The organism is Gimesia alba, assembly GCF_007744675.1.
GTDB classification, from domain to species: Bacteria; Planctomycetota; Planctomycetia; order Planctomycetales; family Planctomycetaceae; genus Gimesia; species Gimesia alba.
This window is the reverse complement of the sequence record NZ_CP036269.1, coordinates 7,289,288-7,750,660: the sequence shown is the minus strand read 5'-3', so window position 1 is coordinate 7,750,660 and position 461,373 is coordinate 7,289,288. Positions and strand designations below refer to the sequence as shown.

Genomic DNA, 461,373 nt, shown 5'->3' with positions numbered 1-461,373 from the left:
TTGATTGAACATCGTCAGATGCATCATGAAAACACCGTAGTGTGGCCGATGGTTCGACATCAATGGCGACGGCAGTCAACCCGGCTTGTTCCAGCAGGTTCAGATGTCGTTCCAGAATCCCATTATGGCAGGCAAGCAGAATGACTTCCTGTTTGGTATTCGACTCCTGACGAACCTGGCCGGCTGGTAAATGCCGAATTTCAGCATCGGCAACCGGATAAGGCAGTCTCTCTTCAGCTTCCCAGGCGACAACCTTCGGAATTTCTTCCGCCGGCAACTGCGGCAGCCGAACATTCTGAATGAATAATTCCTGAGAGCCCAGACAACTGATGACCCGTCGTCCTTTAAAGTGATGGTCAGACAGGATTCGACGAAGTTCTGCCGCGATTTTTGCATCGCGTTCTTCCAGCGAACATTTTTCATCAATATCAAAATGTTCCTGGGCAATCGCATGCACAACACGATTGTGGCGCGGTCCTGTCAACTGGACCAGCGTGGCAGAACTGGGCCCGAGTTGTAAGCCAATAGGACTATATTGTGAACGTTGTATGGAAATCATGATTTAATTTCTGCTTGATAGGTTTGCTGTATCAATTTTTTAAAGTTTGTATTTCTTCTATCCATGCCTGGCCTGTAATCCAGGATACGGTGATGGGCAGAATAAATGTGGTTTCATTTCTAACTGTAGACAAGACCAGAACGGTATCCTCATTTCGAGTTGGACCAGTGCCGCCCATCGGTCCAAATTCCAGTTCTGTCACGTCGGACAGCGATGTTTTCAGATTGATTTGTCTGATCAAAACCTGATCCGGCAGATTCAGAGAATCACTGCGTAGTTGTTTGATATATTTGTCTGAATCCGCTCCGCTGCCTGCCAGATTATTTTTCGGAACTGGCAAGGTGCCACTGCCAGAATGTTGAACTTCATAGGACTGGGCATCCAGGTCAAAAACGACCTTATATTTTGTATTGAATTTTATGGCGTAGTTACGGGCCAGTCGCAGATCGGCGACCAGCATGCGAGCCGTTGCATCCAAGGACATAGACCTACTGGTATCAGTCGAAATTAAAGAGACAGAAACCAGAATTGCAATCAACATGATCACAATCAGCATTTCAATCAGTGTGAAGCCGCATCGCCTGATTTGATCTCGATGTGTGGCGCGCAATGCGATCATTGACAATCTTCCACTCGAAGAATGTCTGCTGCTGTGCCATTCATGTTGATCTAATTTTTGCATTTGATTCCAAGTCAACTTAAGGAATTTCTTTCCAGTCAATCAGTGACCAGCGATAGCCCGCATATTCGCTGTCAGCATCTCCGTCGTCATATGGTTGAAACAGCGGCGGTTCCCAGCGATATTCCTGGTCTTTCAGATGCTGAATGTGGAGCGTCGGTTCCAGATTCAAGCCGTAAAGTTGGTAGTACGTGTCCCAACCGGGGAAATTCAGCGGGTCTGCCAGCCATTCGCTGAATCCCAGCAAGTCGATTCCCAGCAGTGTCCGTAAATCGTTTCCAACTTCCCAGGTGTTTTTACGATCGTTCCAAAGCGAAGTCGAAAGCACCCATTCATTCAACCGATTGAAGTTATAAGTTTCTGCACAAACGGGTCCGCGTATTTGTGCTAAAGTCTGCTTATGTAATTTGATTTCATAGCCCGTCGGTACCGCATGATCAATCTCACCTCGAATCGTTAATTGCTGATTCAGGCTGTCGACACCAACTATCGGGAACCAGGTGCCCGTTGCTCCCGTTTGACCCATGCCTGTCGTGTTTAACCAAATGGCATATTGACCATCCGAGGTCAGAGTATCCAGAACTCGAAATTCATTCAACGTGACGGTGCTGTGAGGTTGTTCGATGGAAGTCGCTGTGGCAGTTCCCGACAATGAAATCGCTGACGCTCCCGGGTAACTGACAGAACCTCCCGCACCATTTAAATCATCATGACAGACAACGGCGCCTTCGATTGTGGTTTGTGTATTGCGTTCGAATTCAACATCGTCGGCGACCAGGGTTGGCAGGCGTGGCCAAAGATCCGCGTCTGGAACCAATGGTTCGCCAGTAGCACCTTTCCAGTTGAACGCAGTGACGTGGATGCCCTTCCCTCGAAAGAAAATTTTGTTCTTTGCGACTAATGTTCCCTGGATTACAACGTTATCAAAAACATTAATGCTGCCGTTCCGATAAAAAATACCCAGCGGGTTCGTCGGAGTCGGCTTCAATGTTTCGCTATACAGTGAGGAGCTGACCGAAACAGCCTGATATTCAGGTCCGCCGGCATAAAGCTGATAAGTCGAGAACTTCGTATAATCCGGAGACGGAATCGTGGGGCGATCAGCGGTTGTGGTCCAGTTGATTTTCAGGTCAGTCAGATCCTGCTGGATTGACGAAGAGGGAGTATTGTAAAACGTAATGTTGCCCGCGATCGGATGCGGGTATTGAAGGCTGGCATCTGACAGGCTAGAGGAACCATCGGGAAAGGTCACCAGGCGGTTCCCCAGATCCTGCAGGAATGTACTGCGAACCGAGGAATTCCAATTTGGATCTTCATACAAAACTAAATCTTCGTTCAGCCAGAGATTGCCGTCAATCCGATCACAGGGATCAAGAATGAGGGAATTGCGGCCTTCCTCAGCAAACAAGGCGTACTGCCGGATCACATCAAAATCACCCGGGTTAGCAGCCTGATCAGTCGCGCTGGCAGAATCACCAGGTAAGATGGTTCTGCCTTTCAGGCGAGGCACTAGCCGGACTTTTGCCGTAATCTGATACTCGGATCGCAGATTATTATTTTCTGCAGATATCCAGACACCCAGGGAATGAACTTCGATTTCTAAAACCGAACTGAGAGAATCACTGGGAGCTTGAAACGAAATACTGTAAGTGCTTGTTCCGTCTGAGTCGGACTGAAACTCGCGAAGATATTGGTCGTTGACTCCGGCCCAATCAAGCGAATTCATGCGGTTGAGCGCATCGTTAATCCCTGCGCGGGCGGCGCTCATCGCCAGATCGCGCCGCGCGCCGTTTTCAGAAATTTGTGTCAGCACACTTTGAGTTTGAATGAACGAGTACGTTAAAACCAAAGACATGCTTAATGCAAACATCACCAGAATCAAAGAAATTCCCGATCGAGTCGCGCGCACCTTCCTTATCAGATCGTGTCTTTCAACACGGCCTGTAAGAAATGTTCTCATATCATACTGCTTAAGGAGCATATGCATAATACCTCGAACTGGACCCGAAAAATGGGAGTGCTGTGGGCGAATTGATGTCGTTCAATGATGTCCGTTCTGCTGTTTCGAACTGGATTTCGTAGTTGATCGTCACGAGACGTAAACCACTCGTGGAACTTGTGGTTCCCTGTGGCCAAGGGAGATTCATCCAGTTACTGGTACCGGGAGAGACGCCACTCAGGCTGCTGTCACTGGGTGTTTTCACGATCTCAAAACGAATATTTCCGACAGGAGATCCCCAGGGATTCCCTGACAGAACAAACTGACTGCTTTTAATTCGATTGCTCAGCAAAGCCGATTCGGCACTGTTCGATTTGATGGCCGAACGAATGGTGCTTTTGAATGAAGAACTGTTGAAGTCGATTGACGAATCAACGTCTGGTAAAGCGACTTCAATCAGATTGTGTGCATCATCAGGATCGCTGGTATAGATTAATAGTTCGCTGATTTTGGGGAGCCGCGTCAAAATGCCTTGATCGCTGATGCCGCCATTGCGACCTCCTGTCCACACAACAAGTGTGTTAGCGATGTCAACACTGTTCCAGGAATGTGTGACGACTGCCAATCCGACTTGAGGCGGTTGACCGCTGACTTGATAGACGCCCGCTTGTGAGACCATCATTTTGATACGATCAAATGTTGCGGTGATCTGCGCTTGAGAATCTTCGATACCCTGCGTGTGTTTCCAGGCAGATTGTGTGGCTGTCACAATACCCCCCAAAGCAACAACGAGAATGCTGGAGATCGCCATCGCCATCAATAACTCAACCAGTGTTAAGCCACCTCGGGAAGTCTGATCTCGAACTGCGCAGAAACGCCCGTGGCCCAACTCAATCAAGAGCGGACCTTTAGAACACACGTGTTGTGCCGTCGAGTTGTCAGGGTGAAAGTGGTACATAACTGAATATTCGTGATACTTCTGAAATCATATGACTTCGTGAACCAGCGTCCGTTGTTATTGCCAGTTTTATGGTGACGGTGATCCTGCGGAAATTCGTCTCTTCATTCGTCTCAACCCAGCCTGAGCTGCTGTCGTGTTTGATGCGCTCGACAGAGACTTCCCGGGTGAGTCTGTCTAAAAAGCTGGTGTCTGGAACCAGTAGACTGGGACGGGTAATCAAATAGAGTTCCAGAATTGTGACGGGTTCCTCGCCTAATGGATAACCATTCTTGTTGGTCGGCGGTGAAGCTGACCAGTTGTGATAATCATCCAGGTCATCAAAATCTTTTCGGTTTGCTGTGGAGTGCGGGCGTGTATCGCTCGATGTGGGAAATCGAACAGCCGCGAGTTCTTCCAGCATTTGATCTGCCAGCCCCGTACCAACATTATGATTCAACGTTGAGTAACTGGCGCCCAGCGAAGCACCGATGGCTGAGAATAGAGCAACTCCGGCAATCGCTGTGATTGTCACAGAGACCAGCGATTCAACAAGAGTGAGTCCGTTGCGGCGGGATCGCTGCAACCATTGTTTTCTGGTTGCCATGAGCTGTTCCAATAATGCTCTGCTCGAGGGTGCCGATGTGCGTCATGCTGGTGATCCTTCGGAAATCAGGAAGTGACCTGAGAATCAAGCACCATCAAGTCAGATGGTTTCAAGACAAAAAAAGCGCGGCAAGGTCCCCTCAAAGCTCCCAGCTTTCCTTGCCGCGCTGTAGATCCTCGCCTCAAGTAGAAGCGGAGGAAATAAATTTGATGATTGCGTTGAGAGGTCAGCAGTCCCTCTCTGCCAATAAAAGTAGGTCACGCGTATCGTTAGTCAAACGGATTTGCGCAAGATCTTCAGAAATTCGATTTTCTCCGATACATTTCGGAATTTTCGCTCACAGGCGAGCGCGAGAAAATCGTCGCAATTGCTATAGACGGACCGGCAAATGAATCGCATTACTTGATTTGACGTGAAAGAGAGTGGGTCAAAGCTGGTAGCAGAACCTATTGCTTTGCCTGTTCAATCTGCGATTTTGAGGAAAGAGCTGCTTCACGCAATACTTCGTTGGTATCGGTGTTATCGATGAGTGTCTGCAAGTCAGTTAAAGTCTCTTTTGCCGGGTCTCCGATCTGTCCCAGAACTTTTATTGCAGCTAACTGGACATCACTGTCAGAGTCATTGAGGGCTGCCTTGATAGCTCCCATTTGTTCATCCGAATGGGAATCCAGACTACCCAGGGCATAAACGGCAGTGAGACGAGTATTCGCGTCCATGTGCTTTGTCAGACTGATCAAAACAGGAATGGCTTTGTCACGGTATTCAGGAAAGTGTGTCAGCGTCGATGCTGCATTGACCTGGGTTAACGGCGATTCATCCTGCAGTGCTTGTTCGAGAACTGGTGCCGCTTCCTTTGCTTCCGGTCCCAGACCGGCCAGATACATACTGGCCAATTCACGTGCAGCAATATCAGAACTGGACATTTCTGCGGACAGAGTCGGGATCGCTGTTTTTCCAAAGGCCGTCAATTGCTTATCGGCTGTTTGCCATTCATCAGGATCTGGTTCCGTCCGGTTGGCCAGTAGTGTCCGGAAAACAGCTTTGACTTCGAGTTGTGGATCAACGGGTTTCTCGGGAGTTGCGACCTGTTTGGAGGTCGCAATATTCGAATCGTTTTCAATCCCGGAGGTCTCATTCGCTTTCTCTTTAGAGGGAGAGTCGGACGATCCACACCCGTGAAATAAGAGGGCTGAGTTAAGAGTACAAACAATGATTATTACGCGAAACACGTTCATTTGACTGGAATCCATCCGCTCAAATATCCTTTGAAAACTGGCTTGATCAACGGATCATAACGAAATTTCTTTTCTGTGTAGATAGAAATAGTCGATTCCGAAGCCAATCTCGTGATTCATCACCACTAATTGAGAAATCGACATTAACGCAGGTCCTCCATTAGTGTTATAATTTACGGTAATTCTAGTTTAAGTCGTGAAAAATCACAGCAATATCTGCAGAGAGGTTCTCTGATGAAGCCAATCACCTACTTCTTAGCAATCAACATATTCGCCAGCTTCGCGTTATGGAATTCGCCAGAGCCAGTCTTTGCACAGAGCAGTGCTTACTTTCGTGGCTTGCGCCACGAAATGGTGACACGTTATATCGAGGGTGAGGGCATTAAAAATCCCCGCGTACTCTCTTCCATGAAGCAGGTTCCTCGCCATGAATTTGTCAGTTCCAATATGAAAAATCTGGCTTATCAGGATCTGGCTTTGCCAATTGGTTATAAGCAGACCATTTCTCCTCCCTATGTCGTCGCTTATATGACTGAGACAATTGACCCTCAACCTGAGGACAAAGTACTCGAAATCGGCACAGGCAGTGGTTATCAGGCTGCGGTACTTTCTGGCCTGGTGAAAGACGTCTATACCATCGAAATTGTGGAAGGACTCGGTAAGAAAGCGGCAGTGCGGTTGAAGAAGCTGAAGTATGATAACGTTCATACGCGAATCGGCGATGGATATCTTGGCTGGCCGGAAGAAGCACCTTTTGACAAGATTATCGTGACCTGCTCACCAGAAAAAGTGCCTCAACCATTGATTGACCAGCTGAAAGAGGGTGGCATGCTATTAATTCCTCTGGGAGAGCGATATCAACAGGTCTTTCATCTGTTTCAAAAAGAACAAGGCCAGCTGAAGCATAAACGGCTCATTCCAACTTTGTTCGTTCCTATGACTGGTCGCTCCGAAGAAAAGCGCGAAGTCAAACCGAACCCCCTTCGTCCGGAAATCATCAATGGTGGTTTCGAAATCGATGCGAACAAAGACAGGAAAGTTGATAACTGGCACTACCAACGCCGAGTCGACTGGGTCAACGTTGATGCTCCCGAGGGCACTTCGTATCTGAAATTTGAAAATGATACTCCCGGAAGGTTGTCACAAATCTTGCAGGGAATGGCCATTGATGGATCCAAAGTCCATGCGCTCGACATCAGTCTTCAGGTCAGTTACCTGAATACAACCCAGGGAGCTGAAACGTTCCAAAAGCCCGGAATGATCATCCATTTTTATGACAGGATTCGGCGAAATATTGGACAGGCTTATATCGGTCCCTGGATTGGAAGTCGTCAGTGGCATCAGCAGCGAAAAACAATCTCGATTCCACCACAGACGCGAGAAGCGGTCGTACAGTTGGGGCTCAATGGTGGTGTCGGAGTACTGAACGTTGATAACCTCAAGATTGAAAAAATCGAGTAGTCTTCGAATCCAGTCAAAAGGGTCGAAGTTTTTTCTTGAAAAACTCATACCGACTCCTAGAATGAATTTCGCAACCCCATCTCTTTTTTATAGAGCCTCTCTCCTTGTGGAATAAGATTCATTTTCTTATTTCCCTATCTGTCCACGTATTTATTACTACAGCCGGATTCTATCTCCACTGAAGAAATCCCATGAGGAATTCTTTAGAGCGTTATTCTTATCAAGCATTATTATTTCGATCCCTTCTCAAACTTTCAGCGTGGAATTCGAATGTCATTACGTCAATTTCAGGAACTCCAGAAATCGCAGGGTGCCGTTTTCAAAGATCTCGATCAGCTTTATCCACTTGTTTCCCACTTTGGGACTCCTGAGAAAGAGTATCATAGCGCGCAAGAGGGCGCCGTACTTTTTGATCTGAGTCACCGAGATCAACTGGAGTTAAGAGGTAAAGATCGGCAGAAGTTTCTGCACAACTTTTGTACGAACGATATCAAAAGCCTGCAACCTGATCAGGGTTGTGAAGCTTTTATTACGAATGTCCAAAGCCGCATTCTAGGTCATATCTTTGCTTTCAATCACGAAGAATCGATCTGGATTGATACAGCGCCCGGAGAAAGCAAAACCATTATCGATCATTTGGATCGCTATATCATTCTCGAAGACGCGCACTTTAAAATACGCACACCGGAATTCGGCAACTTGTATCTGAGTGGCCCTCAGTCAACGGCGATATTCAGTCAACTGGGAATCAATGTAAGTTCATTGGAAGTCAATCAGCAACTGCGGGTGGCAGAATCAGATTCACAACTCACAGTGCGACGGGTCGACTGGTTGGGGCAGCCCGGTTTTCTCTGCTGTCTGCCGTATGTCAACATTTCTGAATTGTGGTCAAACCTGACTCAAGCAGGAGCAACTCCAGCAGGTCAGGATACTTTCCAGGCATTACGCATTGAATATCTCTTTCCCATGTATGGAATTGATTTAACAGAAGAGAATCTGGCGCAGGAAGCAAGTCGAACCGATCGCGCGATCTCATTCAAAAAAGGCTGTTATCTGGGTCAGGAACCAATTGCTCGAATTGATTCACTGGGTCATGTGAATCGAGAGTTGCGGGCCATTGGACTCGACCAGGCCTGGGTCCCTCCAGCGGGAACCAAAGTAGTCGTGAAAGACGCCAACGAATCTCAGGATGTGGGTACGATTTCTTCTTCTGCCAGATCGTATGGAAAATATCCTGCTGTTGCGATGGCGTTGATACGGCGCGGTTCGAACGAACCAGGCACCGAGGTAATACTCGTTTCTGAGGATCAAGAGTATTCCGGAACTGTTTTTACATCACTCAATTAAGTCATTGATTCACCAGTTTTTTTCTCCGTAGATTTGTCAGAGAGCGGTGAAAGTGATCGCTGAGCGTTATAATGAACGCAAAAACGGTGATCCAATCCATGTCATATGAGAAGATTTTCTTACAACTGCGATTACTTAAAGTCACTTTGACATGTTTCAGTCTGGGGCTGTTCTTAATTACGTGGCAGCTCTGGGTACCACAAACGTTATTTCCTCAGGTTCCTTTATTCTCCTATATACTTAATCTGCCTACCTGGATCGACTGGTTCACGTTGATCTCGATGGTCATCTCCAGTCTTTGTCTGCTGGGAATGGTCTCTGCCTCATGGTTTTTGCGGAGACAGGATCAGGAGTGCTGGCAATCAGCTCAACAAGTTTGCGGTGGCTTGTTTTTTTTCGCGTTCCTGATTTCGATCGTGTTTGACCAGCATCGCCTCCAACCCTGGGCGTATCAGTTTGCCATAGGATTTTTGTTGTTGACCTGTCTGAAACCGCCGCGCGCTGTTCGGCTGTTTCGGTTGTTTGTGATCAGCATTTATTTCTATTCCGCGCTTTCCAAATGCGATGCCAGCTTTATACAGACGCTGGGGCCCCAGCTAGTAAAAGGACTGTTTACCGGAATCGGAGTATCTACCGAATACTGGACCGAACGTACCTTGACCTTGATCGCTGGTTCATTTCCGATTGCCGAATTACTGATTGCGGTGGGGTTGTTGATTCCCCGTACCCGCCAATGGGCTCTCTGGATTGCAGTATCGATGCATGTCTGTCTCATTCTTGCCGTCGGTCCCTGGGGATTGAATCACCATGGTGGTGTTCTCGTCTGGAATATTTATTTCATCTTCCAGGATCTGATTCTGTTTAGTGGTTTGCTGAGCCTTAGGAATTCGGGAGAAGCTGTCCTCAGTCAGGCCGATTTCAACCTGTCATTCAAACACAGCATCGGAAGGGAAAAGGGCATCATGGCCATTGTCTGGTTTGTAATGCTGTCTCCGTTGTTAGAACCAATCGGATATTTTGATCATTGGCCTGCCTGGGGATTGTACGCGAGTTCGCATGATCGCGTGACATTACTGGTTGACGAAGAAGCGAAATCGCAGCTCCCCCCTGCACTGCAACCGTTTGTTGATCCGCCTCGTCCATTCAGTCCCTGGTGTCGTGTACGCGTTGATCGCTGGTCACTGGCAGAACTCGGCGCGCCTGTCTATCCACAGGCCCGTTTTCAATTGGGAGTGGCAATCGCGATCAGCAAAATTCCGGAGCAGAATTCGGGTCACGGCTCACAACCACCACAAGTCAGACTGCTGTTCGAAAGCGCAGCTCATCGGCTGACAGGTAAGCGCAAAATCAGTGAGTACAAAGGCTTAACCCAAATCGAGTCTCTCGCACAGCAGTTCTGGTTCAATGCCATGCCGCGCCCGTTTGACAACATAGAAAACGACTGAATGACGATCGGCAAGAATAGAACCTTTTCTGTGAAAAACCGTCTCTCCTGTGTGCGTCGGTTGCAATTCTGCTGAATTCAAAATACAACGGCGTTTCTGGTTTTGAAAAAATCTCTCTCGATGATTCACCAACACAAGTTTTGTTTATTTATGATTTGAGGCGTGAAATGGCTTTGATTAATGATCACTACCTGAAGCTCAAAGCGGGTTATCTTTTTCCGGAAATTGGACGGCGTGTCAACAAGTTTTGCGAAGAGAACCCGAGTGCAGCTGTGATCAAACTGGGAATTGGTGACGTGACCGAGCCTCTGCCGGCTGCGATCCGGGAAGCCATGCATGCAGCCGTCGATGAGATGGGAAATCCTGACACGTTCCACGGGTACGGGCCCGAACAGGGATACGCTTTCCTGAGAGATGCGATTGCGCAAAATGATTTTCAATCGCGGGGCGTTGATATTTCTGCAGACGAAATATTTGTCTCCGACGGTTCAAAGTGTGATACCGGAAACATCCTCGATATTTTTGGTGCGGATAATAAAGTCGCAGTCACCGACCCTGTTTATCCGGTTTATGTCGACACCAACGTAATGACTGGACGCACAGGCGAAGCGGATGAAAGTGGACGATATGCTGGTTTGACATATCTGCCTGTGACTGCCGAAAACAACTTTGTTCCCGCTCTGCCTGAATCACCGGTCGACTTAATTTATCTCTGTTATCCCAATAATCCCACGGGAACGGTCGCGACAAAAGAGACTCTCAAGCAGTGGGTCGATTATGCCAAAGCGAACGGCTCGATCATTTTCTTCGATGCTGCCTATGAAGCTTTCATTACAGATCCCGAAATTCCCCATTCGATTTATGAGATCGAGGGAGCAAAAGAAGTCGCGATTGAATTTCGCAGCTTTAGTAAGAATGCGGGCTTCACAGGAACCCGCTGTGCATTTACCGTCGTACCCAAAGAATTAAAAGGAAAGACGGCGAGCGGCGAAACGGTAGACATCCATCCTCTCTGGAATCGACGTCATTGTACTAAGTTTAACGGCGTGTCTTACATCATCCAGAAAGGGGCGGAAGCCGCTTATTCAGAGCAGGGTAAACAGCAGATTCAGACATTGATCGCGTTCTATCTGGAAAATGCCCGACTGCTGAGAGAAGGACTGGAATCGGTCGGGATTTCGGTTTATGGTGGCGTCAATGCCCCTTATGTCTGGCTCAAAACACCCGGAGATGCGTCCAGTTGGGACTTCTTTGACGAATTGTTGCAAAAGGCCCACCTGGTCGGTACTCCCGGCAGTGGATTTGGTGCTGCTGGCGAAGGCTATTTCCGCCTAAGTGCTTTCAACAGCAGAGATAATATCAATGAAGCGGTGACGCGTTTTCAAAACGTAGTCCGTTAAGCTGGACAGAGGTTGCAACCGGACCCTCAGTGGCAGAATACGCTGTTTTACAGGCGAATTGCCGTTTATTGTAGACACTTTGCGGGAGACTTACGTATAATCATTAACTTGATTTAAGTCGAAGCTCCTCTGTGAAAGAGGACACCATGCAATACATCACCTGCTAATCCGGATGTCGACAGCGGCTGCCCGGATCTCGCCGTCCCGTATGGTTACCCCCTTTTCAACATTATTCTTATACTTCACCGAAAGGTTGTTCCTATGTCGAAATGGCATCTCTCTGCCTGTTTATGTATTGCGTTGTTTGGATTTTCACAATTGGCGAACGCACAGAACGAAAAAGCAGGTTCCGGTAAATCCGCTTTCAAAGACCAGAAGCAGAAAGTCAGTTACGGGATTGGCTACAATCTGGGGCAAAATTTGATGCGAGATCAGCTGGAACTTGATCCACAGGTTCTGGTCAAAGGCATTATGGATGCCATGACCAAGCAGAAACCGCAAATGACCGAAGAGGAAATCCGCGCCACATTGATTGCTTTCCAGCAGGAATTACGCCAGCAGCAGGAAGCAAAAATGAAGAAAGCGCAAGCGGAAAATATTGCGAAAGGAAAACAGTTCCTGGCTGCGAATGCCAAGAAGGAAGGCGTTAAGACCACCAAAAGTGGCCTGCAGTATAAAGTCATCAAAAAGGGAACAGGAAAAACTCCTGGTCTGAATGACAGAGTGACCACGCATTATCGTGGCACTTTGACGAATGGAAAAGAATTTGATAGTTCTTATAAACGAAATCAACCAGCAACGTTTCCTGTTAATGGAGTCATCAGTGGTTGGACAGAAGCCCTGCAGTTGATGAAAGAGGGAGATAAATGGCAGCTGTTTATCCCCAGCGATTTGGCATACGGAACACGCGGTTCAGGTCCTGATATCGGACCGAACGAAGTTCTCATCTTCGATATTGAGTTACTGAAAGTAAACTGATTGATCTTAGAGTCAGTTCAATAAATCATTCACAGACCGACGCACTATACAGTGCGTCGGTCTTTTTTTGTGCCAATGTCTCAACATCAAATTACAGGACTGATTGTGTGGGATGTGTTGATTATGCTGGTGCTGGTGTGGGGTTTTCTACTTGGATGTTGACATTTATTACACTCGAAGTGGGTTGGTGTTGCATTTTGTAAGCTAAGGTACTCGGAGAGACACATAAAATTGTATCGATCTACATCTCTGTCTACTTCAAAAAGTAACCGAGCTATGCCAGAAATTAATCAGAATAACGACCAACTTCTCCAAGATATCCACAATTCGCAGGCAAAACCGACCTGTTCTGAATGCGGTACTTATGAGCCTTGGGGCCTTTCCTCCTGGTGTCCGAAGTGCGGTTACTATCCGGCTCTGGGAAAATGTGTGGGCCAGGTCGAACTTCAGGATGAAGTAGAAATCAAACCACAGCCACAAACCGTCTGGGAAATCATTCCAGAATGGGGTTGGATCCTGGGAGTCGGAACTATTGCCGCCATCGGCTTGAGTATTGGTGCGCGATATTATTGCTCCAGCGCAGCCGAGTTATGTTTGTGGACCATCACACAAGCCACCGTTGGATTTCTGATGTTTATGATTGCGCATATGATTGTCTATTTGCATGCAGTCTCGAAATCAGTCGAGTTCGGCATCTTGAGTATTTTCCTGACCCCCCTCAAAATTTGGGGCCCGACAATTCGCCGTTTTCCGGCAGGAGCATGGAAATTAGACATGGCTGTCTGGGGACTGACCTTATTCATCAGCGCATTTGCCATTGTGGGTGGATTTGAATTCAATTCTCTGTTCAAAGACTGGGGATTCCGAAAATCGGCCGATATCAATCTGGTCGCGACGATTGTTGATCAGGCTAAAAATGCGGAAGGAGACGGTGCTGATAATCTGGAAGAAGCGTTAGATGACTTTGCAGGCGGAAGCGAAGAGACGCCAGATAAAATGGCCGAAAAGGCAGCAGCGGCAGCTGGAGCAGCCGGTGGAGCGCTACCCGAGCCTGAACCAGAAAAGGAACCGGAAGAAACCGCGAAGGTGCCCCTGCAGGAGTACGACTGTCTGCTGCTCGGATATTCGGCATTGCCAAACGGGAAGATCGATTCGGTTCTCATTGCCTCTTCCTATAACAAGAAGCTGGTGTATGCGGGATACATTATCGGTAGCGACCTTCCGGAAGATATTCGAAAAGAATGGGAGTCACGTTTGCCAGAACTGAGGCAGAAGAAACCTTTTGTGAAGAACAAACAGGTTGCCACCTGGATTAAACCCAGGATCACCTTGAAAGTGGCAGCAGAAGGCTGGAACGAACATTCTCGTCGCTTGATCAAGCCACAATTTGTCTCGCTGCTACAGGAAATCAGTGTCGACTGATCTCACAGTGAATACGAACTGAAACAGAGCCGAGCCCCGTTGCTTCCCGCAGCGGGGCTCTTTTGAAGCCCGTCAGCGAAACGGAACCCTCTGGTCGATGAGAGTGCACCGGTTCTGTGGACGGCGCCCTGTTATCCTGGTTGTTGATTGCTAAAATAAAGAGAGATCTTCTTTCTAAATCAGCAATCAGGCGATCATCAGTATGAAACCGGAAATGGAACGTTACAGTCGGCAGGTCCTCTTTTCAGAATTGGGGGAGGCAGGCCAGGCCCGCTTGATGCAGGGTCGCGTCTTATTGTGCGGCTGTGGCGCTTTGGGAACCGTCTTGGCAGAAACGCTGGTGCGAGCGGGCGTTGGTCAATTGAAAATTGTCGATCGCGATTTTGTCGAATTGAGCAACCTGCAGAGACAGGTCCTGTTTGATGAAACCGATGTGGCTGCCAAACTTCCCAAAGCGATTGCTGCTGCTGAAAAACTGAAAAAAATCAACAGCGAAGTCAAAATCGAGCCGATCGTGGAAGATATTGATCATACCAATATCTTAGCACTGGCAAAGGACGTCGATCTAATTCTGGATGGCACAGATAACTTCGAAGTCCGTTATCTGATCAATGATGTCTCATTGGAACTGGGTATCCCCTGGATCTACTGCGGCTGCATCGGCAGTACCGGGCAGACGATGACGATCTTGCCCGGCAAATCCGCCTGCCTGCGCTGTTTGATCGATTCCGCGCCGGAACCGGGCAGCACTGAAACCTGTGATACCGCGGGCATCCTGGGGCCGACGGTGAATGTGATCGCGTCATTAGAAGCCGTCGACGCGATCAAACTGCTTGCTGGACTTGAAGAACAGATCAAACCGGTACTGACTGTCGTCGATGTCTGGGAGGGATCATTCCGGCAGATGAGCGTGGCCGATCTCCGTGACAAAGCGGGCTGCAAAGCCTGTCATCAAGGAGAGCGCATCTGGCTGAAGGGAGAACAAGGTTCGCGCACCACGCGACTGTGCGGCAGAAATGCGGTTCAGGTTTCTCCGGCTGATAAGGGGCAGATTGTGTTTGAAGAGCTGGCGAAAAAACTCCAGAAATCGGGAACGGTAGACTTCAACGCGTATCTGCTCAGGCTGAATCTGAAAGATCCCGAATATGAAATCAGCCTGTTTCGTGATGGTCGCGCCATCATCAAAGGCACCGATGATCCCTCGACCGCGAAAACGATCTATGCCCGTTACATTGGCAGTTAATCGACAACAAAGTGATCTTCGTTTTATTTGATCTCATCCTGATGTGCGAGAAACGTTTGCACCATTTCTTTTCGCATCCGCATGACTAAATCTCTGGTCATCAACGATGAATGATTTTTTCCCGGAAAGATCTCGACCACCGTATCTGCAGCGATGTCCCCATTCAAGCGATCCAGAGACTGTTTGAGCAACACCGTTGCCCCTTCCAGATAAAATGTATCCTGATCGCCCATAAAGACATGAATTTTTCCCGCCAGTTTGGGCGCGAGGCTCTCCCAGTTCGATTCCAGAATCAGTCTGATATCATAGGCTTTCCAGGTTTCGGCTACTTGAGGATCGATCGTCCCCGTTTCCCGATCATACAGTTTCAGGGGCGTTCCGTCTTTACCGCGCGGGCTGAAGACAGCTTCAAAGCTTCGCAACTGACCGCCGGGTCCTAGAACGTGTTCCATTTTGGCAAAGGACTCATACCATAAGACCGGCTGCTGTCCCATACGGGCAAGCGGCCTGGGCTGATTCGCGGCATCGCGATACATGTTGCTTGTGGGATCATAGAGATTGATCTGTTGGAAGTCCCGAAAATCGACGGGATCGGGGGCCGTACTCCAGGTACCCCCAAACGTATCGGGATAGGTCACCAGTAACCAGAGTGAAGACCAACCTCCCGATGAATGCCCCGTTAAAAACCGGGCACGTTGATCGGGAATGGCGCGAAAGGTTTTTTCGAGTGCTGGCAGAAACTCCGTCGTGAATGCTTTTCCAACAGGGCCATTATTGGCCGAGTCGGCAAAGACATGATGTCCGTAACGGCAATTCGGATTCAATAAGACCCGAATGAATTCCACGCCTCCTTCATTTTGTTCGGGGACGGGAGTCAAGCTCCGCCCGCGCAAATGATCTCCGCCGAAGCCGGGAATCGTATAAATTACCGGATATTTTCGATCGGGCTGCTCATAATAACTTTGTGGCAGCAGCACGGTGGCTTCAAAAAACGTATCGCTACCATGAAATTTCGATAACAGGGGAGAACGAATTTTGAAGAGCTTGTTCCAGCGGCTCTCTTTGACCGGTTTTTCTGGTACCAGTTTATTGACCGTCAACAACGGTGGCTTTGAAAAGCCGCCTGCTGGGATCGTAATGACCTGACTAAAGCCATTTCCGGGAGCAGAGCCGATTTGGGGAGCAGTCTCATTAAAGCGAACCACGGCTTGTGCGCGATATCCTGCCAGATTCATCTCTGACAACGGGGTGGGGAATGAAAGTAGCCCTTTCGTATCGGGAGCGAACTCAATTGTTTTTCCCGGCTGCCAGTCTTTCACGTCTTGCGCAACGAATAATTCTGGTTGAAACCAGGAGGGTCCCAGTCGCGGCTCCCGATCCATCCGGGTAAAGATCAGATAAACGCGGCCTGAATAGGGTTGCTGATGAATCGAATCCGCAAAGCTGACCTGAAACTTATTTTCCGCGGCCTGTACTTCGGCGAACAGGAGTAAAGAAAACGCAATCGAGAATAAGAGTGTCTGCAGACAAAACCGAAATCGTTGAATCATAGTGAATCTCACCTCAGATTGTTTCAATGTAGAACGCGACTAAATAAAATTTTAGCGTCATCATAACTCTTCAGCAGAATAATAACAGTACCGTCCGCGAAAGGCATGCTCTCGAATGAATGAGATTCCATCCAGTCTGGAAGAACTATCGTCTCGTTTAACTCAGGTCGAATCCGTGTTGATGCATCTTCAACATGAAGTCGAACAGTTAAATCAGGCCATTATCCAGCAGAACACAACCGTTGATGCTTTGAATAAGTCACTGAAATCACTCGATTCCCGTCTGGGCGCCCTGGAAGAAGAAGACGAAGGTCGGGATCCTTATCAAGAAAAGCCACCTCATTATTAAGCCGTATCACGTTGCTTCATTTCTGTTCCCTTCTAACCCCATTTGCGTCGCCACTCAATCTCGACTGGACATGATGACAGAATGTGGAATTCTCAGAATTCCGTTGAATCGGTAATAAATCTACGACTCTATCAAAGGAACCGCTTGAAAATAATCCGACGATGCCGCATGATTTAATTAACAGTCGTTAGTAATCCAGGTTTGACTTCCGGAAGGGGCGATACTCATGCGTCGGGTAATTTCAGTATTTCTTAACAGTAGCCTGATCCTGTTCCTGAGTGTTTTGACCGTTGGAATTTTGCCGGCTGCAGAGCAAAAGCAGCCTAACGTTGTAATTATCATGACTGACAATCATGGTGAATGGACGCTGGGTTGTTATGGTAACAAGGATATTAAGACCCCGCATATTGACCAGCTGGCAAAAGAAGGAACGTTGTTCACGCGCGCGTTTGCGAACAACGCTGTCTGCTCGCCAACTCGTGCTACATTTCTCACCGGCCTCATGCCCTGCCAGCATGGAGTGCACTGTTATCTCAGACCACGGATTCAAACCGGCCCTGATTCGTTTAATACGCTGGAAGAGTTCCAGTCGATTCCACAGGTCCTGCATGATGCCGGTTATGTTTGCGGGCTGTCGGGAAAATGGCATCTGGGTGATAATCTCTATCCACAGGAAGGCTTTTCCTATTGGATAACAAAACCACATGGCGGCAGTGCGGGTTTTTACAATCAGAAAGTAATCGAGCACGAAAAAATTCGTGAAGAGCCAACTTATCTCACGGATTTATGGACGCAGCACGGCATCAAATTCATCAAACAAAATCAGGATAAACCGTTCTTTCTGTTTTTGGCATACAACGGCCCCTACGGCTTAGGTTCCGCCATGAAGGAGCCGATCAAAAACCGGTTCAAAGCAGACTATGAAAAGATGACGTTCCCCTCATTTCCTCGAGAGAAGCCACAGCCCTGGAATTTCAATTATGGGGACTGGATTGGTGACCTCGGCATCATTCGCAAATATGCGGCAGAAGTTTCCGCCGTCGATGATGGCGTCGGAGAGATCATGCAGACATTGAAAGATCTGGGGCTTCGCGAGAACACGCTGGTAATTTTCACCGCGGATCAGGGTCTAGCCGGCGGACATAGTGGCTATTGGGGGATGGGCGATCATACGCGACCTCTGACGGCGTTCGACTGGACGATGACAATCCCGCTGATCTTCTCTCAACCCGGAAAAATCGTCTCTGGTGCTCGGCAGGATATGATGGTGGCCAACTATGATGTGTACCCGACCCTGCTCCACTATCTGGGCTTGCAGGATCAAATTCCAGAAAAACCAGCAACTCCCGGCCGTAATTTTGCGCCGGTACTCAAAGGCGAACAGATTCCCTGGTCTGAAGTCGTGTTCTATGAGTTTGAAAATGTGCGCGCCATCCGGACCAAAGACTGGAAATACATAGAACGGTTCCGGGAAACGCCGAACGAACTCTACCAATTGACCCAAGATCCCGGAGAACGAAAGAATCTGATCGGAGATTCTGAATTCAACAGCAAACGAAAAGAACTCAAGCAGCGCATGGATCAGTTCTTTACTAAATATGCCGACCCCAAATGGGATATCTGGCATGGTGGCAAATCAAAGACGGTTCTGATGACCAAGAAGTTGTTTCCCGAATCCTCGCTCTATCTGCCTGCCTCGAACTAATCCCGGTTGGTGGGATTACTCCTTCGTATCTAAACGGACTGCCTCTGAACGGCTGGCGGCATAATCGTTAAAACCGGTGCGACAGGATGTTTGTGCATTTGCTCTGTAGATTCTCTACGCTGCCTGACAATTCAATTCTACATTAGTCTTTTACCGACTTATTCTAAAAGTATCGGGAAGTTTGAGTGAGGCAAAAAAAACTGCCAGAACTCAATCCGAACTGGCCAAAATGTGACATTTCCCCTGATGAAGCATAGGCCCGCTTTTCCGATACGTATTTTAACGAACCGTTTTAAAAGTTTGAGCACAACCAGGAGGTACGTGCCATGTCGGTTACTCATTACACCGCCAAAGAGATCTGCGATCTCGAAACAAAGTCGACAACCCCCCGTTTTTTACACTCTCTATTTGGATCGGCTGCCATTCTAGCATTGGCTTTCCAATGGCCTTCCAGTATCTGGTATTACCAGGTTGGTTTGACGCTGATCGCTGCTTACAGCATGTTCTGCTGGTCGAGCTGTTTTCACGAAACATCCCACCAGGGAATTTGTGGAAAACCCTGGGTCAGTATCTGGATGGGACGCGCCATCGGTACCATGCTGTTTGTGTCCTATACCGCATATCGGGAAGCCCATATCCGTCACCATGCTTACTTGAACAAGCCTGGCGATTGGGAATTGTGGCCTTATTCCGACCCTAAAACATCACTGACATTCCGCCGCATTTTCTGCTGGCTGGAATTGCCATTTGGATTTTTTACTTCTCCGTTTGTGTACGCTCGCTTGTGTTTCAGTAAAAACACCCCGGTGAAAAAACCGGAAATCATGAAAGCCATGCGAATGGAATATGCCGCCATGGCGGTTGTCTGGGCATTGATTCTGGGCACCATTGCCTGGTTCTCGCTCTGGAAACCATTCATTGTAGCCTGGATTATTCCCCACTGGGTTGCCAGTGTGATTCAAACCTTCCGCAAATTCACAGAACACTTGGGTATGCAAAGCTATGATCCTTTGCTGGGCACACGAACTGTGATCGGTTCCAACCTGATTACCCGGATTTGTACTTACATTAACTTCGATATCTTCGTGCATGGTCCTCACCATCGACATCCCAAAATTGCTCACAACAAACTGGTCGAAAAGATGGACAATTATCAGCACGACAATCCTGATACCAAGTATCCGGTCTTTACAACTTACATGTCAGCCATGAAGCATACCATACCCGCGCTCTGGAAGCCGGGGGTTGGAATGAATGTAGGAGCCCCTGCTCCGAAAAAAGAGAAATGGCTTGGCGCTGATAACTTTGTGACCGATGTCGCCAGAGAAATTCTCTCTGATCGGGACGTCTCGAAGGCGCATCGTGCCTCATAGTCGATCTGTAAAAACAGAAAACGCCTCATCGCAGCAGTCACGATGAGGCGTTTTTTTATTGCTCTGAAAGAGAGAGACTGTTTATCTTCTGAAAAGACGACGGCGGCGGAAGATGCGTCTGCGACCTGGTTCATAACATTCGACAGCCTGAGGAGCGACTGCTTCCTCTGGTGTCAGTTCTTCCCGAACTTTAAGCAGCAGTTTCTTGCTGGCTTTGATACCCGCATATTCGTCGAGCTTGCTGCCTTCGTATTCGATGCCCACGTAGCCATGGTAGCCCGCATCGAGCACGATCTTCATCATCTTCACATAGTCTGTCTTGATCTCGTTTCCATCTTTATCGAACTCGTGTGTTTTGGCACTGACGGCTTTGGCATAAGGCATCAGTTCTTTGACCCCTTTATAGCGGTCATATTCTTCACCGGTTTTACGGTCGAGTACAAAATTGCCGAAGTCGGGTAATGTGCCACAGCCGGGCAGGTTGACCATCTTCATCACACCAGCCAGCCAAGCTCCGTTGGAAGACAGGCCACCATGATTTTCTACGAGCACGTTAATGCCATACTTCGCGGCAAAGTTAGTCAGACGACGTAAACCGTCGGCTGCCAGTTTTTGCTGCTCTTTATAACTGCCATTGCTGCGGGCGTTCACGCGAATGGAATGACAACCCAGTGTTTTGGCCGCTTCCACCCACTGGTGATGGTTCTTAATGGCTTGTGTCCGCTTTTTGGGATCGGGATCACCGAGTGCCCCTTCCCCGTCGATCATGATCAGCAGGTTTTTCACGCCAACATCAGCGGCCCGCTTATTCATCTCGGCCAGGTATTTTTTGTCCCGGGCTTTGTCTTTGAAGAATTGATTCACATACTCAACGGCATTGATACCAAACTCTTCTTTAGTGACTCTAGCAAAGTCAAGGTTGTCCAGCTTTCCGCCTCTGAGTGCGCGGTGCAGAGACCATTCTGCCAGGGAAATTTCGAATAAGGGATTGTTGAGCGAACTCGCCGCGAAAGCGGAACCGGCCCAACCGGTCAACGCGAGCCCGGCAGAAAAGGTCGTCGTTTGTTTCAGAAATTCACGGCGGGAAGAAGACTGTGTCATGAAAGGAGCTTTCTCTGTTTTTGATGAAAGGGGTTGCAGGATCAGTTTTCACATGAAAAACTGCTTTCGGATTATAAAAACTCGTTCCTCAACTGACAATCACAGTTTGGATTACTACCAAAAAGAAACCTCCGAACCACAACCTGAGTGATTCAGAGGCTTCAAAATCTAATGTCGGAGGCTCATCGCTCTTAGTAGCGATAGTATTCCGGCTTGTAAGGTCCTTCGACAGGAATGCCCAGGTATTCTGCCTGGTCATTTGACAGTTTCGAAAGTTTGACGCCCAGTTTGTCCAAGTGCAGACGGGCGACTTCTTCGTCCAGCTGTTTCGGAAGCATGTAGACGCCGATTTCGTATTTGTCGGTTTCGTTCCAGAGTTCGATCTGTCCGATCACCTGGTTGGTGAAACTGTTCGACATCACAAACGAAGGGTGGCCAGTCGCACAACCCAGATTGACCAGGCGGCCTTCCGCGAGCACGATCAACGCCTTGCCATCAGGATAAACAAATTTGTCGACCTGAGGTTTGATTTCGATTTGCTCGATGTCTTTGCGATTCTTCAGGTAAGCGATCTGAATTTCGGAATCGAAGTGACCGATGTTGCAGATGATCGCTTCATTTTTCATGTTATCCAGATGTTCGCCACAGATCACATCGCAGCAGCCGGTAGCAGTCACGAAGATATCGCCGCGGCTGGCAGCCTCTTCCATCGTGGTGACTTCGAAGCCTTCCATCGCAGCCTGCAGTGCACAGATCGGATCGATTTCCGTAACCAGCACGCGTGCTCCCAAGCCTTTCATGGCGTCGGCACAGCCTTTACCAACATCACCGTATCCACAGACAACGACCACTTTACCGGCGATCATAATATCGGTGGCACGTTTGATGCCGTCTGCCAGTGATTCCCGGCAGCCATACAGGTTGTCGAATTTACTCTTGGTGACAGAGTCATTGACATTGATGGCTGGCACACCCAGTTTTCCCTGTTCGTGCATCTGATGCAGACGATGCACGCCGGTGGTCGTTTCTTCGGTCAGACCTTTAATACCTTTGAGCAGTTCGGGGTACTTTTCGTGAACCATGACAGTCAGGTCGCCGCCATCGTCCAGAATCATGTTCAATGCTTCGCCGTTCGGCCAGTAGAGCGTCTGCTCGATACACCAGTCGAACTCTTCTTCATTCATGCCTTTCCAGGCAAAGACAGGCACGCCGGTCGCTGCAATCGCAGCCGCTGCATGGTCCTGTGTGGAAAAGATGTTACAGCTCGACCAGCGAACTTCGGCTCCCAGAGCGGTTAATGTTTCGATCAGCACTGCGGTCTGAATGGTCATATGCAGACAGCCGGCGATCCGAGCCCCTTTGAGTGGCTGCTCTTTGCCGTACTTTTCCCGCAAAGCCATCAAACCGGGCATTTCTGTTTCTGCCAGTTCAATTTCCTTGCGACCCCAGGCAGCGAGCTTCTGGAATTCCTCGTCGCTGTAGTCCTTGACTTTATACGGCAGTGAGTTGGTTTCGGTCGACATTCTCAATCCTTTTTGATTCAATTAGAAAAGGGGAGTTTTTGATTCGTGTTCAAGCTGAAACGGGCTTGAATGATGGCATTATAGTTGCTTTACTTGAGCAAACAAAATGAACACTGATCAAAACCAGTGTAAGAGATCAGGAAAAATCAGAACGCGTTTCTATTTAAATGCCTGTTCTGACTGATTTGTTTCTTCAAAACGAAGGCGTTTAACTCTGACGATCTGAGACACCATCTATTACTATATCCCAAGTCTAGCAGTCCGACGATTCGATAAGCTGCTTGAATAGCCAGATAAACGGTGTCTGTGCTGACTGCAAGATAGGCAAATCGAACCGAGGTGGCAATAGAAAACCCAGTTTTGTTGACCTGCAAAAGCGATAATTTATACACTGTGCAAGCTTCTCTCAGGATGATTCTAGAGCAAAGCACGTGGTTTTAAACCCTCTTCAGACAAGAAAATAGAATGCGAATTAGTGAATTATATCGATCCGGGACATTTGACCTTTCTGTGGAGATTTTCCCTCCCAAAAACGAAAGCGGCGATGCAGAGCTGTTTCGGACACTGGAAGAGCTGATCCGCTATCAGCCGGCTTTTGTTTCCTGTACTTATGGTGCGGGAGGGTCAACCAGCAAACGGACCATCGAGTTATGCGAAACAATCCAGAACCAGCTACATACCACGGCGACCGCACACTTTACCTGTGTCGCCTCCACGCGGGACCAGTTGATCGAATGGCTACACAGTGCTTCTGAAGCCGGCATCACCAACATTATGGCATTGCGCGGCGATCCTCCCAAAGGGCAGGAAACTTTTGTGCCCGCCGATGGTGGTTTGAAGCATGCAAACGAACTGGTAGCTTTGATTCGAGAACATTTTCCTCAGATGGGGATCGGCGTCGCCGGCTACCCGGAAGTGCATCCCGAATCTCCTGATGCGGAAACCGATTTGACGAATCTCAAACGCAAAGTCGACGCCGGTGCGGATGCCGTTTATACACAGCTCTTCTTTAGCAACACCCATTTTCACAATTTTCGCGAACGCTGTGTTCAAGCGGGAATTACCTGTCCGATCATTCCAGGCATCATGCCGATCACCGAATTCCGGCGAATCCAGCGGATTAGTTCGATGTGCAATTCTGAATTCCCGGTGGAATTAACGGAGAAGCTGGAAGCTGTTCAGGACGACCTCAAGGCACAGTTCGAAATCGGTGTGGAATTTGCGATCCGTCAATGCCAGGAACTGATCGATGATGGTGTGCCCGGCATTCACTTTTACGCATTGAATCGTTCACTCGCCTGCAAGCGCATCTTTGAGGCACTTGGTTTTCACGAAGCATAACATCAAATCGGCTATTGCAGTCACTAAAGCAGCAAAAAGAAGGAACCTCATGAATCAGCCGCTCAATTTCAAACAGGAACTGACTTGTGTATTCGGACAGCCGGTCGCAGAGAATCCGACCCAATGCATGATGGAAGCGGCTTACAATGACTGTGGCCTGGAATGGCGTTATCTGACAATAGAGGTCGCGCCGGAAAATCTGGAGCAGGCAGTCGGTGGTTTACGGGCAATGGGCTTTCGGGGCGCGAATTTAACGATCCCCCATAAAGTCGCCGTGATCCAACACCTCGATGGCATCAGTGACGCCGCCGCGATGATGGGGGCAGTCAACTGCATCGTCCGTAAAGGCGATAAGTTGGTCGGCGAGAACACGGACGGCAAAGGCTTCGTGCAGTCGTTGAAAGAACTGACAGACCCCGCGGGTAAAAAAATCGTCATGTTTGGTGCCGGCGGCGCTGCCCGCGCGATTGGTGTGGAAACCGCACTTGCAGGAGCCGCAGAGATCACCATCGTCAACCGCAGCGCCGAGCGCGGCGAAGCACTCGTTCAACTTTTGAGTGAAAAAACCAGCGTCCCCGTTTCTTTCACACAATGGGACAGAGATTACACTCTCGCCGAAGACGTCGACGTCGTGATTAACGCGACATCCATCGGCTTGTACCCCGATGTCGATGCGGTCTTCCCGCTCGATTTCAGTTCGCTCAAGTCGAACATGATCGTCTCCGACGTGATTCCCAATCCGCCACAAACCCACTTGCTCCGCGAAGCCTCGAAGCTCGGCTGCCCCACACTGGACGGCCTGGGAATGCTCGTCAACCAGGGCGTCATCGGCTTCCAACTCTGGACTGGCGTAGATCCCGATCCAAACGTCATGCGGACGGCGCTGGAAGAAGTGTTTGGAGTGTGAATTACAGTGACGAAAGAATTTCTTGAGCTTCATTTGCAGAAATGATACTCTGAAATGGCGGGCAGTCTATTCTTAGGTCCTTTCATTTTGGAACTTCTGCATGTCATGGAAAGAACACATTTTAAAGTTCTGCAAAGACGCGCAATTCTTTTCAGGCGCAAAGCGACATGAAATCCAAAAAGTGGAAGCGGACTTAGGTGTCCGTCTGCCGGAAGATCTGGTTACTCTTCTGCAAGAATCAAACGGCGTAGAAGGACAATATGGGCTGGGGCTGATCTGGCCATTGGACCGGATTGTCCGGGAAAACAAATACTTCCGAGAGAATCCCGACTTTGCAACGATGTATATGCCCTTCGACCCCCTGCTCTTCTTCGCCGATGCCGGCAATGGAGATTTGTTTGCCTATACGATTCAGGCAGGTGAAATCCGCAGGCCCGATGTATTTGTCTGGAGCCACGAAGAAGACAGTCGAACCTGCTGTGCCCCCTCACTGTCGATGTATCTGGAACGCTGGCTCTCTGGAGAATTGTTGTTGTGAAAACGGCAAGACGCTTAATAAGAAAGTAGACCTCAATCGAAATGAATCTTGTTGAAGAAAAATTTTGTCTATTCGTTTCTGTGAGTTCCAGATAATGTGGGGTGCGATTGCAGGCGATGTTATCGGTTCATACTTCGAACATTTTCCGACAAAGTCGACAGATTTTTATCTGTTTCGTGAAGAGTCGACCTTTACCGACGATACGGTGCTCACAACCGCTGTGGCAGACTGGCTGTTAAAAGAGAACGATCTCGTCAACACCCTGCATCGTTATGTCAAACTCTATCCGGATGCAGGTTACGGACACACGTTTCTGTCCTGGGCTCAGTTGCGCCGACGCGTGCCCTATCAGAGTTGGGGAAACGGCTCTGCAATGCGTGTCAGTCCAGTGGCTTATGCAACTGAAACTCTGGCAGACTGCCTGTATCTGGCGAAAAAATCGGCAGAGGTGACCCACAATCATCAGCAGGGGATCTATGGTGCTCAGGCAACGGCAGCCTGTGTCTTTCTGGCTCGCAACGGAAGTTCCCGGACTGAAATCCGTGAGTATATCGAAACCACATTCGGTTACGATTTACAGCGCTCACTGGAAGAGATCCGGCCGCATTATGTGTTTGATGTTTCCTGTCAGGGCTCGGTGCCGGAATCCATCATCGCCTTTTTGGAGTCAACCGATTTCGAATCCGCCATCCGGAATGCGATCTCACTGGGCGGCGATGCAGATACAATGGCCTGTATTGCCGGTGCGATAGCAGAACCTTTTTATGGTGGTGTGCCTCAAGAAATATACGAGCCGACGTTACCGTTGCTGGATCAGCAAATTCGAAATACAGTGCAGTCGTTTTACGAGCGTTTTGTCGAGCGACAACCTGAGGGGAAGTAGAAGAAATGAAAAATCATGGACATCAAACTAAACGATGATGAAGCGCTGGTTCTGTTCGAGTTGCTGACTCGATTTACTGAAGAGGAGCTGTTCGGGCTTGAAGATCAGGCAGAGATGCGTGTGTTATGGAATCTTCAGGCGGTATTGGAATCCGCGCTTGCGGAGCCGTTTCTGTCCAACTATAAAGAGCTGCTCGCAGAAGCCCGCGACAGACTTCGTGATAAAGGCAATTTCACGAATGCCGACGCAGAACAAGAAAAAGGACGACTTGCACTCTGGCTAGAACCTAAGCAGATTCAGTTCCTCATACATGAATGGCGAACTATTCCGAAAGAGACGCCGGAACCTGTTCGAAAACAGTGGGGCGAAGTGGCCTTCCGCGCGATGGCTGCATTGCATAAAGCCGGTATCAAACATGAAAATACTTGAAAAACGCGACTGCGATTTGATTCTACCGATTGAAGGAGATTCCTTGGTTTCCTTTTGTGAAACCGGTCTGACAGGCATGGTCTTCGAAAGCCAGATTTCTGAGCAATCTCTGATTATGTTCGAAGACGAACTCCGGATCAGCGATTCAAACAGTTCATATGTCATTTGTGGTACGAAACCAGGCACCGGTTTCTGGCGCGCTGATTTACTCAGACTTGACTATCTGATAGGTTGCCGGCTCAAGGAAGCAGTGGCCCGGTATAATGGTTGTATGATTTTAAGCTTTGAGACCGGTGAACGGTTGGAAATAGAATCAACAACGGGTTATGAAGCGTGGCATTTTCAGTACCCCAGGCCACATACCCGTACGGTCAAGCATTCCATTTCCGTTCACGGAGCTCAAGGCTTTCTGATATACTGAGTGTTTTTCTCAATCACAGCTAAGAAAACAGAAGTTAATCATTCCGGGAAGAAAACACGAGTATGAAAATCCGCGCCAAAGTCATTATCTCACTGATCAACAAGGGGCAAGTGCTGCTCGCAGAAGGCTTTGATCCGGTACGTGATTTTCGTTTCTATGTTCCTGTAGGGGGCGGTGTGGAATTTGGCGAGACGCTGGAGGCGGCTGCGAAACGCGAACTCTCCGAGGAACTGGGAGTGACCGGCCATGAGTTGGAATTTCTGAATTTTCATGAATCCATCTTTGAATTTCTGGGAAGGCCCGAACACGAAATCATGTTTCATTATCTCTGTGACATTGATGATGCGGTCAGGGAAGCGTTGCCTGAAACAGGAACCGAGTCGGATGGCGAACCCTTTCAAGTTTCCTGGTTGAGTCGAAATGAACTGAAAGCGGTCAGAAAACAGCTTGTTCCCCCGTTGATTTTTGACGATCTCAGCAGCAGATTGTTATGATTGAATTTGTGGAAAACCATTTAAGATGGTTAATTACCTTGTTAAGCGGATATCAGAGGCACACATGGAAAAATTAGACCTCTATCCCACATTGATCAATTGGCCGTTTCTGATCGGGGGCTGTCTAGCCGGCTTTTCTATTCGATACGAAATTGGCACAGTTCCCCTCTGGTTGCTATTTGCTTTGATGGTTATTGCCTACGAGATGATTCGAGTATACCGCATTCTCAATCAGCTCGAAGACGAAGTAACTCTGGATCAAATTCGGAGTTACTATTCAAAAGACATGGCCCGCAAATGGATTCCCTGGCGAGACCAGGCACGTGGAATTAATTCAGAAAGATACACAAAAAGTTCGAGTGAACGTGTCTAAGGTGATGTGAGGAGCGATCGAACATCCTCTGTGTATCATTCTTGAAACCTGGTCGCGGTCATGAAATTAGATATTGTCACGGGAAATATTTTAGATCAAAAAACGGACGTGATTGTCAACAGCTGGAATCGGAATGTGATTCCCTGGTGGCTACTGTTGCCGCAAGGCGTATCGGGCGCCATCAAGAAACAGGGAGGCATAAAGCCGTTTCAGGAAGTCGCCCAATGTGGCGCGATCCCTCTGGGAGAAGCCCGGTTGACTTCGGCCGGGCGGTTACCATATCAGGCCATCATCCATGTAGCCGGGATCAATCTGCTCTGGTTTGCAACCGAGTATTCCGTGACCAACTCGGTCATCAATGTCATGAAAATCGTCAATGAAAATCAGTTTCAGAGTGTCGCGTTTCCCCTCATTGGATCAGGGTCAGGAAACCGGGGTAAAGCATGGTCACTTGAGGTCATGTGCAATGCGTTTGAAAAAATTGAGAGCCAGGCACACGTTGTGATTGTAAAGTACGGAGTCCGCAAAGATTGAGCATCGGCCATTGAAGTCATCTGGAACCTCAAACGCAAGTCGTGCGAACCCAAACGGTTGAAATCCAGTCTGACTTAAAAATCAACGTGACAAAATGCATTCATTGCGGCGGCAAACAGTGGCTGGAACTGAAACTGGAGAGAATTTTATTAGTTGGCGAAACAAGGTTATGAACGAACCAGAGCTCTGCCTCATCGAAAATTTTTTGGATAATCCGGACGAACTGTTTCGTTCCCTGCGTGATGGTGTTGAGTGGGATGAGCGGATGAAAGCCAGAAAAACAGCCAGTTTTGGTGTGGCCTATAATTACTCCGGGATGACATATCCTAAAACAGAAATGCTGTCAGAACTGGAGCCCGTCTGTGAAAAAATTCAGCAGACAGTGGGCTTTGGTCCCAACAATTGTTTAATGAATTATTACCCCAACGGTCAGTCAACGATGGGCTATCACTCGGATTCTACAGTTGAACTCATGCCGGGGACTGGGGTGGTCATCGTCTCACTGGGTTCAGAACGGCAGATGTCTTATCGGAGCAAGATAGACAAAGCGGTCAAGTTTCAGTATTTTCTAAAAAGTGGTGCACTGCTTTATATGACAAATGAGATACAGAATCACTGGCAGCACGCGATTCCAAAAGATCCTGACGCGGGTGAACGAATCAGTTTGACATTTCGACAGATCAGCAAGAAATCGAATTGTGACATATGAACTCAAAACGCATCACCGCCGGAGTGCTGGTAGTACTTTTACTGGTTTTACTCAGCTGGACGTTCATCGGCGGCGTCGGGGATCTTCGTTTGCAGGTACTCTTGGGATTTGGCATTGTGCTGGGACTGGTGTATGCGATTCATGGTCGTCTTTCGGAATGGATTCTTGACCTCAGCGGCAACAAGATTGTCGCCGACGATGCTCCAGGAAACATTTCCCCGCGCGTCTATCTGCCAATCCTCGGTGCAGTCGTTCTGATTGCCGTTATTATTTTTCTAGTCAATGTTTGATAAAAATACTGATATCGAACCTTTGTGCTCCTCTTTGTGTCATTGTCGGGACTTGTATTCTCTCTAATTGACCTACCAGGGGTAGTTCTATGTCAAAGCAAAAATCACGCAGACAACGTCCGCAATTGGCGCGTTATCCGTCCATTGAAGGACCAGATATTGATGTCATTGATCAGCCGTGTATCGCGTTTCATAAATATGATGGATCCAATCTGCAGTTCAGATGGACACAAAAAGAAGGCTGGTGTCAGTGCGCTACCCGGAAGCGCACGATCAACGAGGGAAATCCGTTATTTGGCGGCGCCATTTCTATGTTTCAGTCGAAATATGCAGATCAGATTCTCGCTGGTATCCGCAAGTACAAAGAATACCGAAACACAAAATCGCTGGTTGCCTTTTGTGAATTCTACGGCGAACACACGTTTTCCGGCTTGCACCGGGATGGCGAAGAAAAAGATCTGAAACTGTTCGAAATTCTGATTCCCGAACAAGGGTTTGTTTTGCCTCTCCATTTTGAGCAACACTTCGGGCATCTGGATATCGCCGAGGTAATCTATAAGGGCTCGCTGACAAAAGAGTTTATGCAGAATGTTTATCACGGGAATTATCCTGTCAAAGAAGGTGCCGTTGCCAAAGGTGTCACAACTACCCGTCGTCGCAAAGGTAAAACCGACCAAGACGTATGGATGGTGAAAATCAAGACGAAGACATGGCTGGATGAACTGGCTCGGCGCGCAGGTGAATCAGCTGACCTGAAACAGGAGCTGGAAGAAAACTTGAAGCAACAGAACGCGCTTTTTGAGAGGACGGAATTGCTCTAGCCGATATAGTTCAGACGGGAGTTCTGATCAATGTATAATCAACTCGATTCACGCAGAAATAAAGCATGAGCATTTCCATCAGGCAAATCGAATTGAAAGACGTGGCAGGTTTTCACGCAGCTTTATCCAGTGTGGCAGGCGAGAAGAAATACCTGTTGACGGTGGAGCCGCCTCCCTTGGATCGAGCGCGTGAATTTGTTAAAAAAAACGTCGAACAAAATCATGCGCAATATGTTGCAGTCGCAAAAGGTTCGGTAGTGGGTTGGGCTGATATCGTGCCTGTTGCACGACAATCGATGGAGCACGTCGGCCATCTTGGCATGGGTGTGGTATCGGCGTATCGAGGTCAGGGCATTGGCAATCAACTTTTGAAGAATGCGATTGCGCACGCCTGGCAGCAGGGCTTAAAGCGTCTGGAGTTGGAAGTGTTTGCTGATAATGAACCGGCAATGCGTCTTTATCGAAAGCACGGCTATCAGGTAGAGGGAGTGAAGCGCTATGCACGGTGTTTAAACGATGTGTACCAGGATGTCGTCGTGATGGCTCAGTATCGCGTTTGAGAGAAGACCTCATTTCACGACAAAGCGACGGAATTATATGGTTGAATCAGAATAGCAATTGGCGAGAGAACAATGCTGCTTTTGTCAGGATTACTTATGACTCAACGATTCGCTGTAGGGAAGTTCTTCGACATTTCCTAGGCCGAAGACTTGCAGGAAGCGGGCGGTGGTGATGTATCGGACTTCCGCTTTTTTGTCTTCTTCGCGTTCGATGGCGATCAGTTCACGCCGCAAGAGCTGGCGCAGGATGCCGGCGGCTTTGTCTTTGCCGGCTTCCACGATGGCATCTTTTGTGATCGGCTGATGGTAGGCGACGAGTGCCAGTACTTCTAACGCGTCTTGTGAGAGTTTAATCTCTTTGGGACCAAAGCCATAAACGCGGTTGCGGATGCGTTCGAAATCGTACCGCAGAATGAGTCGATAGCCGCCTTCTTCCATGCGGATTTCATAAGGCCGTGCTTCATCGTTGTATTGACGATTCAGGTCATCCAGCAGATCGTCTACATAAGACGACGAATATTCATCATTCAAGAGCGAACAGAGCTTCTTGGTGGTGAGCGGATTTCCGCCGACAAATAGTGCTGCTTCAATGATCTGCCGGGGGGGAATGCGGGCTTCCCGCTTCGATTGCGACTGAGAACTGGCTGGCTTACTCTCCGCAGTGTCCTCCGTTTCAGCGGGGATTTCGGGAAGTTCCAAGTCCCGTTCGACGGCTTCTAACGCTTCCAGAGCACGTTCAAAATCCTCATCCAGGCTCTCATCAACCGGGCCTGTTGACGCGAAGGCAGCGAGAAAATCGTCCTCGTTGGAGGCGGTATCGTTAACTTCCGGTAGTTGTTCTTCCTGGGACATTCTTCCCTCAATCCTTTCAGGGAATCAGAGTTAAAAGCGAGCGCACTCTGATACGATAAGCTTGATGACAAGACAGTCACTATTGATTTAACGCCAGCAGATAGGCTTCCCAGGCAGCCTGTTTTTGAAAAGCGGCTTTCTGATCGGCTGCGTTATTGTGCGCGTTTGCTTTCAGTTGATCAATCTTTTTTTGGCAATGCGGGCAATCTGCCAAGTGTGCATCGACTTTTTGTGTCAAATTCTGATCCAAAGTATGAGCAACATACGCTTTCGCATGTGCCAGCACATCTTTGCAATACAGGCCTCCCGGACAGGGTTTCGTCTGAGCTTGCTGCACCCGTTGATTTTCCGAGCTGGAGAGTTGATTGATGCCCAGAAAGCCGATTAAACCGACCACCAGGCAGGCAGTAAGAATTTCCGCTCCCGTAATCAGATGGCTGATCTGTTTTCGTTTTTTCATTACAGAGACAAACTGGCCAAGCTCACCTGGCGCGCAGGCACTCCATTCCGCTTCAGAATCCGGTTGATGTTCGATGGGGTTGTTTTTGTTCATGTTAAAACCTCCTACTCATCCGGTAGGAATCACGCCTTTGTGTTTTAGGGAAGTCGTCCCTGTTCTTTTATTATCGTTTTCTGTTGGTGTTTGATCTGTGAGGTAGCTTACAGTTCCTGCGAATTCTGGTCCTTGATGACTGGTAAATGGCTCATATTGTCAGGCTTCTGCTCCCCTTAACAGGTATTCGCCGGATTGGTCGGGTCTGGATTGCAAGGCGGGGGTCAGTTTAAAATCGATCGAATTCGCCAGTAACTGGGCTTTTCTAAGAATAATGTGTCGTTTCTGGATGTCGATGCAGCGTTCGTCTTGCAGCTCACCCAATAGTACTGTGACTGTTTCCCGAGTGCTGCCAATGATACTTGCCAATTCCTGATGCGACAGTTTGATATCGATAAAAACACCCTCGGGTGTGAAGCGGCCATATTTTTCTGCTAGCTCAAGTAGCAGGTGAGTCAGCCGGTCCCGATTCGAACGGAACAGCAGTGATTTCAGTCTTTGTTCCACTCGCTGTCGACGTAGTCCCATCAGTTTTGTGACACCCAGTGAGACCGTGGCATGTTGTTGCATCAGTTCTTGTATGATGGGGCCGGGGATGCGGAGAATCGTCGATTTCAGCATGGCCTCGGCGTATTCTTCGCGTTCTCCTCCACCCAGAATCGCCAGTTCTCCAAATAGTTCACCCGGTTCAATCAGAGCTAAAAGAGCCTGCTTACCTTCACCGGTGATGTGATAGAGTTTGATCCGCCCGGAGAGCAACAGAAATACCGAATCGCTGCTTTCTGTCGGGAGGTAAACCAGATTCCCCCGACCGAATTGTCGTACGGATGAGTTGCGTTCGACCTGCGCGATTTGATCCTGGCTCAGCCGTTCAAACAAATCACAGTTCTTGAGATACCAGAAATTTTTGTCCATTCAGACGAACCTTGTCCCTGTTTCAATCAACAGGAAATGGCAGAAACAAACCATGAGAGGTAATTCAGTTGAAATATAATATATAGGTATTGAAGTACTTTTGAGAACCCCCGTTTCCCTGAAACAGGCGATTTTTCCGCTGAGTTCTCCTCAGATGAAGCAATTATGGACAAGAGAATCCTGTCAGGATGTCTGTTTTTGCAGGAGTTCGGTGATGATTTGCCGGGGGGCACCAATATCGACAACATGGACGGCGCCCGTGAATTGTTTCGATTCAGGAATCGCGAACCCTTTTTTTTCAGCTACGAATGTTGCGGTCTGTGCGGCAATGATGCAGTCGCCGAGTGAGAGTCCCGTATCACAGTCGAGGCCGGATGGGAGATCGACGGCCAGTTTGTTTCCAGCAGCTTGGTTGACGATTTGAATGGCGGTCGTAAACGGGGGGCGAATCGTGCCTTGGACACCGGTTCCCAGGAACGCGTCAACAATCCAGTCTGCATCGCTCAGAAATGTGCGTAAGGCATCTGGATCACTTAAAACGGGGTCGGATTGGATGGGAATTCCCATCCGCGATGCGACCTGATAATTGATGGCAGCGTCTCCCGTGAGGTGCTCAGGATCGGCTAACAGAAAAATTTGCACGGGGATCCCGGCGTTGTCCAGATGGCGGGCAATCACAAATCCGTCTCCGCCATTATTGCCTTTGCCAGCACAAATTTTGACGGGACCGGTTACTTTCAGGGACAAAAGCAGCTCAAACACGCCCCGACCGGCATTTTCCATTAATGCAACTCCAGGCAGTCCAAATTCTTCAATCGTGCGTTGGTCTACACTTCTGACTTCAGCACGGCTGAGCCGTTTAATTGGGGACATTTTTTCCTCGTTTGGTGAATTTGAGACATCAATGGATATCAAAAACGGCGAAAAATCGATGAAAGTAAGGTTATAAACAGTGGTTACGGGGTTTTCACCAGACTGAAATTAAATTACGATCTCACAAAACGCGGGCGGCACATCTTCCCGGTCACTTTCAAAATGGAAATTCTTAGTCTCCAACAGGATACTTCTGGAGAGTTTGCAGTGATAGATGAATATTCTGACCGATGGGCTCTGATTACGGGTGCTTCATCCGGAATTGGCTTGGAATTTGCGCACCGTCTCGCTGCACGGGGGATGCATCTGGTTCTGACCGCACGCCGTCAGGAGCAACTCGAACAGCTCTCTTCGGAACTACTGACCCGTCATGGCACGAAAACCGAAGTGATTGTGCTGGACCTCTCCGAGCACGATGCGCCCCAGAAATTATATGACGAAGTCAAACGTCGTGGCGTGCAGGTTGAGTTATTGATCAACAATGCTGGTTTCAGTGTGGTTTCGGATATCGCCTCGACCGATCGGGAACGGGTGATGCAGATGGCACGGCTCAATATGGGGGCTTTGACCGAACTGACTTATTTCTACCTGCCCGAAATGATGGAGCGGGGACACGGGGCCATCATCAATATTGCCTCAGTCGCTGCATTCCAGCCAGTAGCGTACATGTCAGCTTATGCGGCCAGTAAAAGTTATGTGCTGCATTTCAGCGAAGGACTATGGGCCGAAGCACGTGATAAAGGGGTGACAGTGACAGCACTCTGCCCCGGAACGACTCAGACCGAATTTTTCGATGTCGCCGGCGTGGAAGGCTGGCTCAAAAAACACCGTTTTCAGACCGTCGATCAGGTGGTCAAAACGGGCCTCAAATCGCTGGAGAAAAAACGCCAGTATTCTGTTTCTGGCTGGGGCAACTATTTTCTGTCGCTGTTGGTCCGGATCGCGACCCGGCGAACCGTAGTTGTCGAATCAATGAAGTATTTCCGGCCGCAACCACAAAAAGATAAGAAGAAAAAGTAAACGTGCGTATATGCAGCTGCGGCTGCCTCACAAGTATGCGTGTCAAAAATCGCTTTTTTAGCCGATTTTGCTTTGAAAATAGCTGGGCAAGTTGACGGCGTGACGCGATTCTCAGTATAACAGTCGTTCCCATTTTTGGAATTTCGGAGAAGGTATATAGATGGCTTCCAAATCAAAGATTGAAAAACAAAAACGAAACGCAAAACTCGTTGCAAAGTATGCAGCATTACGCGAAGAACTGGTTGCAAAAGGCGATTACGCAGGTCTGGCTAAACTGCCTCGTAATTCCAGCAAAACACGTCTTCGTCGTTTATGCCAGTTGACCGGTCGTCCTCGTGGTAATTACCGCAAGTTCCAGATTTCTCGTATCGCATTACGAGATATGGCATTAGACGGCCTGATTCCAGGCATGAAGAAATCAAGCTGGTAAGCTGATCGTTTTTACGAGGTTGAAGGGTGTTGCCTTCAATCCCAGCCAGCATTTTTAAATCAGCGTCGCCCCAGTTTCTGGGTGTCCCTTGTTACGGCGCATGAAACAGGAAAAACACCATGTCAGTCGGTTTATCACGTAAAGAGATCGTCAAACGACGAAAAAAACGAGCTCGTCTGAAAAAGAAGCTCAAATGTCGGTTCTGTCCGGATGGAAATATCCCACGTCCCGTCTATGTCGATTACAAGGATCTGAGAACCCTGCGTTCTCTCCTGGATCGTGAAGGACGTATTCTGCCTCGTCGTCGTACAGGCACCTCAGCTCTGTATCAACGGGCTGTCCGTCGTGCAGTACTGCGAGCACGCTTCATCGGCCTGCTGCCTTACGTTGCAGAAGACTAAGCGGCAGACACGCGAAACAAATAAAAAAAAGGCTTTGGACCAGATAGTTCAAAGCCTTTTTTGATGCGCAATACATAAACAATGTTTACCAGTTCAAACCGGTGGGAAACGAGTCGGTCTGAAAGGCGTCAAACAGACTATGTTCCCGTTTTTCATCTTGGTCGATGGTCGCTTCGGCACAGGATTCTTCGGTTTCCCAGATCACGACTTTAACGGCCTGCACGCCGAGTTCATTGAGTACGCTCGGGCAGACTTCATCCAGTAAATAGCGGGCCATATTTTCCGCGGTTGGATTATAAGGCAGTACGAAGTATTTGGTGGGCTCGACCATGCGGATTGCATTCAGGCCGTTTTCGTCTTCGACGTTGAGTAGAAACCCGTGGTCCCAGTTTTCATCGATCCAGCCTTTGAGCAGTGCTTTCAACTGCGCAAAATCAATAATCCGCCCGACGGCGTCGGTTTCCGGGCCGGTCACATAGAAGTCGGCGACATAGTTGTGTCCGTGAAAAAACTGGCATTTTCCTTCATGACGAAAGAGACGGTGTCCCGCATTGAACTTGACCCGACGCATGATTGTCATACCCATGATACTCACTCAACCTCTAAACTGACTTTGAAAATTTTAAATGGATCGTTAACTGTCCAGCAGCGATTTCATACCCTGCGTGATCACGGCGTCGACCTTCGGATCACAGAAAGCAACGCTGACTTCATATCCGCCGGCCGGGTATTCTTCGGCAACCGGTATGTACCACGGCCCGCCGTCACCATAGGCGGCGGTGGCGATAAACTGATCGGGTTGAATACTCTGTGCCCGTATTTGATATTCGATAAAACTCTCGGCCGGCAGATGCAGCGTTTTGATGTCGTTCATCTGCAGCGAGCTGAGGGTAATCGGAACTTTTTTCTGCAACCGTTGTAACCAGGCGAGCATGTAGGAAGGTCGATTCCGGTTCACGACACTGTTGGCTTTATTCGAGATCGTCTTTTTGAGTTCCTGCTCGTTAAACGTGTCTCTGACCGGTGGGAGAATGTCATGTGTCTTCCAGGTGACATGTCCGATCGGTTCCGGCTGTAACTGTTTTTCAGAAGCAATCATGCCGTCATAAATCCGCCGCGCCAGAATCGCTCGCAACGGTTTGGAGCCATCGTTGTATTTGCCGGCTGAAATGTTGCCAGCACAACCGGTGAAGTAAATGTGGGTGCAACCCGGTTCTTCCTGCTGGCGTTGTTTACGGGCAATGCCGGTAAAGTCGCTGCTGACGCGTCCGTCGCCGTAATAACTCATGGGATGTGTGGCGTAATAGTGGCAGGAAACCAGCTTCTTATCTTTGTTATAAAAGGCGATCGTTTTCAGGAAAGGATCGATAGTCCCTTCGGTCAGGCTTCGCAGCCGTTCGTCTTTACAACTGCTGCCCCGCATGCGAACGATTTTTCCGTTCTTGTCCCGATCGATGCGGCGGTTCGAGGCAACCTTATCGACTTTCCCTTGGCTGTGTGCGACGTGAGTCACTGGCTGCGCCTTGGGAATTGCCATCGCAACCGCTTTGCGGGCTTTGTCCAGGCATTCGCTGAAAAAATCGAGTTCGACAATGTGCGGCAGGTCACCTTGTTCGAGTACGATCTGTTCGGCGTTTAAGCAGGCAAACGGTGCATTGTGTTGATGCACGCATTGCACGGCGACGCGGTCAATGCTGGTGCCAGCAGCGTCCGCCAGCGCTTTCCGCCAGGCGATGTGGGCGTCGTTTAACAGGCCCGTCCAGTCAACGGCGCAGACGACAATAGGCTTGCCTGCACCCAACAGCACATAACCGATGGCTTCGAGTGAATCATCGTAGCCGACAACCGGTTTGATCCAGCCGCCGCAGAGCGAGTGCCCTTTAGGTGGCGACACATCAAAACGAAACGGGGCAATTTGCAGATTCGGGTTTTGTGTGGTCTCTTCACGATTGGCAAAGACCCACTCTTCGAGAGAAAACGCACTCCCGCTCGCAGCCAATGAGGCAGCTAAAAAATCACGTCGACTGAAATGGTTCATGATTCACCTGTGGTGGTTATCCCGTTTACAGTTTTGTGGGGTTGGGAGCGTCTCCATAGACCTCTTTCGGGTCAAATACTTTTTCGGTTTCAGTAAATTCCAGCCCCAGCCCTTTGTCCTGCACTTCCTCTCCGACAGGAACGCGACGGTAAAAGCAGGATCGATAACCGACGTGACAACTGGCGCCGCCACCCAGAACATCGACGCGAAGCCAGATTGTATCCTGGTCATCATCGATCAGCAGGGCTTTCACTTTCTGGACGAGGCCGCTGGTGGCCCCTTTGTGCCAGAGTACCTGACGGCTACGGCTCCAGTAGACGGCTTCACCCAGTTCAATCGTTTTCTTGAGCGCCTCTTCATTCATGTAGGCATGCATCAGCAATTCACCCGACGCATAGTCGGTGGTGACGACGGGAATCAGACCGTCTTTGTCAAATTTCGGAGCCAGCTCGTTTCCTTCTTCCACCTGTTCGACTGAAGTCCGTTCAGAGAATTGAATTCCATCTGACATGATATTGTCTTTCCTCACTTCGTTATGATCTTTATCTGACAGTGGAAAAAATCTCCACTGCTAACTGTCTTTCTGGGTTTTGGATTTCCCCTGGGGTGTGATGCTTGATCGATCCCCGGGGAAGAAACTGCGTGGCTGGATACATCATACGCAAAGGATGATGTCAGACACATCGTTTGAGACACTGTTCAAGTGAAAATCAGCAGATTTCCAGCTAACAGCTACGATTTTGCTACTCTAAAATAGTAAACCTAATGGTGGGGCAGGTCAGTAGATTCAGCAGGGATTTTAAGAGGTTTCACAGAATAATCGGCGTTAACCCGAGGATCAGTATACATGCGCGATCTTAAATGAAAACAGGAATGATGTAGTTCAAGTTCTATCTGATAAAACAGACCGTTTTCGAATTCAAAAGTTCGCTGTATTTTAGGGACTTATTGAGATACACTCATGAAGTAGGACGCGCCCCGTTAGTGTAAACTTGCATCATGCTGGAGATTTTTTGCTTGATCAGATCGCGAAATGAGCGGGGGGAAAGGACTTCAGCTTGATCGCCGAAACTCAAGGCCCAGTCGGAAATCCGTTCGAGGCTGTCGACCTCAGCACGGAATTCAATCGAGCCCCCCTTCAGTTTCTTGATTTCCTGTGATTGATCCCAACACATCTGAGAGACCGTTTCCGCAACACTGCTTTTGAAACGAATTTTGACAGGGATGGTTTTACGAGATTGACGGGCTGGATCCCATGAGGGGGTCAGATATCGGTCCAGGTTAAAGCGGGACGGTTTCTTGAATGATTCCTCCAGGATTTCCGATTTCAGAATTTTCAACAGTGGAAACACTTTAATTCCGCGATCCAGCGAAGACCGCCCCACAACAAACCACTCATGATTCGAATACAAAATATGATACGGGCTGAGCATTGTAGAAAGCGTTTTCTTTTCTTTGCCGCCAGCATAGTGAATTCGGACGTTCTTCTTTTCGATGGTCGCTTTAAGCAGATTTTTGTAATGAATTCCGCTACGCATGGTCGGATTGAACGGAGGAAACCAGATCGAAATCGACTGGGCGGCATCGATCACATTTTCCCGTAAAGAGTCGGGTAAACTGTTTAGAACTTTGGTTGACGCCGACCGAGCGAAACGATGCACGGGGAGCCCGACGATTGCTTTATCGAGATCCTGACATAAAACAAGCAAGGCGAGTACTTCTTCAAAGGTCAGATCTTTGAAGGGAACGATGGTTCTCCAGGGGAGCGTATAGCCCTGTTTCTCTTCGTCATACAGAACGTAGATTCCGGATTCCTGGAGAGTTCTCAGGTCCCGAAACACGGTCCTGCGGCTGACTTCGCATTCGCTCGCAAGTTGTGCAGAATTGTAAACTCGTCCCGACTGTAGCAGCGCAATCAGTTTCAAGAGACGATGGATTCGTCCAGCCACCATTAATTAACTTTTGAATGCTTTCCACAGGCCTGGTCAGTGGCGGGTTTTCAAACCCGTATCCTCAAGTTGGATCGTTTCTCAGAGAATTCGTAAAAATCAACGTTTCGGAACTCTAATGAAACCAGCCAACTGTTGTATTCAACAATCGATGGAGATGGGCATCGATACAAGTGCAAGGCAAGTGAAAAAAGCGGCTGCGGTATTCCACTCACATCATTCGTCTAAATCTAGCATGTACTTATGGAAAAAAGTACTGGAAATTTGAAATGACGTTTCAAAAAAAGCCAATGCTCGATTTTTTAACCTGAGCAGATTGTATCATTGCGACAATCTGAATAATCCCACCTGCCTTCAAGTCGACGAATATGACGTGATTATTAGTCGACAAAGCTCCTGGCAGGTCGGAATTCAAGCTCCAGATTGTCCGCTGTCTCAGAGATCGGTAATTCATCCTGCTGAGCGGAAACCTGTCTGATATCAAAGGCAGGCTCTTCTCCCTTGGCATCAAGCACGACTTTGACAGCTGTATCGATGCTTGTGTCAGCAAATGGATTTCTGCTTTCAGGAGTAGAGATCTCCAACCGCGCTGCTGGTTCAGCGGGGGCAGCTGGTACCGGTGGTGCGTAATCCGGACTCATCTCTGGTTCGGGTACAGGTAGAATATCCGGTGTCAGACCATCCTGTTCCGATGAGTACGATGCGTCCCCATTTCTAGGCATGACACCAACCTCGCCAATGTAACCTTCCGCCACAAAGGGCTCGGGTTTGCTACGCAGTTTGTGGGCATCGATACCATGAGTTCTTGCCCAGGCACGTCGGAGGGCCTGTTGATAAGCCACTGGATTCCATTCGCCTTCCATTAAGTGGACGTTGTTGTGTTTCAGCAAAGTCCCTTTCCATTTGTGGAGGTTCTTAATCGCGACATTATAAGCCACCAGAGAGCGATAGTATTCGGTCTCGGCTGCAGCCAGACTGGATTGAGCACGCAACAGGGTATCAAGAGTTGTCGTACCCGCTTGAACTTCTGCATCAAACAGCTCGACTCGTCTACGAGCTGCACGCCAACGATTGAAGTTGGATTGTGCTGTCGCGTAGTTCTTGGTCAGATCCTGAAATGTGATTGCCAGTTCCTGGCTGACATCCATTTCCTGCGCCTGCAACACAGCTCGCGCTTTCGACAAGCGAAACTCCAGGTTTTCGACCTGAGCATGTGCAGACCGGAAGCCTAACGGCATGCTGAATTCGAACCCGAGCGTCCAACTATCCTGATCGTTTTGCATCAGTGTTCCATAAGCGCTATGCAATCCCTGAGCGGTAATCCCATCGTTATTTCTCTGACTTAGCAGTTTATCGCCGAACGCATTCACCTGATAACTGGAAACCAGGTCCAGTCGCGGCTTGGTCAGGCTGGTTGCTGCCAGACGTTGAAATTCGAGACTTTTGATATTCCATTTCTGCTTACGGAGTTCGACACGGTGTACCAGCGCTTCCGTCAGGCACATGCTCCAGTCAGGAGTAAACTCGGCTGCAATCGGATCATCAATCGGTCGGATGATTTTCCCATCATTCACCGGTAAACCGACCAGTCGGCGGAATCGGCTTTCTGCCGTGTATATATCGCTGCGTGTGGCCTGGACTAACGATTGTGTTTCAAATAGACGGTCTTTCGCCTGGGCTTCGTCGGCTGGTTTGAAGTTACGAGTACCACCGGCTTCCAGTTTGGCATGTGCTTCCCGCCAACTGCGTAATGCAGAATTACGAGCGACAACCTGGGTATCGTACAGGCGGTAAGCCAGGTACAACTGCCAATAACTTTCTTCGATGTCCGAAATCAGATTTCGCACGTTTTTCTCAAAGTCAGCCAGCACGAGGTCGTTGTTGATGCGAGCAATCACAACCCCCTGGCTCACACCGGTAATTCCAGTAAAACCAGAACCGATCGGGCCGGCAATTCGCGTGTATTCGACTCCGGCTCCTGCCAGGAATGGCTGACGATAAGACAGCCCCGTGTTGCCGGCATAGTTGGAAGGAAATAACTGACTGGTTGAATTGCTGCCCGTGTAATTCCAGTTATGCGAAACAGCAAATTGCCCACCGTTGGCAAACGTTTTGGAAAGTCCAGATTGAAACTGTCCCGTTTCCTGAGTCAAAGTACCGCCGGGAATACCGCCGAAAAACGGGCTGTTCTGGACCTGTTCCGAGCGGCCCCAGAGCATGTTCGTCGTAAACGTAGTATCAAAAGCAGACAGCGCCGCTTCAACACCGCGAGATCCACCCAACAGTACGTTGGTTTCCTGAATCGACGGGTCAAAAATACTAGGCGTTCCGTCCGGATTATTTAATAAGGAGTTTCCGTTTGTCCCCAGCGTTCCGGAAACACGAATCACTTCGCTGTTGGCCAGACCCAGATGGATCGCATCCATCAACGGTAAGTCCCAGATTTCATCCTGAGAGCGGTCTGCCAGCGTCCGTGGCTTTCCAGAGAACGTAATCTCTTCCGGGGTTTCTTCATAAACTGCCGGATATTCTATCTTAGTGGCAACATCTTCATAATATTGAAGCTCTTTATCACCCAGGTAATGCAGGTCTGTATCTGTGCCCAGTCCATGACAACCGACAAGTTGGCTGGTAATTAAGCATCCACAGAAAAATTGGTGTAACTTCTGACGAAGGTTCATGTATCCATCCTTAAAGACATGAACGTCGATTATGGTTACAAAGCGTATTTTCATAACCACTTAGGGTTCATAATCGATAGTACTTTCAGGGAGAATTCACCAATGCTCGGAGACAGTCAGGGTTAGACTATGCACCTGGATGCGCACAGCAATCTGCCTGTTTGGTAAAATCACTACATTCGGTATCGGCGATTCAATCGTTACATCTTGACTTTTTTGACGATTGGTCAAAATTCAATCGATTTTGAGTGTCTGGCCCGAATTCCGTGTAGGGTTTTCCCAGTAGTTTCTTGACCAGAATGAGTTCGCCAGCGTCGTTTTGCTCAATGAAATGACCCAGAAACTGCAGGAGATAACCGGCTACAAATGCGATTCCGGCATAAATCCACTCTCCCGCCAGCCCAAATCCGATCAATCCGCCAAAAGTCAGGGGAACCCCGATCAAATGCAGGAGCTGATTGGCTCGATTTTCATGGCGGAGGAGGTAATTGTGCATAAATCGCTGGATCATTGGATTCCCTGATCGACTCGAAAAGTAAGCGACAGCCATCGCGTATAGTTGAAAAGCCAATTCTGTTTTGATACGGTCACTGCTTGCCTGTGAACTACATAATTAGTATCCACCAGTATGGCCTTTGGTTTCAAGAGTCAGCAGGCGAAACGCATTATGTTCATGCACTTGAGATCCTGGTCGCATTCCCCTTTTGTCAGAAGTATTTGAGGAAACGATGTATAAAGTCACATTAATTCCCGGAGATGGAGTTGGTCCGGAAATCGCCGAGGCTACAAGAAAATGTGTTGATGCGACAGGTGTCAAAATCGACTGGGATGTCCAGGAATGTGGAATCGAAGTCATTGAAGCCGAAGGCGGTGTACCCGATCGCGTCATGGAATCGATTCGCGCCAACAAAGTGGCTTTGAAAGCTCCGATCACCACACCGATCGGAAAAGGCTTCCGCAGTGTGAATGTCTTTCTGCGACAGGAACTCGGCCTCTATGCCTGTGTTCGTCCCTGTAAAACTTACAAAGGCGTGCGGACTTACTTCTCCGAATCCAACGTCGACCTCGTCGTTGTTCGCGAAAATACTGAAGACCTCTATGCCGGTGTCGAATTCCAGGCCGGTGAAAAGAATACCGCGGCTTTGATCGAAAAGATCAACGAATTCGCGACCGGTAAAAAGATCAACACCCCCCTCGACGAGACCGGCATCAGCATCAAGCCCATGTCCTATCAGGGAACCCGCGATATCTGCAACTATGCATTCAAATACGCGGTCGACAACAAACGCAAAGCAGTCACGTCGATCTGCAAAGCCAACATCATGAAGTTCACCGACGGTCTGTGGTACGATGAAACCCGCGCCGTCGCACAAGCCTATGGCGCCAAATTCGAATGGGCAGACCTCGCTGAAGGTGTTGCCCCAGATGCGAAACTGGCAGGCAACGTTCCCGACTGTGGCGGCAGCATTGAATACAATGAGCGTCTGATTGACAACATGTGCATGCAGCTGGTTCAAAAGCCCGAGCTGTACGACGTGCTTGTCACTTCCAACCTCTATGGCGACATCCTCAGTGACCTCTGTGCCGGTCTGGTCGGTGGTCTGGGTGTGGCTCCCGGTTCCAACATCGGACCCGAGTCGGCTATCTTCGAAGCAACTCACGGTTCTGCTCCCAAATACAAAGGACAGAATAAAGTGAATCCGGTCGCTTTGATTCTGTCTGGTAAAATGATGCTGGACTACCTCGGCGAACACGACGCTGCTGCTAAACTGGATCAGGCAGTCGCCGACGTCATCGCCGAAGGCAAAGACGTCACCTACGATCTGAAAGACGATCGCAACGATCCCACCGCCGTCGGAACTCAGGAAATGGCAGAAGCCATCTGCAAAAAGATGCAATAATTTCTGAGCGACAACTAAAATGGTAATTCAACGATGCAGAGCAAACTTCAGGCTCTGCATCGTTTTTTATTGATATCAGCAAAACTGGCTCCTGAAAAAAATGGACTTGACGGCAACCCGCCATTCTGAAAACTGATGCGTCTTTAGCGTCGCGTGCGAGAACACCACAGATCCACCTGAATCGCCAGAACCGCTAAGAAAATCAGCACCACAAAACTCCCTCGTTTCAGCACGATTTTCAAAACCTCTGCTCATGCGACCCCCGTTTATCGCAACGCTTCGCAGCCGTTTGATAAAAGTTCGTATGCACTTCATAAAACTTCATTTCTGTTCAATTGACGTATGCAAAACCAGTTCATCACAATCTCTTGACACTCCCACGCCGTTAACCAAAATCAGCAAAATACCAAAAATCATCGTAGGGGCAGGTCTATGTGCCTGCCCGCCAGTGACAGCCATCCATCCCCATAACCATTCGACTATTTCTAAACCAATCCCACCCTGAGCGGCAAAACGCCAGCTGCCGTTTCTTCAACAACAGGGTTCCAACACCAATTCTACAAAATCGTCTTTGCCTCTCAGAGATGAAAACTGGTAAGATGATTGGATGAGCAGTTCGACATAGCGACTGAACTAATCCGAGGCACGCCGATGAAACCCTTCAACCAAAAACGAGGACGAATGCAATGGGCATGGATCGCAGGCATCCTGGTGCTTGTATGTGCGTATCTGCTGACCAAAGACAACCAGCGTCCCTTGTCAGTGGTTGAACAACAACTGGTAGGTGAATGGATCGGCACACCTCCGGGGCTCTCGCGAATTTTCAAATCGGATCGAACCTTCCTGACGTCCAACGGTCAGTTTGCAGGCGTCTGGCGCATTGAGGAGGGAGTCTTAAAGGTCACCGCCTGGGAACCGTATGAGCTCCCCCGCTCTCTCAGTCTCACTAGTCTCAGACTGTCTTATGACTCAATGCTGCGATCTCGTAAAAAAGAAATCTACAAGTGGAAGATTGAATTTCCCGACAACGGTAATCAGCACACGCTCAGTCATCCGGTCGACAAATTGCACCCCGACGGAAAATGGCTCTGGACTCGGCAAGCAGACAAATAAAATAGCGCTCGACCAGAATTTCACATCAATTCATATCAACATTTCCACCATGAGCGGGTCGGCGCTAGCCGCCGGTATTGAGTTGGGGCGTTGTTTCAAAACCGGTGGCTAGCACCATTCCGCTCACAAGAACAACAACCGATAAACCGTTCGTGAAATTCGTGTTAGTAAAAGACAGAGAGATCGACGAATTCCATTTTTTGATACAGTAAACACATCCAATCATTCAGTTTCACCGAAACCAAATTCGAAATAACGTGTTCAATCATTATCCTCAATCACAAAAGGTCCGCGCTCACATGATCATCGTTTCCATTCTAAACCCGTGCGGCTCACTGAAAAGGACTCAATATGAAAACGCTGCCCCTCTGTCTGGTATTGAGCGTCTCTGTTCTGATTTCAGGAATCAGTTCCGCACAGGCAGACAAGTATAACCCGCTGGAAAAACAGAAAAGCCGCCTGCCGGAACCAATTGACATCACGATTCAGGACTCAAGCCGCCAGCGCGACATTCCTCTGCGGATTTATCTGCCAGCACAAAAACAGCCAGCGCCTGTTGTCTTATTCAGTCATGGACTGGGAGGAGCACGCACCGGCTCTCAATATCTGGGCAAACACTGGGCGTCCCACGGTTATGCTGTCGTCTATCTTCAGCATCACGGCAGTGATGAAACGATCTGGAAAGACGTGGCACTGGGGAAACGCCTCAAAGCATTAAAAGGAGCCGCATCGCTGCAAAACAGTCTCGACCGTTATCAGGATGTGCCAGCCGTTCTGGATCAGCTCACTGAATGGAATGCCGACACGAAACCTCGTTTCCATCAACGGTTTGATCTGAAACGCATCGGCATGTCGGGGCACTCCTTCGGTGCCGTCACGACACAGGGAGTCAGCGGCCAGTCATGGCGACTCATCGGCAAGCGATACACCGATCCTCGCATCAAAGCCGCCATCATGTTCAGCCCCAGCGTGCAAGGCAGGGCCAATCCCGAACAGTCGTTCGGTCAGGTCTCCCTTCCCTGGCTACTGTTGACCGGCACCAAAGACACGTCTCCCATCAACGACACCTCGGTGGAAGACCGTCGCAAAGTTTATCAGGGGCTACCGGACACCATCGATAAATACGAACTCGTTCTGTTCGACGCACAACACTCCGCATTTTCCGACGGCAGACAGCGCCTGGGAATGCCTCCCCGCAATCCTCAGCACCATCCGATCATTCTCGCCGTCACCACCGCCTTCTGGGACACCTACCTGAAACAAAATCAGGACGCCCGCCAATGGCTCCAGGGCAAACCCTGCCGCCAACTCCTCGCCCCCGAGGACGAATGGCAGTTTCAAAAAGCGAAGTAAATTTCCTCAGGCAAAGAAGATTGCACCCTCCTACCCTGAGCGGAATGGCGCTAGCCACCGGTTTTGAACCAACGCTCCAACTCAAAACCGGCGGCTAGCGCCGACCCGCTCACAAGAACGATGCCCGAGAATTCACTCGTGAATTCCGCGGTAGAAAAATCGACTACTTGAATTACGTTCCCAATTCGAAATCAAGCTCTCGTGTGCCACTGTCGGCTGGCCCGACAGTGCAGCTTCAATACCTAATGAATCCCTACCCTGAGCACTATTCCGCACACAACGACAACGCCCAAAAACACAAGATTCTTTTTAGTTTTCTTCGTCCTGATCTTTTTCCCTCGACTGAGTCGTTAACCAGAGGGGCACATGCAGGTCCCAGTAGATCGCGGCGCTGCGCAGGACTAAAATGAAGAGCGAACAGGTAATTCCGAATTCGACAGGATACGCGGGGAGCCAGCTCAGGCCGACGACATACAGCACGCAGCCGCAGGTGACCGGGATGGCATAGAGTTCGCGGCGCATCAACAGTGTTGGTTGACCGGCGAGGACGTCGCGCAACAGGCCGCCGCCGATTGCCGTCAGCACGCCCATCAGGATCGGCGCGAGGGGCATGCCGAACTCGATCCACATCACTTTTTGCGCTGCCTGGATCGCAAACATGGAAAGACCCAGCGCGTCGAGGTACAGCATCGTGCGATAGATCTCCTTGCGTGTCAGCAGGCGCTCGGTGAGAAAGGCCACAAAACTGGCCGCCAGCGCGACCCAGATATAGTTAAGGTCAGCCGCCCAGAAGACGGGGACTCCCAGGATCAAGTCGCGAATCGTGCCGCCCCCGATGGCCGTGATCAAACCCAGCACGCACGCGCCGAACAAATCAATGCCCCGCGGCGTCACCGCCAGCACCCCGGTTACCGCAAAAGCGACCGTGCCCACCATCCCCAGCAGATATTGTAAGGTTGCTACGTCCATCGTTGCTGCATCATTCAGAAGTTAGTTTTTATCTGTCGCCACGAAAACGATCCCCGAGGCGACAGCTTCTATTCTAAGGCGAGCCATATAACATACGAGCCTGCGAGCGGCGATTCCCGGAAAATAGTCAGGTGGCGTAAGGAAAAACGAGTGATCGTTGTATCACCAGCCCGATCAGGTTTCGAATGGTTTCTGCATACTGGTTTTGTGAGCGGGTCGGCGCGAGCCACCGTTTTTGAACCAGCGACCCCAACACACAAACGGCGCCAGGCGCCGTGCCGCTCACTTTGTGGTAGGGGTCGACCCATGTGTCGACCCGCAGTATCGACGTGGTTTGTGTGGCATGGTTCGATGTTTTTTTCCGGTTCCATTTGAAGTCTGAAATCGGATCGCACATCACCAGGCGGGCGGACACATGGGTCCGCCCCTACAAATTGGTCTCGAAATAACAGAACAATTTCGAACGGTTTCTGCATACTGGTTTTGTGAGCGGAATGCCGCTAGCCACCGTTTTTGAACCAGCATTCCCAACACACAAACGGCGGCTAGCGCCGACCCGCTCACTTTGTGGTAGGGGTCGACCCATGTATCGACCCGCAGTATCGACGTGGTTTGTGTGGCATGGTTCGATGTTTTTTTCCGGTTCCATTTGAAGTCTGAAATGGGATCGCACATCACCAGGCGGGCGGACACATGGGTCCCGCCCCTACAAATTGGTCTCGAAATAACAGAACAATTTCGAACGGTTTCTGCATACTGGTTTTGTGAGCGGAATGGCGCTAGCCACCGTTTTTGAACCAGCATTCCCAACACACAAACGGCGGCTAGCGCCGACCCGCTCACTTTGAAATGAGTCCGGTCCTTCAGAGCGAGAGTTCCTGAATTCCGTCCATCGGGATCTCCACGCCGACTCCAAACGGGGCCGCGTTGATAGTCGTCAGATCCAGTTCGCCGCCGGTGATGTTGACGCGGGCGAAGCCATCGTCCATCGTTGTGTACAAGTCGCCGTGCTGCTGCAGCATCAATTGGCTGATCTCCTGCGGGAACGGGGTCAGGCCGTTGAAGTAGTGGTGGCCGTTGCGTTCGACCGAGGTGTTGCCGAGTGCCGCCTGCGCCGCCAGGTCTTGCAGTAAGGCGACGGGGCCGATATTCACCAGATCTTCGCCGCTCATCTGATAGCGGCTCGTCTTTTCCGTCGCATTACGATAGTTGATCAGACAGCGATGGGCGGCCGCTTTCATGATGCCTTTGCAGTTTTTGTGGCTCGTGCCCGCGTAACCCAGTTTGAGTGCCTGGGCCAGCGCACCGAGCGTGGCGTCGGATTCATCAATGATCACGGGGGGACCGTTTTTCCAGTCGGCAATGTTTGCGATCGCAGGATCGAGGGCCACATCGCGATACAGGGGTTGTTCGATGAAGATCAGTTGTTTAAAGAATTCTTTCAACAACGGGTCAGCCTGAATGCGGTCCCAGAGTTCGACGAAGCGGGGGAACTCGCGATACTGCTCGTTGCCGTCCAGCGTGAAACCAAACCGGGTGCCGCAATGTTGGGTGATGACGCGGGCGACGGCCCGCAGCCGTTCCAGATCCCGTTCGACGTCCCCCTGTGCTTTCAGCTTGAAGTGATACAGTCCGTAACAGCGAATGCAGTCTTCCAGCGTTTGCGGCAGCCCATCGTCGATGCGGTTTTCGGGCGTCAGGTCGGCCGCCGTCAGCGGATCGGAGAGTCCCACCGTATGCCGAGCGATGATCTTGGATAAAGGCCGCGCGGGCAGAAATTCGTCCGGCGTGTGTCCTGCCAGTTCGGGGTGAATCGCCGCCAGATCGAGGCCGACGCGGTTCTCCCGCAGCAGCGTTGCCAGCGAACAACCCTCGGCTCGCGCCAGTGCATCGAGCAACGTCCGCTCGACCATACTGACGCCAAACTGCGCGAGCAGCGACGGAAACCCCTCTTCCGCGGCCCATTTCACCTGGGCCTGATACACCTGTTGCCAGAATTCAAACGCCGACGCAGCCGAGACCTCCCGCGCAAACCCGACGGCCCGCCGAATGACGAGCAGCATCTCGTCGATCTCCTGCGCGGCCTCTTTCTCAGGCGACTTATCAAACCACTTCGGCAGCAGCCCGTCCGCCGCGATGCCGGTAACAACCGTGCCATCAATGTCAAACCGACACCGCAAGAACACATGCGGCGCCGCCGTCATCACCGCAATCCCAAACCGAAACGGCATCCGCGTTTGAGTTTCCGTCCGATGCAGCGTGGCGTCGATCAGTTTAATCGCAGTCGTCATAAAGCGCGTCTTTCTAGGTTAATTAAAAGCAGGTTTGTCTGGGACGCATTATGACATATTGGTGTTAGAAATTGCAAAAGTGCGCAATGCCTGCAAATTGATCACTCTCAGTAAATCCTGTATTGAAAAATGTGGGTCTTAACATCGACTTCATATCAAAGGGTATGCAAGTACAGTTTGAGTCGGTAGATTACAGATAAACCTGCGGACTGAATTCGGATATCGGTCCAAGGTAGATATTCAAAAAAACTAAGCATTAGAGTTAGAAAACATGAATAAAAGCACGGTTCAATTATTTAATGAATTTAGTGAAATCATTTCTTTAAAAGAGTCCCTGGCCAAAATATATCCTCCCACGAGGTCCTTAACTGAGACGAGACGTATTCGCTGGGGGTTTGCAGACTTTGTACCTGATATTCAAGAATGGCTCGAAAACGAAGCGTTTGTTCCAATAGGATTATTTAAAACAGCTCCCGTCAGACCTCGGGTAACAAACACTCCCGATTATTATTGCTCTGCCTACTACCATCCGCAGGAACGAATTGAAGCCCTGATCTATAAATGGGTAGGTACAGCAGGATTTGAATTCGTACGTTATAACGTGGATTCAACCATCACAATCGCGACCACAGATATGCGAATGCTGACACCTGTGATCACACCTGATTTTTATCAACGAGTAGGTCCAGCTGCAAATCCCGTAGGACCAGATACAGATCTCGAGTTGATTCAAACGATGGATGACTTCTGGGCAGATGCCCGGGTAATGCTGGCGTCGCTGCGTGCAGAACCCATTCCTGAATGTGGATGTCTGGAACTGGATTCGGACGGATTTTTACAACGTTTTGAGGAACGTTATGCACGCCTGATGAAAGAAGTGGATCAGAAAATCGAGGCGTTTCTCGAATCAACAAAACCAGTTGGTAAACGTTATTGTTTATTCGACTTTATTCCTCAAGAACCTATAGAAAAAGCCACAAGGAGCAGTATTAACAGAATTAAAGAGTACGAATATCGCAAAACATCTACCGCATTACTCATTAGTAAAATCAACAGACTGGTTGAGATCTTGTGTTGCAAGCACTTGGAATTTCCTAGAGCCGTTACTCCCGAACGATATATGCAACAGGGAGTCGATGCAACACGGGATTATTTTTTTGGCAATTGGTGGCAGGAAGGTGAACTCTATCCAGGGTTGAGTGAGTCTGAGAAAAACAGAGAATTATCATGGTTCGAACCGTTCCTTTATGGCATGCTGTTCATGGCTCTCTTAGAGCAATGGCAAAATGTGGCGAAGCTTTGTTCCTGGCTCACATCAGATTACGAAATTGAAGATACCGATACAGAAGAAAAAGAGGTGCTGCTTGTTTTCAAATTAGTGGCATCCAGCCTGGCTCCCGAACCGATTTGTGAAGCAGACGACGTGAGAGCGGTCATCAAAAAATGCCGGCTGAAGAGGCCGAAGCTGTTGTTAAAAATCTGGGATGCCATTGAAACGCATGATCAAGAAGAGTTTGAACATGCGATGGAGGAGTCTCTGACTCTCTACTTTGAATCGGTTGATCCCTACATCAAAAAAGGACATTTCAAATTCTGTGTCGCGAAATTTCAGACGGTTTTATGCCTGATCGCTCTGAAGAAAGGTCTCGAATTTCCAACGTTACCTGAAAAGTTAGCGGCTGCTCTGGTTATAAGAGAAACACTCGGGCTTGAGCAGGGCGTCTGACTTTATCACAAAGGGTTTTTTTATGAGTTACAGCCTGGTCGTTTATCTTGTCGATCAGAATCAAATCAGCCGTGTTGTTAATTCCAAAGATTCTGATTTATTCAATGAACTGAAAGAACATTTTTTAGATGAACATGATGAGGATGAATGGGAAGAAGAAGATTTTAATGTAAAAACAGGCTTAGAGCATCTGGTATCTGGGGCCCCGATCAGTGAAGAGGATCGGCATATGGTAGGATATGGATTGGAATATCTCTGTCAATTTGTCGGCGGCGAAACGATGGATACAGACAGATTCGCATCAGTTCATTATGATTTTCTGGAAAAAGTAAAGTACGTTTTACCACTCGTAAATCGTGGTGCCCCAATTCCCACGATCTCTTTGGGAGATGATTTCCCCTACATTGGATATCTTACTCGCGATGAATGTAAGAAACTAAGCGTAGAGACAGAAGAGTTGGAACACCCTGATCAAGGGATTTTATTGGCCCAAAATGACTTCTTCAAATGGGTCGATGCAGCAGCGAGTGAAAATAAAGACCTGATCGGTTTTTATTATTAAAACTCTGTATATGTCTTTTTGGCAATCTGCGTATATCTTCCGGTTTCATTTCCCTATTCGTATCGATAATTCCATCGATCAGAATCTAGATCGTCTCTAAATCTCGCAGCCAGCTCTTCGTCTTGAATCTCAATGACAACGGTTTCTCCGCTGTTGTATTTTGGAACTAATGACGTAACAGCTTCTGCAAGTGACATAACTTTGTAAGAGACCAGGAAATTAACGATCCGGACAATACTAACATTTTCTATGTCATAGGTAATATAAAACTTAGCCATCAAAGTTACTTTCCAGACTGAGCAGGATCGACTTCAGAAATATTTCATTTTAAATGCAAGGCTGATTCAAGTAATGAATCACAGGCGTCAGGTCTGATTTAGGCGCTGATCCGGCACAATAGAGTAAGCCAATGGTTTATTGACATTCTAGAATGACCAGTTGTTCGGATGCGATATACATTTTCTCCCACTCAGAATTCCACCAGAAAATCCCGCACCTCCCCCAAAAACGGGTGGAGACATGTCAAAGTTTTGATACGATAGAGGGCAGAGTCTCGCCTTGAATTGTCCCACCATAGGAGTCTGCCCCTCATGTCTGATGCTTTCCTTCCGCAGCGTTTGTCTGATTCTCTGTCCCGCCGTGATGTTTTGAAACTGGGAGCCGCCGCGATGGCTGGGTCTGCTGGTTTGAACTGGCTGCAATCGGATCTCGGTGCCGCGGAAACGAAACGGCCTAAAGTGGCGGCCATCTATACGCAGTTTTTTTATTGTTCGCACGCGTATCATATTCTGCATCCCTTCCTGGGTCCGTATCTGTTTAATGGCAAGATTCAGCAGCCGCAGTGTGATGTGCTCTCGTTTTATGGCGATCAGTTTACCGACCGCGATCTCTCGCGGGGCGTTGCCCAAAAGTATGACATTCCTATTTATAAAACAATCCGCGAAGCGCTCTGCGTAGGCGGCGATGAACTGGCCGTCGATGCCGTCCTGTCGATTGGCGAGCACGGCGATTATCCCGATACGAAATTCGGGCAGACCAAGTATCCCCGCAAACGGTTCTTTGATGAAATCGTGAAGGTCATGAAACAGTCGGACCGCTTCGTGCCTCTGTTCAGCGACAAGCACTATTCCTATCGCTGGGACTGGGCGCGGGAGATGTATGATACGTCGCGGAAGTATGAGTTCCCGATGATGGTCGGCAGTTCGGTGCCTTTAGCACAGCGCACGATTCCGCTGGAGATTCCCGAGGGGACGGAACTGGAAGACGCCGTCTCCATTCATGGCGGGCCGATCGAGAAGTATGACATTCACGGGCTCGAAGTGCTGCAGTCGATGGTCGAATTTCGCAAAGGGGGGGAGACCGGCATTTCGTCCGTCCAGTTTTTGAAAGGGGACGACCTGATCAAAGCGGGTAAAGAGGGGCGCTGGTCGATGAAGCTGGCGGAAGCCGCCATGCAGGCCGAACTGGGGAATGCGAAACGGGGGCTCTTTGATCCGATTGGCAAGGAAGGTAAATCAGAGCCGCACGGCATTCTGCTGGAATACAAAGACGGCTTCCGGGCGACGATGCTCAAGATCGGTTCCAACGGCGTACGCTGGAATTTCGCCTGTCAGGTCAAAGGGGAACCGCAGCCGAAAGCGACGACCTTCTTCCCCGGCCCGTGGGGGAACCGCAATCTGTTCCGCGCCTTTGCGCATGCGATTCAACATCTGTTTGTCCACAAGGAAGAACCCTATCCCTGTGAACGGACTTTGTTGATGACGGGGGCCTTGGATGCCGCCATGCATTCATACTTTGAAAAAGGCTCGGCGAAAATGAAGACGCCCGAACTGGAGTTCTCCTATCAGCCGAAAAACTTTAATCGGTTTCGGGAAATGGGTGAGTCCTGGAAGGTGATCACGGCGGAGATGCCGCTACCGAAAGATTTTGTGGAAGCCGACCCGGAACCAAAATAACCGACGACTTTTTCACGCTTTTCATGGTATGTGCAGCCGGAAACGGGTTGTGTCGCAATTTCATGACGCGGGTTCCTTGCAGGAAACTGGTCAATTCAGGATATTGAGGACAAAATGGTTCTTTTATCTTCGAATTTATGATCCTGCCAGAGAGTTAGTGTCCCCAAGATGAAATATGTGCTCGTGATTCCAGATGGTTGTGCGGATGAACCGCAAGAAACGTTAGGGGGCAAAACCCCGCTGCAGGCCGCGCGCGTGCCCCACATGGACGCCGTTGTTTCCGAGGGAATCCTCGGCCGCACCGATACCGTGCCCGCGTCGATGCCGTCTGGCAGTGATGTGGGAACGATGAGTCTGTTTGGCTACGACCCGTTGGTGTATCACACGGGGCGTGCCCCGCTGGAAGCCGCCGCACAGGGGATCGAACTGGGGCCGCACGACTGGGCCATTCGTTGTAATTTTGTGACGATCACCGACGGCAACATGGCCAGCTTTACCGCGTCGCAGTTGCCCAATGAGGTGGGCGAAGAATTAATCGGCATTTTGCAGGAAGCGACCTCCGCCGATCCGCAGTGGGAATTCCATCAGGGGGTCAGCTATCGGAATCTGTTGATCTACCGGGCCCAAGACGCCGACGATCAGCCCTTTGGTACGGGAACCTCCACGACACCTCCGCACGATCTCACCGATCAATCGATTGAGCACGATCTCCCTTCGGGCAAAGGGAGTGAATTGCTGCTCGACCTGATGGAGCGCAGTAAGAAACTGTTTGCGAAGTCAGAAAAAAATCAGAAACGCGCTGATGGTCAACCGCCGGCGACGCAGATCTGGTTGTGGGGACAGGGCAGCCGTCCGGCGCTCACGCCGTTTCTGGATCAGTTTGGTAAAACGGGTGCGGTGATCACGGCGGTCGACTTGTTGCGTGGCCTGGGACGCTTACTTGGCTGGGATGTGATTGAAGTCGAAGGCGCTACCGGCTACACCGACACCGATTATGCCGCCAAAGGACGTGCCGCGATTGAAACGCTCAAGCAGTCCGACTTCGTCGTCGTGCATGTGGAAGCGACCGACGAAGCTTCGCATGAAGGGGAAGTCGAAGAAAAAATCAAAGCCCTGGAGAACATCGACGAGCACATCGTTGGCCCCGTGCATGACTATTTGAAATCACAAGGCGAGTATCGCATTCTGGTTTGTCCCGATCATCCGACGTTTTTGAGAACGAAGACGCATAGTCACGGCTACGTGCCGTTCGGGATCTGTGGTTCGAAAGTCCGCCCCGATCAGGCAAGCAATTACGACGAGGTCACCGCCAGCTCGAGTAATCTGTTGCTGCCAAAAGGGTATCAGTTGATGCCGTTCTTTTTTGGGACGTTGACGAACTAGTTGGGGTTGGAAGGCGTTTTCGCATTCACTGTTGGCAAGCCAACAGTGCCCACCCGGTTGTGTTTTTGGGCTACCACGAAAAACACGAAATGACACGAAAAAATGAGCTGGTTTTGTCTGGATGGGCAGTCCGGCTCGTTCCTTTTTCAGCGGCTGCTCTACCTGGGTGAAGTCAGCGTGTGCCACCGCTCGGCTTGCCCGACGGTGCCGTTCTAACAGGGCTCAAGCTGATCGACGGCGCTTGATTCTATTCGACTTCTCAAAAGCGGGGGGACACATGGGTCCCCCCCTACGAATTGGTTACGCATCAGAAAACAAATGCGAACGTTGCGTCTTGCTTATAACGGCCAGTCGCGGAGGATGCGTTCGACTTCTTCGGCGTGGCCGCTTTCATCGCGGACCATGTCTTCCAGCTGGACAGCCATGCCTTTGTCACCGAACTCTTCCGCTTCTTTGGCGCGGGTGGTGTAACCGGCGGTGGCATCCTGCTCGGCTGCCAGAACTGCTTCCAGCATTTCCCGGTTTGAGTGTGCTGCAGTGACTTTCGAGGGAACGGTGGTTGGCTCGCCGCCAAGTGCTACGATTTTATTCGCCAGATATTGGGCGTGCATCTGCTCATCGGGTACTTCGGCGAGGAAGAACTGTGTCAGTTGTGGCCGATAAGGGCCGGTGGCTTTGGCGGCGTACGTTGTATATTGAATGATGGCGGCCAATTCGTTCGCCAGATCCTGATTCAGCTTGTCAATCATTGATTGCTTGTCCATGGTTCTCTCCTGAATAATGAATAGGGGGACCCGCCTGTGATCCGCTAAATTTTAAAAAGCGCTTAATTCACTTTATAGATGATCATTCTACTGAATCAACTCTGGAAGATTAAGCACCCATGAAGAATAGTCTGAGGATCGACAGGAAATCGTAGCAAATTCAGGCTGAGGGGAACTCCTGAGATCGCACCTTGAGGAATGTTGCGTAAAGTGAAAAAAACGAATGATCGGACCCGCCACTTCGATAATGGGCCCCAGGTTAAGAATTTCGGGGTTCTTTTTGGGGGGTATATGGACTATGATTGTACTTAGCACACCGGATGCGTTATTTTGATCGCCGGTGTGTATGCTGTCGTTTTTGAGTATCAAAGTTTTAGATTGGGAGATTTGGGTGTCTGACTGGGTTGAACCTCTGGGAATGCGAATTCTCATTCGTAAAGACGAAAGTCGGCAGACTACGAAGGGGGGGATTGTTCTTCCCGATAAGGCGGAAATTCCGAACATCACGGGCCGCGTTGTCGAAATCAGCGTGCAAATCGAGCGCGATGATGACTTTCCGATCAAGAAGTACGATAAGGTGCTGTTCAATCCCAGCGAAGCCATTCCCGTTGATTTCGAACCGGACAATGTACTGTTCGTGGTTCCCATTGAAGATGTCGTGGCCGTCTTCCGCCGGGGCGATGCAAAAACTGATGAAGTCCGCTCGGCTGAAGAGCAGGAATACGAAGATCCCGACGACTGGGACGAATAAACGATGTGGATGTCGGCTGGCTTGAGTCAGCCGGACTGACCCGGCGTTTTAATTTCTTCCACCAGACTGGGCCGTTGATATCCGGCGGGAATGGAATCCAGGTTCCGATAGGCGACCAGTTCCGCGACGATGCTCAAGGCAATTTCCGGAACGGTTTGCGAGCCGATGTCGAATCCAAGTGGGGCATGCACTTTCGCTAGCGCCTCGCGCGGCGTGCCTGTGCGCAGCAGATCTTCGAAGATCAGTTTCACTTTGCGTTTGCTGCCGATCATGCCGATGTAACGGGCTTCTGTTTGTGCCAGATGCCCGAGTGCCTCTTCATCATGATTGTGTCCCCGTGTCACGATGATGATGAAGGTGTCTTTGTTGACGGTCAGATCTGACAGCACGGTATCGAAGCTTCCCACAATCAGTTGTTTCGCGTCGGGAAAGCGTTCGGGATTGCAGTACTCCTGGCGGTCATCGACGGCAATGATTTCGAAGCCGACGTCACTGGCGAGCGCGGCGACTTTCTGTCCGATGTGACCGCAGCCGACAATTACGAGCTGACAGGTTTGCAGAAAGGTCAGATACGCGATGCCTGCATTTACATAGGGCCGCGGCCGATTCTTGATTGGCTTGAGCCCGTCCCACAATTGCGACGGTGGTTCGGGCTGACCTCGCCAGGCAACGATTTTTGAGTTCGCATCAATCAGATAGCGGTCGGTCTCGCTTCCGCCGGCAGCAGTCTCCGGGTTGATCACGACCGCTTCGGTACAGCCCTGATCACCTTCCAGCAGTTTCATCATGTTTTTGTAATACTCTAAATCGGCTTCACTTTTGATGGGATCGACGAGTACTTTCATCCGGCCGCCACAGATCAGGCCGTCATCCCAGCCGTAATCGCTGTCGAGTTGGAAGGTCATGATTTCCGGCGCGTCGGCATCAAACATTCTCAGAGCGCGGCGTTTGACTTCGGCTTCCACACAACCGCCGCCCAGTGTGCCCGCCTGCGAGCCATCGCGAAAGATGAGCATGGCGGCTCCCGGTTTTTGGGGTGTGGAGCCGCGGGTTTCGACAAGGCAGGTATAACAGACGGGCTTTTGCTGTTGAACAGCCTGTTCCAGTTCGAGTAATAATTCTCGCATGGTCGGTTACTTCATCAGATACTTAAAGCGTATTCAGGAGTGTCCGGGCCGCCTGCAGTTCGCGCGTCAATCCTTCGACCAGCGTCGGCTTCTGATCGCCGGGCAAGACTTCCCAGGTGTAGGTTTCAACTTCCAGGTGCGGCGCGTAGTCGAGTTCTTTTACGGTTGCCAAAGCTTGTTTTAATTCTTTGTGTGTGGTTCCGAGCGGCCCCAGCGATTTGGCGTCCACGGGCACATGGAAGTGAACTCGGAGTTTTTCCGTCTCTTTCAAACGCGGATCGGGGTCCAGCAGGAACTCGCGGGTTAAATCAACAATCCGATAGAGATCGCCCGTTTCCAGACTGCCGATGGTCTGATGCAGATAGCGGGGCTCGGCGTAGTTGGCGAGCAAAGTCCGGCCCGCTTCATTCTCCCAGGGTTGATCCAGTTCAATGGCATTGGAGATATGAATTTTATTGATGCGAATTTCCGCATGCGTGATTTGGCGAATCGAGCCAGGAATGTCTTCGAACTCGACGGCCTGATGACAGACATCGTAACAGGCTCCCAGATATTCTCTGACGGTTCCCAACAGTTGTTTTTTCGCAGCGCGTTCATAGAGCCGTTCAAAAAACACAATCAACTCGTGAGTGAATTCAATCACACAGAACGGCTCTGGCTCGATCGCCAGGCGAATCGTGCGGCCGGTCTCTTCTTTTAATTGTTTCAGAAACGTCGCCAGTTGAATCAGTTGATCAATGCAGGCATTGCTGAAATCGGCGGCGTGCTCGAATTGTTTGAAGCCTAGCGGAACCGTGGAAATGCTGCCTTCCGTTCCTTCCGGTAACAGGGCCGCCAGCACGCGGGCGCAGCCTTTGGTATACTCCAGGCGTTCGAGTGTGGACCAGTCTGGCAGATAGACATTTTCTTTCACGCGTTCGCTGTGAAAATTTCCGAACGGAAACGCATTCAATGTGTAGCAGGTCAGATCGCGTTTCTGGATTTCTTCGGCAAACCGCAGATGCCCTTCCGGCGTGGAGAGAATTTCTTGAATCACGGGTTCCGCCAGCCAGAGTCCTGCCGCCAGCGGTGCGTCCAGCTGTTGTTGAATCGGGAGTGTAAACTCATCGAGTTTTTGTAGAATTTCCGATACCGTCAAACCGGGATGCACGTTGGTGCAATAACTCAAAGGCAGTGTATTCAGCGTCATAGAACTTCCTCAGAGGGCCCTCATATCGGTGGGAAGTAGAAAACACAGCAAACCGGGCAATCTGCTGACAACTTCTATCATAACAGAGACAAACCTGCGGACTACCTGCTAAAAGCATTTACAGGCGGTGATTGCGGTTGTGGAACCCACTTTTCTGGTAAAGACAACTTGTGTTAACATGTAAGTTTAGCGACGATAACGGGTACGAACCTGCATGAAAACAGACAAAAAGCGGGTTTCTGACAAACTCGAACAGAAACTTTTTGTTATGCTGCGTGTTTAGTATAAGCGGGTCACTTACCCCAGAAACTGGGAGCCAGAAGTCAGTTGTGGTTACTACCGAAATCTTGAGTTCACCTTATTTACGCGATCCTGACGTGCAATTGATGCTGCGCGCCAAGGATGGAGATGAAGGTGCGTTCACTGAATTGGTGGCGAACTACCAGGACCGGATAGTCGGAATATTTTGCCATTTGCTGAGGAATCAGGAAGCAGCGGAGGATTTAGCACAGGAAGTCTTTTTGCGGATTTATCGCTCGCGTGCCAACTATGAGCCGAAGGCCAAGTTTTCCACCTGGCTGTTTCGGATTGCCAATAATCTGGCCAGCAATACGCGTCGCAATAAAGGCCGTCGCCGCGAGGTGTCACTCAATCCCCAGGATTCTGGCCCGTTGGGTATCAGGCCGGAAGAGCAGTTGCTGATGGAAAAATCAGGAATGATGCCCACCCGTCAGGCCGGTTTGAAAGAGACCCAGGCGGTCGTGCGACAGGCTTTGGAAACATTAAACGAGCGTCAGCAGATGGCGGTTCTGTTACACAAGTTTGAAGGCATGAGTTATGCGGATATCGGGACCGCAATGAAACTGTCTGAAGCGGCTGTGAAATCATTGTTATCCCGGGCGCGAGAAAACTTACGCGTGCAGTTGGAAAAGCATATTAACGGTTAAAACAAAAACAGGAATTCGTGGTAGAATCCTAACATGAAAAAAGAGATCAAAGAACAGGAACTCGAAAAGCTGGTTGCGTACCTTGATGGCGAGGTGACGGACCAGGAAGCGATCGAGGTTGAGCAATCTCTCTCAACAGATGAGGAAACGCGTGCGCACATCGATGCCCTGGAACGGACCTGGGAATTATTGGACAAGCTGCCGATCAGCAAAGCCTCCAGCGAATTCACCGATAAAACACTTTCCACAATTAAAACCGTTCAACTGGAAGCACAGGCCGCGGAAGAGCAGAACCGATCCGGCTTTTCGTTAAGTAAAAAATCACAGCAACTACTTAAGAGAACGGCGATTGCTGGTGGCTGGATGGTGGGTCTGGCCTGTTCAATTTATATCGGCTTTGCCATCACCAACCAGTGGGTGCCGGACGAGTCAGAGCCTTTGCTCAGAGAGTTATCGTTAATCGAGAACCTGGATACGTATTCGGAAGTCCAAAGCCTGGAATTTCTGGAAGAATTGCAGCAATCAGGAACCTTCAATGAAACCGCGCAGCAATAAAGACGTTCAACGGCGTTCCCGGAGCGCAGGCGCATCCTCAAGCCAGTCACCGGCTTTGTGGCCGCTGCTGTTACGCGCGGTGGGAGTCGGAATGGGAACGGTTGTCTGTGTGATGGTGCTGCTGGGCGCCAGTGGTGCAGATGAAAACCAAGAAGCGGCTAATCGAAAGAAAATTGAAGCGATGACGCCCGCCGAGCGCGCACAATTAAAACGTAATTACGAAAAGTTCCAGAAGCTGTCAGACGCCGAAAAGCAACGTTACCGGGAGATTCATCGCGCGACACACAACCAGCCGGAGCTGAATCGGGTGATGCGTTCTTATTGTAACTGGGTGAAGACACTCTCTCCCTGGGAGCAAGAAGATCTGAGGAATGCGACGCCGGAAGAACGCATCGAGCTGATTCGCAAATTCCGATCGGCTCATCAAGGGGCAGGACGTCATCGTGGCAATCGAAATTATTTTGAGGTTTCCAGAATTCTTGAAGTCAATTTCATGGAGCCCCGGTGGAAATTTCTGCGGCTTTCACGAACCTCGCCAGAACTGTTTAAAGAAGTGATTGGAATCATAGAGAAAAGCTTGCCTGGTCCGGTGAATTATCCTCGGCCCAAAAATCAGATGTCTGACCTGGATCAATCGCTGGTTGTCTTACAGACAGCGCTCCAGGTAAAAAAACAACAGGATGATGTTGACGGTGCGGACTGGCCGCGTCCGGAAGTGGTCGACCAAATTCAAAAAGTATTGGACGACAATCAATATTTCATCCCCAGGCTGGGCGAAAAACGGGGGCCCAGAGCCGAGGCCTTTCGCAACGATCTGCGCCGTATGCAGATACCGATCTTTTTAGCAAAAGGTCTGATGGATCAGTTATTTAGTTCCGTGAGACAGGAACTGTCTCAGATCAATCCTCCCGATGAAGAATTGCATCACTATTTTGAGACCTTGGAGACGAAATTCAAAGACTATTTGATGAAGCTTCCGCCAGAGGAAATGCAGGAAAAATTGAAGTATTGGTACTTGACCAAACATCTACCGCCGGAAGTCAAGAAAAAGATCAACCAGCAGTCCGAGGAAGTCAAGAGTCTGATTTTTCAGCACTTATTTCGGGGACTTGATCTGAAATTGCTCTTCCCGGAAGGCTTTGGCGGGCGTAGCTTTAATGAACGTCTCAAAGACCGCGCCAAAGAACGTGCGAATGAAACTAACGACCGCCCCAATAAACGATTTCGCGGGCCTGGAAATCGCGGCCCCGGCGAGCGACTGAATCGCGATCGGAGACCGGGTCAAGGGCCCCTGAGACGCCCCGGTCCGCCGCCTGAGAAGCCTGATGCTTGAAAATCAGGCCGAAATCCTGTCTGATAGATTCTGAAACAAGTTCAGAATTTTCTACCTCGATCCAGGGATTTCCGTGCGTCTGAAGATGTGCGGGTATTCCGTGGTGGCGGGTTTTCATTGGAACAGGAGCGATCCCATGTTGCGTTCATTCATCTCAGCCAGCCTGATGACAGGTTTGATGCTGTTTGCTTTTGCAGAAATCGGCACTCTCGAAGCCAAAGATCCTGCGCCGTTAAAAACATTCCAAAAAGACCAGATACCACAAAGTATGCAGGGACTGCCTTTGTTGTTTCACGAGAATTTCCAGGCAGGGAATTCCAAACATTGGGAGCTTACAGACAATACCGCCTGGAAAATTATCAAGCAGGGCGACAACAAAGCCTTCAGCCTGACGAAGAAGCGCAGCAAGTATGAGCCGCCGGTTCGCTCGCCTTATAATCGTGCATTATTGAAAAACATTTCCGTGAGCGATTTCATTTTTGATGTCAAGCTGCAATCGACGATTCCCGATTACGGGCATCGGGATTTATGTCTGTTTTTTGGTTATCAGGACAACGCTCATTTTTACTATGTGCATCTCGGTAAAAAGACGGACGATCATGCCAACCAGATCTTCATTGTCAATAATAAGCCGCGTACCAAGATTTCGACCAAAACCACACCGGGGACGGACTGGGATGACGAATGGCATCACGCGCGTGTTGTCCGTGATACAAAAACCGGTTCGATCAAAATTTATTTTGATGACATGCAAGAGCCGATCATGACGGCGACTGACAAAACATTTCTCACAGGGCGCGTGGGAATTGGCTCGTTTGATGATACTGGTAATTTTGACGAAATTCTGCTGTTCGGTAAAAAAGTCGAATAGCCGCTGTCGTCTGTCGTGTCTGAGTTCATCGTCATAGCCGATCCCTACTTTTGAACCTCACCAACAGGAACATCTGATGCGATACCCGTTTCCCCTGTTTGTCATCGCTTTGTTCGTTAGTTTCCCTTCCTTAGTTTTGGCGCAAGCTTTAGAGTTCCCGGAACAGCTACCGGGGACGGCGCCGCTGAAACTGACGATTCCTCTCGACGAACATATGGTGGCGGGCATCGACGGTTATGCATTACAGGCATTAGCGAAGTCGCCGGAACTGCGTCCCGAGAAATGGGACTACGATTTCGACAGCCACGCTGCGTTTATTGAAAGTATCAAGGAGAATCGGGCGCGATTCAAAACATTTATTGGTGCGGTCGACCCTCGCGTTGCCGGCCCCGGATTTGAATTACTGACGACGACAGAAAACACATCCGTCATTGCCGAGTGCCCGCAATTCAAAGTGCACGTCGTACGCTGGCAGGTGCTGGACGGCATGACCGCGGCAGGACTCTTATTACAACCGACGAGTGACATCAAGGCACGCGTGGTAGCATTGCCCGATGCCGACTGGACCCCGGAAATGTTTATTGGTTTGAAGCCGGGCGTTCCGAAGTCAGCACAGATTCCGTTGAAACTGGCCGCTTCGGGAGTTCAGGTTGTGATTCCTACGTTAATGAGCCGCGAGTCCGATTTCTCCGGGCATCCGAAGGTGTTTTATACCAACCAGCCGCACCGTGAATTTATCTATCGCATGGCGTTCGAGATGGGACGCCACGTGATCGGTTACGAAGTACAAAAGGTGATGGCGGCCGTTGATCAGTTTGAGCGTCTGGATAAAAAAGAGCGTCGTATTTTACCGATCGGCGTGGTTGGGGTGGGTGAAGGCGCATTGCTGGCATTATTTAGTGGTGCCGCCGATTACCGTATCAAAGCCACATGGGTGGCCGGCTATTTCCAGCAACGGGAAAACGTCTGGCAGGAACCCATTTATCGCAATGTCTGGAGCCAGCTCACCGAGTTTGGCGATGCGGAAATCGCCGGCATGATCGCACCACGGTCTTGCGTCATCGAGGCTTGCTCGGTGCCCGTTGTTGAGGGGCCACCCAAGGCAAAACCGGGGATCAGGGCCTCAGCGGCACCCGGAGTGATCAACATCGCATCACCCGAATCAGTCCGCGCAGAATATGCCAGGGTGGTGCCGGTATTCGAGAAACTGGGACTGAAAGAGAATCTCTCACTGGTAATCAAAGGGGATGGCGCGGAACCCGCCGGCTCGGATCAAGCGCGCCAGCAGTTTCTATTTGGCTTAAGAGTCAAAATAAATAAAAAGCGGCTTCCGCCTGTCGTGTTAACGCCGGTCGCCAATGGCGTGGTTGTTGATCCTGCAACGCGACAGGAACAGCAGTTTCAAGAAATGAATGAATTTACTCAGGAAGTGTTGAATCGATCGGCCCGCTATCGGGATGAGGAATGGCAGCCGAGTAAATATCAGTCGATCGAAGCGTGGGAAAAGGTTTCCGATGGGTTACGTGCGAAGGTGTATGACGAATTGATCGGCCGACTTCCTCAACCGGCCAAAGCGGTTCCTTTGAATGTCAAAACACGAAAAGTAATTCAGCACGCACAATATCAGGGCTATGAAGTCATGTTGGACGTGCTGCCCGAGATTGTTGCCGGCGGCATTTTGCTGATTCCCAACGATCTGAAACCGGGAGAACAGCGACCGGTGATTGTCTGCCAGCATGGTCTGGAAGGAACGCCGATGGACACCATTAATGCAGATGGTAGAACTTTTGCCGCTTACAAAAACTTTAGTGCAGAACTGGTGAAAAAGGGACTCATTGTCTATGTCCCGCAGAATCCGTATCGAGGCTTTGATCGCTTTCGCACATTGCAGCGAAAGTCCAATCCCATGCAGCGTTCGTTATACAGTTACATCATCCCCCAGCATGAACGGACTCTGGCCTGGCTCGATTCGCTTCCCTTTGTCGATGGGAAACGGATCGGGTTTTACGGGCTTTCCTATGGTGGTAAAACGGCCGTACGCGTGCCCCCGTTTGTGAAGCAGTATGTGTTTTCGATTTGTTCGGGGGACTTTAACGAATGGGTTCGCAAAAATGCAGACAGTGCCCACCGCTTTAGTTACGTATTTCATGGTGAATACGAAATCTTCGAATGGAACATGGGACATGTCGCCAATTATGCTGAGCTGTCTTATCTGATGGCGCCTCGGCCCTTCATGGTCGAACGCGGGCATAATGATGGTGTGGCACCCGATGAATGGGTGGCAGCTGAATACGCGAAAGTCAGGCGGTTTTATGTGCAGATGGGAATCGGTGATCAGACAGAAATCGAATATTTCAATGGGCCGCACACGATTAATGGGAAAGAGACCTTTGCCTTTATCCTGCGGAACCTGAATTGGTCCGAACCGGCTCAAAAATAGCCTCTGATGTCTGACAGTTCGGTTTTCCCGGCTAAAAAAGCGTTCGTTCACATGCGAATTTCGCGATTAATGTGTATATTATAATTGCCGGTAGATATAAAATCAGGGCAATGTGTACTTGCGGATAGTGTTCGTATACTCTTTCCAGGAGAGACAGCGAAGGTCAGGCCGTGCTCCGTATCAGTCGCCCTTTTTCAGAGTCAGACATTTCATTCCAAATGGGCTATCAAACATGAGTAAAGCTGCCACAGGTTCAGAGGAAGAAGTTCCCCAGGAATCAACGCTGGAAACGGATATCAAGTCACTGAAAGAGATCAGTGCGAATTTGAAAATGGACTACAATGGCAACATCTCTCAAGTCTCCTTTTCGGGTTCGAAGCTGGTCGATGCAGGATTGGTCTACCTCGGACGTTTGTCAAAACTTCGGAAGCTGGACCTGTCCGGCTCCAAAGTAACCGATGAGGGTATGGTTCACATCAAGCCATTGAAGAGCTTGCGTGAGATCTCTCTGCATGGAATTCCGGTCTCAGATGAGGGGCTGGCGGAATTCAAAAAGTTGACCAATCTGGAAATTTTGAATCTGTCTCGTACCAAGGTAACCGACGCTGGTTTAAAACACCTCAAAGGTCTGGATAACCTGAAAGAGCTGTATCTGACCGGGATGGAAATCACCGATGATGGTCTGGCGCATCTTTCCGGATTGAAAAGCCTGGAAACATTGGGTCTGTCTGAAACTCAGATTTCAGATGAAGGTTTGGCGCATATCAAAGGCTTGAAAAAACTGCGCGTGCTTCTGCTGCGAGACACTCATATTTCTGACGATGGACTCAAGCAAATCAAAGGGCTCACTCGCTTGCAACGCCTCTGGTTACGCAATACGAATGTCACAGATGACGGGATGAAATATCTGGTCAAGATGAAAGACATGGAATGGCTCGAGTTGAACGATACCGAAGTTGGCAATGCCGGAATTATGGAACTCAAGGTTCTTGAGAATATGGTGGATATGAACCTGCGGAATACCAATGTGACTGATAAATGTATTCCTTCGCTCAAAAAGCTGAAAAATCTGGGCACGCTTTATATCGACGGAACAGAAATCACTGAAGAGGGAATTGCCAAACTTGAAAAATCGCTCCCTTATTGCCGGGTTGAGCAATAAGCGAACGAATTCTCAGGCATAGTTGGATTCAGCGGGAATGGGTTGGTCCTCACTGCCCATTTCGAATCCCAGTTCTTCGGGCAGCACTGTTGGCTGATAACCCAGTAACCTCTCCGCTTTGCTGAGATCCCAGCGGCGTTTGGAGCTTTCGCCGACGATCGTGATGACTTCGCAGCCTTTGATCTCGGCTGTCAGTGCTTTCTGATAAGCCTGCATCAGATCGGGGAAGGGGACCCATTGTGGCCTGAGCGGTTGAGTTTTCCAGAGCGGATGTGCGAGGTCAATCGGTTTGGGAATCCGCAGGCAGACGATCGACATCCCCAACGCACGTGCATAATGCGCACACATGACTTCACACAGTTGTTTTGTGAGGGCATACGAGCCGACCGGCAGTGGTGGGGCATCAGATTCGACCCACGTTGGCGCTTGATACCCCAGAACCGTCATCACCGTGCTGGTAAAGATGAACCGTTTCACGCCGGCGTCGTGGGCCGCTTCGAGTAGATTGAACGTTCCCTTCACATTCACGTCGAAGCGTTTGCAGTTTAAGTCATCCCCTTCCATCGGACCTTCATCGGCCTGTTTCGCCAGATGAATCACAGCGTCCACGCCCTGCATCGCCGACCGGGTTTGTGCCGGGTCGGTGATATCCAATGTGATAAAACGCGAGTCATCGTGATTGGGATGAATGTCGCCCAGAATCAGCTCGTCCTCGGTTTGCCAGTGCTGTGCGAAATATCGTCCGACATAACCGGCGGCCCCAGTCATTAACACTCTCATTATTTAAAACTCGCTTAGAGGGAGAAGATGTTCTATTGAATTCAGGAGATCGATTCCTGACAGACTCGCAGCATATTGCCGCCGATAATTTTCTGAATGTCCGCGTCAGAGTAGCCGCGTTGAACCAGACCCACGGTAAACAAAGGCCAGTTGGTCCAGGAAACGCTGGTGCTCATTTCTGGGGTTGTACGGAAGCTGTCAGGTGGCCACAAACTGCGCCAGGGAGTTCGCGAACGTGGTGCTTTGGGTACTTTTTTACTCTCAAGCGCGCCATTCCGCGAGGAATAAGCGACGTCCGTGCCAATGGCGATATGATCGATTCCGTATTTTTTTACAACGTAGTCGATATGATCCAGCAGCCGATTGATATCGCCGCTGCCTCCCAGGTAACGGGGAATACAGCAGATGCCGATCAAGCCGCCCGTATCGACAATGGCTTTGATGACATTATCCGGCTTGCTACGAATGTGATGATGCAGGCTGGCACAGGTGGTGTGACTGGCGACGACCGGTTTTTCGGAAACCAGCGCCGTTTCCAGACTGGTTTGCCAGCCGGAATGTGCGACGTCCGGAATAATTCCCAATCGGTTCATTTCGCCAACGACCGTCCGGCCAAAGTCACTTAGTCCGGCGTTCGCCGGTTCAGCACAACCATCGCCCAGCATGTTGCGGCGGTTGTACGTCATATGCATCATTCGAATTCCCAGTTGGAAGAAGATCCGCATGTATTTCATTTCATCGGTTGTAGTTTCCCACTGTTGAGTGAGAGGAACGCCGTTACCGGTCAGGTATAAACAGTGGCGACCCTCTTTTTTCGCCTGCACGATGTCATCGGGAGTCACCGCTTTGGGTACAAAATCGGCAAGCATGTCCGTGGTAAACGTGAACCGCGCCAGCCGTTTGATCAGTCGCAGCGGGTCCTGCCCTTCTTCGCCGGCGTTCTGAAAGATACAGGTCACGCCTGACGCATCGAAGGCTTCTTTGAACTCGCGTTGTTCCGCGGGGTCGGTTACGCAGCGCGTCATCCCCATGTCTTCCCTGAGGTCCTGCAGTTCTGCTGTGGAGGCATTCGCGTTGATGGCAGCTGCCAGTTTGTCGCCGTCAATGGCGGCCCGTGGCGCAAAGCCGTAAGAATCAAAGACCAGTGAATCAGCATGGAGCTGCAAACCGTGCTCCAGTTGCTTCGGCGTCGGTTTCAGAATATCCAGGGCCACTTTGCGTGCGTGCAGAATTTTCTCGTTCTGGATCGGCTTTGGTTTCGCAGAGGTAGTAGACTCAGTGCCTGCTTGCTTTTCCGCCGCTGAGAGCGAGGAAGCCGCGGCAGCTCCCAAACCTGTGGCGGCCAGAGAAGTTCCCAGAAACGAACGACGGTTGATCGAGTTGCTCATGATGAATTCCGTAGGTAGGGGTGGAGGATTATTAAGGTGAGGTCAAAGTCAGGAACCGGCGATCATTTTTGATCGCATCCACATCCGCCGCTGGAACAGCCCGATGGCGCGGGTGTTTCGTCGACGGGATGAAATACAATTCGCCAGGCGTAATTGGCGTTTAGTTCCTGCGCAAGAATTTCTAAGGCGGGCATCCTGCTTCCCAGATAATACAGCACGACCGTTTGCTGATCAAATAATTGTTCGCAGTCAATGATTTCCGTCGGCATCCCCCGCTCTTGAATCAGGGTTTGACAATCCTGAAAAACACGGGTGGTGACATCTTCCTGGCGAGAAAGTGTCTCCTGGTCTGTCAGGGTGAATTCACGCAGAATCGTACCGGCGGCGGTCCCCGTTTGTTCCAGCAAATCAACGGACGAAAGAATCTCGCCAACTTCTTCGCCGCGACTGGTTTCTAAAATGACGCGTTCACGATGCGCATAAGCAGCGTCCGCTTCACCCGCGAAATGATCGACCCAGCCCATGACGCCATAACGGACCAGAAACAGATTTTGCGGAGTCCCCTCTGATTCAAACGCAGAAGCGTTGATTAAGAGTACGCCCGATTCCTGTTTGAGCTCATAGCGGGTCAAAGGAAATTCCGGAAAGTCGTGGCATTCTCCTGTCGCGACATCGAAGGTCCAGTCGTGCAACGGACAGGCGACTTCCGTTCCACAGCCCTCGCCTTCAATTAGCGAAGCACCCTGATGCGGACAGGAATCCTGAATCGCATAAAACGCGCCCGGTTGTTCTGCGTCAGTGACATGAAACACGGCAATGTCGATGCCTTTGATCGAATATGATTTACGCGCACCGGGGTCAATTTCGGAAATTGCTCCCAGTGGAATCCAGTCTGTCATAGTGTATTGGTCCAACGTCAAATTCGGGTGTTGCCACTCTGGCCGATGAATTCATTTTATTATATGCTCAACAGGTAATCATACCGTTTTATCTTCAAAGTGTCTTCCTGGAGCGAAAAAACAGCATGGCTGTGCGACATATCTTACTGGACATGGATGGCGTCATCTCTGATTTTATGGGCGCGATTCTGGAGTTGCACGGTCAGGCGCATCTGGCCGAGAACTGGCCTGAGGGAGAGTCTGATTACGCCGGCGTGCTGGGGATGACCAAAGATGAATTCTGGAAACCCGTCGATTCCATTGGCGGCCGCTTCTGGAAAGAGTTTCCCCCGTATCCCTGGTTGAATGAGTTGCATTCGCTTATCAAACAGACGGCTCCCTTTACCATCAGTACCTCTCCCAGCCGCAGTGCAGCCTGTGCTTCGGCTAAGGTAGAATGGCTCAGGCAGCACTTTAACGAGCCTCTGTTTATGGACTTTATGATTGGAACACAGAAGTATCTACTAGCGAAACCGGATGTCGTGTTGATTGATGATCAGCATAAAAACGTGGATCGATTTCGCGAACATGGCGGCCAGGCGATTCTGTTTCCACAAGCCTGGAATGCGAATTATGCGATTAGAGACAAGGTCGGATACGTCAAATCAGAGCTGGAAAGACTGCAGAAAACGCTCTGACCGCCGTTTTGAGGCACAGGAATACTGAACATGCGGTGCTTTTTCTGTAATAAAGGGTAGTTTTTGCCACTCAGGAAAGGTATCCTAAGGCGTGTTTCATAAATAAAGTTGTTAAATCAAAGTTGACGAATAGGGAATATAAGGGACAATATATATAAGCAGTCACCGAGAAGACTTAAGAAGTCAGTGCTATCAGGGTTGCTTTTGTATTTAAGTGTCTGCCTTTACCGCCTTCCCAATTTCCTCGTAGCACAACAACCACCAAGCCTCACGCGTATCCTTCCTATTGATTTTGGGATAGAACATCGAGATGAAATCTCTAGTCTATCAGTATCTTGGTTGTCTGATTCTGCTTTCCGCTCTCCCTGCGCAAGCAGCCGAGGCACCTCCGAAATCATCCTTGAGCGTGTATCCTGCAAAAGTGCAGTTAACAGGAAACCGATCTCGGCAACAACTGCTGATTTCCGGGACGCAAAAGAAACAAACCATTGATCTGACCCGCGATGTGAAATTTCAGTCGGATCAACCTTCGGTGATTCAGGTCGATCAGGCCGGAGTGATTCATCCGCTTTCCAATGGCTCGGCGACAGTGACCGTTTCCGATGGTGCGCAGAGTGTCAAAGTTCCCGTTGAAGTCAAAGACTTTGACAAACAGCCTTTGATTGATTTCGAACGCGATATCCATCCGATGTTTTCCCGCTTTCACTGTAACGGCGGTTCCTGTCACGGGAAGCAACGTGGTCAGGGCGGCTTCCAGTTATCGATGTTTGCCTTCGATCCCGAATTCGATTACGCCGCACTGACGAAAGAATCACGCGGACGACGCGCGTCTCCACTCGCGCCGGACCAAAGTCTGGTGCTACTCAAAGGGGCCGGTAAAGTTCCACATGGCGGGGGCAAAAAGCTGCCGGAAAACAGCGATTACTATCGGCTCATGGAACAGTGGATTGCCGAAGGTGCTACACGTGCTGTCGCTGATACACCGAAGCTGGTGAAAATCTCGGCATATCCGACCGAGCGAATCATGCGGCCCAAAACAAAACAGCAAATGGTGGTGACCGCGCATTACAGCGATGGTTCCACCCGCGACGTTACTGATCTGGCCGAATTCATGTCGAGCGAAAGCGTTTATGTTTCCGTTAACGAACAAGGTCTGGTGACCGCGGGTTCTCTGATGGGCGAGGCCTCGATCATGGCCCGCTATATGGGAAATTTTGCTTCGTTCAGCGTGACGATTCCTTCTAAATATTCGGTTCCCGACGACTATTATACGAAGTTGCCTCGCAACAATTTTATTGATGGACTGGTCTGGGACAAACTCAAAAAATATGGCCTGAAACCTTCAGAGCCGGTCGATGATGCAACTTACTTGCGTCGCGTTTCCATTGACGTTATTGGCCGTACGCCGACGGCGGAAGAAGCCCGCGCGTTTCTGCAGGATCCTTCTCCAAATAAACGCGAGCGTCTGGTGGACTATCTGCTCGAACAACCGGAGTACGGTGATCACTGGGCCAATAAGTGGGCCGATCTCTTGCGCCCCAATCCGTATCATGTGGGTATCAAGACTGTGCTGAATTATGATGCCTGGATTCGGCAATCATTTCACCAGAACAAGCCCCTCGATCAGTTCACGCGTGAATTACTGACTGCCAAAGGCGGGACGTGGCACAACGGTGCGGTCACCATGTTCCGCGATCGTCGAAAACCCGAAGAACTTACCACAATCGTCAGCCAACTCTTCCTGGGAATTCGCTTGAGCTGTGCCCAGTGTCATCATCATCCCTCCGAAGTCTGGGGCCAGGATGATTTCTACAGTTTTGCTGCTTACTTCGCCAAAATTGGTCGCAAAGGCCGTGGAATCTCGGCACCGATTTCAGGCTCGGAAGAAATGGTCTTTACCGCAAATTCCGGTAGTGTGAAACACCCGTTGACAAACGAAGTGCTGGAGCCGCGACCTCTGTTTGGTGAAGTACCCGAAATCAAACCGAATCAGGATCCTCGCGATATTCTGGCGGATTGGATTATCTCGCCTCAGAATCATTTCTTCGCCGAAGTCAGCGCGAACCGCATCTGGGCCGATCTGATGGGACGCGGCATCGTCGAACCGATTGACGATTTTCGGGAAAGTAATCCCCCCACGAATGCACCGCTGATCAAGGCACTGGGAAAACAGTTCCGCGATCAGAAATTCGATATGAAACAATTTATCAAGACGATTGTGACTTCGCACGTTTACAGCTTGAGTGCTCTGCCCAATGAAACCAATGTGGGTGACACGCGAAATTACTCACGACATTATCGTCAACGTCTGCGTGCCGAGGTGCTCGTGGACAGTGTGAGCGAATTGATCGGCGTCCCGGAAACATTCTCGGCAATGCCCGCAGGTTCCACTGCGAAACAACTCTGGACCCACCGCGTGAGCTCGGTCTTCCTCGATTCATTTGGTCGTCCCGATCCGAATCAGGATCCACCTTGCGAACGGACTACAGATACCACAGTCGTGCAGGTGTTGCATATGATGAACTCGCGCGACATGTATTCCCGCATTCAATCGAAAAATGGAAATAGTGCAAAATGGGCGAAAAGCAAAATGACGCCCGATCAAATAGTCGAAGAAATTTATCTGACAGCATATTCACGTTATCCGACCATTGAAGAAAAACGACTGGGACGCTCCCTGTTCGAAGAGGAAGGAGCGAATCGACAACAGGTCATCGAAGACCTGATGTGGGCTCTGCTCAATACACCGGAATACCTTTTCAAGAACTAAGGCCCCCTACCTTCAAGACAACAGTTGTTTAAAACAAAATCACAGGATCAGAAATGATGAACGTTTCAAAAAAATGCAATGGAATCACCCGAAGGAATTGCCTGCAACTGGGCCTGGGTGCCATGACCGGTCTGGGCATGGTCGATCTGTTACGATTGCGCGCTGAAGCGAAAGGTACCGCATCGCCCAATCCGAAAGCGACTGCTAAAAGTGTGATCCTGATCTGGATGGATGGCGGGCCATCGCACTATGAAACCTTCGACCCCAAACCTGAAGCACCGGTCGAAATTCGTGGCGAATTCAACCCGATCTCGACTAACGTACCCGGCGTGCAGTTTTCACAACATATGACGCGACTGGCTTCGATCTTTGACAAATATTCGGTCATCCGTTCCATTCGTCATAACCAGGGCAACCATGGTGCCGGCAACCATTACATGATGACCGGTGCCCCGCCACGGATTCCGGTGGGCTGTGGTGCGTTCGTCAGCTTCCATCCCAGCATGGGCTCGGTTGTCGCACATCAGAAACCAACGACCAACAATCTGCCGGCTTACTTTTCGATGCCACGCATGTCGCGTTCCGGCGGACCGAACTTCCTGGGAGCCAAGTATGCACCCTTTGTCATGTCCGACAATCCCAACTCATCTAACTTCCGCGTACGTGACCTGGCTCTCCCCAGCGGCTTGAGCGACGCACGCTATCAGACCCGACGTGATTTAAGGGCGCAGGTCGATCAGCTGAAACGCATCAAGGATAAAGTCGCCGGCGATCCAGTGATGAACCTGGATGAATACTACGAGCAAGGCTACAGTCTGGTGGCGTCAACGGAAGCGCAAAAAGCATTTGAAATCGACCGCGAGTCGGACGAGCTGCGAGACAAGTATGGCCGCAATTCATTCGGACAACGTGCTCTACTCGCCCGTCGTCTGACGGAAGCCGGTGTGCCCTTCATCACATTATATGAAGGAGGCTGGGACAATCACGGCAGCCTGTTCAAAACGTTTAATGGCAGAATGCCCGCATTTGAGAATACCATTGCGACGCTGATCGAAGACTTGGACGAGCGCGGCCTGTTAGATACGACGATGGTGCTCGCACTGGGTGAATTCGGGCGAACTCCGAAAATCAATCCGGGCGGTGGTCGCGATCACTGGTCGAATGCGATGTCTGTCTTGATGGCCGGCGGTGGAACTCCCGGCGGTTTGGCTCTGGGAGCAACCGACAAAGCCGGTTACTCTGCGGTCGAACGTGTGCTCTCCCCTGAAAACTTTGTCTCGACCATTTACACCAAAATGGGTATCGACCCCGACAAAGTCCTGTATACGCCGGAAGGTCGTCCTTCGCACCTTGTCAGCGATCCAACACCAATTCCGGAACTGTTTGCTTAGACTGACTACACTCCGACTGAGAATGATTTTGCCGATGTTTTCCACCGCTCAGATTCTGCCCGCTGTTCTCGCATTCTCAGTTGCCTTCAGTCTCTCTGTATCATCCAGTGCGGCACCGCCCAGCGTGAAGTATCTCAGTCCTGCGGGGGGACAAGTCGGCCAGAAGGTAGACGTCAGTGTCGACAAGACTCTGGGAACTCAGCCGGTTTCGGTCTGGACGTCGGCTCCCGGCTTGAAAGTCGAGATCCCTGCGAAACCCGCCAAAGGCAAAGAGAAGCAGTTTTCGATACAAATCGATCCCAGTGCCAAACCCGGTCTCTACTGGCTGCGATTTCATAACGCTGAAGGCGCCTCGGGAATTCGTCCGTTCCTGGTCGGCACACTGGCCGAACAGGCTGAAGCCGAGCCCAACGAAAAACTATCAGAGGCCCAGAAGGTCGAGTTGCCCAGTGCAACCATTAATGGTGTGCTTGCCAAAAGTGGTGATGTCGACACCTATCAGGTTTCCCTCAAAAAAGGTCAGACCCTGATTGCTTCACAGACCGCCAACGAACAATTGGGTTCGCCCATGGATCCGGTGTTGCAGATACTCAATCACCGCGGCACCGTGCTCTCGCAGATCGATGATACACTCTGGTACGATCCACGGATTGTATTCACCGCTCCCGCTGACGGTACCTATTACATTCGCACGTTCGCCTTTCCTGCCGACCCCAACAGCACGATTCGCTTTGCCGGCGCTGCGTCTTACATTTATCGACTCACCCTGACGACGGGACCGTTTATCGATCACAGTCTGCCGCTGGCCTGGCATCCCTCTACAGCCAAACCGGTCGCACTGGACGGCTGGAATCTGCCCGAGAATCTGAAAACGTTAATGCCGTCTGTGATGGAATCAAACGAAAGTGCCCTGCTCAGTGCTCCACAATTGGGGAATGTTTTGACGATTCCCATGAGTACCACCCCGGTCGTGTTGGAGACGAAAGCAACACAGGAAGAGGCAGGACAACAGTTGACGCTGCCAACGACCGTTACTGGTAAGATCGCAGAGCCGGAAGAGATTGACGTCTATCGTTTCACCGCGAAAAAGGGCGAGAAACTTTCGTTCAAAGTCGATTCCCATATGTTGGGTTATCCGTTGGATACCCACATGAAACTCTTCGACGCGAAAGGAAAACTGCTGAAAGAGATCGACGACCCGAAACGCAATGATTTCGACGCGCGCCTGGATTATACGATTCCCGCCGATGGCGAATATCGACTGCAAATGACTGACCGTTTCCAGCATGGCGGCTTTCGCTATGTGTATCTGCTGTCGATTCTGCCAACGGAAGCTGATTTCTCCCTGCAGGCAGCCAATGAGCAATACACGCTGACTGCCGGCGACAAGCCATTGGAGATCGACGTCACGATCGACAGACAGAGCCCCCGCTTCAACGACGACATCGAAGTCAGCATCGCCGGTCTTCCGGAAGGGGTGACCTGCGAGCCCGTAGTTTCCAAAGTGAAAGACAAAGGAGGCAAGTCGGTCAAACTGAAGCTGGAAGCCAAGAAAGGCTTCGTCTTTCAAGGTCCGTTAGTCATTCAGGGAACCAGCGTGAAAGACAAATCAAAACAGCATACCGCAACGGCCGTCATTAAAGGCATCAGTCCCAAACGCAACACCGCAAGACCCAAACCCGATCTCGAACTCCCCTACCTGTGGCTGACGATCAAGAAGAAGTAAGGTAGACGTATCAGCTCTTTGGAACAAAAAAAGTTGAGCCCGTGAAAAATCGGGCCCAACTGAAATTCATTCTTAACTGAAAGTATAATCTGTATGACTTTCAGCAACCTGTGGGGGTTTGCCGCCCGTTTTTATAACAATGGGGCCCCCTGTTCCACTGGTAGGTTTCTTGGCAGTAAATGAAATTGAAATCTCAGTCCAGTTTGTGCTGCCTGTTGCCAGTGTCTGGTCCGTACCAGCAATAGAGATACTGCCAGGAGTTTTTCCCAGATTTATGCCGTTCAACGTGTAAGCGCTTCCATCTTTTAATTCTGTGACAGGTCCTGTTGCATCCTGTACGGACAGGATTAGAGGGGTGTTGGAAATATATGCCTGAAGCTCATTGACCAGCAACTGGTATTCTGAATCATCGGCAATGGATGCCAGGTCGCCTGCGTATTTGCGAATCCAATTCGGTACAACGAATAAAAAAGTATCTTTATGCAGCTGTAAGTCAAATGACCCTTTCTGGACTTTTACACAAGGCGAAACATCAACCACGGTTTTCACCTGATCTTCGTCAAGATAGAAATACAATACATTGACTAGAGGCATTCCAAATAGATACTCACACACGAAAAGCAGGTTGCCAATCTTGTGATGTTTCGAAGTACGGCTGTAGGAAACTGAGGCCTGCTTCCCCATAGCATTTAAGGATGCCATTAAGGCTGCAGCGCCTACTCCGTCAGTCAACACAACGCCGAGGACAGCTTCAATAAATTCGATATTAAATGTGGCTGAGATTGTATCTTTATGAAAATGCAAATCTTCTTTGTGAACATTAACGAATAGTCCAGAGCGGTTTACTAATGCATCCAGAGCCTCATAATCATAGATTGAATAATAATCAGAAAATTTGTAAGGTGGCGTGGCACCAGGTTTTGGTAAACTGGTAATGGCTTTTGTCATGGCTGCGAAAAACACCGCCACCTCTTCAAATAACTCCTGCGCAGACGGGTTGATTTGGGAAGTCACAGGCTCTGTTGAAGATAACATCACATTTCCAGTCTCATTGAAAACATAATATTTTTCTGCCGGTTGATTATATTTTGCCGCATTGCTGGAAGGAGATTTCAACGTCCTCGCAGGCCATTTTTTGGCGGGCGGCGTGGGTGGTGGAGTGCCTCCTGCTTTTAAAGCGAGAGAAACGGCATTTCCGCCGCTTACAACGTGAGCTGTCAGTTCCACATTGTGGTCAAGTCCGTCAGGTGAAGGGAATGAGTGTGTGATACTAACAGCTCTCGTATAACCATAAATGGTCAACCCGATCAATTCTCCGCGGCGTTCCAGCTCAACACAGAGTGCAGCAGCAAAGCTGGTCATGGAATCCGCGCAGACTTCCATGAGAATTGGTCCTGTATAGCCTGCCGGTAAATTGGCAATGAGCAGGTCAGCTAGCTGTGAAACATTCCAGGACCAACTCGCCGGTCCATTTAGATTCGCATCGCCAACTTCTGAATCATTACCGTGTCCAGTAATACAGAGTACCTCTCCTACGCGTATCTGGCGAAGTAATGCGCGCATCGCGACAGTCGCTGCCGGGTTACCCCCCTGGTTCAGTATTTCAACTGTCCCCCATGCAGCACTATTGGAACGTGGATCGTTTACCCAATCAATTACAGCCTGGTCCTGAGTCAATACAATCAACATGTTGCACCTCACAAAATCAACTAAAATGGGAAAGGTTAAGTGTGATCACTGGATTGAATAAGGATGATCACTTTGAAATGTAGAGGGTATTGACGATAGTGGTCGAAAGATTAATAGTCAACAAAAATACCTGCGTGATAATAAATTTAGTATTTTATTGTTCAATAGGTGATTTGTGACAGTCTGAGGACGAGCGAGAATACCGGATTGTATCTGGTACCACCCTGTGACTGTGTGTTGTGTGCAAACGATTCACTTACCTGATTCTGCGCTCTGTTTTACATTGCCGCGCACCTGTAAATGAACGACCGTTTGTTCGGGATTGTCTGTATACAGTTCAATTTCCGTTTTGAACTGACCGGCTGCCGTTGCTTTGAATAACACAGAAAAACTGCCGCTCTGACCACTAGGAATGGTAATCGGTAGCCCTTCGGTGGAAGCACATCCGTAAAGCGTGCAGGGGACCATCGCTCCGATGAATTGGATCGGTTGGCCGGTCGGATTATGGATAGTCACTTTCTGCTTTGATGTCTCGTGCGCGGGGATGTTTTTGAATTCACATTGTGGAGCCACAATCTGCGGCGCGCCAAAGAGAGAGGTGGTGAAGAAAATTACTGCCACAATGAAAACACCACCAAAGTAGACAGAGAGGGCAACCTTCAGTTTGCTGGATGGTATTTTCATGATTGAACCTTCTGGCGTTGTGCTGTACGAGTACGTTTTATGACAATACCCATCAGAAGCAGGAACAGCAGGATGCCATTACCGATCAAGAACCACTGGATCGGTGTTTGTATGGAAGATGGGGAGGCCGTCAATGGTGTGTCTGGTAGTCCGTAATGTGATAACAGAAACACAGAATCGTCCACAGTTCCGAGGGAGAAGTCCGTTAGATTCGCGGTATGATTTTCACTGATCGGCTGCATGTCGGCATGGTAGTGTATCACCTTGAGTTTGCATTTCTCGGGAAACGGAATCGTTCCTTTCTGTATCGAACGAAAGGTGTTCTTGCCGGTATAAATTGAGTGATTCGTGGGCGAGTAATCACAGCGGTAATGATATTCCAGCAAGGCCCAGTTCAGCTCAGGGGCAAATACAACATGTCCACTGGAAATAGACCAGGGGTCGTTGGTCAGTTGAAAGTCCAGCGCGACCAGGTCACCTGACTCTTGCGTATTTGCAGGAACGCTTTCCAGCTTCACAACGGTGAATGACGGTTTCTCTAGAATCGCTTCAAAGGGATTGTGGTACATGAAACTGCCGGCACACAGATAAACATCGACATCATCGCCCAGAATCAGTCGCATGCGTTCAACGCGGTCTGGAGTGCGGGTGATATAATTTACCTGATATGGATTCGTCTGTCTGGTTTTATGGAGGTCAAAGGCGTAGTGCGGCGTGGCACATGCGACTTGATTTGTATCTGTCCCGCCACGCGGAGTCTCTTCCCCATAATCCTGTACGGCAACGGCCGCGCCGTCTTTCATCAACAGATGTGCGGAATAGTCATACCTTTTTTTGCGGGACAGATCATTGGGGTCATCGAACTGGAATTGGCACTCCGCCCGGCATTCGATGTTCTGGTAAGCGGCTTTGAAATTTTTTACCGCGCTCGCGTACTCCGTGCGGAATTCACGCTCTGAGATCGAGTTCTGTGATTGATGATCTAATTCGTTCTCGCTCGCTGATACTGGCATAGCACCATTGATGACGATCAATCCTATTACCACGAAATGCTTTCGTAACGACATCCCCGAACGCTCCCGAGAAAAAAATATGGCCTTCCACCCGGTGGATAGAAACCAGATCGGGCATTCATTGTCTATCTGTTTGCATGAAAATTCATATTCGAGGAATGTTTCAGACCGAGGAACGAGATAAGATGATTCATCACTTCTCCGAGCGCAGCGAGCAGGATGCTAACAGCGAAACCGTGCGAAATATTTCTAAGGTGACAGTATTAAAGTGAGCGGAATGGCGCTAGCCACCGTTTTTGATACAGGAACCCTAACACAAAAACGGCGGCTAGCGCCGTACCGCTCAGAAGTTGCCCTGACATGAAAAAGGGTTCCTGTTTGAACCAGCACTACTTCAGCGCTTTGATCATTTCCTGCGCTTTACTTTCAAAAATCGCCTGCCATTCAGGGGCCAGCATGCAGTCGCTGTCTTCCTGGGCGCCGCCCACGTTTTTGAGTTGCTCTGCCGTGGGGGCGTAGTAGTTGTAGCCGTTGGTGTAGCCAGCGACGAACGTGTTTTCGAATGGCGATTTCTTCTTGATGTTCAGGCCGATGTTGACCGTCAGTTCTGCAGGGAACGTGATCATGCGGAAATCGCCGACTTTGATGCCAAATACTTCGACGTCGAGCGTTTTGCCCGCCGCCTGGTTGCGGGTCTGATGTTTGTTGAGCAGTCTGAGATTGGCATTGTTGCGCGTCATCTGCTCCATCTTGTAGACGTTGTTAATGTAGCGTTCCATGTTGGCCCGGTTCTCCTCGTCGAGTTTTTTGAGGTCGTCACGTCCCAGTTTTTCATCGAGCAGATAACGGTGCGAGTAATACGATGGGTATTTCTCATAGAGTTTGTACTTCACAATCAACGGCAAGAATGTTTTCAGGTTCAGGCTCGTTCCCTGTAGCGCTTTGACCAGCTGCTCCTGCTCTTTTTCCAAAGCGGCGATGCGGGTTGCATTATTGGAACGGGGGAGCGTCAGCGTTTCGTTCATCACCTTTAAGGAACCTGCGTCGGTGCATTTAATATTTTTGATCGCTTTCAGCGTGCTGAGCCCGAGCAGGTTGCCCAGCGTCTCGGCGTCGCGGGGATTGTTGACGTCTTTATACTGCACCGGGTTAATATCGCCGCCACAGCCTTGTACAAACACGGCGATGGCACCGTCGCTTAGATTGTCTTCAATGACCTGTGAAGCGAAACCGCTCACGTCGGCGGTGCTGCCTTTGCTGGGAGCCCCTTGAATCGGATGCATGGCGAAGTTGTAGACGACGGCGAGTGTCTCGCCATTCTCTTTTTCCAGTTTCAGAATGCCGATCTCGGGATCTATCGGACCGATTTTGGCGACTGCTTCATCGGGGGGGAGTGCATAAGCATGGCGGACGTCGGCTTCTTTGCCATTCTTTAGAAACAGACGACGATTTTCCTGCACGCGGTCTTCGTGTCCGACGCCCACTCCGACTTTCACAGGGACCAGGTTTTTGGCCGCGGCTTTGATCGCCTGAATCGTCCGCTGTTCGACGTCCTTGCAGACAGTTCCGTGGCAGTGGCTGGCGTTGATCATGATGTTTTTGGGTTTGATGTTCAGCATTTTTTCAATCTGCGAACGAACGTTGCTCAGGTACTCGTTGGTGATGGAACCGATTTCACCGATGGCCACCGCATCAACGCCTACGATGACACCCGTCTGTTGGCCGTCCGTAATCACCAGCGCTTTCACGTACAGCGGATCATTCACTGGTACATTGCGATTGGAAATATCCACCTTCGCGGCACCGGCACGAAGTTCTCCTGCGGAAACAGCTGCCGGCATCAGTCCGCCGGTCGTTGCCAGCAACAATAGAACCAGGGCAGGTTTAATAAAAAACTGTGTGAGGCGGGAGCCGTCGGTGTGATGTGGTAAATTATTCATGGCGTGTGGGTCTCTATGGATCTGGTTTCAGTGGCGCGGGGAATGTTTGAGTCTAATCAGCGTTCTTGAATCGACGCGTGACCCTTTCAGTTTAACTGAGCGGCTGCTGTTCTTTCACCCATTGATTCCGTAAAAACGGCGAAAAAATCAAACTCGCACAATTGTTAACTGCAGCAAAGCGTGCGTTGAATACCGAGATTATTCAGCGGACGTCGGTGCGAATATTTGTTGTGAGAATTGCGCGTAAGCCGTGGTGAGTGTGCCTCGCGCCTCGTAGATTAAACCGTTATGGCTGCCCTGCTCGATCGAGACCATCTGTTTGGGGATGCCGGTCGTGGAGGCCGGGGAGGCAGCGTCGAACAGTTTTTTCCCCAGTGAATGAGGAACGATCTGGTCTTTCGTGCCATGAATGACGAGCACCGGACAGACCACATTGGAAATCACAGACTGGCTCGGATACTGATCCCAGAGCAACCAGGAAACGGGCACCCAGGGATAATGAAACGAGGCGGCATCGGCCATCGAGCTGAATGTGGAACGCAGCATCAGCCCCGCGGGGGGCGTCTTCTGTTGGCAGAGTTCGCTGGCGAGTAACGTTGCGACGCCGCCTCCCAGCGATTCTCCCATCAGAATAATTCGGGATGGATCGACCTTGCGATCGCGGACGGCGTACTTCCAGAAAGCGCGGGCGTCGTTGAGTAAACCGGCCTGACTGGGGCTCCCCGGATTTTCCGCATAGCCGCGATAGTCGAAGGCAAACACATGCAGATTGAGACTGGCCAACAGACGACAAGTCTCGACGCGGTGCAGACGGTTTCCGCCATTACCGTGGAGCAGGATCACGACCGGACGTCCTTTCGCCAGTTCCGCGTCACAGCCTGCTCGATCATGACAGGCGACTTGCCCTGCCAGAAAATGCCAGCCTTTCAGATCGAGACCGTCTTCCGTTTTGGTGGAAATCTCATGTATCACACCGAAGGGGGAATTGGTCAGATCGACGGATAAAGAGGTGACCCGCGTGGGTTGATAGATGAGCCAGCGTTGTGCAAGCATCAACAGAATCAGCAGGAGTACATAAAATGCGGACACCCGCCAGAGATAATAAACGAGCATTTGTTTCCCGGTTTGTGGTTTATCAAACATCCCGCGTGGTAAGGGGACCAGCCACGGCAGCCAACGTTTCCAAGCTGATTGTGATTTCGTATTCATGAGTCATCGAGCTGATCGGGAATTGATAAGAAGTGAATGTGTCCTTTAATTCTAACCGTTCATTTTACAAATACCAGAGGGGAAATCTCTGGGACTCCTTTTATAGAATACGCCTTATGAGTTTTCATCGTTCCCCTGGGTCGTTTGAACCGTTACAATCGAAGCGTTAGATGACACCTGCTCTTAAGTGATAGAGGATCAATATGTTATATCACCACCCGAACTTAAAATGGTCGCACGCACGGCTTGGGTTATTGACTCTATTTTGCGTGACTCTGTCACTTTGCGGCCGGCTGCAGGCAGAAGACACGCCGCAGTTTTATGATCCGGTCGAACAGAAAATCGAGGGCTGGACGGTAGACGTCGATCCGCAGCTCCTCGCGCCCGAGCATGCCGAAGCGGGCAAAAGTGCATTGGCGGCTCTGGCGAATCATCTGCAACGGGTCAAGTACATTGTGCCGAAAGAACGTGTCGCACAGTTACAGGAGGTGCGGATCTGGATTGATTTGAAACACGCGAAACTGGACCGGATGCAGTATCACCCCAGCAAAGGCTGGTTGGTGGCCAACGGTCACGATCCCCGTCTGGCGAAGCACGTACACATCCCGGTCGCCGGACAACTCATGGCCCGCAACATGTGGGCGCAGCATCCGTATGTTGTGCTGCACGAACTGGCACACGCCTTTCACGATCAGGTGTTAAGTTTCGATCAGGCCGATATTGTCGCGACATTCAATGAAGCGAAAGAGAAAGGCATCTACGAGAGTGTGCTGGTGCATACCGGCAAAAAAGTACGGCACTACGGCTTAAACAATCACAAAGAATATTTTGCTGAATCAACCGAAGCCTACTTCGGCGTCAACGATTTCTACCCCTTCGTCCGCGCCGAACTGCAAACGCACGATCCAAAGATGTTCGAATTACTGGTGAAAATCTGGGGGCCGGTTCCGTAGTAGCATAAGAAAAGGAAAACTGATGAAAGAAACTCTGATTCTCCTGCCCGGCCTGGGAAGTACCGAGGTCAACTGGCAGCATCAGGTGCAGCATTTGGAAGATCAGCTGAATGTTCATGTGACTGTTATGGATCAGGCCCTGAGCCGGTCCGAATTGGTGAATGCATTTTTGGAGCAAGCACCCGAACAGTTTTATCTGGCGGGACACTCGTATGGAGGCTGGTTGGCGCAGGTGATTGCGGCGACAGCTCCCGAACGCGTCTCGAAATTAATGCTGCTCAATACGCTCTCCCGAAACAATCCTGAACATATCGGGCTCCTCGAAATTTTTAAGGCCAATATCAAAAAGAACCTGCTCAGCGAATCACTGGATGCCAATTTGCAAAACATCATCTTTCGGGACCGAATGGAGGACCAGGAACTGGTTGAGCCACTACAAAAGATGCTCAAAGGGTTTTCCTCTGACAGTTATCTGAATCAAGTGCAGGCGATGATTGATGATTATCCAACCGAGGCTCTGTTATCAAAAATTTCCTGTCCGACACTGGTGGTGGATGGCCGACAGGATGACCTGTTTCCACCCGGCGAACTTCCCTTTATCGCTGAACAGATTCCAAAAGCCAGGCTCACTGTTATTGAGGAGTGCGGCCATATGTCTCCTATGGAACGTCCCCATGCCGTGACCGCGCTAATGCGGCTCTGGTTTGCATCATAAGTGCAAAACGAATAACGATTTTTCTCAAAACAACCACTGTTGCCCCTTGCCGGTCGTCGGCGGTTTGAACTGTGCATAGTCTAACGGCGGCAGTGGTTGGTCCAACCTGTGTTTCAGCTGCACATAAAGCTCTGTGATGGAGACACTCACATTAATCAATGATCGCTCCGCAATTGGTGCCAGCAGATAATGGACGACGAACACGTTTCTGATTCGGTTCGGGTTGAGGCATTGGTTATTCTCCGAATTGAGCCGATCCCTTAAAATATAGGATAAGAGGGATGGGGTTGCCATGTGTCAGACAGTTTGGGTAAAGACTCCTGGAGTCGGGCATAACCGGCATCAGTAATGTTTGTACTATCCCACATTAAATTTGTCAGGTTCTTGAGTTCCCGTAGATGGCTCAGACCAGCGTCGCTGATCTTTGTATATCGAATATCCAAATCATACAGATTTTTCAGTTTTCCCAAATGAACCAGCCCCTGATCACTGATTTGAGTATCTGCAAGAGTGAGAAGCAGCAGATTCTGGTGTCCGATCAAATGAACCAGCCCTGCATCACTCACTTGGGTCCCAAAGAGATCGAGGCTCTCCAGTTTCGGGAGTCCTTTTAAATAAACCAGTCCACGATCACTTACGTGAGTTATATCCAGAGAAAGGACCTTCAGATTCACAAGCCCTTTCAAGTGGGCCAGACCAGCATCACTGACCGCTGTTTCACTTAAGTTAAGAGTTGTCAGTTCTGTCAGGTTTTTCAGATGACTCAGGCCGGTATTTCCAATCTCAGATTCCAAAAGGTAAAGTGTCTTAAGCTTCTTCAGATTTCTCAGGTGAAACAGACCGGCATCGCTGATGGATGTTCGTTCGAGTACAAGTTCTTCCAAGTTATGGAGTCCTTGGATATGTGACAAACCTGCATTCGTGATCAGGGAATTACTGAGATCCAGGATTTTCAGACTTTTCAATTGACCAATGCTGGCGAGATCTGCTTCGGTAAGCTCATCGTCATCCCCATATTGAATACAATTTACCTTTATCACATTAAGGAAAGCAGCACGAATTTCATCTCCTGCGCTGTACTGAATCCAGGTCTGCCAGGAATATGGCATCTTGCTCATCAACCAACCCGGTTCAGTCGTTAGCATAAAAGACTTACTTGATTCCAGTTGTTGAATCGCCCGACCATTCTGTACTCCAGATACGCTAAACACTATCAGGCAGATCAGGATCGCTACTCCAAGCAAGCGCCAGACCCAGCGGAATCGACTGGGTGGTTTTTGGATCGACTCTGGCTGTTCCATTTTCTCGCTCCCTATAAACTGGTGTCTCTGTCGTTTCGCAATTTTGACCCGACAGAGATATACGTCTGCATTTACAATCAGGGGCATACTCCCGTTCCAGCACAGCCAGAACCAGGCATCAAAAAAACGTTATTTCATCAGTCAGGTCGGGTAAATATTTCTGAAGTCGAGCAAAGCCGGCTGGTGTGATTTGTGTTCCATTTCTGTTAATCGTACTCAATTTCTTAAGGCTTTGCAGAGGGAGTAATCCGGCGTCGCTCGTGCGCGTATTCTCGATTTCAAGTACGATCAAATTGCTCAATCCCTGCAAGTGGTTCAGTCCGGAATCAGTAATGCTTGTGTTGTTGAGACTCAGTACCGTCAGATTCACCAAATTTTTCAGTTGAGCCAGCCCGGTATCACTCACACTCATATTGTTCAAAAAAAGATCTTCGAGCTGGGTGTGAAACTGTAAATGAATTAATCCTTCATCACTCACCCGGGTTTCGCTCAGATCCAGACTCTGGAGACTGGCGAGGTCTTTTAAGTGAATCAGACCGGCATCGCTGACCGCAGTTTCGGAAAAATCAATGTCCGTCAACTGAACGAGTTCTTTCAGATGGCTCAAACCGGTATCCCCCACCCGGGTACCGGCGAGATGTAGCCAGCCTAACTTCTTCAACCTTTTCAGATACTTCAAGCCATGATTAGTAACTTGCGTGCCGGAAAGATCTAGTAGATATAAATGGGACAGGCCTTGTAGATGAGACAGTCCCGCGTCACTGACCTGGGTGTCGGTAAGCATCAATGCTTGCAGTTTTGTCAGGTCTTTCAAATGAACGAGCCCGGCATCGCTCACCTGTGTAGAGGAAAGTTCCAGTATTTCCAGGTTTGCGAGACCTTTCAGATGAAATAATTCGGCATCTGTCACTCGGTTATTACTGAGGTCGAGTTCTCTCAGATGTTTGAACTCTCCAATGCTGGCGAAGTTGATTTTACTGATGTCGGTGACAGCAGAGAGGTCACCATTTTCCACGTAGAAAGGGACAGACTGTATGCGGATTGCGGTCACGACCTGCAAGGGAAGCAGTCTTTCTTTCCCCAGCTTGTCCGTAAGCCAGCGCTGCCAGGACCAGGGCAAAACATCCAGCAACATACCAGGCTCAGTTGACACAGAGATTGAATGATTCGCCTGCAATTGTTGAATCGCCTGCGCGTGCTGCGCCGCTGAAACAATAAACAGAACCAGGCCCAGCAAAATCATGCCCAGGATCGACCGCCACAGCCAGTGAAAACGGCTCACGCGTTTCTGATTCAGTTCGGGTTGAGTCATAAGTTACGCTCCAGCAGGAAACAGTCAGCGAAAAATTCCAATTCAGTTTCGGCCAGCTATTCAGATAATCCCGGTAGCGACTCGCGGAGCTGATCAATACCTGCTTCCGTGATCTGTGTTCCATCATACTGCAAGTATTGTAGCTTTGAGAGACCTTTCAGGTGCTTCAATCCGGCATCAGTGACCTGTGTGTTCTCAATATTAAGCCATTCGAGTTGTGAAAGTCCCTGCAGATGCACCAGACCGGCATCAGTAATCTGAGTGTTATCGAGATAGAGTTGCCCCAAACCCTTCAGACCTGGTAAATGTACCAAGCCAGCATCACCGACCTGAGTATCATCTAAATTGAGCCAGAAAAGATTTTTCATCTCTTTCAGATGAATCAGACCGTTATTTGAAATCGGGGTCTTCTCCAAAAAGAGCGTAATGATATTTGTTAATCCTCGCAGGTGGAATAGGCCGGTATCCGTGATTTTTGTGTCTGTGAGATCGAGATATCCCAGTTTCGTAAGTTCCTGCAAGTGAACCAGACCCGCATCACTCACTTGAGTATTAGCGAGTCCCAGGAATTCCAATGAATCAACTTGTTTGAGCTGTGCCAAACCTTTGTCGCTGATCCCGGTTCCTACCAGATAGAGTCTCTCCAGTTGCTTCAATTTTTGAAGGTAGATCAATCCCGCATCTGTGGTCGCCGTTTCAGATAGATTAATCTCCTCCAGATTCGCAAGTCCCTGGAGATGAACCAGTCCGGCGTCACTGATTCTTGTTTCAGCAAGATCGAGTACCTCCAGATCTTTAAATGCAGACAACAGATCAAGATTGTTATCAGTAATTCTGCTGGAATTCGCATTGATTTCTGTCACAATTTCAAAGGGACGAAGCCGTTGATACCCCACCGTTTCTGACAGATGGTAACGCCACCTCAATGGGAGCAGTTTCAGAAGCATACCCGGACTGGTTCTGTATTGTATCGATTCATCAATCGCTTCCAGCTTCTGCAAAGCTCGGTCGTTCATGAATACCAAAGTCGAATACACAACCAGCCACAGAACCACTGTCAACCCGCCTCCCCGCCACACCCAGCGGAATCGACTCACACGCTTTTGATTTGGTTCCGGTTGTGCCATGTTTCATACCTCGGCTCTGAAAAACGAACTCCCTCAAAACAACCACTGCTGTCCCTTGCCGGTCGTTGGCGGTTTGAACTGCGTGAAGTCCAGTGGCGGCAGCGGTTGGCCTAACCCGTGTTTGCGGGTGAAGACTTTGAACAGACTGCGGATCTGTTCGGCGATCTCACCGGTGCCGCGGATGCGGGTGCCGAATTCTGAACTGTTGAGCTTCCCCTCCCGCGTCTGTCGAATGCGGCTCAGCACACGTTCCTTGCGTGTGGGCTGTGTTCGTTCCAGCCACTCGAGGAAGACCGGCTCCACTGTCAACGGCAGACGCAATAGAATATAACTCGCCGACAGTGCGCCGGCCTCTTTTGCTGCCTGCAGGATTTCGGGGATTTCATGATCGTTCAACCCGGCGATGATCGGCGAGACCATCACCTTCGTTGGCACTCCTGCAGCCGCTAGTTCGCGAATCGCCCGCAGTCGGGCCGCTGGAATGCTGGTCCGTGGTTCCATCTCGCGAGCGAGTTGTGTATCGAGCGTGGTGATCGAGACACTCACATGGATCAGATCGCGCTGCGCCATTGATGCCAGCAGATCCAGATCGCGGACCACCAGTGCATTTTTTGTGACGATTCCCACCGGCTGATTGGCCTCGGATGCGACCGCCAGACATTGCCGCGTTAACTGGAATTCGCGCTCGGCCGGTTGGTAGCAATCGGTGATTCCGGAGAACGCGATTAATTCCGGCTTCCAGTCACCCTGGCTCAGAAAGTCCCGCAATAATCTGGGTGCTTCGTGCTTGACCATGATTTTCGTTTCAAAGTCGAGCCCCGCGTTGAACCCCAGATATTCATGAAAGGGCCGGGCGTAACAATAACTGCAGCCATGCGCGCAGCCTCGATACGGATTGACGCTATAGCGAAAATTAAGGTCGGGCGAATCGTTTTCAGTCACGATTGACTTCGCCTGATCGTCGATGTATTTAATTCGTCGCGGCTGAGAGAGATATTCGTCATCCCACTCCAGCTGCTCCAGATCCGGTTCGGAGTATGTCGTTTCAAACCGGTTCGGCGGATTTAAATGAGAACCGTGCCGCATGTCTTATTTGATCTATCTAATCGTACAATCAGGTAATGACGACTGAAGTTGAGTTATCGCAGCTTCAGTCACTGTTGGTTTTGGCACTTCAACCAAACTCAATTTTTTAAGCGCTTTCAGGTGAACCAGGCCTGCATCTGTCACTCGTGTACCAAAAAACTTGAGTACCTCCAACTTTTCAAGATTCTTCAGATGAGACAGCCCAACATTATCGACCTGCGTAAAGGTCAGATCGAGCCAGTCTAGGCTTGTCAGCCCTTTCAGATGAATCAAGCCACTTCCTTCAATCCGGTTTTTATCCAGGGAAAGCCACTTCAGCTTTGTCAGATCTTTCAAATGGATCAAGCCAGCATCACTGACCTGGGTATTCGTCAAGAAAAGTGATTGCAAATTCCTCAGGTCTTTTAAATGAACTAATCCGTTGTCATTTAACTGAGTCTTATCCAATTCAAGTCTACGAAGATTTACGAGTCCCGCCAGATACTTCAACCCTTTGTCCTTAACATGGGTTTCAGTCAGATCAAGTGATTCTAATTTTGTCAGATTACGGAAATGAATCAACCCGGCATCGCTGATCTGGGTTCTCTCTAACCAGAGAACCTTCAAACTGCTTAATCCTGACAGATGAACCAGTCCGGTGTCAGATATATTGGTGTGTGTGAGGAGTAGTGTGTTGAGTTTGGTCAATCCTTTCAGATGTGCCAGTCCCGCATCAGTTACCTGGGCACCCTCGAGAGAGAGCTCTTCTAAATTGACGAGCCTTTTCAAGTGAACCAATCCAGCATCATTCATTGCAGTCGGGCTCAGATTGAGGGACTTCAAATTCCTGAGTTCCTTCAAATGAATTAAACCGGCATCTGTGATTTGAGGGCTGTCTAATGTGAGATTTTCCAGATTTCTAAGTGGTTTCAAATGGACTAATCCTGCATTTGTAATCTCAGGCCCCCAGATACTGAGTGCTTCTAAATGAACCAGTCCTGTAAGGTGTTTCAATTGCCTGTCGTTCAATGGAGTACACCAAAGATGGAGTTCTCTCAGATCCTTCAATTCACTCAAAAGGGGAATCTCTTTGTCGCTGAAAGTACCATTCAGGCAATCGACCTCGGTTACGATTTCAAACGGTTTGAGGCGATCTTCCCCGAGGGTGTTATAAAGCCAGGCTTGCCAGTCAACGGGTAGTGAGTTCAGTAACATGCCGGGTTCGGTTGTAATATTGAGAGTTTCGACAGAAGACAGCTTTTCAATCGTACGTCCATTTTGCACAACGGATACGACAAACATCACCAGGCATACGAGAAGCACGATGAATCCCGCGCGCCAAAACCACCGACCAATGTGCCAGCGAGCTTTCTCGATTTGATTCATGATCTGTCCCTGGATATTTTGCGAAGTCAAATTCCTTCAATAGACTGACATTAATGTGAATCTGTAGTGTACCACAAATCTGTTCATCAAAAGCAATTGCAAAGATACAAATTCTTAGAGATCTGCTTCTAGCTCAGAATAAGCGCAGCAGGCACGTAAAGATTCAGGAAAACCTTGAAAAGTGCTTGAGGATTCCTGATCTGCTCTCAACGAGCTGTTAACCCGAGATGTGAGTGATCACTGATTCGCTAAAAAGCAAAGTCATTCTTCACGAATCCCGTCTCCTTCGAGCGTTCGTTCCAGCAGCATATCGTAGACCGGTTTGCTGCCCAGTGACTGGGCGACGACACTGGCGGTCATGCAGGTGATGATCATGGCCGGTAGCAGGTTGAAGCTGGCAGTCATCTCGGCGACCAGCACGATGCCCGTCAGCGGGGCGCGGACGGTTGCGGCGAACAGAGCGCCCATCGCGGCAATCGCACAACTGCCGGGATAGATGTGCGCGTGCGGTGCCAATTCTTGCGCGATATTTCCGAAAATGGTTCCAATCAAAGCGCCCAGCGCCAGCATGGGAGCAAAGATACCCCCGGGAACGCCCATCGAATAACTTAAGAACGTCAAAATCGCCCGTACGATCAGCAGTGCCAGTAGAAATCCGAGCACGGGAGATTTGTCGAAAATTTCCTTCACCAGGGCTTCACCGCCACCCACGTATTCGGGGGCAACCACCATCAGCGCGCCGGCAACGGCGCCGACCGAACAGGCAATGATTTGCATCGTCCGAGGGTTCAGTCTGTCAGAAATCCGCAGGCACTTGAGTAGCACCGTGTTGAAGCCGGCTCCTAATGCGCCGATCAACGCACCGAGCAGGAGATGAAAGGGGAGCGAAGTCAGCAGGTTTTCCGGCGGGGGAAACTTGGGTAGCCAGGTCTGCAGCTGAACCGGTAACTGCGGCAGTGTGCCAAACACCTGATCGTTGACCGTGTTCGCAGTAATGCTGGCCAGGATCACCGCGTGCAGGGAAACGAAGTTATATTTAAACCGCCGCCGCATCTCTTCGATCATAAACAGGATCGCACCCAGGGGCGCACTGAAGGCCACACTCAACCCGGCGGTTGCACCCGCGGCCAGGAGCGTATTCATCGTCTCTTCGTTTGAGTTCGCTTTTTCGCCGACGATCTGACCGACGCAGCCGCCCAGGTGAATTGTTGGTCCTTCGCGTCCGAGAACCAGCCCTGCTCCCATCGACAGCACACCACCGAAAAATTTAATGGGAAGCAATTGTCGCCAGCGCAGCGGCCTTAAGCCTGACATGATGCCTTCGATTTCCTGAATACCGCTTCCTGCTGCTTCCGGGGCATAGCGACGGACGAGGAACGCAGAGATTCCCACCATCAGGGCACCAAGCACTGCTGCGATGCTGACTGCCAGTGTCTTGTGATCGGAGAATTGTTTTGCGATCACATTAAAGATTTCTGATGTCGTCTGCACGGTATAATGAAAGGCCGACCCTAACGTGCCTACTCCCAGGCCAATGATGAGTGCCAGCAGGTAAACCCGCATTGCCGCTTTGAGTTCCAGTCTCCGTTTCAACTCTGTTTCATGCATGTCCGTATCCATGTTCCTTTAAAGGTGTCTGACACCTTTTATTGCATCTATGATTCCAGTTGCAAGTCCTGTTGAGTCGATGTCGGAATCACCAGACATATCAAAGCGACTGCTGCACAGAATAATCCCAGCAGCGAACCAATGCCAAGACCGGCCTTGTCCGAAAACAGTACCACGCAGATGGCCATACTGATCCATGTAAATCCGAACAGCGCGGTAAGCCATTGAGCAAAATGCGGTACTGCAAACTGCACCGATTTGTGCATGAGCTGTAAGACATTCGCAACAATGGCGATACTTATGACGAGCCAGATAGGGGTCTTGATAAAGAGAGTGATATGGCCATTGAATCCGGTCACGTTAATGTTACCGATGGGAAAGGGGAAGGAAATGGGATTTCCGAGATCGCCATTGACAAGCTGACCATTGAGCTGTACTCCGCTTATGGTCATCCATGTGAGTGGGAGCGAGATCAGGCCGGCGAGAATGGCAAACACGGCTGCGGTATTCTTTAGCGGTTGGGTTATCATCTAATCCCTGTTCTCATTTGCTTCACGGAAAAAAATTCGGGTTTTTAATAAATCCATACGATGGGAATTCCCACCCAGATTACGATATAACCCAACGCAAGCAAATAGCAAACCGCAAGCCCGGCGAAAATTCCCTCCAGAAGATACTTAAAAAAGGCACCAAGGGCAGCGATCGGTAAGCCGGCGCTGAAACCGAGTCCAAACGCCCAGGCAAGATTTGTGAGTCCGAGATGCAGATTTTGCGCACTGAGATAGAGGTGCCACGTCGCCGCTGCCAGCATGCCGGTAAAGAAAATTAACAGTAGTTTTAAAAAGTTGATTGACTGTCTGGACATTTTAATAAAATGAAATCGTCCCTGTGCTGCGGAACCATTTTAAATCAGTTCTCGCATCGGCTGGGTCGGGTCGACCAGATACGTGGGACGTCCTGAAAGATCGGTTACCGTTGTGGTGTTCACGTCGATCCCCAAGTTGTGATATAGCGTGGCAAACACTTCGTTGAAGCCGACCGGGCGATCTTCGGCATGTTCAGCGAAACGGTTTGTGGAACCAATCACCTGACCGGTGCGCATGCCGCCTCCGGCCAGCATGGCGCAAGACACCTTCGGCCAATGATCCCGACCGACCTTGGGGCTGATCCGCGGCGTACGGCCGAACTCTCCCCACACGACTACGGAAACGTCTTTGTCCATCCCCCGGTTTTGTAAGTCCTCCATCAGCGCGGTCAATCCCTGGTCGAGCATCGGGAAATGTTCTTCTTCATGCTCGAAGATCGTGCCGTGCGGCTTACCATGCCAGTCCCAACGACCGTAGGCCAGCGTGACGCAACGCACACCCACTTCCACCAGACGTCGGGCCATGAGAAAATAGTCGTTCAATAACGGTCCCGCGTCGCCGTAACCGGCTGGCTTGGTCGAGCCGCGCCCATAACGATCGCGTAACTTCGGATCTTCCTGGGACAGGTCCAGTGCCTGAGCCAGTTTGCTCGAGGTCAGAATGCCAAACGCCTGTTTCGTATAAGCATCGATCCCCTGCATGTCTTCGATCACTTCTGCCTGGCGGCGCATATTATCGAGCGAGGCCAACAGCGATTTGCGATCGTCCAGGCGCTCCGCGTTGACACTGTTGAGGATCATGTCGGCTTTGCCTTCCGCGCTCGGCTTGAAGGCGGAATGCGCGACTCCCAGAAAACCAGGCTGTCCCACGTCTGCCCAAGGGGCGTTCCGCATCTTCGGCGACAACCCGATGAAGGGAGGCACCGCTGGATCAGTCCCCCCCTGCAATTTCGACAAGGTCGCCCCCAAAGAAGGCCAGCCTCCCTGTGGTTGCCGACTGGACCTTCTGCCCGTCATACACTGGAACGAAGCATGACGCCCTTCGGAACCGACCATCGAACGAATAAACGCAAACTTGTCGGCCATCCGGGACAGCCGCGGCATCAATTCGCAAACCTCAATGCCGGGAACGTTGGTGGCGATGGGCTCGCGCGGCCCACGAATTTCAGATGGTGCTTCCGGTTTGAGATCAAACCAATCCTGGTGCGGCGGGCCGCCCGACAGAAAAATCATGATAACTGATTTATGAGAGTTCGGTTTGCCGGAGAGATCCTGCGCCCGCAGAATTTGTGGTAACGACAGCCCTCCCATTGCCAGCGAACCGATCTGCAGGAAATTCCGCCGGGAAATTCCGTCACAAAAACGATGCTGTTTGCCACTCTCGATGGTCAACATAGAGTAAGCTCCCTGGAGGCAGGTCGTTCTGAGAAAAAGTGATATCAACCAGCGTCTCTGTAAGCTGCCATGATAAAAGGGATTATCGGAAACATCAACATGTTTTGATGAGTAAAACGCGCAGAACCGGGACGCCGTTATCGCGAATGATAGTCAGAGGAATCCGCGAAAGTGGTTATTTCCCTGAGGTGCAACGACTTGCGCTGTGGTTTTAGCTGGGAAAGCAAAAAAGTGAGCGGGTCGGCGCTAGCCGCCGTTTTTGGGTTAGGGGTGCTGGTTCACAAACGGTGGCTAGCGCCATGCCGCTCACTTTAAGTTGTAGTGAAAAGAAACTTACCCCTTGCGCAGCTCGCTGAACGCGCTTTCCATCGCGTGTTGCATCATCAGGCCGTCGTTGGCATACACGACCAGTCGAGCGCCCTGGCGGATGGTGCGGACGGCCTGCTTTGTCGTGCCGAACCAGCAACCGGCGGCGACGTGCTGTTGATTGGCCACGTCGATGACTTTCTGGATGGCGGCGATCAGTTCGGGGTTGTCATATTCGCCGGGGATGCCCATGTTGGTCGTCAGGTCGCCGGGACCGACGAAGACGGCGTGTACGCCGGGAATCGAACAGATTTTTTCCAGGTTCTTGATACCGGGCACCGATTCGATCATCGGAATGAACAGCGTGTTCTCGTTCTTTTTCTCGATGTAGTCAGCCGTTTTCTGATTCACGAATTTACCCGTCTTGAGCACCTTGTCCAGCACGATCCCTTTCAACGGCCGATAGACGGCGGCGGCCGCCAGTTGTTGTGCCTGTTCGTATTCTTCGACATAAGGCACGACGACGCCGTCAAAGGTATCACAGACGCGCGCCACATCCGCAGCATCGCGACTGTGCGTGCGGGCCAGACAGACGATGCCTTTGGAATTCAATGCATACCGTAGCGGCAGGAACTCGGCGAGATCGAGGGTCGTATGTTCGGGCGTGACAATCACAAAGTCGAGCGAGTTCTTCGGTATCGACTCAACCATCGCCGGCACCACGGAATACTGAAACAGTGAACCATAGACGGTTTCACCTTTGATCAGTTTGTCTTTCAACTTCTTCACCAGCATAGCCGCCGCACCTCATCAACAGGGAACAGGAAGGAATTCGCCATAAACACTCATTCCATGATGCCGGGTGGGGATGCGGATGTAAAGAAAAAGAGGTGGGATTGTGAGTTTCAATCCGATACAAACTCTTGCAATATTCGGTAGTCCGGTTCACGAATCCAGGCTGTGAGCAGCGATTTCAACTCCGGTTCCTGGAGTGGTCTGGTAACATCGTATTTCTCGGAGCCAATTGTCCAGCCATCGTAGAGTTCTTCTAGATAAAGTGCGTGCTTCCATCCTGGAATGTCTCCCGGCTGTTCCACTGGTATGGGATCGACGTGAATACATACGATTTCCGCCTCCTGTAGTGGATCCAACTTGCGGACCACAACATTGGCTCCCAAGTCTTTCACGAAGTGGATGAGTTCTGTCTGATTCATCGTTCTCTTTTTACCTAACGCAATTCGTTCTGTTTACATTTCTTCATCGTCACAAATACGCTCCAGCTTTTCGGACAGTTCCTGAAACGCGTCCCTGGCTTCCCGGATCGATGTTCCTGCATGCAGATATCGGTAGATTCGAATGGCTTCGACTTCCTGTTTCTCTTTGACCGCCCGTAATAGTTCCTGTGAAACTATTCTGCCTGAAGCCAGCCCAATATTGGGTAACTCTGGTGACCAGTTGCCCCAGTCCAGTGATTTTCCATACTGACCCCAAATATGGTCATCCTCATGGCAACGAAATCCAAAAATTCTGTGATACTTGAGAAATGGACAGTGACTACATTTCTCCGGGACATACACTTTGCTTTTAATGAATTCATCTTCGACAAGAACAGGCTCACAAGTTCCTTCCCTGTGACAGGGACCGTAATCTAAAGACAAATAGCCTTCAACCTGTTCCACTACGCGAACACATTCCCCTTCAAACAGATTCGCACATTCATCACACTTGCGCGGAATATACATTGTAAATTCACCATGAATGAATTTGACCGGACCCAGCGGACCTTGGATTTCACATTTGGGAAATGCTTTACGATACATTTTCAATCACTTAACACTTTGAATTCGTTGGTCGTCAGGATTACTCTTCCTCAGGATAAAGGGCACTATAAAGCGCGTCAAACGCTGCTGGCAGCTCGGGCAAGGGTTGCAGTTCTTCTGCTTCCGGATCTTCCGGCAGCGGTTGAAAATCGATGTATCGCAGGTTCAATGTGACGTCGAATTCGCCAAGCGTCATGTCCAGCAGGATGAAGGCCGCTCCCATCATTTCCTCCCGGTTCTCCTCGGTGAGGTCCGGGGCAAAGAGAATCAAATCAATGGCGCCCTCTTCGGTCTGGAGCCAGAAATAAAAGTCATTCGCGTTCAATTCTCTGTCACCAAACTGCAGGCCGAATTGAGTTACATCGATTCTCTGGCGAAACGGCGTAAACGTCCAGCCGGGAAGATCGGGGGCATTTTCTGTCAGCGCCAGCACTGCGGGAAACGAATCCTGAATTCCATCGGCACTGATGACCAGATCACGGACCCCTTCTGTATCCAGAACGGAAAGTTCAAAGGTCAACCCGTCATCGACTTCATACAGCCGCTCCCCCAGTTCCTCCATCAACTCTGCCTGGTGATCCTCGAAACTGTGAAACCGGTTGAGATTGGTTTTAAACCATTGCCAGAACGAGATCACCTCTGACATGAGTTCCGAATTCGAGTTCATAGCGATACCCTTTCAATGAGAATTGCGTCGAGAATGCCTGCGAACTGAACACGCTATCATGCCCTGCCCAGAATCAGAAGTAAAGAAAAACCGTAAGAATTGGAAGAACAAAGAAGATCTTTGAAAATCAATTTCTTGACCATCTGAAAACGCTGATTCCAAGCCAAGCTGAAAATTCATATCACCGTTTCTGCATTTGACACCGTACACGGTCTCGTTACAGTTACAGAAATGAGACGGGCCGAGACGCGCGTGATCTTCTGTGGGTTTGATTTGTAGAGCGCAATCCGGCCGTTATCCCCTCTTCCATCAAGGTTTGTCATGACAGACAGTAATCACACCGAAACCGACACCAATTCCCCAGAAGAGCCTGCCAGCAGTGAAACGGTTCCTGCCACGAAGGAATTAAAACCGCTGCGGATCTGGCCGCCGATTCTGTTGCTGATCGGGATGGTGCTGACACGGTTGGCGCCGCGGCTGGTGGAGTCGGATACGGCACTGCCGATCATGCTGTCGGTGTTTGGTCCTCTGGTTTGTGGCGGGCTGATCCTGGTGTGGTGGGTGCTCGCCAGCCGTGCGACATGGAAGGAAAAGTTGATGGGGCTCTTTGTGGTTCTGTTGGCAGGCGGAGCGACGCTGGCGTTAATCGATCCAACCATGCAAGGACCGGGAGCCATGCTGATTACTGGGCCGATGGGGCTGGGGCTATTTGGGATCGTAGCGGTGCTGGTGTCCCGTATGAAATCTGTGAAGCGAACGTTAATTATTGTTACCTGCTCGGTACTCGGTTTTGCCTTTTCACTGTTGCTTCGCGCGGAAGGAATGTGGGGTGACTATGATATGGGACTGGCCTGGCGCTGGACGCCGACGGTGGAAGACAAGTTGCTGGCAAGAGAAGACGTGACGCCTGACGCAGATCAGACTGTTCTGACGGCGGCGATGGAGTCAGCGCTGGCGAAACCAGAGTGGCCCGGCTTTCGCGGTGCGTTGCGCGATGGGATCTTGACGGGCGTGTCCCTCGAAGACGACTGGAACCCGGAAGTGGGTAAGCCGCTATGGAAAATTTCGATCGGGCCCGGCTGGTCTTCGTTTGTGGTCGCCGGCCCGCTATTGTTTACACAGGAACAGCGGGGCGAGGAGGAATTGATCGTCTGTTACAACGCAGAGACGGGAGCCGAACTCTGGAAGCGGGAGATCAAAGCCCGTTTTTTTGATCCACTGGGGGGACCCGGTCCGCGGGCAACGCCCGTGCTGGTCGACGGCGCACTGTATGTGCAGGGGGCCAGCGGGCACGTATTACGACTCGATCCACAGACCGGCAAGATTGTCTGGCAGCAGGACATTCGCAAAGTGGCGGATCGAGAACCGCCGATGTGGGGTTTCAGTTCTTCGCCGCTGGTAGTGGACGGAATGGTTTTCATCTACGCGGGCGGTAAAGAACAGAAAGGGCTGTTGGCCTTTGATGCGGAATCGGGAGATTTAAAATGGTCGGCGCCCGCCGGCGACCATTCTTACAGCTCCCCTGCTCTGTTGACGATTGAGAATCAACCCGTGATTGCCATGCTGACGAATAAGGAACTCACGCTGCTCGATCCCGCTGATGGCACGGTCCTGTTGAAGTATGACTGTCCCTCGGAGGGGCAACGTACGTTACAACCCCAGCTGGCTGGCGAGAATGAAATCATGATTGCGACCGGCATGGGAAAAGGCATTCAGAAAATTCGCGTTACGAACAACGACGGAAAATGGACGGCAGAAGAGGTTTGGATTGCGCCCCGACTCAAGCCGGACTTTAATGACTTCGTAATCTACGACGGACATGCCTACGGCTTTGACGGCACAATTTTCACCTGCTTTGATCTCAATGATGGCAAGCGCAAATGGAAAGGCGGCCGCTATGGGAAAGGCCAGGTACTGCTGGTCAAAGACTCCGGGCATTTACTCGTGATCAGCGAACAAGGCGAAGTTGTATTGCTCAAAGCAGACCCATCAGGGCATCAGGAGCTGGCGACGTTTTCTGCCCTGGAAGGCAAAACCTGGAATCATCCGGTGCTGATCGGAGACCGATTGTATGTCCGCAATTCCGAACAGGCGGCTGCCTATCGACTGCCGGTAGTGAAATAAAGAAAACCCGAAGAATTGAGGAACGGTAGGAAGTGTGTTCTATTCATCCAGAAATGTGAATCGTTTTTATTCAGAGAGAATGACGACCCGCGCATCGACGTTGAGCACTTGGGTACCATTTTCATATTGAATGAACGGCTCGTCCCAATGCGAGTGGCCACGAACGACCAGGGAAACCAGACTCTCTGTGATCAGATCACGTACACGAGCTGATCCTTGCTGATGTGGTTGTGTTCCCCTCGGTCCATCATGCGTCAGCAGCACATCAGGAGATTCTTCCAGCAGCAACTCGAGGGCAAACAGATAGTCTTCTTCGCTGCGTCTTTGATACCGCTCGGGATTGCCGATGATGCCTCCCAGGCCTCCGAGTCGCAGTCCTTGCAGCTCAATCGACTCGCCATCCAGATAATATAGGTGACGGGGAAAACGGGGCGGTGCGTCTTTCTTTTCGCCGAACATATCATGATTGCCGGCGACACCGGCCACCCAGGAAAATTCGTCACCAAAGGCACGCCAGACCGAGCTGACATCACCTGTTCCCCCTCGTTTATCGAGTGCGGGGACGGTATAGAAATCGCCGGCTAAAAGTGCAGCGACACGAGAGGGAGCTGTGATCTCGAGTTCCGGAAGGAACTCTTTCACCATGCGTTGCGGCAGCACTTCGCCGAGCAGCCGTAATGGTCCTCCCTGCGATTCCTGAAACCGTTCGCGCCCCTGCAGATCGGCTGTGACGATGATGGCATCCAGACCCTTCGGAAGTTGATCGACGCGCGCATGGTGAATCGGCAGCCGTTCCTGATAAAAAGAACCGCCGCGACTTCCGGCATTCAGATAGCGGAATTCTGTCAGTGGTGTTATTGGAAAGTCGATGATTTTCATAACAGCCAGACAAAATTCGTTGAGGGAAGGTTCAGCCAGTGACATCTTCAGGAGATCGTTATCGTGCACCTCCAGTAATATCGAAGATGGTTCTGGACACTTGCTTAAGCTACGATAAGATCAGAGTCAGAATCATAGTTGCGTACTTTTCGGGAAGTTGAGTCTGATGAACCAGTTATCACAAGAACTATCGGAAAGACTCAAAGCAGCCAGCGATGAATCGATTCCGCTGAACGAATTTGTGGAAGCGTGGTTGTCGCGTCCCTTTTCTCTCACTCCCTGGGCCGCCTGGACGTTGTTTTCACTGATCCGGCACCGCCCGCGGCAGGAGTTCGTCGCGGAAATTGTCAAGCACCGGCTGGGTGTAAAGCTGGAAGCGCTTGCTGAAGAAGGTTACTTTGCCCACCCCAAAGGAAAAGGGCGCGGCCTGGTGCCTGGGCTGGAAGAGTGGGAATATGACTTGCATGGCATCGGCTGTTGTGTGACTCACCGTGTCAGCGGGGAATCAATCGACGTCGATTTTTTTGATGAGAGTGCCGACTGGATTGCGCTCGATTTTTATAAATATTATCTAAGCTCTCTACGTACTCCCGAACTCTGGGAACAGCGGGTGATCGCATTGCATCCCGGGTATGACACCGTCAAATATGCATTGGACGAGCTTTTGGATACCGGCCTGTTGGAGCAACACTCCACGAAGGAGGCTGCACGTCTGGCTTTCGATGAGCGGGCGTTTTCAACGCTGATGAATCTGTTCGAGAAAACTCGAGACGAAAACGAATCTTTGATTCGACTGGCGGCTGTGCTCGGCGATGCGCCGCTGGTAAAGCAACTGTTGAAGCCTGAGCAAGTCAAACCGATGATAGAACAAGCCGCCACACAGGTCATCGAGCAGCGAGAGCAGTTTCTGGCACAACAGTTCGAACAGAGCATTGATCAAACACTGGCATTGAAAGGCTTGCAGGAACATCAGAGCCCGAATTTAGATGATTATCTAAAACGAACCTTGAACGGCGAAGACTCTGATACAATTTCGACGGCACTGAAATTCATTGTGAAATCGAAAAACGTTGTCTGGTGTCCGCTCATCTTTGATCTCATGCAGCGTTTTGATCCTACTGGTGGTCCCAATGAATTTCCACAACCTGAGATCTGGTCACAATGTCTGGAGTTCCTGCTACGTCACAATTATCGGTTTTCGGAAACGTCGGAATCCCTTCGTGAGGTCCATCAATATTGTCTCGGTGAGGCCACACTGCTTGCATTGGAATTTAAGCCTGAGTATGCCCTCACGCTCTTTCGAAAAGCACTCAGGTCAACGATACCAAACAATCGAGAAATTGTTGCTGCCGTCTTAGCGATCCTGGATCAGCCCTGGAGTCGTCGGGAATTGCTAGCCGCGCTGGCTGAATCTGAAGAACAAGAGCCCACACAGGAAATCCGGGCCGCCATTCTGCAGACTCACTGTAACAGCGCGCATCAGGTGGTCCTGAACTGGGAAGAACGAAATCCTCGAGAAAAAGAGGCCGGTGAGTGGATCACCGTCGATGAGTTTCATACTCGTAGTATCCCCCATTTCTTACAATGGCAGATGGAAGAGCGGCACGATCGGGTGTTACCACTGCGCTCCGTTGTGCCGCCTGAACCTGAATCGAATTAAGCGTATCTGGAGCTAATCCCGTGTTCATCCTCTCCCGCGGTCCTGGACAATCCATTCTGATTGACGATTTGGAAGTTTCCGTCGGCTGGATTCGCTTCAACAAAGTCCAACTCCTCATAGAGGACCCCGAAACAGAGACACCGGCGAAACCGATTTTGTATCTGAACGAGAAAATCGAACTCGCCATCGGGATTTCGATCATCGTGATTCAAATTACTGCCGAGAAAGCGCGTCTCGGCATCGAATCACCACCCGGGACGCAAGTGACACGCAGTGAACTGGTCTGAAGGAGAGACAGGAGCGGTGGTCGGAACTACTGTCTTTGACAGGAGTTGGCTCATTAATTCCTGTCGAAAACCAGATTGATTTGCTCTGCTTGAAGAATCCTGAAAACCGTCTGAAAAGATCGCCCGTACAGATTCTTTTTCATTATTTTGTTGAACAAAGCCGATTTTAGATGTTAAATTGGACAATATAGATAGTCTATGCCGCTGGGGAAGCGTGGCGCTCGTGGCCCACTGGGTCGACCATAATTCATTTTGCATCCGTCGAGGTAAGTCGAATGTTAGTGCTGGCAACGGTGTGCATCTTCTGCCTGTTTTGTTTCGCGTTGCTCAATCTCTACTGGGGTCACAAATCGGCCCGGCTTTACCGCACTCATCTCAATCAGAGTTCGGAAAGTGATTTTACGCCCGTCGCAACAGTCATTCTTTCGCTGCGCGGTAATGATCCGTTTCTGGCTCATTGCCTGGATGGTTTACTAAATCAAGATTATCCGGAGTACGCCGTAAAAATTATCGTTGATCACGTCGACGATCCAGCCTTGGCCTTTGTTAATCAATATCTGGAACAACACACGCATCCGCATTGTGAAGTCATAATCCGGGAAATCTATACGGGTGCTTGTGGGTTGAAAAATGCATCGCTGGTTCAGGCCATGAAAAATCTGGATGAGAACGTAGAAGTGGTCGCCTGGCTGGACGCCGATGCGGTACCACATCGTAGCTGGTTGAGAGAGCTTGTCGCGCCATTACAGAATTCGCAAGTTGGTATTGCATCGGGGATCCGTTGGTATACGCCACGCGATTCGAATCCCGGAACGATGATTCGGCATGCCTGGAATGCGGCTGCATTGGTTCAAATGATTTCGCTGGAAATTGCCTGGGGAGGTTCGATTGCCCTGAGCCGTTCTGTTTATGAAAACCCGTTGCTCTCGGAGACCTTGTTGAAAATGCTATGGGACGACACCGGGCTCAAAGCGGTCGCTGTTGAATTAGAAAAAGAAGTGGCTTTCGTGCCTGCTGCCACGATGACGAATGCCGAGTCGATCCCCTTCCGTTCCTGCTTTCGTTTTATAACCCGCCAGTTAGTCAATACTCGATTCTATCATTCGAAATGGTGGTTGATTGCGACTGTGGGGTTCGGCATGGCTTTTGCCCAAACAGTGCTCTTGATCCTCGGATTGATCTTTTTAGTACAAGGAAATCTGTTTTGGGCAGGACTCTCTGCGGGGAGCCTGCTTTTTAGTAACGGTTGTGTGGCAGCCTCTATCTATCGCATTAGTCTTTTGATTCATCAGACAGTCCGTGCGCGGGGAGAAAATTTCCAACGGCAACCGCTGAGAACGATGGGTTATCTGTGGATCACACTGTATATTTTCAGTGCGGCCCTGTTCGCTGCCATGAGAACCAAAATCATCAACTGGCGCGGCGTGATTTATCATGTTCCTTCTGCATTCGAGATTCAGATCACGCATTACGAGCCCTTCCAGGAAATAAACGAGTTGCAAGCCCCACTCGAACTGGAAAATATCTCGCTCTGATTCTTCAAAGATTCTCCAGATAGTCGGCACTCGAGCCCAGAATGAAAATCTGTCTGCGCAACAGTTCCTTGATCACACGCCGACAATCGATAAGATACATCAAAAGAAATCTCAACCAAATCAATTCTCAGCACAGTGGCAAGACTGTTGGCTGACAGTGATCACCTCTCAGATAAAATAAAGCTCAAATATGTTTTCTGAATCTACCTGGAGTCGAAAGAGCATCGGCGATGTTGATGTTGTATACCACGATGGTTTGTATCATCTGTTTCATTTGGTACTTCCTAACCATGACTTCATTGCGCATGCGATCAGCGATAACGCGTTGAACTGGCGGCGAGTGGATAACGCCCTGTTTATCGGTGATCCGGGAAGCTGGGACGATTTGATGCTCTGGACCATGCACGTCTCTCCCGATCCGCATCAACCGGGGCGCTGGCGTATGTTTTACACTGGTGTATCGCGCCGAGATCAGGGGAAAAAACAGCGGCTCGGCATGGCTGTCAGCGACGATCTGTTTCACTGGCAGAAAGCAGATACCAACTGGGTGGACGAGCGCGGGCATTCTGATCCCCAGATTGTGAAAGAGGTGCGAGAGAGACTGAGATCTTCCATCTCTAATAACATCAAAGCGAAGCAGAACCCGGAAAGCTGTATTCCTCTGAAACCGGATTCGCAGTATTACGAATCGTCGGTCGATTCGGAGCGAGGCTGGGTCAGCTTTCGCGATCCGTTTTATTTTCGGGAAGAAGATCAGGGATGGCTCTTGATGGCGGCACGCGTGAACGAGGGACCGTTGATCCGGCGGGGATGCGTGGGTTTAATGGAAGAGGTCTCTCCCAATCAGTTTCGCGCCCTGCCACCGCTGCATGCGCCGATGATGTATGACGATATTGAAGTCCCCAACCTGTTCCAGATCGACGGCGATTACTATTTGATCGGCAGCCTCCGCGAAGATGCCAAGATTCGCTACTGGCACACGAAGGACCTGGAGCAACCCTGGCAAAACTATTATGACAATGTTCTGCTGGCGAAAGGAAATTATGCCGGCCGGATCTGCCAGGACGATAAAGGCATCCTGCTCTGGAATTTTTATGTCAATGATCCGCTGGACCGGACTACGAATAATCTACTGCCCCCTCCTAAACGGCTGGTGAAACGCCGCAACGGGCAGCTGCGTTTGAAAACGTTTGAAGGGATCGAGAGTCGAGTTACCGGTCCGCTTAATTCGCGGTGCCTGCATACCCTCAAAGGAGCCCGGGATGAAGCCTACTTCTGTCTCATTAATAGTTCGCTGGAAGTTATCAGTCAGGCCGGTTTCCAGGGGTTTGTCTTTGATGAGGAAATCAACTGTTTTCAGATGCGATGTCGCTTTTCGATGAAGGGAGCCGGGAAATGTGGCATTCTTTGTCGCGTCGATCCGGAGACTCACGACGGGTATTATGTGTCGCTCGATCTGATCAAGGGGATTGCCCAGTATCGTTCCTGGAAAACGGGACCAGAAAAATCGGGCGAACACATGATGCAGTTCCAGTCACTGCAGGATGGATTCTGGAGTTCGGCCGATCCCAGAGATGTGGATGTCAAACTAATCTCTTTCGGCAGCTATCATGAATTGAGTATCGACGGCAACATCATTTTATCGTTGGCAAATGAGGACTTCAGCAGCGGCCTGCTGGGCTTTTACGTTGAATCCGCGTCGCTGCACATTGATCATTTGGACGTGCAGCATCTGAAATCGCCGACTCAGACCGACGAACATTTAACCACAGGCTGGGCTGCAGAGGGGCAGGAAAAATAAGTCCTTCTACCCGTTCATCAACTGCAGAATCAAATTATACGCGGTTCTCAGTGCCAGCAGTACCGAGGAGATCAAGCCGATGAACCCCAGGATTTTCATCCAGGCGGGGATCGCATTTTCGCCTTTCATGTCGGGGCGGGTGGCGAGCCAGAGCATGGCGATGGCCAGCATCGGGATGCCTAACACGGTTAGAGATTGCGCGAAGATGATCAGCCCCATCGGCTTGGCTCCCATGCGCTCTGTGTAAATCGCGACGCCCATTCCCACCAGTAGTGCGAGTACCGTGAACAGTTTCGGCCACTTTTGATCGATGTAACCGCCCAGCCCGAAACCATCGGCCAGAATCGAGCCTCCGATCATGGCGTTCACGAGGAAGGAACTGAAGGCCCCCGCGAAGATACCCAGCGAGAAAATGATCATCGCCGATTTTCCGAACGCAGGCTCCAGACTCTTCGCGACATCTGCTACCGATCCCAGGGTTTCTACTTTCGGATTCTGGTACAGAACTGTGGCAGCCGTGATCAGGACCATCATCGTGATCAGACCCAGCACACTAATGCCGATTGTGGAATCGACTAGTCCCTGCTGCAGGTTTTCTCTCTTCCAGCCCTTTTGCCGAACCAGATACGATTGATAAAAAGCACCCGCTACCGAGAAGGTCGTTGCATACAAGGCGACGACCGGTGTCATCACGTCCTGGATACTTTTGGTCTTATCCCATTCGGGCAGGGAGGGAATGAAACCGGAGATCGCGGCGACCCAGTCCGGTTTGACCTGAAACAGATTGATGGCAAATGCCACAATCATCACGCCGACCAGCAACTTCATCAATTTTTCAATCAAACCGTAAAGATGCTTAAATCCATACAACACCAGTATGATGAAGGCATTCATTCCGATGATGATGCCGATCGAAAGATTACTTTCATCTTTAATAAATGGTTCGACCGCCGCCAGAACGCCCAGGTTATTACTGAACTGAAAACAGGCGGCGATTAAAAACAGAATGATGCCCGTCGCCGCAGCAATCGGGCGGTTGGCACGATCGGCCAGCTCATCACAAATCGTTCCCTTCAGTTGAATTCCCAACCGGGCCGACAACGCCGTCATCGCGATCATCATGATCACTGCAATCACCAGCACCCAGATCATCTGATACGCATAGGTGTGCCCGATTTTTGACGCCGAAAGAATACTTCCCGGTCCCAAGACGACCGAGGCGGTAATAATCGCGGGACCGAGACTGCTCAGGATGCGCATAAACGGATTTGTTGGCGGCTGGTCGCTCATTTTGATACACCGTAATTTCTAAAGAAAAGAAAGTAATAGGCTGCATCTTAACAAAACGGGCCTCGAAGTTGAGGCTTCACCGGGAAATTTTATTCAAAACGGTCGTAAATGACGACTTCTTCCAGTGGTAACTGCCCTGCCCGTTCATTGGCCGGTCGAACGGCTTTGCCGACGACGATAAACATCGAAATCAGATAATCTTCGGGTAGATTGATCAGTTCACCCACCTTGTCGAAATCGAAACCATCCATGGGGCAGGTATCGTAACCCATCTCTTTCGCGACCAGCATCATGGTCTGCGCCGCCATCCCGCAGGAACGCAGTGCTTCATCCCGCTCGGCTTCGGCATTATCCTGATAATAATTGAGAATCATCGGGACTAGTGCCTGCTGTACCGGCTCGGGGGCATTCCGCCAGTAGCGGTCCGGATCTTTTTTCCACGCCTTCAGATCCGCACAAAGTACCACCAGCAGCGAAGCGTCGGTTACCTGTGCCTGATTCCAGGATGCTTCCCGGATTTTTTGCCGTAACTCCGGATCCTGCACCACCAGGAACCGCCAATGCTGAATATTAAACGCGGTTGGTGAGAGCATCGTATAAGAAAGCAGTTTGTCGATTTCTTCCTGGGTCATCTGGTGTTCGGGATCGTACGATTTAACCGAACGTCTTTCTTCAATTGCCTTTAAGGTGTCCATTGTCTTTCACTTTTCTTGACTGTCACTCGGGAAACGTTCGCTTGAAAACCAAAACCATCATAGGCAGAAGACGAGCTGAATCCTACTCTCGGCCGAAAATCACGGGCTAGAATTTGCCGGTTTTGGTAGATTTTCCGCTTTCTGAAACGGGATTCTTTCCAGAACCAACATTGTCGCTGCTGAAAAATCCCCATATAGTTCTCTGTGTGGGCTACCGAACGTCATTCAGGGATGAAATTACCAGATCGCATTCAACACATTTGTAGCGCCTCACGTATCAAGATGCTGGGCCTGACTGAAGGGCACTGGAAACGCTACGATCAACCCACATTCGGGTGCATCCTGCACAAAGGAATCAAACACAGGATCGGATATGTCCCAACCAGATACCGCGAATCAGACGACGAAAAAAAAGACCTCTTCAAAAAGTCAGGAAAAACAACGGGGCTCCGCGGGCCGCATCTTCTTTGTCCTGATGATCGGCCTCGCCCTGCTGCTCTGGTTGGCGCCGCTGATTATCTCCAACACCTCAATGAAAAACTCGATTCTGCCGCTGGTTCTCAAACGTTACCCGGGAGAAATCTCAACCGGCGCGGTGACACTGAGCTGGAGCCAGCCGGTCGTCTTTCAAAATGTTGCCCTCAAAGACTTCGAAGGCCGGGACGTCGTTCGCATCGATCAGATCGCCACAAAAAAAACGCTCTGGGAATTGGCCACCGATCGCAAACATGTTGGTGATGTCAACGTGGATGGCATCACTTCGCTGACGTATGTGAACGAACATGGGCTTGCCAATCGAGACTTCTTGACGGCGGTTCTGAAAAAGGGGACCAAGGAACATCCGGAAGGGGAGCCAGGCAAAGAGGACGAAAAACCGAAAACAGGCACCCAGCAATCATTGACGTTGCATATGTCTGATCTCGATTTATGTGTCGTGAACGGCGATGCGGAAGAGACCCCGTATCTCACCGGCATGGCCATCACCGTCACCCGTCCCGAGCAACGGACCGAACCGATTCTAGTTAAAGGGATCTGGAAAGAATCAGCGACCGAAGAGGGCGAACAGATTGATCCTGCCAAAATCGCCTTCGCAGTCAGTATTGTTAATTCCAACGAGCCGGATGCTTCCCGCTCGGGGGCGCTCAAATTCAAAACCGAGTTCTTTGATCTCAGCCAGTTAACGCCGCTTGTCAGTGCACTCTCACCGGGGGCGCACCTGGCTGGTAAATCGAATTCCGAAATGGAAATCAAATGGTCGGGTTCGAAAGAGTCACCCCGCTTTGCTGTCAAAGGCAACTGGGAAGCGAGCCCTTTTCAGTTTACAGCGCCCGAGTGGATTAGCGGCGATCAAATTCAAAGCGAAACCGCACAGGGAAATATCGATGTGATGGCCGCCAATGGTGTGCTGTATTTCAAAGACGCCCATATGCAATCCCAGTTCGGAGAGATGACACTCCAGGGAAATCTCAACTGGGACGACCTGACCGACGAAAGCAAACGCGAAAAACTGGCCGGCCTACTCAACTCGCGATTGAAATTTTCCGGCAATCTGAATCTGGCAGAAGCCGCCCGTCAGCTTCCTGAAACCATTCATCTAAAGCCAGGCATGCAGATAACCGGAGGTACTGTTGATTTCCAGGTTTCCAATTATGATCCACAGAAACCAGAACAGGCTGAGGGGCAGGATACCGTCTGGCTTGTGGGGCTGAAAACATCCGACCTGACGGGCCGCAACAAGGGACGTGAAATCCGCTGGCAGCAACCGGTTTCGCTGTTGATGCAGATTGCCCGCACTTCGAATTCATTTGATATTCAATCGCTGCGCTGCACGTCCGACTTTCTCAAACTCACCGGCAATGGTAATGCCGATCATTTGAGGATTCATCTGGAAGCAGATTTGAACCAGCTTTCCAATCGCCTGGAACAGTTTGTTGATCTGCAGGAGATCGCCCTCAAGGGTAAGATGGATGGTGAAATCAGCTTCGACGTGACCGATCAAAAGTGGGAAACCCTTTCGTTTCTGCAATTTGAAAACCTGCAACTGGCACTACCCAATCGACGGGGCTGGCAGGAGCCTTCACTCAAACTGACCGTTGAGGGAGCGGGCAAGTCGGGTGAAAAACAGATCCACGTAGAACGTTTTATTGTGACACTGGTCGCCGGCGACGATGCTTTTCAGGCGAAACTCGAACAGCCGACCACTGTCAATCGAAAGCGGGACGACTCTGCGAAACCGGAATTGCTGCCGTTCAAAATTCAATTGAAAGGCAAGCTGGCTTCTTGGGCCGATCGCGTGCGACCGCTATCCAAACAGGATCTGCAGCTGGCCGGTGATGTGCAGTTCGCTTCGTCGGTTTCGTTTGGTGATCAATATGTCGCGCACGAAAATACCACGATCAATCTGACCAACGTGCGAGTCTTTACTCCTACACTCTGGATTGATGAACCGCGGGCCGAAATTAAAACCGCCGGCAGTTGGGATGAGCTACACAAAACATTGAAAGCATCTGAGTTTACCTATCGGGGCAGTGCCCTGGTTGTGAATGGCGAAAAGCTGGAAGTTGAACTGCCCCACGATGATATCCATACGACGTCACTGGTGGGGTCCCTCTCTTATAAATGCGACCTGCATCAGCTCTCACGCTGGTTTCAGAATCCGGCCGAGCCACCAGAGCAAAAATATTATGGTCTGGTCACCGGTCAGGCGAACGTGATCGTCACCGAAGAGACCCGTATGGCAAGCTGGCGGACTACGATTGCCGACTTCGCTATTGAAGCGCCTCTTAAGCCATCAGCAAATTCGCAGAAGCAGCCTGTCGCCAGCCAGCGCAACCCCGGTTGGGCCATCAGTTGGCAGGAACCGGAAATTCGCATCGAAGGGGATACGCAGCAGGATTTGAAATCCGACACGCTCACGTTAGACCGGATGTCGATTCAATCGGAAATGCTGGATCTGAGTGCCAAAGGGGAAATCCGCGATTTCAGCACCACGAGAGATGTCCGCCTGGCGGGTGAAGTGACGTATGACTGGCAAAACCTGACGCCGCTTTTACGCAGTAAGTTGGGGCCTGATGTCAACATCGTCGGCAGGGAAACCCGGCCGTTCAGCTTAACCGGGCCAATGGGAACCGCGCATACAGAACGAATTCAGGAAGTGGTGCTCAACGCACAGCCAAGGCCATTACTCCCTGACACGCGGCCTCTGTTTACGCCGACCGATCGTTACATGGCACTCAAGGGGAATGCCGGTATCGGCTGGGAGCAAGCAAACATTCGTGGACTCACCAGTGGAAAAACCAATATCGAAGCCCGTATCAAAGACGGGCAGATTCATATCACTCCGCTCGACCTGCAGGTGAGTGGCGGCCGTTTGAGGCTGGCGCCCATCGTGCGGCTCGATGTCAAACCGGCGGCACTGGTTTTCGAAAAGGGAGCCGTGATTGATAATTTCCAATTCACTCCTGAAATGACCCGCAACTCGCTCCGCTTTGTCGCTCCGATGCTCGCCAACAGCACGAATATTCAGGGACAGTTTTCACTGAGTCAGGAATTCGCTATCATCCCGATTGATGAACCGAAGCTGGGCGAAGCCAAAGGGACGCTGATGGTCAAGTCGGCCCGCGTAAAACCGGGGCCTCTGTTTGACGCGTTGTCGGACAAAATCAATCAGGTACTCGCGATCGTCAACATTAATCGCACCGGCAGGCTGATCGATGCGGATTCCGTGTTTATGCAGGTTGATAATCAAGCCGTCCATTACCATATGATTGACGGCCGCGTCTATCACAGTCCGTTCGAAGTGCATATGAAAGGCATCACCGTCCGCACCACCGGTTCAGTTGGCCTGGATGAATCACTGGACCTGATCGCCGAGGTCGGTTTCACGAACATGCTTTCAGAAGACAAAGACCAACCGGTACTCAAATCACTCATCAGCCGCCCCTTGAAACTGCCCATCGGCGGTACCTTGAAAAAACCCAAGGTCGATATGCGCCAGGTTGGCAACTATGCCAAACAGATGGGCGTCAATGCGCTCGATGCCGTACTGGGGAGCGGCTTCGGCGAACAGCTGCAGGGCCTGTTCCCCGAACGCACTCCGGAAGAAATGGAACGCATCCAGAAAGAGCGTGAGGAACGCAAAAAAGAACGGGACAAACGCCGCGAACAAAAACGCCTGGAACGCCTCAAACGCAAACAGGGGCTGTGAAAACAACAGATCCGGATAGTATCAAAAGCACTAATTTATGAGCGGCATGGCGCGAGCCACCGTTTTTGAAACAGCAACCCGAACACAAAAACGGCGGCTCGCGCCGTGCCGCTCACATGCGAATAAAATGACGGTATTCCTTATGCTTCCAGAAAATGAAGTACGAATTGATTCTTATCGATTAGAAGACGGCGGAGTTTCGTTACATTTAATTCACATCCCGACCGGAATCAATGTGAGCGATGATCCTTGCGATACACCCTATCTCAAGCGACTCACGAGTTTACACGAAATACTGGAACGATGCGTCCGTCTGAGAGTAAGTGAAGGGCCATCCGGTTCCTGAAAAACTGAGCGGTATGGCGCTAGCCACCGTTTTTAAAATTGCAACCCGAACACAAAAACGGCGGCTAGCGCCGACCCGCTCACAGTAGGAGCAGTTGAATCAAAATGCGTCGTATTCAAATGACAGGTCTCCTTTTGCTGATGGGATTCTTCCTGCCAGTTCCACAGGCCGAGGCGGAGACCGCGCTGATCAAATTCGGTAAAGAGACCGAATGGAAATACCAGGATGACGGCAAGGCGTTGCCTCCCGGCTGGGTGCAGCCCAATTTTGCAGATGAGAAGTGGTCAACAGGTTTGGCGCCGCTCGGGTTTGGTGATCGGGGTTTGAATACGATTGTCCGCTTTGGTGATGATCCGCAGAAAAAACAGATCACGACTTACTTTCGGCGCGCGTTTCAGATTGAAGATCCTGATAAATTGAAAAAGCTCGTGCTTCTGATTCGCAGTGACGACGGTGTGGTGGTCTATCTGAATGGTAAAGAGATCGCTCGCAATAATCTGCCTGCAGGTCAAGTGACTGCTGAAACGACCGCCATCAAAGCAATCGGCGGCGTTCTGGAACGGCTCTATCAGCGTTTTACTGTCAGTACGGATAATCTCGTCTCCGGGACGAATCTGCTTGCGGTCGAAGTCCATCAGGCGAATCCGAGGAGTTCGGACCTCTTTCTGGACCTGGAATTGCGCGGCTATCAAGATGAAAAAGAGTTGCGGCCCACTCTCACGCCGCAGGCAAAACCGGCTACTGTTGCTTATCACAGCCGACATTACGTTGCCCCGAAATTAAAAATTATAGACGGTTATGTCGACGGCGGACGGGGCATGCAACTGAATGATCAGGGACAAGCCCGTTCACGGCGTGAATTGCTGATTGTGGACCGCAGCCGTGATGCGTCGCTCAGAAAACATCTGGAGTTTGCGAAGTCTGACGAAATCAAATCCCTGGAGCCGGTCAAACGGGCGTTTCGTCTGGCAAAGTATATTGACCAGAGCATGACACTCGAGAAAGATAACCGTTATACAATGGCGGCCGTTGTATTGTTGACAAAGGAGTATGCCAACGAAGGCGTGTTGATTGGTGATGTGACCCGTATCTGTGGTGCCGGGGTCTGCCGCCATCGTGCCCTGCTCTTCAAAATTCTGGCGGACGAAGCAGGACTCGACGTGGCACTGGTTCGCGGGAACTTTGGCGATGCCGAGCGTAGAGAGGGCCACGCCTGGAATGAACTACACCTGAAAGACGGACGGCGGTTTGTGGTCGATGTGATGCACCGGCGGATGATTCCTATTACCGTGGAAGCGAACGTAGCGACTCGTCGTTATCTGACGGTTGAGAATAAACCCTGGTACGAACTGCCAGAAACCGCTCTACCATTGTCGGCCCCCCGGCCCTGAGTGCAGGCCGGGTTGGTTTCATTTTCCTGAGTCATTGCGGTTACTGCTGATCGAGAATCTCTTTCAGTTCGCCCATCATTTCTTTAGAGCGGTTGTTGACCGTGTGCATGGCCCGGTCGACTTTGGATTGCGCCAGCTTCGGCTTGGCGTCGATTTTTAACAGTGCCCGTGAGAACTGGTCGGCGGGGTCGGCGTCGATGTCGAACAGCCATTCCGAGAGGCCGATGTCGCGAAACATCCAGCGTTTGAGGCCGTGTCGCGGGCTCGCCAGATGCATGGTGGGAGTGCCGACTGCTAAAGCGATAATGCAGGAGTGTGGTTCCATCGAAACGACAGCAATCGCCTGTGCATAGACCGAGGCGGCTTCGTCAACGTTCCAGAACGGATCGCGATTCACGACATACGGCTTCACGTCTTCAGGCAGTTTATCGAGAATCATGGTCTGGGCGTGGATGATTTCTTTGTTGACTTCGGGAGCGAGCAGGACTTTCTTTTTCGTTTTACGGACCCAGTCTGTAATCACGGCCCGGAGTTTTTTCGTCCAGAGTTCGTTCTGTGCGAGATCTTCTTTGCTGGGGTTTGCAGGGTTCATCGACGTACTTTTTTTCGCACCGATTTTGGGCGTATTGCTGCGAAGCGTGACGGTGATGAATTCTTTTGGTTTCAGGTCATGGGCTTTGAGCCAGGCATTGGCTTTTTCTTCATCTCGCACATCAATGCCGAAGCAGCCATCGGGGCCAAAGGCAAGGGATGGCGACGTCACGCCAATCTTCCGCAGATAATAGAACGATTCGACATCGCGGGTATAAATGGCGGCAGCGCGAGAGAGGAGTTCACTCATTTTCTCTTCGTCTTCTGGAGCGAAGCCGTCAAAGGATTGGCCATAAAGGACCAGCGGTTTGTTGGTCGCGGTGCAGGCTTCGATGATGTAGATCGGCGGCGGCCAGAACTGGTTGAAGTGCATGCCCGAGTTGTACAGAAACAGATCCGCTTCGTCGAAGGCTTGCTGGAATTCGGGATTGTTGGCTTTTCCGCGTGCGTTGAGTCTGCCTTGAACGATATGGACTTTGGGAAATCGTTTTTTGAGCATCGCAGTGACTTCAGGTGTGGTGCGATGTAGCCAGAGATTCACTTTGACGTCGGGGAGGTACGTTTCCAGATAACGCAGTGTGCCGGGGGTATGGCCGATATCGCCGATATTGACGGTTTGCCACCCGGATCGCATCAAAATGGTTTTTTGTTTGGGCTCGGCAGCCTGTGAAAGGGAACTAGTCAGCAGCGGCAAAGCGGCGAGCAGAGTTAAGAATAGACGACGACTGAGAGTAGGCAGGTGGGACACAGGCGGGTTTCCTCTGGGTGGGTCAGCGATAGTAACAAACTTTGAATATCAACGATGCTTTTCATCTTAACTGGCTGGGGAGGCAGGGAACATTGGTTCTGAATTATTTAATTTTGTTTTTTTGATGTTCGGCTGATTGTGACATCTGAACGATTGAAGAGTGCGCTGATGGAGAACCTGTGCGATCCAAGAGATTACACTCTTACTGACCACTGAGCGATTTTCACCTCTATGAGTTCCATGCTCTGTGTTAGAATACGCTGTTGTTTTAAGGCAAACTTGCTTTACTGCGAGAATTTTCGTCTGACGGGCAAAGTTTGATTTGCTGGAATTGTCTCTGTGAAATAATGAAATTCCAGAATTGAAAATCATGCTGATTGGCGTGAGCGGTGTAAGCGGTAATGAGTCATTGAAAGCCTGTGAAAGACACGCCATGTTTAGCAATCTTGGAATGAACGTCGTTTGAAGCGGAACGAAAACCGATGATCACAGTGAAGTACCGAAAGTGGGCTCAGAGCAAAATGGGTCTCAAACCAGCGGGTTTTCTAGTGCGAATATCAACAGGAGTGATAATTCGCGCATTGAGAAATTGAGCTTTGCTCGCGCGTGCGACGTTATCTCCGCATTCTCGTGAGGGGGAACTGAGCGTCAAGGGCAAGTTGATCAGTAGAATAATGCTAAATTCAGGTGCTCAACTGATGCCGTATTTTTTCAGTTTGCTGTAATAGGTACTGCGAGGCATCCCCAGCATGCGGGCGGCCTGTGCTTTGTTGCCATCGCATTCAGCGAGTGCCAGTTTGAGTTGCTCGGGTTCCGAAAGTTGAGGATCTACATTCGATTGACTGCCAGGGAACGTAATGACTTCGACGTCCGACAACGGAAGTCGTCGGACTGTTTCAGGGAGAACCGGCTTGGTCTCAATCACACGGGTGGGAAGGCGTTTTTTCGTTTCCAGCAGGTCAACAGGGAGGTCTTTGAGTGTGATCACTTCTTCTTCAGCGAGTACAACGGCGCGTTCGATAACATTTTCGAGCTGCCGGATATTTCCCGGCCAGGAGGCGCGTTCGAGGACTTCAATGGCATCGGGGTCGATATGGGTAATCCGTTTGCCGAGACGATGCGCGGTACGTTTGAGAAAGTAGAACGCCAGTTCGAAGATATCTTCACGGCGTTCGCGCAGGGGAGGCAGAGTGATGCTGATCACATTGAGACGGTAATACAAATCTTCGCGGAACAGACCTTCGACGATGCGTTGTTCGAGGTTCTGGTGCGTGGCTGTGATCAGACGAACGTCGACGTGTAATGTTTTTGAACCGCCGACACGTTCGAAGGCGCGTTCCTGCAGAACGCGTAAGAGTTTGACCTGGGTATCGAGCGAGATGTCACCAATTTCATCAAGGAATAACGTGCCTCCGTTTGCCATTTCAAAACGTCCGACACGGTCTTCATGGGCACCGGTGAAAGCGCCTTTCACATGACCGAACAGTTCACTTTCAAGCAGACTGGGAGAGAGTGCGGCACAGTTGACGCGGACCAGTGGCTGGTCGCGCCGAGAGCTGTTTTCATGGACGGCTTGTGCGAGCAGTTCTTTACCTGTTCCGCTTTCACCGCGGATCAGAACTGTGGATTCCGAGTTCGCGACTTTGCGGAGTGTTTCCATAACAGAGCGGATGGCGGGGCTGTTGCCTTTAATCAGGCCACGTTGAAAATCGTGTGAATTAGAGCTTTCAGAAATTTCCTGTGAGTTCGTCAGTTCCGCCTGCAGGATGGAAACGAGTCTGCGCTGGTCGTCGATTTTTTCGACCTTGATCCGCATTTCTTCGTTGAGTCGCCTCAGGTCCTGATGAATTTTCGTGCTGTGCAAAGCGATGCTCGTGATCTGTCCCATGGCGTTTAAAAACGTCAGGTCTTCTGCAGAATACGTACTGCCTGCAGAGCGTTGGCCAAGCGCAACAAATCCGGCAAATTCCCCATCCAGTTCGAGGTTATAAATGAAATCGAAGCCCAGTAATCGGAGGAGTTGCTGAGCGGGTGAAGCTTCTTTTAACAGTCCAGTTGCCACGCGTTGAAAGGCGAGTTCGCCTTCGAGGACTTCGAGTAGTTCGGGGCTACAGGGAACCGCTGAGGGCGAGTTTTCAATATGAAAGCCGGTTAAGAGTTCGAACTGGTTCCGGTCAGGATTGAGTAAATAAATGGCAGCACTTTTGACCTGCAGAACTTCGCGGCAGGATGTCAGCATACGATCGGCGATGGAACGTTGGTCTCCCAGTCGGCCGACGGCCCGGTTCATCCGTTTGAGTGCTTTGTCGAGCTGGTATTTCTGACGGAAGAACCGCCGATCAATGAGTCTTTGGATACGGTCACGCGACCAGAGCAGTAAAGAAATTGCAAACAGCATCACCAGAAAGACGGAGACCGCCTGATTGGTGCTAGGGGTCCGATTTAATTGGGTGCCGACCAGAGATCCAAGTGAGATGACGGTCGCGTATACTATCGAGATGCCGGCACTCACGACATAAAAGAGCATCCCGCGGCTGATGATCTGCTCGATCAGCATTAACCGATAGCGAATGATGCCCACCACGAATGCGACCATGAATGAGACGCTGGCCAGAAACATGGGGATGCCTGCGCCACCGAGGGCGAACTGCGTGCGGTCGAATTCCGCCAGATAGAGGGAATAGCCCACGGGGACTGTTGAGATCAAACCGGCAAGAGCGATCCATTTTAACTGGTTGCGTTCATAAGCATTCTGGCTTTTGAAATATCCGTAAAAGAGCGCCGCCAAAGTCATGAGGTAGTAGATACCGGCAACACTGAGATAGGTGTAAACGGTCCAACGTAGAACGTTGACTGCCTGAAAGACCAGTTGAGGGTATTCAATTTGGATCAGATCTTTCTGATCCGGATCGATTTGAGAGGTCCAGCGGAGGTAAGCCAGACATGCCAGGATCACAATGGTTGTGAGGACAGGGATTGAATAAACGGTTCGCAACAAGCCGACCGGATATTGAGCCAGCCAGGGAATCACGCGCGGGTAAGTAATAAAAAAGTGCAGTGTGATCGCTGGGATCAGCACCGCAGCGATCACAAAGGGGATATTGAGCATAAGCGAGCCCGCGATAATCCACCAGTTGTAACCGCCAATAAAAGCGACGAGGGTGATGATGCCCATCACAAAGAAAATGCGCGTGGTACGGTCAAAGGGACGCATCCAGTATGCGAAGGCGCCGATAGCCAGGATCACCAGTTCCAGTGAAAACCAAAGCAATGAAATCGCGACATCTCCAGAAGGGATCGACTGGATTTTGATCCACGCTGATTTGACGGATTTTTCTGAGGAGAGAGGGGCGTCGGAGTCGTTGCTCCAATATTCAATTTTGATAAATCGACCACTGTTCTGAATTTCGACCATGGGAGGGACATCATGTTCAGAGGGGTCAGAATTTGGCTGTAACTGTCCGCCGGGAGGGAGATCCATATTCCGCAGAACACTGAGTGTCTGAGAGAAATCGAGAAATGTTCGAATGGGATAGTCGCCAATTTTGGTGAGAATATCTCCCGATTTTGGTGCGGGGATTGGGCCGGTTTTCACGATCCCCGGAGTGGCTTTGATTTCGATCCCAGCAGGCAGTGAGTCTCCCTGGGTGGGTTCGACACTGTCTAACATCGCACGAATGCGTAAATCAGGACTGGTTGTGACAAAGCCCAGCACGATGACACTATAGACGATCGCCAGGATTCCATAAGTAAATAAGAAAGCTCGTTCTTTGATCCCTTGTTTTTTCATGAAATTCTTTCCCAAAGCTGAAATTGCTTTGTTGGAAATAAAAGGTTCTTTATGTGTCGAGCAATCATAGCAGCGCCGAAAAGCGGCGCCGACATAGTGTCGAGATCAATAGTAGAACATTTCGGCGCCGAAAATTCAAGGATTAGTGTCGAAATCAAATGAAACCAAAGTTTTCCCACTTTAGTAATTCTATCTATAATCACTGAAATAGATAGAATCATGGTAAATTCAAGAATGAGTTAGTGAGATCTGAGAAAAAGTGCGCTGATGTGAGAAAATTGCAGAGATACGGCACACCTTATGCTACTTATCTATTACAGAAAGTGATTCAACAATCAAAAAACGGAGTTAACTGGCTCTCTGGAGCCATTGATTGTGATTTGCTTTCTAACCCAGCCTGGCCCTTAAGAAGGAATCTGGTCTGGACGGACATTATCCAGAAGGTCCCCCTGATTTGCGAGTTCTGACCCAGCACGCTCATCAGTTTCTGTGAAGTGCAAAATATACGATTTTCCGTCCTCAATTCACCGCCTTCTTAAGGGCTTTCTTTATGCGCTGAGCTTGTTTCAGGGGGATTGAAGGTGGGCCAGAATACCGATTCGGCAAATACTCTTACTTGAGATGACCAAAATACAGAGTTGTGTCATATTCAAACAGGACGCTTCCCTCCGTTTGGTGTTCTTCAAAAATATCCTGCAGACGTTTCATCATTGGCTCATAGCCCGGTTGTCCTTCATTGGGGCAATAGGATGAAGAGAGCAGTCTGCCTTTGAGTGATTCGAAATCGAATGTCTGACTGTTAGGCAGCGTGTGGGTGTGCAGAGGGTGGGGATCAAAAAATCGAGCGAAGTCCTCATGTGAAATTTGTGTGTGGTTCACTTCCTTGTAATCGGTGGCGAAGTCGAGCAGCATTTTTTCGTAAGCGACCAGAAATAGTGTCGTGTCCACTTTTCGCTCGTTCCAGAGTAGAACGACCCAGCTTTGCGGCTTGAGAATCCGTTGAAATTCCAGTTTGGCCTGCTTTTGGTCAAACCAGTGGAACGCCTGACCGGCAATCACGAAGTCAAAGAGATCGCCGGGGAGATGAGTTTCTTCAGCCGTTGCGTTGACGCTGTGGAAATGGGGATTGTCTTTAAAAAAATTCTCTGCCGCCTGTCGCATTTCAGCATTCGGTTCGATTGCATAAACGGTGTTCTGGTTATCGAGAAACAGCCGCGTCGAGATTCCAGTCCCAGAGCCGATATCTGCGATCAGCGAATCAGATGATAAGCCACAGTTTGTCTTGAGGGTTTCCAGGACCTGCGTGGGATAGTCCGGGCGGTATTTGATGTAATTATCAACACGGTCAGAGAAGCGGGACGTGGAGTTCTTCATGATTTGTACTCATTGAATTTAAACAAAAGCAAGCCAGGCAGCACGCATTCGTGTTTTCAGTCAATCATACTCGTCAAATTACAGATCAGAGACTGGTGGAGCGAACTTTCTTAATTTCCGGCGGCTCTTTTTCAAACGCCCAGTAGTTTCTGCCGGAATGTTTTTTTGAGAGGAGCCATTTTCTGTCTACTGCAGAGCTGTCCTGCTTCAGCAGCGCAAACAGGTCACTCAGGACGGCACGGTTACTGCCGTAATAGGAGTGGCTCATGAAGCTGGTATCCACGGCCGAGACATCAATCGTCTCAATGCCTTCCATGATCAATGGTTCGCGCGAGTCGCCGGCCCTGCGCTCCTGGTTCACTGCTTTCGATGCAACCAGGGCGACGTCACCTGATCCGGAATAGAGGGTCACACGATTTGATTGTGCAATGATGGCAGGAGCCAGTTCTTTAAACTCGGAGACTCCTACATCAGGGGCGGCTAAGATTACGTTCTGGAACGGTTTTGTTAGTTGAAAGACTTCCGGTAAACGGTTCATAGCTCGCATGACGACGCGGTTCCCCATGCTGTGAACCATGATGTTAATTTTTGTTCCTTTAGGGACCGAGCTGACTAAGGTCTCTAGGAACTGGGCCATTGGTTCGACGCTGGCATTGGCGACCTGACCATCGAGGAGATATTTTTCCACGCCGCCTTGTGAGGGCCAACTGTAACAGACGACCGCACCATTGAAGGGGAGGTCATTGGCGATTTGTGCTGCACGGGTGACGGCGCTGGGAAAGTTCACGTTGAATCCATGGACGAACACGAGCACATCTTTTTGCGGCGAACGTTCCAACAGCGTATTGAGACTCTCAAAAAAAGGAGTTTCTGTCGTGGGAGTTAACGTACTAATTTCGACCTGTCCTTCCGGTGCTGGTGCACCCTGCCAGAGGGTCTGAATGACTTTTGTTTTTAGATCGCTGCGGTTCTTTGAGGAGATACGAACCTGCCCTGTTCCATAAGCCAGTGCCGTGCCGAACTCATTTGCATAACCCATTTCACCACGGGCATTCGTTTCCTGCAGCCGATTCGTCGCGTATAGAACTTTCCATTTTGTATATTCATCAGTCTGTTCTGCGGCGATGGGATCCTTCAGCGAATCGGCATAGGATTCGACCAATTGCTGGGATAATGCTCCTGTGACCTTTCCGGTATAGATCAAATCCATTTTGGACTTCATCGTCTGGCAGGATAAGCAGAGACAGGCGCAAAGACAGAACCACGCACCAAGGCGTGAGGGGAACGGTTTCATTTCGGAGGTCTCCGAAGGGATAGGAGGGGATGAGAGAGGTGGGAAGGATACTATTTTCTTGAAACCGGGTGAACCCCAAAAAGAAATATGGACAAAAGGTCATATTGCGGGCTGGCGTGATTTAACTGGCTGGGGGTTGATTTGCGAGGGCCAGTGCGAGATTGACGCCGTTAAACAGAGCGTGAGTGATGACATTTGCGGCGTAACTGCGGCGGTAATAAAAGAGTGTTCCCAGAATGAATGCGAGTGGAAACAGCGGGATGCAATCGGGGAAGCCATGTACGATGCTGAAGACCAGCGAGCTGGTCAAAATGGCGATGTAGGGAGGTAGCAGTTTTTCGAGCCAGCTTTGAAAGAGGACCCGATAGACCAGTTCTTCAAATAAGGGGGCGACGAGTACAGCGGAAATTAAAATCCAGCTGATGGTGGAGAACTCGGGGTGTTCTTTCAACTGCTGAAAAAAGGGATGCATTGTCTCTTCGGTTCGAAAAGAGTGTGTCAGCAGGAGCAAGGCCATTACGGGGAGTAAGGCCAACAGAAAGCCGACGGAACCATCACGAATCTGCCCTGTTTTTTGATTCAGCCGAAATCCCAGATTTTGCATCTTGTTCGGGTTAAGTAGTGTCAGAATTAAAATTAAAACGGTTCCAAAAGAGAATGTGATCACACAGGATCCAATAATATCATTCAAGGTAATGGGTTTGGCAAGAGGAGGCTCTGGCTGTACCGTTTTCGAAATCATGGTTGTCAATTGCAGGGTAATCCAGAGTAGCGCCAGAACGACCGGTGCGGACATTTCCAGTTGACTGCGCTGGGGGTTGAGCTGAAAGACCGAGGACATGCGTCTGGTTTGATAAAGCCTGAGCCAATAGCGTATGCTCAGCAGCGTCAGCAGTAAAAGTAAGAGGTGCAGCGACGTAGGGATCAACCTGAGAAACTCCGATCTGGATCGATTTTATCTGTGCAAGATACTAATACAGACCATCGTCGTGATCAGAAACCGGAATTACAAGCCGAATTCATGTTGGATTTGCCGACTCTGTGGTACTTCGCGTCTCAGGAAGTTATGCTACGGATTCAGAATTTGCGATTTTTAATCTCAACTAAGGTACGTAGAGACAGTCGTGGCAAATATTCTCGAAGAAATCATCGCTTATAAAAAGACGGAAGTCGCCGCGGCGAAAGCAAAGCGGTCTATAGAGGAACTGGGAGAGCAATTGGCGGCTGCCCCATCAGTACGTGATTTTGTTGGTTCTCTGCGAACTCATGGTCCGGTGGGACTGATTGCCGAAGTGAAAAAGGCGTCTCCCTCAGCGGGTGTTATTCGTGAAGACTTTCATCCGGTTGAAATTGCCCGGATTTATGAATCATCGGGAGCCGCCTGTCTCAGTGTGTTGACAGACGAACATTTTTTTCAGGGTCATCTGGATTATTTGAAAGCAGTTCGTCAGGCTGTCTCGATTCCGGTTTTGAGAAAAGATTTCATCATCGATCGCTATCAGATTCTGGAAGCACGCGTCGCTGGTGCTGACTGTGTGTTGCTGATCGCCGAGTGTCTGGATGACCGTAAGCTCGAAGACTTATATGGCTACGCTTTGGAGTTAGGGATGTCGGCGCTGGTGGAAATTTATGAGCCGGAGAATCTGGAACGGGTCTTGAAGTTATCACCTCCGATGCTGGGAATTAATAATCGAAATCTGAAGACGTTTGTAACGTCCCTCGATCACTCGATTCAATTGAGTCCGAAAATCCCCGAGGATTGCCTGCTGATTAGTGAGAGTGGCATCCGGACTCGGCAGGATGTGCTTCGCCTGCAGGCTGCGGGAGTGCGGGGAATCCTTGTCGGAGAGACGCTCATGCGTGTGCCCGATATTGGGAGTGAAGTCAAAGAGATTTTGGGAACTCACGTCTAAATAAACTTAAATTTTGTCTGAACCTAATTTATTCAGCAGTACAAAGAAGGATCAATGATGTCAGATACGGAACAACAAGTGGAACATGTGATGGTGGTGCCCACGCTTCTATTTCATGAAGTGGGTTATTTCCAAGGGTTTAACTCTGAGGTAGAACCCTATCTGAAGACGTTGTTTGATCCGAATTACATCAGTTTTCGACCTCGTGATACGGTAGAAGAAGATCCCAGCTTCAAACAGTTGATTCCCTATTGTATTTTTCGGCATGAAGGGAAGATCTTTTATTACACGCGTGGCTCTAAAGGGGGCGAGCAACGGCTGCACAGCAAGCGTTCGATCGGGATTGGCGGGCATATTTCTCTGGAAGATGATGCGAAAGTCGGTTCGACGTACCGGGAAGGAATGCAGCGCGAGATCGACGAGGAAGTTGCGATGGATACGAAGTATACAGAAGAGTGTGTCGGGCTGATTAATGACGACGAAACAGAGGTCGGAAAGGTCCACTTAGGAATAGTTCACATTTTTGACCTGGAGTTGCCCAAAGTTCTACCCCGTGAAGAGTCGATTATAATGACAGGGTTTGACTCACCGGAAAAACTGTTACAAGAGTCAGATCAGTTTGAAACATGGTCTCAAATTTGTCTGAAGGGATTATTTGAGCTATCTTAACTCAACTCGGCAGAATCTGCCGATAGAGACGGTGAATTTGATTCAAAGGTGGAATGATTCACACCAGGGCAGCCCCAAATAACTCGGGGCAGCCGATCTGCTTCTAAAAGGAATGAGAGCAGAGAACACATTGACAAATGTTAATACAAGAGCATTGAAGTGACAAAGGAGTGTCTTCAAAATGAAAATCACGTTTCGCGGATGGATCGTTGTTGGCTGTTTTCTGGCTGTGTTGTCGGTGATGGCAATTTTAGGAACCGGAGTTCATGCCCAGCAGCCAACGGCAACAAAGACAACAGTGACTGCCAATCCTGACCTGCCTGGTCAACTTTCTGAGGCGCAGTTAGGAAATCTGTTAAAAGCAATGGGTTTAACAGCGACCAAAACGAAAAAGCGGTATGACTTTCAATTCAAAGCGAACCAAAACAAGGAAGAGTGGGAGCTTTCCATGTCAGCCGTGCTCAGTGAGAACGGCGAATGGGTTTGGGTAATGGCTTGGCTTGATCCCCTGCCCCGCAGTGCCGCTGATGTACCTCGGACTGCCATGCTGCGTTTGTTGTCTGATAACGACCGCATGGGAAATGGCAAGTTTTTTGCCTATATTTCCAGCAATCGGCGGTTTGTGTTACAACGTGTGATTCCCAACCAGAGAATTACAACGAAAAAATTTCATGGTATTCTGAGTGACCTGGGAAGCAGTGTGGTTCAATATTATCCACACTGGTCGACTGATAACTGGAAGCGATCAACCGCTCCTCAGCCTCAGGGAACCGCTCAGAAAGCACCTGCTCGCGCCACACAGACTGCCTCGGGTGTATCCAATTTCAGTTCCAAGAAGCAGAATTAGTCTTAGCGGGCATTTGAATCCGAAGTTGATTCATTTTTGAAGATCAGAAACAATCCTTGTTGCTAATCAGGTAACAAGGATTGTTTTCGTATTCAGTGGTTGCTGATCCGCAGCCGATTCTCATCTGCATCTGCTTGATTGTATCGTCTTTGACCTGCTAAACTCTCACTTCAGAGATCCCCTATGTAAGTGAAAGAAGAGTTGATGCGCGTGATTCGCTTTGAGCAATTTGGAGAGCCGGCTGATGTCCTCAAAATTCTTGAGGTAGAAGAACCCATTGCCAAAGCGGGGGAAGTTCTGGTTCGCATGCAGGCCAGTCCTGTGAATCCTTCTGATCTATTGAATATTCGTGGAGGTTATTCAACGCGGCCTACTCTTCCTGCGACGCCCGGCTTTGAAGGAGTGGGAATTGTTGAGGCCAGTGGCGGTGGCTTGCGCGGTGCATTATTCAAAGGAAAACGGGTGATCGTACTCAACCGCCAGACAGGGAACTGGGCAGAGAAAGTGGCTGTTTCCAGCCGGTTCGTGATTCCAGTTTCTCCAAAACTGTCCCTGGAGGAAGCAGCGACATTTTTTGTCAATCCTGCGACGGCTTTTATTCTGGTGAAGCAACTCCTACGAATTCAGAAAAATCAATGGCTGCTACAGACAGCAGCAGCTTCAGCTGTTGGTAAAATGGTCATCCGCCTGGGAAATTATTATGGTTTTCCCACCTTGAATGTGGTCAGACGCCATGAGCAGGCGGATCAGTTAAAACAGTTGGGAGCCAAACATGTGATTGTATATAACGCGGAACATGACAATGAGCGTATTTTGATTGACCAGATCCGAAAGACAATTGGCAGTTCCCCACTTCGGTATGCCATTGATCCGGTCGGAGGCAAGACAGCCTCTTCCATTATCAAAGTACTGGGCGAACGGGCACGGTTGATTCTGTATGGGTCTCTGGAGAATGCACCACTCGATTTTTTATCACGGGAACTAATTCGAAGTGGTGCAAGTATAGAAGGCTTTTGGCTGGCAAGACAGATGGAAGCAATGTCGCTGCCGGGAAAATTAAAACTGATTTCAACTTTGACGCGTTTGATTCGAAGCGGTGTCTTATCAACCGAAATCAGCGCAATGTTTCCAATGGATCAGATTGCAGAGGCCGTTACAGAGGCTGAGAGGAGAGGAAGATCTGGGAAAGTACTTTTGTCTCTGGAGCAGAATGCATAACAAGTCAGAGATTCCTATTCGCAGCAGTATGGTTTAGCACTAGAAGTTTCTGAGATCTTTCGTTCCGTTGGCTCAATACCATAATTCGTAATTGGCAATCGAAATTCGTATGTTCAAAGATCTCTACTCTCTCATTCTCAGCTTTGAACTCGTTTGTTTTTTGATTTCGATGTTCGCACTTTGTTGTATTCGAGTCAAACAGAAACAGACAGAAGCGCTACTCCTTTTAAAATCGTCGTTGCCGCTGACGCTCATACTTTTTACCGGTGCTGTGCTCTTGTCTGCGTCTGTCGGGTCAAGTGACCTGGGATTCATTCATCGTATACTGGAACGGAATAAGCCAGAACCGGGGCTTGTCTTGAAGCAGTCTATTTCCGCTCTGGGCATTGTGCTGATTGTGGCTGGTGCCGTATTTCGAATGGGAGCGATTCCCCTTCATTTCAGACTCGGAGAATCTCTGAAAAAACTGCCGTATTGGCTGAGCACTTTGTCGGCAATGATTTCAGTTTGCGCCGGAGCAATTTTTTTGATTCTCTTCATCAATACCATAGTAGTATTCAATTCATCCTACACAGAACAGGTTTTGTTTTTTCTGGCTGTGATTGTACTTTCTGCGACAGCCGGTCTGTTGCTGATTGAGACAGAATTAAAGATGGTTCTGGTACTGTTAGTATTACAAATTACCGGAGTGTTCTTTGCACAGCTTTCGGCCGTCTGTTGGAAATGGCGTCATGAGTCTTTGGGGGCAGATTCGATTTCTATTTTAGATGTGATGAGAGAGAGCGCGCCGGAATACCTGTTTTCTTATTTATCTATTTTGGGCCTGGCCTGTCTGCTGGATAGCATGGGGGGACGACGATCAGAAATCAGATATCCGGAACAGCTACAGGGGCTGATCTCTGATCAACGAATATTAGGGGGCGTGGCGATTTTTTTCTTGCTGGTTCTGATGGGCGTTCCAGGTTTTTCTGCGTTTCAATTAAAGTGGCAGACAATGCAGGCGCTGTTTGAAATTCACCAGGGGACATCAACAGAAACGATGGCGGTTGTGCATGCAGGATATGTGGGACTATCTGTGCTGCTGGCAGTTTCGTCTGCAATCGTCGCTTTCGTTTGTGGAAAAATGATCATACAGATTAGCTGTGCCAAACCATTAGCTCGATACCGGGCCATTCCAAATAAAGGCATGGCGTTCATTTGCTACTGTTGCGTGATTGGCTTGTTGATGTTCAGTCTTGGACGAATCGTGAGTCTGTGAAATGCAACAACGGGAAAGAAGCGAAGTTTATGAAACTTTGTTGTCGTCCTTGTAGACCTTGTAAATAAAAACATGTCCGCAGTGGGGACATTCAACTGAGCAGCCGAGACGCTTGGATTGAAATTCCAGGGAGGTTAACTGGCGGGATTCATTGATCCCGTATTGAGGTGTGATTTTTTTTTCACAGGCCGGGCAAACCACTTCTGATTCACTTTGGTTCATTTGAGTTCTTTCCTAATTCATAGTAAGTGGCTGGTACAGGCAACCCGCAATTTATTTTTGTTGGGTTATAAAGTCAAAATGAATTAAGTGCCTTATCTTAAAAAAGTGGGCCTTATCAGGCGAAGTCCTCCAATTAGTATACGTAAGTATTTATGCGTTGGAAATAGCGGGTTGCATTTTAAAGTGCTAATTCAAAATTAAGTAATTTCTTAGAATTACAGTGGGGCGGCAGTTCCATGCAGGCAACCCCGTCCATCTCCATCTCTGTCCCTGAACGGGCTAGACGAAACTGCCGCCACCTGTAACTATAATCTCAATAGCGAATTACCGAAGTTCAAACCCAAGGTCAAATTCTAAAACAAGGGTATGACAACTGTTTGGCACACCTCCCGATTTTATTAAAAAATAAATCGAGAATCCAAACTACAAAAATATTAGCTTTTCTTGGGTTAAGTCTGCTACGTAATCTTTGATCACTGTGGTTTCAAAACGTGCAACTCCACTAACTACTTCTATTGCGATGCTGGAATGATTCTATCAGCCAAGGTAAGCTGAATGCTGATTTTGACAATGAATATTCCCAAAATTTAAAATCATAAAGGTGTACCGTGAGAGTTGTTACTTTTGGCGAAGTGATGTTGAGGCTAGCCCCTCAAAATCATCTTAGAATCAGGCAGTCAATTCCAGGTAGTCTGGAATCAACGTTTGGCGGGGGAGAATTAAATGTCGCCGTTTCAATTGCCCTTCAGGGAGGGGACTCAGCTTTCGTGACGGCATCGCCTGATAATTCGATCACAGACTGTCTCATTCAGGAAATGGGAAAGACTGGTGTTGATGCCAGTCTGATACAGCGGACTTCAGAGGGCCGATTTGGCATCTATTTTGTTGAAACAGGGGCCAACCAACGAGGAGGAACGGTAACTTACGATCGGGAATTCAGTTCGATTGCTGTCGCGACGCCTGATTTATTTGACTGGGATCAGGTGTTTGAAGGAGCGACCTGGTTTCATATTACTGGAATTACACCTGCCATCAGTGAGTCGGCAGCACAGTTATCATTAAAGGCGCTGCAGGAAGCGCAGCAGCGGAATGTGAAGGTTTCCTGTGATTTGAACTTTCGGAAAAAACTCTGGAACTGGAAAGCAAATACGAAACCGATAGATTTAGCCAGAGAGACGATGCAGACTCTCGTACCTTATGTCGATTTGGTAATTGCAAATGAAGAGGATGCGGATTTATCGCTGGGAATCAGAGCGCCTGAATCAGATGTCGAAGCAGGCGAGTTGAATATCGAGGGATATCGTTCCGTTGCAAAACAAATGATAGAGCAATATCCGAATGTCAAACAGGTTGCCATTACATTGCGTGAGAGTCTGTCTGCCAGTCATAATAACTGGGGAGCCATGTTGTATGATCAGAGTCAACAACAGGCTGTCTTTGCACCCTGTGATGCAGCAGGAAATTACGCCAGCTATCAGATTCGTAACATCATAGATCGGGTCGGCGCTGGTGATTCCTTTGCCGGGGCTTTAATTTATGCATTGAATACTCCCGAACTTGCTGCACAGGAAACAGCCATTCGATATGCGGTTGCTGCCAGTTGCTTAAAGCATAGTATTCAGGGAGATTTTAATTATTCAACCCGTTCAGAAATTGAAGCTTTAATGTATGGTGGTGGATCTGGTCGAGTGCAAAGATAACTCTTGGAAGCACCTTATTCTGAAAGAGTGTCAACGCGATTAAGAAACCGAATTTGTTTGACGGGTCGAAATCATACGGGAGGTGCGGGGAACGATGACGCGAGGAACAGGCCGCCGCACTCGACTGGAAACCCGCTTAAATTCTCTTGAAACGCCGATCTTTCTGGTTGATGCGTCGCGAACCATTCTTTTTTTTAATCGTGGTTGTGAAAATATTCTAGAGTGGTCGGCTGAGGAAATTCTGGGCCAGACGTGTGATTATGCTATCGACACAGACGCCGATGAGTGCGAATCCGTTTGTAATTTATTATGCCCTCCTCCGGAAGTGTTTAGAGGAACCAGGACTGAAGTTCCCCGCTATCTGCTTTCGCATAGCGGAAAAACATTACCATGCGTGATACGTTTTAGCCCCTTGCTTGATGAGCAACAGCAGACAAAGCTGGTTCTGGGAATCATTGACAGAATTGAAGAGCCTCATACTTTACCAACGGCCTCTCCCTCTCAACAGTTACACGCTGAGCTTGCTGCACTGCGATTGTCCTTAAGAAACCGGTTTCGTTTTTCGACAGTTATCGCGAAAAATGATGCGATGCAGCGTGTCTTGCGTCAATTGGAGCTGGCAATCAAGACGACACAACCGGTCCATTTCTGGGGTGAGACAGGCACAGGAAAGGAGCACCTGGCAAGAGTGGTTCATTTCGAAAGTGAGCAACGAAGAAAAATATTTATTCCTCTGAATTGTGCCGATCTGCCACCTCGGGAACTAAAGCAAACAGTGAAAAAAATCTTTGAAAGAGATTTTGAAGATTCGGTGCCTCTTGAACCGGGGGTAATTTTTCTTTCGCAGATTGAATCTTTGACGCGTGATATTCAGGAGTTGATTTTAGCAAATTATCAATCGGCGACTCACAAAGACAACGTTCGATTAATGACGGCCAGTTCTTTTTCGTTAACAAATCTTTTAGATCAAGAACTGCTTCTGCCTGATTTTTTCTATCTGATCACGACAATGGAACTCAGAATTCCTCCTTTGCGCGAGAGAAGAGAAGATCTGGAAGTATTGGCTCAACATTTTCTGGAAAATGAAAATCGGTATCAGCAGAAACAGGTGAGTGGTTTCGCACCGGGTGTACTCTCTTTGTTTCAGGATTATTTCTGGCCTGCGAATCTGGACGAACTGACAATGATTATTCAGGCTGCGTTCCAGGCAACATCAGAGCCGTTGATTTCTCGGGAGTCGTTGCCCTTACGATTGAAGACAGGTATCGATGCGCGATCATTAGGACCGGCCTTGTCTCCCACTGTGAAGCCTCTGGAAGAAACGCTACGTCAGGTTGAGGCCGAGCAAATCATGCACGCCTTGGAGATTTCAAAAAACAATCGAACGGATGCAGCCAGACTCTTGGGATTGACCAGGGCAAAATTGTATCGACGAATGGACGCGCTCAATATTCGTTTCGATGACGAGCTTGCCTCAAGGCAAAACGAATCGAAAAAAGTTTGAAACTGGGTATTCTACGTGGATTGGTGGCAGTCTGTCGCGGCTTTGAGAGGCCTGTAGACGAATTTGAGAATTGGGATTTGCGCAGATTCGAACATCATTACAATTCGCTCTCCTTCAATGTTTCTTTTGGAATCCGCCGTACAGGAGTAATCGGTTGAAAATTCAGAGTCGCACTGTTTTGGGTGTTATCAATTATTTGGTCGTATTTATCATCCGGATGATCTTTAAGACAACCCGTCTTGAATTTGTCGGAGATAGTATCGAACGTTGTCCATTCGCTGATACGGGTGATGAACGATTTTTATATAGTGTCTGGCATGATTCAGTGATCCCTCCACTTTTTTGTGCTGTCAAACACAATAGTGTGGCACTGATCAGCCAGCATCGAGATGCTGATACAATTGAAGCGATGTTGAAGGCAGCTGGAATGGGCGCCATTCGTGGTTCTACGACTCGAGGAGGGGCTAGTGCGATCAAAAAATTGATCACATTGGCAGAAGGCAAGCATATTGTCATTACTCCAGACGGACCACGGGGACCCCATCATAAAATGAAATCAGGCATTGTATTCCTGGCATCACATTCAGGAAGAGCAGTCATTCCTAACGCTTTTTCAGCTTCAAGCTACTGGAAATTTCAAGGGAGTTGGACGAGTATCTGGATCCCCAAACCATTTTCGAAAGTCTATTATCTGGTGGGTGAACCGATCTACATTCCGAAAGACATCTCTCGTGAAGAGATGAATTCCTACACCGATTTAGTCCAGGAAAAAATGGAAGAACTGGAACAGGAATTAAAGCAAATTGTTTGCAGTGAGCCAGATCCGGAAACCGTTCCTTTCAGGAAAGCTGCCTGAGGATGAGAGGGGAATTCGTCCTCTCAAATTTTTTCTGCTTTTCTAATTGTTTCGAAGTGACAAAATTGCAATCGCTTACCAAGGCAGTATAACATGACGCATTGCTCGACATGATCTCATGCCTTGCTACTGCGCTCGTTTGATTTCGGTTTAAGCTCTATGTCACTCAAAGTTACTAATATTCGCTTACCGGTTGAGGTTCCAGAACAAGAACTGGCAATTCATATTGCAGAAAAACTGGGAATTCCGGCCGCAGAAGTTCAGAGTTTTCGAATCATCAGGAAAAGTCTGGATGCCCGTTCGCGCCAGGACTTACGCTTTGTTTATTCGGCAGAGGTCCAGGTACCCGATGAATCAGGCGTTCTGAAAAATCTTCGCGAAGATTCCTCTGTCCAGGCTTATTCGGAAGTTCCTTTTCTGGATCCTGAATCTGGCACGCAACCACTTGATGAACGCCCTGTCGTTGTTGGTTCAGGACCTGCGGGGTTGCTGGCCGGATATTTCCTGGCGCTCAAAGGATACCGACCTTTGATTATTGAACGCGGCTTTCCAGTCAAAGAGCGCGTTCCCGAGATCAGACACTTTGATAAAGGGGCTGACTTTCAAAACGAAAATAACTACCTGTTTGGTGAAGGGGGCGCTGGCTGTTTCAGCGATGGTAAACTCACTTGCCGATTGAGTGGACCTGATGTGCAGTGGGTGCTGGAGCGTTTTGTTGATTGTGGTGCGCGGCCCTCAATCGTCTATGAACATCGTCCCCATTTAGGCAGTAACAAGCTTCCCATGATCTGTCGAAACTTTCGGCGGAAGATTGATGCATTGGGTGGTGAGTTTCGATTTGAGTGCCGCCTTGAGGGAATTGATGTTGCCAATGGTCAGATTCAGGGCGTTATGACATCGTCTGGGTATCTTAAAACATCTCAGGTGATTCTGGGAATTGGCCACAGCGCCCGTGATACTTATCACATGTTATACGAGTTGGGGGTCCCCCTGTTTCGTAAGGCATTTCAACTGGGGCTGAGAATCGAACAGCCTCAAGAGCAGGTCAACAGCCACAAATATGGTCGTGATGAATACCTTTCACTGCTGGGCGCTGCAGACTATACGATGATCACAAAAGGCAAGCGTGATCTGTATACATTCTGTATGTGTGCCGGGGGAATTGTGATGCCTAGCATTTCAGAGCCCAAGATGTTCTGTACGAATGGCATGAGCAATTCCAGACACGATACCGGGTTCGCGAACAGTGGCATCATGACTACCATCTATCCCGAAGAATTTGGGAGTGAGCATCCTCTGGCAGGAGTTGAGCTCCAGAGAAAATACGAAGCAGTTGCTTTTGAGTTAGGTGAGAAAAATTACTACTGTCCTATTCAGCGTCCCGCAGATTTTCTGAATGATCGAAAAACTGATCCAGGATTTCGATATCAAGGCACGTATCAAAGGGGAGTCGTCGCTTCAAATTTGAATCAGGTCCTGCCCCCAGTCGTGATTTCACAGATTCAGAATGGCCTACCGATCATGAATCAAAAGTGGCATGGCGCATTTTTAGAGAATGCCGTATTAGTCGGCCCTGAAATGCGTGGTAGTTCTCCCATCCGCATTGATCGAGACCGTGAAACCTATCAAACTCCTGGCTTTCGTGGTTTATACCCAGTGGGTGAGGGGGCCGGTTATGCAGGAGGTATTGTTTCAGCGGCAGTGGATGGCTTGCTTAGTGCGAAAAAACTGGTGGCTCAATTCGCACCCCTTGGATCCGCGACTGTTTAAGAATTATTCACCATCAATAATTTTGTTGATGGATTGGTCAATGGCTTTCAGGTAGGCATCCAGTTTCTCGAAAACCTCTTGCGTAAATTGATCGCATTTCAGTAACTCAGCAACCTGATTGCGCACGCTGATATCTTCCACACGTCGTTTCTCAACCCCTTCAGGTACCTCACGGACCAGGCGGATTAATTGTTCGTTCGTGGGGATAAATCCTAATTCCAGATGCTCAATCAATTCCGAGGCAAGTCGCTCCGTGTCGGAGAACATTTCCCGTAATGTGAGTTGGCTTGGAGCGCGTTTCACTATTCCTGTCTCCCTTCCAAAGATCAAAGAACATTGATATTAGACAGGCTCTTCCAGTAGAGGGTCAAGTGTATTTTCTATTCAGCTTCCATTAAGATTGAACCAGCATCTGTTTGTGTTCAAATAGTCGCTGGACAAAGGTCTGAATGTGTGACGCTGCTTCAGACTAAGCTGGCAACATGAGACCAGATTTCGTTCCCGATCTCTTCGATGGACCGGAGTTGGCCTTCCTGCAGACTATCAATTTTTTGCCAATGCTGATTTTGATCAGCCAGTTGCTGATAGACCTGTCTGACATTGGCTAGGTAGGACTGGTCGGCTTCCTGCAGGTCGGCTACTTTATCGGTATAGGAGCGTGCCTGTTTTTCTGCGACCAGTTTTTGAGCATGGTCAGCAGGCAAATCTAGCAGAACTGTCAGATCCAGCCGAGGCATGTTGTAAATTTCATATTCAATTTGTTCGATCCACTGAATAAATTCAGCACGCTCGTCTCCAGAAAGTTTTGCTCCCTGATGCGCGATATTGGAAGAGATATAGCGATCAAAAATGACAATCTGATTTGCCTCGATCATTTCAAGAATATGATCGCGCGATTCAAATCGATCTCCTGCATAAAGCAGCGACGCCAGAAATGGGTGGACTTCATCAAGAGCGCCAAAGCGTCCATTCAGAAAATCTCCAATCGACTTTCCGAATAAAGTTTGATCATAACGGGGAAACCCAATCAGGCTTGAAGTAATTCCTTCTGCCTCACATCTGGCATGCAGTCGGCTTGCTTGTGTTCCTTTACCTGAACCATCAATGCCTTCAATCGCAATTAATACAGCCACGCAAACGCTTTCTTTATAACTGAAATGAACTCGGTGTCGCTTTTTAATGATTTGGGGACAAGCTGTGATTGAAATGGGTTTGATACCAACTATGGTGAAATGCGGTCCGCTTCAAGATATTCACGGTGATCCTGCTGACCGCGCACTGCTACAAAATTTCCCAGGTCCGCTTTTGAACCACGACAGAGGACCGGGGCATACCAGCGATCTGTTCCCCGAACCCAGCCAGGCTGCTCGTCACACTTGCGTTCGATCAAAACCTCCAGATCACGATCAATCAAAGTACGATAGAAATTTTGTGCTAATTGCCGTTCGAGATCAGCCAGTTGCTGGCAGCGTTCCTGACGAATTTCCGGAGAAACCTGATTTTCATAAGTAGCCGCGGGAGTCCCTTTTCGGGCGCTGAATGGGAAAATATGAATTTTCATGAATGCAGCTTCCTGGCAGGCACGCAGCGTCTCTTCAAATTCTGCATCTGTTTCACCTGGAAATCCAACGATGACGTCCGTCGTAAATGAGGGATGGTCCAGTCGTTCCCGCATCATCTGCAATTTTTCCAGAAAACGACTGACATAATATCGACGTTTCATTCGTCGCAAGACCGTATCCGATCCACTTTGAAGTGAGGGGTGAAACTGGGGGCAAAGATGTTCGCAATCCGCGGCTGCAGAAATAAAATCATCATTGATTTCTGCTGTTTCCACGCTGGAGAGCCGCATCCGCCAGTCACCGGGGATCTGATCCAGCTTGCGAAACAGGTGCCAGAGCCGGAAAGGAGGCTTTCCGGATTTACCGCGTGTGGTATCGACACCAAAATGGCCGACATGAATTCCTGTGAGCACAATTTCTTTGAATCCATTTCCGACCAGGCGGCGGACCTCTTCTTCAATGTCCTCAGGTGAGCGACTTTGTAAGCCCGGACGTACTTGCGGAATGATGCAGTAGGTGCAACGCAGGATACAGCCATCCTGAACTTTCACATAAGCTCGTTTGCGCCCTTCAAATTCAGAAATACCGGTGGGCATATCAACGATTCCGTGCCGCTCCAGAACATCAGGCAGTTCCCGCTTATCGGTCACCACTTCAAACACGCTGGGCAGCTCAGAAACCGTTTTCGGATCGCGCGTGGCATAGCAGCCCATGACGAGAATTTTCGTCCCGGGATTGTTCTTCGAGAGCTGACGAATCAGCTTGCGGCCCTTCGAATCGCCTGTCGCTGTGACCGTGCAGGTATTCACGACGCAGAGATCTGCGGTCTCCGTCTCTGTCGCCTCGCGATAACCGTTTTTCTCTAGCGCTTCTTTTACGAGTTGAGTTTCGTACTGATTGACCTTACAGCCTAACGTGACCAGTTGGCATGTTTTATCAGTTTTCGGAGATTTGAGTTTGCTGAGTGTCATGATATTGCAGCTAATATTCTTAATAGAACCGACCTTCTGCTCTCTTTGTGATGCAGAATGAGAGGTCACAGTTCAATGATCTGAATTCAAGGGTTCTTCCAGGATGCACTATCTGAAAGAAATTTCCTGTATTCGATCTGGAAATCAATCTGGACAAGCCGCATAGTATAATCAGAGTGAAACCAGACTTCGAGCGGCAGAAACCAATTGTCTGCTTCGTTTTTACTACATTTAAACGCCTGCTGAAAAAACGTTATAAAAGGCCCACTATGTTCCTGAATTGCATGAAGCGTAAGTCATTTTCGAGTAGTATCTTATGTCTTGTGGTTTTGTCGGTTCAGTTGGCGACAATACAACCCGGGTATTCTGAAACGCCTCCCACTGTACAGGAGAAGCCGGCTTATCAGAACGCAGTCGTTGCCGCAGATCACCCGTTAGCAAGTGCTGCCGGAGTGTCCATTTTGAAAGCAGGTGGCAATGTTGTGGATGCGGCCGTGGCGACTTCCTTTGCGCTTTCCGTCCTCAGACCAGCCAGTTGCGGCTTAGGTGGCGGGGGCTTTATGGTGATCTGGGATGCAGAGCAACAAAAATCGACCGTCATCGATTACCGGGAGCGTGCGCCTGCAGCTGCGACTCCGGAGATGTATGCCAAATTGCCGGGTACTGACAAGCAGCGTCAGCTTGCAAGTCGTCAAGGGCCGTTGGCAGTTGCTGTCCCATGCACCGTGGCCGGGTTGTGCTATGCTGTGAAAGAATATGGAACGCTGGATCTGAAAACGGTGATGCAGCCAGCGATTTTGATGGCCCGCAGAGGGGTGCCTATCAATGGCCATATGCGATCGGTGCAAAGCTCGATGTTAAAGCGAATCAAGAATGGGACATTAGATCCCGATCGATTTCAGACGCTAATTGACGAGTATTTGAATCACGGCAAGCCTTGGAGCGAGAAAGACCGTTTCTTCAGCCCGCAACTGAAAGCCCTGGAATTAATCGCTGAAAAAGGGCACGCTGGCTTTTACGAAGGACCGGTTGCCGATGCCATTATTGCCACTTGTGGCAAGCAGAGTGGTGGCATTTTGACTCACAAAGATTTAATTGAAACTCAACCCGTGATCCGAAAACCGCTCTCGACCACCTTTAACGGATATACAATTATCACGATGCCTCCCCCTTCCAGTGGAGGCATCGCAATTATTGAATCGTTTAACATGATTCATTCTCTGGAAAAGCAGCTCTTGAACCAGCCTTTCGGGAAAATGGAATATCACTCACCTCAGCAAATCCATTTGTTAGTAGAGGTTATGAAACATGCATTTGCAGATCGGGCTGAATATCTGGGGGATGCGGATTTTGTTCCCGTACCCATTCAAAGACTGACAGACAAAAAATATGCAGATCGGCTGGCTTCACGGATTGACTCAAAGAAAACAAAAGCATTGAAAGACTACGGTCGTTATTTGCCTCCCCAGGATGCAGGGACCAGTCATTTTTCAGTGATGGATTCTGCGGGAAATGCCGTAGCTTGTACCGAAACCATTAATCTGACGTTTGGTAGTTATGTAGTGGTCCCTAAATATGGGATTGTGTTGAATAATGAAATGGACGACTTTGCCGCCATTTCAGGGAAGCCGAATGCCTTCGGTCTGATCCAGGGTAAAGCAAATGAAATCGAACCTGGCAAAAAACCACTCTCCAGCATGTCGCCAACGATTGCCGTCAAAGACGGAAAAGCTGTATTTTCTGCAGGTGCGTCTGGTGGTCCTAGAATTATTTCCAGTACACTGCAGGTTCTACTCAACATGATTGTGTTTGGAATGAATCCGGAGCAGGCGGTCGAGTCGCCGCGGATTCACCATCAGTGGGTACCTGAGGATCTACTGATAGAAAATAAATTATTTGAGCAGGTGGGTGGGAAACTGAAGCAGTTGGGACACGTGCCGAAAAAGAGTTCCAGCCTGGCAGCGACGCAGGCTGTCTCCCGGCAACCAGATGGTTTACGCGGCCACAGTGATTCCCGCAAACATGGCGCTGCAGCCGGTTATTAGCAGGCACCCCTCAGTGAATGGAACCATGAACTGGCAATGAATCTACGTGAGGAATTAATTTTCCTGGGACGTGATTTTCTTTTCAATGTCCGTTTGTGTTTCCGAAATCAATTTTTTGACGACGTCTGATTCTTCCGTTTCCGTTTGTTTTTTCAGTGCCTCGATTGCTTCCTGGGTTCCGATGGCTTGCAAAATTTTGCAGGCTTCAATTCGCATTGAAGAATCGGGATGACTCAAAAGTTCGAGGACTGGTTTTTCTGCGATTGGTCCCATGATCTTGAGTGCCCTGCGGGCATCTTTCAAGTCTGCACGATTGGATAAGCGGCCGATGAGCACATCTGCAGTGGTCTCTGAATGAATGGTAGGCAGAAGACCAATAATTTCTTTACGTACCAGAATCAATTTTTCATTTGCCAATAATGTGGCAAATGCTCTTGTTGCTTCATCGGTCTGCCAGACAGCCATGGCATTCACATGTTCTTTCATGCGGAAGCCTTCTTTGGCTAATGGTAACGTTTCAGCCAGAACGGAAGAAACGCGTTGCAGATGATCGCTGTCGGGCTTCATGCTGGCTAATTCTTTGCAGGCTGTGTCATGGGCAAACGAACTGGTTCCGGCAATCACACGCAGTGCCCAGTCAATGGTTTCTTCGCCGGGACGTGGTTTTAAGTCCCGATCATTCATTTCCTTGTCAGATTTTTCTGGCTTGGGATCAGGTTGTTTTACTGTTGGTTTTACGGGAACTGGCTCTTCAATTGATTTCATTGAATTCGCGTTTGCCGAAACCTTCACAGAAGGATCTGCCTGCATAGATTTTGCTTGATTCCTGACTGCCAGTGCATTCAGTTCCTGAAGTTGAGTGTCGACGGTGATAATCCTGTTTTGGAGATCGATTTCTTTAACTTTGCCCCATTTGAGTTTCTGGGCGAACGCAAACAGGTCTGCAGGGATAGGACGCACGACGAGGACTAGCTGCTTACCAAATACGAAGTGCTCAAAATCATCTTTTGAGCCAGATTCTGCTGATGGCTCCTGCTTTTGCAATTCGATAGTGGATGGTTTTAAAGTCGAGGAGCGGAGATTCTGCTTGAGAATAGGCAGCGCCATGACTTCATTACCACTTACACCCTGTACAATGATGGCGACTCCCGGATTTTTGCTATCCAGAGTCCGTTTTCTTGTTTCGCTAATGATATTAGTACCCGGAGCCATCGGTTCCGGTTTCTGCTGTAATTTCTCTTTTGCTGCCACAGGTGAAGCAGCAGTTGATTGTTCAGTTGCGGGCCGTTTTTTGGGTGTTGCTTTTGACATCTGAGTTGAACGTGAACGTGACGGCGCAGAGTTGTTGCCAACAGGAGCAAAGGGATTCGAATTCGCCCGACGTTGACTGGAATTATCCGATCCTCCGCATCCAGTCAGAATTAATGTGATGGTGATCAGGAACGCGACGGAATTTAATTTACGAATGAGGACCAACATAAGGGCTCGGTTCTACCAGTTTTCAAAAGGCGATGATGTACAATCGTTGAAACGCAACAGATTGTGATCGATATAGAGGAACGGGGGCAGGTAACTCAGGATGTCTGGTCAGATAGACATAGTGCATTACGCCGCACTCGTTATAGAAGCCAGATGTATATAGAATACTTCTGTTACAAGGTAGATGCAATACCTTGTATATGCTCTATTTTACCAAATTGCGCCATTTGATGGTAAAAACGGAATTATCCCCAGTATTGTGCCATTTTGGCTCTGAGAAAAGCCACACTTTCCTGGAGTTCTTCCATCCCGTTCACCCCATCTTCTATGCTGATCCAGCTATCAAAGCCGACTTCTTTGAGTTGGGAAAAGATCGTGTCGTAGTCATTCAACCCTTTTCCGATTACCCCATGGCTGAGTCGGCTGGCATAACCGAGACTGTTTTCTTCTTTACGTAAATCCTCAATGGTGCCTTCAATCAGGTAGCGATCACTGGCATGCATGGTCACGACGCGGTCTTTGATACGTGCCAGTAATTCCAAAGGATCTTCACCCGCCAGAATCGTGTTACTGGGATCATAGTTGACGCCGAACCAGGGCGAATCGATTAGTGAGACAAGATCACAAAAGACATCCGCCATCTGTGCAAATTCTGGGTAGTCCCAGTAATTATCTTTATAATGATTTTCAATAATCAGAGTGATTCCCAATTCTTCGGCCAGAGGGAGACAGGCCTCAATCGAAGAGACGGCATACTGAATGCCTTCCTCGCGCGAAACTTCTGGCCGTCTCTGACCTGAGAGGACGCGACAGTATTTTCCACCCAGAGCTGCCGTCATTTCCATCCAGAACTTTTCATGCTCAATCTGCTCGTTGCGAAACGCTTCATCCGGGTGTGTGAAGTCTGGAGAACAACACATCATCGGAATTTCCAGTCCCTGATCGGTGGCCATTTTTTTGGCTTCCGGCCAGAAATTTTTGTCCTTCATTTCCAGAAAGCCGGCATAAAATTCCAACCCATCAATATCCAGGGTTGCAGCCAGATCAATCCACTGTCGAAGGGTCATCTCTCCGGAAAGGCATAATTCGTCCATAAAGGCTTTGGGAAATGCAGCTAGTTTTGGCATGAAAAGTTCCATCAAGTCAGAATTGAAATACGGTCAGGTTTATCAGTGTTGTTAATTTGAAAAACCGAGTCAGAGACTGTCTGTTTCAGGGAGTGAGCACCGCTTTGACGATTTCACCGGAATGCATAGTTTCAAAGGCGGTGTGCCAGTCACTCAATGACCAGATCCCACCGATGATGGGTTCAATATTCAACTGACCCGTTGTCAGCAACCGAATCACGCGTTCCCAGATCGGCCAGTTATGACTGAAGCTGCCTTGCAGACGGATATTTTTTTGAACCAGCGGATCCAGAGAGAAACCCAGTGGTTGAGGCCCCCAGCCGACTTTGCTGATCCAGCCACCTGGACGGACAATTTCCAGCGACTTTTTCAAAGTGACTGATACGCCAGCTGCGTCCACAACGCCATTAACGCCCAAGCCATCTGTCTCCAGTGTCCAGTCATCCAGCCCTTCGATAATCGGCTGACAGCCATAAAACCGCTCGGCGATTTCCAAGCGTCCTTTGTCTCGCTCCAGACCGACTACAGCGACTTCAGCTCCTTGTAAGCGAGCCATGGCAGCACAAAGTAACCCGATGGGGCCGGGGCCAAAGACCACAATCCGGTCTCCAGGTTGAATATCTCCATTCATCACGACCGCGTTATAGGCAACACAACACGGTTCGGTCAGCGCTGCTTTTTCTAATGTCAGACTGTCAGGAACGTGATGCAGACAGCGTGCTGGAACGCGCACAAAACGAGTCATGGCGCCATTAACGCCGTATCCAAACCCTTTGCGGGTGGGATCCAGATTATAGCGGCCTTCACGTGACATTGGGTTGTCGGGATCGATGATGGCTGCCGTCTCACTGACAACGCGATCTCCTATAGACCAGTTTTTTACCAGATCTCCTGCCTTGGAAATCGTCCCGGCAAATTCGTGACCCAGTACAACCGGATAATTCACAGGCCAGCTATGGTCGGCCGTCCATTGATGTAGGTCGCTGCCGCAAACTCCCACAGCAGAAACTTCAAGCAATACCTCATCTGGTCCAATCTCAGGAACGGGAATGTCCTGTAATTCGACAGAATTTGCTTCCGGCGCATAATTCACAACCGCGGTTTGTGTTAATTCAGCCGTACTCATTTTTGACCTCCAATCGCAACATCGCCGTAAGCGTGAACTTTTTCACAAATCATTCTGAGCGAGTCTTCCAGATTTCCGCTCGCCGTTTTGAATGAATCGGCGTCGATTGTCAACGGTGCTCCGAGGACAACAAGGGGTGCCCCATATTCGGGTGTGCGGATGGCCTGTTCTAAAGAGAGTCCGCCGACAGCCTGCACCGGAATATTGACGGCTTCGACAACATCCTTTAGTTGATCCAACGGGCTGGGCATTCGCTCTCCCCGTGCGGCAATTCCCCGACGTTCATCGTACCCGACATGATGAATCACATAGTCACAGCCCAGGTCTTCCAGTTTTTTGGCGGCGGAAACCATGTCATCGGCCAGATTATCACCCATCACTTCTACACCGTGATCTTTGCCCGCTTTGACTACACAATGAATCGTTTCTTCATGTGCTCGTGACATGACTACAACATGAGTGGCACCTGCCTTGGCCATCATCTCAGCCTCGAGATAGCCCCCGTCCATTGTTTTCAAATCTGCGACGATGGGGGTTTCCGGAAACTGCTTGCGAAGCTCCCGCACGCAGTTTAAGCCTTCTGCCAGAATCAGGGGAGTCCCTGCTTCCAGCCAGTCAACACCCGCGCGCATGGCCATAGCGGCCGTTTCCAGAGCTTCTTCAATATTGGTCAGATCTAATGAGATTTGTACGATCGGTTTCATGAAACCTGTTTCACTTTCTATCTATTTGATAATCAATGCAGGACAGGACAGGTTTTGTTCATCGGTGCCAAACATTCGAGAACAGTGGTTTCTTCATCCTAGCGTAAGATTTCGGGAATTGCGACTGCATGAGGGGCGTTGTCCTGAAACAGATTTAGAGACTTTGATGCTTGATTTGGTCTTAGATCACCTCTGCGATGGTCATCGTTTTTATGACGGCGGGGTATGTAAAAAAGTACATGTCTCTGGTGGTATTGCAAATGAATTGACCGCCGTCAGTCTTCGTAATCGGAAAAGTTTAACACGAAATCGGGGGGTGGTGTGGAATTTGCCGGTTTTGAGGTGAATTCTGGTCCGTCAGAATCCGATTCGATTAGTGACGTGCTGCGTAGTGCGATCAATACCGCTGAGTGAGTCTGGATGATTGTAGGACAGCCAGAAATGCCTTCTGAATTAATGGATGACTATCAAGTTCAAAATAATCTGCACGAACACCATTCTTCTTTTGGATTTCGGGCATTACTCATTTTGATGACTGCCCTCGTTGGAGGCATCGGCTGTGCTCAATGGGTGAAAGGCGTGCGCATTGCTACCTACGTTGGCTCTCTACAGGCACCCAAAACCATCATTACAGCGAAAAATGATGCCATCATCCAGGACATTCATGTGGATGAAGGGCAGACGGTTTCCAGTGGAGAGATTATCGTGACGCTCTTCGATCAATCTCTGGATAAAAACTGGAAAGCAAAACAGCAGGAACTTGTGGCACTCGAAGCAGAACTCAAACAATCGAAGGCAAAGTCAGAAGTTGAATTGGCATTACGGAATAAAGAAATCGAGTCGGAAGTCTTCAACGCGAAGTTAAAATCTTCGCAATACCTGAAAGAACAATATATCCACCAGATCACGAACCTGGCATGGCAGGATTTTCTTCAGGACTATGATTCCATTTCCAGTAATGGTTCCAAAGAAGAAGTGTTTCGTTCTCTGGTTTATGAAAGTCGTCTTCCCGATGAAAACCGCATTACGGCAATGCTACGACAGGAATCAGCTCGTAATTCTGCTGAAGTATTTGCAGCGCGAGTCAAACTCTGTGAAGAGCAGATGGCGGAACTGAAGGCGATTCAGAAAAAACTACCGAATCAAATTCGGCTCGCGATGGGGGTCGAAGTGATTATGAACCGCTTGGACCAGGTGAAGAGTGAGCTCAAACAACTGGAATCGCAACGCGAAGGATTGCAGTTGAAAGCGGGACGCTATGGCATGGTCGGAAATTTCGAACATGAAATAGGAGATCCTATTCAAAAAGGTGCTCCAATCGTCGAGCTGTTTGACAAAGAACATCCCTATCTGATCGTGGAAGTCCCCTCGCGGAAGATCAGCCTGTTCGATGAGGGAACAGAAGTCAAAATCGCCTTTTCTGGAAATGCAAAAGGGAAAGGCGTTGTTCGCAAAATTTCAGAGCAGGCGATTCAAAAGCCAGGCTTGAGCGAGACGATGATTCTGGTCTATGTCGAACCCGCTGGACGTCTCTGGCCCAATCTGCCCATTGGGACCACGGTCGATATCTCTTTAGAAAAATAAAGGGAACGCAGGACAGCAAGCCGTTCTGAGCCAGGGGGTGAGTGAAATCCTAACTCCAAGTACGATCAGATCTTCCGTCATTTGTGATCATTGTTAGCAAAATTCGCCTTGAAATTGTTGTGTTTTAGGTACAATATTTGTCAATTCTGGTGATTAATTTCAGGAGTGGTCTTCACCAGAGACCTGATTGACTCTCTCTCACTTTCTTAGGGAATTCTGTCCCAGAGAACGTTTTCCAAGAGTGTTATCAGGCTTGTTCTTTAACAAATTGGGTCGTGCGGCTGCAGGAAGCTGGTTCGCCGAGTTTCATTCTCAAAGTTATTAATGAGGAGCGGACCGTTGGGTATTTCAGCTACAATTCCTTTTTCAGCACAAGATGCAAACAGACCTTCGGTCGATGTGATTGAGGAGATGCGGCTGCGCACCTGGGCAAGAAAGAACTACATCCAAGAATCGCAGCGCGATGACCTCTGGCATCCAGTCATTCTAGACGAGATGCTGCGCATTGATCAGGAGTAATCATACTCCGGACTGAAGCTGTCTTTTTAAAACACACGCATTATTGGTAGAATCTCTGTCTGGCGCTCCCCTGCAGTGACATGGACTTTTTGAAGTTCATCAATAAACACGTTGACTTCGCTGCGCACTCCAAATTCGGGAAGATAAATTCCCGGTTCGATCGAGAAACAGGTTTGCGGCAAGACGAGCCGCTCTTCATGCGTTTCAAGATTATCCATGTTGGCACCATTGCCGTGAGTCTCCTGCCCGATGCTGTGACCAGTTCGATGGACGAAAGCAGAACCGTAGCCAGCTTGCTCGATGACATTGCGACAAGACTGATCGACTTCCCAGCCCTGCAGGGGCGTGTCTGACTCAAATGCCCGTTCAACCAGACTGATGGCAGCATCACGCGCCTCAGCCACAATTTGAAAGATCTGGGTATACTTTTCTGGTACTTGCTGGCCGACATACCCGACGCGCGTCATATCGCTATAGACTCCGCGTGGCACATTGAGTTTGGCCCATAAATCGATCAGTACGAAATCACCTTCTCGAATTGCGGTATCAGTGCCGGTTCCCGTTTCATAATGCGGATCACCACTGTTTGCTTCTCGCGCTACAATCGGGGGATGGTACGTTGTCAGTCCCGTCTGATTAAAATGCTGCATGATGATATCGCAGACCGCCGCTTCTTCCACACTCCCCTGCTCTCGAATCTGACCGGCAATAAAAGCCCAGGCGATCTTAAATGCTTTATCTGTCTCCACTCCTGCTTTCTGATGCAGCTCCCATTGCTCTCTATCCCAGACAGCCTCGAAGAGTTGGACCAGATCTCCCGAGGGAACAATCGACTCCACCGATTCTCGCACCAGTTCTACGGTTCCGGCGTCAACTCGAGAAATATAGGGATTGGCATTTCGTGGAGAATACTCCATCGCGATCGAGTTTACTTCGCGTAACATCGTTTCAATGCCGGCTTCCAGTTCCTGCCATTTCAGATAGACAATTTTTTCGCCAGGAAGATGGTCAAGCGCTTCAGATTCAATACGGTGGACCAGTTTGACTGGTTGTCCTGACTGAGGAACAAAATAGAAGAAGCGGCGCGATCCCATGGCATCTTCCGGGATATCCAGGATTCTTCTGCTCAACACATTGCTTCCCCGAAAATCATAGAACAACCAGCCATCGAGGGAAAATTGATCTAATGCAGCCTGCACTTTTGAAAGTTCAAACATATGAAGAAAGCCTGAAATTTGAAGGAATCTGAGGAGCGGATCAACAAAAATCGCCATTAATCAATTGAATGTAAGGCGTTAGAATTCAGTTTTCAAGGAGATCGATGCCAGATCGAGATCCCCAAGGGGTCTTCTTCCGGGAAAAACACTTTGAATCAAGCGACTTTCAGTTGCGAATGACAGTGACTGTCTGGACAATAAACGCCTGTTTTAAAAATCATGAGATTCACAGATAGATCAACAAATACTTACCTGAGACTGAGGAGAAACAACGATTTCTACTGTATCGACTGAAATTGCTTACCAGAAATGCATTTCACCCGCGTGTGCAGCAACCTATTCGCTTGACGAAGTCTTAACTGGTTGTCCAAAGTGTGGGGAGTTACTGGATGTTTCATATAACTGGGATCAGGTTCCAGTTCCTCAGTCTCTGCGCGATTTTGAAAAACGCTGGAGTAATCGAAATCATCCTATTGATTTCAGTGGCGTCTGGCGATTTCGTGAGCTGCTTCCCTTTGCTCAGGATGATCAGATCATTACGATCGGCGAGGGACAGACGATGCTGAAAGCGTCGAACCCCGTTGCAAAGTATGCCGGTCTGAATGATGACTGCCTTTATCTGCAGTACGAAGGCCTGAATCCGTCTGGTAGTTTCAAAGATAATGGAATGACGGCGGCATCCACACATGCTGTGATGGTTGGTGCCAAAGTTGCGGCCTGTGCGTCCACAGGGAATACCAGCGCTTCACTAGCCGTTTATGCCAGTGTCGCTCAAAAGTTTAAAGTCGTTGTATTTGTTGGTAGTGGAAAAATTGCCTTAGGAAAATTGTCGCAAGCACTCGACTATGGTGCAAAAACCGTTCAGATTCAGGGGGACTTTGATGATGCTTTGGCGCGTGTTCGCGAAGTCTGTAATGAAGAAGGAATCTATTTGTGTAACAGCGTGAATCCATTTCGACTAGAAGGTCAGAAATCGATTATGTTCCGTGTGCTGGAAAGTCTCAACTGGGAAGTACCAGACTGGATTGTCGTGCCCGGTGGGAATTTGGGAAATTCCAGTGCGTTCGGTAAAGCGTTTATGGAACTGAAGGCGCTGGGGCTCATCGACCGGATTCCTCGTCTGGCGATTATCAATGCCCAGGGAGCCGACACGCTCTATCAGCTTTACGAACAGGAGGGGCTACGCTGGAATGGCGGAAATTATGACCGCGCCGCTTCTACTGACTTCTTTTCTCAAATGGATCAGGAAAACCGACGCGCTTCCACTCTGGCCAGTGCCATTGAAATTAACCGTCCTGTGAATTTTTCTAAATCGTTACGAGCTCTTGATGTATGCGATGGTGTCGTACGCGAAGTGACAGATCAGCAGATTCTGGATGCCAAAGCACAAGTCGGGGCCGGCGGTCTCGGTTGTGAACCAGCAAGTGCTGCGAGTGTCGCTGGAGCCAAGCTACTCAAAAGTGAAGGGGTTATTGCCTCCAGTGATCGCGTTGTTTGTATTCTCACGGGACATCAATTAAAAGATCCCAATGCGACAGTGGCTTACCATTCAGCGACTGATGAACATATGGATGAAAAATTGACAAGCCACGGCGTTAACAAAGCGCCTTTTTCGAACGGACCTATTGTCGTCGAGAATGATTTAGATAAAATAATAAAAGTCATTCGATCTTTATAAAAAGCTGCTTCGAATCATTTTCTCATGTAAATACAAGATCTTTATTCACACGCAAAGTGTTTCAGCCTTTCAAAATAGAAATATAATTCTATTGGTGATGGGAATAAGATAAGGGACACGGAATGAGTACACCCTTTGAAGAACTGGAGTATCTGGCTGATTTTCTTCCCGAGGAGGGAGAGTCAGTGATCGTTTCACGTAATCACGGGGAATTGATCTGCGAGAATTTCCAGAAAGAGCGTCCACTCGATGAAATGGCCAGCCCGGAATTTTATGGTCATCTGGTACATGCCAACGAGAGACTGAATTCCCTGGTCGCTCGTCCAATCTGGATTTCGACGCTTGTCTGGTTTTGGGTGTGTGTCCTGTTCCATGAAGTGTTTGAACCTGGATGGGGAGGCTGGTACCTGGATCTTGGCTTTGCACTGGTTGCGATGGCTGCCAGTTATGCAGCAATCCGCCTTCGTCAGGATCGTTATTTCAAACAGGAAGTGCGACCCACGCTGAACCGACAAATGTATGGCAGCAATTTGAGCAAGTACGCTCTGGTAGGTGTGATCAGGCAGCGTCCTGAATTACGAACGTTACTTGATACTCTCTCACGTTCATTGCACTAGGCTTGATATTCAATCTGGCCTTGCACATAGATGTCCGATTCCAGTGTCCGAATCTGGTATTCAGTGATGTTCTGAAATTGCGGAATCGTGTCTAGTCCCTGGCCTGCAAGCGGAGTGATCGCTGCTTTGCCGCCCACGATCTTAGGTGCAATGAAGACGTGAACTTCATCGATCAGCCGAGCATCAAAGCAAGAGCCCAGCAGGCTTCCCCCACCTTCGATGAGAATGTTCGTCATCTCTTTGCGGCCTAATTCCAGTAGGCATTGTTTCAAATCTGGCTGAGCCGTTTGTGGTGTTGAATTTGAAAACAGTAAGACTTCGACACCCGCCTGTTCAAGCTGCTTGATGTTGTCAGACGGAGCCGATTCGTGTGCAATGACTATGACCGGCGCATCTTCAATTGACTGAACCAGTTTTGACTGGCAGGAGAGCGCCGCTTGTGAATCAACAACGATGCGCGCAGGCGTTCTGCGGCCAGCAGGCCGCGCTGTGAGCAGCGGGTCGTCTTTTACCGCTGTTTGTTGACCGACCATGATTGCATCCATACGGCCACGAAGCTGGTGGACCAGCTCACGCGAATGTTCATTCGAAATCCACTGTGAGTGACCAGTTCGGGTTGCAATTTTTCCATCCAGCGTCATTGCCCATTTCGCATGAACCCAAGGCAAACCTGTGCTGACACGCTTTACAAAAGGACGCACCAGTTTTTGTGCAGCCGATTCCAGTAGCCCCAACTCGACTTCGATTCCAGCTTGTTGCAACTCGGCAATTCCACCACCGTCAACGTGTGGCGCAGGGTCGCGCATCGCAATCACGGCTTTTTTAACCCCCGCCTGAATAATTGCCTGGGAGCATGGTCCTGTTTTTCCCTGATGACAACAGGGTTCCAGGGTGACATAGATCGTGGCTCCCTTTGCCCGTGTTCCTGCCATGGATAAAGCATGGATTTCGGCATGAGGCCCGCCGTACTGTTGGTGATACCCTTCGCCGATCAATTGCAGGTTTTCATCAACAATGACCGACCCGACAGCAGGATTGGGTTCAACAGACCCTGTTCCCAGACAGGCCAGGTCGAGCGCATGTTGCATCACGGCTTCTGGATTGGAAAACTGTTTGGTGGTATCCACTACTAAATGCGCTTTCCCGTACAATATGCCTGGTATTGCTGATACTAATGAAGTGCGAGTTCAGTGTGGTCGCACTTTAGTGTCTGGTTAAGATTGTCCGGGCAACCAAAGTTTCTGTCCGGAATCAGATTCACTATCCGGTGCACCTTCTCCCGGAGCCCAGATGCCTTCGGCTGATGTCTGGCCAGAAACGCTTCCCTGGTCTAAAAGTGTTGCCTCGTTCATCCAGGGTAAGTCCAGATCGAATGCCTGAGTGAACGCTTTAAGATATTCTTTGATCTGTGGTGTCTTTTTGCCATATTGATCCCAGATTTGTTTCATGAAATCTGAGAGGTCCGGATCAGTAGTGTCTTCCAAGCGGAATGAGAGCTCTCGCATTTTCCATTGAAGCTCACTCTCAAAGGCATTGTCGGACTGAGCCTTGGCATTTTCCTGTCCCTTATGAATCCAGGAAAGCATTTCTTCCCGTTGGTTTCGTTTATGACAAATTTCGGTCAATGTTGAGTAAACGCGATCCAGATCGACTTCTTTTTTACATTCGTCACGGTTCAGAATTTCGATTAATACGTCATAAAGGAAGCGTGGGTGCCGAATGAGTAACGCACGGTTAAATACATACATTAACTGTGACTCAGTGAGCGCTTTGACGGGAATTCGATTTTGGGTCATGGAAGAGCAAGTGTTAAAATGAGAGGATTCGTTCACACTTAAAACAGGCAGCTCAGAAATGCCCAGGCTGGGATCAAGCTCATCGAAGTTCAGGAAATGCCCCAGCGCCAGTACCTGAGCATCGAGTACATAAGCGGCCGCCGTTAAAGGAACCCTCTGCTCCTCGTTGCCAGCAGCGTCTTGTGGAGTTTTATCATCGAGACCTGCTAATTTGGTGTTTGACCAGGTTTCCGAGATCAGTTTTTTCCATTGCTGCGCTTCTAGTTCTCTCCGTTTGATAATGGGCATTTTTTGTGGAAAACTCCACCGGAAAAATAGAGGCCATTGCTCAGCGGGGATAGGAGAAAGAGGATTACTTGAGATCTCATCATCTTGTTCAACGACCTTTAAGCCAGACTCTTTTTTACCGTTCTCTCCCAAGGCTTCGTCAAACAGTTTCTCTGCTGTTGTGAGCTGATCACCCTCATAAGCATACAGTCGGACGAGGCCCGGTTGTCCCAACTGCCTGTCGGCATCAAAGACATCGATATCACCAATCACAACCGGAACATTTTCAAGCGTGATATCCTCACCCTTTGATTCCATATCAATGGGTGTATCGATAATTTGAAAGTAGGCAACAGGAGTGCGTTCATCTAATTCCTGTTCTTGTTCTGGGGGAGGCACATTTCCCCGCAAGAGCTGAGGATGTTTTTCCAAAATCGTCAGAAATTTGGAGAGGGAATCGAGTTCATATACTTTTTCAATCGACTCAACGACTTCGCCCGTATTATTCAAATCAAGCAGTTGTGCCAGCGTTTCCAGTTCGACTGATTCGGCAAAATCTTCTTCGATTGTCGCAGCTTTATGAAACAGTTCAGCGGCTTGAATTTCGTCCGTAGCCCAGGCATAGCAAAATGCGGCATTTTTCCACAGAGTGGCCTGATTGGTTGCTTCGGCAAGTTGTTTGAATAAATCTGCAGCTAATCGATAGCAGCCCAGGTTGGCGAGTCGTTGCGCTTTTTCAAAAGTTTCCTGCTGCTCACTATTTTCAATCGGGCAGCGCTCCAGAACGTGCACTCCGCGAAATTGATAAGGGATTTGATCATCGCCATCAAATTCCAGCAGGTTCATAAACAGGTTTTGCTTATACTCCTGAGATGCGACGCGCATTGCCAGCGCAAAATGTTCTCGTGCCGCCAGAAAATAACCGCGCATCTGAAGTGCGATCGCAATACTGATCGCCAAAGGCGTTGCCAGGCTCACATCAATGGCGGCACATTTTTGCAACGCAGTATAGATGGTTTTTTGTGCTTGCTTATATCCTAGTGCAAGAAATGTCGAAGTGGCGAGCAATGAATGGGCTGCCGGATGATTCGGGTCATGTTCCAGGCATTGTTCCAGAGGCTTCAAGGCATCTTCAAATCGCCGTTCCGCCATCAGAATCTGGGCTTCGGTGATATAGCTCAAAGGCTGATCTGGAAAATTCTTTTTGAGCCGATCCAGCAACTGGAGTGCAGTTGCTGTCTGGTGCGTTTCATGCAGATGCGAAATTTTACTGATTTCGTCGCCAATGGAATGGCAGCAAAATTTGTATTTCTTTCCGCTATTGCAGGGGCAAGGATCGTATGAATCGATACTCATAACCTCGGCCTTCTTTGTTTTCAGAATGTTGTATTAGTGGACTTGTAGCTCTATATGAAAACAGTTTTTTCGTACAGGATCGAAGTAGAGTTACATCGGGTGAATTTGCCTGAAATTCAATAGGGCATCATATCATAAAAGAAACGCATATTGCACGCGCTTAGTACTCTCTTCTGTGAGAAATTGAGTACTCCCCTCACCAGTTTCATTGAGACTGAGACCGCAAAAAATAGATCCTGGCTGTCGAGAGTAGCAAAACGGTCCCCGAATTAGCTGTCTAACGCCTGTTTCAAGTCAGCAACAAGATCTTCGGGGCTTTCAATTCCTACAGAAACTCGAACTGTTTTTTCCGTAATACCGGCCGCACGACGTGCTTCCTGGGTCATGGATGCGTGGCTCATGCTTTCCGGATATTCAATCAGAGATTCGACGCCACCCAGAGATTCAGCCAGCAGGAACAATTTCGTATTGAGCATCACTTTTTCAGCAACCGGACGCCCGTCCTTCACGTCAAAACTCAACATGCCTCCAAAGCCGTCCTGCTGACGTTTGGCTAATTCATGATGCGGATGGGATTCCAGTCCCGGATAGTAGACCCGTTCCACTTTGGGGTGTGTCTCCAGCATGCGTGCCAAAGCCATCGCACCGCGTTGGTGTGCTTCCATCCGTGGTGCTAACGTTTTAACACCACGTAAAACCAGCCAGGCGTCAAAGGGGGAACACCCTAGCCCAAGTGCGTTTGAATGATAGGCAACACGCTCGGCCAGTTCTTCAGTACGTGAGACCACACAACCGCCGACCACGTCTGAGTGACCATTCAAATATTTTGTGGTTGAATGTAATACAATGTCGACACCGAATTCGATCGGTCTTTGAAGATAAGGGGAACAAAATGTGTTGTCAGCAATGGTGATAATGTTGGAATCAGTTTCCGATGCAATTTTCGTGACAGCCTGAATGTCGACCAGATTTAACAAAGGGTTACTAGGCGTCTCGATCCAAATCGCTTTCGTATCCGGAGTGATTGCTGATCTCACGGTTTCAGCATCGCTCATTTTGATGAAGGAAAATGTGATTCCCCATTTCGTAAAAACATCTGCAAATAAGCGATAAGTACCGCCATAAATGTCGTCTCCGGCAATAATATGATCGCCGGGTTTGAACAGGTGCATTACCAAAGTGATCGCGGCCATTCCCGTTGCAGTCGCCCGGCACGAAACACCACCTTCCAAAGCGGCGATATTTTCTTCCATCGCACTCCGAGTTGGGTTTCCACTGCGTGTATAGTCAAAGCCTTTGTGGTTTTCCAGGCTGTCCCAGTAAAACGTTGAGGTGGTATAGATCGGGGTTGTACAGCTGTTAAACGTGCCGTCTTTATCAACTCCGGTATGAACACACTTGGTTTCAAAACGCATGGTATTAACATCCAAAAGATTTATGGTGATTTGAAAGAGACTGATTGCCAGTCAGGAACAACGATATTCCTCGAAGGGACACCAGACTAGATTTCAGGTTCAATGATACGAGTGTGTTGTACTGAAGAATACCCCCGCAGACAGCTGCCTGCCACTGATCAGAGTCTCGATCTTAAATCTCAGCACGTTCTAAATTTGGTCTGTGGAGATGATCTGTTCCGATCTTACGTATTGACAATCACTTGTCGCGTTGATGAGCTATTAACGAGCATCATCAAATAGTGGGGTGGATAGGTACCGCTCTCCTGAATCAGGCAAAATCACGACAATCGTTTTTCCTACTGCTTCAGGGCGTTTGGCAATTTCCAGAGCGGCATGCATTGCTGCACCACAGCTGATTCCACACGTGATTCCTTCCTGACGCGCTATTTTACTCGCCATCTCAAATGCTTCGTCGTCGGTTACCTGGATTACTTCATCTATGAGTGAAGTATCACAGTTTACCGGAATGAAGCCCGCTCCAATTCCCTGGATTTTGTGTTTCCCGGGTTCTCCTCCAGAAAGAACAGGGCTGCTGGTAGGCTCGACAGCGATGGATTTGACATTCAGTCCTTGTTCCTCTTTCAGGAATCGAGAGACACCAGTAATCGTACCGCCCGTGCCTACACCAGCGACAAAGTAATCGACCTTTCCTTCGGTGTCTTTGAGTATTTCCGGACCTGTGGTTTTAACGTGAATTTCCGGATTCGCGGGATTTTCAAATTGCTGAGGCATAAAGAATTCCGGGTTCGCCGCTAATTCTTCCGCTTTTTGAATGGCTCCTTTCATTCCATCGGCGCCGGGTGTCAGTACCAGGTTGGCTCCAAAACCCTTCAACATTAAACGGCGTTCAACGGACATGGAGTCTGGCATTGTCAGTGTTAATTTGTAACCACGCGCTGCACAAACAAATGAGAGCGCAATCCCTGTATTTCCACTGGTTGGTTCAACGACCTGCATGCCAGGTTTTAATTTGCCACTCTTTTCTGCGTCCCAGATCATATTGGCACCGATTCGGCACTTTACACTGTAAGCTGGATTTCGTCCTTCAATTTTTGCAAGTACCGTTGCCTTGAGTCCCTCGGTTAAGTGGTTGATTTTCACCAGAGGGGTATGGCCGATTGTTTCGGAGTTATCGTGATAAATGGGCATGTCTATTTCTTTCGATGAGAGGTATTTCCAGACGAATTTTCAAAACGACCAGAGGTCGAAATATTGTCATTTGTAGTTGATAAGGTTGAGAGAACTGGAATTTGGTAGTCCTCTCCAGATCGCCTGTATTATGTAAAATCGCTGAAAATGTGGCAATCCCTTTATTAAATAATGTTATGGCATGATATGAGACATGCACAAATTAATCGATGATCTGGCTCAGAGTAGCGAATGTTCCAAGCTCCTCAAACGGTCTAAAGTGAAATTCAGAATCGACGTATTAATTCGAAGGTAGCGAAAAAGCAAAAGGAGCCGTAGGACCGACTTTTTTCTCCATACCAAAAGCGGTCGAATCAGCGGGAATACTTACGGTGCCATCCTCTGCGACCATTACTTTTCCCATTTTTGAGTGCTGATCGCTGTGAGAATCTTTGAGAAAGTCGACCCACTGATTGGGTTGAAATATCATTCCCAGCCAGTTGATTTGTCCTGCTCCATAGATATTAAAGTCGAAAAAGGCATGTTTTGATTCTGTATTGAGAATCACAGGACACTCGGTGATGACTGTTCGAGACAAGTGGCACTGACTATTTCGATCCACAAAAAGCCCCATCTTGGAGCCACTGATCACAGAGGATTCCATGATGGCCGAAGCGCCATTCCGAACGCTGAGTCCCATCTGGTTCCCATTGCCAAACAGGGATACGTTCTGAGCAAACAAAATAGTTTTACAGAGCGGGTTCTGTTCAGCGCCAATCAGATGCTTGGGATTCGAGCCAGCGATGTCGATTTCTTTTTGAACGCTGTTTCGAATCTGGCAGTCAACAAGAGAATGATAGCCGCCCACCAGGCTGACGCCGATCTGGTTGCGTTCTGCAAGCACGCCGTTATAGACGGAACGGGACGCATTCACATCTTGGATGCCATAAAAATTATCATGAACATAAGCATTTTGGACCATTAACCCGCCCGACTCATGAATCGAGATTCCATCATCGCCGTTATGTCGCGCAATCACATTTTCCAGTCGAATCCCCCGGCAGTCGCCATGGATATTAAAACCGTCATTGGAAAAGTGCTCGCAGATCAAATTACGACAGATGATATAGCTGGCACTACCCAGTGTGAACCCGCTGGTAGTGAGGGTAGCTGCTAATTCATAATCAGCTGGCTGTTTGCCTGAAGCACAAAGAAGATAAACTTTATTTAATTTCCGATCCCAGAAATGCTGTTCGAGTTTAATGGAATCCAGGCTTTTGGCTTGCGCCAGTCGTTTCCCTTGAGAGACAAGATAAGGATTTCCATACGGCGTACTCTCAAGTGTCAGCACATAGAGGTTATCCTTCACAGTCTGCCATCGTGACACATCAATCGCTTTTAACCCGGACAAGACAGCGCCATTCCCTTCCACTTCAAAGGGACGGTCTGGCTGCCCGCCAAGCCGACGAAAAAGCATTGGTTCTCGATAAGCGATTCCCGTGTTTTTGAGTTCCAGTCGGTCACTCGTCTTGGAGAGTTGAATGGCCTTGGCGATGGTTGCTACAGCCGATTCCGGCGACAGTCCATCATTGGAATCGTTGCCGGTTTGGTTATTAACGTAGTAGGTATCGCCTCGGGATTCTGACAAAATGCAAAGCAGTAACGCGATGCAAACGATTGCTACAGAAAATGCTCGAAAATGGTTCTTGCAAGGAATGAATTTGTATTGGGTATTCAAAAACATGTCTGTCGATCACAAAGAGAAAAGAGATTTAAAATAAGGGATGATTTGTACTTGAAACGCCTGCAGGCTGAAATAGCCAAAGAAGGCAGCCGCCCAGACCATAACGACAAAACGCAGCGGGCTGGTGCTGATGCTGCGGCTGAGAATTTTCGAATTCATATATAGCAAAATCATCGAATATAAAAACATGACGCCGCCGTTCATCGCTGCCGAAGTCTCAATTAAGAATAAAGGCTGTTTGAACTGAGGATTGATCGAACCATACAACAGAATCGCAGACCCGAGCAGAATTTCGCCCCAGAGAAACACATAATACAATTTACTCAACGACCAGTGTTCATTGTCCCTTAAGTAGTTTACTTTAAGGATATCAGCCGAGATCCGCGCCGTTGCATCAAGGACACCCAATTCGGTTGTGAGCAAAATTGCCGCGCCCATCAGCAGGAAGAGCAACTTGAAGGTTCCACCAAGCCGGTCTTCCAGCAGAGTTGCCTGGCCCCAGATAAAGTTCAGTCCGGTACCAAACTGAGCCACACCATCTTTCAGTTGTCCGTTTGCGTCGTAAAACAGGGAATAAGAAATCAGAGATAAGAGCACCAAGCAGGCCAGGCAGGTGAGAAAGAAGCTGAAGAAGTGCTCGATATTCGCTGCTCGCCACCATTGTCGCCAGCGAGTCTGGTTTTCAGCAGTATGTTTAAAATGATAACCAACTTCACTGACGGCCTCCTCCTGACCGGTAATCGGGCTGGTAATACGTCCGATGTATTTACCCATTCCGTAACCTTTATCTTTGATGAAATTACTTTGTCCCAGATTCATCGTTCCGCCCGCACCGGCAAACGCCAATGCGCCCAGCAGTGCCATCGTGGATAATCCGCTGGATTCATCGGGCATCTTTCCAATGCTGACGGCTCCCTGCAGCATGGATGTGATGGCATAAGGTTGTATCAAATAGATGCCTAGAATCACTGCGATGAGAAAGATCATACCAACTAAGAAGATCTGGATTTTTTCGACAGTGTTGTAAACCACCGGTCCGGTTGTGAGAACAATTCCGACCAGAAGTAACCCGGCAATTCCCAGAAACGAACTATACTTGGCCTCGTATTGCAGGTCGTATCCTTTATTAATTTTGTCAAACAGCTCAGCCGACAGATCCTCACTCTGGTTGCGAGTAAAAGCTGTGCTCAAGGCATCGCGCTCAGATTCATTGATCGAACCACGCCACTTCAAAGTTGCGGTTTCCGCTGAGTAACTGACTTTTTTCGGAAGCCCTTCCAATGAAAATACAGAAGGCGTTGGTTCCACTTGTACGCTGGCAATTGTTTCCGGACCTAAAAAAGTCCAACTCAGCATTGTTCCTGCGCCGGTTGCCCAGCCCGGCCATGCCCAGGGAATAATGTTCAACAGTAGCATGATCCACGCCCAGTTTTTATTCAGACGGCAGAAGCCGGTAATTGCGCTCTCACCTGTGACGAGGGTCCAGCGTTCAATTTCCATGTTCATGAAAAACTGTGTCAGCACCCCCAGCAGGCAGGCCCAAAAGAAGACGAATCCGGTTTTATAAGTGATGTAAGGCCAGAGGACAAATTCTCCGGAACCCAGCGAGAGTCCTGCCAGCATGATGCTGGGCCCAATCATTTTTCTCCAAGAGATTGCCGGTGGTAGATCCCGATATTTAAGAGGAGGCAGGGATTGATGGGGAATCACCTCATCGGGCACTGTTTCTTCATCGAGATCAGAATGACTTTGATCTGACATGGCATGGTCTTTCATGAATGGCGAGCGAAAATTCAGAACATGATCATTCTAAGCCGAAAGTATTTAGCCTGCCACTCAAGCCCAGCCAGCTTGGATAAATTACCTGTTCAGAATGGGGTGTAGAAATAATTCAGTCATCGCTGAGCGACTTAACCCAGGAAACCTGTGTGATCAAATGGTTCAAAGAAGCAAACGAAATATGGGCATTCGTGGCATATTTTGGTGAGGAATTAGCTGGAAAGGTCGCTAATGTGGCATCACCTACGAGAAAAACATTGAAATCACGAGAGAGATTTTCGTAGCCGGCAGTGGTTTTGCAGAAACACATGTCCGTTGCATAGCCGGTTAACAAAATATGGCGGATGCCTTGTTTTTTTAAGAACCGCTTCAAAGGTTCATATCCTTCCCGGTCAAAGATCAGTACGTCGTTATGCTGAACTGTAATGTCATTGGTGATGGGAACAGGCACATTCCAGAATCCTGTTCCATTAAAATGATCACCCGCGCTGAGTCCTGAGAATTGTTTAAAATAGTCAATGACAGGAAATTCTTTGGAGAGAGAAAGTTGGGTTGGAAGTGGCTTACCTTGATAAGTGAGTTTTTTCAATTGTTTAGTGAGCGATTGACGCGCCTGCTCACGTTCGGCTTTCGAAGGATTGTAATCAAAGGTTCGATATAATCTTTTTCTGATTGGGTCAACTTCACCAATCAAACTGTACATCACGAGGGAGTTGTTTTTTCTCATTCGTTTGAGAAACGGATCAATTACTTCACGCGTATGCCGTCCTGCTAGCTGATTTTTTTCTGGTGTGCAAAAATCAGCGGCCCCTGCCGGTTCTGGAGTTTTCCAGCCTTGCCCATCATCAATACCCCAGGGATGGACCATGATCACAGCTGTCTTATCAGCACGGATTTTGTTGGGTAATTCAATAATCCCCCGCGCGTTATAAGAATATCGCCAGGTCCTTACACTCAAGTCTGCACCAACGTCATCGACCAGAATGGGGGCTTCATAACGCCGAAGTTCTTCGATGGGCTGAATAAATTCAGGATAATCAGCCAGTAGTGGGGTTGGATGATTCAACCGTTTCAATGTGTTTTGATAAATTCGCGAGTTTTCAGCCGAAAAACTGAGATGGCAAACAGCAGTTATAGACAGAAAAAGTGTCGAATTACAAATTATGAATCTGAAACCGTTCATCTTTCGTGTGCCTCCTTTGTAGTTGACGATGAGACCTTATAAAGCACTGGTTTATCAACGTTGTTTTTTTGATACCCGTTTAGCGATGTCGCTTAAACCAACAATTTCAGCGCGGTCACCTGCCTGATTAACCAGATTGCAAATTAATTTGACCGTTTCAAATTGAGGGTCTTCGACATACATGATGGAAGGGTGGCACAGAAAATCAAAAACCCCACCCTGCTCGATTGCCTGTTGAATACAAAGTTCGACAGACTTAAGGAAGTACTTCAGCTTCCACTGACTGGTACGAAAGGCGCCGACATCACTGATGGGGCTCATTGGTATTTCAATCAAGCCTGTTGGATAGATATAAGGTTGAGCTGCCTGCTGCGCTTTTAATATAGACTGGTAGATTTCTTGACCTGGCTTTTCACCAACAGGACTCGTTTTGTGCTTGGGATACTTGGAACTTACCCAGTGAAATCCTTCCGCCAGTAGCATTTTTTGCAGGTCTTCCCGTTGATCCAGAGCAGTATTGGATCCACCCGGCGTTCTGAAACCATCGGCTGCAATTTCCAGGCGTTGCTGCATCGCTTCGGTTGTCAGACGAATATTTTGTCGAATCACCTGTTCGGCTGTTTTGCCGCCCAGTAGCCAAGGAGAACGTTGAAAGCGAAATTGTGTTTTTTGCGGTTCAGTTGCCCAGACATTGACATGGTCATAAGTGTGATTGCCGATGGGATGCCCTGTTTCAGAAATCTTTTTAAGCCAGCCAGCGTCTTTTTGTTCTAATACGCGTCCGACACAAAAAAAATGAATGATTCCACCTGAAGCTTTTGCTGTTTCGGCCGCCTTTAAAGAGTAGTCCTTCGTTGCTTGATTTAAATTCCCTTTTTGATAATCCCATTCGAGCATCTCTCTACGTGGATATTGACGGCTCATTTCCAGATCAAATGTGATCGCAATTTGCGCTTTTGGCCGCGTGGTTGTATCTTCAGATCGGGTGATTTTTGTCTGCAGACCCAAAGTGGAAGCCGCTAAAAGAGACATGAATGAACGACGCGAAAGAGGAGTCTTGGTTTCTAGCATGAATATATTTCTTCAAATTAGTCGTTGATTTCAGAGGAGCGAACCATTCTGTAAATTGCTCGCAAATCTGATTATATAAGAGCGTGTCGATGTTTCACCTGAATTCTGCTCTTCCAATGAACAGAAGCAGGAAGAGCCTTGTTATCCCCTATAAAACAAGGCATTTATCGCGATTAATTGATTGATGTTACTTCAGAAAAAAACAAGGTTGTATATTGCTTTGTTCACTCGGGGGTGGTAAACTGATCTTTGTTGTTTTGGAGTGGTGTGACCACGATTCCATATCTGCCTGGGGGCAGCCGCGTAGCGACCGCTGTAGGTGTCGCTGAGTTTTTTATCGCGTTGTTTCTTTCCCAAATCATGTGATGATTGGAACCTTTTGGCTCCAATGGAAACGGCTTGTTTTTTCTCATTGAAACCGATCTGCGTAAAAGGTACGCGCTTTGAGTTCAGGGGGAGAAGCAGGATGCGATGAAAATTCTGGTAAGGTTTGATCTCATGACGGAATCAACCAAATTCACCGAGTCTGATAAATTTGCTTTTGAGCTTGTGCAAAATCTGGTGCGATCACCGGGGGCGTTTCCTCAAACAGGGAAATTCAGTAGTAAAATTTGGGCACAGCTTTTTGGAATGACAGAGAAAAACTTCAAAGAACTCTTGAAAGAATCAGGAATCCCATATTTTAAATTTGGGAGTAATGTCATCGTGGATGCAAATGATTTTTGGGCAAGTCAAAAACAGAAGGACGCATGAAATCGCATCTGCTTTCTTTACGATTCCAGTTGCCTTCACTACGACTTTAAGAGTTCAGCGATCTATGCATATAGAATTGATCTATATCTATGTTTGGTAGACTTTGATGACGAAGCGGGTGGTGACGATTGTATAGGGTTCAGTGAATCAGACCTGCTGGAGATGAACTCTTTTCTTAGCCAACTGAGTGGATATTCGGTATTTATAATACAGGGAAAAACCTCGTAATGCCGATTATGATATTTGATTCACATATAAATAATTGAAAATACCACTATCAGGAATTTGTGAGTATCTATCCCTTCGTTTTGTGAGATTGAAGAACGAGACTGCAAATAACTCCTCAGAACCCCCGGGCGTGTCTATGAAAGTGCTTGTTGTCGATGATATTGGATATTCTTGTCACTATTATGCGCGGTTGGTAGAGAAGATTGGTTTCACTGCGGCGACTGCCTCGTCCGGATTTGAAGCCCTGCAGATACTGCAAATGGATAATGAGGTCCATGTTGTCCTGACAGATCTCGTAATGAGCGGGATGGATGGGGTCGACCTGTTTCAAAAGGCTCAACTTGTCGAACGCTATTCGGATAGTGGGACTGTTCCTCCTCCTCAATTTATTTTAATGACGGCAGTCAGGCCAGAAAAAAATTCTCAAGATCGAAATGTACAACGGATAAAACTTGCGAGCGAATTAGGTTTTTCCAAAATCATGTTTAAGCCTCTCGATCAAAAGGAATTGAAACAGGAACTGGATGACATGTCGCTCAATGTGATTCATGCTTCTGATAGTGAAGTCTCTCTGGATCTATATTCTCCGACACAAAAAGTCAGAGAGTCAGTAAGAGAAATTGTCAAAGCCGATAACAAACAAGCGGCGTCAGAGTTCCTCGAAATTCTTCTGGAAGAGATTGCCAACTTAAAGAATTACTTAAAAACATCGTGATCCTGATTCGCCAGACACCCGATCCCCGGCTAGAATCCTTACAGATGTCATGGAAAATCAATTACGGTCGGAATGGATCGTTTCCAGTGATTATGAATTTGTAAGTGAGCACAATGGCAAAATGTGACCAGGGATATCTGTGTGTGGTCTGCGGCCTTGAAGTAGAGAATATCGAGGACAGCGGCCTCTACCTGCGATACATCATTGGTGAAGTGCGCGAGGATGAATTGCAAGCACAACCCGAGCACCATATCAGGTGCAATCCTGTCCTGGCTCAGTTTATCGTTGATGATAACTTCGAGCCAATGCTTGTAGAAGGGCCGTTTGATAAACGCGAGCTTGATTCATCTGAAGCCCTACTGCGAGAAAAACTGGTCAGCAGCGGTTGGAGAAGACTGCTTGAAGTAAAAAGCAAACAGCTTCCGATCAGTGAATTCCCATTAAATAAACAATAAATCTAATTTCGTTTTCTCTCTGAAGCTTCCTGATTTCTGCCTGATCAGGATCACCACATCTACTGATTTTTCAACACCTGTCGTTCTGAGTAACGCCAGGTGTTTTTTTACGTAATTTTATATTGAGCCACTCACGCCATTCGCGAGGATTAGTAGCGACAGACATCAATCACTTCTTCTTCTAATTACATTGAGACCAAAATGCCTGAAACCGTTCGAAAAGGATTATTCATTCCAGCATGGGTTATTGCTTGTATTTTCTCTCCCATCATAGCGGGTGGAGTGGGAGCCATTACCTGGACAGCGAAGACACTGGTGGAACATGGTCATCAACTCATCGAAATTGATGAAAAGCTGGATGCCAATAAAGAGCTACTCATTGAAATGGTTAACTCGCATGAAAGACGAATCAGCCGTTTAGAAGACAGAGTATTCGGGGAAAATTGATGAATGAGTTTAAAACAGCAGACCTGCCTCAAAAACTAATCGAGCTCATGGAAGGTCCGGAGCCGCCGGATTACTTCATTTCGAACGGGTGTAATTTCTCACCTGATCAGTGGGGCGGCGTGGATATCAGGCCTGCTTGCCACTGGCATGACTTCGCATACCAGCGGGGAGGCTGCAAAAAAGATAGAGCCTTGGCCGACGCGTCGTTCTATCGAAATTTGAGGCGCTGTGATCTGGGGAAATTCATGGCGAATGTTTACTACCGTCGTGTGCGGCTATTTGGGGTCGCGGCGTTTAACTGGGCAGAGGGGAAAGTGCCACTCAATCCTTGGCACTATGTGTTGTTATTTTTTGACAGGTATATCAAATGGTAAAAACAATCACAATTCTTTTTGTACTGCTGATAACGTCCGTTGTGCAGGCTCAGGCGTTGGCAGTTCGAACGACTGAAACGGAATGCACGCCAATTGGGTGTCGTCAACTCATTGGAATCGGAGCTTGTGCTTATATCGGTAACATCAAAGACCGATCTGTTTACATCACCGCAGCTCATAATTTGAATAATGCCAAGACAGTTCATATTGGCTATGGCGGTAAATGGTGGGGTGCTCGGGTTGTTCACAAGGAATACCAGGGAAGCATTGATTATGCGATTGTCGAAACCGCGAACATCAATGGACCAAAGTGTTTCAGTCTTGCAGAGAGGCAGCCAACTCATGGGGTAGAGGCCGTTGCCTACGGTTATTCAAACGGCATCTATAACCTGCGTTCCCTGCGGGCAAAGATCCAAGTTAACAGAGGTGGCCGCTACTTCTCAAAGGTGGTCGCCAAGGGAGATTCAGGTGGTCCGATCCTCGTGAATGGGCAAGTCGTTGGTATTATCAAGGGGCACGATACCCAGAACACCATCTACACAGATAGCGTTCTGATCCGGCGTAAAGTGGTGAGTATTTACGGAAGGTTACCCTGCTGCAACTGCCCCCCATCAGTGAATCCAGGGCCTTTTCCTGTGCTGCCGATCCCTGATAACGGTGATCAAATCGCAGTGTTGGAAGTGGAAATCGGCAAACTGAAAGCCGAGATCGACAAGCTGAATAAAACACAAATCCCGGTCTGGATTATTGGTGCGGACGGGGAGCCAGTTGCAAAACAAGCCTACCCGCTTGGTGATCCCATCAAGCTTCGTTTTAAGGCCGTTAAACAAAGTGAGGCTAAGTAATGCCGGACGGCGGAATTTTAGATGTTGAAGTCCCTATACAGGACGAAGGAGAACAGGAGATGGCTGTGGATTTATCTGACAATGTAGCCAACCACATGTTGACGCAACTCATGCAAACGGGAACCGTTGCTCAAAACAACTTCGTGACCGTTCAAAAGGTCGTTGACTACGATTACCTGGAAAACAAACGCATGGTGACGCTGGATGAAGCCGTTGGTATTCGCGAAGTGCAGTCCAAGGTTAATCCTGGTGGTCCAGCAGCAGCGTAATGGTTGACCCACTGGAAGAACTGATCAGGCAATCAAACGAGTTTCACAACAGCCTGATCGAACATAACAACGAGCTTGACCGGGCGTTTCAGAACGGAACGTTCGGCGAGCTTGTTCAATCTTGGGGGAGCGACGATGACAGCGGAACTGAACTGGAAGGAGAGGATAGCGAAACACTTTTGGAGCGTGAAAGTGGGGGAGCGAGCGGAGAACCTGAGGCAGGCAGCGAGACGGTTTGACAACGTGGATTCGCTGATAATGGCAACTCGGGAGAAACTACTTGGAAAGGAAGTCACAGAAAATAATCGTCCAGAGGGCGAAGATATGCACATCGGGGATGATAACAGCGTGATTCACCAGTATTTGCAACCAGCGAAGACCGGCAGCGCGTTAGGCACAATCGCAAAGTTTGGCATTGCTGCAGGGCTGTTGAGCACGGGTATCGGTGCACCAGTGGCAGGATGGTTAATTGCGGACGCATTGAAAAACAAACCAGCACCAGTAACACCGGCAGATCCGCCAATCGATACCGATACTCAATATGAGATAGGGCTTGAGAAATGAGGCTGTCTTTCGGTTCTGATTGAGCATTGGTGCCTGGATGCACCCCAAGACAAACGTTGAATTCTTTTTAGAATGATCCATGAATGTTGTTTTGAAACAAACGGTCGAGAACTAAAAGGAACACAAAATGCCTCATTTTATCGTTTATCTAGCACAAGAAAAAAATCAACGACCTGTCAAACGCCTTGATCGAGAAGCACAGACGCATGTGCTGGCGGCGAAACTGGTGGAAGCTGAATTTCCTGATCTGGTCGTCAGTTCTGTGCTGGTGAAACATGAGCCGATCTCTTCTTGTGCCCGTTGCGGCACACCTATTTTTAAAGGCGATTATCACAAAGATCAAATTCGACAACGCTACGGGGCGAACCGTTGTCTGGATTGTATGTAAACGAATTCGGACTGAAAAATGAAATTAAAAGATCGCATTAAAAGCTTCAGACGCATCAAAGCTTCGCTTCTCAAGCGGAATACGAAGAACTGGCGAATTCATTCTGAACCTCAGCATGCTGCCTTACGCGCCATTCTGAAAGAGGTGGGGTTCGCTTCCGCTTGCCTGGTCCGAGAATGTAATAATGGAACCTACGAATTGATCGACGGCCATTTGCGGGCGGAGATCGCGGAAGAGGAAAAAGTACCCTGTTTGATCTTAGATGTGACAAAATCAGAAGCGAACAAACTTCTGGCGACTTTCGATTCTGTGACATCAATGGCAAATACCGATCAAGATGCACTGGATCGCCTGATCAATTCGATTCCGGCTGTATCCGAAGACCTCCAGGAACTACTGAATCAACTATCGAGTAACATGTCCGGATTGCTGGATGAGAGTAACGGAGAAGACGAATCGCATCTTTTGAGGGACTCTTTTAGCGTGCTGATAGATTGCCAGTCAGAATCCGAACAGGTTGCGCTGCTGAACCGCTTTAAAAAAGAGGGTCTACAATGTCGCGCGTGGATCTCGTAAAAGAATCGCGAGTGATCCGCAGTCCACGGGTCATTCAGCTGGAAGGAATGTTCGGCCTTTCTGCTGAAACGAAAAGTCGAGTGGAGTGGGCGGTCGAGCTTCCTCTGGAACAGCATGACTGGAATATCGGATTGATTGTAGGCCCTTCCGGGTGTGGCAAGACGACCATTGCCAGAGAATTGTTTAAAAATGAATTTGTTGATCACTTCAACTGGTATCAAAGGAAAAGCATTGTCGACGCTTTTCCCAAAGAGATGGGAATCAAAGAGATCACCGCCCTGCTCTCTTCAGTTGGATTCTCCTCTCCACCAAGTTGGTTAAGACCCTATCATGTACTATCCAACGGCGAGCAGTTCAGGGTTACGCTTGCCAGGGCTTTGGCAGAACAGCCTGAATTATCCGTGATTGATGAATTTACGTCAGTAGTGGATCGGAGTGTGGCCAAAATTGGCAGCTGTGCTGTGGCAAAAACTATCCGCAAACGACAACAGAGATTTGTCGCAGTTGCCTGTCATTATGATATCATTGACTGGCTTGATCCCGACTGGATTTATCAGCCTGCGAGTGACGAATTTCAATGGAGGTGCGAAAGGCAACGGCGGCCCTCGATCTCACTTGAAATCATTAACGTGCATCGAAGTGCGTGGGAACTTTTCCGCAAATATCACTATTTAGATTCAACGATTCAACAGTCAGCGAACTGTTTTCTAGCGCTGGTTGAAGGACAGCCCGCTGCCTTCACGGCGGTCATTCATTTTCCGCATAAAACGTCCCCTTCGTTCAGAGAACATCGGACGGTCTGCCTTCCGGATTTTCAAGGAGCGGGGATCGGGAATGCGTTGAGTGAATATGTGGCTTCTCTCTATTGTTGCAAAAAAGCGTATACCAGTATCACGGGACATCCCGCAATGATTCGTCATCGGGCGAAATCAAAACTCTGGAAAATGATCCGTGCGCCATCAACAGTGCATCGACAAGTGGGTTTCGAACAAAAGCGCATGCGTCAAATATCATCCAGCTCCGGTCGAGTAACCGCCAGTTTTTTCTATGTTGGTCCAAGGCGAAGGAACGAGGCAAGACGCTTTGGCTTGCTCTAAGCTCTATGCAGGCTTGCTCACGAATACTCACCAGGCAGCACATCGTTTCCAGGCTGTATGGCTTTGAAAGGCTTCAGCGGCGGAAACACCAGATTGTGTGCCCCGGGCAGAGCACTGTTGAAGCATCAAGTCTCGTAAAGGGGAAAAACTGGTGTCTTTGCCACGTTGCAGTTGGCTCTGATGGCAGTCGAGCATCGCCAGTTTCGTGTCGACGTACTCGCTCACATCAATGTAGAAGTGAGGTTCAAATTGTGTCATGTTGACAGTGTCCATCCACCAGAGCACCGGTGGTTGTTTCAATGCCGGTGTTTGTGTCTGGTTACCTGCAGAGGCACTAAACCAGGTTGCTGCTTCTGTGATGACTGAGGAGGCACGGTGATCAGCGTGATAGTCTGATTGTGAATGAGCTAGTACGAGAGTTGGAGAAAATTGTCGAATGATTTCCGTCAACTGCCGCCTCCGTTCGAGACTGTCAAACAGGGCGCCGTCTGGATTATCACCAAAAAAGAGATCTGCGCCCAATAACTTTGCCGCCGAATGCATTTCCTGCTGTCGGACTTCAGCTAGATTTTGAATGGGAGGCTCCGGCTGCCCTTTATCTCCCTGGCAAAGCACACAAATTCCAACAGCTGCTCCCTCCTGGTGAGCCCGTGCTAAAGTCCCCGCGCACAATAATTCTGCGTCATCAGGATGAGCGACGACTGCCAGAAGACGTTCTTGTTCGAAGTTTAGTTTCATTATTTGAAAGAACTTAATTATAAATGAAGTAAGTTTGAACTAGCGAAGTCGAATGTCTGGAAGTTCGGCTACATAATCAGCAACTGTCAGCGAGACATTAGAGTGTGTTCTTAACAGCGAGGCGGGACAGGCACTGGTGACAGGACCATGCAGGACTCTTCGAACGACGGAACTCTGCCAGAGTCGATTACAGTAAAAATGCTGTTCTCGCGCTTCCAGAATTTCTTTCATACCAATCGTAACAGCGCGCCAGGGAATAATCGAGATTTCGCCACCAACCGTGACAGAGTTGATGGTTCTGGTTTCTCGGGTTAAGTCCAGGTTGCGAGTCGGGAGCGCTGCGAATTCTTCAGCGGAAATATTCTGCCCTGATTCTGGAGGCTCATTAAAAGCAATGTGGCCATTAATACCAATTCCTCCAAAGCAGGCATCAACACCGCCCCGTCGATCAATCAACTGTTGGATGATGTTGACATTCTTGGGATCAGGACAGATCCGGTTTTCCGGTAAGGGCGCTAATTCCGGATTTAATAAATCATAAAACTTGCGGTTCATGTATCCACGAAAGCTGAGTGGATGGGAAATATCGACCCATTGATCATCGTCTGTCAGGTATTCGTCCATATTGATCAGCATGACGTCTCGAATCGAGTATTGTTTTTCGTTCAGCATTTCGGCCAGAATAGGATATTGGTCAACAGGGCCGACTGGGACAATCAATGTTGCAGGATGCCCCTTTTGTTTTGCCTCTTCGATTACCTTCAACATTGCTGTTGCCATGTGTTGAGCGACATCCGGCATATCTTTAACAACGGTTAGATTGACGGCTGTATCTTTCGCTAATTTCTCGCGGGTGATTTTCAGATAATCGGGAAATTGAGTTGGCATGGTGTTGAGAGTACTTCTACTTTGAGGCATGATTTAATGCTTACGGATTTCAATCATCATTGAAAATTCGTATTCTAGCATAATACAAAATGTCAACATGGTATATTGAAAACAGATGAATTTATAAGACAGGTATTGAACTTTTTAAGGCTCTCTACTGGGTTCGTCTTCACGATCAATGCCGCCGTTTTTTTAAGTCAAGTTATCCTGACTAAAGGAAGTCGTAATGAAATTGTTTCTAGATAGTGCCATTACCGATGAGATTAAACATAGCTTAGAATATTGGGATTTGGATGGACTTACTACAAATCCCAAACATGTCAAAAATTCAGGAAAGCCTTTTTTGAAAGTGATTGAAGAAATTGCTGAGTTGTTTGCTGGTACGGAAAAACCGGTCAGTGTAGAGGTTGATCCGCATATCACTGATTGGGAACAGATCGTGGAACAGGGCCTATTGCTTTCGAAAATGTCTCCCAATTTTGTCATTAAAGTCGGCGCCAGTGAAAATGGGTTTAAAGCAATTCGTGAACTGACCAAACGGGGAATTAGAACGAATGCAACATTAATTTTTTCCGTTGCACAAGCCTGGCATGCAGCCCGCGCTGGTGCGTCTTTTATCAGCCCGTTCATTGGATGGAAAGAAACTTACGGCGATTCGACAACAACGTTTATTCTTGAAGTTGCCGAGATGCTGGAGCGACATGAATATAATTCAGAAATTATTGCAGCTGCGATTCGCAATGGTCGGCAAATGGCAGATGCAGCACTTGCTGGTGCACATTGTGTGACCGCTGGACTCACCGTTTATCAGGAGAGTATGCAGAACCCGTACACGGTTCATGGCGAAAAAGTCTTCCAGAATGCATGGGATGAAACGCCCAAAGATTAACGGTTGTGATGGATGATTTATTATCGTTTCGACCGTTCTTCACATATTAATAAAATCAGGATTCAGTATGTTGACCATTTGCGAAAAAAAGAACAGATCCATGCTAAGCTTTTCTCGATCGTGTTTCTTAGCAACATTTTTCTGCATGACGTTGTTCTACAACGCTGAAGTGGAGGCGGCTGCATCGACAAAGCCGAATGTGATCATCATCTTTACAGATGATCAAGGCTCGGTTGACCTGAATTGTTACGGTGCGAAAGACCTGATCACTCCTCATATGGATTCAATTGCCAAACGGGGAATTCGATTTACCCAGTTCTATGCAGCTGCACCAGTCTGTTCTCCTTCGCGTGCAGGTTTATTGACAGGACGTATCCCTCGTCGCGCAGGAGTGCCGGGAAATGTTTCTTCAAAACATGGAAAAGAAGGAATGCCAGCTGAACAGGTTACGATTGCCGAAATGATGAGGCAGGCAGGATATCAAACGGCGCATGTGGGAAAATGGCACTTGGGTTATACTCCCGAAACCATGCCAAACGGACAAGGTTTTGATACCTCGTTTGGGCATATGGGCGGCTGTATCGATAATTACTCACACTTTTTTTACTGGAATGGTCCCAATCGACATGATCTCTGGGAGAATGGAAAAGAGATCTGGCGCGATGGAAAGTTTTTCCCTGATTTGATGGTGCAGCAGTGCCAGGATTATATCAAAGCATCTCGAGATAAACCGTTTTTTCTCTATTGGGCGATTAACGTGCCGCATTACCCCTTACAGGGAACCGATCAATGGCGCAAGCAGTATGCTCACCTTCTGTCTCCCCGAAATAAGTATGCAGCATTTGTTTCTACAATGGATGAATGTATTGGTGCGGTCTTAAAAACGCTGGATGAATGTCAGCTTCGCGAAAATACGATTGTGATATTTCAATCTGATCATGGGCATTCTCAGGAAGAGAGAACTTTTGGTGGAGGAGGTAGTGCAGGACCGTTTCGTGGGGCAAAATTCAGCTTGTTCGAAGGCGGGATCCGTGTTCCCGCAATGATCTCGTGGCCTGGAACGATTGCCGAGGGAGAAGAACGACATCAATTGGCGACCGGCTGTGATTGGTTACCAACGATTGCTGAATTGACGGGTGCCACCCTGCCCCAACATAAGCTGGACGGAAAAAGTCTGAAAACCATCATTGATTCGAAGCAGGCGGAAAGCCCGCATGCCGATTTCTATTGGCAGATCGGTAAAAGCTGGGCTATTCGCGAGGGAAATTGGAAATTGTTGGGAAACCCGCGTGATACAAGTCAGCAGGGCAAGCTGACAAAAGCGGATCAACTATTTCTGGTTGACCTTTCCAAAGATTTGGGCGAAAAACATAATCTTGCTGCTGAAAATCTGGAGAAAGTGAAACATCTGAAAGAGATATATAACCGTTATCAGAAATCACTTTCAGATTAAGCCTGAATGGAAATGAGATTGTCAGAATGAATCAGCCAGACCCAAAACCATCGCGAACAAAAGTGCGATCTTCAAGCTGGACGATCGCGATCACGGTTTTCCTGGTAATCTATCTTGTTTTGCAATGGCAACAGGGGCAGAAGGCAAATCATCAGGTTGAATTGAGTTCGAAGCAGAAATCGGGCTCCTATTCAAGAGAGTTGACTGACCAAAAAACGCTCCTTCCTTTAAAACAGGTTGATCAACAAGCACCGGCTAAGCCAAACCAGAATGCCCATCAGACAACCCAACTGAATCAGCCAATTGCCAACGATGCATCAACCACGACACAAACGGCAACTTCCTCGCCCGTTAAAATTAAGCAGATCCCTGCGAACTCAAACAGACCGCCGCCGGTAGAAGTATCCAAGCGCACTGGCAAGTCGCTGCCCGAGTTAGGGAAGCTTCGTGATTTAGGCGGTCAAGTCTGGGAGTCAACCGCTGGCTTAAAATATGGTCGCGGCAGTCAGGAAAAACATCGCTTACTTCATATAATGAGACACGCAGAAGATCAGCCCGATCGCCCAGGTAAGCATGGCGTTTTTGCTGGAAACGGAGAGAGAAAAAAAGTCCTGGCGTTGATTGACGAGGCTTATCTTCAAGCGCTCAAGGGAGGCAAAAACGTCCAGAAAAAAACGCAAGGAAAACGCGTCGTTTACACTGTAGATATGAGACGCCAGGTTGGGTTTGTTGGAGGGCAGGTGGGAAAGAAGCAGGGGAATCCAGCCGCTTATAAAATACGATTGGTTCTGGAAGGGGCCAATGTCATAACCGCGTTTCCGTTGTAAGTTTACCCTGGCAGGATTTGATCTTATGTTTTATGTGGGGATTTGTCCTTTTTGTGAACAGGGAAGCCTCGGAGTTCGCATCTGCAATCAGGCAAAGGACGCTGTAATTCTCTGCGATGAATGTGACGCCATGTGGCTATCGCCTGAAATAAATGCCCCGCCTGCGTTCCCGGAACAGCCGGCTCTCCCCTGCCCTTATTGCCGGGGAAATTTGACAGATGCGCCCGCACATTGGGCCTGCTTCGGAGAGATTTTTCAGAAAGGTTGGATTTCAGCAGTCAGAGGAGAGCTGCCGGAAGAACGCTAATCGAAGTACCAGTTTAAAAAACAATCTCTAAGGTATGTTTCTCTTTGAGAATTTTTGATTGAAGCTTGATCGTATCGCGTGTGGCTGGAATCTTTGAGCCAGGGACCTTAACGATCAATTGTGAGACTCGATTCTTGACTGGTAAGTAATCTTTTTTGGAAACCGGTCTTACTTCACCATTGGCGTTCGAAGTAAAAGTAGAGTTAGGCCATCTGACATCCCAGGGGATTGCCTGCCGGTGATCGTCGGTTCCGACGACTAGTCCTGAAAGGTCTGAAGCGCGGTATCGGGTTGACTTATAGGTGTAAGGCAGCTTGACCTGAATAATAATCAGGTAGTCTTCGTTCAGATCCGGATCTTTGGGGACAGTCCATGCTGTGAAACTTCCAACGGTAACGGCATTCCCCATCGGTTTGAACTTAAATTCTCCTCCTCCGTTCCCTTTTCCGTCACCGTCTGTCTCTCCGTCACCTTTGCCAAGGTGTGCAGAGACATCAGCTTCAATTTCTTTCAGGGTCGATTCATTCTCACCGGTCATGGTTTTGATCGGTTGCAAAATATTAAATTCTGTTGTTTTGCCGCCGGCCTCTTCTTCAATGCGAGTGTCTAAGGGACCATTCAAGGCAAAACTGTCTTCATCATCGAGACTGGCCAGTGTTGAGAAATCATCATTTCCCTGAATCCCACCTACAATGACAATGGCCATGACCGTCAAGATTGTGGAGTGAAACAGGAATGAAACCAGGTAACCCGTCGCCGTGAAGCTGGCCAGCCAAAGCAGAATTTTTTCTTTGGGTGTAAGGGTTGGTTCCTCGACTTCGTTAGAATCCATATCCGGCTGTGTGGAAAAATCTCGCTCCCGGAATGGGGGCGCCGGAGGTAATTCCGAAACGATTTGAACAGCGGACTTGGATTGATTCGACATAGAAATCGTCGCCGATAGGGTAGAACCGGTCTGCAGCGTGTGAGAGACAGCTTTTTCAGGCAGTTCTGTATTCTTCAAATTCATGAGGCACAATCCAGCATTCAACGATATAACGCGGTAATGAGGATGGCCCAACAGGTCTTCTTTATATAACTACATACGTTCGATTATATACTGAATCTACAAGAATTGAATTCTTTTTTCGTAAGAACAATTAGATCATCAGCAATGGTGGCATTGGAAAGCGAAGCCGATGAGTGGTGTACAGAAAACCTAATGATGTGAGAGTGGCCTCCTGGAGAATTGTAAATAAAAGGGAATTTAGATCGGTCCGGTCTAAACCAGAATTCGGTGAAGTTCCTGAACAGTCGTAACTCCCTGTATTACCTTGGCTTTACCTGACTCTTCCATCGTGGTCATTCCGAGTTCAGAAGCCAGCCTCAGAATCTCAGATTGCGAAGCACCTCTGAGAATCGCATCCCTTAATTCTCCCCGGATTCCCAGCGTTTCAAAAATACCGGTCCGACCAAGGTAACCAGTTTGAAAACAATGTTCGCAACCTGTTCCCTGTGCAATTTTAGACTCTGATAATTGATCTGGACTAATTCCCAGATATTCACACGCACCAGCATCTAGCTGATGAGGCGTGCGGCATTTTTCACAGATACATCTCACCAACCGTTGAGAAATAATTCCCTGCAGACTGTCTGTGATGAACATAGATGGAATGCCAAATTCCCTAAAGACATCGATGGCTGCGACGGCATCATTCGAGTGCAGCGTTGAAAGCACACGGATACCAGTAAGACCTGCTCTGACAGCAATGTGTGCGGTTTCTGAATCACGGATTTCCCCCACCATAATCACATTTGGATCCTGTCGTAAAACTCCTCTCAAAGCCTCTGCAAAGCTAAAACCAATTTTAGGGTCAATTTGGATCTGATTGACTCCCTCAATCCGACGTTCCACCGGGTCTTCGATTGTAGCCAGACTCATTTCAGGCTGGTTGAGATAGTCCAGGCAACTGTAGATCGTAGTACTCTTTCCTGAACCCACCGGACCAACACTCAGAATCATTCCATAGGGAGCATTACAATATTTGGTAATTTCAGAAGTTTGAAGGTCACTCAGTCCCAACTCACCAAACTCTGTGAAACGCTTGTGATCGGGCATCAGCCTCAGAACTAATCGTTCGCCATGAATGGTCGGCCCAGATCCTACGCGAATATCACGACGGTTTTGGAGCGTCTCATTATTGATATGACCATCCTGCGCAAGCCGTCTTTCAGTGATATCCATATTGGCCGCCAGCTTGAGTCGTGAGATAACCGAAGCCGCTGCTTCTTTAGGAAGCTGAATGATATCATGCAGCATTCCATCCACTCTTAAGCGAAGCCGTAACCCATTTTCGAGGGGGTCTAAATGGATATCTGTTGCCTGTAATTGAAACGCTCGTTCCATCAATAAGTCAACAAGCGGGCCTGGGCCTACGACATCAACCAGTTCTCTGAGTTCTGCCTGTAGCGCCTGCTGGCGTCCTTCTTTTTTATTTTCTGTATTTGTTGGCTTGTCTGACATGAAATGACTCTTTCTGTCCTAACAATAGTTCCCAATTTGATTTGAACTGAATTAAGAGATTGATTGATCTTAGATCATTTTGAAAAGACCGATTCCCCCCAGAACGAGGCTGCAAAATAGAACTACCCATCCCATGATTCGCACATTTTTTCTGCGATCTTTCAAGGCAGTTGCTCCCAATAGAATACCTGCTACCGAAAACGAGATCGTAGCGATTAGTGTGATTTTCGGATTCAGTGTAAGCAAGTCGCTGATATAGAGCGTGAAACAGGCGACAGCAGAGAGCAGGGCCACAATCCCCAATAAAATGGGCATCGAGAATGTACGTCGGCGTTCAATTCGCTCTTGTTTCAATGCCTGATTTAAATAGGAGATCGCCTCTTCTTCTGTCGGAACGATACACCATACTTTTTTGAGACCGGAGATGTTAAGGACTTCTTCGACCATGTCGCTGGTATTGAGGATTGCCGTTTTACCGTCCTGCTCATCTACCAGCTTCCAGACTTGAATCACAACGGCTACCAGAGAACTACTGATATATGTTAGTGATGTTAAATCAATGATGACCGATGGATTTTTCTGGTCTTTGAGTTCCAGTAGCAGAGAATCTCCCAGAGTTTCCAGGTCAGTCCATGCAGATTCATTCAGTTCCGGGAGAAGTTGAACCTTGAGATGGTTGTCGACGGTGGTAATGTGATAAGGAACTTCTTGGGTAGCCATAAACCAATCTCCAATTATTCTCGATACACGGGTATCGGAAGGCCCTGCATTTGCTCATTGTTTCAGCATTGAATACTGGCTTGGGATTTATTGCTTTCAATTTACAATCAATCCAGGTTTTACTTTCAAAATACCAATGCAGCCTGATTTTACCTATCTCAATTCGGACCAAAGTACGGGATTTAATAAGTATTTCCAGCGAAAGAAGTTTGCTTCATCCCAAGTTAGGAAATACCAATAATCATCTTTATACAATGGCAGCAAACAAGGGTTCAATTGACCACTTTTTTGGCAGAATGGCCTCAGAAACTCGCTGGGAGTCTATGCGTAATGTAGGAATCAGGGTTGATGTTATGTCAAATTTTCTGGAGGTAGCGATTGTGTCTACCAACCAAGTTACAAAGGTCAAACAGTTAAATACCAAACAGTTAGCTAAAATTCAGTTTGACTATGGTTTTTAAGCGTATTTATAATTAGGGAATGACCGATTTCATAAAATAGGTTGTGTTTGCGCTCAGGTTACCTGTAGTATTTTAGATAACACATCAGTGCAAATTGCTGGATCTGTGAAGGGGCTCTACCGAAAAGCCGGTAGTTTAGAAGAAAGCGATCAAATCTTTGTAACGTGCCTTTTCACGAATCTCACTTCTTCTTCTTATCAGGGAATGAAGTGAATAGATAAATGTTAAAAATTAAAGCATAATAAAATATTAAATAGGTAGTCAGGGAGCGCGGTCCGCGTCTCTCTATCAAATCCAGGAATGCATCAATGACCCGTTTCAGTAAAATCCTGTTAGTGCTAGTGCTTTTTACTAGCCTTGCCTTTATGGGATTTGCCGCAGTCAGTTCTGTCGGAGGCCCTAACTGGGAAAAAGAAAAGGACTCGATGACGGATTATTTGTTTGAGTTTCAGCCAGGAGAGAATCCAACATGGTCCGTTAAGACAAGAAGAGGTGGTGAGCAGATTTCATCATCCCCTGTTTTAGCCAAAGTGATCGTAGCAGCTCAAAAGGATAAAATTCAAAAGCAGAATGAAAAAATTGATCAGGTCACGAAGTCAATTCCCCCTTTGGAAAATGCGATCAAGAATTGGACTACGATCAACAAAGTTGATCGTGAAGCCATGGATTTAAAAGCAGCCGATCTCAGAGGAAAAATAAGTGCTCTGGAGACTGAAATTGCTCAGCTCGCAAATGAAGGAATCAAGATCAGCCAGCAGACGTTAGAAGTGAATCAACAAGCATCTGAACGCAGAGCCGATGTATTTCGGTTGCAGGATCAGATCGATGAAATACGGAACGAGAAATATCTAACTCAAGAACAGCAAAAAACGCTACGTGATTACATTGCCAGAATCGAAGGCAAAGTACAGCGTCTGCAAAGACAAAAAGAGTCGCTGGAGAAAGCCGTTCAAGGGGCTGGCGATTCCAGTCAGGGAAAAGTAGTTACTCAAAAGTAATCGATTCCAAATTGCCTGTTGAAAGTGGAATCAAAAACAACAATAAACTTGTCATTTCATATTAGTATCAGGAGCGATTAGATGTCGTTTGTCGGCAAAGTACTGGTCGTCGTTCAAGTTGTGCTCAGTGTCTGTTTCATGGGCTTCGCGGGAGCTGTTTATACGGCTCAAAGCAATTGGCGTGCGAAGAGTCAGAAACTTCAGGACAATGTAGCCAATCTGCAAAAAAGCATGAACGAACTAGAATCCGAGTACAGTAATTATAAAGTAGAATCGGATCAGAAAATCAAGGATGCTTTGAGTCGCGAACAAACGGCGAAAGTCGCAAATGATGCTTTGCAGGCACAATTTAAGACAAATCAGAGTCAGTTAGAAACCGTACGTGCTGAAAGAGACTCCGCTGTCGCTCAGGCTGAAACGACTGGTGAAGAAGCAAAGTTTCGTCAACAGGAGTCAGGTCGACAACGAGTTGTAAATAAAACGCTGCATGATACCGTCAATACATTACGCGGAAAGATTAAGAATCTGGAAGATACGGTTTTTACTCAATCGATTCGAGAAAAAAATCTGATCGCCAAGCACAATACAGTTCTGGATGAACTCAAGTACTTAAATAAAATCGTTGCGAATTTGGGTATTGATCCGAAAGACCCTGCCATTGCTGGTATGCAATCACCACCACCCGCCGTGGAAGGTTTGATTATCAATACGAAAAAAGATAAACGGAATGGAACCAAATTTGTTGAAGTTTCATTGGGAAGTGATGATGGACTCAGCAAAGGTCATAAATTGTTCGTTTATCGTTTTGGTACAAAAGAGAATGGGAATCGTCCCAAATATCTCGGTAAGATTGAACTTGTTTATGTAGATCCTGATAAAGCCGTCGGGACAGTAATAGACGCTGCCAAGAATGGTGTGATTGAGAAAGGTGACCATGTCAACTCGAAGCTCTAAATCAAAAGGGAAAGCTGCCGCAGGAGAATCGGGTGGCCCGAATGTTTATGTAGGACTACTGTTCGTGTCCTTAACAGCCTTAATTTTTGGGATTGCATTCCTCGTTATGGAATTACGCAGCTACAACTGGGAGCTGGGAGGGTAGTCTGCTCCTTTCATTTGAAAAAAAATAGGCACTGTTTTAAATCAGATACAGTGCTTTTTTTATGGAGAGATCAGTCTAACGGATCTCCTGCGTCTGATGTCAGGTGATCGCTGGACGCCGTTATGATTCCAGTTCGATTTCATAGCCCGCAGCCTTCCAGCCACTGTATCCTCCATCCATTGAGATCACTTGTGTGTATCCCATTTTTTGCAGGTTGTCTGCTGCCAGTGCAGAACGGAAACCGCCACCACAGTAGAGGATCAAGAGGGTTGAAGTATCCGGAATCAGTTGTTCAACATCGCGCTCAATAATCCCTTTACTGATATGCTTCGCTCCCGGTATTCTTCCGGCACTGAATTCGTGAGTTTCTCGCACATCAATCAGCAGGAATTCTTCACCTTTTTCTGTTCGTGCTTTTACGTCATGAATGGTACATTCTAAAACGCGTGATTTTGCGTCATTAACAATATCCAGAAATCGTTGTGAATGATTTTTAGCCATGATTTATCCTTAATAGCACAGGTGTGTTCTACGTATTTGAGTATAGCTTTACGAAACCCAAAAAAACTTATTGAAATATAGTTGATGTCATTAGTATCGTTTTTCCTGACAGGAAGCAAGAAATTCACCTATAATCTGATTCACTTCAGCAGGTGCTTCCATTGGCGCCATATGGCCAATACCGGGTACTTCGGTATAGTTTGAATTTGGTATTTGCGAACTCATGTCTTTCATTACGTCAGGTGGCGTCAATTGGTCTTCACTACCAACAAGACATAATGTCGGAATTTGAAGATCACGGATTTCTTCCATAAAATTATTTCGTTCTGCCATGCCCCGCTGACTGGCGGCGATCCCCTCGCGATCTGTCGATTGAATCATTTCCATCAGCTTTTCAACAATTTCAGGATGTGTTCGTTGAGAAGCTTCACTGATTAAATTCGGAATCATGGATGAAGAAATTGGCTCTGGTCCATGTTTCAGTACAAGATCTACCATTTTCAATCGGTTCTTAATTCCTTCTTCTGTATCAGAACCAGCCCGTGTGTCGCAAAGTATTAATGCATTCAGACGCTGAGGAAAATGCTTCCAGAATTCCCAGGCAATATAGCCCCCCATAGAGAGTCCACAAAAAATGATAGGTTCTTCGAGCCCCAGTTCATTCAAGAGCATGTTTAAGTCTTCGGCATGCTGCTTCATGGTGACTGTTCCCCGCGTCACTTCCGTTGCTCCGAAACCGCGTAAATCCGGAGCGACAACTGTGAACGCATTTTTAAAATATTCAATTTGTGCCTGCCACATCCGATGATTGAGAGGAAACCCATGCACAAAGAGCAGGGGAGGCCCAGAACCCTCTACCAGCACCTTCATGTTGATTCCATTCACCGCCTGTTCAAACAACTCTTGGCCCATGATTATTCCTTCTCATCTTGTGATCGATAAGATCATTCCTGCAATCAGTCACAGTAAGGCAAAGATCCTCGAGTCAAAAATTACTTCGCCTGTTCTAGAGCCCGACTGATCCCTTGTTCTAAAGATTCTGTTGGTTCCGAATCCACATTCCAGACGACTCTGCCATCTGTGCCGATGACCCAGACTTGAGGAATCGTATCTGCCTTAAATGCAATCAGCGATTCAATTGCGCCGTAACCGTTTGGCCACGTGATTCCTGTTTCTTCAAGCCACTGACGAATTTCGGGTAACAGATCTTCTCCATCGGAAGTGAGGCCAATAAAAGCGACATCCTGATCCTTGAATTTTTGATAAGTCTTGACGATATGAGGTGCTTGTTGCCGGCAAGGCCAGCACCAGGTTGCCCAGGCATCGACGACAATCACCTTCCCTTCTAAATCCTGATCCTGTACAGGATCACCATTGACCCAGCCGGCAGCTTGAATCGGGGGGGCAAGCTCTCCCACCTTCAACTGTGCGCGATTACTACTTTCCACTTGTGGAAGCGATTGCAGCCGAAAGCCAAACAAGACGGTAAATAAGATTGCGCCCGCAACGACCAATGCCAGCGCTAGTAGAAAATCTTTTTTCATACTTTGATTGGCCATTTATGTTCTTTCTGGGAAAATCGTTTATTTCAAAAGGAAATATTATATTATAAATGATAGAGTTCGCGATATTTGTTTTGTAACTGGCCAATTAACGGTTCATGGGAGAGAGTTTCTCCTGTTACGACTTCTACTAAACGATTCGCTCTGAATAGTTTGCCTTGTTTGTGGATTTTTTGGTTTAACCATTCTTTAAGGGGAGTAAATTCACCTTTAGCGATCAGTTCGTTGAGATTCCCCAATTCTTTTTCTGCAGCATTGAAAAAGTGAGCAGCGTACATGTTACCCAGGGCATAGGTTGGAAAATAGCCAATTAATCCAGCACTCCAATGAACGTCCTGCAGACAGCCATTGGCCGGGGTGTCAGGCGTGAGCCCAAAATACTCGGAGAACTTCTCATTCCAGGCAGCCTCTAAATCAGCTGGTTTCAGAGCTCCTGAAATCAATGCTTTTTCCAGCTCAAAACGCAGCATGATATGCAGATTATACGTGACTTCATCTGCTTCGACACGAATAAAAGAAGGTCGCACGTCATTGATCGCTCGATAAAATTCTTCTTGATCAACATTGGCCAGTGCTTCAGGAAACAGTGTTTGAGCAGGCTGGTAAAAATGGTCCCAGAATGCGCGACTTCGTCCTACCAGATTTTCCCACATTCGTGATTGCGATTCATGAATCCCCAGTGAAGTGAAGCTACCTACAGGGGTCCCATAATATTCCTGATTCAGCCCTTGTTCATAGATTCCATGTCCGGCTTCATGCAGGGTTCCAAAGAAGGCACCCGGAAAGTGGTGCTCATCGTACCGTGTTGTGAGCCGGCAATCTCCAGGTCCGAATCCGCTACAGAAAGGGTGTGCTGCAATATCCAATCGGCCGGCATTAAAATCAAATCCAATTTGCTTCGCTGCATCCATACTGAATTCACGTTGTTTTTCAACGGGGTACTTTCGCGTCAGGATTGAGATATCAGGTGTGATGCCGGAATCCTTGATCGCAGAAACTAAAGCAACGAGTTCATTCCGCAGAGGCACAAATGCCTGCTCGATCAAGTCAGAAGTCGCCCCTGGTTCATATCCATCAAGCAGGGCATCATAGGCTTGGTTTCCCTCATAACCGATGGCAGCAGCCTCTTCTCGTTTGAGATCGATCATTTGTTCCAGCCATGGCAGAAAATCTTGAAACTGGTTCGTTTTTCTTGCATCTACCCAGGCATGGTGTGAAAGTGTGGCGACTCTTGAAAGTTCTTCGACCAGTCGACGTGGAAGCTTTGTTGCGCGGTCATATTCGTGACGGGCTTCTCTGATATTCGCCTGTTCGATTGAGTCTTCGCCAAAATTGGAGTTGTCTTCCAGTTCCTGGAGCATGTTTCCAATTTCAGGATTTGTAGCCTGCTCGTGAGTGATTCCTGCCATCAATGCAAGTTGATTAGCCCGGTGCTCAGCTCCTGCAGGAGGGAGATAAGTTTGCTCGTCCCATTCCAGAACAGCTGAGCAGGATGACAATAAAGCTGTTTTTTTGAGTCGTGTGACCAGTTTCTCATATGCTTGGGGCGAAGCATGCATCGATCAATTCTTTCTATGGAAAATAGCCTGATTCGAATTGGCTTAAATGAGGTAAGATTTATTTCCTTCGGGAAGTACGACGCTAGCGCAGCCTGACGAGACTGAATTTTAAAAAGCGAATCGATCAGGTCAATGGTTTAGCTATTCTGATCAATTTTACTGAGAAGCATCATCATATCGTCCTCCCATCTGATAGAGGGGTAAAAAACGATAATAAACTTCCAGGCAGAGAGTACTCAGTGTAGTCGAATAAAGGCGCCCTCCATAAGGTCCCCACGGAGGACGGGGGTCCCAGCTTCCAGCATTCGGGCCGTGCATGACTTGTTCTGAAATTAACAACTCTCGGAGGTCTTCATTCCATTCTCGCCAGGGATTGCCACCATATTGATACATGGCCAATGTTCCATAATACCAATAGTACAGATTATATTCTGAACGGCGCGGCGGACGTTCTGAGATAAACTTAATGGCTTCTGTACAGGATGGATTATCTCTTCTGATTCCCAGCATTTGTTTACAAAACAATGATTCGGCAGTCATCGCGGGAGTAGGAGGAGTTGATGGCTCAACCATGCGATAAGTAGCCAAACCATTATTTTTACCAAGGCTTCGTTCTTTTAAAAATTTGACCATCAGTTGCTTTGTGTCCGATGGAATTGGGATCCCGGCAATCTCTGCACTTTTCAGGGCCATCAATTGCCAGCCAAACATGCTCATATCGCTTTTCTGGCCTTTGACATATCGCCAACCACCGTCATAGGGGTTCTGATTTTCCACAATATAAGACACAGCACGAGCGATCGCTTCACGGAGTTTAGGGTTGGACTTGGGGTCATTTTGTAATCCATAGGCTTCGGCAAGCGAGTAAGTTGCCATCGCATGTGAATACATACGGGCATAATGCGTTGCGTCACCGCCAAGGAATCCATTAGGTCTTTGTTGATTGACCATCCATTGGATCGCGCGAGTGAGATTATCTGAGTATTGCCCTTCTTCTTGTGTATAGCCTGCCCCGAGAAAAGCCAGGATTGACAAAGCGGTTAAACCCGCGTCAGCCTGGGCTCCGGCGTTACGTCGGTCTATACCCTGTTCATCGATTCTGACTTTACCTGCCCCATAGCGATCTGCATCCCAGAAACCAGCTTGTTCCTGATGAGTCGCTAACCATTTCAAACTTGCTTCGACTGCTCTCTCAGATTCTTCAGTGCCACCAAATTTTTGGGCAATTTCTTTTCGTTTTGATAAATTTCTTAATCGATACGTTGCGGGGATATTTGCTTTTGTACGATTGGAAACTGCATTAAAATTAGGGCGAGATGCATTCGGCCGTAACCCCTCGCGATTGATTGCCAGAGGAAGACTGCTGCGATCTGCCAGAAGACGTTCAGAATTTGGATTCGCTTTGCCAGCTGGTGTTAGTGGCGCAGAACGTTTAAGTGTTCCCTCTGAGACGGAACGCATGGATCGGGATTTCCTTCTGGTGAATCTTGGCTCAATGGGCGCCACATTCGAGTTATTTGTAGAAGGATTAGTCGCTTCAACACCGGTCGTTTCCAGTTTCAGGTTCGATGGGGCAGGGCCGGTTCGCTTGCGAAGCAGATTATCCGAGGCTTTACGTTCCAACGTAGATTTAGGGTCAGATTGAGCACTCAAGGCAAGAGTTTTTTGTTCGTTACTAAATGTGGGTTGGATACGATCAACGGCTCCAGGACTTGATTGGCGCTCAAGCTTTTGATTCGTTTGCCCGGTGCGTATCATTTTGCTGCGTATATTTGAAGTTGAGGGAACAGAGACTTCCGAACGCGATTCAGCAGTTGTGTCAGTAATTTCAAGTGGTGCTTGGGACTGAATCCGCTTTTGACTCACACTTTGGACATTCACTTTAGATGGAGTGATCGGCAGGTCCGTTTTCGAGACAACGTCCGGCATCGGCATTTCGGAAATCTCCTGAGGTCGATCTTTTTCAGGAGGAGCCATCAAAGGTGAAAATTCCGGCCGGGTCAAATCAATTCGAGATAACTCCTGTTTTTCAGGAGTCGATATCTTTTCCCAAACGGGGGTATTTCCTGTCTGCTTGTTTTTTATGGTTTCAGTACTCTCAGCCAGGATTTGTTTTATTTCAATGTTTTCTTGATCGGGCTGGGTTTTGGCCAATGATTTCGGCGCGTAGTCAGGCCAGAAGGTTACAACTCCCAGTGATAAAGAAAGATGAACGATAATTGAAAAGAGAAGCGCCTTAGATGAGGCATTACTATCTCCCCAGCGCGTAACGAGCATCGACAGCAAATGAATTGAGGCAAAAATGGCGGCTAGGATCAATATGCCCCAAAGGATCTGGTCAAACGAAATATCGCGACCTGCCAGAACTCGTTCGATTAGATTATGAATTCGATCACTCATGTTGTTTATTCGTCTCTCAAACGATTGGCCAAAGAGACAGAACGTATTTTGACTCGGTGGCAAATCTCGAGAATATTCATCACGTTCTGATAAGGGCCGGTTGAATCACCCCGGATCACGACAGACTGACCTGGAAAATTTTGCTTTGCTGTTGCTAATGCAGATTCTAATTCTTCCAGAGATTTCTTTTCTCCATTAACAGTGATTTCTCCATCCTGTTGGACATTCACTATAATGTCGTCAGGCAGGTTGGTCAGTGGCTTTGCATCTGTAACAGTAGGGAGCTTAATATCGTATTGCCGCTCCATTTCTGTAAATTGAGTGCCGACCATAAAAAAAATGATGAGTAGAAAGACAATATCAATCATAGGTGTTAAATCGAGTTTTGGCTCTTCGACAGTACCCGTTTTTAACGGCATGATTCCATTCCTGATAGGGACGTTAGCAGTCTGATTTCTGGTCCGCTCTGCTTTTGGTGAAACACAGATTAGTAATTATACTCTATTCGAAGAGTTGTATCTGGTTCAACATCTGAATCTGGTCTCACCTTGCCTAAATTTCAGTACATTATAACACAATCCCAGGAGCAGCCGGTTGACTTTCATGATTGATTCCACGAGCCTGTCGTAGGCTTACCGGGTTTGTCAGGCATCACTACAGAGATCCAGTTCCCTGTTTCAGTCAAAAGTTCTTTAATATTCAGGCGTTAAGTGAAATGGCATCCAGGATCGTTGAAAGCACTGCTCCAAGCAGCATATCCTGTCCACCCGTGAATTCACTTTCGGAAAGTGAGGCCAGGGGAGTTCTGGAAAAAATATTTTTACTCGTTAATTCTCTGAGTCTCGATGCGCCTTTTGTGGGAGTCATCTGGCTTTGGTGCCTTTCTGCTGTCTACTCGAGCAGGATTGGATTCCACCATTATCTCATTTTATTCAGCGTTACCTGGTTAGCTTATGCGGGGGATCGTTTGCTGGATAGTATTCGAACGCCTGCTAAACCTTGTATGGCACCCCGCCATCTGTTCACATCAATGTATTTTAAACCTTTGATGTGTGCGTGGGGACTGGTTGCTGTTATTTCAATTCTATATCTCGGGCTTAATTTGGGAAGAACTGAAATTGTATGGGGTATGAGCTTATTGGCGTTATTATCAATTTATTATCTGTGTTGTTTTTATTTTCCTAATCTGGCAAGAGGATTGCTTCCCAGGGAAATGCTGGTTGGCATGTTTTTTTCCTCTGCCACACATTTTTTTGTACTCATACAACTTGCTGATTGGAATTACTATTACGTCTGGACTTTTAGTTGTTTTTTTGCTTTATGCAGTTTGAATTGCCTTTTGATTTCTCGTTGTGAATTTTTAACTGATCTGCAGTTAGGTGAGGTGACTTTTTTTACAAGACACCCTGATCGATTACATCGATTTCAGTCTATGCTGATGTGGTTTATTTGCTTACAGGTACTTGCCTGTGGTTGCGCAATGTTCATGCATCGGGTGCCGGTATTTGAACTGTCTCTCTTATCCAGTTCTGGATTGCTACTGGTCCTCGATCGTTGTCTGATCAGCCCACACTTGAAGCCTGTTTTAGCTGATTTGGCATTATTCACACCTTGGATTTTTATGAGCGTGACGACATGAATTTTAATCGAGTCGCGCCTTATTTTGAGCGACTGGAAAAAATCGTCTTCAACAAACAGATGCAACGCTGTAGGACTGCGTTCCTGACACACTTACCACCCGTGAAAAAAATTGTATTAGTGGGTGAGGGGAATGGTCAGTTTTTGCTTGAATTAATCCAACACACTGACTGTGAACAAATCCATTACATCGACTCCAGTCAGACCATGCTGGAATTGGCACGAAAACGCTTGCAGAGATTTTCTGAAGCTGCATCACGACGCGTGACATTTTACCTTTGTGATTTAACAGTCGAAGAAATGCCTGATCAGAATTATGATTTGGTTGTGACAAATTTCTTTTTGGATGTTTTTGATAAACAGCTACTCAACGAAATGGTCACGAAAATTGCAGAAGCTTGCGAAACGAATGCAGTTTGGCTATATGCAGATTTTCAGATCTCGGGTGGAATCTTTCAGAGGGTCAGAGCATTCACTTTGATTAAGATCATGTATATGTTTTTCAGATTCGTGGCACAGATTCAAACTCTGAGTCTCATTGATCCGTCTGAGATACTTGATCGACATGAGTTTCGATTAATAGAACTGATGGAATTTGACCGCGGTTTGATACGAGCTGAGTTGAGGCAGCGGGATTAATACATTAAATGAGATGCTAAGTTACTCAGATAATCGTTTGAGAAACGAAAAGTCGATCGTACATACTAATAGAAACACAACCTGAAAGAGTGCTGCAAGCCCTTCAATGTGAGTGTCCGTTACTTCGATATCATGATCTTCGAGCTTCCTCATGATCCAGTACATTAGGAATGCAGTAGCTAGAAGTGCCGGTGCTAAATAGCTCATTGAGGCCCATGTTCCCAACAGGAACAAAGGAATCAAAAATAAACTGCCATAACATAATTGTTTCTTGGTCAAAGGGCGCTTGGGGTTGATCCATCTCGCTGTTTCATCGTGTGAGACAGCAAAGCTGATTGAAAAAGGGATAATCCAGGTACCCATAGAAATCGAAATCAGGATCAGAACGCAGGGAGTGAGCAATGACATGGAATCAGAGAGAAGCTGATAAAACAGCGCCATGCGCAATAGCATAAAAACGATTGTTAGAACAAAAATATTTCCTGAAGAAGAAGGTGTTTTTTTTGAGGCTAGGAGTTCTCGACATTGAGGAATTGATTCAGGAACAAAAGTTCGAAGAAACACCAGCTCTATCGAGCCAACTAAGAGAATGGCGATTCCCAAAGGCCAAATGAACTGGACAAGGGCCAGCAGTAAAGTTAAGAGTAGCCCTAAGCTGAAGCCCGCTAATGGTAAAAGTAGGGTACTTCTTTTTTCAATTGCTTCTTTGCGGTCAGCTTGGAGAGGTACAAAAGAAATTCGAAGATACCGCTGTATTGCGACAAAATAAGCGACAATGTAATCGACCCAGTCTGTCACGTTTTGGTCAGATGGCCTGGAGTGGGGGTCGCCTTCCAAAGGACTTGAAGCATTCATGGCCTAATTGTCCTCGACTGATTGTGAATCTCTAAATAAATCTCTTGCATTGAAAGATAATAGTAGCTTGATTTCAACATTCTCTTCAGAATTTTACATTGCGCAAGAACAAGGCCCTCAATAATGAGGGCCTTGAAATGACTTTGACACAATCTTGCTTACTTTGTTGCGTAACGCAAATCCATCAGCATTTGCGTGATTCGAACAGCAGCTTCCTGCAGCTGATACTTTTCGCGCGTTTCGCATCGAGAAATTTTCTCGTGTACCTTGAACCAGCGTTCGAAAAGTTCAGAACTCTTGGTGCGAATGAGCGCCATCGAAACAGGTTGTGCTAAAATAATGCGATGGAGTTCGTGTGCAGTTTCCGAAAAATCACGAATCGCAGCCTGCGTTGATCGTCTAAAAGAAGGTGATTCTGTTGACAACCACTGTTCGGCGATGATGGAAAGCTGCGTACTCTGTGTTTCCAGTGATACAACAAGCTTCGCCAGGTCAATACTGTCAGATGGTTGTTCAATTCGCAGTGCAATTCGGAGTGCGTTAATTGAGTTATCTACTTTATCCAGCAACTGCAGTGCTGCCGGGCTCTCCACCGAGTGGAATAGAGCAGAGAAATCTTTCCAGGACTGTTCAATGTAAGTAAAAGAAGTGATTAAATCACTTGTTGATTCGTTGTGGTTGACTGTATCAATCAGGTTCTCTACTGTTCCGTAAAATTCGTCGGAGGTTGAGATGTAGTTTGCGGGGGGTAAACTGATCAGGAGACGTAGTGTCGCTCTACGATAAAATTCATCAACATCTCGCTTTAGTGATTCGGTCAAATGAGCAATTTCCTGAAGGTTGGCGCCGTCTTGAGGAAGCCAAAGCAGCTCTTGGATCGATCGATCTTGTTGAACCACTCGTTGGATTCCGCGGTTCAAGATTCGGTTGTGATAGGGACGCAAATGTGTGGCAAATGAATTCCAGGAGTCACGGAATGCCAGATACTCGCGTTTGATGGAATCATAACTTTGCCGATCAATAATCAGGTTTGAAACCTGTACCATTCTTTGTTCTACTTGTTGTCCCTCGCGGACCAGTTCATATCTTTTGGGCTCACGAGAGAGTTCAATTTCGATATCTTGCACTAAAATGCTCAGTGCATTCGCAAGGGCTGAGGTTTGTCTTAAGAGTTCTGTTCGTTTCAGTTGAGGGCCAGTTTGTAATAAGTTGCCTAGTTTACGATCTGACTCATTCATACTTGCAATCAAGTTTTTAGAATTTCGATCCAGGCCTCGTACTTGCTCTAACTGAAGTGAGACGACTCTCCACAATTGGTCAATCTCACCATATTCAGCGGCGATCAGATTTAAGTCGCTATTTCGACGAATTCTATCAGCAAGGATTGAAGATCGTGCTCTCACTTTAAGAACGTCAGCCATATACTCTCTAACCCCGGGTACTTGATACATAACTCGGTTAAGGCTAATTGCCAAAGCAGAGCTGTCTGCTGAGAACCTTTCTAGAGTGTCTTTTACCTCGTCAATGTTGACACGAGATGTGTTCAGTTGAGGAGTTGGAGGAAGATCCAAGCCTGAGGGCTTGTATTCCCTGTCGCGTGTTGCCAACTCTGATTTTTCCAACAAACGAAGCAGGTCGTTAACTAATTTGCTGTTGCTGTCGTTGGGGGATTGTGCAGGAGCGCTGATGCTGAAGCAGGTAATTGTTACCCCAAATATCATGAGTGTAATGATACGGCTTGGGGTGAAGGACAAGAAGCCCTTACGTTTTTTTTGATTCCAAGTAGTGTGGCTGGAGCGGGAATACATTCACACAATCCTTTCTCGTGAATTCTACGGCTTGATTAACCAATGTCTTCCATGGCGAACATTCTGTAGATTTTGATAACAGCATGAACACCAAATATTGACTGGTACTTATGGCCCGTTTTGATAGCAGACGCGTATTTGAAGATCTGATTCGCATATTGATGGGGAGCTGCACGACTTTCTTCATCAAGCAGCTACTAGCTGTAAAGCCCCCATCCCAGGCGGCGAAGTTTACAGGTTTTGTGATTTACGTCAAGACCATGCTTCGAAGGGGCTTTCTGTCTGAGCATTAACGGTGTCATCGAAATGAAAATACGAAGTTGCTGGAAACGATTCCGTTACAAATGTTGGACTGGGGTGCCTGTGGGTGTGTTGCGGTTGTGGGGTGAGTTTGACGATTATTTGGCGGTTTGGGAGCATTTAAGTGTAATCATAAAATGGACGGATGATTGTTTGATCCATTGTAAGTTTGGGGTCGTTTTCGGGTATGTTGTCAATGTTACACTCACTACGATGAGTGCCAGTTAGTATTGAGTGACACCAGAGACACTAAATGTCTTAATATATAAGGATATAGAGCAGGATTGAAAATATTGGCCATCGATTGGCACACTGAATGCTATGTATCTGTTTCAGCCACTTACTTATAACAAGATGACATCAATATGACTTTGAATAAGGAAGAATATTGGTGGTCAGCAATAACAGGAGAATTTGTGATGTTAGTTTTAACACGAAAACGGGATGAAGTAATTCAAATTGGTGACAATATCGTGATCAAGATTTTGAAAACGGGAAAAGGAGCCATCAAAATCGGGGTCGATGCTCCTGAGCACATTCGAGTAATTCGAGGCGAGCTGATTGAGGGAGAGAGCAAATCAGATGCGATTGATTCTGCGAGTTCGACTCAAATCGATCAGGCATTGAGTGCTCAATGTGCTTAAAAAACTAAAGTAGAACGGGACATATTATGTGCGCCGTTAATTATTTTCATTCAATAGTTTCCGTTAAGCCATCACAAAGGAAGTTGATGAGCCGGACTTTAGAGTCGCCTGGCGACTTATTTCGGAGGGGATCATGAACCGATCACAATTTAAAATTAGTCAAAACGAAACCATTAATTCAGCTCGTCTTGTTGTATGGGGAATGGTCATACTGATGACAGCTGTTTTCCTGTCTGGATGCACCACGCTTGCACATGCCGATGAGTACAATTCATATCGAGATGATTTCGACCATCGGTCTTACGATCGAAATAACAGTCGTTCAAGGGAAGATCTATTTCCTCCTTCCTATTCAAGGGATCGTCGTCATCAAAGGCAGCGCCCGGTTAGAGATGAATCAGGGGCAGATGATTATCAATCAAAATTAGAACGATTACTGTATGGAAATGACCAGCAGCTTGATCGTCTTCGAAACCGGTATGAAAACGAACATAGAGAAAGACAATCCTCATTTCCAAGGCGTCAAACTCCTGATACTTTTGAAGATGATTATGATAGCCAGAAATTAAGAGAGTTAATTCGGGAACTACGTCAGCGGTCTTTACCACAATATGATCGAGATCGGTACGAAACCAAATTTCCCAATCAAACTCCAATTGATCCGAATCAGGAATTGCGGAATAAATTATCGCAGCGATACTCCAATCCTTCGGTAATCGCGACTTTGCAGAATCTAGATACGCAAAGAGCATATTCATTTTACCTGGAAGTGAATCGGATGATTGATTCACGTCATGTTCAACCTCCTTCCTATGACGTGAGGACAAAGAAATCATTACAGAACCTGATTTTTGCGGTCGAAAATCAACAATTTATGAGTGTCAATCGTGTTTCAGCGTCACCCGAACGAGTTCAACTGGCGCAACGAAGTTGGCAACAATTGATGAACCAAAGTCCCGCCCGTAACGCTCAAGAAGCGGTAACGGTGTTGCGACAGGCAGCAGATATCGCGGGAAGTCAGCTGCAAATACAGGCAACTGCAGTCATTTATGAATTTGCCTATGGTTCATTAGAAGCACTTGATAAGCACTCACGCTTTGAATTTACCCCCAGTGTGTCAGGTCCTCGTGTGGATGCAGGTGGCAACAATATAGTGGGGGTAGGGGTACAACTGAAAACGCACCGGGAAGGAGCTGTTATCTTACGAACTCTCAAAGGTGGTTCCGCTGAGAAGGCGGGACTGCAACGTGGAGATGTGATTGTCGGAGCCAACCAACGGTCATTAAGGGGTCTCTCTCTTGATGAAGTGGCAAATTTGATCACCGGCCCTGCTGGTTCCACTGTTTCTCTAGATGTGCGTAGGGGAAATCGAGATGCAACAGTAAATCTCAGCCGTCAATCCATTCGTATTACGAACATAAGCGAAGTGAAAATGGTTGATGCACAACAAAAAATCGGCTTGATTCGATTAGAAAAATTTGGTGAAGGGGCGGTTCAGGAATTGGATCAGGCATTGTGGAGCCTGCATCGACAAGGTATGAAATCACTTGTGTTTGATTTACGTGGGAATCCGGGAGGTTTACTAACCGAAGCAATTTCGATCTCAAATCGATTTGTTCCAGCTGGTCAAATTGTTTCTACTCGGGGCCGAAACCAGGGCGATAATTCTGTGGAATCAGCCACTCATGCACAAACCTGGAAAATACCGCTCGTCGTGTTAGTTGACGGTGACAGTGCCAGTGCGAGTGAGATTTTTGCCGCTGCAGTTCAGGAGAATCGCCGTGGACTGATTATCGGTAGGAAAACCTATGGAAAAGGAACAGTTCAGACACACTTTCCATTACAATCCGTTTCTGGAACATTCTGGTTAACGACTGCCAAGTTTTATTCGCCAACAGGACGTGAAATGGCCGGAGCCGGGGTGACTCCTGATGTTCATGTCAACATGTCCGAAAGGGAATTGGAAGAAATCGGCCCTGTTGATCGGGACCTCGAAGCGGGGGTCAGTGCCATCTTAAGCCAAAAACCAAGCGAACTTGTAAACAATTTGCCAGCACGACAGCAGGTAAATCCAGCCCGATTTCAGTTTTCGGGTTAATTTCAACTCCTTTGTGAATCGAGTATTTGCTCGTTCCTGATAAAATCAAGACTCTCGTATTCGAACTGGTCTGATTTCAAGGCAATGTGCTTTTCCGGTTGCCCCGGGTATCAAGACTGGTATGATGCGAGAGTCTTTTTTTGGTTCGTTATGAGTTGAGTTTCGAAAAGAAAGTTCACGCCACAAGTCGATTAATTTCAGCTGTTTTAAAGACTAAAGATGAAGTGCAAAATTTCAAAGGATATCGGAGCAGGAGCCGATCTGATTCGAAAGGGAGAACTTGTTGCATTTGCGACAGAAACTGTATATGGCTTGGGAGCGAACGCGCTGAACCCTGAAGCCGTTGCCCGAATTTTTGAAGCCAAGCAAAGACCGCACTTCGATCCCTTGATCGTGCATATATCTGACATCAAGCATCTGGATGAGCTTACATTAGGATTCTCCGAGCAAGCAAAAAAACTGGCTGATCAGTTTTGGCCAGGCCCGCTTACGTTGGTCTTACCCAAGCGGAAGGTGATTCCAGATCTGGTCACGTCTGGTTTAGATTCGGTTGCCATCCGGATTCCAGCGCACCCTGTCGCCAGACAATTATTGGAAGCAGCTCAATTGCCTATTGCAGCCCCAAGTGCAAATAAATTTGGCTGCCTTAGTCCCACTCTGGCCAGTCATGTCGCTGAGCAACTGGGGGGTGAAATTGAACTCATCTTAGATGGAGGGGCATGTACAGTAGGAGTAGAGTCAACTGTCATTCAATGTATGGATGAGGTTCCTGTTTTACTCAGACCAGGCGGAATTTCGCAGGAAGAAATTGAAGCATGTGTCGGGCAAATTCGTCTTGCCCGGATTGAAGATCATGCAGAAGCAAACTCTCCCCAGAGTCCCGGCATGTTGCCAAAACACTATGCTCCACGTACCCCATTAATAATCGTCGATCAACTCAGTGATGTACCGCTGGAAGGACAAAAAGGGCTGCTGAGTTTATTCCCACTTGAAGAAACATTTTTAAAAAACCAGCAATTTTCTGTGCGAGAAATATTGTCTCCTTCGGGTGATCTCAAGATTGCCGCAGCAAGATTGTTTACCGCATTAAGAAATCTTGATGCAGCGGACATTGATTATATTATTGCGTTACGCATGCCAGAAAAAGGGTTAGGAAGAACCATCAATAATCGATTGGAACGCGCTGCTGCAAGCTGATCAGTGAAACGTTTCTACGTTTTGGTGAAACGCTGTGATGCACTCATGAATGGTTGCAAAGAATTGGTTACGATTAATTGGTTTAGTCGCATAGTTATTACAGCCTGCAGCCAGGCATTCTTCACGTGCTCCACTCATTGTGTGAGCAGTTAATGCAATGATTGGATGGTGATAGCCTTTCGATCGAAGTAATTTTGTCGCGGCGTACCCATCCAGTTCCGGCATCTGCATGTCCATTAATATGACATCAAATGGCTGATTATTTTCGGTTGCATCTAGAGCCAGATCGACGGCTCGTTTTCCATTTTCAGCGAGCGTCACTTTGCCGCCTGCTTTTGTCAGCAAAAAACGTATTAATTTTTGATTATCAAGACCGTCCTCAGCCAGTAAGATGTTATAGCTCATTTCAAAATCCGTTTTCTTGTTGGGATTCGCTAAGCTGTCATTCAATTCAGGCTTAAATGCTTGCTGGTCCACAAATTCGACATCGTGGATTTCTCCAATCTTGACAGACACAGTGAAGGTGGTCCCAGTTCCATAATCACTTTTAACGACTATTTCCCCTCCTAAAATATTGGTCAGTCGTTTGCAAATCGTTAACCCTAGTCCCGTCCCTCCATATTTACGTGTTGTTGAAGAGTCCGCTTGTACAAAAGGCTGGAATAATCGTGAGAGTTGCTCTTCTGTCATCCCGATTCCAGTATCAATGACATCGAACTGTAGGCTGGGAGCTTCAGAATCAAGATCGGTTGCCCTGATAACCAGTTGAACGCTTCCCTGTTTGGTAAATTTAATGGCATTACTTAACAGATTTATCAAAATCTGACGGAGTCGAATGGGATCACTTTGAATCCAACTCGGAATTTTTCCTTCGACGATGACGCTCAGGTCTAGTCCTTTATCAAGGGCTCGGATTTCCATGAGCGTTTTAACATCTTCAATCAATTCGATCAGGGAGCATTGAATAGCCTCAACGTCGAGCTTATCTGCCTCAATTTTAGATACATCGAGAATATCATTAATCAGTTCAAGTAGATACTCCCCATTCTTTTTAATGGTATCGATATGACGCACCGTTTCCGGATCATGGTTTTTTTGACGCATGATTTCTGCAAAGCCAAGGATGGCAGTCATGGGGGTGCGAATTTCATGACTCATATTTGCGAGAAAGGCGCTTTTGATGTGACTGGCTTTTTCAGCTTCCTGATGAGCAATGACAAGGTCTTCAACCATATGGTTAAATGCATCAGCTAAACGTCCTATTTCGTCTTGCGAATCTACCTGGATACGATGTTCTACATTACCGGCAGCGATCAGTTCTACGCCGTCTGAGAGCTCTAAAATCGGAGCCACAATCCCACGCGATATAATCCAGACTGAAAACAGACCAAAGATGGTCCCGATAATCGCTAAAATACTGATCACTATTTTTGCGGATTGAATTGATGAATCTGCATCATGAGTCGCGATCACTGTATTTGCATGAATTAGTGGATGAATCTGATTATGGAGCAGGTCATTAATCGCATCAAGGTTTTGCTCAAATTTTCCAAGGAGCTGGTCAATGTCATCTGTGATGTTTACAACCTGATTTCCATAGGAAGTCGCCTTCGCAAATTCCAAATCAATTTCTTTGATTCGTTGTCTTTCAACATGATTCGAAATGGCTTCCAGATATTTGCCTTCAAAAATTTTGAATTTTTGTTCTGCTTCAAAGATACGAGATAATAAACTTTGATTTCGTTTAACGATATATTCCTCAATCGAACCAAAAGCGATATTCAAATATTTCTCCATATTATGAGAAGCATTTGCTTTTTTGAGTCCATCATCTGAATGATCATCGTTGGATTTCACACGCTCATGATCAATAAGTTGATTAATGTGGTTGACGTGATTCACAAATACTTTTAGTGCAGCATCTCGATGGTCAGCTAAACGAATAATTGAGGCAGACATTTGATTGTAGTCTGAGTATCTCACGGCAATTTTATTACTTAAGATTCGTTCCTTATCCGAATTAGCGAGTTTTTGGTATCGCGAATAGTTTTCAACAAAACCATCACGGGAAGAGATTAATTTTGAAAGATGTTTTTGATTCCTGTCTCGCACATAATCAAGCACTGCTCTCGCAATTTCCCCCGCTTTGATCTCCATTTCAAGGATTGATTCTTCCAGCGGTTCTTCAACATTTACGAGTTGTGAAATATCTTGATTGATCTTGGAGAATTGAAATAGGGTGACTATTCCGCTGACGACTTGTACTAATACCAATAAGCCAATAGCGACTTTAAGCCTGTCTCCAATGGGCCATTTCCTCAATTTCGTTGCAATTCGTGCATATAGCGTCTGTTTCTGCATGGATTTCTTGCTGCGTCGGCTCTGGATGATCGGCTGATGTGAAAAATGAAGTGGGAGAAGCTTCATTAACTAATAATTAAGTGGTGAATAACGGACCAAACGTCATTTGGCTATGAAGGCATATACCTCCAGTAAACTGTATCTTGAAAATGAAATTATGAGGTGAGTAGATAGGATTATCGTTTCAAGATTATGAGATTGGTTTTTATTCAATGAGGAAGGTAGGGGTTGCAGCGGAAACATCAGGCGGGTGGATTTTGATGATGGTGGGGAATGGTTTTGAGGACGGGCTCTCAGATGGAATTGTCGATTCTTAGAGTGGTATGTTTCCTGTCTAGAGGTCGATCAGTGACCTGGAAATAAAAACGCCAGCACCGTTCAGAGGGGGGTGAACGATACTGGCGATCAACAAAAATCTGGTTTTCTAATTGAAAAGCTGCAGCGATCTAGAACTACTCTTTCAATTCGGCAAGGGTGAAATCTAAGTAGAAGATCGGATTTGCTTCACTTCCAACCAGATAGATTCAAAGCTGCTTTCTCTTGAGAGGTAACATAGTCGTGAATCTGATAATTTCTGGCTAGCACTAAATAAGAAACAGCCTTTATCAGGTCATTTTACAGTATCGTACTTCTCTTGAGCAAAACCATAGAAGAATCGACAAATCGACTGTTGGAGCGATTTATCGAAATTCCCTGATCATCACAAGCCTGTCGATTGTGACGGTATTTCGGTCGGAGAGGTTACAGGCTGAGAATAACGTTCTGCTTGCTTAAATGATTAAGCGCGAACCAGGCACTGCGACTTGATTTCTGCTGCAATTTCGGACAGGGGAAGCACTTTATCTGCTATACCTGCACAGGCGACTGCAGCTGGCATACCCCATACCACGCTAGACGCCTCATCTTGAGCGATGATCGTTCCACCGGCACGAGCAATGTCGTGGCTACCTTCGATGCCATCTTCACCCATTCCGGTCAGCATCACGGCCAAAGTTGAATTACCAAAATGCTCAGCAGCCGACCTGAATAATGGATTAACAGAAGGCCTGCAAAAATGTTCTGGAGGATCCTGGTTAATCAAAGTAACTTTTTGACCATTTTTTTCGCCAATCAGAAGATGGCTGCCGCCGGGAGCTACATACGTTTTATGAGATTCCAGAGGATCGTTGTGTATTGCTTCAACACATGTACGACCACTATCTTTCTGGATATGTTGTGCCAAAATTTCAGTAAATCCCGGCGGCATATGTTGTACAATCAGAATTGGTATTGGGAAATCTACAGGAATTTGTGGTAATAGCTCAGCAAGTGCTTTAGGTCCACCTGTACTTGTACCAATTACTAAAACTTCAGGTTGTTTGAAAAACTTGATGTTTTTAGTAAATAAACGATTAGCTGAGGAGTTTGGTTGGGGAGCTTGTGTCTGATGACTGGTTGGGTTTGGAGTTGCAGGATGAGTCTGAGTAGAGGGCGAGCTATTTTTCGCACTCACGGCTTTGATCATCATCACCAGTTCTCGGGAGAGTACACGAATGCTTTCTGCAGCACTAGCAGTTTGAGGTTTCGCAACGCAGCCGACAGCGCCGAGTGACAATGCCTTTACTGTCGTTTCCGCTCCTTTACTGGTCAATCCACTGGCCATGATGACTGGGATAGCAGGGAAATCTTTCTGGATCTTTTGTAAGGCAGTGAGTCCATCCATGACAGGCATTTCGACGTCGAGAATTACGACATCAACTGGATTCGAGGCCATCCAGCTCAGCGCACGTTCCCCATTCATTGCAGTTCCCGCAACGATAATCTCAGGCTCTTGCTCGAGTGACTTTGAAATCAAACCTCGAATGACAGCTGAATCATCAACGATTAAGACGCGAATGGGATTAGGGGTCATGGCTTTACTTCCCTGTGAGAATAACACAATAGGATTTAATTAATTGTTCAACTTGAAGAAGAATCACGAATTAACACTTAGGGGCTCTATTGATTACAATAGGTCAAGAATTATCAGTACCGCAGATTGGAAGCTATTTTTTGAAATGAAAAAGCAGACTGTTTTTAGAATAATATGCTTATCCGTTATAATTGGCTCGTCAGGTTGTCTGTGATTGATAATCAAATGTATTTATTTAGTGTATTAAGCAGATAAATCCCTCCAAGGAAACACAAATGCCCGTCCATCCTCAAGTGGCCCAATACCTCGAAGAAATAGCAAAAGTTGACTTACCTTCATTCGAAGAGATGACCCCAGAAATTATCAGGTCGACGCTTTCTCCGTCACCAGAGCCTCATCTTCCTGCTAAAAAAATTGATGACCTCAAACTTCCAGTCAATGGGACAGAGATACCGGTTCGAATATACACACCTGGAGCGAGCCAGGAGAACTCTTCAGAGGCATTTCCCGCACTGGTCTATTTTCACGGTGGTGGTTGGGTGATGGGAACATTGGATGCTTATGATGGTCTGTGTCAGGATCTGGCAGGCACTGCTAGCTGTAAAGTGATTTCTGTTGATTATCGTATGGCGCCAGAACATCCTTACCCAGTGCCATTTGAGGATGCCTATTCAGCTACGGAATGGATTGTAAGCCATGCAGGTGATTTAGAAATCGATCCGACGAGAATTGCTGTTGGCGGTGATAGTGCAGGGGGAAATCTGGCGACAGCAGTAGCAATTAGAGCCAGACAATCGAACATTCTGAATCTCATCTATCAAATGCTGGTTTATCCGGTAACGAATTATCAGTTTGATACAGAATCATACCAGAAATATGGGATTGACTACTTTCTTACCAAACGTGCCATGGAATGGTTCTGGGACCAATATCTTCCGCACGAGTCTGCCGGCCGCGAGGTTTATGCATCTCCGCTCCGTTCCAAAGATTTGAGTCGTTTGCCTGATGCGATAGTAATCACGGCAGGCTATGATCCTCTGTATTCTGAAGCAGTCCAGTACGTCGAACTCATGCGTCGATCAGGAGTTGACGTTGCACACATAAATTATGAAGACATGATTCATGGCTTCTTTCGACGTTCTGATTTATATGATCGGGCATTTGAAGCAGTTCAACTAGCGGGACAGTATTTAAGGAAGGCTTTTACTGGAACATAACTCAAAAGAAAGCTCGTTTATTCTTCAGCAGCAATTTGTTGTAAGCGGTTTGCAATCAAAATTTGCAGGAGAAAACAGCTCAACAAGCTCAAATAGAATACGGGTAAAATAATTCCAGTCTCACCAATCGCCACATGGAACAGCAAAAAAAGAATTTGCATGAAAGGTGTTGCACAAGCTTCAACCAGGATGATCGTGCCAATAGCAAAGGCAAGTGCCCCCCATCGGACGATGATTGAGTAGTAAGCTAATAAATGTAGGAAAACAACGAATTGAATACCAATTAAGAGTAAGAGTGAATTAAAACCAGAATTATAAAAATTAGTAAGACTATCTGGTGCAATCAGGATCACTAAGCCAAGCGCCATGCAAACAGGAAAGAGCGCCATCATGCAACCGGCTATTTTTTCATAGACGATTCGAAGTAATGAATGCGGTAGAATTGTGATTAATGGGAGCATTTTCAGTTTACGTTCTTCGCGGAACATACGAGAGGTATAGATGGTGCACTCTATGACTAAACCGATCAGCATTAATAATAGAGAGGCATTCAATAACTCATTCCAGGAGAATGGAAAAATGAAACTCACATCTGAGTACTGATCTAATAATAATCCTCCTCCCACAACCCAGAAGATCACCAAGGAGTATAAGATTAACTTGATGATCAGGGCTTTTTTGCCTCCAGTTACAAAGTGGTATTCTTTCCAGACAAATGCTAGTTTATCGGGTCTGGATTTTCTGATATTCCGTTTACGGCTCAGCCGCTTTTTTCTGATATTTTCTGCCTGATCAGCCACGGTACAACGTTCAAAAATCAACCAGGCAGTCAGAAAAAAGAACATACCCATCAACAAATTGCTGATGACTTGTGTGCTGAATACCGTTTCCGAGTAGCCTGTACTCAGAATGGTATTAATGCGTTCGACTACCGATATATCATGAGCGATTTCCTGGTAAGCTTTGATACTACGCGGAATCAGTTCGTTTGCTGCAAGATATCCGCGCGACTGAAGGTTTACCGATATTTTTGTTAAAATGTCAGGAGAGAAGAATAAAATTAATAAGCCGATTAGTACAAGTGCTATCGCTTCTCCTGAACGCCTGGCATAAACAGAACAGAGCAATGAAAAGTTAGCGACCAGAATGATATAAGAAATTATCGCTGCCGTTGCGGCACAAATTTGCAGTGAAGTGATTCCTCCTAAAGCGATTGCAAGCATTAAAAACGGAAGTTGACTGATTAAGAGCAATATTACCCTTAACGCTCTAACTGTCGATTTCCCCAAGAGTAGCCCCAGTGAATCAATACCGGCTAACTTGAGCAACGGAAGAGTCTCTTCTTCTTTTTCTTCCGTAATTGCAGTTGAGAAGAAACCGATGCCGGTTAATGTGACCAACCAGAAATTAAGCCACACAATTTTAGTGAAAAAATCGAGTCCAGGTGAACCGATGCGCGAACTGGTTAGCCACGATGAAAACAAAATTATGAATACAACGGCGACGCAGATGAAGCGGAAGACGTGTGTTCTTTTGAGACGAATGTCTTTCTTTAATGCAAAACCCGCAAAAATCAATGATCCCCGAAACATTCCAGGCAACTTTCAAGGTGGTAAGAAAAGGTTCAATCAGTCTGGTCGGAAAATGGAACTTCAAGTGAATATAGTACCAGCCCATTCTTTCGCGAAATTTCAGGTGTTTTCGGAAATAGATTATCTGGGGTTTTACTTAGAACAAACAGCCTTCCACGATTGTCAGGATAACGATATCTGCGATTGATTTCTTTGGCTGACAACCGCATCGCACGTTGCAGTAAGATTGGAAAAAACTTCTTTAAGGCAAAATTATTTTTCTGGTGTTTGGGATTGATAAAAGGAAAAAGCCTGTTTGGCCTGAAATAATTAATCTCCAGAAGTGGGTTTGTATTGAGTATGGAGAAAAGATTTTTGGAAGTACCTTGATATTCCAAACGCTCATTTTCCTTCTTTAATTCATACAATTTTGCACCAAACAGAAAATAGACCTGTTCTACCTGAAGTGGGAAATTGTTATCAATCTCTAATGAAATCTTCTCCACTCCCGTTTCATTTTTTAGAAACGTACTGACCTTCACATCGAAGCTGGTTTCTAGTGTCTTCCCTCGGTGGAAGACGGCACAGGAAGAATTTGGCGGAATATCAACCTGCATATACCCTTCAGCGCCGCAGGTAACAATACCGTTGACTTTCGAATAGGGCTGACATGCCGAGTATATGTGTGCGTCTCCAGTGTACGTGATATTAAAATTTCCTCCCGATACCACTCCCAGACTCGCCCAAGAGGTGAGATCAATTTCGTTATCAGGCATGATATTTGCGACAACCAAAGAGTGAATTTGAGACGTGCGGTTTGTGCTGTAATGACCAATCAATAAGAAAGTTAAACAGAACAAGATCGTACCAGTCAGATAAACTCCATAATAAGTAGAATGTTTCTTTGAGAGTTTTGTGACTAAATAATATCCCGGACCAGCAACAATCAAGTAAAAAAATGAGAGTAAGAAAATGAAGTACCAAATTTGTTTGGGCTTACTGATCTCGGTCAACGTCGCAAGAATTTCTTCGTCACTGGCCATTGAAAAATATGTCAAAGCTTCCGAGACTTTTATATTTTTAGAATCGACAGCCTGAGAAGAGGTATTCTCTTCTGTATTGGAGAGTAGTGTGGAAACGCGAGTATTTCCGGCCATCAATTGCTTCAGATCCGATGCGGTAAGATCACTCAGTTTATCTTGATAGCGGTAAACGGCCCCATTTCCATAAAAAACAGGAGTTGAGATTCCATTTAAGGGAGAATACGATTCCGGGAATATTGGAAGGTCCCCATTCGAATTTTCAAATACGTGAACAATTCCACCAGCAAAGATCCATTGCAGGAAAGTTGTTCTGCGCGATTTTTCCCATTTGGGGACATGGTCCAGAATAATCCCATCTAATGAGTCGACAGCACCCAGTAATGGAGGGAATAGATCTTCGGGGTATTGTTTGATGCCGGGAATAATTCGGTCCAGGCTGTCTGGTTGGACTAACTGGATGAGGGCATTGTCAGTTGCAGGACGAGGCGCTAGAAATAACTGAGTTTGTTGATCGTTATTCTCTTCCCAGCTGGCTTCCCAATTATTTGCAGATTCTGTGATATACGGATAAAACTGCAACGATTTTTTTTCAAATGGTGCAATATAAGTTGCCGCTGACAGAGTAATACCGATTCGCTGACCACGAAATGATTCTTGTTGAAATTTGATTTCACCTTCAAATGGTGTTGGCGAGGTGTTTTCAACTAGAAGCGTGACGGGATTAATTTTATAAGCAACGGGCCGATTGTTGAATCCCCATCGGATGTTATGTATTTCAATGGCCTCTACGAATTGAGGAAAAACAAAGCTGACCACTGAGAAATAGATGATCCATTTCAGTTTGAAATTTCGCGTCTTTATTTTCATGTTGGCAACCTAATACTCTCCAATCAGATTGCCATCATGGCGATTTGCAAGATTTCTAAAAATTTGGAAATCCGTATTTTCACTGATGAAGCGAGCTGAACCATCACCCAGGCAAAAATGGGCCCCCCCTGTATGAGCGCTGGAAAAGCCTCCTACTTGAAGTAGAAGTTTTTGGTCCTCAGGAGAGAGCGGTTTTTCCGTTCCTTCAGAGTTTGGAGCTTCTGGTTGGGAATTGAGGTTGTCAAACATGTCATCAGTTTGCTCTTCAAAATGATATTCTCCATAGTTCCCATATCGATTGGCTTGAGCGAATGCATTTTGATTCGGATTGACGAAGTTGATTTTAGTTCCCGTATTTCGAAGTGTGGAGGAAGTTCCAGATGTCCATCCTAAAAAACCACCATCAAGGGCCTCTCCCACAAAAATTGTGTAAGAACGACCATCTTTCAGGTCTTTTTCTCGGATGCTGCTGTTCAGAAACAAAACACCGTTATTGTCGACATCAATAGGTGTCTCTAAATCATTATGGCAACCGACGTAGTTAAAACCACCTCGAGCACTGGAAGGGCATTGAAAACATCGCAAGATATAGTTCGCGGTCAGTCGATTTGCAGAATTGTAGACACCAAATTTGAAGTTATAGCTGCGAAATACGGCTTTTTCGTCCAATAATGGGAGGATCTGAATAGCCCATCCAACATGGTAGCCTTTCGGTTGATTGAGGATAGGGCCTTTCGGATTGACCGTGCCAGGGGGTAACACCAAGTGTGCCATCTGATAGTTTTGTAATGCGACACCGATTTGAGCCAGATTATTTTTACAACTGGTACATCGAGCAGCTTCACGCGCCTGTTGGACTGCGGGAAGTAAAAGCGCAATCAGAATCATGATAATCATTAGGACGGCGAGTAGCTCAATCAGTACAAATCCGGTACGTGGCAGATGCTTGCGGTGTTTTGATAACATGAAAAACTCAATTTTTGAAGGTCTGGACATTACAGTCATTTAATAATCAGAAACGAGTTGCCCATCGTGTCGATTTGCTAAAGCTTGATAGAGGGGGATACTGATATTTTCACTGAGAAATCGAACTGATCCATCACCAATTCCAAAATGCGATCCCCCTGTGTGATAACTGGAAAACCCACCGACTTGGAGAAGTTGAGCATTGCCTTCTGGTGATTCGCCCTCGTTGTTCGCGCGCTCGGAATCTTCGTTAGGGAAGCGTTTTTCAAAGGCAGCGCGGCCTGAAAATAATTTTGCATTATTAAGATTAATAGCAGTGCCAGCATTTCTTAAAGTCGAACGCGTTCCAGACACCCAGCCAAGCTCATTTCCTTCCGTGAGCTCACCAACAAAGAGTGTTTTGGAACTTCCATCTGGTATGTCATCATAATTCACACTGCTGTTCAAAAATAAAACGCCATTATTATTTGAGTCGATAGGAGCCTCAATGTCATGGTGCATTCCTGCATAGCTATGCCCTTGGTTTGGGTTGGAAGGGCATCTTAATGTTGGGATTCGATAGTCGGCGACCTGTTTATTTATCGGGTCATACACGCTTTTATTAAAATCAAACTTATTAAACGCGGTCTGCTCTCCAAGGTATGGGAGAATTTGTAAAAACCAGCTGACGTGGTACCCTTTGGCTTCATTTTGAATGGGGCCTGTGGGATTGACGGTGCCACTGGGCAATACATTATGAGCCATTTCATAATTTTGAAGTGCCACATTGATTTGCATCAAATTATTTTTACAGGATGACCTGCGTGCTGCCTCGCGTGCCTGTTGAACTGCAGGCAAAAGCAGGGCGATTAAAATCGCAATGATGGCAATTACAACGAGCAACTCAATCAAGGTAAAACCTCTGGTTAAATTCTGTTGCTTTGAGGGTGATGGTAGATCAATTTGTTCCATGATAATTCCTTCGCTGCGGTTTTGTTCTTTTCAGAAGGATGCTTAGTTTTTGGATGTCGTATTGCTTAATTTAGAAGGCCATTCTCGAATAATTTGGACCCGCTCCAGTCTATTTGATGGATATCTGGCGAGGGTTCGAATGGTAATTGACTGATTATTCTGAGGACTCCGGTTTATTTCAATCACAATGCTTCCGGGGAATTTCCCACCAATCTCTTCTGGTAAGACGCTCCATGTTTCTCCGGTATAATTCGGTGCTTCGCGCAATTTCCTGACGGCGCGTTGTGCTGCAGCATCGGCCAGCCAATTCGCCTGTATCAGATATTCCTCTTTTTTTAGCTGTTTGAGCTCTATCGACGTCTGTTTTAATAGTCCACCAATCACCGCCAGTGACAGCACCAGACAGAGCATGGGAATCAGGACAATCGTTCCTCGCCGCTGAATCCAACGGGACTGGCGTTGCTCACATATATTTGATCTGAGAGTGACTGTTTTTTGTTTCATCTTCTCTGTCAATTCGAATTATTTGTATCAATACGATTTTGAAGTGAGTACTTCTGAGAAAGGAGAGACTCCACTTTGAAAATCTTGTTTGTTTTTTTGACGGTCTGATTCTCATGAATTTCTTCAGGAATAAATTGAAGCAGCATGGAAACAAGCTCTCGTTGGTTTTCTTGCTCAATCTGGAATTGGAGTAATTCGACGGGGATGCGGAATTCATCGCTTGCGATGGTTTTCTCGGATTGTTTTTTCAACCTGAGAATCGAATTCTTTACCCTGTCTTTGGAATAGATGATTGATGTGTCTGGCTCAATCTCAAACTTGAGTTGACTTGAGTTGTTATCCTTCCCATCGATAATCACTGCTTTGCGCGCAGTTCCTGCATCCGCTCGAAATTGGCGAGATAATTTCTGGAAACTGAGAGTCTCCTGGATCCGGGCAGTTCCTTTCATTTCTACACGCATGAGAAATCCCAGAGTTGTAATTGATACAGTAAAGATCACTGACATCAGCGAGATCACCACCATCATTTCAATAAGTGAAACACCTCTGGGGATGGCCTTGATCCTTTTGATAAACTTTTTCTGTGTTTGTGAGCTGTCTGGTCTGAGTTTATTCATCGGAACTCCCCTCGCGATGGAACCACAGGGAAAGGAGTAGTGGATCGACAGATTCACCATAGGGATTTTCCCATGAAAGTCGAATTCGCACCTGACGCACTGCCGGATCATTTTCTGATTGAATCAGCTTCACACTTAATTGAGGCTCTTTCAAATCTAATTGAGTGGGTATCTCAGTCTCGTATACTCCCAATTTCTCTGAAGTGAGATCATCCCATGAATTTTCAGCAACAATTCTTTCTCCAAGGTTGGCTAACGCCGTAGTCGCGATCAATTTCGCATTGATAGATTTTCTTTGCAGGTTGACAACTCTGAGGGTTGGTATGGAAATCGCCACAGTGGCACTGACCAGAATCATTGAAATCAAGGCTTCAAAAATCGTAAAACCACTTCGCTCGTTCCAGCAAGTGATTTGGGGGACTTTCTTGTGACGATAGATTTTCATAATAAACAGAGTTCAAACAAGGTCATTAATCAATTTGACAAGAGGCATATACAGTGCAATTACAAAATAGCCGACCAGAATAGCCAGGACAGAAATAATGATCGGCTTTAAGAACTCCGTAAAGAATCTTAGTTTTCTGGCTCGACGAAGTTCTATTGATTCTGCCAGTGTTCTCAACACATATGGAAGGTTATCCATTCGTTCGGCAGTGGAGCACAAAGCAGCTTCAGTTTCACTGATTAACTTGGCATTCTGCAGGGATTCCCAAATATTCTCGCCCTGTTTGATTCGTTCATTCACGGATTGAGTGCGCATTCTGACGTCCGCCCAGAGGTGAAAAGTTGAGATCGAATCCAGGGCAATTTGAGGAGGCTTGTGAACGGAAACTGACTGCGCAATCTGCCTCAGACAGTGAGGAGTATTTAAACGCGGGAACCATTCCGTGAAGAATGGGATACGCAAATTGTACCACCCATAGTAATTGCCGACTTGTATCAGGACCAATGCCATAATGGGGAGAGAAAATAGCGGCAAAAACAAGTAAAAGTAGGCTATGATAAAATCACTGACTTGCATGAGTCCAAGTGTGATCGAGGGAAGTTCTGTTCCGAAATCCAAGAAAATCTTTTTAAATTTCGGAATGATCCAGTACATGATAAATCCAACAATCAGAAACTGAATAGACACAACCATAGTTAAATAAAGGAAAATAATGGAGAGATTTGATTGATCGGTTAAGTGTCTTAGCTTCTTCGTAGACTGAGCAGCAGCATCCCGTAGGGCAATTCCCAGGCTATTACTCTCTTCGCCAATACGCACTGCGACAATTGCAGATTGGGGGACCAGTCCAGGCGTTGTAGACAGAGCATCGGAAAGTGATTCGCCAGAGTAAAGTCGACTGCTCAAAAGTTGGATTCGTTCACGGTATTTCTGTTTTTGAGTGAGCGAATATGTGTCGAGTTCTTCTGCTATCGGGATGTTTTTTTCTACACAAAGTGCGAGTAGCCAAAGCAGCTCAGACTCATTAGCCCGTTTCGAAGTGGATAAGATATTTAACACAGAGCCGATGATTACAAAGATTAAGAATACCAGTGCAAATGACAAAAAGACCGAGGCTGCTAACAGTAACGCTGGTACAAATAACAGCAAAGGTAGTCCCAGTACGATCCAGCCTAACACGCGTGTTTTATGTAACTGATGTCGTAACGATTCAGGGAGGTCATATTCATCTCCCTTATTAAGTGCGGAAGCAGAGCGATAGCACAGATATTCCAGATAAATAGTAAGCGAGAATAAGAGTGTGATGGGAATGCTTAAAAGAAATGCTCCTGAACCAAAGTATTGACTCGTGCTTATAGCCAAAAAAGTACTGACAATAAAAATGACACTGCAGCCAAGCATGAAAATCGCAAAGGATGTCCAAAACGTTTTGAGGATTGGGTTGACACCCTGGTGTCCAAAATCATTAATTCTGCGCGCAAGAAGAATCGAAGAGATTCCTGCAACAGGAAAATAGACAAAGAATGCCAAGCTAACAATAAGACCAAGTGCATCCACGGGTGAAGCAACTTTCTGACAATAAAAACAAGTTAGGAGAGATCATTGAGTACTTTTATTAAAGGAAGATAGATTGCCACGATCGGCAAACCAATGCTAAATATGATTCCGATTAACACGAGCGGTTGCAGGATAAATACAAGTGTTCCTGTTTTCATGTTTGCTTTGGCTTGAAAGATATTGCTACTGGCGCGGAGCGAATCAATAAAAATATCGGGGCGATCTTGCCACCGAAAAATGTGTATGAAACTTTTGGAGAAATGGGGGATTTCAATCGAAGCTTCCGCGAGATCAAATCCTTTCATCGTTCGTTGTTTCAATAACTCACAACCGGCAATTAAGTTCGGATCTTTAGTTGCTTTGGCGGCTAAGTCAATCGCTTCAGGTAGTTTGATTTTGGCTTCAATGATCGTAGCCAGCATCCGGCAAAATAACGCGATTGATATCGAACTTAAAATACTGCCCAAAATCGGTATTTGATTAATCAGTCGTCTACGTATTGCCTGCATTTTGAACAAGTCAAAACTAAACCAGATTCCTGCGAAACTAAACATCAGAATTGCTAACATCGGTAAACCATAGGCAACAAGAAAATCTGAGATACGCATTACTAAAATTGTGATCCCGGGAAGTTCTGTTCCGAAGTCAAGAAAAATGGAACGAAAACTTCTGACGACAGATATCATTAGAAAATCAAATAGTAAAAAAGCACCTAAAATTAACACGCTTGAATAAAAAAGAGATGTCATGAGTTTATGTCGCGACTGCATGAGAACTCTTTGGCTCTCGATATAATCTTCAATAATGGATTCCAGTTGGGCAGTTTGGGCACCTGCTCGGATCAGAGATTCCAGGTTATGAGGAATATGCTTCAAGTGCCGGGAGAAGCTTTCTTCTGTTGTTGTACCTTGTTCCAGGTCGATGGCAATTTTCTGAAATGTATGAGCGAGTTTTCTAGAAGAGGTTTCTTCAGCCAAAGTACGCAAGCTTGCTGAAAGAGGCATACCATGGACATTGAGCTGGGAGTTTTTCGGTAAGTGATCAAGGAATTCGGAGTCAGGATTCCAGGCTGCCTTGCCGTACTCGGCAAGTTGATCACTTGAAAAGTCTTTGATTTCCAAAGCTTCAGTAGTATCAGAGTTCGCACTTTCTTCCCCAGAACACAAATCCAAACGAACAATTTTCAGACCTTGTTCCATCAGTTGAATACGCGCTGATTCATCATTCTTTGCTTGCAGGAACCCGTCCTTTTCCTGACCATCACTGTCTATGCAAATATAGGAATACCGATTCATTAGATCGTGGGGCTCCCTAACATCTTTAATATTTCAACGAAGGGGATAAACACAATGAGTGTATAACAAGCGGTGATACCACCGGCTATTACAATTAGTAGTGCTACGGGAATGATTCGTTTAATCCAATCAATGCGATTTAACACACGCGCTCGATAGACCCTCGCTATTTCGGACATAATCTGGGGTAGATGGCTCTGATGGGTCTTTTCCATCATCATCAATTTCATAAAGTCTGGAAATTGTTTGCAGGATTGGATTCCTTCTTTGAGTGAAGTCCCACTTTCCAGGAGTCTGGAAAGCGAATGCGATTCCATAATGATTTTTGTGTTTCCTGTTGATTCAGCTGCCAGTGTGAGAGTTTCATGCAGGGGGACATCATAGGTCAGCAGAATGCCCGACATTTCGGCGAAAGTCGAATAATTCATTTCCCGAACTAAAGTCTGATAGCCTGGTATCCAGCCATAAGCGACTGTCGAAAATAGTCTGCCAATGAAGGATTCATTTTGTTCTCGAGCAACAAGAAACGAGAATCGACTGGTTTTCCAGCTGATGAATAACAGGCATAAAATCAGGGGGATCAGCAGATACCAACTCTGGTAGAATTCGAACAAGGCTGAGATAGAACTCATGAGCGGAGTACTCTCCAGACGGAACATTTTGTGAACGACAATTAGTTGCGGAAATATCATAAAGCAGACAAACAACGAAAGTAGAAACGCCATGATGAGTACAAAAGCGGGATATAATAATGCATTGCCAAGTTCCTGGCGTAGCTCCATGCGAGAGCGAGAAAAGGATGTGTAGGCCTGCAAGGCTTCTGGAAGTCGGCCCATTCGCAGCCCCGACTTGATTAATGAAATGTATGAGATGGGGAGTGTTTTAGACTCTTGGTCGATTGCATCTTCTAAAGTAGCCCCTTGTTGGACCCTTAAAGCGAGTTGTTCAACGAAGTGGTGCGAATTTTTTCTCAAGTGTTTTGCCGCATTCCGCAAACCTTCATCCAAAGGGATACCTGCACGAATCATCGCAGAAAGCTCATCATTGAGATCGGCCAGGCTTTCTGGAGAGATTTTCTTGAGCTGGGGGGAGTCAGGATTACTCATTCGTTTTTGAATCTCGGCATCTATTCAGATCGTTTTGGGGAGTGGCCTTGTGTTCATTGTAATGTGGAATGCAATGAAGTGTTATGGATTTACTGGGTTTGGAACATGATTTTCGAATAAGCTTTAGGTTCATTTTCCAGTAACGCTATCTCACATTAGAACTCTGGTTGAGGGCTTTTTGTCTATAAAGATGCAAAAAGTGCTTTTTTTGTGATTTTGTTGAATAGAAATCTCTGACGGAAAAGGACAATCATTGACCAGTCCCCAGGATTACAGTTTACAGATTCTAAACGGCATATTAAAAAAGGAAACCGTTTTTGTGAGCTCATTAGAAAGCATTCCTTGAACAGCCCTCGAGAAACAAGTGATGGCTGTCCTGAATTTCCCAAAATTAGTCGTGTCGTAGTGTCACGAATTCAAATCAGGAAAGTTCCTCTCGTATGATCCGGTCGAAAATAAAAGCAGCCTTAAGCACAGCTCAACCTGGAGAAACAATCAAGGTCTCGGGTTGGGTTCGCACACGTCGAGATTCCAAGAGTGGTTTTTCCTTTGTTGAACTAAACGATGGCAGTTGTATGACCAACTTGCAGATTGTCATTGATCAGAGCGTACCGGATTATGAAACCACGATTAAGGATGTTACTACGGGCGCCAGTATTTCCGTGACAGGAAAAGTGAATGAATCACCTGGCAAAAATCAACGAATTGAATTACACGCAGAATCTTTTATTTTATACGGTACCGCAGACCCCGATACATATCCACTACAGAAAAAGCGACATAGCTTTGAATTTTTGAGAGAGATTGCGCACTTACGCCCTCGAACGAATACCTTTGGCGCGATTACACGAGTTCGTAATGAGGCGGCAGCCGCGATTCATCGTTTTTTTCAGTCGCGCGGATTTGTTTATATTCAAACTCCCATTATCACCACTAGTGATTGTGAAGGTGCAGGGGAGATGTTTCAGGTTACCACACTCAATCTGGAACGACTTGCACAAGTTCAAACAGAGATGGATTTTTCTCAGGACTTTTTTGGCAAACCTGCTTCGTTGACAGTGAGTGGTCAGTTGGAAGCTGAAATATTCGCAACCTCAATAGGGGAATGTTATACCTTTGGCCCCACTTTTAGAGCTGAGAACTCAAATACATCTCGTCATCTGGCTGAGTTTTGGATGGTTGAGCCTGAAATGCCCTTTTACGACCTCCAAGATAATATGGCGCTGGCAGAAAGCTTTGTCAGGACAGTCATTGGAGATGTGCTTGAAAACTGTTCGGAAGACATGGACTTCTTTAATCAACGGATTGACAAAACAACGCTTGAAACACTGAGGAATATCACAGGCAATGAATTCATCCGTATTACTTACACGGAAGCGATTGATATTGTGAAGTCCAGCGGGAAGAAATTTGACTATCCCATTGAGTGGGGAAGTGACATGCAGTCAGAGCATGAACGATTTCTAACAGAGGAACATTTCAAACAGCCGGTCATTGTTTACAATTATCCGCGAACGATCAAACCGTTTTATATGCGCTGTAATGATGATGGAAAGACCGTTTGTGCGATGGATGTGCTTGTGCCGGGTGTTGGTGAGATTATTGGCGGAAGCCAGCGTGAGGAACGTTACGATGTACTGATTGATCGGATGAAAGAGGGGGGATTAAATCCGGATGATTATTGGTGGTACACCGACTTGCGAAAATATGGCACGGTCCCTCATTCCGGATTTGGTCTAGGATTTGAGCGCCTGATTCAATTGATCACTTCAATGACCAATATTCGAGACTGTATTCCATTTCCCCGAACTCCGAAAAATGCGGAGTTTTAATCTTCCATCACAGGTGGTTCGAGTACATTGATTTATTGCGGCAGCAAGTGTTGTTTAAACCATTTCACAACAGCATCACTGGCGCGGGTATGGTCGTCCCCCTTAAATCCATGAGCTGCATTCTCAATGATCAGTAGCTCTGCAGGCACCTTTTGTGTCTGAAACTGTTTCATGATGTTTTTGCTGTGACTGATGGGAACAAGCTTGTCCTGATCTCCATGAATGAGCAATGTCGGCGGATCATCCTGCGAAACATGCAGTAAAGGAGAGAAGTCATCTGCCAGATCTGCATCAAACTGGAGCGCTGGAAAGCGGTGATAATAAGGTGACTTTTCATCAACAAACTCTCGTAAATCAGTCGGAGGGTAGTAGGCGGCGACGGCAGCCACACGATCACTGCTTTGCAAGACTTTGTCCTTTGCTTTTGGGTTTCCTTCATCTGAAGTTGTTCCCAGGACCAAAGATAAATGGCCACCGGCACTTCCTCCCCAGACGCCGAGCTGATCGGGACGGACTCCATATTCATTTGAGTGAAGTCGAATAAATCGCACGCTACGGCGAACATCATCCACGACTTCCGGAATGATAAATTTAGGACTGCTACCATGCCTGACGGAAAAAACAGTAAAGCCTTCATCAAGTAAGGGCTTAAACCAGCCGAGCATGTTTTTAGGATCCGTCCATTTTGAATACCAACCGCCGCTTACCATAAATAGTACAGCAGCCCCATTCGCCTGTTTTTGAGGCTGGTAAACATCAAACGTCAGGGCCATTCCATATTTATGACCATAAACGACATCTGGTATGATTTTTACGTCATTTTCAGCAAAGGTAGGGTGAATGGGGATCAAGAGAGCGGTAAGTATGATGGCAGTGAAAGCGACTTTCATGTTCTTGCTCCAATAAAGAACGTATTCGATTAGCATTTGTGTACTTTACAATTTTCAGTTCAGGTAAAAACAAGCAAACATAGATTATCTTGACGAGCACACGCCAAAGGCAAGGATGATGAGTGGTTTTCAGTCTGAATTGCTAAACAAAATGATTAGAGACTCAGTGGAGTGATGGAGAGGAGAGATACGACATGCCGATGACGTCAAGTTCTATCTACAGAAGTATCGATAGAAATAGATGGTGAAGCGTTTGGCAGCCTCTAGTAAAGGCTCAATGCTTGACTTAGAGCGGGAACAGAGAACTCGTGCTCAGCAAAAACAGAAAAAGACTGAATTAATGCAGGCGATTGATCAGGCACGTGTTGGAAAAATCCGTCCTTATGTCAAATTTCAGTGGCCCGCAGTTCAGTTGGATGAATGGCAGTGGGATATTCTCGAGTCCCTGTTTGATCCCACAATTCGGCGTGTATTTGTCAAGGGAAATACCGGGTGTGGGAAAGGTGCGGCGGCCGGTATTGCCTGTTGTATTTACTTTCATATCTGGAGCGATGCCAAAATAATCATAACCCGTGATTCCATGAAAATGGCACAAAAAATTGCCTTTGGGGAAGTCGATAAATGGTGGCGGGAGATGGCAATCAAACCTCCGGGGGCACTGCAAATTTCTGGTGTATATGATAACAAACAACATTCAATTACGCTGGCTAATCCACAGCATATCGAAGGTTTTCGAGGCGCTCATTCACCGCACGTGTTATTCTGGTTTGATGAAGCTACAGCACCAAATCTGGAAGATAAGTACAAGCTGGCAAATACCCAGGCCAAGAAGTTTCTGGCGCTTTCAAATCCTTCTACTCTATCTGGGGCCTTTCGAGATGCATTTCCAATAGTCGAGCCCGATAAAACCCAAACAATTCTTGACCAATATGGAAAAACTCGTTGTATCACTGTTAGTGGTTGGGAATGCACGAATGTCAAAGAAAAGTGCCTTGAGCAGCCGGTGGCACCTGTGGGAGGTGTTGAAATCGCGGGAACTTTTTATCCCCATGGTACTCCTATCGAGAAAATGCACTTCGATCAATGCCATCCCAAAATTCCGGGACAAACTTGTTACGATGAGTTTATGGCTTTACTACATGATTCAGATCCCCTGATTCGAAATGTTTATGCTCTTGGCAAGTTTCCTGATCAAGATCCTGATAAGCAGGTTATTTTACCAGAATGGTTGGTTGAACCAATCAGATTCTGGCGACGGTGGAATCAACTCTGGCTGCGTGCCAGTCAGGGGAATCATCCGTTGGCCAGAAAGCTCTTAAATGGCATCTTACCTGTGGAGGGATTTGGCCTGGACGTCGCAGCATCCCGGTATGGAGACACTTCTGTATTAGCAGTGGGAGGGCGATATGGAATTCGTGCCATCCATGAATGTCAATTCTCAGATACGCAACAGACGATGTGGTGGGTTTTGGAGACTGCCCTTGATTATGGAATCGATTTAAAACAGGGGGCTGTTCCAATCGCCATTGATTGGGGAGGTGGGTACGGCAATGCAGTGGGAGATCCATTGAAAAAGTTAAATGTGCACGTCATTGAAGTTCACGGCAATGCGACCAGTGACCTCGATTCCCAAAAATATGCTAATAAACGAGCAGAACTTTATGGGGAAGCGGGAAGACGACTTGACCCGGCTGGTGACTTCCGCATGATCCCGTTTGGGATACCTGATAACGATCGATTAAAGGCTGAGTTAATCGCACCGGCAAAAATTTATTCGGGTCATGATGGGGAAAAGTACTACATCACCCCCAAAGGCCGCCGAGGGGCTGACGAAAATTTTATGGGAAAAACCTTGCGTGAGATGCTAGGACGATCACCAGATCGGGCAGATGCAGTCGTCTATTGTCTGTGTGCATTACGAGATCAGGGTCGACGTCGTCTGATTGTCGCTTAATAAAAAACAACAAGTAGAAAATTCAATTCAGAGTTTTCAGTTGAACAGGAATGAGTGATTATGTGGAATCCGTTTAAGCAATTTGTGACACGTTTTAAAACCCATCGGTTTGCAGTTGCGCTGCGAGCAGCGTTAGGAGCGGGTCAGCTCGGTTCCTGGAGTAGTGATCACCGGCAGGAATCGGAACAATTCACTGGTTGGACTTTTGTTGCGGTCAGGGCAATTTGTCTGCAAGCCATGCAGGCGTCTGTGTTTGTCTACGACGATTCGTTCAATGGATCAAAACAAAAAAGAATGCAGCAGAGAATTCAGGAAGAATCTGGATACGGTCTACCGAAAAGTTTATATGCAGGTGAATATGGCGCTTCAGCACCTCTCCCCAATGATCATAGCTTATGCAAAATATTAAAACAGCCAAATCCTACTCAATCGGGGGCCTCGTTCCGTTATGAACGAGTTTTACAGTTGCAGCTGACTGGTACCAGTATTGTCTGGAACGTACCAAATAAATTTGGCAAAACTGTCCAGCGTTATGTGATTCCGACTGCGATTGCAACACCAGTTCCTCCGTCTAGTGAATTACCGGAAGGTGGATATAAAATACAAGCTGCGTCAATGAGATTCTATCATGAAACACCCTGTAGTACCTTTACAGAATCAGGAGCTTTTCATCAGGTTGCTGGTAAAATTATTCCACTAGCTCAATTACAAATTACTCGTTGGCCACACCCTCTCTATAAAGCTGATGGGCAGTCGCCCGTCAGCGCTGGCGCAAGATGGATTGATTCCGCAAATCAGATCGATGCCGCTCGCTGGGCACAGATGAATAATGGCGCTGATCCGTCGATTGTGGTGACTTGTGGGAAAGGCATGAACCCAACTAAAGAAGAGCTCGAAGCAGCGGCTGCCATGTTTGAACAGAAGTATGGAGGAACGGAAAATACAGGTAAGGCGATTTTTACAACGGGAGAGCAGGTAGTCTCGCTGACTGCAACTCCGAGAGAGATGGCTTACAATGAATCGTTCGTACAATTCAGAGATGCCATTCTGGCGTTGCATGGCGTGCCTGGAATCGCAGCCGGGATTTCCGATGGGGGAAGTTACGCCGCTTTTTATGCAAGTTTGAAGCAATTTATTTCACTCACAGTGCAACCAATTTTGGATTTGTTAGCGGAAGATGATACCGAACGCTTAGCGCCTCAGTTTGGTAAGAGTTTAACCGTGGAGATCGAAGCCACGCACATTGACGATCCAGATATACTTGAAAAACGCCTGGCAACAGATATACGGGCGCAGATTATTAAAGTCGATGAGTTGAGGGCCATTCGCGGCTTGCCTCCTCTGGGAGACAGACAAGGTGGCGGTCAATTAGTCAGTCAGGAAAAGCTACAGGAACCTTCATCCAACGTACCGGAAAATAACGACTCCAGCCCTCCTGCTTTGTCTGAGGGTAAAACGATTCTGGATTCGACAAAATCGAACTCACGGAATTAACTGGCGGAGGATTCCAACCAATAAAGAATTCATCTGTTTTTTTCAAAGCTGGCGATCAGATAACTGACCAGCGAGCCACTTGCAAGATTCACAGTGACTGCAGCAATGGGAATCCATTGAAAGCTAATCGGGTCTAAGTCAGTTGGTTTGAAATCAGGGACAAAAATAGGTCCAGAGAACGCAATCAGAACAGCAGTTGTAGTTCCCAGTACTGTGCCAACCAGGACGCCGGCAGGTCTGGCAAAGGGAATAAACAGTGCGAAAAAAAACAGGCAGAAAATTGGCGTGGTCAACAAGTTTGCCGTTTTATTCGTTACGGCTGTAATATTTCCAGGAATTGATCCCATGACTGAGCTTGCCATCACTACGATTGCACCAATACCAAATGCCAGTAATCTCGCCGAAAGAATATGTCCTCTTTCCGTTTGAGGCTTGCGATCAAAGCGGTCAAAGAAATCTGTCATCACGACCGCTGTGATGGAGTTCACACCAGAGTCAATACTCGACATGGCGGCAGCAAACATGGCTGAGACAACACAGCCTGAAATTCCTACAGGCAGATGGTAAGCGATATAATGTGGAAAGAATTTGTCTGCATCTTTTTTCAAGTCAATTCCCGCTGGAATTTCATTGGGAAATTCTTTGAAGTACCCCAGCAGCGCGAAGCCAACCATGGCGAGTGTTAGTGAAACGACAACGGAGACCGTTAATTGAATGGCCAGTGATTTCCGGGCTGTCTTGGCATCTTTCGTTGACATAAAACGTTGTACGGAAACTTGATCGCCACATGATGTGGCGACATACCAGATTAATATTGATAGAAATGTGCCAACGTAAGTGACTCGCGTCGATGGATCAAAACTGAAAAAAGGCTGCGTATCCCAATTCTCATTCCACTCAGTCGGGAACCAGCTAAAGCCACCCAGATGGTAAGTAATGGTGGCGATAACCAGTAATGCACCGCCAAACAAGAGAATGGTCTGGATTAAATCAGTTATCACAACGGCGCGTAATCCACCCAGTGATGTGTAGATAATGGCAACCAGACCAGTTCCCAGTACGATATAGGGAATCCATGCTTCATCTACATTGAGCATTGTCGTAATTGCTTTGGCTGTGAGAAAAACGAGCAGGGACATCCAGATTAGTCGCAGGCTAATAAACATAATCGCGCCCAGCAGACGGATGCCTAACCCCAGTTTATCCTCCAGCAACTCATAGGCACTGGTCACACGTTGCTTCATGTAAACCGGCAACATGACAAATCCGACAATGATAAAGATAAACGGCATTGCCAAATCTTTGACTAGATAAACCGGTCCTTTACCAAGGATTTCTCCGGGCGTTGAGAGATAGGTAATAGTGCTGAGAAGAGTAGCAAATAAAGAGACCCCGATCAAAATGGGGTTCATCTGGCCGCTACCGACAAAGTATTCTGATGTATCCTCTTGACCCCTGCTGAAGTACCAGCCCAAAAAAATGGTTGAAATCGCATAAAATGCAATGATGATCCAGTCGATGGGGTGCAATCCTGTATTTACAGGTAATGGCTCTGGAATGGATTCTGCCGCTGAGAGGGGACTTTGCAGGAAGAACATGCTCAATAGAGTCAGATAAAATCGTATCGATTTCAAAATACTGTTTCCTGTTTAATTTACACAGGAAGTGACAAAGGTTTGCCTTCCCTGTTGATTTACGAGCATCATTAACAACCAGTATGCTGATATCAGGATACGATTTCAATTCTGATACATCAAAGTACGTGGTAAATCAGATGTATCTCTACTATGCTTAATTCAGCTCAGTTGGTCTGATTTCAGGTGTACGATCGAAACGGGTTCTACTCAGGATACGAGAAAAAAAAACGCAATGTCTACAAACAAAAAAATCCAGTTCAGTAAAAAAAGGACATGGAGTCACGACTTACCGATTAGTTTTTTGATGCAGCAAGGCGTAGAAAATCCGGGCGTTCTCTCCTTAGCTGCCGGGCTGGTTGATCAGAACAGCTTGCCGGCTGGGATTACAAAGCAAGCTTTTGATGAGCTCTTTACAGATCCGAGGACTGCGAAAGAGGCGTTGCAGTATGGGACGACCGCAGGATCGTTAGCATTACGGTCACTCTTGCTGAAACATTTATCCCGTCTCGAACAAAAATCAGTCGAAGAAATAGGAATCACTGTTGATAACATGATCGTGACCACTGGTTCTCAGCAATACCTCTCATTACTGGGAGAGGTATTGCTTGATCCAGGTGATATCTGTCTGGTCGCAGCTCCGACCTATTTTGTTTTTCTTGGAGTCTTGCAGGGCTTGGGTGCGCGCATCGTTTCTGTGGAAACAGATGAATTTGGAATGCGTATGGATTCACTTGAAGCGACGCTTGCAATGCTGGATTCACAAGGACAGTTAAGTCGAGTCAAAATGATTTATCTTGTCAGTGACTATGAAAATCCATCTGGTGTTTCTCTCGCACTGGATCGCCGTAAACAGGTTGTTGAAATAGCGCGATCCTGGTCCAGGGAACAACGGGTCTTTGTTTTGGAGGATTTGGCGTATCGTGAATTATGCTACGATGGTCCAGTAGTTCCCAGTATCAGAAGTTTTGATACAACGGGAGAGACAGTGATTCTGACTCAAACTTTCTCTAAGAGTTTTTCGCCGGGTTTAAGAGTTGGCTTTGGCGTTGCTCCGGATGAAGTTTGTGCAGCGATTCGAGATAAGAAGGGTAACGATGATTTTGGCTCTACAAATTTCAGTCAGCACATTTTAGCCACGGCCTTGCGCGAAAATCTCTACTATGACCATGTGGAATATTTAAGAACCGTTTATCGCGAGAAACGGGATTGCATGCTTCAAGCAGCCGATCTTCATTTTTCAAATATTCCCGATGTACATTGGGTTCACCCGAGGGGGGGATTATATGTCTGGATGACATTGCCTGACGGAATTGAAACGGGATTCAACAGCCCCTTATTCCAGAAAGCGATTCACGAAGATAAGGTCATGTATGTCCCAGGCGAGTTATGCTATGCCGTTGATACGGGACGGGGCGAGAAGGAACAGCCTTCGATTCAAAAAAATCACATGCGTCTGACGTTTGGTGTACAAAATCTGGCAGGGATTCAGGAGGGAATGCAGAGGCTGGCAAATGCGGTCAAGTCCTTTGTGTGATGTATCTTAAGCTTTCTTTCTTGATCCTCTTGGCATATTAAAGTGAAGCCATGTTTTTGGAAATTGACTCAAGTAAGTTTAATGATTATGACGATAACGCAGGCAGGGTTTTGTGGTTTGATTTTACCATAGTGGCGCCATTGGCTGCTTTAATATTTGGTTCTGATTTTTCAATCACAAAACAAAAACTCCAGGACTTCCTCAAAGAGTAAGCAAATTAATGGGTATTTGTGATTCCTGCCATTCTGGGTGTTGTCGATCTTTCGCAGTCCCGATTTCTGGTGCAGACATTCATCGCTTTACTCACCATGAGAACAAGGGGTTCTGGGATTTTGCCTGTCGCTGGGAAGATTCGGAAGGTTTGATTTCACGTAATCTTGCTCCCCATTTCTATTTTGCTGATGATCCTGCTGTTCCTTTTGTGATTTGTTTAAAACACATTCCGAGCGTCTCATTTCCAGGAACGACCAAGTGCCGTTTTCTGACAGAATGTGTCCCCGATGAGGAACATCCTAAAGGCTTAGGTCGTTGTAGTATTTATGGAAGTCGTCCTCATACTTGCCGCAGTTTTCCTGCGAAGTTGAATGATTCCAATGAACTGGCAATTCTATACGATATTCCCAGCAATGGTCGGAATGGAGAAGCCGCCTACGATTTATGTCCTCGGCAGTGGAATGCTTCCGATCTGGAACCAAATGATACGATTCAAAGTCTGGTGATCGCCCAATATGAAATGACATTTTTTAGTAAAATTGCGGCGATCTGGAATCAGAACCCAGGTGAGTGGAATAATTTTCCAGAATTCATCGATATCATCTATTCAAATCGAATCAGTTCAGAACCTCAAAGTAGTTCGAAGCAAGTTCCAGCAGAGGTGGGGCAAACAAAATCAGGTTCTACTGAAGGTTTGGACCCAGCTCGCAAAGCGGCCTGAGTATGCCACTTCTCCCAGGAGAAAAAAGCACGGCTCTTTTGCCAGTTTCAAGAAGTCTCTTTCCCGAGTACCTCAACTCAGTAATTTAAAAATCTCAAATTGCAGAGAAACAAATGCGAAACTCGTATTTTGCTATCTAAAGTAATATCAGGTTTTCTGCTTAAAACCGGTCTGTTCTTCTCTCTGCAATCATTTGTGCTTTTCAACGTTGAGAAATCAGCACAAAATTCTCAACAGCAGACTCTAGCGACCGCTTTCAGATAAGAAACAGCTGAAGATCAAGAAGTTCTTCGGCAACAAAAAATCAAAAATCGGTTTGTATCAGCTTGACCTACAGGTGCCGAACCTTAAAACACTGCCCCGTCGCAAACATAATTTTGTTTCTTTCCGGGGCAGACTGTGAATACAACAACAATACCTGACTCACTACTGGCTACTCTCAAAAATCGGCAGAAAAAAATTGGCACTTTCTGCAGCATTGCCGGAAAGCCCTCTGATCTTTCCTTAACGTGCCAGGCACAGCCAATGGTTGACGAACGATTAATGTCGGCACGTGCAATCATCAACACTCCGCGTGAGGATCGTGAAGGCGATATTATCGTTCCTCAAGGCGTCCAACTTGAGAATTTCCGCAAGAACCCGGTCGTACTCTGGGAGCATGGGCTAGGAGAAATCACACGTCCGATTGCCAAATGCCAACATCCCGACGGTGGCTTGGCATTAGAAGTCGAAGAAGAACATATTTCAGCAACTTCTTACTTCACGGAGAAATGCCTGGAGTCTGTGCAGATTTTTCATCTCATTGCTGAAGGCTTGGTTAGAGCAACATCAGTTCGAGCAGTTCCGCTCAAATCGTTTACTCGTAAAACGTCGAATGATGGAATTGGAATAGTTCTGGAAGAATGGGAATTAATTGAGTGGTCGTGGGGAGCATTAGGAGTGAATCCCGATGCAATTGCACGAACCATCGATCGAGGGACGATTGAAGGACGCAAAATCACGGAGCCACTTTTGAAATCATTGAAAGCAGTTCTGCCTCCCAAAAATCATACGCTGAACGACGAGTCCAGCTATCCAGACCGCTCTGGAATCGCTGTATGAAATTGGCAAAGGTAATGTTAAGGTCCACTCTCCTGGTACTAGAACAGGCAGGTTCATTATTGAGTTTCTTGGTGATCTCGCAGGCGTGCGAATGCCTGAAATACGATGGCAGAGAATCATCAACGTTGATCAAAGTCCACCAACAAATCTGACAGGTGGTGTTCCTCCCGTGCCGCCGATCCAGGATTACGTTTTGCCTGATTATGATTTTAAGATCAAACCCGGTGTGCATAGGGTTCTCATCACACCTGCATCAAAACCTTTGTCTCACTTTCAGAGGTTTTACGGAGTCGGTGGCTACTACGGGGGATCATCCGGCTGGAGATGGGGATATGGCTTTTACGGGGCCGGTGATTATAGTTATTACGGTGGCTGGGGGGGGGGGCCGCTGGGATATTTCGGCGGCAATTACTGGAGTGGATATGGATACAACTACAATAATTTCTACGCCGGTTATTACGGACCGCATGGGTTTCACGCAGAGCTTTACGCTGGGCCTTATCATTACGATGAAAACGGAAATAATGTAGGCCAACTCAATGGTACTTATAACGTTCATGGTTTCAACAGTAATGGCTACAACAAGGATGGTTATGATCCTGGCGGGTTCGATGTCAACGGACTGAATTCTGATGGTGAAACGTGGGGTTATTACGGCGTGTGGGGACATCTCCATACAGGACTGATTTCACATCTAAATGGCCCGGATCACAAGAATGATCATGGCATCGTGAATTATTACGCCAACAATGTCTATCAGCACACAGCAGCCGGTTCGTTCGGTATTGCCAACTGGGTTGATGGTGACGGGTATGTTGTAGCGGAGTTGGAGCAGCGAGAGTTTTGGTTGCACATTGATGATGGTAGTACCAGAGAAACGACTTACTAAGATTTACCAAAAGGCAATCAAATGCTACAGAGATCAGGCGGCTTGTCTCACTGCTTGCGACAGTTCAGACAGTTTTCCGATACCGAAGTGACGAAGCACCAATTCGAAAAACGAATCAGGTCCTGTGAATCCTGTCCCCATCGAAGCGATACGCGATGTTTACAGCATTCGCGGGTTTGTGCGGATTTTGCCAAAGTGAAATCCCATTGGTGCGAACATTGGGGGGAAGCCTCTCCCACCGTTCAGCAATTGCGGGAATGGCAAAGCGAATTCAAGGACAAGAAGATCCGTCTCGGTGTCTGCATGCCTAACATGGCGATGGGCGGCGTGACCCGACTACTCCTGACGATGATGGATACTCAGGTAGATCACGGGCTCGAATGGTCTGGGTTTGCAATTGGCAATTCTGAAGTGTTCGACATTGAGACAGCGAAACGCATCCTGAGGTATTGCCCGATCTACTGCACGAGGAATGACCCAAAGTTTCAAGGGCTGGTGACAGTTGTGAAAAATGCCTGTCAGAAAGTCGTCGACGAATCGGACTTGGTGAACCTGTGGGGTTACACAAAAAGCAACGACGAGATCGATTCGACCAACTGGAATTCCAAGCCCTCTCTAGTGATTTCGCATGGTCAATGTGAATGGACCCGTAAGAATCTCTCTGTGAGCCTCTCTAAGGGCTCGATGCACGTTTTGGTTGCAGTATCGGAGGCAGCGGGCGAGTGCATCCAGGAAGCAACGAGGAAGCCGTACGCGGTGATTTATAACTCCGTTGATTTCTCCCGCTGTGCCCCGTCACGCGATCGCGATGAAGTGCGGCGGGAATGGGGTATCAGTCCGGAAGTGAAAGCCGTTGGTTACATTGGACGGTTTGCGATGGACAAAAACCCGCTGGCGACGGCGAAGGCGGTTGCAGGACTGGGTGAAGGATATCACGCCGTGTATGTCGGTGAAGGCTGGCAGAGTGATCAGGTTATTGCCGAAACCAAAGAGCTTTGCGGAGATCGCTTGACCATTGTTCCGCGCACTGAGGATATAGGGACGGTGCTGGCTGCCTTGGATTGCGTGGTGACGGCCGCCTCTCATGAGGGCGGACCATTAGTAGCTGCTGAGTCTTGGCTCGCCGGCTGCCCTGTGGTGTCAACTCCGGCGGGGATGATTTCCGAACTGGAACGAAATTATGGCCCACTGGTTTACGGCGTGCCGTTCGATCCTTCGGCCACTGAATTGACCTGTGCGGTTTTAGACGCGATCGCCGGTGATAATCGGATCGAACGAGCGAGGAACGCCGCCTGGAAATTATTCTCACCGGGGCGGCTGATTGCGAGGTACGAAGCTGTGATTCGTGGGAGAGATTAAACATGCTGGTTAATCACGACATTCAATTCGCATTCATCCACGCTGGGAAATGCGCGGGCATCGCACTGAGTCAATGGCTGCTTAATCACTACGAATTCGAGTATTACGGCGATCCCGACGCAAAGGTCCCCGGAACGAATATTGTCGAGCGGCACCGATTCACGATCCCCGAAGAATTCCGTGATTACGAAGTCATTACGAGCGTCCGCGAACCGTTCAAACGCTGGGAATCGTTCTACCTATATCAGAATCTCGTCATGGGTTTTGATATTCCGTTCGATCAATTCACGCGCGAGCGGCTCGACTGGGTGTCGAAGCAAAATGACTACGCCAGCAAGGCCAATTTCATCCTCCACGTTGAGAGTCTCGCGGAAGACGTGTTGAAGCTGCCGTTTGTGAAGCAGCCAGTGCCAGAGATCCCGCGTCTGAATGTCTCCCGCGACCAGGCACGATACGACGAGATCAAATCTCGCATCGTGTGGACGATTGAATTGAGATCGCTGGTGGCAGAGCACTTTAAAGAGGACTTCGATCTATGAAGCAGGTTTTCGAAGAGATCCATGATCAGAATCTATGGGGCAGTCCTGAAAGCGTGTCCGGAACCGGCTCTACCTTAGAGCAAACCAGAGTGATTCGGGACAGGCTACCTGATCTGATTGAAAGGTTTAGAATCGAGAGTATGCTCGACCTGCCCTGTGGGGACTTCAACTGGATGCACCACGTTAGACTGAACTTGGATTACATCGGTGCGGACATCATAGAAGCAATCATCAGCCGTAATTCTGCAGTGTATGATCACGAATTCTGCGTCCTTGACATCACGTCTTCATCGCTTCGGACAGTGGATCTTGTCTTCTGTCGCGACTGCCTGGTGCATCTCTCGGATGCGGATGTGCTCAAGGCGATCGCAAGGATCAAGGCCAGCGGATCAAAGTACCTGCTCACGACAACATTCCCCGATCGAGTCAACAGAGATATTCAAACGGGGTTCTGGCGACCAATCAATCTGCAGGCAGAGCCGTTCTGCTTCCCCGATTCGGTGGAGATCATCAATGAGGGCTGTACCGAATTCGGCGGTGAGTTCAAAGACAAGTCGCTCGCACTCTTTGAATTGACTAAAGTTCAAAGTGCCGATCGATAGCCAACTGAGCAAGCGTAGTCGCAACAAATTCCCCCTGCTCTCCATATGGCTGTTTCACGCAGTATAGAATCCGCATTACTTCAGTCGGGGTTTCAAGGATTTCGGCGATTTCAACCAGGCGGGGATAGTATCGATCTTTGTGAAATCCGGTCATTTCGTATTACTCGAAGATGTCAAGCATCAACTGTCGCATCTCGCAGTCCACACTACACGACGGGTATTTTCGTGTGCTCGGTGGCGAGTTCGTATAACGTCATGCCTGCCTGCATTTTTTAATGACGCGATCCAAAAGCACGTAGCTTACAGTGCCCTGCTTTTTCAGCTTGAGGGTTTCCTTCACGTTCTCAACATTTTTTAAAAATTTCCCGTTTCTCTCGCGTGCTATTTATGTCGATAGTTATAAATCTTATGTAGGTGAGTTAAATTTCACAATCCAAACAAATGAGTTGACACTGGAAGTGTAGAAGTGAAGAAAACGGCAAAAAACGAATCGACCCCAATGTGATCGAGGCAATCAAGTCAGGCAGATGGATTGAGAATCACTGTGGATTTGTGATGCCTCAGTTAGAACGGAAGCTTTAACAGAAAGTGGAAATGGTGCTTGGAAGCCTTGGCAGCACATGAAATTGTTACACGGGTGCGACACTGTTTGAAGTCGAAGAGGCGATGTCCATGTATTCTGCAACATGGCACAAAATGGCTTGAATTTATTCTTTCGTACGATGATACTCAGCAGGAAAAAATTCGGTAGTAGGAAGAATGACAGTTCCTTTTGTCAGTCACTGCATCCCAAATTCGTTGATGAGCTATGAGAAGTAGTGTTCAATCCAGGCTTTGTCTGTTACAGAGACAGGACAAGTTGGCTTCGAGCGGAACCATCCAAGCAGCTTGAGAGGTCTTCCTGTAGCATTATTTTCAGAGGGTATTAACAATCACTCCCGGCCGAAGAGTGGACCGCTAAAATCTCAGTTCGCAATACCGACTGAAAAGTTATTTTGAATAAAAGACATCAGTACGCAGAACATACTTGGTTTCAGTTCCAGTAACCGGAGTTCCGGAATGCCATAATTTGTGTGCAAACAATAAACAGCGACCTGTCTGAGGTTGGATTTTGATCTCGTTTTTTCGAAAGACGGTCTCACTACCCTGATTAACAGTGTTTAAATAGATGAGCATAGTAAAACGTGATTCGAGACCCTGATGACGTTTTCTGCCATCTCGGTGCATATTGAATTTTTGTGCTCCACTATAACGATAGAAACGGATTAAAGGACTCAAGCCTACAGCTTCATTCTGATCGATCACTGGTAATGGAGCCTTATTTAATTTTTCCCATAAACTATCGGCTATCTGTTGTGATTCGATCTCGGCTCGCTCGTTAGTTCGGAGTTGGTCGATCTGTTTTCTGACACCGTAAAAATCAACATCGGCTCGATTAAAGCCAAGGTACTCGCTGTAATTGATGTAATTCGTACATTCTTCAACAGACAAAAAATGTTCGATGAGCAAGATCTCATTTTCGATCTCAACAATCATTTGAAGTCATCGCCTCTAAATAGGTTAATTCGTGGCAATCGAAGATACCGAGAGTGAAGAATATAGATGCCCTTGCTTTTCCCTATATCTGATAGACACGAAACCATGATGCACGGTTCATTTCTGGTGGGAGTCAGAAGCAGAGAGGAGATTGTTTGTTAGAGTATCACAAGCAGAGAAATTCGGCTTGCCTTCATATTTGTGGCAGAAAACTGGTATCATGCATCGCTTCAATAACATGATACTCTTTTTGCGATGCGTTTATTTTTCTAAGGGAAACCTTGCGTATCTTCCACGCGATGAAGATACATTGGCGATTATAGAGATTATGAAGCGCACGCCGTCATCAAATGGGGGGCTTAACAGCCTAAATCAGTTTCCAGCCTTTACGGTACTCGCGACGGATATACTGATCAGACTCTGGGGCGTTGGTTGCTTTCATGGCCCGGGTATCCCAGTGCAGTTTTTTACCCGTGCGATAGGCTACGTTACCGAGGTGATTGGCTTCGGTGAGCAGGCCCGCGTATTCGAAGTTGCAAGTGGTTGGTGTGCCGGTTTTGCAGGCGTGGATCCACTCAGCGTGATGTCCCAGCGATTTTGGAATGAATGGTTCGGGACGCTTGAAGTCAGCGAATTCTTTTTCTGGCAGTAAAATGTGTTTTCGATAATCGGATAGCAACATGCCTTTTTCTCCAATGAATAAAACACCATTTGCCCACTGTGGGATTTTTCCTTCTTCCCATAGCTTGGGTTTATTCGTACCCTGATACCAGCCGACAGTCACGGGGGGCATATCGCCGCGTTGTCCGTATTCATAGATGGCCTGCATGGAAGCCGGTGCGATTTCTTTTTGAATCGGCGGGCCTTGGGCTTCGATGGTGAGCGGGTAGTCCAGTTTTAAAGCCCAGAACGGTAAGTCGATCCAGTGGCTGCCCAGGTCAGACATGGTGCCATTTCCAAAATCCCACCAGCGGTACCATTTGGGGCCGGGGAAATAGATTTTGTTGAAAGGACGCTCAGGTGCGGGCCCCAGCCAGAGATCCCAGTCCAGTCCTTTAGGAATTGGGTCTGAGTGACTCGGGCGTTTATCCGAGTAGACAAGATCGTTGGCCTTGCGGGCTTCTTCTTCGGAGGGATGCCAGCCCCAGGCACGGGAGACCCAGACGTGGGCTTCCTGCACGGGACCAATGGCACCGGACTGAATCAATTCGACAACGCGACGATAATTATCGCCGGCATGAATTTGAGTCCCCATCTGTGTGGCGACATTGGCGTTACGGGCTGCTTCGCGGATGACGCGGGCTTCCCAGACACTATGCGTTAGCGGTTTTTCACAGTAAACATGTTTTTTTAATTGCAGTGCCGGCAGGGTCGCGAACGCGTGCGTGTGCTCGCACGTACTGACTACGACCGCGTCGAATTGGTCAGCGTGATCGTAGACCTCACGGAAATCTTTAAACTGTTTTGCTTTGGGGTGGCTCTGAGCAGCGCGGAACATGTTCTGTTCGTTGACATCACAGAGTACGGTAATATTTTCTGAAGAGACAGACCGTAGATTGCTGCCGCCCCGTCCACCGGAACCAATGATGGCGATATTGAGTTTTTCATTCAGATTGGTGCCACGCACGATGGCAGGTGCACCAAAACCGATGGCGGCCGCGGCGGATGCTGAGGTTGCCAGAAACCGTCTACGGTTCATTGAGGAATGAGTTTTGTCCGCTTTGCCAGGTTGGTCTTGCACAGTGAGCCCCTCTACATCTGGAATATCAAGTTGCCATCTAGTCATGAATGTGATTACTTAACTATCTTTAACTATGGCAAGAATGGCGGGGCATGGCAAGACAAAACACAGGGCTCTCAGAAAATCCGGTCTGATCATAGCTGAACTTAGGAATCCAATTCTTCAGAACACCGCGGGCATACATCTGTCTCAGAGACACCGTCATTAATATAGTGGCGTTGACAATTGCTGCAGATCGCGATTTGTCCCGGGAATTCTTCCAGCATGTTCAAATAGTCAATGATCTGTCTTTCGATCTCAGGCACGCCGATCAGTGACTGGCTGAGCGTGATAACCTCGTTGATTAATGCTTCAGTTTCCGTCGGGTAGCTACTCGCCTGCTGATCGGGCTGTTTGCTGCCTCGTGAGAGTTGGCCGGTTCGTACGTCTGCTTCGACCGACCAGAGGTGTCCGGCCCTCCATTGGCCCTGGCTGTCCTGAAGGATAAAGACTTCGACCCGATTTGTCTCAGGCCCGGTTACAGGAATACGAACAATGCTCGAGTATCCTGTAGTAGAAGTAACCTGTGGTGACGCCTGCGTCTCTTCTGGTTTTGGAACGATTGCTATATTCTCAGCGACTCCGGATTCTTTTTCTACTGCCGGTAGGGATTCTGATACGGAATCAAATGATTCGCATAACTCGAGTATCAACAATGCCTGTTGTTTTCGATATGAGTTTCTCAGCCGTTTTGTTTGCTTTAGTTGACGGCGAAGTTGTTTCAGAGAATGCTCTGCCTGACTTAATTGAGGTGCAATCTGAATTAACGCTTGTTGAATGACAGAGACTGGTTTCTGGTTCTCATTTTCAGCAGCAACTTCTGTTTGTTCTTCTGGGAAGTCGAGTGACTCACCGTGATGCCAGCGGCAGTAAGCGGCGCGCCAGAGGTGCCAGGCACTCGTGTCAAACAGATATGGATTTTCTGTAATTGCAGCTTCTGATTCATATGCGTTGATGGCCTGTTCGATAATCGTTTCTTGACCTTTCTCCGCTAATGCGCCCCTCATTTCCAGCAACTCATTTTCCATAAACTCGGGCAGTGATGTGAATGCTTCCCGATATCCTTCATCGGCATCGACGCCCGTGTTGATCCAGTTTTGGAGTTCCTCGCGCTGGATGGGAGTGAGTTGTGCGACGCGGTCCTGGCTGAAATCAATGCCCCATTCGGCGAGTTGACCACTAATTGTGCGACAGGCATTGGAAACAAAATCTGGTTGTGTTGACTGGTTTTGCATAGACGTAAAATCCCCGTAATTTGAAGAATAATGGTGAAAATCGTGACTCGCGCGATCGAACAATCAGAGACAGTGAACGGCGTAGGTTGCAGTTCCCTGCTGGCATTGCTTGAGCGAGAGTTGTGCGCCCTCTGTCAAAATGGAGACGGGGAGATAGTCTCCCAGAATCTCAATGGAAACTTCATCGGGCAGCAGGTATTCCTGTTTCGAGACGGAAGTTGATCCGTAAGGGACAGAGATGGCCTCTACGGTAGATGAAATATCCAGTTCAGCAAGAGCCTGCTGTTCTGCGTGTTTCAAGTCTTCCCAAGCTTGTTCTGCCAGTGAGAAAGATTGATGGCTGTTAATGGAAACATTATGAAGAGATTCCAGTTTTTGGATCGTCTCCCGCCAGCCTGCGACGGCAGCTTCATACGATTGAGCCATCGAATAACAAACTTCTGCTTCTTCCAGATCACCTTTGAAACGTTCGAGTTTTGATTTTTCCTGGTTCAGTTTGCGAGCCAGGCTTGAAATCTGCTGCTCTTGATCGTGCAACAGTTCGTTACATTGTTTGACATCGGTTCCCGCTTCAGCAGCTGTCAGACCTTCATATTCATCTTCGATGGTCAACAAGTCTGCATAGCTGCGTTTCAATACGTCGGGAAATTCTGATTCCCATTCGTCTGAAGACGTTAAGTATTTAGAATCAGTTCCCGGTGTATTTGTAAATGGTAAGCAACCGGAGTCCTCATTCTGTTCTGGTACTTGATCCATGTCTGGTGTTCCCGTTTTTGCTGTGGTTTTATTCAGATTTTCTATGATGAAATTTTGTGATACAAGCAGTCTGTTTCATGTACGGCCATTCTTACAGATCTTTGCGAAGTTCTCCCATTGTGTCGGGGGCGATCAGTTCCAGTGTGACGCTACGATCTTCCACGCCGACGCAGCCTACATAAATTTCGCCTAAGCAACCGGCTTCTCCTGGGGTGAGTGTCAGAAACTGAGTGATCGGTTCCGCAATCAAAGTGATACCTCGCGAGAGATAGTGATCGCGTTTAATCCAGCCTTTGCGTTCTAATGCACGCAAGTGACACATGACGCCATTAGAAGAACGAATTCCGAATTGATCTCCTATTTCCCGTACTGTAGGGGAAAGACGTTGTTGCGTGATTTCCTGTTTAATGAACGAATAGATGGCGTGTTGTTTTTCGGTCAGTTTCTGACGCGTGGGTGCATCTGTTGATTTCATGTTTGATCCCTTGTTTAAGTGGTGAATGATGTGCGTTACGAGAGGAATTATAGCGGCAAAAAAGCGATCTCTTTTCTTCAGAAGGTGCCTCAAAACAGTGAAGAGACGAATGCCGCCAGTTGTCGCGAATTGCCGATTTTTGGCGCCGTCTTCTGCCACTTGCCGCCGGAAAAAGATGAGATTTTTTTATTTTTTTCGCGATCGAAATCCAAATGGAAAGACGACGTGAGAAATTTTGTATGAAGCGGCGTGAAAATTTTTTGATGTGAGTCGAACTGTGCGCGTCCAGAATGATGTGGTTCTGCAATTCAGACCAGGAAATTGGGAAAACTTCATTTTCCTGTTTGTGAACATTCTTTACTTTGTTTACAATATAAAGTCCTCAAGCACTGATTCCCTGATTCAGGGTCGCTAAACGTTCTTTTTTTCCTGCCAATAAAGGTACTTGCCGTGAATCAACCACTGCCTCGCATTTCCGTTTTGAGCTGCTCGATAGTCTTGTTCCTGTTGAGTTATGCCGGCTCCGAATTGACCCGAGCCGAAGATCTGCCCCGTGTTCCCGATGGTTTCAGCGTCGAACGCGTGACGAACAGTGAGCTGACGAAATACCCGATGATGGCAGGCTTTGATAATCGCGGTCGGCTGTTCATTGCGGAAAGTTCCGGAGAAAATACGCGGGCTCCTCAATTGATCAAAGAGCCGAAGAGCATGATTCGCATGTTGGAAGATCGGGATGGTGATGGACGGTTTGATAAGAGCACGGTTTTTGCTGATAAGCTGACGCTACCGATGGGAGCCTTGTGGCACGACGGTTCTTTGTACGTTGCGAGTCCTCCGAATATCTGGCGGCTCACCGATGTGGATGATGATGGCGTGGCGGATGAACGTAAAATCATTGTCGATTCTTTTGGGTTCTCCGGTAATGCAGCCAGTATTCATGGTTGTTTTCGGGGACCGGAAGGCCGCCTGTATTGGTGCGACGGCCGGCATGGCCATGAGTTTAAAGACAAATCCGGTAAGGTCACCAGCAAAGGTCTCGCGGCGCGGATTTTCTCCTGTAAGCCGGATGGCTCTGACATTGAAGTGCATTGCGGCGGCGGCATGGATAATCCGGTCGAGATCGATTTCACACCCGAAGGGGAAATGATTGGCTCAGTGAATATTTTGATGACGCGGCCTCGCGTGGATTGTCTGGTGCACTGGCAGGAAGGGGGCGTGTATCCTCACTTTGAAGACTGCGTCGAAGAATTCAAACGCACGGGAGATCTGCTGGGACCGATTACCCGATTCGGCCACGTTGCCGTATCGGGCATGTTACGATATCGTTCCACCCAGTTCGGACCAGAATATCAGGGGAATATTTTTACATCCATCTTTAATACACATAAGGTGATTCGCTCGCAGCTGGTGCGAAATGGTGCGACTTATGAAACCAAAGAAGAAGATTTTCTGGTTTCCGATGATCCTGATTTCCATCCGACGGATGTGATTGAAGACGCGGATGGCAGTCTGCTGGTCATCAATACGGGGGGCTGGTTTCGCATCGGTTGCCCGCAGTCGCAGATTTCCAAGCCGGACATTCATGGTGCCATCTATCGGATTAGAAAAACGGGTACACCAGAATTAAACGATCCGTACGGGTTAGCATTGGACTGGAGTTCGCTCTCTCCCCATCGAAAAATTCAACTTTTAAATGACACGCGACCGTTCGTTCAACAACGGGCGATTGAGGTATTAGCCGAAGCAGGGGATCTTGCGGTTCCCCGGCTTGCGAAAGTGGTCTCTTCACCCGCTGGTTCATTTTATAACGATACGAGCAAGCGGAACGCAGTCTGGACACTGACACGAATTGGTACCCCCAAAGCCCGGGCTGCGATTCAAAGAGGATTTGATTCTTCTGAGACCGTGCAGATGACGTCAGCCAAAAGTTTAGGGGCATTGAGAGACAGGAACTCCATCACAGGATTAGTGCGGCTGGCAAAAGAAGGAAAACCTGCAGTACAGCGGAATGCTGCGACGGCGCTAGGTCGTATTTGTGAAGCGGGACGTCGTGATGGGGTATCGGATGCTGATTTGGAGACCGTGGTGGAATCGTTGTTTCATGCCATGAAAACGGGATCACCGGATCGAACATTGGAGCATGCTTTGATCTACGCATTGATTCGCATTGATCATCGTGATCTGGTATTGGCTGGTCTGAGTGATTCGAGTCCCGCAGTTCGTCGGGCAGCTTTAATTGCTCTCGATCAAATGAATTCCGGAAATCTGACGCGGGAACTGGTGACCCCGTTACTGGATACTGATGATCCCGCGCTCCAGAAAGAAGCACTTACAATTATCGGCGAACATGAAGGCTGGGCCAGTGAAACGTTGAATCTCCTTAAAACCTGGCTGAGTGAGGAAGCGTTGAGTGAGGAACGGGCGGCTGTGCTGCGAGGTTTTTTAATCGCCCAGTCAGCAGATCCCGAAGTACAGTCGTTGATTGCCCAGTCGTTGACCAGTTCGAAAACATCAAACTCAGCTAAGGGGATTTTGCTGGAAGTAATTCAGCGTTCCGCCTTGAAAGAATTTCCGGTGAGCTGGCGAACGGCATTAGAACAGACGCTGAAGTCCGCGAGTCCGGATCTGCAGATTTTAGTGGTCCGGATTGCTCAGACACATGATTTGCCTGCGTTGAGCGAATTGTTGAAGTCGCTGGCGTTGGATTCGAAACAGCCCGCGAATTTGCGGATTGAATCGCTTTCGGCCGTTGGTCCTCAAATGCAAGCCGTTGATCAAAGCACGTTTGATTTTCTGGTGTCACGGATGAATGAAGAGTATCCACCTCTGGATCGTCTGGCAGCAGCACGGGCTCTGTCGGGATTACCACAATCGGCAGATCAGTTGATTCAACTTTCTCAACAATTGGATGCACCGGGCCCTCTGGCATTGCCTGTTTTGCTGAGAGCTTATGCAAAGAGTACGAATGAAGAAGTTGGACTGGCACTAATCAAAGGGTTGAACGGTTCATCGGCGGCTACGAATCTATCGGCTGATGAACTGGCAAGCCTGCTACAAAAGTATCCGGAGTCGGTTCAAAAAGCAGCCACACCATTGCTGAAAAAACTGGGTGTAGATCTGGCTCAGCAGAAAGCTCATCTGGAATCACTAAAGCCTTTATTGACGGAAGGGCGAATTGAGGAAGGCCGAAAGATCTTTTTTGGTAAGAAAGCCGCCTGTGCGGGATGTCATACAATCGAAGATTTGGGAGGCAAAGTCGGTCCTGATTTGACGCGTATTGGGGCAATTCGTACGGGAACGGACTTACTGGAAGCGATCGCACTACCTAGTGCGAGTTTTGCTCGCGGGTATCGTTCCTATCTGGTGGTGACCGACGAGGGTAAGATTTATACGGGAGTGATCAGTCGTGAATCAACGGATACGGTTTATCTCAGAACAGCCGACCTGTCAGAAGTACGAATAGCCCGTGATGAGATTGATATGATGAAAGAATCACCGATTTCCATCATGCCGAAAGGGCTCGAAAAGCGTCTCACCTCTCAAGAAATCCGGGATTTGCTTGCGTACCTCCAGAACCGTAAGTAAAGTGGAATTCAGAGACTCATTCTGAAATTTACTTACCGTTAAAGGTTGCGCTATGCTTAATGGTTCCGTCGTACTACGTCTACTGTTCTGTTTAACTCTGATTTCAAATCTGTTTTTTGCTGCTGAGACGCAGGCTGCTGAGAAGCAAAAGCGGCCCAATATCCTGTTTGCGATTGCCGATGACTGGGGCTGGCCACATGCGGGCGCGTACGGAGATCCGGTTGTCAAGACACCCACCTTTGATCGCCTGGCACGGGAAGGGGTGCTGTTTCAGCATGCATATGTGTCGTCGCCTTCCTGTACGCCTTCACGGGGCGCGATCCTGACGGGGAAATATCATTGGCAACTCGAAGCGGGCGCTAACCTGCATTGTATTTTCCCGGACAAATTTGAAACGTATCCGGAAATCCTGAAAGCGCACGGCTATGACGTCGGACATACCGGCAAAGCGTGGGGACCAGGACGTACGGAAACTCCAGGTCGTCCGCTGGCAGGCAAACGCTTTAAAAATTTCCAGGAGTTTCTGAAGCAGCAAGACGGCGAAACACCGTTTTGTTTCTGGCTGGGTAGCAGCGATCCCCATCGACCTTATCAGGCTGGCTCAGGTGTGAAAAGTGGTATGGATCTTTCCAAGATCAAACTGCCTGCCTGTTTTCCAGATGCACGGGAAGTACGCAGTGATGTGGCCGACTATTACTGGGAAGTCCAGCGGTTTGACAAACTGGTCGGAGACGCACTGGCCTTACTTGAAGAAAAAGGCGAATTGGATAATACGATCATTTTCATGACCGGCGACCATGGAATGCCGTTTCCGCGCGGCAAGAGCTGCCTGTATGATACAGGCACCCGCGTCCCTCTGGCAGCACGCTGGCCTGCGAAAATTCCAGCTGGCCGAAGTGTCACCGATTTTGTCAGCCTGATAGATTTAGCACCCACGTTTTATGAAGCCGCCGGAGTCACGATTCCCGCTGACGTCACGGGCCGCAGTCTGCTGCCGATTCTGGAAGAGACCAAGTCAGGGCGCGTTTCGGCGAATCGGGGTGAGATCTATTTCGGTAAGGAACGCCATGTACCGTCACAGGAAGCGCCTGACATGGGCGGTTATCCCTGTCGGGCGATTCGCACCGATGATTTTCTGTTTATCCGTAACTACCGTCCGGATCGCTGGCCGGCGGGGACACCCCTGTATCAGAAAGCCGCGATTCCCGGAACATGGTACGGCGACTGTGATAACGGGCCGACCAAGACGTACATGATTGAAAATAAAGACAAGGACGAAACGCATCGTCGGCTCTACGAACTGGCGTTTGGCAAATTGCCTGCAGAAGAACTGTACGATCTGAAAAACGATCCGGATCAATTAAACAACGTGGCCCAGGATCCCATGTATCAGCAGATCAAGACCGCATTGGCCAAGAAATTACACGAGCAGCTCGTCGCCACACAGGACCCACGCGAGTTAGGGCAGGGGGATGAACTGGAAAAGCATCCCTATCTGGGGGGCGGCCCGAAGCACCCGAGCCTCGAGGTCAAACGAAAAAAACGGGGTAAGAAAAAGCAGCAGTTAAAGTGATTTACTCCAGTATTGTGAACTGGTTCCGAAAGTAGCTATGTCATAAATTCTAATGCAACTACTGCAGGGGTACTTTCCAGTGCTTCCAGAGTTATCTGAATTGCTGTGCCACCACTGGAACGGAATGCATTGCAGTTGATTTCCAGGTCATCCAACAGCAGTGCGTCACTGAAATCGAAAGAATGGCGATTAAGCCAGTCTGAGAAAAAACGTTGCGGATTTTCTCTTTTCAAAACGCGCTGCTCGCTGGAACACAGAATGTCATCGAATAGTTGAGCGGCTGTAACGAACGAGGTTGTTTCACACAACTTTTGTTGTGTCGATATCGGTGTCTGCTGTCTTGCTCTTTGTATTGCTTCATGAAAGCAGTCCATATTGTCCGTTGCGAGGACAATCATTATACCCGCTTTCCGCGCTTCTTGTAAAAACTGATTCAACGGGCCGTTAATTTGCATCAGTTGGCAGTCTTCGACTAATTTACGAATCAGGTAATCAGGGGGAAATTCAAGGCTCGGTGTGACTTTTAGAGTCGCTACGATCTGATTTGCTGTCAGGTTCCCCCGCATCCAGTCGCGCACCATGTCCTTTTTTTGTGTGAATAGGGTTTCTGCTGCGTTTGTTAATTGCTGATGGAGAGGATGCCACGGGTTTTGGAGAATCGAGACCCAGAACGGGTCGCCTGTGAGGACACCGTGCCAGTCGACGAAGATCACCTTGATTCCTGCAGGCAAACTTTGCTGAGGCACGACAAGTCTCCCGTTTATTCCAGGTTCTTCGGTTTCTGATTCGGGGGCTGATCGGTTTGTGCTGCCTGGTAGAGTTGTTCGATGAACTCGTCGGTCATGCCGGTCAGTTTGCGGCCTTCGCGGTTGAAGGTATCGCCAACCGAAAGCGCTGCGCGGACCGGCCAGTGCAGGTGCTGTTCGTAGGCTTCCCAGTCGGAAAGCTGATCCGGCTTTAATTGACGCAACCAGTGCAGGCCAAACGCGACGTGTTGGATTTCATCGCGATAGACCACTTTCATTAATGCGGCACTGCGCTGGTCTCCCGCATCGAGAAAATACTGCTCAAATTCCTGTGCATGGTCGAGGTTACGACCTTCGAAGGTGAGCGGAAGACCGGCCAGATAGTCGAGCACGCTTTCATAGCTGAGCGCCTTCTTCCAGATGTAACAGTTCACAGGCAGACTGCCAAATTCCAGGCCGAGCACCGAGGCCCGTTCTTTATGCATGCGGGTGTGGCGTTGCTCGTCATCCATGATTTTGCACATTCCCTGGCGAAATTCGGTAGGAGCATCGGGAAACGCGCACAAAATGTAGGCCATCACTTCCAGTGCCTGCAGTTCATGGTTAGCCATAATGTGATGCGCCAGCGCCCGTTTGTCCTGTTCAACCAGTGCAGACGGTTTCGGCATGCCAGGCGCCGTGCGGGGTGGTGCGAATTGCAGATTGGCAGGACGCACTGGTTCTTTGATGCGCAACGGCTCGCCCGGTTGCTCATCGGTGAGTGTTTCCGGAGCAGCCTTCAGTTTTTCTTCCAGTGAGTCGCTGAGCAGGACTCGTTCTGCAAATTTACGAATTTCCATCGAGGCATTAATTTGTTGTAGAGGGATTGAATTGAGCTCGAAACAAGGCAACACAGCCGATGACTTTCAGTTCCACATCAGTATAGCGGCTGGCAAGCTGAGATTGTAACTCATCGAGGCTGTCCGCAGTATTCGTAAAGATCTTTTTTTGATTGTAAACACGCATTAAACGCCGCGCGGCTAGACCTTTGGGAACTCCCTCATGCAGAATCGTGGAGCCGGAGATGAGCGCACTCGGATTCAGCCAGGGAGCGAGATGATCAAAGAGTGCCGCCTTGGATGTCAGGTCGCCAGGCAGACAATGCAACAGATAGTTCAGACTGACTGAGTCGAATCGTTGTGGTGGAGGAGCGGGTAAGGGCTGCAGGATATCTGCCTGATAGACTTCAGGGGTATAGCGACTGGCGCGCTTAGCCGTCGCTTCCAGACTATTAGGATTCAAATCCAGCAATCCGAGTCTGACTTTGGAATTCGGAAACGTGCAGTGCTCCAGGTAGTAGCCTGTTCCGACGCCGACATCCAGATGATTGCTGGTCAAATTTTGATTCAACCATCGCAGGATGTGTTTCGTCCGACATTTCCAGATCAGAGAGTTTGAGATTCCCAACACCCAGAGATCATAGATCGACAATAACTTTTTTGAGTAGACCGCCTGACCGGCGATGCTCTCTTCAGAGGCTGTTTTCATGGTGCGAGTGTAATCGAATCCATCTCGTTTTTAAATCCCGTTCAGCCGGTGGCTCTCACCAGAAAGCCACCAGGCAGCCGCTTGACCACTTTTCGCATTTCCAGAATGGTGAGTGTCGACAGAATGCGTGAAGAATCGAGGTTACTGGACTGAACGATTTCGTTGAGATGCAGTGGTTCCAGGGTCACCAGATTCAGGATGTCGCGTTCGAACTCGCTTAATACGAGTTCGCGGGGAGTATGCACTTCACGACTTTCTGCCGTCAACACGGGCGTTTTGGCCGGGCCAAGTCCTTCTAGAATATCTTCGACACTACGCACCAGCATCGCACCGTCGCGAATCAGATCGTGACAGCCGGCACTGGCTGGATGGTCGATGCGACCAGGAACGGCGAACACTTCGCGGCCCTGTTCATAAGCGTGGCGCGCTGTGTGTAATGCGCCGCTTTTTCGTCCGGCTTCGATCAGTACGACTCCCATCGAGAGACCGCTGATGATGCGATTGCGTTGTGGAAACAAACCGGCGACCGGTGCCTGATCGAGGGGAAATTCGGTGACGAGAGCACCCTGACGGGCGACCTGCTCTGAGAGACCCTGATGTTCGGGCGGGTAAATGTGCGACAGTCCCGTTGCCATCACAGCGATGGTTCGGCCGTCCGCTTTGAGTGCACCTTCATGGGCGGCTCGGTCAATGCCGCGCGCCAGTCCACTGACGACGGTAATGCCGGAACGGGCGAGAGCACCGGCGATTTTTTCTGCCTGTTGTAGTCCGTAGTGGGTGCATTTGCGCGAGCCGACGATGGCGACCGCCAGTTCATCTTCAGGGAGCAGAGTTCCTTTACAGTAGAGCAGGGAAGGTGGGTCTGGCATCTCTTTCAGGAGAGAGGGATACGCGTCTGCTTCTTCAGACAGAATCTGATAGCCGAACTCACGACAGCGCTTGAGTTCGTCTTCAGCAGTCGACTTGGCGGTACGATAACAGATCGCGTCGGCAAGTTTTTTGCCGATCCCGGGTACGTTTAAAAGTTCCTGTCGGGGCGTCTTTAAGATCTGGGAAGCAGTACCGAAATGTTCCAACAGGGTTTGCCGGATGCGCGGCCCGACTCCGTGAATCAGATTCAACTGAATCTGATCGAGAAGCGGCTGTTCTGATTCAGGGGGGCACTCATCCATGTTTGGAAAGACCTCAGTAAAAACAGGTTGACTCACGAACGTACATGCTCTCATAAAAGATATGAAAAAACAACTAAGATCGGAGCGCAATCTTGGGGAAGCTGCTGCTGACGCTTGACAGAGACCGCGGTTTGCCTCTAAACACGAGACACACGAAAGTAAACTCAGTCAAAGGTCAAGCTTATGCTGGACAAGTTATTTTTCATTTTTGCCTGCATCATCATTCCGGTTTTATGGGGAGTGATTGTGAATTGGATCTTCAACCAGTGGCAGGATCGCTCAAATAACAATTCTGACGATGACTATATTTTCCCCGACTATCAAATCTAAGGCGGCATCAAGATGGGCTTTGGATTGATCGATTTTTTACTGATTTCATCAGCCGGGGGGCTGATTGGTTTTCTGGCGGGGATGTTCGGTGTCGGGGGCGGCTTTCTCCTGGTGCCCATTCTGAATATTGTGCTGGGAATCCCAATGGAGCTGGCCGTTGGAGCGAGTGCCTGTCAGGTTTTGGGGCCGGCAACGACTTCCTTATTAGCGCGAAAAATTAAAGTGCGAGATTTATTTTTTCCGTTAGTGATTACTGGTGGACTGTTACTGGGTGTCATTGCGGGAACGAGTATTTTGGAACATGCCAAAGATTTGGCCGAATTCAGTCTCAATGGAAAGAAGATCATCGTCGCGGAGTTCGTGGTGTTGGTGATCTATTTTCTGATGCTGCTGGGACTGGGCATTCTTTCCTTGAAAAGTGCCCGTCGTTCTGATGCGGAACTCAGCAGCGCACTTCTGAAAGATCGATTGCAGATTCCGCCTCTGGCCCGATTTCCAGACTTATTTGAAGGATCTCTTTCGATTCCCGTGATTGCCTGGTTTGGACTGGGGTTGGGTTTAATCTCTGGTCTGTTGGGCATCAGTGGAGGAATTCTCTTATTGCCGATGCTGATTTTTGGCCTGGGGATTCCCACGCATCGGGCCATCTCTTGTAGTCTGGTGATTGTCTGGATTGTGGCGTTTCAGTCGACGGTGGCGCATGCCTGGCATGGAAATGTGAGCATCATGATTGTGATTGCGTTGCTTTTGGGAGGGACTGTGGGAGCCCGCCTGGGTTCTGATCTGAATGCTCGGCTCAAAGGTCTGCAGTTAAGACAACAGTTTGGCTGGTTATTACTGTCGGTGGCACTTATGATTGGAGTGCGTCTGGTATTTTTGCTGGCCGGATAAAAATAGCACAAGAGGAGAGAATCCAATGGCAAACAAATCCATCCTGTTTTTAACGGGCGATTATGTCGAGGACTATGAGATCATGGTTCCGTTTCAGGCACTGCAGATGGTCGGCTATCAGGTCGATGTGGTCTGTCCTGATAAAAAAGCGGGCGACATAATTCGGACGTCGATCCATGATTTCGAAGGAGATCAGACCTATTCCGAAAAGCGGGGCCACAATTTTACGCTGAATGCGACCTTTGCGGATGTGAATCCCGCTGATTATACCGGGCTGTTGATTCCCGGCGGACGAGCACCAGAATACATTCGGCTGAATGAGCGCGTGTTGGAGATAACACGCGATTTTGCCGAAGCGAAGAAACCAATTGCCGCTATCTGTCATGGCTTACAATTACTGGCAGCGGCCGGAGTGCTCAAAGGCAAGAGCTGCACGGCCTATCCTGCCTGTGCGCCTGAGGTGAATCTGTCGGGAGGCACTTATGCAGAGACACCCATTGATGGCGTGCACGTGGATGAGAATCTGGTTTCCGCGCCCGCCTGGCCCGCACATCCTCAGTGGCTGGCGGCCTTTCTGAAAGTGCTGGGAACGAAAATCGAGTTGTAATTTTGACGAGTCATTGACTCTGAGTCTTGCTGAATCTGGAGAAACGCTGATGTCTTGTTGTTCTCTCAACTGGTCTACGATTGGTGCAACTTTAGGTGGTCTGGCTGTGATTATAGGGGCATTCGCTGCGCACGGAATTGATGGATATTTCACGGAGAAATATGCAGGGCAGGTCAAAACGGTCGCTGGCGTGGAAGTACCGGCGTCGCAGAAATATCTAAATGATTTCAAAACCGGCGCGCAATATCAGATGTATCATTCACTGGCCCTGCTGATGGTCGGTTTTGCTGGCCTGACTTCACAGAAGAAGAAACTGTTGAACATTGCGGGTTGGTGTTTTCTGCTGGGGATCATTTTTTTCTCCGGTAGTCTTTACGTTTTGACTCTGAGCGGTCAGACTTTTTGGGGAGCGATTGCGCCAATTGGGGGCACATTGCTTATCGTGGGCTGGTTTTCCCTGGCTGCAGGAGTCTGTTGCTGTGGCGGTTCTGCTTCCGATGTCGTGACTGGCCCCGAAACTCCTTCCTCAACATGATGCCACCGACGCGTGGCTTAATTTAATAATGATTGGAACCGATCATTCCCACCTTCTTTCAGGATTGTAGAACTCATGCTGATTTTTGATGCCCACCTTGATATGGCCTGGAACGCCTGCGAATGGAACCGTGATCTGGAATTACCGGTTACGGAAATTCGGAAATTCGAAAGACAGTTCGAAAACATTACTCCCGGGGAAGCCACCGTTTCCTGGCATGCATTACGCAAAGGGGGCGTAGGGATGACGATTTCCACCTTGTTGCCACGACTGCATCGCAAAGATGCCGCGATGACGCATTATCAGTCTCACGAAGCCGCTTATGGCGTGGCGATGGGGCAGTTGGCCTATTACCGGGCGATGGTCGCCAAAGGAGTGTTGCGAGAGATTCCAGACAGCGCCACTTTACAGAGCCATGTGGCGGAGTGGGAGGCCAACGAAGACGCTGCACGAGCAGACGGGAGTTCTATTCCGATTGGTTTTATCCTGAGCATGGAGGGCGCACCGCCAATTCTGTCTCCGCAACAGATTGGTGACTGGTTTGATGCGGGTTTACGGATTTTAGGACCCGCACACTATGGGCCAGGACCTTACTGTTTTGGAACAGGCAGTACAGGGGGGCTCAAAGAGGAAGGGCCCGCTTTACTCAAAGAGATGGATCGGGTGGGGATGCTGCTGGACGTGACTCATCTGGCAGATCAATCGTTCTGGGAAGCACTTGAGATTTATCAGGGACCAGTGCTTGCCAGCCATCATAACTGCCGTTCGTTGGTAGATGCAGACCGGCAATTGACGGATGAGCAAATCGAGGCGTTGATTGAACGGGGCGCCGTGATCGGCTGTGCTTTCGATAACTGGATGATCAAACCAGGTTGGACAATTGGTGTTTCCGACCCTGCGACGACTTCGGTAGAGGACATTGCCAACCATACCGATCACATTTGTCAGCTGGCGGGAAATGCGAAACATTGCGGTTTGGGGACGGACCTGGACGGTGGTTTCGGCAAAGAGCAGACGCCACATGATTTGGATACCATCGCTGATCTGGAAATGTACGCCGAGATTCTGGAGAGGCGTGGCTACAGTACGGAAGATATTAAGGGCATTATGTCTCAAAACTTCATCGACTTCTTTCTGAAAGCGTTGCCTCAAGCATCTGTCTGACACGGACTGATTTTCAGAACATACACGCTGTATCTTATTGAATTTCAATGGGATACGGCGTTTTTTTGTTTATATGGGAAATCTTTTTGAAAATGTTTCAAGATTGGAGAACGGCTGGCGAATAACTGAGAGTGACGTGGCCGATCGGTTTGGCCTACTGTTCCGAATCGAACATTTGTTGTACTGAGAGGGAGTCTGGACAATGGTATTTATGTGTAAGAAATTTGTGATAGGTGCTGCAGTGCTGGCCACGCTGGGAACCTTCGTATTTGGCCGTGATGTGGTGAGCTATGTGAAGACGGCGGGCAATTCCGTCAGGGATGCGGTCAAAGCCGAAGTTCCCGTTGATTTTGAAGTAGAACGTGCTCGCAAGATGGTAGAGGATCTGGTTCCGGATATCCGCCGCTGCATGCATGTGATCGCCGAGCAGCAGGTTGATGTGGAAACGCTGCAGAACGAAATTCATGAATCAGAACTGGCGATGAAGCAGCAGAAAGAGGCGATGTTTACGCTGCGTTCTGATCTGGAATCGAGTGACACCCAGTTTGTGTATGCGAGTCGAACCTATTCTAAAGATGAGATTCGTAACGATCTGGCACAGCGATTTGACCGTTTCAAAGTCGCGACAGACACATTAAAGCGTAATACGCAGATTTTAAAAGCACGTGAAAAAGCATTAGACGCCAACCGTGAGAAGCTCGAAAACATGTTGTCTGCCAAGATGGATATGGAAGTACAGATCGAGCAACTGGAAGCACGTTTGAAATCGGTCCAGGCAGCTGAGACAGTCAGTAACCTGGAAATTGATAACTCGCAGCTCACACGAGCCAAGGGGTTGATCAAAGACTTGAACAAGCAGCTTGATGTGAAAGAAAAGCTGTTGGATGCCGAAGGAAAGTTCACCGGCCTGATTCCCGTCGATACGAAAGTAAAAGAGAAACGGGATGTGGTTAAGCAGATGGATGAGTACTTCAAGCTGAAGGCTGGCGATAAAGTCGCTGCTCAGTAATTATCTGACTGGGAGATGAAGCATTGGCGCGAGTGGTGGCAGGTAGTTTTCGTCTCTGGACGAGGCTGCCTGCCCCGTACCAGTTTAACGTAAGTCATGGATCAGTATGATGATTAGTGAAAAAATCGATTCCAGTAGACCAATTTGGGGAATCATACGTTAAGATAAAGAGTCATACTATCTGTCACCTTGTCTCAAATCAGATCTGTTCTCAGGAGAACAACCTTGGGCTTCTTCACTTCGTCTTCAAAAAATTCTCAGCAGGCTCCCGCAGCGAATTCCGCTGCAGGTTCGAGCTATCTGTTGTGGATTGACGGCGTCGGAACCTATCTGGTGTATTTATCAGAAACAATGCGCATTGGTGGCCCAGGTGAGCCGGGAACCATTGGTGGCCTGAGATCGGCTTGGGCTGATTTGTCATTGCTGGCGAACCTGTCTCGACACCATGCTTCAATCGTGCGTTCCGGCGAGAGCTATTACCTGGAAGCGAAGGCCCCTGTGTTTTGTGACCAGCGTGCTGTGAATGATCGCGTCTTGCTGACCGATCAGGCAGCGATTAGACTGAATACAGATACTGTAATCACCTTTCGTCAGCCGACCGTACTGAGCGCGACTGCGTGTCTGGAATTGACCAGTTATCATCAGCCTCAGCAGCGACTGGATGGCATTATTTTGATGGCAGAGACATGTCTGCTTGGTTCCTCCGGTGAGAATCATGTTGTTTGTCACAATTGGTCGGGAACTGTCATTTTATATCGTCAGGGGGATCAGATTTTGTGTCGTTCGAAGCTGGAAATATTTAACAATGGGGAGCCAGCGTCTGAGGGAGCCGTGTTAACCCCGGGTTCTCTGGTCAGTGGCCCTGAATTACGTTTTCGTTGGGAGGTCGTCAGTTAAACGATTTGGGGTTTTACTCGCGCTAATCTATTTGTGTTATTAAGAAAGTGAAGTTCATGGATTCAATAATAGTGGGACTAATTATAATGGGAGTTGCTGCTTTCATTATCTTGCAGTTGGTGATGTGGATCTGGATGCTTGTTGATTGTCTGAAAAATGAACCAGCGGAAGGGAATGATAAAGTGATCTGGGTGCTCTTGATGGTGTTTCTCGGGATTATCGGATCTTTACTCTATTACTTCATACGTCGTCCCCAGCGAATTGAACGATTTGGACAATAGAAATGCCTGAAGTATTTAATGGGAGGTGGCTGAAGAATTGATTTGGTGTTTTACTCGCGCTGATATAAAGATTTTATTATGGAAATTGGAATTATGTTCTCAATCTTTAGTTTAATATTTGGGTTACTCTCTGTTGTCATTGGTATTTTGGCGACCATTTTCTGGATCTGGATGCTGATCGATTGTCTGAAAAATGAACCTTCAGTTGGAAATGATAAAATTATCTGGGCGCTCGTGATTGTGTTCCTCAGTTATCTCGGCGCGATTTTATATTACCTGGTCCGACGGCCTGAGCGGATTAAACAGACGGGACAGTAGATTCAGAGAAATAAAATGATCCATAACACTTTTATGAACGTTATTATTACAGTCAATAAGTTGCATTAGAGTGTGTGGAAGTACACGCGATCAATCACAGTTATAAATAGTTTGCCGTACAACAAATACGTTGTTTAACGGATGGAATGAGCCATGAAATTCACCTTTGCACCAGAATCGAAACCTTTAGCAGGATTTACGATTAAGCGCGCCATCGACCGGGGTGGATTTGGAGAGGTGTATTATGCACTGAGTGATTCGGGCAAAGAGGTGGCGCTCAAATTGCTGCAACAGAACATGGATATTGAATTGCGCGGCGTGACGCAATGTCTGAATCTAAAACATCCGAATCTGGTCACGATCTTTGATGTCAAAACGGACCGCGACGGCGACCACTGGGTGGTGATGGAATATGTGTCCGGCCAGGGGCTGGATAAAGCCTTGCATCAGTGTCCCAACGGGATGCCGATGGAGCAGGTACGGTATTGGCTGTCGGGGATTTCAGAAGGCTTGTCTTATCTGCATAGTCGCGGCCTGGTACACCGGGATTTGAAACCTTCGAATGTATTCCGCGATGGCGAGACCATCAAAATTGGCGATGTGGGTTTGTCGAAATTTATTACCCATAGTCGCCGCAGTGCGAATACGCAGAGTGTGGGCACCGTGTATTACATGGCACCCGAAGTAGCGCGGGGACGTTATGGAAAAGAAGTCGACGTCTATGCGGTAGGTGTGATGGTCTACGAGATGATTACCGGCGTGGTCCCCTTCGACGGGGAATCGACGGCGGAGATTCTGATGAAACATCTTTCCGAAAAACCGGACCTGAGCCGTTTGCCCGTTCATCTGCGTGCCGTTATGGGACGTGCCTTAGAAAAAGACCCACAAAAACGAATTGCCGACGTCAAAGTCTTCAAGCAGGAATTTGAACGCGCTCTGTTTCAGCGCGAGACGGTTACAGAAATTCCTGATACATCATTTGAAACCTTCGCGGCTGTCGCTGCCCCGATGCAACATGCGGACGGAGTGAATCAAACCTCTCGTGTTTCGAACAATCACTCTGGTTGGGAGTATACCAGGCTTTGGGGCCCCGGAATTATCCTGATGTTTTTTTTGGTAGGGATGATAGGAATATCAATAGGAGGTCTGAGGGTCGGAATTCCTCTCTTTTTTGGCCTCTTTATCATGATGTTTTTCTGTGGGGCCATTGTCATCACAGGCATGTTCGGGCGGCTGATTTTTACCAAAGGGATTGCAGCGATTGTAAAAGGGCCGCCTCCCATCAGTGATCTCTGGGATAAAGAAAAGAACCACCGAAGGGATACAGCTGCAAAAGAATACCGCGCTCAAGTATTGGATGAGACACGGATTTTCCGAGAGCAGGAACGGCAGAAAGCAGAAGCAGAGCAACGTCGTGTACGGGAACAGCACCGAAATAAACGCTGTTATCGGCGTGCATTGACGCCGCGTACGCCGCGATCGATTTCCCTTCAAAGCCGATTCTATGATTTATCCATTTCGATGGTGAAAGCGGTCGTCTGTACGCTGGTGATCATGGCGGGGATTTTGTGTTTTACAGATGGATTAATTTCCAGAGGATTCTGGAGCGGCAATGATTTCGCTCCCCTGGCACTGCTGACGTTTGGAACAATCGTCGCTGCCTGGAGCGTTTTGGGTGTTGCAAAACTGACAGAAGGAAAAGTGTTCGATAACAGCACGCGTCGTATTATCTGGATGATCACAGGAGTTGTCGTAGGATCGTTGATCTATTTGATTCAAGCAGACGTCTTAATGACTTCAATGCCTGCTTCACGAGACATGCATTTGGGATTAAGACCCTGGTTCAACGTGATCGGCCCGTATTCTTTAATTCTAGGGAATGGGCAACCCAGCTTGATTGGCTATGTGGTTTTCTTTGGAATGCTCTTCTGTTTCCGCCGCTGGTGGTGGCACGCTGATTCATTTCGACCAAGAAAATTCAAAGTGACTTCTGTTCTGACAACCGTATTTGTTGCCTATGTGGTCACCGCAATCTGGGCATTTCCCGTTGTTGCTGCATTGAGTTGGGCAGCCATTATTTCGAGTGTAGTTCAGCTTTCTGCCTCGTGGATTTCGGAAGATCAACGCGTCGTTGAGATTAAGGGGACGAAATAATGAACGCCGCACCACTTGAATTTACCTGGATTTTTATTTTGCTCATGGTGCTGATTCTGGTGCCTACGATCATCCTCGTTGTTATGAAATTATTTCAGAATTTTTCGGTCGGGTCTTTTCTGGCGACCATATTTGTCTTCATAACGGGGGGAGTACTCTTAGTTTTATTGGCAATTTTGCTACCCTATGTCTTCCTGAGATCTCCAGAAATTGTATCTGCTGAAGCCGTCAGCAGTGATTCATTCAGCAGGAATATTCCGGCAAAAGCGGCTGTTGCCAGTCCCCCAAAAATACCGGAACCATTTTGGGAACTCCCTGTCGTTGCCCGAAAACCACACGATCCTCCTCAAGCGGAGATCCCTGTTCCGGCGACGGCAAGAGCAAAGGAACCGCTGAAACCGTTACCAGACTGGGTTGTTTCCGGATTGGATCATACGCATCAAAACAAGAAGAACCTGTTGGAATCAAGCCGGTTGGTTGTTGAATCTGGTTTGTTTGTGACGGTTGGTGAAGCACAGTACGATGCTTTGGCTAAGGCAGGCTTGAAATTGAAAGCGAATCTGCAGTTGCGCTATCCACATTACCCTCTGGCAAATTTGGAGGTCAGCCCGGATGAAGTTCGTCAGGTGGCATTGCGGAGAAGTTACTATCAGCTGGTCGAACATAATTTTGGAGACGTTCTGAAAAATGGGGAACCACTCAAACAGAATATGTATCGTGCTTATCTGGAATTCGAAGATTCTCCTCGCGTGCGAGAGACGCTGTTTGCACGATGGAAGCAGAAAATTGGGAATGAACGGGTCGCATGGCTGGGGGGGGGCTTTGGTTTGATGACATTACTGTGTGCCGGAGTCGCCGTGTATTTGAGAGTCACGCATTCTCAGGCTACAGTGAAGTCCGCTTAAAAATTCTTAACTCAAAGCAGTTTGTGATTCCCTCATGCCAATCGATGAAGCCGATCAACTTCTAGTATCTCAAATCAAAGCTGGCGACTCTGACGCCTGGGCAGAATTGATTGCGCGGTTTGAAGGACGGCTGCTGGCGTTTGTTAACAGCCGATTGCGCAATGCGGCGAGCAGCGAAGATGTCGTTCAGGAAACGTTTCTGGGTTTTTTGATCAGTCTGCCGAACTATGATCCGGCGACGCCTTTGGAGTCGTTTCTGTTTGCGATTGCTTCTCATAAGCTGACAGATTTGCTCCGCAAGCAGGGTAGACGGCCCACCATTCCCCTATTTCCGGACGAGAAGGGCGAACGGGAAAACCATCGCGAGCCGGCAGGTCATGCGCGAGTGGCTTCCAGTCTGGCGCGGAGTAAAGAACGCAAATCAAAAGAAGAGCAGATCATTTGTGAGAGCCTGCAGGACTTAATTTTATCCTGGATCAAAAATGGAGAGTATGAGCGGCTGCAGTGTATTGAGCAGTTGTTTGTCTCGGGGAAGGCGAATAAAGAGGTAGCATTGCAATTACAAATTTCAGAACAGGCGGTTGCCAACCATAAGCACTTTGTCGTCGGGAAACTGAAAGACGCGATCAAAATGGCTCAGATTCATGACGCTGATTTACAGGGACTGGGGTTATCCTGATAGAAGTGGGTGTTCAAACGCAAATTCAGAACAGCGCAGCAAAAAACCTCGCCTGATCATCGCAGGGCGAGGTTTTTATGTTTGTGGGTCGTACGCGACCGGCTCCATCAAATTAGAATTTGATGTGCTTTCGTTTTTGCTTGCGTGCTTTAGCACTGGCAGGACGACGACCGTGATTTGCTTTTTTCAGTTTACGTTGTGTTTTTGCCATGACTTTATCCTTTATGGTCTTCGAAATTTTCAAATCAAGACCACATATTGACTGATGAGGCCTGCAGAATGTTATCGGTATCGGGCCGGGTATTCTAGTCGAACACAGTCATGAAAAAAAGCCAATCGGTTGAAAATCACTGGTTTGGGGCGGAATTCTTTCCGTTTTCCAGGAAATTTTGGCCTAAAAACAAGATTGTCCGTCTTGAGGTATGTGGACTGTTGTTCTGATTCCGGGTAGCATGATGAGGATCACTTGAATACTGGACAAAATAGGCGTTAATCTGAACTGAAGAAAAATCCTCATGCTGGCCAAGCTCTATACCTATTCTTTATTTGGCATCGAAGCCAAGCCGGTCGAAGTGGAAGTCGATATCTCTCCCGGGGCGATGCCGAAAACGATTCTGGTGGGGTTGGCAGAAGCAGCTGTGAAAGAGAGTACGCATCGGATTGAGCGGGCTCTGGTAAACAGCGGGTACAATCGTCCCATCGATCGGATTGTGATCAACCTGTCTCCCGCGGATCTCCCCAAAGACGCGGCCTCGTTTGATCTGCCGATTGCATTGGGATTGTTGACTGCCAGTGGACAGCTTGCCTCGGATCGGTTTCAGGAGTATGCGGTTGTGGGAGAGTTGGCTCTGGATGGCACGATTCGTCCGGTGCGGGGCGCGTTATCGATGGCCATCGCGGCGCGCGAGCAGGGCAAGCAGGGAATTCTGGTTCCGGTTCAGAATGCAGAGGAAGCCGCTGTCGTGGAGGGGCTGGATGTGTTTGCCGTGGGCACTCTGGCAGAAGCCGTCGGTTTTTATACGGGGAACCTGCCCATCGAAGCGGTCGAATTTTCCTGGGAGAATGCGCTAGAGGAACACGGTCAGTATGAAATCGACTATAGCGATGTAAAGGGGCAGGAATATTCGAAACGGGCGATCACGGTTGCCGCTGCCGGAATGCATCATTTACTCATGATCGGGTCGCCTGGTACTGGAAAGACTTTGCTGGCTTCGAGGTTCAGTACAATCTTGCCGCGCCTTTCTCAGGAAGAGAGTTTAGAGACGACGCGAATTTACAGTGCGATGGGGCGTTTATCTAATAATCAATCTCTGGTGATGCTACGCCAGTTTCGGACTCCTCATCATACCATCAGTGAAGCGGGATTGGTGGGAGGCGGGTCTACGCCGGCACCGGGAGAGATCAGCCTGGCACATAATGGTCTGTTATTTCTGGATGAGTTGCCTGAATTTAATCGGCGTACTCTGGAAGTACTCCGTCAGCCACTTGAGGGAGGTGAAGTCACCATTTCCCGCGCAATCGGCAGCGTGACATTTCCTGCGAACGTGATGTTAATCGCAGCGATGAATCCCTGTCCTTGTGGTTATCTTTCTGATCCACGACGAAAGTGTTCCTGCAATCCAATGCAAATTGAGCGTTATCTTTCCAAGATCAGCGGCCCATTACTGGATCGGATCGACATTCACATAGAGGTTCCCCCTGTACCATTTCGGGATCTTTCAGAAAAATCAGCGGGCACCGACAGTGCGACGATGCGTGAACGTGTTTTGGAAGCGCGGGAAATTCAGTCGCGCCGTTTTCAGCAGGAATCGACTTCACACAATGGTCGAATGACGCCGCGGCAGCTAAGAAAATACTGTCAACTGGCTGGCGATGCAGAGGCATTATTAAAATCGGCAATGGAAGACATGGGACTTTCAGCACGGGCTCATGATAAGATTTTGCGAATCAGCCGAACCATTGCCGACCTGGATCAGAGCGATCAGATTACTGCGTCTCACATCAGTGAAGCCATTAATTACCGTACGCTGGATCGTCAGTTCTGGTCTTGAAACGTGAGTTTAGCCGTTCACAGTTGGCTGCAGTTCCTCTGTATGATTTTCCGGTTCTGCAAGGCGTGCGATGGTCTCCAGCAGTTTTTGCTTATCGACGGGTTTGGTAGCATAGGCGTTGCAGCCGGCATCGAGACACTTTTCCATATCGTTTTTCATAGCATGCGCGGTGAGTGCGATGATTGGCCCACTATAGCCGGATTCGCGTAGTTTTCGGGTCGCGGTATAACCATCCATCACAGGCATTTGCATATCCATCAGGATGAAGTCATAGGGATGCTCGTCTTCCAACGCCGCCATTGCTTGCTCATAACCAATTTTTCCGTTATCGGCCAGCTCAACCTGCATGCCTTCTTTTTTCAATAGAAATGAGATGAGGCGCTGGTTATCAAGCCCGTCTTCCACGATGAGAATCCGGCTGGAGTTAATGTTACTGTTTGGTTTGAGTGAATTTTCATCTTTGGTTTCAGTAGCGACTTTTTTGATGGCATTCTCGTTCAGTTGCAACAGGCGGATGCCTTCCAGTGATCCTGTGTTGATCGAGATTGTGAAGTTGCTGCCTACACCGATGGTGCTGGTAACGTGAATCTTGCCGCCGAGCATCTCTGCCAGTCGTTTTGAGATCGCCAGCCCCAGTCCGGTGCCTCCATATTTTCGGGTCGTTGAACTGTCTGCCTGTGTGAAGGGCTGATAGATTTGTGCGAGGGCTGTTTCCGAAATTCCGATACCGGTATCAATGACTTGAAATTGGAGTTGGGGGAATCCATATTCCGTATTGATTGTTTTGATTCGCAATTCGACGTGACCGGTTTCAGTAAACTTGATGGCATTACCAAGCAGATTGATCAGAATCTGGCGCAGGCGAGTGGGGTCGGTGATGATTGTTTCCGGGATCGGATTTTCAAAAGAGATCACGATCTTGAGCCCTTTGGAATCGGCTTTGACCTGCATGAGTGAAGCGATGTCTGAAATGAGCTCCTGAGTGTTGATGCGAACCTGTTCCAGTTCGATTTTGCGGGCTTCGATTTTTGAAAGGTCGAGAATATCATTGATCACGCCGATGAGATATTCACCGTTTCGTTTCACAATGTTGGCTGCCTCAATGTCTTCTTTATTTTGCAAATTCCCAAGCAGGATATCGGTAAAACCCAGAATGGCTGTCATGGGGGTTCGGATTTCATGACTCATATTAGCCAGGAATTCACTTTTGGCTTCACTGGCTGCTTCAGCCCGTTTGCGGGCTTCATTTAAAGAGCGTTCATATTCTTTGCGTTCGCTGATGTCCTGAATAATACCAGTAAAAATTTCCCGATCTGCCAGGACCACCGAGCTGACGGCGAGTTCTGCCGGAAAAGTAGAACCGTCATTACGTTGCGCCACAATCTCCTGCCGGGATCCGATGGCACGGACCAGTTGGGGGTTGAGATCCCCTTCGGCGTATTCATGTTGAATTTTCTGATGAAGAGGTGGGATGAGTAAATTGATATTTTGCCCGACGACTTCGTGGTTCAAATATCCGAATAGATGTTCTGCTCCCAGATTGAATTCTTCGATTTTTCCTTCCAGGTTAATGGTGATGATCGCATCCATCACATTATCCATGATAGAGCGATATCGCAGCTCGCGATCTTTGACATCGGATAACAGAATTTCCTGTGCATCCAGCACGCGATTGTATTGATGACCAACGATACCAGCTTCAGTGAAATTATCCGTTTCTGCTCTGGATGTATTGTCACCATTTTCGTGAGCAATCATCGTTTCCAGAAGGCTGTGTAATTCAGTGGAAGCACCATGTTCCGCTACATTCAGACCGATCTTTTCTTCTTCAACCGTGACACGAATGGGCATCAGACGATTCATGATCGACATGAAAATCCAGATGAATCCGAAGCTCCAGACAAAGCAGACTGCAACGCCGAGTGCTTGAATTCCCAGCTGTTGTGTACGTGAGATACCATTTTGAAATAAGCTGGCATCAGCAAACAGGGCGACCGCCAGTGTTCCCCAGGCGCCAGCAAAGCCGTGTACGGGTATGGCTCCCACGACATCGTCAACTTTGAACCGATTTTCTAAAAGTGACAAAGAGGCCAGCATCACAACGCCGGCAATGGCACCGATGAGCAAGGCACTGGGAAACGACACCGCATTGCACGATGCCGTAATGGCAACGAGTCCTGCCAGTGAGCCGTTAAATATTTTTTCGACCGAAATTTGCTGGGACGAGATGAGCTCCCAGACTAACGCACAGACTCCTCCTGCAATTCCGGCCAGGATTGTATTCAGAATGATCGAAGGCACTTCACCGTTTAAGGCTAGTGTGCTGCCCCCGTTAAATCCAAACCATCCAAACCAGAGAATTAAAAATCCTAACGCCGCCAGGGGAAGATTACTGGATGAAAATCGTGACTGATTGAAATTTTTAGAAAATCGCCCCGTTCGAGGACCTAGTATCAGGACGGCCGCTAATGCAGACCACGCTCCGACGGAATGCACAACACTAGATCCGGCAAAGTCAAGAAATCCCAGTTTCCCGAGCCATCCTGCTGGTGCTCCGGAGATATCTTTTGCCCAGGCCCAGTGTCCAAACAGCGGGTAAGCGACGGCACCAATGCCGACAGCCAGAATGATATAGGAGCGGAAACGCATTCTCTCTGCAACGGCGCCGGAGGAAATGGTCATTGCGGCACTACAAAAAACGAGCTGGAATAAGAATATGACAGTAGGCCAATGAGTCGGGTTGCTGTCATCAAATGCGAATTGTGAAGTTCCGATCAACCCATAGTAAGAACTACCGAACATCAGGCCGTAGCCAAACAGCCAGAAAATCAAAGCGCCGATGAAAAAATCAACCACATTCTTTGTAGCTACGTTGATGCTGTTTTTGGATCTGGATAGACCAGATTCCAGACAGCAAAATCCGGCCTGCATCAAGAAGACCAGACTGGTACAGACCAGCACCCAAATCGTATTGGTTGTTAACTCATGAGACATCTAACGAGGAGCCCTCAATTTAAAACCAGTCAACTACAAAGCGCGTTCGCATTTAAACAGAATGTTCAAACTCTACGTTGGAATTAGTAACTGTCAAAAAATAATTGAGTGAAACCCCTCATTTGTTGCCTGGTCGGTTTACCCCAAGCGTTGATTCGCATAAAGAGGCTATTTGGAAGAATCGGAATCTCTGTTAGATTTGATGCAGGGGTCTCAGGTTTACTGAAATTGTTGAGGAGATAGGGAAAACCTGAGTGGCAGCTTGTTGTCTGGTGGTACCTCTGAATCGATTATGCCGTGCTGACTCAGGATGCCGGTGCTTCTAAAGAAAGCGGATTGGGTTGTTCTACAGGCGGGAAGATGCCCGGTGCGTTATTTTGATACCATTGTTCTAAAACTTGCAGCCACTGTTCTGCAGTTTTCACGGCGATAAACGCATTGCGAACTTCATTTCGTTGGGGATGGAGCTCGGAATAAAAGATGCCGAACTTGCGCATGGTGTTGCAGACTTTTTTCTCACCATAAAATGTGCGCGCCAGTTCAAAGTGTTCGGCAATCACAGTCCGTTGTTCGTAGACATCCGGCAGAGAGATCGGTTGCTTGCGGAGCAGGTCAGCCGTTTGCTGAAAGATCCAGGGATTTCCAATTGCGCCACGAGCAATGGAAACGCCATCGACGTGCGTTACACGCAGCATATCAATACAGGCTTGCGGTGAGAACAGGTCGCCACTTCCAATGACTGTTTTCGAGCCGGCGTGCTGTTTGACTTGTTTGAGAAATTCCCAGTTACTGGGGCCGACGTACTTCTGATGCACGGTTCGTCCATGAACGGTGATCGCGGCCAGTCCACGTTCATAAGCACCGTCAAAGATGCGAAAAAAATTATCTTCCGATTCTGCGGTGTCGTCGATGCCCCGTCTCATTTTTAACGTGACGGGGATATGATCGGGAACCACATCGCGTACACGGGAAATAATATCGAGTGCCACTTCAGGTTGCCCCAGATGATAGCCGCCCCGGCAGCGACTCATGACTTTTTTGACCGGGCAGCCAAAGTTGATATCGATCACATGAAAGCCGGCTTCAACAAGTCTTTGTGCAGCAGGTCCAAATTCTTCCGGTTCTGAACCCATCAGCTGACCACCGACGGGAAACTCATCCTGATGGCAGTACATCATTGCATGCTGTTTGCCCTGTTTGGATTGCACGATCATCCGGTCGATCATGACTTCGCAGAGTGTATAAGCGGCTCCCAGTCTGGCAGCGATCACGCGCATGGGGTAGTCACTATAACCGCTCAAGGCAGCCTGGAATAAAGGCGACTTCAGTTGATAGGGGCCTAAAGGAACAGATGATATTTGATCGACGGACATGCTTTTGTATTAGCTTTTCTTAATGTTAGTCCAAAGCTCAACCTGGGAATTGCGACAGTAACTCGCTGGTAATCTGGCCGGGCTGTGGATGACTGCAGATCGTATTGCTGACGGCTACATGTTGCGCACCGGCTTGAATCGCCTGGCTGAGATTGTCGGCATTGATGCCTCCAATGGCAAACCAGGGGAGCGTAATTTCGGCGGCGACCTGTTTCACAAAGTTCAATCCCGCGTACTCGTGTTCTGCAAATGACTTCGTTGTAGTTGGAAATGTGGGACCGACGCCAATGTAATCAGCCCCGTCCAGTACTGCCTGGCGGGCCTGTTCGATATTATGTGTTGAGACACCAATCATCCTTTGAGGCCCGATAATCTGACGGACCTCTCTCACCGGTAATTCATCTTGACCAACGTGCACGCCGTCGGCGTCGATCGCGACCGCAAGATCCGGGCGATCATTCATAATCAGAATCGCTCCTGCAGCGCGGGTCCACTCGCGGACATGTTTACCATGCTCCAGCAGCTGACGATCTGTCATTTCTTTTTCACGTATTTGAATGATGCCGACGCCCGCTGCCAGCGCTTCGCGGACAGCAGGGCCTGAGCCATGATGACATAAAGATTCGGAAACGAGTAGATACAGGCGACAGTCTTCCAGACGGCGTTGATTACGTACACACGACAGAATACTTTTTTCCAAAGTGTATAGTGAATAACGCATCTGCTTGAATAGAGCGGCTGCTTCTACAGAGATCAACTTGCCAAACTCTTCCAGAGTGCGTGTCGCTTCCTGCACGCGTTTCAAATTTGCCTGCAGTAAATGTTCCATTGAATGCCGCTCGAATTCAGACGTGGTACTGATGCTGGTACCGACATCATGGAGCGTGTCGCGGCTGGTAATCAGTGAATCCGGCCCGATAAATTTGAGGGCCTCTGCCAGCTGGTGTCGGGTGTTTTTTAACAGTTCCATCAGATGCGCGTCATCGAGGGTAAAGCGGAGATAATCTTCAATCACGCGCAGGCCTTCCCGCAGACGGTTGGCAGCTGCGTCGATGGTCCTGAATGTATTCGTCTGATCGCTGGCCGTGGTGGGAACGACCCGAAATGCGAAGTCCACATTGATCGGCTCTGCAGAATGACGTTGCTGGAGATTCAAGGCCTGTTCGAGTGCGTCTGTTGTCAGTGTTCCCTGTGAGTGGAGCCACTCTGAGTGTGAGCCTGCAGTCGTCACTAAGCCCCACAAAAGATGCTCACTTCCAATTTCTGTGGGAACATCTGCTCGGCTGACCTGTTCCAATGCCTGATTCAAGATTTCGCGCAGTGCTGGAAATTGAGACAGCGCCTGAGAGAGTTCAAGCGGTTCATTGGGTAAATCCGAGTCTGAATCGGCTGGTTCCTCTGGCAGCTGGATCGAAAACTGGTCTAGAATCATCGACAGTTCAATTTGATGGGCCAGCATTAATTCGGCGGCCCGGGATTCTTCAAAAGCAAGTGCAGCCAGCAAGTGGATGGCTGCCAGCTCTGGAGCGGCAGAACTTTGCGCAATTTGCTCGGCTTGCTTCAATGCACGCTGCGCTCCTGCTGTCAGTAAATGTTGCATAACGGTTCGGGTATTTCTTGAGACGATCGTTGGTATTAGGGCTCATGCATTGTGCATTCAGGGACGCACAATGCAGTAGACAGGTTAACCGATTCAAGGCTAATCTTGCTACAATGGGGTGGGAGTACTAGAATTACAATGACTGGTTTTGTGGATTGTATCGATTTTGCGGCTTTGGCAGGGTGGTGATTCCCTGTGTGATCATGTATGAATCGGAATGTGCTGTCCCGAACAACGAGTCGCTCCGAATTCAGGAGTGTTAAAATGGGTAGAATATTTTGGTAAGTTGTGGTGTTTTATTGACTTCCTTTGACGTTCTAGTACTAGTTTTGGGAAATTCCTCGACGTTTTTTGGTGAGTAACGTATTATTCGTAGAAGCCTTTCCTAAAAGAAGCAATTTCCATTTCAAATTGTAATGTTGTTTAAAGATGTACAGGTCTTTAAATCGCATTTTTGAAATATATTAAAACAAATCAAACACGAGTCCATTTTTAGAATAGTTTGGGAGAATTGATTCCTGCGTTTGATGCAATCGGTTTCAAAGCAGAATCGTAGTGTTCATCCAAAAGTGCCCGACATAATACAGGGCCATAGGAGAAACAAATTATGTACGAGCGGTTTACAGATCGAGCTCGAAAAGTGATGCAGTTGGCCAATCAGGAAGCCCAACGCTTCAATCACGAATATATCGGGACCGAACATATCCTTTTAGGATTAGTCAAAGAGGGTTCAGGGGTCGCAGCCAACGTGCTGAAAAATCTGGACGTGGATTTACGAAAAATCCGTCTGGAAGTTGAGAAGATAGTCCAATCCGGACCAGACATGGTCACGATGGGCAAACTTCCTCAAACCCCCCGTGCTAAAAAAGTCATCGAATATGCGATGGAAGAAGCTCGGAATCTGAACCACAACTATGTGGGAACCGAGCATCTGTTGCTGGGCTTATTGCGTGAGCAGGATGGCGTTGCCGCTCAGGTTCTGATGAATCTGGGATTGAAACTGGAAGAAGTACGCGAAGAAGTTCTGAACCTTCTGGGGCACGGCCTCGAAGGGGGCGAAGCAGGCGAACGGACACCAGGAACAGGAAGTCAGAAAGCCGGCAAAAGCAAAACTCCCGCATTGGACAGTTTTGGTCGCGATCTGACTGAACTGGCCAAGCAGAAAAAGCTGGATCCGGTGATTGGCCGTTCCAAGGAAATCGAACGTGTCATTCAGATTCTTTGTCGTCGTCAAAAGAACAACCCAGTTCTGCTGGGTGAAGCGGGTGTTGGTAAAACTGCGATTGTCGAAGGGTTTGCCCAGATGGTCGTGAACGGCGAAGTCCCTGACTTGCTCCGTGATCGTAGAATCGTCGTACTGGACCTGGCGATGATGGTTGCCGGCACGAAATACCGTGGTCAGTTCGAAGAACGCATTAAAGCGGTCATGAACGAAGTCCGTCGTGCAAAAAATACGATTTTGTTCATCGACGAATTGCACACCCTGGTAGGAGCCGGTGGTGCGGAAGGGGCCATCGATGCATCGAACGTATTGAAGCCTGCATTGAGCCGTGGCGAATTACAGTGTATCGGTGCGACCACACTCGATGAGTACCGCAAATACATCGAAAAAGACAGTGCTCTGGAACGACGCTTCCAGAATGTGATGGTCGAACCGCCAACCGACGAACAGACCGTAGAAATTCTGCGTGGTCTGCGGGAACGCTATGAAGAACATCACAAAGTACAGATTACCGATGACGCTCTGGAAAAAGCGGTTGAACTTTCTTCACGTTACATTACCGGCCGATGTCTGCCTGACAAAGCCATTGATGTGATCGATGAAGCGGGTGCCCGTATTCGTCTGAAATCGATGGTGCGTCCTCCCGACTTGAAAGAACTGGAGGAAGAAGCAGAACGGCTGAATCAATCGAAAGAAGAAGCCGTTGCCAACCAGGATTTTGAACTGGCGGCGAATCTGCGGGATCAGGCCGATAAGCTGAAGAAACGCAAAGAGTCTTTGACTCAGGAATGGCGTGAAAAATCCAAAGAAGTAGACGGCGTCGTCGATGCGGAAGTTGTGGCTGAAGTCGTCGCCAAAATTACCGGCGTGCCTTTAACCCGACTCTCCAGTGAAGACACCGTGCGTCTGTTGAATATGGAAGATGAACTGCATCAGCGGGTTATCAGTCAGGACGAAGCCATTAAACAGGTTTCCAAAGCCGTACGTCGCAGTCGTAGTGGGTTGAAAGATCCGAAACGACCGATGGGTGCCTTCTTGTTCTCTGGTCCAACCGGGGTGGGAAAGACATTACTGGCAAAAACACTGGCAGAATTCATGTTCGGGGATGAATCGGCTTTGATTCAAATCGACATGAGTGAATACATGGAAAAGCACAACGTCAGTCGTCTGATTGGTGCCCCTCCAGGCTATGTTGGTTTCGAAGAAGGCGGACAGTTGACGGAAAAAATTCGTCGTCGGCCTTACGCGGTTGTGCTGCTCGATGAAATTGAAAAAGCACACCCTGATGTCTTCAACATGCTCTTGCAGATTATGGAAGAAGGCCATTTGACTGACAGTTTTGGTCGAAAAGTCGATTTCAAGAACGTGGTGCTGATCATGACAACGAACGCCGGTGCTCAGGGCATGGCTCACGGGGACGCCTTTGGTTTCCGCAAAGCCGACGATGACACCAGCTACGACGCCATGAAACGTAACCTGATGCACGACCTTCAGAAAGAATTCAAACCAGAGTTTCTGGGACGTCTGGACGAAGTCGTTGTGTTCCGTAAACTGACACGTGAAGAATTGAAGCAGATCGTGGATATCGAACTTGGCAAAGTGCGTAATCGTTTGAAAGAACAGGGTGTCACTCTGGATCTGACCGACGAAACACGCGAATTCATTATCGACAAAGGTTCCGAGGGCGGCGAGCTCGATTACGGTGCCCGTCCGCTGCGTCGTTCTGTTGAACGCTACATCGAAGATCCGCTGGCAGAAGAATTGCTGCGTGGTGCCTTTGAAGGTAAGAATAAAGTTCTGGTGAGAGTCACTGAAGTCGGCGATGAAAAACGACTCGACTTTGACGCCTCTTACGAAGCAGAAACGGAAGAACTGGCAACCGTCGGTTCAGTTGAAGGCGACGGCGGTGCTCCGGAAGGAGAAGCCTGATCTTCAGCTTACGAGTTTGAAACTCTTAAAATGACAAAGAGCCCTCATCATCCAAAGTGAGGGCTCTTTTTTTAATTCAAGTTTGTGGGGAAGGAAGCAAGCATGATTCCGCGTCAACTTGAACCCGAAGTCATGGATACACGCGAAGAAGCGGTCGACTATAATTCCATGGATCACGGTGACGTCAATCGGTTGTTTGCCGAGGATCTGCTGGAATTGATCGCCGCACATCAGGCAATCAGCGGGAGCGCAGCTGGTAACAATGACATGACCGTTCTTGATCTGGGAACCGGCACCGCATTGATTCCGATTGAACTATGCCAACGGAATGAACGACTCAAAATCGTAGCGACCGACCTGGCGGCGGAAATGCTGCGTGTGGCCGAAGTGAATTTGCAGCAGGCGGGGCTGAGAGATGTCGTGACTTTGGAACGGGCGGATGCAAAGCAACTGCCGTGTGCCGATCATTGTTTTGACGGCGTAATCTCAAACAGTCTGATTCACCATGTGCCCGAACCGGGGAGCGTGTTTCGCGAAATCGTTCGCGTCGTCAGACCGGGCGGCTTTCTGTTTGTGCGCGACCTGCTGCGGCCGGACTCTTCTGAAGAATTAGAGCGGCTGGTCAAATTATATGCCGGCGAAGCAAACTCGCATCAACGACAGATGTTCCATGATTCACTGCACGCAGCGCTGACGATAGACGAAGTGCAGACGTTATTGAAAGCATGTGGCTTGCCACCGAGTACGGCGCAGATTACCTCGGATCGCCACTGGACGGTCGCGACGATGCTGCCAGCTGAATAAAAACAGGGGGAAGTCTGACATCGTATCAGACTTCCCCCTGCGACTCATTCAATTATTCGTTAATTGAAACCTGGCCTTGTCCTGTATATCGAACGACTTCGTGATTGAAGATCACTCGCTGGCATTTTTGGACGGCGATTGAGATGAAGGTCGACGCGCTTCCGATTCTTTCATCGCGTTTTCACGTTGAATCGCATCGTATACTTCTTGACGGTGCACTGGAATTTCTGTTGGTGCCTGAATTCCTAACCGTACTTTATCACCCCGGATATCGACAATAGTAATGACAATATTGTCACCGATGATGATGCTCTCGTCGCGTTGTCTCGACAATACAAGCATCGTAATAACTCCTTCCGTAGATCTTATGTTCTGGGCCAATGAGGTGATATCTGAAGAGGCGACAAACCTCTTATCGATTTGAATTAAAGTTTTGTCACCTGTTGTCTTTTCGAATGTAAGTAAAACAAATCAGTCCGAAGAAGAGAGACTTTGATCCGAGGCGGCTCTGGTTTTCAGCGATACCAGAGATCAACTGCGACAGCTTGCAAAGATTCTCTTACCGGCAATGACCCACATCCCTGCATCGTTTTAATGAGTTCCTCGTGGGTACTACCTACATCGACGTTTTTTACCGTAATATGATCATTAAGATGGGTTAAATAGCGACATTGAGAGAAGATGCGTGCTGCTTTGTGGGATGTGTCGGGTGTGCCGATTATGCCGGCGGGAGGCGATTCTGGGCAATGCAACCGGTTCTGATGTATAGTTTTTCGTGTTGTGAGCAGGTAGATCCGGGCAACTTAATTGCCAATTAATGGGTAGATGTATAATCTGTAAGTAGCGCTCTGGTTTTCTGCATTGTACTTACGTGTGATGTGATTGTCGGTGTTAAGGCCAGGTCAGTCGCTGCGATACGAATCGAAGTCGGTCCGTTATTGATGATGATCAAAACTCAGCCAGTCAAACTGGTTCAAAGTAAAATGCTGGAGTAGAAAACGAATGGCCACACTGTTAATCGCTGCGGGAGCTTTTGTAGGTTACATCATTGCCTACCACACTTATGGAAAGTGGCTTTCAAATAAAATCTTTAATGTCGATGGTGACGCTGAAGTTCCCAGTAAACAACTCCGCGACGATGTTGACTTTGTTCCAACGAAAAAAAGTGTCATCTTCGGACATCACTTCACCAGTATCGCAGGCACCGGTCCCATCGTCGGACCGGCGATTGCCGTTTTCTGGGGTTGGCTGCCGGCATTGCTCTGGGTTTTGTTCGGCTCGATTTTCATCGGAGCGGTCCATGACTTTGGCGCTCTTGTTGTTTCGCTGCGTAATCGCGGGCAAACCGTCGGCGAAGTCGCCGGCAGACTCATCGCCCCACGCACGCGTATTCTGTTTCTCTTGATTCTTCTGCTCGCATTGACAGTCGTGCTGGCGATTTTTGGCTTGGTGATTGCCATCATCTTCTCCCTTTATCCGGAAACCGTGATCCCCGTCTGGATCACGATGCCCATCGCACTGGTCATCGGCATCATGGTCTATAAAGAAAATGCCACGCTGCTTGTTCCCTCGCTGGTGGCACTCGCAATTGTTTACGCTTCGATCTACCTGGGTGCCTATTACTGGCCCATCGATATTGCCACGCTGTTTAACATCCCCAACACGGGACCGTTTCCTAACGCAGTGATTCTCTGGACTTTCGTCCTGCTGGCCTACTGCGCCGTCGCTTCCGTGATGCCGGTCTGGCTCCTGCTTCAGCCACGCGATTTCATCAACAGTCATCAGCTGGTCCTCGCATTGGGACTCCTGCTCATCGGTGCCCTCGTTGCCGGCGCCACCGGTCAGGCCGACCTCGTCGGCGCTGCCCCCGCCATCGCCACCAACATTCCAGCCGACGCACCGCCGATCTGGCCGTTCCTGTTTATCACCATCGCCTGCGGTGCCTGTAGCGGGTTTCACTGCCTCGTCAGTAGCGGCACCAGCAGTAAACAGGTGGAATCCGAACTCGATGCCCAGTACGTGGGTTACGGTGCCATGCTCCTCGAAGGGGGCCTGGCCGTCATCGTGATTCTCGCCTGCTGTGCCGGCGTCGGTATGGGAGACTTTACCCGCGTCGGTGAAGGAGCCGCCTATACTTATCAGCCCACAATGGAAGCTGGAACCGATACTCAACTCGCTGGCTTGGCTGCCTGGGAAACCCGTTATGACGCCAGCAAAGGCTGGGGGGCATTTGGCTTGAAAGACAAGATCGGCGCCTTCATTCACGGCGGAGCCAACTTTCTGGGTTCCATCGGCATTCCCATGAAACTGGGCATCAGCATCATCGCTGTACTGGTCGCCAGTTTTGCCGCCACCACCCTTGACACCGCAACCCGGCTCCAGAGGTACGTCATCCAGGAACTGGCAGCGACGATTCATATCAAGCCGCTCACCAACAAATACGTGGCCACAGGCCTCGCCGTTTTCCTGGGTGGCATGGTGGCGATGATGCCTGCGAATGCCACAGCAGGACCCGGGAGTGGCGGCCTCATTCTCTGGCCTCTGTTCGGTGCCACCAACCAGTTGCTTGCCGGTCTGGCGTTCATGGTGATTGTCTTTTATCTCCGCCGTCGTAACAAGCCGATCATCTTTGCTTTGGTACCGATGATTGTCATGCTCATCATGCCTGCCTGGGCGATGCTCTGGAACATGTTCAACAGCGAAACTGGCTGGTTCTTCAATCCGGAGAAGCAGCATCTGTTCCTGTTTGGTATCGCCGTGATTGGACTCCAGGTCTGGATGATGGTCGAAGGGCTGCTCGTCTGGTCCAAATCCAAAGGGCACCTCGAAGAGCAACTGCCCGCTCTCTCGACAGTGCGACCTGCCGTCGCCCCCAGTGCTGCAGGTGGCTCGAACTAGATTTTGAAAAACGGTCTTAAGTTTCAGCGGCTGCTGACGTTGTGATTCGATGCTGCGCACACTCTCACCTGAAGAAACAGGACTGGACGACAACCCCGCCGATCGCGATGATGCGGAGATAACGTCGGGCGCGCGAGTGAGCACTGGAACAGCGCGAACTGCTTCCAGAAAAGCACTATCAAACCCACTGGTTTCAGCACGATTTTCAAAAAGCCTGCTCACACCCCCACCATTTATCATGACGCTTCGAATGACATTCATAGAAGTTCCCAAGTGTATGCAGGAGCATTTTAAGAGTTTCGCAAGACGATTACGCATCAAACAAATTCTCATTTCGTGACTCCCTGAGACACAAGAAAAGGATCAAAGCAAACCAGCACGGCCGGACAAGCCGGGCCATGGCACACGGTGGGGCTTGTCTGCTTTTGTGCTTACCTCACTTGATCACTCTGGAGTGTGCCACCGTCGGCTTGTCCGACGGTGCAAATCCATTCACGCTGACCCAACTGTCAAATGCAGGTACGAACGCTATACCTCCCGCGAGAGGCAAGGTCCAGAATCCCATCAACCGGTCCCATCGTACTGGATAGATACGTAAGCCTGGAGATGAACTGAAAGTAGTAATGGTTCACTTTGAGCAGCATCAGAAACATGAGCGATCCAAGATTTCATTCGAATCACTCAGATAAAATCAATGCCCATTTATCAGGGTAAGCCCGAATGCAATTCGGGCCGAGCGCAGCGAGCAGGAGGTTTCAGGAAAGTCGCACGAACTGTTATATAAAACCAACTCCCCCAACGTAGGGGCGGTGCCTATGTTCCCGCCCGCCTTGCGGCGCGTGATTTTTGATGACTCGACTGATGGGGCCAGTTCAATCACACACATCGTGTGCCATGGCCCGGCTTGCCCGGCCGTGCAAAGCATTTCACGCAAACCCAGCTATAAAAATGTCGGGGGCGACCTATGTGTCGCCCCGCCTGGCGAGATACAACCAGATATCGCCATACAAATGGAACATAAAAAACATTCGCACGTGAAAAAACAACCCGAAACAGCACCGCCAGGCGAGACCCAAACCAGATCTGACTTAATCAGGACCACCACGAAAACAATGTGATCCATGCCAATCCCTCAGTCCCCTACCTGTTCAATCCCCTGAGCCCCGACGCATCCCGCCGCTCCTGTTTCTTCACCTCCAGGGTCGCGCGGGCGTGCTGAATTTTCTGCACAGTCTCTTCGGAAAGATCCCGCTTACTCGATACAAACAACAGTCCTTTCAAGAGGTGATACATTTCGGTCTCTCCCACATCCATGCCCGGACCGTTTCCAAAATGCCAGTAATGACGGCACTCTTTGGCCTTCTCCTCGGCCAGCACCTGAATCGGATCCAGGAACAGGTGCTGAAGATCAAGTTTTTTCAAATTCCTGAGGATCGATATGCGCACATCATAAATCGGATCCGTGACCAGGCTGCGCCGCACCACTGCAAAGCAGTCTTCGTCCCCCAGCTTCAGCAGGGCCTCGTTCATGAAACAACGGTCTAACACGTCAGGCGTCTGCTCGGTCTGTTTAATCAGAAACGCTTTGTAGCCACTGCGATACTGTTCCTGGTCCCACGCATATAGCTGCTTGTAAGCCTCGAAACGGTAGCCACCGTGCAGCCCTTTGTCTGATGAGATCTGCTCCAGAAACCGGACGTAATTCTCCGGTTCCTTCTCAGGCAGCGACAGGCAACGTAGCAGCAGAGGAACCCGATAGCGTTGATAAAGACGAGCCACGTCGGGGCCGGACAATGCTTCGCTTTTAAGTTGCCACAGAAATTTATGATCCCATTCCTTGCTGGGTTGGTAAACACTCAGAATCGCACCCGGAGTGGGGCTCTTCACTTTTCGTTCATGTAACTCGTCAAAAACAAATTGAATGATGCTGTGCAGCAGCGGATCTTTGGTCTTCTGGTACGTTCCAATATCAATCAGGGAAAGATAGCGTTGATAAGGGAGCGACGCTTTCGGAATTCCATAACGCTTTTTTTCCGACGCGGTCAGATAACCTCCCTTGCGAACTCTCTCCGGTGGCAGCCAGCCATGCACGTCGCCCCGTCTTCCTTTATTCGCATAAACTTCCCCCGGACGCCCCTGGTTAAAGTAGGGGCGAGTCAGCTTGTTGACTGGAAAGGCGCCTAGTTCGTACAACATCGCTTCATAAGTTTGCGTGTTTGTTTTCTGGTCAACGGCAGGTTTCTGTTTCGCTTCTTCCGCAGAAACAGTCTCCAACTGTAAACTGACATAACACAAAACCAGAAATAGATAACAGCAGGCACGTTTCGGCATTCGAATTCTCTTTTCACGCTCAATGTGGCCAAAAAAACACTTGGTAGGTGAGCGGAGTATATCAATCGGATGTCAGGCAGAGAACCCAGGATTGTTTGCTGGAGCTTTACGGTGAGAGATTCATTGATATGAATGTAAAAGTGATTTGACGACGCTGCACAGGTTATTTGATTTTGTCAATTTCATCGTTCTGCAGAAACCGACGGGCTGCATGACGAATGCTGATGACAAAGACTCTTTGCTCTCTAATGGTAAAAACGATCCGAAAGGGACCATAAAGCGCCTGACGGATTTCCTCCCGTGTGTAGTCATTTTCGGGAGCAAGACTGCAGGCTTCGGGAAACTGTTCAAGGTTGGCAAGCTTCTGCTCCAACCCGTTTTTCCACGCATTCGGATCAGCGGGACCATGTTTGCGGATATAACTATAGATGCCCTTAATATCCGTTTCTGCCCGCCGTGACAGTTCGACTCGAAACGTCATGCGTCTTCGAGTTCTGCCAGTACATCACGGAAGGGACGCGTGCGGCCTGCATCAATATCCGCAAGACCTTCTTGTAATGCACTGAGAGAGGCTGCTAATTCCTCTTCTGTCCCGATTCCCATGATCTCACGATACACCTCTTGGGACATCAGGACGTACTTCCTCCCCTCTTCATCAACTTCCACTAGTCCATGGTGTTGATCAAGGGCCTGGCGTTGTTCTTCAGTGAGTCGTGGTTTTATCATGGTTGAATTATACCAGCATTCTGATGGATTTGTCACGAAAAGAATCAGCAGGAAACAGGTTATCTTTTAAAGATCCTCGAGGATGGTTATTGGCCTTGTGACGGTTTGTTTGCTTCAAACCGATCTTCTCCTGGTTTGTATGAACGTGGCTCGAACGAATTTGAGGCATCATTCGAGATCGCCTGTAACGACGCCAGGATTTTTTGTTTCGCTTTTGGGCTTAAGTTTTGCTTTTCTTTGGCCCAGTTGAGATAGGTCTTCAAAGAATCTGCCAGAATATTCTCGTCAGGGTGAAACCCTGGTCCATTGGGAACGATCTCTCTCACGCATTTCTGGCCTTTTCTCTGCGACAGGAGATGAATGGTGTCTATGTATTTGACGACTTGATCTTGCCGCTTAAGCTCACGTAAGAGAAACTCTCTGACCTGTGCAGTGGGATCATTCAGTAACGCATGATTAACTGCGTTGACGGATTCACGGTCTCCGATGCCGATGAGTGCTGCATACATTTGACTGCGATCAAGCCAATCGGGGACTTGAGCGACATTCTTGAAGATAAAATTTTTATAGCCTGCCAGATGCGTGGGTTTATCTACCTGATATAGTTGGGTAAACACAGCAAAACTCTGCATGGTGTCGAGCTTTGGGTTAACAAGGAGTTCTTCAAGAAATGCCTTGTAATCATCCTGTCCCTGCTCTGGTGGAACCAGAAAACGAAACAACAGCGGATCCTGGTATTGCCGATATAGGACGGCGATCATGGGGCCGTCAATTAATTCCCTTCTTTTGAGTAGCCAAAGAACCTTATTATCCAGCCCCATTTTGGCATGATAGACCTTGAGAAGGTCCTCGGGATTTTTAATTTTGATTTTTCGCCTGTGTAGTTCATCCAGCGTAAACTGAATGATGGCAAACAGCAGCGGGTCTTCTGTTTGCTGGTACGTTTCCACATCAAGAAAAGAGATGTAGCGTTCATAGCTGAGCGGTGCTTTGGGAATACCAAAATGTGTTTTTTCTGATTGGGTCAGGTAACTGTCCGTCCGAACCCAAAAGGGAGGCAGCCAGCCATGTACGTCTTCCCGTTTCCCTTTACTGAAAACCTCCCCCGGATGTCCGTTATTCCAATAGCGTTTCGTCAGTTTGCTGACTGGAAACGCCCCGAGTTCGTACAGGATTTCCTCATAAGATTCGGAAGGGATTTTCTGAGAAACAGCCGGAACAGCCGCTGATTCAGCACGCTCCTGCTCTGTTCCCGTTGGCTGGGATTGAGAACTGCATCCCAGTGTGCACAGGAGCGAAATCAGCAAAACACGATGTATTAGCATCCGATGAATATTCCGAATTGAGTTTGGAACGAGATGGACTAACAGTTAGTATAAGAGAATCACACAATTTTGTCACTCTTATTTTCATCTGGGTTTGTGCTCTCACGATCGAACAAGTATCAAAGTTACCGGGGCGATCTGTCCTGGCTGATTTCTTTTCCGTTACAAGGCGTCTCGCTTAATCAAACTCATGGCCGATCTCAAAAGTAAACGATTGATTTATCTCAAAGGGTTTCTGTTTCTGGTCATCCTGTTGTTTGCGCTGGGGCTGATTATCAATGAGACGCGATCCTGGCAGATTATGGTTCTGCTGTTATTGGTGGTCTGGTCCTCGGCCCGGTTCTATTATTTTCTGTTTTATGTGATCGAAAACTACGTCGATCCCGGTTACCGCTTCGCCGGCATTATTTCGTTTCTGCAATATCTGTTTTCGAAAAAACGAGAGTAGCGACCTCGTTTTTGATGAGGCTGTCCGATGGAAATCAGGATCCGGGGCGTTCTATCGGGTACGCTTCCTTGTTGGTATTCGGTATGAAACCGGGGCTAACGCCCTGCGGCTAATTTGGCTTTTCAGTTGTCGAAGTCCTGAAAACAAGGGTAACAGAACACCGTCGGCCACAGTTAATTGCTACTTATCTAATGCTGTAGACCTCAAAATCACGCTCAGAACTATTAAATAAACACTACCTGGCGCCGACCCGCTCACCATCATGATGTAACTTTCTGTCCTCTCTCAAGGCAGATCAAAAATGAACGAGGCTTGGAGCCGATGGGCGTCTCCCATGGCGCCGTTGACGTTCTCCCGGGTTCCATAGAGATACTCGACTCCCACCTTGACTCGGTCCAACGGACTCCAGATCAAGTTGGCGGCCAGGTAAGTGGTTGCTTCAACGTCGTTCGGGTTTTGAAAGGCGGTGGTGCCTAGGCGGTTCTCGGCGTAGGTAAAGTTCGAACTGAGAGAATCATTCCAGTCATGAGTCACGCCGACCATCCAGCCGAAGAGCGGCATGAGACCGCTCTGGTTGGCTGCGGTTGGAGCGGCATCGGGAAGATCGCGATAGCTGCCGATCCCTTCACCAAAGACGATTTGAGAATAGACCTTGGTCTTATCTGTAGCGAGGATGACTCCTGTAAAATTGAGCCCCCAGGCCGATTTGGTGATCACACTTTTTCCCGTAGGCTGAAAACCGACCACGCGAAACAGACTGGCGACCTGAAACTGGGCACGTTCCCGGTCGAGCCGCAGGTGTCCCACAAAGTCGGGTGAGGGTTTGCGCGGCTCTCCGGTGACGCCAAAAGGCGTTTCAATAATAAAATCGGTGTCTTCCACAGCGAGTGCTAGTTTCAAGTCGTCATGGAAAATCGTTTGAGTCCAGCGGGCTTGTGCCTGCCGGCGATTGACGTTCGAGACCGACCCTTCAAAGTCCAGAGTCGCGGGCGCTGCTGCGACATCAGTGAAGGTCGTCCAGGTTCGCCCCACTAGCAAACGCCCGCTTTCGCCGAAAGCATGCCGGAGACGAAAGCGATCTCCTTCACTGAAAAAATCGCCTTCGACATAGATGCGGATAATTCGATCGTCGGATAACCAGCGCGTATCAAAGCTTAACCGCGACTGCCGGGCATGGAAACGGGCGTTTGTGCGCGGCGGTGCATCGACGGGGATGCTCGTAGTGACAAACGAATCCGTCGAATCAATGGGATTAAAATCGTAAATGAAATCGGCTTTGACAAAACCGCCCAGCTTCATGGCGACATTCGGGCCGAACACAATCAGTCCTCCTGTGAAGGGAGGGGCCGAGTAGAGGTTCAATCCGATATCAAATTGACTGGAGTCAGTGGAAAACTGGCTGGCGAAGCGTGCTTCATCACCATTCGCCAGCTCTGTGTATTCTGGAAGTGGCTGGATGATCGAATCGGGGGTCTCTGTTCCCGGTGCCGGGGGGACAAACGGGAGCGTGTTTTCATCATAGGTGACGAGGCGTGGGGCTGTTTCCGTTTGGGGTTGATCAGTGTCGATAGGAAAGAGGGTTTCCTGCGAATCGCTCAGTTTCACACGCGCAGCAGACGACGCAGAGGCTGGATACAAGCTGTCCTGTGCCCACCCCCAAACGGGTGCCAGCATAATGACGAGGAACGTAAAAAGTCCTGGATTCGACCGCATGGAATGATTCGGCGACGAGGATTCTGATGAGAGATAAGAGAGGAGTGCACAGTTTATCAGAGCCCACTAATACGGAAAACCTCAATTTCGAGGCACAGACAGGCCCGAACGACTCACCTCAGATCTACGAAATTTCGCGTATCTGTGACTGGAAAAAGGGGGGGAAAGTCTTTACTATACCTGCTTCCCCATGACGCGACCCAGCTTGACAACCCTTGAGTTTCGTTAAGTGAATATGCTATAAGGGTTTGTCTTAAAAAGGGATACGATCAATGGCCAGGCCCAAGTGGCGGAATTGGCAGACGCGCTAGATTCAGGTTCTAGTGTCCGTAAAGGACGTGGAGGTTCGAATCCTCTCTTGGGCACTTTGGTATTAAAGGACTTAGGGCAATTCAGCTCTGAGTCCTTTTTTTTGTGAATGGAATTACCGCGGACAAATCGCGGACAGAATTTCAATGAGATTGGGATAACATTGGAAACCATAACTGGGAAGCCTTCAGTCAAATACTGAACTAATGGCGGCTTGCTTCACTTCGGGAAAGAGATGACGATAACGACGTCGCATTTCTTCAGTCGTGTGTCCCACGAATTCATCGATTAGCCTCTGGTCGATCGAATGGGATGCAAGATTACTGATGAAGGAATGACGCAGGCAATGCCACCCTGGAATGACCCCCCATTTACTGTTTTTCATCACTCTCTTGAAGCTCCTGTGTGCCTCGTCACGTGTAATTGCTCGGGCAGTTTCAGTCTGCTTTCGATTTGATGTATCTTTTACAGCAAACGTGTATTTTCCACCGGGATGCTCAACTTTCCATTCATGCAGCGTTTCTTTCAACAGTGCGGACATCGGAACCCTGCGTGTCGATTCCTGTCCACGGCGACGTTTTTTCTCACGAATTACGAGTACATCATCCCGAATGTCAGTCAACTGTGATCGTATGAGTTCACTACGGCGGGCTCCTGTATGAGCTGCCGTGACAATCATCGGATAAAGAAATGTGTGCGATGCTTTCTTGCGCACATGTTGAATCAATTGACTAATCTCATCTGTTCTCAGATACAGGCACTCCCAGAGTTCGCTTTGCTGTTCCTGAGTCAGATCGTCCTGTTCAATCTGAACTGTGATTTCATCGAATGTTTGAAACGAAGGGCGTTCAGTTGATTTTGGGAGTTGTATATCTCTGATTTCAGGAATCTCAAATGATAATTTGCCTCGCTTCTTACCCCATAGAAGTACGCGTCGCAATGTAACAATTTCCTTTTTAATTGTATTCGCACTAATTTGTCCTTTCCGGCGTCCATTCTCTTTCTGGCGTTTCTTGCTGTAGACATCAAGCGCGTTCAAATCAATCTCTTCGATAACGACCTTATCCCCAAGTATGCGAAGTAAATTATTCCGATGCGTTTTCATTAACGAAACGGTAGATTCATCCAGCGCCTTGTCTGGTAATGAAGCAAAAAATGATTCGAAAAGATCGCGGAGAGAAAGTTGAATTTCAGAAATGGAATCGTTGTTATTGATGTGTGGAGTTGTCAGTTTCCCATCAGACAGCAAAAACGTCGGAATATCGGCATCAGGTGGTAGAGAAATTCGACCACTCTTAACGTCTCGAACCGTCTGTTCAAGATTTGCCAGTAATCGATTGGCTTCTGACTCGTCATCGGTATGCAGCGACCGAGTATATTTCTTGCCGCCGAACCGAAACACGACGTTGAAATAGCCAGTGCGGTTCTCAAGTGAGGCCATGAGAGACGATAGCACCTTGCAGGAAAAACATTGTGAAGTCCAGATCAGCCCTTTTAAGGGCGCAGCTTTTAATTCCGAAGGACGAGTGGTCTTGGACCATGGTTCAGTATGCGTTGGACTTCTGCATGACTGACTCGCCATTCATGTTTCCGCCCATTAGCTTCCTTTTCCGCTGTAATACGACCAAGGCGGCACCACTCGCGGACAGTAAATTCGGCCCGGCCTGTGAGTTCAGCGAGATCCGCCGTGCTATACCATTCCTTCTGTGACTTATGTTGGATTAGTTCAGAGAGAAGCGTTTCGATCTTTTCGAGCCGATTCTCAATTTCTGGAACGTTCATCTTTATACCTTTCAAGTTTAGAGAAAGAGGGGACGGTGATCGAAGTTTTGATCACCGTCCGGAAACGAATCTGCCGGTGCGTCAGTCCAGAATGATTTCGGCCTCAGCCCGTTCAACATATGCCTGTGCCATTTGCAGAACGCGGACGGCCTGAGGCAATTCCGCCAGGTTAAAGGATGAGGTATATTTAACATCATCCCCATCCTTATACCGTTTCTGCACATTGACGCTGCGGACTGTGATGGGGCCTTCGTCCGTTTCAATTTCATGTCCGAAAACGGAAGCCGAGATGAAACCGATCCGGTACACTTTTTCCGGAGGATTATTACTGTTTCGTTTTGCACTTTTCTTAGCCATTGGCTCAACCTTTCTGTGGAAGGAACAGTTCTGAATTGCTTCTCATAGTTAATCAGCAACCCGTGAGATTCGCTTACCTGTCTGCATTGAATAAACATCGAATCGAGCAGACAGACCGCGACCATGACACGAGTTTGCAAAGTGCGCAAGGAGATTGTGAACATTTTCAACGAGGGTTTGGCGGTCGTTTGAAATTGAAAAAAAGGGTGATGAGCGAGAGAGGATGTTCCGCTCATCGAATAAGATTCAACAAGTGAATCGATTTCAGCCAGCCAAAATGTCTGGTACATCCACAGATGACACTCGACGAAGTTGTCCAGCCTCCTACCACAGGGGGAAGGTTGTTTATCGGAACGATTGAGAGAGCAACCGTTCCAAAATTCTTTGTTTCCACTCCAATTTTGCTGGTTTGAGCAAGCTCATACCAGCAAGAACCTTCACCGTAGCAATTGCATCCTTACACATTGTTCTTCTCTTCGGGTTTGCCACCGTTCTCAATAAATTCCCATGCTTTGATGAGAGCCATTGAAGCAGGCAGTAAATGTTCTGGAAAAAGTACATGCGTTCGCTTCGCCTCATTACCATCCCGGTAGGAACGGGTGAGACTGACCATCCACGTTTCGCGTGGTTTACCGTCTGCAGAAGGAATCTGCTTGGGCCAGACAGCAGCACTAATACCACTGAATTCCACACGACAAATGGGTGGCTGTTTTGTTTCCTTGACCTTGTTAGTGGTGTCAGAAAATTTTACCGGTGTTGTTTTCTTGTCATTTTCCATAATGATCTTGGGAGGAAAGAAATTAAAATCCGTCAAATTGACGGGACGAAAGACCTGTCTCAACCAAATACCAAACCAACCCTCTCTGATCGGCGCAAGGTTGAAACTGTCGTTACATCCAATAAAAGTTGATGAGCGAGGATGAATAACCTGCTCATCGAGTTGGATTCCTGATGGGAATCAAAGTCAGCTTTAGAAAGCGTCTGGTACGTTCGAAAACGACACTCAACACATCCGCAAGCCTGCATACAGAAGTTGACAACGGCAACTTCCGTATGACACACTGTTCTCACTCCTTAGGAGCCGCTTCCGTCATGATGGTTAGACCATCATAAATGCGACTCCTACCACCAAATGCAGAGCCAGGAGGCTCAATTCAAGTCCCATGCCCGGGAGGACACGGGGCTTGTTGGATTTTCGAGTTGGCTTTGAAGCCCACTCGATGGTTTGAAACAGGTTTCGCCACTTTCCTTCCTGTTTTTTGAACTGAGTTGTTTGCTTCTGAAAACTGCTTAGGTCTTCGAGAAGTTTTCGCCTCTGTTCTGTCAACCGATTCCAGTCATCAGCAAGATCGACCTGTCGGGCGAGCAGTTGCATATTGACAAGAATTGGCTGTTTCCAAAATTGAAACCAATGTGGTTTCGCAATGACAATCGGTGCCATCATTTTGGAATCGACATCGTGTCGCACTGTGGTTGGTACGTGTTCCATACAATCAGGGGTGAAATGGGGTACAAAAACCGCCCGTGGGCGGACATCGAAAAAGTTCGCTCCCGTAAAACGCTGCCGTGTCAGCGTGTACAAGAGATCTCGAACTTCCTGGATGTATTCAATCCGGTCATGCCGGAATTTATTCTCGGGGGATGAGCGCAATGCTTTGCTATGCAACTTTGCGTGCTGTCGGCCAAACAAAAACAGCACACAAAACAACATACATGGGAGGGAGTACGACTTATGCTCTTCTGACCAGAGGAAGAAGAGTGGAAAATTGTCCGACAGCGGCAGGCATATGGCCGGGTGCTGACGGATGGTTTTCCGGGGGTGTCGGGGGCGATCTAGCCCCGACCTCACAGGTTGACTCGTTACCCCCCTGGAAAGCTGTGAGGTCGGGGATGGATTGAGCTTGCCGAATGACTGAGCCGACACCCTTAAGTCGTTGGTGGGCAAACAAATACACATACAACCCACAAAACCGCCAGCGTATGTCGGGGCGGAGCCCTGCCCGGAGACCCGGCAACAGGCGAATCGATCAATGTTTTGAGACTGCCAACGCATTGTCTGTCTCCTCGCTACTTCGAGTTAATTCTGATGCTACGGTTGATGGTACCGTTGTCTTAACCAACGGTTGAGGGTCGTCAGAATCGGTACGATACCAGACCCGTTCATGCAGGAATGTTTTGGGTGTTAATTCCGTCAGTGAGGCGAACCGCCAGAAATCCGCGCCTGTTTTTTTATGAAAAGCACGCCGCAATGCATCGCGCCGTTTTTCGCTCGGCGCAACCATTACCACGGTGAACCGGTTCAGGGTCGTAGCTGGAAATTGTTTCCGGTGCCGTTGTTGACGATGAAGTTCCGTATAGCCCGGTGACTTCAACGCAGCCACCCGTTTATGAGAGTAGTTATCACGGTCTCGATCCTGCTCCAAGTAAAAGACACCACGATGTCCGTCTACTTCCAGCAGAAAACCGGAGTCCGGAGCACAGATGATTTTTTTAGGGGCCGTCTTCAGTTCGGCATACAATCGAATTCGTTGTTTGGGATCAGGGTTCTCCGGATTGAGAAATTCCTGCTCATTGCACCAGGTCACCAATTTGACAGAACTTTGGACAATCGCTTTGTCGAGCAGCATATGCGTGTTGGCGACTGCCAGATAATGATACAGGTGCATCGGCTGCGCAATGCTGGTCGGTTTTACTAAATATCGATCATCTTCAAAATGCTCCGCCAAAAACTGGCAACCTTGCTTCGCCAGATGATAGACGGGAGCGGGAGTTTCATCGCGCGGGTTGACAACCAGCATTCTTTGTTTGCTGATATAACCATCCCGGACCAGCGCCGAGAGACGACGCCGCGAAAGCCGACCATCCACGTCGGTCGGATAGCACTCTTGCTGGATCATGCGACGGTTCATCAGAAAATACCGTCCCAAAGCAGCAAGTACAGGGATGTCGCGTGTGGTTATCATGGATTCACCTTCAATTGGGAAAAGGGTCATCACCGACATCTTTTTCCGGCAATGCCAGCCCCAGATTTTTGATCATGGTTTCCAGTTCCGTTTGGTGTGCTTGTAATACTTCTCGCGGCGAAGGAGAAATCTGGGCCAGAATTTGTAAGTATTGTTCGACATGTTGCGCCACAAATTTGGGCGACCATCTTGCGGGGTCTTGTGCGAGAGGGAACTGAATCTTCATCGGGTTCCCTGATCCGTGGGCAATCGCTTCTCCAATCTGGAGCGACGCAAGCAGCGTGGCATTCATCATCTGATGTTCTTGGGGAGTAAAATAGGTAATCCCGGTCACCACCGACCGCCACCGCAGTCGGGGAACCAGCGATTGTTTGAATGTCCTGCCAACCGTTTTGCCAACCGATTTGGACCAACTGCTGGAGGTTTGATGAGAGCTACCCCGCGAGCCTCCTTGAGTTGCAGAGTGACCATGGGAGACGTTGTCTGATCTGCCTGTCGTGGAGGAACGGGCATCACTGACCGCCTGCCGAATTTGTTTTAACTGTGAGTCATACGGGTTCTGGCTGGTTCCCGTTGTTCGAGAGTTTGATTCAGACCTGTTGGTGGCTGACCCTGTTGATTGACTGTCAGTATCACTCCATGATTCGGTGTCGGTTGTACCGTCCGATTCCGAACCACCCGTTCCCTCTGTTTCTGACTCACTTTCGCTGGTATCGGTCAAAGTGACCAAATCATGCCCCGCTTGGTATTGCTGTGTTTGTACCATTTCATGTTTGATCCGTTGGGGATCATAAGTTGGTAGTCCGATGATCTCCCCGAAAAACTTTGCATCGTAGGGGTGCTTGTGTCGAAATAAAAAATGCAACCCGCACTGACCGATCAGCGCATTGAGCAGACGATCATCCGCCCGATCCGGGAAGGGATTGGCTCCCTGCGTGGCACAGACCAATCGCAACAAGAACTTGCGAATTTGTCCCGCTGCCGAGGTCAATTCCGGTCCCGATCCCTTGGCGAAGACCGGCAATTCATCCAAAAAGGCGAAGTAGGGGACTGGTTTGTCACAGTTGAAGACATCGTGTAACAACTCCGCGATGAACAGATTCGCGAGAATCTGTTGGTCTTCTTCACGCAGCACACCGCCCCGCCTCAGATTGACAATCACGATAGCGTTTTTGCGTCGCAATTGTCCGAAATCGAGTACGCCCGTTGTACGAGAGAGCATCGCTTCGGTAATCGGGTTACTGAAGAAACCAAGGATTCGATTGCGGGTTGATTCGATCTCTTCCCGAATATCCTGTGGACGACCGGCAGCCAGATTCTCAAAAAAGTGTCTTGCCATGACATCGGGGACCGCCTGCACAAGGGCATTGTAAATGTCAGAACCAACATCGAGAAATTGCTTGGCATCGGCCAACGGCAAACCGAGTTCTGCCAAGGTGGTCAGGATTCGCATGGTCCAGGTGAACAATCGAGGGCGACTGTTGAAATCTTCTTCTCCCCAGGCTGCCAAGAGGATGCGGCTGACGTGTCCGATTTTATTGGTCAACCTGGCACGATATTGAATCGGGTCATTCGTCGGTTCGACCGCGAGGGGATTGATGCACGTCGTCCGTCTCGTATCTGCCGGATCGATGTACACAACCCGATTACGGATCGATTCTTTTTGTGCCAGACACCAATCACGCATAGCTTCAGGATCTTCACCGTGGGGACTAATAAACATCCATCCAAAACCCTCAAGGGCCAAAGACTGCATCAGCACTTTCATGGCATTACTTTTGCCGAACCCAGAATCTCCACTGATAAAGATTCCTGCCTGACTCTTCTCGAATAGCTGTGTGGACGATGAAGCTAGTGGTTGTCCGAATGACAATGGCTGTTTTCTGATCGGGATTCGCGAGATCTGGTTCACGTTGTCTCTCCCTGCTGGCCGAGTGTCATTTCCATGAGCGATTCCACCAACCGTTGGTTCTGGGCCTCTAATAATTGCTGTTTGGTATCCGGGTCAAGCGAAGTCTGATTAAGAGCCGCTGTTCGGTCAGTATGCTCCTGCTGCATCCGTTCCAGAGTGGCAGAATAATTCTCCGCAGGTTGCCGGTTTCGGTTCTGCACCTGTCTTGATGCTTCTTGCTGGATATAGCTCGCTTCAAAACCGGCGATACCCAGTGCTTCAACAAGAGTTGTCAGCGAGTCCAATAAAAGTTGAGCTTCGGCCCCCGAGCGGAGTCGTCGTATATAATGCCTGACCAGCTGCGGTCTGAATCGACGGTACTGCCGTTGTCGGGAAGCGAGCGGAATGTCACGAGCCGCTTCCGCAAGTGAGGCCGCCCGTTGAAAATCGGGGGCTTGATTGATCTGCAACAACGCAACCTGGAGTGCTCGGTACTTTCGGTTAAGTCCTCTTTGTCTCACTGCTTGCTTTTGTTGGTGTTCCCTGATTTGACGCTGGCGACTCAATCGTTCTCGGTGCTGATACTCGGATGCCGCTACTGCTGATTCTCTTCGCCGTGCTCTGCGTGAATTCGCTGATCGGCCTGCCTGATAGAGTTGTTTTCCAACCCACCAGGCTCCACCGGTCAACGCACCTAGTACAAGAATGGATTCCATGAGAAATACCTCTTTTAGAACATTGGGGGGGGAGATCAGTTGCTCCTATCGGTTCAACAAGTCTATTGAGACTGGGTTTGATCCGTTCTGACACGCATTGATCCGACACCATGGGAAAGAGATGGAAACAGTGTTCCGCGATACTTTTCGCAGTCGGGACAATAATCATTGCCTTGGGCAGGATCGCTCAAGGCGATGGAGTTCCAGGCAAAGCACGACTGGCAGTTCTCATCGACTCCCAGATGTTTTCGAATGACATCATTACCGTTGATCCGAAAACCGGGACTAATGCCGACCTGAATGAATTGACGGTTGCCTAATTGGTCGATCAGTTTTCCGAAACGATTGTCGTTCCCTCGCGTGAGGAGCCCTAAACAGAGATGACCGGCGATGGAATCGAGCAGTTGGATATCAAATATGGTCGCTCCGTCACTCGGTGGATCAAGCGAACGCCCTTCTTCGTTCGCTTTCGATTGGGCTTTGTAACGACCACTACAGAGACATCGAAAACAGCAATCCAATTCAGGGTGCCAGAAAACGACTTCACCGCCCAAACCACCCGCATACAGCCCAATCCAGATGGCTGAAGTGTTGAGTAACAAGGCAACTTCATTGCCGCGCGATTGGGCTGCAAAGCTGTCGGTCGCGAGGATGAACAGGTCGGTATCGCCAAACGACTCACGAATTTCGTCATCGCATAACATGGTAAAATCTATTGGGAAACACTCGATAGTCGTTTCGGGATTGATGGCCCGAATTTTATTGGCAACCGCTTCGACTTTCGACATCCCGATATCATCGGGAGCATGCCCTTGTCGGGAAATATTGACATTTTCAATAATGTCCGGGTCGACCAGTTTCCAATGTTGCACACCAGATCGGGTCAGATTTTCAATCAGAGGAGCGGAACCACCCGCACCGACGATGGTGACTTCTTTAAGTTGGATAGTCGGAATATTAACGACGTTTTCTATTCGATCAAATTGCATTGGTTCATACTTTCAATAAATAAGGATAGTGATAGTGCTTAAATTGAAGTTCAGTAAATCCGCCGAGTTGCTGTCAGATTAGAATCAGACTGGCAACCACTATTTCCTGCGGATGTTCAGCGTCAATCAGATAGGGATAGAGCCGACCGTTACAGACAATTGGCAGCAGGACTTGTGTAGCTTCCTTGTTCTTCGGATTGGCGAACAGCTTGGCGACATAGGTCAGATCCCCGAAGGAGGGTCTCAGAACACCAGGCGGATGAACGTGAACAACGCCTTTGCAATTCAGTCCTACAGACTTGTGCTTCCGCAACTTTTTATTGAGGCCTTCTGCGTCCAGAGTGAATGAAGAAGGTGTGGATCGACCGTTATTGTCTGGTAGATAGTGAGTGACCAGATCGTCTTCCGTAGTCGGCCCCAATAACATTCCCGCTTTCTCTTTGCGAAACGGCTGTTCTACCAGGTCATCCAGAATTTCTTGATAGACCGACGGTGTCATCTTCAGAAGGGGACCGAGACCTGCATTATTGTTGTTAATGATGAATGAGTGGTCTTCTTTTTGACTCGCCCGTTCTCGATGACGGATTAGGGTTTCCGAATCATCTGCTTCAACATGATCATCATCAGATTCGTTTGGTGCATGAACGGGGGACGACTCGGCAAACAGGTGAAGATTGCTTCTCTGAAGTTGAGGCAGATCATGGAGAAAAAGAGGTGAGGGATAAAACATAATGGGAGGTTCTCCAATAAAATATTGTTTTGTCTTGACTGGTTGGGATAAAAAAACCGGGGGATCGATCACAATGTGCCGACCCCCGGTAGACAGAGGTTAGGCATCACGCGTGAAGTGTGCCGCTGTCAAGTTCTTCGATACCGTGCAAAGTGCCAGAATCAAGTTCTTCGATCCCATTGAGTACGAATTTCATAGCGATCTCCCTCTTAAATGTCGTTCCGCGTTGTGACCCGTCGTGATTGCATCGCCGGAACCTAGCCCGATGCAACAACGACCCGAGAAAAGTGATTTTGATTAAACATTCACCCGTTTGGCACCATTGGGGAAAATTCCTGTGCGGACGTAGTGGCTGTAGCCTTCGGCGAATGCCATGCCAATTGCTTTCGCCTTGTCGAGAGATCTGGGTTCCTTGCCACTGGCCACACAAACTTTTCCATCGGAACCCAAGTGGCAGTCATTCATACTGCGGCTCTGTGGGTTGTGCGGATGACGGGAACAATGAATCTCATACGTCCCGTTCCATTTCTTTTGGTAAGTGAGGGTGTAGTCGTCACGCCCGTCAACACGATAGTTTTTCGTCACAGCAGCCATAATTCGTTCTCCGTTAGTAAGGAAAAGTAGTTGGGATTAAGCCAGTCCCACTGGACTGGTGTCAAAATGGAATGAGTGTTTTCTGGTGTTCAGAGTGCTGGTCGTTACGATTTCTTAGATTCTGGAGAGTTCACATTTTGCGAAGAGCCGTTTTTCTTTTCCAACTGCGATTGACGAAATCGAAGAAGTTTTTGTAATTCGGGAAAACAGAGAATGGCATGATCAATCGAACCATCTGCGGACGAAATTTCGACCGCTTCCCCTTCGCGTCCCGCATATTCACAATTCGCTTTTTTGTGGTAACCGTGGATGGTATACATGATTCATAAAACCTTTCATTTTCAACGTGGGGACGTGAAGCTATTGATCTGTTGTACTTCGTTTGAGCTTTGACCAAACACATTGGTGAACCAACATAAAAGGTGTTTTAACCGAGGCTGTTGTCATCCCCGAGGCAATGGCCCCTTCCACGTTGTTATTGAATAAAAAAACAATGCAGAATGAAATTGAGAACAGCGTTAGCCATAAACTGACCTTTTCCAAAATATTCATTGACATATTTGACTCCCTTGAATGATTGGCCAAATAATAAAAAAGCCTCCGGTCCTATCCGGACATCCTTGTGGGACGCTTAGAAAAACCTGCGATCTGCTCAAGATGTAAATTCAGCATACAGTTGCTAAATAAATGTCTGGACGAGACATTGGAGACGAGACTGCTCCAGGAGTACGATGCCTTTGTAATGACGTCGTTTTCCCAGGGGTCTCTACCCTTAGGCGCAGGCGCTGCAGTTTCCGCGATTTCGTAAGAGCACGATAGCGGAATGAAGTCAGTTGCCAGGGCCGCGATGAAAACGAACACCACGCAGCAGGTCATTTATCAGACCAGTCGTATTGGCGGTGTGGCAATGTGCTAACCATGCCTGCAGCGAACGGCTGACATCGCAACAATCGATTTCCCCCGCAGAAAAAAGCCGCTGTTGCTGACGGAGTCGAGACCGCATGCGGCGGACACTTTGCTGAGCCAGACGTCTTTCTTTGGGTTTCAGTCGAAATCCGAGGAATTTCACGCCATGTCTTGAAGCGTGTACGACTGTTTTTTGAGGATGCAACCGAAGGCGAAACGTAGCCAGAAAACGGACAACCTTTTCAGCCGCCGACCACAGGATTTTTTTCTCGTCAGCAAACAGTAAGAGGTCATCGGCGTAGCGCACATATCCCGGAATGCGGAGTTGCTCCTTGATGAAGTGGTCAACCGGATCGAGCAGCACATTGGCAAAAAACTGACTGGTGAGATTGCCAATCGGCAGTCCGGTCGGACGCAGGATATCTAATAGGTTATCACCGGGGAACCAGGTTCGAGGCGTCTCATCATCGAATATGCCCTCACCTGAAACCACGATTTTCGAAACCAAGTCCAGTAGCCGATGACCGACGATTGTACGCTTCAGCAAATCAAGCAGTATCTCATGGTCAACGTTCGGAAAGAACCGCTGAATGTCGGTTTGCAGGACAAATGAATGACGGCGGAGAAAATGCTGTGCCCGGTCGAGAGCTCGATGCGTTCCCTTTCCCTGGCGGCAGGCATAACTGTCATGAAGGAACCGCCGCTCATAGAGCGGTTCGAGGATATTCACAATCGCATGGTGGAGGATCCGATCGCGGAAGGGGGCGGCACTGATTTTACGAGGTTTGGGATCACAGATGAAGAAGTGCCGATAAGGTCCGGGTTCATACGTTCCATCATCAAGTTCGCGCTGAAGTGTGAGCAAGTTCGATTCCCATGCGAAATCAAAGGCGATGGCTCCACGTTTGAATCTCTTGCGACGGCGGCAACGACAATAGGCAAGTGTCAAGTTGTCCCATGATGCGAACTGGGGCCAGAGATTGCCGTAGGATTTTGCCACCGTGTCCACCTTTCAATAGAAACAAAAGACGGGTGGGGACGTTCGCTGACGCTACCAGCCCCCGCCCGTCGCTGCGGCTTCGGCCCCGTCGCTCAAAAAAGAAACACTCTCATACCCTCTTTTGGGATGGGTACACAGGAAACAGACCTGTCGTCCTCTTGGCACAGGCCGGACGTGCAGAACACACCAAGGTGCAGCAGACCCGACATCTGGCATAACGAACGATTCGGGGAGAACAATCACTCGGCACAATCGAAAACCAATTGTGTTGTTCCTGTTGTCGGGTGTGTTCCTGTTGCGGTACGCGGACCGACAGTTGTCGGCGTTGTTGTTCCACGACCCGCCACGCAACACGCGCAACGAACCCACGGTTAGCGGTCTGCCCCCTTTTGCCAGGCCCCCAGAAGTCGGCCTAGCTCATCAACACATTCTGCCGCAAATCGAAATTGATTACTACCTAATAATGTCAAATCTATTGTATAACGGAGCAGGCCACGTAGGCAGAGTAGTTTGCCGTCGGCGAGTGAGAGAAATTCTTGACGCTGTTTACCACGTAACGTGTTCGCCATCAGGATCAGTTCTTCAAACTCGAACGCCACACCTTCCAGGCGATTCGTGTAGCTATGCCGTAGATACTTGGGAAATCGTTGGGTGTGTTTCAACAGCCAGACAACAAAGTCGTGTGTTTTGACAAAGAGTGGTGTCTTGGGAACATTCATGGCCGCATTGTGACTGGGGGCTTTGCCCCCAGACCCCCATAGAGTTCAGAGTACAGAGATACAGAGTTCATTAAGATGAGGACGACTCGGGGGAAACAATCATACGGCACAATCGAAAACCAATTGTGTTGAACCTGATGTCGGGTGAGATCCTGTAGCGGTACGCGGACCGACAGTTGCCGGCAAGGTAGCACCACGACCCGCCACGCAACACGCGCAACGAACCCACGGAATCATTCAAATCGGCGGTAAAAGTCATCTTGTCAGCTTGTGTCTCAATCATTTCGAGTTTTTGTACTCGCGTCGCTGACTTGGCAACGTGAATCTCTTGTTGCGGGAGCTGTCTAATGATTCTGTCGAGGTAGAAGTCGCTTGAATACCCGTCCTGGCACCATTCCCAAACGTTGCCGTGCATATGCCAAAACCCAAACGCATTTGGAACAAAATCGTCCGTTACAGAATCACCGTTTCCGGAAACTGGAACCGTGCACTGACGATATTTATTGTCGGCAGCATCGTCACGGGAATCCTCAGCATCCCAGGTCGGATTGAAGTTGACTTGCTGCGTCGAAATTTTTTCAACGTTGGTTTTATTAGCGAGGGAAAACAGATCCCGTTCACCATCATGTCCCGCCCGGCAGGAAAATTCCCACTGTGTCTCCGTCGGCAATGCGTATTCTATTCCCAGCCAACATGCAAAAAGTATGGCATCATACCATGAAGCACAAATTACCGGGCAATGGTCTTCCTTGGCATATTTCTCAAAACAATCGGATTCTTTGACTTCCAACTGAGGATCGAACAATCTGTATTGTTCGCGAGTCACCGTCGTCGTTTGCATTTCAAATGTGGGCATTCGCACGCGATGCCGAGGCCTTTCACTTTCGTGTCCAATATCGGGAGCCGAGCCCATAAAAAACTCGTGCGAATCGCGGTCATGAGGATGTTCCCAGCCCTCAGGTGGACACTTTTGAAAGGCCATTAATTCTAATGCTCGATCTGCGCCGTCACGAAATTCTTCCAGAATTTCTTTACCAGATTTCAATGGTGGGCGACTTTCATCAACATTCCAACCAGGCTCTGGTTCTGGACCGCCCCAAGCTTCACCCAGCAGTGGCCAAGCGTGGTACATTAACTCTGTGGGGCGTGTAGCAGACTCAGGCCGTGCAAAAAGAAGTTTTACTGCATGATATAAGACTGAATCCTTTTGGGCTCCTACTTCTTTCTTCATTTCCAAAGCAAATCGCCACGCCCAGTTCCAATGTTCTTTGCTGATTGTCTGTTTCAATTCGTCTATGTCTTCAAGAGGAAGATAACGAGCCAAATAAAGTCCCACATAGAATTCCATCGACTTCAAGCTTCGAAACCCCAGGATTTGTTCTCCTCTGGCTTCCAATAGCCCTCGGTCAGTGAGTTCTGTATCTTCCAGGACTTCCCAGTAGTTGCTCCAGCTAGCATCATTAATGACCTTAGAACATCGATTTAGGACCTCGATTCTAATATCTGCGACATCGACGCCCGTTTCCTCATCCGGAACTGCGTAACGCAAACATTTCTTTTGAAGCATTACATATGCTGTGGTGCAAATGATTCGTTTTAAATCGTCAATATGCTCTGCTCTAAAATCACCCGTCCATTCTTTATTACTTTTTTTTAACGCTCGCTGCAGCATGCGTTTGGCGGCTGTCCAATAAAGGTCCCCCCGACGGCGAAAGGGTTCAACGGGTTTACCCAGAATATGCCTCTCTACCTGTTCGCGGACGAGTCGCAGGACTTCCGGTACTTGCAGTTGGTCGGCTAACATTTCCCAATCTGGAACCATTTCATTGAGAATCGTGCGCTGCTCTTCCTCAAAATCACTAAAATATTCATCTTGCTGTTGCCTCGTAAATGGTTCAATACGTGCAAAACGCCACCTTTGATCACGAAAGATTTTTTCTGATTGTGGAAAGACCGCATAATAGCGACTCGTCACGATTACACGACAATTGGGAACTTCTTTACCACCGTTAAGGAACTGATCAAGCAACCGACGACTTTTGGTAGTAGCTTGATCCAGACTATCGAGAATAAGGACGACACGTCCTTCACGAAGAGCTACATCGACTACAGTTTTGGCTTGGTGTTTGTCATCAGGAAGTAATTCTTTTAGCCTGCGAATAAGAGCTTTCCGAACAGTGAGCCCATATTTCTTTGAGGTCCCTGGCCAATGCTGGCTCCATAGAACGGCCAGACAGGGGCGACCTTCGAAGAATTGCTGTTGCCATTCGGTGGTTGAATATTTCATTTCTAAATGGCGCGAAAGTACTGTCTTCCCACAACCAGCGTCCTCAGTGATACAGAGTAGAGGAGCTTCGAGCAGTCTGAAGAGTGGCTCTTCCCCTGTACCATCGACATGCTCGTATATGCTTTGGTGACGGTCATCTCGGTTTGCATCAGGCCCTATAACTTTGTTGAACGGACGATCGGGTGACAGACCATAATGCGGTTCGATGAAACGATCGATCCGGTCATCGTCATTTTTTGAGTCGTATGCTTCGTCCCACAGGTCGCATATTCTTTTGCAATAGCGATTGAGAATCGCATCGATTTCATTCGTCTCTTCTAAATCTTCTTTGTTCAAATTGCTGGACTTTTTGATCCAGTTAATAATGGATTGAATGTCACTCTTCTTGTTTGTTGTTTTTCCATCTATCTGAATTGTCAAATTTCGTGGATTGAGGAGATTTTGATTCAATGAAGCTCGCTTCTCGTTATTGCTGTCAAATTCAGTAATCTGACTGACAATGGTTCGTACATCATTCGTTTCTGCATTCTTTATGCAGCCCAAAAAGCGAGGCTGCCACAATCCAGCACCAAATTTTGCACTAAGTGTTTTTTTAGAAGTCTTCTTGAGTTTCTTCAGATACTTGGCAGTCAGCGAGAATTTTTGTTCTTCATTAGCGTTGCCTTGGATTTTGTCGGCCGGTTGGAGCGACCAAATCTTGGCTTCCAGGAAAAAAATCAATAGAGCAGCGAATCCCGTGGAGAGCTTTCCAACCTTCTCTGTTCTGGCTTTTGGGGAGAAGTCAATGGTGTCATCGATGCGGGGTTCGAATTTCAGTCTACTTTCTGACTTGACCGCCTCAAGCACACCCGAGTGTGTGAACTTTGCATCAACCCACTCGTATTGCTCATCTACGATCTTATTAAAACATAACGTCAGCTTACCCATTGACGGTTTCCAATCCAAAGGTGTCCAGTTCGCCCTGTTCTGGAACGTTGATCACCTAAATTAATCATGTTCTTACAGTGTTCTGTGATGGTGCAATTTCCCCATTATGGAGCAATTATTTTGGTGGAACAAGGCTGGAACAGAGCGGAACACACATAAACTCCGACACAAAATTCTGGGAACACGCAGGAACACAAACCACCAGAATTATAGAGGAAAGTCTTGTGGAGTCGTTGAACGCTGTTCGATTCGTCGGTTACCGGTCCTCCTCGGTTAAGAATTTCTCTTCTGAAGGCGGACCGGAGCAATTAGCAGTTGCTCCGGCCCTTCACCCAGCGTTCTGGAAGCGACCGCCCACAAGAGCGAACGGAATGCTGAATGCTGAAAAAGACTGATACGGCTTCGTTAGTTTGTCAATCTTTTCGAGCAGTTTTCGTTCGTGGTGGGTGTCACCGAAACTTCTGTTTTTTGGAGACACTCAAATGAGTATCAAAAGTAAGAACCTGAGAGTACAACGCGATCGCACTGTAAAAGAACCCCAACCTTTGCCATCGACAAGCGAAAATGGCGATCAAAAGCCCCCCCGTCCACCTGTCAACGTAGCGGGAGAAGGCGGAATGTTTGATCGCAAATTTATCGAAGGATATTTGCGCAGCCTTCGGGATTCGTTAGCCGACAGTGCATACGGAGGATTTTCTGACAAAGATTCGGAACTCATGCACTGGTCACGTTAAAATTGCCCGATACGACGGGGCGCTTCGAGTTTGAAGCGACCCCGTCTTTCTTTGTATGGCAGCATCACAATAATGCTCTGCTTTAGAACCACGTAAATCACATAAAATCCTCATAAGGAATAATCACAATGGTAAAATTTAATCATACACAACATATTGAGCAGTTAATCTGGGCCAATCATGATGGAAGCCGATGGAATCATGATCCGCTCGATCCGGATCGCGCTGCGCGTCTCAGCGAAGAACTTAAACAGGCCGTGAGGGAAGATTTGAACAATCGACTCGGCATTGGTCTGCATTATGCAGGCGATTACACTGAACGTGAGATCGCCGAAATTATCGATAAATCTCCGTCAACCGTACACAGAACGATCCCGATGGCAATGCGATTATTGCGCGTGTATTTCTTAGTTACTCTGATAGGAGAGTGGCTTGATAAATATGGTGCCTGCCTGCTTTCCATGCAGTCTGCTAAAACTATCAACTGGGAACACGATGGTTATTTCGTCACCACACAATACCATCATTCCATGCGGAAACGTCCTGGTCGGGAACAACTCCTCCGGCTTCTTAAACAGCAACGACGACTGCTTGAATTAGCGGCCGACCTGGATGCAACCAATTTCGTACCCTATGTCGCTTGCTGGAAAGAGAAACAAGCCAATCGCTGGTGCGTTGATTTTCCGTTGTATTTCAAAGACCGCGGTGCCGCAATCGCATTCGCCAAGGACAATGGTGTGAACTTCATTTTTCACATTGCTTCCAGCAGTATCGAGATAATGTAATCTCGTAGGAAGAGGATATAGCCCAATCACGAATGCAAGGTAGGATGCTGGCAAATTGATTGGTGCAACCAGTCTCTCCATGAACCCTATCTACGGTTTTTAAAAAAGGGCGGCAAATTATTATAGTTTGCCGCCCTACTCTCTTTACTTTTCTTCAGAACTCAATTTTTGCGAAGAACTCCCCTCTTTAGTTGCTGAGGATGATTGAGTGGACTCTTGCTGTTGTCCCTGGCCCTTCTGATCAGTCCTGGCTGAATTCTTGTGATCGTGTGATTTACCATTTGTCATAATCTCTTCTCCTTCTGGACATTTTGAGCAGAAAACCTGCTCAGAAATTTCGAAAGTGACCATCACTTTCGATGAATTCTCCAGACACACGAGGCAGAACAGATGGCGATTCCGCGGAACGGGAACGCACAAAAAAAGGAGCGCCGTACCACGGTCGCTCACGACACCCTCGCCAAAGGGCACACGAAACAACACATGGCCGACGCCCCATACGGGGCGCGGCTTCAAGTGCTGCTTTCGTGTTCAAGGGCAATAGCCCAGGTTGGCGATTTGTCGTGAAGCAGTTCTTGACGCTCGCGCGTCAATTCAAATTGGAATTGTGGTGTTTCTCACCACTAAGTCATATCAATCATCTCCTTCGGATGTGAAATTGTTTCTCTTTGTAGTTTTAGTGTATGCAGAATGAGTTCAATATTCAATCTCTGTTTCATTCAATCGTATCCGGCAGGACATCCGTAACAGAATTACTTGAACTACTTTCTTTGAGCAGTAGATTGCCCTGTGAATAATATTTGCGGAGATTGTCTCGTGATCCCTGCCAAAACAACCATTCCAGAAAAAGGAATCCAATTATTTCCCAAAGTGAAACAGACCTATGGGAAAATAAATAAGACACAAAAAGAATGGCAAACGAGATCATCATGTTACTGTGAAACTTGTAATAGTTGTAATGTGTCAAAACCAGATATTGATAGGCAGAAAGCTTTTCCTGAAATCGACCAAAGTTCTGCTTCGGTTCTGGAATACCGGTTCGATGGTGAATTCTGTCAAAAACCATCCACCGAAAAGTCGAAATCGTGAGCCCTGCTGCTAAAGAGAATACAGTGACATATAAAAATCCCCCCACTGTCGAATTGTGGTCAGGTGATGCCCAAATCCAAACACGAACGGTCTCTGAAAGGAAACTGATGCCGATCATCGCGATAAATCCCGGCAAAATATAGGAAATGAGGATGCCAAAGTTACTGGAGTTGGGATCTCGCATTTAGGATCAGCATGCCAGATATTGACTCATCGCGCAAGTAATTCATTTTCGTGACTTTTACGAGCGAGTGAACGACTTGCTCGCTACCAAACGTCCTGAGATGATAGACTGCGAGCAGACAGTCGAGGCGGTTGGCAAAACAAGTCAATCTGTGGGAAGGAAATTTATAATAGAATGCTGATATTTCCTTAGACAGGAGACAGCTTAAAACAATTTTCTCTGTGTTTTGGCGTTGTCCTGTTCAGACACTGATCGAGTGCTTGGCGGTTCTTCTTTCTCGATTTGATCTGTGTCTTTTTCAGAATTCACATTGTCCATACGCTGTTCCAGAAGGAATAACCACTGTGGAACTTCAATGATATTGGAGGGTATTTGCTTTTTCTGGTTCGTTTTCAGTGGGACCGCCTCATGAGCGAATAAATCCTGTGCTGCTTGTCGTGTCGTGTCAGAGACAAAGGGTATCGGTGCCTCTTCAAGTGGAATTTCACGGATCACACCGCGACGTCTGCCATTGGGAGATTCGTGGTAGAAACTGCCAATCCGGTAGGCGAACTTCGATTCCAGTGTCAATGAATTCCCACAAACAACATAACCATACTTGCCTCGTAAGCCGAGATTCAGTGCTGTGATCCGCACACAGCGCGCATCAATATCCTGCCCAAATAATCCTGCTTTCGGATTGTTCTCTCCCGCTTTCAAGAGCATTCGCCCGGTCCCGCAACAGGGATCGTTAAAAGTAGTCGCATGCCCCTCATCCGTTTCACCTTCGGCATCAATAGTCAAATTTGCCAGAAGTTGCGAAACGGATTCTGGAGTCAAAAACTGCCCCTTCTCCCCATATGAAATACTCCCTTCAAACAAATCCCCAAGTAAATCTTGACCCTGCTCCGACATGCCCTCGATCAACTGTGCGAGGAACTTCGGAAACAAATCAACGCCCCGTTTTCCCTGAGAGCCCTCTAAATGGTCGTTGATTGCCTCAAAATAGGAAGGTTCTATTGTTTCAGCGGCCAGAGCGGCAACACACGCCTCCAATAAGTCTTCGAAAGCCTTTCCACGACTAACGCCCGATCTCTGGGAAACGCTTTCCACCGTATTGAATAGCTGCCGGGTGTGGGAATAAATGAATTGTTCTTTGGCCATGGCCGCGTAGCCTGCCTGAGACTGAAATCTGAGGCAAGAACTTTCGCAGCGAAGTGGCAGCTATTTGATTTTGTCTAATTCATCACGCTGAAGTGAAAGACGGGCTGCATGGCGAACGGTAAGCACAAACACGATTTGCTCCCGAATGGTAAAGACAATCCGAAACGGGCCGTAAAGAGCCTGGCGGATTTCTACTTTGACAAACTCATTTTCGGGAGCCAAACCACAGGCTTCCGGAAAGGTTTCGAAGCCAGTCAGTTTTTGCTCAAGACCGGCTTTCCAGGCTTTCGGATCTGCCGGTCCATGCTTACGGATATAAGCGTAGGCACTTTTAATATCCGACTCTGCCCGACGTGAGAGTTCTACTTGAAATGTCATGCGTCGTCGAGTTCGGACAGGACATCACGGAACGGACGGGTTCGCCCTGCATCAACGTCAGCCAGCCCTTCGTCTAATGCTTTGAGGGAAGCCGCCAACTCCTCATCCGTACCAACCCCCAGCATGTCGCGATAGATCTCAATCGACATGAGGATGTACTTTCGCCCTTCTTCATCCACTTCCACCAGCCCGTGGTGTTCGTCGAGGGCATTCCGCTGTTCTTTGGTGAGTCGTGGTTTTAACATGCTCTTAGTATAGCAGTATGGATGGTGTCTTGTCATCCAGAAAATGAGGCTTCATTTCAGATTCACCTTTCGGAGATCTACCGAAAAACCACTACTAAATCAGTCGCCACCAGAGTCCATTTCTGCCATTCTTCCAGCGTCCCTGGGCATGTTTCCGCATCCAGCAGTTAGTATCATAAGGTTCCATATTCAAGAAGTAGGCAAGGTCCAGATAATACACCTCTACTCCCTTGGCGGCGGTGAGGAAATCGAGAATCAATTGATTTCGGGCTTCGATTTCGGCGTTGGTTAAAGAGGCTGCCATCAGCATTGCAGACTGCCATCGAAATGAAAACCTGTCAAATCAAAGTGAAAGACCGCTGAATTACCGCTTGTACAGAATTGACTGATTGAGCATATCGACGGCGTGATTGTTCCCTCACGAATTCGGAACGGTCAACATTGTTCGTTTCTGGTTTGATGGTCTCCATGGTAAATGCAGGGCGGGACATGCCATCAATCATCAAACGAATACAGGCCCGGTATTTAGGCAAGGCGATCAAGTCGGCTGCGTTGACAGGACCGGTCAGTTGTTCTGCCAGGATGTCCGCGTCATTAGGGCCTACGGCGAACACCAGTAAGCTACCGATGTTGCCGAAAACTGCCTGCAGGGTTTGCTGATCAACCTGATCGAGGAACTGGGTTGCCAGACAGAGTCCCAGTTTGTACTTGCGGGCTTCTGAGAGAAATACGGAAAAGCTCGATGTCGCGATGTGCTGAAATTCATCACAATACAGGTAAAACGGCCTGCGATCCTGTTCTGGAATCGCAGCACGCGTCATAGTCGCCAGTTGCAGTTGAGTCACGAATAAAGAGCCAAGAAATGAAGACGTTCGTTCCCCCAGTTTGCCCTTGGAAAGATTGATAATGATGATCTTTCCTTCATCCATCGCCTTTCGGAAATCAATTCTGCTCTTTGGCTGCGAGACCATATTACGGATCACCGAATTCGTCAGTAATTGCCGCAGCTTATTCTCGACCGAGGCAAACGGGTCCTCCCCTTTCAGAGAACGCAGTTTGGGAAACGTGGTCATCCACCAGTTCCGGACCACCGGGTCTGTCACCCTGGCAAGTGTTTCCCGGCGAAACGTATCATCGACGGCAAACATCCGCAGCATATCGAGAATCGTACAGTCCCCTGCCAGCATCAAAGCCAGAACGGTGTTCCACAGAATATCCTCAAGACGGGGCGTATGCGTCCCCGTTCCGAAAACTTTTCGAAACGTGCTGACCACTCCATCGCAGGCAACATCCACCATTGACGGGGGGACATCCAGCGGATTGATACTGACGGGAAACGCTAGATCACTCGGATCGATTAGGATGACATCGTTGGTCCGCTGACTGGGCACGGCTGCCAGGACCGCCTCGGCCAGATCCCCGTGTGGATCCACGACGGCCAGCCCCTCTCCTGAATTCATGTCGGAAAGAATGGCATTCTGCAGGACTGTCGATTTCCCATTCCCGGTTTTACCGACGATGAACAGATGCCGAAACCGATCTTCGGCACGAATCCCAAATCGTTCATGTTGATCCTGAAAGGAAACTCTTCCCAGTTCGCAAATTCTGGAACCAAAAGATTCCTTTTTTTTGAGGGGTAACTCCACCGGCGGTTCCAGCCGCCGGGAATGTGTCGCCTGTAATGAAACATCCCGCACGGAACTGGTCGGCAGATGCCAGATTGTCGCCAGTTCTTCATCAGAGAGTAAAAAAACACGTTGATGGGGACGTATCTCGTTCTTGGAAATGCCTGAAGACTGAAATAACCCCAGCCGTGGTTCCGTGAATTTGTTTAATACTGCAGCCATCTCGTGTAATTTACGAATGGCAGTCTGTTTTTGATCCGTTGGTGCATTAACAACCAGTCTCAATTGCACTTCAAACAGATGCTGTCCCAGCTTCACGGAAGCAGCTTGCAGGTCTTTTTCGTTATCGTGCATACGAGAGGATGTCTTATTAAGTTCTTCATCCGAGCCGAATCGCTCTTCCCTCTTCCAAATGAAGAAACACACTAAGAACGCAGCCAATACCCGTTGCCAACGTTTGGGGCTACTGGCTGCCATTGCATATTTTCGGGCAATACTGCGGTGTTTACGAAAAAAAGGACGAGCCAAGCGTTCCACCGCGGATTGTGCTTGGTTACAGCGACAAGCACTGGCAGGAATCACCGTCAATTCGAACATGGCCTGAATCTCGCTGTGATCCGGAGCAACCGTTTGTAGCACCCCTCCAATCGGATCATCGACTTCTTCATGAATCACATCTTCAAACTGTTGATACCGCAAAATCGGAAACAGGTCCGGGCGTAAATGCAGGCTCATCAAATGTGTTTCATAGCCTGCTGGGCAATCAAGTGCATCCTCTTCCAACAATTCAATCGAACAATCGGGGTACTTCGCGTGAAACTGCCCTTGCACCAACTCATGTAACAGACCGGGGAAACGACAATACAAGCCGACTTGCCGTGCATGCCGACCGATGATGAACGAAACGGGACGTTTCTTCGAAGACGCGTGATGAATGGCGGCCAAAATCGACCGCATGTGTCGTGGTCCTCGTTCGTTGGTGGGTGTGTCACTTATCGAAATCAGCATTAGAACGACAGCCTACATCAGCAGAGCAAGGTTGTCAGTGTCAAGCAAACAAGACTCTTCGAGAGTAAATCTTTCTTGAACACTTCAGAACAAAGTCGCTTCGCGACACACAAAGGACCCGCGTCTGAAGTTGCATGTTTCATCGGCGGGCTTTGCCTCGTTGTGGCTTGTAATCTGCTCGGGGGTGGCTAACCAGTCCAGTGGGACGTGTCCCACTGGAGTGGTGGGGATTGTTTAAAAACGACCCTCTGCACCATCGGAGCAACGAGCCTGCCAACAGGAATCACAAGTTATCACACTGCTGCCGGTCTTTCCAGAAGGGCTGAGGCAATCTGAAACTGCCGTGACTGTGATCGCAACAATGGGATGTTCGCATTCTGGGGCGAATGAAAACAGGGCCGAAAAAAGGCATCGAAATGTGACAGATAGTCGTCCAGCAATACCACATAAAACGGCGCTAAGGATTGTTCAGATATTTTGTATTGCCCGGCAACATCAACAATATGCCGCAACCGATCTGGCGAACCGGTAATCGCAAAGATCACACGGTACGGCTGAGGCATAACGACCATATCGACCAGATAGCGTCCCATTTTACTCGAAATACTGTCTGCACTTTTGTACGACAGCACTGATTCGGTACTGTTATCCAGTTCCACACAATAAGGGAACTGCGTTCCATTCGGCAATGCTAAAGTAAAACGGGCATCCGGCCACAGTGGGCGTTCTCCGCAATCAATTCGAAACGTGTTTTCTGGATGAAAATCAGTGACCTTGATCCCCCGATAATGGGCGGCGACATAGGTCTGCACGATAAACTGTGAGAGAGCCCGTTGATGTCGATGCCTTCCGGGACTGATCTCATGAAAAAACCGTTTCGTGGGCGGCTCAACCTGATCGTCTTGCATCACCGTGCGATAACCGGCTAACGTCAGTTTGTAATACAGGCGGGCACCACCTGGGCCAGTCGTGGCATAGCGCCACGAATGCAACTGGCCTGCGGTGGTCAGGTCTTTCATGCGTTCCTGCACCCGCCGCAAACTCAAAAATGGCTGCGACCAGGTTTGACTCAGTTTGAGAATTTCTTCCGCCGTCAAAGGGCAACGAGCTAAAGCAGCCAGGATGTCATCATCGCGCGCTGTTTTTTGCCAACGTGATTTCGTGAATAATTTGATTGTCATGTGTTGGCGACAAGCGTAACATTTTCTCTCTCATATTGCTGACACTCCCACTTGCATGGCACAAAGAAATCGTGGCTACATTGATGTTGATTCACTGCAACAAGAACTGGTCGCCTCGGGTGATGTCGTTGAACGCATCGCCAATTTCTACAACGTATCATTGCCAGAACTCCACAAAACTCAGAACGAAACGCGGCTGGCTTGTATCTTCGCCTGCAGCAAAGAACAGGAAACCGGTGACCGTGCTATTTCCATCAAAACAAATCAGGATGGAGCCGTGTTTCGCTGTTTTCAATACGGCTGCACGGTCCGAGGAAACCTGCTCAACCTGATGTATCTGATGAAACACAATTCAGAACCTGTAGATGGAAAACTGAAAGGGCGAGAATTCAAGGAAATCGCCTCTGACCTGCAAGCACTCGTTACAGGACGGACACCGAAACCAAAAGCAGAAACACCATCAACACGCCAATCCCCAGCAACGGAATCGATGGAGGATGAATCCCCTCTCGTCAACATCCCGTTGAAAGACTCCGAAAATGAACGGGCACGTGAATTGGTCAATCTCGATGAACAGTTCATAACTGATGTCGCGGAGATGTCACCCAAAGCAGCCGCCTATGTGCGAAAACGCCCGTTTATGAGACCTGAGATCATGAAGAAGTTTCGTTGTGGTTACCTTCCCAATAATGCAAAAGGACTGTTACGCGGCCATTTTGTTTATGGCTATCCTGATGCGGACGGCAACATTCTGACCTGGTTCGGTCGCAATCTGAACTACGAAGACCAACACAAAAAATGGGAACGCTCCGGTGACAGTTCCAAAGAACCACAGAAATTCAAATTTGTGAAAGGTTTTCATCGGGGGCAAGAACTTTATGGCGAACCACAATTCCACGAACTCGCCACCTCGGAACAACTCCAGCAAATCGGCATCATACTCGTCGAAGGACCGAACGATGCGATCAACCTGCACACGCTCGGCATTCCGGCTTTGGCAGTCTGCAGTAATACCATTACCGAAACCCAAGCTGACAAGTTAGCAACCTTGGTCAAAGAAATTTCCGGTGGTTATGTCTCAGTCATGTTCGACCTGGACCATGCAGGTGAAAATGGTGCGAAACAGACAGCGTTGGAGCTGGCAAAACGATGCTGTGTACGTCTCGCGTGGACAAGCGGTTTTGCAGAGGGAAAATTCAAAGGTCGACAACCGGAATCCGTGACCGCTGAAAATTGGGATACGGCGATTCTCCCAACCCTAATGCATGTATCGTAAACTTCCACTCGCACGGCAATCCCGTATTTTGTTTTCGCTGATGGCAATTCAATACTAGGTGTAAGCAACTTATGCCGCGAAAAGATGTTACGCCGAGAAATATGCAATAACGAAGGGTTGAGGGGACGCTTTTCCTACAGCGGTCAATTTCACCGATGCGTGTTGACATTCTTTTCAAATCGACGTCCTCAACTGCTGCCGTATCTGTTCAATGAGTTTGGGTCGTCGTTCAGAATCCCGCTTTTCTTGATTCGAGTCATTCAACCTAATTTCTTTGTTCATCGCAACTTCCTCAATTGTCTCTTGACAGCTCCTCTCTCGTTAAACAAAATTTCACTAGACATCCCTTTAAATGGGTTATGCTGAAACAATTTCAGTCTAATTCAAGTTAGATTCCCAAGGATCGGTTCATGGCAAAGAAAAAGGCAACTCGACGACGTCGTTCGCAATCAAAGTCTGCTTCGTCGGTCGCCTCGCCAAGCTCAAAAGAAACTGCAATTGCAAACACAATTGCTCGCGCAACGCCAATCATCCGCGCTTGGGCAGTTCGTGATGAGAATGCCTACAAACAGGCCAAAGAAAACGTAGCGGCTGCACTTCTATCAAATTCGCATTCATCAGCAACACTTCTCGAGCGTGTCCTACTACTGGCGAGCATTCGCCTGAGTGTTCAGGGACTTCCTGGCTACGCTACACTCGACTTTGATCACCTTTTCCAGATCGACCGGGCGGCAGAGCAAATCACGACCTATATTGATGATTCATCGCAGCAGCGTCCGCTCAATTTCGTAATGCTCGCTTCTCCAGGAAGTGGAAAATCCCACTTCATAAACTGTCTTGCCAGCTCTCTGGCATATACTGGTATTCGGCCTATTGTTTTCAACATGGCAAGTCTACAGAGAAACGAAGACCTGATACCACCGCTGGAGTTTGCTCGAAACCTAAAAGTCGAGGACCACATCCCCTTGCTGTTTCTCGATGAATTTGACAGTTCACCCACAAACTTTCCGCTGTTATTGCCGTTGTTGTGGGATGGTGCCCTAAACATTGGGCAAAGGGAACTTAAACTTGGAAAGGTTGTAATTGTTATGGCAGGAAGTGATCCTTCGATTCCCGCCACCATGCAACACGCAAGGAGCATGCGCGCCGAGATTCCTTTGATGGATGGCCAGAGTCCAAAACTGGTTGATCTGTTTTCAAGAATAAATGGCGGTGTTCTCAACATCCCGACGTTTTACGATCGCTCAGAAGGTGTAGATCGAAGGCCTGACAAGCTCTGTATTGCTATGCAACTTCTGAGGCACAGATTTGGTCGCCAGCTAAAGTACGTATCCTCTGGTCTCCTCCGGTTCATTGCCGCAGCACACTTTCGGTATAGTGTTCGCAGTATTGCTCATCTCATAGATCAAATCCCCCAAAAGGAATCTCCTGAGACCCTATTCGCGAAAGATTGCGAACTTCCACCTTCCAAGGTGGAAACGCTCAAGAACTCTAGCTTGGCATATCATCTGATCCACGAGGACCAAGCCTATGGCATTGCCCAGCTCTGGAAAGAAGCATTTTCTCGCGAATCAATAGTTCCAATTCATTCCAATGTCATTACTCGTTACGGTACACCAACTGGGCCAATTCCAGACGAGTTCGCCGACTTCATTGTGCGTCAAATGCTCGAAGAAATTGGAAATGATCCGGCGAACCCGTTTAAAGCAAACTAATCAAGCGTTGCACGCGAGCGGGTGGCAGCGCGTGTTGTGAAATCAACGTCGTCTTGAAGTGCTTTAATAACTAGGATTGCCACATATCTACTCATGCGTTTTAGCGAACACCCTGTAATACCACGGTTTGCAGTACTCCCGCGCAATAAGAGTGATCATCTTAGACTGCTGCGTAGTGACTGATTTTTCTGTGTAGAATGGAAAATTTCTGAGGATCGAGAGCATCTGGGTTCTCATGGCAAGCCTGATCCAGCTGTTCTGCTTCTTCGCGTACCCGCAGGGCCACATTCACAGTCTGTTTCCCGATTTCAACCAGCAGAAAGTAGAGAAGTGCTGAGGAATTGTTGGCATACAGGGGGACGTCGCCATCCAGATTCCGAATCACATCTTCAATCGTGTGCAGTTTGTCGCGATGAATTGTGATCACTGTCGACTTCAGGCAGAGGAAAGAGACGTAAGGTTTTTCCGACTGATCCCAGCCCAGGTGCGTGGGCACTTCCATGTACAGCGCGTTTTTTTGCGACATCATGTGTTCGCTGCGTTCTGGTGTGAGACAGGCTGCCAGCACTTCCGGTCGCAAATGGAACGGGGTAAGCAGTTTCTCCAGTTCACAGGAAGCAGAGAGTACGGTTTCGGGTAAGGGGATCAGTGTTGAATTATCGCTGATTCCAAAGACGCGTACGTTCATTGTGATTTTTTCCTGTATTCAGCCAGTGCTGTTCTTCAACTTCGCTACCGGGACGGTGGTTGCTGATCCAGGTAACCCTGCAGGTTGAAAATTACAGTCTTTCTTTTCGACCAAGATGACATAAGCAGATTCAAAGTACAACCGGTTCTAGATTGGTATCGCGGCAGGGGTGTGTGGCCGCATGTATATTTCGGAGTTTGCCATTGCCAGCAGGTAACCGTCACAACCGGTACAACCAGACTACAGACTGTGAATGCTGCGTGAAATCCAGTTCGCACAAGCTGGTTGAGATCTTATTTTGACGATTAAACTCAAGTTAGGAGTTTTTGTCAGTATGCTGGTTATTGATCCTCAATCAATGTCAGAACGGCGTAATTATCACTCTGTCCCGGATTGAAAAGCTGTCTCATGAAATCTGCTGCCATCAGTTTTGCTCTACTGTCTATGAGTCTGAGTTGTCCTCCTGTATTGGCTGGAGAGCAGGTTGAATTCTCAGTTTCGGAATCGTCAATTCCCTTTTTCGAAACAACGGTGAAGAGCAACGAACCGTTCGACGATGCAGGGCTGGCTCCGATCAGTTATTCAGAGAGTCAGGAGACCTGCTGTGACTCTCCAGATGACTGTTGCCTGGGTGACGAATGTGTGGCCGCTGCCGATTGTGGTTATGCGTGCTCCGAGTCACTGTTTTCACGTGAGTATCTGACGGGCGATCTGTTCGGTGCCCGCTCGAGGCTGGCAGAGCATGGGGTTATTGCGGATATCCAGTTAACTCAGTTCTATCAAGGCGTTGCCAGCGGCGGTCGCAGGCGGAGGTTTCTGTACGGTGGCAAAGGCGACTACATCTTTACGTTCCAGGGTGAGAAGCTGGGACTGAATAAAGGGTTCTCGGCCATTCTGCATGCCGAAACCCGGTTTGGTGATGACATCAACACCTCGGCGGGCGCTTTGAGCCTGCCCAATGCCAGTATGCTCTTTCCGTTGCCTGGTCAGCATCAGACGGCGATTACAAATCTGATGTTCATTCAGGCTTTGAGTGAGAACTTCGCGCTGACGGCGGGAAAATATAATTTGCTCGACCTGTGGAACATGATTTATCCCAATACGGGACGGGGGATCAACGGGTTTATGAATGTGTCACTGATCGCTCCGACGCCGATTGTGCGTACCACGAACCTGTCGATCAACGGAGCGGGGGCACTGGGCTTGCACGAAGGTCAGGTTCAGAGTGCTCTGCTGGTATACGATACGACCAATTCTTCGACCACCGTCGGCCTGGATGATCTGTTTGACGAAGGCGCCGTTGTGCTGGGATATGGGCGGATCTTTACCGAGTGGCGCGGTCATCCCGGTTCGCATGCACTCCTGGGGAACTGGAGCAGCCGGACTTACACCTCGGTCGATCCGACCAGTTGGACCGTCATTCCCGGGCAAGGGGTGGTCGCTGCAGGACAGAAGACCGGCTCCTGGACGCTGAGTTACATCCTGGATCAGGTCCTTTGGGCCGACTGCTTTAATGACAAACGTAACGTGCGTCTGATGAGTCAGTGGATGCTTGCCGACGGAAATCCCAACCCTTACAGCTGGAGCGGTAATATTGCACTTCAGGCTCGCGGTTTATTCCGCTGTCGCAAACAGGACTCGATGGGAATCGGGTATTTCTATGATGCACTGAGCGGGAATTACAAATCGCTGGTCAGCCCCATTGTAGCGGCCCGCGATATTCAGGGAGTGGAATTCTACTACAATGCCGCCCTGACACCCTGGTTCTATCTGACGGCCGATCTGCAAGTACTCGAAGACGCTAACGCTGCCGATGATACTTCGGTCCTGCCCGGCCTGCGGGCTAACCTGCGGTTCTAAGGTTCACTTCGAAACACGTTTGCCAGGCAGAGATTCCTGATTGGATTACAGACATTCGTCTCCCAGCTGAGATTAGTTCTTCCCGGTCGTATCGTCGCCTTTTTGCTTCAACCTCACCATCAACCATTGTTGTGCCTTATCTTTTCCAATATGCAACAGTAGAGGCGCTTCATCTTTGGTCAGGTTATATATCCCGGTATCGTAGACCTTGCTTTGATCATCACCCACACTCCAGGCGCACGTTGCGTTTTCTTGTCAACGGCGCCATGAATTTGTTGTGATTTGTTTGTTTTCGTATTACTCAGATTTCCTCGGATGATTCCCTGAGGGTCTACGGCCAGTTGCATCACTAAATCAGAATTCGTTTGTGTAGTTTGACCGGTTTGTGATAGCGCAAAGACCCCCAACGGCATCCAGTTTTGCTGATCGCTGGAACTGGCCGTTGCACCGCTGGCAGCCAGTTAGCTGGCTTGTTCGGCAGTTCCCACATCCTGATTATTGACGTATATACTGTTATTCTGGTATTGCACAGTATTTCCATAATCATAATGGTTCGGTTTCGAATTGACTAAAGTTAACCAGGCCAGCATCGAATTCCAGCTGCAGGTAGGATTACGAAAAGCGTTAAAGGTTGCCGAACGCTCTAGATTCTGACATGTCGAGACTTCTTTGTACTTCACTGAGATGTTAGATTGGATTTTGTTATATTGGTTTGCTGGCTAGAACCTGTTTTTCTAAGGAGTGTGTCATGATTTTCACTCGATTCGCAACCGTCCTCTTTCTCTGCATCATGTCGACCGCCGTTGAAGGTAGTGAGAGGGTCAACATTCTGAACTATGTCCGCGCCGAGAGCGACATGCAGTTCAAGGGCTACGCCGACAAGGCTGGTGGCGTTGGCAAGCTCATGAATTTTCGTGAAGTTTACTCGGTCAAGAACCAAACGACAATCCGTGGCAACCGGGACACGTTGTACTCGTTCGGCGTGTACGACTTGGCAAGCCCCGTGACGATCATCAAGCCGGAATCTCCAGACCGATTTCAGTCTCTGCTTGTAATCGACCAGGACGAATACAACCCCGTGCTCAAGAATGGTGCGGGTAAGGTAACGCTGACCATCGACAACGTTGGCACACGCTATGTGATGGTGGTATTCCGCACATTCTGCGATCCTGACAGCCTGGAAGACATGAAAAAGGCGCACGCACTTCAGGACGCGATCAAGGTCCAGCAGGCGGCGGCTGGTAAACTCGAACTGCCAGACTGGGACATGGATTCGCTTGTGGCGACCCGTCAAATTCTCAACCAGTTGGTTTCGAAGCTCGACGGTCTTCCAAACGCCTTCGGGCAAAGGGGTGAGGTCGATCCAACCCAGCACTTGCTCGGTGCCGCGTTCGGATGGGGGGGCAACCCACAGCGCGGTGCGATGTATTTTAACGTTACGCCGAAGAAGAACGACGGAAAGATCGCTTACACTCTCACGATGCCCAAACATGTGCCCGTTGAGGCCTTCTGGTCGGTCACTGTTTACAACAAAGAAGGCTTCTTCACGCCCAACGACCTCAATGCTTACTCGTTCAACAGCATCACTGCTAAACGTAACCAGGATGGCACGGTGACGATCCATCTCGGTGGCGACTCCAAGGCGAACAATTATCTACCAATCACTGACGGCTGGAACTACATCGTCCGTTGCTACTTACCCGGCTGGCAAATTGTGGAGGGTAACTGGACGCCACCTGCTCCGCAGCCTATCGAATGATGGTCGAACGCAGACTGAGGTTAAGGGAAGTTGGTAGCGTTCTCTGAGAATTTCTAATGTCACATCGACCGCTTTCGTTTGCAAGTCACCACGATCAGTTTTAAAATGGATTTCAGGCAGACGGTTCACTTCTTTTTTCTGTGGTCCTTGGTTGCTGCACCTGTTTGTTTAGAACCGTTTTCCGTAATCGACCCTTAAAAAATCTAATTTTTCCTATAAACCTCTTCACATGTCAGATATATTGAATCAATAGTACATCACATGACGCGGTCAAGCACACTATAGAAATCCACACAATGCACTGTGTACACTTTTACTAACTCACTCTAACGGTACAAACTTGGCTTCAGGCTTCTGACCTGCGAGATAAGCCCGGCCTTGCGTCTCTACTCGCGCAGTGCTCGATGGACGTTGGAACCCGCCATCGATTCGACATACCAAATAGCGAAAACACTAAGCCCCCGTTTCACTGAGGAAATTCAACATGAATCTGCATCACGACACCCGACGCCAGGCGGTACATTCGGTTATCGGAGCAACGCTATTTATGATCGTCGTCCTTATGCAATCCAAGTCTCTGGCACAGACTTCACTCGTGGAGAAGCAACCTCGGATTGTACCGGAGTATCCAATTCGGTTCGGCGACAAATCCTTGGAAAGCACCGTTCGCACGGATGAGCGATACGGTCACGATGGTTTGTTTCAAGGGCCACGTGGTTGGTGTTATTGGAATTACCTGGAGAACCCTAGGCCGATTCAAAATTCTAACCTTTGGCCCGATATGAGGTCGACCTACTTCATCGGGCGATTTGCGATGCCGGCTGGAAGTACTATGACCTTACGGGGCAAATTTCCGTATGCAAGGTTTTTTCAATTCGCACTCTACAAATTCGAAAGGAACACGTTCGTCGCTTTCGGCGAGTCACTCAGAGGACCTGATATCGAACCAGATCCCGGGTCGATCAATCCGTTTCGCGTTGGGGCAAATCGATTGGATGAGAATCGCAATTTCACGATTCACGTGCTGGCCAAAGATCCGCCTAGAGACGAGGCGCAGCGTGCTACCAACACACTATACGTGGGTCGCAATGGAATCGACATTGAATCTGTGATCCGCATCTATCTGGCGGACCAGGATCAGGACGGCACGGGTTGGGGACCGAACGACTCACCTATCGCAGAGCGGGGACTACCGACCTATGAAGCTAAATTGGCGGACGGGACTAAGCTGACGTCCGAGCAAGTGAGAATTCAGTTTGCCAAACCAATTGTCGGTGAGACACAGAAGCCAATGAACGCTGAACAGTGGGTTCAGCTTGTCGAGGCCAAGGACAACGATCCGAAGATGACGCCCAGGAATACACCCGCTCGGATCCCGCCACGTTGGGAGAAATTCTGGACGATTGCGTATTCGGTTGTCGGCGTTTTCAAATCACCAGAAGCCCGCGGAAAGATCCCTTACGAAGGGGCAATGGAAGGTGGTGGGGAGGGACCGTATCTCGTCACTTACATATCTCGCCAGTATGGACCAGTGTACGTAATGAAGGGGAAGATGCCTACGTTCCCCGATACTTACGCTGGTACGAACGGCAAGGGTGCTGCCACCATGTCGCCTGCTCAGACACAGTACTGGTCTCTGGTCAGTTGTGAATCAGTCCCCAGTGGACAGGTCGTTGATGGCCTGACCGACTTCCAAATTCCATTGGACAAGGACCGAAACTACACAATCGTCGTGAGCCGTCCTGAAGACCGGCCAATCAACGCAACGCTTGAAAATGGCGTGGCGTGGATTAAGTGGAGCTCTCGCGGCGAGGGGCTCGACAATTCGAAAAACCGAGCTGACTTCGGGATGTTGATCTTGCGTATCATGGGGAACAATCCAAGTTGGAAAGAGCGGCCCGAAAACATTACCATACCAGGAACTGGAGAAGTGGTGATGGGACCGTACTTCCCCAAGGGCTATTACACCAACAAGGATGATTTTGAGGCGAAGAACAATGCGAAACATGAGAAAAATTAAACGATATCTCCTGACCATGAGTCTCCTTTGCTCGCTAATGACATTGGGTGCGTGCAATCAAAACCCGGCCACTGAGAAAGCCGGCACACCCGAGGTAAAAGGAACAGATATCGGATCAAAGTCTGCGGTCAATTCTGAAATTAAGCCAGCGGACACGACTGCCTCCCAGGATCATACGGATAAAATCACGATGACAACAGGGCAGGGAAAAACAATGGAACTTACATTACAGACCCTGTCGGATTCACGTGATTATCTGTATTGCGAGCTTGTATTCGACTATGGTGATGCTGGCAATGATATTTACAGCACTTCCCCATTGGGCCAGGGCAAGTTGGAATGGTGGGACGACCTAGACCTGGAAGCCCTCGCCGAGGAGTTTGGCGCCAAATCGGTATACAAGAACGGACCGCAGTGGTGGTCGATGGACGAGGTTGGCGTCATGGCGTCCCAGCCTGTTAAAGTCGCAGGCGTTAATATGGTTTTCGGAGCCCATCTTCCTCCCGGCACAATGAACATACAAAAATACACGGTTTTCAATCCGGCGAAGTTTCAAAACCTGGTATGGGAAGCGGGCAAGCCAGTCTATCAGATCGTGGACGCGGAAGGCCACGTATACATTCTGCAGGGGTATAAGGTGCCGACAGAAGAGCTTGCCACACTGGGTGAACGCTTCAAGCGACTGCCGGATGGCTGGGAGTATCGCGTGAACGTCCTGAAGGAAAATCTCATGATGAAGTTGACACCCAGAGAACCAATTCCATCCGTGCAAGATGAGTTTAACCAGATCTACATTCGAATATCGAAGTCCAAATAGGTCGCCATCGATCAACGAAACAATCGAGGTTCCGCCGCTCATCATTCGGCTGCTCGCCTCCACTTGATCCACCTGATGGACTCGATCAAACCAGTGCGCTGAACATCGGGGACATATCGACCGGTGAGTCGAATTACCCCAATTAAATCAGACTATTATCAACTCGATCAGACGGCACACCTGAAGATGATCAATTTTAAACCTTGATATGAGATCCCATAACAGATCAACTGGCGTCCTGCCATCTCGACTGACCTGTACGGTAAGCCCTTTGACGAGAACCAGGGTTTTGAGGATTCGTCCTCACTACTCGTCAATTAGCGGACGGCACGCTTAAACCACGGTTTGTCTCGGGCACGGTATCGCGGGCGAGCCAAGGTGCAAATTCAAGCCTATCTGACTGCAACGGCTCAGAATTTGAAGCGGCTGGTGAAGGCTTTTTGTTTTTTACTGTTCGCTAGGTGGTCACTCCGAAGAATGATCGCTACCCACTCTCTCCATATTCCCAGAATGCGAGTTTTTTCAACACGCCCGACCGTTTTCGCTTGCGCCAATGTTGAATCTAAAGCCGATAGGCTTAGTGACTTGTACCGCTTTGCGGTCGTTCCCTTTCGAGGGAATAGTGCGTGACCCACGAGGGGCGACCGTAGGGAGACGCGAGGCCGAGGGTGGAGCCATTGCGTCCCTGGAATGTGTCGGAAGTCTCGGCCTCGCGGGTTCCCGCCCGCGAGTGGTGTCACCTCATAAGGGGTGTTTCTTGGCTTTGCCAAGCCCCGTTTGGTCGATTTCCAATCGCCAACGGAATTGTAAATACCCCGCACCTGCCTGCGGGGATCAACGCGGGGGGTAGTGCGTCGTTACTTGCGGGGTGCTTGTAGTTCTTTTTTTCGATGTTTTTCTTTTTGTTTTTGTGCGATATCAACTTTCTGCTGAGACAAACAGTCCAAACATTGGTTTAATCGGAATTCCTCGTTCTTCTTAAAACGATCTCGGAAATAATCGCTGTTAAGTTGCTCGAACGTTGTTTGTTCGATTCTGGTTTGTTCATCAGACGATAAACCATTCCAGACGGGCAATAGTTGCTCTCTGCGACGTTTTTTCTCTTGTTTGGCTTGAGAGACCCGAGCATCGTCGGTCTCCGCTTGTGTCCCCTGTGCTTGGCTTTTCTGGAGTCGTTGTTGTTTCTTTTCCTTAAAGAGAAGCGAATCTGGTTTCAACCAGTTCCCTTCAATGGATCGTCGTAACATGCCAAGTGAATTACGATCCGGGTTTCGATGGGGTAACCACTCAATCTGCTGTTTGATTTCTTCCAATCCCCTCTTCTGGGATAAATCTCTGGCAATACCATCATCAAACCCTGCTTGTTGCAGTAACTGAAATGATTCCAAATTTTCAACAGCAGCAACAGTCGGTTCATCTTGTTGTTTGTTAGTGTTATTTTCTTGTGGCTTTTCTTCAGTCTGATTTTTGAACCGTTTGGCTGGTCGGGTTTCTGAACTATTACTGGTCTGGATTTTATACCGTTGTCGAGTCGCTGGTCTGGTTTTTGAACTGTTCTTCTCACGATTGGCTTGCTCATGCCAACGAATGGCATAGGTAGAGGCGCGTCGTTTATTGAGACTGGGATCAATCCCCCCTTTCTGGACACAGTGAATATAACCCGTTTCTATAGCGTACTGAATGGCTGCACTGAGAGTGGATCGATCACTCAGATTGACGTATTTCTGAATGTAGCTATACGACAAAGGAGCAATTTGACGTCGTCCCCCAAACTGGTTCTGATAACCCACCGTATGACGCAAGACTGTCCCGACCACCTTCACTACAGAAAGAACCTCCTGCCTAACAATGAGGTCGAAAAAACTGTTTGGAATTGGCGTGCGATATCCTTCACCGGCAAAGAACCCGTTGAATTTTTCAGGGGTCTTAGCATAGTCATTACCGGTATCCCAGCGAAGTGCATATTGAGCAGTCTCTGCTGCCTGATTATTCCCATTCGCCTTCCCTTGTTGGGTACAAATGATAAATCCAGCTGTAACCGCTTCATCCAATGCTTTCCGAATTGCTCCCCTGCTAATTCCAGCTTCATTGATGAGGTCTCGATACGAAATACTGATCTCCTGTTCGATGGGATTTCCTTCTCTATCGAGCCAACCAAGTGTTTTTCGTAACAGATAAGCCACCAGCCGAACCGTTCCACGTGAATGATGTGGCAGGCAGACATCAAAGAACTGATTGGGGCAGAAGAGATAATTGGCCGTCAGGTGTTCAAAGCCGTTGAATTTCATTTACGTGGTTTTCTGGAAATGAAACGGTTTAATGTCGGAGTCTCATACCACTTGTGTGATTTCGGTTTGGCCTTGGCAGATGGCTTTGATTTTGGGGTAGCTGCTCCTTTCGGTTTTGTGGAGCGCGCTGGCTTCTTCTTAGTACCTTTCTTAATCCCCTGTTTTGTAGAATCTTTCTTTGTCTTTTTCGGCTCATCCACGACGACCGCATCCACTGCCGCGTCATTTTCAAGATCAACAATTACATCTTGTCCGGACGGTGTCTCAGTTTTTGAGGAATCATCAACTGGTGACCCCCGCTGCGAACCAAGCAGACTGACATCTGCAAACTTCCCCATCACTTGGTGTACCTCTTTGAGAAGTTCTTTTGTGTCGGTGTGATCTTCCTTCAACGTGTCGAACATGTCTTTGAACATTTTGATTTGTTCCATGAACGATTGCTTGTCCTGCTGATGTTCATTGGATCGTCGATCATTCTCCTGCTCCAGACGGCTGATATGTGATTTCAAAGTGGAGACCAATTCGTTGTCTGTTGAGGTCAGTGAAGGTTTTGATTCTTCTGCCCTTTGAGATTCTTTCTCAGATTGTTTTTTCTCTTTTTTTGATGCCTCTTTATCGTAATGATCTTGCACCCATTCACGCCGGGCATACCAGGTCGGCGAGAGTCCCTGATTGGAGAGTTCTTGAATCAGTTCGAGCGTCACGTCAGTTCCCACAAGTTCCTTACCATCGTCGGTTCTCAGTTTGAGGTTCGGGAGAATTTCTGAGTCCCCTACCCTGACCGCCTGACTGAAGTCGCGGGTCAACGATCGATGGGAGCGACTGAACTCTTCTTCGATCTCTTTCTTAGTGAGATAACCTTCGATGGGAGAGGCTGACATAGCGCTGGGGGGACGACAAAATATACCGCCTAAGCGTAGCCCTGTTGCTGACAGGATGTCAACAATTTCTGTCGCCCCCTTACGACAGGATGTCTGTCACCCCGTCACATGTCACAGGGGGAGGACAAATAAGATATAGGCTTGCCCAAGCCGAAAAGGCAGGATTCTTTAATCGAGTTGTCATACCGCCATAGTTTGATGTCGGCCCCTCAACAGGATGACAAATAGAGTGACAGTCGGGGAGTCATGTCAGGCTGCCGCAGAGCAGAAAGCGGGTTACTGGCAGGCCTTCTTCATCCCGTCAGACAGTATGCCAGTCATCCTGACAGCAAAGTGTTGGGAGTAGGGGAGTGATTCATTTCTAAAAATGTGAGCAATAAAAACGCCCCGGTCGACGAGGCTTTTTCAACGAAGTTTACTTTGCATGACAATGACAACTTGCCACGGAAAGATGGAATCCCGGACAGTTGCCAATCTGAGTATTGGCTTGATTGACAAGTTCGTCAACCGCCTGCTGTGATGGGGGATTGTGATCCATAAAATGTTTGGAAAGAAGTAAAACTATAAGCACCGACTTTTGCTCGCCGGCGATTTCTTGTTTCTCCCGCAGTCCAGGTGGAGATGTGATGGAAGCCGTCCAATGATTCCATTTCTTGCTACAGATCAATGTCATGAGATGCCAATGTGACGGACACTCATCATACTACAAAATCACTCCCACTGGTTCACGGCTTTCTGGTAACGTGTTGTCAATACACGGTTTATTGTAATTCGGCAACTGACCTCTTACCTAGCCGATCAAAAGTTAGAAATGTGTGAGATGCCATCACCCCACCTTGTTGGACTCGAGAAACCATAACCCGTTGGCAATACACACATTACAGATTTAATTTCGGAATGCTTTGTTCGTAATCTGTCCTACACGTGGAGGAATACCGTCGTAGTTGGTTAGGGATCTGTCTGAAACTCTTCAAAATCCCACAAAATACGCATACACTATCTGTCTTGTTTAAAAAACTCATTGCCGTTCAAGAATGATTCCTATCCTTTGAATAAAGGTGAACACATCTCTGTACGATCACCCCATAGAGACGCCCTCCGGCTACTGTATATCTTCTACGCTGGTGCCGAAATACAGTCTCCTGATGACGACGGTTGCAAACTAGTGTTTAAGGGCAACACAAAACTGTACGCGTACGATTTCTGGATGCGATACCCTGATTATCTGGCCGATGAGTTATTGGATCTGTTCGACCGAACAAACGACAAGAAATATCTAGATGCGGCCAGCAAAATTTTTGCTGACGATGAACCATCCATTCGCAAGTTTCCAATGATCAGGTACCGTTTTGGTGCCTATGAACAGGTCGATGACGCGCTTGCTATCTTGCGAAGTTGTGGCTTAATCAAAATTGGTGGACGGAAAAAAGTCGCTCAGGTTTTTGAAACTAACTTCTATCTATTACCAATTGCGGAACAAGTTACTCAAGACATTATTGTTGAATATCCTGCGCTCGAATGGTATCCGAATCGAGCAAAACTTGTTGCCGAGGTCGCTGCCAGAAGAGGGGGCGCAGCACTTAAGGCTCGTCAATATGAGAAGATTGAGTATGCAGAGACAACCTTAGGAAAAGTCATCCCTGCGGTAACGGATCGCGTGAAAGAAAGACTTGAGTTTCACATCACAAAGAAGGCTGCGGGATAACTGAATAATGAGCAAGGCAAAAGAAAAGAAAGACTGGCTGGCCTCAATCGTAGATAAGTCAGATTGCAAAAAATCTTCGGTTGAGGAGATCTTAGCAAAAGGTCGAATACAAGCGTCTCCCGTCGCTGCAGCCCCTAAACATCTTCTTCTGAAAGAACTTCGTTTTAGTGGTGATAAAGTTGGCGTGGAAGGCGAAGGTCCGTTCGAATTCAAATGGCTTAATTTAGAACAAGGATTGTGGGGGATCGTATCAGACAAAAACCTCAAGGGGAAGACGTCCGTTTTTGAGATGATTCGTTGGTTACTGAAAGGGCAATCAAGCTCACATTTCCAGGACGATGTAAAAAATTGGATACGAAAGGCATCGCTTTGTTTTTGCATTGATGAAATCGATTATGAGGTGCAGTTCGAAAACGAAGAGGAGTTGCGGGGTAAACTGAGCCGAATTTCAAAAGATGGAAAGAAACGCAAAATTGGCTCGTTTTGTAGTGAGGAAGAATACGCTGATACAATGTCGGATTTCTTCATGCGCCAGTTTTCTATTGATGCGATTCCTATCTATAAAAATAAACAAGAAGGTGGTGGAACAACCACACTTCACGATTGGCAAGCTATTGCCGGTGTCATGTTTATTGGCACAAACTACGACACATTGCTTGGAGAGCTGCCATTCGCCACAGGTTTACCGCCAAAGCTGTTACAGATCTTTTTAGGGCTGCCATGGGTTTCAACCCATACAGCAATCAACGCATATCTTCGAGAATGTATAAGAGAAATTGAAGACGATGAATTATTTCTTGAGAAGCAGCATGAATCCAAGGCAGAACGAATCGATAAGCTAAAGCAGTCACTAGACCCAAAGCAGAAACAACTGAAAGAGTTAGTAAAGTCGGAAAACGTTGCAGAAATGCTGACAAAAGCATCCAAAAACCTTTCGCAAAACAAAGACTCTGAGATATTGTTGGTTTCAAAAATCGTAAACGCCAAAAATATTCTTAGCCAATGTGAAGCAGCTTACCTTGAGGATCAGAGAGAGTTGCAAATTCATGTTGATTCGACTGCGGCGAACGCCGTTTTCAGAGTACTCAATCCGACTTGCTGCCCGAGATGTGACAAGAAAATTTCTGAAGTCAAGAAAGCTGCTGAGGCAGAAACACACAACTGTTCTGTTTGCGGTAAGAAAGTCACATCCGATGAAGACTCAGCAGATGTCGAACAACAACTCAACCAGCGTCTTATCGCCTCAAAAATGTCACTACGTGAAAGTAAAAAGATACTAAAGGAACTCGAGGAAAAGCTCGAATCATCCCAGCAAGCCGCTGCTAAAATTGAAGATTCAATTCGAAAGCTTTCTAAAAAAATGGGACAAGTTGGTGAACAGGTTCAACTCGAAAAAGAAATTGCAGTTATTATAGCTCGTCTTGAAGAACTGCAAGAAGACGAATCGACACCATCACTACAAGAGCAAACGGTAAAGATTTTAAATGTTGCCGATAAAGAGACAAAAGCAAGATTTAAAGAAACTCAGTCGCAACTACTGGAGTCGGTCTCCCAACGAATTGTAGAGTTCTCGAATAAGCTGGGCATGACGAATTTGACGAATGCATCTCTAAAGGGAAATCTAAATTTGACACTTACCAAAGGTGGTAATCAAACGAGTTACAGCAAAGTTACTCCAGGGGAAAAGTTACGGCTCAAGGTTGCAACTGTTCTTGCTTTGATTTCGGTTGGTGAAGAACATGGCTTGGGTAGGTATCCTGGAGTTTTGCTGATCGACTCCCCCGGAAACAACGAATTGGTTGCAAAGGACTTGGATCAACTGATCGCAGGCCTTGAAGATCTTGCTAACCAGTTTGAACATCTACAAGTATTTATTGCTTCAATCGCATCCAGTGCCGTTCTCAAACACCTCGACGAAGCCAATATGAAACGCGCCAAGAAAAACGAAGCGATCTGGTGAAAAAATATAGCTCTATTGAAAATAAGATGGTCGACATTCTTGAAACCGGAGCTGAGCCTAAGATTATTAACTTTGGCTCGCTCGACGAGCTACTTGGGTCGTCGGAATTAATTGGCAGCTCGCCGTTACTGCCCGAATTCATTCTTATGGTTCTAGAAGATCCATGTCGTCCGGAAGAATGTTTGGATGATCATTGGAAGTTCATCGAGAAAACCTTGCCATTCTGCGTCAAGGGAAGTGCTCTAGCTGAAATCGTCGACTTGATTGATCGAGCAAATAAACAATCAAAAGAGCTCTTTCATGTTTACATGCAAATATTCTCGAAATCTGATAGCTCCATTGTTGCTCGATCTGCTGCTTTGGATGGAGCAATTCGATACGTGATTTGTGACCCTCAGTTGAGGTTTGAGTTAATTTCAAATCTGCTAACGATCACAAAAAATGACGACAAAGACCTAATTAGATGCACTGCCAAGATAATTGGTGTCGCACACGCAAACTGGCCGGAACCCGAACTATTCAAAAAACTAGTCGAGCTCGCGGAAAACCTTGAAGCTATGGATCAGGTCGCGTTTGAGATTGGTTCATGCAAAATTCAATTTGCATTAAACGCCGTCGATGCCGAATCAGTTGAAACGGAGTTTCATGATTCTAAATATTGGTTTGAGCAATCAATAAACGCTGATGACAATCGACATGATGCCGCAATATATTTGGAATGTGTGAAGTGTTTGCTGGATTTTTATCGCGGACGAGATATCAACGTAGCGGAAGTCTCATCCAATCTGAAAAAACAGGTAACTTTTTTACGAGCATGGAATAGAACCGACGCAAATCCGCCTTGGTTGTTTAATAATACGGTACAGCTTTTCTACTGGGAGATGCTCGGACACAAACTATCTCGCTTGAACGCTGAATTGTTGACACCCTCATGGTACGAACCTGCAATGGTCGTCGAGGAATTTCTCTCAGCAGTATGGCAATCAAGCAAAAGTCTGTTGATGAAGGGGGCGGAAACAGGGTTAGAGGCTTTTGTCCGCCCCAGAATCGAAGGAACGGTTGCAGCAAACATCGGTCAGGCTTACGCACTTAAGCAATGGCTGCAAAGAAACCCAAAACACAACGACTTTGACACTGTTCATGAACTAGCACAAAAAATCGACGCTGTTGTCCAAGAAAACTATTCTGGCAGTCATACAAGCATCCAAATTTTGGATCCATCATTTCCAAGAATTTTAAATGACACCAACGTTGTCAAAAAACAGTTGGTCCAACAAGCGATTAAGGATTCGCAGACACTTTCGCTAAAAAACCTGTCGGTGCATCAAGTGGCAATTATCGAAGACTGCATCAAGTTTGTTGAGAATCATCCCGATTACCAAAAAGAAATTTATCGAAAGCTCTACAATTCTATTTTGTTGTGGACTGTTAGGTTTCTCGACAGTCGCCTCGAAATGACGCAGAAAGATGAACCTGTGATCAAATACTTGTTCAAGCAGGATAACGGTAAGAAACCGAAAGAGGAAAAACTTCAAGCTGACTTCAATAATGTAATGACTTCAATCATCGGGGGAACTGATATTGAAGTAATGAATGTTGCAGGTGGCCGAGCAGATGTACTCTTTCGGCTCAATACTGAACGCATAGTAACGGAAGTTAAGCGGGAGGAACGTGACAGCTCATTCGATAATTTGATTGCCGAGTATTCTGCCCAAGCTGCCGATTATCAAAACGTTAGCGGACGGTTGGGGTTGGTCTTGGTTCTCGATCAAACGACATCGGCTAATGGCACACCACATATTTCAACGTTGGTAAAACCAACGCAATTAACTCGAGAAGGAGAGTCCATACCGAGAATGCTTGTTTTTATAAAAGTACCGGGGGAGCGTCTAAGACCAAGCGATCTTACAAAACAAGCGAAAAAAAAAGGGGCTGAACAAAGACGCGGGCAAAAGAGGAAGGCAAATTGATCACTTCAGTCCGATCCACTTCCAAAACTAACACACCTTCAATTATTGGTGCTCGATATCATCCTTCACAATAAAAATGAAATATCAGCTCAACAGCTCCAAGGCGCGGTGGAAAAACACTCAACGAATTATCGAGGTCCAAAATTCTACCAACTGATGGAGATTGGCGTGTAAAGCGGACCCACTTTGGCGCGGAAATGGGACCCATCTGGGGTTGGGTTAACCACGTGGGGTAACGTGGTGGTCAGTCTGCCAAAATGTGGAAGCGACTCAGGCTTTTTTGCGAGGTGGCTTCTTTTGTTTCATCGACTCTTTGAACCGGTAGCTTTCACCATTCATCTCAAATATTTCACAATGGTGCGTTAATCGATCCAAAAGTGCTGCCGTCATCCGTTCGCCCTGGAAGATTTGGCCCCAGTCGCTGAAGGCGAGATTGCTGGTAATCAGCAGACTTCGTCTTTCATAACGATCAGCAAACACCTGGAACAATAGTTCCGCACCAGCACGGCTGAAAGACAGATAACCCAACTCATCGACGATCAGCAGGTCAAGCTTGTCGAGCCTGTTCAGCAGACGCTCCAGATTGTATTGCTGTTGCGCGGTTTCCAGTTGATTGACGAGTGCTGCAGCGGTGAAGAATTTCGTTCGGATTCCCTCACGGCAGGCGGCCAGGCCGAGTGCAATCGCCAGGTGGGTTTTGCCCGTTCCCGGCTGACCAAGCAGGCAGAGATTGGTATGCTGCCGGACCCATTCACCACGGGCCAACTCCAACACCTTCTGTTTGTTGACTGATTTTATGGCCGCGAAGTCGTAATCTTCCAGTCCTTTTTCAACCGGGAACTGTGCCTGTTTGATTCGGCTGGTCAGCGCATTCGTGGAGCGGGCCGCCACTTCCAGTTCAGTCAACTGCAGCAGATATTGTTCGAATGTCTGATTTGAGCTGGCCGCTTCCTGGGCCAACTTCTCAAACTCCGCATTCATGGCCGGTAACCTTAACTGCTTGAGATTGCTCTGCAGCAGTAGATTCGGATCGCTTTTCTTCTGTATTGTTTGTGGGGGCACGATGATCTCCTTGTGTTGACGTAGAAAGAAACAAATCAAAATGGTTCAGGCTCGGACAGGGAACCTGTACCGACAAGACCTCCGGACGACTCAATTCTTCTTTGCTCAGAGTCGCCGGAGAGAACTCAGACTGATTACGGGCATACGCGGTACAGCGTTCGACCCGGCGAATGATCCGGTCGGCATCCGCCCCCTCGGGTCCACGCAACTGTTCGATGGTTTTCTGGACGCGCTGGACCGGATGTGCCGACAACAGTTGTAGCACTCGTACATATTGTTTTGCTCCCGCCCGTAAGCCATGCCGGTTCTCCAGCCGTTCACGAAGTTCGTCGAACACCGGCGGTAGCTTCCACTGACGGTAGACGTTGGAGTGATCTAAGGCTGCTGGTCGCCGCCCCAAAGCTGCGAGGTAATGCAACGGGTTAAGAATCTGACACCCTTTCTCATAGCCTCTCTGATGGGTCGCCACCACAGTTCCCTTAAAGACAATTTCCACACGGTCAACGTAACCTTTGACGCTCACCGTCTGAAACGCACACTGTCGCGGCACGCTATAATCCACGTTCTCAAACCGGGCGAACTGATACTTGTTGACCTTTACTTCCCGGCGGATGCACGGATCAAAGCGGTGTCTGGGCAACCCGGCGGCGTTTTGTTTGTCCTGTTCGAATCGTGTGCCGATGGTTTCTGTCTTACCACTGCTGAGGCGCTGCTGTTCCTGGAGGCAGCATTGCCGAAGATAGATGTTGAGTTCCTCGAAATCTTCCATCTTGGGAACCGGAGTCGACCACTTCCGCTGCAATGTCTTCACGCGATTCTCAACGACCGGTTTTTCGTTCCCGCTGGCCGGCAGGCAGAACAGTGGTTCAAAGGCATAATGACTTGCCAGGGCCGCATAACACTGGTTGATCTTGCGACTCCGCCCGCTGAGCACCGCGTCGGCCACCGTTTTCGGGTTGTCCCACCAGACTTCTTTGGGAACACGATCAAAATACTCGAACGCCTGCACCATGCCTTCCAGAATCGCTTCGGTGCGTTCTGTCGGCAGAGCGATCACAAAGGGGGCGTTGGAATACGACCAGACCAGAATCAACACTGAAACCTGTCGTCGCCCGTCAGGAAAATCGACATAAATCTTGCCGAAGTCGGCTTCCAGCCGCTGGCCCGGTTGGTGATCAAGCGGAATGAATGTTTCCCGTTTATTGGTTCGGTGCTTCCGCACGAATCGACAAACCGCATCGTAACCGCCGGGATAGCCGTGCTCGTCCCGCAGTCGCTCAAAGATCCGCTGTGCCGTGTGACGCTGTTTGGGTGGTTGCGATTCATCATCGGCGAGAATCTGTCGTATTGTATCATGGAACGGTCCCAGTCGGGGAGCCGCCTGAGTCTGGCGCTGCGAATATTGTTGCGGTTGCCCTTCACCGTGTAATACTTCGCGGATCTTTCGCCGTGAATGATGAAATGTCCGAGCGATTTCCCGGATGCTCATTCCGTCGCGATGAGCACGCCGTATACGTCCGTAATCGTCCACCGTAAGCATCCTTCACCCCGAAACTGAAGCTCAAAAGCCTCCAGTATCAGGAACTTGCTACGATGGGTCCATTTTACGCTCCAATCGATCCCCCAAAGTGGGTCCGCTTTGCACGCCAATCTCCAAACTGATAAACGGCTGGAATCAGCGGGCTTTATCAAGTTATGGTCCCAGGCATTCGATGTAGCAAGAGGAGATGTGTTACGTACCTTTTTCCATCTGGTCAAACTGCATGGCGATTAACGCTGGAGTTTTACGAGATACGAATTAAATCTCGGAATAGTGTACTCCACAAAAACCAAAATAACGATTAGCCGTGACTGGGCAAGTTGACAGCAACTGAGTGAGCATCTCCATCCCCAGGCTCCCTAAAGAAGTTTTCCTTAGTTGATGAATTTCCTGGGAATGTTTCTTGCTGAAGATAGTTCAGAGTAGAATCAGTGAAGATGTGATCGATGGAGTGGCTTTCTTTGGCTGACATGAAAGCGAAGCATACTTTCTGATTTCATGAATGGAATATTAGAGTGGTGCTCTTACCAGTAATTCGACACCAATGCAGCCTGCAGGCTACCGCGGACAAATCGCGGACAGAATTGGAAACTTTAAGACAATTTACCTGCAACGGCATCGCAGTATGAAATCAACACATCTTTTTGGAATCAATGTAGTTACAACGTAAAAGCGGCATATGGTCAATCTATCAATTTTAGCTTGAGGGGCTAGCGAGGGCAATCCCCGTGGATGTTCGAGTCCTCTCTTGGGTACTTTGATACATAAGGACTCAGGGCAATTCAGCTCTGAGTTCTTTTTTTATGAACAAAATTACCGCGGATAAATCGCGGACACGATTTCAATGAGATCACAATTACATTGTAAACCACGTGAAAACAAAGGTCAGAAGACTTAACTCTGCCTGTGAAGGATTCGTCAGAATGTGGTAATGTGGGGATGCATGTGTGGTCTGTCAACCCTCCGCGCATGATACGGCTATTGGCGAATGCACATCTTCTTGCGATGGGAAGACTGGCACGTGAATCACAAACTGGCATAATCGTCTCTACTTTGCAGTCTTCTTTTTCTGCTGAAACATCCATTCCATCATCGCACTTGGTTCTTGAAACGCCTCACTCCAGCAGTTATGTCCCACTCCCGGCAATTCGTGATAAATGATATTTCCGTTCTCTTTTTGAATTGCTTCGACCATATTTCTGGAAAAAGAAACGTCTATGACATTGTCTGCATCACCATGTACGACCCAGAAAGGGGTCTTTGTAAGCAAAGAAGCCGTCGCAGGATCTGCCTGACCACAAAAAGGAGCGACTCCTGCAAAGATTTCTGGTTTGTAGGCAGCAAAACTCCAGCACCCGTTCCCACCCATTGAAAGGCCGATCAGATAAATTCGGCTACGATCAATGTTCTCATACTCCTTTAGCGTTTTTTCTAATGCTGCGTGCAGTAATTCAACCATTTCCAACTCTCCCCACCAGCGTTTTCGTGGACACTGGGGAACAAGCACAAAACATGGGTATTTCTCTCTCCAGACTTGACGTGACAATTGAGTCGGAAGCGAACCCAATGGAATCCTGTTATCGTCTCCTCGGCTTCCTGCTCCATGCAGAAAAATGACCAGAGGGTATTTCGTTTTGGCAGTACTCATTTTCGGTTTCATTAATCGATAATTGAGTGAAAATTGCCCTTCCGGTGTGTCTAAGAACACTTGATCTTTGGCAAATTGTGCGATTACTTCAGGGGAGATATATCTTAGTTTTCTCCTGGCCCGCCCTGCGTTCTCCTCCCAGATAAAAGGAAGTATTAATAGATTGATCAACAGTTGTACTGAAAGACAAATCAACAGAAATCTGATATCCAGATTCGAAGCATTGTGACTTGATGCGTTTGTGTTGTTAGAATCTGATTTATTCATTTCGGAGAAACCATATTCTGTGATGCGACGAGTTGGTATTTCAGTCAAACAGGAAATCACGTTTCACTTTAGTCACAATGAGCTACTTTCTTTTCGCAGTATCGGGTTCCGGCTTTGTGATGATTTCACAGTATTTCAAGGATTGTTTTAATTCACCAACATCTTGATCGTTCACATAGGTATTCGACACATCCAATTTGATCAGGTTGGTAAACCCGTTTAGCAAGTTCAAATGAGTGGGGCGGAGACTGGTTCCGCTTAAATTTAGTTCTGTCAGTTTCTTACAGCCACTTAACCCTCCCAGTCCAGACCCGTCAATTTTGGTTTTTGACAGATCAAGGGTTTTCAATTTTTCAAATTGCCCAATCGATTTTAAACCAGCGTCAGCCACACTGGTCTCAGAAAGATTGAGCGTTCTGAGTTGAGGCAAATTCGTAAGATTTAAAATCGCACGATCATCAATATTAGTGCGAGATAGATTGAGACTATAGAGCTGTTTCAATCCGGAGATCTCCTTCATTTCTTCAGATTTGAGGTTGTCTTTGTTCACGAGCTGAATCGCCCGGATCAAAAAATGCTCGGCTGGCAACTGTTCTAATTTTTTTGCATGTTTAGAACGACCATCTAAAAAAACAGTCACACTTCCTTTTTTGCTGAGCACCCAATAGGCGGCCGTTTCATCTGTGACAGTCCTGGGAGGTTCCCCACATCCGGTGAGGTATAACAACATCAATAAGATTCCGATTTGACGGCTATATTTTTTGAAGAGAAACATCACTCTCACCTTTTAGATTCACAAGAACTCATATTTCAGATCTGCCATCTGGTAACAGATGACTCGATCCCACCATACTACTGAAACAGATTTGTGGCTGACTTGCGTTCCCTGCTTCATTTTTTGTGCCTTTTCTCTTTTAAACGATCAATATCTGCCTGAGAAATCTCATAAATGTGGATTGAATATCCAGCACGCGCAACTGGTTCTAAATCCAGGAAATATCTAAAGGCAGACTGATCAACATATTGCTTCTCGCCCGCTGCATTAAACGGCGGCAGTGTATCCAGACCATATATGTGATTCACACTGATAGCATAACGTCCAGGGACGAGTGAGCTGTTTGCTGAGTCCTTGAGATCATCATCGCGTTCTGGCCATTCAGGAGGAAGTTGAAATTCGATTCCAGCAATCTGTGGAGCAAAAAGTCCATAGTAGGCAAGGTAAAATGGTTCCGGGCTGGGATGCTGATCCAACCATCGTTTTAAATCATGCAAATCCTGCCCCCAATCAAGGTTGCTATTAATCAGATGACGATAACCCTGTGAAGGGCCGCCAATCAATTCATTGAAATAAGCAAGACTGTGTGGATAAATCCATAAACTGGAAGCAACCGACCAGAGTAGTGGTACTGCAATCACCAGTGATCGATATGACTTAAAAGATGTGATGATCTGGGCCGATTTACTGATCCAAATGATTCCAAAGGGGAAAATTGGTAGTATGTACCGTAGATGGGCATTGTAATCGGTTTCCGAACTCACGAAGACGAACAGCAGCATCAGTGGTGCAAGCAGAATGAATTCATCTCTCCAATTCTTCCACTGTCCGCGTTTGATCTGAAATAAAGTGAAAACACTTGCCGAGAGCGCCAGCAGCCAGGTGCCGAGCGGAACCTTGATCGCCAACGCATAGAGATAGTAATACCAGAATCCATGGGAATACAGTTTTCCTCGAAAAAATGTCTGGCGTTCTCGTTCAAAGTCCTGCTTTTGAATATCGATTCCCATGACGTACTGCGCCGGTAACGGCACAGGGATCTGCTCCAGCCAGGTCCCTGCAAATCGATTCCCTGTCTGACTCGCACTCGTATCTGTCACCGGCCCACTTAAAGTGGCACTGATGAATTCGTATTTGCCGAGTGGCTTGAATGATCCGTCATAGGCATAACCCAGATTCAGAATATGCAAGGCAAGCAAAAGCAGAATGGCCAACTGGGCTCCCTGACGCCAGACAGAGGGCTTTGTTTCTTTAGAACGCGAAAAACCAATCCAAAATAACCAAAGGCACGGCCAGAGACCGAAAAACAAAATCAGGGTGAATTTCGTCAGTTCAGCAAGCCCCAGCAAACAACCCGCAGCGATCGCGCGTCCCCAGGTCGGGTGTTGTAACCATCGCCAAAAGAGCCAAGCTGCCGCCACAGCCATTGCCGTGGCCCCCGCATCGGGAGTAATAAACGAACCATGCGCCAGGAGATTGGGGCTGAAACACCACAACGTGAGGGCAAGCAATCCTGAAGTCTCTCCATAGAGTGCATGTGCCCAGAAAAAACAGACCAGGCCACCAATCAGCCAGAAGGGAATACACGCCCAGCGTGCCAGTGTCATGAGCCAAAACGAGTATTCGCCGTTTGCCTTCATAAAAGCGGGGCCAATTGTAAAAACAGGACGTGCTCCGGGACTTTCATGGAACGCATCCCAGTCTGTTTTCACACCCGCCATGACAACGGGTAATGCACCTGTCATACGAATTAAGGGGGGATTCACGCGATACAGCTCAAAGCGACCTAATTGCCAGTTACTGACTCCCGCTGCCAAGTGACCGGGTTCATTGGCATTAGGACTTTGTCGTATCGCCAGATACCCCAGGAGGAGCGTCTGAACTGCAAGTAATCCCGCAACAAGATAGGGGACTATTTGTGAAGAGACAATCGTTGCAGGATGAGCTGTGTTGTTTGATGAAGTCACTTTTAGTAATTACTTTCAGTCAGTTTCTGAACAGGACGTAGATCTATAATACGCACAGTTGGGTTGCTGAAAGCGAAACTGCGATACGCGGGCGTAATTTCAACAAAAGGAAAAGTAAACCATTCTTCATATTGCTGATGCCGATTGTAAATGTATTCATCCTGCCCGGAAGTTTGGGCACCACGGTAATACCGTTCATACCGAAAATCACTGGCGACGACAAAATCATACCCCTGATTTCGGAGATCTTCCGGAGTGAAATCACCGATTGACCTGACATCGTTTTTTGCTGCCGCATACTGTTCGAAAAACGGTTTTCCGCCCGTTTGGGACAGCCATTCGGCAGCCTGTTGTCGTGTATCACGCTTCCAATTCATATAATAATCGAGCTGTAATGTGTCCCAAAAAGAGATGCTCAAACTAATGCCCAATAATAATACGAGCCCTTTTCTGGCGTAGCTGTTTTCGAAATGATTCGACAAAAGCTGAATCCCTCGGACTGAAAAATAAATCATGGCAGGAGCAATCTGCAGAATATAGCGGGCATAACCCGGCGGAGGTTTGGAAGGAGATATCTCCGGAATCAAATAGTAAAAAACGACAAACAGCAGAAATAGACGGTCGACATCCAGTGTCTCCTTCCACCAGAAAAGCAGTACGAGTATCCCGGTGATTGCTAACATGGTAACCGAAAGTGTTAATCCTGGAATGACACTGTTAAAGAGATGAAAGGAAAACCAATGATCAAACGGAGAAACAGAAATTGAGTGGCCTGTTGCTGCATGAGCTCCTTCATGCCTGACCCCCTCAAGAAAGATTTCAGGTGACTCCAGAAGTGGATAATTTACATTTAAGAAAACATATATTCCCAAAAATCCCGCGGCGATTAAATAACCATAGTAACTCAGTTTTCTGGGAACAGAAATCAGCAGTGGAATCAGAACAGCAATCACGACTAACAAGGCTGACTTATAATGTGCCGACCATGCCAGGCCCGTGGTAATGCCTAGGGGAATTGCTGTTTTCCAGTTGGAATGTTCGATGAATTTGAGAATAAACCATAACGCTGCCATGGCGCAGGCAGTGAACAACATATCTTCTTTCATGTAATGGGCATGGACTACAAGAATGGGGGAAACCGCCACTCCCGCTGTCACAAGTAATGCCCAGCGCTCATTCATCGTTCTCTTTGCAAACAAAAACGAAAAGAACACGATAATGACTCCGGAAAGCGCAGACACCCAGCGACCGATCAAAACAACACGTTCATCTTCAAAGCCGCAGACCAGATTTCCCAAACGAGCCAACTGAAGCATTAATATCGGAATATGAAAGTCTTGCTCATTGTTGAGTGTAAATCGAACTTTCTTGGGTTCGTCTCCGTGGTAACCCACAGGGAAATCATTGTTCCACAAATTTAATAATAATGAGAGGAGAAGCAGACATCCCAGAAACCATTTCGCGCCCGAATTCATAAATACTCTTCTTGTGTCTATTTATTCTGCGATGAACATCCAAGATACAAACAGCATATACATTTCAAAATCATACAGTAAAATGTCTATAACTAATAATACAAACATTCAGATTTTTCAAAAGCAAACCACAATGCCTGAAATCATTGATTGCAATTCTCAAACGGACAATTCTTCCCTGGATCTGACAATCTTGCTCCCGGCATACAATGAAGAAAATGCGATTGAGTCACTGATCGCTGAAATCCGAAATGCCATGGCAGAATGGAGTGGGAACTGGGAAATTCTAGTTGTTGATGACTGCTCTAGTGATAACACTGCTGCCAAAGCTTCTCTGAGTGGAGTTCGTTTAGTCAAACGTGTTGAGAACGGCGGATCCGGTGCCAGCCGTAAAACGGGGATCCGTGAATCACAGGGGAAATTAATTGCCATGCTGGATGCTGATGGGAGCTATGATCCCAGCTCTCTTCCAGAACTGCTGTCATATTTCCCGGACTATGATCAGGTTAATGGCGCGAGAACCAGCGAGCAAGGTACCATCAAATTCCTGAGGGTTCCGATCAAATGGAGCATACGCAAGTTGGCGGAAATTGTCAGCGGAAAAAAAATCCCCGATCTGAATACAGGTCTGAAAATTTTCAAACGGGATCTAATGCGAAATTACGTTTGGGCCATTCCGGATGGTTTTTCCTGCGTGACTTCTATGACACTCGCTTTCATGTGTAATGGGCACTCTGTCAAATACATTCCAGTCAATTACCGTAAACGCATTGGTAAATCAAAATTCCATCCCATTCACGATACTCTACAATATTTCCTGACAGTCCTCAGAATCATCACTTATTTCAGACCCCTTAGAATTCTGGCACCACTGGCATTTTCACTAGGAACAATCGGAGTTCTGCGGGCGTCTTACCATATTTTTTCTTCACCAGATTTTGGGATTACAGATTCCGACGTCATTTTAATTGTTGCCGGGCTCATGATTCTCATCGCTGGCATGCTGGCTGACTTAATCGTCAAGCAACGTCAGAGTTAATAAAGCCAACAAGAACTCACCTCATCCTGTTTAAGATGCGTTTATTCTTTTTCTTCTCCAATTTTGGATTCGTACCACCAACGGGGATCACGATGCAGAGTAGGAGAATGTTCATAAGGTCCAAACTCTGATTCGGGACTAATTTCGCAAAGAATGCGAAATCCATTGCGCACATTTCTTGAACCGGGAGCCCGTTCCATTCGTCTTCCAGAGCGACAATAATACTCGTTACTTCCCCAACACCCACCACGCAGTACACGGGACGAGCCTGTTTGTGGCCCCCGCGGGTCTACTTTAGGAGAATGCGAATAATACTCTTCATCACACCAGTCCATACACCACTCACGAACATTACCATGTGTATCAAAAAGCCCGAAATGGTTTTGAGGAAACGTCCCGACGGGGGATGTATTAGCATATCCATCTTTCCAGGGAGAGGCATCCTGCATGTGAACAATGAGCCCGGGATTCACCGTTTGGTCGGAGTGATTCTCCATCGGACCATAGTACCACAGGCTATTACCTGTGTTGAACACGGTTTCTGTCCCTGCCCGACAGGCAAATTCCCACTCCGCTTCATAGGGTAAACGATACGTTCGGTTCTCTTTTTCGCTCAACCAGCGGCAAAAAGCCATTGCATCGAACCATGTGACATTCACAACCGGATGTGTTTCATCCTGATCAAACCCTACTTTTTCCCAGGGGTGCAATGGGTCCTCAACCCAATTACCTGCACTGAGATTTGCCTGGGACACTCCTGCTGCATCACGGCGAGGATCAATCTGATAGTTCGTGTCCTTCACAAACTGTCTGAAATCTTTCAAAGAGACTTCATGCACACAAAGATAATACGGCTTCGAAAGTGAGACTTCATGTTGAGGTTGTTCACGCATCTTGACTGCTTTTTCATTGGCATCAGCGCCCATGGTAAACGTACCGGGAGGAATCAAGGCAAAACGCATCTTAAGTGAGTTTTGCATCTCTTCGGGAATATTTAAATGAATCCCCCAGCCTGACTGATATGCAGCAGCCTGTGCTTCTGAAAATGGTGCAATGGCAGGCGAAGGGATTTTTGGCGATTCTGGTCGCATTACCCAGGCGAAACAGAGCAAATCCCCCAGAAAAAAAAGAATGAGCCCCATGATCATAATACGTTTTCTGGTCTTACTTCCGCTATTGGTATGACCAGATTGGGACTTCTGAATAAGGTTGTTTTGATCCAGATCGTTTTGATTTTGCATTTACAACACCTCACCGAATTTTTCGCATTCCACCGACTTCACGTAGAAACCTTCTCCACTTAACGCGCTGCGCTCATCTTCCCGGCTTTGTAAACGAGATACAAAAGGCCTATCGCTAAACAGACTCCAAGGATAATCATCATGTTTTTAGATACCAACCACGAAGGATTTGAATTCAGATTTGCGACGGCAGGAGGGGGAGTCGGAACAATCGGGTCGTTCAACTTTAACTCGGCCAGTGTCAAGAATCCGTCGTGATTCAAATCGAGCCACTCAAACTGTGTCTGGAGTGTTTGAGAGGGTTTATCTGTGGGGACATCGCTAAATTCTGATATATCAAGTTTTCCGTCGCCATTCATGTCTCTCGTGGGCAACACGATATCACTTGTTGGTTTCGCATCAGGCGTTGCCTTGAATTCGTCTAAGTCAAGCGTAGCGTCTCCATTCGCATCAAACCGCTTGAATATTTCTCCCAGATAGTTTTGAGGTCCTGCTCCCGTTCGATAGGCAATGAATTCTTTTAGATCGACTTTCTGGTCCTGGTTTCGGTCCCGGCTTGTAAAAAGCGTCTCGGCATCCGGGTTTGCCAGAGGACATGCTTTAAATTCGTCGAATGTCAGAAACTCATCCGAATCACGATTAAAATGTGCAAATATGGTTTTGGCAGCGGCTTCGGATTGGGGAGAATAATGCCGGCCTAGATATTCTGCAAAGCTTAATTGAGAATCGTGATCTTTATCCTTGTTTTTGAAGACAGAAATAGCACTGGGGGGCACTGGCCGATCTTCAGGTCGAAGCCAAGCTGCGGGTGTCCCACCTGTAAATGTAACCGCAACATTTCGGGGACCCTGTTTTGTTTTTTTCATTCGCGTACCAGGATTACTGGTTTTATACTCGTCCCAGTTGACAAAACCATCGCGATTTCGGTCCAGGGTCTGGAACCGTTTTTGATTCGTTAAGGCATAAGTTCCTGGTGTACCAGTCTGCTTCTTTTCATCAGGATACATTTCTGAATACGTGAGAAGTTGATCCTGATTTTTGTCATAGTATGCAAATATTGCTGGTGTTGGAAATGAGGTGTTATCAAGTCGATAAGAAAACTCAGCCCAACTCAGTTCTCCATTTTTATCACGGTCATAAACGGCGAAATGCTCTTCAGCCAGAAGTTTGGCACCTCCGTCCAACATGCCCGCAAATTCTTTCAGTTCAACTTTCCCATCGTTGTTATTGTCTCTCACTCGTGAAATAGAGAGCCCGATTGGATTGGCATCGGGGGTCTTTCGAAACTCGGTATAACTCAATTTGCCATCTTTATTCGTATCAAAGGCTTCCAGTGTGCGCTGCCCTAATATCGGATAAGTGCGATAGTACCGAACGCTGAATTCCTCAGCATCCAGAAAATGATCATGATTTTTGTCGCGCCACCAGAAATCCTCCCACGGGATATAAAGCGTACTGGGATGATATTTATATTCTTCGAAAGTCAGGGATTTATTTTTATCAAAATCGACCTGCTGAAATTGTTCTTTCACTTTTTCAATAATTTTCTGGGGTTTATTTCTAAGATATTCTTCTTCACTTAGTTGATGATCTTTATTACGGTCCATGGAGAAGAATGACCATTCATGAAACATGATTTCCGGTATGGAATGTAAGATTTCTCCATCTGCAATGATCCAATTTGCCAGTGGTGTTTCTGATGAAAATTCTTTGACTGACAACTTGTTGTCGTGATTTAGATCTCGTTTCGCAAAAAGGTCATCTGCTGATTTGAGCCAATCTTCATATTCTGTTTTCGACCAGGGGTCATTAGGCGTCTGACGGTTACGAAATTCCTCTAAACTTAGCAACTGATCTCCATCAGTGTCTAAACGAAGAAATGCCATCTCAGAATCATAAAGAATCGAGTATTTCGGAATCGTCGGATCAACAGGGACAGGAAACTCATCATGACGAAGCCAGCCATCTTGATTGACATCAAATTGGGAAAAATAGAATTTAGCCAACTTAAGTCGTTTTCCGGAATTGTTGCTTGTGAAATCAGATAAATTTAATTTGCGGTCTCTATTTTTATCTGGTATCCCCAAAAGACCAATGGGTTGTGCAACTGGAGTTTTTCTGAATTCTTCCAAACTAAGCTGCCCATCTTGATTCTGGTCGAAGCGATCAAAAATAAAGCCCATAAACATTAGTTGCCGATATTTATGATTTGAATTAAATTCAACCAGTGACAATGAACCATCGCCGTTGGTATCCAGATATTCCAGTTTTGAGAGGGCATCCGGCCGTCCAGCTGGTGTCAATTTGAATTCGACAGCAGTCAAATATTGGTCCTGATCTGTGTCAGCCTGTTTGAAATTCTTAGTTGCTCCTTCGATTTCCTGATCCCGTTTTCCAAATAAAAATTCGTCAGCAGAGAGTTTTTTGTCTCCATTCGTATCTTTTTCATTAAAAACAGTAATCGAATCCCGTTCCAAACCAACTCCCTGATTCTTAAATTCATCCCGATTCAGATGATCATCGTTATTAGCGTCGTATTGATGAAATGTACGTTTCAGATCAGCTGCATGAGCAGTGGGTTTTTGTGCTTGAAACTCTGACAGACTCAGTTTCGAATTTTGATCTCTGTCAAATAGAGAAAACAGCTTGCTTCGATCGGGATAAAAATAACTGAAGCGGGAAAACTCTGTTTGAGAAAGTGCAGCATCTTTATTTTGATCATGTAAATTAAAGTCGTATTCCAAGTCCCTGGAATCCAAGCCAGAAAGTATCAGTGCCAGTTCTGATATACTCAAACGACGATCCTGATCAACATCAACCCGAGAAAAGAGTAACTCTTGGGATGGGGTGAATTCATCTAAACTGAGTTGCTGATCTTTATTGGAATCGAGTCGGTCAAATGTTTGATCGGCATATTTGAGAAATGCTTTTTTCCGATTAATGGCCCAGGCCTGTTTCTGTTGACCTGTTGTCAACTGGCGTCCCTTAAACTCTTTCCGACTGATCGAACCATTCTGATCGATATCGAGATTTGAGAAAACAGCTTGATAGTCTTCTCTAAATAAGAGGCTCGTCCCATTAAACAAATCCGTAATTATGGGGAATTCAGATCGCTGCAGGAATTTGTCTTGATTGACATCAAATGCACCAAAGTACTTTGTGATTAAAGCTGCATTGTTCCCAGTGTGAGTCCCTAGACAATCTTTCAGGCTAATCTGATCATCGCCATCAAGGTCTCTCACGCCTAACAAGAGATCCCTAAATCGTAGAAGATGGGCAGGTGAATTTTCCCATTCAGAATAGGAAAGCAAAGCATCTTTATTCGAATCAAATCGCGCATGCACGTGTCGCATAAAGGCTGACAGGCGGAAATATTCCCCCCGCAATACTTCTTCTTGCGTTAACCGGCCATCCTTGTTGACATCTTTCCACTCAAAGCGCATTTCGCTGGACGGCCCTCCTAAAGGAGTATACTTGAATTCTTCAATTTCAAGTTGAGCATTCTGATTCGTATCGTAAAGCGCAAACATGGATTGATATAAATCAGGGTTCGGATAGGCCTTTGTTGCCACCCACTCCTTGAAAGAAAGATTCCCATTCTTATCTAAATCATAGTATTGTAATTTTGAAAGGACATCGGGGCGCCCAATCGGACTCAATTTAAATTCTGCGGGGGTTAATAATTCATCTTTATTTTCATCCGCAACTGAAAAAGTTTTGAGAGCCCAGTCGATCTCCTGCTTTGATTTAATCCGGAGAATAAACTCTTTTTGAGTCAACTTTCCATTTCCGTCGCTATCCTTCTGCTTAAACAAAGTAATGGAATCCAATTCAACGCCCACACCACGATCACGATATTCTTGTAGACTGAGTTCATCATCGTTATCAGCGTCATAGTGGTGAAAGTTCCATTTTAAGTCGGCGGACGAGGTTTCAGGCTTTTGTCTTTGAAATTCCAGAAGCGAAAGAGTCTTGCTATTGTCGAGGTCGAGAAATCCAAAAAAAACTTTATCACTGGGATAAAATAATGGAGTGACTTTGAATTCATCGAGAGAAAGAAACTGGTCGTGATCTTGATCATAGAGGTTAAAATCATACTCTACTTGCTGCAGCGGTACTTTCTTTGAAATCCAAATTCGATATTCATTCAGACTGAGGCGGGCATTTTGATCGTGATCGAGCCTCGCAAATAATAAATCAACAGGCGGACTGAACTCATCCAGACTCAATTGATGATTTTGGTCCTGGTCGAAGCGGCGAAAAATCTTTTCCGCGTTCGCTTGAAACATGTGAAAACGAGCGAGTGTGTTTTCATTCTTATTTACATATTCAGGAAATTCATATTCCTTGAATTCCTTCCCGTCGAGCGAATGATTCTCATCGTGATCGAGGCGATTAAAGATGACCTGAGGATTGCCTCCCCAAAGCATTGTCGTACCGTCAAACAGATTTGTATTAACGGGGAATTCGTCACGGCCGAGGAACCGGTCATGATTCAGATCAAATATCCCCACATGAGCCGTCAGACCTTTCACGAACTGGGGATCAACGCCATCTAATATCTCCTGTAGACTGATACGGTCGTCACCATCGAGATCTCTGGGCTTCATTAAGAGATTTCCCAGTTCCCGAATACAATCAGGAGATTTCTCCCATTCAGAAAAAGAAAGGCTCCCATCTTGATTCGCATCGTACAGCACTGAAATACGTCGCACGAGTGCAGACCAACGATCCGATTCTCCACGCAGAATCTCACTCAAACTCAGTTTCTGATCACGATTTTGATCTTTCCATTCAAAACGTAGTGCTTTCGTAGGACGTGCCAGGGGAGCGTACTTAAATTCATTCCGTGTAAGACCCCCGTCATTATTCTCGTAATGCCGTTTAAATTGCGCACTACGTTGTATAAGCTCATTATTTTTGGCAGCCCCTTGATATTCCTTCAGGGAAACACGGCCATCTTCATTCTTGTCAACTCTGAGAAACAGAGATTCATAAATTGGCTGGCCAGGCTTGAGCGCAATGAGGGGCGATTCTGTTTGCGCACTACACAATCCAGAATCACTAAAATAAATTCCAGCAACAGCAAACAGCCGCACAGCGATGCCAAGATAGTGTTGTAAATTCATGATTCATATCCATGTGTTATCAAAGGTACTTGAATTGAACATTTCTAAAGATCGAGATGGTCAATTAAAGTCACTCGGCAGCTTTCGATTCCTCTGAGACAATCTGATTCTCAAACATCGTGTATTACCAGATATTTAACGTCATACACTGAAAATCTTCATCAAATAGAAACCAGATTGATTGTCGTTGTGATTGAGTCAAGCCTTTGTTGCTCCAGACTGACTGGAAGCAACGAAAGCTTTCGATGTCTTAGCAGAAGCTTTCTGTCGGCGCTTCCCCAGCCAGAAAACAAAAGCAAACACAAGCAGTCCATCGACGATGAGAATACTCCCCGTAAACCATTCTTCCATCGACCAGGAATTTGCTAGCTTGTGGCGGCGTTTCAATTCGAGATCACGCGCCTGGTACTCTTCCCAATCCAAAAACTGATCGTTGTTTGTGTCAAATTGGCGAAAACTTTTTGACATCCAGTTCGAAGCACGCGGTGGATAAAATAACGTTAACTCACGCACATCAAGCTTATTGTTGTCATCCTGGTCACGGCCCGCAAAATGAGCCTGTAAGTCAGGCCGTGCATAAGGAGTCACGCGGTATTCTTTAAAAGAGAGCACTCCATCACTATTGTAATCGTGCAAAGCAAACAGCGTCTGGGCTTGCTGAATTCGCTCCGGTGGTTTAATGCCAAATAGAAATTCCTCCGCAGAAAGCGCCTCGTTATCATTAAAATCCCGTTGAAAAAACAGGAATTGAGGGCTTAGCAACCGCCCTGCTCCACGATCGATATATTCCTCAAATGTTAATGAGAGATCTTCATTCAAATCGGACCGGAAAAACAACATGCGTCGCCATCGTAGTGCATCTTGAGGGACTTTGAGCATAAACTCCTGCAGACTCAGCTTCTGGTCCCGATTCCGATCACGCCGTTTGAATTCGAGTTTATGATTTGGCTTATGATTCTTGGAAGGCACGAAACCACGCTTGCGAAATTCCTCAAAAGTGAGTCGGCGATCTTTATCAAGATCCCACTTGGTAAATTCTTTGTCCTTGGTATCAGCAACCTTACCAATGCTGCCTGCCAGATACTCGGAAATGTCCATCAGACCGTCGTGATCTGTGTCCATTCTTTCAAAGACAAGCTCGCGCTGCGTTTTTTTGGGCTGCTTTTCTTTTTTCGCAGGATCTGCGCTAAAACATGGAACCGACGACAATAAGAAGAACATTAATGAAATTGAAACGCTTGATTTCATCTCTCTCCCTCCAGTTGATCCCTGCTTACGTTAGTTCTTCGGTATTCAAAACAATTGCATTGCTTATTGAGTAAAGTTTGAGGGGCCATCGCCGGCAATGCTGCCAAGATATCTTAGTATCGTCTGGTTAATCGAATTGCTAATGAAATGCACAGACCCATCAGCCAGTGCAACAAAGGCACCACCCACATGCTCGCTCCCCATATCTTCAAAGTGAGCCCCGTTCGGCCCATCACACTCGGTTCCGTTACTGCAACTGGAAAACATGACAGAGACAGCGCCTACTGCCCAGCCATCACGGCTCGTTGTATTGTCTGTCCCTTCGTTGAGACGCTGCAGTTCTCCCAGCATAAATGTATTACTGGTTCCATCTGTGATATGAGCCATCCGAATGTTTGAGTTGACCTGAAAGATGCCTTTGCACGGCCCGGCCGGGCGATTGCCATCTGGTACAATCCAGCTCTCGTGAGCTCCACAGTCATGCCAGCCATTGCATCCGCCGACACAGCCTCCGTAGTCATTGCCGCCAGCGCTCCAGTTCTGAAACATGATCGCAATATCATTGTTCCTGATTCCGTTTCGCCGGGAAGGACAATAGAAGATCGGAATATTCCGTTCTGCAACTGCGGCATTATCGGAAACACTCTTCGTAAAATCCCATTGATTGTAGCGATTGGCTTGATCGATATAGGGCAGAATATGCAGCATCCAACTGGTCCCCTGCTTTCCCGCGCCTGCGGAAGCTTCTGCCCAGACATCAATGGCACCAAAGCCGATTCCGGAAGCGCAAATCACAACGTGATTCGCAGGATCAATGGCAACCCCACCGGGTGGAAAGACCTGATGTGAGTCATGGTAACTGTGTAAAGCGAGTGCCAGCTGCTTGAGATGATTGCGACACTGAGTTTTGCGGGCGGCTTCCCGGGCCTGCTGTACAGCTGGCAGAATGAGAGCAACTAAAATCGCAATAATACTGATCACCACTAATAATTCGATCAGGGTAAAACCACCACGGCTCGTTTTATTCTGCTGAAACGCCAAAGAAACAAGTCTTTCAAAAAGGGATTCTTATTCTTCGTTATTAACGTCGGCACATTTCACCATAACAATAATCGCAACTAGTGTATAGTAGCCTCTTTTGTATAGAATTGCACTTACAAAATGACAGGTTGGCAAAATTTTCAAAGGAAAGTAGCGTGCCCCTTGAGGTATGACTCCTTTCCCCGTTCAAAATCGAGCTTTTGCAGATCGATGCCTCGCAGGTAATTTTCGGGCACCGGTACGGGAGTCGCATCCATTCCATTGGCCTAGATAAAGCTTCTACCGATAACCCATTTGGGGTAGGCGGAGGGGCCTTCACGAAAATGGCTCCAGTCGGACTGAGCGTCGGAAAGCACGATCGGAACGAACTCCGGTCACTCAACCAGTTGTTGCGTTTCACCTTGAACGTCTCACCGGCACGACCAAGCGGCCGAGATGGGACATCAATGGTTACATCATGATGTGCCATGGGTAATCTCTCATGAATTAGAGTCATCTAGAGTTATCACTTCGCTTGCATGCGATACGGAGAAAACGGCGGCTCACTAAAAAGGAGCCAACCAGAAAGCACAGCACAAATATCAAAAGACGATCGTACCATGGGCTATTTTGTTTCGCTTTCTCTTCTAACGAACAAAAACGGCACCAATTCAAAATTGAATTGAAGTGGTTAAGCTGGCCATTTACGACAGGCTCGTATCGGGTTTCTTCCTGTGTGCCTATTACTTGCACGGTCCCGGGAGCGTATTCCTGGCGAAAGATTGACATTTCAACATCTTCATTTATCTTAATATCACTGACCAGAAATGTTTTGTCAAAAACCACCTTCTCGCGAAGTTGAGGTGTATGCGCATGCGAGTCTAAGCGTATAAATCGAAACTGTTTCGGCAACCAGATGTTATCGCCGACTTCCTCGTATTTCCTCATTTCAAATTTCGAATCAAGCACCTTCGTTGTGGGATCGTATATTTCGCTTTTTAGAACACATTCTGGCCGATCGCAATCGCACCACACCGTCAGTACGTCGTTAACGATCAAAGTATAACATGGCTTTGATCCAACGACTTCCTTCTCTGGAAGCAGCCGATAAGATCCTTCGTTCAACATCGCACGCATCGAGTAAGCATGGCCGTGCCATTGAGGAGGTGGCCATTTGATAAAGGGCCACCAGCCCAATACCTCGAAGAAGTTTTCTCCCCGTATGTAATTGGGAGCTTCACTCGTATCATAATCGAGCATGACCATGGAACGATTGAGATTCTCCAGCAGTGTCGATTCCGAAGGTGTGATAACCAGCGTTTTTCTGGAGGGATCGTACTGCCACGGCCGTCGCTTATGTCCGTGGCTGTTGTCGCTCCTAAACATCCCCGTTTCACTGACAGATATAGCTCTCCGCCAATAAGCTCCTTCCGGCTGGTCATTGCGTCTTTCTGATACCGAAGTGTATACCAGAGAAACAGCGGTCAGCGCATCGTGATGACGGATTAACCTGAGTGCCAACTGATCTGCTAGAGGAGCATCGACATCAATAACTGGCTGATTGACGGTGATATTGGCGTCAGCTTCTGGCGCGCCCGTCAAAAAAGCGGTCACAAGATAGATGGCGAGCATATCAGTCCTCCGACCGTTTCTTTCGCGATTGTGAATACCACCATCCTACCCATCCTGCGATAAAGAGAATATTCAGTATCACAAGCCAACGCACAAGCCCTGAAGATTTGCCTGTTAAATCATCAAGTGAAGCAGGAACTGAATATCTCTCTGCTTTTTTAAGGGTTGCTTTCGGACTCGTCCAGTCTGTCACCTCAGCGCCAGGAGTGTCATACCAAATGCGAAACTGGTCCTCATCAAAATCACCCGGTTCACATTGATCCATCTGAATCACAGTCTCATACAACGGGTCAGGCGAAATGAACAATGGCGCCGTGTAGTAGGCATGGGATTCAACGACACAACGCTTCGGCATCCAGACACCGTCAGGAGTAACCTGGACAAAATCCGAGTTCTTCGTGTGAAACATCGTTTCACCGGTTTCCTTTCTCAACTCCCATTTCTCCTCCACGGCGTATCCGTGCGCACTATTCAGCCAGAAGCGAATTACGCGGTCCTTGCCCGCAAGCTGGCGGCGTTCTCTTTCCATCCGCATCTGCAGGATATCAGTGCCATTTAGCAGTTCCACGAATGGTGGATGCGTCTCGATGTCAAAAGTTTCCGCGCTTTGCCAAGGTTCCGGTTGTTCGATGATGACCTCGAGAAATGTCTCACTTCCGCTAGCGACCTCACTGACTGAAACAATCTTTTGATGGTCTTCGGCGTTTAAAATAGTCGATACAACAGGCTGACCTAAAGAAGCTAATGTTTTTGGACCAGAGAAACCGGTCTCACGAAGATACCAGAACTCCATCCTGGCTAAAGAGTTCGCCCGGTCGTGCAGCTTACCGTATTCTGTCGCAATACTTGGGGTATAAATAGAAATGCTGCTGTTGGAAAGCGATTTGAGCTCTTTATATCCAATTCTGTATTGGGTGCCATCGAATGAGATTTCGTGAAGCAAATCGTGTGTGTAACTTTTTCCTGTAGGATGTTTAGTTGACTCGCGAAACAGCGGGCCTTGAAACCGTAGCTCGAAATGCAGCGTTTTTGTGAAGTCCGCCTTGGATTCTGTCGTATCAAATTTTTTCAGAACTGTTTCAACGGGAGCAAGGAGCCGACGATGAATCTCACCGGTAATTAAGACGTTGGAAAACAGTGATGCATTCTTTTCGAGCGATGTTTGAGCATCCGACGGAAGCTTCGGTGGCGACGAGTCATCGCCCCTGCTTGATGCTATTACTAAGAAAGCTACAAAAAATACCGTTGCGACTCTCATCAGAATCCTCCAAATCTATCGTGTTTGTCTCGCAATTGCATTGCTGCCATGTTTCTCATCCTATGCAAAATGTAGATGATACTAGTTACAGGTCTCTTACTGGCAAAAGACGACGGTCAAGCAACTGTCGCCCATAGATAATGATCAAGTAACCGGAAAGCGGCAGGCCAAAACCAAACAGGGCCCAGCCGCACAAATCTCCATAATGACTTTCAGGAACCTTGCCGAAAACGGCATATCCAGTCCAGTATCTTCGAAAATCATCAATGGACATTGTTCGCACTAACAACGGGCCAGCTTCGACGAGATGAACGTCGGCATCGCTTGATTGGACAAAAACGCAAAACGATGTCTTTTCCGTGTTATCAAATCTTAATGGCACGACGCAGGGGCGAGCACATGAAACCAGTTCTGGATAGCTAAGAAGCCGAATACTGGTAGACACGCCCTTGTCCTCAAGTCGCAATTGAATCCCTTTGAGTGAATCAACAGGGGCGGTCTCTGCCGCCTCACCGGGCGGTATCTCAACGCCGTAGATTCCAGCGAGAAGGGCTGCCGCATTCGCTCCATCGTTCAGATTTGATCTTAAGGGTTCTTCCGCGGCAGTGTCAACTGGGGGCAATAGTCCAACAATGAGTATGATGGAGGATGTGACGAAACTCCGCCTTCCAGTCAGATATATTAGCCCGGACTTGATGTTCCACCGGAGCGCCACAACAACAAAAGCGACCACGAGCAGATGGATACCGAGCAAATAAGACAAGATCGTTTGGTCATTCCCCGTAGTCGTTCGCGTAGGCACGATTGCGTATCCACTCCACACATCCACAACGCTTCGCCACGGCCAATGCCGCTTCAGGCTCGTCACCGGGTCGTACGTATGCAGGCCAACTTTGTCGACTCCTGTCAGTAGGTAAAAATGACCGACATCAAGGCCACCTCTATGGTTCACATGCAAAATGAACGGATAAGGTACCGATGACAGATCTGTAAGCTGCAGCCGAAGGACGGCACATTGTACTCCGTGCGCAAGTAATGCATTTCTCACATCCTCCAGAGAAGCTCCCTGTTCCGAGGGCGGGGCGTATTTGAGTGCGGTCTCGTATGACGCATCCCGTCCGAGCATTCTAGTTAGAACAAAGGCGGCGCGGGCACCGCAAGCATATTGCTCTTTCTTCGCCTGAGCTTGAGTTATCCGTTCGCTGGAATCAGTGATCCGGGGCGTTGATGCAACAACTGCAATCACAAGGCATATGATTCTTAACAAATGCAAATGGCACCGAAACGAGGGCTCCTTCCATTTAAAAAGGTAACACAGAGCGAATTGGACTTGGCAAAACATGAGGCTCTTTCGAAAAAAGTGTAATCCACGTAATGCACCCCGTTGTGGAGTGAAATGATGTTCGCGAAAAGAGGCCTCATCCATTCCTTTATGGAAGGAGGCCTCATAGAAGGTCAGCCTACTCTGCCACCCCTCTTTCGCACAATCTCACATTCCGAGATTAGGTCAACCGCCTGAGCAAGCGTTGGTAGCGGTGTTAGAGCTACAGGTGGATGCACAACCACCGCCGGTAGACGTAGATTTTCCTCCGCCGCCAGATAACTTAGCCCTTTTTCCGGTGCATGCAATGCAGTCGTTGCTGACATACCCGCCGCAAGCTCCGCCTTTGAGCATGCTGGCTTCGATCGAATTCACTTCACGTCCTGGCAATCGAATGTCGCCCGGTGAGTTTCCAAAACCAAGGACGGCCATCCCCATGAGTAACGGCGCGACCAACGCGCCCTTAAAAAGTAACTGTCTCATTGAACTCTCCTTCGCAAAAGTAATGGTTGCCCAATTCCCTTTTCACGTGCCGTGCCGATCGTTATCCAGAAACCGGGCAATATAGAGTGAAAGCACGGCATGCGTGTACGGACAAAAATGTTTGTTGACGGTCTCCTCTGGCACTGACCGTAGATTATTTAGCATCCAAAGACTTCCAGCTTGCACAACCTTAATCGGAGGCTTAATGTCTTTGGGCAGCATATGAAACCATTCAAGCATATGTCCGGTTACCAGAACGCGATTAACATTGCTACCTTCGGGGGTATATTCAAAAACATCCGAAAAACCGGACTGGGACCACAGCATAGGCCATGCCCCATCTTCAAGCTGAGCTTCAACCGCTTCGGCCAATTTGCCATGGAGATATGTGTTGAGAGATTCACGGACCTCGGGAGCAAGAATCCTTCCCTTTCGGTCGATCCTCAAAATTTTGGTCAACGTCATGACTAAATGCAGACCTCGACACGATTCACGATTCAGCTTCCTCCCCATCATTTCCTGGACCACGGTGTCGAATGAGAATTCTTCGCCATACCGGTTCCACCAGACCGTCTGAGGCGGAAGGTAACTCGCAATGGCAGACGCCGTCCAAGAGATCTCTTTTTGATCTAAGTGAAACTCACTGATAGAAGTGGTAAGAAGGTCGGCAACGAGGCGACTTCCCTCCCTGGTCTCAATTCTACAGTTCAATGCAACGTCTAATTCCGCCAAGGTGGAAAGAGTTTGGTCGCGATGCTCACTCCGATCACCATTGGCCATCGCCACTGCCTCTAGGCCTCGCCAAGTAGGCAGATAATCTTCTGAGCCAAGTTTGACATAATTCACCTCGTTTGGTTGGCGTTTGACAATCCATTCAGGTGTTCCACCAGAAATAGCTACTAGGCGACCAGTATGAAACTTACGGCTTCGAGATGGTGACGCAGTTTCTGTTGGCCCTGGTGCTGAAAGCAACGAAATGTAACGACTCAATTCTTCACGGTCACATGGAAGATCGATCGCCATCCGATCAAACTCAACTACGACAGGACTACGTCCCAGCATCTCGACCAATTCGGCTGGTAGATGCGAAGAACGTTCTGGCACGGCTTTTGTTGCAGACGAAATGGAGAACAGAGAAGCGAAAACGAGTCCCAAAGAGCCAACCACCCCACAAGAAGTGCATATAAGGAAGAGCGTATTCGTGCGATATCGTAGCATCAACATTTCTCTCCCATGCAGGCAACTGCCTACTCAATGTGAGTCACTACACAACAGTCCCTTTTCCATAACCGTTCACGTATTGGATGAGAGTGTGGAGCGGTATTACCTGTAAATGTAACTGATGAAAAGAATAACAGAAAACTTAAACATGACTAAATGCCACTATTGCAATGAATACAAAGATGCAGCAAATACAACAGTGCAGTTTACACCATATGGAACTTTTTTCATAAACTCAAGTGAAAAACGTAGAATCTAAAAAAAAGTATCTGCGTTCTAAATAGAAAAAATCATGCTTGATGATTCCAATTCAATGTATCCAAGGCGAAGAGCGAACGAGAATCTGTCTTATACCTTGGACGAGAATTCATTTACGAAAAATGGATTCGGTTGCTTTCATAGTTTCGAGAGTTCTACAAATCTGCCGCTTTACCAGGAGTGACTTGTCATCGTTCCAGTGAAGACTGCCCACTACAAGCTCCGACTCAAAAAAGGTCGGGATGCAAGAATTCAATAAAGTGATCAGTTGCTGCACTGTGCCTCAGTGAATCCCCGTGCGGATGAATGCTACAGGACCGTTATTTGGAAGTTGCCTCAGCCATGAGTTGCCTTGTCACGCGTTTGACGATGTGACTCGGCAGGACGGACGTCGGGCCACGCCGTGTTTCGTCGCGGCCTCGACTGGCGATAGCGATGCCGCGGATGCGGCCTTCAACGTCAATCACGGGGCCGCCCACTTGTCGCTGGCAAAGTGCGATATCGGTATCAAAGACCGTAGCGAAACCGGATCGTCTCGGTGTCGCGTGCTCGCCCATCATCCAATAAACCAAGCCGGTGGCGGGCGGTAGAGTTGTCAGAACATTCAGGGGTGCCCCCTTGCGACGAAGTGCGACCGAAACCAAGTCACCTGTGTAATATCCAGCGAGGCTTGTTTCTAAAACTTGACTCAACGTGGCAACATTGGGAGTCGAATGACCGTTGATGGAGACGATGATGTCACCGCGTTGGAACTTCGTCCCGATTGTACTCAGGTCAGTCAAACGGGATATCATCACTCCGTCTGGTGTATCTTCTGTGGCGTCACCCTTCCAACGAGGTTCGGGTGGAATCGCGCGCGTTTCGACCGACACGATTCCCGGCTTGAGAATTTGACGTGGACCAACTGCACACAGAAGTTGTGTCATGGTTGGCGGCTCTTTGTCGGAAAACGCGGCCGCAGCAAGGTCGCCAACGTCGACCTTCAACAAGGCAAGGTCATGCTCTTGTGACTCTGCCCGTTTTTCAGCGATGACGACAGATTGGTCGGGCAATCGGCAACTCACCTTTCCGTCCAGAACGCTCGCCTTGGTAAGAATCCATCCGTCAGCATCAACGATGGTTCCAATGCTGACCAGTTTGGAATCAACCAGGAGTTCCACAACCGATTGAGCAACCGCCTTCCGCGGCGCGACGAAACGTTTTTTCAGAGGATGTGGCAATCCAATCGCGGTGTCGATCGACTCAATTCGCTGCAAGTCATCCCATTGCAGCCTGGCGAGTTCGGAACGGGTGTGCCCTGATCCGTTGTAGACAGCGACATAGCAACCCTGTTCGTTGAACACGCCCCCTCCCGACATTCCACCTTGACCGAAATAATCGAGTCGGTTGTTGAGTTCTCGGTACCACAACAGGTACAGCGGGTGTTTCACAGCCGTGGTGTCAATCTGCGGTAATCGTTCTGTGGTCCAGTTCCCCTGCGTATCCAAGGCCGGATACCCGGCGACGACGAGCGGATCGCCCGGTTTCAATGTCGACGACGCGGCAATCTCTGCGAATGGCCACGAACCCGGTGTTGTGATCTTCACAAGACCGATATCCGTGATCGGATTACTGCCCAGCGCGACTCCCTCAGCATCGCGTCCGTCCGACAGACGAACCGTGAACTGGTCCCCCGGCAACTGACAGGCGTGACCACAAGTCAGGATGTAGCCGTCCTCCGAAACAATGACGCCGCTCCAGCGGTCATCCGCTTCTCCGTCGTAGGTAAGTTGATCTTTCGAGACCAGTCGCACCGTTGTTTGCTTCGCAATCTGCCTGACCTTTGACAACTGGGAATCGCTCATGCGCGTCGGCGGCTTTGCTTTGCCCAGGACATCATCCGTCTTCCTCATTCTCAGCAGCTCAGGGTGTTCGCCGACACCAGTGCGGTAGATCGAATCGGGAGCGGGCGGAAACCGCACCCAATCGAGGCTCTTTCCCGCAAACAGGTCATCGCGATGGGCGGCAACTACATCGACAGTGGTCGCGTAGTTCTGTGTATCCACTTCGCAGGTGTTAATTCCGAGTAAGCGGCCATCCATGCCAACGACTGCCGGGCGCTCGAAAGATCCCGAAAAACACGTTGTTGTGAACCAGCGAGTTGGTACACTACGGTCAATGAACCCAAACCTTGCCGTCGGCGACGAATCGAAATTCGTGTCGCCGCGCGGTGCGTAGCCGATCACCAGACAAGGCGCTCCGGCTTTCAAGTTTTTTGTTGTTCCCAGTTTGATCGCCGGCCACGGGCCCTCTTCCTTGATCTTCAGAACGGCGAGTCTCCATTCAAGCGACCAACCAGAGGCCGTCGCGGTGACGGTTCGGCCATCGCGCAAATGGACTTTTACGTCATTCGAACCGATACCATTCACCAACGCGAAACCGTTCCCGACTACGATGTGCCCTTCCGTTGATACAATGACTCCGGTCACGTCTGAGCCCGTCCTTTCGACTCGCACGATCGACTCGCTGACTGACTCGTAGAGTTTCGGCAGGCCTCCTAAAGACGACTCCATCGCGGCAGAGATCGAGTTCGCTTTTTCGTCTGTGACGAAGTGTTTTGTATCATCAGCGTGTACCCACTCCGCAGTGAAGCAGGTTAGCGTAGAGATCAGAAGGAGTCCCCAACAGAATGTAAGTCGAAAAGTAAAGCTATGAACTCTCATGGGGCAGCTGCTTTCAGTTTTGTTACGGTTGGAGAACCCAGTGTCGAAGTGTAGCACTTCGGTCATCTTCTCTTTGCGGGCGACGCCCCTATCTCTTGCGAGTTCGGCTACGGTAAAACGGGGTTGAACGACCTATGCTTCATCCTGAAACCAGAATCAATCAGCGACAAATCTAAAGATACAAGGAACTGGCGGATCCAGTGCAGGTTATTGACACGAATGATCACCATATGCAACCCAGACAGTCACTTTCATTCTAGCGACTGCATCGGCCAGCAGTACTATTTCAATGTTCATACACGGGCTCGTTCACAGGAGCATGATCTTGCATAAGTCATTTGATCGCAATGGAATTTACAAAACTAAAGACCGTGTTGCAGGCCTCGCAATCTGAGTCAAATCAGACCTCGTCGCGACAGCGACATACACAATAAGATGCGCGAGCCGACTCGAATTGTCTGAATTTCTGCGTAAGATTGATTGAAGGGCAGCCAGCCCGATACAAGTTGCTTGGAATCTCAACCTTGCGTTGGTTACATCATCCGAACGCAGGATGGAAGCCCGCTAAACTGTAGAGGTGCGACAGACCGATGTCCTATCGGGACAAAGAGCCTTTTCTGGGAAGAAATCAATAGGCTCAATTGAATTTATTTATTCGGGAGAAGAACTGGAGACAGGCGTGTAAAGCGGACCAACTTAGAGCCAGTTGAAACACCAAATATTACCGCGGACAAATCGCGGACAGAATTGAGAATTTCCATGAAATATGACTCTAATGGCTGTGCAGCGTGAAATTGACACAACATGTTAATATCAAGGCAATTTCAGTATGACTATAACATCTTTGAAATGTGACGACTTCAGATTCAGGTTCTAGTGGGGGTAAACCCCGTGGAGGTTCGAATCCTCTCTTGGGCATTGTGAAAGAAAAGGACTCAGAGCAAATCTGCTCTGTGTCCTTTTTTGATGCGCGGCTTTAAACATACCCCCTGGCCGTGCGGAGCTCGACCGGGGGTTGGCTGGTTTACCTTTTGGTCACGTCTTAGCGATCGTATCGCCAGTTGTTGTGGTGGCTGTAACGACCATGGTCATATCGGTCGTGGCGGTCATAATTGTACCGATTCGAGTTGGCCGAGAACGTGTTGTAGTTCGTTCGGGCTCGGTAAGTGTAGTCCGTAAACAGTGGCGTGTTTGACCAGGGATTACTGTAGAGGCTGTTCAGCCGATTTGTCAGCGAGTCATAAGGTCGCGTGGTTCGATAGCTGTTATTCAGGTAGTTCCGGCTGTGGTAAACCGAATCATTGTACTTCCGGTTGTAGTTTCTGGCACTGTGGTTGTTGTAACGTGAATTGTATCGTGAGTTAAAATAGTCACTGGTACCGCAGAACGGGGTGGCAGCAAATGAGGTGCTGCTGACCAAAGTGACGGCTGCCAAAGCGGCGATGGCAAGTGTGAAGTTTTTCATCATTATCTCCCTTAATGTTGTGTTGTTTAAAAGTGGCTTACTTGTCGTTGATGAAAGAGGTTTAAAGCACGTGCCGTGCCATAAAAATAGAGAATGTCTGTAAGTATATATAAAATAAGGAGATAGGTATGTTTTTAGTGTTGCGGAATAGGTTTGGGGTGTTGTCAAATGTGCAATTTAATGGAATGAAATACAATCAAAATGACAACCACTGGCCGCCCGATGTGTATTCATAAGGATTTAATGAGGGGCGAGGGAGAATCAATAAGCGGGAGTAAGCCGATAAGCCGGGTTATGTCGAGAGTGGCCATTTATCTGGGACAGCAGTTGCCTGCTGCCTCGCGCGACCTACCCGAGAGTCATACCGGATCGGGCCGATCCGTGTCCTGGCGAACCAGGACTGCTCTCTGCTTGGTCTTGCACCCGGTGGGGTTTACCTAGCCAGACCGGTCACCCGGCCTGCTGGTGCGCTCTTACCGCACCGTTTCACCCTTACCTGACTGGCGAACCAGGCAGGCGGTTTGCTTTCTGCTGCACTTTCCCTATCCTTGCGGACGGTGGGAGTTACCCACCACCGTGCCCTGTGGAGCCCGGACTTTCCTCCACGAATTCCGCAGAATTCGCAGCGACCACTTAGCCGACTCCCGCTATTGAACAGTCCAGTATAGGGGAAGGTAATTGATTGAACTATCCCCAATTTCTGACTTTTCTTGATATAAAAGGGTTTATAATGTCTGGCCAGCAGTATAGATTAATAACGTGCGGGCGACAGAAGCGATTTCGGTAAAGATCATACAATAGAGAGACCAGGAATTCAGAATGTTAGGTGAACTCAACCCTTGTGGAGGCGGCGACCCGATTCCGCTGCTTTCCGAGGTTTTACTGATCGGCCGCCGCAGTCGGTGTGATATTACATTGCAATTTCCCAATGTCTCATCGCATCATTGCCAGCTGGAGTTTCTGAAAGGTTACTGGCGTGTGCGCGATATGAACAGCCGCAACGGGATCAAAGTCAACGGCGAGCGGTGTGATATGAAGTGGTTGCTCCCCGGAGACAAGCTATCGATTGCCAAGCACGAGTTTGAAATCAACTATACTCCTCAGTCCGATGAGCCGCCACCGGAAGAAGAAAATCCATTTGAGATGAGTCTGATGGAGAAGGCGGGGCTGGTGAAACCAGAGAAACGTCCATCACGTCCGATGGCACCCCCTGCCAAGAAACCGAAAGAGATTGTTCTGCCTAAAGATGAATCGACAATGACCGATGAAGAATTGGGTTTGAAATTTTTGATTGATATGGACAATGATGAGGATAGTTCATCATGAAATTTGATTTGACGGTGATGGAACCGGAACTGTAGTGGCTAAGAAAAAAGGAAAAAAAATCCGGGTTGCGTTTAAGAAAAATCGCCAGCGAAAAGTCCGGAAAAATAAGCTCTCCAGTCATAAGATGGATGAGCAGCTCGATTCGCAATATATGGACGCCTCCGAGCGTTTGACGGGTAAAGGAGACCTGACGCGGCACCGCACTGTGATGGGTGTAGAGCAGGAGACCAAAGACGGTACTGCGATTGTCATCGACATCGATGAGAGCACCTGTCTCAAAGGCCGCGTGATTCGTTCCCAGGGATTGAACTCGGTCGTGCAGGTGGACGATGGGCGACGCTTAGATTGCACCGTGCGGCGGTTGGTTCGCACCATGGCCCGCGATGACCGTAACGCCGTTGTTGCCGGCGATCATGTTCTGGTCAGGCCGGAAGGGGATGAAAACCAGGCCGTCATCGAACGCGTGGAGCCGCGGCACTCTTATCTGTCTCGGGGTAGTAAGCGCCGCGAACATATTCTAGTGAGTAATATTGACCAGGCCGTGATTGTCGTCTCCGCCGACGATCCGCCGCTCAAGCCTTCACTCATTGATCGGTTTCTGATCAGTTCGGAAAAAGGAAATATACATTCCATTATCTGCATCAACAAAATCGATCTGGTGGACCCCGTCCAGTTTCAACCGTTGATCGGCGTGTATGCCCAGCTGGGTTACGACATTGTCTTGACGAGCGTCGTTGATGGCACAGGCATTGGTCGGCTGCGCTCCCTGCTCAAAGGCAAGCAGACCGTTTTTTCCGGTCAAAGTGGTGTGGGTAAGTCGTCTTTACTGAATCAGATCGACAGTCGGTTGGCGTTGGAGACGGCCGAGATCAGTCAGGAGAGTCGCAAAGGGCGGCATACAACGCGTTCGGCGGTCCTGTTGGAAATTGCCAGTGGGGGTTGGGTCGTTGATACGCCGGGTATTCGCCAGTTGGAGTTATGGGATGTGATACCGGAAGAGGTCGAAGGTTTCTTTCGTGAATTCCATGCATTCGTTCCGCAGTGCCGTTTTCCCGACTGTTCGCATACACATGAAGCAGGCTGCGGGATCAAACGGGCGGTTGCCAACGATTTCATTTCCCGCCAGCGTTATCAGAGCTATCTGAAAATCATCACCGGTGACGAACCGCGGCCCGTTTATCATCAGACCTGAAGTATCTGTCCGCGGAATGACTGCGGCATTTTCTCACGCACCACGGTTGATCCTCTATCGCGACTAGCTTAGACTCAGGGAGCCCTTTTGTAAGGTTCGTTAAATATTGAGCTTGTCATCGGGGCCTTCGATTTCCTGCCTGAAATAATCCAGAATTGTAAGGTCATCCCTATGAAACCGAGAACCCTGTCCTCCGTTTGTTTTATCACACTGGCAATGGTTGGTCTTTGTCTATTTTCTCCCGCCGATTCTCATCGCGTGTTGAGTCAGGAACAGACGCAGCAGGGCGGCCGGTCCACGAGGTCCAAGACAGTACTGGATTATGGTGCGCGCGGGGATGGCAAAACCGACGATACGGCGGCGATTCAAAAAATGGTCGATGCGTCCGTTGGTTCGCTGCGGTTTCCGCGAGGCCGCTATCGCTTCACCAAACCGATTGTGATTGATCTCAACAAAGTGGGCCCAACTTCCGTTTCCGGAGATGGGACTGCGACGATTTTGATGGAAGGAGCAGGGCCGGCGTTTCATTTTATTGGCACACACAACGGAACCGCCAGCCCAAAAACCGTCCAGCCGGTTGTCTGGGAAAAAGAACGAACGCCGATGGTCGACGGCATCGAAATTGTCGGCAAGCACCCCGAAGCAATAGGGATCACCGCCACCAAAACGATGCAGATGACAATTACGCGGCTGGTGGTGCGTAACGCCCTGCATGGGATTCACCTCTTTGAACGCAACCGGAACGTGGCCATCGACGATTGCCATCTGTATCAGAATGAAGGAGTGGGCATTTATCTGGATAAGCTGAACCTGCATCAGGTCAACATTTCCGATTCGCATATCAGCTACAACAAGCAGGGGGGCATCGTCGTTCGCGAAAGTGAAATCCGCAACATTCAGATCGGCAATTGTGACATTGAAGGCAACATGGGTGAAGATACGCCGCCGACCGCGAATATTCTGTTTGATATCTCGAAAGGCTCGCTACGCGAAGGGGCGATCTTTGGTTGCACAATTCAGCATACCAACAACGCGCCCGATTCAGCCAACGTACGGTTTATCGGTAACGGCCCCCAGGACCCACGGAAGGTCGGGAACTTTGCGATCGCCGACAATTCGATGAGCGACGTCGCCGTAAATATTCATCTAAAGCATGCCCGTGGCATCACGATCACCGGCAATACCCTGTGGCAGGCCTACGAACATAATCTGCTCGTCGAAGATTCCTCGTACATCGTGCTGGGCGCAAATCTGCTGGATCGCAACCCCGACTATCGAGCCCCCACAAAAAACGCGAACGTCTTCAAAGACTGTCAGGACTGCACGCTTAACGCGTTGAATATCAAGTCCACCCTGGAAGTTCCCGCCGGTTTGATTGTAGAGAATTGCGAGCGGATGAATATCACGAGCTGCTCAATACGCGAATGCGAGAACGGCGGCATCCTGCTGAAGAACGTCAGGCAGTCCCGCATTTCCGACTGTCTGATTACCGAAGCGGTTGGCGACTTCGCTATTCGCGTGACCGGCGGGCAGCAGAACCAAGTGACCGATAATCTGGTCTCCGGTGCTGTTGAAATTGATCCGGGGACGGCCGCGACGAATAATCTGATGTTGGAGTGAGTCACACGCCCGCGTGTTTTACTACCACGAAAAACACGAACGGACACGAAAAACAGACCAGCGGCGGGTGGCACCGTTGGCTTGTCCAACGGTGAATGTGAAGTCGCAGAACTGTTCTCAATCAACCCTACTAGGGGGTGAAACTATGAAAGAAGGTCGAGCCGGTGGTGGTATTCTTTAACGCGTGGTAAACATAGTTATTTCTCAACCTTGTTTCCACAAAAGAAAGGAACCACTCATGTTTTTTGCCGGCATCGACCTTCACAAACAGAGTATCACAGTCTGCGTGGTAGATAAAGATCGCAACGTCTTGAAACGGAAACGGCTAATGTGTGCCAACGAAGTTGCCATCGTCGCTTTTTTTAAGGAATTGGGCTGTTTTCGTGCGGTCGTGGAAGCGACAGCCAGTCACGAGTGGTTCGTGAAACTCATTGAGTCTCTGGCCGATAAGGTCTTACTAGCTCACCCCGGCAAGTTACGGATCATTGCTGAGTCTACCCAAAAGAGTGACCGTCTTGACGCGCAAATCCTGGCCGAGTTTTTAGCACTCGGCATGATTCCCACTTCTTACCGCCCCACACCTCGACAGCGTGATCACCGTTGCCTGGTCCGCCAGCGAAATACAGTTCAACGACGAATTACTTCGGTTAAAAACCGGATACGACGTATTTTAAGTAACCATAATGCAGATCGACGTGATCTGTTTACGAAGGCTGGTCAGCAGTTTGTCAGGACATATGACCTTTCCGCGGCTGACCGGTTTTCCATGAACCAATTGATCGCCGAATGGGAATTCTTTTGTCAGCAATTGAAAGCAGCCAATCAGGCACTGAAAGAATTCGCCAATACTGCTCCGATTCGCGAACGGCACCAGCGGGAACTGCTCCAGAGTATTCCGGGAGTCGGATTTGTAACAACAGAAGTCGTGTTGTCGGAAATTGCAGATATCGATCGTTTCGACTCTCAGAAACAGGTTGTTGCCTATGCCGGTCTGGCACCAGGACAACGAGAAAGTGCTGGTAAGAGTAAAGAGCTTCATATAGAAAAGTCTGGTTCCCGGCATTTACGCTGGGCACTGGTAGAATCAGCGTGGCAGTTGGTTTATCGAGTTCCCCGCTGGAAAACGATCTATGAACGATTGAAAAAACGTTTGAAATCCAAAAAAGCAATCGTCGCCATTGCTCGGCGTTTACTGGGAATGATGGTCGCAATCATGAAGTCAGGTGAACCATTCTCCGCAACACACCAGCCTGCATAAAGTAGAATGACTGGAAGGTAATTTGAATCTGAAGAGAGATAAAATCAACTGGTAACGTGTGAACGACCCCGATCGGGCCTATGAAGGCGAGGAACATTCTTCGACCTTCGCCGGGGTGAATGGGGCGTTCTTCGTACGGATGTTTAATGGCGACGGCCTGAAATAGAGGTCGATCCCGAATAGATGGTTGAGCGTACCGCTTGATTGTGTCTCAGAAAGGAATCCATGCGCAAAGAATAATATCACTTGACAAGATGTTCTTCATAGATAGGCCCGAATGCAATTCGGGCCGAGCGCAGCGAGCGGGAGGTAGACAGTTCACGCTGACTTGTATGTTAAATGATCAGTGGCACACGCCACCGTAATATGAAGAGGGAAACCAACCCATGAGCGGTACGGCGCGAGCCGCCATTTTTGATATGACTGCCCGAAGATCACCAGGAGCCAGGGTGTTCTGGGTGGTTCGAACCGCTATTTGCAAAGCAGCATTCAACCGGGGCTAACGCCCTGCGGGTAATTTTTGCAATACAGTCAAGTGTCGCCCCCTTTGACTACGCTACCGACGTCGATTCGCCGGGCAGGATGCCCGCCAGCAAGTTGCCGGCGGTTTGTCCGGATTCGAATCGCATCAGCACAATTCGGATGGCGGCGGTGATCGGGACGGCGAGGATCGCACCAATGGGCCCCCAGAGCAGTGTCCAGAACGAAAGTGCCAGTAGAACGGTAACGGGGTGCAACTGCAGGCCTTCGCCCATGATTTTGGGCTCGATGGCATTTCCGATGACCATCTGGATGCCGCCCGGAATCAGGATGACGGCGGCGATGGTCCAGGGGCTGTCCGAGAATTGGGCAAAGGCGACGGGAATCGGCAGCAGTGTGGCAATGATCGAACCGATCGAAGGAATGAAGTTGAGCAGGAAGGTCAGGATCGCGAAAACGAGTGCGAGTTCCAGGCCGAACAGGGACAGCGTGACTCCCACCAGGACACTGGTAATCAGCGAGATGATCAGTTTGGTGGAAATGTAGCTGCGGATTTTCTGTTCGATTTCCCGGTAAATCACATTCTGGACGACCGCCTCGGGATTCCGGCCTGCGAGGAGAAAGATCACGAAGATCGCGACGAAAAAGGAAGTCGTCGTGAAGTTCAAGGCGGTCTGCATCGTGCCGATGGCGATGGTTCGGAGTGCGTTTTTCATGTAGTCCGTGATCTGGTCCTGCAGGACATTCAGGTTGATTCCCATTTTCCCAAACCAGCCCGTTTCCGGTTTTTTGGCTTCCACAGGTTGTGTGTCAGAGGCGGGAGCTGTTTGGGGTGTGCTAATTTCCGGCGCGGCGGATTCGATGGCTTCCGTGTCTGTTTTCTGCTGCGGACTCTCGACTTCTTTGACCGTTTCGAACATCGACTGAATAAAAATTCCCAGCTTTTCGCTGTACTGGGTTTCCGCTTTAGCGATCACTTGTTGGGTCGAATAAATCAAGGTCAGGCAAATGAGAAAGCCGATGGAGAGGACCAGTAGCAGCGTGGCAGAAATCGCCACGATGTGTGGCATTTTCCATTTCAAGACAAGTAAATCGACCAAAGGGGTAAAAATGGTGACGATGAAAATAGCAATGACGAACGGAATCAAGACTGCTTTCGTAATGTAAAACACAAACGCGAGCGCGATGATGGAGAGCAGCATTAAGCAGCCAGTGATCACCTTGGCTTGTTCATCTGAAGGTTGCAGGGGAGTCGACATGGAGGATGCCCTTATATGCTGAGTGCGATGACGCGCGAACCGGTTTGAAATTGCCGCAGAAAATGAGCCCAAAACACGCTGCTCCGTTCAAGCCGCGTATGCGCAACGATACTGGGAAACGGGAATGATGCAAAGAGAAAAACCGTGATTAGCGGCTGATTTGTCGCATGTATTTGAGAAATTGCTGATCGAGGCGTCGCAGATCAGCGCCGAACACCGATCGAAATTCTTTGAGGCGTTCTTCAGGAGTGGACCAGATGAGCGGTTTTCTGGCGGCGATCCGATGCAGATACTCTTCGTATAGCCTGCGTTTGGTTTTGATGAGGAAGTAGGAAAATGCCCAGGCTTCTGCGTACGTGTCGAGAACGGTTTCCGCATTCTGAAATCGTTCATCAGAGGCAATCAGCGTCTGCAGAGAATTGGTGGGTCTGCGGGAGCGGGCGTAGTTCTGGAATTGAGTGAGTCGCCAGGGATTCGGCTTGCCCACCGTGCGCCAGCCGGTTTTACTGCGCAGGTCGGGTGTTTCGAAATAGGTGGCCATGCCTTCGGTGAGCCAGAGTGGATTATCGGCGAAACGGGTATGCAGGCCGATATTGAAGGCGATCTGATGCGTGCATTCATGGATAATGGTCGCCATGTTGAACGGCGACTTCCGTAATTTTTTCAGAATGTCGGCATCGGTGAACGCGGGACGTTCATTCGGTGCGGCGGTTAAATCATAAAGCACCATTCGGTTTGACTGAATCGAATAAAAGCCGTGCGTGGCGGATGTGCCTGCACCGAGAATCTGGCTGGCGTATTGTTCGAAGTTGGCGCGATCTTTAAAGATGACGGCGATTAACGGGACTTCGGGATCGTGCAGCGGCTGTTCTTTGCTGTCCCAGTAATTGTGAAGCACGTTATATAAGCGCTCGAACAGATAACTGCACCATTTTGAATATCGTTTTCCGGCCTGGCTGCAGATGGTGAAATGTTTGGTATGCGTGATTGTGAAATCAGGGCCGAACTCCGCTTTCAATTGCTGTTCGAGTTCAGCGTGCGTGAGAGGGGTAAACGGTTGATCGAGCTGTTTTTTCTGTTTGAGCTGTTCTGGAGTCGCCGTCAGTAAGCGCCCGTCGCGAGTCAACATCACCACGCCCCCATCCTGGGCTTCAAGGACTTGAGCGGCCTGGATGGTCTGCGTCTGTTGTTGCGCGTCGATGAAAGTGAATTCGTAGAGCTGCTGTTCTGGTTTTGCGGTTGAGTCCGGTTTTGTGGAATCTTGCGCGTATGTCAGGCAGCTTACTTGTGGGAAACAAAGGCAGAGGAGAGAAACAGTCAGCGCACGCGAAATGCAGGACAGCACTGACTTTGTTTTCAACTCTCTCCACACCATGTTAGACTTTCTGCGCAGAAGTGAACCGGATACTTCCAGAATAGGGGGGAGAGGGGCAGAAGTCGATCCCTATTTTTTGGCCAGTTTGTCTTTTCCTTCAGAATCAGTGATCGTCAGATAAAGCACATTCGATGCATAGTTGGTCGTAATCGAGAATGTGATCCCAACCCGGGCCATCGCGGCGAACGGGAAGCGTTTGATGGGCTTCGCTTTGTCCGACGCTTCAATGATCAGTGTGCCTTCCAGCGTATCGCCGGCCAGACGGGTTTTGCTCTTCTTGGAGAGTGTCACGCCGGGAGGCAGTTGTTCTCCAAATTTTGATCTGAAGTACATAAAGGAAGTCGCGAGTGTGACCGGATCCTTATAGACTTCACTCCGTTTGATTTTGACTTTGATTTCCGCCGATTCGCCGGGCTTCAATTTTATTTCGCTGGGGGTCGCGGTGACTTCCAGCAGGTCGAGTGGTTTAGTGACACCGACGATCGACGTATGAATTGGCCAGCGTGCCTGTCCGCCGCCGCCGGATTGAATTTCACAGGTGATGTGGCCTTCGCGTACGATTTCGCGTTCTTTTCCATCGGGGCCGGGGACTTTGGCTGTTCCGGTGATTTTCACGAGCGATGCGTTGATGGGGGCATCCTTGGCGGCTTTTAAAATCAGGCCACAATCATTCACGCCCGGAGGCAGAGTGACCGGTTCTAATGTGACCCCTTTAGGGAGCCCTTCAATGTTCATTTCAATCGGGCCGTCGAAGCCGTTCAAACGTTTGACTTTGGCAAACCAGAGCATGTTGGTCCCCGGTGCAATTTGTGCATAATAATATTCGCCGTGAACTTCAAATTCCGGGCCACTGGGTTGTGCAGACAGGTGGTAAGTAAACCGCTGACCGCCACGATCATGCAGATCCCGAACGGTGACGTAGTATTCTGCATCAGCGGGTGCTTGAAAGTAGAACTCGGCGTCTTTGGTTTTCAGGCCGTCGTCGGCTTCAGTATTTGCACCGCCGTTGATGTAGATCCGTTGTGCTTTGCCTTTGGTGTCGTAGACTTGCATGACGCAGTCGAGGGGCAGCTCGATGCGATTGGACATCAATTTGAAAAAGTAGTATTGATCTTTTTTGGCTTTGAACGAGTAGTAGTGAATCTGTTCGGGCTCACTGAGCTGGGCGCTGACGCCAACAGGCAGTGTCAGCGGGAAAGCAGTCTTGGTCGAGATATTTGTGCCGGGCGCTGTTACCTGGGGATCGTCGCTGATCAGTGTCCAGACAGCATTGGTTTCGCCGGCGGGTGTCTTGAGGGTTCGTTTCGTCCAGCCGGTTTCTTTGGCGTCGGCAGCAGACAACGTGGCTTTGGTCTGGCCTTTCAAGGCATGTCCCTGTAAGGCAACTTCAGTGGTTTTTCCTTTCTGAACAGCCAGGGGCATGGTGTGGTACACGAAAGGCGTGTCACTGACTTCGATGCAGTAGGCATATTTTCCGGATCCGACATAACGGGCATCACGGATTTCAAAGACGTATTCGCCGTCTGCGGGTAGCGTGAACGTGATCAGTGAATCGGATTTAACGAAGTTATCGTTCTGGGCGATGATTTGTTTTTGCGGTCCGTATAAAGTCAGAATGGAATCCATCAGATAGACGCCGGACGTCTGCATGGTGTGAATCGCTTCGGTAACGCGTTGTGCGTAGACCTGGATCGTGATTTCCTGCCCTTTTTTACCGGTGAATTTATAGCAGTCGAGATCTTCTGATTTTTCACAGATACCACAGACCGTGGAAGGAACTGTGACGACCTGGGCAGTATCGAAGCTGTTGTTGTCTTTCTTTTCGACTTCTTCGATGACGGGATACGGTGTAACCAGCAAATGGGTGACGCTGGAAACCGCTTGCTCTGTGGCAACGCGGCATTCATAAATTCGTGTGGGCTGATCTTTAGGAACTTCGATGTCGAAAGCAAACGGGGTGCCGACCGAGCCGCGGCCGCGTCGGGGCGCAGCTTTGGGCTTGGGTTCCGTAAACGTCATCTTGATGCCGGGCTGATCAAAGAAGACAGAGTGTGTTCCATCCAGAGTGTAGCTGGTATGCAGCTGGATTGTTCGCTTATCTCCTTGTTGAACCGCAGCCGGTTTAAATGCGACCAGTTGCCGAAAACCGATTTTTGACGGCGGCGGAGTTTTCTTTTCATCGGCCGCTTTAGACGGAGTTGATGTTGAGAAGAACAGGCTCAGAGTCAGTAATGAATAAGCTATGCAGCGCATCGGTTTGTCCTGAATGAGATCAAATAGAGTGCCTGATAAAGCGATGCCCCTTTGAACGTCACGTCCAGAGGGGCGATCACTGTTGAATGAGTGAGGAGTTCGTGGAACTTAACCCATCAATTCCGGAATCGGTTGTCCCTCATTGATAATCAGAGGACGTCCATCTTCGGGAGAGATGAAGTAATGATCCAGGTTCACTCCCAGTTTGGTATAAATGGAAGCCGCGACGTCTTGCGGATAGTATTCTTTTCCAACCGGACGCGAACCGATGTCATCGGTGGCTCCGACGATTTGTCCCGCGGGAGTGCCAGCACCGATCATCATCATCGTAGAAGCGGTGGCCCAGTGGTCTCGGCCGGCTGCTGAGTTGATGACAGGAGTCCGTCCGAAGTCGGTCAACCAGACGACGAGTGTGTTATCCAGCATGCCTCGCTGTTTCAAATCGAGAACCAGTGAAGTCAGAGCCCGGTCAAAGGGAGGTAATGATCTTTTCAATGATTTGAAGTTATTCGTATGGGTATCCCAGCCACCACTGCTGACGGTGACGAAGCGTGATCCCGATTCAATCAGACGGCGGGCCAGAAGACAGCTTTGGCCCAGGTAGTGACGTCCATAATTGTCACGGGTTTTGTCCGATTCTTCAGTCAGGTCAAAAGCCTTTTGTGTGTCAGCAGAAGTGATCATACTGAAGGCGTTCTGATAGTGAGCGTCAGACGCTTCAAAGGCATTTTGATTTTGGTCGGCCTGTCGTTGCAGGGTATCGATGGCCTGGAGTGCCTGCTGGCGTCGTTTCAGGCGATCGATGGTGATCCCCGACGGCGGAGAGATATCACGTACGGTGAAGTTTTTCGCATTCGGATCACCGGGAATTTCGAACGGGTTGTATTGTAATCCCAGATAACCACCCAGTCCGCCATTGAAGCGTCGGTCGACGTTATTCCCGATTTGAATGTGAGGCGGGATGTTGGTTTTGAAACCTTTGGTCTTTGCAATCACGGCGCCATAGCAGGGGTACGTGACGGATGCATTGAATTTGTGTCCCGACAGCATGAAGGCATCAGCGGTGGAGTGTGATCCGTTTCGTGGATTCAGGTTCCGCATGATGGTGAATTCGTTGGCATGTTTTGCAAATAGCGGCAGTTGATCAGAAAACTGATAACCGGGCAGTGCGGTGCTGATGGCTGAAAAATCGCCACGCACATCGGCGGAAGCATTCGGTTTGGGATCGAAGGTGTCGTGATGGCTCGTTCCACCACGTGTCCAGATCAGGATGCAGTTGGTGTCATTCGATGGATCTGCCAGCGCACCAGACTCACTGTTGGAAGCATGCGCCTGACCTCGCATCATGGAATCGAGGGTGATTCCAAATGCGCTGAGTGCACCAACTTCTAAAAGAAATTGACGTCGGCTACCGGTCTCACAATTGGAAACTTTTTGTGGGAAAAGCTTCAGCATCAGAAACTCCTTATTGTGGCAGGGCCCCGTGTCTAGGCGGGAAGTTATTTGGAGGGACTATTATTATGTCGTTAACATATTTGGAAAGATAACTAACATAATTGTAACCGTTTATGTAAGGTAGGCAAATATAAAATCGGCCTCAATGCAGGAAATTAATAAGAAGGAATTCGGCTTTCAAAAAATTCATTCCTTGATCGGTTTAAAATATAGCGGTAAAATAAGAGGAGCAGGTGAGTTCTGCATCCGATTAGTGTATAAAGGATAAGTTCTCATCTCATCCTACCCTATTAAAAAATATTGCTAAAAAACAGAGTTTTTTTTTGCTTTTGTTTTGTTTTTTAGTATATTTAAGTATAAATGGTCCTTTATGTTAGGCCATTGAATTCCCACCTGATACTGCACCCGACCTGCCAACCTCGCCTGTGCAAGGCGCTGACTTTGCGATGTCATACATTTTCCGTTAGTCACATTCCCATACGGGTCCGTTTCCTAATGGCAAACTGCAAACATAAAGAGAGTTGATCTCATGAAGAACTGGAAGACTCACTTGAAGAGAAATTACATGCTCAACCGGATGCTGGTTGTTGTTTCCTTTGCGGTCTGTTCGTTCATACTGAATACAGGCGAAGCGGCTGAAATACCGTTTCAGGTTTCGCCGGAAAAAACGACGTTGACTGGTCTGCTGGATTATTTCCAGATTCAGGTCCCCGTGTTACAGGACGGAAAAATTGTTGGCGACCTGACACATCAGTCGCGTTTTACCAGTCTGACACCGAAAATCGTGGAAGTGAACTCGGAAGGTCTCGTACGTCCGGTTGGTTTTGGCGACGGAAAAATTCAGGTGGAACATGCTGGCAAGAAACGCGAAATTTCCGTGACCGTGAAACCGACTCCGAATGGAAAGAACGCCAGCTTTGTCAAAGATGTGGTTCCTGTTCTAAATAAAGGGGGTTGCAGTCTGGGAGGTTGTCATGCGTCTCAGTTCGGTAAAGGGGGCTTCAAGTTATCTTTGTTTGGTTATGCTCCCGAGCAGGATTATCCCGAGATTGCCCGCGATGACCGGCAGCGCCGGATTTCCATTTTGCAGCCTGAGAAAAGTCTGATACTTCAGAAAGCGTCGATGGCGATCGCCCATGGCGGGGGAAGACGATTTGCGAAAGATTCGTATGAGTATCGAATCATGCAGACTTGGATTTCCGAAGCGGTGAGCGAAATCGACGACAAGGAACCCAAAGTGGTTGGCATGGAACTGACTCCCATGTCGCGGCGTTACAAAAAAGGGGACGTCCAGCAGTTGCGAGTGATTGCCGAGTATAGTGATGGTTCCAAACAGGATGTGACTGCGCTGGCTCAGTATGACAGCCTGATCGAAAATATTGCGACGGTTTCGCCACGGGGGAAAGTCGAAATTCAGGGTCCAGGCCAGACCGCGATTATGGTGCGGTATATGGGCCAGGCAAAAATTTCGACGGTCGTTTCGCCTTACAAATCAAAGGTTAATCTGGCTGATTTCAAACCGAATAACTTTATTGACGAGCATATTAAAAAACGCTTCGAGCAACTCGGCGTTGAGCCATCTCCGCTTTGTTCAGACGAAGTGTTCATCCGCCGTGCGTTTCTGGACACGATTGGTACTTTACCGGCACCGGAAAAAGTAAAGGCATTTCTGGCTTCCAAAGCTCCCGACAAACGGAGTCAGCTGGTAGACGAACTGCTGGGTCTCACCGGCGATCCGGCACGTGATGTGTATGTGGAATCATGGAGTGCGTATTGGGGGATGAAATGGGGCGATTTGCTGCGAATTAACCGGAATAAAGTCGGTGATGGCGGCATGTGGGCGTTTTCGAACTGGATTCGTCAGTCCTTGCGTGAGAACAAGCCGGTGAATGATTTCGTGACCGAGATCATTACAGCACAAGGTTCGATTTATGAGAATGGACCTGCTAACTATTTCAAGATTGCGACCAAACCGGAAGATCTGGCTGAAGCAACTTCGCAGATCTTCTTAGGAGTGCGTCTGCAATGTGCGAAGTGTCACCATCATCCGTTTGAGGTTTACAGCCAGAAAGACTATTACAGTCTGGCTGCATTCTTCACGCGCGTGGGCAATAAAGCCAGCGTCGATTTCGGTGCATTGGGGGCAGACACGGTGATCAAAGTGAAAGGCAGCGGTTCAATTCGTCATCCACGGACACGGAAAACGATGGAGCCAACTCCGTTAATGGGTGAGCCGATCGACGTGACCTCGTATCGTGATTTTCGGCGTCCTCTGGCACGCTGGATTACTGCGCCTGATAATCGTCTGTTTTCGAAAAACATGGTGAACCGTTTCTGGTCTTACTATATGGGTTCCGGCTTTATTGAACCCATTGATGACATGCGGGAAACCAACCCGGCTTCGAATCCGGAACTGCTGGAGGCACTCGCCGATCATTTTGTGGAGTCCGGGTATAACCTGAAAGAGTTGATGCGGGCGATCATGAATTCGCGGGCTTATCAGTTGTCTTCAGAGCCACTACCCGAAAATGTCGCGAAGACTCGTTTCTATACGCATTTCAATGTAAAACGCTTGCCGGCAGAAGTGATGCTGGATGCGATCGACGATCTTACCGGCGCTCAGGAACGATTCCGCGGTGTGCCTGAGGGAACGCGGGCGATTGAACTGCCCGACCCGAACTATACTTCGTACTTCTTGGATACACTGGGACGCCCCAAGCGCGTCATCACCTGCGAGTGTGAACGCACCAGCCAGCCGAATCTGGCGCAAGTGCTGCAGGTAGCCAACGGCAAATTGATCAATCAAAAGCTGGCAACGAAGAATGGACGGATTGAACAGTTGTTGAAAGCAAAAGCCCCCGATCATGAGGTCTTCACCGAAATGTATCTGGCCGCCTTCAGCAGATATCCCACAAAACAGGAACTGGCAAACTGCGATCAGATCGTCAAAAGTTCGAAAGATAAGCGGGAAGGCTACCAGGATGTGATGTGGGCCATCAGCAACAGCCGCGAATTCCTGTTTAACCACTAAGTCGCTCTGATTGGATCACAGTTTCAGGTGGCACCGTTGGCTTGCCCAACGGTGAATGGGAAGTCGCGGAACTGTTATCAATCAAACCATTCAGGGGGTAGGCCCTGTCATCGTCGTGTAGGGGGCGACCCATGTGTCGCCCCGCCTGGCAATGTTCGGACTGTTAAAAACCGATCTGATGTAACTGGCCTGATTGTGTGTATGCGGGCGATGTCTTCAAGGCGAACCTTGCGGGCTGACACATGGGTCAGCCCCTACGCCGGGGTTGGGTCGTCTGTTCTATAACCGACACGCGGCTTCACGGTTTTTGTTTCTGTTTCTTTTGGGCCGTCTGCTTGCGGTAATATTCGGAAATGATTTTGCCTTCGTAACCAGATCTCTCCCAGGCGGGCCAGAGAGGCGCTTCGGCCTGAACTTCTTCGTAAATGTCCTGCATCTGCTGTTTCATTTTTTCGAAGATCTCCCGTTCACTCTCTGAGCGATCGGTGGTTTCGGCGATGTCATCCTGAATGTGATACAGTTCGAAGCCGGTGAGCTTCGCCCGTTTCAGATCGATGAGTTCCTGTTCGGTGATGCTGCCCGAAGGTTTGGGAGTGGGAACATCCAGCCGTGCCAGCAGTTTCCATTCGCCATCGCGAATGACGACTTTCGGCTCGTTGCGTGCCCGATTGAACTGCCAATACAGGGGTTTCGCGCGTTTGAGCGGCTCCCCTTTCAAGAGCGGCAGAATATTCGTGCCATCCAGGACACGGTCTGTGGGAACGGGAATATTCGCGGCTGCACAGAGAGTCGGCAGAATATCAACGCCACACACGGGGACATCGCTGGTGGTTCCCGGTTTGACATGAGCGGGCCATTGCACAATTCCGGGGACACGAATGCCCCCTTCATAGGTGGCCCCTTTTTTATCGCGGAGCGGCCCAGAGGAACCGTGCGGATGGCGTCTGGTGATCGCCGGGCCGTTATCGCTGGTGAAGATGATTAACGTATTATCGCGAAGTTTTTGGTCTTCGAGCGTTTTCAGGATGCGGCCAAAGGCGTCATCCATCTGAGTGACATTGCCGTGATGTGCGGGCAGGGTGGAGCCTTCGGGCGCGGTATATAGTTTACGGAATCGTTCTGCACTGGCGATCGGTTCGTGTGGTTCGTGAAAACAGACAAACATGAAGAACGGTTTTTCTTTATCGCGCAGGTTCACGAGCCAGTCCTCGGCTTCATCGGCGACGAGTTGGGCCGCATAGCCTTTCTGCGGTCCAACGGGTTTCCCGTTTCTGACAAAATTGAACGGATTTTCGTGAGTCGGCAGGGCATTGTTCTGAGTGGAAAACCAGTGGTCAAATCCGTGATCAGAAGGTTGAGGTTGACCGACCAGATTGAACTTGCCGTTGAGATGCCATTTGCCCGTGTGACAGGTGGCATATCCGGCTTGTCGCAATAATGTCGCGATAGTGATTTCCCGTTTGCGTACATGCATCGGGGAGTACATGGGAATCCAGTTAAAGACGCCAACGCGGAACGGAGTACGGCCCGTCATCAGGCCGGTCCGTGAAGGAGAACAGTTTGGATGTGCGGCATAACAGCTGGTCAGCTTCAGACCTTCTTGTGCAAAACGGTCGATATTGGGACTTTTGATGACCGGGTGACCATAACAGGCAAGATCGCCATAACCCAGATCATCACAGAGGACCACCATAATATTAGGCCGCTCTGGAGACGGTTTCTGTTCTGTGTTTTCTGCAGAGTACAAGGCTGTTGTGAAGCACAGTGCCAGAATGAATGAGGCGGAAATCTTAAAGAATTGCATATCAAGTTGCCTTTCTGGATCCGCAGTAAGTTCCGCTGACTGAGCGTGATACTGCCGGATCTGTTTACCAGATGTTTCATTTATACTTAAAAGCAATTGGCACGGAAAAGCAACTCTATTCGACAGTTCAAAAAAAGAACCCCTTACACGATTCCTCGTATAAGGGGTCTTTTAAGTTCATTCTTCATTATGGAGAGTCGTCCACCACTATTTTAGAGTTGGCGGGTTCTGCTCTCTAGAAGCTGTCCAGGTCGCTACCATCTGCGGCAGTACCTTCATTATTTCCTTTGATTTCGCCGGTCGCAGGATTATAAATCCAACCGACAATTTCGTCGCCGTCTTTGGCAGTTTCGTCGGCATCGGTACCAGGTACGTCAGTCACGATCATGATTCCACGACCACCCGTGTAAGGGTTAGGAGGAACGTTACCAATCAGGTAAGGACCGAATGGCTTGGTTCCGACGGCACCTGTTGTGCCATCTTTGTCGCTGGCAAGCAACAATGCATCACGGAAATCGTCGGTTTTGGTTGAACCGTCGGCAGGATATTTTCCGTTGTGCTGGAACTTATACAGTTGAATCTGACTACGTAGTGTCTGCAAATCCTGTACGAGTACAGACTCTTTGGCGTCATCATTCGTTGATGTAAATTGTGGTAATACTGTTGCAGCCAAGATCCCCAGAATCACGACTACAATCAGGACTTCGACGAGTGTGAAACCCGCACGTCTTCCTCTTTGTTGTGTTGTTTTAATCATTGCCCTTCTCCGAGTTTTTTACAAATGTGTCTAACACATTAGTGTTGTTTGAAAGTGTTACCAGGAGTCCCCCCTTGATTCTTCCCCTCGGGAAAGCATGAGAACTCTAAGCGCTACTGGATTGAAAGTGTGTGATGTCTGTTATTATAAATCACAGCTCAGATTCCAGATTGCATTAGCCTGTATCAGAAGGGACGCCGACTGACTGGCCATCGAAAATCTATGTTTTTTATGTTGGTAGTCAATTTAATTTCAGGAGAATTTATAGTTCAGGTGCCGTTCTGTGATGAATGGATCGATTGAACTGATTGCGCTTGAGGAGCTTTGAAGAAATTAAGTGAAATCCCTTATTTGAGGTGGATCGGGCTACGTTTGTTGTTAAGGGGATTGGGGGTCGGCGAGAGTTTGCGGTGTGTATTGGTTGTTCGGGTTGGGCAAAGTGCGTCTCGTTTCAGAACTGATAAAGTCCGTTTATAATGGGCTGAGATTTACCTCCGATTCTATGAACCGTGGCTATCATAAATGAAAGCCATCCTGCTGGAGATGAGCCCGGGATGTTGAAATGGTTGCTGAAAAAAGATGTCGTTTTCTGGTGGAGACAAACTGACCTGGTGAGACTTTCCTTATTCAGGCTGGTCGCGCTGTTTGTTCTTTTAGAAGGAACGGTGTGCGCAGATTCTTTCGTAAACTATGACGTTAGCAGACAATATAAGGTGGAATTGACAAAGCGGTCTGACATGGGAGAGGCCAGTCTGCGTGAGCATACGATTGTCTGGCATCCTGCGAAGAGAAAGTATTACCTGCTGACCGATGTGATTTCCTTAAACAGCAAATATCATCCCAATACATATGAATCCGAGATCCATCTTTTTTCGAGTAAGGATTTATCGAACTGGCACTATCACGGAGTGGCGATCCGCAAAGGGAGCACGACAGAAGCTTACGATCTTCATGGCGTCGCCAGTCCTGTCGCAGCAACACTGAAGGATGGGAAGATTTTGTGTCCTTTCAGCGCACGCCGAACAGAGAAATTTACCCGTCGCAGTGTTGGCCTGGCTTATTCCAACAATGATCCGGAACAAATTCCCTGGAATAAAACAGAGCAACCGATTTCGGATCTTGTAGGAGAAGATGACGATACTGCGCTCGTAAGCGATGCCACTTGTGACCAGTTTCATTTATATCATCGTACGGCGGGACCGAACGGCTATCAGATAATCCATCGAACATCGTCTGATCCAATGCAGTTCGACTCCTGGTCGAATGCGGTCGTCGTTGCGCCACCTCCCAAAACTGTTCGTGCTCAGGAGTTAACAGGAGCGACGTTCGTTGAAGGTGCTTACCATCTGTTTGTGATCGAACATTTCTTTAAGGGAGGTGCCCAAATTGCGCATCTGGTTTCGCCCTGTCCCGAGGGGCCCTTCCAGTCCTTTCAGAAAAATGAGCGCTATCTGCAACCCGGCGACCAGCCTCGGAATGTGATCTATAGTGGCCATATTACACCCGTTGTTAAGAACGGTACTTTAGCTGCGTTCTTCTGGACTGTTTCACAGAAGGGAAAGCGGTATGGTCTTCTCGGCCATCCAGTGCAGAAGAGTCCCTGATGTAGGTCATGTATTTTTTAAGTGATTGGGGAGTAAAATAAGACAAGCCACCAGAGTGTTCTCTGATGGCTTGTGAGAGAATCTGATTTCAGATGCATCTTTTAGTGGACGCGTTGTCCGGGCACGGCGCCTTCATCGGGGGAAAGCAGAAAAACATCTTTTCCGCCCGGACCGGAGGCGAGGACCATGCCTTCGCTGGTACCGAATCGCATTTTACGTGGCTTGAGGTTCGCACAGCAGATGACCAATCGACCGACCAGCTCTTCCGGGTTGTACGCGCTTTTAATACCGGCAAACACATTGCGGCGTTCATCACCACCCAGACTGAGTGTCAGCTGTAGTAGCTTGTTGGCTTCGGGAACGGAATTCGCTTCCACGATGCGGGCGACACGCAAGTCGACTTTCACGAAGTCGTCAATCGTGCATTCGTCCGACATCGGTTCCTGTTCGAGGGCTTCGCCGCTGTCGTTCCATTGCGAGGCGGCTGCTTCACTCTCGGCTGCTGCGGCTTCTTCTTTTGCTTCATCAGTCATGGCTTGTACCTGTTTCTCTTCGATACGTTTAAATAAGTGTTGGAATTTATTGACGGCAGTGCCGGTCAATGGGGTTTGGGCCTGATCCCAGTTTGTAATGGGATCATTCAACAAGTCGCCCGTTTGTTCGGACAGTTTGGGAAGTACGGGGCTTAAGTAAATCACAATCTGTCGAAACAGATTCAGCGCGATTGTGCAGATATCCTGCAGGTCCTGCTGGCGGCTTTCGTCTTTCCGCAGTTCCCATGGTTTTTGATCTTCGACATATTTATTGGCGCGGTCGGCCAATGCGAGAATTTCTCTCATGGCGCCATTATAGTCACAGTTTTCATAAGCGGCCGCGATGGTCTCACTCTGACTGGCTGCATGGGAAAACAGACCTCCGTCGTCCGGATACGATTCGGAAAGTCCCGTATTCGCCACAAACTTGGCAGAGCGACTGGCCAGATTGACCACTTTGCCGACCAGATCCGAATTGACTTTCTGAATAAATTCATCCAGATTCAGATCGAGATCATCCAGTCGCGATCCCAGCTTGGATGCGTAATAGTAACGCAGGCAAGCAGGATCAAGGTGATTCAGATACGTGGATGCTTTGACGAACGTCCCTTTACTTTTAGCCATCTTCTCACCGTCCACAGTCAGGAAGCCGTGAATGTGGACCTTCTCTGGCAGATTAAAGCCGGCAGTTTTGAGCATCGCAGGCCAGAACAGCGTGTGGAAGTAGGTGATGTCTTTGCCGATGAAGTGATGAACTTCGGTTTCGGAATTCTTCCACCACTGGTCGAAGTCTTCATTCGTCTTTTCACACCATTCGAGCGTCGAGGCGATATAACCAATGGGAGCATCAAACCAGACATACCAGTAATTGCCCGGGCTGTCCGGAATTTCAAAACCAAAGTAGGGTGCGGGGCGGGAGATATCCCAGTCGCGGAGCGGGTCGCCTAAGAAGTGTCCTTTGAGATAGTTGGCGACTTCCGTTTGCAGATGTGCGCCGGACTGTGTCCACTCTTCCAGAAACGGATGCAAGTCTTCAATGCGAACGAACAGATGATCGGCGGTGCGAACTTCCGGCGTGGTATCGGAAAGCGTGCTGACCGGGTCAATCAGGTCGGCTGGTGTGTAGGTGCTGCCGCATTTGTCACAGTTATCGCCGTACTGATCCGTGGCTTTACACTTCGGGCAGGTTCCCTTCACAAAGCGATCTGCCAGGAACGTGTTTTCCTGCACGTCGAATAACTGGGTCACTTCTTTTTCATGGACCAGTCCTGCTTCGCGGAGCGCTGACCAGATCTCGTGACAGATTTTGCGGTTTTGTTCGCTGTTGGTGCTGCCGTAATTATCGAATTCGATGTTGAAGCCGGTGAAGTCGGCGATGTGTTTTTCACGCACATCCGCGATCAATGCTTCTTCAGAGCGGCCTTCCTGTCGGGCGCGGATCATAATCGCGGTGCCATGCGTATCGTCAGCGCAGAAGAAACGGCAGTTGTGTCCGCGCAGTTTCTGGAATCGGACCCAGATATCGGTCTGGATGTATTCCACGAGATGGCCAATATGAATATCACCGTTGGCATAAGGCAAGGCAGCGGTGACTAAAATGCGACGTTGGGTCATGATAATTCCGGCTCAACAAAGATTTATTTCGACGACTATACTAACGTTATTTCAAATAGACACGGGAAATGCAGGGTGGTTCAGAAGAATGGTCTTCGATTTGTGCCCGATGCATACGATTGCGGTGTCCCGGAGAATCCCGATCTTTTACTGGGCGTTGATTGTACGCCCGTCGGTCCGATCCCGCAATCGAGCCGGAAAACCAGCAAAAACCAGGTTATAAGGCGCGGGGATTTAACATCAAGGGGCCTTCAGAGGAACAGAGGGCATTCACCAGATCGAGCTGGCTGACGATGCCGATCTGTGTACCATTCTGATAAACGGCCCCGTAGGCGGAAGAGGAATTTCTCAAGAGGTAGAGTGATTCGAGCATACTGAAATCAGTTTGTAATTGAGGCATATTATAGACGGCCGGGATGATCGGGGAGGGAGAAGTAATCAGATCGACCAGTTTGATGTAGGCCGTCCATTCACTCTGATTTCCACGGGCGCGAATCGGGATAAAGGAAAGCTGGTTCTGTTTGGCAAGTTCGATGATTTCGGCGGCTTCTGTTGTCCGCGTGACCCCCGTGATTTTCTTGAGTGGAATCATAACTTTGAGGACGGATTGCGCAGCCGTGCTGAACATCCCGCGTACCAGTTGTTTTTGCGAGTTGCCAAGCAGACCTTCGAGGTGCCCCTCTTCCAAAACTTTGGCCAGTCTCTGGCGTCCCAGCACCAGCTGCGCGGGTTTGTTACGATCAGGAGAGAACCGTTCCAGCAGGCGTGTGATCGAAACCAGGGGAACGCTAATGATCCAGAAGGCTCGATAAAACAGATCAAACCAGAAACAGTACCGTTTCAAAAGCATCGACGGCGCCCGATAATACAGGTTTTTGGGAACGAGTTCTCCAAAAATAAAAATGATCGGGGTGAATAAAATCGTTGTGATAATTTCCGCAGAGCCACCCGACTGCTGAAACAGCTCGGCGACACCAATGGAAATCGCAATCGTGGTCAGGTCATTTGCCAGATTGTTTCCAATGAGCGTGGTGGCGACAAAATAGCTGGGATTTTGAGCAAACCAGCAGAGTCGTTTGGCGACTTGGTCACCATGGTTCGCGTCGATGTTCAATCGCAGAAAACTGACACGGTAAAAACCTGTTTCGGAACCACTGAAAAGGGCCGAGAGGCGCAGGCCAATAGCAAACAGAGCCACTGCGCCAATAAGAGGGAGCCAGTTCAACGTAGAATTCAACCTTCCGCACGAAAATAAACAAGACGCTTTCCCAGTGGATACGTCATCAATCGGTGATGAATTCTCTTGAAACAGGGGCAAACTTGCAAGAGGTGTCCCGATTTCTACGATGAAATTCAGTTACTATTTTCAGGCACTCTTCATCTGAGGCCTACCATTTTCACGATCTATGACCTATGTTTTAAGGGCAGTCTGGTTACCCAGTTTTCTCATTTTGACAATCGCTGATCCGAGAATGCTGCCGCTCCAGGATTGTGGCTGGCTCGTGAAGTGGTCGGCCAGTCTAAGTCGCTTCAAAATAAGAGTTTAGCCGAGTCCTTTTCATATAAGTAAGATGTTATGAAAGTACAGCAGTTTTTAGATCATCATGGAATTACCGAAAATCCGTTCGGGCAGGAGGATGCCCAGAGCGATCATGTATTTAAGGAATTCTGTCTGAACGGGACGCATCATCCAGTGTGGGATAAAATATTTTCCAATCCCGCCAATCCTTCGACGTCGGTCGTGTTTGGCGAGAAAGGAGCCGGCAAAACGGCGATCCGGATGCAGATGATCGAACAGTTACAAAAACATAACACGAATCATCCCGACAACCGTGTGTTCGTCATTGAATACGATAATTTCAATCCATTTCTCGACTGTTTTCGCGAGCGGTATTCGGGCCGGAAACGGAGACCCGAACGACTGCTTTCGTACTGGCGATTGTGGGACCACATGGACGCGATTCTTTCGCTGGGAGTGACTCAACTCATCGGTCAGATGATCGAGCCAAATAATTCGGCAGAGAACAATTTTCGGTCGGTTTCAAAATCGCAGGTAGCGAATCTGACTCACTTGGAAAAGCGGGACCTGCTCTTGCTGGCGGCGTTTTATGATCACAGTCTCGATATGCCGGCGGTCCTGCGCTGGAATCGATTGCGTAAGAAACTGAAATTCGGTTGCTGGAAAACCGAGTGGGAACGCGGCCTCGGATTTTTAGTAACCATGGTGACCGTCGGTTTGGTCTTTTATCTGGGTGACTGGAAAGATTTCCGTCAGTGGTGGATCTGGCTGATCATGTTTGCCGGCTGGGCGCCCTGGTTATGGAGACAAACAACACTGATGTGGAAAGCGTGGCGGGTCACCCGCGAAGTGCGCGTGTTTGATCATCTGCCGAATGCGCTCAGAAAAATTCTGATGCGGATCGAACGCCGGGAACTCGCCGGCCAGCCAATTCCCTGTCGGGATCGCAGTGATGACCGTTATGAGTTGCTGACGAAATTCCAGACGATCCTCAAGAAACTGGGCTTCACGAACATTGTGATTCTAGTGGACCGCGTGGATGAACCGCATCTGGTCAACGGCTCTGCCGAGCGTATGCGTGATCTGCTTTGGCCGATGTTCGATAATAAATTGTTAAAGCATCCGGGCGTGGCGTTTAAACTGTTGCTGCCTTCAGATGTAGTCTATTATCTCCAGCGGGAAGAGAAGGAATTCTACGAACGTTCGCGGCTGGATAAGCAGAACCTGGTGACATCGCTGGATTGGACGGGCGAGTCGCTGTACGATGTTGCCTGCGATCGCGTACGGGCCTGTTCCACAGATCACGGCTCCGGCCACTCGATCAAGGATCTATTTGACGATTCGATTACCGAACAGGAATTGATTTCACAATTTGCACAATTGCGAGTGCCGCGGCATTTGTTTAAGTTTCTTTACCGTTTGATCGTTGATCACTGTAATCGCTATACGGTTGACAATCCGAGCTGGAAAATCAACCGGGAAACACTGCATAAAGTGTTAAGCCTGTTTCAGCGTGATCTGGAAGCCTTCGATCGGGGAATGGGAACAGGTTGAAAATGGTCTGGGGTTGCGGTAGCTTAGAAGGGTAACAAACCCATACTTCATCCCACCGGAATCATCTTCATGCAATCGAATCTCAACCGACGCCAGATGCTGGCTGCAACAGGCGGCGTCTTAGCGGCTGGTCTTACTGCGACTACTTCTGCGCTCGCTGCTCCCTCCCGCACACGCAGTGCCGCTGAGCCCTTTGGCTACTGTTTTAATACGAGTACGATTCGAGGTCAGAAACTCGGGATCGTGGAGCAGATCGATCTCACGTCCCAAGCCGGCTACGATTCAATCGAACCCTGGATGCGCGACATCGACGATTACGTCAAAGCCGGCGGTTCGCTGGCTGACCTGAAAAAACGCATTCAGGATGCCGATCTCACTGTCGAGAGTGCCATCGGCTTCGCGCAGTGGATTGTCGATGATGACGCAAAACGCAAAGAAGGACTGGAACAAGCCAAGCGTGATATGGACACGCTACGTCAGATTGGTGGAATTCGGATCGCAGCCCCTCCGACAGGAGCGACCAATCAGACGGATTTGAATCTGTTCGAAGCAGCCAAACGGTATCGGGCGTTGCTGGAGTTGGGCGATCAGATGGGAGTGATCCCACAAGTCGAGGTCTGGGGCTTTTCCAAGTCACTGTCGCGTTTGGGAGAATCAATGTTTGTCGCCATTGAAAGCGGTCACCCAGAGGCTTGTCTCTTGCCGGATGTGTATCATATTTATAAAGGAGGCTCAGATTTTGCCGGACTGGGTTTGCTGAGCGGCTCTGCGATTCAGGTTTTCCATGTTAATGACTATCCCGCCGATCCACCACGCGAAACGATTAATGATTCGCATCGTGTTTATCCCGGCGATGGTGTGGCGACACTGTCGGAAATATTCCGCATGATTCATCGGGCTGGTTTCCGAGGCGCGTTATCGCTGGAATTATTCAACCGGGATTACTGGAAACAGGACCCGCTGGTTGTGGCGCAAACCGGCTTGCGAAAAACCAGAGAAGCGGTTCTGAAAGCGAAACTCGATCAACCGATCAAAGCTGACTGAACGTGAAACGGATTGCCCTCTTATTTGAGTTTGGCTCGTTGAATGGGGGCGAGCATTCGATGCTGTCCGTGCTCGCGCGGCTGCACGGGCGATCGTTTGAATTCACAGCATTTTGTCCGGCAGAGAGTCCGTTAGCCGCGCAGCTGGCAGCACTGAATATCGAATGCCACCCGGTCTCCTTTCATGACAGAGACGGGCAGCGTTTGGCGCGGGAAGACATCGCAGCGCAGATGCTCCCCACTTTGCAAGTGGGCGGCTTTGATTTACTGCATGCGAACAGTCTTTCGATGTCACGTTTGACCGGCGCTTTCGCAACACGGTGGCCGGTTCCCTGTTCGGGGCACTTGCGGGATATCATGAAGCTCAGCAAAGCCACGATCCGGGATTTGAACCAGAACCGGTGTTTGGTTGCGGTTTCCGAAGCCACCCGAGCGTTTCACATCGCACAGGGGCTTGCGCCGGAGAGGGTCACCGTCTGCTATAACGGCGTGGATGTCAAACGCTTTCAACCACGACCGGCGACAGGGGCGCTGAAACAGGAACTGGGACTTCCTGACGAAGCAAGGCTCTGCCTCACCATCGGACAACTCGGGCTCCGCAAAGGGCAGGATGTTCTTGCGGAAGCAGCGGCGCTCCTGGCAGCGCAGGGAGACCAGAGTACGCATTTTGTACTCGTCGGAGAACGGAACTCACAGAAGCAGGAGAGCATTGACTATGATCGGGAGATTACGACTGCTTTCGCGCAACCGGGGTTAAAGGGCCGCCTGCATCGGCTGGGATATCGGGAAGACATCCCGTGGTTGATGAACGAAGCCGACCTGCTGGTGCATCCCGCGAAACAGGAACCGCTGGGGCGGGTGCTGCTGGAAGCGATTGCCAGCGGTTTGCCAATCGCGGCGACGGATGTTGGCGGGACTGCAGAAATCGTGACACACGAAGTATCTGCATTACTCGTCCCCGCCAGTAATGCAAGGGCCTTAGCCGATGCGATCAAACGGACGTTAAGCGATCGAAGTCTCAGTGAGTCCCTCGCGGAGGCGGCCCGGCAACGGGCATTGGAACAGTTCACCGGCGAACAGGCGGCCGAACGCATGGCATCGTTTTGGCAGGAATTGTGCGGTTAATGTTGGCAGACCGGCTTCAGGAACGATCACTGGGGTGAAATTCTTCCCAGCGTTTCCAGGCATAATCCCATTCCATCCAGAGTCGCAATACGGACCAGAGGATACGCATTTTACTTAACTGTTCAGGCGGAAGTTTTGCCTGTGATTCAACAGCATCCTGAGTTGCTGATGCCAGCTCCCAGTGCTTTGCCAGTTCACGACAGAGATTGTCGGCAGTGAGATCGATGTCGGCGTCTGCGGAAACAAAGCCGGCAGCATCCGCCATGACAAATAACTCGAACAACTGACTGCGGTAGGGATCCAATTCCAGAGGTTTCGTCTCCGCTTCTGCTTCGCTGACCAGTTTGGCAACGCGTTGGATAATATCGTTGGCTAATTCACGGGAGGCGGAAGATACATTTTGACTGGGATCGATCGACATAATGGGGCTGTTTACTCTCTTCAACACTTGGCTTCTGCTTAAATCCAAATACAAAAACAGACTTTGCGCAGGTAGGGCAAAGTCTGTTTAGAGAATATCGAATTTCGTTCGCTTCAGCAACCATCGCTGTTTTGATTCAGGAGTTCCTTCCTGAAAACCGCCAGCGATTTGTGCTGACTTACGGCAGGATGAAAACCAGGCCGGTTGCTGTAAGTCCTTCGGTAATGGCTGCTTTAGTATTCCAGGGAATTCCATTGATGCGTTTAGGCGTGTATTCGCCTGGACGATAGTAGCCCAGAGGGTAAATCCTTTTTCGCACGGGGTCGATGCTCATCTGATAAGGCAGCGCGAGTAATTGTCCGGTGAAGCGTCCGATGGAAACGAAAGGCTGAACCAGATCTCTCCGTGAATTCCCGTAGCGTTCCAGGTTGGGGTCCTCAAAATAGAGTGGATTGTAATTCAGGTTTGATGCTTCCCAGGTATAAATACTTTCGGTGAAGTTGCGACCGACATAGGGTTCGCGACTTAACTGGAATTCTTTCGGACATTCCATCACCATCGCCCCCTCTGCATCAGAGAGTTTGCAGGGTTTGCCATCCGGTCGAGGGCAGAGGTTTCGGCATGGCTCATTTTTGGCAATGTCCGGATCGGGTTCATAATCAAAGAAGGGGCTGATGCCGGCAATTTTCTTCAGCAGGTGCGGCGTTTCGTCTTCAAGATCTTGTCCGGCATATTTCGAGTCGTCATATCCGGGAGACGCAGCGTCCTTTTCAAAAGTTTTTTGTTTGTTGATAAAACGGGACCCGCTGGAATTCTCCTCCGGGAACAAAGGATAACTCGGATTCGTATTGCCACTGGCGTTTGCCGGTGCTGGTGTGTTGAATTTGAGATTGGTCGTGGAATTTTGGGTTCCCGTTGATTTCTCTTCCAGGCCGATTGTTTTGAATGGTTCTGCGATCGGTTCCAGGGTAGTTGCTGGCACGTTTGCGTCAGGAGTTGAAGCCGGTTGTGTGACTTCAGGATTTGTTGGCGCGGTCGGCGTTGAAAAATGATCCGGAATTTTGCGGAATTCGGGAACGAGCTCAATCGGGTCAGAATTTTTATTCGATTTGCGTTGTTCCCGGCGTTCTTTTCGTTCTTGCTTCTTCAGCTCACGTTTACTCTCGCGTGAGAGCGACTCCCAGCGCTGTTCCGGAGAACGACTTTTCAATTCTTCCCAGGTTTGAGCAGTTTCAGCTGATTGAGAAAGAAAAGGGTCTGTCGAACTGGATGGTTCACCTGCGACAGAGAAAGGGCTCGTTCCCAGCGTGAGTGCAACAGCCAGTAGCCATCGTAAATGGCGACTATTCCATGGAATGTTCGGCTGTGTAATTTGGTGCTTCCTGAGTGACTGAAATATCATGCGGATGGTTCTCCCTAACCGTTGCTGCAGAAACCTGAATAAAACGAGCTTCTGTTCGCATTTCCGCGATAGATTGGACGCCTAAATAACCCATGCCTGCCCGTAGTCCACCTACGAGTTGATAGAGCAGATTCTGCAGCGGACCTTTATAAGGCACGCGTCCTTCTACTCCTTCAGGTACCAGTTTTTTAGCAGTGTCCTTTCCATCTTGACTGATTGAACTTTGGCGGTAGCGTTCGCTACTACCTTTAACCATTGCTCCCATCGACCCCATACCACGGTAGCGCTTAAAGCTACGACCCTGATACAGAATCAACTCACCCGGACTTTCGTCCAGACCGGCGAGCAAACCCCCTAACATCACCGTATGAGCACCGGCTGCCAGTGCTTTGGCGATGTCACCACTGTAACGAATCCCCCCATCGGCGATGACTGGGATTCCAGTCCCTTCCAATGCTTTCGCAGCATTGGAAATGGCCGTTAATTGCGGCACACCGACACCTGAGATAATTCGCGTTGTACAGATTGATCCGGGCCCAATTCCGACTTTGACGGCATCGGCACCTGCATCTGCCAAGTCACGGGCACCCTGTTCTGTCGCCACATTTCCGGCAACTACATCGATGTCCCATCGGCTTTTAATTTCTCTCACGGTCTGTACGACATTGCCGGAATGGCCATGCGCACTGTCAACAACCAGGAGATCAACGCCCTTCTCAATCAGTAAAGCGGCTCGTTCGAAATCATGCACACCCACCGCAGCTCCCACACGCAGCCGTCCTCGTGAATCTTTTGAGGCCAGCGGGAACTGCATCGTCTTGTCGATGTCTTTAATCGTAATGAGCCCCTTCAGTTGATAATTTTCGTCAACCAGCAGAAGTTTCTCGACCTTATTTTCCAATAATATCCGCTGTGCTTCTTCAAGCGTTGTATCTTCCGCAGCCGTTACAAGCTTATCTTTCGTCATTACTTCGGAAATGCAGGTGTCTGGGGAGTCAAGAAATCGTAAGTCTCTGCTCGTTAAAATTCCCGCAAGCTTCCCATTTTTCGTGACAGGAACCCCTCCGATGTTTCGCCGTTGCATGATTTCGGCAGCTTCTGCCACTGTGGCTTCGGGGGGCAGTGTGACCGGATCGACAATCACGCCGTGTTCGCTGCGTTTTACCAGGTCGACCTGCATTGACTGTTGTTCCGGCGTCATATTCTTATGAATAACGCCAATACCGCCTTCCTGGGCCATGCCGATCGCCATATCACTTTCGGTGACGGTGTCCATGGGGCTGCTGATGATGGGAACATTGAGGGGGATATTTTTCGTGAGTTGGCTGGCAACACTGACTTCGGAAGGCATCACTTCACTATAAGCAGGTTGCAGCAGAACATCATCGAAGGTTATTCCCTGACAGATAATACGATCTTCCATTGTTCCTCTCCTTCGCGTCTCTTTAATGTATTTTCTATAATGGTTCGATTTTACAGGAAAATATTTTTTGTAAAACCAGTTCCTGGCCTCTTGGACTGGGCTCTGGTTGTGTGTTTCTAAATACTTGCTTGTTGTGCGATCTGTTCCTGAAACGAATTTGCGAGTGCAATCATTTCAGGTACGGTGAGTTCTTCCGCCCGCGTTTTTTCTTTATCAATATTGTGGGCTAATAAAATTTCATCAACGGCCGGCTTGGATAGCTGCTTGCTGTACATGCCTACTAGAGTGCTCCGCATCAATTTTCGCCGGTGCTGGAAAATCCGTCTCAGAAAATCCTGAAAGAAGACACGGTCTTTGATCGTTTTTTTGAGTGGCGGGTTCGGCGTGAGTTGTACGATCGCGGAATCCACTTTTGGGCGCGGCCAGAAAACTGTGGGCCCCAGTTTTTTCAAAAGTTTGACAAAGCATTGCGACTGCAACCAGACCGACAGTGCACCATAATTGGAAGTCGATGGTTTACAGGACATTTTTAAACCGAGTTCATACTGAATCGTAACGACCATGCGATTCCAGGGGAGGTCAGAGGCAACGATGTTGGATATAATCGGTGTGGCGACATTGTAGGGCAGATTGGCAACCAGTTTGAGTTGACTGCCGGGATTGGCGGCCAACTGTTCTTCTATCGCATTGATTACCGTGGGCGACAGGTGGTTTTTATTTTTTAAGGCGTCACAGTTGAGTAGTGTGATATTGTCGTAGCGTTGGGTGGCTTCACTGGCCAGCGTATGCATGTTGCGATCGTATTCGACCGTAATCACGTGCCGGGCCTTCTGTGCCATGAAAGTGGTCATTCCGCCGGTTCCGGTGCCCACTTCCAATACGATGTCCTGCGGTTGAATATGGCCGTGTTGAACGACGTATTCGATGATATTCAGATCGATCAGAAAGTTTTGGCCCAGATCAGAGCGCGGGTTAAAGCCATGCCGCTCGAAGAGCTGCATTAAATAAGATCGAGTCTGCCTTTCATCTTCTTTCATTGAAACCATCAAGTGTTATGGGAATGAGTTTCGTTACGTACTTCCCGAGGATATCTGTTTCGATATTCACAACGCTGCCAACCTGTTTTTGGCCGAGTGTGGTTACTTCCAGAGTGTGCGGGATGAGCGCGATACTGAAAGCGGTTGGCTGGCATTCCACAATCGTCAAACTGATTCCATCAATGGTGACCGATCCTTTGGGCACCATCTGCAGGGCAAGTTCCTGGGGAACATCGAACCACATTGTAATCCATTCTCCGTCCTGGTCGATGGATTTGATCGACCCCACGCCATCCACGTGACCTTGGACAAAGTGCCCCCCCAGTCGCCCATTCGCTGCCAGAGGACGTTCGAGGTTTACCTGATCACCGACGGAGAGCAGACCCAGATTGGTTTTTGCCAGAGTTTCTGAGCCGGCCTGAAATTTCAGGAAACTGTTGTTAATTTCAATCACAGTCAGGCAGCAGCCATTGATGGCCACACTATCACCGATGTGGGCCTCATGAATAATGAGTTCCGGAATCTCAAGCGTTAAATCGATGGCAGAGCCGTTCGGTTCCAGAAGATGAACGGTACCCCGGCCCTCGACCAGTCCCGTAAACATCGGCGACAGCACCTTCAGGGTTTTCGATTATCAGGGGGTTAAACCGCTCAGTTTCTCAAATTTGTCTCGATTTGTATAGTCGCCCGGAGACAACTTCTTCCCAAAAAGCCCGAATTGGAGACGAAAATGCAAAATAACAGAATAAAACCGGGATCGCCAGTTCCCGGACCAGGAAGATCAGGGCCATCGAGAAAACAAGCTGTATCACATGCCGCCGGCTGCGTTGTCCGGTGAACAACTGGTTAAACACATGAGCATATCGAATCCGTGAAACCATCAGAGCAGCCACAGCCAGAGTGATCAGCGGGAGTGCCATTTCCACTGCCGGGATCAGCCACTGGGCAAGTGACTGGGTAATCGAATCGGGTTCGGTATCGGCCAGCTTATACAGGCCACGCATGGCGATGGGGAAAGAAGCGACGGTTCCTGCAGCCGCCGGAGAAGGGAGCCCGCTGAAACCTTCGTGCGAGTCATCCTCATCCGTTTCCACGTTGAACCGGGCCAGTCGGAGAATGGTACAGACGGCAAACAACAGGGCGATGACCCAGAGGAGTCGGGGGTGGTAAAATTCTGTATTAAACTGAATCATCTGCAGCATCAGGAAGGCAGGCGCGATACCGAAACTGATCGCATCGCACAAACTGTCGAGTTGCGCGCCGAATTCACTGGTTTGATTGGTCCAGCGGGCAGCGCTACCATCGAGAGCGTCAAACAGCATGGCTACGAAAATTAAGACTGCGGCAATAAACAGGTGCTGGTTTTCGAACGAATTGAACAGGCCGGGTGAGGTGCCCAGCATCCGGGTTAAACCGCCGCTGGCAGTCTGGCCGAGGTACTCGGGACCGACTTTTGCGGCATAGGTGATCGCGCCGAAACCGCAGGCGGCATTCCCCAGCGTGAGTAACGTCGGGAGCACAGCGATCAGTTTACGCTTCTTTTTCATCTGTTTCCTCGGTAGTTGATCCATGGGTCTAGTCCCGCGCTGCATATTTTGCCAGGATGCTCGAACCGGCTTTCAGTTTATCACCTGGTTTTGCCAGAATTTCCAGACCTTCTTCTTTGGGAAACACGATCACGGTTCGCGAACCCAGTTTGATCATACCAAACTGGGCGCCCTTGGATAATTCGTCTCCCGGCTTCAACCGACACACGATCCGACGGGCAATGGCACCCGTGATTTGTTGTACGAGCATCGGTCTCATAGTAGGTTCGGGGGTTTGCAGGTAGATTTCCAAACGCTCATTTTCCCGCGTTGATTCGGGACGGAGTGCATTCAGACATTTACCGGGTCGATAGGTCAGCTTTATTATTTTGCCTGCAGCGGGCATGCGGTTGATGTGGACGTTAAAAATGGAGAGAAAGATACCGATTTCAATGGCAGGGCCGCCTATGAATTCGTGGTGGTCGATTTCTTCGATGGTATCGAATGTTCCATCGGCGGGGGAGACGACCACGCCTTCTCCTTCAGGAATCTTACGCCTGGGGTTGCGAAAGAACCAGACGATTTCCAGACCAAATAAAAACAGAGTGAAGACCAGCAGCCAGCCTATGATCGCGAGGATACCCGACATCTGGCTGGACAGAATCAGTCCTGCTAGCACCGCCATACCCCCGAAGAACAGCGTTGAGAGCACAATCAGTTCTGCCAACCCTTCCCGGGCAAACGGCAGACGACTGCGGTAGGCAAACGGATCATCTTGTGCGTCCCAGTAGTAGCCTCCCTGATTTTCGTAATATTTTAAATCGCGCGGGTCGAGCACCTCGTGCGGGCAGGGGTTGAAATCGCCTTTGCGCGTGCTCTCCATTTTCTGGATATAGCCACGCCGAAACGTTTTCAACCAGAATCGCCGCCAACGTCCCCAGAGCATTTCCAGGTTGATAATCATACCACCCCCCGGCTGGATTGTTTTCAGCTGGGGGTCCATCGCTTCGACAGCAAGCGGGGCGTACGATTTTCCTGTTGTTTGCTGGCTGGTTTGTGGTGAAGTTGAACTCATCGGGAGATTATTTCAGTTGGGATGGTTTTGAAATGGGGGATTCTTTTTTTATTTCCACAGACCCCGATTGCTTGGATCGGGAACACTCCAGTTTAACATGCAGAGACCAGTCTGACGAGATTGGGCAGCGATCCAGGCTGGTATTAATCGGTTTTCCAGCCAGCCATTTCCTCGAATCGAAACAACCTGTTCAAGGTCTCTGTTTTGTGTGGTCCTTAGAAAATGGTGAGAGGGGGCCTGTTTCCAGAAGTTCGGCTTTTATGCTGCATCTGTAATCCTGGTCACAGTTTGGGAGTTTTGTAGACAGACGATTTTTTCAGGTCTGTGAAAGATTCATACAATCTAAACTGAGTCATTTGAGCTTACTCCTGCTTTCTGCTAAAAAGATGCTTCTTAAACAGAGAAAATATCAGAAATTGTTGATGTGTTGCCGGTGCGACACATCGAGTTCATTTATCTTTGAGGAATTACAAACGATGAGTATTGCCATTAGTTCCGTTCATGCCCGTGAAATTCTTGACAGTCGCGGGAATCCCACCGTGGAAGTGGATATCGAGCTGGAAGATGGAACTGTTGGTCGCGCTGCGGTGCCCAGTGGTGCCAGCACAGGCATGCACGAAGCCTGTGAACTGCGTGACGCCGATAAAAAAGACCGTTTTCTGGGCAAAGGCGTTCAGCAGGCGGTTCAAAATGTAAACACCGAGATTGCCGATGTTCTGGTGGATCTGGATGCTTGCGACCAACTGTTGATTGACCGGGTCATGCTGGACCTGGATGGAACCGAAAATAAATCGCGTCTGGGAGCGAATGCGATTTTGGCTTGCTCTCTGGCATCTGCTCACGCAGCAGCACACGCTTCTGATCTGCCGTTGTTCCGTTACCTGGGTGGCGTGGGAGCGAATCGTCTACCGGCCCCGATGATGAATATCATCAATGGTGGTGAGCACGCCAGCAATGGGATCGACCTGCAGGAATTCATGGTGATGCCGCTGGGCTTCGATAACTTCAGTGATTCTCTGCGTTGTGGAACCGAAATTTTCCACTCGTTAAAGAAAGTCCTTTCTTCCAAGGGACTGAGTACCGCTGTTGGTGATGAAGGTGGATTTGCTCCGGATCTGCCGAACAGTGAAGACGCGATTGATGTTATTTTGACCGCCATTGAACAGGCAGGTTACAAAGCCGGCGATCAGGTCAAGATCGCTCTGGATGCCGCATCAACCGAATTCTACAACTCGGAAACTGGAATCTATACGGTTGAAGGCCGGGAATTCGATTCCGCAGGCATGGTCGATTTCCTTGCATCCTGGGTTGAGAAGTACCCGATCTGTTCAATCGAAGACGGTCTGGCAGAAGACGACTGGGATGGTTGGAAGCTGTTAACAGACCGTCTGGGAGACAAAGTGCAACTGGTGGGTGATGACCTGTTCGTGACCAATCCCAAACGCTTGCAGCGCGGCATCGATGAGGGAATCGCCAACAGTATTCTGGTCAAAGTCAATCAGATTGGAACACTGTCTGAAACCATCGAAGCAGTCCAGTTGGCAGGCCGCAACGGTTACACCGCTGTGATGAGCCATCGTTCTGGTGAGACTGAAGATACCACAATCGCAGACCTTGCCGTCGCTTTGTGTACCGGTCAAATCAAAACAGGTTCTGCCAGCCGAACCGATCGGATCTGTAAGTACAATCAGTTGCTCAGAATCGAAGAAATTCTGGGGAATGAAGCCACCTTTGGCGGTACGATTTCCTGATCCAACCAACTTGAAAATTGAAAATCAGCTCCCCTTTGCGCAATCGAAGGGGAGCTTTTTCATGCGCTGTTTTCTAATCGGCAGATTGGTAATAAAACGAGTAACCGTTACCGTTTGCCAGTGGATGAAGAGTCTTCAGTCGGAATGACGATTTTGATTGAAGGGGAAGCGTGTTGTGGTTTCCCGCGTGTACTTGAATCAATTTAGATCGGGCTTAAATATTGTGTCTGACACACAGAATCAGAATGAAGAATCCAGTCTTGGCTGGATGATTTCACTGACATTCTGGATCTTTCTGTTTATCGCGGCGAGCTTGTTTGCTGCCGTGGTGTTGGCCCCCCGCTATTTGTCTTATCTGAATTTACAAAACGAGTATCTGGCCAATCAGGTCCAGCTGGTCTCGCTGGAAAATCAGGTTGAGTATCTGCGAGAAATCGCCCATTCTTTAGAGCACGATCCCGAATTTCGTTCGGAAGTGGCGCGTGTTGATTTTGATGCAGTTCGCCCGGGCGAGGAGCGAATTGCCGTCGATCCCGATCTGGCGCTGGACGTTCCTCAATGGGATCCGGGAAAGAAAATTCCGGTCTCAAATCGGTCCTGGTATGTGCCGATGCTGGGGGTCCTGAGTGAAAATCAAAAAGTCCGTTCCTCAATTTTGCTGACGGCTGCTGTGATCGTTGTTTTAGCCTTTACTTTTCTGCATGAGTCGCAGTCCCGACAGTTGGAGACCGTCACACAGTCAACGCGTGATGTTTTGGGTCTGTTGCTGTCGCGGTATCGGATACCGGATGACGATTCTTCGGATTATGAGGAAGGGGACGACTGATTGTACCGGTTGAACTGCCTGGGGGCGGTGCTGTCGATTGTTTCGCGTGTGGCTGTTGTTGTGGTCTTAGCTATTGTTCTCAAGGATAGTGTTGTTTGGATTGTGTCTGGAATAGCTGCCTCTTGAGTCAAATCTCCCTCAAAGTAAGTCACAGAAATAAATTCATTCTGGCTGATGTATCACCAGAGACGATTTCTGTATTAGTCGCATATAAGAATATTCATCAGTGAAGGGCATCACAGAATGAAAAGAGAGGCAAGCGCTGCAACCTCTTTAGCAGCAGAATTCCGAATGAGACGCTGGGCACGGATCAATTATGTTTCAGCAGACCTGCGTAAAGAAACATGGAATCCGATTGTGTTAGATGAAATGAGAATGAAGGACCAGGAAATGCGTGAAGCAAAAGACAACAGCATGAATGTTCGTGTTTCGTCGATGTACGTGCCATTGGCTCCCGGTGTCACATGTCGCATTGATGAGCCACATGAAGAAGCCTCAACGCCGCACATCTTGAAAATGCAGGATCCCTCGACTCGTTATCTTCGTCAGCTGGCGACGGAATTGATCGACGACTAAACGAGCATCCTGAGTTTATTTTCTGGGACCGACATAGTCATCGACAAACGCATCCAGCAATAAAACATCCAGCCGGTCCATTTGTTCTGACTTTTCATCGCCGGTTTTAAGTGGCGGTTCGTAATCGGCGGCGGCGGTAATTCTGATCCGCTTGGGGGCAATTCCCTTTTGGATCAGATAAAGCATCACATGGCGTCCCCGGTCATAGGTGAGAACCAGTTTGTCTTGAATCGGGCAATCGGCGGGCAGTGGGTTCGTTGAAGTATGTGACCGTAATTCGATCTTGTTGGGTTTCCCCGCCAACTCCGGGATGATTTCGTCCAGTTTCTCTTTGCGTGCTGCATTCAGATCAATGTCTATCTGATTATAGAGCAAGGCTTCACCCACTTTGACGGGAACTCCCTCCCGCGTACGGTAGACTCGGACGTCCTTACCTTCTAGCGAGCGTGTTTTAATCCCCCCTCTTCCACGATCAGGGCTGTCTGTAAAGGCCCCCAGCATGCTCATTTGTTCGACGAGCGAGTTCATGGGGAAATATTTTCCCGGAGGAGAGACCGGACCGGTGCGGTATCCCGTATATTTTTGAATGGATTCCAGAATCGCCCGGTACTTTTCATCGTTGACGATTTCGCTCAAGGAAACCAGCATGATGAAGAACGTGAGCAGAAGTGACATCATATCACCATAAGTCACGACCCATTCCGGAACTCCTGGTGGGCCATCATCTTCCATGATAATGCATTCCTGGAGTGTCGTTTAAATGCCAAGTGAAGGATCGGCAGGATTTGCCGATGCGCCAGGAATTCCAGCTCCTGGTATTAACAGAATCGTCACCAGAGGTGCTGGAACTTACCGGATTTTTGTGAATCAAACGGACTTCCAGGGGTTTTTATCACGGAACGCATCGGTTTCCGGCATGAAAGTAAACAAGTTGAGAGACACAAAAATCGCTTGAGTTCATTGACGAAATCAATAAATATCTACAACATTAGGATTTAAGCATGATAAAATCTACAGGTCATCGACAGATGAAAGGTCTGCGATTCCTGGTCCAGGAAAAGGAAGTTGCCAAAGGATGTCGAGCCCACTCATTGTTCAGCAGTCTGAATTTATCGCCTTATGTGATCAAATCTTAGACGCGGGCATCGTTGCATTCGATACAGAGTTTGTTTCAGAGTTTACCTATCGTCCGGAACTTTCGCTCTTACAGTTTGCCTTGAATGGGCAGTCTGTAGCAGTCGATCCCTATGAGGTGGAAGATCTCTCTCCCTGGTGGGACATCATGACCAACGATACGACAACCGTGGTCGTACATGGGGGGCGTGAAGAGGTTCGGTTTTGTCGACATTTTTCCGGCAAGAAACCTCAGAAGCTGGTTGATCTGCAAATCGCAGAGGGGCTCAGGTCTCGCAGCTTTCCAATCTCTTATACCGCGCTGGTGGCCCGCGTACTGAGTGAAAAAGCGGGCAGTAAAGAGACCCGCACAGACTGGCGACGGAGACCATTAACTCAACAGCAAATCAAGTATGCACTGGATGACGTAAAGTATGTCTTGAAGATCTGGAAGATTCAGGAAAAAGAACTGACCGATCTGGGACGCATCGAGTGGGCCGAAGCCGAATTCCAGCGGATGATTGACGAAGTCGATTCGGAATTTCATCGCGAAAACTGGCGCCGCCTTTCCGGTTTGCATAAACTGAAACCGCGTGAACTGGCGATCGTGCGGGAGCTGTTTGACTGGCGTGACGAAGTGGCTCAGGAAAAAAATCAGCCGGCACGGCGGGTGTTGCGCGATGATTTGTTGATCGAACTCGCACGCCGGAAGCCAAGTACCCCGCAAGATCTGACGGCAACCCGTGATCTCAATCGTAAGAATATGTTTAAGATGGCTCCCGAACTGATTCAGCGCATCGCCAAAGCCCAGCAGATTCCCAACGATCAGCTTCCGCAGCATATGGATAACCCCAGTAACCAGCAGAATCAGGATGAGCAGGTGATTGGAAAGCTGCTGGGGATCGCGCTTGCGAATCGTTGTGCCGAAATGAACGTGTCTCAAACTCTGGTCGGAACCTCAGCCGACTTAAGGCACCTCGTTCGCTATCACGTGTATAAAGAACAGAGCGAAGACAAACCGCGGCTGATGTCAGGTTGGCGGGCCGAAGTATGCGGCGATCTTTTAACCGACGTGCTGGATGGAAAAATATCAATGCGCGTGGCTGACCTGGAGTCCGATCATCCCCTCCATTTCGAACGTCTCAACTAAGGCAGAGGAGTACGTTCTCAATCTTTAGAATCCTCATTGAGAGAGACGCGAAAGAGGAACAAATGAAGCACATCATTCTACTGATCGCCATTCTTTTCTTGGCAACGACGGTTTATTCTGCAGAGCCGGCTCCCGAGGAAGACTATCAAGTTCTGGAAGGGAAATGGGTCAGAAATGATAAGGCTGGGAACGGGGCACCACTGCGGATCGAGCAGGAGTTCTCACAGAAGGTTTCGAAGTTACGTGTGTATGACAGCAATGGTACGCTGATTCATGCGCATCAGGCCAAGTTTCGTCTGCAGCGAATGTCCGATGCGAATCTCTTTACCTATTATGATCTGGAAGTATTAGTCGGGCCGAATAAAGGTAAACTTCAGAAAGCACCGCGCGCGTTCATTTACCGCGTGAAGGGTAACCAGTTTATCCAGGTAGAGGGGATTTTAAACAATGATAGAACCCCTTTGCTGATGACTGTCTGGTGGAAAATGAAACCACCGGCTCCAAAACCGGAAGTGTAATTGAATGTAGTATTAGCTGCGAAGCAGTTTCACGATCCAATTCTGATTGATAATTTGTTCTGCTGCTTCAAGATGCTTTTCAAATTTGATCTGATCACGGCTTCTTTCTGTTTGTGCATTATCCAGCATCGGATACAGATAATCTCGACTGGCCCATAGCAGATGTTGCAGGTGTGGGAAGTCTGAAGAGGCTGTGGCTTCCAGATCTTTGATAATGGGATCGATTTTTGTGTGGGTATTTTTTTTGAAGTGGTCCCATTCGCTCGCACTTGCTGCCTCTTGCTGCAGGCTGAGAAACTCCTGGTGAGTCGACTGGATGACTTTGTACTCCATGTTTCGTCCCTGGCTTGCGACTGTGAGATAGATTGCAAGCATGATGAATACAAAGAATACGAAGGAAATTTTAATATAAGGGATCCGCCTGGCTTTTCGGGGGGGGCTCTCGGGGCTCATAGAATTATCTTTACCGGAATAAATTTCACGAAATCGAAATCAGCTTTCTTCAAACGGGCTTACTCAGAAATAATCCGTTCCGCTTCTTTAAGGTGCGTTTCAAACTTTTCCTGGTCACGGTTACTTTCGGTTCGTGCGTTCTCCAGCATCGGTTCCAAATAGTCCCGGCCCGCCCACAATAAGTGTTGCAGGTGAGGGCGGTCAGAGCTGGCGCTGGTTTCCAGCTCTGCGATGACTGGAGCCAGATCGGACTGCGCTTTCTTCTCAAAGCTGGTCCACTCTGCATCACTGGCCTGCTTTTGCTGTAATGCTAAAAATTCCTGATGGACGGCTTTAAATTTCGCTAGTTCCTCACGTCCGCCGGGGGTAAACAGATCACCTATTGGGACGAAGAACAGAATTGCCGCTAAAACAATCACCCCCGCGATGCCACCCAGAATTTTCGGATCCATCAGAGGTCCTAAAGCTTCCAGTGGATTCGACCGTGCCACTTTGATCTTGGGTTTGGGACGCGGGGGAGTAGGAGCTGCCGCTGCAACAGGAGAGGCGGCTGGCTGAGCGGGCGGAGGAGTCGCCGCAACAGGAGCAGCTGTCGCTGCAGCCTTGTCTGGTTCCGTTGTGGGTTTCGTTTCCGATGCATCTTCGGCGGCAGCCACTTCATCGGCCTCCTGCTTTTCATCGACCGGTTTTTTCAATTGTAGTGCTTCGATCTGCCAGGCTTCAAACCATTCCCCCTTGCGGCCCAGCTTCAGTAAATCGGTCGGTTCCACACGTTCCTGTTCCGCCCACATTTTGATTTTATGGGCTTCAATCGGACCATAACCCATGCCACCCAGCTTGCAGAACCATTTTTGTTTTGAACGTACTTTGAGAATCGGAGGCTTGGCGGGTTCGACAGGAGCTTCTGCCGGCGCTGGTTCAACCGGTGGTTCTTCAGCAACTGCTTCGGCTGAAGCGGGAACAACGCTAGCTGTTTCCTCTGCTTCTGAGTCCAAAATATCCAGGTCGCCGCCTGAGGAACTTAGGAAAACGACGGTACGTGCAGGAACCCACTCTGGTTCCGCAGATGATTTGACTTCATCGTTTGGTGCCAGTTCACCATCCAGCAGCAACTGCATCAGATCGTCTGCCGACATCGGTCCCAGTTCCTGGTTCAGAATACGACAAAACCACTGAATCTTCTGGTGCTTGCTTCTGACTGCTTCCAGCGTGGCAAAGCGGGGTAGCTGGGATTCTAATTCCGAAGAGAGTTTGTCTTCTTCCTCAATGATCGAGAACCCATCCAGAGAAGGCAGGTTTTCCTTCGACTCAACACCAAACGAGGAATCGACGATTGAAAATTCGTCTAACGAAGGCGTTTCATCGGAAGCAACATGTTCAGAATCTGCATCAAACAGTCCACCGATGTCGTCTGCCGGAAACCAGTTCCCGGTCTCACCATTTCTGATTTCTGTTTGAGGTGTTAATTTCCCTTGATGGGCCATGGCAAACAGATCTTCAAATGAAATCGGCCCACAGGTCTCGTCCGCTTGTTTATAGTACCAGCTATCCACTGCCATTGTGATAAAACGATCTTCGTCAGATTAAATATGAGTAAAACGCTCGATGTTGATTGCGCGCGTACAAAACTTATGCTCGCTCACTTCTATTTTAGCCGCAGGAGTGGAGCACACGCAAATCTATTGTTTCTATACAGTTTGTTAAAAATAGACAAACATCAACAAAAACAAGTGGAATGGCTCAATCATTCAAGATCGGATTGAAGGCTACAGGCGGGCAAAAACAATGATGACCAGGCTGTCATCAATTCTGCCCTTTTTTAAAAGCAGGAAACGTACGATCAGCGGTCGTTTGAGGGAATAGATTCTGAAACGCTGTGATTACGATTTCACAGGCGCTGGAGTACGTTTGCGAGTCAGTAAGGCCATAAAAAATACGAACAGGGCACAGAAGCAGCAGGCGCCTGCAAACCAGTCGCCGTATTTTGTATACAGGCTGGTCCGATTATCCAGTGGGATCGTATCAATGATGACCGCATTCATTGATTTATTCCAGCGACCTGTTTTGGGATCGACAAACGAAGTCCGGCCTTTATTATCGCCGTCAATAAAGAAATCGGGCTCAACAATCATACCATCGCCGTCAATTACGGCCGAGACCCCGGTATTGACGGCCCGCACCATGGGTGTTCGATTTTCAACACAGCGAAACGCCGCGGTAATCAGATGCTGATCTAGTTCGCTTGAACCATGAAACCAGCCATCGTTTGTCAGGTTGACGAGACAGTCAATAGGTTTGTTCTCGGGATTGGCTGCAGAGGACTGATTGACCACCGAGCGAACCAGATGTGGAACAGTATCTTCAAAACAGATCACCGGCGAAAAAGTCCAGTTTTGAAATTTGAAATTCGCAGCAGACTTTCCCGGATCGATACCGAACGCAGCACCATAGGGAGTGAAGTATTGCAGAAAAGGAAGCGTGTCTCTCAAGGGGAGATATTCGCCGAACGGAACGCGATGAATTTTGTCATAGCGTGAACTAATGCCATAATCAGGACGGACAAACAGCGCGGAATTAAAATGATCCACTTTTGTGTCACCGGCGGCAATCGTGTCCAGTCCGATGACCAGAGCCGCATTGGCTTCCTTACTCATGTTGCTGAGCAATTTGCGTGCAGAAGGTTCGTTCCATTTTTCGAGAGGAATTTCAGGTGCAATTGTTTGCAGTTCCTGACTGGTTTTTCCGTTCGGCTCAATAAGAGGCCAGCGAAACATGGTTTCAGGCCAGATAATCAGATCAGGCTGATTGCGAACGGCAACGCCCGTCAGAAACAAGTGTTTGAGATAGATCGACTGCCAGGCATTGGGATCGTGTTTGACAGATGTCGGAAAATTCCCTTGAATCAAAGCGGTACGCGGTCCATCCACAAATGCGGCTTGGGAGCGTCGGACATATCCGTAGCCGAGCACAGCAAAAAACAGACTCAAGCAAACGGCCGTCTGAACCACTTGTTTCAAGCCGATCTGATCCAGATTCTTTTCTTCCGGAGTCTGGTTTGCCGGGAGCAGTTTGGCGGCTTTCATGAGGGAAGCCGGTAGCAGGTCGGCAAAGCAGGCCGCCAGCATGACGACCAGAAAGCTGACACCGTAGGCGCCGGTGATATCACTGATCTGAATCAGTTCTATCCAGCGATATTGCGTATGTCCGATGTAATACCAGGAAAAGCCGGTCAGGAGGTAAGCACGCATATATTCCAGGCCAACCCACATCAAGGGGGCTGCTGCGGGAAGAGGAACATGAAAGCGGTGGACTGCGGTTCGGGTCAGCAGAACAAACACAGGAAAAAAACAGGCGACATAAATTGCCAGTGCGACCCAGGCGACATACATCGAGGGATCGCCGAGTCTCATCCATTGGAATGATGCCAGGGTAAACAGGAAACCAGAACAATAAATGGCGGTATACATCAACCGGGTTTTGCGAGGGATTCTTACCAGCAGTAACAGCGGTACCAGACAAACCCATCCCAGTGGACCAAAATCGAGGGGAGTAAAACTGGCCCACATCAGAACGGCTGTGAGTCCCGACAATAACCAGGCGCCCCGTGCCGGTGCCGGCGATGTGCGTGCGGTATTGATGATGTTCTGAATGTCCTTGCCTAGCGGCAGTTCGTTCGACGACTCATCTTTCAAAGGCACATTATCAGACACAGGATCTTGTTCCATCGTTGGTTGATCAGTGGGAGAATTTTCAAAAGTCGCTGTGGTAAAGGTCATGATTTCCGTCCTTGGAATCCGATCTCAATGGGAGGTTTTTAAGAAAACCTGTGGTGATTGAAACATCCTGTTTCAGTTGAACCGGTCATATTTCTTACGTCAATTCCACGATCCTGAATGGGGCCAATCCGATGGAATGACCTCATTTATGGTCTGATCGAGGTGATTTTTACAGAAATCCGGCATTTGAGAGTAGATCAATTGTGGCAGAAACTGGCAGAGCTACCATAAAAAAGTATCAACTTGAAGACCCGACTGATAAAGCTGATTTCCCGTGGGAAACAGCGCGACCGCATTCGCCGTAACTGTGGAACGCAGATCAGCCGAACCCATTGTCTTCAAAGGAGTAACGATGGCTTCACCAGCTTCCCATTCAACATGAGAGGGGTGATACGTGGGCCGATCTCCACGGGATTGGAAATCAATGGTCAAACGGGCTGGAACTGGTGTCGGTCTCGGTGCGGGAAAACCCATATAGTGCCGGATTGCTGTGCGAACAAACAAATCAAAGCAAACCATGCTGCTGACAGGGTTTCCGGGGAGTCCAAAGATATAGCAGGGGCTCTGGTTTTCCCGTTCCAGGATACCAAACCAGAGCGGTTTTCCCGGCTTTAAATTCACTTTGTGGAAGACTTCTTTCACACCAGCGGACTGTAGTTCGGAAGGAACCAGATCTAACGTTCCCGCTGAGACTCCCCCTGAAAGCAGCAGGAAATCACTCTTTAAACCTTCCTGGATCTTTTGGCTTAAGTGAGTTCGCTCATCGCGGGCAATTCCCAGTGGAACCGGTCGTGCATGCGATTGTAAAATTTGTGAGTACAACATGACTTCGTTGGAGTTTCTGATCTGCCCCGCTTGCGGCGTCTCTTCGGGCGGAACGAGTTCATCACCGGTTGCCAGAATAGAAATGCGGGGGGGGCAACGGACTGAAACGGTGGGACTGCCGGTTTCTGCCAGGGCACCGATTTCCTGTGGTCGGAGCAATGTTCCTGCTGCGAGTACGGGAGCACCGATTTCGAGCACGGACGCGCGGTAGAGCATATTTTTTCCGGGAGCAACCGGCGAAGTTTCGATCTGAACGGTCTGTTGTTCGGCGTTGATTTGGCAGTGTTCGATCTGCACGACGGCATCGGCGCCTTCAGGTAAAGGTGCGCCTGTCATAATCTGTGACGTTTGGCCAGCTTGCAGAGGCAGCGTGGGCACAGAGCCGGCGTAAATCGTTTCTAAAATGTTGAGAGTTCCTTTTCCCTCCGATAAATCGGCACTGTTGACGGCGAAACCATCCATCAAGGCTTTATCAAACGGGGGGACGTTTAAATCGCTGACGGTTCCTTCAGCAAGCACACAATGCGTGGCTTCAAACAGTGAACTTGCCTGGGGGGCAGCGGGTTTTACCGTTTTTAGAATCAAATCGAAGGCTTCTTGAACCGTCAGCATACTGTGTGTCTCTCTTTTGCGTTCAAGCACTGGTGAGTTGTTCTGCGGGGAGCGCGAGGAAATTTTTCAGCAGCGTCAAGCCTTCCAGGGTGAGAAAACTTTCCGGGTGAAACTGGACGCCGTGCACGGAATGAGTTCGATGTCGCAGTCCCATGACTTCTTTTGGATGCCCTTCTTCTTCCACCCAGGCACAGATCTCAAGTTCAGCCGGGCAGGATTCTTCAGGGACAATCAGACTATGGTAGCGGGTTGCCTGAAAAGGGGAGGGGATGTTTTTAAAGACGCCGGTTCCATCATGGTGCACCAGCGAAACTTTGCCATGCATCAGACGATTGGCACGAACGACTTTGGCTCCAAAGACCTCAGCAATGCACTGGTGCCCCAGACAAACTCCCAGAATCGGGATTTTACCGGCAAAGTACTCAATAATTTCTTTGGAAAGCCCTGCTTCCCCAGGGGTGCAGGGGCCGGGAGAAATGATGATTTTTTCGGGCGCACTCTGTTCAATTTCTTCAAGAGACGTCTGATTGTTTCGGACGACCTGGATGTCCAGCGTGGGATCGATTTCCCCAAATCTTTGCACGAGATTATAGGTAAATGAGTCATAGTTATCGAGAACGAAAATCACGTTACACCTTACAGTTTATCTAGTTGAGTCAGGTAACAGGTTTGACTGAGTCTCATCATAATCAACCAAAATCGGAAAAGCGACCAGCCTGCATGCAGGATTAACTACATTCGCAATTCAGACCGTAGCTCTATTCAAAGAGTTTGGAATTAAAGGATGAGCTCAGCAAATTCGGTCGTTTTAAATTATAAAGTAAGACAAGGTATTTGCTGGTTTGTTCTTAAGAATTTTGATGTTGACGGAAAATTAAGAATTTTGATGTTGACGGAAAATAGTGAAAATTGGTATTAACCCGGTCCTGCTCCAAACCATCTCAGGAGAGGTATGTATTTACGTATACGCTTTCTGGTCTGACATTGTTCGTAGATCGGGATTAAAGACATTAGGAGCTAAGGTTGGACTCCAAGTCAAAATCAAATTGGTTACAGCAATCTAGAGTAATGCGTCGCCAACTCTTTTGGATGGTTGTATTTTTGCCAATCTTTTGCGCAATTTATTACCTCGCTTTCTGGCTGCGCTTCGAAGGTTCCCTCAACGTTGACGGTGTGCTGGGTGAATATGGCTTTCGCATGTTCCGGTCGACCGTTCTTTGGGCGGTTGGCTTAAAAACGCTGACGTTCTGGGGCAGTGGGGTCTATAAGATCCGTAGCCGCTATATCACTGTCCTTGATCTGGTCAATCTTGCAAAGGCAGTCACCTTGAGTTCGGCTGCCCTGGCGATCATCGATTATTTAATTTACCCCAACATTATGATTCCACGCTCCGTGTTTCTGATTGACTGGGGATCCACCATTTTAGCCGTCTGTGGGGTGTGTGCCGGGATTCGCATCATTCAGGATAGCGGACGCATCTTGCGGCATCAGAGTCATTGTAAGCCCACCTTCATTGTGGGAGCAAACGAGTCCGGTGCGGCTTTACTGCGCATTATTGAGCGGAATAAAAATTCGTGCTTGAAGGTCGTCGGTTTTCTGGATGATCATCCGAATCGGCTGGGAACACGCATCAATGGCATTCCCGTTCTGGGGGCGTTGCAGGAAATGTGTTCGCTGGCGGAGCGATATGCGGTTTCAGATATTCTCTTACCAGCAGATGAGATTCCGGGTAAGACTGTGCGTCAACTGGTAGAAGCCGGTAACTCTGCGCAAATCCAGGTACAGGTCCTTCCCAGTTATCAGCAATTGCTGTCCGGCACAGTCGAGATGAAACCTCGTCCGGTTTGTATCGAAGACTTGTTAGGCAGAGAGCCCGTTCAACTGGATATGCAGAATATTCGTGACTGGATGGATGACCGTGTGCTGATGGTAACCGGTAGCGCAGGAAGCATCGGCTCGGAAATATGTCGACAGTTATTACAGTTTTCGCCGAAAAAATTGATTCTCGTGGATCGTTCTGAGAACAGCCAGTTTTATCTGGAACGCGAATTAATCAAGCTTGGCTATCAAGGGCGGTTTGATGTCGTGATCGCAGACCTGAATGATTCCAAACGGATTCGGTCTGTCATGAACGAGTATCAGCCCGATATTCTCTTTCATGCGGCAGCTTATAAGCATGTTCCGTTGATGGAAAATAACCCGGGAGAGGCCGTTAAAAATATCGCTTTGGCAACAAAACGGCTCGCTGATCTGGCAGAGGAATTCGAGGTTGGCACCTTTGTGATGATTTCCTCAGATAAAGCCGTCAACCCGACGAATGTGATGGGGGCCAACAAGCGAATTGCCGAGCTGTATGTGCAATCTCTGGCGGCACGTTCCAAATGCCATTTTGTGACCGTTCGCTTTGGAAATGTATTGGGATCTGCAGGGAGCGTTGTCCCTATCTTTACCCAGCAAATTCAGAACGGCGGTCCGATTACCGTGACCGACGAACGGATGCAGCGCTATTTTATGACCATTCCCGAAGCATCCCAGCTCGTCATTCAGGCGGGCGCTATGGGACGTGGCGGCGAGATTTTCGTGCTCGATATGGGTGAACCGGTTCGGATTGTAGATCTGGCTGCCGACCTGGTGCAATTATCCGGCTTGAAGCTGGGAGAAGATATCGAGATCAAATTCACAGGCTTGCGTCCCGGCGAAAAACTCTACGAAGAGTTGCACGTGGACGGGGAAAAGCATCTGCCAACATGCCACCCCAAAATTATGGTCGCAGAGAAAGTCGGTTTCAGTGAACAGTTCATTCGCGAAGCATTTGACCGTCTGGCCAATCTTACCGAACAACCTTCATACCTGATCCTGGAAGAGATTCAGAGAATTCTGCCTGAATATCAGTCTGCTTCAATGAAACGCCCCCAGGATACAATTCGGAGAGCTGCTTAGGCAGGCCTGAAACCAAGTGTGTGATTCAAAGTCTGATCCGCACATTTGCTGCTCAACCTTTTCATCACCTCCCAAATTTGTTACTTAAGAGTAACAGGCTGTGTCGTTTTACAGAGGAATTCTTACTATTCCATCGAAACGAAGGTTGATTATGAACAGTGCGCGAAAGTTTCTGATCTCTTCTCTCATCGTCCTGCTACTCGTCCCGTTTTCAATCGGTTGTAGTGAAGACCCAGGTTCTGGCCCGCAGAAATCTCCTACAGAAGCTGCAAAAGGCAAACTGTTTGGTGTTTCCTTTCAAACTCTGAACAATCCGTTTTTTGTTGATCTCGGCGAAGGTTTGAAAAAAGAGATTGAAGCCAACGGAGATCGGCTCGTCATTCTGGACGCACAGTTCAATTCTCTGAAGCAGAAAAACGATCTCTCCGATTTGATCCTGCAAGGTGCTGCCGGCATATTTGTGAACCCGGTCAACTGGGAAGGTTTGAAAGGTTCGTTGCTCGAGGCCCAGCGAAAAAACGTGCCGATCATCATCGTTGATGCGCCAGTGAAAAAATCAGATGAAGAATTGATTGTGTGCACGGTCGCTTCGGATAATGTGCTCGCCGGAAAGCTGGCGGCGCAGGCACTGGCAAAAGTGAATCCGAAAGCAAAGCTGGTGGTACTGCATTTGTCTGTGAATAAAGCCTGCATCGATCGGGTGGAAGGATTTAAAACAGAAATGACGCAATATCCCGAAATGGAAATTCTGGATGTGCAGGAAGCCAAAGGCACAACCGAAGGAGCACGCCCTGTGATGCGCGATCTCATTGGTCGCTATCCCGATTTGAACGCGGTCTTCGCGATCAATGATCCCAATGCGCTGGGCGTGATATCAGCATTGGACTCAGCCAACAAACTGGATCAGGTCACGATCGTCACCGTCGATGGTTCCCAGCCGGGGATCAAAGCCATTCAAGCGGGTAAATTGCATTCCACCTCAGCCCAGTTTCCACGCGAAATCGGTCAGATTGCCGCTCAGAAAATGCTGGCACATTTACGTGGTGAAGAGGTCGAAAAAGATGTCAAAGTGCGCGTGGAGTTAATTACAGCTGAAAATGCGGAGCAGTTTCTGGAGGCAAACTGATTGATGTCTGCCAAAAGTGTACCGCTACTGAGACTCCAGAGAATCACCAAACGCTTTGGTGCTGTGATAGCGCTGGATGAAATCAGCTTCGATCTCGAGGCGGGTGAAATTCATACCTTGCTGGGAGAGAACGGTGCGGGCAAAAGCACACTAATCAAAATCCTGGGCGGCATCTATCAACCCGATCAGGGAAAAATCTGGCTGGATCAAAATCAGATCAAGCTGCGAAATGTAGCCGATGCCGACCGGCAGAAAATTCGCTTGATCCATCAGGAACTTTCACTGGCGCCCAATCTGTCTGTAGCAGAGAATATCTTTCTCGGTAGAGAACCGGTCTCGCTGGGAATTTTGAGCCGTTCTCAAATGAATCGGCAGGCAGAAGAATTGATCAAACAACTGGATCTGTCCGAAATCAGTGATGTGAGTGCGCTGGTTTCCGACTTGAGCACGGCCCAACAGCAACTGGTAGAAATCGCCCGCGCGTTATCTCAGGAAGCACGGATCCTGATTCTGGATGAGCCCACGTCTTCACTTTCCGAAGTTGAAGTCGATGCGTTATTCAAAACGTTAAGACACCTGCGCGAACAGGGAGTGGGCATCATTTATATTTCTCACCGGATGGAAGAAATCACGCGACTCTCGGATCGGATCACAGTCTTACGCGATGGAAAGTCAGTCGGGACGGCCAAAACAGAAGAGGTTGATACGGGAACGCTCATCCAATGGATGGTGGGCCGTGATATCAAAGAACATTTTCCCCGGCCCCCTTATCGCCCCGGCGAGGTGGCTTTAAAAGTTTCCGAACTCAGTAATCCTCTCGTGCAAAATATCTCTTTTGAGGTCAGGTACGGAGAAGTGCTGGGATTGTCCGGACTGGTGGGCGCCGGTCGGACCGAATTGGCACGCGCCCTATTTGGCATTGATCGTATCCAGAGTGGCACCATTCAAATTGATGGGAAACCGACACAGATTCGCAGTCCCCGCGATGCGTTGCAGCAGGGACTGGTTCTGGTACCTGAAGATCGAAAGCGGCAAGGGCTGATCAACGAGCAGACGGTCGCGTTCAATATTACGCTTCCCTGGTTGAAAGACTGGATCAAAGGGTGTGTGTTTCATTACGAGGTTCGAAACGCCATCGTCGAACGTGCGGTCAGCCGCTTCGGGGTCCGCTTGTCTGACGCCGAGCAACCCGTTCGAGATCTGTCGGGAGGGAATCAACAGAAAGTGCTCGTCGGTCGCTGGATGGAACAGCCACCCAAAATTCTGATTCTGGATGAGCCGACACGCGGCATCGATGTCGGTGCGCGGGAAGACATGTATCGCATTATTGGTGAGTTGGTGGAACAGGGAATGGCTTTGATCTTAATTTCTTCGGATCTGGATGAAGTCTTGAATATTTCGCACAAAGTGGGCACATTCCGGGAAGGACGCCTTACCGGAATTTACGAGGCACAAAAAGTGTCCGCTGAGCAGATCATGCAGCAACTGACAGGAGGGGCAACAAGTGAAAGTCGTTAAACAAATGGTTCCGCTGCTGGTCGCCATTATTATCTTACTCCTGCTGTTTCGGATCTGGGTGCCTACGTTTTTGTCTGCGGAAAATATGCTGAATCTGACACAGCAAATTTCCGTCAATACGATCCTGGCGTTCGGAATGACACTGGTTATTTTGATCGGAGGCATCGATCTGTCGGTCGGTGCGATGGTGGCGCTCGTGGGCACAACGACTGTGTTTTGCTTATCTGCTTTGTCCGGTGATTCTCAGAATCTATTTCTGGTTTTTGCTGCGATGCTGGCGGGGCTGGGCATTGCCGCGATCTTTGGAACCTTTCATGGCATTGCCGCTTCGAAGACAGCGATGCCACCTTTTATCATTACGCTGGCGTCAATGCTGATTGCTCGCGGCTGCGCGCTACGCTTCAATAGTGGACTGCCGATGCCGATCGAAGAACAACAGACTTTTTTTCTGGCAATCGGAAATGGCCGACTGTTTGATGTGATCCCGATTCCTGTGGTCATTATGCTGACGCTGTTTTTTCTGATGGCACTGCTCTTGCATCGTACCCGCTTTGGTCAGCACGTTTATGCGCTGGGAGGCAATCGGGAAGCCGCCTTGTATACCGGAATTCCCGTGGTCCGCGTCGAGATTCTGGTTTACCTGCTCTGTTCGCTGATGGCGGGAGTCGCCGGGATGATCCATACCGCACAGCTCTATTCTGCCGAACCGGGATCAGGCGAGATGTTTGAACTGACGGCAATCGCCGCCGTTGTGGTGGGCGGCACCAGCTTTACCGGCGGCCGGGGAACGATGTTCGGTACATTGATTGGGGCCGTTATTATTGGAATACTCGACAAAGGCCTGAATCAGGCCGGCGTCCACTATTCCCTGCAATACATCGTCAAAGGGGCCGTGATTCTGATCGCCGTTTACCTCGATGTGCGACGGAACCGATAGTCATTCGGCTTGTGTACCGACGTCGATGATTGTTGTGCGGGATTTGCTGATTGCGCAGGGGAGCGAGCCTGCAAAAAATCTGTCATTTTTTCGGACGACTGAAAAGTCGTGAGCTAGACTTGCTGTGTACACATGGGCTGGATGGCCCGAGATGTACCCATTGATCTTGTTTTGTCCCCTCACTCAGAGATCGTCCAATGACTTCTAAACAGCCTCGTTACGTACGACGATATGTCGTGACCGTTATCTTATTGGTACTCGTTTCACCATTTTTGATTTATGGTGCGCACCAGAGTGTCGAAAGCATGTGCATTGCCCCGGAGAAGTGGGCGCCGCCTGTCATGCAATCCCGACAGAACTATGATAAGTTCAAAGACCACTTTGAGAGTAATGATCTGCTCTTAATCAGCTGGCCTGGTTGCACGGTTGATGATCCACGCTTAATTGAGTTCGAAGCCGCCATTAATGGGCCGCGCACTACGGACTTCGGCGAGACGCACGAATCATTATTTGATCGTATCGTCAGTGGGGCCGGTGTTGTCAATTCACTCACATCGCCTCCATTAAAGCTGCCGCGCGACGAAGCGCTGGAACGGCTGGAAGGATCACTGGTCGGTCAAGATTTAAACGACAGTTGTGCTGTCATCATTTTAACAGATCGTGGGAATGAACTACGTAAGCAATCCATCGAACATGCCTTAACAGTTGCGGAAGAAGTCTGTCAGTTACCGCGCGAAGACTTTCGTGTGACCGGTCCACCCGTTGATGGTGTGGCCATTGACCGTGCCAGTATTCATAGCGTGAACCTGTTTGGCGCGTTGTCGACCATCGTGGCGATCGGTCTCTGTTGGATTTGTATTCGTTCCTGGATGTTGACGGGCACAATCTTGCTGGCTGGCTTATGCGGGCAAGGGCTTGTCCTGTCGATGGTTTATTATTCCGGCACACCCCTGGATGCGGTTTTGATTATTACGCCTTCCTTGGTTTTTGTGTTGACGATTTCCGCAGGCGTCCATCTGGTGAATTACTACTACGACGAATTATTTGCGTCCGGAGCCAAAACGAAAACGGAAGCAGATGCTGCAGTCCGTACCGGCTTTTCCAAAGGCTGGCAACCTTGCCTGCTGGCGGCGGTCACCACAGCCATCGGACTCGGGTCTCTGATGGTCAGTCAGATTTCGCCCATCGCGATGTTCGGACTGATTGCTTCAATCGGTCTGCTGGTGACATTAGGTATCCTGTTGCTGATTTTGCCCGGAGCAATGCAGCTCTGGCCACCAAAACAGATTTTGAAATTCAATCAGGGCAATCAGAAGACAGCAAGCCCCAGATATTTTACACGCATCTCAAACTGGATGGAAAAATTAGCGACCGTATTGGAGCGACACTCTGCGACCGTGTTCCTCTCTTCAATCGTCCTGATGGTGGTTTCGGCGTATGGCTTACTTTCAATCCGATCTTCGGTTGATGTTCCTTCGCTGTTTCCGGCTGGAAGCCAGGTGCTGGATCACTACGAATTTAACGAAGACCGTATGGGGCCGCTGATTCCCGTCGAAGTGGTCATCGAATTTGACCCCGACTGCAAAAAAACATTTCTGCAACGCTTGCGGATTATCGACGACATAGAAAAAACCATTAAAAATATTGACGGCTATACGGGAACGATGTCGGCTGCTACCTTTGGTCCCAATCCTGTGGAACACAAAGGTTTTGAATCGATTCTCAGAAAAGTCGTGACCAATAAAAAGTTAAAAGAGAATCGACAGGCAGTTCTGGATTCGGTCTATTTATCGGAAAATGATGGTGTCGAATCGTGGCGGATTAGTGCGCGGGTGCCAGCATTACAGAAGATCGATTACGGAGCCGCACTGGCGAAGTTGAAAACGACGCTCAAGCCGGAACTCGAAAAATATAAAGCCGACGGCGTGCATTTGAACGCCTATTACACCGGGATTATGCCTTTAATTCATACGGTTCAGCAGTTGATCCTGCAGGATTTGACTTGGAGCTTTCTGACCGCGTTTTTACTGGTGGCGATCGTGATTGTCATCATTCAACGCAGCCTGTGGACCGGGTTGTTGAGTATGCTGCCGAATGTATTTCCGATTGTGGTTGTCTTTGGCTTGATGGGCTGGCTGGATATTCCGCTGGATATTGGTGCCGTGATGACGGCCAGTGTCGCACTTGGGATTGCCATTGACGATACACTGCATTTCCTGGCATGGTTCCGCAGAGAAAAGACGTTGAACCGTACCAGCGAAGAAGCGATTCACTCCGCACTGAAACATTGCGGGCGTGCGATGATTCATACCACGTTTATTTGTGGCCTTGGATTAATGGTGTTTGGATTCAGTGACTTTATCCCCACGCAGAGATTTGCCTGGATGATGCTGGCATTGCTGACAACAGCATTGATTGGAGACTTGCTCTTCCTGCCTGCCATGTTGATGCAACCCTTTGCAAAACATCTGCAGTTTGCGAAAAGTGGCCTATATGGAAAGCTGAGTGTGACGCCACCATCACTGTCAACAAAATAATCTGACAGGGTGGGCTGCTAATGCTCGCTCAGGTTGGCATGCTGGCCCATTTGTTTCAGCATCTGACGACGTTGCGTGATGTGGTCCACAAGTTGAATGCGTTGTTGTTCGTGCCGGTTTTCGATGCGTTGTTGCGCCTGGTAGAAGTAGCGCAGTGTCGACTGCAGATCCTGACTGGTTTCCTGAAAAGAAGTAAAGAGGTCCTGCGCCTGTTCTTCGCCCAGCCCCGCTGTCAGGATGTCGTCTTCGAGTGACAGGAAAATACGGGCACTGCCCGGGTCTCCCTGGCGGGCACAACGTCCGGTCAATTGTCGATCGATGCGGGCCGATTCATGCAATTCAGAACAAATAACATGCAGTCCCCCTTTTTCAGGGACTCCCTCGCCCAGCAGGATATCTGTCCCGCGGCCCGCCATATTCGTGGCGACCGTAATCCGGCCCGGCTGTCCTGCTTCTTGAATGATGGCGGCTTCATTTTCATGGTTGAGTGCGTGTAACACTTCGTGTTCCAGCCCTGCCTGTAAGAGCCGCGCGGATAACTGATTTGACAGATTCACCGAACGCGTTCCGATCAGCACTGGCCTTCCCTGTTGATGCATGGCGGCAGTTTCCTCAACAATCGCGGCCCATTTTTCTTCTTCTGTCAGGAAGATCTGTTCGGGAAGATTCTGACGCTTCGAAGGCCGATTGGTGGGGATTTTGATGACGGGGGTGCCGAAAACTTTTTTCAATTCACTGGCGGCAGACTCGGCAGTTCCCGTCATGCCGGCCATACGCGGATAGCGTGAGAATAATTCCTGAACCGTTGTTTGTGCGCCGATTTTCGTGGGTGAAGTGATCTCCAGGCCTTCTTTCGCCTGGATGGCCTGATGCACGCCGTTCTGCCACATCCGGCCTTCGGAGATGCGTCCCGTGAACTCATCGACGATTTCCACTTTGCCATCACGGACGACATAATCGCGACCGTTCTGGAAATAGCGATGCGCCTTTAAGGCACGTTCGGAAGACAGATAAGCGGTGCCTGTATCAAGTAAGCCGGGAGCATCCTTTTGTAATAACAGTTCACGTACGATGCGTCGACCCGCTTCAGTCAGTTCCATGCCACGCTGCGGGCCATGGTCGATATAATGTTCGTCTTCGGTAAATTTTGTGATTTGCGATGCACTCCACTGGCACAGATCAGCCATCTGCTCTGCCTCGGCAGCATTGCCCTGCGCAATGATCAACGGCGTGCGTGCTTCATCAATCAGGATGCTGTCGGCTTCATCGATGAGCACCATATAAGGCTTGCGGGGATTTAGTAATTGATTCTCGCTTTGTTTATTTTGTTGTCCGAATAACTGCTGGCGACGGGAAGAGACAGACATTTTGGATTCCGGCATACTGAGCAGATCTCTCAGATAGTCAAAACCAAATTCGCGTGCCGTGCTGTAAGTGATATCACATTCATAAGCGGCCCGCCGCTCAGCCATGGTGGAGTTTGCGGTGATGGTGCCGACAGTCATCCCCAGCGAATTATATACGGGGCTCAACCACTGCGCGTCGCGCTCAGCAAGATAATCATTGGCGGTGGCGATGTGGATTCCTTCATCGGGCAATGCATTCAGGCACAACGTCAAGGCGGCTGTCAGAGTTTTCCCTTCCCCCGTCTGCATTTCTGCGATGGCCCCTTCATGCATGGCAAACGCGCCCAGGTATTGCACGGGATAAGGCGTCATCCCCAGGTGCCGTTGCATTTGCTCGCTGACAATCGCAAACGCGTCCGGAAGTACATTTGTAAGCGACTCACCACTTTGTACTCGAAAGCGGAGTGAGTTCCATTCGTCAAATAGTTGAGACTCAGACAGGGATGCGACTTCCTGGTGCAGTTGCTGAATCTGATCGATCATATCCCACCACAGTGCAGGGATCTCATTTTCTCCTGTCAGGAAAAAACCGCGAAGTCGGTCGGTGAGAGAGCTGATGAAGTTCGCCACGATGAGTTCTTATATTCCTGATAAGAGTTGTGATTGATGTGACCTGTGTATTCTAACGAACCGATACAGCAGATTCGATCCTTTTTATCTGCAAGCCAGATTGAAGCCTGAAACGGGGTTGCTGCGTTGACTTTTCTCAACAGCGCCCGCAAACCAATGTTGTTTTAAGGCAACATTTTAGGGAGCAGAGGCCTTAATTCAGGGGCAAAAGCGGCTTATCACTGAAAAGGCACATTCCATGCCACGAGGAGTGGGCGAGATAGATAGCTTGGGTGGTCGGCGTTCTCTTTAACGGTGCGTTTTGAAATTGAGAATGCACGTGCTACAGACAGGGAAGAAGAGAAGCCGGGAGCGGGAAGATTCAGATCAGAGCAGTTTTTTCTGACGTGGGTTTTGTTTCTTCCGGGGGGGCCGTTTTGAGGCAGTCTCACCCGGCGATTGATCTTTCAGCCGTTTTCCCTTTTCGGTTGAAGGTGCACTAAGTAGCGGGTTTTCCTGTCCGTCTAATGGCTGCCCGATTTCGATATCAGCCAACCGTTGTTGTGCGCGGGCTCCGTATTCTTCAGAGAGTTCAAAGCCGACAAACTGACGGTTTAACTTTTTAGCGACCGCCAGTGTTGTTCCGCTGCCTGAAAAGGGATCGAGGACCACTTCTTCCGGATGAGAGCAGGCGCGAATGATGCGTCCCAGCAACTGTTCCGGCATCTGACAGCCGTGCCAGCCCTGACGTTCCTTGAACGTGCCATTGATACGGGGAAAGTACCAGGTGTCTTCATCCGGCTGAAAACTTTCCGGAATATCTTGCGGCCTTAAGATCCAAGTATCATCGGGCAGACGACCCTTGGGGTTAGCCCGTTTGTCGCCGTAAACAAGCTGTCGGGCAGAAGGCACACGGATTGAAGGATCGTCAGCGTTGAAGGTGAACTGCTTCGGATCTTTGACCATGTGAAATAAATGCGCATGCGAGCGGCTGAATTTGTTTTTGCAGTTCACACCAAACGTATAATACCAGATGACCCAGCTGCGACAGGTCAGGCCGAGTTCACGCTGCATCATGACTTTCAGCTCAGCCGCGTATTCATCGCCAATCGCCAGCCAGAACGTGCCGTCCGGCTTCAAGAGTCGCACTACTTCAGTCAACCAGAGCGAACACCAGTCAAGATACTGCTCACTTTCGAGGCGGTCTTCGTATTGATCGTATTCATAGCCGATATTGAACGGCGGATCGGCGAATGCCAGATCAATGGATTCCGCTTCGAGTCCCTGCATTCCGGCAATGCAGTCTTGAATATGGATTTGATTCAATTTCGTCATGTGTGCTGCTATAGAAACGATTGAGAGGCGGATGTTAATTTTTTTTTCTGCGGATGCGTTTGTAGCGAACATTACAGCCGATGGCAATGGTTTCCTGCGTTTCCGGCTGTTTGCCGGCGAGCGCCGCTTGAATTGCCTCTGACACGTAATCGCGTTTGACTTTGCTGGCGTCGGTCGAGTCGTCCATGGCTCCCATGTAGACGACCTTGCGGTCCTTGTTTAATACAAAAAATTCCGGGGTGCGTGTGGCACCGAATTGCTGGCCGATTTTTTGCGATTTATCAAACAGGTAAGGGAAAACGAACTTTTTCTTTTCGGCCTGTGTTTTCATCTTTTCCAGACTGTCTGCTGGCACCAGATTCACATTGACGGCAATCACACCGACCGGGGAATCCTTTGCCGCATATTTTTGCGCCAGCCGATTCAGTCGATCTTCATAGTCCACCGCATAAGGACAACTGTTGCAGGTGAAGGCGACCACCAGCACGTCTTTGTCTTTGAAGGAATCGCTGGAATAGGACTTGCCGTTTGTCGCAGGCAGTTCTTCCCAGGTCGGCGCCGGGTCGCCGGCATTCAGCACGGGGTTATATTTACCCGCGGAGAGTTCTGTGTTGACAGAACAAATAAAACAGATTGATAACATCAGAAGCGAAATTGACTGACGTGCTGCCATCCTCATTTCAGACCTCAAACTTAGTTATTAAGAAAAGTGATTTCAAAAAAAGGAGAAGTACGCTTACCAGGGAACATCAAACTTAACACGTTCCGCCAGCTCTTTCAGTAAGCCGGCATGATCGCGATGGACATACAGGCCTTCCTGGAGCGATTGTTGAGTCTGTTCCCATTCCTGCTCGCCAGGTAGCAGAACCCGCTCGTTTTTGTTCACCGGGTTTAATTGATGAATGGCTTCCGTCGCGGAACTCATTGCTTCATGGAATTTGTCTTCTTCGACGAATTGCTTGATGTCGATGACATAGAAAAAATGTTCCGAGCCTTCGAGTTCTGGCGCCCGTTTTTTATGAATCGGTAGCCTGCCTCCGGTAAGTGCTCCCGTCAGAATCGAACTGACCATGGCCAACCCGTAGCCGCGGGGACCTGCAGCCGGCAGGAGTGTTTTGACGGCTGAGGAATCGGTGGTTTCATTCCCCTCACTGTCCAGAGCATATCCGGGCGGTACTGGCAAACCATACATGGCCAGCGTATCCAGTTTTCCCCATGACGTTTTGGCACACGCCATATCCAACACAAAGGGGGCGCCTTCCCGAGCCGGAGCCCCCCAGGCGATCGCGTTGTTCGCCGTTGCACCCTGCGTGCTGCCGTGGGCGGCCACGGTGGCTCTACCGGTATTTGTGGTGCAGTAGCCAATCATACCGGCTTCGACTGCCATCAGAACATAAACGGCGGCGGCTCCAAAATGATGACTGTTTCGAACCGTGACAGTTCCGGTGCCGACTTCACTTGCTTTTTTGATCGCCAGTTCCATCGCACGGGTCGCAGCGACATGTCCCATCGCCTTACTGCCATCCAGAACCGCGATTGCCGGAGTTTCGGTAACGGTCAGAATTTGTGCCCGGGGATCGATATCGCCCATGTCCATCGCATCGAGATAACGTTCTGCGGCGCGGCTGCCATGTGAATGAATGCCGCGCAGATCTGCTTCGATTAACCGATCTGCCGCGATTTCTGCCTCAACCTGAAACATTCCCATCCGCACAAAAAGTTTGACCAGCAATTCTTTGAGCGGCTCCAGTGGAATCAGAACTTCCTGGGAGCGATCCTGTGGAAGAGCAAAATGATCCGACGACATAATAGTGACTCTCAATGTAGGGCAGTGCTTATACGCAACGGGTAAAGTGCGCGTTCAAAACAGGCTATGTAGTCCTGTGATAGACTACCGCTCATTATATCCGGTTTCGACTCCAAGCGGGACTGCCGAGCCGACTTTTGATGATTCTCCCTCGAAAAAATTATGACGGCTGTGTGTCTGGAATTTCTCGTTGAATCAACGTGATTCTGGCCAGGGTGGGGAATGGTTTCCTACTTCTTCGCCGATAAATCGACACGGATGATTTCTTTATCATTCCGAGCAAAGACACTTTTCAAAGCAAACGCGGGATGCGACCAGATCGTCATGCGACGCTGTACGCGACGGGTCGGTTCGATCAATTTGGCACGGCTGATTTCTTCGTACCCTTGTGGCGTCAAATTGGCGATGATCAGATCACCTTGCTCATTATGTAGAAAATAACGATCTTCGTGGGGAATGATGAACGCGTTCCACCAGCGACCCTTGCCAGTTGCTTTTTCGGTTTCCCACAGCCGGCGCCCATTGCTGGCATCCAGGCATCGCAGTTGACCATAACTGCAGACGCCATAGATGTGCGTGCCGTCGAAAATCGGGGTCATCATAATCGGATGCAAACCATCCGTCTTGATCTCGCTGTCGCTGTTACCTGACCAGACGATTTTGGCCTGCTTGCCGTCGTTTGAGACTTCAATCATCCGCGGCCCATTGTAAAAGCTGGCGACGAACAGCCTGTTTCCCACTTTGCGTGGCGTGGCGATGCTCAATCCATAGCGGACACCATACGGGACTTCCCAGATCAGTTTGCCGGTTTTGGGTTCCAGTGCAGAGACCGCTGTCGGATGCCAGACAATCAGTTCCCGTTTTCCACCAAACGTAAAAATAACAGGCGGCGCATATCCGACGGCACGATCATCCAGGGCGCGCCAGAGCTCCTTGCCGGTCGCTTTATCAAAACTGACGACCAGCGAATTATCTTTGCCACCGACGAGTGTAATGAGTTGATCGCCATCCACCAGCGGTGCCGCCACCATGCCCCAAGTTGGGAGCTTAGTGCCATAATCTTCAACGAAGTTTTTACTCCAGAGAATGTTTCCGGTCGCGGCATCAAAGCAGAAAAAGTGACCTTGTGCGCCGAGTGTGTACACGCGGCCGTCGTTGATTACCGGCGTTGAACGCGGGCCGGCGGGATAACTGACGGAGTACTCAACCGGATATTCATGTTTCCAGATTGGTTTTCCGGTTTCCGCGTCCAGGCACAAGACACGTTCGTAACCCACACGCTGTTTGAAAATACGATCTGTCACAAAAATACACCAGCGCGAATTTACTTCGGCAACAGCCGGGCCGGCATAACCTTCTCCGATGGGCGTTGACCAGACACGCGGGAGCAGGCCGGTGGTGGGGAGTGTTTTCACAATCCCGGTTTCCCGCCAGATCAGATCCTGCTCTGGCCCGCCCCATTGAGGCCAGTCATCACTGAATCCGACCTGAGAAATGAGACTGGAACAGAGCAGCGTTAAAATCAGTGTCAGTTTGTGTGGCATGCTGGCCTCATCTATAAAACAGGCAGAGTTATTTCACTTCATGGACGAGAAGCATATCGTGGCCTAATGAACTCCAGTCGGTGCCGGATATCAGGACAATCTGACTTCCCGGCGACAGGAAGCCGAGTTTCTTACCATAAGTGACGATGTACTTCAGGATCTTTTGTGGAGACTTATCGACCACATCCGTCAAAAGCGGAGTCACACCCCAGTAAAGCGTAATGCGGCGGGCGGTCGCTGGTCGATCTGTGAGTGCGATTGTGGGGACAGTACGCCGTTGTTTGGAAAGCGCCATTGCTGTTTTTCCTTCGTGCGTACAGGTCACCATCAAGTCAGCGTCCAGTTTTTCTGCTGTAATGCCTGCACCGAGCGTCACAGCTTCAGTGACTTCGCGGGCGTGTAGGCGGCGGTTGCTGGTCGTCTCTTCCGAATGCAGATTGGACGACAGTATGCGGGCTGCTTCGCGAACAATACGGCTCATCATTTCGACGGCCGCCAGCGGGCTGACACCCACGGCGGTTTCACCGGAGAGCATCACGGCATCGCTGCCGTCCAGAACAGCGTTAGCAACATCACTGGCTTCAGCGCGGGTGGGAAAGGTATTGAACTGCATGCTGTCGAGCATCTGCGTGGCAGTAATCACGGGGACGCGATATTGATTGCAGAGATGGATAATGCGTTTTTGAATGATGGGCACTCGTTCGATATCGACTTCGACTCCCAGGTCACCGCGAGCGACCATGACGGCATCGGTCAGTTTTAGAATCTGTTCGATATCACTGACGGCTTCGATTTTTTCAATCTTGGCGACGACATGCGGCGGCTCAACGGGTTTCAGTTTCTCAATTTCATCGATCAAATGCGTAATATCATCGGCAGAGCGAACAAAACTGAGCCCGATATAATCGAGGCCATGTTCCACTCCCCAGGCAAGATCAGTGAGATCTTTCTCCGTCAGACAGGGAGTACTGAGCTGAACGCCGGGCAGGTTCACACCTTGCTTACTGCGAATGATGCCTTCACGTTCGACGACGCATTCCACGAATTCTCCATCATCGGATTTTTCCACGACACGCATCGCGACCATGCCATCGGCCAGCAGGATGGGGTCACCTTCGCGAAGGTCGCTGATTAAAGATTCGTAAGTGCAGGTCAATTCCTGTGGGTGATTGGTTTCCATCCCGCGAATAAAGCGGAAACTCATGTTCTGCCGACAGATGATTTCATCTCCGGGTAGGACACCCAGCCGAATTTTCGGCCCGGATAAATCGCCAAGAATTCCAATCGGCTTTCCCAGTTCTTCTGAGAGCTCGTGAATGTTCGTGACGACTTCGGCCAGATTATCATGTTTCCCATGTGCGAAGTTCAGCCGAAACAGATCCACGCCGGCAATAATTAATTTACGCAGCATTTCGCGTGAATCGGAAGCCGGGCCGACCGTGGCAATGATTTTCGTTTTTACGAGCGGCTGTTCTTCATATTGAGTGTCGTTCATCATGAACCTTTAAAAAAATATTGCGACAGCAGACAGTTCAATGCGCTCTGTTTTCGTCTGAAATCATAATCAGTTTTTCTTTTCAGGCTGAAACCATTTTTGGTTCACCTGTCTGATTGGTTCGCCTGGTTTGGCAATCCGAAATTTCCCTTTCAGACTGACCGTCGTGGGGCGAATACAGGTTTTGTCATTACAGGCCTGATATTTCACATTCAACTCGAGTTCTTCCTCTTTTCCAGCAGCGTCCGCCGGTATGGTGAGAGTACCTCGAATGATGGCCTGCTTCTCGTAAACCTGGAGCGGTTCATCAAAACCTGCGACCTTAAATGCCTTACCGGTGGGGTATTTCACTTTCGACAATTTGATCTTCTGAGCTGACTTAATCGTGAATGTGGTCGGTACCATAAAATCAGGGCTGGGAGGATTCTGGTTGATGTGCCAGCTGTCCTCGATTGCGAGCACAATCGCCACCTGGCAGGTTTTGCCTGCGGGTAGTTTATCGACTGAGAGATACGCTTTCGCGGTAACCAGTTTCTTTTTGGGACTGGCCTGACCTAAGCCTGCTGCCGCCAGTAATTCGATACCAGGGTTCACGGCTGCCAGTTGTTCCGCTTCTACAGTGACTGGAAATGACAGACGAAAATCGCCGGCAGGGACAGAAAAAGAGGATTGTTTCTGATTGAGAGGCGAATCCAGATATTCTCCGACGGCTTGCACCAACTGAGCACAGCGTCCAGGATAGCGCTTGATGATTCTACCAAACAGCTGGAGTGTCTGGTCGGCGTGCTGACGGTATTTCAGATCTTGAGTCAGTTCGGATAAGCGAATCAGGTTGCGAACGCTGATACTGTTTCCAGAAGGGATTGCCGCATCGTAGGCATTTTTCGTGCGGGCGATTAACTGTTCATGGTCGTGTGTGGTGAAAAAGAACCCATGCTCTTTTTGATCCCAGAAGAGTTCGATCTGCAGGTCGGTCAGTTGCTGTGCCTGATCCAACCAGTGTTGTTTGCCTGTGGCTTCATGCAGTGCCAGCAGTCCCTGAACGAGAAACGCATAGTCGTCAAGATAGGCGTTTAAGCGTGCCTGACCTGAACGATAGCTGCGATACAGGTGACCCTGGTCATTCCGCATCTGATTGAGAATGAACTGTGCCGCGTTTTCGGCGGCCGCTGTATAGTCGGGGCGTTTGAGAAGGCGACCGGCTGTGGCCATGCCTTCAATCATCAGGCCATTCCAGCTGGTCAGAATTTTATCGTCTTTCAACAGAGGCTTTCGTTTGTTGCGAATTGTATGCAACTTTTGACGCATGGCGACGAGTTTTGTTTCAAGCGCAGCAGGCGTCGTCTTTTGTTTCTCAGCGAGTGCTTCCAGCGACATGACACGATGTAAAACAAAACCGTGTTCGAAACGGGCCGGTTCATTTAATCCATAGAACTCAGCGAACAGGCGATAGTCATCCCCCAGCGCGGTTTGGAGTTCTGCTTTCGACCAGGCATAATGTTCGCCTTCAACGCCTTCGGTTTCTGCATCGAGAGCCGAATAAAAGCCTCCTTGAGGATCTGTCAATTCCCGCAGCACAAAGTCGATGATGCCTTCGGTGACCTGCTTGTATTGAGGCTTGCCTGTTTGTGCAAATGCATTCGCATACAGAGACGCCAGTTGCCCGTTATCATAAAGCATTTTCTCAAAGTGCGGGACATGCCAGTAGCGGTCGGTACTGTAACGGTGAAAGCCGCCTCCAAGATGGTCATAGATGCCGCCGTTAGCCATCGCATCGAGTGTGTGATACAACACCTTTGCTGATTCTGCAGAAGTGGTGTCTTCTGAGGGAGCCTCGATATCGTATTGCAGGAGAACCAGTTTAGATGAAGTTGGAAACTTGGGTGCATTCGGTGTGACTTCCGAAAAATCAATGCCACCAAATTCAGAATCATAACTGCCATTGATGGACCGGACTCCCGCTTTGACCAGTTTATTTTCAATCGAGATCGGTTCCGAGGCGGCTTCTTCTTTTTGCAGACGCGCGACTTCTTTCGCGATGATCGTCGCGCTCTGCTGGACCTGTTTTTTATCTGCCGACCAGAGCTGATTCACGCGTTGCAGGACCCGGGGGAAACTCATCTGGCCTCCCTGATCCGTCGGGGGGAAATAAGTGCCGCCCGCAAACGGTTCGCGTTCCGGAGTCAAAAACATTGATAAAGGCCAACCACCATTGGCAGGGGCGCCAATCAGATGAAAGTAAACGCTTAACGAGGTCATGTAAATATCGTCGATGTCCGGGCGTTCTTCCCGATCGACTTTGATATTCACAAAATTCTCGTTCATATACTTGGCAATTTCAGGGTTCTCAAAAACCAGACGTTCCATCACATGGCACCAGTAGCAACTGCTATAGCCAATCGAAAGGAAGATGATTTTGTTTTCCTGCTTTGCTTTTTCAAACGCCTCCGGTCCCCAGGGATACCAGTCGACCGGATTATGTTGGTGCAGCAGCAGATACGGGCTGGTTTCTTTTGACAGCCGATTGGTAAATTTCGCTGTTTCTTTATCCTTAGACGAACTGGACGAAGGTTGCTGCGTAGTTTTTTGAGAATCATCATTGGCAGACAACATTTGATGGTTCCAGTTTGAACTGACGAAACAAGTAGCGAGCATCAGGGCAAGCCACCACTTTATGCTTTGATTACAATCCATTTTTATCCTCCAGGAGCGAGCCAGCGACTGAGTGTCCTGACAAGCATTATTGGTCTGAAGCGGCATTGCCGAACTTCGGTTGATCCGACGGGGGTACCAGTATCTTATCTAATCCAACCGCGGACGACTATTTAATAATAGCAGAACCGGAAAAAATCCGGATGACGGCTCTGATTTTCTGAACAAGCGGTCTTCCCATTTTATCCCGGGACCGCAACCTGTTGTAGGATCTGTCGAATGATTTCACTCGCGCGGGTCCGTTGGTTTTCACGTACCAGGGACTTGGTAATCACCCGGTGTGCTAAGACGGGGACTGCTAGCTCTTTGATGTCATCCGGTGTGACATAGTCGCGTCCTTCCGTAAACGCTTTACTTTGAGCGGCATGGGAAAACGTGATCGCGCCCCGCGTACTGACGCCTAACGTGAGTTCCGGATGATTGCGGGTCGTGTCGACAATTTCCAGGATGTAGTCCGTTAGAGAATCATCGACGCGCACGTCACTGACAGCTTGTTGCATTTCTCTTAACTGTTTCACGGTGAGCACAGGCTGCAATGTGTCTACAGGCTCACCCGATCGATGCTGGATTAAAACATCCCGTTCGATCGAGCGTTCAGGGTAGCCGATATCGATACACATCATGAATCGGTCGAGCTGGTTTTCCGGTAAAGGATAGGTGCCTTCAAATTCATACGGGTTTTGCGTGGCCAGAACGAAGAAGGGGGGCTGCAACGGAATCGTTTGCCCTTCCACACTCACCTGACCTTCATTCATCGCTTCCAGCAGGGCGCTTTGTGTGCGAGGTGGCGTACGGTTGATTTCATCCGCCAGCAGGATGTTGGAAAAAATCGGACCTTTGCGGAATTCAAATTCTCCCAGGTTGGGAAGAAAGACATTCGATCCCAAAATATCGGAAGGCAGCATATCCGGCGTGAACTGAACCCGCTTGTAGTTGCAATCCAGGCTTTTCGCAATTGCTTTCGCGAGTGAGGTTTTACCTACGCCAGGTGCATCTTCGATCAGAATATGACCTTCCGCCAGCAATGTCACAATCGCGAGTTGCACGACCTCCGGTTTGCCGATGAGGACACTGGAAATATTATCGTGAAGAATTTTGACCAGGCCTGCAGTTTCTTGCTGGGAACGAACTTCCATTTATGATCCATTTCTGATGGGAACACCTGCTGATGCAGGGGAGAGCACTTTTGAGTTATTAAGTTTCAGGATTACAGAAATCGGTTACGCATTTCAACTCATAGTGTATCCAGTTATTAACGCTTATGGAATTATGCGAAAACAAGTGAAATAATTCTGTACAATTGTCGGAATGAATTTCATTATAGAGAAGCCAATTGTAAAGAAAACAAAAATATGAGTACAATCAGCGCATGATCTCAGCATAATTTGAATTTTTCAGCTTGATTTCAGCGCGTTTAAGTTCATTCAAATCAGTGGCACCATTATCCATAATTAATTTATTTCATCAGGATCATTCATCATGTCGGGCTCAAAACAGGCGATTGACCGGTTCGAAACTCTCTCACGACGTTCTTTTTTGAAAACCGGAGGAATCAGTCTGGTTGGTTTGAGTCTGTTAGAGAACCTTGTAATTCAAGAACTGGCCGCAGCGCCTGTGAAACCTGATCAAACAGTTCCTACGTTGAATCGATTCCCGCGCATGGTGCAGGAATACTTTGTTGGTCGTGTCAGGGAACAGGAAGCGAAAACCATTGAGCGGCTAAATGCACTCAAAACAAAAGAGGATGCAGAAGAATATGTACGTTCCGTGCAGAAACGAATTCGCGAAGCATTCGGGCCAAATCCCGAGCGGACACCTTTGAATGCACGCGTCACGAAAACAACTGACCGTGATACTTATACCATCGAGAACGTCATTTTCGAAAGTCGTCCCGGCTTTCTGGTCACGGCGAATCTTTATATTCCAAAAGGAATCACGAAACCGGCTCCTGGCGTGGTAGGTACCTGCGGTCATTCTCATAATGGAAAAGCAGAAACCGCCTATCAGTCGTTTTCACAAGGGTTGGCCCGAAAAGGCTACGTCGTGCTGATCTATGATCCCATTGGCCAGGGCGAGCGGGTTCAATATCCCGGCGACGATCTGAAATCGACGATTGGTGTGGGGGTTCGCGAGCATTTGCATGGTGGCAATCAACAGTTTCTGGTCGGAGAGAATCTGTCGATGTGGCGTGCCTGGGATGGCGTTCGAGCATTGGATTATCTGCTCACTCGAAAAGAGGTTGATCCCAAACAGGTGGGAGTCACCGGAAACTCGGGTGGCGGAACCATGACCACCTGGCTGTGTGGCGTGGAGCCCCGCTGGACGATGGCGGCTCCCAGTTGTTTCGTAACGACGTTCCGTCGCAACATGGAGAACGAACTTCCCGCAGATACCGAACAGTGTCCGCCGAAAGTATTAGCGCTGGAGCTGGATCATGCCGACTTCCTGGCCGCCCAGGCGCCGAATCCGGTCCGCATTCTGAGCAAAGAACGCGACTACTTCGATGTCCGCGGAGCGCGGGAGGCGTATCTGCGTTTGAAACGGCTGTATAAGCTGCTGGGGAAAGAAGAAAACGTATCGCATTTTGTCGGACCAACCTATCATGGTTATTCGCAGGAAAATCGCGAAGCCATGTATGAATGGTTCAACCAGGCGACCGGTGTCTCCAGTGAATCCCAAGAGCCAAAACTGACCATCGAAAAAGATGAAACGCTATGGTGCACTCCTAAAGGGTCTGTGGCTGATCTCGGCTCCAAACCGATTCATGTCTTTACAGCGGAACGATCAAAGGAACTGGCGCAACAACGGAAACTCAAAAAAGGCGCCGCCCTCAAGTCGGCGGTGGCTGATACGCTTCGTTTGAAGCATGCTGAGGGGACTCCCGATTATCGAATTTTACGAAACCGGGGCGGAAAAAATTATCCACTGAAGTATGCGATTACCTACGCAGTGGAAACCGAGCCCGGTATTCAGGCAATCGTCTATCGCGTGTCTGATGAGCGACTCTATTCCCGCCCACCGCAGAATGCCGGTAAACAGGCGACCTTATATGTTTCCCATGTTTCATCTGATGCAGAACTGCGAGAAGAGCCGCTGTTAAAAACCGCCAGCCAGGATAAAGACCGCGTGCTTTATACCTGTGATGTGCGAGGCATTGGAGAGTCGATGCCGGATACGACCAATCCGAAGTCGTTTTTCACTCCCTATGGAAGTGATTATTTCTACGCCGCACATTCGGTGATGCTTGATGAGCCTTATATCGGGCAAAGAACATTTGATGTCTTGCGCACCCTCGACTGGCTGGCTGCGAACGGGCATACCGACATTCACCTGATTGGTCGAGGCTGGGGGGCGTTACCGGCGACATTCGCTGCGTTGTTTTCACCACATGTGAAACAGGTCACATTAAAAAATGCGTTGACCTCCTTCAGCGAGATCGCAGAGACTGAACACTATCATTGGCCTTTGTCGACGTTGGTTCCCAATGTATTGACGTCCTTTGATATGCCAGAATGCTATGCAGAACTGAAGGCAAACAAAGGTCTTACGCAAATTGCTCCCTGGGGAGCAAAAGGCGCCGACAGTTAAGAACAGACTCAAACAGCCTTGCGTCAACGGGGGCCCGCTCGTCACAATAGTACTATTCAGTGTGAGCGGGCGTTTTTCATTTCTTCGAACAAGAAACTGGCAATATCGTGAGCAGCGATCCTACGATGGAACCTTCCGATCTGGAAGCCGTTGAGAAATTACATCAGGCCTATGAACGACTGATGCAGGAAGTGAATCGGGTTGTGATCGGGCAGCATCAGGTTGTCGAAGAATTGATGATCTCATTGCTGGCGGGGGGACATTGTCTGCTGGTGGGAGTGCCCGGCCTGGCAAAAACGTTAATCGTGCATACGCTCGCCGATACATTAAACCTGTCGTTTAACCGGGTGCAGTTTACCCCCGACTTGATGCCGGCTGACATCACCGGAACCGATGTCATTCAGGAAGATAAAAGCACCGGCAATCGCGATTTCAAATTTCTGCCCGGCCCGATCTTTTCAAATGTGGTCCTGGCGGATGAAATCAACCGTACGCCCCCCAAAACACAAGCGGCTCTCCTGGAAGCCATGCAGGAGCATCAGGTGACAGCGGGGGGACGCAAACATAAGTTGCCCGATCCTTTCTTTGTGTTGGCGACCCAGAACCCGATTGAGCAGGAGGGAACCTATCCGCTGCCAGAGGCACAGTTGGACCGCTTCATGTTTGAAGTGAAAGTCGACTATCCCAGCGAAGAGGAAGAGTTCGCCATTGTGCGGCAGACCACATCCGACGATTCTTACTCCGTCCAGAAAGTGCTGGACCTGGATGAGTTGCTGTCGTTTCAGTCGCTCGTTCGAAGAGTGCCTGTCGCCGATCATATTATCCGCTATGCAATGCAGTTTGCTCGCATGACACGCATCAAACCGGGTGAAGAGACAAACGCAGACGAGGTGCCCGACTTCATTCGAGAGTTTGTCAGTTGGGGCGCAGGGCCGCGTGCCAGTCAGAATCTGATTTTGGGCGCCAAAGCCCGGGCGATTCTTCACGGGAAGTTGTATGTGAGTACGGATGATGTGCGTGCGGTGGCACATCCTGTTTTGAGGCACCGAATCATTACGAATTTCAACGCGGAAGCAGAGGGCATGACTCCCGATAAAATTGTAGACCGCCTGATCCAACTCATCTCTGTCGATTCCTCTCAGGAAAAACTTGATGGAAGATTACCACAAGTATTTAGATCCACAGACGCTCGCTAAGGTCCAGAATCTGGATCTTGCAGCGCGGCAGATTGTGGAAGGCTATGTCTCTGGTTCCCACAAGAGCCCCTTTCACGGGTTTTCCGCTGAGTTTGCACAGCACCGCGAATATTCGGTCGGCGACGATCTGCGCTATGTCGACTGGAAAGTGTATGCGAAATCGGACCGGTATTATCTCAAACAGTATGAAGCTGAGACAAACTTTACTTGCTACATCCTGCTCGATTGCAGTGAATCGATGCGTTATCAATCGGCCAACGCCGCACTCTCCAAATGGGAGTATGGCAGACTGGTCGCGGCGGCTCTGGCGTATGTGGTGATCAAACAGCAGGACGCTGCCGGGCTTTGTACGGTGAATGATCACGTGCTTGATTTTCTCAGACCTTCCAGCCAACCGACGCATTTGAAGCAGATGTATTATACGATGGAACAAACTAAGCCGTCCGGTGAGTCGGGCCTGGGAAAAGTGTTCCACGAGCTGTCTGAGCGAATTTCCCGTCGCAGTTTAATCATTATCATCAGCGATCTGTTTGATGATCTTGATTCCGTGATGTTAGGGTTGAAACATTTTCGACATCGTAAACATGATGTCAGCCTGTTACAGGTGATTGATCCGGCGGAGCAGGACTTTCCGTTTCAGGAGCCGGTCCTGTTTAAGGGGCTGGAAAATCTGCCCGAGCAGATGGCGGAGCCACGTTCACTGAAGAAAGCATATCAGGCAGAATTTGAGAAGTTCCTCAAAGCCGTGCGGCGTGGCTGTCGTGATTTAAAAATGGATTATGGGTTGGTCCGTACCGACCAATCGCTGGATGTTGCGTTATCTGCCTTCCTGTCCCATCGCCAGTCAAGAGTGGGTTCTTAAACATTTACCGATCTTTTCTTTCATGACCGAATTAGCATTGTATCCCATTTTGGCATTCGGATTCGCCAGCCCCTGGTTATTGACGGGGCTCTTGGCGGCGGGGATACCGGTGCTGATCCATTTGCTGCATAAACGAAAATTTATTGAAACCGAATGGGCGGCGATGAAGTTTTTGTTGATCGCCACCAAAAAATATTCGCGACGCGTCCGGTTCGAACAGTTACTGGTTCTGCTGGTTCGTTGCCTGATTTTGCTACTCCTGGCGATTGCATTTTCGCGACCGTACTGGTCAGTGCAAGGTGGCCTTTTTGAATCAACGGCTCCCGTGCATCGAATTCTGGTCATCGATTCGTCGTTTAGCATGCGCTGGAAGGATGACGAACAGTCCTTGTTCGAAGCAGCAAAAGAACTCGCCCGTGAGCAGGTTTCCGATTCAAGCACAGGAGATGCCTTCCAACTGATTCAAATTTCCAATTCCTCGCCGCAGGCTTTGATCTCCCGACCTTCACGGCAGCAGACGTATGTGTTAGATGAAATCGAACGCATGCAGCCGACCGAGGAATACGGCAATGTGGGGCAGGCCTTGCAGACAGCACTGGATTTTCTGGGTCAGGCACAGGAACTGGCACAAAAAGAAGTCATTGTCATCAGCGATTTTCAAGCAGAAAGCTGGACTCCGTTGCAGTCAGATGAGGGAAGTTCGCGGATTCGTTCTTTGATGGAAGCGATATCGAAAAAAGCGACTTTGGTCCTCAAGGATGTTGGTTTGTCGGAAGAAACGAATCTGGCAGTCATCGACTTTTCCAGCAATTCTGTGTTTGCCACGTTGGGGCAGCCAGTTCGTTTTGGGGTTACGTTGCATAATTATGGTGGGTTGAATCAGGAGCAGGTCAATTTGCAGTTGTTTGTCGATGATCAACTGGTGAATCAGAAACGAGTGGACCTCCCCGCCAATTCGGATACGCAGACCGAATTCACGTACCGCTTTACCAAAGTGGGAGATCATCGGATGGAAATCAGGCTCGCCGAGGATCGTCTGCCTCTGGATAATCGGCGCTGGAGGGTGATGCCTGTCAAAAAAGAAATCAACGTACTCCTGGTGAATGGTCGGCAGTCAGGCGAAGCAATGGGCCGTGCTACCGATTATCTTGAACTCGCATTGTCCCCTTCATTAAAAGAACAGCCTTGGCAGGGGATTATCAAGCCGCACGTGATCAGTGAAGGCGAACTGACGAATACGGAATTGAGTCTGTACGATGCCGTGGTGATTTGTGATGTCGCACTCTTTACCGAGAATGAGCGAGATCTGCTCAAACGCTATGTGAAACGCGGGGGTGGGCTGATCATCAGTCTCGGAGAACAGGTCAATGCCGAAAATTATAATCAGACAATCTTCCAGCCGGACAGCGGTTTGCTGCCGTTAAAATTATTGAACCGACGTGGTGATGCCGATAAACCGACAACGCTGTTCGAATTTGATCCGTTGAAATATCAGCACCCGGTGATTGAACTTTTCAAAGGCAATCCGGACGCCGGCCTGGAGACAACACATCTTTACGAATATTTTCAAGCGGAAATTCTACCCGATCCCAATACCCGATTGATATTGAATTTCGATACGAATGACCCGGCGGTGATCGAGAGCACACTCGGTCGTGGCAAAGTGATATTGATCACCACCTCACTGGATCGTCATTGGGGAACGTGGGCAATCTGGCCGAGTTTTCCTCCGATGATGAATGAATTCGTACTTTATGCAGCAACCGGAAAATGGGGCAAGCGTGAGTCACTCGTTGGTCAGCCGCTGGAAATTGTGATACAGGAAAATCAGCGAACGCTCTCCCCCCGGATGATCACTCCCGGCGAACAGGAATTTCCTCTTCGAAGTGTCCTCGACAAAGACTCCGAATCCAGAAGCATTTCCTTTAACCAGACCTTCCACTCAGGAATCTACGAGTTGGACTGGGGAACGTCCGCTGCCGAGAATACACTGTTTGCCGTGAATGTCTCTCCGCAGGAAAGTGATCTGAGACACATCGGCCCTCAGGTGATTCCGCCACACTATTTTCATAAGCAGAACAGTACGCCGAGCGTGTCGGATGAACAACCCCAGGAGCAGAGTTACGAAGCCGGTTTATCCGAAATTCTGCTACTGACCGTTCTGGCTTTGATTGTGGTAGAGCAGTTGTTACTCTGGCGATTTTCTGTTGGTGCACTTTCTTTTCTGGCTGTGATGCTGGTGTGCTGTCTGAGTTTGTTTTTCCAGCGTTGATCTATAGTGAGTCTATAATCTGGAATCCGGTTTTGGTATAATAAGCGGCTCACGATTACAATTCCTATCTTAAAACTAGAGGAAAACCAGACTGCGATGGGTTTGAACAAAAAACAGAAAAAGCAAATTGATGTGGCTCGTCAAAAGATCCAAAAGCTGCGTCAGCGATTAACGGGAGCCAAAGAACAGATGGACGATCCCCAGGAAGTGAAAAATCTCGAACAGGAGATTGCTGCCCAGGAAGATCTGATCAAAAAAGTTCAAGAAGATTCCTGAGTCAATCCAGAAAACGAACCACTGATTGATTTGAATTCGTCTCGTAATAAAAGTCCGGCATTGTGTCTGCTTCGCATCCCCCCACGATTATTGTCGTCCATCCCAAAGAACGAAAAAGTAAATGTACCGTGCAGACCTTGCGCACGCATGAGGATTTTATTTTCTGGAAATACCCCCGGAAAGAACCCGAGAAATTAATCCACTACGTTCGCCTGGGAATGGGGGGGCCACAGATCAGTCCGGCAGACGCTGCCTCGGGACTACTGGTTTTGGATGGCACCTGGCGGCTGGCGGAAAAAATGGAGCCCGCGTTTGAAGAACTGCCGGTCCGCAGTTTACCGACCTGGGAAACCGCTTATCCTCGCGTCTCCAAGCAGTTTGATGATCCGTCAGCCGGACTGGCAACGATTGAAGCCATTTTCATCGCCTATCACTTGATGGGATATGAGACAGCAGGCTTATTAGACGGCTATTACTGGGCCGAGGAATTCCTGGAAAAAAATCGCGATCAACTTATCTGAGGGGAACACTCTTCAATTCACCGCTTTTGTTGGCTCCTCTTCTGAGTTAAACGATTGATAGGTGTGCACAATTTCTCGAAGCTTCTCCCGATTGACGGGCTTCGTTGTATAATCGTTACAACCGGCCTCAATACATTTTTCACGATCACCACTCATGGCATGCGCCGTTAAGGCAACGATTGGCAATTGATATCCCTGTTCCCGTAACATTTTGGTGGCACCATAACCGTCCAGAACAGGCATCGACATATCCATCAGGATGACATCAAACGGTTTCCCGTTCTCTTGTGCATTCAGTGCCCGTCTGACGGCAATATCTCCGTTTTCTGCCAGCATAACCTGGGCTCCCTCTTTTTTGAGCAAGGTCGAGATCAGGCGTTGATTATCAATACCATCCTCGGCCAATAGCACGGAGCAAACCCCTTTGATCTTTTCAGCCGCAGCTCCAGCGGCAAAGATGCCGTCCTGGTTACTGACTCGAATTGCTTTCAATGCAGTCATGGGGTCTTCGTGAAACTCAAGGCTCTCCAGATCTCCCATACTGATTGTTAAAGTGAATACGGTACCTTCCTTGGGAACGCTTTCGCAGACGAGATCGCCCCCCAACATATTGGAGAGTCGTTTACTGATGGCCAGACCCAGACCGGTTCCCCCAAACTTACGCGTTGTAGAAGAGTCTGCCTGGACGAACGGCTGATACAGATTTTTCATTTGTGCAGCCGTCATTCCGATGCCAGTGTCCTGAACTTTGAACTGTAACATCGGAGCTCCCGATTCCGATGTTACAAAGGAAGTTTCCATGATCACTTTTCCGCCATCAGGTGTGAATTTAATGGCATTCCCAACCAGGTTGATCAGAATTTGTTTGAGGCGCGTCGGGTCACTTTTGATCTCTTTCGGGATTTTGCCTTTGAATTTCAGCTTGAACCGTATTTCCTGATTTTCAGCGCGAACGCTCATTAATGACTGAATTTCTTTCAGTTTCTCCAGCAACGGAAATTGAATCGTTTCAATGGTCAGTTTTCCGGATTCAATTTTGGAAAGATCCAGAATATCATTGATCAACTCCAGCAGATAATTTCCATTTCGCTTGATCACATCCAACAATTTTAAACTGCCCGGACGTCCCCAGCTTTCTTCAACGAGCAGATCAGTATATCCCAGAACGGCTGTCATCGGTGTGCGTAATTCGTGGCTCATATTTGCCAGGAATTCACTTTTAGCACGCGATGCGGCTTCGGCATCTTTATTAGCCTGCTTCAGTCGTTCGGCTTTTTCTTCGAGCTCTCTGCGAACGATTTCCAGATTATCTGTTCGATCTTTGAGCTCCTTCAGTGCCTGATCTCGAATTTCTGAGACCCGATTGTATTGTTTGGCGATTAATCCGACATCACTATGTTCGTCCAGATCTTTGATCGGACTGGAATCACCTTGAATATGCTGTTCCATCGAATTCAGGAGTTCGTACATTTCTGTCGTGGCACCATGCTCTGCCATATTCAGCCCCATTTCCTCTTCTTCGGGTGTCACCCGCAGCCGAATAAAATTGCTCACGACACGAAGCGTGACCCAACAGAAAGAGAAACACCAGATAAAACAGACTGCACAACCCAGCAATTGGACCAGGAACTGATGAAACCGGGAATTAACAAGAAACTCGGCGGGTACGAAAATCGCGACAGCGAGGGTTCCCCAGACACCGGCAAAACCATGCACAGGGATTACGCCAATCGTATCATCCAGTTGGCTGCGTTCCAGCAACCAGGTCCCGCCTTCCATCACGAGTGCAGCTACGATACCAATTAATACGGCTGAAGTGTGGGCGATCACATCACAGCTGGCACTACTGGCCACAAGTCCGGCCAATAGACCATTCAGAATATTTTCAATCTCAATATGTTTACGTTGATAAAATTGCCAGATCAGTAAGGTAATCGCTCCCGCAGCCGAAGCGAGAAAGGTATTGATCAAGATTTGAGGTACATGGGCAGTAAAACCAAACTCGCTTCCACCATTAAAACCAAACCACCCAATCCAGAGAATGAAGACACCGGTTGTGGCTAAAGTCAGATTGTGGCCTTTAAATTTACGAGCGCTGTTTTTATTCGAGAATCTTCCCAGCCGCGGACCCAGAATCATAATCGACGCTAAAGCAGCCCAGGCTCCGATTGAGTGAACCACCGTAGAACCGCTGAAGTCCTTGAATCCCAGTGACTCCAGCCATCCGGGAGCTTTGCCGGCAAAGTGACTCGTCCACGCCCAATGGCCGAATACAGGGTAGATTAAACCACCCAGAACAATGGCAAGAACCACATATGCGGTGAAACGCATTCTTTCAGCAGAAGCACCCGAGGCAATCGTCGCTGCGGTCACGCACAGCATCAGTTGAAACAGGAAGAAGGCCGACAGAAACACGTTGGTTCCCGAATTAATATACGGAAAGTGAGACGTACCAATTAAACCGCCGCTCGTCGTTCCAAACATCAGACCGAATCCGAAAATCCAGAACAGAATACCGACTACGCTGACATCGACAATATTCTTAATCGCAACATGGATGCTGTTTTTTGATCGGGATAAACCGGATTCCAGGCAGCAAAATCCGGCCTGCATGAACAGGACAAAAATACTGCAAACAAGAATCCAGACGATGTCAATTTGTTGATGTAGATCCATTGTGATATCGATTCAATTATCTTGAAGATCAGTTTTCATTGCACTTACTGAGAAAAGTTAATCACAGACTTAAGTGACTTGAGAGTCAGGTCGGAGAATGAGGCAAATAGGCCACATAATCTCACGTGTAAAAAGTTTATGTTTTTTTGAATCAACATGTGGCTTAAACTCAACAAATTCCCATCGCTGTTCACTTTGCAGAGTGACATGCATGAAATGCCTGTATCTGAGTGGAGGGGGAATAATTAATTTGTCTAGATGTACGAAATGGAGTCAGGAAAAACCTCTCGATCGGCAAGCGGTTATTGAACCTCAACTTAAGGCTCCCATCCAATTTGAACCTCAATCCGTAAAACCGTTACAGGCAATCAGATTGCTTTAGGCCCTCCGGTCAGAACTCACTTCAGAAATAATTGATGGGTTGAGAAAGCCTTCTCTCCAAACCAGTAGATAAAGATTCAGCAGAGCTGCAATACCTGCCAGGTTGGTGATGCGATCCCACCTGTCAGGCGTCGGTCTGGTCAACTTTGCATCATGTTCCAGTTTGAGGCGTGACTGGCCAAAATCGGAGGTTTCAGTACGAGCAGCACGGCCTAAAGATTGTTCGGGTCTAAGAGAGTTACCCAGTCGCGACGTATCAGCCCGGCACGTTTCAAAGACCGTTCTGGTACTTTCTGGTCTGCTTTGCTTGATTATTTCGCTTCGCTTGTTAACGTTGGGAAGATTTGCGCAAAAAAAGGTAGTGCAGCCCAAAGATAATGAACATTTGCTGTTAAGGTGATGTGACAAAGTGCCCAGACGCGACGATATTCACAAAATATTGATCATTGGCTCCGGTCCGATTGTGATCGGGCAAGCCTGTGAGTTTGACTATTCCGGTACACAAGCCTGTAAGGCTTTGAGAGAAGACGGTTATGAGGTGGTATTGGTGAACTCCAATCCCGCTACGATTATGACCGATCCCGATACCGCTCATCGGACCTATATCGAGCCGATTACCTGGCAATACATTCAAAAAGTAATCGAAATCGAGAAACCAGACGCCTTGTTGCCAACGCTCGGAGGCCAGACCGGCTTGAATGCCGCCATGGATCTTGCCCGCCGGGGAATCCTCGATCAACTGGGGGTCGAGTTGATCGGCGCCAAGGAATCGGTCATCGCCAAAGCCGAAAGCCGCGATCAATTCAAAGAGGCCATGACGAAAATCGGCCTCGACTGCCCCCGCAGTGCGGTCGTTCATAATATGGAAGAGGCCAATGCCGCAGTGAAGGACATCGGCTTGCCAATCATCATTCGCGCCAGTTATACCCTGGGTGGAACAGGCGGCGGAGTTGCCTACAACCGCGAGGAATTCGAACAAAAAGTACGGAGCGGTCTCGCGCTCTCTCCCGTCAATGAAGTCCTGCTCGAAGAATCCATCCTCGGCTGGAAAGAATACGAGATGGAGGTCATGCGTGACCAGGCCGACAATGTTGTGATCATCTGCGCGATCGAAAACTTTGACCCGATGGGCGTGCATACCGGTGATTCCATTACTGTTGCACCGGCCCAAACGCTGACCGACAAAGAATACCAGCGGATGCGCGATGCCACGATTGCCTGTATGCGTGAAATCGGCGTTGAAACCGGCGGTTCCAACGTGCAGTTTGCCATCAACCCCGACACCGGCCGCATGACGATTATCGAAATGAATCCCCGCGTCAGCCGCTCCAGCGCGCTGGCTTCGAAAGCGACCGGGTTCCCCATCGCCAAAATCGCCGCAAAACTTGCCGTTGGGTATCGACTCGATGAAATTCGGAACGACATCACCCGCGAAACACTGGCCTGTTTTGAGCCAACCATCGATTACGTCGTCACCAAAATTCCCCGCTGGACGTTCGAAAAATTTCCCGACGCGGATCCTGTGCTGACCGTGCAGATGAAATCGGTCGGCGAAACCATGTCCATCGGGCGTACGTTTAAAGAGTCGCTCCAGAAAGCACTTCGCGGCCTGGAGATCGGCCACTTCGGACTGGGGGGCGGTAACAAAGACCTCTGGGGAACCTCCAAGCAGCCATCCAAAGATAAGATCCAGGCAAAGCTGTCTGTTCCCAATGAAGAACGCATCTTCTATGTCCGTTATGCTTTCAAGTTTGGACTGACGACAGAACAGATTCATGAATTGTGCGATATCGATCCCTGGTTCCTGAATCACATCAGACAACTGGTTGAGTTTGAAGACCAGATCCGCCAGGTTGCCCGTCTGGAAGACATGGACTACGCGTTCATGAAAAAAGCCAAGCAGTATGGATACTCCGACAAACAACTCGCCTTCTGGCTCGATTCCACCGAAATGGATGTTCGCCACTACCGCAAGAATCTGGGGATTGAAGCGACCTTCAAACAGGTCGATACTTGTGCTGCCGAATTCGAAGCCTTCACGCCGTATTTCTATTCCACTTACGAGCAGGAAGACGAAACACCGGCGAATACCGACCATAAACGTCGGATTATGATTCTCGGCGGCGGCCCCAATCGTATCGGGCAGGGGATCGAATTCGATTACTGCTGCTGTCAGGCTTCGTTCGCTCTGCAAGAGTTGGGCATCGAAAGCATCATGGTCAATTCGAACCCCGAAACCGTTTCGACCGACTATGACACCTCCGACCATCTGTTCTTCGAGCCACTCACAACCGAAGACGTGCTGAATATCTGCGATCGGATGAAACCCGATGGCGTGATCGTACAGTTCGGCGGTCAGACGCCTCTTAACCTGGCTCGCGGGCTGGAAGCCGCTGGCGTCAACATCATCGGAACCAGCCCCGAAATGATCGATGCGGCTGAAGACCGCGAACGCTTTCAGGCGATTCTGGAAAAACTGGAACTGCACCAACCCCCCAATGGCATCGCCACTGATACTGAAAGTGCTCGCACCGTCGCTAATAAAATCAGCTATCCGATTCTGGTTCGACCCAGTTATGTTCTCGGCGGCCGGGCCATGGAAATCTGTTACGATGAAGAATCTCTCGTTCGCTATATGAACGAAGCCGTCAACGCCTCCCCCGATCATCCAGTACTCGTCGATCAGTTCCTGGAAGATGCGATCGAAGTCGATGTCGATGCCATTTCCGACGGAATCACCACCCTCGTCGGCGGCGTGATGGAACACATCGAAGAAGCCGGCGTGCACTCCGGCGATTCTGCCTGTGTGCTGCCGCCGCACTCGCTGCCTGATTCTGTGATTGATGAAATCAAACGGGCCACACACGCCCTGGCACGCGAACTGAAGGTCAAAGGGCTGATGAATATCCAGTTCGCCGTCAAAAAGACAGATGACGAATACACGGTCTATATTCTGGAAGTCAACCCGCGTGCCAGCCGGACGTCTCCATTCGTCTCGAAAGCCACCGGGCTCTCTCTGCCACGCGTGGCTGCGAAAGTGATGGCGGGAGTCTCCTTGCTTGAGCAAGGCGTCACCAGAGAACCTGTGCCCAGACATACCTCGGTCAAAGAGAGCGTGTTCCCCTTCTCCCGCTTCCTGGGCGTCGATATCATTCTCGGCCCCGAAATGCGTTCGACCGGCGAAGTGATGGGGATTTCGGAAGGCTTCGCGATGGCGTTTGCCAAAAGCCAGCTTGCCGCCAGTACCAGTCTGCCTTCGGAAGGCACTGTCTTCATCAGTATGGCCGACGTCTACAAAGACATGATGATCGAGCCGGCCCGCCGACTCATCGAACTCGGTTTCAAGATCGTCTCCACTTCCGGAACCGCTCGCGTGTTGAAAGAAGCAGGGATTGAAGTCGCCACCGTCAAGAAACTCAAAGAGGGACGGCCCAACCTGCTCGACATGATGGCGAATGAAGAAGTACAGTTCATCTTCAATACTCCCAGCGGCAAAGGGTCGCGAACCGACGAAGGAAAAATTCGCTCGGCTTCCGTCTCTTACGGCGTGACCTGCGTGACCACCATCCCCGGCTGTCTCGCGGTTGTCAAAGCCCTGGAAGCCCTCGCTGCTGACCCCACACCGCAGGTCCGGGCACTGCAGGACTGGATGGCCGAAATTGAAGTCTGCTGAGATCACTGTGCCAGGGTGCTCCAATAATTCTTGACAAACAGGCGCCTGTTTGAATTTCCATTTTACCCCTGTTTCACAGGGGTATTTTCTTTTCTTGACTCTCTCACGCCTATTTTGAAAATGCGGACCATGCGTCGCGCGCGCGAGCAGGGTCGAAAGAAATTGTGAAGACTTGCTTCCCCTGTTGAAAAACGCACTATAAAACCCGCTGGTTTGAGCGCGTTTTGGGGCTGTCTGAACAGGAAAGCACTTTCGAATGAACATGATTCTGTGCGACATTTTGAACGCAAACTGACACTGTTTGAACAATAGTACGACAACCTCCGACAAGATCCGGACGACATTATGCCATGTTTGAGCTTCCTGCTTGACGCACTCACGCCGATCACGATGATGGACTGACTCGCAGCAGGAGCGAGATCATACAACATCCCTGCCGAAAGAGACGTTCTGTGAAAAGGCAGACTTGTGTCGGATTTTATCCGATGTCGCTCATACAGGCAGAGATGAAAAGCGAGAAGTATCGTTGTTGAAGTTCACCGGTTTCTTCGTTTCCGCGCAGCGTATGTCGGGCGGCGTTTTTCTGCATGAAATACAAAGTAACCGTCGATCTCATGCACGTCTGTGCCGCCGAAAATGCTGGAGAGTTTTTTCTGGTACCACAACCGACGCCGTGTGACCATTACCATTTGCCCGCCGATCTTCAGGCGGTTGAACCCTTTCATGATGAAGTGCTTGGCGACGGAAAAATCTTCATGGTAAGGCGGGTTCGACAGGATCCAGTCAAAATCGGTTTCCTGATGATCCTGGAAACCGTTGCTTTGGAGAATGGTGACACCCGCGACATTGTTCTGCTCGGCATTCCGTCGTGCGGTTTTCACTGCCAGTGGGTCGACGTCCGTCATCACCACATTTTCCGGCCCCACGATCTTTGCCGCTAAGATTCCCACCACGCCATACCCGCACCCCAGATCCAGCACACGCTGTCCCGGTTCGAACGTCACCGTGGATAACATGGCCTCCGTTCCCCGATCCAGATTTTTAGGAGAAAATAAGTCGGGCGCAGTTTCAAATGTGACGTGCTGACTATGATAGGAAAAGGAAAATGCCATACAGGATCGACAGCCTGGAAATAGAACGGTTTTCTGTTAAGAATCAAGATTCAGGGGAGTACCTTGATTGTCTCGATTCACTCAGCTGGTTACGTTATTAACAGTATCTTCACTGGAACCATACACTTCCAGTGGGGATTTATCCATGACAAGTATCGGTTTTCCGGAAGTGTGAAAGTTTTTTCCGGCACTGGTACCTGCACGCAAGGATTTGGCGAATGGAAAAAGCAGCTCAGGCACATTTCAAACCCGGATTAACCACATGGATTCTAACGAGTCTGGTGTTGGGGATCGTCTGTGGTTTGTTTTTTGGTGATCTGTGCGCCCCGCTCAAAGCGGTTGGCGATATCTTTATCGGTCTGTTGCAGATGACCGTGCTTCCGTATATCACTCTCTCCCTGATTCTGAATCTGGGGCGGATCTCAATCAAACAGACACGCAATATGGCGTTCACGGTCATTGTATTGCTTTTGATTTTGTGGTGTATCGGCCTGTTCTCCGTCGCTCTGATGTCTCTCTCGTTTCCGTTCTGGCAAAAGGGGGCGTTCTTCAGTACCAGTATTATCGAAGGACCGAAGACAGAGAGCCTCTACGACCTATTCGTCCCCGCCAATCCCTTTTTCTCGCTCGCCAATAATGCGGTCCCTGCCGTAGTTTTGTTCTCAATCGGTGTGGGGATCGCTTTAAGCAGTATCCCCAGACGGGAACATCTGCTCGATCCCCTCTCCGTTGCTGTCAGCGCGTTGATGAGGCTGAACCGCTTTGTTGTGCATCTCTCGCCGTTTGGCGTATTCGCGATTGTCGCGTATGCCGTTGGCACATTGCCCTTTGAAAAATTCGGTTTGCTACAGGCCTATCTCATTACCTATTCTGTTGCGACCATCATGATCACAGTGGGTATCTTGCCGATGCTGCTTTCGATCTGCACTCCCGTCCGCTACTGGGATGCAGTACGCGTTTCACAGCCGGCAGTGATCGCGGCGTTCGTGCTCAGCAGTACGTTTGCAGTGCTGCCCCTGATTGTGGAAGCAGCGCGAGAATTATTAGACCGCTATGATCTGGAAAAAGACGAAACCGGCGGCTCGCCCGATGTGCTGGTGCCCCTCGTCTTTCCCTTTCCCGATCTGGGCCGGATTGTCGGCCTGATTTTTATTCCATTCTCCGCCTGGTTCTATGGCACCAGCTTAATGCCCGAGCAATATCCCAAGTTTCTCTCGCTGGGTATGGCCGGTTCGTTCGCTAAGCCTGCTGTCACGATTCCCTGGCTGCTCGACCTGATGCATATTCCGCACGATATTTTTCAACTTTATCTGGCGGTCGGCGTCTATACCACCCGACTGGGAGATGCCCTGCGGACGGTCTACCTGTTTTCGTTTGCGGTACTCACTGCTGCTTCCCTTTCGGGAACACTCAAAGTGCAGTGGAAACGGTTTTTCACATACACGTTTCTTTCACTCTGTCTGGCCGGGATCTTGATTACCGGCATTCATACTGTTCTGGAATTTACCTTCAAGGACCTCTATCAGTCCAAAGCGATGATCGCCGATCGGCAGTTACTGTTCCCTGGAGTCTCTGAGACCATCCTGAAGGAATCGACACCCAACCCCGATCCTATCCAGGAGAATGAAACTCGCATTGATCGTATCCGCAGACGCGGGTCAATCCGCCTTGGTTTTGACGCCAAACGCTTGCCTTTTTCTTACTTCAATGATCAGGGAGAATTAGTCGGCTTTGATATCGATATGGCCCATCGCCTGGCTCTGGATCTGGGCGTGGACATCGAATTTGTTCCGTTCACACCCCAGACCCTGATCAAGCAATTGAACGAGGATCACTTCGATCTGGCTATGTCAGGGTTGGAAGGCACCATCGAACGGGCGACCGCGTTCCCGGTTGCTGATTCGTATATGGATGTCACATTGGCCATTGTCCTGCCTGACTACCGCAAGGTCGACTTTCTGGAATTCGAAGTCTTACGGCATTCACCCCAGCTGAAAATTGCCGTCGTCGCCAATAGCTTTTTTGACGAAAAGGCCCACGAATTCTTTCCCAACGCAAGCTTTGTTTCCATCAATTCCGAAGAGGACTTCTTCCAGAAAAAAGCAGAGGGGGCCGATATTATGGTCACCAGTGCGGAAGCGGGCGCTGCCTGGACGCTGCTCTATCCCGAGTTTTCCGTGATCAACCCTTTTAAGAAAAATGTCCGCGTTCCCATGTATTACCTCGGTGCACACGACATCGAATTTGAAGAGTTCATGGAAGTCTGGCTCGAACTCAAAAAGAAAGAGGGGGTGTTCGACACACTCTACAATTATTGGATTCTCGGCAAAGACGACGCCGTCTCCCAGCCCCGCTGGTCCATCATCCGCAATGTCCTGCACTGGGTCGATTGAAATTGAAAAGACACTCTCTGGCGTAGGGGCGGGTCTATGTGCCCGCCCGCAGGGATTGCGTTGATGACAGTGCCCGCCTTCGCACGGTCAGGTTGGTTCCATTCGAACGGTTCAAAAAGTCCGATCATTGACAGGCGGGGCGACACCCTACTGTATTTCAAAATTAGCCGCAGGGCGTTACCCCCGGTTGGATGCCCTTTTTGGTGTGCGTTCGAAATGCTTGTGGTAGAAAAACATCGGATGGTCCCGAATGGAATTCGGGATTGTCGGAGGCAACAGAGTGTATGGAGTATGTTTCAGACGCGTACCTCATTCTGGAGACTCTGTTGTGAATTGAATGCGTGCGCTGTGAACTCCAGTTCGCTGCGCTCACCCCGGATTGCATCCGGGGCTACCCTGTTCTGTTTTCGTGTTTTTTCGTGGTAGAAAAACAAACCTTATCACCGAGCTAGAGCGAGTCACATTTTACCGTAGCGTGTCTCAATCTAATCTACTCGATCCAAATGGCCCTGGAGACGCTTCAGTAAACTTGGACACAGGCTAATCCCGCTTTTTGAGTTCCTGTTCAATCACGCGCGCTGATTCTTTTCCCTGGGCGGTCGCACCAGTGGCATTGAAGTGAACGTTGCCTGGCTTGGTCCACCATTCTTTGTGGTGTGGTTTGGTAAAGCTGTAAAGATCGTTGACGCCAATTTCGGGATACTCTTTGAGCACTTTCAGCGCGACTGCATTGTATTTCGCAGCGTCGCCGGCGACCCGCCCCGGTTCGCCTTCCGGCACGGGAGTGGTCGTCACGAAAATCAGTTTGGCCTTGGGGGCCAGTTCTTTGAGGTAAGCGATAATCGCACGCAGATTCTTTTCATAGTCTTCCAGAGACGTTACCTGCTTGCCGTTCTTACGATCCAGTTTGCGTCCGTTCAAATATTTCAGATCGTGCAGGCCGACGTTGAAATGGATCACGTCCCAGTCAAAGTCCCAGTGTCCTTTCACCTTTTCGTCGCGCATCGTATCGTGCATCGTTTTCATCTTTTGAATGAATGAAGAGGAATCGCCGCCGTTACAGTACAGGCGATAGACGTTGGCTTTGCCTTTGAGCGCATTGCGTGTGGCATCGGTATAAGCGATCGAAATCGAATCGCCATACAGAAACACATTGGGCAGTTTGGGATTATTTTCTACAAACTGAAATGTAGGCCGTTTCAGAAATCGAGGCGAACGTACCAGCTTTTCCCAGGCGTCTTTGGCCTGCTGCTCTGCAAATACAGATTGAGTCAATACGAGTAGACAGAGTGCGAACACAGGAATCAGTTTGAACGGCTTCATGGTGTCTCTTCTCAATAAAAGGGATCAATGGCAGAATGAGGAATCGGCCACAATCATGGCCTGCTTCCATTTTGGGGTGATTGGATCCCGAACAGCAAGCGGATTGACTCAGGTTTCTGAAAAATCAGCGCATCTGAAGAATGCCGCAATTCAATGTCGTTTTGTGTTGGGTCCGGAATGGGAAAACCATAGAATAGACGGACTGGCCAATTCCATTTGCTGATTTCTGAGGGAGTGCTCACATGAGGGTTTACTGTCTGTTTTGTCTGATGTTTGTTTCAGTCCTTTCCCTGTCAGGCTGTGAAAAACCAGATACGGAAACACCTGCGACGGTGGCTGAACAGGGGGATGAAGCAGCAATTCCCCCAGAAGCGGATGTCGATCTCCCCATGGCCGGCATGGGAATTATGGTCGGGGAAGTCACTCCCAACACCGCACTGGTGCAGGTGCGACTGACAGAGACCGACAAACTGGTAGACCGCGATGTCAAAGGCATGCCAGGCGTTGTGCAATTCACACTGACGCCCATCTCATCAGACAAAGCCGAGGCTGTCAAGGATAGTCCACAAGTGATCCAGGCCGCCGCCGATCACGATTTTATCTCACGGGCCGCGTTTACCGGCTTAAAACCAGGAACGAAATACGAATGCAAAACCGAGATTGGCAAAACGGCAGAACAACTGCACGCTGGTCCTACGGCTCATTTTGAAACCTTACCCGGTCCCACTCTGGCCGAGCCAGTTGATTTTGTTGTCGTGACCGGTATGAACTATGCCAAGTTTCATGGCGATAATCGCATCGATAAGAAACAGCATTTAGAAGAGAATAATACAAAACTGCCGCAACCTTATGCCGGCCCGGATAAACATTTGGGCTACCCCGCGCTGGAGACGATTTTGAAATTGAAGCCGAATTTCTTCATCGGCACCGGCGACAATGTTTATTACGATACGCCCGATAAACCCCGCGCGAAGACGATTCCGGAAATGCGTCAGAAATGGCACGAGCAGTTTGTGCAGCCGCGATATCGTGATCTGTTTGCAGCCGTGCCGACCTATTGGGAAATTGACGATCACGATTACCGCATCGATGACGGCGATAACACGGGCGATCATCATCCCACCCCGGAAGAGGGCCGCCGGATGATGCTGGAACAACTTCCGGTCGCACCGATGAATGATGAGGACGCCAAAACCTATCGGACACATCGTGTGAGTAAAGACCTGCAAATCTGGCTCCCGGAAAACCGGATGTACCGCAGTCCGAACGCGATGGAAGATGGCCCGGAAAAATCAATCTGGGGCAAAGAGCAGAAAGCCTGGTTAAAGAAAACGTTGAAAGAGAGTGATGCGACATTCAAGATTCTCGTCTCGCCGACACCGATGATTGGCCCTGACGATTTACGCAAAACCGACAATCACTGCGACATCGGCGGCTTCCGCCATGAGCGCGATGAGTTCTTCAAATGGCTCAAGGAGAACGGCCTGGATCAGCAGAACTTCTTTATGGTCTGCGGTGATCGGCACTGGCAGTATCACGCCATTGATCCGAGTGGCTTCGAAGAATTTTCCTGCGGCGCGCTCGTCGATGCGAATTCCCGCTTAGGACGCAAGCCCGGCGATCCGAAATCGACTGACCCCAAAGGGCTGATCAAACAGCCCTATTATCAGGATCCGCGATCAGGCGGATTTCTGCAGGTGAAAGTGGCACCGGCCGATAAACAGCAGCCGGCGACACTTTCGTTTCTGTTCTATGATGAGAAGGGCAAGCTGCTCTATCAGCATGACATTCCCCCGCAGAAAAAATAACAACGGCTATTCTTTGAAGTCAGTATCGGCAGTTTTAAGATCAAGTGGTTTGATCCAGACGTTGCGGTAACGGACGTCGTGACCTTCGCACTGGAGCTTGATGCCGCCGGGGGTGTCGGTGATACCGAACCCGTTGTCGTTGCCGCCATCCAGGCCGGAATTCGGGCCGCCCCAGACTTTGTCGATGATCACGTTCTTGTGAACTTTTTTGCCGTTGAAGTAGACTGTGACCATCGGCTTTTCAATGAGCTTTCCGTCTTTGAAACGAGCGGCACGGAAAGTGATGTCGTAGGCATTCCATTTTCCGGTGCCGTTGTAAGCGTGGTAAGGTGATTCGGTTTTGTTAATGACGGCCCCCATGCCGTGCTTGGTTTTGTCTCCGTCGAGAACTTGAATTTCATAGCGGTTCTGTAGGTAGACACCGCTGTTTCCGCCAGGTTTCATCACCAGAAATTCGACGTGCAGCCGGAAGTCGCGGTATTTCTTTTTAGTGACAATGTCGGCTGCCCCGAATTTCCCGCCTGCGGCCACTGGGTCATCAGTCATGATCACGGTTCCATCATTAACCGGGTCTTCGACCACTTTCCACTTGATCGGCAGCGACGAACTGAAACGAGGGCCTTTCCAATAGGTCCACTTTTCGTCGAGTTTCTTCCGGCTGCCGTCCAGCAGAATTTCTGCATCCGTGGGTGGCTTGGCAGAAACGCCGACATCGGCCCGCGCCATTGAGCCGAGCATGGTGAGCATAAAGAGTGAACACAGACTGGTAACAAGTGGAGTGATGCGCATGGTGGTTCCTTCTGGTTAACGGTTATAACGAATCTGCATTATGTTCTATTTCAACTATGAGAACAATTGCTCCATAGAGCAGGGGGAAACAAAAGTGTGATTATGATCAGATTGCCATTTTACCGGGCACTTTGGGAATCTCTCGAGTGCAGGAAAAAATCACTTTTGAAAAAATCTGAAAATTGCGGACCGATAATCGACGTTGCGCGAAATGAAATCCGCAGGCAGATTCCGGGTTGAAATTTTAAATAAGATGTTATGAATCAGCTCTTTCGGTTCTGAAATCAATCAGCCTGCGATAAGACAGTATGAACGCAGGAATAGATTCCGATGTGTCGTGCTGGTGAATGCAGCTGAACCAATTGGCATGGAATTCGCTTTAGCTAAATGTGTGAGTTCGTTCAACAGACGAATGAGATTCAGTCATTAAGATCCTCTGTGCTCTGATGACTCCAACAGGACAAGAGAAACGAGTTTCACCTGGTTTGTACGATGTCGTACGTGTGTACGTGTATGAGAACAGTCTGGTTGCTCCCCCCTATTTTCCTGCCTCATGAACAGTTTCTTCCCGCTTAAGAAACATGCTCGCTTGATTTTTATCGTTTATTATTTGAAGGAAATTCCATGTTTAGCAGGCACACTTTACGCAAACGTGGCTTCACTCTAATCGAACTGTTAGTAGTGATTGCCATCATCGCAATTTTAATTGCATTGTTATTACCCGCGGTTCAACAGGCACGCGAAGCCGCGCGCCGCAGCACGTGCAAAAACCACATGAAGCAAATTGGGCTAGCGATGCATAATTATCACGATACGTTTTCGCGCTTCCCGATTGGCGAGCAATCTCCTTATTATCGGGCTAACTGGCGGGCTCCGATTCTACCATATCTGGATCAGGCTCCTGCTTATAATCAAATGAATTTTGACGTCAGTACAACGACGGGGGGCTTCGCTTCTCAGAATAGTGGTGGCTCGTACGGTTATGGAACGGGAGCCGGTTCGAATGAAGTTTTAAAAACCTTACGTGTTCCCGTTTATAACTGTCCCTCCAGTCCCCACTCCATCACTTCGAATGACAACGGGATGAATAACTACGACCAGGGGCAGACAATGGATTATGTTGGTATCGCCGGTGCCACGCCCGCCCCGGGAGCCCAGACGGGTGTTTGTTCTGCAACAGGTGCCGGTTATGGGAATGGTACTTACTGCAATAACGGTCTACTGGCACCCAATGACTGTTTTCGTATGCGTGATGTCAAAGACGGCACGTCGAATACGATCATCGTGGGGGAACAGTCTGGACAGGTCAATGGCAAGGACAGTCGTTCGAACTACTACGGTGGTTGGAGTGGGATTGGAACTGGGTCTAAAGTTCCATCATTGGGATCAGGTTCAAACTGGGGCTCCGGTACGACGACTGTGATGTATTCGATCAACAGCTTCTGGGATACCACTGCAGGTGATGAAGCATTCCGTCCCTACGGTGCCAATACCGTACTGGGTTCGTATCATACCGGTGGAACTCATGTTCTGCTGACGGATGGTGCCGTACGATTTGTCTCAGAGAACATTGACTTTGGCACTCTGGCAAACCTTTGTGCCAGGGGGGATGGTCTAGTCATCGGTGAATTTTAAACTCTTTGATTCGCAATTTGTCTGAGTAGATTCAGTTTATACATGTAAGAACCCCGGTTGTCTGACAGCCGGGGCTCTTACAGTTTCTCATGTCATAGATTTCTTTGAGGATCATTTTTGTGATGATGAAAAGCGTTCCTGTTCAATCGTTTGCAATGCTCTCGTTACTTTTTTGCTGGGCTTGTTTAATTACCGGCTGTGGTGGAGAGCCTGAAGCCAAAAAACGTGCTGATGTGACAATTACTGTGACACACGAGGGAACCCCCGTTACCGAAGCGGAAGTCCGTATGATGCAGGTCGGAAAAGGCGAAGGCGCCGTCGGGATGCTGAATGAATCGGGACAGGCTGAGCTCACTGAAGTGGTGCTCGGCAGTTACACGGTCACGATCAACCCACCGGAAGGCACCCCCGACAACCCGGCTCCCCAAAAAGAGTACCCGAATATTCCAAAGCAGTATCGCAACCTGAAAGACAGCCCGCTCAAAGCGGACGTCAAAGCAGGCGACAACGAATTTACCTTTGAGCTGAAATGAGACACGCGATCCTAAAATGTGATGCGATCTAGATCCGGCGATCAAGTATTATTTTCTACCACGAAAAACACGAACAGACACAAAACAAAACCTACCGTGAGCGGAATGGCGCTAGCCACCGTTTTTGAAACAGCGGTCCTACGGTCACCAGGAGCCGGGGCATTCTAATCGGTTCGAACCGCTGTTCGCAAACGGCGTCCAACTGGGGCTAATACTCTTTGCTGCAGTCATCGTCCCAAAAACAAGGATAACAGCACACCGTCGGCTAAGGTGAATTCTGACATCGCTAACGCTGTCGAACTCGAAATCAGTATCAGTACGATTCAATCAACACAGTCTAGAGGGCATCTCAAAACCTTTTTAATAGTGTAAATAAACACCCAAGAATTACAAAGCTTTCGTAGAGGTAATCGTGATATTCCCAGCGCGTGACAATGCGACGATAGTTGTGGAGCCAGGCAATACTGCGTTCCACAATCCAACGTCGTTTGAAGCGTGGAAGCTTTCGACCATCTTGCGTCGGCGGTTTGACTCTCGATTTTCGATGCGGGCAGATCAGATCGATATTCTTTTCCATCAGCCGTTTGCGCAACGAGTCCGAATCGGCGGCTTTGTCATAAACAAGTCGCTCGGGTTGTCGATTTTGCAATGTGATTTTTTCAAGCAGCGGTTCGATCAGCTTGACTTCGCTACGACGGGCCGATTCTGTGTCGATCGCCACAGGTGTCCCGTGACGATCGACAAAAATCATGACCTTTGTGCCTTTGCCACGACGAGTCGGGCCAACTCTTCTACCCCTTTTTTTGCCGAGGCAAAAGTGCCATCAGCAAAGGTTTCCGAGAAATCAATCTGGCCAGCATCATCCATTCGTTCCAAGATGATTTGCCAGGCAGATAAGAGCCGCCCTTCGATCGTCCATTGCTGGAAACGTCGATGGCACGTCGCTTTTGAGGGATACTCTCTTGGTAAATCTTTCCATCGTGCTCCTGTCACCAAAATCCAGAGAATGCCTTCCAGGCAATCTCGTGGATGGGCTTTTGGACGTCCTCCCTTTTTGGAAGGGGGAGTCCAGGGAAACAGTTTTGCGACTAAAGACCATTGTTTATCGGTCAAAACGACCGGGCGTTCCGTCCTGGACGCTGTTTTTGTGGAAACCCGTTTTCGTTTGGGCCACCAGACCAGCGTCATATACATAAGAAATTCTCCTTTCAGGAGAACACTTCATGCAAAAGACGCGCCAAACCGTTCACTTTTTTTGACGTTATGAGACAACCTCTAGTGATGAAACCCCGATCCGCCCGTTTGCGGTTTGTGATCGGGGCGGGCCGCAAAGTAATCAATGGCGGTCTGCAGGTCACTCAGCAGCATGTCTGCCATGTCCCGCGTGAACCCTTCCTTACAGACACAGCGGAGCACAGCGAGGTCGTCTCGGTTTTTGGGGAATGTGTAAGCGGGAACCAGCCAGCCGCGTTCGCGGACCTTATCAGAAACATCAAACACGCTGAAGTTGGCTTTGTCGTTTGTAGTGAAGGCAAACACGGGGATATCGCTGCCGTCAGATATCAGATCGAATGGCCCCAGTTTGGCAATCCCCGATGAAAGATACATTGCGACATCCTGCGAGGCCTGATGAATCTCGCGATAACCCTCGTGGCCGAGCCGTAGAAAGTTGAAGTACTGCGCGACCACCTGATTGCCGGGGCGTGAGAAATTCAACGCAAAGTTAGGCAGATCGCCGCCGAGATAGTTACAGTGAAAGACCAGGTCCTCAGGCAGCTCTGCTTTATCACGCCAGATGACCCAGCCCACGCCGGGATAAACCAGACCATATTTATGCCCCGAGGTATTAATCGATTTGACCAGAGGCAGTCGGAAGTCCCATTTAATTTCTGGTTGTAAAAATGGGGCTACGAATCCACCACTGGCGGCGTCAACATGGATGGGAACTTCCCAGCCGGTTTTCGCGTTGAGATCCACAAGTGCATCGTTGACCTCTTTCACATTTTCATAGCGGCCGTCAAACGTGCTGCCCATGATGACTACGACACCAATCGTATTTTCGTCAACCAGCTTCACGGCTTCGTCCGCGGTCAGGCAGTACCGATCCCCTTCCATCGGCACGAAGCGGGGTTCGATCTCCCAGTAACGGCAGAATTTTTCCCAGCAGACCTGCACGTTGATACCCATCACCATGTTCGGTTTGTCTGCCGGTTTTCCTTGTGCTTCCCGGCGCTCTCGCCATTTCCATTTCAGTGCCATACCACCTAGCATTGCAGCTTCACTGGAACCGATGGTCGAGCAGCCGACCGAGTTTTCTTCGTCGGGCGAATTCCAGAGATCTGCCAGCATGTTCGTGCACCGCAATTCAATTTCAGCAGTCTGCGGGTACTCATCCTTATCGATCATGTTCTTGTCGAACGTTTCTGACATCAACTGCTTCGCTTCGTCTTCCATCCAGGTGGTGACGAAGGTTGCCAGGTTCAGTCGCGAGTTTCCGTCCAGAATCAGTTCATCCCGAATCAGGTTATAGGCGACATTCGGAGGCAACCCTTCTTTAGGCATCAAGTATTTAGGAATCGGTTCCCGGGTATAGCGACCGCCGTACGCAGGGGTGAGCACGGAACTGAAATCGTCGTCTTTTAGATTTTTCTGGCCGTGTAACATGAACAGCTCCCTCCTGGATGATCAAAACAAAAAAAGAATGAGTGTACGGCTATAGTAATGACTGGCACAGGGATTTGAATGAAGATGCCGTCAAGGATTGGTTTTTCTGCAAAGTTTCTTGTTATGTCGTACAACCGACAGTGCATTGCCCAATGATGTCGAGTTTATCATCATTCAGATAACAATACCGATTGACCCACACTCCATCGGGGCTGATGTCTGTTGCGACCTGCATCCGGGTACGAAAATCCTCAGTTGGTCCATATCCATGTGCGAGTGCATAAATGGGCATTGGCCGAGCAAGTTTGCGCGCCGCAGCAATTTTTCGTTCCTGTGCATGGGGGCCGGTCAGATGCGGTTCATCGGGGCCGGGATAATAGATCTCAGCCAGCCGTGCCGGCGGTTCGGAATCGGCGATGTCGAGAAACTTAAACAGTGCACGGACCAATAACGATTCGGAGATACCAGGATTAGCAGCCAGTAATTGATCGCCATAAGACCGCAGGATCATTGACCAGTGCATCCCATACAGTTTGACGCTGACGGAATTGCAATACTTCGCAGCGAGTGAATAATTCATTCCGGAAATGATAGACCAGGGAGGCGGAAACGCACTGGGGGCCAGTTCGATTTCGGGTTTCCCCGCTTCGTTCATCGTCTGACGAAACCCTGCCAGTAACTCTTTGGAAAGTTGAGCCTTCATTAACATCATGGCAGAGGCCCCCGGATAATGATCGTTCAGCCAGACAGTGAAATTCGCGGCCTGGTTCTCCTCCGAAAGCCAGTTTTCAAGGTCAAAGTTCGTTAAGCCTCCATTGAGTTTCTGATACAAAGACTGCGCGTCTGACTGCATCTGATCGAAGTCGTACCCCAACCGGTCGGCTGCTGCTTTGGCATGATCGCTGAAATCAAAAAAAGCAGAATCCAGAAAATAAGGCGGGTATTCCGGCCAGTCAAAGCGAATTCCGTCGATATCGGGATACTGTTTGAGCAGATCCCGAATGAAAGCGTGTTGATAATCAATGATATGCGGGCTGGCCAGACTGCCGTTATTCGCGACACGTTTACGTGGCAGGGAACCATTGGGCAATCGGGGAATATCATCTTCTTCAGGCCCACCAAACTGCACACGGTATCCAGGTGGAATCGCTGCCTGCACCTGGAAGTAGACTTCGAGGTCTCGGTCATGTGCCGCCTGGATGAAATCAGAGACTACATGACCTGCGTCGCGTGTGAGATCATCGGGTTTGGCTGGCTGGTAGCGCAAACCGGCATACAGTGATTCATCGGGAACAAAGCTGGGTGAGGTCTTCACCCATAGCTCGCGTTTGTTTTGCCAGAGCGGACGATCCAGCAGGCGAACTTTGCCAGCACCCGCATCAGCCGGTGGCTCGCGAACCCCGGTCTGCTCGTCAGCCAGTTGCATCACATAAGGCGAAGTTGCAACCGCAGTGACTCCCGCACGCTGCATGAGATTGTCGAGCACGGCTTCGACTCCCTCATACTGCAGGTACTCTGGTAACACAGTGACGCCGATTTGTCTCTGCTGGCTCATGATTCCCTCGCATAGATGCAGAATGTAAGTTCAGAGACTTTTATTTTATCTGCTGAAGAGAAATGATCTCCACCCTTGCGCGGCGATTTTTTTTGACTTTAGGGAGAGCCGGGTAACTTTTCGCAAAGTGCAACGAGAATGAACGTGGCAACAGGCCCCAGCAGGAGGGAAATCAGAAACCAGTTTAGTCCACTCCGGTTTTTCCCTTGTGCCAGGCCCGCGTTGATTAAAGCCAGAGAGCCCCAGCCGACAAGGTATCCGGGCTCTTGAGGAATCTGCGCAGCAAACAGCATAAGTGTCACTCCTGATGAAGGATCGAACCATATTCTACTACAGGCAGTCTGATCTCAGCCGACCATCGAGTTGAAAAACCACCGACCGAGACGCTTTCGTCCCGGTCGTTCAGCAGGTCACTCTGTAATGATGTCGTTCACGGTACCGCCGCTGGGAATCATCGGCAGCACATGTTCCTGGTAGGTGCAGATAACGTCGAGCAGATAAGGGCCGTCCGCCGCCAGCATTTCTGCCAGTGCTTTCGGGAATTCTGCTTTTGAACGAACCTGCTTAGCCTGCAGACCAAAGCCTTTAGCGATCGAAACGAAGTCCGGATAGGTTTCTTCGCCATGTGAACCATCGCCTTTGCCTTCTGCTTCGGGGTGATGTACGGGGCCGAGATAGGTATGAGCGCGACGCCCATCCATAAAGCGGTCTTCCCATTGAACCACCATTCCCAGATGCTGATTATTCAGCAGCAGAATTTTGACCGGCAGTTTTTCCGTGTGAAGCGTCGCCATTTCCTGCACGTTCATCAGCATCGAGCCGTCGCCGTCAATATCGACCACCAGTGAATCCGGGAACTGTGCCTGAACTCCCATCGCGGCAGGTAGGCCGAAGCCCATCGTTCCCAGTCCGGAACTGCTGAGCCAGTGGCGCGGTTTGTTGAACTTATAGAACTGTGCCGCCCACATCTGATGCTGACCAACGCCAACGGTGATGTATGGGTCTTTGTCTTTGGTTTGATTCCAGAGTTCGTGAATCGCATACTGCTGCGAGAGCACGTCTCCCAGTTCCGGATATTTCAGCGGGTACTTTTCTTTCCACTCTTTGACCTGAGCCAGCCAGCTGTCAACCTGAGGCAGGTCGTTATCGGTAATGGTTTCGTTCAACGCTTCCAAAACGTATTTCAGGTCGGCGTTGATCGGAATGTGGGCTTCTTTGTTTTTCTGCAGTTCGGAAGGATCGATATCAACGTGCACGATCTTGCCGTGTTTGGCGAACTCTTCCAGTTTTCCGGTCACACGGTCATCAAACCGCACACCAAAGGCCAGCAGCAGGTCGGCTTCATTGACAGCATAGTTCGCGTAAACCGTACCATGCATGCCCAGCATATCGAGGCACAACGGATCGTCGCCGGGGAAAACTCCCAGTCCCATTACAGTCGTGGTTACAGGGATATTTGTGCGATGGGCAAACTTAACCAGCTCTTCAGAAGCGTCAGAAATAATTGCACCACCACCCACATACAGGATCGGCTTCTTGGAGCGTTTGATGGCTGCCAGAATCTGACGAATCTGCTCAGGAGCCGCTTTACGCAGTTCGGGACGATAACCGGGCAGATAGGTCTCGGGATCGTAGTCAGGCTCTTCATCGAGCGTGGCCAATTGGCAGTCTTTCGGGAAGTCGATCAGAACCGGGCCGGGACGGCCGGTGTTCGCAATGAAAAAGGCTTCCTTCACAATCCGGGCGACATCTTTCACGTCGGTGACCATGTAATGATGCTTGGTGATCGCACGGGAAATTTCGACCATTGGCGTTTCCTGAAACGCATCACTACCAATCACCGCCTGTGGCACCTGTCCGGTAATTGCCACCATCGGTATGCTGTCCAGCTTCGCATCGGCCAGCGCGGTCACCAGGTTGGTCGCACCAGGGCCACTGGTCGCCATACAGACGCCGACTTCACCAGTAGTGCGGGCGATTCCCTGGGCAGCGAAACCGCCACCCTGTTCGTGACGAGGCAGCAGAGTCCGAATGTCGTCTTTATATTTAATCAATGCCTGATGCAGGGGCATACTACAGCCGCCGGGATAAGCAAAGATCGTCTTCACGCCCTGCCGCACCAATGCCTGAACCAGAATCTCAGCGCCATTGATTGTCGTAGTTTGCGTCTCTTTTTCGTTGGCAGTGGCCACTGTTTCACCCTTCTGTTTCGATGATCTCTAAGGTCTCAAATAATTCGTTTCAAATGATCAACCAGCGCGATTCCATGGCGGAATCCGGCTTCAATAGTTGATCACCAATTCCCGCTTACCAAAACGGTCTGACATGTAGACGCACCTCGTACGCCCAATGTTCGTTCTGGAAATTCAAGAACTGATTTGCGGTCAATTCTATCTTCTCTCCAGTACAATAACGAGTCATTTCCTGCCCAGAATCCAATTTTCGTGCAGAGACATTCACGTTAGTTGCCTTGGGGTAACAGGTTACAGAGCCTGTTCTGGTTGTATCGATTGAGCTGCAGCTTAGGCTAGGCAGATGATCGAAGGCCGACACTACTCTGACTCTGGGATGATGCATGACGTCTAAGTCTATTTGAATAATCAGGTTAGGGACATCGATGGTTGTGATTTGCAATGAACGGATCATTCTGCCAGGAAAGGTTTGCGGGAGCGATTTCTAATTGGTATGATATATAAGTGATTATTTAAATGAATTCGTTTGGGCAACGTTGCCGAACTGAATAAAGAGACGTTGCATCGCAATCGAATTCGAGTCCCACCACCATCAATCCTTCCTTATCAATGCAGCGAGTCGAGGTGTTAAGCATGAGTCGTCCCGCAAACTCGATCCAGGTAACTCAATCACGGCGTTCTTTCCTCCAGGCAGGATTTCTCACGCTGGGTGGTTTGGGATTAAGCGATTTACTCCGCCTGCGAGAAGCTGCTGCTTCTCCTGCGAAGACCACACCGGATACCTCGGTGATTCTCATCTGGTTACAGGGTGGCCCGAGCCATATGGAAACCTACGATATGAAGCCGAACGCACCGGTGGAATATCGAGGAGAATTCAATCCGATTCATACCAACGTTCCGGGCATCGATATCTGCGAACACTTACCCTTGCATGCGAAGGTGGCAGACCGCTTCACCATCATCCGTTCCATCTCACACGGCTTTGCCAATCATGCCGGCGGTGCGGGTCGGTTTCTGTCGGGCCGTGATCCATTGAGACCATTGGAACCGATTTCCCAATTTCCGACGATCGGTCCCATCGTTTCCAAGATGCGCGATCATGTGAATAACGGACTTCCGAATTATATCGGAAATCAACCGCGCGTGTATGGCGGCGGAAGTTCTTATCTGGGTGAGGCAGCCTTGCCGTTTGTCGTTGGCTCTGATCCGAACCTTCCCAATTTTCAAGTACCGAACATTACTATCGACAATAAACTGAAAGACCGACTCGATGATCGGGTAACATTGCTGACATCATTCGATCAGATGCGCCGTGACCTCGACCAGAACGGTTCGCTAAAGTCGATCGATAAATTCAACACGCGTGCTCTGGAAATGTTGACCAGTGATCGCGCTCGCAACGCATTCGATATCTCACAGGAAAGTGATGCCACTCGCGATAAATATGGCCGTCACAAATGGGGCCAGCGTGCTCTGCTGGCCCGTCGACTGGTCGAAGCGGGCAGCAGTTTCGTCACCATGCAGATGCAGAACCCGGGTGTCAAAGGCTGTGCCGGCAACTGGGACATTCACGCGGTGAATGGTCACTTGTATGATGACTTGCGAGGACGACTGCCAATCTTTGATCGCGCTGTTTCGGCTTTAATTGAAGATATCTATGAACGGGGCTTGGATAAAAAAGTGATGGTCATTGTCTCGGGCGAATTTGGTCGCACGCCGCGCATCAACCCGCAAAAAGGAACCCGTTCCAAAGTCATGCAGCCCGGCCGCGACCACTGGCCCGGTTCGATGTCAGTCCTGGTATCGGGTGGCGGCATGAAAATGGGCCAGGTCATCGGCTCTACTACCTCAAACGGCGCATACGCCAAAGATAACAAACTGGATCCGAACGATCTACTCTCCACCGTCTATCGTTTCCTGGGCATTGATCAGAACCACGCCTTCCTCGATCACAGCGGCCGTCCCATGCCTATTCTCCCCAAGGGCAAACCCATCGCTGAGTTGAGCTGAGAAGTTCAAGCAACAGAACAAGTGTAATAAACCATCGGGTGGTCCCGGATGCAATCCGGGATTGCCGAAGGCAACAGGAGGTCGTAGCGTGAATGAAGTACGTTTCAGACGCGTGCCTTATTCAGGAAACGGTGATTCTTGTGAGACTCTGTTGTGAGTTGGATGCGTGTGGCCATCTCACCCTGTCGGTGTGCAATAAAAAATAGGCCGGGAAGAACCGGGGCTAACGCCCTGCGGCTAATTTCCCCAAGCGAATGGTCCCGAGATACAGTAGGCACGAACCCCTATTGCTCTGTCGGTGTGCCACTGTCGGCTGGTCCGACAGTGCGCGTGGTATCACGCGTCTGCGTCTCTTGCACTCTCTGATTTCATTTCGAACGCGGTTATTTGTTGCCGGAGAGAGAACGGGCAATCCGTTTCGCTTCGTCCATGGTTTTGATGCCTGTGATCATAACCTCGGCACCCATCGGCGCGCGAATGATGGGGGCCATGATGACTTCTCCGTCGACGACCACCGCCAGTGGTTTATCCACATGCTCTCGACTCGCTTTGCGGATTATAGCGGCGCCTTCCTCGTTGAGCTTGAGGGTGACCAGGGGCATCTGTTCGGGATCCATTCCTACCTGGGCCTCCATAAAATGCTGATTGGACAGAATCGGCTCCGCAGGTAACCAGACGTCGCGATCGATCTCTTCTATCGATCGTTTTTCCAGTCCTTCTCCGGGTTTCATCTCAGCCAGAAAAAATTCCACGATTGCATCCGGCTGTGGATTGCCAGCGTAGATTTCCTGTCCCACTGCAAAATCGGCGGACGGGTCTCTGCTCACATCGTATGACCAGATACCAAAACCGATCACCAACAGCACACTGATGCAGAGTGTGTTCCAGAGGAAGAGAGAAGCTTTGAGATATCGGTCCAAGGCGTCTGCAGTATTGCGTCGGATGTGCCGTAGACTACTTGTGTATTTATGCAGCGCAAGTGCCAGCAGTAGAAATACGCAAGCCCGCGCCAAATGCACAAACACAGCCAGGCGACCACTGCGGGAATCGGTCAGTAAAATGCCCGGCTCAACTTCCATGCGGAATTGTACCAGAAACAGAATCGTGGACAGGACAAATCCGAGGATCAGAAACAGATAAATGAAGTAGATCACCGGCAGCGAGCGGGTCAGGGGAGCCAGCAGATGTTCTGGGACCGGTGTTGCGGGGATGGTTTCCGTAGGAGTTTCCGGGTCAGTCATCAGCAGCGCTCCGATTGGATCTGAAGGGAAAGTGAAGTGAATTGTCGAATCCATCCTACCTGCTCAAAGAAATACTGTCTATTGCAGGTCCCTGCAGACGGGCGAACCAGCATCATCCCGATATTCATCTGGGTAGTCGCGGATGAAATCCGTGATTGTTGCAGGTAACAGGTAACTGTCAGTGTGAGTGTTGCCTGGTGAGCAACAGCCCTTCATTTTTCAGAAGTCAATGACCACGCTAAAAGCGCCATTGTCCATTCTGTGATCGATGCTCTAAGATGTTCCCGCAGAAACTGAATGTCCGTCAAGCCCCTGATCTCACTTACTCTGGTTTGGAAAGCAGTGCCGATGGTAGAAAAAACAGTAGTCGCCCGAGAGTTTCTGTTAAAGAATCCTCAAGGGGATACGCGCGGCCGACTAGGGTTTTATGGTTCCGATGATTCCCCACGGATACGACTCATCGACAGTCTCTCTCACGAACGAGTATCTATTGGAATTGCAAACGACCACCCGGGGATTGGGATCTTGAATCCCAATGCCAGCACTTCATTTATTATCGGCTGTATTTTTCCAAATACTACCGGGGTGATGATCAACGATGAACGGGGAGTACTGGGAACCACGCTTCTGGTTCGGCCAGGCTTTCCCGGTAATATCAATATCTATGATCCTGAAGTGGAAGAAAAAGGGATTGAAATTTTGTGTAATGTCTGCTGGACGAGTTCTCAAAGTCAGCAATAAGCGAGTGACGCGGTAAAATTCTTCTTGATGACTCGATTTAGTGAAAGTGACACGGAGATGACCGAAGAAATCAAAGAGGTGATTCAAGCGGAAGAATTTCAGTTGGTCGATGCACAGGGAAACGTGAGGGCGCGGCTGGGGTTTGTCGAAGGGGAGCCCTGCCTGCAGTTTATCGACAGCCAGGGCTGTGAACGGATCAAGATCGGAATCTCCGCGGATGAGCCTGGGATTCGGATTCTGAATTCCGACGCCAGCACACAGACCGCCATCGGTACGATTGACGCGGACCATACAGGCATCATGCTTTGTGATGAAACAGGAGTACTGGGAATGACACTGTTGATTAACCAGAATCGCGAGAGCCACATGAAAATCTATGATCAAGAGGGCGAAACATTCTGGGCTGCCCCCTGAATGATTTCCTATTTGATTCGCTGGGAAACCCCAGATGCAATCCGGGATTGTCGCAGGCAACAGGTAACTGTCAGAAAAATGACACGCCAATCTCAATCACGATTTCACAAACCGCACACAATAAACTGGCGGCAGGTAATTTGAGATCGCCTGCCATGCATCGCCGCCGTTTTCTGAAATCCAGAGATTGCCGGTCGTGGATCCGACGGCCAGGACATCGCCCGTTTCATCGATGTCTAACGCGTGTCGATACACGATGTCAAAGCTTTGTTTCCCAGGCAGACCGTTAGTGAGTACTTCTGATGTCACGCCTCCATCGATCGTGCGGGCCACGACAAACTCTCCGTCTACAGGTACGCGGCACTCATCTTTCACACCGGGAACAAACCAGGCCGTGTCCGGTTGCCTCGGATGCACGGCGACCGCGAAGCCGAATTTCGCGGGCTGAATGCCGGTCACTTCCTGCCATGAACTGGCACCGTCGGTCGTGCGGAACACGCCGTTATGATGCTGCACCCAATACGTCTCGGGGCGAGACGGAGACTGCACCAGCCGATGCACGTCCTGGATATTAGGGTTCTTGGCCTGATCGGGGGGCGTGTATTCTGCGTACATGCCGTCTGCTTTGCAGGTCCAGCTTGCTCCATCGTTGTCTGTCACCCACACACCGCCACAGGAAATTCCGATTGCCACGCGTTGACTGTTTTCCGGATGTACACAAATCGAATGAATGCCCGGATCATCTTTACCACCCCCAAACCATCCTTGTCGTTCAGGCAGATCCCACAAACTTTCCACCAGTTGCCAACTGGAGCCGCAATCATCGGAACGAAACAGGCCGCCGGGAATCGTACCACACCAGAGCCGCCCCGGCTGATCAGCGCCGCCCGCTTCCAGCGCCCAGATTTCACTCAGGCTGGCGGGCTTTGGTTCGCCGTCTGTCGAAAACGGCCCCGCTCCTTTGGTCGCCCCTTCCGGATAAACGGGAACCGCACACTCTTCCCAGTTCTCATCTCCGTCGGTACTACGATGCAGCTTGACGCCAAAGTGACCATGATTCAGCGCAGCATAAGTCTTGCCGTCTCGCGAGTCATGCAAGACCATCGAGGTGTTTTCACCCACAAAGTCGTGCCGACTGATGTCCCAGCCGTTCGCACTTCGATCAAGTCGAAACAGGCCTTTCCGCGTTGCGATGTGAAGAGCAGAACTCATACCAGGCACCTTTCAATCGGATTGCTGTTGTATCTAAGAAGAACGAATCATTAACCGCCGGAGAGTGCCTGCATCACGTAAATTTCACTGTCGGGTGAGATTGCATCGCTGAGGTGTACCCGGTCGACAATGGTTTTCCCGTCAATAAAAATCACCATATGTTGACGCAAACGATTCTGGTCATCAAGCACGTAACTCTTTAGCTGCTGCTGAGTTTCAAATACCGCATCCAGCGCGTCACGGACGGTTGCTCCCGAAACGGTGGCTTCGGAGCAATCGAGATGACGTTGCAGATTGGCGGTAAAACAGACGCGGACCATAGTTTGCGTATGCTACACGGTACAAATTCGAGAGGCAAACAAATTTCTGCAGCGGATTGACCATATCAATCAATTGACATCTTTCCCTGAATTGCCACGCGAAATCGCTCTCGGCTATCGACATTCGGAAAGCGGCTTCGGTAGAATCAAAGTCAATACGCGTGATTCTTTTCTGTAATTGACTTTGGTTCCTCTGATTCAAAAGAGTGGTTCTATGAAGAAACTCTTCCTGCCCGCTTCGCTTTATAAAACATGTTCCTGCCTCATGACAGCGACCGCTTTGCTGTTCCTGTCCAACTCCATTGTCTGGAGTGCCGACAAGGCAGAAGCCAGCGATGTCAATAAAGAGGCCAACCAGAGCGAAGATGTTCTAGCCGGCCATTCGTATCATGGCGAAGTCTTCAACGAAGGACCGCGTCGTGCCGCCTATCTGATGGGCAATACAGGAGACGTTCACTTTGATGTGACCGTTAAAAACCCGGAAGCACAGAAATTCCTCGATCAGGGATTAGGCCAGCTGCATGGTTTCTGGTATCTGGAAGCCGAACGTTCCTTCCGTCACGCGGCGAATTTAGATCCCGATTGCGCGATGGCCTTCTGGGGCGCTGCAATGTGTAATCTGAAAAACAGCAAACGGGCCAAAGGTTTCATCGAAGAAGCCAATAAACGCATCGACAAAGCCAGCCCGCGCGAAAAACAGTATATCAAAGCACTCGAAGCGTATATCAATGCCGACAAGAAAAAGTCCAAAGAACGCAACGACGCATACACCAAAGCGATGGAAAACCTAATCCTGGATTACCCCGATGATCTGGAGGCCAAAGCATTTCTGGCAGTGCATCTTTACAGTTCGCGCTCATCCAGTACAAGCTATATCGCTGCCGAAGCGCTTTTGCAGGATATCTTCGCGAAGAACCCAATGCATCCTGCGCACCACTACCGCATTCATCTCTGGGATCACCGCAAACCGGAAATGGCGCTGACGTCAGCGGCAAAATGCGGTCAGTCCTCGCCCGGTATCGCTCATATGTGGCATATGCCCGGACACATTTACTCACGGCTTAAACGCTATCAGGATGCGGTCTGGCAGCAGGAAGCCTCGGCACGCGTCGATCACGCCCACATGATGCGTGACGCGGTCATGCCCGACCAGATTCACAATTACGCCCACAACAACGAATGGTTAATTCGCAATTTAATTTTCATTGGCCGCGTGCACGACGCAGTTGCACTTGCCAAAAATATGATCTCACTCCCACAACATCCGAAATACAATACGTTGAAAAAACGGGGCAGTGCCAAGTATGGTCGCATGCGTTTATTACAGGTTTTGCGCACCTATGAATTGTGGGACGAACTGATTGCCCTTAGCCAGACTCCCTATTTAGAGCCGACCGATGTCGAAGACGAACAGGTCAATCGCCTGCGTTATCTGGGGCTCGCCTATTATGGGAAGGGAAACATCAAAGAAGGCGACGCACAACTGGCGAAGCTGCAGAAACGGCTCGACAAATTTCAGGCCGAGAAGAAACAGGCAGAACAGGCCGCCGTATTAAAACTCAAAGGAGAGACTCCAGTTGCCGCTTTAAAACCGGGGGCTTCCAAATCTGAGAAAGAGACGAAAGCCATCAAAGCGGTCACAGAAAGGGCGGGCAAACCGTTCGTTGCGAAAATCAAAAAACTGGAACGCCCGATCAACGCGTTAAAAGGGCATCAGGCCATCGCTGCCGGTGACTTCAAAACGGGCCATGAACTGTTGAAAAAAGCAGGCGGCGCGGATGAGGTATATCTGCTCTCTGTACTCTGGAAATCGGGCGAAGAAGAGAAAGCGGAAAAAGCCCTGCGAAAGATGATTGGTTCTCACAAGAACGAAGTCCAGCCGCAAGCCACACTGGTAGAGCTGCTCTGGCAGTCTGATAAAAAAGAAGCGGCCAAAAAGGAATTCGAAACACTGCGCAAACTTTCTGCCACCATCGACCTGGATGTGCCTCTGTTTGTCCGATTGGCACCGATGGCGAAAGAACTCGGGTTCGAAGCCGACTGGCGAATCGAAGCCGTCGCCGCCAGCGATGTCGGAAACCGCCCCGATCTGAAAACACTGGGTCCCTTCCGCTGGAAACCTTCGCCCGCACCGACCTGGCAGTTGAAAGATGCGACCGGCAAACTCCGCAGCTCGGAAGAATTTAAGGGTAAGCCGCACGTGTTGATTTTTTATCTGGGTTTCAGCTGTCTGCACTGTGCCGAACAACTGCAGGCGTTCGCTCCGATGGTTCAGGAATTTGAAAAAACAGGCATTCCATTAATGGCCATCAGCACCGATAACCAGGAAGGTCTCAAAACGTCGATCAAAAATTACGACAAAGGAGATCTGCCAATCCCGCTGTTTTCTAATGATAAACTGGATACCTTCAAAGCCTTTCACGCGTATGACGACTTTGAAAAACAGCCCCTGCATGGCACGTTTATCATTGATGCCGACGGAAAGGTCCTCTGGCAGGACATCAGCTACGAACCCTTCATGGACCCCAAATTCGTGCTGAAAGAAGCAAAACGGTTGATGCCGCAATTGGGAAGTAAAGAAGTCTTGAGTGCGGTTTCAGCGAAAGAATAAACAATTTCGCTCTGATTTAAAAATGTTGAATGTCAGGTGAAAGTGGTAGTGGTGTTTCTCGAAAAAGTTTTTTCTACCACGAAATTCACGAAAAACACGAAAGAAAGCTGTCTTTCAAGAGCAGATCAAAGGGTGGTCCCGAATGTAATTCGGGATTGCCGCAGGCAACAGGAAAATGACGGGGTAGACATTCTCAGGAGTATTAACCGATCACATTCCTTGAACAAATCTAGAAACTTCGTCCTTACTTTTTCACTCGATTTCTCTGTCAATTTCCTGCTCACCGGGTGCCACTGTCGGCTGGCCCGACAGTGCGCGTGTTATCAGACGTGTGCATTTCTTTCACGCTCTATTTCAATTTGGATTGAGACCGGTTTCTGGTTTGATTTTGCTCTCAGTTCGAATATTTATTCTGATGACCGGAAAGAACCGGGGCTAACGCCCTGCGGCTAATTTCCCCGAGCGAATTGTCCCGAGTTACATTCGGAACAACAAATGCCAGTAATCTTCGTCGTCGACAGGATTCATTTTCCCTCGATAATATGCGTGGGAATCCCGTCCAGGCTGGTCTGGTTTTTGTCGTGCCAGTATTGTTGCAGTCCTTCCTGGCCCTGCTTGGCGGCCCAGGTGGTGAGGTGTTCGCGTTCTTCCACATAATCATAGAACGGCACACCCATGCCGCACGACGTCTGTACCAGTTCCACGTTCAAGTCAAACACCTGTCGGGCACCGGGAATGGGTGGGAAGTGTGCAGACAGTTCGTCCCATTCTTCGTTGTAGGGATGGATGACGCGTGCCTTACCAAAGAGCCTTAAGATCAGCGGCTTTCCCGTGAAGGCACAGAACATGACCGTCATGCGGCCATCTTCCTGAACATGGGCCGAGGTTTCGTTGCCGCTGCCGGTGACGTTAAGCCAGATCACACGATTCGGATTCAGCACGCGAAACGCGTCCATGCCTTTCGGCGAAACATTGATCAGGCTTTCCGCCGTTGCGGTGCCCACGAAAAACAGTTTCTGTTCGCCGATGAATTCAATCAGTTTGTCGGACAGTTCGGATAGTTTTTGTCCCATTGTGTGTCTGCTTTCTCAAAAAGGAGTGGAGAGAGAAATTCACGCGCGGATGATAACAGACTGACCCGTTTCTGGCAAAACGGGTTCAGGGTAACAGATCAGAGTCTACTGATATTGCCGCCGATAGACGGTCGGACTGATGCCCGTCTGCGCTTTAAAAACTTTCGAGAAATGGCTGTGATCATAAAAGCCGCACTGATTGGCGATCTGGGAAATCGTGTCGGTCGTGCTGGTCAACAGACGACAGGCGGCTTGAATCCGCACATGGTTGATGTAACTGGCAGGGCTGGTATGGAACAGTTTCCGAAAGCGTCGTTGAAACTGACTGGTTGAAAGACCAACCAGCGATGCGAGTTCCTTCACCGTAATTTCGCGTGGATAATGATCGTTAATCTGATCGAATACACGCTGCATCTCCAGATAGGGGGCAATCGCCAGCCCGGCCCGGCGGTAATCGCGCATCATACCGACAATACCCGCCACCTCGCCCCGTTTGTCGAATAGCGGCTCCTTGATCACCTGAAACCAGGTCGTCGCGCCTTCGCCCCCCGTCACCGGGTGTACCAGATCAACGAGTGGCTCGCGCGTCTCCATCACGCGGCGGTCTTCCCGCTGATACGCTTCGGCCTGATCGCGGGGATGAATGTCAAAATCGGTCCGGCCGATGAGTTCTTGCTCGTCATCCACTTTGAGCCAGTTCAATAGAGCACGGTTATGTTTGATGAAGCGTCCCTCGGCGTCTTTCACAACCAGATACACATCAGGTAAATGGGCGAACAGACGGCAGGTTTGCTCAATTCCGGGGACTTTTTCAAAATACTGACGTTGGAGTGAGGCATTCATGGCGATTTTTCTGAAACAGGAATGCGCCAAATATACACAAAATCGACTCGAATTTCCAAGACGCACACCGTAGAGAACATTACAATGAATGAAACAAATCGATTGTTTGTTTGATCAACCCGCGAATATCTTTCATAATGACATACACAAACTCGGCTCATTTCAAAATGGCTTACGAGGAGAAATTGATGACGAAAAACAGTGCGCTCAATCGTCGTGACTTTATTAAAACGGCTGCTGCCGCAAGTACGGTGTTTTCAGTTCCGACGATCATTCCCGGTACTGCACTCGGACTGAACGGCACCGTTGCTCCCAGCGAACGCATTATTCTGGGTGGCATCGGCATTCGCCGCCGCGGCGGTTATGTCTTGAGTCATATGCTCGAACAACCCGACGTCCGCTTTGTCGCCATCGCCGACGTTCGCGCCGATCAACGCAAAACCGTCAAGGAAATGGCCGACAAACAGAACGGCGATCAGAAGTGCGACACTTATCGCGATTTCCGCGAACTGCTGGCCCGCGATGATATCGACGCCGTTCTGATTGCCACCGGCGACCGCTGGCACGCCACCGCATCCATGATGGCGGCCGAAGCAGGTAAAGATGTCTACTCCGAAAAGCCGTGTGCGATTTCCATTGAACTCGCCCGCAAACTGCAACAGACCATTCAACGTACGGGCCGCGTCTTCCAGGCAGGCACACAACGCCGGAATGTCTCCAACTTTGCACACGCCGCCCAACTGGCGCAAACGGGACAGCTCGGAAAAATTCATACCGTACACGCTTCGATCTACCAACTGATTGATCGTCATGACTGGCTACCCGCCGAACCAGAGCCCGATCCTGAAGTTGTCGACTGGAACATGTGGCTTGGCCCCGCACCATGGCGGCCTTATAACCACGCGTACGTCGACGGCGCGTGGCGCGGGCATTACGATTTCGATTCCGGTGCCAAGCTGCTCGACTGGGGCGCGCACACGCTCGATATCTGCCAGTGGGCACTCGACGCCGACAACACGATGCCCGTCACCTATGAACCCAAAGATGTTCCCAACGATAACGTCATTGAGTGCATGTATGAAAATGGCGTGAAACTCGTCATGCGGCGCAATGGCTGGATGGGTCTCGGAACTTGTCCCGTGCGTTTCGAAGGGGAAGCAGGCTGGGTCGAGACCGGTGATTCCGGGCAGACGGCTGTTTCATCAGATCAGCTCCGTGCTTCTTTACCGTCGCCCAGTTCGATTCCGGGAACGTCTCCCAAATTTCACGTGCGTGATTTCTTTAACTGTGTGAAAACCCGTTCTCAGCCGGCCGCCAATGAAGATGTGATGGCCCGTTCGCACATCGCCTGTCACGCCGCCGCGATTGCCTGGAAGCTGGGACGAAAAGTCCAGTTTGATCCGGTAACGGAAGAATTTGTGAACGACGACGAAGCCAACCGCATGCGGAGCCGCGCGATGCGGGAACCGTGGACCGTTTAGTTTCCTCCACTGTTCGTCACACGATTTCCACTTTCATTCAATATTAATCACTTGAGGGATTCCCACTCATGTTTTCGTTCAGATTCTGTCTGCTCTGTTTGATTTCCGTCAGCCTGTTTCACTCAGCCAATCTGGTTTCCGCCGCAGAGAAATCAGAAGAAGCGGCCCGCCTGGTCAAGGTTCTGAATTCCGATGCAGGTACGTACGACAAAGCGATGGCCTGCCGCCGTCTGGCAGCGATTGGTGATGCGTCGTCGGTTACCGCGATCGCAAAATATCTGGGCGATGAAAAGCTGGCGACCTATGCTCGTTCGGCTTTGGAAAATATTCCCGGTCCTGCGGCAGACAAGGCACTGGAAGAATCACTCAAATCGGTTAAAGGAGATCAGCTGGTCGGCGTGATCAATTCGATTGGGAAGCGCAAAGATAAAAACGCGACTCAAGAACTCGCAACATTGCTCTCCGATAAAAACGCCAAAGTCGCGATCGCTGCCGCCCATGCACTGGGCGCCATTGGCACAAAAGAAGCCGCAACCGCATTACAGGCGGCGCTCGGCAAAGGAGATGCGAAAGTACAAAACGAAGTCGGTTTTGCCTGCCTGATGTGTGCGCGTTCGCTGGCAGAGAAAGATAAGCCAACGGCTCTCACTCTAACAAAAGCAGTCAGAAAATCAGACCTGCCGAAAAACATCAAGCTGGCGGCGACACAACGGGCGATTGTGCTGCAGGGCAAAGCAGGCCTTGGTCTGTTGACAGACGAACTCAAGTCAGATGACCTGTCACAATTCCGTTCCGGCCTGCAGGCAGCGAGGGAACTGGGAAAGATTGCGACTCCCACACTGATTGCCGCTTACCCGAATCTGTCCGATGAACGTAAAGCATTAACGATCGCCGCATTGAGCCTTGCCCACGATTCTGCAGCACTGCCCCTCGTGCGTGAAGCCGCCACCAAAGGCTCAGGTGCTTTGCAGCTACAGGCAATCAATTCATTGAGCGAACTCGATGAGTCTCTGAATGAAAGTGCCCAGCTTCAGGTGCTCGGAGATCTGTTTGGTCTGGTAAAACAGAACAATCCCGAAATCGGGGGTGCGGCTGAAGCGGTAATAATCAAATTCAGTTCCAGCCAACCTGCTTCCCAGGTCAAAACATCCATTGAAACCAACACACGTAAACTGGTCGAAAACGAAGCACTGCCGGAGCAACTCGCGGGTCTGAAACTGGCGGGGGAATGTCGTATCAGTTCGCTCACGCCGACCGTGCTGCAACTGGTCAGTCACTCCAATCCCGAAGTCAAACAGGCGGCCATCGCTGCACTTGGCGGCACGACATCGTCAGCAGATCTGTCCCAACTGATCGGACTCGCGTTGAAGAATCCCGGTGACGCCAACATCGGCACAGCCCTCAAATCCGCCTGTGCACGTTTGCCTCTGGAAGAGACTGCGAACACGCTGGCCGCCGCCATGAAAGAGGCTTCGATTGAACAGCAGCAATTGTTGCTCAATCAACTGGCGGCCATCGGTGGTGAGACGGCGCTCAAGACCGTCGTCGAAGCGGCCCGTTCCGATGAGGACGCTCTGCAAAACACGGCGACCGACTTGCTTGGCAAATGGGTCACGATTGATGTCGCACCGCCGCTATTGGAGCTGGCGAAAAATCTGGAGAATCGCAAATACAAAATCCGTGCGCTGCGTGGATACATCCGCGTGGCTCGCCAGCTCAATATGACGCCCGAACAGCGGCTGGAAGTCTGCCGAAATACGCTGGCGAATGCCGAGCGGAACGATGAGAAGAAACTCGTGTTCGAAGTGCTACGCCGCTATCCGACGCCACAAGCGGTGAGTTATACAATTGAACTACTCGGCGACAAACAACTCAACGTGCCCGCCGCTGCCACCGTTATTTCCTGGGCCGAGCGAGGGACGCCCATTGAAGAGGATCTGTTGTTACACGCATTGCAGCAGGTGGTTGCTACGACTTCGAATAACAATCTGAAACAACGAGCCGCGCAACAATTGGATCGCGTCAAGGCACAGGCGAAACAGAACGAAAAAGACCTCGGCTTCCAGTCTCTGTATGATGGGAAATCATTCGCGGGCTGGCACGGCAATGAAGAAATTTTCCGTATCGAAGACGGCGAGATTGTCGCCGGCAACCTGACTGAGAAAGTCGAACGGAATGAATTTCTGCGTACAAATAAAGAGTACGATGATTTCGAACTCAAGCTCGAATTTAAACTGCTGGGTGATAAAACCAACGCGGGCGTACAGATTCGCACCGCGGAAATTCCCGATCATCACGAAGTCAGCGGTTATCAGGCCGACCTCGGCACCGGTTACTGGGGCTGTCTATATGATGAATCCCGCCGTCGCAAAATTCTGGCGGGGCCCGACAAAGAGAAACGCGATTTTCCCGTTCGCATGGATGACTGGAACACCTATCGCATTCGCTGTGAAGGCCCGCGAATTCAATTGTGGATCAATGGTATCCAGACCGTCGACTTCACCGAAGAGGATCCCAAAATTCCGCTGAAAGGCATTATCGCCCTGCAGATTCACGGAAATCTGGTGAATCAGGTGCATTATCGCAATGTTCGCCTGCGGGAGCTGTAAATCGGGGTCCAAGTCGCGTTTTTTCTACCACGAAAAACACGAACGGACACGAAAAAGAAACCAACCGTGAGCGGCATGGCGCGCAGACCTGATCTCAATCAAACCAACCAGGGTAAGCCCGAATGTAATTCGGGCCGAGCGCAGCGAGCAGGAGGTTTCAGTGTGTATGAGGTACGTTTCAGGAGCGGACCTCAATCTGAAAACTGCTATTCGTAGGCGGCTCTGTTATGAATGGGATGAGTGAGTTGTGACATCCAGTTTGCCACCGTTTTTGATGTAGTGGTCCGATGATAACCAGGAGTCGGGATGTTCTAATAGCTTCAAACCGCTGTTAGCAAAGGGCGTTCAACCGGGGCTAATCTCCCCACACAATCGGGTGTGGTGTGCCACTGTCGGCTGGTCCGACAGTGCGCGTGGTATCTTGTGTTTGTGTCTTTTTCAGTCTCTAATTTCTTTTCGAACGCGGTCGGTTTCTGTTTGGATTTTGATGATCGTTCGTTCGATTTCTCTGTTCGTTTCCAGTTCGCTGCGCTCACCCCGGATTGCATCCGGGGCTACCCATTTTTGTTTTCGTGTATTTTCGTGCCTTTCGTGGTAGAAAAAACATCGGGAGAAAACTGGACACAGGATCGCTCACCTCGAGGAAAAACAGTCGTTCAGCCACATTTTTGAGATCCGCCCCTTGCGATAATAGTTTGCGCCGCGAAAATAGAGAATAGGCAAATCAGCACTCTCTCATGACCTCGGCGAGGCACGGATGTCAGAAATTCCACAAGAACTTGAAGAACTTTTTCAACAGCTCAACTCGGAGCAGCAGGCAGCCGCCTGTCACGATACCGGTCCACTGTTGATTATCGCTGGGGCCGGCACAGGGAAAACGACCACGCTTTCGCATCGAGTGGCCTATCTGATTTCGCAAGGCATTGATCCCAGCCGAATTCTACTGCTCACCTTTTCGCGGCGTGCCGCGAACGAAATGATCCGCCGCGTTGATAACTTGCTCCGCGCATTGGGAGCAGGCCGCGAACGTTCGGCCGCTTCAGCCCGCTCGCGCAGTATCTGGGGAGGCACCTTTCACTCGACAGCGGCTCGATTGCTCAGGCGATACGGTCAGGCGATTGGCTTGCCCGATGACTTTACCATCATCGATCGTAGCGATGCCGAAGATTTAATGAGCGCCATCCGCAGCGAACTGGAACTGGGCAACAACGGCAAGAAGTTTCCCCGCAAAGGGACGCTCTTGGAAATCTACAGTCGCTGTGTGAATACCTGCTCGAAGCTAGAGCCGATTCTCGAACGGCACTACCCCTGGTGCCTGGAACATGTAGACGACCTCAAAAAACTGTTTCAGGCGTTTGTCGATCGCAAAGAGAAACAGAACATTCTCGATTACGACGACCTGCTGTTGTTCTGGCATGCCCTCGCCTCAGATCCCGCAGGCGGCAAGCTGTTACGCGGCCAGTTTGAAGCAATTCTGGTCGACGAGTATCAGGACACGAACGTTTTGCAGTCGGGCATTCTGAAAAACCTTTCACCCGAGGGAGAAGGTCTCACAGTGGTGGGCGACGATGCACAGTCAATTTATTCCTTCCGGGCGGCGACCGTGCGAAATATTCTGGACTTTCCCCAGGAATACCCGGGCACGACGATCGTCACACTCGAAGAAAATTACCGCAGCACACAACCGATTCTGCAGGCAACGAACCAGATTATCGACGAAGCCCATGAACGGTATGAGAAAAATCTCTGGTCGTCGAAAGTTTCGGGCGAAGCTCCGTTTATTGTAGACTGCAGCGACAACAACGAGCAGGCCGACTTCGTGGTACAGCAGGTACTCGAGCACCGAGAAGCCGGCATTCCTCTGCAGAAGCAGGCCGTGCTGTTTCGGGCGTCGAACCATAGTCTGCCGCTGGAAGTCGAACTGGCTCGTCGTAACATCGTCTATCACAAATATGGCGGCTTGAAGTTTATCGAAACGGCCCATGTCAAAGATCTCATGGCTTATTTACGTCTGGCGGAAAATCCCCGTGATGCGGTTTCTGGCTTGCGTGTGTTAACGTTACTGCCGGGCATCGGTCAGAAAAAAGCACAGCAGTTGCTCAACCTGTTGGCCGAAGCGCAATTTCGTTTTGATGCGTGGTCCGAATTCAAACCACCGGCGGCGACCGTCGAACATTGGCCGCTGTTTGTGCGACTGATGAAAAATCTCGCCTCGCCGCAATCCGAGAAAAAGGGTATTTCCGCCGAGGTGCATCAGGTGCGCACTTTTTATGCGCCGCTCCTGGATCAGCAGTATGACAACGCACCGGCCCGCCAGCGCGATCTGGAACAACTGGAACAGGTCGCCAGCCGCTTCAGCAGTCGCATGAGTTTTCTGGAAGAAATTACCCTCGACCCGCCCAGCTCGACACAGGATGTCGCGACCGGCAGCGATAAGGCCGACGATGATTTTCTGGTCTTAAGCACAATACATTCATCGAAAGGACTGGAGTGGGACGCCGTTTATGTGCTGCAGGCGGCCGACGGCAGCATTCCTTCAGAGATGTCGCTGGAGAGTGAAGAGGAAATCGACGAAGAACGCCGATTGTTTTATGTCGCGCTCACGCGGGCGAAAAACTGGCTCTACGTATGTTTCCCGCATCGTCAGTATTTCCAGAATCGACGCTGGAATCAGGCTCACAGTTACGCGCAACTTTCGCGGTTTGTTTCTTCAAAAACGTTGTCACTTTTTCAGCGACGACCGGCGTTCAACGCCGAGGATCTGGATACACCAGAGGAAGCACAAATCGAAACGACGGCCGAAGACATCCGCAAGAATATTCGCAACATGTGGACCGTCTGATCGCAAATGGTGTCGTGATTATTCTTCTTTGCGGGAAGGTTCTTCGTTCGTCGGCACTTCTTCGGTTGATTCGTTCTCGTCGGTGGCCTCACCCGAAGCTTTTGCTTTGTCCCACGGCGATTTTTTTCGCGGGGGAGGAGGGCCGGGGAATTGATAGTAGGTACATTCCATCCCGCCGTTATACAATTTGCGTCGGCGGGCTTTTTGTCCGAAAATACGCTCAAATCCGGGATGCGAAGTCAGTACATAAATCGACCACGTATCGAGCGGCTCGAACACGCGTTTCATTTCGCGGTAGATGACTTCGGCGTCTTCTTTCTCTCCCAGTCGTTCTCCGTAAGGAGGATTGGTAATGATACAGCCATACTTGCGGGGCGTGCTGAATTCGGAGAGAGGCTGTTCCTGAAAGTGAATGAAGTCCTCCATGCCCGCCTGTTGTGCGTGATAGCGGGCCATGCGAATCATGGCGGGATCGATATCGTAACCTTGCAAACGAAACGCAAGATCATTGCGTTCCAGGTCGCGGGCTTCGTCGCGGGCCTCTTTCCATAGTTCCGCAGGAAACTGCTGCCAGCCTTCGCAGGCAAATTCGCGGTTGATGCCCGGCGCCGTATTCGTACCGATCAGGGCCGCTTCAATGGGAATCGTTCCCGAACCGCAACAGGGATCGACAAACGCCCGTTCCCGGTTCCAGTAGCTGAGTTGAATCAGGCCGGCCGCCAGTGTCTCTTTCAATTGGGCGCCGGCGGTCAGTTTGCGATAGCCGCGTTTGTGCAGACTGGAACCGGTGGTGTCGACGCAGATTGAAGCCTTGTCTTTCAAGATCGCTGCATTGACCGAATATAGTGGCCCATCTTCGGGGAACCAGTCTTTGATGTAATGATCCTTCAACCGCTCGGCGATCGCTTTTTTGACCATCTTCTGTGAGTTTTTGGCGCTGTTGATTTTGGAACGGACGGCCGAAGCGCGGACGGGGAAACGCGCCGAAGGGGGCAGCCAGCGTTCCCATTCCAGATCGCGGGTTTCGTCGAACAGGTCATCGAAATCAAGGGCTGTGAACTCGCCCAGACAGATCATCACCCGGTCGGCGCTGCGGAGCCAGAGATTGCAACGGCAGATCGCTTCCAGATCGCCTTGAAAGGTAACCCGTCCGTTTTCGACCGTCTGATCCTCGTATCCGAGTTGTTTTAATTCGCGCGAAACCACGGCTTCCAGGCCAAAGGCAGAGGTGGCAACGAGTGTGAGCGGCTCAGACATACTGGTAGTCTATCTCTTTCGATTTCAGTAAAACGGTCAAATCCGGTAGAAAAAGGGTCGGCCGGTGATCATACTAGAGAGTATCCCATTTAACCATAGCCTGTCTCGAGCTAAGATACTCGGTCCAAATGGCCTTGGAGACGCTTTAGTAAAACTGGACACAGTCTAATATAGATGACACCCAACCGATTTCTACACGACAATGAATCATAAAGAAGGTTTTTACGATGCGGAATGCTCTTCCCCCTCATAATCGGCTCCCACGCCGTGATTTTCTGAAACAGGCCTCGCTGAATGTATTAGCGGGTACAGCGATTGCCAGCGGTTTACCCGGTTTGCAGGCCGGTGAGACAAAAAAGAAGAAACCCGCTAGCGGCTACCAACTGGGCGCGTTCACCAAGAGCTTTCAGGACATGCCGATTCCCGATGTGTGCCGGGCGTTCAAATCGATTGGTCTGGACGGTCTCGATCTGACGGTCCGCCCTAAAGGACATATCCTGCCCGAAAATGCCGAGAAGGAGTTGCCTGAGGCGAGTAAAGCGGCGAAAGAGGCAGGTGTGAAAATTCTGTTCCTGACCACGATGATCGACGAGCCCGACAAAAACGCCGAACGCATTCTGGCGACCGCACAAGAGCAGGGTATCGATCGGATCAAGATTGGTTACTATCGTTACAAGCCGTTCGGCACACTGGCACAACAGCTGAAAGAGACGACGAAAAAAATTGGTAAGGTCGCGAAGCTCTGTCAGAAGTATGAAATTCTGCCTTGCGTGCACGTGCACTCAAACGCGTTTCTTCCTTCGCATGGAACTCAGTTATATCAGTTGATCCAGGATTATTCGCCACAGGAAGTCGGCGCGTATGTCGACATGTTGCACATGGTCAAAGAGGGGAGCGGCGACGGTTGGCGACAGGGATTGGATTTACTCGCGCCCTGGATTTCGTTGTGTGCAGTCAAGAACTTTGCCTGGGAACGGGGTGAAGGTCGCGATAAACAGGGACATCAGAAATGGGAAGTGAAAACCGTGCCGGTTGCGGATGGCATTTCCCCAATCCCGAAATATGTGGCTGCCCTGCGTGAATTGGGTTACGAAGGAATCTTCTCACTGCATAGCGAGTATAAGGGCCGACATAGCTGGAAAGAACTTTCAACGCAGGAATGCCTGGCACAGACGGCCGTCGATGCGAAGTATTTCCGTTCGCTGTGGTCGTAAGAATGAACCACGGAACGCACGAAATTAATTACTACCACGAAAGACACGAAAAGCACGAAAGACAAGCAGCAGGGGGGCCGAATGGAATTCGGGCCGAGCGCAGCGAGCAGGAAACTGAGAGCGATCGTTTCGAATTGTTGAAGTAAATCACGGTACAGGATTCAACAGAGGTCAGTGACATTGTCCTCATTTGCGAACTTGTTCTGACAGTTTCCTGTTGTCTGCGACAACCGCGAATTGCATTCGCGGCCACCCGTTCTGAATTGAATATTGTTTTTAAACTCCAACTGAGCGGCACGGCGCTAGCCGCCGGTAGTGTGTAACGGAGCTGTTTTTAATTACCGGTGGCTAGCGCCATTCCGCTCATGGTGGGGGGCGTTAGATGTTTACTAAATTAGCGACTGCAGCAATTTGTCTCTTCGCATTTCTGTTCGCTCTTGACGTACATGCGGCTGTGCAACCGAACGTGATCCTGATCATGTGCGATGATCTCGGCTGGGGGGACACCGGCTTTAACGGAAACAAGATCATTAAGACGCCGCACCTGGATGCGATGGCGCGGGCGGGGATGATTCTCAAACGGTTCTACGCCGGGGCGCCGGTGTGCAGCCCGACGCGCGGGAGCTGTCTGACGGGCCGCAATCCGTTTCGGTATGGGATCGTGCATGCCAATACCGGGCACATGAAATCAGAGGAACAGACGCTGGCGGAATCATTGAAAGCCGCCGGTTATCGAACGGGGCACTTTGGCAAATGGCATCTGGGTACGTTGACCAAAACAGTCCGCGATTCGAATCGAGGCGGGCCTAAGAATACGGATCACTTTTCGCCCCCCTGGCTGAACGGGTTTGAAGTCTGTTTCTCGACCGAAGCGAAAGTCCCCACTTGGGATCCCATGCGGAAGCCGAAGGGAAAAGCATCCAGCAGAGGCTGGGCGGCGTTGACCGACGACAGTCCCAGTCAGCCGTACGGGACACACTATTGGAACGACGCGGGCGAGATCGTGAAGGACAATCTGAGCGGCGATGATTCACGCGTCATCATGGATCGCGTGGTTCCCTTCATTAAGCAGAGTGCGGAAGCGCAGAAACCGTTTTTTTGTGTGATCTGGTTTCATACGCCGCATCTGCCGGTGGTCGCCGGTCCCCGTTATCGGGAGATGTATGCGAAACACGATTTGTACCACGCGAACTATTATGGTTGCATTACCGCCATGGACGAGCAGATCGGACGCTTGCGGGCACAGCTGAAACAGTTAAATGCCGCTGAAAATACGATGCTCTGGTTCTGTTCCGACAACGGCCCGGAAGGGAATGCCAGTGCGCCCGGATCAGCGGGACCGTTTCGGGGACGCAAACGGGATCTGACTGAAGGGGGCATTCGAGTGCCGGCGCTGTTGGAGTGGCCGGGCAAAATTACCCCCGGCACCGAAACCAGTTTCCCGATGGTCACCAGCGATTATCTACCGACGATTCTGGCTGCCGCCGGGTTACCTGTTCCTGATAAGCGACCGTTGGATGGAATCAATTTACTCCCCGTGGTTCAACAGAATCTCAAGGAACGGACAGAGCCCATTGGATTTCAATTTCAAAACAAAGCGGCCTGGATGACGCACCGCTATAAGCTGTTACGCACGGGAAAAAGGGCGAAGGCACAATATCAGTTGTTTGATTTACTCGCTGATCCGGGTGAGACGACCGATGTTTCACAGGATTACCCCGCGCTGGTGAAGCAGTATCGACGCGACCTTGAGTCCTGGATTAAATCTTGTGACAACAGCAATCGGGGAAATGACTATTAATCAATTCGATTCTGCAAAAGAAACTGACTTCGATAGAAAGAACACAATGCCGGATATGAAAGCGCTCTTCAGTGTTACCTTTGTTTTATTTTTTCTCGTGACGACCCGCGTCAACGCGGTGGAAGAAACGCGGCCGAATATCATTCTGATCATGGTCGACGATATGGGCTTTTCCGATCTCGGCTGTTATGGCGGAGAAATTGAAACGCCGAACCTGGACGCGCTGGCTGCTGGGGGTGTGCGGTTTTCCCAGTTCTATAATACGGCTCGCTGCTGTCCCACTCGGGCGACTTTGATGACAGGCCTGCATCCGCATCAGACGGGAATCGGATGGATGACCGATCCGCCCAACGATCCCCGCAGCAGTTCCAAACCGCCCGCTTATCAGGGCTATTTGAATCGCGAGTGTGTGACAGTCGCGGAAGTGCTGCAGACCGCAGGCTATGCAACGTATATGACGGGGAAATGGCATCTGGGCTTTAACTCACAGGAGTGCTGGCCGCTGCAGCGGGGGTATCAAAAATACTTTGGCTGCATCTCGGGGGCGACTCGGTTCTTTTATCCGGAGGAACCTCGGGGGATGACGCTGGGAAATCAGCATATCAAAACGCCCCCCAGCACAACCGACCGTCGTTTTTATACGACCGATGCCTTTACCGATTACGCGATTCGTTTTCTGAAAGAACATCAGCAGGACGCAGTACAACAGGACAAACCGTTTTTCCTGTACCTCGCCTACACCGCGCCGCACTGGCCGCTGCAGGCACATGAAGAGGAGATCAAAAAATATCGCGGCAAATATCGGATTGGTTGGGATCGGCTCCGCAATCGCCGTCTGGCCAAGCAAAAGGAAATCGGCCTGCTGCCGGCGCATACCAAATTGTCGCCACGCAACGAAGCGGCGCCCGCGTGGGACTCTCTAGATGAGAAGAAGCAAAACGAGATGGATCTGAAGATGTCGGTCTATGCGGCGATGGTGGATCGCATGG

378 protein-coding genes, 1 tRNA gene and 1 other RNA gene (2 of these 380 only partly in view) are annotated in these 461,373 nt (G+C 48.9%); 174 read left to right on the top strand and 206 right to left on the bottom strand.

Translation table 11 applies throughout. The features are described from left to right. The 6 genes from pilM to Pan241w_RS29105 form a co-directional block, all read right to left on the bottom strand. Positions 1-559, bottom strand: partial view of a pilus assembly protein PilM gene (gene pilM, locus Pan241w_RS29130; RefSeq protein WP_145223067.1) — the 5' portion only. Its footprint begins 515 nt before the window's first position; 559 of the gene's 1,074 nt are visible here — the first part of the coding sequence; its start codon is at positions 557-559; its stop codon lies beyond the left edge, outside the window. 31 nt (positions 560-590) lie between these two features. Next, positions 591-1,178 carry a pilus assembly FimT family protein gene (locus tag Pan241w_RS29125; RefSeq protein ID WP_198000230.1) on the bottom strand — a complete coding sequence of 196 codons (588 nt, stop codon included), beginning with the start codon at positions 1,176-1,178 and terminating at the stop codon, positions 591-593. 79 nt (positions 1,179-1,257) lie between these two features. Beyond that, positions 1,258-3,147 carry a hypothetical protein gene (locus tag Pan241w_RS29120; RefSeq protein ID WP_145223064.1) on the bottom strand — a complete coding sequence of 630 codons (1,890 nt, stop codon included), beginning with the start codon at positions 3,145-3,147 and terminating at the stop codon, positions 1,258-1,260. Between the two features lie 61 nt (positions 3,148-3,208). Next, positions 3,209-4,135: a prepilin-type N-terminal cleavage/methylation domain-containing protein gene (locus tag Pan241w_RS29115; protein WP_145223062.1), complete on the bottom strand. Its 927-nt coding sequence runs from the start codon at positions 4,133-4,135 to the stop codon at positions 3,209-3,211. Further along, positions 4,116-4,721, bottom strand: a complete 606-nt coding sequence (locus Pan241w_RS29110) for a type IV pilus modification PilV family protein (protein WP_145223060.1) — start codon at positions 4,719-4,721, stop codon at positions 4,116-4,118. The genes Pan241w_RS29115 and Pan241w_RS29110 overlap by 20 nt, the downstream gene beginning before the upstream one ends. Positions 4,722-5,167: 446 nt before the next feature. Continuing rightward, a complete protein-coding gene (locus Pan241w_RS29105) occupies positions 5,168-5,971 on the bottom strand; it encodes a HEAT repeat domain-containing protein (RefSeq protein ID WP_145223058.1) in 804 nt (267 codons plus the stop codon). Positions 5,972-6,190: 219 nt separating this feature from the next. Between Pan241w_RS29105 and Pan241w_RS29100 the strand changes: the two genes are divergently transcribed. From Pan241w_RS29100 to Pan241w_RS29070, 7 genes are all read left to right on the top strand, one after another. Next, on the top strand, positions 6,191-7,417 hold the full coding sequence (locus Pan241w_RS29100; protein WP_145223056.1) for a protein-L-isoaspartate(D-aspartate) O-methyltransferase: 1,227 nt from the start codon (positions 6,191-6,193) through the stop codon (positions 7,415-7,417). A gap of 270 nt (positions 7,418-7,687) precedes the next feature. After that, positions 7,688-8,764, top strand: a complete 1,077-nt coding sequence (ygfZ, locus tag Pan241w_RS29095) for a CAF17-like 4Fe-4S cluster assembly/insertion protein YgfZ (RefSeq protein WP_145223054.1) — start codon at positions 7,688-7,690, stop codon at positions 8,762-8,764. A 98-nt stretch (positions 8,765-8,862) separates the two neighbouring features. Beyond that, positions 8,863-10,209, top strand: a complete 1,347-nt coding sequence (locus Pan241w_RS29090; protein WP_145223052.1) for a MauE/DoxX family redox-associated membrane protein — start codon at positions 8,863-8,865, stop codon at positions 10,207-10,209. Positions 10,210-10,376: 167 nt separating this feature from the next. Further along, positions 10,377-11,609 (top strand): LL-diaminopimelate aminotransferase, encoded by a 1,233-nt coding sequence (locus tag Pan241w_RS29085; protein WP_145223050.1) that lies wholly within the window; start codon positions 10,377-10,379, stop codon positions 11,607-11,609. Positions 11,610-11,870: 261 nt separating this feature from the next. After that, on the top strand, positions 11,871-12,587 hold the full coding sequence (locus Pan241w_RS29080; RefSeq protein ID WP_145223048.1) for an FKBP-type peptidyl-prolyl cis-trans isomerase: 717 nt from the start codon (positions 11,871-11,873) through the stop codon (positions 12,585-12,587). A 276-nt stretch (positions 12,588-12,863) separates the two neighbouring features. After that, positions 12,864-14,009 carry a hypothetical protein gene (locus Pan241w_RS29075; protein ID WP_145223046.1) on the top strand — a complete coding sequence of 382 codons (1,146 nt, stop codon included), beginning with the start codon at positions 12,864-12,866 and terminating at the stop codon, positions 14,007-14,009. Between the two features lie 214 nt (positions 14,010-14,223). Further along, positions 14,224-15,252, top strand: a complete 1,029-nt coding sequence (locus Pan241w_RS29070; RefSeq protein WP_232107307.1) for a ThiF family adenylyltransferase — start codon at positions 14,224-14,226, stop codon at positions 15,250-15,252. Positions 15,253-15,275: 23 nt separating this feature from the next. Here the strand turns inward: Pan241w_RS29070 and Pan241w_RS29065 are convergent, their stop codons facing one another. Next, on the bottom strand, positions 15,276-16,802 hold the full coding sequence (locus tag Pan241w_RS29065; RefSeq protein ID WP_145223042.1) for an alpha/beta hydrolase-fold protein: 1,527 nt from the start codon (positions 16,800-16,802) through the stop codon (positions 15,276-15,278). 115 nt (positions 16,803-16,917) lie between these two features. On the opposite strand from Pan241w_RS29065, the gene Pan241w_RS29060 reads away from it, so the two are divergent. The 3 genes from Pan241w_RS29060 to Pan241w_RS29050 all read left to right on the top strand — a co-directional run bounded on the left by Pan241w_RS29060 (position 16,918) and on the right by Pan241w_RS29050 (position 20,229). Next, the gene (locus Pan241w_RS29060; RefSeq protein WP_145223040.1) at positions 16,918-17,151 is read left to right on the top strand and encodes a SlyX family protein; all 234 of its coding nucleotides are present in this window, start codon (positions 16,918-16,920) and stop codon (positions 17,149-17,151) included. Positions 17,152-17,377: 226 nt separating this feature from the next. Then, positions 17,378-18,856 carry a sulfatase family protein gene (locus tag Pan241w_RS29055; protein ID WP_145223038.1) on the top strand — a complete coding sequence of 493 codons (1,479 nt, stop codon included), beginning with the start codon at positions 17,378-17,380 and terminating at the stop codon, positions 18,854-18,856. Positions 18,857-19,182: 326 nt separating this feature from the next. Continuing rightward, positions 19,183-20,229: a fatty acid desaturase family protein gene (locus Pan241w_RS29050; RefSeq protein WP_145223036.1), complete on the top strand. Its 1,047-nt coding sequence runs from the start codon at positions 19,183-19,185 to the stop codon at positions 20,227-20,229. Positions 20,230-20,310: 81 nt separating this feature from the next. On the opposite strand, the gene Pan241w_RS29045 is transcribed toward Pan241w_RS29050, so the two are convergent. Continuing rightward, positions 20,311-21,330: a sugar phosphate isomerase/epimerase family protein gene (locus tag Pan241w_RS29045; protein WP_145223034.1), complete on the bottom strand. Its 1,020-nt coding sequence runs from the start codon at positions 21,328-21,330 to the stop codon at positions 20,311-20,313. A gap of 191 nt (positions 21,331-21,521) precedes the next feature. Further along, a complete protein-coding gene (gene ahcY / locus Pan241w_RS29040) occupies positions 21,522-22,853 on the bottom strand; it encodes an adenosylhomocysteinase (RefSeq protein WP_145223032.1) in 1,332 nt (443 codons plus the stop codon). A 465-nt stretch (positions 22,854-23,318) separates the two neighbouring features. On the opposite strand from ahcY, the gene metF reads away from it, so the two are divergent. From metF to Pan241w_RS28975, 13 genes are all read left to right on the top strand, one after another. Then, positions 23,319-24,194, top strand: a complete 876-nt coding sequence (gene metF, locus Pan241w_RS29035) for a methylenetetrahydrofolate reductase [NAD(P)H] (RefSeq protein WP_145223031.1) — start codon at positions 23,319-23,321, stop codon at positions 24,192-24,194. A gap of 49 nt (positions 24,195-24,243) precedes the next feature. Continuing rightward, positions 24,244-25,101, top strand: a complete 858-nt coding sequence (aroE, locus tag Pan241w_RS29030) for a shikimate dehydrogenase (protein ID WP_145223029.1) — start codon at positions 24,244-24,246, stop codon at positions 25,099-25,101. A 100-nt stretch (positions 25,102-25,201) separates the two neighbouring features. After that, entirely contained in the window at positions 25,202-25,639 is a 438-nt protein-coding gene (locus tag Pan241w_RS29025) for an SMI1/KNR4 family protein (protein ID WP_145223027.1), read from the top strand. A 94-nt stretch (positions 25,640-25,733) separates the two neighbouring features. Further along, on the top strand, positions 25,734-26,522 hold the full coding sequence (locus Pan241w_RS29020) for an ADP-ribosylglycohydrolase family protein (RefSeq protein ID WP_145223026.1): 789 nt from the start codon (positions 25,734-25,736) through the stop codon (positions 26,520-26,522). 15 nt (positions 26,523-26,537) lie between these two features. Next, positions 26,538-26,951, top strand: a complete 414-nt coding sequence (locus Pan241w_RS29570) for a hypothetical protein (protein WP_198000229.1) — start codon at positions 26,538-26,540, stop codon at positions 26,949-26,951. After that, the gene (locus Pan241w_RS29010) at positions 26,938-27,372 is read left to right on the top strand and encodes a DUF6188 family protein (protein WP_145223024.1); all 435 of its coding nucleotides are present in this window, start codon (positions 26,938-26,940) and stop codon (positions 27,370-27,372) included. Before Pan241w_RS29570 ends, Pan241w_RS29010 begins: the two co-directional genes overlap by 14 nt. A gap of 62 nt (positions 27,373-27,434) precedes the next feature. Further along, complete coding sequence (locus Pan241w_RS29005; protein ID WP_145223022.1) at positions 27,435-27,866, top strand: NUDIX hydrolase; 432 nt, start codon at positions 27,435-27,437, stop codon at positions 27,864-27,866. A 64-nt stretch (positions 27,867-27,930) separates the two neighbouring features. Next, on the top strand, positions 27,931-28,239 hold the full coding sequence (locus Pan241w_RS29000) for a hypothetical protein (RefSeq protein WP_145223020.1): 309 nt from the start codon (positions 27,931-27,933) through the stop codon (positions 28,237-28,239). Between the two features lie 60 nt (positions 28,240-28,299). Next, entirely contained in the window at positions 28,300-28,773 is a 474-nt protein-coding gene (locus tag Pan241w_RS28995) for a macro domain-containing protein (protein ID WP_145223018.1), read from the top strand. 169 nt (positions 28,774-28,942) lie between these two features. Beyond that, positions 28,943-29,482, top strand: a complete 540-nt coding sequence (locus Pan241w_RS28990) for an alpha-ketoglutarate-dependent dioxygenase AlkB (RefSeq protein ID WP_145223016.1) — start codon at positions 28,943-28,945, stop codon at positions 29,480-29,482. After that, positions 29,479-29,772, top strand: coding sequence for a hypothetical protein (locus Pan241w_RS28985; RefSeq protein ID WP_198000228.1), 294 nt, complete (start codon positions 29,479-29,481; stop codon positions 29,770-29,772). Before Pan241w_RS28990 ends, Pan241w_RS28985 begins: the two co-directional genes overlap by 4 nt. A gap of 89 nt (positions 29,773-29,861) precedes the next feature. Next, complete coding sequence (locus Pan241w_RS28980; protein WP_145223014.1) at positions 29,862-30,593, top strand: RNA ligase family protein; 732 nt, start codon at positions 29,862-29,864, stop codon at positions 30,591-30,593. Positions 30,594-30,658: 65 nt separating this feature from the next. After that, a complete protein-coding gene (locus Pan241w_RS28975) occupies positions 30,659-31,153 on the top strand; it encodes a GNAT family N-acetyltransferase (RefSeq protein WP_145223012.1) in 495 nt (164 codons plus the stop codon). A gap of 90 nt (positions 31,154-31,243) precedes the next feature. Here Pan241w_RS28975 and scpB read toward each other — a convergent pair whose 3' ends face one another. From scpB to Pan241w_RS28955, 4 genes are all read right to left on the bottom strand, one after another. Beyond that, complete coding sequence (scpB, locus tag Pan241w_RS28970; RefSeq protein WP_145223010.1) at positions 31,244-32,005, bottom strand: SMC-Scp complex subunit ScpB; 762 nt, start codon at positions 32,003-32,005, stop codon at positions 31,244-31,246. Positions 32,006-32,084: 79 nt separating this feature from the next. Then, positions 32,085-32,558 (bottom strand): zf-HC2 domain-containing protein, encoded by a 474-nt coding sequence (locus tag Pan241w_RS28965; protein ID WP_145223008.1) that lies wholly within the window; start codon positions 32,556-32,558, stop codon positions 32,085-32,087. Between the two features lie 159 nt (positions 32,559-32,717). Continuing rightward, positions 32,718-33,473, bottom strand: coding sequence for a Crp/Fnr family transcriptional regulator (locus tag Pan241w_RS28960; protein WP_145223006.1), 756 nt, complete (start codon positions 33,471-33,473; stop codon positions 32,718-32,720). A 183-nt stretch (positions 33,474-33,656) separates the two neighbouring features. Then, positions 33,657-34,346, bottom strand: coding sequence for an NAD(P)H-hydrate epimerase (locus Pan241w_RS28955; protein WP_145223004.1), 690 nt, complete (start codon positions 34,344-34,346; stop codon positions 33,657-33,659). Positions 34,347-34,553: 207 nt separating this feature from the next. On the opposite strand from Pan241w_RS28955, the gene Pan241w_RS28950 reads away from it, so the two are divergent. The 3 genes from Pan241w_RS28950 (at position 34,554) to rpsR (ending at position 36,197) form a co-directional block, all read left to right on the top strand. Next, a complete protein-coding gene (locus tag Pan241w_RS28950) occupies positions 34,554-35,366 on the top strand; it encodes an SDR family NAD(P)-dependent oxidoreductase (protein ID WP_232107306.1) in 813 nt (270 codons plus the stop codon). Between the two features lie 160 nt (positions 35,367-35,526). Then, on the top strand, positions 35,527-35,796 hold the full coding sequence (gene rpsN, locus Pan241w_RS28945) for a 30S ribosomal protein S14 (protein ID WP_145223001.1): 270 nt from the start codon (positions 35,527-35,529) through the stop codon (positions 35,794-35,796). Between the two features lie 119 nt (positions 35,797-35,915). Then, positions 35,916-36,197 (top strand): 30S ribosomal protein S18, encoded by a 282-nt coding sequence (gene rpsR / locus Pan241w_RS28940; protein ID WP_145045814.1) that lies wholly within the window; start codon positions 35,916-35,918, stop codon positions 36,195-36,197. Between the two features lie 85 nt (positions 36,198-36,282). Here the strand turns inward: rpsR and Pan241w_RS28935 are convergent, their stop codons facing one another. The 6 genes from Pan241w_RS28935 to Pan241w_RS28910 all read right to left on the bottom strand — a co-directional run bounded on the left by Pan241w_RS28935 (position 36,283) and on the right by Pan241w_RS28910 (position 43,376). Next, positions 36,283-36,783, bottom strand: a complete 501-nt coding sequence (locus tag Pan241w_RS28935; RefSeq protein WP_145222999.1) for a 6-pyruvoyl trahydropterin synthase family protein — start codon at positions 36,781-36,783, stop codon at positions 36,283-36,285. Between the two features lie 48 nt (positions 36,784-36,831). Next, positions 36,832-38,235, bottom strand: a complete 1,404-nt coding sequence (locus tag Pan241w_RS28930) for a hypothetical protein (protein ID WP_145222997.1) — start codon at positions 38,233-38,235, stop codon at positions 36,832-36,834. Positions 38,236-38,260: 25 nt separating this feature from the next. After that, positions 38,261-38,746, bottom strand: a complete 486-nt coding sequence (hisI, locus tag Pan241w_RS28925; protein ID WP_145222995.1) for a phosphoribosyl-AMP cyclohydrolase — start codon at positions 38,744-38,746, stop codon at positions 38,261-38,263. A gap of 448 nt (positions 38,747-39,194) precedes the next feature. Further along, entirely contained in the window at positions 39,195-40,187 is a 993-nt protein-coding gene (locus Pan241w_RS28920; RefSeq protein WP_145222993.1) for a helix-turn-helix transcriptional regulator, read from the bottom strand. 377 nt (positions 40,188-40,564) lie between these two features. Beyond that, positions 40,565-42,865, bottom strand: coding sequence for a TolC family protein (locus Pan241w_RS28915; RefSeq protein ID WP_198000227.1), 2,301 nt, complete (start codon positions 42,863-42,865; stop codon positions 40,565-40,567). A 193-nt stretch (positions 42,866-43,058) separates the two neighbouring features. Beyond that, positions 43,059-43,376: a DUF962 domain-containing protein gene (locus tag Pan241w_RS28910; protein ID WP_198000226.1), complete on the bottom strand. Its 318-nt coding sequence runs from the start codon at positions 43,374-43,376 to the stop codon at positions 43,059-43,061. A gap of 217 nt (positions 43,377-43,593) precedes the next feature. Here Pan241w_RS28910 and Pan241w_RS28905 point away from each other — a divergent pair, with 217 nt between their 5' ends. From Pan241w_RS28905 to Pan241w_RS28895, 3 genes are all read left to right on the top strand, one after another. Further along, a complete protein-coding gene (locus Pan241w_RS28905; RefSeq protein ID WP_145222987.1) occupies positions 43,594-44,766 on the top strand; it encodes an isocitrate/isopropylmalate dehydrogenase family protein in 1,173 nt (390 codons plus the stop codon). Positions 44,767-45,417: 651 nt separating this feature from the next. Then, positions 45,418-45,879 carry a hypothetical protein gene (locus Pan241w_RS28900; protein ID WP_145222986.1) on the top strand — a complete coding sequence of 154 codons (462 nt, stop codon included), beginning with the start codon at positions 45,418-45,420 and terminating at the stop codon, positions 45,877-45,879. 351 nt (positions 45,880-46,230) lie between these two features. Then, positions 46,231-47,232: an alpha/beta hydrolase family protein gene (locus tag Pan241w_RS28895; RefSeq protein ID WP_145222984.1), complete on the top strand. Its 1,002-nt coding sequence runs from the start codon at positions 46,231-46,233 to the stop codon at positions 47,230-47,232. A 309-nt stretch (positions 47,233-47,541) separates the two neighbouring features. Here Pan241w_RS28895 and Pan241w_RS28890 read toward each other — a convergent pair whose 3' ends face one another. The 3 genes from Pan241w_RS28890 to Pan241w_RS28880 form a co-directional block, all read right to left on the bottom strand. Then, on the bottom strand, positions 47,542-48,201 hold the full coding sequence (locus Pan241w_RS28890; protein WP_145222982.1) for a trimeric intracellular cation channel family protein: 660 nt from the start codon (positions 48,199-48,201) through the stop codon (positions 47,542-47,544). A gap of 127 nt (positions 48,202-48,328) precedes the next feature. Next, positions 48,329-48,616, bottom strand: coding sequence for a hypothetical protein (locus Pan241w_RS28885; protein ID WP_145222980.1), 288 nt, complete (start codon positions 48,614-48,616; stop codon positions 48,329-48,331). Positions 48,617-49,064: 448 nt separating this feature from the next. Continuing rightward, entirely contained in the window at positions 49,065-50,492 is a 1,428-nt protein-coding gene (locus Pan241w_RS28880; protein WP_145222978.1) for an enolase C-terminal domain-like protein, read from the bottom strand. Between the two features lie 271 nt (positions 50,493-50,763). Here Pan241w_RS28880 and Pan241w_RS28875 point away from each other — a divergent pair, with 271 nt between their 5' ends. From Pan241w_RS28875 to Pan241w_RS28860, 4 genes are all read left to right on the top strand, one after another. Then, positions 50,764-52,218 (top strand): hypothetical protein, encoded by a 1,455-nt coding sequence (locus Pan241w_RS28875; RefSeq protein WP_145222976.1) that lies wholly within the window; start codon positions 50,764-50,766, stop codon positions 52,216-52,218. Between the two features lie 22 nt (positions 52,219-52,240). After that, entirely contained in the window at positions 52,241-52,780 is a 540-nt protein-coding gene (locus Pan241w_RS28870) for a DUF7691 family protein (RefSeq protein WP_145222974.1), read from the top strand. A gap of 590 nt (positions 52,781-53,370) precedes the next feature. Further along, positions 53,371-54,735 (top strand): hypothetical protein, encoded by a 1,365-nt coding sequence (locus Pan241w_RS28865; protein ID WP_145222972.1) that lies wholly within the window; start codon positions 53,371-53,373, stop codon positions 54,733-54,735. A 168-nt stretch (positions 54,736-54,903) separates the two neighbouring features. After that, the gene (locus tag Pan241w_RS28860; RefSeq protein ID WP_145222969.1) at positions 54,904-56,118 is read left to right on the top strand and encodes a cofactor-independent phosphoglycerate mutase; all 1,215 of its coding nucleotides are present in this window, start codon (positions 54,904-54,906) and stop codon (positions 56,116-56,118) included. Between the two features lie 338 nt (positions 56,119-56,456). On the opposite strand, the gene Pan241w_RS28855 is transcribed toward Pan241w_RS28860, so the two are convergent. Further along, the gene (locus Pan241w_RS28855; RefSeq protein ID WP_145222967.1) at positions 56,457-56,882 is read right to left on the bottom strand and encodes a ferritin-like domain-containing protein; all 426 of its coding nucleotides are present in this window, start codon (positions 56,880-56,882) and stop codon (positions 56,457-56,459) included. Positions 56,883-57,273: 391 nt separating this feature from the next. Between Pan241w_RS28855 and Pan241w_RS28850 the strand changes: the two genes are divergently transcribed. Further along, positions 57,274-57,633 carry a co-chaperone GroES gene (locus tag Pan241w_RS28850; protein WP_198000225.1) on the top strand — a complete coding sequence of 120 codons (360 nt, stop codon included), beginning with the start codon at positions 57,274-57,276 and terminating at the stop codon, positions 57,631-57,633. Positions 57,634-57,659: 26 nt separating this feature from the next. Here Pan241w_RS28850 and Pan241w_RS28845 read toward each other — a convergent pair whose 3' ends face one another. Together Pan241w_RS28845 and eboE are read right to left on the bottom strand one after the other, a co-directional pair. After that, positions 57,660-58,760, bottom strand: a complete 1,101-nt coding sequence (locus Pan241w_RS28845) for an XdhC family protein (RefSeq protein ID WP_145222963.1) — start codon at positions 58,758-58,760, stop codon at positions 57,660-57,662. Positions 58,761-58,782: 22 nt separating this feature from the next. Beyond that, positions 58,783-59,949, bottom strand: a complete 1,167-nt coding sequence (gene eboE / locus Pan241w_RS28840; protein WP_145222962.1) for a metabolite traffic protein EboE — start codon at positions 59,947-59,949, stop codon at positions 58,783-58,785. Between the two features lie 329 nt (positions 59,950-60,278). On the opposite strand from eboE, the gene Pan241w_RS28835 reads away from it, so the two are divergent. From Pan241w_RS28835 to Pan241w_RS28810, 6 genes are all read left to right on the top strand, one after another. Further along, positions 60,279-60,896, top strand: coding sequence for an RNA polymerase sigma factor (locus tag Pan241w_RS28835; RefSeq protein ID WP_232107305.1), 618 nt, complete (start codon positions 60,279-60,281; stop codon positions 60,894-60,896). A gap of 33 nt (positions 60,897-60,929) precedes the next feature. Next, positions 60,930-61,451 (top strand): anti-sigma factor family protein, encoded by a 522-nt coding sequence (locus tag Pan241w_RS28830; RefSeq protein ID WP_145222960.1) that lies wholly within the window; start codon positions 60,930-60,932, stop codon positions 61,449-61,451. Beyond that, positions 61,432-62,784: a hypothetical protein gene (locus tag Pan241w_RS28825; RefSeq protein ID WP_145222958.1), complete on the top strand. Its 1,353-nt coding sequence runs from the start codon at positions 61,432-61,434 to the stop codon at positions 62,782-62,784. Before Pan241w_RS28830 ends, Pan241w_RS28825 begins: the two co-directional genes overlap by 20 nt. A 136-nt stretch (positions 62,785-62,920) precedes the next feature. Further along, entirely contained in the window at positions 62,921-63,655 is a 735-nt protein-coding gene (locus Pan241w_RS28820) for a hypothetical protein (RefSeq protein WP_145222956.1), read from the top strand. Between the two features lie 76 nt (positions 63,656-63,731). Then, complete coding sequence (locus Pan241w_RS28815) at positions 63,732-66,095, top strand: alpha/beta hydrolase family protein (RefSeq protein ID WP_145222954.1); 2,364 nt, start codon at positions 63,732-63,734, stop codon at positions 66,093-66,095. 232 nt (positions 66,096-66,327) lie between these two features. Further along, positions 66,328-67,257 (top strand): leucine-rich repeat domain-containing protein, encoded by a 930-nt coding sequence (locus Pan241w_RS28810; protein ID WP_145222952.1) that lies wholly within the window; start codon positions 66,328-66,330, stop codon positions 67,255-67,257. 12 nt (positions 67,258-67,269) lie between these two features. On the opposite strand, the gene Pan241w_RS28805 is transcribed toward Pan241w_RS28810, so the two are convergent. From Pan241w_RS28805 to Pan241w_RS28795, 3 genes are all read right to left on the bottom strand, one after another. Continuing rightward, on the bottom strand, positions 67,270-68,025 hold the full coding sequence (locus Pan241w_RS28805) for an NAD-dependent epimerase/dehydratase family protein (protein ID WP_198000224.1): 756 nt from the start codon (positions 68,023-68,025) through the stop codon (positions 67,270-67,272). 53 nt (positions 68,026-68,078) lie between these two features. Beyond that, positions 68,079-69,425 carry a dipeptidase gene (locus Pan241w_RS28800; RefSeq protein ID WP_198000223.1) on the bottom strand — a complete coding sequence of 449 codons (1,347 nt, stop codon included), beginning with the start codon at positions 69,423-69,425 and terminating at the stop codon, positions 68,079-68,081. 62 nt (positions 69,426-69,487) lie between these two features. Then, entirely contained in the window at positions 69,488-70,324 is an 837-nt protein-coding gene (locus tag Pan241w_RS28795; protein WP_145222946.1) for a Rieske 2Fe-2S domain-containing protein, read from the bottom strand. Between the two features lie 125 nt (positions 70,325-70,449). Between Pan241w_RS28795 and Pan241w_RS28790 the strand changes: the two genes are divergently transcribed. From Pan241w_RS28790 to Pan241w_RS28775, 4 genes are all read left to right on the top strand, one after another. Beyond that, the gene (locus tag Pan241w_RS28790) at positions 70,450-71,001 is read left to right on the top strand and encodes a 5' nucleotidase, NT5C type (protein WP_145222944.1); all 552 of its coding nucleotides are present in this window, start codon (positions 70,450-70,452) and stop codon (positions 70,999-71,001) included. Positions 71,002-71,311: 310 nt separating this feature from the next. After that, a complete protein-coding gene (locus tag Pan241w_RS28785; RefSeq protein WP_145222942.1) occupies positions 71,312-73,771 on the top strand; it encodes a DUF1549 domain-containing protein in 2,460 nt (819 codons plus the stop codon). Positions 73,772-73,824: 53 nt separating this feature from the next. Further along, positions 73,825-75,162 carry a DUF1501 domain-containing protein gene (locus Pan241w_RS28780; RefSeq protein ID WP_198000222.1) on the top strand — a complete coding sequence of 446 codons (1,338 nt, stop codon included), beginning with the start codon at positions 73,825-73,827 and terminating at the stop codon, positions 75,160-75,162. A 34-nt stretch (positions 75,163-75,196) separates the two neighbouring features. Then, positions 75,197-76,888, top strand: a complete 1,692-nt coding sequence (locus tag Pan241w_RS28775; protein ID WP_198000221.1) for a PPC domain-containing protein — start codon at positions 75,197-75,199, stop codon at positions 76,886-76,888. Positions 76,889-76,960: 72 nt separating this feature from the next. On the opposite strand, the gene Pan241w_RS28770 is transcribed toward Pan241w_RS28775, so the two are convergent. The 5 genes from Pan241w_RS28770 to Pan241w_RS28750 form a co-directional block, all read right to left on the bottom strand. Next, the gene (locus tag Pan241w_RS28770) at positions 76,961-78,577 is read right to left on the bottom strand and encodes a hypothetical protein (RefSeq protein ID WP_145222938.1); all 1,617 of its coding nucleotides are present in this window, start codon (positions 78,575-78,577) and stop codon (positions 76,961-76,963) included. A 252-nt stretch (positions 78,578-78,829) separates the two neighbouring features. Beyond that, positions 78,830-79,261 (bottom strand): DUF1573 domain-containing protein, encoded by a 432-nt coding sequence (locus Pan241w_RS28765; RefSeq protein WP_145222936.1) that lies wholly within the window; start codon positions 79,259-79,261, stop codon positions 78,830-78,832. Beyond that, the gene (locus Pan241w_RS28760) at positions 79,258-80,328 is read right to left on the bottom strand and encodes a hypothetical protein (protein WP_145222934.1); all 1,071 of its coding nucleotides are present in this window, start codon (positions 80,326-80,328) and stop codon (positions 79,258-79,260) included. The genes Pan241w_RS28765 and Pan241w_RS28760 overlap by 4 nt, the downstream gene beginning before the upstream one ends. 335 nt (positions 80,329-80,663) lie before the next feature. Continuing rightward, positions 80,664-82,214, bottom strand: coding sequence for a hypothetical protein (locus Pan241w_RS28755; protein ID WP_145222932.1), 1,551 nt, complete (start codon positions 82,212-82,214; stop codon positions 80,664-80,666). Between the two features lie 198 nt (positions 82,215-82,412). Next, the gene (locus Pan241w_RS28750) at positions 82,413-83,423 is read right to left on the bottom strand and encodes an alpha/beta hydrolase (protein ID WP_145222930.1); all 1,011 of its coding nucleotides are present in this window, start codon (positions 83,421-83,423) and stop codon (positions 82,413-82,415) included. Positions 83,424-83,626: 203 nt separating this feature from the next. Here Pan241w_RS28750 and Pan241w_RS28745 point away from each other — a divergent pair, with 203 nt between their 5' ends. Together Pan241w_RS28745 and Pan241w_RS28740 are read left to right on the top strand one after the other, a co-directional pair. Then, a complete protein-coding gene (locus Pan241w_RS28745) occupies positions 83,627-84,376 on the top strand; it encodes an anthrax toxin lethal factor-related metalloendopeptidase (protein WP_145222928.1) in 750 nt (249 codons plus the stop codon). 22 nt (positions 84,377-84,398) lie between these two features. Beyond that, on the top strand, positions 84,399-85,091 hold the full coding sequence (locus Pan241w_RS28740; RefSeq protein WP_145222926.1) for an alpha/beta fold hydrolase: 693 nt from the start codon (positions 84,399-84,401) through the stop codon (positions 85,089-85,091). A gap of 24 nt (positions 85,092-85,115) precedes the next feature. On the opposite strand, the gene Pan241w_RS29565 is transcribed toward Pan241w_RS28740, so the two are convergent. From Pan241w_RS29565 to Pan241w_RS28675, 14 genes are all read right to left on the bottom strand, one after another. After that, complete coding sequence (locus Pan241w_RS29565) at positions 85,116-85,295, bottom strand: hypothetical protein (protein ID WP_198000220.1); 180 nt, start codon at positions 85,293-85,295, stop codon at positions 85,116-85,118. 56 nt (positions 85,296-85,351) lie between these two features. Further along, the gene (locus Pan241w_RS28735; protein WP_198000219.1) at positions 85,352-86,392 is read right to left on the bottom strand and encodes a leucine-rich repeat domain-containing protein; all 1,041 of its coding nucleotides are present in this window, start codon (positions 86,390-86,392) and stop codon (positions 85,352-85,354) included. Between the two features lie 118 nt (positions 86,393-86,510). Then, positions 86,511-87,704 (bottom strand): leucine-rich repeat domain-containing protein, encoded by a 1,194-nt coding sequence (locus tag Pan241w_RS28730; RefSeq protein WP_145222921.1) that lies wholly within the window; start codon positions 87,702-87,704, stop codon positions 86,511-86,513. Positions 87,705-87,760: 56 nt separating this feature from the next. Beyond that, positions 87,761-88,831 (bottom strand): leucine-rich repeat domain-containing protein, encoded by a 1,071-nt coding sequence (locus Pan241w_RS28725; protein ID WP_145222919.1) that lies wholly within the window; start codon positions 88,829-88,831, stop codon positions 87,761-87,763. A 33-nt stretch (positions 88,832-88,864) separates the two neighbouring features. Beyond that, entirely contained in the window at positions 88,865-89,917 is a 1,053-nt protein-coding gene (locus Pan241w_RS28720; protein ID WP_145222917.1) for a PA0069 family radical SAM protein, read from the bottom strand. Between the two features lie 12 nt (positions 89,918-89,929). Continuing rightward, complete coding sequence (locus Pan241w_RS28715) at positions 89,930-90,973, bottom strand: leucine-rich repeat domain-containing protein (protein WP_198000218.1); 1,044 nt, start codon at positions 90,971-90,973, stop codon at positions 89,930-89,932. A 570-nt stretch (positions 90,974-91,543) separates the two neighbouring features. Continuing rightward, positions 91,544-92,890 (bottom strand): H(+)/Cl(-) exchange transporter ClcA, encoded by a 1,347-nt coding sequence (clcA, locus tag Pan241w_RS28710; RefSeq protein WP_198000217.1) that lies wholly within the window; start codon positions 92,888-92,890, stop codon positions 91,544-91,546. A 47-nt stretch (positions 92,891-92,937) separates the two neighbouring features. Continuing rightward, positions 92,938-93,420, bottom strand: a complete 483-nt coding sequence (locus tag Pan241w_RS28705) for a hypothetical protein (protein WP_145222912.1) — start codon at positions 93,418-93,420, stop codon at positions 92,938-92,940. Between the two features lie 44 nt (positions 93,421-93,464). Next, a complete protein-coding gene (locus Pan241w_RS28700; protein WP_145222910.1) occupies positions 93,465-93,755 on the bottom strand; it encodes a hypothetical protein in 291 nt (96 codons plus the stop codon). A 39-nt stretch (positions 93,756-93,794) separates the two neighbouring features. After that, a complete protein-coding gene (locus Pan241w_RS28695; protein WP_145222908.1) occupies positions 93,795-95,150 on the bottom strand; it encodes a DUF1501 domain-containing protein in 1,356 nt (451 codons plus the stop codon). Between the two features lie 333 nt (positions 95,151-95,483). Next, complete coding sequence (locus Pan241w_RS28690; protein ID WP_145222906.1) at positions 95,484-96,251, bottom strand: HpcH/HpaI aldolase family protein; 768 nt, start codon at positions 96,249-96,251, stop codon at positions 95,484-95,486. Positions 96,252-96,361: 110 nt separating this feature from the next. After that, the gene (locus Pan241w_RS28685; protein WP_145222904.1) at positions 96,362-96,670 is read right to left on the bottom strand and encodes a hypothetical protein; all 309 of its coding nucleotides are present in this window, start codon (positions 96,668-96,670) and stop codon (positions 96,362-96,364) included. A gap of 33 nt (positions 96,671-96,703) precedes the next feature. Next, positions 96,704-97,276 carry a hypothetical protein gene (locus tag Pan241w_RS28680; protein ID WP_145222902.1) on the bottom strand — a complete coding sequence of 191 codons (573 nt, stop codon included), beginning with the start codon at positions 97,274-97,276 and terminating at the stop codon, positions 96,704-96,706. Positions 97,277-97,316: 40 nt separating this feature from the next. Further along, positions 97,317-97,943 carry a hypothetical protein gene (locus Pan241w_RS28675; RefSeq protein ID WP_145222900.1) on the bottom strand — a complete coding sequence of 209 codons (627 nt, stop codon included), beginning with the start codon at positions 97,941-97,943 and terminating at the stop codon, positions 97,317-97,319. A gap of 321 nt (positions 97,944-98,264) precedes the next feature. On the opposite strand from Pan241w_RS28675, the gene Pan241w_RS28670 reads away from it, so the two are divergent. Then, on the top strand, positions 98,265-100,067 hold the full coding sequence (locus Pan241w_RS28670) for a PQQ-binding-like beta-propeller repeat protein (protein ID WP_145222898.1): 1,803 nt from the start codon (positions 98,265-98,267) through the stop codon (positions 100,065-100,067). Between the two features lie 66 nt (positions 100,068-100,133). Here Pan241w_RS28670 and Pan241w_RS28665 read toward each other — a convergent pair whose 3' ends face one another. Next, positions 100,134-100,991, bottom strand: a complete 858-nt coding sequence (locus Pan241w_RS28665; RefSeq protein ID WP_145222896.1) for a metallophosphoesterase — start codon at positions 100,989-100,991, stop codon at positions 100,134-100,136. 121 nt (positions 100,992-101,112) lie between these two features. Between Pan241w_RS28665 and Pan241w_RS28660 the strand changes: the two genes are divergently transcribed. From Pan241w_RS28660 to Pan241w_RS28645, 4 genes are all read left to right on the top strand, one after another. Continuing rightward, a complete protein-coding gene (locus tag Pan241w_RS28660) occupies positions 101,113-102,606 on the top strand; it encodes a DUF6896 domain-containing protein (protein ID WP_145222894.1) in 1,494 nt (497 codons plus the stop codon). Between the two features lie 20 nt (positions 102,607-102,626). Then, positions 102,627-102,893, top strand: coding sequence for a carbon storage regulator (locus tag Pan241w_RS28655; protein ID WP_198000216.1), 267 nt, complete (start codon positions 102,627-102,629; stop codon positions 102,891-102,893). Positions 102,894-103,168: 275 nt separating this feature from the next. Then, on the top strand, positions 103,169-104,428 hold the full coding sequence (locus tag Pan241w_RS28650) for a glycosyltransferase (RefSeq protein WP_145222890.1): 1,260 nt from the start codon (positions 103,169-103,171) through the stop codon (positions 104,426-104,428). A 190-nt stretch (positions 104,429-104,618) separates the two neighbouring features. Beyond that, positions 104,619-106,229, top strand: a complete 1,611-nt coding sequence (locus Pan241w_RS28645; protein ID WP_145222889.1) for a glycoside hydrolase family protein — start codon at positions 104,619-104,621, stop codon at positions 106,227-106,229. A gap of 6 nt (positions 106,230-106,235) precedes the next feature. On the opposite strand, the gene Pan241w_RS28640 is transcribed toward Pan241w_RS28645, so the two are convergent. Both Pan241w_RS28640 and Pan241w_RS28635 read right to left on the bottom strand, forming a co-directional pair. After that, entirely contained in the window at positions 106,236-107,519 is a 1,284-nt protein-coding gene (locus Pan241w_RS28640) for an Nramp family divalent metal transporter (RefSeq protein ID WP_145222887.1), read from the bottom strand. Positions 107,520-107,608: 89 nt separating this feature from the next. Then, complete coding sequence (locus tag Pan241w_RS28635; protein ID WP_145222885.1) at positions 107,609-108,214, bottom strand: nitroreductase family protein; 606 nt, start codon at positions 108,212-108,214, stop codon at positions 107,609-107,611. A gap of 373 nt (positions 108,215-108,587) precedes the next feature. On the opposite strand from Pan241w_RS28635, the gene Pan241w_RS28630 reads away from it, so the two are divergent. After that, the gene (locus Pan241w_RS28630) at positions 108,588-112,421 is read left to right on the top strand and encodes a hypothetical protein (protein WP_145222883.1); all 3,834 of its coding nucleotides are present in this window, start codon (positions 108,588-108,590) and stop codon (positions 112,419-112,421) included. A 450-nt stretch (positions 112,422-112,871) separates the two neighbouring features. Beyond that, positions 112,872-114,158, top strand: a complete 1,287-nt coding sequence (locus Pan241w_RS28625; RefSeq protein WP_145222881.1) for an EDR1-related protein — start codon at positions 112,872-112,874, stop codon at positions 114,156-114,158. A gap of 40 nt (positions 114,159-114,198) precedes the next feature. On the opposite strand, the gene Pan241w_RS28620 is transcribed toward Pan241w_RS28625, so the two are convergent. The 5 genes from Pan241w_RS28620 to Pan241w_RS28600 all read right to left on the bottom strand — a co-directional run bounded on the left by Pan241w_RS28620 (position 114,199) and on the right by Pan241w_RS28600 (position 122,796). Then, positions 114,199-115,497: a polysaccharide pyruvyl transferase family protein gene (locus Pan241w_RS28620; RefSeq protein ID WP_145222879.1), complete on the bottom strand. Its 1,299-nt coding sequence runs from the start codon at positions 115,495-115,497 to the stop codon at positions 114,199-114,201. A gap of 691 nt (positions 115,498-116,188) precedes the next feature. Further along, complete coding sequence (locus Pan241w_RS29560; protein ID WP_198000576.1) at positions 116,189-119,287, bottom strand: sigma 54-interacting transcriptional regulator; 3,099 nt, start codon at positions 119,285-119,287, stop codon at positions 116,189-116,191. Positions 119,288-119,899: 612 nt separating this feature from the next. Then, complete coding sequence (locus tag Pan241w_RS28610; protein WP_145222877.1) at positions 119,900-120,661, bottom strand: class I SAM-dependent methyltransferase; 762 nt, start codon at positions 120,659-120,661, stop codon at positions 119,900-119,902. Positions 120,662-120,746: 85 nt separating this feature from the next. Beyond that, positions 120,747-121,871 carry an alpha/beta hydrolase gene (locus tag Pan241w_RS28605; RefSeq protein ID WP_198000215.1) on the bottom strand — a complete coding sequence of 375 codons (1,125 nt, stop codon included), beginning with the start codon at positions 121,869-121,871 and terminating at the stop codon, positions 120,747-120,749. Positions 121,872-122,076: 205 nt separating this feature from the next. Beyond that, positions 122,077-122,796 (bottom strand): CPBP family intramembrane glutamic endopeptidase, encoded by a 720-nt coding sequence (locus tag Pan241w_RS28600; protein WP_198000214.1) that lies wholly within the window; start codon positions 122,794-122,796, stop codon positions 122,077-122,079. 283 nt (positions 122,797-123,079) lie between these two features. Here Pan241w_RS28600 and trpC point away from each other — a divergent pair, with 283 nt between their 5' ends. From trpC to Pan241w_RS28550, 9 genes are all read left to right on the top strand, one after another. Next, positions 123,080-123,868 carry an indole-3-glycerol phosphate synthase TrpC gene (gene trpC, locus Pan241w_RS28595; RefSeq protein WP_145222870.1) on the top strand — a complete coding sequence of 263 codons (789 nt, stop codon included), beginning with the start codon at positions 123,080-123,082 and terminating at the stop codon, positions 123,866-123,868. 54 nt (positions 123,869-123,922) lie between these two features. Next, positions 123,923-124,537: a phosphoesterase gene (locus Pan241w_RS28590; RefSeq protein WP_232107304.1), complete on the top strand. Its 615-nt coding sequence runs from the start codon at positions 123,923-123,925 to the stop codon at positions 124,535-124,537. A gap of 181 nt (positions 124,538-124,718) precedes the next feature. Beyond that, positions 124,719-125,384: a hypothetical protein gene (locus Pan241w_RS28585; RefSeq protein WP_145222868.1), complete on the top strand. Its 666-nt coding sequence runs from the start codon at positions 124,719-124,721 to the stop codon at positions 125,382-125,384. Positions 125,385-125,588: 204 nt separating this feature from the next. Next, positions 125,589-126,602: a zinc-dependent alcohol dehydrogenase family protein gene (locus tag Pan241w_RS28580; RefSeq protein WP_145222866.1), complete on the top strand. Its 1,014-nt coding sequence runs from the start codon at positions 125,589-125,591 to the stop codon at positions 126,600-126,602. Between the two features lie 109 nt (positions 126,603-126,711). Continuing rightward, positions 126,712-127,860 (top strand): proton-conducting transporter transmembrane domain-containing protein, encoded by a 1,149-nt coding sequence (locus Pan241w_RS28575; protein WP_145222864.1) that lies wholly within the window; start codon positions 126,712-126,714, stop codon positions 127,858-127,860. Between the two features lie 830 nt (positions 127,861-128,690). Beyond that, on the top strand, positions 128,691-129,782 hold the full coding sequence (locus tag Pan241w_RS28565; RefSeq protein WP_145222860.1) for a sugar kinase: 1,092 nt from the start codon (positions 128,691-128,693) through the stop codon (positions 129,780-129,782). Positions 129,783-129,876: 94 nt separating this feature from the next. Further along, on the top strand, positions 129,877-131,286 hold the full coding sequence (locus Pan241w_RS28560; RefSeq protein WP_145222858.1) for a sigma 54-interacting transcriptional regulator: 1,410 nt from the start codon (positions 129,877-129,879) through the stop codon (positions 131,284-131,286). 154 nt (positions 131,287-131,440) lie between these two features. Continuing rightward, the gene (locus Pan241w_RS28555; protein WP_145222856.1) at positions 131,441-132,142 is read left to right on the top strand and encodes a lysophospholipid acyltransferase family protein; all 702 of its coding nucleotides are present in this window, start codon (positions 131,441-131,443) and stop codon (positions 132,140-132,142) included. A 159-nt stretch (positions 132,143-132,301) separates the two neighbouring features. After that, complete coding sequence (locus tag Pan241w_RS28550) at positions 132,302-133,912, top strand: NAD(P)/FAD-dependent oxidoreductase (protein ID WP_145222854.1); 1,611 nt, start codon at positions 132,302-132,304, stop codon at positions 133,910-133,912. Between the two features lie 3 nt (positions 133,913-133,915). Here the strand turns inward: Pan241w_RS28550 and Pan241w_RS28545 are convergent, their stop codons facing one another. The 3 genes from Pan241w_RS28545 to mtaB all read right to left on the bottom strand — a co-directional run bounded on the left by Pan241w_RS28545 (position 133,916) and on the right by mtaB (position 136,445). Further along, positions 133,916-134,215: a hypothetical protein gene (locus tag Pan241w_RS28545; protein ID WP_145222852.1), complete on the bottom strand. Its 300-nt coding sequence runs from the start codon at positions 134,213-134,215 to the stop codon at positions 133,916-133,918. 161 nt (positions 134,216-134,376) lie between these two features. Beyond that, positions 134,377-135,045: a nucleoside/nucleotide kinase family protein gene (locus tag Pan241w_RS28540; RefSeq protein WP_145222850.1), complete on the bottom strand. Its 669-nt coding sequence runs from the start codon at positions 135,043-135,045 to the stop codon at positions 134,377-134,379. 89 nt (positions 135,046-135,134) lie between these two features. Then, entirely contained in the window at positions 135,135-136,445 is a 1,311-nt protein-coding gene (gene mtaB, locus Pan241w_RS28535) for a tRNA (N(6)-L-threonylcarbamoyladenosine(37)-C(2))-methylthiotransferase MtaB (RefSeq protein WP_145222848.1), read from the bottom strand. Between the two features lie 284 nt (positions 136,446-136,729). Between mtaB and ggt the strand changes: the two genes are divergently transcribed. After that, positions 136,730-138,490: a gamma-glutamyltransferase gene (gene ggt, locus Pan241w_RS28530; protein ID WP_232107303.1), complete on the top strand. Its 1,761-nt coding sequence runs from the start codon at positions 136,730-136,732 to the stop codon at positions 138,488-138,490. A gap of 54 nt (positions 138,491-138,544) precedes the next feature. Here the strand turns inward: ggt and Pan241w_RS28525 are convergent, their stop codons facing one another. From Pan241w_RS28525 to Pan241w_RS28510, 4 genes are all read right to left on the bottom strand, one after another. Continuing rightward, complete coding sequence (locus Pan241w_RS28525; protein ID WP_198000213.1) at positions 138,545-139,801, bottom strand: HEAT repeat domain-containing protein; 1,257 nt, start codon at positions 139,799-139,801, stop codon at positions 138,545-138,547. A 413-nt stretch (positions 139,802-140,214) separates the two neighbouring features. After that, positions 140,215-141,096 carry a sugar phosphate isomerase/epimerase family protein gene (locus Pan241w_RS28520; protein WP_145222843.1) on the bottom strand — a complete coding sequence of 294 codons (882 nt, stop codon included), beginning with the start codon at positions 141,094-141,096 and terminating at the stop codon, positions 140,215-140,217. A gap of 85 nt (positions 141,097-141,181) precedes the next feature. Next, positions 141,182-142,222, bottom strand: a complete 1,041-nt coding sequence (locus Pan241w_RS28515) for a zinc-binding dehydrogenase (protein WP_145222841.1) — start codon at positions 142,220-142,222, stop codon at positions 141,182-141,184. Then, positions 142,219-142,926, bottom strand: a complete 708-nt coding sequence (locus Pan241w_RS28510) for an orotidine 5'-phosphate decarboxylase / HUMPS family protein (RefSeq protein ID WP_145222839.1) — start codon at positions 142,924-142,926, stop codon at positions 142,219-142,221. The genes Pan241w_RS28515 and Pan241w_RS28510 overlap by 4 nt, the downstream gene beginning before the upstream one ends. A 441-nt stretch (positions 142,927-143,367) precedes the next feature. Between Pan241w_RS28510 and Pan241w_RS28505 the strand changes: the two genes are divergently transcribed. After that, positions 143,368-144,510 (top strand): HlyD family secretion protein, encoded by a 1,143-nt coding sequence (locus Pan241w_RS28505; protein ID WP_198000212.1) that lies wholly within the window; start codon positions 143,368-143,370, stop codon positions 144,508-144,510. 339 nt (positions 144,511-144,849) lie between these two features. Then, positions 144,850-145,029, top strand: coding sequence for a hypothetical protein (locus Pan241w_RS28500; protein WP_145222835.1), 180 nt, complete (start codon positions 144,850-144,852; stop codon positions 145,027-145,029). Between the two features lie 26 nt (positions 145,030-145,055). Here Pan241w_RS28500 and Pan241w_RS28495 read toward each other — a convergent pair whose 3' ends face one another. Continuing rightward, entirely contained in the window at positions 145,056-146,246 is a 1,191-nt protein-coding gene (locus Pan241w_RS28495) for a M24 family metallopeptidase (protein WP_145222833.1), read from the bottom strand. Positions 146,247-146,520: 274 nt separating this feature from the next. On the opposite strand from Pan241w_RS28495, the gene thrC reads away from it, so the two are divergent. Together thrC and Pan241w_RS28485 are read left to right on the top strand one after the other, a co-directional pair. Further along, positions 146,521-147,924, top strand: a complete 1,404-nt coding sequence (thrC, locus tag Pan241w_RS28490) for a threonine synthase (RefSeq protein WP_145222831.1) — start codon at positions 146,521-146,523, stop codon at positions 147,922-147,924. 122 nt (positions 147,925-148,046) lie between these two features. Beyond that, positions 148,047-148,541 (top strand): hypothetical protein, encoded by a 495-nt coding sequence (locus Pan241w_RS28485; RefSeq protein ID WP_145222828.1) that lies wholly within the window; start codon positions 148,047-148,049, stop codon positions 148,539-148,541. Here Pan241w_RS28485 and ribD read toward each other — a convergent pair. The 8 genes from ribD to Pan241w_RS28445 form a co-directional block, all read right to left on the bottom strand. Then, positions 148,538-149,668, bottom strand: coding sequence for a bifunctional diaminohydroxyphosphoribosylaminopyrimidine deaminase/5-amino-6-(5-phosphoribosylamino)uracil reductase RibD (ribD, locus tag Pan241w_RS28480; protein WP_145222826.1), 1,131 nt, complete (start codon positions 149,666-149,668; stop codon positions 148,538-148,540). The two genes, Pan241w_RS28485 and ribD, sit on opposite strands and share 4 nt — an antisense overlap. Positions 149,669-149,755: 87 nt before the next feature. Further along, complete coding sequence (locus tag Pan241w_RS28475; protein WP_145223549.1) at positions 149,756-151,960, bottom strand: tetratricopeptide repeat protein; 2,205 nt, start codon at positions 151,958-151,960, stop codon at positions 149,756-149,758. 269 nt (positions 151,961-152,229) lie between these two features. Further along, complete coding sequence (locus Pan241w_RS28470) at positions 152,230-153,375, bottom strand: trans-sulfuration enzyme family protein (RefSeq protein ID WP_145222824.1); 1,146 nt, start codon at positions 153,373-153,375, stop codon at positions 152,230-152,232. A 261-nt stretch (positions 153,376-153,636) separates the two neighbouring features. Further along, on the bottom strand, positions 153,637-154,566 hold the full coding sequence (gene cysK, locus Pan241w_RS28465) for a cysteine synthase A (protein ID WP_145222822.1): 930 nt from the start codon (positions 154,564-154,566) through the stop codon (positions 153,637-153,639). Positions 154,567-154,846: 280 nt separating this feature from the next. Then, positions 154,847-156,193, bottom strand: coding sequence for a right-handed parallel beta-helix repeat-containing protein (locus tag Pan241w_RS28460; protein ID WP_145222820.1), 1,347 nt, complete (start codon positions 156,191-156,193; stop codon positions 154,847-154,849). A gap of 105 nt (positions 156,194-156,298) precedes the next feature. Then, a complete protein-coding gene (locus Pan241w_RS28455; RefSeq protein ID WP_145222818.1) occupies positions 156,299-158,050 on the bottom strand; it encodes an Nramp family divalent metal transporter in 1,752 nt (583 codons plus the stop codon). 130 nt (positions 158,051-158,180) lie between these two features. Beyond that, entirely contained in the window at positions 158,181-159,134 is a 954-nt protein-coding gene (locus Pan241w_RS28450; RefSeq protein WP_232107302.1) for an isochorismatase family protein, read from the bottom strand. Between the two features lie 171 nt (positions 159,135-159,305). Then, positions 159,306-160,322, bottom strand: coding sequence for a polysaccharide deacetylase family protein (locus tag Pan241w_RS28445; RefSeq protein ID WP_145222815.1), 1,017 nt, complete (start codon positions 160,320-160,322; stop codon positions 159,306-159,308). 498 nt (positions 160,323-160,820) lie between these two features. Between Pan241w_RS28445 and Pan241w_RS28440 the strand changes: the two genes are divergently transcribed. The 12 genes from Pan241w_RS28440 to Pan241w_RS28385 all read left to right on the top strand — a co-directional run bounded on the left by Pan241w_RS28440 (position 160,821) and on the right by Pan241w_RS28385 (position 167,033). Further along, positions 160,821-161,075 (top strand): hypothetical protein, encoded by a 255-nt coding sequence (locus Pan241w_RS28440; RefSeq protein ID WP_145222813.1) that lies wholly within the window; start codon positions 160,821-160,823, stop codon positions 161,073-161,075. Between the two features lie 364 nt (positions 161,076-161,439). Then, positions 161,440-162,018, top strand: coding sequence for a response regulator (locus tag Pan241w_RS28435; protein WP_145222811.1), 579 nt, complete (start codon positions 161,440-161,442; stop codon positions 162,016-162,018). 113 nt (positions 162,019-162,131) lie between these two features. Further along, positions 162,132-162,473, top strand: coding sequence for a hypothetical protein (locus Pan241w_RS28430; RefSeq protein WP_145222809.1), 342 nt, complete (start codon positions 162,132-162,134; stop codon positions 162,471-162,473). A gap of 201 nt (positions 162,474-162,674) precedes the next feature. After that, positions 162,675-162,920, top strand: coding sequence for a hypothetical protein (locus Pan241w_RS28425; RefSeq protein ID WP_145222807.1), 246 nt, complete (start codon positions 162,675-162,677; stop codon positions 162,918-162,920). Then, complete coding sequence (locus tag Pan241w_RS28420; protein WP_145222805.1) at positions 162,920-163,294, top strand: hypothetical protein; 375 nt, start codon at positions 162,920-162,922, stop codon at positions 163,292-163,294. Before Pan241w_RS28425 ends, Pan241w_RS28420 begins: the two co-directional genes overlap by 1 nt. Next, positions 163,288-164,139, top strand: coding sequence for a trypsin-like serine peptidase (locus Pan241w_RS28415; protein ID WP_145222803.1), 852 nt, complete (start codon positions 163,288-163,290; stop codon positions 164,137-164,139). Before Pan241w_RS28420 ends, Pan241w_RS28415 begins: the two co-directional genes overlap by 7 nt. 59 nt (positions 164,140-164,198) lie before the next feature. Then, positions 164,199-164,408 (top strand): hypothetical protein, encoded by a 210-nt coding sequence (locus Pan241w_RS28410; RefSeq protein WP_145222801.1) that lies wholly within the window; start codon positions 164,199-164,201, stop codon positions 164,406-164,408. After that, complete coding sequence (locus Pan241w_RS28405) at positions 164,408-164,647, top strand: hypothetical protein (protein ID WP_145222799.1); 240 nt, start codon at positions 164,408-164,410, stop codon at positions 164,645-164,647. Before Pan241w_RS28410 ends, Pan241w_RS28405 begins: the two co-directional genes overlap by 1 nt. A 19-nt stretch (positions 164,648-164,666) precedes the next feature. Further along, complete coding sequence (locus tag Pan241w_RS28400; protein ID WP_145222797.1) at positions 164,667-164,972, top strand: hypothetical protein; 306 nt, start codon at positions 164,667-164,669, stop codon at positions 164,970-164,972. Between the two features lie 127 nt (positions 164,973-165,099). Continuing rightward, a complete protein-coding gene (locus Pan241w_RS28395; protein WP_145222795.1) occupies positions 165,100-165,360 on the top strand; it encodes a hypothetical protein in 261 nt (86 codons plus the stop codon). 18 nt (positions 165,361-165,378) lie between these two features. Continuing rightward, positions 165,379-165,936: a ParB/RepB/Spo0J family partition protein gene (locus tag Pan241w_RS28390; RefSeq protein ID WP_145222793.1), complete on the top strand. Its 558-nt coding sequence runs from the start codon at positions 165,379-165,381 to the stop codon at positions 165,934-165,936. Beyond that, positions 165,915-167,033 carry an ATP-binding cassette domain-containing protein gene (locus tag Pan241w_RS28385; RefSeq protein ID WP_145222791.1) on the top strand — a complete coding sequence of 373 codons (1,119 nt, stop codon included), beginning with the start codon at positions 165,915-165,917 and terminating at the stop codon, positions 167,031-167,033. Before Pan241w_RS28390 ends, Pan241w_RS28385 begins: the two co-directional genes overlap by 22 nt. Positions 167,034-167,060: 27 nt before the next feature. On the opposite strand, the gene Pan241w_RS28380 is transcribed toward Pan241w_RS28385, so the two are convergent. Both Pan241w_RS28380 and Pan241w_RS28375 read right to left on the bottom strand, forming a co-directional pair. After that, a complete protein-coding gene (locus Pan241w_RS28380) occupies positions 167,061-167,771 on the bottom strand; it encodes a PIG-L deacetylase family protein (protein WP_145222789.1) in 711 nt (236 codons plus the stop codon). Between the two features lie 39 nt (positions 167,772-167,810). Continuing rightward, the gene (locus Pan241w_RS28375; RefSeq protein ID WP_232107301.1) at positions 167,811-168,659 is read right to left on the bottom strand and encodes a sugar phosphate isomerase family; all 849 of its coding nucleotides are present in this window, start codon (positions 168,657-168,659) and stop codon (positions 167,811-167,813) included. 226 nt (positions 168,660-168,885) lie between these two features. On the opposite strand from Pan241w_RS28375, the gene Pan241w_RS28370 reads away from it, so the two are divergent. The 3 genes from Pan241w_RS28370 (at position 168,886) to Pan241w_RS28360 (ending at position 171,828) form a co-directional block, all read left to right on the top strand. After that, positions 168,886-169,548, top strand: a complete 663-nt coding sequence (locus Pan241w_RS28370; protein ID WP_145222785.1) for a transaldolase family protein — start codon at positions 168,886-168,888, stop codon at positions 169,546-169,548. A 145-nt stretch (positions 169,549-169,693) separates the two neighbouring features. Next, positions 169,694-171,001, top strand: a complete 1,308-nt coding sequence (locus tag Pan241w_RS28365; RefSeq protein ID WP_145222783.1) for a sulfatase-like hydrolase/transferase — start codon at positions 169,694-169,696, stop codon at positions 170,999-171,001. Positions 171,002-171,027: 26 nt separating this feature from the next. Continuing rightward, positions 171,028-171,828, top strand: a complete 801-nt coding sequence (locus Pan241w_RS28360) for a hypothetical protein (RefSeq protein WP_145222781.1) — start codon at positions 171,028-171,030, stop codon at positions 171,826-171,828. Positions 171,829-172,148: 320 nt separating this feature from the next. Here Pan241w_RS28360 and Pan241w_RS28355 read toward each other — a convergent pair whose 3' ends face one another. From Pan241w_RS28355 to Pan241w_RS28345, 3 genes are all read right to left on the bottom strand, one after another. Further along, positions 172,149-173,144 (bottom strand): hypothetical protein, encoded by a 996-nt coding sequence (locus tag Pan241w_RS28355; protein ID WP_145222779.1) that lies wholly within the window; start codon positions 173,142-173,144, stop codon positions 172,149-172,151. Positions 173,145-173,396: 252 nt separating this feature from the next. Next, positions 173,397-174,638: a GspE/PulE family protein gene (locus tag Pan241w_RS28350; RefSeq protein ID WP_145222777.1), complete on the bottom strand. Its 1,242-nt coding sequence runs from the start codon at positions 174,636-174,638 to the stop codon at positions 173,397-173,399. Positions 174,639-174,707: 69 nt separating this feature from the next. Beyond that, a complete protein-coding gene (locus Pan241w_RS28345) occupies positions 174,708-175,358 on the bottom strand; it encodes an STAS domain-containing protein (protein WP_145222775.1) in 651 nt (216 codons plus the stop codon). A gap of 50 nt (positions 175,359-175,408) precedes the next feature. On the opposite strand from Pan241w_RS28345, the gene Pan241w_RS28340 reads away from it, so the two are divergent. The 4 genes from Pan241w_RS28340 to Pan241w_RS29555 all read left to right on the top strand — a co-directional run bounded on the left by Pan241w_RS28340 (position 175,409) and on the right by Pan241w_RS29555 (position 177,916). Then, the gene (locus Pan241w_RS28340; protein WP_145222772.1) at positions 175,409-175,819 is read left to right on the top strand and encodes a hypothetical protein; all 411 of its coding nucleotides are present in this window, start codon (positions 175,409-175,411) and stop codon (positions 175,817-175,819) included. 308 nt (positions 175,820-176,127) lie between these two features. Continuing rightward, the gene (locus Pan241w_RS28335) at positions 176,128-176,817 is read left to right on the top strand and encodes a coiled-coil domain-containing protein (protein WP_145222770.1); all 690 of its coding nucleotides are present in this window, start codon (positions 176,128-176,130) and stop codon (positions 176,815-176,817) included. Positions 176,818-176,898: 81 nt separating this feature from the next. After that, positions 176,899-177,771 (top strand): hypothetical protein, encoded by an 873-nt coding sequence (locus tag Pan241w_RS28330; RefSeq protein ID WP_145222768.1) that lies wholly within the window; start codon positions 176,899-176,901, stop codon positions 177,769-177,771. After that, positions 177,752-177,916 carry a hypothetical protein gene (locus Pan241w_RS29555; protein ID WP_198000210.1) on the top strand — a complete coding sequence of 55 codons (165 nt, stop codon included), beginning with the start codon at positions 177,752-177,754 and terminating at the stop codon, positions 177,914-177,916. Before Pan241w_RS28330 ends, Pan241w_RS29555 begins: the two co-directional genes overlap by 20 nt. A gap of 120 nt (positions 177,917-178,036) precedes the next feature. Here the strand turns inward: Pan241w_RS29555 and Pan241w_RS28325 are convergent, their stop codons facing one another. The 6 genes from Pan241w_RS28325 to Pan241w_RS28300 all read right to left on the bottom strand — a co-directional run bounded on the left by Pan241w_RS28325 (position 178,037) and on the right by Pan241w_RS28300 (position 184,357). Beyond that, entirely contained in the window at positions 178,037-178,417 is a 381-nt protein-coding gene (locus tag Pan241w_RS28325) for a rhodanese-like domain-containing protein (RefSeq protein WP_145222766.1), read from the bottom strand. Between the two features lie 90 nt (positions 178,418-178,507). Further along, the gene (locus tag Pan241w_RS28320) at positions 178,508-179,329 is read right to left on the bottom strand and encodes an alpha/beta fold hydrolase (RefSeq protein WP_145222764.1); all 822 of its coding nucleotides are present in this window, start codon (positions 179,327-179,329) and stop codon (positions 178,508-178,510) included. An 80-nt stretch (positions 179,330-179,409) separates the two neighbouring features. Continuing rightward, a complete protein-coding gene (locus Pan241w_RS28315) occupies positions 179,410-179,976 on the bottom strand; it encodes a TlpA family protein disulfide reductase (RefSeq protein ID WP_145222762.1) in 567 nt (188 codons plus the stop codon). Between the two features lie 47 nt (positions 179,977-180,023). Then, on the bottom strand, positions 180,024-181,538 hold the full coding sequence (locus Pan241w_RS28310) for a carboxypeptidase M32 (RefSeq protein ID WP_145222761.1): 1,515 nt from the start codon (positions 181,536-181,538) through the stop codon (positions 180,024-180,026). Between the two features lie 156 nt (positions 181,539-181,694). After that, entirely contained in the window at positions 181,695-183,938 is a 2,244-nt protein-coding gene (locus tag Pan241w_RS28305) for a prenyltransferase/squalene oxidase repeat-containing protein (protein WP_145222759.1), read from the bottom strand. A gap of 5 nt (positions 183,939-183,943) precedes the next feature. Next, positions 183,944-184,357 (bottom strand): ExbD/TolR family protein, encoded by a 414-nt coding sequence (locus Pan241w_RS28300; RefSeq protein ID WP_145222757.1) that lies wholly within the window; start codon positions 184,355-184,357, stop codon positions 183,944-183,946. A 296-nt stretch (positions 184,358-184,653) separates the two neighbouring features. Here Pan241w_RS28300 and Pan241w_RS28295 point away from each other — a divergent pair, with 296 nt between their 5' ends. Together Pan241w_RS28295 and Pan241w_RS28290 are read left to right on the top strand one after the other, a co-directional pair. Beyond that, positions 184,654-185,577, top strand: a complete 924-nt coding sequence (locus Pan241w_RS28295) for a hypothetical protein (RefSeq protein WP_145222755.1) — start codon at positions 184,654-184,656, stop codon at positions 185,575-185,577. Further along, a complete protein-coding gene (locus Pan241w_RS28290; protein WP_145222753.1) occupies positions 185,574-186,215 on the top strand; it encodes a class I SAM-dependent methyltransferase in 642 nt (213 codons plus the stop codon). Before Pan241w_RS28295 ends, Pan241w_RS28290 begins: the two co-directional genes overlap by 4 nt. A 21-nt stretch (positions 186,216-186,236) precedes the next feature. Here the strand turns inward: Pan241w_RS28290 and Pan241w_RS28285 are convergent, their stop codons facing one another. Then, positions 186,237-187,070, bottom strand: coding sequence for a hypothetical protein (locus Pan241w_RS28285; protein ID WP_145222751.1), 834 nt, complete (start codon positions 187,068-187,070; stop codon positions 186,237-186,239). 158 nt (positions 187,071-187,228) lie between these two features. Beyond that, on the bottom strand, positions 187,229-188,878 hold the full coding sequence (locus Pan241w_RS28280) for a hypothetical protein (RefSeq protein ID WP_145222749.1): 1,650 nt from the start codon (positions 188,876-188,878) through the stop codon (positions 187,229-187,231). Between the two features lie 719 nt (positions 188,879-189,597). On the opposite strand from Pan241w_RS28280, the gene Pan241w_RS28275 reads away from it, so the two are divergent. The 3 genes from Pan241w_RS28275 to Pan241w_RS28265 all read left to right on the top strand — a co-directional run bounded on the left by Pan241w_RS28275 (position 189,598) and on the right by Pan241w_RS28265 (position 193,117). After that, complete coding sequence (locus tag Pan241w_RS28275; RefSeq protein ID WP_145222747.1) at positions 189,598-189,822, top strand: carbon storage regulator; 225 nt, start codon at positions 189,598-189,600, stop codon at positions 189,820-189,822. Positions 189,823-189,955: 133 nt separating this feature from the next. After that, positions 189,956-191,920: a S41 family peptidase gene (locus Pan241w_RS28270; protein WP_145222745.1), complete on the top strand. Its 1,965-nt coding sequence runs from the start codon at positions 189,956-189,958 to the stop codon at positions 191,918-191,920. Between the two features lie 219 nt (positions 191,921-192,139). Continuing rightward, the gene (locus Pan241w_RS28265) at positions 192,140-193,117 is read left to right on the top strand and encodes an L-threonylcarbamoyladenylate synthase (RefSeq protein WP_145222743.1); all 978 of its coding nucleotides are present in this window, start codon (positions 192,140-192,142) and stop codon (positions 193,115-193,117) included. Here Pan241w_RS28265 and Pan241w_RS28260 read toward each other — a convergent pair whose 3' ends face one another. Then, positions 193,118-195,478, bottom strand: a complete 2,361-nt coding sequence (locus Pan241w_RS28260; RefSeq protein ID WP_198000209.1) for an ATP-binding protein — start codon at positions 195,476-195,478, stop codon at positions 193,118-193,120. A gap of 778 nt (positions 195,479-196,256) precedes the next feature. Beyond that, positions 196,257-197,369: a protein-glutamate methylesterase/protein-glutamine glutaminase gene (locus Pan241w_RS28255; RefSeq protein ID WP_145222739.1), complete on the bottom strand. Its 1,113-nt coding sequence runs from the start codon at positions 197,367-197,369 to the stop codon at positions 196,257-196,259. 275 nt (positions 197,370-197,644) lie between these two features. Between Pan241w_RS28255 and Pan241w_RS28250 the strand changes: the two genes are divergently transcribed. Further along, positions 197,645-198,586: an alpha/beta hydrolase gene (locus Pan241w_RS28250; RefSeq protein WP_145222737.1), complete on the top strand. Its 942-nt coding sequence runs from the start codon at positions 197,645-197,647 to the stop codon at positions 198,584-198,586. Positions 198,587-198,603: 17 nt separating this feature from the next. Here the strand turns inward: Pan241w_RS28250 and Pan241w_RS28245 are convergent, their stop codons facing one another. From Pan241w_RS28245 to Pan241w_RS28205, 10 genes are all read right to left on the bottom strand, one after another. Then, positions 198,604-200,178, bottom strand: coding sequence for a hypothetical protein (locus Pan241w_RS28245; protein WP_145222735.1), 1,575 nt, complete (start codon positions 200,176-200,178; stop codon positions 198,604-198,606). A gap of 32 nt (positions 200,179-200,210) precedes the next feature. Continuing rightward, a complete protein-coding gene (locus tag Pan241w_RS28240) occupies positions 200,211-202,067 on the bottom strand; it encodes a hypothetical protein (RefSeq protein ID WP_145222733.1) in 1,857 nt (618 codons plus the stop codon). Positions 202,068-202,076: 9 nt separating this feature from the next. Then, a complete protein-coding gene (locus tag Pan241w_RS28235) occupies positions 202,077-203,033 on the bottom strand; it encodes a DUF1559 domain-containing protein (protein ID WP_145222731.1) in 957 nt (318 codons plus the stop codon). A 39-nt stretch (positions 203,034-203,072) separates the two neighbouring features. Continuing rightward, positions 203,073-203,984, bottom strand: a complete 912-nt coding sequence (locus Pan241w_RS28230) for a DUF1559 domain-containing protein (RefSeq protein WP_145222729.1) — start codon at positions 203,982-203,984, stop codon at positions 203,073-203,075. 42 nt (positions 203,985-204,026) lie between these two features. Then, positions 204,027-204,488, bottom strand: coding sequence for a hypothetical protein (locus Pan241w_RS28225; RefSeq protein WP_145222727.1), 462 nt, complete (start codon positions 204,486-204,488; stop codon positions 204,027-204,029). Between the two features lie 8 nt (positions 204,489-204,496). Continuing rightward, the gene (locus Pan241w_RS28220) at positions 204,497-205,105 is read right to left on the bottom strand and encodes a PulJ/GspJ family protein (RefSeq protein WP_198000208.1); all 609 of its coding nucleotides are present in this window, start codon (positions 205,103-205,105) and stop codon (positions 204,497-204,499) included. After that, on the bottom strand, positions 205,098-205,463 hold the full coding sequence (locus Pan241w_RS29550; RefSeq protein WP_198000207.1) for a hypothetical protein: 366 nt from the start codon (positions 205,461-205,463) through the stop codon (positions 205,098-205,100). Before Pan241w_RS29550 ends, Pan241w_RS28220 begins: the two co-directional genes overlap by 8 nt. 99 nt (positions 205,464-205,562) lie before the next feature. Next, positions 205,563-207,107: a type II secretion system F family protein gene (locus Pan241w_RS28215; protein ID WP_145222724.1), complete on the bottom strand. Its 1,545-nt coding sequence runs from the start codon at positions 207,105-207,107 to the stop codon at positions 205,563-205,565. Between the two features lie 32 nt (positions 207,108-207,139). Further along, positions 207,140-208,402 (bottom strand): type II secretion system F family protein, encoded by a 1,263-nt coding sequence (locus tag Pan241w_RS28210; RefSeq protein WP_145222722.1) that lies wholly within the window; start codon positions 208,400-208,402, stop codon positions 207,140-207,142. Next, on the bottom strand, positions 208,402-209,508 hold the full coding sequence (locus Pan241w_RS28205; protein WP_145222721.1) for a type II secretion system F family protein: 1,107 nt from the start codon (positions 209,506-209,508) through the stop codon (positions 208,402-208,404). Before Pan241w_RS28205 ends, Pan241w_RS28210 begins: the two co-directional genes overlap by 1 nt. A 440-nt stretch (positions 209,509-209,948) precedes the next feature. Here Pan241w_RS28205 and asnS point away from each other — a divergent pair, with 440 nt between their 5' ends. Beyond that, a complete protein-coding gene (gene asnS / locus Pan241w_RS28200) occupies positions 209,949-211,340 on the top strand; it encodes an asparagine--tRNA ligase (protein WP_145222719.1) in 1,392 nt (463 codons plus the stop codon). A 32-nt stretch (positions 211,341-211,372) separates the two neighbouring features. Here the strand turns inward: asnS and Pan241w_RS28195 are convergent, their stop codons facing one another. Continuing rightward, positions 211,373-212,230, bottom strand: a complete 858-nt coding sequence (locus Pan241w_RS28195; RefSeq protein WP_145222717.1) for an alpha/beta hydrolase — start codon at positions 212,228-212,230, stop codon at positions 211,373-211,375. A 277-nt stretch (positions 212,231-212,507) separates the two neighbouring features. On the opposite strand from Pan241w_RS28195, the gene Pan241w_RS28190 reads away from it, so the two are divergent. Both Pan241w_RS28190 and Pan241w_RS28185 read left to right on the top strand, forming a co-directional pair. Further along, positions 212,508-214,184: a hypothetical protein gene (locus Pan241w_RS28190; protein ID WP_145222716.1), complete on the top strand. Its 1,677-nt coding sequence runs from the start codon at positions 212,508-212,510 to the stop codon at positions 214,182-214,184. A gap of 249 nt (positions 214,185-214,433) precedes the next feature. After that, the gene (locus Pan241w_RS28185; protein WP_198000206.1) at positions 214,434-215,678 is read left to right on the top strand and encodes a phage portal protein; all 1,245 of its coding nucleotides are present in this window, start codon (positions 214,434-214,436) and stop codon (positions 215,676-215,678) included. A 29-nt stretch (positions 215,679-215,707) separates the two neighbouring features. Here the strand turns inward: Pan241w_RS28185 and Pan241w_RS28180 are convergent, their stop codons facing one another. Continuing rightward, a complete protein-coding gene (locus Pan241w_RS28180; protein ID WP_232107300.1) occupies positions 215,708-217,312 on the bottom strand; it encodes a sodium:solute symporter family transporter in 1,605 nt (534 codons plus the stop codon). Positions 217,313-217,547: 235 nt separating this feature from the next. Here Pan241w_RS28180 and Pan241w_RS28175 point away from each other — a divergent pair, with 235 nt between their 5' ends. The 7 genes from Pan241w_RS28175 (at position 217,548) to Pan241w_RS28145 (ending at position 224,273) form a co-directional block, all read left to right on the top strand. Beyond that, positions 217,548-218,849, top strand: a complete 1,302-nt coding sequence (locus Pan241w_RS28175; RefSeq protein ID WP_145222712.1) for an aminotransferase-like domain-containing protein — start codon at positions 217,548-217,550, stop codon at positions 218,847-218,849. A gap of 220 nt (positions 218,850-219,069) precedes the next feature. Further along, a complete protein-coding gene (locus Pan241w_RS28170) occupies positions 219,070-219,783 on the top strand; it encodes a YkgJ family cysteine cluster protein (RefSeq protein ID WP_145222710.1) in 714 nt (237 codons plus the stop codon). Between the two features lie 399 nt (positions 219,784-220,182). After that, a complete protein-coding gene (locus tag Pan241w_RS28165) occupies positions 220,183-220,884 on the top strand; it encodes a hypothetical protein (RefSeq protein ID WP_145222708.1) in 702 nt (233 codons plus the stop codon). A 91-nt stretch (positions 220,885-220,975) separates the two neighbouring features. Further along, positions 220,976-221,773: a hypothetical protein gene (locus Pan241w_RS28160; RefSeq protein WP_145222706.1), complete on the top strand. Its 798-nt coding sequence runs from the start codon at positions 220,976-220,978 to the stop codon at positions 221,771-221,773. Positions 221,774-221,968: 195 nt separating this feature from the next. Continuing rightward, complete coding sequence (locus tag Pan241w_RS28155) at positions 221,969-223,132, top strand: glycosyltransferase family 4 protein (RefSeq protein ID WP_198000204.1); 1,164 nt, start codon at positions 221,969-221,971, stop codon at positions 223,130-223,132. A gap of 2 nt (positions 223,133-223,134) precedes the next feature. After that, the gene (locus tag Pan241w_RS28150; protein ID WP_145222702.1) at positions 223,135-223,671 is read left to right on the top strand and encodes a hypothetical protein; all 537 of its coding nucleotides are present in this window, start codon (positions 223,135-223,137) and stop codon (positions 223,669-223,671) included. Then, a complete protein-coding gene (locus Pan241w_RS28145) occupies positions 223,668-224,273 on the top strand; it encodes a class I SAM-dependent methyltransferase (RefSeq protein ID WP_145222700.1) in 606 nt (201 codons plus the stop codon). The genes Pan241w_RS28150 and Pan241w_RS28145 overlap by 4 nt, the downstream gene beginning before the upstream one ends. Positions 224,274-225,263: 990 nt before the next feature. On the opposite strand, the gene Pan241w_RS28140 is transcribed toward Pan241w_RS28145, so the two are convergent. The 5 genes from Pan241w_RS28140 to Pan241w_RS28120 all read right to left on the bottom strand — a co-directional run bounded on the left by Pan241w_RS28140 (position 225,264) and on the right by Pan241w_RS28120 (position 230,055). Then, the gene (locus tag Pan241w_RS28140; RefSeq protein WP_145222698.1) at positions 225,264-225,809 is read right to left on the bottom strand and encodes a 2OG-Fe(II) oxygenase; all 546 of its coding nucleotides are present in this window, start codon (positions 225,807-225,809) and stop codon (positions 225,264-225,266) included. A 367-nt stretch (positions 225,810-226,176) separates the two neighbouring features. Then, entirely contained in the window at positions 226,177-227,508 is a 1,332-nt protein-coding gene (locus Pan241w_RS28135) for a Gfo/Idh/MocA family protein (RefSeq protein ID WP_390621030.1), read from the bottom strand. A 188-nt stretch (positions 227,509-227,696) separates the two neighbouring features. Beyond that, positions 227,697-228,824 carry a hypothetical protein gene (locus tag Pan241w_RS28130; RefSeq protein WP_145222694.1) on the bottom strand — a complete coding sequence of 376 codons (1,128 nt, stop codon included), beginning with the start codon at positions 228,822-228,824 and terminating at the stop codon, positions 227,697-227,699. Positions 228,825-228,887: 63 nt separating this feature from the next. After that, positions 228,888-229,580 carry a hypothetical protein gene (locus tag Pan241w_RS28125; protein WP_145222691.1) on the bottom strand — a complete coding sequence of 231 codons (693 nt, stop codon included), beginning with the start codon at positions 229,578-229,580 and terminating at the stop codon, positions 228,888-228,890. Positions 229,581-229,671: 91 nt separating this feature from the next. After that, positions 229,672-230,055 (bottom strand): LexA family protein, encoded by a 384-nt coding sequence (locus tag Pan241w_RS28120; protein WP_145222689.1) that lies wholly within the window; start codon positions 230,053-230,055, stop codon positions 229,672-229,674. Positions 230,056-230,505: 450 nt separating this feature from the next. On the opposite strand from Pan241w_RS28120, the gene Pan241w_RS28115 reads away from it, so the two are divergent. Further along, complete coding sequence (locus Pan241w_RS28115; protein WP_145222687.1) at positions 230,506-233,640, top strand: DUF7133 domain-containing protein; 3,135 nt, start codon at positions 230,506-230,508, stop codon at positions 233,638-233,640. A 52-nt stretch (positions 233,641-233,692) separates the two neighbouring features. Next, entirely contained in the window at positions 233,693-235,213 is a 1,521-nt protein-coding gene (locus Pan241w_RS28110; protein WP_145222686.1) for a sulfatase family protein, read from the top strand. A gap of 35 nt (positions 235,214-235,248) precedes the next feature. On the opposite strand, the gene Pan241w_RS28105 is transcribed toward Pan241w_RS28110, so the two are convergent. Genes Pan241w_RS28105 through dprA form a run of 4 tightly spaced genes read right to left on the bottom strand, consistent with a single transcriptional unit; the run spans position 235,249 to position 238,658 of the window. Then, positions 235,249-235,959 carry an HAD family hydrolase gene (locus Pan241w_RS28105; RefSeq protein WP_145222684.1) on the bottom strand — a complete coding sequence of 237 codons (711 nt, stop codon included), beginning with the start codon at positions 235,957-235,959 and terminating at the stop codon, positions 235,249-235,251. Positions 235,960-235,973: 14 nt separating this feature from the next. After that, positions 235,974-236,798, bottom strand: a complete 825-nt coding sequence (locus Pan241w_RS28100) for a ferritin-like domain-containing protein (RefSeq protein WP_145222682.1) — start codon at positions 236,796-236,798, stop codon at positions 235,974-235,976. A gap of 7 nt (positions 236,799-236,805) precedes the next feature. Further along, entirely contained in the window at positions 236,806-237,486 is a 681-nt protein-coding gene (locus tag Pan241w_RS28095; protein ID WP_145222680.1) for a class I SAM-dependent methyltransferase, read from the bottom strand. A gap of 41 nt (positions 237,487-237,527) precedes the next feature. Continuing rightward, on the bottom strand, positions 237,528-238,658 hold the full coding sequence (gene dprA / locus Pan241w_RS28090) for a DNA-processing protein DprA (RefSeq protein ID WP_145222679.1): 1,131 nt from the start codon (positions 238,656-238,658) through the stop codon (positions 237,528-237,530). Positions 238,659-238,841: 183 nt separating this feature from the next. Here dprA and Pan241w_RS29540 point away from each other — a divergent pair, with 183 nt between their 5' ends. From Pan241w_RS29540 to Pan241w_RS28035, 12 genes are all read left to right on the top strand, one after another. Beyond that, positions 238,842-238,988, top strand: coding sequence for a hypothetical protein (locus tag Pan241w_RS29540; protein ID WP_198000203.1), 147 nt, complete (start codon positions 238,842-238,844; stop codon positions 238,986-238,988). A gap of 12 nt (positions 238,989-239,000) precedes the next feature. After that, positions 239,001-239,879 (top strand): sulfite exporter TauE/SafE family protein, encoded by an 879-nt coding sequence (locus tag Pan241w_RS28085; protein WP_145222677.1) that lies wholly within the window; start codon positions 239,001-239,003, stop codon positions 239,877-239,879. Positions 239,880-239,904: 25 nt separating this feature from the next. Continuing rightward, positions 239,905-240,486 (top strand): DJ-1/PfpI family protein, encoded by a 582-nt coding sequence (locus Pan241w_RS28080; protein ID WP_145222675.1) that lies wholly within the window; start codon positions 239,905-239,907, stop codon positions 240,484-240,486. A gap of 49 nt (positions 240,487-240,535) precedes the next feature. Beyond that, on the top strand, positions 240,536-241,021 hold the full coding sequence (locus Pan241w_RS28075) for a DUF423 domain-containing protein (RefSeq protein WP_145222673.1): 486 nt from the start codon (positions 240,536-240,538) through the stop codon (positions 241,019-241,021). Between the two features lie 75 nt (positions 241,022-241,096). After that, on the top strand, positions 241,097-242,185 hold the full coding sequence (locus Pan241w_RS28070) for a dipeptidase (protein WP_145222671.1): 1,089 nt from the start codon (positions 241,097-241,099) through the stop codon (positions 242,183-242,185). Between the two features lie 202 nt (positions 242,186-242,387). Beyond that, positions 242,388-243,194 (top strand): hypothetical protein, encoded by an 807-nt coding sequence (locus Pan241w_RS28065; protein WP_232107299.1) that lies wholly within the window; start codon positions 242,388-242,390, stop codon positions 243,192-243,194. A gap of 225 nt (positions 243,195-243,419) precedes the next feature. Continuing rightward, on the top strand, positions 243,420-244,091 hold the full coding sequence (locus Pan241w_RS28060) for an FHA domain-containing protein (protein ID WP_145222669.1): 672 nt from the start codon (positions 243,420-243,422) through the stop codon (positions 244,089-244,091). 56 nt (positions 244,092-244,147) lie between these two features. Next, complete coding sequence (locus Pan241w_RS28055) at positions 244,148-244,372, top strand: PLDc N-terminal domain-containing protein (RefSeq protein ID WP_145222667.1); 225 nt, start codon at positions 244,148-244,150, stop codon at positions 244,370-244,372. Positions 244,373-244,465: 93 nt separating this feature from the next. Beyond that, complete coding sequence (locus Pan241w_RS28050; RefSeq protein ID WP_145222665.1) at positions 244,466-244,690, top strand: PLDc N-terminal domain-containing protein; 225 nt, start codon at positions 244,466-244,468, stop codon at positions 244,688-244,690. A 153-nt stretch (positions 244,691-244,843) separates the two neighbouring features. Then, positions 244,844-246,844 (top strand): serine/threonine protein kinase, encoded by a 2,001-nt coding sequence (locus Pan241w_RS28045; RefSeq protein ID WP_145222663.1) that lies wholly within the window; start codon positions 244,844-244,846, stop codon positions 246,842-246,844. Continuing rightward, positions 246,844-247,749: a hypothetical protein gene (locus tag Pan241w_RS28040; RefSeq protein ID WP_145222661.1), complete on the top strand. Its 906-nt coding sequence runs from the start codon at positions 246,844-246,846 to the stop codon at positions 247,747-247,749. Before Pan241w_RS28045 ends, Pan241w_RS28040 begins: the two co-directional genes overlap by 1 nt. 34 nt (positions 247,750-247,783) lie before the next feature. After that, complete coding sequence (locus Pan241w_RS28035) at positions 247,784-248,428, top strand: RNA polymerase sigma factor (protein ID WP_145222659.1); 645 nt, start codon at positions 247,784-247,786, stop codon at positions 248,426-248,428. A gap of 112 nt (positions 248,429-248,540) precedes the next feature. Here Pan241w_RS28035 and Pan241w_RS30065 read toward each other — a convergent pair whose 3' ends face one another. Next, entirely contained in the window at positions 248,541-248,639 is a 99-nt protein-coding gene (locus Pan241w_RS30065; RefSeq protein ID WP_390620792.1) for a 50S ribosomal protein bL37, read from the bottom strand. Positions 248,640-248,943: 304 nt separating this feature from the next. Here Pan241w_RS30065 and Pan241w_RS28030 point away from each other — a divergent pair, with 304 nt between their 5' ends. Beyond that, entirely contained in the window at positions 248,944-250,479 is a 1,536-nt protein-coding gene (locus Pan241w_RS28030) for a YifB family Mg chelatase-like AAA ATPase (RefSeq protein ID WP_145222657.1), read from the top strand. Between the two features lie 9 nt (positions 250,480-250,488). Here the strand turns inward: Pan241w_RS28030 and amt (Pan241w_RS28025) are convergent, their stop codons facing one another. The 3 genes from amt (Pan241w_RS28025) to Pan241w_RS28015 all read right to left on the bottom strand — a co-directional run bounded on the left by amt (Pan241w_RS28025) (position 250,489) and on the right by Pan241w_RS28015 (position 256,446). Beyond that, positions 250,489-253,473, bottom strand: coding sequence for an ammonium transporter (gene amt / locus Pan241w_RS28025; RefSeq protein ID WP_145222655.1), 2,985 nt, complete (start codon positions 253,471-253,473; stop codon positions 250,489-250,491). Between the two features lie 305 nt (positions 253,474-253,778). After that, positions 253,779-254,846 carry a tRNA dihydrouridine synthase gene (locus Pan241w_RS28020; RefSeq protein ID WP_145222653.1) on the bottom strand — a complete coding sequence of 356 codons (1,068 nt, stop codon included), beginning with the start codon at positions 254,844-254,846 and terminating at the stop codon, positions 253,779-253,781. A gap of 37 nt (positions 254,847-254,883) precedes the next feature. After that, positions 254,884-256,446, bottom strand: coding sequence for a thiamine phosphate synthase (locus Pan241w_RS28015; RefSeq protein ID WP_145222651.1), 1,563 nt, complete (start codon positions 256,444-256,446; stop codon positions 254,884-254,886). Positions 256,447-257,053: 607 nt separating this feature from the next. On the opposite strand from Pan241w_RS28015, the gene Pan241w_RS28010 reads away from it, so the two are divergent. Together Pan241w_RS28010 and Pan241w_RS28005 are read left to right on the top strand one after the other, a co-directional pair. Next, positions 257,054-259,597 (top strand): ATP-dependent Clp protease ATP-binding subunit, encoded by a 2,544-nt coding sequence (locus Pan241w_RS28010; RefSeq protein ID WP_145222649.1) that lies wholly within the window; start codon positions 257,054-257,056, stop codon positions 259,595-259,597. Positions 259,598-259,699: 102 nt separating this feature from the next. After that, positions 259,700-260,401: a class I SAM-dependent methyltransferase gene (locus Pan241w_RS28005; RefSeq protein ID WP_145222647.1), complete on the top strand. Its 702-nt coding sequence runs from the start codon at positions 259,700-259,702 to the stop codon at positions 260,399-260,401. Between the two features lie 111 nt (positions 260,402-260,512). Here Pan241w_RS28005 and csrA read toward each other — a convergent pair whose 3' ends face one another. Next, positions 260,513-260,743, bottom strand: coding sequence for a carbon storage regulator CsrA (csrA, locus tag Pan241w_RS28000; RefSeq protein WP_145222645.1), 231 nt, complete (start codon positions 260,741-260,743; stop codon positions 260,513-260,515). Between the two features lie 660 nt (positions 260,744-261,403). Here csrA and Pan241w_RS27995 point away from each other — a divergent pair. After that, the gene (locus tag Pan241w_RS27995) at positions 261,404-263,299 is read left to right on the top strand and encodes a carbon starvation CstA family protein (protein ID WP_145222643.1); all 1,896 of its coding nucleotides are present in this window, start codon (positions 261,404-261,406) and stop codon (positions 263,297-263,299) included. Positions 263,300-264,439: 1,140 nt separating this feature from the next. Here Pan241w_RS27995 and Pan241w_RS27990 read toward each other — a convergent pair. The 4 genes from Pan241w_RS27990 to Pan241w_RS27975 form a co-directional block, all read right to left on the bottom strand. Further along, a complete protein-coding gene (locus tag Pan241w_RS27990; RefSeq protein ID WP_145222641.1) occupies positions 264,440-265,630 on the bottom strand; it encodes a hypothetical protein in 1,191 nt (396 codons plus the stop codon). Positions 265,631-265,793: 163 nt separating this feature from the next. Further along, on the bottom strand, positions 265,794-266,111 hold the full coding sequence (locus Pan241w_RS27985) for a type II toxin-antitoxin system RelE/ParE family toxin (RefSeq protein WP_145222639.1): 318 nt from the start codon (positions 266,109-266,111) through the stop codon (positions 265,794-265,796). Beyond that, the gene (locus Pan241w_RS27980) at positions 266,108-266,356 is read right to left on the bottom strand and encodes a hypothetical protein (RefSeq protein WP_145222637.1); all 249 of its coding nucleotides are present in this window, start codon (positions 266,354-266,356) and stop codon (positions 266,108-266,110) included. The genes Pan241w_RS27985 and Pan241w_RS27980 overlap by 4 nt, the downstream gene beginning before the upstream one ends. Positions 266,357-266,442: 86 nt before the next feature. After that, complete coding sequence (locus Pan241w_RS27975) at positions 266,443-267,681, bottom strand: hypothetical protein (protein WP_145222635.1); 1,239 nt, start codon at positions 267,679-267,681, stop codon at positions 266,443-266,445. 190 nt (positions 267,682-267,871) lie between these two features. Between Pan241w_RS27975 and Pan241w_RS27970 the strand changes: the two genes are divergently transcribed. Then, on the top strand, positions 267,872-268,129 hold the full coding sequence (locus Pan241w_RS27970) for a hypothetical protein (RefSeq protein ID WP_145222633.1): 258 nt from the start codon (positions 267,872-267,874) through the stop codon (positions 268,127-268,129). Positions 268,130-268,414: 285 nt separating this feature from the next. Here Pan241w_RS27970 and Pan241w_RS27965 read toward each other — a convergent pair whose 3' ends face one another. Next, the gene (locus tag Pan241w_RS27965) at positions 268,415-269,842 is read right to left on the bottom strand and encodes a DcaP family trimeric outer membrane transporter (RefSeq protein ID WP_145222631.1); all 1,428 of its coding nucleotides are present in this window, start codon (positions 269,840-269,842) and stop codon (positions 268,415-268,417) included. A 280-nt stretch (positions 269,843-270,122) separates the two neighbouring features. On the opposite strand from Pan241w_RS27965, the gene Pan241w_RS27960 reads away from it, so the two are divergent. After that, a tRNA-Leu gene (locus Pan241w_RS27960) sits at positions 270,123-270,207 on the top strand. Between the two features lie 131 nt (positions 270,208-270,338). On the opposite strand, the gene Pan241w_RS27955 is transcribed toward Pan241w_RS27960, so the two are convergent. From Pan241w_RS27955 to Pan241w_RS27880, 16 genes are all read right to left on the bottom strand, one after another. Then, positions 270,339-271,592 carry a tyrosine-type recombinase/integrase gene (locus Pan241w_RS27955; protein WP_198000202.1) on the bottom strand — a complete coding sequence of 418 codons (1,254 nt, stop codon included), beginning with the start codon at positions 271,590-271,592 and terminating at the stop codon, positions 270,339-270,341. Between the two features lie 68 nt (positions 271,593-271,660). Beyond that, the gene (locus Pan241w_RS27950) at positions 271,661-271,933 is read right to left on the bottom strand and encodes a helix-turn-helix domain-containing protein (protein WP_145222627.1); all 273 of its coding nucleotides are present in this window, start codon (positions 271,931-271,933) and stop codon (positions 271,661-271,663) included. Positions 271,934-272,014: 81 nt separating this feature from the next. Further along, on the bottom strand, positions 272,015-272,290 hold the full coding sequence (locus Pan241w_RS27945; RefSeq protein ID WP_145222625.1) for a hypothetical protein: 276 nt from the start codon (positions 272,288-272,290) through the stop codon (positions 272,015-272,017). 457 nt (positions 272,291-272,747) lie between these two features. Then, a complete protein-coding gene (locus Pan241w_RS27940) occupies positions 272,748-273,068 on the bottom strand; it encodes a hypothetical protein (protein ID WP_198000201.1) in 321 nt (106 codons plus the stop codon). A 321-nt stretch (positions 273,069-273,389) separates the two neighbouring features. Continuing rightward, positions 273,390-274,343 carry a hypothetical protein gene (locus Pan241w_RS27935; protein WP_145222621.1) on the bottom strand — a complete coding sequence of 318 codons (954 nt, stop codon included), beginning with the start codon at positions 274,341-274,343 and terminating at the stop codon, positions 273,390-273,392. After that, on the bottom strand, positions 274,318-275,253 hold the full coding sequence (locus tag Pan241w_RS27930) for a replication-relaxation family protein (protein ID WP_198000200.1): 936 nt from the start codon (positions 275,251-275,253) through the stop codon (positions 274,318-274,320). The genes Pan241w_RS27935 and Pan241w_RS27930 overlap by 26 nt, the downstream gene beginning before the upstream one ends. Positions 275,254-275,263: 10 nt before the next feature. Further along, complete coding sequence (locus tag Pan241w_RS27925) at positions 275,264-276,976, bottom strand: type IV secretory system conjugative DNA transfer family protein (RefSeq protein WP_145222617.1); 1,713 nt, start codon at positions 276,974-276,976, stop codon at positions 275,264-275,266. 185 nt (positions 276,977-277,161) lie between these two features. Then, positions 277,162-277,860, bottom strand: coding sequence for a hypothetical protein (locus Pan241w_RS27920; RefSeq protein WP_145222616.1), 699 nt, complete (start codon positions 277,858-277,860; stop codon positions 277,162-277,164). A 62-nt stretch (positions 277,861-277,922) separates the two neighbouring features. Beyond that, positions 277,923-278,849: a HesA/MoeB/ThiF family protein gene (locus Pan241w_RS27915; RefSeq protein ID WP_145222614.1), complete on the bottom strand. Its 927-nt coding sequence runs from the start codon at positions 278,847-278,849 to the stop codon at positions 277,923-277,925. Positions 278,850-278,922: 73 nt separating this feature from the next. Beyond that, positions 278,923-279,579, bottom strand: coding sequence for a hypothetical protein (locus Pan241w_RS27910; protein WP_145222611.1), 657 nt, complete (start codon positions 279,577-279,579; stop codon positions 278,923-278,925). Positions 279,580-279,876: 297 nt separating this feature from the next. Continuing rightward, positions 279,877-280,173 (bottom strand): hypothetical protein, encoded by a 297-nt coding sequence (locus Pan241w_RS27905; RefSeq protein ID WP_145222610.1) that lies wholly within the window; start codon positions 280,171-280,173, stop codon positions 279,877-279,879. Between the two features lie 104 nt (positions 280,174-280,277). After that, positions 280,278-280,493: a hypothetical protein gene (locus Pan241w_RS27900; protein ID WP_145222608.1), complete on the bottom strand. Its 216-nt coding sequence runs from the start codon at positions 280,491-280,493 to the stop codon at positions 280,278-280,280. Between the two features lie 509 nt (positions 280,494-281,002). Further along, the gene (locus tag Pan241w_RS27895) at positions 281,003-282,079 is read right to left on the bottom strand and encodes a reverse transcriptase domain-containing protein (protein WP_198000199.1); all 1,077 of its coding nucleotides are present in this window, start codon (positions 282,077-282,079) and stop codon (positions 281,003-281,005) included. 51 nt (positions 282,080-282,130) lie between these two features. After that, positions 282,131-282,433 carry a hypothetical protein gene (locus Pan241w_RS30060; RefSeq protein WP_390621029.1) on the bottom strand — a complete coding sequence of 101 codons (303 nt, stop codon included), beginning with the start codon at positions 282,431-282,433 and terminating at the stop codon, positions 282,131-282,133. Between the two features lie 17 nt (positions 282,434-282,450). Continuing rightward, a complete protein-coding gene (locus tag Pan241w_RS27885; RefSeq protein ID WP_145222604.1) occupies positions 282,451-282,798 on the bottom strand; it encodes a four helix bundle protein in 348 nt (115 codons plus the stop codon). Between the two features lie 70 nt (positions 282,799-282,868). After that, the gene (locus tag Pan241w_RS27880; RefSeq protein ID WP_145222602.1) at positions 282,869-286,012 is read right to left on the bottom strand and encodes an SUMF1/EgtB/PvdO family nonheme iron enzyme; all 3,144 of its coding nucleotides are present in this window, start codon (positions 286,010-286,012) and stop codon (positions 282,869-282,871) included. Between the two features lie 862 nt (positions 286,013-286,874). On the opposite strand from Pan241w_RS27880, the gene Pan241w_RS27870 reads away from it, so the two are divergent. Continuing rightward, complete coding sequence (locus tag Pan241w_RS27870) at positions 286,875-287,531, top strand: RNA polymerase sigma factor (protein ID WP_145222598.1); 657 nt, start codon at positions 286,875-286,877, stop codon at positions 287,529-287,531. 715 nt (positions 287,532-288,246) lie between these two features. On the opposite strand, the gene Pan241w_RS27865 is transcribed toward Pan241w_RS27870, so the two are convergent. The 7 genes from Pan241w_RS27865 to Pan241w_RS27835 all read right to left on the bottom strand — a co-directional run bounded on the left by Pan241w_RS27865 (position 288,247) and on the right by Pan241w_RS27835 (position 294,384). Continuing rightward, entirely contained in the window at positions 288,247-288,738 is a 492-nt protein-coding gene (locus tag Pan241w_RS27865) for a hypothetical protein (RefSeq protein ID WP_145213891.1), read from the bottom strand. Between the two features lie 270 nt (positions 288,739-289,008). Continuing rightward, positions 289,009-289,947, bottom strand: a complete 939-nt coding sequence (locus Pan241w_RS27860; protein ID WP_145222596.1) for an N-6 DNA methylase — start codon at positions 289,945-289,947, stop codon at positions 289,009-289,011. A 60-nt stretch (positions 289,948-290,007) separates the two neighbouring features. Beyond that, positions 290,008-290,325: a type II toxin-antitoxin system RelE/ParE family toxin gene (locus Pan241w_RS27855; RefSeq protein ID WP_145213886.1), complete on the bottom strand. Its 318-nt coding sequence runs from the start codon at positions 290,323-290,325 to the stop codon at positions 290,008-290,010. Next, complete coding sequence (locus tag Pan241w_RS27850; protein WP_145213883.1) at positions 290,322-290,570, bottom strand: hypothetical protein; 249 nt, start codon at positions 290,568-290,570, stop codon at positions 290,322-290,324. Before Pan241w_RS27850 ends, Pan241w_RS27855 begins: the two co-directional genes overlap by 4 nt. Before the next feature lie 94 nt (positions 290,571-290,664). Further along, positions 290,665-290,874: a hypothetical protein gene (locus tag Pan241w_RS27845; RefSeq protein ID WP_145213880.1), complete on the bottom strand. Its 210-nt coding sequence runs from the start codon at positions 290,872-290,874 to the stop codon at positions 290,665-290,667. 34 nt (positions 290,875-290,908) lie between these two features. Then, positions 290,909-293,152, bottom strand: a complete 2,244-nt coding sequence (locus Pan241w_RS27840; RefSeq protein ID WP_145222594.1) for a type IV secretory system conjugative DNA transfer family protein — start codon at positions 293,150-293,152, stop codon at positions 290,909-290,911. A 344-nt stretch (positions 293,153-293,496) separates the two neighbouring features. Next, the gene (locus Pan241w_RS27835; protein ID WP_145222592.1) at positions 293,497-294,384 is read right to left on the bottom strand and encodes a replication-relaxation family protein; all 888 of its coding nucleotides are present in this window, start codon (positions 294,382-294,384) and stop codon (positions 293,497-293,499) included. A 55-nt stretch (positions 294,385-294,439) separates the two neighbouring features. Between Pan241w_RS27835 and Pan241w_RS27830 the strand changes: the two genes are divergently transcribed. Then, positions 294,440-295,660: a toprim domain-containing protein gene (locus tag Pan241w_RS27830; protein ID WP_145222590.1), complete on the top strand. Its 1,221-nt coding sequence runs from the start codon at positions 294,440-294,442 to the stop codon at positions 295,658-295,660. Between the two features lie 410 nt (positions 295,661-296,070). Then, on the top strand, positions 296,071-297,375 hold the full coding sequence (locus tag Pan241w_RS27825) for an ATP-binding protein (protein ID WP_145222589.1): 1,305 nt from the start codon (positions 296,071-296,073) through the stop codon (positions 297,373-297,375). A gap of 160 nt (positions 297,376-297,535) precedes the next feature. On the opposite strand, the gene Pan241w_RS27820 is transcribed toward Pan241w_RS27825, so the two are convergent. Beyond that, positions 297,536-298,063 carry a CorA family divalent cation transporter gene (locus Pan241w_RS27820; protein ID WP_145222587.1) on the bottom strand — a complete coding sequence of 176 codons (528 nt, stop codon included), beginning with the start codon at positions 298,061-298,063 and terminating at the stop codon, positions 297,536-297,538. A gap of 408 nt (positions 298,064-298,471) precedes the next feature. Here Pan241w_RS27820 and Pan241w_RS27815 point away from each other — a divergent pair, with 408 nt between their 5' ends. Continuing rightward, positions 298,472-299,923 (top strand): carbohydrate porin, encoded by a 1,452-nt coding sequence (locus Pan241w_RS27815; RefSeq protein WP_145222585.1) that lies wholly within the window; start codon positions 298,472-298,474, stop codon positions 299,921-299,923. Between the two features lie 461 nt (positions 299,924-300,384). On the opposite strand, the gene Pan241w_RS29965 is transcribed toward Pan241w_RS27815, so the two are convergent. After that, positions 300,385-300,513, bottom strand: a complete 129-nt coding sequence (locus Pan241w_RS29965; RefSeq protein WP_261344278.1) for a hypothetical protein — start codon at positions 300,511-300,513, stop codon at positions 300,385-300,387. A 158-nt stretch (positions 300,514-300,671) separates the two neighbouring features. On the opposite strand from Pan241w_RS29965, the gene Pan241w_RS27810 reads away from it, so the two are divergent. From Pan241w_RS27810 to Pan241w_RS30055, 4 genes are all read left to right on the top strand, one after another. Further along, positions 300,672-301,682, top strand: coding sequence for a DUF1214 domain-containing protein (locus tag Pan241w_RS27810; protein ID WP_232107298.1), 1,011 nt, complete (start codon positions 300,672-300,674; stop codon positions 301,680-301,682). Positions 301,683-302,166: 484 nt separating this feature from the next. Continuing rightward, positions 302,167-303,702 (top strand): hypothetical protein, encoded by a 1,536-nt coding sequence (locus Pan241w_RS27805; RefSeq protein WP_145222583.1) that lies wholly within the window; start codon positions 302,167-302,169, stop codon positions 303,700-303,702. Next, positions 303,689-304,519, top strand: a complete 831-nt coding sequence (locus Pan241w_RS27800; protein WP_145222581.1) for a hypothetical protein — start codon at positions 303,689-303,691, stop codon at positions 304,517-304,519. Before Pan241w_RS27805 ends, Pan241w_RS27800 begins: the two co-directional genes overlap by 14 nt. Positions 304,520-304,864: 345 nt before the next feature. After that, positions 304,865-305,149 (top strand): hypothetical protein, encoded by a 285-nt coding sequence (locus Pan241w_RS30055; protein WP_145222579.1) that lies wholly within the window; start codon positions 304,865-304,867, stop codon positions 305,147-305,149. 227 nt (positions 305,150-305,376) lie between these two features. On the opposite strand, the gene Pan241w_RS27790 is transcribed toward Pan241w_RS30055, so the two are convergent. Together Pan241w_RS27790 and Pan241w_RS27785 are read right to left on the bottom strand one after the other, a co-directional pair. After that, a complete protein-coding gene (locus Pan241w_RS27790; RefSeq protein WP_145222577.1) occupies positions 305,377-306,807 on the bottom strand; it encodes a hypothetical protein in 1,431 nt (476 codons plus the stop codon). Next, on the bottom strand, positions 306,804-307,688 hold the full coding sequence (locus Pan241w_RS27785) for a hypothetical protein (RefSeq protein WP_145222575.1): 885 nt from the start codon (positions 307,686-307,688) through the stop codon (positions 306,804-306,806). Before Pan241w_RS27785 ends, Pan241w_RS27790 begins: the two co-directional genes overlap by 4 nt. 1,207 nt (positions 307,689-308,895) lie before the next feature. On the opposite strand from Pan241w_RS27785, the gene Pan241w_RS27780 reads away from it, so the two are divergent. The 3 genes from Pan241w_RS27780 to Pan241w_RS27770 are packed head-to-tail and all read left to right on the top strand — an operon-like array spanning position 308,896 to position 313,323. Beyond that, positions 308,896-309,393: a hypothetical protein gene (locus tag Pan241w_RS27780; protein ID WP_198000197.1), complete on the top strand. Its 498-nt coding sequence runs from the start codon at positions 308,896-308,898 to the stop codon at positions 309,391-309,393. Between the two features lie 7 nt (positions 309,394-309,400). Further along, on the top strand, positions 309,401-311,353 hold the full coding sequence (locus Pan241w_RS27775; RefSeq protein WP_145222573.1) for an AAA family ATPase: 1,953 nt from the start codon (positions 309,401-309,403) through the stop codon (positions 311,351-311,353). Then, positions 311,350-313,323 carry a hypothetical protein gene (locus tag Pan241w_RS27770; protein ID WP_145222571.1) on the top strand — a complete coding sequence of 658 codons (1,974 nt, stop codon included), beginning with the start codon at positions 311,350-311,352 and terminating at the stop codon, positions 313,321-313,323. Before Pan241w_RS27775 ends, Pan241w_RS27770 begins: the two co-directional genes overlap by 4 nt. Positions 313,324-313,593: 270 nt before the next feature. On the opposite strand, the gene istB is transcribed toward Pan241w_RS27770, so the two are convergent. The 6 genes from istB to Pan241w_RS27740 all read right to left on the bottom strand — a co-directional run bounded on the left by istB (position 313,594) and on the right by Pan241w_RS27740 (position 322,057). After that, the gene (istB, locus tag Pan241w_RS27765) at positions 313,594-314,304 is read right to left on the bottom strand and encodes an IS21-like element helper ATPase IstB (RefSeq protein WP_145222569.1); all 711 of its coding nucleotides are present in this window, start codon (positions 314,302-314,304) and stop codon (positions 313,594-313,596) included. Next, positions 314,288-315,916, bottom strand: coding sequence for an IS21 family transposase (istA, locus tag Pan241w_RS27760; RefSeq protein ID WP_198000196.1), 1,629 nt, complete (start codon positions 315,914-315,916; stop codon positions 314,288-314,290). Before istA ends, istB begins: the two co-directional genes overlap by 17 nt. 1,057 nt (positions 315,917-316,973) lie before the next feature. After that, positions 316,974-317,573 (bottom strand): carboxylesterase family protein, encoded by a 600-nt coding sequence (locus tag Pan241w_RS27755; RefSeq protein ID WP_198000195.1) that lies wholly within the window; start codon positions 317,571-317,573, stop codon positions 316,974-316,976. Between the two features lie 349 nt (positions 317,574-317,922). Next, entirely contained in the window at positions 317,923-318,615 is a 693-nt protein-coding gene (locus tag Pan241w_RS27750; protein ID WP_145222563.1) for a leucine-rich repeat domain-containing protein, read from the bottom strand. Positions 318,616-318,731: 116 nt separating this feature from the next. Next, positions 318,732-320,582, bottom strand: a complete 1,851-nt coding sequence (locus tag Pan241w_RS27745) for an ArnT family glycosyltransferase (RefSeq protein ID WP_145222561.1) — start codon at positions 320,580-320,582, stop codon at positions 318,732-318,734. A 2-nt stretch (positions 320,583-320,584) separates the two neighbouring features. Further along, the gene (locus tag Pan241w_RS27740) at positions 320,585-322,057 is read right to left on the bottom strand and encodes an ArnT family glycosyltransferase (RefSeq protein ID WP_145222559.1); all 1,473 of its coding nucleotides are present in this window, start codon (positions 322,055-322,057) and stop codon (positions 320,585-320,587) included. Between the two features lie 133 nt (positions 322,058-322,190). On the opposite strand from Pan241w_RS27740, the gene Pan241w_RS27735 reads away from it, so the two are divergent. Beyond that, positions 322,191-323,096: a glycosyltransferase family 2 protein gene (locus Pan241w_RS27735; protein ID WP_198000194.1), complete on the top strand. Its 906-nt coding sequence runs from the start codon at positions 322,191-322,193 to the stop codon at positions 323,094-323,096. 41 nt (positions 323,097-323,137) lie between these two features. Here the strand turns inward: Pan241w_RS27735 and Pan241w_RS27730 are convergent, their stop codons facing one another. The 11 genes from Pan241w_RS27730 to rnpB form a co-directional block, all read right to left on the bottom strand. Then, entirely contained in the window at positions 323,138-324,337 is a 1,200-nt protein-coding gene (locus tag Pan241w_RS27730) for a formylglycine-generating enzyme family protein (protein ID WP_145222555.1), read from the bottom strand. A gap of 59 nt (positions 324,338-324,396) precedes the next feature. After that, on the bottom strand, positions 324,397-329,466 hold the full coding sequence (locus Pan241w_RS27725) for an EF-hand domain-containing protein (protein WP_145222553.1): 5,070 nt from the start codon (positions 329,464-329,466) through the stop codon (positions 324,397-324,399). A 198-nt stretch (positions 329,467-329,664) separates the two neighbouring features. Beyond that, positions 329,665-330,714: an EF-hand domain-containing protein gene (locus tag Pan241w_RS27720; RefSeq protein WP_145222551.1), complete on the bottom strand. Its 1,050-nt coding sequence runs from the start codon at positions 330,712-330,714 to the stop codon at positions 329,665-329,667. A gap of 63 nt (positions 330,715-330,777) precedes the next feature. After that, positions 330,778-331,755: a DUF1559 domain-containing protein gene (locus Pan241w_RS27715; protein ID WP_145222549.1), complete on the bottom strand. Its 978-nt coding sequence runs from the start codon at positions 331,753-331,755 to the stop codon at positions 330,778-330,780. Positions 331,756-332,247: 492 nt separating this feature from the next. Continuing rightward, positions 332,248-333,366, bottom strand: a complete 1,119-nt coding sequence (locus Pan241w_RS27710) for a hypothetical protein (protein ID WP_145222547.1) — start codon at positions 333,364-333,366, stop codon at positions 332,248-332,250. Position 333,367: 1 nt separating this feature from the next. After that, entirely contained in the window at positions 333,368-334,624 is a 1,257-nt protein-coding gene (locus Pan241w_RS27705) for a hypothetical protein (protein WP_145222545.1), read from the bottom strand. Between the two features lie 85 nt (positions 334,625-334,709). After that, complete coding sequence (locus Pan241w_RS27700) at positions 334,710-335,870, bottom strand: cysteine peptidase family C39 domain-containing protein (protein WP_198000193.1); 1,161 nt, start codon at positions 335,868-335,870, stop codon at positions 334,710-334,712. A gap of 600 nt (positions 335,871-336,470) precedes the next feature. After that, positions 336,471-337,652, bottom strand: coding sequence for a hypothetical protein (locus Pan241w_RS27695; protein WP_198000192.1), 1,182 nt, complete (start codon positions 337,650-337,652; stop codon positions 336,471-336,473). A gap of 575 nt (positions 337,653-338,227) precedes the next feature. Continuing rightward, positions 338,228-340,609, bottom strand: a complete 2,382-nt coding sequence (locus tag Pan241w_RS27690; protein WP_198000191.1) for a trypsin-like peptidase domain-containing protein — start codon at positions 340,607-340,609, stop codon at positions 338,228-338,230. 1,042 nt (positions 340,610-341,651) lie between these two features. After that, positions 341,652-342,077, bottom strand: coding sequence for a hypothetical protein (locus Pan241w_RS27685; RefSeq protein ID WP_145222538.1), 426 nt, complete (start codon positions 342,075-342,077; stop codon positions 341,652-341,654). A gap of 264 nt (positions 342,078-342,341) precedes the next feature. After that, positions 342,342-342,719: RNase P RNA component class A (rnpB, locus tag Pan241w_RS27680), an RNA gene on the bottom strand. Positions 342,720-342,893: 174 nt separating this feature from the next. On the opposite strand from rnpB, the gene Pan241w_RS27675 reads away from it, so the two are divergent. The 4 genes from Pan241w_RS27675 to Pan241w_RS27660 all read left to right on the top strand — a co-directional run bounded on the left by Pan241w_RS27675 (position 342,894) and on the right by Pan241w_RS27660 (position 347,470). Further along, the gene (locus Pan241w_RS27675; protein ID WP_145222529.1) at positions 342,894-343,400 is read left to right on the top strand and encodes an FHA domain-containing protein; all 507 of its coding nucleotides are present in this window, start codon (positions 342,894-342,896) and stop codon (positions 343,398-343,400) included. Between the two features lie 34 nt (positions 343,401-343,434). Next, complete coding sequence (rsgA, locus tag Pan241w_RS27670; protein WP_145222527.1) at positions 343,435-344,592, top strand: ribosome small subunit-dependent GTPase A; 1,158 nt, start codon at positions 343,435-343,437, stop codon at positions 344,590-344,592. Between the two features lie 171 nt (positions 344,593-344,763). Continuing rightward, entirely contained in the window at positions 344,764-346,212 is a 1,449-nt protein-coding gene (locus Pan241w_RS27665; protein WP_145222525.1) for a right-handed parallel beta-helix repeat-containing protein, read from the top strand. A gap of 238 nt (positions 346,213-346,450) precedes the next feature. Beyond that, positions 346,451-347,470 (top strand): IS110 family RNA-guided transposase, encoded by a 1,020-nt coding sequence (locus tag Pan241w_RS27660; protein WP_145222524.1) that lies wholly within the window; start codon positions 346,451-346,453, stop codon positions 347,468-347,470. 551 nt (positions 347,471-348,021) lie between these two features. On the opposite strand, the gene Pan241w_RS27655 is transcribed toward Pan241w_RS27660, so the two are convergent. From Pan241w_RS27655 to Pan241w_RS27640, 4 genes are all read right to left on the bottom strand, one after another. Continuing rightward, positions 348,022-349,209 carry an AI-2E family transporter gene (locus Pan241w_RS27655; RefSeq protein WP_145222522.1) on the bottom strand — a complete coding sequence of 396 codons (1,188 nt, stop codon included), beginning with the start codon at positions 349,207-349,209 and terminating at the stop codon, positions 348,022-348,024. 148 nt (positions 349,210-349,357) lie between these two features. Then, a complete protein-coding gene (locus tag Pan241w_RS27650) occupies positions 349,358-350,569 on the bottom strand; it encodes a DUF1570 domain-containing protein (RefSeq protein ID WP_198000190.1) in 1,212 nt (403 codons plus the stop codon). 84 nt (positions 350,570-350,653) lie between these two features. Further along, positions 350,654-352,837 (bottom strand): PPC domain-containing protein, encoded by a 2,184-nt coding sequence (locus Pan241w_RS27645; RefSeq protein ID WP_145222517.1) that lies wholly within the window; start codon positions 352,835-352,837, stop codon positions 350,654-350,656. A 108-nt stretch (positions 352,838-352,945) separates the two neighbouring features. Then, on the bottom strand, positions 352,946-354,292 hold the full coding sequence (locus Pan241w_RS27640) for a DUF1501 domain-containing protein (protein ID WP_145222516.1): 1,347 nt from the start codon (positions 354,290-354,292) through the stop codon (positions 352,946-352,948). A gap of 529 nt (positions 354,293-354,821) precedes the next feature. Between Pan241w_RS27640 and Pan241w_RS27635 the strand changes: the two genes are divergently transcribed. Then, entirely contained in the window at positions 354,822-357,323 is a 2,502-nt protein-coding gene (locus Pan241w_RS27635) for a DUF1549 domain-containing protein (protein ID WP_145222514.1), read from the top strand. Between the two features lie 298 nt (positions 357,324-357,621). On the opposite strand, the gene Pan241w_RS27630 is transcribed toward Pan241w_RS27635, so the two are convergent. Next, positions 357,622-359,127, bottom strand: a complete 1,506-nt coding sequence (locus Pan241w_RS27630; protein ID WP_145222512.1) for a sulfatase-like hydrolase/transferase — start codon at positions 359,125-359,127, stop codon at positions 357,622-357,624. A gap of 235 nt (positions 359,128-359,362) precedes the next feature. Continuing rightward, positions 359,363-359,884, bottom strand: a complete 522-nt coding sequence (locus Pan241w_RS27625) for a type II secretion system protein (RefSeq protein WP_145222510.1) — start codon at positions 359,882-359,884, stop codon at positions 359,363-359,365. A 713-nt stretch (positions 359,885-360,597) separates the two neighbouring features. Between Pan241w_RS27625 and Pan241w_RS27620 the strand changes: the two genes are divergently transcribed. Beyond that, positions 360,598-361,488, top strand: coding sequence for a glycoside hydrolase family protein (locus Pan241w_RS27620; RefSeq protein ID WP_198000189.1), 891 nt, complete (start codon positions 360,598-360,600; stop codon positions 361,486-361,488). Between the two features lie 101 nt (positions 361,489-361,589). Here Pan241w_RS27620 and metG read toward each other — a convergent pair whose 3' ends face one another. Together metG and Pan241w_RS27610 are read right to left on the bottom strand one after the other, a co-directional pair. Continuing rightward, positions 361,590-363,635, bottom strand: a complete 2,046-nt coding sequence (gene metG / locus Pan241w_RS27615; RefSeq protein ID WP_145222506.1) for a methionine--tRNA ligase — start codon at positions 363,633-363,635, stop codon at positions 361,590-361,592. Positions 363,636-363,852: 217 nt separating this feature from the next. Then, positions 363,853-364,860: a CNNM domain-containing protein gene (locus tag Pan241w_RS27610; RefSeq protein WP_198000188.1), complete on the bottom strand. Its 1,008-nt coding sequence runs from the start codon at positions 364,858-364,860 to the stop codon at positions 363,853-363,855. A gap of 351 nt (positions 364,861-365,211) precedes the next feature. Between Pan241w_RS27610 and Pan241w_RS27605 the strand changes: the two genes are divergently transcribed. From Pan241w_RS27605 to Pan241w_RS27595, 3 genes are all read left to right on the top strand, one after another. Continuing rightward, positions 365,212-366,708, top strand: coding sequence for a hypothetical protein (locus Pan241w_RS27605; protein WP_145222502.1), 1,497 nt, complete (start codon positions 365,212-365,214; stop codon positions 366,706-366,708). A 69-nt stretch (positions 366,709-366,777) separates the two neighbouring features. Continuing rightward, positions 366,778-367,752: a sugar phosphate isomerase/epimerase family protein gene (locus tag Pan241w_RS27600; RefSeq protein ID WP_145222500.1), complete on the top strand. Its 975-nt coding sequence runs from the start codon at positions 366,778-366,780 to the stop codon at positions 367,750-367,752. 2 nt (positions 367,753-367,754) lie between these two features. Next, a complete protein-coding gene (locus Pan241w_RS27595; protein WP_145222498.1) occupies positions 367,755-368,876 on the top strand; it encodes a glycosyltransferase family 4 protein in 1,122 nt (373 codons plus the stop codon). Between the two features lie 16 nt (positions 368,877-368,892). Here Pan241w_RS27595 and Pan241w_RS27590 read toward each other — a convergent pair whose 3' ends face one another. From Pan241w_RS27590 to Pan241w_RS27560, 7 genes are all read right to left on the bottom strand, one after another. Further along, a complete protein-coding gene (locus Pan241w_RS27590) occupies positions 368,893-369,321 on the bottom strand; it encodes a hypothetical protein (RefSeq protein WP_232107297.1) in 429 nt (142 codons plus the stop codon). A gap of 154 nt (positions 369,322-369,475) precedes the next feature. Next, on the bottom strand, positions 369,476-370,507 hold the full coding sequence (locus tag Pan241w_RS27585; protein WP_145222494.1) for a hypothetical protein: 1,032 nt from the start codon (positions 370,505-370,507) through the stop codon (positions 369,476-369,478). Between the two features lie 133 nt (positions 370,508-370,640). Next, entirely contained in the window at positions 370,641-372,122 is a 1,482-nt protein-coding gene (gene guaB, locus Pan241w_RS27580) for an IMP dehydrogenase (protein ID WP_145222492.1), read from the bottom strand. A 116-nt stretch (positions 372,123-372,238) separates the two neighbouring features. Beyond that, positions 372,239-373,159 (bottom strand): 16S rRNA (adenine(1518)-N(6)/adenine(1519)-N(6))-dimethyltransferase RsmA, encoded by a 921-nt coding sequence (rsmA, locus tag Pan241w_RS27575; protein WP_145222490.1) that lies wholly within the window; start codon positions 373,157-373,159, stop codon positions 372,239-372,241. Then, complete coding sequence (locus tag Pan241w_RS27570; protein WP_145222488.1) at positions 373,146-373,763, bottom strand: riboflavin synthase; 618 nt, start codon at positions 373,761-373,763, stop codon at positions 373,146-373,148. Before Pan241w_RS27570 ends, rsmA begins: the two co-directional genes overlap by 14 nt. Positions 373,764-373,818: 55 nt before the next feature. Further along, a complete protein-coding gene (gene pssA, locus Pan241w_RS27565; RefSeq protein WP_145222486.1) occupies positions 373,819-374,706 on the bottom strand; it encodes a CDP-diacylglycerol--serine O-phosphatidyltransferase in 888 nt (295 codons plus the stop codon). Positions 374,707-374,734: 28 nt separating this feature from the next. Continuing rightward, positions 374,735-375,760, bottom strand: a complete 1,026-nt coding sequence (locus Pan241w_RS27560) for a phosphatidylserine decarboxylase (protein ID WP_232107296.1) — start codon at positions 375,758-375,760, stop codon at positions 374,735-374,737. 476 nt (positions 375,761-376,236) lie between these two features. Here Pan241w_RS27560 and eno point away from each other — a divergent pair, with 476 nt between their 5' ends. The 3 genes from eno to Pan241w_RS27545 all read left to right on the top strand — a co-directional run bounded on the left by eno (position 376,237) and on the right by Pan241w_RS27545 (position 378,913). Continuing rightward, the gene (gene eno / locus Pan241w_RS27555) at positions 376,237-377,511 is read left to right on the top strand and encodes a phosphopyruvate hydratase (protein WP_145222484.1); all 1,275 of its coding nucleotides are present in this window, start codon (positions 376,237-376,239) and stop codon (positions 377,509-377,511) included. Between the two features lie 223 nt (positions 377,512-377,734). Further along, positions 377,735-378,337, top strand: coding sequence for a hypothetical protein (locus Pan241w_RS27550; protein ID WP_145222482.1), 603 nt, complete (start codon positions 377,735-377,737; stop codon positions 378,335-378,337). A 291-nt stretch (positions 378,338-378,628) separates the two neighbouring features. Beyond that, a complete protein-coding gene (locus Pan241w_RS27545) occupies positions 378,629-378,913 on the top strand; it encodes a hypothetical protein (protein ID WP_198000187.1) in 285 nt (94 codons plus the stop codon). Between the two features lie 15 nt (positions 378,914-378,928). Here the strand turns inward: Pan241w_RS27545 and Pan241w_RS27540 are convergent, their stop codons facing one another. Continuing rightward, the gene (locus tag Pan241w_RS27540; protein ID WP_145222478.1) at positions 378,929-379,645 is read right to left on the bottom strand and encodes an OmpA/MotB family protein; all 717 of its coding nucleotides are present in this window, start codon (positions 379,643-379,645) and stop codon (positions 378,929-378,931) included. Positions 379,646-379,988: 343 nt separating this feature from the next. Between Pan241w_RS27540 and Pan241w_RS27535 the strand changes: the two genes are divergently transcribed. Both Pan241w_RS27535 and Pan241w_RS27530 read left to right on the top strand, forming a co-directional pair. Then, the gene (locus Pan241w_RS27535; RefSeq protein ID WP_145222476.1) at positions 379,989-381,176 is read left to right on the top strand and encodes a ribonuclease D; all 1,188 of its coding nucleotides are present in this window, start codon (positions 379,989-379,991) and stop codon (positions 381,174-381,176) included. A gap of 62 nt (positions 381,177-381,238) precedes the next feature. Continuing rightward, on the top strand, positions 381,239-381,694 hold the full coding sequence (locus Pan241w_RS27530) for a hypothetical protein (RefSeq protein ID WP_145222474.1): 456 nt from the start codon (positions 381,239-381,241) through the stop codon (positions 381,692-381,694). Positions 381,695-381,706: 12 nt separating this feature from the next. On the opposite strand, the gene Pan241w_RS27525 is transcribed toward Pan241w_RS27530, so the two are convergent. The 5 genes from Pan241w_RS27525 to Pan241w_RS27505 all read right to left on the bottom strand — a co-directional run bounded on the left by Pan241w_RS27525 (position 381,707) and on the right by Pan241w_RS27505 (position 387,988). Next, positions 381,707-382,147: a hypothetical protein gene (locus Pan241w_RS27525; protein ID WP_145222472.1), complete on the bottom strand. Its 441-nt coding sequence runs from the start codon at positions 382,145-382,147 to the stop codon at positions 381,707-381,709. Positions 382,148-382,206: 59 nt separating this feature from the next. Continuing rightward, positions 382,207-383,706 carry a DUF4339 domain-containing protein gene (locus Pan241w_RS27520; protein ID WP_145222470.1) on the bottom strand — a complete coding sequence of 500 codons (1,500 nt, stop codon included), beginning with the start codon at positions 383,704-383,706 and terminating at the stop codon, positions 382,207-382,209. 321 nt (positions 383,707-384,027) lie between these two features. Further along, a complete protein-coding gene (gene lnt / locus Pan241w_RS27515; protein ID WP_145222468.1) occupies positions 384,028-385,923 on the bottom strand; it encodes an apolipoprotein N-acyltransferase in 1,896 nt (631 codons plus the stop codon). Positions 385,924-386,145: 222 nt separating this feature from the next. Continuing rightward, complete coding sequence (locus Pan241w_RS27510) at positions 386,146-387,360, bottom strand: molybdopterin molybdotransferase MoeA (RefSeq protein WP_145222466.1); 1,215 nt, start codon at positions 387,358-387,360, stop codon at positions 386,146-386,148. Between the two features lie 22 nt (positions 387,361-387,382). Then, positions 387,383-387,988 (bottom strand): anthranilate synthase component II, encoded by a 606-nt coding sequence (locus tag Pan241w_RS27505; protein WP_145222464.1) that lies wholly within the window; start codon positions 387,986-387,988, stop codon positions 387,383-387,385. A gap of 440 nt (positions 387,989-388,428) precedes the next feature. Between Pan241w_RS27505 and Pan241w_RS27500 the strand changes: the two genes are divergently transcribed. From Pan241w_RS27500 to Pan241w_RS27480, 5 genes are all read left to right on the top strand, one after another. Next, positions 388,429-390,300: a polysaccharide biosynthesis protein gene (locus Pan241w_RS27500; RefSeq protein ID WP_145222462.1), complete on the top strand. Its 1,872-nt coding sequence runs from the start codon at positions 388,429-388,431 to the stop codon at positions 390,298-390,300. 151 nt (positions 390,301-390,451) lie between these two features. Beyond that, positions 390,452-391,426, top strand: coding sequence for a sugar ABC transporter substrate-binding protein (locus Pan241w_RS27495; RefSeq protein ID WP_145222459.1), 975 nt, complete (start codon positions 390,452-390,454; stop codon positions 391,424-391,426). Between the two features lie 3 nt (positions 391,427-391,429). Then, entirely contained in the window at positions 391,430-392,944 is a 1,515-nt protein-coding gene (locus tag Pan241w_RS27490; RefSeq protein WP_145222457.1) for a sugar ABC transporter ATP-binding protein, read from the top strand. Next, the gene (locus Pan241w_RS27485) at positions 392,931-393,881 is read left to right on the top strand and encodes an ABC transporter permease (RefSeq protein WP_232107295.1); all 951 of its coding nucleotides are present in this window, start codon (positions 392,931-392,933) and stop codon (positions 393,879-393,881) included. Before Pan241w_RS27490 ends, Pan241w_RS27485 begins: the two co-directional genes overlap by 14 nt. Positions 393,882-394,078: 197 nt before the next feature. After that, on the top strand, positions 394,079-396,418 hold the full coding sequence (locus Pan241w_RS27480) for an efflux RND transporter permease subunit (RefSeq protein ID WP_145222455.1): 2,340 nt from the start codon (positions 394,079-394,081) through the stop codon (positions 396,416-396,418). A 17-nt stretch (positions 396,419-396,435) separates the two neighbouring features. On the opposite strand, the gene Pan241w_RS27475 is transcribed toward Pan241w_RS27480, so the two are convergent. The 8 genes from Pan241w_RS27475 to Pan241w_RS27440 form a co-directional block, all read right to left on the bottom strand. Further along, entirely contained in the window at positions 396,436-398,394 is a 1,959-nt protein-coding gene (locus Pan241w_RS27475; protein WP_145222452.1) for a preprotein translocase subunit SecA, read from the bottom strand. Positions 398,395-398,760: 366 nt separating this feature from the next. Beyond that, positions 398,761-399,708 (bottom strand): DNA-methyltransferase, encoded by a 948-nt coding sequence (locus tag Pan241w_RS27470; protein WP_145222449.1) that lies wholly within the window; start codon positions 399,706-399,708, stop codon positions 398,761-398,763. 34 nt (positions 399,709-399,742) lie between these two features. Next, positions 399,743-400,381: a thioredoxin family protein gene (locus Pan241w_RS27465; protein WP_145222446.1), complete on the bottom strand. Its 639-nt coding sequence runs from the start codon at positions 400,379-400,381 to the stop codon at positions 399,743-399,745. Between the two features lie 63 nt (positions 400,382-400,444). Next, positions 400,445-401,515, bottom strand: coding sequence for an Ldh family oxidoreductase (locus Pan241w_RS27460; RefSeq protein WP_145222443.1), 1,071 nt, complete (start codon positions 401,513-401,515; stop codon positions 400,445-400,447). Between the two features lie 230 nt (positions 401,516-401,745). Then, positions 401,746-403,059 carry a PQQ-binding-like beta-propeller repeat protein gene (locus Pan241w_RS27455; RefSeq protein ID WP_145222440.1) on the bottom strand — a complete coding sequence of 438 codons (1,314 nt, stop codon included), beginning with the start codon at positions 403,057-403,059 and terminating at the stop codon, positions 401,746-401,748. A 28-nt stretch (positions 403,060-403,087) separates the two neighbouring features. After that, the gene (pyk, locus tag Pan241w_RS27450; protein ID WP_145222437.1) at positions 403,088-404,557 is read right to left on the bottom strand and encodes a pyruvate kinase; all 1,470 of its coding nucleotides are present in this window, start codon (positions 404,555-404,557) and stop codon (positions 403,088-403,090) included. Positions 404,558-404,623: 66 nt separating this feature from the next. After that, positions 404,624-407,167: a DUF255 domain-containing protein gene (locus Pan241w_RS27445; protein WP_198000186.1), complete on the bottom strand. Its 2,544-nt coding sequence runs from the start codon at positions 407,165-407,167 to the stop codon at positions 404,624-404,626. Between the two features lie 281 nt (positions 407,168-407,448). After that, positions 407,449-408,402 (bottom strand): AAA family ATPase, encoded by a 954-nt coding sequence (locus Pan241w_RS27440; protein WP_145222432.1) that lies wholly within the window; start codon positions 408,400-408,402, stop codon positions 407,449-407,451. Between the two features lie 343 nt (positions 408,403-408,745). Here Pan241w_RS27440 and Pan241w_RS27435 point away from each other — a divergent pair, with 343 nt between their 5' ends. The 6 genes from Pan241w_RS27435 to Pan241w_RS27410 all read left to right on the top strand — a co-directional run bounded on the left by Pan241w_RS27435 (position 408,746) and on the right by Pan241w_RS27410 (position 415,981). Continuing rightward, positions 408,746-410,854 carry an alpha/beta hydrolase family protein gene (locus tag Pan241w_RS27435; protein WP_145222430.1) on the top strand — a complete coding sequence of 703 codons (2,109 nt, stop codon included), beginning with the start codon at positions 408,746-408,748 and terminating at the stop codon, positions 410,852-410,854. A 125-nt stretch (positions 410,855-410,979) separates the two neighbouring features. Beyond that, entirely contained in the window at positions 410,980-412,050 is a 1,071-nt protein-coding gene (locus Pan241w_RS27430) for an AAA family ATPase (RefSeq protein ID WP_145223541.1), read from the top strand. After that, positions 412,007-412,912, top strand: a complete 906-nt coding sequence (locus Pan241w_RS27425) for a DUF58 domain-containing protein (RefSeq protein ID WP_145222428.1) — start codon at positions 412,007-412,009, stop codon at positions 412,910-412,912. The genes Pan241w_RS27430 and Pan241w_RS27425 overlap by 44 nt, the downstream gene beginning before the upstream one ends. Further along, positions 412,830-415,184, top strand: coding sequence for a VWA domain-containing protein (locus Pan241w_RS27420; RefSeq protein WP_145222426.1), 2,355 nt, complete (start codon positions 412,830-412,832; stop codon positions 415,182-415,184). Before Pan241w_RS27425 ends, Pan241w_RS27420 begins: the two co-directional genes overlap by 83 nt. 96 nt (positions 415,185-415,280) lie before the next feature. Next, positions 415,281-415,460 carry a hypothetical protein gene (locus Pan241w_RS27415; protein ID WP_145222424.1) on the top strand — a complete coding sequence of 60 codons (180 nt, stop codon included), beginning with the start codon at positions 415,281-415,283 and terminating at the stop codon, positions 415,458-415,460. A 62-nt stretch (positions 415,461-415,522) separates the two neighbouring features. Next, the gene (locus tag Pan241w_RS27410) at positions 415,523-415,981 is read left to right on the top strand and encodes a DTW domain-containing protein (protein ID WP_145222422.1); all 459 of its coding nucleotides are present in this window, start codon (positions 415,523-415,525) and stop codon (positions 415,979-415,981) included. A gap of 12 nt (positions 415,982-415,993) precedes the next feature. Here the strand turns inward: Pan241w_RS27410 and amt (Pan241w_RS27405) are convergent, their stop codons facing one another. Continuing rightward, positions 415,994-418,657, bottom strand: a complete 2,664-nt coding sequence (amt, locus tag Pan241w_RS27405) for an ammonium transporter (protein ID WP_145222420.1) — start codon at positions 418,655-418,657, stop codon at positions 415,994-415,996. Between the two features lie 790 nt (positions 418,658-419,447). Between amt (Pan241w_RS27405) and carB the strand changes: the two genes are divergently transcribed. Continuing rightward, a complete protein-coding gene (gene carB, locus Pan241w_RS27400) occupies positions 419,448-422,711 on the top strand; it encodes a carbamoyl-phosphate synthase large subunit (RefSeq protein WP_145222418.1) in 3,264 nt (1,087 codons plus the stop codon). A gap of 536 nt (positions 422,712-423,247) precedes the next feature. Here carB and Pan241w_RS27395 read toward each other — a convergent pair. Next, positions 423,248-423,823, bottom strand: a complete 576-nt coding sequence (locus Pan241w_RS27395) for a class I SAM-dependent methyltransferase (protein WP_145222416.1) — start codon at positions 423,821-423,823, stop codon at positions 423,248-423,250. 218 nt (positions 423,824-424,041) lie between these two features. Here Pan241w_RS27395 and Pan241w_RS27390 point away from each other — a divergent pair, with 218 nt between their 5' ends. Further along, positions 424,042-426,216 (top strand): cation:dicarboxylate symporter family transporter, encoded by a 2,175-nt coding sequence (locus Pan241w_RS27390; protein ID WP_145222414.1) that lies wholly within the window; start codon positions 424,042-424,044, stop codon positions 426,214-426,216. A gap of 540 nt (positions 426,217-426,756) precedes the next feature. On the opposite strand, the gene Pan241w_RS27385 is transcribed toward Pan241w_RS27390, so the two are convergent. Next, the gene (locus tag Pan241w_RS27385; RefSeq protein WP_145222413.1) at positions 426,757-427,539 is read right to left on the bottom strand and encodes an SGNH/GDSL hydrolase family protein; all 783 of its coding nucleotides are present in this window, start codon (positions 427,537-427,539) and stop codon (positions 426,757-426,759) included. A 242-nt stretch (positions 427,540-427,781) separates the two neighbouring features. On the opposite strand from Pan241w_RS27385, the gene Pan241w_RS27380 reads away from it, so the two are divergent. Continuing rightward, complete coding sequence (locus tag Pan241w_RS27380) at positions 427,782-429,347, top strand: alkaline phosphatase D family protein (RefSeq protein WP_232107294.1); 1,566 nt, start codon at positions 427,782-427,784, stop codon at positions 429,345-429,347. Positions 429,348-429,353: 6 nt separating this feature from the next. Here the strand turns inward: Pan241w_RS27380 and Pan241w_RS27375 are convergent, their stop codons facing one another. Beyond that, positions 429,354-430,094: a 3-keto-disaccharide hydrolase gene (locus Pan241w_RS27375; RefSeq protein ID WP_390621028.1), complete on the bottom strand. Its 741-nt coding sequence runs from the start codon at positions 430,092-430,094 to the stop codon at positions 429,354-429,356. 666 nt (positions 430,095-430,760) lie between these two features. Between Pan241w_RS27375 and Pan241w_RS27370 the strand changes: the two genes are divergently transcribed. Together Pan241w_RS27370 and Pan241w_RS27365 are read left to right on the top strand one after the other, a co-directional pair. Next, the gene (locus Pan241w_RS27370; protein WP_145222407.1) at positions 430,761-431,771 is read left to right on the top strand and encodes a DUF1559 domain-containing protein; all 1,011 of its coding nucleotides are present in this window, start codon (positions 430,761-430,763) and stop codon (positions 431,769-431,771) included. Positions 431,772-431,893: 122 nt separating this feature from the next. Continuing rightward, the gene (locus Pan241w_RS27365) at positions 431,894-432,304 is read left to right on the top strand and encodes a peptidase associated/transthyretin-like domain-containing protein (RefSeq protein WP_145222403.1); all 411 of its coding nucleotides are present in this window, start codon (positions 431,894-431,896) and stop codon (positions 432,302-432,304) included. 349 nt (positions 432,305-432,653) lie between these two features. On the opposite strand, the gene Pan241w_RS27360 is transcribed toward Pan241w_RS27365, so the two are convergent. The 6 genes from Pan241w_RS27360 to ilvB form a co-directional block, all read right to left on the bottom strand. Beyond that, complete coding sequence (locus Pan241w_RS27360) at positions 432,654-433,055, bottom strand: transposase (protein ID WP_145209663.1); 402 nt, start codon at positions 433,053-433,055, stop codon at positions 432,654-432,656. After that, positions 433,052-433,498 (bottom strand): transposase, encoded by a 447-nt coding sequence (locus Pan241w_RS27355; protein ID WP_145209666.1) that lies wholly within the window; start codon positions 433,496-433,498, stop codon positions 433,052-433,054. The genes Pan241w_RS27360 and Pan241w_RS27355 overlap by 4 nt, the downstream gene beginning before the upstream one ends. Before the next feature lie 81 nt (positions 433,499-433,579). After that, positions 433,580-434,968: a glutamate decarboxylase gene (locus tag Pan241w_RS27350; protein WP_145222400.1), complete on the bottom strand. Its 1,389-nt coding sequence runs from the start codon at positions 434,966-434,968 to the stop codon at positions 433,580-433,582. Between the two features lie 121 nt (positions 434,969-435,089). After that, complete coding sequence (locus tag Pan241w_RS27345; protein WP_145222397.1) at positions 435,090-436,523, bottom strand: hypothetical protein; 1,434 nt, start codon at positions 436,521-436,523, stop codon at positions 435,090-435,092. A gap of 98 nt (positions 436,524-436,621) precedes the next feature. Further along, a complete protein-coding gene (locus tag Pan241w_RS27340; RefSeq protein WP_145222395.1) occupies positions 436,622-436,816 on the bottom strand; it encodes a hypothetical protein in 195 nt (64 codons plus the stop codon). Between the two features lie 117 nt (positions 436,817-436,933). Further along, complete coding sequence (gene ilvB / locus Pan241w_RS27335) at positions 436,934-438,715, bottom strand: biosynthetic-type acetolactate synthase large subunit (RefSeq protein ID WP_198000185.1); 1,782 nt, start codon at positions 438,713-438,715, stop codon at positions 436,934-436,936. A gap of 633 nt (positions 438,716-439,348) precedes the next feature. Between ilvB and Pan241w_RS27330 the strand changes: the two genes are divergently transcribed. Next, complete coding sequence (locus tag Pan241w_RS27330; RefSeq protein WP_145222392.1) at positions 439,349-440,725, top strand: DUF1501 domain-containing protein; 1,377 nt, start codon at positions 439,349-439,351, stop codon at positions 440,723-440,725. Between the two features lie 383 nt (positions 440,726-441,108). On the opposite strand, the gene Pan241w_RS27325 is transcribed toward Pan241w_RS27330, so the two are convergent. Next, the gene (locus Pan241w_RS27325; protein WP_145222389.1) at positions 441,109-441,966 is read right to left on the bottom strand and encodes a SecDF P1 head subdomain-containing protein; all 858 of its coding nucleotides are present in this window, start codon (positions 441,964-441,966) and stop codon (positions 441,109-441,111) included. A gap of 297 nt (positions 441,967-442,263) precedes the next feature. Here Pan241w_RS27325 and Pan241w_RS27320 point away from each other — a divergent pair, with 297 nt between their 5' ends. Beyond that, on the top strand, positions 442,264-442,707 hold the full coding sequence (locus Pan241w_RS27320; RefSeq protein WP_145222386.1) for a hypothetical protein: 444 nt from the start codon (positions 442,264-442,266) through the stop codon (positions 442,705-442,707). A 27-nt stretch (positions 442,708-442,734) separates the two neighbouring features. Next, complete coding sequence (locus Pan241w_RS27315) at positions 442,735-443,121, top strand: hypothetical protein (protein WP_145222383.1); 387 nt, start codon at positions 442,735-442,737, stop codon at positions 443,119-443,121. A gap of 96 nt (positions 443,122-443,217) precedes the next feature. Here Pan241w_RS27315 and Pan241w_RS27310 read toward each other — a convergent pair whose 3' ends face one another. Together Pan241w_RS27310 and Pan241w_RS27305 are read right to left on the bottom strand one after the other, a co-directional pair. Further along, positions 443,218-444,333: a WD40/YVTN/BNR-like repeat-containing protein gene (locus Pan241w_RS27310; protein WP_145222380.1), complete on the bottom strand. Its 1,116-nt coding sequence runs from the start codon at positions 444,331-444,333 to the stop codon at positions 443,218-443,220. A gap of 50 nt (positions 444,334-444,383) precedes the next feature. Beyond that, positions 444,384-444,653: a MoaD/ThiS family protein gene (locus tag Pan241w_RS27305; protein WP_145222378.1), complete on the bottom strand. Its 270-nt coding sequence runs from the start codon at positions 444,651-444,653 to the stop codon at positions 444,384-444,386. Between the two features lie 214 nt (positions 444,654-444,867). Between Pan241w_RS27305 and Pan241w_RS27300 the strand changes: the two genes are divergently transcribed. Then, positions 444,868-447,264 carry a peroxiredoxin family protein gene (locus Pan241w_RS27300; RefSeq protein WP_232107293.1) on the top strand — a complete coding sequence of 799 codons (2,397 nt, stop codon included), beginning with the start codon at positions 444,868-444,870 and terminating at the stop codon, positions 447,262-447,264. A gap of 524 nt (positions 447,265-447,788) precedes the next feature. On the opposite strand, the gene Pan241w_RS27295 is transcribed toward Pan241w_RS27300, so the two are convergent. Together Pan241w_RS27295 and Pan241w_RS27290 are read right to left on the bottom strand one after the other, a co-directional pair. Beyond that, entirely contained in the window at positions 447,789-448,337 is a 549-nt protein-coding gene (locus tag Pan241w_RS27295) for a pyridoxamine 5'-phosphate oxidase family protein (protein ID WP_145222375.1), read from the bottom strand. A 105-nt stretch (positions 448,338-448,442) separates the two neighbouring features. Beyond that, the gene (locus Pan241w_RS27290; RefSeq protein WP_145222372.1) at positions 448,443-449,180 is read right to left on the bottom strand and encodes an AraC family transcriptional regulator; all 738 of its coding nucleotides are present in this window, start codon (positions 449,178-449,180) and stop codon (positions 448,443-448,445) included. Positions 449,181-449,368: 188 nt separating this feature from the next. Here Pan241w_RS27290 and Pan241w_RS27285 point away from each other — a divergent pair, with 188 nt between their 5' ends. The 3 genes from Pan241w_RS27285 (at position 449,369) to Pan241w_RS27275 (ending at position 456,112) form a co-directional block, all read left to right on the top strand. Continuing rightward, positions 449,369-450,661 (top strand): Gfo/Idh/MocA family protein, encoded by a 1,293-nt coding sequence (locus Pan241w_RS27285; protein ID WP_145222369.1) that lies wholly within the window; start codon positions 449,369-449,371, stop codon positions 450,659-450,661. A gap of 68 nt (positions 450,662-450,729) precedes the next feature. After that, complete coding sequence (locus Pan241w_RS27280) at positions 450,730-453,270, top strand: DUF1080 domain-containing protein (RefSeq protein ID WP_145222366.1); 2,541 nt, start codon at positions 450,730-450,732, stop codon at positions 453,268-453,270. Positions 453,271-454,027: 757 nt separating this feature from the next. After that, positions 454,028-456,112: an ATP-dependent helicase gene (locus tag Pan241w_RS27275; RefSeq protein WP_145222363.1), complete on the top strand. Its 2,085-nt coding sequence runs from the start codon at positions 454,028-454,030 to the stop codon at positions 456,110-456,112. A gap of 18 nt (positions 456,113-456,130) precedes the next feature. Here Pan241w_RS27275 and Pan241w_RS27270 read toward each other — a convergent pair whose 3' ends face one another. Next, positions 456,131-457,369, bottom strand: a complete 1,239-nt coding sequence (locus tag Pan241w_RS27270; protein WP_145222360.1) for a THUMP domain-containing class I SAM-dependent RNA methyltransferase — start codon at positions 457,367-457,369, stop codon at positions 456,131-456,133. A gap of 227 nt (positions 457,370-457,596) precedes the next feature. On the opposite strand from Pan241w_RS27270, the gene Pan241w_RS27265 reads away from it, so the two are divergent. From Pan241w_RS27265 to Pan241w_RS27255, 3 genes are all read left to right on the top strand, one after another. After that, positions 457,597-458,583 (top strand): sugar phosphate isomerase/epimerase family protein, encoded by a 987-nt coding sequence (locus Pan241w_RS27265; protein WP_145222357.1) that lies wholly within the window; start codon positions 457,597-457,599, stop codon positions 458,581-458,583. Positions 458,584-458,965: 382 nt separating this feature from the next. Continuing rightward, positions 458,966-460,384, top strand: coding sequence for a sulfatase family protein (locus Pan241w_RS27260; RefSeq protein ID WP_145222355.1), 1,419 nt, complete (start codon positions 458,966-458,968; stop codon positions 460,382-460,384). A gap of 46 nt (positions 460,385-460,430) precedes the next feature. Further along, positions 460,431-461,373, top strand: the 5' portion of a protein-coding gene (locus tag Pan241w_RS27255) for an arylsulfatase (RefSeq protein ID WP_198000184.1). 683 nt of this gene lie beyond the right edge of the window; 943 of the gene's 1,626 nt are visible here — the first part of the coding sequence; it begins with the start codon at positions 460,431-460,433; the stop codon falls past the right edge of the window.

What these genes read in the sequence shown, in the direction of transcription:
- Pan241w_RS28865 (WP_145222972.1), top strand. Translation starts at nt 53,371, where the DNA reads ATGTCTGATGCTTTCCTTCCGCAGCGTTTGTCTGATTCTCTGTCCCGC.
- Pan241w_RS29110 (WP_145223060.1), bottom strand. Translation starts at nt 4,721, where the DNA reads ATGGCAACCAGAAAACAATGGTTGCAGCGATCCCGCCGCAACGGACTC.
- Pan241w_RS28755 (WP_145222932.1), bottom strand. Translation starts at nt 82,214, where the DNA reads ATGAATAATTTACCACATCACACCGACGGCTCCCGCCTCACACAGTTT.
- cysK (WP_145222822.1), bottom strand. Translation starts at nt 154,566, where the DNA reads ATGCCCATTTATCACGATAACTCCGAAACAATCGGCCATACCCCTCTG.
- Pan241w_RS28905 (WP_145222987.1), top strand. Translation starts at nt 43,594, where the DNA reads ATGTATAAAGTCACATTAATTCCCGGAGATGGAGTTGGTCCGGAAATC.
- metF (WP_145223031.1), top strand. Translation starts at nt 23,319, where the DNA reads ATGCGAATTAGTGAATTATATCGATCCGGGACATTTGACCTTTCTGTG.
- Pan241w_RS28270 (WP_145222745.1), top strand. Translation starts at nt 189,956, where the DNA reads ATGAACCGATCACAATTTAAAATTAGTCAAAACGAAACCATTAATTCA.
- Pan241w_RS28255 (WP_145222739.1), bottom strand. Translation starts at nt 197,369, where the DNA reads ATGACCCCTAATCCCATTCGCGTCTTAATCGTTGATGATTCAGCTGTC.
- Pan241w_RS27395 (WP_145222416.1), bottom strand. Translation starts at nt 423,823, where the DNA reads ATGGCATTTTCCTTTTCCTATCATAGTCAGCACGTCACATTTGAAACT.
- Pan241w_RS27820 (WP_145222587.1), bottom strand. Translation starts at nt 298,063, where the DNA reads ATGAACGTACGCGTCTTTGGAATCAGCGATAATTCAACACTGATCCCC.
- Pan241w_RS28395 (WP_145222795.1), top strand. Translation starts at nt 165,100, where the DNA reads ATGCCTCATTTTATCGTTTATCTAGCACAAGAAAAAAATCAACGACCT.
- Pan241w_RS28495 (WP_145222833.1), bottom strand. Translation starts at nt 146,246, where the DNA reads ATGTTTGAACTTTCAAAAGTGCAGGCTGCATTAGATCAATTTTCCCTC.
- Pan241w_RS27345 (WP_145222397.1), bottom strand. Translation starts at nt 436,523, where the DNA reads ATGAGCCAGCAGAGACAAATCGGCGTCACTGTGTTACCAGAGTACCTG.
- Pan241w_RS29065 (WP_145223042.1), bottom strand. Translation starts at nt 16,802, where the DNA reads ATGATTCAACGATTTCGGTTTTGTCTGCAGACACTCTTATTCTCGATT.
- Pan241w_RS27830 (WP_145222590.1), top strand. Translation starts at nt 294,440, where the DNA reads ATGGCACAAAGAAATCGTGGCTACATTGATGTTGATTCACTGCAACAA.
- Pan241w_RS28205 (WP_145222721.1), bottom strand. Translation starts at nt 209,508, where the DNA reads ATGAGTAATCCTGACTCCCCCCAGCTCAAGAAAATCTCTCCAGAAAGC.
- Pan241w_RS28100 (WP_145222682.1), bottom strand. Translation starts at nt 236,798, where the DNA reads ATGGAAATTCGTAAATTTGCAGAACGAGTCCTGCTCAGCGACTCACTG.
- Pan241w_RS28365 (WP_145222783.1), top strand. Translation starts at nt 169,694, where the DNA reads ATGACGTTGTTCTACAACGCTGAAGTGGAGGCGGCTGCATCGACAAAG.
- Pan241w_RS28370 (WP_145222785.1), top strand. Translation starts at nt 168,886, where the DNA reads ATGAAATTGTTTCTAGATAGTGCCATTACCGATGAGATTAAACATAGC.
- scpB (WP_145223010.1), bottom strand. Translation starts at nt 32,005, where the DNA reads ATGTCCCAGGAAGAACAACTACCGGAAGTTAACGATACCGCCTCCAAC.
- Pan241w_RS27705 (WP_145222545.1), bottom strand. Translation starts at nt 334,624, where the DNA reads ATGAGAGTCGCAACGGTATTTTTTGTAGCTTTCTTAGTAATAGCATCA.
- Pan241w_RS28260 (WP_198000209.1), bottom strand. Translation starts at nt 195,478, where the DNA reads ATGCAGAAACAGACGCTATATGCACGAATTGCAACGAAATTGAGGAAA.
- Pan241w_RS30065 (WP_390620792.1), bottom strand. Translation starts at nt 248,639, where the DNA reads ATGGCAAAAACACAACGTAAACTGAAAAAAGCAAATCACGGTCGTCGT.
- Pan241w_RS27570 (WP_145222488.1), bottom strand. Translation starts at nt 373,763, where the DNA reads ATGTTTACGGGACTGGTCGAGGGCCGGGGTACCGTTCATCTTCTGGAA.
- Pan241w_RS27965 (WP_145222631.1), bottom strand. Translation starts at nt 269,842, where the DNA reads ATGCGGTCGAATCCAGGACTTTTTACGTTCCTCGTCATTATGCTGGCA.
- Pan241w_RS27490 (WP_145222457.1), top strand. Translation starts at nt 391,430, where the DNA reads ATGTCTGCCAAAAGTGTACCGCTACTGAGACTCCAGAGAATCACCAAA.
- Pan241w_RS28075 (WP_145222673.1), top strand. Translation starts at nt 240,536, where the DNA reads ATGTCTTGTTGTTCTCTCAACTGGTCTACGATTGGTGCAACTTTAGGT.
- Pan241w_RS28345 (WP_145222775.1), bottom strand. Translation starts at nt 175,358, where the DNA reads ATGGCTACCCAAGAAGTTCCTTATCACATTACCACCGTCGACAACCAT.
- Pan241w_RS28525 (WP_198000213.1), bottom strand. Translation starts at nt 139,801, where the DNA reads ATGTCAAAAGCAACACCCAAAAAACGGCCCGCAACTGAACAATCAACT.
- Pan241w_RS28900 (WP_145222986.1), top strand. Translation starts at nt 45,418, where the DNA reads ATGAAACCCTTCAACCAAAAACGAGGACGAATGCAATGGGCATGGATC.
- Pan241w_RS28890 (WP_145222982.1), bottom strand. Translation starts at nt 48,201, where the DNA reads ATGGACGTAGCAACCTTACAATATCTGCTGGGGATGGTGGGCACGGTC.
- Pan241w_RS28980 (WP_145223014.1), top strand. Translation starts at nt 29,862, where the DNA reads ATGTCAAAGCAAAAATCACGCAGACAACGTCCGCAATTGGCGCGTTAT.
- Pan241w_RS28470 (WP_145222824.1), bottom strand. Translation starts at nt 153,375, where the DNA reads ATGCGTTTTGAAACCAAGTGTGTTCATACCGGAGTTGATAAAGACGGC.
- Pan241w_RS27835 (WP_145222592.1), bottom strand. Translation starts at nt 294,384, where the DNA reads ATGACAATCAAATTATTCACGAAATCACGTTGGCAAAAAACAGCGCGC.
- Pan241w_RS27925 (WP_145222617.1), bottom strand. Translation starts at nt 276,976, where the DNA reads ATGTTTATTAGTCCCCACGGTGAAGATCCTGAAGCTATGCGTGATTGG.
- Pan241w_RS28770 (WP_145222938.1), bottom strand. Translation starts at nt 78,577, where the DNA reads ATGTTGATTGTATTGACTCAGGACCAGGCTGTAATTGATTGGGTAAAC.
- Pan241w_RS28145 (WP_145222700.1), top strand. Translation starts at nt 223,668, where the DNA reads ATGAAGCAGGTTTTCGAAGAGATCCATGATCAGAATCTATGGGGCAGT.
- Pan241w_RS27425 (WP_145222428.1), top strand. Translation starts at nt 412,007, where the DNA reads ATGGAAGATTACCACAAGTATTTAGATCCACAGACGCTCGCTAAGGTC.
- Pan241w_RS27880 (WP_145222602.1), bottom strand. Translation starts at nt 286,012, where the DNA reads ATGGGTAAGCTGACGTTATGTTTTAATAAGATCGTAGATGAGCAATAC.
- Pan241w_RS28510 (WP_145222839.1), bottom strand. Translation starts at nt 142,926, where the DNA reads ATGAAACCGATCGTACAAATCTCATTAGATCTGACCAATATTGAAGAA.
- Pan241w_RS27660 (WP_145222524.1), top strand. Translation starts at nt 346,451, where the DNA reads ATGTTTTTTGCCGGCATCGACCTTCACAAACAGAGTATCACAGTCTGC.
- Pan241w_RS28735 (WP_198000219.1), bottom strand. Translation starts at nt 86,392, where the DNA reads ATGGAACAGCCAGAGTCGATCCAAAAACCACCCAGTCGATTCCGCTGG.
- Pan241w_RS28520 (WP_145222843.1), bottom strand. Translation starts at nt 141,096, where the DNA reads ATGCCAAAACTAGCTGCATTTCCCAAAGCCTTTATGGACGAATTATGC.
- rpsN (WP_145223001.1), top strand. Translation starts at nt 35,527, where the DNA reads ATGGCTTCCAAATCAAAGATTGAAAAACAAAAACGAAACGCAAAACTC.
- Pan241w_RS28320 (WP_145222764.1), bottom strand. Translation starts at nt 179,329, where the DNA reads ATGGGCCAAGAGTTGTTTGAACAGGCGGTGAATGGAATCAACATGAAG.
- Pan241w_RS27295 (WP_145222375.1), bottom strand. Translation starts at nt 448,337, where the DNA reads ATGGGACAAAAACTATCCGAACTGTCCGACAAACTGATTGAATTCATC.
- Pan241w_RS28140 (WP_145222698.1), bottom strand. Translation starts at nt 225,809, where the DNA reads ATGATTGTTGAGATCGAAAATGAGATCTTGCTCATCGAACATTTTTTG.
- Pan241w_RS28920 (WP_145222993.1), bottom strand. Translation starts at nt 40,187, where the DNA reads ATGGTGGCTGGACGAATCCATCGTCTCTTGAAACTGATTGCGCTGCTA.
- Pan241w_RS27520 (WP_145222470.1), bottom strand. Translation starts at nt 383,706, where the DNA reads ATGGCAGTGGATAGCTGGTACTATAAACAAGCGGACGAGACCTGTGGG.
- Pan241w_RS28420 (WP_145222805.1), top strand. Translation starts at nt 162,920, where the DNA reads ATGAATGAGTTTAAAACAGCAGACCTGCCTCAAAAACTAATCGAGCTC.
- Pan241w_RS28815 (WP_145222954.1), top strand. Translation starts at nt 63,732, where the DNA reads ATGCGATACCCGTTTCCCCTGTTTGTCATCGCTTTGTTCGTTAGTTTC.
- Pan241w_RS27905 (WP_145222610.1), bottom strand. Translation starts at nt 280,173, where the DNA reads ATGGCTGCTGTGACGAAAAACTATCGTGTTGACGGGCGTGACGACTAC.
- Pan241w_RS28935 (WP_145222999.1), bottom strand. Translation starts at nt 36,783, where the DNA reads ATGGGTATGACAATCATGCGTCGGGTCAAGTTCAATGCGGGACACCGT.
- Pan241w_RS29100 (WP_145223056.1), top strand. Translation starts at nt 6,191, where the DNA reads ATGAAGCCAATCACCTACTTCTTAGCAATCAACATATTCGCCAGCTTC.
- csrA (WP_145222645.1), bottom strand. Translation starts at nt 260,743, where the DNA reads ATGCTTGTATTGTCGAGACAACGCGACGAGAGCATCATCATCGGTGAC.
- Pan241w_RS27510 (WP_145222466.1), bottom strand. Translation starts at nt 387,360, where the DNA reads ATGCTGACGGTTCAAGAAGCCTTCGATTTGATTCTAAAAACGGTAAAA.
- Pan241w_RS27825 (WP_145222589.1), top strand. Translation starts at nt 296,071, where the DNA reads ATGGCAAAGAAAAAGGCAACTCGACGACGTCGTTCGCAATCAAAGTCT.
- Pan241w_RS28175 (WP_145222712.1), top strand. Translation starts at nt 217,548, where the DNA reads ATGTCTACAAACAAAAAAATCCAGTTCAGTAAAAAAAGGACATGGAGT.
- Pan241w_RS28560 (WP_145222858.1), top strand. Translation starts at nt 129,877, where the DNA reads ATGACGCGAGGAACAGGCCGCCGCACTCGACTGGAAACCCGCTTAAAT.
- Pan241w_RS27885 (WP_145222604.1), bottom strand. Translation starts at nt 282,798, where the DNA reads ATGAATGTTCCCAAGACACCACTCTTTGTCAAAACACACGACTTTGTT.
- Pan241w_RS27290 (WP_145222372.1), bottom strand. Translation starts at nt 449,180, where the DNA reads ATGAATGCCTCACTCCAACGTCAGTATTTTGAAAAAGTCCCCGGAATT.
- rpsR (WP_145045814.1), top strand. Translation starts at nt 35,916, where the DNA reads ATGTCAGTCGGTTTATCACGTAAAGAGATCGTCAAACGACGAAAAAAA.
- Pan241w_RS28120 (WP_145222689.1), bottom strand. Translation starts at nt 230,055, where the DNA reads ATGAAATCAACAGATGCACCCACGCGTCAGAAACTGACCGAAAAACAA.
- Pan241w_RS28275 (WP_145222747.1), top strand. Translation starts at nt 189,598, where the DNA reads ATGTTAGTTTTAACACGAAAACGGGATGAAGTAATTCAAATTGGTGAC.
- Pan241w_RS28785 (WP_145222942.1), top strand. Translation starts at nt 71,312, where the DNA reads ATGAAATCTCTAGTCTATCAGTATCTTGGTTGTCTGATTCTGCTTTCC.
- Pan241w_RS28295 (WP_145222755.1), top strand. Translation starts at nt 184,654, where the DNA reads ATGGCATCCAGGATCGTTGAAAGCACTGCTCCAAGCAGCATATCCTGT.
- Pan241w_RS27350 (WP_145222400.1), bottom strand. Translation starts at nt 434,968, where the DNA reads ATGTTACACGGCCAGAAAAATCTAAAAGACGACGATTTCAGTTCCGTG.
- Pan241w_RS27865 (WP_145213891.1), bottom strand. Translation starts at nt 288,738, where the DNA reads ATGATCGGCATCAGTTTCCTTTCAGAGACCGTTCGTGTTTGGATTTGG.
- Pan241w_RS27985 (WP_145222639.1), bottom strand. Translation starts at nt 266,111, where the DNA reads ATGACGTTTCGAGTCGAACTGTCACGGCGGGCAGAAACGGATATTAAG.
- Pan241w_RS28225 (WP_145222727.1), bottom strand. Translation starts at nt 204,488, where the DNA reads ATGAAACAAAAAACAGTCACTCTCAGATCAAATATATGTGAGCAACGC.
- Pan241w_RS28725 (WP_145222919.1), bottom strand. Translation starts at nt 88,831, where the DNA reads ATGGCACAACCGGAACCAAATCAAAAGCGTGTGAGTCGATTCCGCTGG.
- Pan241w_RS28240 (WP_145222733.1), bottom strand. Translation starts at nt 202,067, where the DNA reads ATGAAAATAAAGACGCGAAATTTCAAACTGAAATGGATCATCTATTTC.
- Pan241w_RS28590 (WP_232107304.1), top strand. Translation starts at nt 123,923, where the DNA reads ATGATGTCAGATACGGAACAACAAGTGGAACATGTGATGGTGGTGCCC.
- Pan241w_RS27265 (WP_145222357.1), top strand. Translation starts at nt 457,597, where the DNA reads ATGCGGAATGCTCTTCCCCCTCATAATCGGCTCCCACGCCGTGATTTT.
- Pan241w_RS28280 (WP_145222749.1), bottom strand. Translation starts at nt 188,878, where the DNA reads ATGTATTCCCGCTCCAGCCACACTACTTGGAATCAAAAAAAACGTAAG.
- Pan241w_RS29965 (WP_261344278.1), bottom strand. Translation starts at nt 300,513, where the DNA reads ATGCTGGCCTGGTTAACTTTAGTCAATTCGAAACCGAACCATTATGAT.
- hisI (WP_145222995.1), bottom strand. Translation starts at nt 38,746, where the DNA reads ATGTCAGATGGAATTCAATTCTCTGAACGGACTTCAGTCGAACAGGTG.
- Pan241w_RS28845 (WP_145222963.1), bottom strand. Translation starts at nt 58,760, where the DNA reads ATGCGAGAATTATTACTCGAACTGGAACAGGCTGTTCAACAGCAAAAG.
- Pan241w_RS28790 (WP_145222944.1), top strand. Translation starts at nt 70,450, where the DNA reads ATGGCTGTGCGACATATCTTACTGGACATGGATGGCGTCATCTCTGAT.
- Pan241w_RS28485 (WP_145222828.1), top strand. Translation starts at nt 148,047, where the DNA reads ATGAGTACACCCTTTGAAGAACTGGAGTATCTGGCTGATTTTCTTCCC.
- Pan241w_RS27360 (WP_145209663.1), bottom strand. Translation starts at nt 433,055, where the DNA reads ATGATTTTTGTCGATCGTCACGGGACACCTGTGGCGATCGACACAGAA.
- Pan241w_RS28765 (WP_145222936.1), bottom strand. Translation starts at nt 79,261, where the DNA reads ATGAAAATACCATCCAGCAAACTGAAGGTTGCCCTCTCTGTCTACTTT.
- Pan241w_RS27480 (WP_145222455.1), top strand. Translation starts at nt 394,079, where the DNA reads ATGACTTCTAAACAGCCTCGTTACGTACGACGATATGTCGTGACCGTT.
- aroE (WP_145223029.1), top strand. Translation starts at nt 24,244, where the DNA reads ATGAATCAGCCGCTCAATTTCAAACAGGAACTGACTTGTGTATTCGGA.
- Pan241w_RS27725 (WP_145222553.1), bottom strand. Translation starts at nt 329,466, where the DNA reads ATGAATTTACAACACTATCTTGGCATCGCTGTGCGGCTGTTTGCTGTT.
- Pan241w_RS27495 (WP_145222459.1), top strand. Translation starts at nt 390,452, where the DNA reads ATGAACAGTGCGCGAAAGTTTCTGATCTCTTCTCTCATCGTCCTGCTA.
- Pan241w_RS27980 (WP_145222637.1), bottom strand. Translation starts at nt 266,356, where the DNA reads ATGATAAAACCACGACTCACTGAAGAACAACGCCAGGCCCTTGATCAA.
- Pan241w_RS27280 (WP_145222366.1), top strand. Translation starts at nt 450,730, where the DNA reads ATGTTTTCGTTCAGATTCTGTCTGCTCTGTTTGATTTCCGTCAGCCTG.
- Pan241w_RS28125 (WP_145222691.1), bottom strand. Translation starts at nt 229,580, where the DNA reads ATGGATCAAGTACCAGAACAGAATGAGGACTCCGGTTGCTTACCATTT.
- Pan241w_RS27640 (WP_145222516.1), bottom strand. Translation starts at nt 354,292, where the DNA reads ATGCTGAAGCTTTTCCCACAAAAAGTTTCCAATTGTGAGACCGGTAGC.
- Pan241w_RS27645 (WP_145222517.1), bottom strand. Translation starts at nt 352,837, where the DNA reads ATGCGCTGCATAGCTTATTCATTACTGACTCTGAGCCTGTTCTTCTCA.
- Pan241w_RS27710 (WP_145222547.1), bottom strand. Translation starts at nt 333,366, where the DNA reads ATGCTCGCCATCTATCTTGTGACCGCTTTTTTGACGGGCGCGCCAGAA.
- Pan241w_RS29555 (WP_198000210.1), top strand. Translation starts at nt 177,752, where the DNA reads ATGTCAACTCGAAGCTCTAAATCAAAAGGGAAAGCTGCCGCAGGAGAA.
- Pan241w_RS28690 (WP_145222906.1), bottom strand. Translation starts at nt 96,251, where the DNA reads ATGCTGGTGAAGAAGTTGAAAGACAAACTGATCAAAGGTGAAACCGTC.
- Pan241w_RS28505 (WP_198000212.1), top strand. Translation starts at nt 143,368, where the DNA reads ATGCCTTCTGAATTAATGGATGACTATCAAGTTCAAAATAATCTGCAC.
- Pan241w_RS27560 (WP_232107296.1), bottom strand. Translation starts at nt 375,760, where the DNA reads ATGAGTTCAACTTCACCACAAACCAGCCAGCAAACAACAGGAAAATCG.
- Pan241w_RS27545 (WP_198000187.1), top strand. Translation starts at nt 378,629, where the DNA reads ATGAGACGCTGGGCACGGATCAATTATGTTTCAGCAGACCTGCGTAAA.
- Pan241w_RS29000 (WP_145223020.1), top strand. Translation starts at nt 27,931, where the DNA reads ATGGAAAAATTAGACCTCTATCCCACATTGATCAATTGGCCGTTTCTG.
- Pan241w_RS28445 (WP_145222815.1), bottom strand. Translation starts at nt 160,322, where the DNA reads ATGCTAGAAACCAAGACTCCTCTTTCGCGTCGTTCATTCATGTCTCTT.
- Pan241w_RS27605 (WP_145222502.1), top strand. Translation starts at nt 365,212, where the DNA reads ATGAAAGTACAGCAGTTTTTAGATCATCATGGAATTACCGAAAATCCG.
- Pan241w_RS28190 (WP_145222716.1), top strand. Translation starts at nt 212,508, where the DNA reads ATGCTTGACTTAGAGCGGGAACAGAGAACTCGTGCTCAGCAAAAACAG.
- Pan241w_RS28015 (WP_145222651.1), bottom strand. Translation starts at nt 256,446, where the DNA reads ATGCAACATTTACTGACAGCAGGAGCGCAGCGTGCATTGAAGCAAGCC.
- Pan241w_RS27470 (WP_145222449.1), bottom strand. Translation starts at nt 399,708, where the DNA reads ATGACGAAATTGAATCAAATCCATATTCAAGACTGCATTGCCGGAATG.
- Pan241w_RS27325 (WP_145222389.1), bottom strand. Translation starts at nt 441,966, where the DNA reads ATGACTGACCCGGAAACTCCTACGGAAACCATCCCCGCAACACCGGTC.
- Pan241w_RS27465 (WP_145222446.1), bottom strand. Translation starts at nt 400,381, where the DNA reads ATGGCAGCACGTCAGTCAATTTCGCTTCTGATGTTATCAATCTGTTTT.
- Pan241w_RS29010 (WP_145223024.1), top strand. Translation starts at nt 26,938, where the DNA reads ATGAAAATACTTGAAAAACGCGACTGCGATTTGATTCTACCGATTGAA.
- Pan241w_RS27805 (WP_145222583.1), top strand. Translation starts at nt 302,167, where the DNA reads ATGAATCTGCATCACGACACCCGACGCCAGGCGGTACATTCGGTTATC.
- Pan241w_RS28730 (WP_145222921.1), bottom strand. Translation starts at nt 87,704, where the DNA reads ATGACTCAACCCGAACTGAATCAGAAACGCGTGAGCCGTTTTCACTGG.
- Pan241w_RS28305 (WP_145222759.1), bottom strand. Translation starts at nt 183,938, where the DNA reads ATGAGTGATCGAATTCATAATCTAATCGAACGAGTTCTGGCAGGTCGC.
- clcA (WP_198000217.1), bottom strand. Translation starts at nt 92,890, where the DNA reads ATGCATGAAACAGAGTTGAAACGGAGACTGGAACTCAAAGCGGCAATG.
- Pan241w_RS28600 (WP_198000214.1), bottom strand. Translation starts at nt 122,796, where the DNA reads ATGTCCTCGGTCTTTCAGCTCAACCCCCAGCGCAGTCAACTGGAAATG.
- lnt (WP_145222468.1), bottom strand. Translation starts at nt 385,923, where the DNA reads ATGACCTTTACCACAGCGACTTTTGAAAATTCTCCCACTGATCAACCA.
- Pan241w_RS27735 (WP_198000194.1), top strand. Translation starts at nt 322,191, where the DNA reads ATGCCTGAAATCATTGATTGCAATTCTCAAACGGACAATTCTTCCCTG.
- Pan241w_RS28210 (WP_145222722.1), bottom strand. Translation starts at nt 208,402, where the DNA reads ATGAATCGGTATTCCTATATTTGCATAGACAGTGATGGTCAGGAAAAG.
- Pan241w_RS28400 (WP_145222797.1), top strand. Translation starts at nt 164,667, where the DNA reads ATGGCAACTCGGGAGAAACTACTTGGAAAGGAAGTCACAGAAAATAAT.
- Pan241w_RS28605 (WP_198000215.1), bottom strand. Translation starts at nt 121,871, where the DNA reads ATGGATTTGATCTATACCGGAAAGGTCACAGGAGCATTATCCCAGCAA.
- Pan241w_RS28995 (WP_145223018.1), top strand. Translation starts at nt 28,300, where the DNA reads ATGAAATTAGATATTGTCACGGGAAATATTTTAGATCAAAAAACGGAC.
- Pan241w_RS27900 (WP_145222608.1), bottom strand. Translation starts at nt 280,493, where the DNA reads ATGTATACCATCCACGGTTACCACAAAAAAGCGAATTGTGAATATGCG.
- Pan241w_RS27815 (WP_145222585.1), top strand. Translation starts at nt 298,472, where the DNA reads ATGAAATCTGCTGCCATCAGTTTTGCTCTACTGTCTATGAGTCTGAGT.
- Pan241w_RS28630 (WP_145222883.1), top strand. Translation starts at nt 108,588, where the DNA reads ATGTCCCAACCAGATACCGCGAATCAGACGACGAAAAAAAAGACCTCT.
- istB (WP_145222569.1), bottom strand. Translation starts at nt 314,304, where the DNA reads ATGAATGCGGAGTTTGAGAAGTTGGCCCAGGAAGCGGCCAGCTCAAAT.
- Pan241w_RS29085 (WP_145223050.1), top strand. Translation starts at nt 10,377, where the DNA reads ATGGCTTTGATTAATGATCACTACCTGAAGCTCAAAGCGGGTTATCTT.
- Pan241w_RS27445 (WP_198000186.1), bottom strand. Translation starts at nt 407,167, where the DNA reads ATGTTGTCTGCCAATGATGATTCTCAAAAAACTACGCAGCAACCTTCG.
- Pan241w_RS29105 (WP_145223058.1), bottom strand. Translation starts at nt 5,971, where the DNA reads ATGGATTCCAGTCAAATGAACGTGTTTCGCGTAATAATCATTGTTTGT.
- Pan241w_RS27340 (WP_145222395.1), bottom strand. Translation starts at nt 436,816, where the DNA reads ATGCTGTTTGCTGCGCAGATTCCTCAAGAGCCCGGATACCTTGTCGGC.
- Pan241w_RS27855 (WP_145213886.1), bottom strand. Translation starts at nt 290,325, where the DNA reads ATGACATTTCAAGTAGAACTCTCACGTCGGGCAGAGTCGGATATTAAA.
- Pan241w_RS27695 (WP_198000192.1), bottom strand. Translation starts at nt 337,652, where the DNA reads ATGTTGATGCTACGATATCGCACGAATACGCTCTTCCTTATATGCACT.
- Pan241w_RS28910 (WP_198000226.1), bottom strand. Translation starts at nt 43,376, where the DNA reads ATGATCCAGCGATTTATGCACAATTACCTCCTCCGCCATGAAAATCGA.
- Pan241w_RS27910 (WP_145222611.1), bottom strand. Translation starts at nt 279,579, where the DNA reads ATGTTTTATCCCTCACCTCTTTTTCTCCATGATCTGCCTCAACTTCAG.
- Pan241w_RS29090 (WP_145223052.1), top strand. Translation starts at nt 8,863, where the DNA reads ATGTCATATGAGAAGATTTTCTTACAACTGCGATTACTTAAAGTCACT.
- Pan241w_RS28675 (WP_145222900.1), bottom strand. Translation starts at nt 97,943, where the DNA reads ATGAACTCGAATTCGGAACTCATGTCAGAGGTGATCTCGTTCTGGCAA.
- Pan241w_RS27920 (WP_145222616.1), bottom strand. Translation starts at nt 277,860, where the DNA reads ATGGAATCCATTCTTGTACTAGGTGCGTTGACCGGTGGAGCCTGGTGG.
- Pan241w_RS28170 (WP_145222710.1), top strand. Translation starts at nt 219,070, where the DNA reads ATGGGTATTTGTGATTCCTGCCATTCTGGGTGTTGTCGATCTTTCGCA.
- Pan241w_RS27950 (WP_145222627.1), bottom strand. Translation starts at nt 271,933, where the DNA reads ATGAACGTTCCAGAAATTGAGAATCGGCTCGAAAAGATCGAAACGCTT.
- Pan241w_RS27285 (WP_145222369.1), top strand. Translation starts at nt 449,369, where the DNA reads ATGACGAAAAACAGTGCGCTCAATCGTCGTGACTTTATTAAAACGGCT.
- Pan241w_RS28660 (WP_145222894.1), top strand. Translation starts at nt 101,113, where the DNA reads ATGAACCAGTTATCACAAGAACTATCGGAAAGACTCAAAGCAGCCAGC.
- metG (WP_145222506.1), bottom strand. Translation starts at nt 363,635, where the DNA reads ATGACCCAACGTCGCATTTTAGTCACCGCTGCCTTGCCTTATGCCAAC.
- mtaB (WP_145222848.1), bottom strand. Translation starts at nt 136,445, where the DNA reads ATGACACTCAGCAAACTCAAATCTCCGAAAACTGATAAAACATGCCAA.
- Pan241w_RS29045 (WP_145223034.1), bottom strand. Translation starts at nt 21,330, where the DNA reads ATGACACAGTCTTCTTCCCGCCGTGAATTTCTGAAACAAACGACGACC.
- Pan241w_RS27625 (WP_145222510.1), bottom strand. Translation starts at nt 359,884, where the DNA reads ATGATTAAAACAACACAACAAAGAGGAAGACGTGCGGGTTTCACACTC.
- Pan241w_RS28405 (WP_145222799.1), top strand. Translation starts at nt 164,408, where the DNA reads ATGGTTGACCCACTGGAAGAACTGATCAGGCAATCAAACGAGTTTCAC.
- Pan241w_RS27750 (WP_145222563.1), bottom strand. Translation starts at nt 318,615, where the DNA reads ATGTTTCTCTTCAAAAAATATAGCCGTCAAATCGGAATCTTATTGATG.
- Pan241w_RS28780 (WP_198000222.1), top strand. Translation starts at nt 73,825, where the DNA reads ATGATGAACGTTTCAAAAAAATGCAATGGAATCACCCGAAGGAATTGC.
- rsmA (WP_145222490.1), bottom strand. Translation starts at nt 373,159, where the DNA reads ATGAAAGAAGATGAAAGGCAGACTCGATCTTATTTAATGCAGCTCTTC.
- Pan241w_RS28415 (WP_145222803.1), top strand. Translation starts at nt 163,288, where the DNA reads ATGGTAAAAACAATCACAATTCTTTTTGTACTGCTGATAACGTCCGTT.
- Pan241w_RS28915 (WP_198000227.1), bottom strand. Translation starts at nt 42,865, where the DNA reads ATGAACCTTCGTCAGAAGTTACACCAATTTTTCTGTGGATGCTTAATT.
- Pan241w_RS28040 (WP_145222661.1), top strand. Translation starts at nt 246,844, where the DNA reads ATGAACGCCGCACCACTTGAATTTACCTGGATTTTTATTTTGCTCATG.
- Pan241w_RS27630 (WP_145222512.1), bottom strand. Translation starts at nt 359,127, where the DNA reads ATGCAATTCTTTAAGATTTCCGCCTCATTCATTCTGGCACTGTGCTTC.
- Pan241w_RS28625 (WP_145222881.1), top strand. Translation starts at nt 112,872, where the DNA reads ATGCGTCGTATTCAAATGACAGGTCTCCTTTTGCTGATGGGATTCTTC.
- eboE (WP_145222962.1), bottom strand. Translation starts at nt 59,949, where the DNA reads ATGACGCTGAATACACTGCCTTTGAGTTATTGCACCAACGTGCATCCC.
- eno (WP_145222484.1), top strand. Translation starts at nt 376,237, where the DNA reads ATGAGTATTGCCATTAGTTCCGTTCATGCCCGTGAAATTCTTGACAGT.
- Pan241w_RS28810 (WP_145222952.1), top strand. Translation starts at nt 66,328, where the DNA reads ATGAGTAAAGCTGCCACAGGTTCAGAGGAAGAAGTTCCCCAGGAATCA.
- Pan241w_RS27355 (WP_145209666.1), bottom strand. Translation starts at nt 433,498, where the DNA reads ATGTATATGACGCTGGTCTGGTGGCCCAAACGAAAACGGGTTTCCACA.
- Pan241w_RS27390 (WP_145222414.1), top strand. Translation starts at nt 424,042, where the DNA reads ATGGAAAAAGCAGCTCAGGCACATTTCAAACCCGGATTAACCACATGG.
- Pan241w_RS27385 (WP_145222413.1), bottom strand. Translation starts at nt 427,539, where the DNA reads ATGAAGCCGTTCAAACTGATTCCTGTGTTCGCACTCTGTCTACTCGTA.
- Pan241w_RS27675 (WP_145222529.1), top strand. Translation starts at nt 342,894, where the DNA reads ATGTTAGGTGAACTCAACCCTTGTGGAGGCGGCGACCCGATTCCGCTG.
- Pan241w_RS28650 (WP_145222890.1), top strand. Translation starts at nt 103,169, where the DNA reads ATGTTAGTGCTGGCAACGGTGTGCATCTTCTGCCTGTTTTGTTTCGCG.
- Pan241w_RS28070 (WP_145222671.1), top strand. Translation starts at nt 241,097, where the DNA reads ATGCTGATTTTTGATGCCCACCTTGATATGGCCTGGAACGCCTGCGAA.
- Pan241w_RS28580 (WP_145222866.1), top strand. Translation starts at nt 125,589, where the DNA reads ATGCGCGTGATTCGCTTTGAGCAATTTGGAGAGCCGGCTGATGTCCTC.
- Pan241w_RS29125 (WP_198000230.1), bottom strand. Translation starts at nt 1,178, where the DNA reads ATGATCGCATTGCGCGCCACACATCGAGATCAAATCAGGCGATGCGGC.
- Pan241w_RS28380 (WP_145222789.1), bottom strand. Translation starts at nt 167,771, where the DNA reads ATGAAACTAAACTTCGAACAAGAACGTCTTCTGGCAGTCGTCGCTCAT.
- Pan241w_RS27540 (WP_145222478.1), bottom strand. Translation starts at nt 379,645, where the DNA reads ATGGAAGATGATGGCCCACCAGGAGTTCCGGAATGGGTCGTGACTTAT.
- Pan241w_RS28475 (WP_145223549.1), bottom strand. Translation starts at nt 151,960, where the DNA reads ATGAGTATCGATTCATACGATCCTTGCCCCTGCAATAGCGGAAAGAAA.
- Pan241w_RS27775 (WP_145222573.1), top strand. Translation starts at nt 309,401, where the DNA reads ATGAGCAAGGCAAAAGAAAAGAAAGACTGGCTGGCCTCAATCGTAGAT.
- Pan241w_RS28065 (WP_232107299.1), top strand. Translation starts at nt 242,388, where the DNA reads ATGGTATTTATGTGTAAGAAATTTGTGATAGGTGCTGCAGTGCTGGCC.
- Pan241w_RS28800 (WP_198000223.1), bottom strand. Translation starts at nt 69,425, where the DNA reads ATGAGCAACTCGATCAACCGTCGTTCGTTTCTGGGAACTTCTCTGGCC.
- Pan241w_RS28775 (WP_198000221.1), top strand. Translation starts at nt 75,197, where the DNA reads ATGTTTTCCACCGCTCAGATTCTGCCCGCTGTTCTCGCATTCTCAGTT.
- Pan241w_RS28375 (WP_232107301.1), bottom strand. Translation starts at nt 168,659, where the DNA reads ATGCCAACTCAATTTCCCGATTATCTGAAAATCACCCGCGAGAAATTA.
- Pan241w_RS28020 (WP_145222653.1), bottom strand. Translation starts at nt 254,846, where the DNA reads ATGTCCGTCGATCAAATATCATCTGTTCCTTTAGGCCCCTATCAACTG.
- Pan241w_RS27420 (WP_145222426.1), top strand. Translation starts at nt 412,830, where the DNA reads ATGGGTTGGTCCGTACCGACCAATCGCTGGATGTTGCGTTATCTGCCT.
- Pan241w_RS28960 (WP_145223006.1), bottom strand. Translation starts at nt 33,473, where the DNA reads ATGGACAAAAATTTCTGGTATCTCAAGAACTGTGATTTGTTTGAACGG.
- Pan241w_RS28265 (WP_145222743.1), top strand. Translation starts at nt 192,140, where the DNA reads ATGAAGTGCAAAATTTCAAAGGATATCGGAGCAGGAGCCGATCTGATT.
- Pan241w_RS29055 (WP_145223038.1), top strand. Translation starts at nt 17,378, where the DNA reads ATGCGTCGGGTAATTTCAGTATTTCTTAACAGTAGCCTGATCCTGTTC.
- Pan241w_RS27755 (WP_198000195.1), bottom strand. Translation starts at nt 317,573, where the DNA reads ATGAGTACTGCCAAAACGAAATACCCTCTGGTCATTTTTCTGCATGGA.
- pssA (WP_145222486.1), bottom strand. Translation starts at nt 374,706, where the DNA reads ATGAAAAAGAAGCGTAAACTGATCGCTGTGCTCCCGACGTTACTCACG.
- Pan241w_RS27845 (WP_145213880.1), bottom strand. Translation starts at nt 290,874, where the DNA reads ATGGCAGCCTCTTTAACCAACGCCGAAATCGAAGCCCGAAATCAATTG.
- Pan241w_RS29005 (WP_145223022.1), top strand. Translation starts at nt 27,435, where the DNA reads ATGAAAATCCGCGCCAAAGTCATTATCTCACTGATCAACAAGGGGCAA.
- Pan241w_RS27430 (WP_145223541.1), top strand. Translation starts at nt 410,980, where the DNA reads ATGGAACCTTCCGATCTGGAAGCCGTTGAGAAATTACATCAGGCCTAT.
- Pan241w_RS27995 (WP_145222643.1), top strand. Translation starts at nt 261,404, where the DNA reads ATGGCCACACTGTTAATCGCTGCGGGAGCTTTTGTAGGTTACATCATT.
- Pan241w_RS28430 (WP_145222809.1), top strand. Translation starts at nt 162,132, where the DNA reads ATGGCAAAATGTGACCAGGGATATCTGTGTGTGGTCTGCGGCCTTGAA.
- Pan241w_RS27415 (WP_145222424.1), top strand. Translation starts at nt 415,281, where the DNA reads ATGGGTTTGAACAAAAAACAGAAAAAGCAAATTGATGTGGCTCGTCAA.
- Pan241w_RS27435 (WP_145222430.1), top strand. Translation starts at nt 408,746, where the DNA reads ATGTCGGGCTCAAAACAGGCGATTGACCGGTTCGAAACTCTCTCACGA.
- Pan241w_RS27860 (WP_145222596.1), bottom strand. Translation starts at nt 289,947, where the DNA reads ATGGCCAAAGAACAATTCATTTATTCCCACACCCGGCAGCTATTCAAT.
- Pan241w_RS28685 (WP_145222904.1), bottom strand. Translation starts at nt 96,670, where the DNA reads ATGAATCAGACAGAACTCATCCACTTCGTGAAAGACTTGGGAGCCAAT.
- Pan241w_RS28285 (WP_145222751.1), bottom strand. Translation starts at nt 187,070, where the DNA reads ATGAATGCTTCAAGTCCTTTGGAAGGCGACCCCCACTCCAGGCCATCT.
- Pan241w_RS27810 (WP_232107298.1), top strand. Translation starts at nt 300,672, where the DNA reads ATGATTTTCACTCGATTCGCAACCGTCCTCTTTCTCTGCATCATGTCG.
- Pan241w_RS27305 (WP_145222378.1), bottom strand. Translation starts at nt 444,653, where the DNA reads ATGGTCCGCGTCTGTTTTACCGCCAATCTGCAACGTCATCTCGATTGC.
- Pan241w_RS28300 (WP_145222757.1), bottom strand. Translation starts at nt 184,357, where the DNA reads ATGCCGTTAAAAACGGGTACTGTCGAAGAGCCAAAACTCGATTTAACA.
- Pan241w_RS28610 (WP_145222877.1), bottom strand. Translation starts at nt 120,661, where the DNA reads ATGAAGAACTCCACGTCCCGCTTCTCTGACCGTGTTGATAATTACATC.
- ygfZ (WP_145223054.1), top strand. Translation starts at nt 7,688, where the DNA reads ATGTCATTACGTCAATTTCAGGAACTCCAGAAATCGCAGGGTGCCGTT.
- Pan241w_RS28805 (WP_198000224.1), bottom strand. Translation starts at nt 68,025, where the DNA reads ATGACTGGGGCCGCCGGTTATGTCGGACGATATTTCGCACAGCACTGG.
- Pan241w_RS28635 (WP_145222885.1), bottom strand. Translation starts at nt 108,214, where the DNA reads ATGGACACCTTAAAGGCAATTGAAGAAAGACGTTCGGTTAAATCGTAC.
- Pan241w_RS27780 (WP_198000197.1), top strand. Translation starts at nt 308,896, where the DNA reads ATGCGATACCCTGATTATCTGGCCGATGAGTTATTGGATCTGTTCGAC.
- Pan241w_RS28230 (WP_145222729.1), bottom strand. Translation starts at nt 203,984, where the DNA reads ATGGAACAAATTGATCTACCATCACCCTCAAAGCAACAGAATTTAACC.
- Pan241w_RS27270 (WP_145222360.1), bottom strand. Translation starts at nt 457,369, where the DNA reads ATGTCTGAGCCGCTCACACTCGTTGCCACCTCTGCCTTTGGCCTGGAA.
- Pan241w_RS28315 (WP_145222762.1), bottom strand. Translation starts at nt 179,976, where the DNA reads ATGGCCAATCAAAGTATGAAAAAAGATTTTCTACTAGCGCTGGCATTG.
- Pan241w_RS27970 (WP_145222633.1), top strand. Translation starts at nt 267,872, where the DNA reads ATGGCCGATCTCAAAAGTAAACGATTGATTTATCTCAAAGGGTTTCTG.
- Pan241w_RS28990 (WP_145223016.1), top strand. Translation starts at nt 28,943, where the DNA reads ATGAACGAACCAGAGCTCTGCCTCATCGAAAATTTTTTGGATAATCCG.
- Pan241w_RS27730 (WP_145222555.1), bottom strand. Translation starts at nt 324,337, where the DNA reads ATGCAAAATCAAAACGATCTGGATCAAAACAACCTTATTCAGAAGTCC.
- Pan241w_RS28955 (WP_145223004.1), bottom strand. Translation starts at nt 34,346, where the DNA reads ATGTCCCCAATTAAACGGCTCAGCCGTGCTGAAGTCAGAAGTGTAGAC.
- Pan241w_RS28150 (WP_145222702.1), top strand. Translation starts at nt 223,135, where the DNA reads ATGCTGGTTAATCACGACATTCAATTCGCATTCATCCACGCTGGGAAA.
- Pan241w_RS28665 (WP_145222896.1), bottom strand. Translation starts at nt 100,991, where the DNA reads ATGTCACTGGCTGAACCTTCCCTCAACGAATTTTGTCTGGCTGTTATG.
- Pan241w_RS28760 (WP_145222934.1), bottom strand. Translation starts at nt 80,328, where the DNA reads ATGTCGTTACGAAAGCATTTCGTGGTAATAGGATTGATCGTCATCAAT.
- Pan241w_RS27930 (WP_198000200.1), bottom strand. Translation starts at nt 275,253, where the DNA reads ATGATAACCACACGCGACATCCCTGTACTTGCTGCTTTGGGACGGTAT.
- Pan241w_RS27870 (WP_145222598.1), top strand. Translation starts at nt 286,875, where the DNA reads ATGGTAAAATTTAATCATACACAACATATTGAGCAGTTAATCTGGGCC.
- Pan241w_RS28930 (WP_145222997.1), bottom strand. Translation starts at nt 38,235, where the DNA reads ATGAACCATTTCAGTCGACGTGATTTTTTAGCTGCCTCATTGGCTGCG.
- Pan241w_RS28695 (WP_145222908.1), bottom strand. Translation starts at nt 95,150, where the DNA reads ATGTTGACCATCGAGAGTGGCAAACAGCATCGTTTTTGTGACGGAATT.
- Pan241w_RS28390 (WP_145222793.1), top strand. Translation starts at nt 165,379, where the DNA reads ATGAAATTAAAAGATCGCATTAAAAGCTTCAGACGCATCAAAGCTTCG.
- Pan241w_RS29550 (WP_198000207.1), bottom strand. Translation starts at nt 205,463, where the DNA reads ATGATTCTGGTCAGTGCCACTGTGGCGATTTCCATACCAACCCTCAGA.
- Pan241w_RS27785 (WP_145222575.1), bottom strand. Translation starts at nt 307,688, where the DNA reads ATGTCAGCCTCTCCCATCGAAGGTTATCTCACTAAGAAAGAGATCGAA.
- Pan241w_RS28350 (WP_145222777.1), bottom strand. Translation starts at nt 174,638, where the DNA reads ATGTCAGACAAGCCAACAAATACAGAAAATAAAAAAGAAGGACGCCAG.
- Pan241w_RS27535 (WP_145222476.1), top strand. Translation starts at nt 379,989, where the DNA reads ATGTCGAGCCCACTCATTGTTCAGCAGTCTGAATTTATCGCCTTATGT.
- Pan241w_RS27310 (WP_145222380.1), bottom strand. Translation starts at nt 444,333, where the DNA reads ATGAGTTCTGCTCTTCACATCGCAACGCGGAAAGGCCTGTTTCGACTT.
- Pan241w_RS27320 (WP_145222386.1), top strand. Translation starts at nt 442,264, where the DNA reads ATGTCCGTCAAGCCCCTGATCTCACTTACTCTGGTTTGGAAAGCAGTG.
- Pan241w_RS28820 (WP_145222956.1), top strand. Translation starts at nt 62,921, where the DNA reads ATGTTGCGTTCATTCATCTCAGCCAGCCTGATGACAGGTTTGATGCTG.
- Pan241w_RS28045 (WP_145222663.1), top strand. Translation starts at nt 244,844, where the DNA reads ATGAAATTCACCTTTGCACCAGAATCGAAACCTTTAGCAGGATTTACG.
- Pan241w_RS28720 (WP_145222917.1), bottom strand. Translation starts at nt 89,917, where the DNA reads ATGCGGCACGGTTCTCATTTAAATCCGCCGAACCGGTTTGAAACGACA.
- Pan241w_RS27800 (WP_145222581.1), top strand. Translation starts at nt 303,689, where the DNA reads ATGAGAAAAATTAAACGATATCTCCTGACCATGAGTCTCCTTTGCTCG.
- Pan241w_RS27330 (WP_145222392.1), top strand. Translation starts at nt 439,349, where the DNA reads ATGAGTCGTCCCGCAAACTCGATCCAGGTAACTCAATCACGGCGTTCT.
- Pan241w_RS29070 (WP_232107307.1), top strand. Translation starts at nt 14,224, where the DNA reads ATGGAACGTTACAGTCGGCAGGTCCTCTTTTCAGAATTGGGGGAGGCA.
- Pan241w_RS28250 (WP_145222737.1), top strand. Translation starts at nt 197,645, where the DNA reads ATGCCCGTCCATCCTCAAGTGGCCCAATACCTCGAAGAAATAGCAAAA.
- Pan241w_RS27990 (WP_145222641.1), bottom strand. Translation starts at nt 265,630, where the DNA reads ATGCCGAAACGTGCCTGCTGTTATCTATTTCTGGTTTTGTGTTATGTC.
- Pan241w_RS28550 (WP_145222854.1), top strand. Translation starts at nt 132,302, where the DNA reads ATGTCACTCAAAGTTACTAATATTCGCTTACCGGTTGAGGTTCCAGAA.
- Pan241w_RS28095 (WP_145222680.1), bottom strand. Translation starts at nt 237,486, where the DNA reads ATGAAAACAGCCTCTGAAGAGAGCATCGCCGGTCAGGCGGTCTACTCA.
- Pan241w_RS27935 (WP_145222621.1), bottom strand. Translation starts at nt 274,343, where the DNA reads ATGCGTTGGCAGTCTCAAAACATTGATCGATTCGCCTGTTGCCGGGTC.
- Pan241w_RS27500 (WP_145222462.1), top strand. Translation starts at nt 388,429, where the DNA reads ATGCGTCGCCAACTCTTTTGGATGGTTGTATTTTTGCCAATCTTTTGC.
- Pan241w_RS28825 (WP_145222958.1), top strand. Translation starts at nt 61,432, where the DNA reads ATGAAACCGCGCAGCAATAAAGACGTTCAACGGCGTTCCCGGAGCGCA.
- Pan241w_RS28880 (WP_145222978.1), bottom strand. Translation starts at nt 50,492, where the DNA reads ATGACGACTGCGATTAAACTGATCGACGCCACGCTGCATCGGACGGAA.
- Pan241w_RS28895 (WP_145222984.1), top strand. Translation starts at nt 46,231, where the DNA reads ATGAAAACGCTGCCCCTCTGTCTGGTATTGAGCGTCTCTGTTCTGATT.
- Pan241w_RS28030 (WP_145222657.1), top strand. Translation starts at nt 248,944, where the DNA reads ATGCTGGCCAAGCTCTATACCTATTCTTTATTTGGCATCGAAGCCAAG.
- pyk (WP_145222437.1), bottom strand. Translation starts at nt 404,557, where the DNA reads ATGATGAACGACACTCAATATGAAGAACAGCCGCTCGTAAAAACGAAA.
- Pan241w_RS27460 (WP_145222443.1), bottom strand. Translation starts at nt 401,515, where the DNA reads ATGTCGTCGGATCATTTTGCTCTTCCACAGGATCGCTCCCAGGAAGTT.
- ahcY (WP_145223032.1), bottom strand. Translation starts at nt 22,853, where the DNA reads ATGTCGACCGAAACCAACTCACTGCCGTATAAAGTCAAGGACTACAGC.
- Pan241w_RS29560 (WP_198000576.1), bottom strand. Translation starts at nt 119,287, where the DNA reads ATGAAAAAACAAGGGATCAAAGAACGAGCTTTCTTATTTACTTATGGA.
- Pan241w_RS29570 (WP_198000229.1), top strand. Translation starts at nt 26,538, where the DNA reads ATGGACATCAAACTAAACGATGATGAAGCGCTGGTTCTGTTCGAGTTG.
- Pan241w_RS28435 (WP_145222811.1), top strand. Translation starts at nt 161,440, where the DNA reads ATGAAAGTGCTTGTTGTCGATGATATTGGATATTCTTGTCACTATTAT.
- Pan241w_RS28235 (WP_145222731.1), bottom strand. Translation starts at nt 203,033, where the DNA reads ATGTTATCAAAACACCGCAAGCATCTGCCACGTACCGGATTTGTACTG.
- Pan241w_RS27525 (WP_145222472.1), bottom strand. Translation starts at nt 382,147, where the DNA reads ATGAGCCCCGAGAGCCCCCCCCGAAAAGCCAGGCGGATCCCTTATATT.
- Pan241w_RS28700 (WP_145222910.1), bottom strand. Translation starts at nt 93,755, where the DNA reads ATGTCCAGACAGTCAATCAACTTTTTAAAACTACTGTTAATTTTCTTT.
- Pan241w_RS28750 (WP_145222930.1), bottom strand. Translation starts at nt 83,423, where the DNA reads ATGAATACGAAATCACAATCAGCTTGGAAACGTTGGCTGCCGTGGCTG.
- Pan241w_RS27665 (WP_145222525.1), top strand. Translation starts at nt 344,764, where the DNA reads ATGAAACCGAGAACCCTGTCCTCCGTTTGTTTTATCACACTGGCAATG.
- Pan241w_RS28575 (WP_145222864.1), top strand. Translation starts at nt 126,712, where the DNA reads ATGTTCAAAGATCTCTACTCTCTCATTCTCAGCTTTGAACTCGTTTGT.
- Pan241w_RS28740 (WP_145222926.1), top strand. Translation starts at nt 84,399, where the DNA reads ATGAAAGAAACTCTGATTCTCCTGCCCGGCCTGGGAAGTACCGAGGTC.
- Pan241w_RS27655 (WP_145222522.1), bottom strand. Translation starts at nt 349,209, where the DNA reads ATGTCGACTCCCCTGCAACCTTCAGATGAACAAGCCAAGGTGATCACT.
- Pan241w_RS27790 (WP_145222577.1), bottom strand. Translation starts at nt 306,807, where the DNA reads ATGAAATTCAACGGCTTTGAACACCTGACGGCCAATTATCTCTTCTGC.
- Pan241w_RS28355 (WP_145222779.1), bottom strand. Translation starts at nt 173,144, where the DNA reads ATGAATTTGAAGAATACAGAACTGCCTGAAAAAGCTGTCTCTCACACG.
- Pan241w_RS27300 (WP_232107293.1), top strand. Translation starts at nt 444,868, where the DNA reads ATGAAGAAACTCTTCCTGCCCGCTTCGCTTTATAAAACATGTTCCTGC.
- Pan241w_RS28335 (WP_145222770.1), top strand. Translation starts at nt 176,128, where the DNA reads ATGACCCGTTTCAGTAAAATCCTGTTAGTGCTAGTGCTTTTTACTAGC.
- Pan241w_RS27840 (WP_145222594.1), bottom strand. Translation starts at nt 293,152, where the DNA reads ATGCGGTCGATTTTGGCCGCCATTCATCACGCGTCTTCGAAGAAACGT.
- Pan241w_RS27375 (WP_390621028.1), bottom strand. Translation starts at nt 430,094, where the DNA reads ATGCTCACCATGCTCGGCTCAATGGCGCGGGCCGATGTCGGCGTTTCT.
- Pan241w_RS29075 (WP_145223046.1), top strand. Translation starts at nt 12,864, where the DNA reads ATGCCAGAAATTAATCAGAATAACGACCAACTTCTCCAAGATATCCAC.
- Pan241w_RS28830 (WP_145222960.1), top strand. Translation starts at nt 60,930, where the DNA reads ATGAAAAAAGAGATCAAAGAACAGGAACTCGAAAAGCTGGTTGCGTAC.
- Pan241w_RS28440 (WP_145222813.1), top strand. Translation starts at nt 160,821, where the DNA reads ATGACGGAATCAACCAAATTCACCGAGTCTGATAAATTTGCTTTTGAG.
- Pan241w_RS27740 (WP_145222559.1), bottom strand. Translation starts at nt 322,057, where the DNA reads ATGAATTCGGGCGCGAAATGGTTTCTGGGATGTCTGCTTCTCCTCTCA.
- Pan241w_RS28290 (WP_145222753.1), top strand. Translation starts at nt 185,574, where the DNA reads ATGAATTTTAATCGAGTCGCGCCTTATTTTGAGCGACTGGAAAAAATC.
- Pan241w_RS28005 (WP_145222647.1), top strand. Translation starts at nt 259,700, where the DNA reads ATGATTCCGCGTCAACTTGAACCCGAAGTCATGGATACACGCGAAGAA.
- Pan241w_RS27600 (WP_145222500.1), top strand. Translation starts at nt 366,778, where the DNA reads ATGCAATCGAATCTCAACCGACGCCAGATGCTGGCTGCAACAGGCGGC.
- Pan241w_RS28645 (WP_145222889.1), top strand. Translation starts at nt 104,619, where the DNA reads ATGTTTTCTGAATCTACCTGGAGTCGAAAGAGCATCGGCGATGTTGAT.
- Pan241w_RS28035 (WP_145222659.1), top strand. Translation starts at nt 247,784, where the DNA reads ATGCCAATCGATGAAGCCGATCAACTTCTAGTATCTCAAATCAAAGCT.
- Pan241w_RS28050 (WP_145222665.1), top strand. Translation starts at nt 244,466, where the DNA reads ATGTTCTCAATCTTTAGTTTAATATTTGGGTTACTCTCTGTTGTCATT.
- Pan241w_RS28010 (WP_145222649.1), top strand. Translation starts at nt 257,054, where the DNA reads ATGTACGAGCGGTTTACAGATCGAGCTCGAAAAGTGATGCAGTTGGCC.
- Pan241w_RS28310 (WP_145222761.1), bottom strand. Translation starts at nt 181,538, where the DNA reads ATGCATGCTTCGCCCCAAGCATATGAGAAACTGGTCACACGACTCAAA.
- amt (WP_145222655.1), bottom strand. Translation starts at nt 253,473, where the DNA reads ATGTCTCATGAGTTAACAACCAATACGATTTGGGTGCTGGTCTGTACC.
- Pan241w_RS27380 (WP_232107294.1), top strand. Translation starts at nt 427,782, where the DNA reads ATGAGGGTTTACTGTCTGTTTTGTCTGATGTTTGTTTCAGTCCTTTCC.
- Pan241w_RS27275 (WP_145222363.1), top strand. Translation starts at nt 454,028, where the DNA reads ATGTCAGAAATTCCACAAGAACTTGAAGAACTTTTTCAACAGCTCAAC.
- Pan241w_RS27915 (WP_145222614.1), bottom strand. Translation starts at nt 278,849, where the DNA reads ATGCAATTTGATCGAATAGAAAACGTCGTTAATATTCCGACTATCCAA.
- amt (WP_145222420.1), bottom strand. Translation starts at nt 418,657, where the DNA reads ATGGATCTACATCAACAAATTGACATCGTCTGGATTCTTGTTTGCAGT.
- dprA (WP_145222679.1), bottom strand. Translation starts at nt 238,658, where the DNA reads ATGGATGAGTGCCCCCCTGAATCAGAACAGCCGCTTCTCGATCAGATT.
- Pan241w_RS28860 (WP_145222969.1), top strand. Translation starts at nt 54,904, where the DNA reads ATGAAATATGTGCTCGTGATTCCAGATGGTTGTGCGGATGAACCGCAA.
- Pan241w_RS28385 (WP_145222791.1), top strand. Translation starts at nt 165,915, where the DNA reads ATGTCGCGCGTGGATCTCGTAAAAGAATCGCGAGTGATCCGCAGTCCA.
- Pan241w_RS27685 (WP_145222538.1), bottom strand. Translation starts at nt 342,077, where the DNA reads ATGATGAAAAACTTCACACTTGCCATCGCCGCTTTGGCAGCCGTCACT.
- Pan241w_RS29060 (WP_145223040.1), top strand. Translation starts at nt 16,918, where the DNA reads ATGAATGAGATTCCATCCAGTCTGGAAGAACTATCGTCTCGTTTAACT.
- Pan241w_RS28080 (WP_145222675.1), top strand. Translation starts at nt 239,905, where the DNA reads ATGGCAAACAAATCCATCCTGTTTTTAACGGGCGATTATGTCGAGGAC.
- Pan241w_RS28965 (WP_145223008.1), bottom strand. Translation starts at nt 32,558, where the DNA reads ATGAACAAAAACAACCCCATCGAACATCAACCGGATTCTGAAGCGGAA.
- Pan241w_RS28985 (WP_198000228.1), top strand. Translation starts at nt 29,479, where the DNA reads ATGAACTCAAAACGCATCACCGCCGGAGTGCTGGTAGTACTTTTACTG.
- asnS (WP_145222719.1), top strand. Translation starts at nt 209,949, where the DNA reads ATGATCCGGTCGAAAATAAAAGCAGCCTTAAGCACAGCTCAACCTGGA.
- Pan241w_RS27940 (WP_198000201.1), bottom strand. Translation starts at nt 273,068, where the DNA reads ATGGAAAATGACAAGAAAACAACACCGGTAAAATTTTCTGACACCACT.
- Pan241w_RS28670 (WP_145222898.1), top strand. Translation starts at nt 98,265, where the DNA reads ATGACAGACAGTAATCACACCGAAACCGACACCAATTCCCCAGAAGAG.
- Pan241w_RS27530 (WP_145222474.1), top strand. Translation starts at nt 381,239, where the DNA reads ATGAAGCACATCATTCTACTGATCGCCATTCTTTTCTTGGCAACGACG.
- Pan241w_RS27455 (WP_145222440.1), bottom strand. Translation starts at nt 403,059, where the DNA reads ATGCCACACAAACTGACACTGATTTTAACGCTGCTCTGTTCCAGTCTC.
- Pan241w_RS28330 (WP_145222768.1), top strand. Translation starts at nt 176,899, where the DNA reads ATGTCGTTTGTCGGCAAAGTACTGGTCGTCGTTCAAGTTGTGCTCAGT.
- Pan241w_RS28855 (WP_145222967.1), bottom strand. Translation starts at nt 56,882, where the DNA reads ATGGACAAGCAATCAATGATTGACAAGCTGAATCAGGATCTGGCGAAC.
- Pan241w_RS28360 (WP_145222781.1), top strand. Translation starts at nt 171,028, where the DNA reads ATGAATCAGCCAGACCCAAAACCATCGCGAACAAAAGTGCGATCTTCA.
- Pan241w_RS28795 (WP_145222946.1), bottom strand. Translation starts at nt 70,324, where the DNA reads ATGACAGACTGGATTCCACTGGGAGCAATTTCCGAAATTGACCCCGGT.
- Pan241w_RS28975 (WP_145223012.1), top strand. Translation starts at nt 30,659, where the DNA reads ATGAGCATTTCCATCAGGCAAATCGAATTGAAAGACGTGGCAGGTTTT.
- Pan241w_RS27315 (WP_145222383.1), top strand. Translation starts at nt 442,735, where the DNA reads ATGACTCGATTTAGTGAAAGTGACACGGAGATGACCGAAGAAATCAAA.
- Pan241w_RS28875 (WP_145222976.1), top strand. Translation starts at nt 50,764, where the DNA reads ATGAATAAAAGCACGGTTCAATTATTTAATGAATTTAGTGAAATCATT.
- Pan241w_RS27720 (WP_145222551.1), bottom strand. Translation starts at nt 330,714, where the DNA reads ATGAAATCAAGCGTTTCAATTTCATTAATGTTCTTCTTATTGTCGTCG.
- Pan241w_RS28585 (WP_145222868.1), top strand. Translation starts at nt 124,719, where the DNA reads ATGAAAATCACGTTTCGCGGATGGATCGTTGTTGGCTGTTTTCTGGCT.
- Pan241w_RS27260 (WP_145222355.1), top strand. Translation starts at nt 458,966, where the DNA reads ATGTTTACTAAATTAGCGACTGCAGCAATTTGTCTCTTCGCATTTCTG.
- Pan241w_RS28195 (WP_145222717.1), bottom strand. Translation starts at nt 212,230, where the DNA reads ATGAAAGTCGCTTTCACTGCCATCATACTTACCGCTCTCTTGATCCCC.
- Pan241w_RS27955 (WP_198000202.1), bottom strand. Translation starts at nt 271,592, where the DNA reads ATGGCCTCACTTGAGAACCGCACTGGCTATTTCAACGTCGTGTTTCGG.
- Pan241w_RS28870 (WP_145222974.1), top strand. Translation starts at nt 52,241, where the DNA reads ATGAGTTACAGCCTGGTCGTTTATCTTGTCGATCAGAATCAAATCAGC.
- Pan241w_RS27690 (WP_198000191.1), bottom strand. Translation starts at nt 340,609, where the DNA reads ATGAGAGTTCATAGCTTTACTTTTCGACTTACATTCTGTTGGGGACTC.
- Pan241w_RS28245 (WP_145222735.1), bottom strand. Translation starts at nt 200,178, where the DNA reads ATGTTTCGGGGATCATTGATTTTTGCGGGTTTTGCATTAAAGAAAGAC.
- Pan241w_RS28640 (WP_145222887.1), bottom strand. Translation starts at nt 107,519, where the DNA reads ATGAGCGACCAGCCGCCAACAAATCCGTTTATGCGCATCCTGAGCAGT.
- Pan241w_RS28705 (WP_145222912.1), bottom strand. Translation starts at nt 93,420, where the DNA reads ATGATAACCCAACCGCTAAAGAATACCGCAGCCGTGTTTGCCATTCTC.
- Pan241w_RS28055 (WP_145222667.1), top strand. Translation starts at nt 244,148, where the DNA reads ATGGATTCAATAATAGTGGGACTAATTATAATGGGAGTTGCTGCTTTC.
- Pan241w_RS29050 (WP_145223036.1), top strand. Translation starts at nt 19,183, where the DNA reads ATGTCGGTTACTCATTACACCGCCAAAGAGATCTGCGATCTCGAAACA.
- Pan241w_RS27635 (WP_145222514.1), top strand. Translation starts at nt 354,822, where the DNA reads ATGAAGAACTGGAAGACTCACTTGAAGAGAAATTACATGCTCAACCGG.
- Pan241w_RS28135 (WP_390621030.1), bottom strand. Translation starts at nt 227,508, where the DNA reads ATGAACCGTAGACGGTTTCTGGCAACCTCAGCATCCGCCGCGGCCGCC.
- Pan241w_RS29020 (WP_145223026.1), top strand. Translation starts at nt 25,734, where the DNA reads ATGTGGGGTGCGATTGCAGGCGATGTTATCGGTTCATACTTCGAACAT.
- Pan241w_RS27440 (WP_145222432.1), bottom strand. Translation starts at nt 408,402, where the DNA reads ATGGAAGTTCGTTCCCAGCAAGAAACTGCAGGCCTGGTCAAAATTCTT.
- Pan241w_RS28325 (WP_145222766.1), bottom strand. Translation starts at nt 178,417, where the DNA reads ATGGCTAAAAATCATTCACAACGATTTCTGGATATTGTTAATGACGCA.
- Pan241w_RS28130 (WP_145222694.1), bottom strand. Translation starts at nt 228,824, where the DNA reads ATGCAAAACCAGTCAACACAACCAGATTTTGTTTCCAATGCCTGTCGC.
- Pan241w_RS28160 (WP_145222706.1), top strand. Translation starts at nt 220,976, where the DNA reads ATGCCTGAAATACGATGGCAGAGAATCATCAACGTTGATCAAAGTCCA.
- Pan241w_RS28680 (WP_145222902.1), bottom strand. Translation starts at nt 97,276, where the DNA reads ATGTATCGTAAAGCATTTCCCAAATGTGAAATCCAAGGTCCGCTGGGT.
- Pan241w_RS27365 (WP_145222403.1), top strand. Translation starts at nt 431,894, where the DNA reads ATGATGAAAAGCGTTCCTGTTCAATCGTTTGCAATGCTCTCGTTACTT.
- Pan241w_RS28455 (WP_145222818.1), bottom strand. Translation starts at nt 158,050, where the DNA reads ATGTCAGATCAAAGTCATTCTGATCTCGATGAAGAAACAGTGCCCGAT.
- ggt (WP_232107303.1), top strand. Translation starts at nt 136,730, where the DNA reads ATGAAGCGTAAGTCATTTTCGAGTAGTATCTTATGTCTTGTGGTTTTG.
- Pan241w_RS29025 (WP_145223027.1), top strand. Translation starts at nt 25,202, where the DNA reads ATGTCATGGAAAGAACACATTTTAAAGTTCTGCAAAGACGCGCAATTC.
- Pan241w_RS28425 (WP_145222807.1), top strand. Translation starts at nt 162,675, where the DNA reads ATGCCTGAAACCGTTCGAAAAGGATTATTCATTCCAGCATGGGTTATT.
- Pan241w_RS29540 (WP_198000203.1), top strand. Translation starts at nt 238,842, where the DNA reads ATGCTGGACAAGTTATTTTTCATTTTTGCCTGCATCATCATTCCGGTT.
- Pan241w_RS28410 (WP_145222801.1), top strand. Translation starts at nt 164,199, where the DNA reads ATGGCTGTGGATTTATCTGACAATGTAGCCAACCACATGTTGACGCAA.
- Pan241w_RS28220 (WP_198000208.1), bottom strand. Translation starts at nt 205,105, where the DNA reads ATGAATAAACTCAGACCAGACAGCTCACAAACACAGAAAAAGTTTATC.
- Pan241w_RS27850 (WP_145213883.1), bottom strand. Translation starts at nt 290,570, where the DNA reads ATGTTAAAACCACGACTCACCAAAGAACAGCGGAATGCCCTCGACGAA.
- Pan241w_RS29080 (WP_145223048.1), top strand. Translation starts at nt 11,871, where the DNA reads ATGTCGAAATGGCATCTCTCTGCCTGTTTATGTATTGCGTTGTTTGGA.
- Pan241w_RS27975 (WP_145222635.1), bottom strand. Translation starts at nt 267,681, where the DNA reads ATGCTAATACATCGTGTTTTGCTGATTTCGCTCCTGTGCACACTGGGA.
- Pan241w_RS28085 (WP_145222677.1), top strand. Translation starts at nt 239,001, where the DNA reads ATGGGCTTTGGATTGATCGATTTTTTACTGATTTCATCAGCCGGGGGG.
- guaB (WP_145222492.1), bottom strand. Translation starts at nt 372,122, where the DNA reads ATGGAAGATCGTATTATCTGTCAGGGAATAACCTTCGATGATGTTCTG.
- Pan241w_RS29115 (WP_145223062.1), bottom strand. Translation starts at nt 4,135, where the DNA reads ATGTACCACTTTCACCCTGACAACTCGACGGCACAACACGTGTGTTCT.
- Pan241w_RS28110 (WP_145222686.1), top strand. Translation starts at nt 233,693, where the DNA reads ATGCTTAATGGTTCCGTCGTACTACGTCTACTGTTCTGTTTAACTCTG.
- Pan241w_RS27370 (WP_145222407.1), top strand. Translation starts at nt 430,761, where the DNA reads ATGTTTAGCAGGCACACTTTACGCAAACGTGGCTTCACTCTAATCGAA.
- Pan241w_RS28515 (WP_145222841.1), bottom strand. Translation starts at nt 142,222, where the DNA reads ATGAGTACGGCTGAATTAACACAAACCGCGGTTGTGAATTATGCGCCG.
- Pan241w_RS28745 (WP_145222928.1), top strand. Translation starts at nt 83,627, where the DNA reads ATGTTATATCACCACCCGAACTTAAAATGGTCGCACGCACGGCTTGGG.
- Pan241w_RS27945 (WP_145222625.1), bottom strand. Translation starts at nt 272,290, where the DNA reads ATGGCTAAGAAAAGTGCAAAACGAAACAGTAATAATCCTCCGGAAAAA.